This window comes from Halomonas sp. 5021 (assembly GCF_036663435.1).
In the GTDB taxonomy this organism is placed as follows: Bacteria; Pseudomonadota; Gammaproteobacteria; order Pseudomonadales; family Halomonadaceae; genus Vreelandella; species Vreelandella janggokensis.
The window spans coordinates 114,981-573,077 of sequence record NZ_JAXOVU010000002.1 but is presented as its reverse complement, the minus strand read 5'-3'; the positions used below and the strand labels follow the sequence as shown (position 1 = coordinate 573,077).

Annotated in this window: 434 protein-coding genes, 1 tRNA gene, 4 pseudogenes and 1 riboswitch (2 of these 440 running past the window's edge); of the genes and pseudogenes, 199 read left to right on the top strand and 240 right to left on the bottom strand. The window is 58.7% G+C overall.

Features of this window, described 5'->3' with window-relative positions:
* Positions 1-747 carry the 5' portion of an aminotransferase-like domain-containing protein gene (locus R3F64_RS06320; RefSeq protein WP_332610467.1) on the bottom strand. The gene continues 699 nt to the left of window position 1, outside the view, so the window shows 747 of its 1,446 coding nt (coding positions 1-747); it begins with the start codon at positions 745-747; its stop codon lies off the left edge, out of view.
* Between the two features lie 165 nt (positions 748-912).
* Between R3F64_RS06320 and R3F64_RS06315 the strand changes: the two genes are divergently transcribed.
* Positions 913-1,125, top strand: a complete 213-nt coding sequence (locus R3F64_RS06315; protein WP_199284092.1) for a DUF1127 domain-containing protein — start codon at positions 913-915, stop codon at positions 1,123-1,125.
* Positions 1,112-1,993, top strand: coding sequence for a PhzF family phenazine biosynthesis protein (locus R3F64_RS06310; protein WP_199284093.1), 882 nt, complete (start codon positions 1,112-1,114; stop codon positions 1,991-1,993). Before R3F64_RS06315 ends, R3F64_RS06310 begins: the two co-directional genes overlap by 14 nt.
* A gap of 43 nt (positions 1,994-2,036) precedes the next feature.
* On the opposite strand, the gene R3F64_RS06305 is transcribed toward R3F64_RS06310, so the two are convergent.
* From R3F64_RS06305 to R3F64_RS06295, 3 genes are all read right to left on the bottom strand, one after another.
* On the bottom strand, positions 2,037-3,089 hold the full coding sequence (locus R3F64_RS06305) for a class I fructose-bisphosphate aldolase (RefSeq protein WP_332610465.1): 1,053 nt from the start codon (positions 3,087-3,089) through the stop codon (positions 2,037-2,039).
* Between the two features lie 132 nt (positions 3,090-3,221).
* A complete protein-coding gene (locus tag R3F64_RS06300) occupies positions 3,222-3,623 on the bottom strand; it encodes an Hsp20/alpha crystallin family protein (RefSeq protein ID WP_332610463.1) in 402 nt (133 codons plus the stop codon).
* Positions 3,624-3,660: 37 nt separating this feature from the next.
* Positions 3,661-4,122: an Hsp20/alpha crystallin family protein gene (locus R3F64_RS06295; protein ID WP_332610461.1), complete on the bottom strand. Its 462-nt coding sequence runs from the start codon at positions 4,120-4,122 to the stop codon at positions 3,661-3,663.
* Positions 4,123-4,409: 287 nt separating this feature from the next.
* On the opposite strand from R3F64_RS06295, the gene hpxO reads away from it, so the two are divergent.
* Positions 4,410-5,630, top strand: coding sequence for an FAD-dependent urate hydroxylase HpxO (hpxO, locus tag R3F64_RS06290; protein WP_332610459.1), 1,221 nt, complete (start codon positions 4,410-4,412; stop codon positions 5,628-5,630).
* A gap of 33 nt (positions 5,631-5,663) precedes the next feature.
* Here the strand turns inward: hpxO and R3F64_RS06285 are convergent, their stop codons facing one another.
* The 12 genes from R3F64_RS06285 to R3F64_RS06230 all read right to left on the bottom strand — a co-directional run bounded on the left by R3F64_RS06285 (position 5,664) and on the right by R3F64_RS06230 (position 20,832).
* Positions 5,664-6,284, bottom strand: coding sequence for a TetR/AcrR family transcriptional regulator (locus tag R3F64_RS06285; protein WP_332610457.1), 621 nt, complete (start codon positions 6,282-6,284; stop codon positions 5,664-5,666).
* 101 nt (positions 6,285-6,385) lie between these two features.
* Positions 6,386-7,882, bottom strand: coding sequence for a CoA-acylating methylmalonate-semialdehyde dehydrogenase (locus R3F64_RS06280; protein WP_199284097.1), 1,497 nt, complete (start codon positions 7,880-7,882; stop codon positions 6,386-6,388).
* Positions 7,883-7,902: 20 nt separating this feature from the next.
* On the bottom strand, positions 7,903-9,276 hold the full coding sequence (locus R3F64_RS06275) for an aspartate aminotransferase family protein (RefSeq protein ID WP_199284098.1): 1,374 nt from the start codon (positions 9,274-9,276) through the stop codon (positions 7,903-7,905).
* Between the two features lie 157 nt (positions 9,277-9,433).
* The gene (locus tag R3F64_RS06270) at positions 9,434-10,813 is read right to left on the bottom strand and encodes an L-serine ammonia-lyase (RefSeq protein WP_199284099.1); all 1,380 of its coding nucleotides are present in this window, start codon (positions 10,811-10,813) and stop codon (positions 9,434-9,436) included.
* 36 nt (positions 10,814-10,849) lie between these two features.
* A complete protein-coding gene (gene purU / locus R3F64_RS06265) occupies positions 10,850-11,716 on the bottom strand; it encodes a formyltetrahydrofolate deformylase (RefSeq protein ID WP_066314869.1) in 867 nt (288 codons plus the stop codon).
* Between the two features lie 63 nt (positions 11,717-11,779).
* Positions 11,780-12,442: a sarcosine oxidase subunit gamma gene (locus R3F64_RS06260; RefSeq protein WP_199284100.1), complete on the bottom strand. Its 663-nt coding sequence runs from the start codon at positions 12,440-12,442 to the stop codon at positions 11,780-11,782.
* The gene (locus R3F64_RS06255) at positions 12,435-15,485 is read right to left on the bottom strand and encodes a sarcosine oxidase subunit alpha (RefSeq protein WP_199284101.1); all 3,051 of its coding nucleotides are present in this window, start codon (positions 15,483-15,485) and stop codon (positions 12,435-12,437) included. Before R3F64_RS06255 ends, R3F64_RS06260 begins: the two co-directional genes overlap by 8 nt.
* The gene (locus R3F64_RS06250) at positions 15,482-15,841 is read right to left on the bottom strand and encodes a sarcosine oxidase subunit delta (protein ID WP_066314862.1); all 360 of its coding nucleotides are present in this window, start codon (positions 15,839-15,841) and stop codon (positions 15,482-15,484) included. The genes R3F64_RS06255 and R3F64_RS06250 overlap by 4 nt, the downstream gene beginning before the upstream one ends.
* 14 nt (positions 15,842-15,855) lie before the next feature.
* Positions 15,856-17,106, bottom strand: a complete 1,251-nt coding sequence (locus tag R3F64_RS06245) for a sarcosine oxidase subunit beta family protein (RefSeq protein WP_066314860.1) — start codon at positions 17,104-17,106, stop codon at positions 15,856-15,858.
* A 25-nt stretch (positions 17,107-17,131) separates the two neighbouring features.
* Entirely contained in the window at positions 17,132-18,433 is a 1,302-nt protein-coding gene (gene glyA, locus R3F64_RS06240) for a serine hydroxymethyltransferase (RefSeq protein ID WP_092824452.1), read from the bottom strand.
* A gap of 232 nt (positions 18,434-18,665) precedes the next feature.
* Positions 18,666-19,700 (bottom strand): GlxA family transcriptional regulator, encoded by a 1,035-nt coding sequence (locus tag R3F64_RS06235; RefSeq protein ID WP_092824454.1) that lies wholly within the window; start codon positions 19,698-19,700, stop codon positions 18,666-18,668.
* A gap of 25 nt (positions 19,701-19,725) precedes the next feature.
* Positions 19,726-20,832, bottom strand: a complete 1,107-nt coding sequence (locus R3F64_RS06230) for a hybrid-cluster NAD(P)-dependent oxidoreductase (protein WP_199284102.1) — start codon at positions 20,830-20,832, stop codon at positions 19,726-19,728.
* A 363-nt stretch (positions 20,833-21,195) separates the two neighbouring features.
* Here R3F64_RS06230 and R3F64_RS06225 point away from each other — a divergent pair, with 363 nt between their 5' ends.
* The gene (locus tag R3F64_RS06225) at positions 21,196-22,482 is read left to right on the top strand and encodes an aromatic ring-hydroxylating oxygenase subunit alpha (protein WP_199284103.1); all 1,287 of its coding nucleotides are present in this window, start codon (positions 21,196-21,198) and stop codon (positions 22,480-22,482) included.
* A 72-nt stretch (positions 22,483-22,554) separates the two neighbouring features.
* On the opposite strand, the gene fdhF (R3F64_RS06220) is transcribed toward R3F64_RS06225, so the two are convergent.
* The 3 genes from fdhF (R3F64_RS06220) to fdhA form a co-directional block, all read right to left on the bottom strand.
* Positions 22,555-25,407, bottom strand: coding sequence for a formate dehydrogenase subunit alpha (gene fdhF, locus R3F64_RS06220; RefSeq protein WP_199284104.1), 2,853 nt, complete (start codon positions 25,405-25,407; stop codon positions 22,555-22,557).
* Between the two features lie 12 nt (positions 25,408-25,419).
* Positions 25,420-27,138 carry an NAD(P)H-dependent oxidoreductase subunit E gene (locus tag R3F64_RS06215; RefSeq protein WP_199284105.1) on the bottom strand — a complete coding sequence of 573 codons (1,719 nt, stop codon included), beginning with the start codon at positions 27,136-27,138 and terminating at the stop codon, positions 25,420-25,422.
* Between the two features lie 161 nt (positions 27,139-27,299).
* The gene (gene fdhA / locus R3F64_RS06210; RefSeq protein WP_199284106.1) at positions 27,300-28,490 is read right to left on the bottom strand and encodes a formaldehyde dehydrogenase, glutathione-independent; all 1,191 of its coding nucleotides are present in this window, start codon (positions 28,488-28,490) and stop codon (positions 27,300-27,302) included.
* Positions 28,491-28,734: 244 nt separating this feature from the next.
* Between fdhA and R3F64_RS06205 the strand changes: the two genes are divergently transcribed.
* The 3 genes from R3F64_RS06205 to R3F64_RS06195 all read left to right on the top strand — a co-directional run bounded on the left by R3F64_RS06205 (position 28,735) and on the right by R3F64_RS06195 (position 33,215).
* Positions 28,735-30,315, top strand: a complete 1,581-nt coding sequence (locus R3F64_RS06205; RefSeq protein WP_332610445.1) for a BCCT family transporter — start codon at positions 28,735-28,737, stop codon at positions 30,313-30,315.
* 149 nt (positions 30,316-30,464) lie between these two features.
* Positions 30,465-32,219 carry a sodium:solute symporter family protein gene (locus R3F64_RS06200; RefSeq protein WP_332610443.1) on the top strand — a complete coding sequence of 585 codons (1,755 nt, stop codon included), beginning with the start codon at positions 30,465-30,467 and terminating at the stop codon, positions 32,217-32,219.
* 108 nt (positions 32,220-32,327) lie between these two features.
* The gene (locus R3F64_RS06195) at positions 32,328-33,215 is read left to right on the top strand and encodes a DMT family transporter (RefSeq protein WP_332610441.1); all 888 of its coding nucleotides are present in this window, start codon (positions 32,328-32,330) and stop codon (positions 33,213-33,215) included.
* Positions 33,216-33,290: 75 nt separating this feature from the next.
* Here R3F64_RS06195 and etfB read toward each other — a convergent pair whose 3' ends face one another.
* The 8 genes from etfB to R3F64_RS06155 all read right to left on the bottom strand — a co-directional run bounded on the left by etfB (position 33,291) and on the right by R3F64_RS06155 (position 43,379).
* Positions 33,291-34,100, bottom strand: coding sequence for an electron transfer flavoprotein subunit beta (gene etfB / locus R3F64_RS06190; RefSeq protein WP_332610439.1), 810 nt, complete (start codon positions 34,098-34,100; stop codon positions 33,291-33,293).
* The gene (etfA, locus tag R3F64_RS06185) at positions 34,090-35,379 is read right to left on the bottom strand and encodes an electron transfer flavoprotein subunit alpha (RefSeq protein WP_264824745.1); all 1,290 of its coding nucleotides are present in this window, start codon (positions 35,377-35,379) and stop codon (positions 34,090-34,092) included. Before etfA ends, etfB begins: the two co-directional genes overlap by 11 nt.
* Positions 35,376-37,391 (bottom strand): (Fe-S)-binding protein, encoded by a 2,016-nt coding sequence (locus tag R3F64_RS06180; protein ID WP_332610437.1) that lies wholly within the window; start codon positions 37,389-37,391, stop codon positions 35,376-35,378. Before R3F64_RS06180 ends, etfA begins: the two co-directional genes overlap by 4 nt.
* A 145-nt stretch (positions 37,392-37,536) precedes the next feature.
* Positions 37,537-39,621 (bottom strand): dimethylglycine demethylation protein DgcA, encoded by a 2,085-nt coding sequence (gene dgcA, locus R3F64_RS06175; RefSeq protein ID WP_085919731.1) that lies wholly within the window; start codon positions 39,619-39,621, stop codon positions 37,537-37,539.
* A 24-nt stretch (positions 39,622-39,645) separates the two neighbouring features.
* Complete coding sequence (locus R3F64_RS06170) at positions 39,646-40,191, bottom strand: DUF5943 domain-containing protein (protein ID WP_085919730.1); 546 nt, start codon at positions 40,189-40,191, stop codon at positions 39,646-39,648.
* A gap of 238 nt (positions 40,192-40,429) precedes the next feature.
* Entirely contained in the window at positions 40,430-41,407 is a 978-nt protein-coding gene (locus R3F64_RS06165) for a dipeptidase (RefSeq protein WP_085919729.1), read from the bottom strand.
* A 234-nt stretch (positions 41,408-41,641) separates the two neighbouring features.
* A complete protein-coding gene (locus R3F64_RS06160) occupies positions 41,642-42,784 on the bottom strand; it encodes a GlxA family transcriptional regulator (RefSeq protein ID WP_085919728.1) in 1,143 nt (380 codons plus the stop codon).
* A 292-nt stretch (positions 42,785-43,076) separates the two neighbouring features.
* A complete protein-coding gene (locus R3F64_RS06155; RefSeq protein ID WP_066314808.1) occupies positions 43,077-43,379 on the bottom strand; it encodes an antibiotic biosynthesis monooxygenase family protein in 303 nt (100 codons plus the stop codon).
* Between the two features lie 123 nt (positions 43,380-43,502).
* On the opposite strand from R3F64_RS06155, the gene R3F64_RS06150 reads away from it, so the two are divergent.
* Complete coding sequence (locus tag R3F64_RS06150) at positions 43,503-45,083, top strand: cryptochrome/deoxyribodipyrimidine photo-lyase family protein (RefSeq protein ID WP_085919727.1); 1,581 nt, start codon at positions 43,503-43,505, stop codon at positions 45,081-45,083.
* Positions 45,084-45,117: 34 nt separating this feature from the next.
* On the opposite strand, the gene R3F64_RS06145 is transcribed toward R3F64_RS06150, so the two are convergent.
* Both R3F64_RS06145 and R3F64_RS06140 read right to left on the bottom strand, forming a co-directional pair.
* Entirely contained in the window at positions 45,118-46,569 is a 1,452-nt protein-coding gene (locus tag R3F64_RS06145) for an NAD-dependent succinate-semialdehyde dehydrogenase (RefSeq protein WP_085919726.1), read from the bottom strand.
* A gap of 57 nt (positions 46,570-46,626) precedes the next feature.
* Positions 46,627-48,042: an APC family permease gene (locus R3F64_RS06140; RefSeq protein WP_199284118.1), complete on the bottom strand. Its 1,416-nt coding sequence runs from the start codon at positions 48,040-48,042 to the stop codon at positions 46,627-46,629.
* 238 nt (positions 48,043-48,280) lie between these two features.
* On the opposite strand from R3F64_RS06140, the gene R3F64_RS06135 reads away from it, so the two are divergent.
* From R3F64_RS06135 to R3F64_RS06105, 7 genes are all read left to right on the top strand, one after another.
* Positions 48,281-49,699: an aminotransferase-like domain-containing protein gene (locus R3F64_RS06135; protein ID WP_085919724.1), complete on the top strand. Its 1,419-nt coding sequence runs from the start codon at positions 48,281-48,283 to the stop codon at positions 49,697-49,699.
* A 93-nt stretch (positions 49,700-49,792) separates the two neighbouring features.
* Positions 49,793-50,473 carry a transglycosylase SLT domain-containing protein gene (locus R3F64_RS06130; protein ID WP_085919723.1) on the top strand — a complete coding sequence of 227 codons (681 nt, stop codon included), beginning with the start codon at positions 49,793-49,795 and terminating at the stop codon, positions 50,471-50,473.
* 57 nt (positions 50,474-50,530) lie between these two features.
* Complete coding sequence (locus R3F64_RS06125) at positions 50,531-51,724, top strand: M24 family metallopeptidase (protein WP_332610425.1); 1,194 nt, start codon at positions 50,531-50,533, stop codon at positions 51,722-51,724.
* A 117-nt stretch (positions 51,725-51,841) separates the two neighbouring features.
* Positions 51,842-52,213: a hypothetical protein gene (locus tag R3F64_RS06120; protein ID WP_085919721.1), complete on the top strand. Its 372-nt coding sequence runs from the start codon at positions 51,842-51,844 to the stop codon at positions 52,211-52,213.
* A gap of 184 nt (positions 52,214-52,397) precedes the next feature.
* Positions 52,398-53,516 (top strand): alkene reductase, encoded by a 1,119-nt coding sequence (locus R3F64_RS06115; RefSeq protein ID WP_332610423.1) that lies wholly within the window; start codon positions 52,398-52,400, stop codon positions 53,514-53,516.
* A gap of 124 nt (positions 53,517-53,640) precedes the next feature.
* The gene (locus R3F64_RS06110) at positions 53,641-54,102 is read left to right on the top strand and encodes a TspO/MBR family protein (RefSeq protein WP_253025526.1); all 462 of its coding nucleotides are present in this window, start codon (positions 53,641-53,643) and stop codon (positions 54,100-54,102) included.
* 33 nt (positions 54,103-54,135) lie between these two features.
* The gene (locus R3F64_RS06105) at positions 54,136-54,732 is read left to right on the top strand and encodes a cell division protein ZipA C-terminal FtsZ-binding domain-containing protein (RefSeq protein ID WP_332610421.1); all 597 of its coding nucleotides are present in this window, start codon (positions 54,136-54,138) and stop codon (positions 54,730-54,732) included.
* 15 nt (positions 54,733-54,747) lie between these two features.
* On the opposite strand, the gene R3F64_RS06100 is transcribed toward R3F64_RS06105, so the two are convergent.
* The 3 genes from R3F64_RS06100 to R3F64_RS06090 form a co-directional block, all read right to left on the bottom strand.
* On the bottom strand, positions 54,748-56,337 hold the full coding sequence (locus R3F64_RS06100; protein ID WP_332610419.1) for an ABC-F family ATPase: 1,590 nt from the start codon (positions 56,335-56,337) through the stop codon (positions 54,748-54,750).
* An 80-nt stretch (positions 56,338-56,417) separates the two neighbouring features.
* A complete protein-coding gene (locus R3F64_RS06095) occupies positions 56,418-57,284 on the bottom strand; it encodes a sirohydrochlorin chelatase (RefSeq protein WP_332610417.1) in 867 nt (288 codons plus the stop codon).
* Positions 57,285-57,318: 34 nt separating this feature from the next.
* Positions 57,319-58,236, bottom strand: a complete 918-nt coding sequence (locus R3F64_RS06090) for a histone deacetylase family protein (RefSeq protein WP_290443834.1) — start codon at positions 58,234-58,236, stop codon at positions 57,319-57,321.
* A gap of 37 nt (positions 58,237-58,273) precedes the next feature.
* On the opposite strand from R3F64_RS06090, the gene R3F64_RS06085 reads away from it, so the two are divergent.
* Positions 58,274-58,843, top strand: coding sequence for a gamma-glutamylcyclotransferase (locus tag R3F64_RS06085; RefSeq protein WP_332610414.1), 570 nt, complete (start codon positions 58,274-58,276; stop codon positions 58,841-58,843).
* A gap of 24 nt (positions 58,844-58,867) precedes the next feature.
* Here R3F64_RS06085 and R3F64_RS06080 read toward each other — a convergent pair whose 3' ends face one another.
* Positions 58,868-59,161, bottom strand: a complete 294-nt coding sequence (locus tag R3F64_RS06080; RefSeq protein WP_066314766.1) for a hypothetical protein — start codon at positions 59,159-59,161, stop codon at positions 58,868-58,870.
* 182 nt (positions 59,162-59,343) lie between these two features.
* Between R3F64_RS06080 and R3F64_RS06075 the strand changes: the two genes are divergently transcribed.
* The 7 genes from R3F64_RS06075 (at position 59,344) to R3F64_RS06045 (ending at position 67,504) form a co-directional block, all read left to right on the top strand.
* Positions 59,344-61,014, top strand: coding sequence for an isovaleryl-CoA dehydrogenase (locus R3F64_RS06075; protein ID WP_332610411.1), 1,671 nt, complete (start codon positions 59,344-59,346; stop codon positions 61,012-61,014).
* A 99-nt stretch (positions 61,015-61,113) separates the two neighbouring features.
* Positions 61,114-61,215, top strand: a riboswitch (glycine riboswitch).
* A 166-nt stretch (positions 61,216-61,381) separates the two neighbouring features.
* Positions 61,382-62,644, top strand: coding sequence for a D-amino acid dehydrogenase (locus R3F64_RS06070; protein WP_253025533.1), 1,263 nt, complete (start codon positions 61,382-61,384; stop codon positions 62,642-62,644).
* 74 nt (positions 62,645-62,718) lie between these two features.
* A complete protein-coding gene (locus R3F64_RS06065) occupies positions 62,719-63,645 on the top strand; it encodes a LysR family transcriptional regulator (RefSeq protein WP_332610410.1) in 927 nt (308 codons plus the stop codon).
* Between the two features lie 126 nt (positions 63,646-63,771).
* A complete protein-coding gene (gene dctP / locus R3F64_RS06060) occupies positions 63,772-64,821 on the top strand; it encodes a TRAP transporter substrate-binding protein DctP (protein ID WP_332610408.1) in 1,050 nt (349 codons plus the stop codon).
* A 92-nt stretch (positions 64,822-64,913) separates the two neighbouring features.
* Positions 64,914-65,405, top strand: a complete 492-nt coding sequence (locus R3F64_RS06055; protein ID WP_253025538.1) for a TRAP transporter small permease — start codon at positions 64,914-64,916, stop codon at positions 65,403-65,405.
* A gap of 42 nt (positions 65,406-65,447) precedes the next feature.
* Positions 65,448-66,725 (top strand): TRAP transporter large permease, encoded by a 1,278-nt coding sequence (locus R3F64_RS06050; protein WP_332610406.1) that lies wholly within the window; start codon positions 65,448-65,450, stop codon positions 66,723-66,725.
* A 17-nt stretch (positions 66,726-66,742) separates the two neighbouring features.
* The gene (locus R3F64_RS06045; protein ID WP_332610404.1) at positions 66,743-67,504 is read left to right on the top strand and encodes a M15 family metallopeptidase; all 762 of its coding nucleotides are present in this window, start codon (positions 66,743-66,745) and stop codon (positions 67,502-67,504) included.
* A 29-nt stretch (positions 67,505-67,533) separates the two neighbouring features.
* Here the strand turns inward: R3F64_RS06045 and R3F64_RS06040 are convergent, their stop codons facing one another.
* The 4 genes from R3F64_RS06040 to R3F64_RS06025 all read right to left on the bottom strand — a co-directional run bounded on the left by R3F64_RS06040 (position 67,534) and on the right by R3F64_RS06025 (position 70,546).
* On the bottom strand, positions 67,534-68,301 hold the full coding sequence (locus tag R3F64_RS06040; protein ID WP_332610402.1) for an amino acid ABC transporter ATP-binding protein: 768 nt from the start codon (positions 68,299-68,301) through the stop codon (positions 67,534-67,536).
* Positions 68,294-68,959: an amino acid ABC transporter permease gene (locus tag R3F64_RS06035; RefSeq protein WP_253025551.1), complete on the bottom strand. Its 666-nt coding sequence runs from the start codon at positions 68,957-68,959 to the stop codon at positions 68,294-68,296. Before R3F64_RS06035 ends, R3F64_RS06040 begins: the two co-directional genes overlap by 8 nt.
* A gap of 9 nt (positions 68,960-68,968) precedes the next feature.
* Positions 68,969-69,610: an amino acid ABC transporter permease gene (locus tag R3F64_RS06030; RefSeq protein WP_022521643.1), complete on the bottom strand. Its 642-nt coding sequence runs from the start codon at positions 69,608-69,610 to the stop codon at positions 68,969-68,971.
* A 78-nt stretch (positions 69,611-69,688) separates the two neighbouring features.
* Positions 69,689-70,546 carry a transporter substrate-binding domain-containing protein gene (locus R3F64_RS06025; RefSeq protein WP_253025555.1) on the bottom strand — a complete coding sequence of 286 codons (858 nt, stop codon included), beginning with the start codon at positions 70,544-70,546 and terminating at the stop codon, positions 69,689-69,691.
* A gap of 263 nt (positions 70,547-70,809) precedes the next feature.
* Between R3F64_RS06025 and pdxR the strand changes: the two genes are divergently transcribed.
* Positions 70,810-72,297: a MocR-like pyridoxine biosynthesis transcription factor PdxR gene (pdxR, locus tag R3F64_RS06020; RefSeq protein ID WP_332610389.1), complete on the top strand. Its 1,488-nt coding sequence runs from the start codon at positions 70,810-70,812 to the stop codon at positions 72,295-72,297.
* Between the two features lie 11 nt (positions 72,298-72,308).
* Here pdxR and R3F64_RS06015 read toward each other — a convergent pair whose 3' ends face one another.
* Positions 72,309-73,655 carry an aspartate aminotransferase family protein gene (locus R3F64_RS06015; protein ID WP_332610387.1) on the bottom strand — a complete coding sequence of 449 codons (1,347 nt, stop codon included), beginning with the start codon at positions 73,653-73,655 and terminating at the stop codon, positions 72,309-72,311.
* 193 nt (positions 73,656-73,848) lie between these two features.
* On the opposite strand from R3F64_RS06015, the gene R3F64_RS06010 reads away from it, so the two are divergent.
* On the top strand, positions 73,849-74,610 hold the full coding sequence (locus tag R3F64_RS06010) for an SDR family NAD(P)-dependent oxidoreductase (RefSeq protein WP_332610385.1): 762 nt from the start codon (positions 73,849-73,851) through the stop codon (positions 74,608-74,610).
* Here the strand turns inward: R3F64_RS06010 and R3F64_RS06005 are convergent.
* Both R3F64_RS06005 and R3F64_RS06000 read right to left on the bottom strand, forming a co-directional pair.
* Positions 74,607-75,536 carry a sensor domain-containing diguanylate cyclase gene (locus tag R3F64_RS06005; protein ID WP_332610384.1) on the bottom strand — a complete coding sequence of 310 codons (930 nt, stop codon included), beginning with the start codon at positions 75,534-75,536 and terminating at the stop codon, positions 74,607-74,609. The two genes, R3F64_RS06010 and R3F64_RS06005, sit on opposite strands and share 4 nt — an antisense overlap.
* Positions 75,537-75,875: 339 nt before the next feature.
* Positions 75,876-76,769 carry a LysR substrate-binding domain-containing protein gene (locus R3F64_RS06000; RefSeq protein ID WP_253025563.1) on the bottom strand — a complete coding sequence of 298 codons (894 nt, stop codon included), beginning with the start codon at positions 76,767-76,769 and terminating at the stop codon, positions 75,876-75,878.
* Positions 76,770-76,954: 185 nt separating this feature from the next.
* Between R3F64_RS06000 and R3F64_RS05995 the strand changes: the two genes are divergently transcribed.
* Positions 76,955-77,278 (top strand): hypothetical protein, encoded by a 324-nt coding sequence (locus R3F64_RS05995; protein ID WP_253025565.1) that lies wholly within the window; start codon positions 76,955-76,957, stop codon positions 77,276-77,278.
* A gap of 85 nt (positions 77,279-77,363) precedes the next feature.
* Here the strand turns inward: R3F64_RS05995 and R3F64_RS05990 are convergent, their stop codons facing one another.
* The gene (locus R3F64_RS05990) at positions 77,364-79,499 is read right to left on the bottom strand and encodes a PhoX family protein (RefSeq protein WP_332610382.1); all 2,136 of its coding nucleotides are present in this window, start codon (positions 79,497-79,499) and stop codon (positions 77,364-77,366) included.
* Positions 79,500-79,693: 194 nt separating this feature from the next.
* On the opposite strand from R3F64_RS05990, the gene R3F64_RS05985 reads away from it, so the two are divergent.
* A complete protein-coding gene (locus R3F64_RS05985; protein ID WP_253025569.1) occupies positions 79,694-80,068 on the top strand; it encodes a YbaN family protein in 375 nt (124 codons plus the stop codon).
* 17 nt (positions 80,069-80,085) lie between these two features.
* Here R3F64_RS05985 and R3F64_RS05980 read toward each other — a convergent pair whose 3' ends face one another.
* Positions 80,086-80,592, bottom strand: a complete 507-nt coding sequence (locus R3F64_RS05980; protein WP_253025571.1) for an Lrp/AsnC family transcriptional regulator — start codon at positions 80,590-80,592, stop codon at positions 80,086-80,088.
* 236 nt (positions 80,593-80,828) lie between these two features.
* On the opposite strand from R3F64_RS05980, the gene R3F64_RS05975 reads away from it, so the two are divergent.
* The 3 genes from R3F64_RS05975 to mgtE all read left to right on the top strand — a co-directional run bounded on the left by R3F64_RS05975 (position 80,829) and on the right by mgtE (position 83,757).
* A complete protein-coding gene (locus R3F64_RS05975; RefSeq protein WP_253025573.1) occupies positions 80,829-81,845 on the top strand; it encodes a 1-aminocyclopropane-1-carboxylate deaminase in 1,017 nt (338 codons plus the stop codon).
* A 144-nt stretch (positions 81,846-81,989) separates the two neighbouring features.
* Entirely contained in the window at positions 81,990-82,331 is a 342-nt protein-coding gene (locus tag R3F64_RS05970; RefSeq protein ID WP_253025575.1) for a DUF6482 family protein, read from the top strand.
* A gap of 70 nt (positions 82,332-82,401) precedes the next feature.
* Entirely contained in the window at positions 82,402-83,757 is a 1,356-nt protein-coding gene (gene mgtE, locus R3F64_RS05965) for a magnesium transporter (protein WP_085919694.1), read from the top strand.
* Between the two features lie 76 nt (positions 83,758-83,833).
* On the opposite strand, the gene R3F64_RS05960 is transcribed toward mgtE, so the two are convergent.
* The 9 genes from R3F64_RS05960 to R3F64_RS05920 all read right to left on the bottom strand — a co-directional run bounded on the left by R3F64_RS05960 (position 83,834) and on the right by R3F64_RS05920 (position 95,234).
* Entirely contained in the window at positions 83,834-84,955 is a 1,122-nt protein-coding gene (locus tag R3F64_RS05960) for a Gfo/Idh/MocA family protein (RefSeq protein ID WP_332610370.1), read from the bottom strand.
* A gap of 74 nt (positions 84,956-85,029) precedes the next feature.
* Positions 85,030-86,532: a CoA-acylating methylmalonate-semialdehyde dehydrogenase gene (locus R3F64_RS05955; protein WP_332610369.1), complete on the bottom strand. Its 1,503-nt coding sequence runs from the start codon at positions 86,530-86,532 to the stop codon at positions 85,030-85,032.
* Between the two features lie 36 nt (positions 86,533-86,568).
* Complete coding sequence (gene iolE, locus R3F64_RS05950) at positions 86,569-87,471, bottom strand: myo-inosose-2 dehydratase (RefSeq protein ID WP_332610368.1); 903 nt, start codon at positions 87,469-87,471, stop codon at positions 86,569-86,571.
* Between the two features lie 31 nt (positions 87,472-87,502).
* Positions 87,503-89,350, bottom strand: a complete 1,848-nt coding sequence (gene iolD, locus R3F64_RS05945) for a 3D-(3,5/4)-trihydroxycyclohexane-1,2-dione acylhydrolase (decyclizing) (protein ID WP_332610367.1) — start codon at positions 89,348-89,350, stop codon at positions 87,503-87,505.
* 1 nt (position 89,351) lies between these two features.
* A complete protein-coding gene (locus R3F64_RS05940) occupies positions 89,352-91,310 on the bottom strand; it encodes a bifunctional 5-dehydro-2-deoxygluconokinase/5-dehydro-2-deoxyphosphogluconate aldolase (protein ID WP_332610366.1) in 1,959 nt (652 codons plus the stop codon).
* Positions 91,311-91,388: 78 nt separating this feature from the next.
* Positions 91,389-92,186: a TIM barrel protein gene (locus tag R3F64_RS05935; RefSeq protein WP_332610364.1), complete on the bottom strand. Its 798-nt coding sequence runs from the start codon at positions 92,184-92,186 to the stop codon at positions 91,389-91,391.
* Between the two features lie 29 nt (positions 92,187-92,215).
* A complete protein-coding gene (locus R3F64_RS05930; RefSeq protein ID WP_332610363.1) occupies positions 92,216-93,097 on the bottom strand; it encodes an ATP-binding cassette domain-containing protein in 882 nt (293 codons plus the stop codon).
* Position 93,098: 1 nt separating this feature from the next.
* On the bottom strand, positions 93,099-94,229 hold the full coding sequence (locus R3F64_RS05925) for an ABC transporter permease (protein ID WP_199284140.1): 1,131 nt from the start codon (positions 94,227-94,229) through the stop codon (positions 93,099-93,101).
* Positions 94,230-94,283: 54 nt separating this feature from the next.
* Positions 94,284-95,234, bottom strand: coding sequence for a sugar ABC transporter substrate-binding protein (locus R3F64_RS05920; protein ID WP_199284141.1), 951 nt, complete (start codon positions 95,232-95,234; stop codon positions 94,284-94,286).
* A gap of 222 nt (positions 95,235-95,456) precedes the next feature.
* On the opposite strand from R3F64_RS05920, the gene R3F64_RS05915 reads away from it, so the two are divergent.
* From R3F64_RS05915 to R3F64_RS05900, 4 genes are all read left to right on the top strand, one after another.
* A complete protein-coding gene (locus R3F64_RS05915; protein ID WP_332610360.1) occupies positions 95,457-96,320 on the top strand; it encodes a MurR/RpiR family transcriptional regulator in 864 nt (287 codons plus the stop codon).
* A 54-nt stretch (positions 96,321-96,374) separates the two neighbouring features.
* Positions 96,375-97,370: an inositol 2-dehydrogenase gene (gene iolG / locus R3F64_RS05910; protein ID WP_332610358.1), complete on the top strand. Its 996-nt coding sequence runs from the start codon at positions 96,375-96,377 to the stop codon at positions 97,368-97,370.
* Between the two features lie 74 nt (positions 97,371-97,444).
* Positions 97,445-98,248, top strand: a complete 804-nt coding sequence (gene iolB / locus R3F64_RS05905) for a 5-deoxy-glucuronate isomerase (protein WP_332610356.1) — start codon at positions 97,445-97,447, stop codon at positions 98,246-98,248.
* Positions 98,249-98,375: 127 nt separating this feature from the next.
* Entirely contained in the window at positions 98,376-99,119 is a 744-nt protein-coding gene (locus R3F64_RS05900; protein WP_332610354.1) for a sulfite exporter TauE/SafE family protein, read from the top strand.
* On the opposite strand, the gene R3F64_RS05895 is transcribed toward R3F64_RS05900, so the two are convergent.
* Positions 99,120-99,824 (bottom strand): HAD family hydrolase, encoded by a 705-nt coding sequence (locus tag R3F64_RS05895; protein ID WP_199284146.1) that lies wholly within the window; start codon positions 99,822-99,824, stop codon positions 99,120-99,122. It lies immediately after the preceding gene.
* Between the two features lie 80 nt (positions 99,825-99,904).
* The gene (locus R3F64_RS05890; RefSeq protein ID WP_199284147.1) at positions 99,905-102,601 is read right to left on the bottom strand and encodes an EAL domain-containing protein; all 2,697 of its coding nucleotides are present in this window, start codon (positions 102,599-102,601) and stop codon (positions 99,905-99,907) included.
* A 179-nt stretch (positions 102,602-102,780) separates the two neighbouring features.
* On the opposite strand from R3F64_RS05890, the gene R3F64_RS05885 reads away from it, so the two are divergent.
* The gene (locus tag R3F64_RS05885; RefSeq protein WP_332610352.1) at positions 102,781-104,310 is read left to right on the top strand and encodes a sensor domain-containing diguanylate cyclase; all 1,530 of its coding nucleotides are present in this window, start codon (positions 102,781-102,783) and stop codon (positions 104,308-104,310) included.
* 24 nt (positions 104,311-104,334) lie between these two features.
* Here the strand turns inward: R3F64_RS05885 and R3F64_RS05880 are convergent, their stop codons facing one another.
* The 3 genes from R3F64_RS05880 to R3F64_RS05870 are packed head-to-tail and all read right to left on the bottom strand — an operon-like array spanning position 104,335 to position 107,263.
* Entirely contained in the window at positions 104,335-105,639 is a 1,305-nt protein-coding gene (locus R3F64_RS05880) for a TRAP transporter large permease (protein WP_332610350.1), read from the bottom strand.
* Positions 105,640-105,658: 19 nt separating this feature from the next.
* Positions 105,659-106,222, bottom strand: a complete 564-nt coding sequence (locus tag R3F64_RS05875; protein ID WP_253026595.1) for a TRAP transporter small permease — start codon at positions 106,220-106,222, stop codon at positions 105,659-105,661.
* A gap of 57 nt (positions 106,223-106,279) precedes the next feature.
* On the bottom strand, positions 106,280-107,263 hold the full coding sequence (locus R3F64_RS05870; protein ID WP_332610345.1) for a TRAP transporter substrate-binding protein: 984 nt from the start codon (positions 107,261-107,263) through the stop codon (positions 106,280-106,282).
* 318 nt (positions 107,264-107,581) lie between these two features.
* Here R3F64_RS05870 and R3F64_RS05865 point away from each other — a divergent pair, with 318 nt between their 5' ends.
* From R3F64_RS05865 to R3F64_RS05855, 3 genes are read left to right on the top strand one after another with little or no spacing between them, the layout of a single operon-like run.
* Positions 107,582-108,334: a 5-oxoprolinase subunit PxpA gene (locus R3F64_RS05865; RefSeq protein ID WP_253026599.1), complete on the top strand. Its 753-nt coding sequence runs from the start codon at positions 107,582-107,584 to the stop codon at positions 108,332-108,334.
* Positions 108,331-109,035: a 5-oxoprolinase subunit PxpB gene (gene pxpB / locus R3F64_RS05860; RefSeq protein ID WP_253026601.1), complete on the top strand. Its 705-nt coding sequence runs from the start codon at positions 108,331-108,333 to the stop codon at positions 109,033-109,035. Before R3F64_RS05865 ends, pxpB begins: the two co-directional genes overlap by 4 nt.
* Positions 109,032-109,967, top strand: coding sequence for a biotin-dependent carboxyltransferase family protein (locus R3F64_RS05855; protein ID WP_253026603.1), 936 nt, complete (start codon positions 109,032-109,034; stop codon positions 109,965-109,967). The genes pxpB and R3F64_RS05855 overlap by 4 nt, the downstream gene beginning before the upstream one ends.
* Here the strand turns inward: R3F64_RS05855 and hmpA are convergent.
* Positions 109,964-111,133 carry an NO-inducible flavohemoprotein gene (hmpA, locus tag R3F64_RS05850; protein WP_332610341.1) on the bottom strand — a complete coding sequence of 390 codons (1,170 nt, stop codon included), beginning with the start codon at positions 111,131-111,133 and terminating at the stop codon, positions 109,964-109,966. The two genes, R3F64_RS05855 and hmpA, sit on opposite strands and share 4 nt — an antisense overlap.
* 208 nt (positions 111,134-111,341) lie before the next feature.
* Between hmpA and R3F64_RS05845 the strand changes: the two genes are divergently transcribed.
* Complete coding sequence (locus R3F64_RS05845) at positions 111,342-111,794, top strand: Rrf2 family transcriptional regulator (RefSeq protein ID WP_253026607.1); 453 nt, start codon at positions 111,342-111,344, stop codon at positions 111,792-111,794.
* A gap of 84 nt (positions 111,795-111,878) precedes the next feature.
* Here the strand turns inward: R3F64_RS05845 and katG are convergent, their stop codons facing one another.
* From katG to R3F64_RS05820, 5 genes are all read right to left on the bottom strand, one after another.
* Entirely contained in the window at positions 111,879-114,029 is a 2,151-nt protein-coding gene (gene katG, locus R3F64_RS05840; RefSeq protein ID WP_332610338.1) for a catalase/peroxidase HPI, read from the bottom strand.
* Positions 114,030-114,232: 203 nt separating this feature from the next.
* Positions 114,233-115,243 (bottom strand): aldo/keto reductase, encoded by a 1,011-nt coding sequence (locus R3F64_RS05835; RefSeq protein ID WP_332610336.1) that lies wholly within the window; start codon positions 115,241-115,243, stop codon positions 114,233-114,235.
* Between the two features lie 31 nt (positions 115,244-115,274).
* Entirely contained in the window at positions 115,275-117,041 is a 1,767-nt protein-coding gene (locus tag R3F64_RS05830) for an ABC transporter transmembrane domain-containing protein (protein ID WP_332610335.1), read from the bottom strand.
* A 126-nt stretch (positions 117,042-117,167) separates the two neighbouring features.
* Positions 117,168-118,610: an NAD(P)(+) transhydrogenase (Re/Si-specific) subunit beta gene (locus tag R3F64_RS05825; protein ID WP_253026615.1), complete on the bottom strand. Its 1,443-nt coding sequence runs from the start codon at positions 118,608-118,610 to the stop codon at positions 117,168-117,170.
* 16 nt (positions 118,611-118,626) lie between these two features.
* A complete protein-coding gene (locus R3F64_RS05820; RefSeq protein ID WP_253026617.1) occupies positions 118,627-120,198 on the bottom strand; it encodes a Re/Si-specific NAD(P)(+) transhydrogenase subunit alpha in 1,572 nt (523 codons plus the stop codon).
* Between the two features lie 685 nt (positions 120,199-120,883).
* Between R3F64_RS05820 and R3F64_RS05815 the strand changes: the two genes are divergently transcribed.
* Positions 120,884-121,447, top strand: a complete 564-nt coding sequence (locus R3F64_RS05815) for a flavin reductase family protein (RefSeq protein ID WP_253026619.1) — start codon at positions 120,884-120,886, stop codon at positions 121,445-121,447.
* A gap of 23 nt (positions 121,448-121,470) precedes the next feature.
* Here R3F64_RS05815 and nfsA read toward each other — a convergent pair whose 3' ends face one another.
* Complete coding sequence (gene nfsA, locus R3F64_RS05810) at positions 121,471-122,202, bottom strand: oxygen-insensitive NADPH nitroreductase (RefSeq protein WP_253026621.1); 732 nt, start codon at positions 122,200-122,202, stop codon at positions 121,471-121,473.
* A 167-nt stretch (positions 122,203-122,369) separates the two neighbouring features.
* Between nfsA and arfB the strand changes: the two genes are divergently transcribed.
* Positions 122,370-122,783, top strand: a complete 414-nt coding sequence (arfB, locus tag R3F64_RS05805; protein WP_253026623.1) for an alternative ribosome rescue aminoacyl-tRNA hydrolase ArfB — start codon at positions 122,370-122,372, stop codon at positions 122,781-122,783.
* A gap of 126 nt (positions 122,784-122,909) precedes the next feature.
* Here arfB and R3F64_RS05800 read toward each other — a convergent pair whose 3' ends face one another.
* Positions 122,910-123,116: a cold-shock protein gene (locus R3F64_RS05800; RefSeq protein ID WP_066314596.1), complete on the bottom strand. Its 207-nt coding sequence runs from the start codon at positions 123,114-123,116 to the stop codon at positions 122,910-122,912.
* A 341-nt stretch (positions 123,117-123,457) separates the two neighbouring features.
* Here R3F64_RS05800 and R3F64_RS05795 point away from each other — a divergent pair, with 341 nt between their 5' ends.
* From R3F64_RS05795 to R3F64_RS05775, 5 genes are all read left to right on the top strand, one after another.
* Positions 123,458-124,627 (top strand): alpha-hydroxy acid oxidase, encoded by a 1,170-nt coding sequence (locus tag R3F64_RS05795; RefSeq protein ID WP_332610330.1) that lies wholly within the window; start codon positions 123,458-123,460, stop codon positions 124,625-124,627.
* A gap of 463 nt (positions 124,628-125,090) precedes the next feature.
* Positions 125,091-126,398 (top strand): ATP-grasp domain-containing protein, encoded by a 1,308-nt coding sequence (locus R3F64_RS05790; protein ID WP_253026627.1) that lies wholly within the window; start codon positions 125,091-125,093, stop codon positions 126,396-126,398.
* Between the two features lie 150 nt (positions 126,399-126,548).
* Positions 126,549-126,953, top strand: a complete 405-nt coding sequence (locus tag R3F64_RS05785; protein ID WP_253026629.1) for a CidA/LrgA family protein — start codon at positions 126,549-126,551, stop codon at positions 126,951-126,953.
* A gap of 3 nt (positions 126,954-126,956) precedes the next feature.
* Positions 126,957-127,676: an LrgB family protein gene (locus R3F64_RS05780; protein WP_332610327.1), complete on the top strand. Its 720-nt coding sequence runs from the start codon at positions 126,957-126,959 to the stop codon at positions 127,674-127,676.
* A 29-nt stretch (positions 127,677-127,705) separates the two neighbouring features.
* Positions 127,706-128,182 carry a LabA-like NYN domain-containing protein gene (locus R3F64_RS05775; RefSeq protein WP_332610326.1) on the top strand — a complete coding sequence of 159 codons (477 nt, stop codon included), beginning with the start codon at positions 127,706-127,708 and terminating at the stop codon, positions 128,180-128,182.
* 2 nt (positions 128,183-128,184) lie between these two features.
* Here R3F64_RS05775 and R3F64_RS05770 read toward each other — a convergent pair whose 3' ends face one another.
* The 3 genes from R3F64_RS05770 to R3F64_RS05760 are packed head-to-tail and all read right to left on the bottom strand — an operon-like array spanning position 128,185 to position 131,287.
* Complete coding sequence (locus R3F64_RS05770) at positions 128,185-129,225, bottom strand: ABC transporter substrate-binding protein (protein ID WP_253026635.1); 1,041 nt, start codon at positions 129,223-129,225, stop codon at positions 128,185-128,187.
* Entirely contained in the window at positions 129,225-130,622 is a 1,398-nt protein-coding gene (locus R3F64_RS05765) for a sensor histidine kinase (RefSeq protein ID WP_332610324.1), read from the bottom strand. The genes R3F64_RS05770 and R3F64_RS05765 overlap by 1 nt, the downstream gene beginning before the upstream one ends.
* Positions 130,619-131,287, bottom strand: a complete 669-nt coding sequence (locus R3F64_RS05760) for a response regulator (RefSeq protein ID WP_253026639.1) — start codon at positions 131,285-131,287, stop codon at positions 130,619-130,621. Before R3F64_RS05760 ends, R3F64_RS05765 begins: the two co-directional genes overlap by 4 nt.
* 139 nt (positions 131,288-131,426) lie before the next feature.
* Here R3F64_RS05760 and R3F64_RS05755 point away from each other — a divergent pair, with 139 nt between their 5' ends.
* From R3F64_RS05755 to R3F64_RS05740, 4 genes are all read left to right on the top strand, one after another.
* Positions 131,427-132,419: a Bug family tripartite tricarboxylate transporter substrate binding protein gene (locus R3F64_RS05755; RefSeq protein WP_253026641.1), complete on the top strand. Its 993-nt coding sequence runs from the start codon at positions 131,427-131,429 to the stop codon at positions 132,417-132,419.
* On the top strand, positions 132,416-132,865 hold the full coding sequence (locus tag R3F64_RS05750) for a tripartite tricarboxylate transporter TctB family protein (RefSeq protein WP_332610318.1): 450 nt from the start codon (positions 132,416-132,418) through the stop codon (positions 132,863-132,865). The genes R3F64_RS05755 and R3F64_RS05750 overlap by 4 nt, the downstream gene beginning before the upstream one ends.
* Positions 132,866-132,877: 12 nt before the next feature.
* A complete protein-coding gene (locus R3F64_RS05745; protein WP_085919658.1) occupies positions 132,878-134,371 on the top strand; it encodes a tripartite tricarboxylate transporter permease in 1,494 nt (497 codons plus the stop codon).
* 117 nt (positions 134,372-134,488) lie between these two features.
* Positions 134,489-135,544, top strand: coding sequence for an AbrB family transcriptional regulator (locus R3F64_RS05740; RefSeq protein WP_332610315.1), 1,056 nt, complete (start codon positions 134,489-134,491; stop codon positions 135,542-135,544).
* 28 nt (positions 135,545-135,572) lie between these two features.
* On the opposite strand, the gene R3F64_RS05735 is transcribed toward R3F64_RS05740, so the two are convergent.
* Both R3F64_RS05735 and R3F64_RS05730 read right to left on the bottom strand, forming a co-directional pair.
* Positions 135,573-135,785: a hypothetical protein gene (locus R3F64_RS05735; protein WP_332610313.1), complete on the bottom strand. Its 213-nt coding sequence runs from the start codon at positions 135,783-135,785 to the stop codon at positions 135,573-135,575.
* A gap of 84 nt (positions 135,786-135,869) precedes the next feature.
* Entirely contained in the window at positions 135,870-136,169 is a 300-nt protein-coding gene (locus tag R3F64_RS05730) for a hypothetical protein (RefSeq protein ID WP_085919657.1), read from the bottom strand.
* Positions 136,170-136,515: 346 nt separating this feature from the next.
* Here R3F64_RS05730 and R3F64_RS05725 point away from each other — a divergent pair, with 346 nt between their 5' ends.
* Positions 136,516-136,653 carry an NYN domain-containing protein gene (locus R3F64_RS05725; RefSeq protein ID WP_325073166.1) on the top strand — a complete coding sequence of 46 codons (138 nt, stop codon included), beginning with the start codon at positions 136,516-136,518 and terminating at the stop codon, positions 136,651-136,653.
* 85 nt (positions 136,654-136,738) lie between these two features.
* Here the strand turns inward: R3F64_RS05725 and R3F64_RS05720 are convergent, their stop codons facing one another.
* The 7 genes from R3F64_RS05720 to R3F64_RS05690 all read right to left on the bottom strand — a co-directional run bounded on the left by R3F64_RS05720 (position 136,739) and on the right by R3F64_RS05690 (position 144,137).
* Positions 136,739-137,905 carry an alpha-hydroxy acid oxidase gene (locus R3F64_RS05720; protein WP_332610310.1) on the bottom strand — a complete coding sequence of 389 codons (1,167 nt, stop codon included), beginning with the start codon at positions 137,903-137,905 and terminating at the stop codon, positions 136,739-136,741.
* Positions 137,905-138,921 carry a 2-hydroxyacid dehydrogenase gene (locus R3F64_RS05715; protein ID WP_332610309.1) on the bottom strand — a complete coding sequence of 339 codons (1,017 nt, stop codon included), beginning with the start codon at positions 138,919-138,921 and terminating at the stop codon, positions 137,905-137,907. Before R3F64_RS05715 ends, R3F64_RS05720 begins: the two co-directional genes overlap by 1 nt.
* Positions 138,914-139,843: a dihydrodipicolinate synthase family protein gene (locus tag R3F64_RS05710; protein ID WP_332610308.1), complete on the bottom strand. Its 930-nt coding sequence runs from the start codon at positions 139,841-139,843 to the stop codon at positions 138,914-138,916. The genes R3F64_RS05715 and R3F64_RS05710 overlap by 8 nt, the downstream gene beginning before the upstream one ends.
* Before the next feature lie 24 nt (positions 139,844-139,867).
* Complete coding sequence (locus R3F64_RS05705) at positions 139,868-140,989, bottom strand: mandelate racemase/muconate lactonizing enzyme family protein (RefSeq protein WP_332610307.1); 1,122 nt, start codon at positions 140,987-140,989, stop codon at positions 139,868-139,870.
* A gap of 26 nt (positions 140,990-141,015) precedes the next feature.
* A complete protein-coding gene (locus tag R3F64_RS05700; protein ID WP_332610305.1) occupies positions 141,016-142,521 on the bottom strand; it encodes a tripartite tricarboxylate transporter permease in 1,506 nt (501 codons plus the stop codon).
* 101 nt (positions 142,522-142,622) lie between these two features.
* Positions 142,623-143,126, bottom strand: a complete 504-nt coding sequence (locus R3F64_RS05695; protein WP_332610303.1) for a tripartite tricarboxylate transporter TctB family protein — start codon at positions 143,124-143,126, stop codon at positions 142,623-142,625.
* Between the two features lie 39 nt (positions 143,127-143,165).
* On the bottom strand, positions 143,166-144,137 hold the full coding sequence (locus R3F64_RS05690) for a Bug family tripartite tricarboxylate transporter substrate binding protein (protein WP_332610301.1): 972 nt from the start codon (positions 144,135-144,137) through the stop codon (positions 143,166-143,168).
* Between the two features lie 207 nt (positions 144,138-144,344).
* On the opposite strand from R3F64_RS05690, the gene R3F64_RS05685 reads away from it, so the two are divergent.
* From R3F64_RS05685 to R3F64_RS05645, 9 genes are all read left to right on the top strand, one after another.
* Complete coding sequence (locus R3F64_RS05685; protein WP_332610299.1) at positions 144,345-146,132, top strand: IlvD/Edd family dehydratase; 1,788 nt, start codon at positions 144,345-144,347, stop codon at positions 146,130-146,132.
* A gap of 59 nt (positions 146,133-146,191) precedes the next feature.
* Positions 146,192-146,878, top strand: a complete 687-nt coding sequence (locus tag R3F64_RS05680) for a GntR family transcriptional regulator (protein WP_332610297.1) — start codon at positions 146,192-146,194, stop codon at positions 146,876-146,878.
* Positions 146,879-147,324: 446 nt separating this feature from the next.
* Complete coding sequence (locus R3F64_RS05675; RefSeq protein ID WP_332610295.1) at positions 147,325-147,681, top strand: hypothetical protein; 357 nt, start codon at positions 147,325-147,327, stop codon at positions 147,679-147,681.
* Positions 147,682-147,837: 156 nt separating this feature from the next.
* Complete coding sequence (locus tag R3F64_RS05670) at positions 147,838-149,277, top strand: AAA family ATPase (RefSeq protein WP_332610293.1); 1,440 nt, start codon at positions 147,838-147,840, stop codon at positions 149,275-149,277.
* Positions 149,270-149,911, top strand: coding sequence for a hypothetical protein (locus tag R3F64_RS05665; protein ID WP_332610291.1), 642 nt, complete (start codon positions 149,270-149,272; stop codon positions 149,909-149,911). Before R3F64_RS05670 ends, R3F64_RS05665 begins: the two co-directional genes overlap by 8 nt.
* Positions 149,912-150,320: 409 nt before the next feature.
* On the top strand, positions 150,321-151,112 hold the full coding sequence (locus R3F64_RS05660; protein ID WP_332610289.1) for a hypothetical protein: 792 nt from the start codon (positions 150,321-150,323) through the stop codon (positions 151,110-151,112).
* A 104-nt stretch (positions 151,113-151,216) separates the two neighbouring features.
* Complete coding sequence (locus R3F64_RS05655) at positions 151,217-151,654, top strand: hypothetical protein (RefSeq protein WP_332610288.1); 438 nt, start codon at positions 151,217-151,219, stop codon at positions 151,652-151,654.
* A gap of 101 nt (positions 151,655-151,755) precedes the next feature.
* On the top strand, positions 151,756-152,166 hold the full coding sequence (locus tag R3F64_RS05650; RefSeq protein ID WP_332610286.1) for a hypothetical protein: 411 nt from the start codon (positions 151,756-151,758) through the stop codon (positions 152,164-152,166).
* A gap of 542 nt (positions 152,167-152,708) precedes the next feature.
* On the top strand, positions 152,709-153,122 hold the full coding sequence (locus tag R3F64_RS05645) for a hypothetical protein (RefSeq protein WP_332610284.1): 414 nt from the start codon (positions 152,709-152,711) through the stop codon (positions 153,120-153,122).
* A gap of 152 nt (positions 153,123-153,274) precedes the next feature.
* On the opposite strand, the gene R3F64_RS05640 is transcribed toward R3F64_RS05645, so the two are convergent.
* Positions 153,275-153,351, bottom strand: a tRNA-Arg gene (locus R3F64_RS05640).
* Positions 153,352-153,493: 142 nt separating this feature from the next.
* Here R3F64_RS05640 and R3F64_RS05635 point away from each other — a divergent pair.
* From R3F64_RS05635 to R3F64_RS05625, 3 genes are read left to right on the top strand one after another with little or no spacing between them, the layout of a single operon-like run.
* On the top strand, positions 153,494-154,486 hold the full coding sequence (locus R3F64_RS05635; protein WP_085919391.1) for a TRAP transporter substrate-binding protein: 993 nt from the start codon (positions 153,494-153,496) through the stop codon (positions 154,484-154,486).
* On the top strand, positions 154,487-155,011 hold the full coding sequence (locus R3F64_RS05630) for a TRAP transporter small permease (RefSeq protein WP_264824870.1): 525 nt from the start codon (positions 154,487-154,489) through the stop codon (positions 155,009-155,011).
* Positions 155,008-156,267, top strand: coding sequence for a TRAP transporter large permease (locus tag R3F64_RS05625; protein WP_085919392.1), 1,260 nt, complete (start codon positions 155,008-155,010; stop codon positions 156,265-156,267). Before R3F64_RS05630 ends, R3F64_RS05625 begins: the two co-directional genes overlap by 4 nt.
* 22 nt (positions 156,268-156,289) lie before the next feature.
* On the opposite strand, the gene R3F64_RS05620 is transcribed toward R3F64_RS05625, so the two are convergent.
* The 6 genes from R3F64_RS05620 to R3F64_RS05595 form a co-directional block, all read right to left on the bottom strand.
* A complete protein-coding gene (locus tag R3F64_RS05620; RefSeq protein ID WP_332610282.1) occupies positions 156,290-157,243 on the bottom strand; it encodes a D-2-hydroxyacid dehydrogenase family protein in 954 nt (317 codons plus the stop codon).
* Complete coding sequence (locus R3F64_RS05615; protein WP_332610281.1) at positions 157,240-159,201, bottom strand: TRAP transporter permease; 1,962 nt, start codon at positions 159,199-159,201, stop codon at positions 157,240-157,242. Before R3F64_RS05615 ends, R3F64_RS05620 begins: the two co-directional genes overlap by 4 nt.
* Positions 159,202-159,302: 101 nt before the next feature.
* Positions 159,303-160,280, bottom strand: coding sequence for a TAXI family TRAP transporter solute-binding subunit (locus R3F64_RS05610; RefSeq protein ID WP_085919395.1), 978 nt, complete (start codon positions 160,278-160,280; stop codon positions 159,303-159,305).
* A 230-nt stretch (positions 160,281-160,510) separates the two neighbouring features.
* Complete coding sequence (locus tag R3F64_RS05605) at positions 160,511-161,407, bottom strand: LysR family transcriptional regulator (protein ID WP_085919396.1); 897 nt, start codon at positions 161,405-161,407, stop codon at positions 160,511-160,513.
* The gene (locus R3F64_RS05600; protein WP_332610280.1) at positions 161,404-162,126 is read right to left on the bottom strand and encodes a haloacid dehalogenase type II; all 723 of its coding nucleotides are present in this window, start codon (positions 162,124-162,126) and stop codon (positions 161,404-161,406) included. The genes R3F64_RS05605 and R3F64_RS05600 overlap by 4 nt, the downstream gene beginning before the upstream one ends.
* 72 nt (positions 162,127-162,198) lie before the next feature.
* On the bottom strand, positions 162,199-163,107 hold the full coding sequence (locus R3F64_RS05595) for a LysR family transcriptional regulator (RefSeq protein ID WP_085919398.1): 909 nt from the start codon (positions 163,105-163,107) through the stop codon (positions 162,199-162,201).
* 175 nt (positions 163,108-163,282) lie between these two features.
* Here R3F64_RS05595 and R3F64_RS05590 point away from each other — a divergent pair, with 175 nt between their 5' ends.
* The 3 genes from R3F64_RS05590 to R3F64_RS05580 are packed head-to-tail and all read left to right on the top strand — an operon-like array spanning position 163,283 to position 167,430.
* The gene (locus R3F64_RS05590) at positions 163,283-164,479 is read left to right on the top strand and encodes a CaiB/BaiF CoA transferase family protein (protein WP_199284202.1); all 1,197 of its coding nucleotides are present in this window, start codon (positions 163,283-163,285) and stop codon (positions 164,477-164,479) included.
* Positions 164,480-164,494: 15 nt separating this feature from the next.
* Positions 164,495-165,412 carry a hydroxymethylglutaryl-CoA lyase gene (locus R3F64_RS05585; protein ID WP_199284203.1) on the top strand — a complete coding sequence of 306 codons (918 nt, stop codon included), beginning with the start codon at positions 164,495-164,497 and terminating at the stop codon, positions 165,410-165,412.
* Between the two features lie 26 nt (positions 165,413-165,438).
* A complete protein-coding gene (locus tag R3F64_RS05580; RefSeq protein WP_332610278.1) occupies positions 165,439-167,430 on the top strand; it encodes an aconitate hydratase in 1,992 nt (663 codons plus the stop codon).
* A 69-nt stretch (positions 167,431-167,499) separates the two neighbouring features.
* Here R3F64_RS05580 and R3F64_RS05575 read toward each other — a convergent pair whose 3' ends face one another.
* A complete protein-coding gene (locus tag R3F64_RS05575) occupies positions 167,500-168,555 on the bottom strand; it encodes a substrate-binding domain-containing protein (RefSeq protein ID WP_332610276.1) in 1,056 nt (351 codons plus the stop codon).
* 129 nt (positions 168,556-168,684) lie between these two features.
* Here R3F64_RS05575 and R3F64_RS05570 point away from each other — a divergent pair, with 129 nt between their 5' ends.
* The 5 genes from R3F64_RS05570 to R3F64_RS05550 are packed head-to-tail and all read left to right on the top strand — an operon-like array spanning position 168,685 to position 174,719.
* Positions 168,685-169,179, top strand: a complete 495-nt coding sequence (locus R3F64_RS05570; RefSeq protein WP_332610274.1) for a formate dehydrogenase subunit gamma — start codon at positions 168,685-168,687, stop codon at positions 169,177-169,179.
* Positions 169,176-170,732: a formate dehydrogenase beta subunit gene (locus R3F64_RS05565; protein WP_332610272.1), complete on the top strand. Its 1,557-nt coding sequence runs from the start codon at positions 169,176-169,178 to the stop codon at positions 170,730-170,732. The genes R3F64_RS05570 and R3F64_RS05565 overlap by 4 nt, the downstream gene beginning before the upstream one ends.
* Entirely contained in the window at positions 170,729-173,620 is a 2,892-nt protein-coding gene (gene fdhF, locus R3F64_RS05560) for a formate dehydrogenase subunit alpha (protein ID WP_332610271.1), read from the top strand. Before R3F64_RS05565 ends, fdhF (R3F64_RS05560) begins: the two co-directional genes overlap by 4 nt.
* The gene (fdhD, locus tag R3F64_RS05555; protein ID WP_199284208.1) at positions 173,617-174,462 is read left to right on the top strand and encodes a formate dehydrogenase accessory sulfurtransferase FdhD; all 846 of its coding nucleotides are present in this window, start codon (positions 173,617-173,619) and stop codon (positions 174,460-174,462) included. The genes fdhF (R3F64_RS05560) and fdhD overlap by 4 nt, the downstream gene beginning before the upstream one ends.
* An 11-nt stretch (positions 174,463-174,473) precedes the next feature.
* Positions 174,474-174,719, top strand: a complete 246-nt coding sequence (locus R3F64_RS05550) for a formate dehydrogenase subunit delta (RefSeq protein WP_199284209.1) — start codon at positions 174,474-174,476, stop codon at positions 174,717-174,719.
* 100 nt (positions 174,720-174,819) lie between these two features.
* Here the strand turns inward: R3F64_RS05550 and R3F64_RS05545 are convergent, their stop codons facing one another.
* The 8 genes from R3F64_RS05545 to R3F64_RS05510 form a co-directional block, all read right to left on the bottom strand.
* The gene (locus R3F64_RS05545) at positions 174,820-176,604 is read right to left on the bottom strand and encodes a methyl-accepting chemotaxis protein (protein ID WP_199284210.1); all 1,785 of its coding nucleotides are present in this window, start codon (positions 176,602-176,604) and stop codon (positions 174,820-174,822) included.
* 299 nt (positions 176,605-176,903) lie between these two features.
* Positions 176,904-177,533, bottom strand: a complete 630-nt coding sequence (gene ureG / locus R3F64_RS05540; protein WP_066320893.1) for an urease accessory protein UreG — start codon at positions 177,531-177,533, stop codon at positions 176,904-176,906.
* Positions 177,534-177,545: 12 nt separating this feature from the next.
* A complete protein-coding gene (locus tag R3F64_RS05535; RefSeq protein ID WP_199285518.1) occupies positions 177,546-178,250 on the bottom strand; it encodes an urease accessory protein UreF in 705 nt (234 codons plus the stop codon).
* Positions 178,240-178,788: an urease accessory protein UreE gene (ureE, locus tag R3F64_RS05530; RefSeq protein ID WP_199284211.1), complete on the bottom strand. Its 549-nt coding sequence runs from the start codon at positions 178,786-178,788 to the stop codon at positions 178,240-178,242. Before ureE ends, R3F64_RS05535 begins: the two co-directional genes overlap by 11 nt.
* Before the next feature lie 199 nt (positions 178,789-178,987).
* A complete protein-coding gene (gene ureC, locus R3F64_RS05525) occupies positions 178,988-180,703 on the bottom strand; it encodes an urease subunit alpha (protein WP_332610264.1) in 1,716 nt (571 codons plus the stop codon).
* Complete coding sequence (locus tag R3F64_RS05520; protein WP_264825014.1) at positions 180,700-181,020, bottom strand: urease subunit beta; 321 nt, start codon at positions 181,018-181,020, stop codon at positions 180,700-180,702. Before R3F64_RS05520 ends, ureC begins: the two co-directional genes overlap by 4 nt.
* A gap of 38 nt (positions 181,021-181,058) precedes the next feature.
* Positions 181,059-181,361, bottom strand: coding sequence for an urease subunit gamma (locus tag R3F64_RS05515; protein WP_332610262.1), 303 nt, complete (start codon positions 181,359-181,361; stop codon positions 181,059-181,061).
* A gap of 23 nt (positions 181,362-181,384) precedes the next feature.
* Positions 181,385-182,269 carry an urease accessory protein UreD gene (locus R3F64_RS05510; RefSeq protein WP_332610260.1) on the bottom strand — a complete coding sequence of 295 codons (885 nt, stop codon included), beginning with the start codon at positions 182,267-182,269 and terminating at the stop codon, positions 181,385-181,387.
* 507 nt (positions 182,270-182,776) lie between these two features.
* Between R3F64_RS05510 and R3F64_RS05505 the strand changes: the two genes are divergently transcribed.
* From R3F64_RS05505 to R3F64_RS05485, 5 genes are all read left to right on the top strand, one after another.
* Positions 182,777-184,144, top strand: coding sequence for a PepSY-associated TM helix domain-containing protein (locus R3F64_RS05505; protein ID WP_332610258.1), 1,368 nt, complete (start codon positions 182,777-182,779; stop codon positions 184,142-184,144).
* A 202-nt stretch (positions 184,145-184,346) separates the two neighbouring features.
* Entirely contained in the window at positions 184,347-185,324 is a 978-nt protein-coding gene (locus R3F64_RS05500; protein ID WP_264824890.1) for a metal ABC transporter solute-binding protein, Zn/Mn family, read from the top strand.
* Between the two features lie 12 nt (positions 185,325-185,336).
* Positions 185,337-186,119, top strand: a complete 783-nt coding sequence (locus R3F64_RS05495) for a metal ABC transporter ATP-binding protein (RefSeq protein WP_085919416.1) — start codon at positions 185,337-185,339, stop codon at positions 186,117-186,119.
* 3 nt (positions 186,120-186,122) lie between these two features.
* Positions 186,123-187,235, top strand: coding sequence for a metal ABC transporter permease (locus R3F64_RS05490; RefSeq protein ID WP_264824891.1), 1,113 nt, complete (start codon positions 186,123-186,125; stop codon positions 187,233-187,235).
* Positions 187,232-188,152: a metal ABC transporter permease gene (locus tag R3F64_RS05485; protein WP_085919418.1), complete on the top strand. Its 921-nt coding sequence runs from the start codon at positions 187,232-187,234 to the stop codon at positions 188,150-188,152. The genes R3F64_RS05490 and R3F64_RS05485 overlap by 4 nt, the downstream gene beginning before the upstream one ends.
* 81 nt (positions 188,153-188,233) lie before the next feature.
* Here R3F64_RS05485 and urtE read toward each other — a convergent pair whose 3' ends face one another.
* The 10 genes from urtE to R3F64_RS05435 all read right to left on the bottom strand — a co-directional run bounded on the left by urtE (position 188,234) and on the right by R3F64_RS05435 (position 199,991).
* Complete coding sequence (gene urtE, locus R3F64_RS05480; protein WP_199284217.1) at positions 188,234-188,944, bottom strand: urea ABC transporter ATP-binding subunit UrtE; 711 nt, start codon at positions 188,942-188,944, stop codon at positions 188,234-188,236.
* Positions 188,944-189,780, bottom strand: coding sequence for an urea ABC transporter ATP-binding protein UrtD (urtD, locus tag R3F64_RS05475; protein WP_085919420.1), 837 nt, complete (start codon positions 189,778-189,780; stop codon positions 188,944-188,946). Before urtD ends, urtE begins: the two co-directional genes overlap by 1 nt.
* A complete protein-coding gene (urtC, locus tag R3F64_RS05470; RefSeq protein WP_199284218.1) occupies positions 189,777-190,901 on the bottom strand; it encodes an urea ABC transporter permease subunit UrtC in 1,125 nt (374 codons plus the stop codon). Before urtC ends, urtD begins: the two co-directional genes overlap by 4 nt.
* Before the next feature lie 6 nt (positions 190,902-190,907).
* Positions 190,908-192,497, bottom strand: coding sequence for an urea ABC transporter permease subunit UrtB (gene urtB, locus R3F64_RS05465; RefSeq protein ID WP_264824894.1), 1,590 nt, complete (start codon positions 192,495-192,497; stop codon positions 190,908-190,910).
* Positions 192,498-192,653: 156 nt separating this feature from the next.
* Entirely contained in the window at positions 192,654-193,994 is a 1,341-nt protein-coding gene (gene urtA / locus R3F64_RS05460) for an urea ABC transporter substrate-binding protein (RefSeq protein WP_085919423.1), read from the bottom strand.
* Positions 193,995-194,323: 329 nt separating this feature from the next.
* Entirely contained in the window at positions 194,324-195,850 is a 1,527-nt protein-coding gene (locus tag R3F64_RS05455; protein ID WP_264824895.1) for a tripartite tricarboxylate transporter permease, read from the bottom strand.
* Positions 195,850-196,302 (bottom strand): tripartite tricarboxylate transporter TctB family protein, encoded by a 453-nt coding sequence (locus R3F64_RS05450; RefSeq protein ID WP_176243693.1) that lies wholly within the window; start codon positions 196,300-196,302, stop codon positions 195,850-195,852. Before R3F64_RS05450 ends, R3F64_RS05455 begins: the two co-directional genes overlap by 1 nt.
* Positions 196,302-197,303 (bottom strand): Bug family tripartite tricarboxylate transporter substrate binding protein, encoded by a 1,002-nt coding sequence (locus tag R3F64_RS05445; RefSeq protein WP_176243689.1) that lies wholly within the window; start codon positions 197,301-197,303, stop codon positions 196,302-196,304. The genes R3F64_RS05450 and R3F64_RS05445 overlap by 1 nt, the downstream gene beginning before the upstream one ends.
* A gap of 200 nt (positions 197,304-197,503) precedes the next feature.
* Positions 197,504-198,235 (bottom strand): response regulator, encoded by a 732-nt coding sequence (locus R3F64_RS05440; protein ID WP_085919426.1) that lies wholly within the window; start codon positions 198,233-198,235, stop codon positions 197,504-197,506.
* Positions 198,236-198,293: 58 nt separating this feature from the next.
* A complete protein-coding gene (locus R3F64_RS05435; protein WP_085919427.1) occupies positions 198,294-199,991 on the bottom strand; it encodes an ATP-binding protein in 1,698 nt (565 codons plus the stop codon).
* A gap of 122 nt (positions 199,992-200,113) precedes the next feature.
* On the opposite strand from R3F64_RS05435, the gene R3F64_RS05430 reads away from it, so the two are divergent.
* Complete coding sequence (locus R3F64_RS05430; protein ID WP_085919428.1) at positions 200,114-200,866, top strand: DUF481 domain-containing protein; 753 nt, start codon at positions 200,114-200,116, stop codon at positions 200,864-200,866.
* A 171-nt stretch (positions 200,867-201,037) separates the two neighbouring features.
* The gene (locus R3F64_RS05425; RefSeq protein ID WP_332610246.1) at positions 201,038-202,597 is read left to right on the top strand and encodes a BCCT family transporter; all 1,560 of its coding nucleotides are present in this window, start codon (positions 201,038-201,040) and stop codon (positions 202,595-202,597) included.
* Positions 202,598-202,600: 3 nt separating this feature from the next.
* Here R3F64_RS05425 and R3F64_RS05420 read toward each other — a convergent pair whose 3' ends face one another.
* Entirely contained in the window at positions 202,601-203,422 is an 822-nt protein-coding gene (locus tag R3F64_RS05420; protein WP_332610245.1) for a flagellin N-terminal helical domain-containing protein, read from the bottom strand.
* Between the two features lie 93 nt (positions 203,423-203,515).
* Positions 203,516-203,941, bottom strand: a complete 426-nt coding sequence (folK, locus tag R3F64_RS05415) for a 2-amino-4-hydroxy-6-hydroxymethyldihydropteridine diphosphokinase (RefSeq protein WP_085919431.1) — start codon at positions 203,939-203,941, stop codon at positions 203,516-203,518.
* Positions 203,942-204,098: 157 nt separating this feature from the next.
* Between folK and R3F64_RS05410 the strand changes: the two genes are divergently transcribed.
* Positions 204,099-204,845 (top strand): SDR family oxidoreductase, encoded by a 747-nt coding sequence (locus R3F64_RS05410; RefSeq protein ID WP_199284222.1) that lies wholly within the window; start codon positions 204,099-204,101, stop codon positions 204,843-204,845.
* 57 nt (positions 204,846-204,902) lie between these two features.
* Here R3F64_RS05410 and ybiO read toward each other — a convergent pair whose 3' ends face one another.
* From ybiO to trhO, 4 genes are all read right to left on the bottom strand, one after another.
* On the bottom strand, positions 204,903-207,293 hold the full coding sequence (gene ybiO, locus R3F64_RS05405) for a mechanosensitive channel protein (protein ID WP_085919433.1): 2,391 nt from the start codon (positions 207,291-207,293) through the stop codon (positions 204,903-204,905).
* Between the two features lie 121 nt (positions 207,294-207,414).
* Entirely contained in the window at positions 207,415-207,846 is a 432-nt protein-coding gene (locus R3F64_RS05400; RefSeq protein WP_085919434.1) for a YqaA family protein, read from the bottom strand.
* Positions 207,846-208,670 carry an IclR family transcriptional regulator domain-containing protein gene (locus tag R3F64_RS05395; RefSeq protein WP_085919435.1) on the bottom strand — a complete coding sequence of 275 codons (825 nt, stop codon included), beginning with the start codon at positions 208,668-208,670 and terminating at the stop codon, positions 207,846-207,848. The genes R3F64_RS05400 and R3F64_RS05395 overlap by 1 nt, the downstream gene beginning before the upstream one ends.
* A gap of 139 nt (positions 208,671-208,809) precedes the next feature.
* Complete coding sequence (trhO, locus tag R3F64_RS05390) at positions 208,810-209,763, bottom strand: oxygen-dependent tRNA uridine(34) hydroxylase TrhO (protein ID WP_199285520.1); 954 nt, start codon at positions 209,761-209,763, stop codon at positions 208,810-208,812.
* A gap of 208 nt (positions 209,764-209,971) precedes the next feature.
* On the opposite strand from trhO, the gene R3F64_RS05385 reads away from it, so the two are divergent.
* Positions 209,972-210,661, top strand: a complete 690-nt coding sequence (locus tag R3F64_RS05385; RefSeq protein WP_199284223.1) for a pirin family protein — start codon at positions 209,972-209,974, stop codon at positions 210,659-210,661.
* Positions 210,662-210,742: 81 nt separating this feature from the next.
* Here R3F64_RS05385 and serA read toward each other — a convergent pair whose 3' ends face one another.
* Positions 210,743-211,987 carry a phosphoglycerate dehydrogenase gene (gene serA / locus R3F64_RS05380; RefSeq protein ID WP_066320841.1) on the bottom strand — a complete coding sequence of 415 codons (1,245 nt, stop codon included), beginning with the start codon at positions 211,985-211,987 and terminating at the stop codon, positions 210,743-210,745.
* A 266-nt stretch (positions 211,988-212,253) separates the two neighbouring features.
* On the opposite strand from serA, the gene R3F64_RS05375 reads away from it, so the two are divergent.
* From R3F64_RS05375 to R3F64_RS05350, 6 genes are all read left to right on the top strand, one after another.
* Positions 212,254-212,550 (top strand): exodeoxyribonuclease VII small subunit, encoded by a 297-nt coding sequence (locus tag R3F64_RS05375; protein WP_332610239.1) that lies wholly within the window; start codon positions 212,254-212,256, stop codon positions 212,548-212,550.
* Positions 212,544-213,437, top strand: coding sequence for a farnesyl diphosphate synthase (locus R3F64_RS05370; RefSeq protein ID WP_085919438.1), 894 nt, complete (start codon positions 212,544-212,546; stop codon positions 213,435-213,437). Before R3F64_RS05375 ends, R3F64_RS05370 begins: the two co-directional genes overlap by 7 nt.
* Before the next feature lie 3 nt (positions 213,438-213,440).
* Entirely contained in the window at positions 213,441-215,366 is a 1,926-nt protein-coding gene (gene dxs / locus R3F64_RS05365) for a 1-deoxy-D-xylulose-5-phosphate synthase (protein WP_332610237.1), read from the top strand.
* 30 nt (positions 215,367-215,396) lie between these two features.
* The gene (gene djlA, locus R3F64_RS05360; protein WP_085919440.1) at positions 215,397-216,158 is read left to right on the top strand and encodes a co-chaperone DjlA; all 762 of its coding nucleotides are present in this window, start codon (positions 215,397-215,399) and stop codon (positions 216,156-216,158) included.
* Positions 216,159-216,231: 73 nt separating this feature from the next.
* Positions 216,232-216,609, top strand: coding sequence for a hypothetical protein (locus tag R3F64_RS05355; RefSeq protein ID WP_332610235.1), 378 nt, complete (start codon positions 216,232-216,234; stop codon positions 216,607-216,609).
* The gene (locus tag R3F64_RS05350; RefSeq protein ID WP_332610234.1) at positions 216,606-217,244 is read left to right on the top strand and encodes a glutathione S-transferase family protein; all 639 of its coding nucleotides are present in this window, start codon (positions 216,606-216,608) and stop codon (positions 217,242-217,244) included. The genes R3F64_RS05355 and R3F64_RS05350 overlap by 4 nt, the downstream gene beginning before the upstream one ends.
* Here the strand turns inward: R3F64_RS05350 and trhA are convergent.
* Together trhA and ribA are read right to left on the bottom strand one after the other, a co-directional pair.
* Positions 217,241-217,939 carry a PAQR family membrane homeostasis protein TrhA gene (gene trhA, locus R3F64_RS05345; RefSeq protein ID WP_332610232.1) on the bottom strand — a complete coding sequence of 233 codons (699 nt, stop codon included), beginning with the start codon at positions 217,937-217,939 and terminating at the stop codon, positions 217,241-217,243. The two genes, R3F64_RS05350 and trhA, sit on opposite strands and share 4 nt — an antisense overlap.
* Before the next feature lie 23 nt (positions 217,940-217,962).
* Entirely contained in the window at positions 217,963-218,598 is a 636-nt protein-coding gene (ribA, locus tag R3F64_RS05340) for a GTP cyclohydrolase II (RefSeq protein WP_085919444.1), read from the bottom strand.
* 227 nt (positions 218,599-218,825) lie between these two features.
* On the opposite strand from ribA, the gene hemE reads away from it, so the two are divergent.
* The 7 genes from hemE to R3F64_RS05305 all read left to right on the top strand — a co-directional run bounded on the left by hemE (position 218,826) and on the right by R3F64_RS05305 (position 225,794).
* Entirely contained in the window at positions 218,826-219,941 is a 1,116-nt protein-coding gene (gene hemE / locus R3F64_RS05335; RefSeq protein ID WP_199284227.1) for a uroporphyrinogen decarboxylase, read from the top strand.
* Positions 219,938-220,804 (top strand): polyamine aminopropyltransferase, encoded by an 867-nt coding sequence (gene speE / locus R3F64_RS05330; protein WP_085919446.1) that lies wholly within the window; start codon positions 219,938-219,940, stop codon positions 220,802-220,804. Before hemE ends, speE begins: the two co-directional genes overlap by 4 nt.
* Before the next feature lie 228 nt (positions 220,805-221,032).
* Complete coding sequence (locus R3F64_RS05325) at positions 221,033-222,058, top strand: amino acid ABC transporter substrate-binding protein (RefSeq protein ID WP_085919504.1); 1,026 nt, start codon at positions 221,033-221,035, stop codon at positions 222,056-222,058.
* A gap of 91 nt (positions 222,059-222,149) precedes the next feature.
* The gene (locus tag R3F64_RS05320; RefSeq protein ID WP_085919447.1) at positions 222,150-223,340 is read left to right on the top strand and encodes an amino acid ABC transporter permease; all 1,191 of its coding nucleotides are present in this window, start codon (positions 222,150-222,152) and stop codon (positions 223,338-223,340) included.
* A gap of 16 nt (positions 223,341-223,356) precedes the next feature.
* Positions 223,357-224,457, top strand: a complete 1,101-nt coding sequence (locus R3F64_RS05315; RefSeq protein ID WP_085919448.1) for an amino acid ABC transporter permease — start codon at positions 223,357-223,359, stop codon at positions 224,455-224,457.
* Positions 224,458-224,511: 54 nt separating this feature from the next.
* Positions 224,512-225,273 carry an amino acid ABC transporter ATP-binding protein gene (locus R3F64_RS05310; protein WP_303393819.1) on the top strand — a complete coding sequence of 254 codons (762 nt, stop codon included), beginning with the start codon at positions 224,512-224,514 and terminating at the stop codon, positions 225,271-225,273.
* A 125-nt stretch (positions 225,274-225,398) separates the two neighbouring features.
* Positions 225,399-225,794, top strand: a complete 396-nt coding sequence (locus R3F64_RS05305) for a RidA family protein (protein ID WP_332610227.1) — start codon at positions 225,399-225,401, stop codon at positions 225,792-225,794.
* On the opposite strand, the gene R3F64_RS05300 is transcribed toward R3F64_RS05305, so the two are convergent.
* A complete protein-coding gene (locus R3F64_RS05300; protein ID WP_332610224.1) occupies positions 225,791-226,384 on the bottom strand; it encodes a histidine phosphatase family protein in 594 nt (197 codons plus the stop codon). The genes R3F64_RS05305 and R3F64_RS05300 overlap by 4 nt on opposite strands.
* Before the next feature lie 155 nt (positions 226,385-226,539).
* On the opposite strand from R3F64_RS05300, the gene phnD reads away from it, so the two are divergent.
* The 8 genes from phnD (at position 226,540) to R3F64_RS05260 (ending at position 234,630) form a co-directional block, all read left to right on the top strand.
* The gene (gene phnD / locus R3F64_RS05295; RefSeq protein ID WP_199284228.1) at positions 226,540-227,532 is read left to right on the top strand and encodes a phosphate/phosphite/phosphonate ABC transporter substrate-binding protein; all 993 of its coding nucleotides are present in this window, start codon (positions 226,540-226,542) and stop codon (positions 227,530-227,532) included.
* A gap of 56 nt (positions 227,533-227,588) precedes the next feature.
* Positions 227,589-228,386 carry a phosphonate ABC transporter ATP-binding protein gene (gene phnC / locus R3F64_RS05290; protein ID WP_085919452.1) on the top strand — a complete coding sequence of 266 codons (798 nt, stop codon included), beginning with the start codon at positions 227,589-227,591 and terminating at the stop codon, positions 228,384-228,386.
* Positions 228,373-229,185, top strand: a complete 813-nt coding sequence (gene phnE / locus R3F64_RS05285; RefSeq protein WP_085919453.1) for a phosphonate ABC transporter, permease protein PhnE — start codon at positions 228,373-228,375, stop codon at positions 229,183-229,185. The genes phnC and phnE (R3F64_RS05285) overlap by 14 nt, the downstream gene beginning before the upstream one ends.
* On the top strand, positions 229,179-229,988 hold the full coding sequence (phnE, locus tag R3F64_RS05280) for a phosphonate ABC transporter, permease protein PhnE (RefSeq protein ID WP_085919454.1): 810 nt from the start codon (positions 229,179-229,181) through the stop codon (positions 229,986-229,988). Before phnE (R3F64_RS05285) ends, phnE (R3F64_RS05280) begins: the two co-directional genes overlap by 7 nt.
* A 92-nt stretch (positions 229,989-230,080) precedes the next feature.
* A complete protein-coding gene (locus R3F64_RS05275; protein WP_085919455.1) occupies positions 230,081-230,512 on the top strand; it encodes a host attachment protein in 432 nt (143 codons plus the stop codon).
* A 123-nt stretch (positions 230,513-230,635) separates the two neighbouring features.
* Positions 230,636-232,522, top strand: coding sequence for a methyl-accepting chemotaxis protein (locus R3F64_RS05270; RefSeq protein ID WP_332610220.1), 1,887 nt, complete (start codon positions 230,636-230,638; stop codon positions 232,520-232,522).
* Between the two features lie 5 nt (positions 232,523-232,527).
* Positions 232,528-233,151 (top strand): hypothetical protein, encoded by a 624-nt coding sequence (locus tag R3F64_RS05265; protein WP_332610217.1) that lies wholly within the window; start codon positions 232,528-232,530, stop codon positions 233,149-233,151.
* Positions 233,152-233,163: 12 nt separating this feature from the next.
* Entirely contained in the window at positions 233,164-234,630 is a 1,467-nt protein-coding gene (locus R3F64_RS05260; protein WP_332610215.1) for a methyl-accepting chemotaxis protein, read from the top strand.
* Between the two features lie 14 nt (positions 234,631-234,644).
* On the opposite strand, the gene R3F64_RS05255 is transcribed toward R3F64_RS05260, so the two are convergent.
* A complete protein-coding gene (locus tag R3F64_RS05255) occupies positions 234,645-235,571 on the bottom strand; it encodes a LysR family transcriptional regulator (protein ID WP_085919458.1) in 927 nt (308 codons plus the stop codon).
* Between the two features lie 175 nt (positions 235,572-235,746).
* Between R3F64_RS05255 and R3F64_RS05250 the strand changes: the two genes are divergently transcribed.
* A complete protein-coding gene (locus R3F64_RS05250; RefSeq protein ID WP_199284231.1) occupies positions 235,747-236,523 on the top strand; it encodes a ferredoxin--NADP reductase in 777 nt (258 codons plus the stop codon).
* Between the two features lie 142 nt (positions 236,524-236,665).
* Here the strand turns inward: R3F64_RS05250 and glnK are convergent, their stop codons facing one another.
* From glnK to R3F64_RS05235, 3 genes are all read right to left on the bottom strand, one after another.
* On the bottom strand, positions 236,666-237,004 hold the full coding sequence (gene glnK / locus R3F64_RS05245) for a P-II family nitrogen regulator (RefSeq protein WP_066320813.1): 339 nt from the start codon (positions 237,002-237,004) through the stop codon (positions 236,666-236,668).
* Positions 237,005-237,194: 190 nt separating this feature from the next.
* Entirely contained in the window at positions 237,195-238,442 is a 1,248-nt protein-coding gene (locus R3F64_RS05240; protein ID WP_085919460.1) for an ammonium transporter, read from the bottom strand.
* A gap of 45 nt (positions 238,443-238,487) precedes the next feature.
* The gene (locus R3F64_RS05235; protein ID WP_027337181.1) at positions 238,488-238,826 is read right to left on the bottom strand and encodes a P-II family nitrogen regulator; all 339 of its coding nucleotides are present in this window, start codon (positions 238,824-238,826) and stop codon (positions 238,488-238,490) included.
* A gap of 333 nt (positions 238,827-239,159) precedes the next feature.
* Here R3F64_RS05235 and R3F64_RS05230 point away from each other — a divergent pair, with 333 nt between their 5' ends.
* The 5 genes from R3F64_RS05230 (at position 239,160) to R3F64_RS05210 (ending at position 245,447) form a co-directional block, all read left to right on the top strand.
* Positions 239,160-239,522, top strand: coding sequence for an accessory factor UbiK family protein (locus tag R3F64_RS05230; RefSeq protein ID WP_199284232.1), 363 nt, complete (start codon positions 239,160-239,162; stop codon positions 239,520-239,522).
* Between the two features lie 128 nt (positions 239,523-239,650).
* The gene (locus tag R3F64_RS05225; RefSeq protein WP_199284233.1) at positions 239,651-240,610 is read left to right on the top strand and encodes an AraC family transcriptional regulator; all 960 of its coding nucleotides are present in this window, start codon (positions 239,651-239,653) and stop codon (positions 240,608-240,610) included.
* A gap of 99 nt (positions 240,611-240,709) precedes the next feature.
* A complete protein-coding gene (locus R3F64_RS05220; RefSeq protein WP_332610208.1) occupies positions 240,710-242,818 on the top strand; it encodes a TonB-dependent siderophore receptor in 2,109 nt (702 codons plus the stop codon).
* 151 nt (positions 242,819-242,969) lie between these two features.
* Entirely contained in the window at positions 242,970-243,839 is an 870-nt protein-coding gene (locus R3F64_RS05215) for an ABC transporter substrate-binding protein (protein ID WP_442908818.1), read from the top strand.
* A gap of 99 nt (positions 243,840-243,938) precedes the next feature.
* The gene (locus R3F64_RS05210; RefSeq protein ID WP_332610205.1) at positions 243,939-245,447 is read left to right on the top strand and encodes a YifB family Mg chelatase-like AAA ATPase; all 1,509 of its coding nucleotides are present in this window, start codon (positions 243,939-243,941) and stop codon (positions 245,445-245,447) included.
* Here R3F64_RS05210 and R3F64_RS05205 read toward each other — a convergent pair.
* Both R3F64_RS05205 and R3F64_RS05200 read right to left on the bottom strand, forming a co-directional pair.
* Positions 245,444-246,025 (bottom strand): NADPH-dependent FMN reductase, encoded by a 582-nt coding sequence (locus tag R3F64_RS05205; RefSeq protein ID WP_332610203.1) that lies wholly within the window; start codon positions 246,023-246,025, stop codon positions 245,444-245,446. The genes R3F64_RS05210 and R3F64_RS05205 overlap by 4 nt on opposite strands.
* Positions 246,026-246,130: 105 nt before the next feature.
* Positions 246,131-247,162, bottom strand: a complete 1,032-nt coding sequence (locus tag R3F64_RS05200; RefSeq protein WP_199284240.1) for an alpha/beta hydrolase — start codon at positions 247,160-247,162, stop codon at positions 246,131-246,133.
* A 230-nt stretch (positions 247,163-247,392) separates the two neighbouring features.
* On the opposite strand from R3F64_RS05200, the gene R3F64_RS05195 reads away from it, so the two are divergent.
* Positions 247,393-249,567, top strand: coding sequence for a malate synthase G (locus R3F64_RS05195; RefSeq protein ID WP_332610201.1), 2,175 nt, complete (start codon positions 247,393-247,395; stop codon positions 249,565-249,567).
* A 66-nt stretch (positions 249,568-249,633) separates the two neighbouring features.
* Positions 249,634-250,050, top strand: a complete 417-nt coding sequence (locus tag R3F64_RS05190; RefSeq protein ID WP_332610199.1) for a PaaI family thioesterase — start codon at positions 249,634-249,636, stop codon at positions 250,048-250,050.
* 12 nt (positions 250,051-250,062) lie between these two features.
* Here the strand turns inward: R3F64_RS05190 and R3F64_RS05185 are convergent, their stop codons facing one another.
* Both R3F64_RS05185 and R3F64_RS05180 read right to left on the bottom strand, forming a co-directional pair.
* The gene (locus R3F64_RS05185; protein WP_332610197.1) at positions 250,063-250,506 is read right to left on the bottom strand and encodes a DUF411 domain-containing protein; all 444 of its coding nucleotides are present in this window, start codon (positions 250,504-250,506) and stop codon (positions 250,063-250,065) included.
* Positions 250,503-250,652 (bottom strand): hypothetical protein, encoded by a 150-nt coding sequence (locus tag R3F64_RS05180; RefSeq protein WP_176243692.1) that lies wholly within the window; start codon positions 250,650-250,652, stop codon positions 250,503-250,505. The genes R3F64_RS05185 and R3F64_RS05180 overlap by 4 nt, the downstream gene beginning before the upstream one ends.
* Before the next feature lie 186 nt (positions 250,653-250,838).
* Between R3F64_RS05180 and R3F64_RS05175 the strand changes: the two genes are divergently transcribed.
* The 9 genes from R3F64_RS05175 to R3F64_RS05135 all read left to right on the top strand — a co-directional run bounded on the left by R3F64_RS05175 (position 250,839) and on the right by R3F64_RS05135 (position 263,161).
* Entirely contained in the window at positions 250,839-251,345 is a 507-nt protein-coding gene (locus R3F64_RS05175) for a cupredoxin domain-containing protein (protein ID WP_332610195.1), read from the top strand.
* 14 nt (positions 251,346-251,359) lie between these two features.
* Positions 251,360-252,025: a response regulator transcription factor gene (locus R3F64_RS05170; protein WP_085919482.1), complete on the top strand. Its 666-nt coding sequence runs from the start codon at positions 251,360-251,362 to the stop codon at positions 252,023-252,025.
* Complete coding sequence (locus R3F64_RS05165) at positions 252,015-253,343, top strand: ATP-binding protein (protein ID WP_332610192.1); 1,329 nt, start codon at positions 252,015-252,017, stop codon at positions 253,341-253,343. Before R3F64_RS05170 ends, R3F64_RS05165 begins: the two co-directional genes overlap by 11 nt.
* Positions 253,344-253,409: 66 nt before the next feature.
* Positions 253,410-255,182 (top strand): copper resistance system multicopper oxidase, encoded by a 1,773-nt coding sequence (locus tag R3F64_RS05160; protein WP_332610190.1) that lies wholly within the window; start codon positions 253,410-253,412, stop codon positions 255,180-255,182.
* 9 nt (positions 255,183-255,191) lie between these two features.
* The gene (locus R3F64_RS05155) at positions 255,192-255,962 is read left to right on the top strand and encodes a copper resistance protein B (protein ID WP_332610188.1); all 771 of its coding nucleotides are present in this window, start codon (positions 255,192-255,194) and stop codon (positions 255,960-255,962) included.
* A gap of 201 nt (positions 255,963-256,163) precedes the next feature.
* Positions 256,164-258,659, top strand: a complete 2,496-nt coding sequence (locus tag R3F64_RS05150; protein WP_332610186.1) for a bifunctional diguanylate cyclase/phosphodiesterase — start codon at positions 256,164-256,166, stop codon at positions 258,657-258,659.
* A gap of 115 nt (positions 258,660-258,774) precedes the next feature.
* Positions 258,775-260,277, top strand: a complete 1,503-nt coding sequence (locus R3F64_RS05145) for a methyl-accepting chemotaxis protein (RefSeq protein ID WP_199284243.1) — start codon at positions 258,775-258,777, stop codon at positions 260,275-260,277.
* Between the two features lie 206 nt (positions 260,278-260,483).
* Positions 260,484-261,239 carry a MauE/DoxX family redox-associated membrane protein gene (locus R3F64_RS05140; protein WP_199284244.1) on the top strand — a complete coding sequence of 252 codons (756 nt, stop codon included), beginning with the start codon at positions 260,484-260,486 and terminating at the stop codon, positions 261,237-261,239.
* A gap of 179 nt (positions 261,240-261,418) precedes the next feature.
* A complete protein-coding gene (locus R3F64_RS05135) occupies positions 261,419-263,161 on the top strand; it encodes an HD domain-containing phosphohydrolase (RefSeq protein WP_199284245.1) in 1,743 nt (580 codons plus the stop codon).
* On the opposite strand, the gene R3F64_RS05130 is transcribed toward R3F64_RS05135, so the two are convergent.
* A complete protein-coding gene (locus R3F64_RS05130; RefSeq protein WP_199284246.1) occupies positions 263,112-263,522 on the bottom strand; it encodes a DUF423 domain-containing protein in 411 nt (136 codons plus the stop codon). The genes R3F64_RS05135 and R3F64_RS05130 overlap by 50 nt on opposite strands.
* A gap of 141 nt (positions 263,523-263,663) precedes the next feature.
* Here R3F64_RS05130 and thiS point away from each other — a divergent pair, with 141 nt between their 5' ends.
* From thiS to trmB, 3 genes are read left to right on the top strand one after another with little or no spacing between them, the layout of a single operon-like run.
* Complete coding sequence (thiS, locus tag R3F64_RS05125; RefSeq protein WP_085919509.1) at positions 263,664-263,885, top strand: sulfur carrier protein ThiS; 222 nt, start codon at positions 263,664-263,666, stop codon at positions 263,883-263,885.
* Between the two features lie 11 nt (positions 263,886-263,896).
* On the top strand, positions 263,897-264,691 hold the full coding sequence (locus tag R3F64_RS05120) for a thiazole synthase (RefSeq protein WP_199284247.1): 795 nt from the start codon (positions 263,897-263,899) through the stop codon (positions 264,689-264,691).
* A 12-nt stretch (positions 264,692-264,703) separates the two neighbouring features.
* Positions 264,704-265,432, top strand: a complete 729-nt coding sequence (gene trmB, locus R3F64_RS05115; protein WP_199284248.1) for a tRNA (guanosine(46)-N7)-methyltransferase TrmB — start codon at positions 264,704-264,706, stop codon at positions 265,430-265,432.
* Between the two features lie 16 nt (positions 265,433-265,448).
* Here the strand turns inward: trmB and R3F64_RS05110 are convergent, their stop codons facing one another.
* From R3F64_RS05110 to R3F64_RS05060, 11 genes are all read right to left on the bottom strand, one after another.
* The gene (locus R3F64_RS05110) at positions 265,449-266,051 is read right to left on the bottom strand and encodes a glutathione S-transferase family protein (RefSeq protein ID WP_199284249.1); all 603 of its coding nucleotides are present in this window, start codon (positions 266,049-266,051) and stop codon (positions 265,449-265,451) included.
* 148 nt (positions 266,052-266,199) lie between these two features.
* Positions 266,200-267,777 (bottom strand): aldehyde dehydrogenase (NADP(+)), encoded by a 1,578-nt coding sequence (locus R3F64_RS05105; protein WP_199284250.1) that lies wholly within the window; start codon positions 267,775-267,777, stop codon positions 266,200-266,202.
* Positions 267,778-267,826: 49 nt separating this feature from the next.
* Positions 267,827-268,567 carry a FadR/GntR family transcriptional regulator gene (locus tag R3F64_RS05100; RefSeq protein ID WP_233337301.1) on the bottom strand — a complete coding sequence of 247 codons (741 nt, stop codon included), beginning with the start codon at positions 268,565-268,567 and terminating at the stop codon, positions 267,827-267,829.
* A 72-nt stretch (positions 268,568-268,639) separates the two neighbouring features.
* On the bottom strand, positions 268,640-269,965 hold the full coding sequence (locus R3F64_RS05095) for an enolase C-terminal domain-like protein (protein WP_199284251.1): 1,326 nt from the start codon (positions 269,963-269,965) through the stop codon (positions 268,640-268,642).
* A 50-nt stretch (positions 269,966-270,015) separates the two neighbouring features.
* Positions 270,016-271,584 carry a galactarate dehydratase gene (garD, locus tag R3F64_RS05090; RefSeq protein WP_332610175.1) on the bottom strand — a complete coding sequence of 523 codons (1,569 nt, stop codon included), beginning with the start codon at positions 271,582-271,584 and terminating at the stop codon, positions 270,016-270,018.
* A 34-nt stretch (positions 271,585-271,618) separates the two neighbouring features.
* On the bottom strand, positions 271,619-273,130 hold the full coding sequence (locus R3F64_RS05085) for a tripartite tricarboxylate transporter permease (protein WP_085920474.1): 1,512 nt from the start codon (positions 273,128-273,130) through the stop codon (positions 271,619-271,621).
* Between the two features lie 18 nt (positions 273,131-273,148).
* Entirely contained in the window at positions 273,149-273,592 is a 444-nt protein-coding gene (locus R3F64_RS05080; protein ID WP_199284253.1) for a tripartite tricarboxylate transporter TctB family protein, read from the bottom strand.
* A 106-nt stretch (positions 273,593-273,698) separates the two neighbouring features.
* On the bottom strand, positions 273,699-274,754 hold the full coding sequence (locus R3F64_RS05075; RefSeq protein WP_199284254.1) for an ABC transporter substrate-binding protein: 1,056 nt from the start codon (positions 274,752-274,754) through the stop codon (positions 273,699-273,701).
* A gap of 57 nt (positions 274,755-274,811) precedes the next feature.
* Positions 274,812-275,723 (bottom strand): 5-dehydro-4-deoxyglucarate dehydratase, encoded by a 912-nt coding sequence (kdgD, locus tag R3F64_RS05070; RefSeq protein WP_332610171.1) that lies wholly within the window; start codon positions 275,721-275,723, stop codon positions 274,812-274,814.
* Between the two features lie 567 nt (positions 275,724-276,290).
* A complete protein-coding gene (locus tag R3F64_RS05065; RefSeq protein ID WP_332610169.1) occupies positions 276,291-277,277 on the bottom strand; it encodes a 2-hydroxyacid dehydrogenase in 987 nt (328 codons plus the stop codon).
* 298 nt (positions 277,278-277,575) lie between these two features.
* A complete protein-coding gene (locus tag R3F64_RS05060; protein WP_199284258.1) occupies positions 277,576-278,493 on the bottom strand; it encodes an AEC family transporter in 918 nt (305 codons plus the stop codon).
* Between the two features lie 116 nt (positions 278,494-278,609).
* Between R3F64_RS05060 and R3F64_RS05055 the strand changes: the two genes are divergently transcribed.
* Positions 278,610-279,203, top strand: coding sequence for an SCO family protein (locus R3F64_RS05055; protein ID WP_085918096.1), 594 nt, complete (start codon positions 278,610-278,612; stop codon positions 279,201-279,203).
* Here the strand turns inward: R3F64_RS05055 and R3F64_RS05050 are convergent.
* From R3F64_RS05050 to R3F64_RS05020, 7 genes are all read right to left on the bottom strand, one after another.
* Positions 279,200-280,261 carry an alpha/beta fold hydrolase gene (locus R3F64_RS05050; protein ID WP_332610164.1) on the bottom strand — a complete coding sequence of 354 codons (1,062 nt, stop codon included), beginning with the start codon at positions 280,259-280,261 and terminating at the stop codon, positions 279,200-279,202. The genes R3F64_RS05055 and R3F64_RS05050 overlap by 4 nt on opposite strands.
* A gap of 3 nt (positions 280,262-280,264) precedes the next feature.
* Positions 280,265-280,945: an FKBP-type peptidyl-prolyl cis-trans isomerase gene (locus R3F64_RS05045; RefSeq protein WP_085918094.1), complete on the bottom strand. Its 681-nt coding sequence runs from the start codon at positions 280,943-280,945 to the stop codon at positions 280,265-280,267.
* A 150-nt stretch (positions 280,946-281,095) separates the two neighbouring features.
* Entirely contained in the window at positions 281,096-281,539 is a 444-nt protein-coding gene (locus tag R3F64_RS05040) for a universal stress protein (protein WP_066316329.1), read from the bottom strand.
* Between the two features lie 21 nt (positions 281,540-281,560).
* Entirely contained in the window at positions 281,561-282,844 is a 1,284-nt protein-coding gene (locus tag R3F64_RS05035) for a TRAP transporter large permease (protein WP_085918093.1), read from the bottom strand.
* 30 nt (positions 282,845-282,874) lie between these two features.
* Complete coding sequence (locus R3F64_RS05030; protein WP_085918092.1) at positions 282,875-283,453, bottom strand: TRAP transporter small permease; 579 nt, start codon at positions 283,451-283,453, stop codon at positions 282,875-282,877.
* Between the two features lie 257 nt (positions 283,454-283,710).
* Positions 283,711-284,733: a TRAP transporter substrate-binding protein gene (locus R3F64_RS05025; RefSeq protein WP_085918091.1), complete on the bottom strand. Its 1,023-nt coding sequence runs from the start codon at positions 284,731-284,733 to the stop codon at positions 283,711-283,713.
* 170 nt (positions 284,734-284,903) lie between these two features.
* Complete coding sequence (locus tag R3F64_RS05020) at positions 284,904-285,491, bottom strand: TIGR02444 family protein (RefSeq protein WP_332610160.1); 588 nt, start codon at positions 285,489-285,491, stop codon at positions 284,904-284,906.
* Positions 285,492-285,520: 29 nt separating this feature from the next.
* Between R3F64_RS05020 and R3F64_RS05015 the strand changes: the two genes are divergently transcribed.
* Positions 285,521-287,467: an ABC-F family ATP-binding cassette domain-containing protein gene (locus R3F64_RS05015; RefSeq protein WP_085918089.1), complete on the top strand. Its 1,947-nt coding sequence runs from the start codon at positions 285,521-285,523 to the stop codon at positions 287,465-287,467.
* Between the two features lie 8 nt (positions 287,468-287,475).
* On the opposite strand, the gene dtd is transcribed toward R3F64_RS05015, so the two are convergent.
* From dtd to R3F64_RS04965, 10 genes are all read right to left on the bottom strand, one after another.
* Complete coding sequence (dtd, locus tag R3F64_RS05010; protein ID WP_332610159.1) at positions 287,476-287,913, bottom strand: D-aminoacyl-tRNA deacylase; 438 nt, start codon at positions 287,911-287,913, stop codon at positions 287,476-287,478.
* A 51-nt stretch (positions 287,914-287,964) separates the two neighbouring features.
* Positions 287,965-288,558 (bottom strand): chalcone isomerase family protein, encoded by a 594-nt coding sequence (locus R3F64_RS05005; RefSeq protein WP_199284262.1) that lies wholly within the window; start codon positions 288,556-288,558, stop codon positions 287,965-287,967.
* Positions 288,559-288,628: 70 nt separating this feature from the next.
* On the bottom strand, positions 288,629-289,471 hold the full coding sequence (locus tag R3F64_RS05000) for a universal stress protein (protein ID WP_085918086.1): 843 nt from the start codon (positions 289,469-289,471) through the stop codon (positions 288,629-288,631).
* A 103-nt stretch (positions 289,472-289,574) separates the two neighbouring features.
* Entirely contained in the window at positions 289,575-290,405 is an 831-nt protein-coding gene (gene thiD, locus R3F64_RS04995; protein ID WP_332610157.1) for a bifunctional hydroxymethylpyrimidine kinase/phosphomethylpyrimidine kinase, read from the bottom strand.
* Between the two features lie 116 nt (positions 290,406-290,521).
* Complete coding sequence (locus R3F64_RS04990; RefSeq protein WP_199284263.1) at positions 290,522-291,634, bottom strand: TRAP transporter substrate-binding protein; 1,113 nt, start codon at positions 291,632-291,634, stop codon at positions 290,522-290,524.
* 177 nt (positions 291,635-291,811) lie between these two features.
* Positions 291,812-293,221 (bottom strand): TRAP transporter large permease, encoded by a 1,410-nt coding sequence (locus R3F64_RS04985; RefSeq protein ID WP_085918083.1) that lies wholly within the window; start codon positions 293,219-293,221, stop codon positions 291,812-291,814.
* Complete coding sequence (locus R3F64_RS04980; RefSeq protein WP_085918082.1) at positions 293,221-293,778, bottom strand: TRAP transporter small permease subunit; 558 nt, start codon at positions 293,776-293,778, stop codon at positions 293,221-293,223. Before R3F64_RS04980 ends, R3F64_RS04985 begins: the two co-directional genes overlap by 1 nt.
* A 103-nt stretch (positions 293,779-293,881) precedes the next feature.
* Positions 293,882-294,688 (bottom strand): endonuclease/exonuclease/phosphatase family protein, encoded by an 807-nt coding sequence (locus tag R3F64_RS04975; protein WP_085918081.1) that lies wholly within the window; start codon positions 294,686-294,688, stop codon positions 293,882-293,884.
* Positions 294,689-294,723: 35 nt separating this feature from the next.
* Positions 294,724-295,356 carry a thiol:disulfide interchange protein DsbA/DsbL gene (locus R3F64_RS04970; RefSeq protein ID WP_085918080.1) on the bottom strand — a complete coding sequence of 211 codons (633 nt, stop codon included), beginning with the start codon at positions 295,354-295,356 and terminating at the stop codon, positions 294,724-294,726.
* 108 nt (positions 295,357-295,464) lie between these two features.
* Entirely contained in the window at positions 295,465-296,085 is a 621-nt protein-coding gene (locus tag R3F64_RS04965; RefSeq protein ID WP_085918079.1) for a c-type cytochrome, read from the bottom strand.
* Positions 296,086-296,301: 216 nt separating this feature from the next.
* Between R3F64_RS04965 and yihA the strand changes: the two genes are divergently transcribed.
* Positions 296,302-296,937 (top strand): ribosome biogenesis GTP-binding protein YihA/YsxC, encoded by a 636-nt coding sequence (gene yihA / locus R3F64_RS04960; RefSeq protein WP_332610149.1) that lies wholly within the window; start codon positions 296,302-296,304, stop codon positions 296,935-296,937.
* Here yihA and R3F64_RS04955 read toward each other — a convergent pair.
* The 8 genes from R3F64_RS04955 to R3F64_RS04920 form a co-directional block, all read right to left on the bottom strand.
* Positions 296,931-297,668: an HAD family hydrolase gene (locus tag R3F64_RS04955; protein ID WP_085918077.1), complete on the bottom strand. Its 738-nt coding sequence runs from the start codon at positions 297,666-297,668 to the stop codon at positions 296,931-296,933. The two genes, yihA and R3F64_RS04955, sit on opposite strands and share 7 nt — an antisense overlap.
* A complete protein-coding gene (locus R3F64_RS04950) occupies positions 297,665-298,570 on the bottom strand; it encodes a tyrosine recombinase XerC (RefSeq protein ID WP_199284265.1) in 906 nt (301 codons plus the stop codon). Before R3F64_RS04950 ends, R3F64_RS04955 begins: the two co-directional genes overlap by 4 nt.
* Positions 298,563-299,276 (bottom strand): DUF484 family protein, encoded by a 714-nt coding sequence (locus R3F64_RS04945; RefSeq protein ID WP_085918075.1) that lies wholly within the window; start codon positions 299,274-299,276, stop codon positions 298,563-298,565. The genes R3F64_RS04950 and R3F64_RS04945 overlap by 8 nt, the downstream gene beginning before the upstream one ends.
* Positions 299,277-299,332: 56 nt before the next feature.
* Positions 299,333-300,166 (bottom strand): diaminopimelate epimerase, encoded by an 834-nt coding sequence (gene dapF / locus R3F64_RS04940; protein WP_085918074.1) that lies wholly within the window; start codon positions 300,164-300,166, stop codon positions 299,333-299,335.
* Positions 300,166-301,437 (bottom strand): diaminopimelate decarboxylase, encoded by a 1,272-nt coding sequence (lysA, locus tag R3F64_RS04935; RefSeq protein ID WP_199284266.1) that lies wholly within the window; start codon positions 301,435-301,437, stop codon positions 300,166-300,168. Before lysA ends, dapF begins: the two co-directional genes overlap by 1 nt.
* On the bottom strand, positions 301,438-301,548 hold the full coding sequence (gene lptM / locus R3F64_RS04930) for an LPS translocon maturation chaperone LptM (RefSeq protein WP_082925969.1): 111 nt from the start codon (positions 301,546-301,548) through the stop codon (positions 301,438-301,440).
* Positions 301,545-302,951 carry an argininosuccinate lyase gene (argH, locus tag R3F64_RS04925; RefSeq protein WP_199284267.1) on the bottom strand — a complete coding sequence of 469 codons (1,407 nt, stop codon included), beginning with the start codon at positions 302,949-302,951 and terminating at the stop codon, positions 301,545-301,547. Before argH ends, lptM begins: the two co-directional genes overlap by 4 nt.
* A gap of 104 nt (positions 302,952-303,055) precedes the next feature.
* Positions 303,056-305,107 carry a putative bifunctional diguanylate cyclase/phosphodiesterase gene (locus R3F64_RS04920; RefSeq protein ID WP_332610139.1) on the bottom strand — a complete coding sequence of 684 codons (2,052 nt, stop codon included), beginning with the start codon at positions 305,105-305,107 and terminating at the stop codon, positions 303,056-303,058.
* A 138-nt stretch (positions 305,108-305,245) separates the two neighbouring features.
* On the opposite strand from R3F64_RS04920, the gene hemC reads away from it, so the two are divergent.
* The 4 genes and pseudogenes from hemC (at position 305,246) to R3F64_RS04900 (ending at position 309,710) form a co-directional block, all read left to right on the top strand.
* Entirely contained in the window at positions 305,246-306,190 is a 945-nt protein-coding gene (hemC, locus tag R3F64_RS04915; protein WP_085918070.1) for a hydroxymethylbilane synthase, read from the top strand.
* Positions 306,187-306,965: pseudogene (locus R3F64_RS04910) on the top strand (uroporphyrinogen-III synthase). The gene hemC and the pseudogene R3F64_RS04910 overlap by 4 nt, the downstream one beginning before the upstream one ends.
* Before the next feature lie 16 nt (positions 306,966-306,981).
* Positions 306,982-308,454: a uroporphyrinogen-III C-methyltransferase gene (locus R3F64_RS04905; RefSeq protein ID WP_264824944.1), complete on the top strand. Its 1,473-nt coding sequence runs from the start codon at positions 306,982-306,984 to the stop codon at positions 308,452-308,454.
* Positions 308,451-309,710 (top strand): heme biosynthesis HemY N-terminal domain-containing protein, encoded by a 1,260-nt coding sequence (locus R3F64_RS04900; protein ID WP_085918068.1) that lies wholly within the window; start codon positions 308,451-308,453, stop codon positions 309,708-309,710. Before R3F64_RS04905 ends, R3F64_RS04900 begins: the two co-directional genes overlap by 4 nt.
* Positions 309,711-310,097: 387 nt before the next feature.
* Here the strand turns inward: R3F64_RS04900 and R3F64_RS04895 are convergent, their stop codons facing one another.
* From R3F64_RS04895 to R3F64_RS04885, 3 genes are all read right to left on the bottom strand, one after another.
* On the bottom strand, positions 310,098-311,762 hold the full coding sequence (locus R3F64_RS04895; RefSeq protein WP_085918067.1) for an electron transfer flavoprotein-ubiquinone oxidoreductase: 1,665 nt from the start codon (positions 311,760-311,762) through the stop codon (positions 310,098-310,100).
* Positions 311,763-311,787: 25 nt separating this feature from the next.
* Positions 311,788-312,966, bottom strand: a complete 1,179-nt coding sequence (locus tag R3F64_RS04890; protein ID WP_332610132.1) for an acyl-CoA dehydrogenase — start codon at positions 312,964-312,966, stop codon at positions 311,788-311,790.
* Between the two features lie 622 nt (positions 312,967-313,588).
* Positions 313,589-314,854: a DcaP family trimeric outer membrane transporter gene (locus R3F64_RS04885; protein WP_085918065.1), complete on the bottom strand. Its 1,266-nt coding sequence runs from the start codon at positions 314,852-314,854 to the stop codon at positions 313,589-313,591.
* A gap of 769 nt (positions 314,855-315,623) precedes the next feature.
* On the opposite strand from R3F64_RS04885, the gene R3F64_RS04880 reads away from it, so the two are divergent.
* From R3F64_RS04880 to R3F64_RS04850, 7 genes are all read left to right on the top strand, one after another.
* Positions 315,624-316,784, top strand: a complete 1,161-nt coding sequence (locus tag R3F64_RS04880; protein WP_085918063.1) for a TAXI family TRAP transporter solute-binding subunit — start codon at positions 315,624-315,626, stop codon at positions 316,782-316,784.
* 50 nt (positions 316,785-316,834) lie between these two features.
* Positions 316,835-318,841: a TRAP transporter permease gene (locus tag R3F64_RS04875; protein WP_085918062.1), complete on the top strand. Its 2,007-nt coding sequence runs from the start codon at positions 316,835-316,837 to the stop codon at positions 318,839-318,841.
* Between the two features lie 28 nt (positions 318,842-318,869).
* Entirely contained in the window at positions 318,870-320,018 is a 1,149-nt protein-coding gene (locus tag R3F64_RS04870) for a TAXI family TRAP transporter solute-binding subunit (protein ID WP_332610129.1), read from the top strand.
* A 75-nt stretch (positions 320,019-320,093) separates the two neighbouring features.
* On the top strand, positions 320,094-321,503 hold the full coding sequence (locus tag R3F64_RS04865; RefSeq protein WP_332610128.1) for an enoyl-CoA hydratase/isomerase family protein: 1,410 nt from the start codon (positions 320,094-320,096) through the stop codon (positions 321,501-321,503).
* Positions 321,503-322,696, top strand: coding sequence for an acyl-CoA dehydrogenase family protein (locus tag R3F64_RS04860; protein WP_085918059.1), 1,194 nt, complete (start codon positions 321,503-321,505; stop codon positions 322,694-322,696). The genes R3F64_RS04865 and R3F64_RS04860 overlap by 1 nt, the downstream gene beginning before the upstream one ends.
* A gap of 10 nt (positions 322,697-322,706) precedes the next feature.
* Positions 322,707-323,825, top strand: a complete 1,119-nt coding sequence (locus tag R3F64_RS04855) for an acyl-CoA dehydrogenase family protein (RefSeq protein ID WP_332610126.1) — start codon at positions 322,707-322,709, stop codon at positions 323,823-323,825.
* 10 nt (positions 323,826-323,835) lie between these two features.
* Positions 323,836-324,615 (top strand): enoyl-CoA hydratase/isomerase family protein, encoded by a 780-nt coding sequence (locus R3F64_RS04850; protein WP_308323142.1) that lies wholly within the window; start codon positions 323,836-323,838, stop codon positions 324,613-324,615.
* Here R3F64_RS04850 and R3F64_RS04845 read toward each other — a convergent pair.
* From R3F64_RS04845 to R3F64_RS04815, 7 genes are all read right to left on the bottom strand, one after another.
* The gene (locus R3F64_RS04845) at positions 324,597-325,556 is read right to left on the bottom strand and encodes an NAD(P)H-dependent flavin oxidoreductase (RefSeq protein ID WP_085918056.1); all 960 of its coding nucleotides are present in this window, start codon (positions 325,554-325,556) and stop codon (positions 324,597-324,599) included. The two genes, R3F64_RS04850 and R3F64_RS04845, sit on opposite strands and share 19 nt — an antisense overlap.
* Positions 325,557-325,634: 78 nt before the next feature.
* Positions 325,635-326,561 (bottom strand): electron transfer flavoprotein subunit alpha/FixB family protein, encoded by a 927-nt coding sequence (locus R3F64_RS04840; RefSeq protein ID WP_332610119.1) that lies wholly within the window; start codon positions 326,559-326,561, stop codon positions 325,635-325,637.
* Between the two features lie 70 nt (positions 326,562-326,631).
* Complete coding sequence (locus R3F64_RS04835; RefSeq protein WP_332610117.1) at positions 326,632-327,381, bottom strand: electron transfer flavoprotein subunit beta/FixA family protein; 750 nt, start codon at positions 327,379-327,381, stop codon at positions 326,632-326,634.
* Between the two features lie 130 nt (positions 327,382-327,511).
* Positions 327,512-328,900 (bottom strand): hypothetical protein, encoded by a 1,389-nt coding sequence (locus R3F64_RS04830; protein WP_332610115.1) that lies wholly within the window; start codon positions 328,898-328,900, stop codon positions 327,512-327,514.
* On the bottom strand, positions 328,897-329,340 hold the full coding sequence (locus tag R3F64_RS04825) for a PaaI family thioesterase (protein WP_085920044.1): 444 nt from the start codon (positions 329,338-329,340) through the stop codon (positions 328,897-328,899). Before R3F64_RS04825 ends, R3F64_RS04830 begins: the two co-directional genes overlap by 4 nt.
* A complete protein-coding gene (locus tag R3F64_RS04820) occupies positions 329,337-330,938 on the bottom strand; it encodes a class I adenylate-forming enzyme family protein (protein ID WP_085920043.1) in 1,602 nt (533 codons plus the stop codon). Before R3F64_RS04820 ends, R3F64_RS04825 begins: the two co-directional genes overlap by 4 nt.
* On the bottom strand, positions 330,938-332,089 hold the full coding sequence (locus tag R3F64_RS04815) for an acyl-CoA dehydrogenase family protein (RefSeq protein ID WP_085920042.1): 1,152 nt from the start codon (positions 332,087-332,089) through the stop codon (positions 330,938-330,940). The genes R3F64_RS04820 and R3F64_RS04815 overlap by 1 nt, the downstream gene beginning before the upstream one ends.
* Before the next feature lie 205 nt (positions 332,090-332,294).
* Between R3F64_RS04815 and R3F64_RS04810 the strand changes: the two genes are divergently transcribed.
* The 4 genes from R3F64_RS04810 (at position 332,295) to R3F64_RS04795 (ending at position 336,938) form a co-directional block, all read left to right on the top strand.
* Entirely contained in the window at positions 332,295-333,818 is a 1,524-nt protein-coding gene (locus R3F64_RS04810; RefSeq protein WP_085920041.1) for a 3-hydroxyacyl-CoA dehydrogenase, read from the top strand.
* A 29-nt stretch (positions 333,819-333,847) separates the two neighbouring features.
* Complete coding sequence (locus R3F64_RS04805; RefSeq protein WP_085920040.1) at positions 333,848-335,056, top strand: 3-oxoadipyl-CoA thiolase; 1,209 nt, start codon at positions 333,848-333,850, stop codon at positions 335,054-335,056.
* Positions 335,057-335,201: 145 nt separating this feature from the next.
* Positions 335,202-336,011, top strand: a complete 810-nt coding sequence (locus R3F64_RS04800) for an IclR family transcriptional regulator (RefSeq protein WP_332610109.1) — start codon at positions 335,202-335,204, stop codon at positions 336,009-336,011.
* Between the two features lie 111 nt (positions 336,012-336,122).
* Positions 336,123-336,938, top strand: coding sequence for a TRAP transporter substrate-binding protein (locus R3F64_RS04795; protein WP_332610107.1), 816 nt, complete (start codon positions 336,123-336,125; stop codon positions 336,936-336,938).
* An 89-nt stretch (positions 336,939-337,027) separates the two neighbouring features.
* Here R3F64_RS04795 and pcaG read toward each other — a convergent pair whose 3' ends face one another.
* From pcaG to R3F64_RS04755, 8 genes are all read right to left on the bottom strand, one after another.
* Positions 337,028-337,672, bottom strand: a complete 645-nt coding sequence (pcaG, locus tag R3F64_RS04790) for a protocatechuate 3,4-dioxygenase subunit alpha (protein ID WP_199284304.1) — start codon at positions 337,670-337,672, stop codon at positions 337,028-337,030.
* Positions 337,673-337,688: 16 nt separating this feature from the next.
* Positions 337,689-338,411, bottom strand: coding sequence for a protocatechuate 3,4-dioxygenase subunit beta (pcaH, locus tag R3F64_RS04785; RefSeq protein ID WP_442908816.1), 723 nt, complete (start codon positions 338,409-338,411; stop codon positions 337,689-337,691).
* Between the two features lie 33 nt (positions 338,412-338,444).
* A complete protein-coding gene (locus tag R3F64_RS04780) occupies positions 338,445-339,641 on the bottom strand; it encodes an alpha/beta fold hydrolase (RefSeq protein WP_332610102.1) in 1,197 nt (398 codons plus the stop codon).
* Between the two features lie 11 nt (positions 339,642-339,652).
* Complete coding sequence (gene pcaF / locus R3F64_RS04775; protein ID WP_332610612.1) at positions 339,653-340,855, bottom strand: 3-oxoadipyl-CoA thiolase; 1,203 nt, start codon at positions 340,853-340,855, stop codon at positions 339,653-339,655.
* A gap of 25 nt (positions 340,856-340,880) precedes the next feature.
* Positions 340,881-341,654, bottom strand: a complete 774-nt coding sequence (locus tag R3F64_RS04770; RefSeq protein WP_332610100.1) for a CoA-transferase subunit beta — start codon at positions 341,652-341,654, stop codon at positions 340,881-340,883.
* Positions 341,651-342,472, bottom strand: coding sequence for a CoA transferase subunit A (locus R3F64_RS04765; protein WP_332610098.1), 822 nt, complete (start codon positions 342,470-342,472; stop codon positions 341,651-341,653). Before R3F64_RS04765 ends, R3F64_RS04770 begins: the two co-directional genes overlap by 4 nt.
* Positions 342,473-342,650: 178 nt before the next feature.
* Positions 342,651-343,958, bottom strand: a complete 1,308-nt coding sequence (locus tag R3F64_RS04760; protein ID WP_332610096.1) for a class-II fumarase/aspartase family protein — start codon at positions 343,956-343,958, stop codon at positions 342,651-342,653.
* A 210-nt stretch (positions 343,959-344,168) separates the two neighbouring features.
* On the bottom strand, positions 344,169-344,846 hold the full coding sequence (locus R3F64_RS04755; protein ID WP_199284309.1) for a TetR/AcrR family transcriptional regulator: 678 nt from the start codon (positions 344,844-344,846) through the stop codon (positions 344,169-344,171).
* Between the two features lie 168 nt (positions 344,847-345,014).
* Here R3F64_RS04755 and R3F64_RS04750 point away from each other — a divergent pair, with 168 nt between their 5' ends.
* The 6 genes from R3F64_RS04750 (at position 345,015) to R3F64_RS04725 (ending at position 351,710) form a co-directional block, all read left to right on the top strand.
* Positions 345,015-346,055, top strand: a complete 1,041-nt coding sequence (locus R3F64_RS04750) for a DctP family TRAP transporter solute-binding subunit (protein WP_199284310.1) — start codon at positions 345,015-345,017, stop codon at positions 346,053-346,055.
* Positions 346,056-346,143: 88 nt separating this feature from the next.
* Entirely contained in the window at positions 346,144-346,641 is a 498-nt protein-coding gene (locus R3F64_RS04745) for a TRAP transporter small permease (RefSeq protein ID WP_199284311.1), read from the top strand.
* A complete protein-coding gene (locus R3F64_RS04740; protein ID WP_199284312.1) occupies positions 346,638-347,903 on the top strand; it encodes a TRAP transporter large permease in 1,266 nt (421 codons plus the stop codon). The genes R3F64_RS04745 and R3F64_RS04740 overlap by 4 nt, the downstream gene beginning before the upstream one ends.
* Positions 347,904-347,931: 28 nt before the next feature.
* On the top strand, positions 347,932-349,818 hold the full coding sequence (locus tag R3F64_RS04735; protein ID WP_332610092.1) for a bifunctional sugar phosphate isomerase/epimerase/4-hydroxyphenylpyruvate dioxygenase family protein: 1,887 nt from the start codon (positions 347,932-347,934) through the stop codon (positions 349,816-349,818).
* Entirely contained in the window at positions 349,815-350,693 is an 879-nt protein-coding gene (locus tag R3F64_RS04730) for a shikimate dehydrogenase family protein (RefSeq protein ID WP_332610090.1), read from the top strand. Before R3F64_RS04735 ends, R3F64_RS04730 begins: the two co-directional genes overlap by 4 nt.
* Before the next feature lie 66 nt (positions 350,694-350,759).
* Complete coding sequence (locus R3F64_RS04725) at positions 350,760-351,710, top strand: AEC family transporter (RefSeq protein ID WP_199284315.1); 951 nt, start codon at positions 350,760-350,762, stop codon at positions 351,708-351,710.
* Positions 351,711-351,721: 11 nt separating this feature from the next.
* Here the strand turns inward: R3F64_RS04725 and aroQ are convergent, their stop codons facing one another.
* Positions 351,722-352,165: a type II 3-dehydroquinate dehydratase gene (aroQ, locus tag R3F64_RS04720; protein ID WP_066316454.1), complete on the bottom strand. Its 444-nt coding sequence runs from the start codon at positions 352,163-352,165 to the stop codon at positions 351,722-351,724.
* 175 nt (positions 352,166-352,340) lie between these two features.
* Here aroQ and R3F64_RS04715 point away from each other — a divergent pair, with 175 nt between their 5' ends.
* A complete protein-coding gene (locus R3F64_RS04715) occupies positions 352,341-353,135 on the top strand; it encodes an IclR family transcriptional regulator domain-containing protein (RefSeq protein ID WP_199284316.1) in 795 nt (264 codons plus the stop codon).
* Here R3F64_RS04715 and hglS read toward each other — a convergent pair.
* Complete coding sequence (gene hglS, locus R3F64_RS04710; RefSeq protein ID WP_332610087.1) at positions 353,091-354,479, bottom strand: 2-oxoadipate dioxygenase/decarboxylase HglS; 1,389 nt, start codon at positions 354,477-354,479, stop codon at positions 353,091-353,093. The two genes, R3F64_RS04715 and hglS, sit on opposite strands and share 45 nt — an antisense overlap.
* 188 nt (positions 354,480-354,667) lie before the next feature.
* Between hglS and R3F64_RS04705 the strand changes: the two genes are divergently transcribed.
* Both R3F64_RS04705 and R3F64_RS04700 read left to right on the top strand, forming a co-directional pair.
* Positions 354,668-355,522 carry a DUF72 domain-containing protein gene (locus tag R3F64_RS04705; RefSeq protein WP_332610085.1) on the top strand — a complete coding sequence of 285 codons (855 nt, stop codon included), beginning with the start codon at positions 354,668-354,670 and terminating at the stop codon, positions 355,520-355,522.
* A 162-nt stretch (positions 355,523-355,684) separates the two neighbouring features.
* Positions 355,685-357,028 carry a sodium-dependent transporter gene (locus tag R3F64_RS04700; RefSeq protein ID WP_085920035.1) on the top strand — a complete coding sequence of 448 codons (1,344 nt, stop codon included), beginning with the start codon at positions 355,685-355,687 and terminating at the stop codon, positions 357,026-357,028.
* 115 nt (positions 357,029-357,143) lie between these two features.
* Here R3F64_RS04700 and R3F64_RS04695 read toward each other — a convergent pair whose 3' ends face one another.
* Complete coding sequence (locus tag R3F64_RS04695) at positions 357,144-357,362, bottom strand: PA3496 family putative envelope integrity protein (RefSeq protein WP_085920034.1); 219 nt, start codon at positions 357,360-357,362, stop codon at positions 357,144-357,146.
* 213 nt (positions 357,363-357,575) lie between these two features.
* Between R3F64_RS04695 and hexR the strand changes: the two genes are divergently transcribed.
* The 4 genes from hexR to R3F64_RS04675 all read left to right on the top strand — a co-directional run bounded on the left by hexR (position 357,576) and on the right by R3F64_RS04675 (position 362,441).
* Positions 357,576-358,430 (top strand): transcriptional regulator HexR, encoded by an 855-nt coding sequence (hexR, locus tag R3F64_RS04690; RefSeq protein ID WP_066316464.1) that lies wholly within the window; start codon positions 357,576-357,578, stop codon positions 358,428-358,430.
* Between the two features lie 65 nt (positions 358,431-358,495).
* Positions 358,496-360,694, top strand: coding sequence for a DNA helicase II (uvrD, locus tag R3F64_RS04685; RefSeq protein WP_332610081.1), 2,199 nt, complete (start codon positions 358,496-358,498; stop codon positions 360,692-360,694).
* Positions 360,695-360,759: 65 nt separating this feature from the next.
* Positions 360,760-361,239 (top strand): phosphate-starvation-inducible PsiE family protein, encoded by a 480-nt coding sequence (locus R3F64_RS04680; RefSeq protein WP_066316467.1) that lies wholly within the window; start codon positions 360,760-360,762, stop codon positions 361,237-361,239.
* Positions 361,240-361,346: 107 nt separating this feature from the next.
* Positions 361,347-362,441 (top strand): TRAP transporter substrate-binding protein, encoded by a 1,095-nt coding sequence (locus R3F64_RS04675; RefSeq protein ID WP_085920032.1) that lies wholly within the window; start codon positions 361,347-361,349, stop codon positions 362,439-362,441.
* Positions 362,442-362,530: 89 nt separating this feature from the next.
* On the opposite strand, the gene R3F64_RS04670 is transcribed toward R3F64_RS04675, so the two are convergent.
* Positions 362,531-362,944: an acyl-CoA thioesterase gene (locus R3F64_RS04670; protein WP_085920031.1), complete on the bottom strand. Its 414-nt coding sequence runs from the start codon at positions 362,942-362,944 to the stop codon at positions 362,531-362,533.
* A gap of 133 nt (positions 362,945-363,077) precedes the next feature.
* Between R3F64_RS04670 and R3F64_RS04665 the strand changes: the two genes are divergently transcribed.
* The 6 genes from R3F64_RS04665 (at position 363,078) to cysZ (ending at position 368,998) form a co-directional block, all read left to right on the top strand.
* Positions 363,078-364,007, top strand: coding sequence for a PstS family phosphate ABC transporter substrate-binding protein (locus tag R3F64_RS04665; protein ID WP_199284321.1), 930 nt, complete (start codon positions 363,078-363,080; stop codon positions 364,005-364,007).
* A 101-nt stretch (positions 364,008-364,108) separates the two neighbouring features.
* Positions 364,109-365,221, top strand: a complete 1,113-nt coding sequence (locus R3F64_RS04660; RefSeq protein ID WP_085920030.1) for an ABC transporter permease subunit — start codon at positions 364,109-364,111, stop codon at positions 365,219-365,221.
* Positions 365,218-366,615, top strand: coding sequence for a phosphate ABC transporter permease PstA (gene pstA / locus R3F64_RS04655; protein WP_254902967.1), 1,398 nt, complete (start codon positions 365,218-365,220; stop codon positions 366,613-366,615). Before R3F64_RS04660 ends, pstA begins: the two co-directional genes overlap by 4 nt.
* Complete coding sequence (pstB, locus tag R3F64_RS04650; RefSeq protein WP_332610074.1) at positions 366,609-367,424, top strand: phosphate ABC transporter ATP-binding protein PstB; 816 nt, start codon at positions 366,609-366,611, stop codon at positions 367,422-367,424. The genes pstA and pstB overlap by 7 nt, the downstream gene beginning before the upstream one ends.
* Positions 367,425-367,452: 28 nt before the next feature.
* The gene (gene phoU / locus R3F64_RS04645) at positions 367,453-368,181 is read left to right on the top strand and encodes a phosphate signaling complex protein PhoU (protein ID WP_066316478.1); all 729 of its coding nucleotides are present in this window, start codon (positions 367,453-367,455) and stop codon (positions 368,179-368,181) included.
* A gap of 82 nt (positions 368,182-368,263) precedes the next feature.
* Positions 368,264-368,998: a sulfate transporter CysZ gene (gene cysZ / locus R3F64_RS04640; protein ID WP_332610069.1), complete on the top strand. Its 735-nt coding sequence runs from the start codon at positions 368,264-368,266 to the stop codon at positions 368,996-368,998.
* A 520-nt stretch (positions 368,999-369,518) separates the two neighbouring features.
* On the opposite strand, the gene phoR is transcribed toward cysZ, so the two are convergent.
* From phoR to R3F64_RS04620, 4 genes are all read right to left on the bottom strand, one after another.
* Entirely contained in the window at positions 369,519-370,841 is a 1,323-nt protein-coding gene (phoR, locus tag R3F64_RS04635) for a phosphate regulon sensor histidine kinase PhoR (protein ID WP_199284324.1), read from the bottom strand.
* Between the two features lie 2 nt (positions 370,842-370,843).
* Positions 370,844-371,533 (bottom strand): phosphate regulon transcriptional regulator PhoB, encoded by a 690-nt coding sequence (gene phoB / locus R3F64_RS04630; protein WP_085920025.1) that lies wholly within the window; start codon positions 371,531-371,533, stop codon positions 370,844-370,846.
* Between the two features lie 78 nt (positions 371,534-371,611).
* On the bottom strand, positions 371,612-372,520 hold the full coding sequence (ubiA, locus tag R3F64_RS04625; RefSeq protein WP_332610065.1) for a 4-hydroxybenzoate octaprenyltransferase: 909 nt from the start codon (positions 372,518-372,520) through the stop codon (positions 371,612-371,614).
* A gap of 35 nt (positions 372,521-372,555) precedes the next feature.
* Positions 372,556-373,053, bottom strand: a complete 498-nt coding sequence (locus tag R3F64_RS04620) for a chorismate--pyruvate lyase family protein (RefSeq protein WP_199285525.1) — start codon at positions 373,051-373,053, stop codon at positions 372,556-372,558.
* A 156-nt stretch (positions 373,054-373,209) separates the two neighbouring features.
* Here R3F64_RS04620 and R3F64_RS04615 point away from each other — a divergent pair, with 156 nt between their 5' ends.
* From R3F64_RS04615 to yccS, 4 genes are all read left to right on the top strand, one after another.
* Positions 373,210-374,379 carry an NAD(P)/FAD-dependent oxidoreductase gene (locus R3F64_RS04615; RefSeq protein ID WP_199284326.1) on the top strand — a complete coding sequence of 390 codons (1,170 nt, stop codon included), beginning with the start codon at positions 373,210-373,212 and terminating at the stop codon, positions 374,377-374,379.
* Positions 374,380-374,448: 69 nt separating this feature from the next.
* A complete protein-coding gene (locus tag R3F64_RS04610; protein ID WP_172822115.1) occupies positions 374,449-374,760 on the top strand; it encodes an HU family DNA-binding protein in 312 nt (103 codons plus the stop codon).
* Positions 374,760-375,116 carry a hypothetical protein gene (locus R3F64_RS04605; protein ID WP_085920021.1) on the top strand — a complete coding sequence of 119 codons (357 nt, stop codon included), beginning with the start codon at positions 374,760-374,762 and terminating at the stop codon, positions 375,114-375,116. The genes R3F64_RS04610 and R3F64_RS04605 overlap by 1 nt, the downstream gene beginning before the upstream one ends.
* A 202-nt stretch (positions 375,117-375,318) precedes the next feature.
* The gene (gene yccS, locus R3F64_RS04600) at positions 375,319-377,517 is read left to right on the top strand and encodes a YccS family putative transporter (protein ID WP_085920020.1); all 2,199 of its coding nucleotides are present in this window, start codon (positions 375,319-375,321) and stop codon (positions 377,515-377,517) included.
* Here yccS and recG read toward each other — a convergent pair.
* Positions 377,514-379,592, bottom strand: a complete 2,079-nt coding sequence (gene recG / locus R3F64_RS04595) for an ATP-dependent DNA helicase RecG (RefSeq protein WP_199284327.1) — start codon at positions 379,590-379,592, stop codon at positions 377,514-377,516. The genes yccS and recG overlap by 4 nt on opposite strands.
* Positions 379,589-380,518: a hydrogen peroxide-inducible genes activator gene (locus R3F64_RS04590; RefSeq protein WP_085920018.1), complete on the bottom strand. Its 930-nt coding sequence runs from the start codon at positions 380,516-380,518 to the stop codon at positions 379,589-379,591. The genes recG and R3F64_RS04590 overlap by 4 nt, the downstream gene beginning before the upstream one ends.
* 182 nt (positions 380,519-380,700) lie before the next feature.
* On the opposite strand from R3F64_RS04590, the gene R3F64_RS04585 reads away from it, so the two are divergent.
* Positions 380,701-381,582: an SDR family oxidoreductase gene (locus R3F64_RS04585; protein ID WP_085920017.1), complete on the top strand. Its 882-nt coding sequence runs from the start codon at positions 380,701-380,703 to the stop codon at positions 381,580-381,582.
* Between the two features lie 68 nt (positions 381,583-381,650).
* On the opposite strand, the gene R3F64_RS04580 is transcribed toward R3F64_RS04585, so the two are convergent.
* From R3F64_RS04580 to gmk, 4 genes are all read right to left on the bottom strand, one after another.
* Positions 381,651-382,040: a RidA family protein gene (locus R3F64_RS04580; protein WP_085920016.1), complete on the bottom strand. Its 390-nt coding sequence runs from the start codon at positions 382,038-382,040 to the stop codon at positions 381,651-381,653.
* A 98-nt stretch (positions 382,041-382,138) separates the two neighbouring features.
* Positions 382,139-384,268, bottom strand: coding sequence for a RelA/SpoT family protein (locus tag R3F64_RS04575; RefSeq protein WP_199284328.1), 2,130 nt, complete (start codon positions 384,266-384,268; stop codon positions 382,139-382,141).
* Positions 384,269-384,296: 28 nt separating this feature from the next.
* Positions 384,297-384,557, bottom strand: coding sequence for a DNA-directed RNA polymerase subunit omega (gene rpoZ, locus R3F64_RS04570; protein WP_085920014.1), 261 nt, complete (start codon positions 384,555-384,557; stop codon positions 384,297-384,299).
* 91 nt (positions 384,558-384,648) lie between these two features.
* Positions 384,649-385,281 carry a guanylate kinase gene (gene gmk, locus R3F64_RS04565; RefSeq protein WP_085920013.1) on the bottom strand — a complete coding sequence of 211 codons (633 nt, stop codon included), beginning with the start codon at positions 385,279-385,281 and terminating at the stop codon, positions 384,649-384,651.
* Between the two features lie 116 nt (positions 385,282-385,397).
* Here gmk and R3F64_RS04560 point away from each other — a divergent pair, with 116 nt between their 5' ends.
* Complete coding sequence (locus R3F64_RS04560) at positions 385,398-386,093, top strand: extensin-like domain-containing protein (protein WP_199284329.1); 696 nt, start codon at positions 385,398-385,400, stop codon at positions 386,091-386,093.
* Here R3F64_RS04560 and R3F64_RS04555 read toward each other — a convergent pair.
* Positions 386,090-387,304, bottom strand: coding sequence for an MFS transporter (locus tag R3F64_RS04555; RefSeq protein WP_199284330.1), 1,215 nt, complete (start codon positions 387,302-387,304; stop codon positions 386,090-386,092). The two genes, R3F64_RS04560 and R3F64_RS04555, sit on opposite strands and share 4 nt — an antisense overlap.
* 185 nt (positions 387,305-387,489) lie before the next feature.
* On the opposite strand from R3F64_RS04555, the gene R3F64_RS04550 reads away from it, so the two are divergent.
* Entirely contained in the window at positions 387,490-388,101 is a 612-nt protein-coding gene (locus R3F64_RS04550; RefSeq protein ID WP_199284331.1) for a DNA-3-methyladenine glycosylase family protein, read from the top strand.
* Positions 388,102-388,126: 25 nt separating this feature from the next.
* Here R3F64_RS04550 and R3F64_RS04545 read toward each other — a convergent pair whose 3' ends face one another.
* The 3 genes from R3F64_RS04545 to R3F64_RS04535 form a co-directional block, all read right to left on the bottom strand.
* The gene (locus R3F64_RS04545) at positions 388,127-389,002 is read right to left on the bottom strand and encodes a pirin family protein (protein ID WP_199284332.1); all 876 of its coding nucleotides are present in this window, start codon (positions 389,000-389,002) and stop codon (positions 388,127-388,129) included.
* A gap of 100 nt (positions 389,003-389,102) precedes the next feature.
* Entirely contained in the window at positions 389,103-389,678 is a 576-nt protein-coding gene (locus R3F64_RS04540) for a histidine phosphatase family protein (RefSeq protein WP_199284333.1), read from the bottom strand.
* A gap of 209 nt (positions 389,679-389,887) precedes the next feature.
* Complete coding sequence (locus R3F64_RS04535; RefSeq protein WP_199284334.1) at positions 389,888-390,928, bottom strand: zinc-dependent alcohol dehydrogenase family protein; 1,041 nt, start codon at positions 390,926-390,928, stop codon at positions 389,888-389,890.
* Between the two features lie 135 nt (positions 390,929-391,063).
* Between R3F64_RS04535 and R3F64_RS04530 the strand changes: the two genes are divergently transcribed.
* The 4 genes and pseudogenes from R3F64_RS04530 to R3F64_RS19390 form a co-directional block, all read left to right on the top strand.
* Positions 391,064-391,543, top strand: a complete 480-nt coding sequence (locus R3F64_RS04530) for an Lrp/AsnC family transcriptional regulator (RefSeq protein WP_199284335.1) — start codon at positions 391,064-391,066, stop codon at positions 391,541-391,543.
* Positions 391,544-391,689: 146 nt separating this feature from the next.
* Entirely contained in the window at positions 391,690-391,983 is a 294-nt protein-coding gene (locus tag R3F64_RS04525; RefSeq protein WP_199284336.1) for a helix-turn-helix domain-containing protein, read from the top strand.
* Entirely contained in the window at positions 391,973-392,497 is a 525-nt protein-coding gene (locus R3F64_RS19395; RefSeq protein WP_233337307.1) for a HipA N-terminal domain-containing protein, read from the top strand. Before R3F64_RS04525 ends, R3F64_RS19395 begins: the two co-directional genes overlap by 11 nt.
* Before the next feature lie 18 nt (positions 392,498-392,515).
* Positions 392,516-393,262 (top strand): annotated as a pseudogene (locus R3F64_RS19390) (type II toxin-antitoxin system HipA family toxin); the annotation flags it as partial.
* Positions 393,263-393,297: 35 nt separating this feature from the next.
* On the opposite strand, the gene R3F64_RS04515 reads toward R3F64_RS19390, so the two are convergent.
* The 10 genes from R3F64_RS04515 to R3F64_RS04470 all read right to left on the bottom strand — a co-directional run bounded on the left by R3F64_RS04515 (position 393,298) and on the right by R3F64_RS04470 (position 399,232).
* Positions 393,298-394,155: a DUF3883 domain-containing protein gene (locus tag R3F64_RS04515; protein ID WP_199284337.1), complete on the bottom strand. Its 858-nt coding sequence runs from the start codon at positions 394,153-394,155 to the stop codon at positions 393,298-393,300.
* A gap of 173 nt (positions 394,156-394,328) precedes the next feature.
* The gene (locus R3F64_RS04510) at positions 394,329-394,553 is read right to left on the bottom strand and encodes a hypothetical protein (protein WP_035414157.1); all 225 of its coding nucleotides are present in this window, start codon (positions 394,551-394,553) and stop codon (positions 394,329-394,331) included.
* Between the two features lie 104 nt (positions 394,554-394,657).
* Positions 394,658-395,077, bottom strand: coding sequence for a c-type cytochrome (locus R3F64_RS04505; protein WP_095622812.1), 420 nt, complete (start codon positions 395,075-395,077; stop codon positions 394,658-394,660).
* Positions 395,078-395,108: 31 nt separating this feature from the next.
* The gene (locus tag R3F64_RS04500; protein ID WP_095622775.1) at positions 395,109-395,969 is read right to left on the bottom strand and encodes a WD40/YVTN/BNR-like repeat-containing protein; all 861 of its coding nucleotides are present in this window, start codon (positions 395,967-395,969) and stop codon (positions 395,109-395,111) included.
* A gap of 23 nt (positions 395,970-395,992) precedes the next feature.
* Positions 395,993-396,736, bottom strand: coding sequence for a cytochrome c biogenesis CcdA family protein (locus R3F64_RS04495; protein WP_176475860.1), 744 nt, complete (start codon positions 396,734-396,736; stop codon positions 395,993-395,995).
* 17 nt (positions 396,737-396,753) lie between these two features.
* On the bottom strand, positions 396,754-397,137 hold the full coding sequence (locus tag R3F64_RS04490; RefSeq protein ID WP_176475859.1) for a hypothetical protein: 384 nt from the start codon (positions 397,135-397,137) through the stop codon (positions 396,754-396,756).
* Positions 397,134-397,697, bottom strand: a complete 564-nt coding sequence (locus tag R3F64_RS04485; RefSeq protein WP_199284338.1) for a TlpA family protein disulfide reductase — start codon at positions 397,695-397,697, stop codon at positions 397,134-397,136. The genes R3F64_RS04490 and R3F64_RS04485 overlap by 4 nt, the downstream gene beginning before the upstream one ends.
* A 15-nt stretch (positions 397,698-397,712) precedes the next feature.
* Positions 397,713-398,153, bottom strand: a complete 441-nt coding sequence (locus tag R3F64_RS04480) for a DUF411 domain-containing protein (RefSeq protein ID WP_095622773.1) — start codon at positions 398,151-398,153, stop codon at positions 397,713-397,715.
* Positions 398,154-398,215: 62 nt separating this feature from the next.
* Positions 398,216-398,911 carry an SCO family protein gene (locus R3F64_RS04475; RefSeq protein ID WP_229359163.1) on the bottom strand — a complete coding sequence of 232 codons (696 nt, stop codon included), beginning with the start codon at positions 398,909-398,911 and terminating at the stop codon, positions 398,216-398,218.
* A gap of 75 nt (positions 398,912-398,986) precedes the next feature.
* Complete coding sequence (locus tag R3F64_RS04470; RefSeq protein WP_095622771.1) at positions 398,987-399,232, bottom strand: hypothetical protein; 246 nt, start codon at positions 399,230-399,232, stop codon at positions 398,987-398,989.
* Positions 399,233-399,489: 257 nt separating this feature from the next.
* Here R3F64_RS04470 and R3F64_RS04465 point away from each other — a divergent pair, with 257 nt between their 5' ends.
* Positions 399,490-399,921: a MerR family transcriptional regulator gene (locus R3F64_RS04465; RefSeq protein ID WP_095622770.1), complete on the top strand. Its 432-nt coding sequence runs from the start codon at positions 399,490-399,492 to the stop codon at positions 399,919-399,921.
* Here the strand turns inward: R3F64_RS04465 and R3F64_RS04460 are convergent.
* From R3F64_RS04460 to R3F64_RS04420, 9 genes are all read right to left on the bottom strand, one after another.
* The gene (locus R3F64_RS04460) at positions 399,915-400,646 is read right to left on the bottom strand and encodes a sulfite exporter TauE/SafE family protein (protein WP_199284339.1); all 732 of its coding nucleotides are present in this window, start codon (positions 400,644-400,646) and stop codon (positions 399,915-399,917) included. The two genes, R3F64_RS04465 and R3F64_RS04460, sit on opposite strands and share 7 nt — an antisense overlap.
* The gene (locus R3F64_RS04455) at positions 400,647-401,186 is read right to left on the bottom strand and encodes a protein-disulfide reductase DsbD domain-containing protein (RefSeq protein ID WP_199284340.1); all 540 of its coding nucleotides are present in this window, start codon (positions 401,184-401,186) and stop codon (positions 400,647-400,649) included. It abuts the gene before it with no gap.
* Positions 401,183-401,995: a prolipoprotein diacylglyceryl transferase gene (gene lgt, locus R3F64_RS04450; protein WP_095622767.1), complete on the bottom strand. Its 813-nt coding sequence runs from the start codon at positions 401,993-401,995 to the stop codon at positions 401,183-401,185. The genes R3F64_RS04455 and lgt overlap by 4 nt, the downstream gene beginning before the upstream one ends.
* A gap of 64 nt (positions 401,996-402,059) precedes the next feature.
* Complete coding sequence (ccmI, locus tag R3F64_RS04445) at positions 402,060-403,307, bottom strand: c-type cytochrome biogenesis protein CcmI (RefSeq protein WP_095622766.1); 1,248 nt, start codon at positions 403,305-403,307, stop codon at positions 402,060-402,062.
* Positions 403,304-403,780 (bottom strand): cytochrome c-type biogenesis protein, encoded by a 477-nt coding sequence (locus R3F64_RS04440; protein ID WP_095622765.1) that lies wholly within the window; start codon positions 403,778-403,780, stop codon positions 403,304-403,306. Before R3F64_RS04440 ends, ccmI begins: the two co-directional genes overlap by 4 nt.
* Positions 403,771-404,295 (bottom strand): DsbE family thiol:disulfide interchange protein, encoded by a 525-nt coding sequence (locus R3F64_RS04435; protein WP_031217685.1) that lies wholly within the window; start codon positions 404,293-404,295, stop codon positions 403,771-403,773. Before R3F64_RS04435 ends, R3F64_RS04440 begins: the two co-directional genes overlap by 10 nt.
* Positions 404,292-406,280: a heme lyase CcmF/NrfE family subunit gene (locus R3F64_RS04430; protein WP_095622764.1), complete on the bottom strand. Its 1,989-nt coding sequence runs from the start codon at positions 406,278-406,280 to the stop codon at positions 404,292-404,294. Before R3F64_RS04430 ends, R3F64_RS04435 begins: the two co-directional genes overlap by 4 nt.
* 70 nt (positions 406,281-406,350) lie before the next feature.
* Positions 406,351-406,593, bottom strand: a complete 243-nt coding sequence (locus tag R3F64_RS04425; protein WP_442786525.1) for a signal peptidase II — start codon at positions 406,591-406,593, stop codon at positions 406,351-406,353.
* 3 nt (positions 406,594-406,596) lie between these two features.
* On the bottom strand, positions 406,597-407,493 hold the full coding sequence (locus tag R3F64_RS04420; RefSeq protein ID WP_199284341.1) for a cation transporter: 897 nt from the start codon (positions 407,491-407,493) through the stop codon (positions 406,597-406,599).
* A 95-nt stretch (positions 407,494-407,588) separates the two neighbouring features.
* Between R3F64_RS04420 and cadR (R3F64_RS04415) the strand changes: the two genes are divergently transcribed.
* The gene (gene cadR, locus R3F64_RS04415) at positions 407,589-407,996 is read left to right on the top strand and encodes a Cd(II)/Pb(II)-responsive transcriptional regulator (protein ID WP_004364961.1); all 408 of its coding nucleotides are present in this window, start codon (positions 407,589-407,591) and stop codon (positions 407,994-407,996) included.
* 114 nt (positions 407,997-408,110) lie between these two features.
* Here the strand turns inward: cadR (R3F64_RS04415) and R3F64_RS04410 are convergent, their stop codons facing one another.
* From R3F64_RS04410 to R3F64_RS04385, 6 genes are all read right to left on the bottom strand, one after another.
* Complete coding sequence (locus tag R3F64_RS04410) at positions 408,111-408,761, bottom strand: TVP38/TMEM64 family protein (protein WP_233337308.1); 651 nt, start codon at positions 408,759-408,761, stop codon at positions 408,111-408,113.
* Between the two features lie 105 nt (positions 408,762-408,866).
* The gene (dsbG, locus tag R3F64_RS04405; RefSeq protein ID WP_199284343.1) at positions 408,867-409,697 is read right to left on the bottom strand and encodes a thiol:disulfide interchange protein DsbG; all 831 of its coding nucleotides are present in this window, start codon (positions 409,695-409,697) and stop codon (positions 408,867-408,869) included.
* 63 nt (positions 409,698-409,760) lie between these two features.
* Entirely contained in the window at positions 409,761-409,895 is a 135-nt protein-coding gene (locus R3F64_RS04400; protein ID WP_023005305.1) for a hypothetical protein, read from the bottom strand.
* Between the two features lie 26 nt (positions 409,896-409,921).
* Positions 409,922-412,411 carry a heavy metal translocating P-type ATPase gene (locus R3F64_RS04395; RefSeq protein ID WP_195688903.1) on the bottom strand — a complete coding sequence of 830 codons (2,490 nt, stop codon included), beginning with the start codon at positions 412,409-412,411 and terminating at the stop codon, positions 409,922-409,924.
* An 88-nt stretch (positions 412,412-412,499) separates the two neighbouring features.
* The gene (locus tag R3F64_RS04390; protein ID WP_087720525.1) at positions 412,500-412,907 is read right to left on the bottom strand and encodes a heavy metal-responsive transcriptional regulator; all 408 of its coding nucleotides are present in this window, start codon (positions 412,905-412,907) and stop codon (positions 412,500-412,502) included.
* An 82-nt stretch (positions 412,908-412,989) separates the two neighbouring features.
* Positions 412,990-413,622, bottom strand: a complete 633-nt coding sequence (locus tag R3F64_RS04385) for a peroxiredoxin (RefSeq protein ID WP_095622760.1) — start codon at positions 413,620-413,622, stop codon at positions 412,990-412,992.
* Between the two features lie 248 nt (positions 413,623-413,870).
* Between R3F64_RS04385 and R3F64_RS04380 the strand changes: the two genes are divergently transcribed.
* The 4 genes from R3F64_RS04380 to R3F64_RS04365 all read left to right on the top strand — a co-directional run bounded on the left by R3F64_RS04380 (position 413,871) and on the right by R3F64_RS04365 (position 419,454).
* A complete protein-coding gene (locus R3F64_RS04380; protein WP_332610022.1) occupies positions 413,871-414,593 on the top strand; it encodes a cytochrome c biogenesis CcdA family protein in 723 nt (240 codons plus the stop codon).
* A 100-nt stretch (positions 414,594-414,693) separates the two neighbouring features.
* The gene (locus R3F64_RS04375) at positions 414,694-417,093 is read left to right on the top strand and encodes a heavy metal translocating P-type ATPase (RefSeq protein ID WP_332610020.1); all 2,400 of its coding nucleotides are present in this window, start codon (positions 414,694-414,696) and stop codon (positions 417,091-417,093) included.
* Positions 417,094-417,131: 38 nt separating this feature from the next.
* Positions 417,132-418,766, top strand: coding sequence for a multicopper oxidase family protein (locus tag R3F64_RS04370; RefSeq protein WP_332610018.1), 1,635 nt, complete (start codon positions 417,132-417,134; stop codon positions 418,764-418,766).
* A 67-nt stretch (positions 418,767-418,833) separates the two neighbouring features.
* Entirely contained in the window at positions 418,834-419,454 is a 621-nt protein-coding gene (locus R3F64_RS04365; protein ID WP_332610016.1) for a class I SAM-dependent methyltransferase, read from the top strand.
* Here R3F64_RS04365 and merR (R3F64_RS04360) read toward each other — a convergent pair.
* On the bottom strand, positions 419,423-419,875 hold the full coding sequence (gene merR / locus R3F64_RS04360; RefSeq protein WP_081712103.1) for an Hg(II)-responsive transcriptional regulator: 453 nt from the start codon (positions 419,873-419,875) through the stop codon (positions 419,423-419,425). The genes R3F64_RS04365 and merR (R3F64_RS04360) overlap by 32 nt on opposite strands.
* 73 nt (positions 419,876-419,948) lie before the next feature.
* Here merR (R3F64_RS04360) and merT (R3F64_RS04355) point away from each other — a divergent pair, with 73 nt between their 5' ends.
* The 4 genes from merT (R3F64_RS04355) to merA (R3F64_RS04340) are packed head-to-tail and all read left to right on the top strand — an operon-like array spanning position 419,949 to position 422,487.
* The gene (gene merT, locus R3F64_RS04355) at positions 419,949-420,299 is read left to right on the top strand and encodes a mercuric ion transporter MerT (protein WP_023007334.1); all 351 of its coding nucleotides are present in this window, start codon (positions 419,949-419,951) and stop codon (positions 420,297-420,299) included.
* Positions 420,300-420,312: 13 nt separating this feature from the next.
* Positions 420,313-420,591 (top strand): mercury resistance system periplasmic binding protein MerP, encoded by a 279-nt coding sequence (gene merP / locus R3F64_RS04350; protein ID WP_023007333.1) that lies wholly within the window; start codon positions 420,313-420,315, stop codon positions 420,589-420,591.
* A 2-nt stretch (positions 420,592-420,593) separates the two neighbouring features.
* The gene (gene merF, locus R3F64_RS04345; protein ID WP_031218777.1) at positions 420,594-420,845 is read left to right on the top strand and encodes a mercury resistance system transport protein MerF; all 252 of its coding nucleotides are present in this window, start codon (positions 420,594-420,596) and stop codon (positions 420,843-420,845) included.
* Positions 420,838-422,487, top strand: a complete 1,650-nt coding sequence (gene merA, locus R3F64_RS04340) for a mercury(II) reductase (RefSeq protein WP_081712102.1) — start codon at positions 420,838-420,840, stop codon at positions 422,485-422,487. The genes merF (R3F64_RS04345) and merA (R3F64_RS04340) overlap by 8 nt, the downstream gene beginning before the upstream one ends.
* 46 nt (positions 422,488-422,533) lie before the next feature.
* On the opposite strand, the pseudogene R3F64_RS04335 reads toward merA (R3F64_RS04340), so the two are convergent.
* From R3F64_RS04335 to R3F64_RS04325, 3 genes and pseudogenes are all read right to left on the bottom strand, one after another.
* Positions 422,534-422,785: pseudogene (locus tag R3F64_RS04335) on the bottom strand (transposase family protein); the annotation flags it as partial.
* Between the two features lie 21 nt (positions 422,786-422,806).
* Complete coding sequence (gene lspA, locus R3F64_RS04330) at positions 422,807-423,319, bottom strand: signal peptidase II (RefSeq protein ID WP_332610008.1); 513 nt, start codon at positions 423,317-423,319, stop codon at positions 422,807-422,809.
* Positions 423,320-423,322: 3 nt separating this feature from the next.
* Entirely contained in the window at positions 423,323-424,219 is an 897-nt protein-coding gene (locus R3F64_RS04325) for a cation transporter (protein WP_199284341.1), read from the bottom strand.
* A 95-nt stretch (positions 424,220-424,314) separates the two neighbouring features.
* Here R3F64_RS04325 and cadR (R3F64_RS04320) point away from each other — a divergent pair, with 95 nt between their 5' ends.
* The gene (gene cadR, locus R3F64_RS04320; RefSeq protein ID WP_004364961.1) at positions 424,315-424,722 is read left to right on the top strand and encodes a Cd(II)/Pb(II)-responsive transcriptional regulator; all 408 of its coding nucleotides are present in this window, start codon (positions 424,315-424,317) and stop codon (positions 424,720-424,722) included.
* A 166-nt stretch (positions 424,723-424,888) separates the two neighbouring features.
* Here cadR (R3F64_RS04320) and R3F64_RS04315 read toward each other — a convergent pair whose 3' ends face one another.
* From R3F64_RS04315 to R3F64_RS04305, 3 genes are all read right to left on the bottom strand, one after another.
* Positions 424,889-426,046 carry a ZIP family metal transporter gene (locus R3F64_RS04315; protein WP_133483786.1) on the bottom strand — a complete coding sequence of 386 codons (1,158 nt, stop codon included), beginning with the start codon at positions 426,044-426,046 and terminating at the stop codon, positions 424,889-424,891.
* Positions 426,046-426,972 carry a multicopper oxidase domain-containing protein gene (locus R3F64_RS04310; RefSeq protein WP_208107412.1) on the bottom strand — a complete coding sequence of 309 codons (927 nt, stop codon included), beginning with the start codon at positions 426,970-426,972 and terminating at the stop codon, positions 426,046-426,048. Before R3F64_RS04310 ends, R3F64_RS04315 begins: the two co-directional genes overlap by 1 nt.
* A 949-nt stretch (positions 426,973-427,921) precedes the next feature.
* Positions 427,922-429,358: a DegQ family serine endoprotease gene (locus R3F64_RS04305; protein ID WP_043525352.1), complete on the bottom strand. Its 1,437-nt coding sequence runs from the start codon at positions 429,356-429,358 to the stop codon at positions 427,922-427,924.
* Positions 429,359-429,510: 152 nt separating this feature from the next.
* Here R3F64_RS04305 and R3F64_RS04300 point away from each other — a divergent pair, with 152 nt between their 5' ends.
* From R3F64_RS04300 to R3F64_RS04290, 3 genes are all read left to right on the top strand, one after another.
* Positions 429,511-430,425 (top strand): cation diffusion facilitator family transporter, encoded by a 915-nt coding sequence (locus R3F64_RS04300; RefSeq protein WP_133483788.1) that lies wholly within the window; start codon positions 429,511-429,513, stop codon positions 430,423-430,425.
* A gap of 101 nt (positions 430,426-430,526) precedes the next feature.
* Positions 430,527-431,204, top strand: coding sequence for a DsbA family protein (locus R3F64_RS04295; protein ID WP_332609998.1), 678 nt, complete (start codon positions 430,527-430,529; stop codon positions 431,202-431,204).
* Positions 431,201-432,436 (top strand): M23 family metallopeptidase, encoded by a 1,236-nt coding sequence (locus tag R3F64_RS04290; RefSeq protein ID WP_332609997.1) that lies wholly within the window; start codon positions 431,201-431,203, stop codon positions 432,434-432,436. Before R3F64_RS04295 ends, R3F64_RS04290 begins: the two co-directional genes overlap by 4 nt.
* Positions 432,437-432,746: 310 nt before the next feature.
* On the opposite strand, the gene R3F64_RS04280 is transcribed toward R3F64_RS04290, so the two are convergent.
* Positions 432,747-433,205, bottom strand: a complete 459-nt coding sequence (locus R3F64_RS04280; protein ID WP_035414193.1) for a MerR family transcriptional regulator — start codon at positions 433,203-433,205, stop codon at positions 432,747-432,749.
* 89 nt (positions 433,206-433,294) lie between these two features.
* Here R3F64_RS04280 and R3F64_RS04275 point away from each other — a divergent pair, with 89 nt between their 5' ends.
* The 7 genes and pseudogenes from R3F64_RS04275 to R3F64_RS04245 all read left to right on the top strand — a co-directional run bounded on the left by R3F64_RS04275 (position 433,295) and on the right by R3F64_RS04245 (position 440,662).
* Positions 433,295-435,490 (top strand): heavy metal translocating P-type ATPase, encoded by a 2,196-nt coding sequence (locus tag R3F64_RS04275; RefSeq protein ID WP_332609994.1) that lies wholly within the window; start codon positions 433,295-433,297, stop codon positions 435,488-435,490.
* Positions 435,487-435,945: pseudogene (gene lspA, locus R3F64_RS04270) on the top strand (signal peptidase II); the annotation flags it as partial. The gene R3F64_RS04275 and the pseudogene lspA (R3F64_RS04270), both read left to right, overlap by 4 nt.
* A gap of 78 nt (positions 435,946-436,023) precedes the next feature.
* Entirely contained in the window at positions 436,024-437,496 is a 1,473-nt protein-coding gene (gene lnt / locus R3F64_RS04265; protein WP_133483796.1) for an apolipoprotein N-acyltransferase, read from the top strand.
* A gap of 29 nt (positions 437,497-437,525) precedes the next feature.
* Positions 437,526-438,599, top strand: a complete 1,074-nt coding sequence (locus R3F64_RS04260) for a L,D-transpeptidase family protein (protein ID WP_332609992.1) — start codon at positions 437,526-437,528, stop codon at positions 438,597-438,599.
* A gap of 147 nt (positions 438,600-438,746) precedes the next feature.
* On the top strand, positions 438,747-439,631 hold the full coding sequence (locus R3F64_RS04255) for a cytochrome c oxidase assembly protein (RefSeq protein ID WP_229359159.1): 885 nt from the start codon (positions 438,747-438,749) through the stop codon (positions 439,629-439,631).
* Entirely contained in the window at positions 439,609-440,073 is a 465-nt protein-coding gene (locus R3F64_RS04250; protein ID WP_199284349.1) for a copper chaperone PCu(A)C, read from the top strand. The genes R3F64_RS04255 and R3F64_RS04250 overlap by 23 nt, the downstream gene beginning before the upstream one ends.
* Positions 440,074-440,098: 25 nt before the next feature.
* Positions 440,099-440,662 (top strand): SCO family protein, encoded by a 564-nt coding sequence (locus R3F64_RS04245; RefSeq protein ID WP_229332954.1) that lies wholly within the window; start codon positions 440,099-440,101, stop codon positions 440,660-440,662.
* Positions 440,663-440,816: 154 nt separating this feature from the next.
* Here the strand turns inward: R3F64_RS04245 and R3F64_RS04240 are convergent, their stop codons facing one another.
* The 8 genes from R3F64_RS04240 to merT (R3F64_RS04205) are packed head-to-tail and all read right to left on the bottom strand — an operon-like array spanning position 440,817 to position 445,342.
* Positions 440,817-441,779, bottom strand: coding sequence for an arsenic resistance protein (locus tag R3F64_RS04240; protein WP_136255744.1), 963 nt, complete (start codon positions 441,777-441,779; stop codon positions 440,817-440,819).
* Positions 441,780-441,795: 16 nt separating this feature from the next.
* Entirely contained in the window at positions 441,796-442,119 is a 324-nt protein-coding gene (locus tag R3F64_RS04235) for a rhodanese-like domain-containing protein (RefSeq protein WP_199284351.1), read from the bottom strand.
* Between the two features lie 15 nt (positions 442,120-442,134).
* Positions 442,135-442,584 (bottom strand): hypothetical protein, encoded by a 450-nt coding sequence (locus R3F64_RS04230; protein ID WP_035414209.1) that lies wholly within the window; start codon positions 442,582-442,584, stop codon positions 442,135-442,137.
* A 54-nt stretch (positions 442,585-442,638) separates the two neighbouring features.
* Entirely contained in the window at positions 442,639-442,977 is a 339-nt protein-coding gene (locus tag R3F64_RS04225) for an ArsR/SmtB family transcription factor (protein ID WP_035414210.1), read from the bottom strand.
* 46 nt (positions 442,978-443,023) lie between these two features.
* A complete protein-coding gene (gene merA / locus R3F64_RS04220) occupies positions 443,024-444,430 on the bottom strand; it encodes a mercury(II) reductase (protein ID WP_136255741.1) in 1,407 nt (468 codons plus the stop codon).
* On the bottom strand, positions 444,423-444,680 hold the full coding sequence (gene merF / locus R3F64_RS04215; protein WP_332609975.1) for a mercury resistance system transport protein MerF: 258 nt from the start codon (positions 444,678-444,680) through the stop codon (positions 444,423-444,425). Before merF (R3F64_RS04215) ends, merA (R3F64_RS04220) begins: the two co-directional genes overlap by 8 nt.
* A gap of 2 nt (positions 444,681-444,682) precedes the next feature.
* Entirely contained in the window at positions 444,683-444,979 is a 297-nt protein-coding gene (merP, locus tag R3F64_RS04210; RefSeq protein ID WP_035414214.1) for a mercury resistance system periplasmic binding protein MerP, read from the bottom strand.
* Positions 444,980-444,991: 12 nt separating this feature from the next.
* The gene (gene merT / locus R3F64_RS04205) at positions 444,992-445,342 is read right to left on the bottom strand and encodes a mercuric ion transporter MerT (RefSeq protein WP_035414216.1); all 351 of its coding nucleotides are present in this window, start codon (positions 445,340-445,342) and stop codon (positions 444,992-444,994) included.
* A gap of 71 nt (positions 445,343-445,413) precedes the next feature.
* Here merT (R3F64_RS04205) and merR (R3F64_RS04200) point away from each other — a divergent pair, with 71 nt between their 5' ends.
* Together merR (R3F64_RS04200) and R3F64_RS04195 are read left to right on the top strand one after the other, a co-directional pair.
* Positions 445,414-445,821 (top strand): Hg(II)-responsive transcriptional regulator, encoded by a 408-nt coding sequence (gene merR / locus R3F64_RS04200; RefSeq protein WP_035414217.1) that lies wholly within the window; start codon positions 445,414-445,416, stop codon positions 445,819-445,821.
* A 664-nt stretch (positions 445,822-446,485) separates the two neighbouring features.
* Complete coding sequence (locus tag R3F64_RS04195) at positions 446,486-448,141, top strand: hypothetical protein (protein WP_332609974.1); 1,656 nt, start codon at positions 446,486-446,488, stop codon at positions 448,139-448,141.
* A gap of 122 nt (positions 448,142-448,263) precedes the next feature.
* Here R3F64_RS04195 and R3F64_RS04190 read toward each other — a convergent pair whose 3' ends face one another.
* Both R3F64_RS04190 and R3F64_RS04185 read right to left on the bottom strand, forming a co-directional pair.
* On the bottom strand, positions 448,264-448,584 hold the full coding sequence (locus tag R3F64_RS04190) for a helix-turn-helix domain-containing protein (protein WP_240724931.1): 321 nt from the start codon (positions 448,582-448,584) through the stop codon (positions 448,264-448,266).
* 56 nt (positions 448,585-448,640) lie between these two features.
* On the bottom strand, positions 448,641-449,360 hold the full coding sequence (locus R3F64_RS04185) for a YagK/YfjJ domain-containing protein (RefSeq protein ID WP_199284353.1): 720 nt from the start codon (positions 449,358-449,360) through the stop codon (positions 448,641-448,643).
* A gap of 764 nt (positions 449,361-450,124) precedes the next feature.
* On the opposite strand from R3F64_RS04185, the gene R3F64_RS04180 reads away from it, so the two are divergent.
* From R3F64_RS04180 to R3F64_RS04160, 5 genes are all read left to right on the top strand, one after another.
* Positions 450,125-450,457 (top strand): hypothetical protein, encoded by a 333-nt coding sequence (locus R3F64_RS04180; RefSeq protein WP_084075875.1) that lies wholly within the window; start codon positions 450,125-450,127, stop codon positions 450,455-450,457.
* 141 nt (positions 450,458-450,598) lie between these two features.
* A complete protein-coding gene (locus R3F64_RS04175; protein WP_199284354.1) occupies positions 450,599-451,567 on the top strand; it encodes a DUF932 domain-containing protein in 969 nt (322 codons plus the stop codon).
* A 95-nt stretch (positions 451,568-451,662) separates the two neighbouring features.
* Complete coding sequence (locus R3F64_RS04170; protein WP_035414223.1) at positions 451,663-451,848, top strand: hypothetical protein; 186 nt, start codon at positions 451,663-451,665, stop codon at positions 451,846-451,848.
* 11 nt (positions 451,849-451,859) lie between these two features.
* Positions 451,860-452,597, top strand: a complete 738-nt coding sequence (locus R3F64_RS04165; RefSeq protein ID WP_332609966.1) for an ERF family protein — start codon at positions 451,860-451,862, stop codon at positions 452,595-452,597.
* Between the two features lie 60 nt (positions 452,598-452,657).
* Complete coding sequence (locus tag R3F64_RS04160; RefSeq protein ID WP_035414226.1) at positions 452,658-453,269, top strand: lambda exonuclease family protein; 612 nt, start codon at positions 452,658-452,660, stop codon at positions 453,267-453,269.
* A 213-nt stretch (positions 453,270-453,482) separates the two neighbouring features.
* Here the strand turns inward: R3F64_RS04160 and R3F64_RS04155 are convergent, their stop codons facing one another.
* The 3 genes from R3F64_RS04155 to R3F64_RS04145 form a co-directional block, all read right to left on the bottom strand.
* Entirely contained in the window at positions 453,483-453,668 is a 186-nt protein-coding gene (locus tag R3F64_RS04155) for a helix-turn-helix transcriptional regulator (protein WP_035414227.1), read from the bottom strand.
* 61 nt (positions 453,669-453,729) lie between these two features.
* Positions 453,730-454,950 (bottom strand): tyrosine-type recombinase/integrase, encoded by a 1,221-nt coding sequence (locus tag R3F64_RS04150; protein WP_035414229.1) that lies wholly within the window; start codon positions 454,948-454,950, stop codon positions 453,730-453,732.
* Between the two features lie 375 nt (positions 454,951-455,325).
* On the bottom strand, positions 455,326-456,204 hold the full coding sequence (locus R3F64_RS04145; RefSeq protein ID WP_264824971.1) for a YicC/YloC family endoribonuclease: 879 nt from the start codon (positions 456,202-456,204) through the stop codon (positions 455,326-455,328).
* Between the two features lie 158 nt (positions 456,205-456,362).
* On the opposite strand from R3F64_RS04145, the gene rph reads away from it, so the two are divergent.
* Entirely contained in the window at positions 456,363-457,085 is a 723-nt protein-coding gene (rph, locus tag R3F64_RS04140; RefSeq protein ID WP_332610609.1) for a ribonuclease PH, read from the top strand.
* Positions 457,086-457,174: 89 nt separating this feature from the next.
* Here the strand turns inward: rph and R3F64_RS04135 are convergent, their stop codons facing one another.
* A complete protein-coding gene (locus tag R3F64_RS04135) occupies positions 457,175-457,942 on the bottom strand; it encodes an exodeoxyribonuclease III (RefSeq protein ID WP_066315746.1) in 768 nt (255 codons plus the stop codon).
* A gap of 138 nt (positions 457,943-458,080) precedes the next feature.
* Here R3F64_RS04135 and pyrE point away from each other — a divergent pair, with 138 nt between their 5' ends.
* Positions 458,081-458,097 carry the 5' end (the start) of an orotate phosphoribosyltransferase gene (pyrE, locus tag R3F64_RS04130; protein WP_332609960.1) on the top strand. The gene runs 649 nt beyond the window's last position, so only the first 17 of its 666 coding nucleotides appear in the window; the start codon lies at positions 458,081-458,083; the stop codon falls past the right edge of the window.

Sequence of the window (458,097 nt, the reverse complement as noted above, 5' to 3'; positions counted from 1 at the left end):
GGTCGGCGTGACCTGTATCGCGCGGATCGGCCACTGCTCCAGCGCCAATTCCAGCGCTTCCAGACTGATGCCGGTTTGCGGATCGGTGGGGATTTCCAGCGCTTTTAAGCCGTTGGCCTTGAGAATTTGCATGGTGCCGTAGAAGCTGGGCGAGTCCACGGCCACCACATCGCCGGGCTGGGTGAGCGTTCGCAATGCAATGGCCAGCGCCTCCTGGCAGCCGGTGGTTACCATGATGTCGTCCGGGTGCAGCAGGCAGCCGGACGCAATCGCCAGCCGCGCCACCTGCTGGCGCAGCTCGGGGCTACCGCCCAGCTTGTCGTAGTTGAATCCGTTCAGATCAGTGCTGCGATGCAGGCCAGCGAGGATTTTCGACAGTGGCCGCAGCGTTTCATACTCGAGATTGGGCACCCCACGCCCCAGCAGAAGTCGATTATCGTCCCGCTGGGTGGCGACAAGCTCCAGCACCTGATCCCATTGAGAAACATCCAACGGGCGCTGCGCCGGACGAGAGACCGACGGCAGTACCGAAGGAACCCTGCTTGGCAGCACAAAGTAGCCAGACTTAGGACGCGACTCGATCAACGCCACATCCATCAGTTGCCGGTAGGCCTCCTGGGCAGTGGAAATGCTGACGTCCAACTCCTGACAGACCGCACGAATCGAGGGGAGGCGATCCCCAACGCGGTAAATACCGTGCTCGATACGCTCCCGCAAAATGGTCGCCACTTCTTCATAGCGCGTCATAACACCCTCCTCCTCCACAACCCGATAACGATACAGACGCACCCAAAAACCGCCATACAGAGGTATAGCATGCCCTTCTGTATCTTAAAAACAATAAATTCTATATCTGTATCAAAACATCAGCGCTGAGTAATCTGGTCTGGCACACACCACTGAGGATTCGCCATGCCGCGCTTCAGCCTTACCCGACTCCGCTACCAGCTAGGTTATCAACTTCGCTACTATCAACAATGCCGCCGCAGTCGCCGCCATCTGTTAACGCTCGATGACCGGCTGCTGGAGGATGTCGGCATTAGCCGCGAGCAGGCCCGAAGAGAGGGCCGCAAACCGTTTTGGAAACATGCGTCTGTTGACAGGGGGCCTTATGAAAACCGTTGAGTATTACCTGCTGGATGTATTTACCGACCAGCCATTTACCGGCAATCCACTGGCCGTCTTTTTAGAGGCTGGAGAGCTTGAGACCAGCACCATGCAAGCGCTTGCCAATGAACTCAATTTGGCTGAAACGGTGTTCTTGAGTGCCGCCACTAGGCCGAATCATTTCCCCATGCGGATATTCACCTCCACTCAAGAACTAGCCTTTGCAGGCCATCCGACGGTGGGCACCGCACATCTATTGGCCGCTTTAAAGCTTGTGAACCGTGATCAAACCTTGGTGCTTCAGCCACCTGTTGGCGAACTGGCGGTACGCTATAACCAAGGAAGGGCGACGTTTACCACTGCCCAGCCTGCAAGCATCGCGGACAGCAACCTTGATCACGCAACCGCCGCCGAGCTACTTGGGCTTGAGGGGCATAAGGTGGTTGGCAACCCGGTGCTGGCTTCCTTTGGATTGCCCTTTCATTTGATCGAGCTAGCAGATATCACCGCTCTGGAGAACGTGCACATTTCAACAACCACCTGGGCAAATGCCGTCGCACACAGCAGTGCCGAGCAGATCTATCTATATGTCGCTGAACAGCTACACAGTGCCGAGATGCTTATTCACAGTCGTATGTTTTCCATGGAGAACAGCCTTTGCGAAGACCCCGCCACCGGCAGTGCCGCAGCCGCATTGACCGGCTATTTGGCCTCCCTTCAGCCAGATGCCTTGCAGTGCCAGATTCATCAGGGGGTTGAGATGGGTAGGCCCAGCGTTATCCATACCGGCGCCAATGGCGGGATCAAGACAGGCTTTGTGGAAGTGGGCGGTAACGCTGTGGTGGTGGGCAGGGGCGCTTTCGACATACACCAAACCATTGGCTAAGCGCCCCTTCTGTTCCCCCATGTGAGTCGTGAGGGCCAGGAGATCAGGCGACGGTCACGTCCTTGGAGAGATAGACATCCTGAATTGCATGCAGCAGTTCAACGCCTTCCGGCATCGGTTTTTGGAACGCTTTACGCCCCGAGATCAAGCCCATACCACCGGCACGCTTGTTGATCACCGCCGTGCGTACCGCTTCGCCGAGATCGGAGTGCCCTTTGGAGCCACCGCCGGAATTGATCAGACCGGCGCGGCCCATAAAGCAGTTGGCGACTTGGTAGCGGGCCAGGTCGATGGGATGGTCAGTGGTCAGTTCGCTATAGACTTTCTCATGGGTATGTCCGTAACCGACCGCCTTATAGCCGCCGTTGTTCTCGGGCAGCTTCTGTTTGACGATATCCGCCTTGAGCGTTGCAGCCATGTGGTTCGCCTGGCTGGTGAGATCGGCGGCAACGTGATAATCGGCACCTTCCTGCTTGAAGGCAGGGTTACGCAGATAGGCCCACAACACGGTGACCATTCCCAGTTGGTGGGCACGCTCGAAAGCCTCGCTGATCTCCATTATTTGCCGACGGCTTTCATGGGAGCCAAAGTAAATCGTCGCCCCGACCGCCACACAGCCCATGTCGTGGGCCTGCTCAACATCAGCAAACAGCGTCTGGTCATACATCGCCGGGTAGCTAAGCGTCTCGTTGTGGTTGAGCTTCAACATCATCGGGATCTTGTGGGCGTAGCGTCGTGCCACGGAAGAGAGAACCCCAAGCGTCGATGCGACGCCATTGCAGCCCCCTTCAAGCGCCAGCTCAACGATATTGGCCGGGTCGAAGTAGCGCGGGTTCGGGGCAAAGGAGGCACCCGCCGAGTGCTCGATGCCTTGATCTACCGGCAGTAGGCTTAGGTAGCCGGTGCCCGCCAAGCGGCCGTGATTAAACAGGCTCTGCATATTGCGCAGCACCGCCGGTCGACGGTCACTATCCGCCATGACACGGTCAATAAAATCGGGGCCGGGTAAGTGCAAGCTGTCGCGGGGGACGCCCTGGCAGGTGTGGTTGAGCAAACTCTCGGCATCACTGCCGAGCAACGCGGTTATATCCGTCATGACGCAATCCTCTCTATCGATAAGGGAAGTATCGAACACTCCTTATGTAGAGCATAGAGCTTAAATTGCGACTAGGGAAAGTACCGCCCCGCGCACCCCAGAGTGCCGGGGCAGCTAAGCGTCAGCTTCGTTTTACGCTGCCTGTACCTCGATACGCCGCGTGCGATGACTATCTTTCTTGGGCAGCGTTACCGTCAGCACACCATTGACGATACGTGCCGTGATCGCGTCACCGTCTATTTCGTGACTGAGGTTGAAGCGGCGTGCGAAACGCCGACCACGCACCTCAGCATGCAGCGCGCTCAGCCCTTCGGGCATGTTCAGGTTTATCTCGCCCTCCAAGCTCAGCACGTTATTGTCGAGCTCGACACGCAGTGAGTCGTTGGTGACGCCTGGCATGTCGGCAACCAGCTTGATGGCATTATCTTCCTCGACAATATCCACTGCTGGGAGCAGCGTTTCCTGCGGGTTCTTGTCTTCATCCCGCTGTTGAAGCGGGGTTTGATTATTAGATGAACGAACAACGTTATTCATGATTTATCCCTCCTTATTCAAGGTTAACAACCATGATTTACGCCGCCTGAACATCGATACGACGCGGCTTGAGCTCCTCGCGCTTGGGCAGCAGGATCTCGAACACCCCGTGAGCATGGCGGGCTTCAGCCCGGTCTGCATCCACGCCATCCGGCAGCGCAATGGCGCGCACAAAATCACCGCTGACGCGTTCGCGACGGAATACCGGACGCGAGCGATCGCCATCGTTATTGCCAATGACAGACTCACGCTTGCCGCGAAGGGTCAGCACATTGTCCTGAACATCAATGGTGAGATCCGTAGCGTCCAGCCCCGCCGCAAACACATAAACGTGCACGGCTTCATCGCTACGGGCCACATTGATCATCGGGAAGCTGCCATTGGGCACTGCGCGTATATCCATCGCATTGCCATCGGGCAAAAAGTCGTCCAACAACTGGCGGAACCAGTCCAGCTGGCGAGGTGAGCCAACATCAAAACGCTTGAGATCATCGAACATATCGAACACCTCCTACGTTAAGCAGACTATGGGAAGAGATGCCGCTATATCCCATCGCAGCGCCTCTTAAATCGCAAAATAGGAGCATTCAGACAGTTTTCAAGGGGGGCAATAGGCATTTTTTTGGCTTTTACTTTCAACTGTCCGGCATGCCGTGAATACCTGTTCCGACTGAGCATTACCTGTACATTAAACCTTAATTTTGTATACAGTTAGCTGTCGCGATGGGCTTGTTGGCTTACCCAATTAACGCTCATTGTGCTCTTTCACTGCTTCAGGAGTTTGCCATGCCCCGCCCTCTTACCACATCTCTCAATATTCTCGTTATCGGCGCGGGCATTGGCGGGCTGAGCACCGCTCTGGCATTCCAACAGCAAGGGCACCGCGTCACCGTTGTAGAGCGTGTGGCGACCCTACGCCCGGTGGGCGCGGCGATTTCGCTATGGCCGAATGGCGTCAAGGTCATGCACCAGTTGGGCCTGGGTGAGACCATCGAGGGCTTGAGCGGCGAGATGACCCAGATGCGCTATCTCACCCAGACAGGCCAGACGTTGACCGACTTCAGCCTGGCACCGCTATTCGGCGATGTCGGCCAGCGCGTCTGTCCGATTGCCCGCGCCGCCCTCCAACAGACACTGCTGGACGCCGTCGGGACCGAGCACATCCAGTTTGGCCGCCGATGCATTGACTACACGGTCACCCAGCACGGCGTGGCGGCGCATTTTGATGACGGCGAAAGCCTGAATGCCGACTTGCTGGTCGTGGCAGAAGGTACGCATTCAAAGCTGCGCAGCAAGTTGGTAGGCCATCCGGTGGAGCGCCAATACGTCGGCTACGTGAACTGGAACGTCCGCGTGCCTGCTGATGAAGCCTTGGCACCGCTGAGTCACTGGGACCAGTACGTGGGTGACGCCAAGCGGGTTTCCTTTATGCCCATGGGTAGCGGTGGCAACAAGGAAGGCGCTCAGGAGTTCTACTGCTTCTTTGACGTGCCGCTCCCGGCAGGTACCACCAACGACCCCGACCACTACCGCGATGAATTGCGCGAACACTTCGCGGGCTGGGCCGAGCCCGTGCAGGCGCTGATTGAACGCTTTGACCCGGCGCGCATGGCCCGCGTGGAAATCTACGATATTCCGCCGCTGGATTCGCTCACCGCTCCCCGCGTTGCCCTGCTGGGGGATGCCGCTCACGGCATGGCGCCCGACCTAGGCCAGGGCGGCTGCCAGGCGATGGAAGACGCCTGGGTACTCTCCCAGGCGCTCGCGCGTGCGCTGGAAGAAAATATCGATGCGTCAGCGGCCATCGACAGCGCTCTGGCCCAGTACGACCGGGCACGCGTCGACCGGGTGGGCGAAATCGTCCAGCGTGCCCGCAAGCGCGCTGCGATGATCCATGGGCACGACGCCACTCACACCCAAGCCTGGTACGACGAACTCAAGAACGAAGATGGTCAAGCCATTATTGACGGCTTGAAGACCACGGTGACCGGCGGGCCGCTGGGGTAACACGAGCTGTCCATAAGGGAGCACCCTCCTGACTCACGCCGTCAGTCCGATCCCCCGAAGTATGACCGAGGTCACCGACTGCACGGCTTTTTCGAACTGTAGGTCGTCAAGCGGTTGGTCGTCGTTGAGCAGGCAGATCTGGTAGTCAAAGTCGGCGTAGTGCTGAGTGGAGGCCCAGATCATGTAGAGCAGATAGGACGGCTCGACGGGGTTTATCTGGCCCGTTTCAACCCACTCGCGGATTTTCGACTCTTTGAGCTTGGCCCATTCGTAGAGGTTGTCGCGCAGGCGTTCTTTAAGGATCGGGGCGCCCTGCATCACCTCGGCCGCCCATACTTTTGAGCCGTGGGCACGATTGCGGGAGTGGTTCATCTTGGCGCGAATATAGGTGGAGAGCACCACGCGGGGGTCATCGTAGAGTTCGAAGCATAGCGCGTCCTGCTTCCAGACCTCTAAAAACTCCAGTAACACATCCTGGTAAAGCGCTTTTTTAGTCGAAAAGTAGTAGTGCACGTTGGACTTTGGAATATCGGCCATCTGGGCGATTTCGCCCATTGATGCCCCGGCATAGCCCTTTTCAGCAAACAGCTGTTCCGCCGCCTGGAGAATCTTTTTCACGTTGGTCTGCCGAATTTCGTCCTGGGTTCTTGCCACGCTGCACTCATCCTTTCATGTCTTACGCCTAGAAGACGCACCAAAAAAAGCACCATCGCAGTGCGACGGTGCTGAGAAGATGTCTTAGTTACTGTGGCGCGTCAACTTTGATTGGCAGGAAAAGAGAACTCCGCCTGTGTGGCTTCACTCACGGAAGGCCAGCGTTGGGAAACCGCCTTGCGGCGGGTATAGAAGCGTACCGAGTCGGGCCCGTAGGCGTGAAGGTCACCAAACAGCGAACGCTTCCAGCCGCCAAAGCTGTGGTAAGCCACCGGTACCGGAAGCGGCACATTGACACCGACCATGCCGACTTCAATGCCGTCGGTAAAGCGGCGGGCGGCTTCGCCATCGCGGGTGAACAGGCAGGTGCCGTTGCCGTATTCGTGGTCGTTGATCAGTTGCATGGCGTCGTCCAGGCTGCCGACCCGCACCACGCAAAGTACCGGGCCAAAGATCTCTTCCTGGTAGATACGCATCTCGGCGGTGACGTTATCGAACAGGCAGCCACCGACAAAGTAGCCTTCTTCATGGCCCGGCACTGCCAGCTTACGGCCATCGGCGACCAGCGTTGCCCCGGCATTGACGCCGTCTTCGATGAAGCTCAGCACTTTATCGCGGTGCTCGGCGGTGACCAGCGGCCCCATATCCAGGCCTTTCTCGGTGCCCGGGCCCACTTTGAGGTGGGCGATTTTGGGCAGCATGGTTTCCACCAGGCGATTCGCCGTTTCATCGCCGACGCATACGGCTACCGAGATCGCCATGCAGCGCTCGCCGCAGCTGCCGTAGGCGGCTCCCATCAGCGTATTGGCGGCGTTCTCCAGGTCGGCATCCGGTAGCACCACGGCATGGTTCTTTGCGCCGCCCAGGGCCTGCACACGCTTACCGGCGGCGGAGCCACGGGTATAGATCGCCTCGGCCACCGGGGTGGAGCCAACAAACGAAATGGCTTTGACGGCCTTGGCATCGAGTAGCGTTTCCACCGCTTCACGACCGCCGTGCACCACGTTCATCACGCCGTTGGGGAGCCCGGCTTCCTGGAGCAGTTCCGCCACCGCCATGGCTGCGGAGGGATCTTTTTCCGACGGCTTGAGGATGAAGGTGTTACCGCAGGCAATGGCCATGGGGTACATCCACAGCGGCACCATGGCGGGGAAATTGAACGGGGTAATGCCCGCCACCACGCCCAGGGGCTGGAAGTTGGACCAAGCATCGATGCCCGGCCCGACGTTGTGGGAGTACTCGCCCTTCAACAGCTCCGGCACGCCACAGGCGTACTCGACGTTCTCGATGCCCCGCTTGAGCTCCCCCATGGCGTCTTCGGGGGTTTTGCCATGCTCTTCGCTGACCAGCTGCACCAGGCGGTCAGCGTTATCTTCGAGCAACTGCTTGAAGCGGTACATGACCTGGGCGCGCTTGTTGGGCGGCGTATCGCGCCAGGCGGGAAACGCCGCCTGGGCGGCGGCAATCGCTTGCTCGACGTCGGCGGCACTGGCATCTGCCACTTGGCGAATCACTTGCCCCGTCGAGGGATTGGTCACGTCCAGCGTGCGCTGGCTTTCGATCAAATCACCGTTAATCAGGTGGGAAACAACGTTCATGTTCTACTCTCCGTCATCATTTATGCCAGCGCATCCAGGGTGGTCGCCACGGCGTCGAACAGCCGCTCCAGCTCGGCCTCGGTAGTGCCAAACGGAGGACCAAACTGCAGCGTGTCACCGCCGTAGCGCACGTAGAAGCCTGCTTCCCAGAGCGCCATATGCGCATCGCGAGGGCGAATCGTCGGGTCGCCGTCGCGGGGGGCCAGTTGAAGCGCCCCGGCCAAGCCGTAGTTGCGGATATCCACAATGTGCTGACGGCCTTTGAGGGCATGCAGCTTCTGCTCAAAGCTTGGGGCAATGGCATTGACCTGAGCGGGGAAGTTGTCGCGCTCCATCATGTCAAGCGCAGCAAGCCCCGCGGCGCAGGCCACCGGGTGGGCGCTGTAGGTATAGCCATGGGGAAACTCGACGGCGTGCTGCGGGCCGCCCGCGTGCATGAAGGTATCGAAAATCTCGCTGGACGCAATTACTGCGCCCATGGGGATGGCGCCATTGGTGATCTGCTTGGCGACGTTCATGATATCCGGCGTGACGCCAAAGGCCTCGGCACCGGTGGTCGCGCCGCTGCGCCCGAAGGCAGTGATCACCTCGTCGAAAATCAGCAGAATATCGTGGGCGGTGCAGATCTCGCGCAGCCGATCCAGATAGCCCTTTGGCGGCACGATCACCCCCGCCGAGCCGGACATCGGCTCGACAATCACCGCGGCAATGGTCGAGGCATCGTGGAGCGCGATTTGATCGAGCAGCGCATCGGCAAGCTCAGCGCCTGAGTCCGCCTGGCCTTTCGTGAAGGCATGACCCGCCTGGAGCGTGTGCGGCAGGTGCGTTACGTCCATCAACGGGCCGTAATGCTTACGATTGGGGCCGATGCCGCCGAGGCTGGTGCCGCCGATGTTAACCCCGTGATAGCCCTTGGCGCGGCCGATCATGCGAGTCTTTTCGGGCTTTCCCTTTAGGCGCCAGTAGGCCTTGGCCATCTTGACCGAGGTATCGGCCGCCTCGGAGCCCGAGTTGGTGAAAAACACATGGTCAAGCCCGGCAGGCGTCAGGCTGGCCACCTTTTCCGCTAGCTTGAAGGCCAGCGGGTGGCCAATCTGAAAGCCGGGGGCAAAGTCGAGGCTACCCAACTGCGCCGCCACGGTTTTCTGAATCTCTTCCCGGTTGTGGCCCGCGCCGCAGGTCCACAGGCCGGAAAGCGAATCGAAAAGCTTGCGGCCCTGGTCGTCGATGTAATAACGCCCTTCCGCCCCGGTGATGACACGCGGGTTGGCGCGAAAATCCCGATTCGAGCTAAACGGCATCCAGTAATGCTGATTCAGCACGCCATCGGGCGCGTGGTCGCCAGCAGCATCCGCTGAAGCCTGAGGGGTGGTTTTGCTTTTTAGTCCAAACATGGTGTCCAGCTCCATCGCTGTGAGGCATGGCCTCAGCGTGGCCGACTGAACACGTTTATAAAATCATGCTTTCCTTTTGTTCACGTTAGACAATCTATACGTAACACGGCATGGCGAAGCTACCCCTCACAGCCTGCAAACTTGAACGGGCCCCTCATCAACACTCGATCGTATTAACCGCCAACCCGCCTTTCGAGGTTTCCTTATATTTATCCTGCATATCAGCGCCGGTATCACGCATGGTGCGGATCACCTTATCCAGCGAGATAAAGTGCTCGCCATCCCCCCTTAGTGCCATCTGGGCGGCGTTGATGGCTTTTATTGACGCGATGGCGTTGCGCTCGATGCAGGGCACCTGGACCAAGCCGCCGACGGGGTCACAGGTCAGCCCGAGGTTATGCTCCAGGCCGATTTCAGCGGCATTTTCGACCTGCGCGACACTGCCGCCCATCAGTTCCGCAAGGCCAGCGGCGGCCATCGCGCACGCGGAGCCAACTTCGCCCTGGCAGCCTACTTCGGCACCCGAGATCGAGGCGTTTTTCTTGCACAGAATGCCCACGGCACCTGCCGCCAGCAGGAAGTCGACGACGTCTCGCTCGCTGGCCCCTTCGCGGAAGTGCATGTAGTAGTGCAATACCGCCGGAATAATACCCGCGGCACCATTGGTCGGCGCCGTCACCATGCGACCACCCGCGGCATTTTCTTCATTGACCGCCAGCGCATAGAGGTTGACCCAGTCCATTGCCGACATCGTCGTGGTAATCACTGACGGATTTTCATCCACTGCCTGCAATCTTTGATGCAGCAAACGCGCCCGCCGACGAACATTCAGCCCGCCGGGCAACACGCCTTCGGCCTCGAGTCCTTTGTTCACACAGGCTTTCATCGCCGCCCAGATATCGCAAAGCCCTTGGCGTATCTCGGCTTCGCTGCGCCAGGCGCGCTCGTTTTCGAGCATCAGCTCACTGATTCGCAGGCCGCTATCCCGACACATGGTCAACAAGTCGGCCGCGGTATGAAAGTCATAGGGAAGCTCGGTGGTATCGCTGTCCAGTTGACCTTGATCTGCCTGGGCCTGATCCACCACGAAACCTCCGCCCACCGAGTAATAGGTATTGCGGTACAGCTCACCGTTTTGTCCATGGGCGATCAGCCGCATGGCATTGGGATGATGCGGCAGGCTTTCCTCGAACAGCTGCATGTCACGCTGCCACTGAAAGGGAACGCTGTACTGGCTGTTCAGGAGCAGCACCTCAGAGGCTTTCAACGCGCTGATCGAGGGGCCAATAACATCCGGATCGATTTCATCTGGCCTTTTCCCCATCAGGCCCATGATGACGGCGTGATCCGTGCCGTGGCCCACCCCTGTTGAGGAGAGAGAACCGAAGAGGTGCACCTCAACGCGAGTGACGTCGTTCAGCAGCTCACTTGCCCCAAGTTCACCGATGAAGTCAAAAGCGGCCCGCATTGGGCCGACAGTATGTGAACTCGATGGCCCGATGCCGATCTTGAAGAGATCGAAAACACTGATTGACATGCTTGTCTACCTTACAGAGATGTTGTCATTATACGACTAGCGGTCAAAAACCACGGTGCGATTGGCATGCAGGAAGACACGTCGCTCCACATGGAGGGTCACCGCCCGGGCAAGCGTCAAACACTCGACATCCCGCCCCTTGGCTACCAGGTCTTCCGGGTAGTCGGTATGGCTGACGGGCTCGACCCCTTGGGTAATGATAGGCCCTTCGTCGAGGTCATCGTTAATATAATGAGCCGTTGCGCCCACTAGCTTGACCCCCTTCTCGTAGGCTTGATGATAAGGGCGAGCCCCCTTGAAGCCGGGCAGCAGCGAGTGATGAATGTTGATTGCCTTGCCCGTTAACTTTTGGCACATGCCGCTCGAGAGCACCTGCATATAGCGGGCGAGAATGACCAGTTCAGCCCCGGCGGCCTCTATTTCTTCCCAGACCTGTGCTTCCTGCTCTGGCTTGGTTTGCGGGGTAATCGGTAGATAGCGGTAAGGAATGCCATGCCATTCGGCCAGGGGCGCCAAATCCGGGTGATTGGAAACAATCGCGCGGATATCGATGGGCAGTTGGCCTATGCGGTAACGGTAGAGCAAGTCGTTGAGGCAGTGATCCGCCTTGGACACCATGATCACCACCGGTATACGCGTCTCGGGTGCCGTCAGCTCGAAGCTCATCGCAAAGTCAGCCGCCCGTTCGGCGAACGCCGACTGAAAGGCGTCCGCATCGAACGTCTCGTCCTCGGGACGGAACTCGGTGCGGATAAAAAACCGCTCGCTGAGCCGGTCGTCAAATGACTGTTGTTCGGTGATGTAACAGCGTTGTTCTTTTAGAAAACGCGTCACAACGTCGACGGTGCCAAGCCGACTTGCACACTGAGCCGCCAATATCCAACGGTTATTTTTATCTTGCATAGCAGGTTCTCCCTCCCCCTCAGTGAGGAAAAGTCGAGGCCGGCATTTGCCGACCTCCACTCATCAGTCATCAACGCCGATGGCATACTCTTGGCTCGCATCCAGCAGCCAGCGATACAGGTAATCGGCAAAGCTGCGGCGCAATACCAGCTCCCAGCGGTCCTCGGCAGGACGCCGCAGGATCAGGTTACTTTTGGCAAAGACCGTGGTCACACCCTTGCCCACCGGGAATCCCGCTGGGTGCACGTCGTAGGGCGTCGATTTCATCAGAAGCTCAGTGGCGGCCTCGCCTTCGAGCTCAAGCAGCGTCTGACCGCCGCTGACGTTGACGATGGCATAATGAGCATCGCCCAGCGCCTCGCGCAACTTGGCTTCCAGGGAAAACTCTTCGCCACCGGGGACGATGACGAGCCACTCGTCCGGCGAGAGCCACTGGGCAGAGCGTTCGCCGCTTGGATCCTGGCTGAGGGTATTGGGGCGCGCCGGCAGGCCAAAACCGAGCACCTGCCGGACCGCTTCATCAAGCACAATGGCACCGCCGCGCAGCACCACATGGCCTAGCAGGGCGCGCTCACGGATCACCACGCGGCTGCGCTGTGAAACCCCGGGATGCCCCGTGTGATGGTACGACCAGGCCAACGGGGATTCCGCCGGCACCTCGGCGGTAGGGCGAACATCGTACATATTGATACCGGTTGCCGTGGTTGCAGACGTATGTTCAGACATGCTGACGCTCTCCCTTGGGGTCGTAAAAGACGGGGCTGACGATTTCGGCGGCATGGGTCTTGCCATCGACCATCGGCAAATAGACGATCTCGCCCATCCGCTGATGCCCGCCTTTGATCACCGCCAGTGCAAAGCCGCTTTCGAGTATCGGGCTGTAATAGCTGGACGTTACATGGCCCACCATCGGCATGGGGATGGCGTGGTCAGGGTCAAACACTATCTGCGCGCCTTCTTCCAGCACCACCGAGGGGTCCTTGGGCATAAGCCCGACCATCTGCTTGCGATCCACGCGCCGCGTATCCGAACGGGTCAGGGCTCGCTTGCCGATCCACGGAAAAGGCTTGTCGTAGCCCACCGCCCACTGCATGCCGAGGTCTTCCGGCGTGACCGAGCCATCCGTCTCCTGTCCTGCAATGATCAGTCCCTTCTCGGCCCTGAGCACGTGCATGGTCTCGGTGCCATAGGGGGTCAGATCGTATTTTTCACCGTGCGCGAACAGCGTCTTCCAGACATGCAGCGCATAGTTGGCCTGCACATTGATTTCGAAGGACAGCTCGCCCGTGAAGGAGATACGGAAGACCCGGGCGGGGACATCGGCCACCGTGCCTTCGCGCCAGTCCATGAATTTGAAGGTCTCGCGATCCAGGTCGATATCGGTGATCTCGGCAAGCAGCTTGCGTGCCTCAGGACCGGTAACCGTGATCGTCGCCCAATGGTCAGTCACCGAATTGAAATACACCTGCAAGTCGGGCCATTCGGTCTGGTGCCACAGCTCCAGCCACTCCATCACACCCGCTGCACCGCCGGTGGTGGTGGTCATCAGGAAGTGGTTCTCGCCCAGGCAGCTGGTGGTGCCATCATCCATCAGCATGCCGTCGTCCTTGCACATCAGACCGTAACGGACCCGCCCAGGCGCCAGCTTGGCCCACTTGTTGGTGTAAACCCGCCCCAGGAACTCGCGGGCGTCAGGGCCCTGGATATCGATCTTGCCCAGCGTCGAGGCATCCAGAATGCCGACCCCCTGGCGGACCGCCAGGCACTCTCTGGCCACGGCGTCGTGCATCGATTCTGTCTTGCCATTGACGGTTCGTGGAAAGTACCAGGGGCGCTTCCACTGACCCACGTCTTCAAACTCGGCCCCTTGCTCCACGTGCCACTGGTGCATGGCGGTATAGCGCTCGGGGTCAAAGAGGTCACGGCAGTGACGGCCCACAATGGCGCCAAAGGTCACCGGCGTATAGTTGGGCCGGAACACGGTGGTCCCCACTTCCGGGATCGTTTTACCCAGGCAGCGTGCCGCAATGGCCATGCCGTTGATATTGCCAAGCTTGCCCTGGTCGGTGCCAAAGCCCATCGCGGTATAGCGCTTGACGTGCTCGATGGATTCAAATCCTTCCCGCGTCGCCAGCTCGATCGCGGCAGCGGTCACGTCGTTCTGCATATCCACGAACTGCTTGGGGCCGCGCAGGGTCGGTTTTTCATGGGGCACCTGGTACAGCGCGCAGGCGGCACCCTGCCGGTAGGTGTTGACCTGTGGCAGCTCGACAGGCGTTGCCGCAAAGCCCAGCGCCGATAGCGCCTCAGCCGCTGCGGAACAGCCATTTGCCAGGCCATCCGCGAGCTGATGAAAGCCCCGCACGCTGCCCGCCGCATGCACGCCTTTGACCAGGCTGGGCACAAAACCGAGAATCTCGTCGTTCCAGGTTGGCCGTGCTCCGGTATGCGACGCCAGGTGAATCGCCGGGCTATAGCCGCCGGAGCTGGCGATGGTGTCGCACAACAAGGTGTCTGAGGAGCCGGTAACCTTGAAGGTTTCCGCATCGATGGTGGCGACGCGGGCGCCGGTCACCCGGTCGCTGCCCTTGGCTTCCAGCACGGCGGCGCCTTCGATAATGCGCACACCGCGCACCCGGGCCTGTTCGACCAGGTCACCTTCAGGGGCCTTGCGGGCATCGACAATGGCGACCACTTCACGGCCGGCATCGAGCCAGTCCAGGGCCGCGCGGTAGGCGTAATCGTTGGTGGTCGAAAGCACCAGCTTGTTGCCGGGTACCACGCCATAACGACGAATATAGGTGGACACTGCACCCGCGGTCATGTTGCCCGGCACATCGTTATTGCCATACACCAGAGGCCGCTCATGGGCACCTGTCGCCAGCAGCGCTTGCCCGGCCCGGACGCGGTGCATGCGCGAACGGCTCGGCCGCTGCCCATCGGTGAGCGGCGCCGTCTCACCAAGGTGCTCGGTGCGCCGCTCATGCAGCGTGACAAAGTGATGGTCGTGGTAACCATTCGCCGTGGTACGCGGCAGCAGGGTGACGTTCGCCATCTGGGCAAGCTCGTTCACGACGCCCTCGACCCAGTGGTGGGCCGGTTGGCCATCGAGCTGTTCGCGGCTATCGAGCAGCGAACCGCCCATTTCTTCCTGCTCATCGCACAGGATCACACGGGCACCGCTTCGCGCCGCCGTCAGCGCCGCGGATAACCCTGCCGGACCGGCACCCACGACCAGCAGATCGCAATGCTGGTTGAGGTGATCGTAATGATCCGGATCGCGCTCCATCGGGCTGCGGCCAAGCCCCGCCCCTTTACGGATGACCTTCTCGTAGGTCATCCACATGGAAGCGGGGGCCATGAACGTCTTGTAGTAGAACCCCGGCGGCATAAACTGCCCACCAAGCTTGCCGACCAGGCTCATGACATCCCGCTGGACATTCGGCCAACCGTTGGTACTGCGCGCCACCAGGCCATCAAAAAGGGCCTGTTGCGTGGCACGCACGTTGGGCACCTGGGCGGCTTCGGTGCTGCCTAACTGCACCAGGGCATTGGGCTCTTCAGCCCCCGCTGCGACGATCCCCCGGGGCCGTGAATACTTGAAGCTGCGGTTGACGATGTTCACCCCGTTGGCGAGCAGCGCCGAGGCCAGGGTATCACCGGCATGGCCCTGGTATTGCTTGCCATTGAAGGTAAAGCTCAACGTTTGGGCGCGATCAATTCGCCCCCCTTCGCGAACACGATTCGGCTGTTTCAGCGACTGGCTCATACGTGAACTCCTTCCTGGCGCGACGGCTCTTGTTGTGCGTCATTGAGCTGATCAGCGGGCTTGCCCTCGGGGTACTCCGCCGTAAAGTGTGGCTGTTCGCCCATGGGGTAAGTCTCAAGAATCTCGTAGGTCACCGTATTACGGGTGACATTGAAGAACTTGCGACAGCCGATGGCGTGCACCCACATTTCATGGTGGATGCCGCGCGGGTTATCACGGAAAAACAGATAGTCGCCCCACTCTTCATCGCTGCAGGCGTCGGGGTCTGCAGGCCGTGTGATGTGGGCTTGGCCCTTGGGATGAAACTCCTCTTCTTCGCGGAGCTCTTCGCAATAGGGGCAGTAAATATGCAACATGGTACTGACTCCGATTAGTGGGCCACGCCGGCGGCGCCGTGCTCGTCCACCAGCGCACCGGTGTGGAAGCGATTGATAGAGAACGGCGCCGCAATGGGATGCGCCTGGTTTTTCGCCAACGTCCAGGCGAATACATGGCCTGATCCCGGCGTGGCCTTGAAGCCGCCGGTGCCCCAGCCACAGTTGAAGTAAAGCCCCTTGACCGGTGTGGCGGACAGAATCGGGCACGCATCCGGGCAGGTATCCACAATGCCGCCCCATTGGCGGTTCATGCGCACCCGCGAAAAGATGGGGAACATCTCGATCACCGCCTGCAGCGTGTGCTCGACGGTCGGGTAGCTACCACGCTGCCCGTAACCGTTGTAGCCGTCGATGCCCGCACCAATGACCAGGTCACCCTTGTCGGTCTGGCTGATATAGCCATGCACATGGTTGGACATGACCACCGTGTCCAGCACTGGCTTGAGCGGTTCGGACACCAGGGCCTGCAAGGGGTGAGATTCCAGCGGCAGCCGGAAGCCTGCCATCTTGGCGAGTACGCCCGAATTGCCCGCGGCCACGCAGCCCACGGTTTTCGCTTCGATATCACCGCGGTTGGTATGCACGCCATAGATACGGCCATCGCGAATCTTGAAGCCGGTTACCTCGGTGTTCTGCAGAATATCCACGCCCAGCGCGTCCGCCGCCCGGGCAAAGCCCCAGGCAACCGCGTCGTGGCGTGCCACGCCCGCCCTCGGCTGCCATGAGGCGCCCAGGATGGGGTAACGGGCATTTTTTGAGCAGTCCATCACCGGCACGATGGCCTGGATCTGCTCCGGCGTGAGTACCTCGCTGTCGATACCGTTCAGGCGGTTGGCGTTGACCCGGCGCTGTACATCGCGCATGTCCTGGAGCGTGTGGGCCAGGTTCATCACCCCACGCTGGGAGAACATCACGTTGTAGTTGAGATCCTGGGATAGCCCTTCCCACAGTTTCATGGAGTGCTCGTAGAGCGCTGCCGACTCATCCCACAAATAATTGGAACGCACGATGGTGGTGTTACGCGCGGTATTACCGCCACCCAGCCAACCTTTCTCGACCACGGCAACATTGGTAATACCGTGCTCCTTGGCAAGGTAGTAGGCCGTGGCCAGGCCGTGGCCGCCGCCGCCGACGATCACCACGTCGTACTGCTTCTTGGGGGTGGGGTTACGCCACTGGCGCTCCCAGTTCTCATGATGGCTCAGCGCGTGCTTGGCCAGCCCGAATCCTGAATAACGTTGCATGGTTGTCTCCTGATTCGTAATGGCGTTACAGCGCCGTCTCGGCCGCTACTTGGGGTTCGCGGCTCTCGCCATAAACCGGATGGCGCTCGCACAGCGCGGCGACCTTGTCACGCACTTCGCTTTCCACGGCGTCTGTGTTGCCGCGCTCGGCCAGCACGTCGAGGATGTCGCAGATCCAGCCGGCCAGTTCCGCACACTCCGTTTCATCGAAACCACGCGATGTCGCGGCGGGCGTGCCGATACGCAGCCCCGAGGTGACGAAGGGGCTTTCCGGGTCGTTGGGCACGGCGTTCTTATTGACGGTGATATGCGCCCGGCCCAGGGCCGCATCCGCGTCCTTGCCGGTGACGCCCTGCTTGATCAGCGACAGCAGGAAGAGGTGATCATCGGTACCGCCGGAGATCACATCAAAGCCGCGCTCCATGAACACATTCGCCATGGCACGGGCGTTGTTAATCACGCGCTGCTGGTACTGCACAAAGTCCTGGCTCATCGCCTCCTTGAAGGCGACCGCTTTAGCGGCGATCACGTGCATCAGCGGGCCACCCTGCTGGCCCGGGAAGACGGCGCCATTGAGCTTTTTGTACAGCGCGGCGTCACCGTGATCGGAAAGAATCAGCCCGCCCCTTGGGCCGCGCAAGGTCTTGTGAGTGGTCGTGGTGACGACATGGGCGTAGGGAACCGGGCTCGGGTAGTGACCGGCGGCCACCAGACCCGCGACATGGGCCATGTCGACCATCAGCCAGGCACCGACTTCGTCGGCGATGGTGCGGAAACGACGCCAGTCGACGACCCGCGAATACGCCGAGAAACCGGCAATGATCATCTTCGGCTGGTGCTCACGTGCCAGACGCTCAACTTCTGCATAGTCGATTTCGCCGGTTTCCGGAATCAGGCCGTACTGCACGGCATGGTAATGCTTACCGGAAAAGTTGGGTGCGGCACCGTGGGTCAAGTGCCCCCCATGGGCCAGGCTCATGCCCAACACCGTATCGCCGGGTTTGATGAGCGCCATGAAAACCGCCGCATTGGCCTGGGCGCCGGAGTGTGGCTGAACATTGGCATATTCAGCACCAAACAAATCGCAGGCACGACTGATCGCCAGCTGTTCGACCACATCCACATGTTCGCAGCCACCGTAGTAGCGCTTACCCGGGTAGCCCTCGGCGTATTTATTGGTGAGCACCGTGCCCTGCGCCTCGATCACCGCCCGGCTGGCATAGTTCTCGGAAGCAATCAGTTCGATATGCGCTTCCTGACGCGCTACCTCATCGGCGATGGCCGCCGAAATCTGGGAATCGAAGTTGGCAAGTGTGGAAGGGTTCATAAACATCTCCTGTTGTTATCGGCAGCTGCGACATGGACGATCTGGTTGCTGAAGTGACAGCCGGTTGAGCCGGGTATGCCAGTGCGTTAGCTGACTACTATTAATACGCAAGGCTCGCTGAAATAAATTGAACAAATGCGACATATTTCATGAACGCCCGGCATGTAAAACAGCAACCCATTGTTCGACCGACGGTTTTAGGGGGCTTCCCAGGCGGCCTGAGAAAGCCACCTCAGACCGCCAGGCGGCCATCAATATGAAGAAAGAAAGGATCGACCTGATCATTGCCAGGCGAGCCAGCACGTTTGCGCATTTCCGACGGCGTCATATTGAAGGCGGTACGGAAATGGCGTGAGAAATGGGCCGTATCGGCGAAGCCGCAGCGTTCACCTATCTCGGTAATGCTTTTGCCGGTGTAATGCAGTAGCCAGGCGCCGTAGCGAAGGCGCAAATCCCGCGCGAATTTCTGGGGGCCAACGCCCAGCACGTCGCTGAAGCGACGCTCCAGGTTGCGGCGGGATGTCCCCACCCGCCCGGCCAGCTCATCCATCGAGATGATCTCCCCGAGGTGCTGCTCGAGCACTGCGATGGCACGGCGTACCAGCCGGTCGTCGACCTTGCCGAATACGACGGGTTGCGGTTGGGGATGGGCGCCTTTTCGGGCTTCATCAAGCAGCATGATGTTCAGGCTCTTCATCGCCCACGCCTTACCCAGATGCTTTTCTACCAGGTAGCCCGCAAGATCCGCCGCGGCGGCTCCTCCGGCACAGGTGATCCTGTCGCCATCGTCGATGAACAAGCGATCCGCAACAGGCTCTGCACCAGGAAAACGGTGATGCATGTCGCGATGGTGATACCAGCTGATGCAGCAGCGACGCCCCGTCATCAAACCCGCTTGAATCAGAGCGAATACGCCCGTACACACGCCAATCAATGGCACATTCACCTTTGCCGCCTGACGCAGGTAAGCGAGGGCGGCGCTATCGGTGGCGTCCTGTTCCTCCTGGACGCCGCCGATCACCACGATGTAGTCAAACTCACCGGGGTCGCGAAACGCTTCACAGGGTGAGATCGTCGCGCCACAACTGGAGAGTGCCGCCTGCCCACCACTGGTCATGAAATGCCAGTGGCAACGTAGCTGGCGGCTACGGTCGCCTTCATCGGCGGCCAGGCGCAGGCAGTCGACGAAGGCGGCGAATGGAAAGAGCGTAAAGCGGTGCAAGAGCACAAACCCAATGGCCAGTGGCTTGTTCGGCAGCGTCGTCATCAGCGAATACACCTATCATGTGCCACTAGAAATCCACGATTAAGTTGCCCTTCGGACGACTACAGCAAGACAGGATGTAGCCATCTTCAATGTCCTCTTCGGTAATCCCCCCGTTATGCTCCATTTCCACTTCGCCCGACTTGAGCGCGACCCGGCAAGTGCCGCAAATCCCCATACCGCAGGCCTTGGGAATATGCAGGCCAAGCTTCGCCGCCGCCGAGTGAACCGTCTCTTCGGGCTGGATGCGGACACTTTTGCCCGTCGACGCAAACTCGATGCTGTGCAGTTCGCTGGTATCGACGTTTTCGGCTTCGACCTCGGCCTGCTCGGCCAGCTCGCGCACATCCTCACGAACGTCGAGCGGCGTGGCGCCAAACAGCTCCTCGTGGTAGTGATTCATGTCGAAGTTGTTGGCACGCAGGATGTTCTTGATGGCGTTCATGTAAGGGGGTGGACCGCAGCAAAAGATCTCCCTTTCCATGAAGTCCGGCACCATCAGCTCGAACAGCGGCTGGGTGAGATAGCCACGGTAGCCCGCCCAGGCCTCGCCGATATCCTCCTTGCTCTCGCAAATGATATGCAGCTTGAACTCAGGGATGCGCGAAAACATGTGCACCAGCTCGCGGTGATAAATAACATCGCGAGGGGCGCGGGCGCTATGCACGAATTCAACATCGACGCTGGCGTTGGTATCGAACAGCCAGCGGGTCATCGACATCAACGGGGTAATGCCAACGCCCCCGGAAAGAAACAGCACCTTTTCAGCAGGAAAATCGATCGAGTTGAAATCGCCGACCGGCCCATGCACGACCAGTTCGTCGCCGACCTTTAAATTGGCATGCAGCCAATTGGAGACCTTGCCCCCCGGAATCTGCTTGACGGTGATCGAAAAACTGTAAGGGATGGAGGGGGAGCTGGAAATCGTATAGGAGCGCATGACCGACTCATTGTCGATCTCGAGCTCCAGCGTCACGAACTGCCCCGGCTTGAAGAAGAACAGCACCGGCTGCTCGGCCATGAAGCAGAACGTGCGTACATCCTGGGTTTCCTGGATCACCTTCACGCAACGTACCTGATGTCGGCCGTTGGTCCAGGTTTGGGTCGTGACCGGGTTGAAGTAGTTAGTTGTCATTGTCGCCTCTGCCTGACCAGCCTTCATCGCTATGCATCACTCAACCGCATTCTTCATGCGGCCAGTACCGTTGAGCTGCATTTTGGGGACGCGCCTGCCAACCGACTTGCCTGACAGCGACGCGCGCTTACCTCGTGACACTCTTTATCGTCTGCAAATCGCCTTTTTAGTCGTCACTACATCACCTGATGTCGCGGCTGGATAACCGGCAGTGAGGCGCCTGCCACACAATCTGTCACTCGATGCAGGTCGGGTATGAACAAAGCGCCAGGTTACGCGACAGAACAACAAGATTGAGCAATCTTGACTAACGGCCGACTCGCAGCCCTTGAGGGGGAAGCAGTGGTTTACGAGGATACTGGTATGGAAAAACATGTGCTGAATACAATGGAAGACCCACTTGCCGCGGCTCGTGAGTCAACGGTCGAGATGCTGCAGACAAGAAAGCGCACCTTTTCGCTTCCGCAGCCGTTTTATAACGACGCCCGCCTGTTCGCGCTTGATATGCAGGAGATTTTCGAGAAAGAGTGGCTGTTCGCCGGGATGACATGCGAGATACCCACCAAGGGTAACTTCATGACGCTGGACGTCGGTGATAATCCCATCGTCATCGTGCGCGGCGGTGAGGGCACGATTCATGCGTTCCACAATGTCTGCCGCCACCGCGGGTCACGGCTTTGCACAAAGGACAAGGGCAAGGTGGCAAAACTGGTTTGCCCCTACCACCAGTGGACCTACGAGCTTGATGGACGCTTGCTGTTCGCCGGGAGCGATATGGGCAGCGACTTCAACCTTGATCAATTTGGCCTCAAGCCGGTCCATGTCCGCACGGCAGGGGGCTTCATCTTTATCAACCTAAGCGATGAACCGCCCGCCATGGACGAGTTCCTGGAAACGCTCGAGCATTATCTTGAGCCGTACCAGATGGACAACGTCAAGGTCGCCACGGAGTCGAGCATCGTCGAGCAAGCCAACTGGAAGCTGGTGATTGAAAACAACCGCGAATGCTACCACTGCAACGGCGCGCACCCTGAGCTGCTGAACTCGTTGCAGGAATTTGATGACACCGACGACCCCCGCGCCACGCCCGCCTACAAGGCATTGGTGGCGCGCAAGCAGGCAGATTGGGATCGTGAGCAAGTCCCCTACCAGCTGAAGCGCTTTGGCCAGCGTAACCGGATGACGCGAACCCCCATGCTGGATGGCATTGTCTCGATGACGATGGATGGCAAGCCCGGCTGCGACAAGTTGATGGGCCGCTTGCCCAACGCCGATATGGGGTCGCTGCGCATCCTGCATCTGCCCAATTCCTGGAACCATTTCATGGGTGACCACGCCATCGTTTTCCGCGTGCTGCCCCTTGGCCCCCAGAAAACCCTGGTGACCACCAAGTGGCTGGTCCACAAGGATGCCGCAGAAGGCGTCGACTACGACCCCGACCAGCTTCGCCAGGTGTGGGACGCGACCAACGACCAGGACCGTCAACTCGCCGAAGAAAACCAACGGGGCATCAACTCCAAGGCCTACCAGCCCGGCCCCTACTCCGAGACCTATGAGTTCGGGGTGATCGATTTTGTCGACTGGTATGCCACCCGGATGCTCGAAAACCTGGAATACGATACGCCTTCGCTGCAATTAGCCCAGGGGTGAATTCAGCCCAAGGCTAAAACTGCCAGGATGGTGACTTGAAGGACATGGCCCGCTGACGCGGGCCATGCTTTTTTAGACGCTTAACGGTGCCTCTTTTTTACTGGGAGAATGGCAGCTCAGCCGGCAGGCGGCATATTTGAACTCCGGAATCTTGCCAACCGGGTCCAGTGCCGGGTTGGTCAATAGATTGGCCGCGGCCTCCCCATAACAGAAGGGCAGGAAGACCATGCCTTCTGGCATGCCGGGATCGACCCGCGCCTTGAGCGTAACGGACCCTCGCCGGGTGGCAATGGTCAGGTCGTCGCCCGGCGCCATTCCCAGCCTGGCAAACTCAACGGGCGCCAGGGTCGCCGCCGCCTCTGGCTCCAGGTCATCCAGCACCTTGGCGCGGCGCGTCATGGAACCGGTATGCCAGTGCTCCAGTTGGCGGCCGGTGGTCAATACGGTTGGGTAGTCATTGTCCACCGGCTCATTCGGCGGCAGTGGCCGGGTGGGCGAGAATTTCGCCCGGCCGCTGGCGGTGGGAAAGGCCTCGGAAAAGACCACGTCGGCGCCCGGCGCGTCCTCCGCCGAGCAGGGGTAGGTGACCGACTGCTCGCGCTCCAGGCGTTCCCAGGAGATATTGTCCAGCGAGGGCATGCCTTGCTGCATCTCGGCGAAGACGTCCCGCGGGTGCTGGTAGTTCCAGTCCAGGCCGAATCGCTTGGCAATCTCCTGGGTAATCCACCAGTCCGGCTTGGCCTGCCCCGGCAGCGGCAAGGCCGCGCGCCCCATCTGCACCTGGCGATTGGTGTTGGTCACCGTACCGTTCTTCTCGGGCCAGGCGGAGGCTGGCAGGATGACATCGGCGAACTGGGCGGTCTCGGTGACGAAGAGGTCCTGCACCACCAGATGCTCAAGCTTGGCAAGGGCCGCCCGGGCGTGGTCGAGGTCCGGGTCGGACATCGCCGGGTTCTCGCCCTGAATAAGCATGCCGCGAATGGTGCCCGTGGCGATAGCGTCCATGATTTCCACCACGGTAAGACCCGGCGTAGGGTCCAGTTGGGTATTCCACAGTTCCTCGAAGGCCGCACGCACCTGCGCATCGCTGACCGGCTGGTAATCCGGCATCACCATGGGGATCATGCCCGCATCGGAGGCACCCTGAACATTGTTCTGGCCACGCAGCGGGTGCAGACCGGTGCCGGGGCGCCCGGTCTGGCCGCAGGCCAGCGCCAGCGAGATCAGGCCGCGGGCGTTGTCGGTGCCGTGGGTGTGCTGGGAGATACCCATGCCCCAGAAGATCATCGCCCGCTCGGCGGTGGCGTACAGCCTGGCCACTTCGCGGATGGTCTCGGGTTCGACACCGCACAGGCCGCTCATTGCCTCGGGGGTCATGTCCACCGTATGCGTCTTGAGGGCCTCGAAGCCCTCGGTGTGCTCGGCGATATAGGCGCTGTCATAGAGCTCTTCACTGATGATCACATTGAGCATGGCGTTGAACAGCGCCACGTCGGCCCCCGGCGAGAAGCGCACGCTCCGGTGGGCGTAGGCATCCAGCGCCTGGCCACGGGGGTCGAGGATCAACAGCTTGGTGCCGCGCTTGGCCGCCTGCTTGAAGAAGGTGGCCGCCACCGGGTGGTTGACCGCCGGGTTGCAGCCGATAAGGATCACCACATCGGCCTGGCTGGCCTGCATGAAAGAGGCGGTCACGGCACCGGAGCCAATGCATTCCATCAGCGCCGCCACTGAACTGGCGTGGCACAGCCGGGTGCAGTGGTCCACATGGTTGGAGCCGAAGCCGGTGCGCACCAGCTTCTGGAACAGCCACGCCTCTTCGTTGGAGCACTTGGCACTGCCGAAGCCCGCCAAGGCGTCCGAACCATGGGCGGCCTTGAGGTCAACAAGCCCCTTGGCGGCGAAATCCAGCGCCTCATCCCAGCTGGCCTCACGGAAATGGGTCAGGGGCTGGGCGGGGTCGAAGTCCGGGTCGAGCCCTTTCGCCACGCCCTCCCGGCGAATCAGCGGCACGGTAAGCCGCGACGGATGACGCGGATAGTCGTAACCAAAGCGCCCTTTGACGCACAGGCGATTCTCGTTGGAGGGCCCTTCGCGGCCCTCCACATAAAGAATCTCGTCGTCCTTGATATGGTAGGTAAGCTGGCAGCCCACCCCGCAGTAGGGGCATACCGAGTCGACCTGGCGATCGGCCGCGGCGGAGTCACCGTGGCCCGCCTCATCGACCACGGTGGCGGGCATCAGGGCGCCGGTGGGGCAGGCCTGAACACACTCGCCGCAGGCCACGCAGGTGCTGTCGCCCATGGGGTCGTCGAAATCGAAGACGATCTTCGAGGCCGCGCCGCGGTGCGCCAGGCCGATAACGTCGTTGACCTGCACTTCGCGACAGGCACGCACACACAGGTTGCACTCGATGCAGGCGTCGAGATTGACGCTCATGGCAGAGTGGCTGTTGTCCTTCGTCAGTGCGTCTTTACGTGGCGCCACATGATGCACGGTGGGCGCCTGTCGCTCGTCGCGCCTGGGCAGCTTGCGGCGTACCGCCGTGGCATCGATGGCCAGCTGGTCGGCCATGGCCCAGAAATGGCTGGAACGGTCGGGGCTGTCTTCGCGGGCTGGCTGGTCGACCAGCAGCATCTCCATGACCCCTTCCCGGGCCGTGCGCGAGCGCTCGGAACTGGCGCTCTTGACCACCATGCCTGGCGTCGCCATGCGCAGACAGCTGGCGGCCAGGGCGCGCTCGCCTTCGATCTCCACCATGCAGGCCCGGCAATTGCCATCGGCGCGGTAACCGCTGGCGTCCTTGAAACACAGGTGCGGAATGGTCTCGCCAGCGCGCTTGGCGACCTGCCAGAGGCTTTCACCGTGGTACGCACTGACGTCAACGCCATCCAGCGTCAGAGTAAAGGCTTGTTCGCTAGTACTCATGCTCATGCTCCCTTACCCCTTGATAATCACATTCTGGGCGGCCAGCTCGCCGCGGAAATCCTTGAGCAGCCCAAGCACAGGGTTGGGGGCCGCCTGGCCGAGGCCACAAATGGAGGCATCCATCATCACCTGGGAAAGACGCGTCAATACCGCGGCGTCCCATTCGTCACCCTCGAGCAGGGTCAGCATCTTCTCGGTGCCTACCCGGCAGGGGGTACACTGGCCGCAGGACTCATCGGCAAAAAAGGCCAGCAGGTTGGTGGCCACCGCACGCAGGTCGTCCTGGTCGGACAGCACCATGACCGCCGCCGAGCCGATAAAACCGCCGTGCTCCTGGAGGGTGTCGAAGTCCAGGGGAACATCGGCCTTCGACGCGGGCAGGATACCGCCAGAGGCGCCACCGGGCAGATAGGCCACCAGGCGATGGCCATCGGCCATGCCCCCGCAGTACTCCTCGACCAACTCGTTGAGGGTGATCCCCGCCGGTGCCAAATGCACGCCGGGGCGCTTGACCCGGCCCGAGACCGAGAAACTGCGCAGCCCGACACGGCCGTGTCGGCCCTGGCTGGAAAACGCCTCGGCACCACGCTGCCAGATCAGCGGAATCCAGTAGACGGTCTCGACATTATTGACCAGCGTTGGTCGGTCAAAGAGCCCCTTCTGGGCCACGAACGGCGGGCGGTGGCGGGGTTTGCCCGGCTTGCCCTCCAGGGACTCGATCATCGCCGACTCTTCGCCGCAGATATAAGCGCCCGCGCCGCGGCGCAGCACGATATAGCCAGGTGCCACCAGACCCGCGGCCTCCAGCTCGCCAATGGCCTCGCGCAGCACGCCATGCAAGGCCGGGTACTCATCGCGCAGGTAGATATACAGCGCCTCGGCGTCGACCGCCCAGGCGCTGACCAGCGCCCCTTCCAGAAACTGGTGCGGCGAGCGCTCCAGGTAATAGCGATCCTTGAAGGTACCGGGCTCGCCCTCGTCAGCGTTGATGGCGCAATAGCGGGGCCCGGCCTCCTGGCGCACGAAGTACCACTTCTTGAAGGTCGGAAAGCCTGCGCCGCCCAGGCCACGCAGATTGGCCTGCTGCATCGCCTCCATCAGTTCGTCTACCGTGACATCGCCTGCACGGCAGGCCTGAAGCAATGCCAGGCCACCCCCGCCGTGATAGTCGTCAAGGCGCTGCCAGTTGACGGGCTCGGGATGGAAGTGCCCTTCCTCAATCACCGACGCGACGCGCGCCTGGGTGGCAGACAACACATGATGATGCCCCACCTCGGCCACCGGCGCCGTGTCGCAGCGCCCCATGCAGGGCGCTCTGAGAACACGTACCTGCTCGATATCCATGCTGGCTTCCAACTGTGCTTTCAGCGCCTCGGCGCCAGCCAACTGGCAGGCGAGAGAGTCGCAAACACGGATGGTCACCGCCGGTGGCGGCAGCTGGTCATCGTGAATGACATCGAAGTGGGCATAGAAGGTAGCGGTCTCGTAGACGGCCGCCATGGGCAAGTTCATGTAGGTCGCCAGGGCACGCAGCTCCGCCAGCAGCAGATGGCCCCGAGCGTCCTGTATGGCATGCAGGTGTTCGATCAGCAGGTCCCGGCGGCGCAGCGTGGCATCCTTGCGTTCGTCGCCCAATAGGTCACGCAACCCCTCAAGGAGACTGGGATCGAGATCACGGCCACGGGGCTTGCCACGGAAGCGGCGCTTGGGGGTCACGGTCTGGACGGTCATGGGTTACTCATTATTATCTTGATAGGGATGGTGCCGAATGCACAAAGACGGCACCCTGCGGGCACCGTCTAGGGCGGTACTGTCTATCACACCCCCGCTTTCAGGCAGCGGCGGTCTGTTTCGCAGCTATTGCGTTCATCAGCGGCTCAGTCAACGCGTTCTCAGGCCACACTGCCATGGGGATCAATGACGAATTTCTTGGCTGCGCCACCGTCGAAGTCGGCATAGCCCTGGGGCGCCTGATCCAGGTTGATCATCTGGACATTGACCGCATCGGCGATGTTGACCTTGCCAAACAGGATAGCCTGCATCAGCGGGCGATGGTACTTCATCACCGGACACTGGCCGGTATGGAAGCTGTGGGACTTGGCCCAGCCGAGGCCAAAGCGCATGCTCAAAGCACCCTGCTGGGCCGCCTTGTCCTCAGAACCGGGGTCTTCGGTCACGTAGAGGCCGGGAATGCCGATCTGGCCGCCCGCGCGGGTCAGCGACATTGCCGAGTTGAGCACCGTGGCAGGCGCTTCCTTGCCATGGTTGCAGCCGCAGGCGTGGGCCTCGAAGCCGACGCAGTCGACGAAGGCATCGACTTCACGCTCGCCAAGAATCACCTCGATCTTGTCTGCCATGTCGCCTTCCTGGGTCAGGTCGATGGTCTCGCAGCCAAAGCTGCGGGCCTGGGCCAGGCGCTCTTCGATCATGTCGCCGACGATCACGCAGGCAGCGCCCAGCAGCTGGGCGGAAACCGCCGCCGCCAGCCCGACGGGACCCGCTCCGGCGATATAGACGGTGCTGCCTGGGCCGACACCGGCGGTCACACAGCCGTGGAAGCCGGTGGGGAAGATATCGGAGAGCAGGGTCAGGTCCTTGATCTTCTCCATGGCCTGATCGGCATCCGGGAACTTCAGCAGATTAAAATCGGCATAGGGCACCATCACGTATTCGGTCTGTCCGCCGACCCAGCCGCCCATGTCCACGTAGCCATAGGCGGCGCCGGGACGCGATGGATTGACGTTGAGGCAGATGCCGGTCTGGCCGGACTTGCAGTTGCGGCAGCGGCCACAGGCAATATTGAACGGCACCGAGACCAGATCGCCCGGCTTGATAAATTCAACGTCGCGACCGGCCTCGACCACCATGCCGGTGATTTCGTGGCCGAGCACCAGGCCAGGCTGGGCAGTGGTGCGGCCGCGAACCATATGCTGATCGCTGCCGCAGATATTGGTGGTGACGACCTTGAGAATCACGCCGTGCTCGCACTTGCGATTGCCAAGGGCAAGTTCGGGATAAGCGATAGACTCAACGGCGACCTCACCCGGCCCCTTGTAGACGACTCCGCGATTGGCTGCATTCATGGCTGGCTCCTGTGGATTATTATTCTGCTCGATAGAGTGAATTGCGCTTATCCAGCCTATCTCCTCCACCTTCCGGAACTTGCTCAGCAAAGGCATTCACATATCTATTCGAGACATCCCCGTCAGGACGGATAGATGGAGGTCGCTTTCACGACACTGTTGTTCTGAAACAGGCCCAACAATTTGCAGGGTCGGTGACGCGGACACCTCACCGACGCCTAACAAGAGCCACCAAGGAACCCTGATGAACAACAATGACGACCCGGTCCTGTCGCCCGGACAGGACAACACTCAGATAATGGGGCTGGATTTTCATAATCCGGTTTTCCCGCTGTCGGCGCTGGCCATTCTGGCCTTCATTCTTTACGCGCTCATCTACCCGGATGCTGCCAATAGCCACCTGGGGCTTGCCAAGAACTGGTCGATCGAGCACTTCGACTGGCTGTTCATGATCGCGGGCAATATCTTTGTCGTGTTCTGCCTGGTGCTTATCTGCCTGCCGCTGGGGCGGATTCGCCTGGGCGGCAAGGACGCCAAGCCGGAATACTCGCTCACCTCCTGGTTCGCCATGCTGTTTGCGGCGGGCATGGGCATCGGCCTGATGTTCTGGAGCGTAGCCGAGCCCGTGGCCTACTACACCGACTGGTACGGCACGCCCCTGAATGCACCCGCGGGGACGCCGATGGGCGCCAGCGCCGCCATGGGGGCGACCATGTTCCATTGGGGCCTGCATCCCTGGGCGATCTACGGCGTGGTGGCCCTTTCCCTGGCCTTCTTTGCCTATAACAAGGGGATGCCGCTGACGCTGCGCTCCGCCTTCTACCCGATTCTGGGCGAGCGGGCCCGGGGCTGGGCGGGACACATCATCGACATCTTTGCCGTGTTGGCCACCATCTTCGGCCTGGCCACCTCGCTGGGCTTTGGCGCCACCCAGGCCGCCGGTGGACTGGCCTACCTGTTCGGCATTCCCAACACCATCGGTACCCAGCTGGCGATTATCGTGGCCGTGACGGTGATTGCGCTGTTCTCGGTATGGCGGGGCATCGACGGCGGCGTCAAGCTGTTCTCGAACATCAACATGGTCATCGCGGCACTGCTGTTGCTGTTTGTGGTGATCGCCGGGCCGACGCTGATGATCGTGACCGGGATCGGCACCACGGCGCTGGACTACGTGGGCCATCTGCTGCCGCTGTCCAACTGGATTGGCCGCGAAGACGATACCTGGTACCACGGCTGGACGATCTTCTACTGGGCGTGGTGGATCTCCTGGTCGCCGTTCGTCGGCATGTTCATCGCCCGCGTTTCCAAGGGACGCACGGTGCGCGAGTTCCTGATCGCGGTGCTGCTGGTGCCGACGCTGGTCACCCTGGTGTGGATGAGCGCCTTTGGCGGCACGGCGCTTTTCCAGGCCTCCAACGGCGTGGGCGAGCTGGCCAACGGCATTGGCGACGTTTCGCTGGCCATGTTCCACATGCTGGAGCAGTTGCCCCTGACCGGCATTACCTCGACGCTGGCGATCATTCTGGTGCTGGTATTCTTCATCACCTCGTCGGACTCCGGCTCGCTGGTGATCGACAACATCACCGCCGGTGGCAAGACCGATGCGCCCAAGGGCCAGCGGGTATTCTGGGCCACGCTTGAAGGCGTAATCGCCGGCGTGCTGCTATACGGCGGCGGCAACACCGCGCTGAGCGCGCTGCAGGCTGGCGCCGTCGCCACCGGCCTGCCCTTCACGCTGGTGCTGCTGGCAATGTGTTTCAGCCTTTACATGGGGCTTCACAAGGAGTGGCGCGAGCTCAACGCCGTGCCCACCCCCGCCCGCTGATCAGCACAGCGGCTGTTATCGGGGCGCCATTATCATGGCGCCCTTTTTCGTGTCGTAATTGCTGCATTGGGTGCCGCTGGCAACAATGAGCGCGCCGACAAAGCGCTGCACCATGACGTCACAATGTTAACAACCCCATGGTTATGCTCATGATTTATACCATCGCAATTCTGTTGAGCCTGGTCGGCTATTTTGTCATCGGGCATCTGGCCGGGCGGCGCGTCAAGGGACTGGATGACTACCTGGTCGCCGGCCGCAATGCGCCCACCTTTTTTATCCTGGGTACGCTGGTGGCCAGCTACCTGAGCACCAGCGCCTTTCTCGGCGAAACGGGCTTTGCCTACCAGGGCTATCCGTTCGTCATGCTGATTTTTGCGGCGGTGAGCACCTCAGGCTGCCTGCTGGGCGCCTTGGTGTTCGGCCGTTACCTGCGCCGCAGCGGTGCCAAGACCGTGCCGGAGTTTTTTGGCAAGCGCTTTGCCTCGCGGCGCGTCCAGGTCATTGCCGGGCTCACCACGGTCATCGGCCTGGGGGCGTACCTGCTGGGCGTCATGCAGGGCGCGGGCATCATGTTCGCCGAGCTGACCGGCATGCCCTATTGGGTGGGCCTGGTGCTGGTATGGGCGACCTATACCGGCTTCATTCTGTATTCGGGCTCGCCCGGCGTGATGCTCACCGATACCATCATGTTCGTGATCTTCTCGCTGGCTGCAGTGGGCGGGTCGCTCTACGTGATCCAGGACCTGGGCGGCTGGAGCGGCGTGGTTGAAGGCCTGCTGACCCAGACCGACAAGCCCGGCATTGCCCTATGGCATGGGGTGATCGAAGGGCCTGACGCCAGCTTCTCCTCCCCCGGCGAAGCGCTTGTCTGGGGATTGACCCTGGGCCTTGTCTGGGCGGCGGTGCTGGCGGCCAGCCCCTGGCAGTCGAGCCGCTACCTGATGGCGCGTAACGAGCACGTGGTGATGCGCTCGGCCATGCTGACGGCGGTGGCGCTCGGTGTCTTCTATGCGCTGATGATGATGACCGGTGCGGCAATCAATCTCTACGACCCAACCCTCGACCCCGAACGTTCCATGGTCTGGGTGGCGCTCAATATCCTGCCCGCCTGGCTGGGAGTGGTCATTCTGACGGGAGTATTCGCGGCCGGGCTGTCATCCTGCTCGACGTTCCTGTCGATCATCGGCTTTAGCCTGTCCAACGATATTCTGCCCGCGTCGCTGGACGAAAAATCGGCCCTGCGCAAGAGCCGTATCGCCGTGCTTGCAGCAGGACTGATCGCGCTGCTGCTGGCACTCTTCCAGCCGCCGGCGGTCATGGCGGTGGTCTGGTTTGCCGCCACGCTGTTTGCCTCCTCCTGGGGGCCGGTGGCTCTGATGAGCATCTGGAGTCAGCGGATTACCGCTGCGGGCGCCAGCTGGGGCCTGGCGGTCGGTTTTGTCGGCAACCTGATCCTGTCGCTAATGGTACAGGCCGAGTGGGTCAGCCTGCCGGTATACCTGCACCCGGTACTGCTGAGCACGCTGATGGCGCTGGCGGCCATCGCACTGGCATCCGCCTTGACCCGCGTCAGCCCTTCCGAGGCCGACTATCGGGCCTTCCTGCACGAGTTCGATGCCCGAGCGCTGAGCGGCTGGGTGTCCGGCACCCGCTGGATCGCGCTATGCACCATGCTCTCCGGGGTCGCTATCGGGGTATTTTTATGGCAACAATACGCGGTCACCCTGGCAGGCTACGCCGAGCGCTTCGGGCTCTCCGCCGGCGCGATTCAAGGCGGTTACCTGCTGGCGGTCGGCTGCGGCGGCATGCTGCTGCTTGCCGGTGCCGTCGGCTATCGAGTGGTGCGTCCCCGCCCCCATCGCGCCGCGGCGGCGCATACGGTGACAGCCGACACCACCTCCTAGACACGGGAAAATCTGGCGAGTCCATGTTCATTGGCCCGCCATGAATCCCCCAACCGCCCACCTGATCGGTGGGCGGTTATCTTTTTATTCACAGCCAGGAGTCGGACAATGCAGACACGTCGTTATCAGCGCGGCCTCGTCATGGTAGTGCTGGGTGTGGTGTCCCTCAGCTTCGACGGTTTGCTGATACGCCTGGCGCGCACCGACGGCTGGACCATCGTGTTCTGGCGCGGCTTATTGATGTTCTGCGTGCTGGGAGTATTGTGCTGGTCAGCCAAACGGCTGACGACGCTGAACCGCCACCCGTTTTCCTCTCTGGCCTCGGCGCTGCTGCTGGGGCTGATATCCAGTCTGTTTGTGCTGGCGGTCATGAACGCCAACGTGGCCAACGTGGTGGTGATCCTGAGTACCGCGCCGCTGTTTGCCGCGCTTTTTTCGCGGATATTCCTGGGCGAAAGCGTCGCGCGGCGAACCCTGGTGGCCATTGCCGTCTGCATGCTGGGCATGGGCCTGGTGTTCATGGGGAAAGGGGCCATGGGAATGCTGACCGGCAACCTCTACGCCCTGGCGGCAGCGGCGGCCATCGGTGGCAACCTGACGCTGCTGCGCCGCTATCCAGCGATTGACCCCATGACGGTGATTGCCGGTGGCGGGCTGCTCTCGGCGGCGATTGCCCTGCCCATGGCGTCGCCGCTGACCCTGGACGCTGAGCGCTATGGCGTACTGGCAGTAATGGGACTGATACAGATGCCCTTGGCAACGGTGCTGATCAACAGCGCCACCCGCTACCTGCCGTCGACTGAGGTGGCGCTGTTCTATCTGGTCGAAACCGCACTGGGCACGCTCTGGGTCTGGTGGCTATTGGGCGAGACGCCTGGTGTGTCGACGCTCATGGGAGGGGCGGTCGTGATCACGGTGCTGGTGCTGCACGCCTGGCGCGGCTTGCACCTGGAAAGGCAGCGCCTTCAGCTGTATCCGGGATTGATTGGCAAATAGCCAGTAACGCCATTAAAAAGCCCGCCGCGGAGGGCGAGCTTAAAAGGCGATTGAATGCTGTGAGATAAAGGCACTTCAACGCAGCACGCCTTCCTCCTTGAGTAGCGTAAAAACCGCCTCGGCGCCTTGTTCAGGTGTCACATCGTTCAACAGTTGCCCGCCGCCGCTGTCGGCCTTGGCCGCCGCTGCCTTGAAACGGTCACGCGCCGAGGCTGACTTGACGATTTTTAGCCGTTTGGGCCGCTTGCGTGCGGGCTGCTCACGCCACTGGGTTTGCAGTTCATCGGTCACGCTGGCGCAGGCACAATCCGCCAACTCACCGCGTCGCGCCGGGCCGAAGGCGCTCTGGCGCGCGGCCGGGGCACTGCTATCCACCGTGGCGATGGCCGGTAAGCGTACCTTCAGGCGGCGGCGTTTGCCCCGTGGCAGGGCCTGTAGCACCGTGGCGACACCCTGCTCGATGCTTTCAATTTCCGCCAGGCCACTGACCACCGTCCAGCCGAGTGTCTCGGCCAGCAGATAGGGCACCAGACCCGAGCCCTCTCCCGTCTCGGCGCGCGTTCCCGTCAGCACCAGTTGCGGCGCGGCGAACCGCAGTATGTTGGCCAAGGCCGGAACGACGTCGGCATCCGGGTCCTGCTGAATGCGTTTGACCCTGCTGATGCCCATCCCCAGATAGCCACGCATGGCGTCCTCGCAGGCTTCACCACCATCGCCTGCATGCATGAGTTGAACGCTGGCATCACCCAGGGACAGCGCCATTTCCACCGCACGAGCATCATGGTCAGCACGCCGCGCCCGCGCGGTCAGCGGATGACGCCCCACCGACACCAGAACGGCAACGCTGAGCCCAGCGTTATTCAATGTGTTGACGTTAGGCGGCATCGCGATTCTCCTGCTGCTGTTCTCGATAACGCTCGACACGTGCGACCAGCGCGGCGAGAATTTCGCTGGCGTCGCCGATGACGGCAAGATCGGCGCGCTTGACCATATCGCACCGCTCGTCCAGGTTAATAGCGACGACCTTATCGCAGGTCTGAATACCCTGAAGATGCTGTATGGCCCCCGAGATGCCCACCGCCACATAGACGCGCGCGGACACCCAGGTGCCCGATGCGCCTACCTGACGATCGCGGGCCATGAACCCATCGTCCACGGCGACGCGTGATGCTCCCTTGGCCGCACCGAGCACCTGGGCGGCGTGGTGGTAGCCCTCCCAATCCTTGACACCATTCCCGGCCGACAGAATGAACTCCGCCTCTGCCAGTGACACGCTGGCCGGATCGACAGGGACTTCGCCCATGTCCTCGATACGTCCCAGCACGTCGGGCATAGGCTGGTTCAGCTCGACCGGCTGGGCGGCATGACGGGTCTCGCTGACCGGCTCGGCGCATTCTGCAAGCGCCAGCACAACGCGTGGCAGGTGGCGGGTAATATCGCTCGTACCGGCGGCACCGCGTGCCGTACAACGCCATCCGGTTGCGCTATGTTCATCCGCCTCGACCTGCCAGACCTGGGTCGCTGGACGCTCGCCCAGCCGCACGGCCAGGCGCCGCCCCTGCTCGCCGCCACCGAGCAGTGAGTCGGGCACTAGCCAGAAGCGTGGTGCCATCTCCCGCTCTACGGCACTCAAGGCGGCCAGACGCGCCTCGGGGGCAAACCCCATGTAGACCTCGTCATCCAGGTGCACAACGCGATCAATACCAGCGTCGCCCAGTGCCGCTTCTTTATGTTCGCCAAACAGAATCGCCACCACGGCGCCGGGATGGTCGACATCGGCATCCGCCATTTGCCGGGCCAGCCCCAGCAGGTCCTTATCGTGACCTGACAGTCGCCCACCGGTCAGATCAGGCACCACGGCCACCAGGAAGGCGGGATCTTCAATCGTCACTGTGCGGCGGCTGTCTTGAGGAGCCGCTGTTGTCGCGGCGGCCTGCCCGCCTTGCTGAAGGCCGCTACGGTCAATACGCTTGATGCCATTGGGGCCGATAAAGCCGACCGCACGGGGGTTCTTGCGCACCACACCGTTGGGCCCAAACCACTCACTGGCGCCTCCGTTGCCCATCTCGGCAAGCACACTGGCATGCTCGGGATGCAGACGGTTCCGGGCGATCCACTCGCGACGCGGATCGCGGCGCTGATTGTGGCCAATAGTCTCACTCATACGATCACCTCTTCAGCTGTCGGCGTTGCAGCGGGCTGGCGGGACGCGCCGGACGCCTCCCCGGCGGGGCGCTCCACCAGGGCATCCGCCACGAGTTCAGCGATATCGCGAACCTCGGCGCTGGTATCCACCACGCCTTCCAGCATCGCCGTGCACTGGGGGCAGCCCACCGCGACCAGCTCGGCACCGCTCTCCTTGACGTCATTCATGCGCATGTCGGGAATCCGCTGCTTGCCTGGGATATCGGTGATCGGCGCGCCGCCACCGCCACCGCAGCAGCGAGAGCGGGAGCCGGAGCGTTCCATCTCCTTGACCTCGATGCCAAGCGCCTTGAGCACGTTGCGGGGCGCCTCAAACTCTCCGTTATAGCGTCCCAGGTAACAGGGGTCGTGATAGGTGACGCTGCCGCCCTTCCAGGGGGAGAAGGTCAGCCGCCCCGCGTCATACAATTCCGCAATGAAGGTGCTGTGATGACGTACCTCATAGACGCCACCCAGCTCGCCATACTCGTTACCCAACACATGAAAGCTGTGAGGGTCACAGGTGACGATCTGCTGGAAGCGGTACTTGGAAAGGGTGGCAATATTGCGCTTCGCCAGGGACTGGAACGTTGCTTCGTCGCCCAGACGCCTTGCCACGTCACCGCTGTCACGCTCTTCGTCTCCAAGGACCGCGAAATCCACCTCGGCGGCGCGCAGCACCTTGACCAGTGCGCGCAGGGTGCGCTGATTACGCATATCGAAGCTGCCGTCACCCAGCCACAACAGCACATCGACCTGTTGGAGGTCTGCCATGCGAGGGAGGTTGAGATCCGCTGCCCAGTTGAGCCGTGAGCCGGGATCAAAACCGCCGAGATTGTCGGTGGCAATCAGATTGTCGAGCACTTCGGCGCCCTTGTTGGGGGTCTTGCCTCGTTCTAACGTCAGGTGGCGGCGCATATCGACAATCGCATCCACGTGCTCGATCATCATCGGGCACTCTTCGACACAGGCGCGGCATGTCGTACACGACCACAGCGTCTCGGCGTCCACCAGCGACGCCCCCTCCGGCAATGCGGCAGGGGCCACGATCGGCCCATGGGGGGTACCTTGGTGCTCACCCACCGGCTTGCCGGGGTAAGGCGTGCCAGCGTATTTGGCATCACTGCCACCGGCCATGCCGACGACCATGTCCTGAATCAGTTTCTTGGGGTTAAGCGGCTGGCCTGCAGCTAGGGCCGGACACGCCGCCTCGCAGCGGCCACACTGCACACAGGCATCAAATCCCAGCAGCTGATTCCAGGTGAAATCGGCGGGCTTTTCCACGCCCAGTGGCGCTGCCTCGTCCTCCAGGTTCAGCGCCTTGAGGCCCGTTGAACGGCCGCCGCCCCCTTTCTTGGTTGAAAAGCGCTCCGGCCGACGGTGGAAAGCCAGATGCAAGGCGCCTGCAAAGGCGTGCTTCATGGGCCCGCCCCAGGTCATGCCGAAGAACATTTCGCCCAGACCCCAGGCCACTAAGCCAACCAGCACCACCACAAGGAACCAACTAGCGCTTCCTTCAAGCAAGCCTTCGGGTAGCAGGCCCACCGTGGGCAAGGTGATCAGGAAGACGCTAACCGAAAACGCCATCAGGCTCTTGGGCAGGCGCATCCAGGGGCCTTTGGAGAGGCGCGCCGGAGGATTGATACGCCGCCGCGCCACGAAGAGGCTGCCAACGAACATGGAGGCACTGGCAAGCAGCAGTAACCCACCCAGCAGCGGGTTGGCGATACCCAGGCCATGCACCAGGATCATCAGCACGGCGGCGGCCACGAAGCCACCGGCGGTGGCCACGTGGGTATTGGAGATCATTTTGTCGCGGGCGACGACATGGTGCAGGTCCACCAGGTAACGGCGCGGCAACGCCGCCAGCCCCTTGAACAGATTAACGTGCGACGACCGCCCCTGACGCCACAGGCGTATACGGCGCAAGGCGCCGATCACCGCCAGGGCCAGGGCAGTAAAAATCAGTATCGGCAAGAGCGTTTCGAGCATGGTGCTCACCTCATCTTTGGCAGCTGGGCGCCGGTGGCAGACCTCTGCGAGGGCGCTGTAAACCCATCCCTGGGCGCTACTTTTGACATCCCTGTCAAAAGACCCTCGCTACGGTCTACCCCCGGCGCCCCGGCTCTCACTCTGGTCAAAAGTCCTTGCAGATTCGCAAAGCATCGTAAATGGCCGCGTGCGTGTTCCTCGGCGCCGTGCAGTCGCCCAGACGGAAAAGCAGGAAGCCATCGCTATTTACGTCGCCTTCTTCCATCAGGCAGGGCTGCGCCTGGGCGGCGTAGAGCGCCTCAAGGTCCACCTGGCCTTTGTTGCGGGACTGGTCCTTGAGGGCGTAGTAGAGCGCCTCATCGGGGCGCACGCCGTTCTCCACCACCACCTGATCGACCACGCGCTCCTCCAGGGCACCGGTGTACTCATTCTCGAGCACCGCCACCAGGCCGTCACCTTCACGGTAGACCTTATGCAGCATCAGGTCAGAGGACATGATCACCTCTTTCTCGTAGAGGCTGCGGTAGTACGTGGGGAAGGTCGTACCGCCCACCGCCGCGCCGGGCTTGATATCGTCGGTGACGATCTCCACCTTGGCGCCCTTTTCGGCGAGAAAATCCGCCGCCGAGACGCCGGAAAATTCGCAAATGGCGTCATAGATCAGCACGTTATTACCGGGTGCCACCTTGCCGGAGAGTACATCCCAGGTGCTGACCACCAGGCTTTCCCCGGTATCCTCAGAGTAGCCCCACTCCGGGTACTGACTGAGGAAGGGCTGGCCACCCGTCGCCAGCACCACGATATCCGGATGCAGGTCGAGTAGCGTCGCCTCGTCGGCACGGGTACCCAGGCGCAGGTCGACGCCAAGACGCGCCAGCTCCAACTGAAACCAGCGGGTGATACCGGCAATCTGATCGCGTTGCGGGGCCTGGGCGGCAATGGTGATCTGCCCACCCAGCGCTTCAGCCGCCTCGAACAGGGTGACATCGTGGCCGCGCTCTGCGGCAACGCGGGCGGCTTCCATACCGCCGGGGCCACCGCCCACCACCACGACCTTGCGCTTGGCGCCCTCGGTCTTCTCGATGATATGCGGCAGCCCCATGTATTCCCGGGATGTCGCCGCATTCTGGATACACAGCACATCAAGGCCCTGGTACTGACGGTCAATACAGTAGTTGGCGCCCACGCACTGCTTGATCTGGTCCACCTGGCCCATCTTGATCTTGGCAATCAGGTGCGGGTCGGCAATATGCGCCCGGGTCATGCCCACCAGGTCCACATAGCCACCTTCAAGGATGCGTTGAGCCTGGTTGGGATCCTTGATGTTCTGGGCGTGGATCACCGGCACATTGACCACTTCCTTGATGCCCGCCGCCAGGTGCAGGAAAGGCTCCGGCGGGTAGGACATGTTGGGGATCACGTTGGCCAGGGTGTTGTGGGTGTCGCAGCCGGAGCCGATCACGCCAAAGAAATCCACCTGGCCGGTGGCATCGTAGTAGGCGGCGATCTGCTTCATGTCGTCGTGGGAGAGGCCGTCCGGGTGAAACTCGTCACCGCAGATACGCATGCCGACGCAGAAGTCGTCCCCCACCTCGGCGCGTACGGCCTTCAGCACTTCCAGGCCGAACTTCATGCGCCCCTCGAAGCTGCCGCCCCACTCGTCCTCGCGCTTGTTGACCCGCGGGCTCCAGAACTGGTCAATCAAGTGCTGATGCACCGCGGAAAGCTCAACGCCGTCGAGCCCGCCTTCCTTTGCCCGGCGAGCCGCCTGGGCAAAGTCACCGATGATGCGCCAGATTTCTTCCTCTTCGATGGTCTTGCAGGTGGAGCGGTGCACCGGTTCGCGGATCCCTGAAGGCGATAGCAGGGTCGGCCAGTCGAAGCCGTCCCAGCGTGAACGGCGCCCCATGTGGGTGATCTGGATCATGATCTTGCCGCCATGCTTGTGCACGGCGTCCGCCAGGTTCTGGAAGTGCGGGATGATACGGTCGGTGGAAAGATTAACCGAGCTCCACCAGCCCTGGGGGCTGTCGATGGACACCACCGAGGAGCCACCACAGATGGATAGGCCGCAGCCACCCTTGGCCTTTTCCTCGTAGTACCTGACGTAGCGCTCGGTGGTCATGCCCCCGTCGGTGGCGTGTACCTCGGCGTGGGCGGTACTGACCACGCGATTGCGAATGGTCAGCTTGCCGATCTCGATCGGCTCGAAAATTGCGTCAAATGCCATGATCTTCTCTCCTCATTCCCGCGATTAGCGGGTGGCGTCGTTCAGCGGCCCAACGTTGAAGACACCTACATCACAACCAGGCTCAGCGGCACTCTGTGTCTGCTCGGCGACGGTCCGCAGGTCGCTGCCACGCGCGGCAAGAATCTGGTCCATGGCCCCGGCAAACCAGCCGGTGAACATGTACTCTTCTTTTTTTCCTGTCTTGCCAAGCTGGTAAACAAAGGCGCTGTGCTCCAGCCGCACTCTCGCCGTACCGGCTTCGAGGTCGATCTGTTCGGTAATAAAGAGTCCCCAGCCACGCTGGGAGAGGCGTGTCATGTAGTGTTCGAAGACGGCCACGCCCTCGATACCATGGCATTCGGCTTCTTTCTCGCACCAGTGCCAGGCGCTCTTGTAGCCAGCGTGGTAGAGGATCTCTGCGTACTTCTCGGCACCCAGCGCCTCTTCGACGGCCACATGGTTGTTGATAAAGAAGTGTCGCGGCACATACAGCATCGGCAGGGCGTCGCTCGTCCAGACGCCGGTCTCGCTATCCACTTCGATAGGCAGTGCGGGGGCCAGTTTGGTCACGGTTGTATTCCTCAGATCTTGCTGATTGTTATGAAGTGGCTAATTAGCCGTTCTGCAAGGGGAGCGGCGCCGGGGATAGGCCGTAGAGGGGGTCTTTTGCCATGGCCGGAAAATGTTCCAAACAATTCCGGCATTTCCGCCATCCATGGCGGGCAGATGGCAAAAGTAGCGTCCAGGGAGGGATTCACAGCGCCCCCTCGTAGGCCTATCGCCGGTAAAGCCGCGTGAGTCGGGCTCATCAGCTCCCCCAAACGTCCTTAAGCACGCGCACCCAGTTCTCGCCCATGATCTTGCGCACCTGGGACTCGCTCATGCCGCGCTTCAGGAGTGCCTCGGTCAGATTGGGAAACTCCCCGATGGTGCGAATACCCTCAGGGTTGATGATCGTGCCAAAGTCCGTCAGGCGGCGGGCATAGCCCTTGTCATGGGTCAACCACTCGAAGAATTCATGGTCATGCCCCTGGGTAAAGTCGGTGCCGATACCGATGGCATCCTCCCCCACGATGTTCATGATGTATTCGATGGCCTCGCAATAATCATCAATGGTGGAATCGACGCCCTTCTTGAGAAACGGGGTAAACATGGTGACGCCGACAAAGCCGCCGTGGTCGGCAATGAACTTGAGCTCTTGATCGGATTTATTGCGCGGATGCTCCTTGAGCCCGGAAGGCAAGCAGTGGGAGTAGCAGACCGGCTTCTTGGACTCGAGGATGACTTCCTCGGAGGTCTTGGCGCCCACGTGAGAGAGGTCGCACATGATGCCGACGCGGTTCATCTCGGCCACGATTTCGCGACCGAAGCCGGAAAGACCGCCGTCGCGCTCGTAGCAGCCGGTTCCCACCAGGTTCTGGGTGTTGTAGCACATCTGTACGATGCCCACGCCCAACTGCTTGAAGATCTCGACATAACCGATCTGATCCTCAAAGGCGTGGGCGTTCTGGAAGCCGTAGATGATGCCGGTCTTGCCTTCTTCCTTGGCCCGGGTGATATCCGCCGTGGTTCGCACCGGGCGCACCAGGTCGCTGCATTCGGCCATCAGCTGGTTGGACCTAACGATATTATCGACGGTCGCCTGGAAACCTTCCCATACCGAAACCGTACAGTTGGCAGCGGTCAGACCGCCGCGCCGCATATCTTCAAGCAGCTCACGGTTCCATTTGGCTATGATCAGACCATCGATGACGATAGCGTCATCGTGCAATTCTGTAGGGGACATGGCTAAGCTCCGACATTGATGAATGTAGCGAGCATAGCGCTGACGTCGGGGTGGGCTGCTCTTGGAAACGACAGCGGAAATTCCAAAAGCGTCATGGTGTCGCGAACACCACCACTCGTCGCGCACCTTCAAAACATTTATCGCAGCGTCACGCTGACATGGAGAGTAGCGGCCATAAAAAAACGTGCTGCCCAACACGGGACAGCACGTTATGGGGGGATCACGCAGTGGCTATCAGTTCACCAGCAGTACACTGGCAAACGTCGGCTCTCCCTGTGCATTGGCAAGTGCCTGCTGAGCGCCCGAGGAAGGCTCCAATGCATTCGATCCGTTCCCCCACTGTCTGATTAACGGTGGTGACTTGCTCCCATCGCTCTTGCGCTCAAGCCCGCTCAGGCGCTCATTTCTCGGCGGCACACCGAAATACTCGCGGTAACACTTGGAAAAATGGGGCGTGGAAACGAAACCACAAACGGAGGCAATCTCGATGATCGACAAGGGGGTTTGCTTAAGTAATTGCCGGGCTCGCACCAGCCGCAACTTGAGGTAATATTTAGACGGTGAGCAGAGCAGGTAGCGTTGGAACAAACGCTCTAGCTGGCGACGTGACACATTGACGTAACGTGCCAACTCATCGAGTTCGATCGGTTCTTCAAGGTTGGATTCCATCAACGCCACAATCTCAAGCAGCTTGGGCTGGGTAGTGCCCAACACGTGTTTAAGAGGGACACGCTGCTGATCCTGTTCGTTACGCACGCGTTCACAGATGAACATTTCGGAGATACCCGCCGACAGCTCGCGCCCATGATCATGACCGATCAGGTGGAGCATCATGTCGAGCGGCGCGGTGCCCCCCGAAGACGTGAATCGATCACGGTCAATTGAGAAGAGATTGGCGTTCAGGATAACGTTGGGGAACGCCTCCTGCATGGACGCCAAACACTCCCAGTGGATGCTGGTTTCATAATGATCAAGCAGCCCCGCCTGGCCAAGCGCCCAACTGCCTGTGCATACCGAACCTAAACGCCTCAATTGGCGCGACTGGGACTGAAGCCAGCGTACGTGCTCGCGGGTGACACTACGATGAGGGCCTACGCCGCCGCAAACGACCACCCACTCGAGCGATAGCGGGGAATGCATGGAGGCATCAGGCGTTACCTGCAAACCATCGCTTGCACGCACGGGCAAGCCGTCCTGGGTCAGGGTATACCAGCGATACAGCTCGCGCCCGGCCAGTTGATTGGCCATCCGCAAAGGTTCTATGGCAGAGGCCAGAGAAATCAACGTGAAGTTGTCTAACAGTAAAAAGCCCAGCGTTTGAGGTTCGCCTGAACGATTCGGTGTTGCTGTCTGGTCATTTGCTTGATGAGAGTCCATCTTTCCTACCTCGGTCACCTTTCAGTTATCAAGTTTTCTTGTTGATATAGGTGTCGCTGGCGTTGTTCGGCTTCCCGTTGCTGAGTCATATTGTCACTCACGCATGGGTACTGCTCTTTAGTCGTATATTGGCACGAATCGTTTAAAACACGACAAATTTTATCTCGAAAATCTGGCGGCGAGTCGCAAATAAAACGCTCGATGTCGTTTTCAAACCGCTACCTGTGATGGCTCGACAGAAGGGTGGATAAGCATGGCCAAACGGCCATGCAATAACTGATTAACGAGCGCCTTAGAGCACCACCTCATAACCTTCAAATTTGGGCGGACCTAGATAAATACCCTCGGGCGACTTGGCATTGGCGTGAGCCTTGCGAAAGGCGTCTGAGCGAGTCCAGTCGCGGAAAGCCTCTTCCGATTCCCAAACGCTGTGGGAAATAAACACGGTGTGGTCTTCCTGGCTTTCGCCCTGCAACATATGGAACTGCTTGAAGCCCGGCACGTCTTCCAGATGTGAATCGCGGTTGCGCCACACCTCTAAAAAGTCCTCTTCACGACCGGGGGCAATGCGAAAACGGTTCATGGCGATATACATGATGACTCTCCTTTTGAACGGGTCCTGTTGAGTTGATTACGCAAACGGTGACTTGATGGTAACGTCGTGGCTTAGCGGCGAATAGCCTTAGTGGCGAATAGCCCTCAACCGCCAAGGTAAGGTATGGCTAAGGCACCTGTTCAGGTTGTTTGGTTCAAACGCGATTTACGTATCCATGATCACGCGCCGCTCGCCACCGCCGCCGTGGCAGGTCCCGTGCTGCCTGTCTTTGCCATCGAACCCGAGCAGTGGCAAACGCCGGACAGCGCACTGCGTCACTGGCAATTTGCCGCTGATTCACTGGTCGACCTTTCTACCGCACTGGCGACACTGGGCCTGCCGCTGTGCCTTTACCAAGGCAGTATTGTTGAACTGCTTGCTGGGTTAAAAGCGCACTATGGAGACCTTGTTCTTCACTCCCACCAAGAAACCGGCAATGACTGGAGCTTTGAACGCGATAAAAGGGTCCATCTCTGGTGTCGTCAACACGGTATTGCCTGGCAGGAATCCCGCCAACACGGCGTCATTCGAGGGCTTACCCGCCGTACCGGACAGCAAACCCGCTGGGAAGCACATTGGGAAACATTAATGACAGCGCCCACGGAACCTGCTCCGCGCAATGCCAGGGTGGCTCAAGGCTGGGAGCAGTTTCACCACCTCGACACCTCGCAGCTTCGCGGACTGACGCTGGGTTTCGATACCACGCCCTGCCCAGAGCGTCAGCCAGGCGGCCGCAACGAAGGGCGTGCGCTATGGCGCAGCTTTGTCACTCAACGCGGGCGGCGCTATCGCGGTTCCCTATCCAAGCCGCTTCTAGCCTGGGAGTTTGGCTCACGGCTTTCGCCCCACTTGGCCTGGGGCACGCTCTCCATGCGTGAAGTGGTCCAGTCGCTGCGCCGCCAGCGGGAAAAACATGCAGAAGATTCACAGTGGTCACGCTCCCTGCGCGCTTTTACCTCGCGGCTTTACTGGCACTGCCACTTTATTCAAAAGCTGGAAAGTGAGCCGAGCATGGAGCACCAGACGCTGCACCCCGCGCTGCGTGGCCTGCGCGAACGCGACCCCGACCACCCCAACCTGACTGCCTGGAAAAACGGCCAAACCGGCGTGCCGCTGGTGGATGCCTGCATGCGCAGCCTGACCGCCACCGGCTGGCTCAACTTTCGCATGCGCGCCATGCTCATCTCCCACGCCACGTTTGGCCTTGGATTACACTGGCACGAGCCCGCCCTGCACCTGGCACGGCTGTTTACCGACTTCGAGCCCGGTATCCACTACCCCCAGGTGCAGATGCAGGCTGGTGCCACGGGCACCAATGCGCTGCGGGTCTACAACCCCATCAAGCAAGCAGAAGATAATGACCCCAGCGGCGCGTTTGTTGCCCGATGGGTGCCCGAATTAACGGCACTGCCGTTAGAGTGGCGCGCCAAGCCCTGGGCACTGCCCGAAAGCCTGCGTCGGCGGTTCGGTTTTCAGCCCGGCGAACACTACCCGCTGCCCCACGACTTTGAAGCCGAGGCGCGCCACTGGAAGAAGATGCTGTATGACCTCAGGCGCACGCCCGAGGCAAGAGAAGACAGCCAGGCCATTGTGGATAAGCTTGCCAGCCAGAGACGACCATTTGCTAAACGCGCTAAAAAAGCAAAACCCGCCAATCGCCAGCAACTCTCGCTGTTTGACGATGGCGGGCTCGATAACGCTTAGCCACTGGTTAGCAATGTCTTAAAACAATGCTGCCTTATAAGCCGCCCACGCAGACGTACTTGAGCTCGGTGAACTCATCCAGCCCATGGTGGGAGCCTTCGCGGCCAAGGCCAGACTCTTTCACACCGCCGAACGGCGCCAGCTCGGTTGAGATAAGTCCCTCATTGACGCCGACCATGCCGTACTCCAACTGCTCCATGGTATGCCAGATGCGGCGATAATCCGTGGCGTAAAAGTATGCGGATAAACCAAAGGGCGTGTCGTTGGCCATCTGGATAGCTTCTTCATCGCGCTGGAAACGGAACACCGGCGCCACCGGGCCAAAGGTCTCTTCATCGGCCACGGCCATTTGGGTGGTCACGTCCGCCAGTACCGTGGGAGTAAAGAAACGCTCGCCGGCGGCGTGAGGCTTGCCACCGCACAACAGGCGCGCGCCATGGCTCAAGGCGTCGTCTACATGGCGCTGAACTTTGTCGACTGCTGCCTGGTTGATCAGCGGGCCGATGACGCTGCCCTCGGTCAGGCCATCGCCGACTTTCAGGGCATTGACACGCTCGGTGAGCTTGCTGACAAACGCCTCATAAATACCGTCCTGCACCAGGAAGCGATTGGTGCACACACAGGTCTGCCCGGTGTTACGGAATTTAGATGCTATCGCGCCATCCACGGCGGCATCGATATCGGCGTCGTCAAAGACGATAAAGGGTGCGTTGCCGCCCAGTTCCATGGCGGTTTTCTTCACTGTGCTGGCACACTGGGCAAGCAGGTGTTTGCCCACCGGGGTAGAGCCGGTAAACGAGACTTTGCGCACCCGTGGATCAGTGGTCAGTACCTCACCCACCGCTGCCGGTTTCGATGCCGTCACCACGTTGATGGTGCCCGTCGGCAAGCCCGCTTCCAGCGCCAGGTACGCTGCCGCCAGGGCGGTGAGCGGTGTGGCTTCAGCGGGCTTGATAACCACGGTGCAGCCCGCGGCCAGGGCCGGGGCGCACTTGCGGGTAATCATCGCCAGCGGGAAGTTCCACGGGGTGATGGCAGCGACCACACCGACCGGCTCGCGCAGCACCAGAAGGCGCTTGTCCGCGCCGTGGCTGGGCAGGGTTTCCCCGGCCATACGCTTGGCTTCTTCGGCGAAGAACTCGATAAAGGAGGCGCCATAGATGACTTCCCCCTTGGCTTCCGCCAGCGGCTTGCCCTGCTCGAGAGTCATCAGACGTGCCAGATCATCGGCGTGCTCATGGATCAGCTCAAACCAGCGGCGCAGCAGTGCCGAGCGCTGTTTCGCTGGTGTCGCGCGCCAGGCAGGCCCTGCATCGTAGGCGGCCGCTACGGCATCACGGGTATCGTCGGCGCCTAAATCGGCCACCTGGGCGATTGTCTCGCCGGTGGCGGGGTTATCCACCAAGAAGGTCTGCTGGCCCTTACGCCATTCGCCGCCCACCAAGGCAGGTACGCCATCATGCAACCACTGTTCGATAAAACTCATATATTGCTCCTGAAAAGCCCTGGTCTTGAAAATATATCTCGACGACTTGGCAAAGGTTTATAGATCCGCTTGCATATGGCGATCGCTATAGTCACGCCCATAGGTACGCAGCGCGTGGATATAAAAGCCGATGCCGAGCAATACCCAAACGGCAAGGATCGTCCATTCCGCGACGCCCAGCGCCGCCGGGCTACCCGGTAGATAGAGACACGCCATACCGAAGGACAGGATGATCGCCAGCGTGCCGCACAGCTTGCCGTTGCTTACCTTGAAAGGACGGGGCATATCCGGCTCGCGTACGCGCAAGACCATGAAGGACACCGCCACAAACAGGTACGCCAGCACAATCCCCAGCCCACCCGCATTGACGATCCACACAAGCGCAGGGCGGCCGAAAAGAGGCGCCAGGCAGGAAAGAAAGCCCATCAGGAAGATAGCGTTGGTGGGCGTTCTATAGCGGGGGTGCAGCTTGGCGAACGTGGCAGGCAACATGCCCGCATTGGCAAGCGCATAAATGGCCCGCGAGCCACCAATGTAGAAAGCATTCCAACTGGTAATGATACCCGCAATACCGGCTATCACCATCAGGTTACCGGCCCACGAAGCATTAAATAGACGTTCCATGGCATCGGGTACGCTGAGCGAACTGGCGGCGATCGCGTCACTATCCAGGGCCAGGCTGGTGGCCAGAATAATCAGCGAATACCACACCACGGCCAGAATCACCGATACCATCAGAACCTTGCCGATTGCCTTGTACGGCAAATTGATCTCTTCGGCAGCCTGCGGAATGACATCAAAGCCGACAAACAGAAACGGCACCATCACGATGACCGCAATAACCCCGGCCATGACGCTGCCTTCAGACTGCGAAAACAGCGGCATCATGTTGGCGGTATTGCCCTCAAACAGCGAGCCGGTGACGAACATTACCCCGACCAACAGAATGACACCAGTGACAATTTTCTGCAGCAGTGCCGCGGTACTCACGCCGAAGTAGTTGATGATCATCATGGCAATCGAGCCGCCCACGCCCACCGCAACCCAGGTGGCTTTGACTTCCCACCCGGCGATGGTCCAGAGGTGCCCCACTGCGTAATTTGGCGCCAAGTGCTCGACGACCGTCGGCAAGGCCACCGCCTCGAACGCCACCACGCTCAAATAGCCCAATATGATAGCCCAGGTACAGAAGAAAGAGGGCCAATGACCTAGCGCCCGGTAGCTATAGACATGCTCGCCGCCGACTTTGGGCATGGCCGAGGCCAGCTCCGCATAGGTCAGGCCGACGAGTACAATCGCTAACCCGCCGACAATAAAAGCTAGAATGGCACCGACGCTGCCGGCTGACTGAATCGCGGTACCGGTGAGGACAATCCAGCCCCAACCGATCATGGCACCAAATGCCAGGGCTAATACGTCACCGCGGGCCAGCACCCGGACGAGCTTGGCTTGTTCTGAAGAAGACGTTGTCATAGCACAGAGTCCTGCAAGTTATTGGAGGTTATCATCGGCGCTCTGAGGCGCAGTATCCGAATCCTGTCGAAAACAGTATAGCCGCACGCTAGCAGGCGGCAGACAGAACACGAATGGACCACTTCGGCTTTCGACTAGACCACTACTCTGATGCACAGAATAGGTGCAAACTATATCGGCGACGTTCGTCGCAAGGCTCGGTAATAGCCGCCGTAACGCACAACAGGAGACCTTCGACATGGACCACAAGGAGGCTTTGCACCACTTTGCACATCTGTATGCCCACCAGCCCCAGCAGCTAAGCAAGCAGGTACGCATTGAATTGGCGCTGCGTCAGGCGATCACCCGACAATGGCCCACCGGGCTTCGTCTACCCTCTCACCGTGCCCTGGCAAGCACCGTGGGTGTGGCCCGCCAAACCCTGGCCCAGGCCATCAAGACACTACTCGATGAACAATTGCTGAAAACGGCCCATGGTCAGGGAACCTGGACCAACAAGCCCGTGGCAACGGCGACCCAAGTGCCAACCCGCCTCCACCTTTCCGAGCGTGCCCAGCGCGTGTTGAATGACGCCGGGGCCAGCATGATTCAAAACGGGTCCTTCGTCCCTGGCATCCCCGATATCGCCCAGTTCCCGATGCGCAAGTGGCGTCAACTTTATGCGAGTGTGACGGTGCCGCAGAACGCTCTCCTGCTGTCTTACTCCACTGGCGGCTATGGCCCGCTAAAGCGAGCGATTCGAGACTTTCTGGCACGCTGGCGCAACGTTCACTGCGATACCGAACAAATCATTATCACTGACGGTACCCATAATGGCATTGAGCTATGCGCCATGGCGCTTGCAGACGTAGGGGATACCGTTGCCATTGAATCCCCCTGTTACTGGGGAGCGCGCAATGTGTTCAGCGCCGCGGGGCTTACGATTGAAATGCTGCCGTGGCGGCCTGGCGAGGGCCATCGGCTGCCCAGCACGCTAAATGCTAGCACCCTGGTCTATCTGACCGGTTCTCATCATTACCCGCTCAGCGTACCCACTAACGCTGAGCATAAACGCCACCTCTGCGATGCCTTATCGCCCACCTACGTGATTGAAGACGACTACGAGTTTAACCGCAACGATCACGCCAACCTGCTCTTCGACCCGCGTTCCGAGCACCACTTGCTGGTCGGTTCGTTTTCCAAGATGATGTTTCCTGGGCTGCGCCTGGGCTACCTGGTGGTACCCCGGCATCTGGCCGGGCCGATGAACCGCCTGCGCAGTGAACTTTTTCGCGAAGGCCGTATGCTGGATCAAGCCGTGCTGGCGCAGTTCATGTTTGACGGCGACCTGGATACCTGGTGCCACCGTATTCAACGCGACTACCTAGGCCGCCAGCAGGTGCTGCATGATCAGCTGCGCACCCTGCCACAGGTGCGCAGTGTTTCAATGCCAAGCAGCGCTATCAGTCTGTGCGTCGAGCTTGAGCCGGGCATCAATGATGTACAGATCGCCCAAGCATTATTAAAAGACCATTTGGTAGTGCGCCCCCTGAGCCCGGTATGCGCCAAGCACGACCCAAGGGTTGGCCTGGTGATGGGTGTGGGGATGCTCTCGGGAGAGACATTAGTGCGTGAAGCCCAACGATTGCGTCGCAGTTTAGAAACGTTGTTGCGCTAAGGCTGAAAAACGCGCCTGGTGATTTACCCACAGACTTTCCAACACTTACCCACAACCCGTTATCGACAATAATTTATTCACAAGGACGCTTTCATGCTTCGCCCTGTTGATGGTTTTCGCATAAATACATCGGCGCTACCAACGCTCCGCCTCTGGGTAGCACTCGCCTTGGTGCTGTTGCTCTCGGGCTGCGCCACCTTCGCGCCCAACCCGCCTCAGGATCAAAGCAATATCTGCGAAATTTTCCGCGAGCAGCCAACCTGGTACGACTACGCTCAGGAATCCCAGGAGCGGTGGGGGACGCCCATTGCCACGCAGATGTCGTTTATCCAGCAGGAGTCGTCATTTCGCAGCCATGTCCGTCCGGACCGCAAATACTACCTGGGCTTTATCCCAGGCCCGCGACCCTCCTCCGCCAAGGGTTACGCCCAGGCACAAGACCCGGTTTGGGGCGAATACGAGGATCAGGCCGGTAGCCTGTTTGCTCGCCGCACACACATGAAGCACGCCACCGACTTTATCGGCTGGTACAACCAGCGCACCCTGGAACAAACCGGTATTTCACTGAGCAATCCCGAACATCTTTATCTGGCCTATCACGAAGGCGCGGGCGGCTACCAACGCGGCAGCTACCGGGGCAAACCCGCCGTACAGAGAGCGGCAAGGCAGGTGGCCACGCGGGCCAGCCGCTACCAGTCGCAACTCAACAGCTGCGAGGCGGAATTCCAGTGCCGCAAGTTTTATCAGGTGTGGCCGTTCTGCCGCACAGATTAGCGGGTGCATTCCGGTGGTTGGCTCCTATACTGACCCTACCTGATACCGGAGGTCGCCATGGATTATCATCACTACCGCGAAGCCCTTGCCGAGACACTCGCCGAGAGTGAACTGCCCTTTGCACACGTCGAATATCAGGCGCGTCTGGACAAGGTGCGCCATGCGATGGCGAGCCGCGGGGTCGATGCGTTACTACTTACCGACCCCGCCGATATCAATTACCTGACCGGCTACCACACCTTTGAAGTCTCGGTGCATGCGTGTCTGGTGTGCACGCCAGAGCGCCTGGTGCTTCAAGTCGCCTCGATTGAAACCGGCGCAGCGGTTGTCACCGCACGGGTGGACGAGATCATTGGCTATCGCTGGGAAAACGCGGATGAAATTCTCACGCCCCTGGCCGACCTGCTTGCCAACTGCCAGCGCATCGGTATCGATGGCTGGAGCAGTGGGCTGCGCGTGGGCGTCATGCACGCCCTCGCCGAGGCGGTGGGCAAAGAACGTTTCTGTGAGGCGGGCGACCTGCTGGATGCGATCCGGATTGTGAAAAGCTCCGCCGAGCTCGACATGCTGCAGGAAAGTGCCCGCATCACCGCCGCCGGCTTGGAGGCCGCCATGCAGGTCATTCGCCCCGGCATGACCGACAACGACATTGCTGCCGTTGGCGCCAAAGCGCTGCTGGAGAACGGCAGCGAGTTTATGAGCCTGCAGCCGATTGTGACCAGTGGACACCGTATCGGCGTGATTCACGTCAATCACAAACGGCGCATTATTCAGCCTGATGAACCCGTCTTTCTGGAGTTCGGCGCCGCCTATCAGCGCTATACCGCCCCCATGATGCGCACGGCGGTCACCGGCACACCCAGTTTCGCGCTTTCCGCCACCCGTGACCTGTGCCGTTCGATGTTTGAGGCCTTGTGCGCCGCTATGCGCCCTGGCAACACCTTTGACGATGCCGCCCAGGCTGCCGATGCGCTGCTGGCACCCCAGCGCGACCAGCTGTTTTTCTCCGGCGTGTTTGGTTATGCCGTGGGCGCGCAGTTTCCGCCAAGCTGGGTGGAAGGCACGGGCTATATCGCCCAGGGGCAAAGGCGTCAGTTTGAGGCCAACATGGTCTTTCACCTGCCGCTTTGCCTGCGATTGCCGGGGCAATGGGGCGTCGGGCTGAGCGATACGGTGGTCGTCACCGAGCAGGGCGCCAAGCCACTGACCACTAACGACTGGCAGCTTTACCAGGCGGCGAATTCAGCCTGAAAGCGGCCCCTTATAGCCGCTGCATTGACAGGCTGATTGACTAGCGCTATCGTCATCCTTAAATGAGAACTACTATTTTTCGCATTTAACCATTGGCGACAGTGTTAGGTTATTACCATGAACAGCGAGCAGCGGCAGCTTCGCCACACCATCATGTTCCTGCGCACCTCGTTTGAAGCCGTCCAGCACTCCATTGCCGGACGCCTGGACGACCCGCTCCCCTGCTGGCTGGATACCGGCATGCTCTCGATGCTATCCCGCGAGCTCACCCACTGCTGCCAACAGGCAAAACCGTTGTTTGCCCCCGCCGTTACCGAACAACTATATATCGCCTCGCAGCAGTGCGAGCTGCTGCTAAGACAGTGCCCCGGGGTTCTCAGCAGCGCCGTCTGCCACCGCCAGCTAACCGCTATCATGCTGCCACTCTCCAGCGCGCTACAGCAGATTGATACGCCCGCCAAACGCCGCTGGCCCTGGCAGCGGGGATGACAAAAGCCCCACTATCCGCTCCATAGCCCCGCTTTGATTTTCAAAGTGGGGCTTTTTTTATTTTGAGGAAATAAGCTAGTAGGCACGGATCCCACAGATTCAACACAACTGTTGGCATTAGCTAGTAAACTGGTCTATTCTGTTCGCCACTACTCAATTACAGAGTTCAAAAGGAGTTTGTTTAATGGCTTACGAATCGCTTCTCGCTGCAACGCAGCTTGGCAGCCTGTCGGTCCCCAATCGGGTGATCATGGCGCCACTGACACGTGCGCGCACCCCAGACAGCGTGCCGGGCAAGATTCAGGAGGCTTATTACGGCCAGCGCGCCGGGGCCGGGCTGATTATCAGCGAAGCGACCAATATCTCGCCTACGGCACGCGGCTATGTGTATACCCCCGGCATCTGGACCGACGAGCAGGAAGCTGGCTGGAAAGGCGTGGTCGATGCGGTGCACGCCAAAGGCGGCCGTATGGCATTGCAACTATGGCACGTTGGGCGCGTTTCCCACGAAATGGTTCAGCCCAATGGCCAGCAACCGGTCGCGCCCAGCGCGCTGAAGGGTGAAGGTGCCCAATGTTTCGTTGAGTTTGAAGACGGCACCGCCGGTCAGCACCCCACCAGCACGCCCCGCGCGCTGGAAACCGACGAGCTCCCGGGTATCGTCGAAGACTATCGCCAGGCGGCTGAGCGCGCCAAGCGGGCTGGCTTTGACATGGTCGAGGTCCACGCGGCCAACGCCTACCTGTTGAACCAGTTCCTGGCCACCGGCACCAATAAGCGTACCGACCAGTATGGCGGCTCGCTGGAAAACCGGGCGCGCTTCCCGCTGGAAGTGGTCGACGCCGTCATCGACGTTTACGGGGCCGACCGGGTCGGCATTCGCATGACGCCCTTTATCGAGCTGTTTGGCCTGACCGACGATGAGCCTGAAGCCATGGCGTTCTACATGGCCGATCAGCTTTCCAAGCGCGGCCTGGCTTACCTGCACCTGAACGAGCCCAACTGGGCCGGGGGCGACATTCAGTTCCCTGCTGGCTTCCGCGAGCAGATGCGCGAGCGCTTCAGCGGTCGTCTGATTTACTGCGGTAACTACGATGCCGCGCATGCCGAAGCGCGCATCAGCGAAAACACCACCGATGCCGTGGCCTTTGGCCGTCCTTACATTGCCAATCCGGATCTGCCCGAACGCTTCCGTGTGAACGCCACTCTCACCGAGCCCGACCACGAGACCTTCTACGGCGGTGACGAGAAAGGCTACACCGACTACCCGTTCATGAATAATGGTTACGACCGCATGGACTAAGTAGCGGCCTTAAAAAAAGCCGCTTAATAATGAAAAGCATCACTTCGGTGGTGCTTTTTTTGTGTCTAACGATGGCAAAACGCTGCTAGGCTGTTGATTCTTACGTTTGAAACACAGGTGATGAATGCTCCCTTCGCTATTCGCTTTACTGATATCGCTGGCTCTGGTGGGCATTGCCGCCAGCACCGGGGCACGGTTCAGGCCCGATAGCTGGTACCGCGAGCTCAACAAACCCGCCTGGACACCGCCGGATATCGCGTTTCCCATTGCCTGGGGCATTCTTTACCTTTTGATGGCGATTGCCGCGTGGCGAATCTACATGGCAGACGACTCGGCCTGGCGCACCGCTGGCTTGACCGTTTATGCCCTCCAACTGATGGCAAATGCCGCCTGGTCGTGGCTGTTTTTTGGCCGTAAGCAAATAGCCGCCGCACTTGGCGATATCGCACTACTACTGATGCTGATCATGCTTGCCATCTTTGTTTTTGCTAAGGTAAGCGCATTAGCAGCGTGGTTAATGGTGCCCTATGCCCTTTGGGTGGCGCTGGCACTTTGCCTCAATGCGACCATTTGGCGACGCAATTAACCCGCAATTAGCGCGTAAAAGGATAAAAACACCATGGAGACAATACCCATAGTCACCCTACTGGCAATCGGCTCTATCGTATTAGCGCTAACCGCCCTGGCGCTGTTCATTTATGTCATGCGGCAGCGTCGTCAACCGCCGATAAACACTGCCGCTTCCACGGAGGAACGCCCCTCCCATGAAGCCACTTCACCGCCACCGCCCGAGGAAACATCCTCCTCATCGGCAAAGCACTCCGGCAAAGTGGCCCAGCACTCGCTGTTCGTGATTTTTTCGAAACCCGATGAGCATACCGATCAGCGCCTTGCCGAGTGGCTGCGCGAAAAGGAGGCGACGTTCGACCCGATCAAGAAGGTCTTTCACATCGCCGGCGAGCAACCCACGAACCCCATCACTATCGCCAATGCGTTTCCGCCCGGGGAAATGCCCGACCTGCTACGCAATGAAACCCACGAGCCGATCAAGGGCATCAGCCTGTTGGTGAAACCACCGCTGCGCAAGCGCCGCAATCAACAGATGCATGTCTATGTGGCACTGGCCAAAGAAATGCAGACGCTGTTTACCGGCGATATGCTGGATGGCGACCGTGAACCTGCCACCGACGCCACCTTCGAACGCATTATTGGCTAGCGCCTGCCGAGCGGATCAGGCAACGCCCTGGCTGCGCAAATAATCGTCATAGCTGCCGCTGAAGTCGACGATGCCCTCCGGCTGCATATCGATAATGCGCGTGGCCAGCGACGATACGAACTCGCGGTCATGGCTGACGAACAGCAGGGTCCCCGGGTAGTTTTCCAGGCCCAGGTTCAGCGCCTCGATGGACTCCATGTCCAGGTGGTTGGTCGGCTCATCCATCAGCAGTACATTGGGCTGAGTGAGGATTAACTTACCGAACAGCATGCGCCCTTGCTCGCCGCCGGAAATCACCTTGACCGATTTATCGATGTCGTCGCTGGAAAACAGCATCCGCCCGAGCGCGCCGCGCACCACCTGCTCCCCCCCCTGTGTCCACTGGCCCATCCATTCAAACAGGGTGGCATCCACGGCAAAATCGTCGGTATGGTCCTGAGCAAACACGCCAAGCTCGGCGGCTTCGGTCCACTTCACTTCCCCAGCATCCGGGTGCAACTCGCCGACAAGGGTTTTCAGCAGGGTCGTCTTGCCAATGCCATTGGGCCCGATGATGGCGATCCGCTCGCCAGCTTCAACGGTCATCGACAGGCGCTCGAACAGCGGCGTCTCGCCGTTATAGCCTTTGCTGATATTGTCAACATTCACCGCGTTACGGTGGATCTTCTTATTCTGGTCAAAGCGGATAAAGGGGCTAACCCGGCTTGAAGGCTTGATATCTTCCAGCTTGATCTTGTCGATCTGGCGCGCCCGCGAGGTGGCCTGCTTGGCTTTCGAGGCGTTGGCCGAGAAGCGGCTGACAAACTGTTGCAGCTCGGCAATCTGGGCCTTTTTCTTGGCATTGTCCGAGTGCTGACGCTCGCGCGCAGCCGTCGCCGCGGTCATGTAGTCGTCGTAGTTACCCGGGAAGAGGGTGATTTCCCCGTAATCCAGGTCCGCCATGTGGGTGCACACGCTATTCAGGAAGTGGCGGTCGTGGGAGATGATCACCATGGTGCTGTTGCGCGCCTTGAGCATGTCCTCCAGCCAGCGGATGGTATTGATATCCAGGTGGTTGGTAGGTTCGTCGAGGAGCAGGACATCGGGGTCCGAAAACAGTGCCTGAGCCAGCAGCACGCGCAGTTTCCAGCCGGGCGACACCTCACTCATCGGGCCGGTATGCTGTTCGATGGGAATGCCCAGCCCAAGGAGCAGCTCGCCCGCGCGGGCTTCGGCGGTATAACCATCCAGTTCGGCAAAGCGCACTTCCAGATCTGCCACCGCCATGCCGTCTTCTTCACTCATTTCCGCCAGGGAATAGATCCGCTCGCGCTCGGCGGTGACCGACCAAAGCTCGTCGTTGCCCATGATCACGGTGTCGATGACGCGCTCGTTTTCAAACGCAAACTGGTCCTGACGCAGCTTGCCCAGCCGCGTGCTGCTATCCAGCATCACCTGGCCGGACGTCGGTTCGAGCTCGCCGCCCAGAATCTTCATGAAGGTGGATTTGCCGCAGCCATTGGCGCCAATCAGGCCGTAGCGATTGCCGTTGTTAAACTTGACGGAGACGTTTTCAAACAGGGGCTTGGCCCCGAACTGCATGGTGATATTAGCGGTTGCGATCAAGATCTGGGCCCTGGGTATGTAGAGTGCGCATCGAAAGGCCCGCGATTCTACGCGCTCTTGAGCCCTGTTACACCCATCGCCTAGTGTGCCGCGTCGCCGGGGGCCGACAACGCCAGCAGAAAGCGTTCGCCATCAAGCGCTTGGCGCAGGCGTGTGTGCAGGATATCGACGATGCCCGGATGCTCACCTACCAGCTTGGTGGAGACAACACTCAACCCTGGGTGACGCTGTTCAGCCGCCGCGCAAATCTCGGCAATATCGCCGCCTTCCCCCGCGTGGCGCCCGGGTGACAGAAACAGCATTGCCAGGATCACCGGCCCGGCGTGAAATTCGGATCTATCCAGCAGATTTTCCAGCAGCGGTTCGTTAAAGCGGTACTCATCGTCCTCGCGGCGTTCCATAGAGGCGGCGACAACGCTGGCTGCTTCATCGCCCAGCAGCACACTCAGTTGGCCTGCCAGGCGGTTGCGCACGGCGGTGACCTCAGGGATCGGGCTGCCATGATCCACCAGCGCGACCCTCGGCGTTTGGCCTGATGCGGATTGCTCACGAACGTTGTCGGCCAACAGCTCGGCAAGGCGCAGGTCGTTATCGCCCAGTTCATCGACCAGCGGCTGGGCCACGCGCACATTAACGTTAGGAAAACGCTCCTGCATGGCGGCCATCCGCTCCGGCAGGTAACCGGTCAGCGCCTTGCTTGGGCCGAAAAAGAACGGCAGCACGATAATCTCGTCAGCGCCCTGCTCAGCCGCCCGCTCGGCAGCGGGGCCCAGCGTTATCGCGGGGATGCCGTCCACCTCTTCAGCGGGGATCTTGTTGGAGTGGAGGAGCGAGGCTGCCTGCACGGTCTCGCCCATGAGCTCGCTGAGAGATGCCGCCACACGCCGCAAGTTATGCGTTGCCTGGGGCCTTAGGGAGCCGTTATCCACCAGAAAGATTGCACGCATGCCTGCCTCCTTTTGCATTACTATTTTTTCATTACTATTCGCCGGTACGTTCAAGCACATCCGCCGCCGCTCGATGAAGCTGGGCGTGGCGCTCTGCCAACGTGACGATATCACGATCATAGCCACCACCGATCACCGCCGCGACGGGAATGTCAGCTTCGCGGCAGCATGCCAGTACATAGGCATCCCGTTGATACAGCCCTTCGTCACTCAGCGCTAGATAGCCCAGGCGGTCATCACGATGGACATCCACACCGGCGTCATAAAGCACCACATCGGGCTGATAGGCCGCCAGCAGCCCAGGTAATCGCGATGCCAGCACTGCCAGATAGGCATCGTCTTCCATGCCATTGGCAAGGGCGATATCCAGGTCGCTTTTCGCCTTGCGGGCGGGAAAGTTGCGCCCGGCATGCATTGAAAACGTAAAGACGCCGGGCACGCCAGCGAAGAGGCGCGCCGTGCCATCCCCCTGGTGAACATCACAATCGACGATCAACACCCGCTCGACCCAGCCTTGCGCCAGGGCGTGAGCCGCCGCAACGGCAAGGTCATTAATCAAGCAATAACCGCTTGCTGCATCAGCATGGGCGTGATGGGTGCCACCGGCTGAGTTGCAGGCAAGTCCTGATGCCAAAGCGACTTCTAACGACAGCAGCGTACCACCGGTTTCCAACCTTACCCGTTCGACCAGGGCGTCAGACCAAACAAAGCCACTACGGCGCTGAGCGGCACGATCAAGCGTACCGTTCAGAAAAGCGTCAAGGTAAGCCCGCGTATGCACGCGCGACAAAGCGCCGATGCTGGCAGGCCGAGGGGTCAGCCACTCGACTGGCGTCGCCATCGTCTGCTCCCCAAGCTGTTGGCGAAGGACGCGAAACTTCTCCATTGGAAAGGGGTGGTTAGCTGGTAAATCAATCGTATAACCGGGATGATGGACGATCGTTAACGCCATTGCGCGCTGCCACTCAGGTGATCGGGGTAGATGCTTTATGTTGCTTGATACCACTGCCTTAAACCAGCAAAGAAACTTTTTCGATGAGCATGCCGACCTGTGGCTGTTTGGCTACGGCTCATTGATCTGGAAAGCTGATTTTGACTACCTGGAGCGCCAGCCCGCCTACATTACCGGCTGGGCGCGACGCTTCTGGCAGGCCTCCCACGACCATCGCGGCACCCCTGAAGCCCCGGGGCGTGTGGCGACACTGATCCGCTCGCCAGGTGCGGTGTGCCACGGCATGGCCTACCGCATTACGCCCGATGTGCTCGGGCCGCTGGATGTGCGCGAGAAAAACGGCTACCTGCGGGAAAAAGTGCCGCTGACCTTCCTTGACCACAATGGCCATGATGCCGGCAGGAGCGAGGGGCTGATTTATCTGGCAAGCGAGGACAATCCGGCGTTTCTTGGCGAGGCACCGCTTGCGGATATTGCCCGCCAGATCAATCAGGCCCATGGCCCCAGCGGCCCCAATCGTGAGTATCTTTTGAACCTTGCCCACGCTCTGCGCGAGCTGGGGGTGGATGACGCGCATATTTTCGCGCTGGAGAAGCAACTGGGGTAACCCTCGGGCTACCCGGTGACATATTCACATCATCAGCCACGCCAGGATAAACAGTCCCAGCAGGGTTCGGATGATACCGCCGATGATCGAACCGCGGAAAAAGGCCCTCAATCCTCCCCACAGAATGAGCACGCCGATGATCAGCACCACGATGCTGAAGAACGAATCGCTGATGCCCAGCGAGCGCGTCAGGCCATCGATAAACTCATCGAACGCGCCGAAGAGATTGGTAAAAATACCCAGTAGAAACTCGACGACGCCACGAATCACTTCACCGATCGTTTCGCCAACATCATCAAAAAATCCGTTTGCTTGCATGACTCATATCCATGTTGAAAGGAGCGACGCCCTATTGTCAGTGAAGTCTTGCGCTAGCGCAAAGCGAGGGGTCAAAACGGTGGTGTTTGCATAATGGGCGCATCGCGCTAAAGTTGACCAAACAACCGTTTAAAAATTGCCGCTTCATTATTGGCCCTCTAACACAATAAGAGGTGGTCACCATGCCGTCACACTTCCCCCTCGCTGATAAGCTACAAGCCAGCACCCATCAGGTGGAAAACCAGCCACCGTCGCTGGAAAACGTCAATAGCTACACAACCGATCGCGCGCTTCAGGAAGGCGTCAAGCGCGAAGGCGGCACTGACGACACGGCTCTCAAAACGTTTGGTCAGTGGGCAGGCTCGTCCGACGCCATCGCCCTGGGGTTTGACGCCAACCGCCACTCACCACAGTTGGTGACCCATGACCGGCAGGGCCATCGGGTCGATTTGATTGAGTTTCACCCGGCCTATCACCAGCTTATGAAAACAGCGGTGGAGCACGGTCTGCACGCCAGCCCCTGGCGAAACCCGGGGCCGGGTGCGCACGTTACACGCGCCGCCAACTACTACCTGAACACCCAGGTGGAAGCAGCACACGGCTGCCCGATCACCATGACGTTCGCAGCCCTGCCTGCGTTACGCCATCAGCCCAATCTGCTTGAGAGCTGGGGCGATAAAATCACCGCGCCCCACTACGACCCGCGCAACCTGCCCTATTTCGAAAAACAGGGTGTCACCCTGGGTATGGCAATGACCGAGAAGCAGGGTGGCTCCGATGTGCGCCTGAACACCACCCGCGCCTACCCGATTGATCAAGGCGGTCCGGGCGAGGCCTATGAACTGGTCGGCCATAAATGGTTTGTCTCGGCGCCGATGTGCGACGCTTTTCTGGTGCTCGCCCAGGCACCCGGCGGCTTGAGCTGTTTTCTGCTGCCGCGCTGGCGACCCGACGGCACTAAAAATCCGCTGCATATCCAGCAACTCAAACGCAAAATGGGCAACGTGGCGAACGCTTCCAGCGAAACCGAACTACGCGGCGCCTTTGCCTGGATGGTGGGCGACGAGGGACGCGGCGTGCGTACCATCATCGAGATGGTGGCCATGACCCGCTACGACTGCATGATTGGCTCCGCGGCTGGCATGCGCCAGGCCACCGCCCAGGCGATTCACCACGCCATCCATCGTCATGCCTTCGGGGCACGTTTGAGCGAACAGCCACTGATGCAGAACGTGCTCGCCGACCTGGCCATCGAGAGTGAAGCCGCGACCACCCTGATGCTGCGCATGGCCCGAGCCATGGACCAGCAAGACGATGAGCACGAACGCCTGCTTGCGAGAATCGCCACGCCGGTTGGCAAGTACTGGATCTGCAAGCGCACGCCCCATCATGCCTATGAAGCGATGGAGGTGATTGGCGGTAGCGGTGTCATGGAAACCCATGTGATGCCGCGCCTGTTCCGCGAATCGCCGGTTAACGCCATCTGGGAAGGCAGCGGTAACGTCCAGTGCCTGGATATCCTGCGCGCGATTGAAAAGCAGCCCGAGGTGCTCGACGCCTATTTTGCGGAACTCGCCAAGGCAAAAGGCGCTGATGTACATCTGGACCGCTTTATTCACCAGTTACAGCGGGAACTGCAGGATACCCAAGCGCTCCAGTACCGCGCCCGCCAGTTGACGGACGGTATGGCCCTGGCGTTGCAGGGCGCCCTGCTGGTACAGCACGCCCCGGCTTGTGTGGCCGATGCGTTCTGCGCCGGACGGCTAGCTGAACACAACGGCCTCAGTACCGGCACGCTACCTACCGGGCTTGATTGCGCGGCGATCATTGCGCGGGCCCAGCCAGCAGAGTAATTCTGTTGATACAGGCCCCGTGGAATCAGCGTTCACGACTTTGGTCGACTTCCATCGCGAAGCTGATAACGTTAAAAACCATCACGATTAAACAATAATCAGGTAATAGCGGGAGAGCTTGGCGCATCTCACAAGGATGACGCCAGCGCCGAAGGAGCAACAACCCCGGAAACTCTCAGGCAACCGGACCGCTATGACCCTCACTTTCCGAAGAGCGGCTGATGACTGCGTCACTCAGCCCACCGAAGGAGCAAGCGCGCCCCACAGGGCACGCGAATCTCTCAGGTTCCATGACGGAAGGGGTACGCCCAGCAGCCATTACGCCGTTAGGTGGGATTCCCGACGCTCATGAAAACCGGAGAGACTTATGCAACGCATTGCCGTTATCGGTGGTGGTATCACCGGCATTACCAGCGCCTACGCCCTGGCCAAACGTGGCTATGAGGTCACTGTCTTTGAAAAGCATCGCTATGCCGCGATGGAAACGTCGTTTGCCAACGGCGGTCAGCTGTCAGCCTCTAACGCCGAGGTGTGGAACCACTGGCCAACAGTGATCAAGGGCCTGCGCTGGATGCTCAGAAACGACGCGCCGCTATTGGTCAATCCCCGCCCGAGCTGGCACAAGCTCAGCTGGTTTGGCGAATTTATTGCCGCGATTCCCAAGTACGCCGCCAACACCACCGAGACCGCACGGCTGGCCATTGCCGCCCGCGAACACCTGTTTCAGTGGGCGAAAGACGAGCAGATCGATTTCGACTTAAAGCAGAAAGGCATTCTGCATATCTACCGTGATAAAGCGGGCTATGACCACGCCGCCAAGGTCTCCCAGCTGCTCAGCCAAGGTGGCCTGGAGCGCCAGCCGGTGACGCCCGAGGAAATGCGTGCCATCGAACCCACCCTGGCGGGCAACTACTATGGCGGTTTCTTCACCGAAAGCGACGCCACCGGCGATATTCACAAGTTTACCCACGGCCTGGCGCAAGCCGCCGAACGTCGCGGTGTAACGCTGAAATATGGCCATAGCGTGCAGGACATCGGCGCGGACGAACAGCACGCCTGGATCACCGCCTCTCTTGAAGGCGAGGCTGACGGCGAACCGGTGCGCGAAACCTTTGATAGCGTGGTGGTATGCGCCGGGGTGGGCAGCCGTGCCTTGGCCGCCAAGCTTGGCGACCGGGTCAATATCTACCCGGTCAAAGGCTATTCGATTACCGTGCAGCTCGATGATGCTGCCTCCCAACAGGCTGCGCCTACGGTCAGCCTGTTGGATGATGAAACCAAGCTGGTCACCAGCCGCCTTGGGGATGAACGCTTCCGCATCGCCGGTACCGCCGAGTTCAACGGCTTCAATCGCGATATCCGCGACAACCGCATCCGCCCGCTGATTCGCTGGGTGGAAGAATGCTTCCCCGGGGTCAGCACCCGCCGCGTGATACCCTGGGCGGGCCTGCGCCCGATGCTCCCCAACATGCTGCCCAAGGTCGGCCCCGGCAAACTGCCCACGGTGTTCTACAACACCGGCCACGGCCACCTGGGCTGGACGCTCTCTGCCATTACCGCTGATATGCTGGCGGATGCAGTGGAGGCGAAAAACGCACAAGGCGAGCGATCTACCCAACCACTCGCTTAGCCTGATCTGCACCCATTGCACTTGCCAAGCGGTCATCCGTTAATATGGATGTCACCTTATGGTCAGGTGTCTTTATGCTTAATCAACGTGCATTAACTTACCTCAATGAAGTCATTCGCCGCGGCTCGCTAAGGCGCGCTGCGGCCCATCTGAATGTCGACGCCTCCGCCGTTAGCCGCCAATTAAAAGCACTTGAAGAAGAATTGGATACCCAGCTATGCGAACGACACGGCCGCGGCATGCGTGCAACCGCAGCCGGTCAGTTGCTGGTGCATCACTTTCACGCCCAGCGGGCCTCTGAGGAGGCCGTACTCTCCCAACTCATGGCACTTCAGGGCCTAGCGAAAGGCGAAGTACGTATCGCCGTTGGGGAAGGGTTTATCGCCGATCTGATCACCGCGCCGCTAGGCACGTTCATGTCGGCGTTTGCGGGTATTAATGTCGAAGTGCGCATGGCGGGCGTCAATGAAGCGATGTCGCTACTCAAAGACCGTGAAGTGGATATCGCGCTACTTTATGCACCGCCGGTGGACCCGCAGCTTTACTGCCATGTGGAAACGCGTCAGCCACTCGATGTCATTGTTCCCCCCAATCACCCCCTCATTGAGCTGAAGCGGCCCGTGACGCTGCATGACTTAAAGGATTGGCCGCTGGCATTAATGGACAACCCATTCGGCATGCGGCAAATGGTCAATATGGTGGCTCACCAGGAGCGTATCCATCTCGAAGCGCGCCTGCACACCAACTCTGTATCTGTGTTGAAGAATTTCGTTCGTTCAGGCATTGGCGTTACGTTTATGCCGGAAATCACCGTCATCGATGAAATAAAGCGTGGCGAAATTTGCACGCTACCCATGCGCTACCCGGTGATGAACGGTACCCGTGCGCAGATCGTTAGCTTAAAGGGGCAGGAACTCCCTGTGGCTTCCACGGCCTGTATCGATCATTTACACAAAGGCATGCGCTTTTTCTCGGCCGATGCGCCTCGACTGTTGCAATAAAGTCCACACTAAAGGTCTTGCATAGTCAACGCCTCAATACATAGTCTTCCTGTAGGCAGCACCTATAAAGCTAATAGCGCTCACTCAGCACCCTACAGCTCACGACAATAAACCAGGAGACTGACTATGTTGACTCACCCAGTGTTGACCCAACGCTTTTCACCCAAGCGGCTCATCTCGGCTTGCCTGATTGGCTCTGCCCTGATGGCTGGCAATGCCGTCGCCGAGACCACGATAAATTTGGGCTACAACGGCGCCCCCGACCCCGACAAGAATGCTGTACACGTCTTTGCCACTAACCTTAAGGAACTGGTCGAGGAAAAAACCGACAACCAGATTCAATTAGAGCTATATCCCAATAGCTCACTGGGCGAAGAGCAGGAGCGCATGGAGCAGACCATGAGCACGCCCATGCTCAACGTGGCGTCCTTTGCGGGTGTCTCGCCTCTCGTCGATGAAATTTTCGTCAGTGCGATTCCGTTTCTGTTCGACGATTTTGCAGCGGCCCGTACCTTCTTTGATGAAGGGGAGTACTGGCAGGAAGTCAGTGCGGCGCTGAAGGAGCGCGCCGGTATCGATATGCTGACAGTCGTCGAGGAAGGCGGCTTTTTAGCCTTTACCAATGACGAGAAGCCTATCAGTCACCCTGACGACTTCGAAGGTCTCCGCTTGCGGGCCATGGACCCAAGCCAGGTTGCGCTCTATGAGGCCTTCGGTGCATCGGGTACGCCGATTCCCTGGACTGAAACCTACATGGCACTGCGCACCGGGGTAGCGGACGGCCAGATGAACCCGCCGATGTATATCATCCTGGGCAGCCTTTACGAAGTACAGGACTACCTGACGCTTGCCAACATCCAGTATTCGAATCAGTTCCTGGTGGGCAACAGCGAAATGATAGCCGGTTGGGATGACGAGCTTCGTGATGCCTTTCAGGAAGCCGTCGCCGAAGCGAACCAGAATGCCCGCGAGCACAACGAGGAGCAGGTCGACTCACGGATTGCCTACCTGGAAGAACAGGGTATGGAAGTGATTCGCCCTTCTGAAGAGGAGCTCACCGCTTTCCGCGAAATCGGCCAGCCTGCTTACCTTGAATGGCTCGAAGAGCGTGATATCGACCAACGCTGGATCGATATGGCGCTGGAAGATGCGGGTATGAGCGACCTGCTCGACTAACGGTTTCTGTCGCCGTGGCAATAACGGGGGCTGGTACTTTACCGGCCCTCTATTTTTTCACTTCACATTTCTGAATTTCATAGAAGGCTGCCATGTTCAAAACGCTTCGGCTCCGTCTTCTGACGATCAGCCGTCCGATCACCCTTACCCTGGCAGGAGCGCTGTTATCTCTTAATGTGGCGGCCATTCTTTATGGTGTTTTCGCCCGCTACGTTGCCGGTGGTGCCCCTATCTGGACGGATGAGCTATCGCGCTTCCTGATCATCGCCACCGTGATGCTCGCGGCAGGCGCCGTCTGGTCGGAAGGCGGACATATGCGCGTCGGGCTGCTGGAGAAGCTACTGCCAGCCCCCTTCGCTCGCCTGCTCAATGTGTACCAGTGGCTACTTACCCTGTTGATTGCAGCGGGCGGCGCATGGGTTAGCTATCGCTATGCATTGTCGGTCAGCATGTTTACCACGTCCGGGCTTGGCATCAGTCGCACGGTGCCCCTCCTCTCGCTACCGCTTGGCTTCCTACTACTGGCTTGGCATGTGCTTCTCTATGGTCCCGCGCCCCTCAAGACCGTCGAGGACACTCTATGAAGACCGTTGAGGGCTCTCTATGAAGACTGTTGAGGACTCCCTATGACTTTGACCATGCTGGCCGTTTTCCTGGGCCACGTATTACTGGGGCTGCCACTGTTTATTGCGTTGTTGACCACCGCGTTTGTGGGGTTTTTATTCGTCGACTTTTCGATGATTCCACGCATGATGCCCCAGCAATTCTTCGGTGGTATCAATGTGTTCTCACTGATGGCCATTCCGTTATTTATACTGGCTGGCAACCTGATGAACGTCAGTGGCTTAACCGAGCGCCTGATGGGCTTCGCCCGCCTGATAGTTGGCCACTTGCGGGGCGGTATGGGTCACGTCAACGTAGTTTCGAGCGTTTTCTTTGCAGGCGTTAATGGTTCTGCCGTGGCCGATACCTCGGCGCTTGGTTCGCTGCTGGTACCCGCCATGGAGAAAGAGGGCTACTCAAGGGCCTTTGCCGCCGGTTTGACCGCGGGCAGCTCGCTGATTGGCCCGATTATTCCGCCCAGTATCTTCATGATTCTTTACGCCTCGCTGACGAATACGTCAGTCGGTGATCTCTTTCTGGCGGGCGTCGTGCCCGGGCTGTTGCTGGGTATTGCCTTTATGGGCATGAACGCCTGGTATGCCTGGCGCCACCGATTACCCAAAAGCGCTCAACTTCCCTCATTGGGTCAGCTTGGCTTGGCGTTCATGGCGGCTCTGCCTGCACTCATTGCTCCCTTCATTATCGTTGCCGGCATTGTGCTGGGCTTTGTTACGCCTACAGAATCGGGCGCGTTGACAGCGCTGTATGTCGCCTTATGTGGTGTCGTGCTGGGTGGGTTACGGCTCAAGGAATGCTGGAAAGCCATTTTGGATACGGCGCGCCTGACCTCTGCCATTTTCCTGATCATGGCTGCCTCAGCCACGATTAGCTGGCTGCTTTCCTATGCTCAGGTGCCGGAACAGTTTGTGTCACTGTTATCCCCCTATGTGGATAATAGTGTCGTTATTTTATTACTGCTCAGTGCCATCACCTTTGTCACCGGGATGTTCATGGAGGAGGTATCGGCGTTGATGCTACTGACGCCCATCTTCGCGCCGGTCGCCATGATGGCGGGTATCGACCCTATCCATCTGGGTATCATCATCACGCTGAACATCACCATTGCGCTGATCACGCCACCACTGGGCGCATGCGTATTCGTGGCGGCTGCGGTTAGTCGTCTTGAAATTGTATCGCTATTCAGAACCATTTGGCCCTTTGTGCTGACAGCAATTGCGGTACTTATTTTATTGATTCTCTTCCCACCGCTGACGCTGTGGCTACCTACTCTGCTTGGATAACCCGCTTGGATAAGACGATGCCTTTGAACACACTATTGAAGGCCTTGCCGCCTGTACCCAGCTACCCAGCCCCCTGCTGGGAACAGCTGCGCCGCGTACCCATTGACGATAACGGTGAGCATTTGATGCCGATGAGCCTTGCACCCGCACCGATCAGCGTTTTTCCCGCCTATGCTCGGCTTGGCATTCCGGGTGCGATACCGGAATGTTTCGTTCGTGAGGGAGTTTATCGGGCACTACTCGCGGCAGCACGCAGCTTGCCCGATGGCATCGGTTTAATCGTACTTGACGGCTGGCGTCCATGGCGGGTGCAGCAGTATCTGTTCGACACCCTGCACGAAGCCATCCACCACCACCAGCCCGACCTCGGTGAAGCAGAGTTACTGGAGCGTACCAGGGAGTTTGTCTCGGTACCCAGCCGTGACCCGCTCGCCCCCAGCCCGCACCTGACGGGCGGGGCTGTCGACGTCACGCTATGTGATGCCGATGGCCTACCGCTGGATATGGGCACCCTGTTTGACGAGGCATTACCGGCCTCTCATAGCGACTATTTCGAGCATCTGGAATCGCTGACCTCTCAGCAACGTAAAGCACGGGATCATCGCCGCCTGCTGTATCACATCATGAGCGAGCATGGCTTCACCAACCTGCCCAGCGAGTGGTGGCACTTCGATTATGGCGATCAATTATGGGCCTACTACGGACAACATGGTCATGCGCATTATGGGGCTGCCGAGTTGGATACCATTGAGAACCGCTGGCGCAGGCAGTTGGGGTAAGGCTCAACCCAGCACCAGATTAAGTGAATTCACACCGCTGGTGCCTCAAGCTCCAGAAAGCGCCGCACCCGATCGGTTTTAGGGTTCTCAAAGAACTCGCTGGGGTGGGATTTTTCGATAATGATGCCTTTATTGAGGAACACCACCTGGTCAGAGACTGCCCTGGCAAACTCCATTTCGTGGGTTACCAGCACCATGGTGTAGCCTTCTTTGGAGAGGTCTTTGATAACCCCTAGCACCTCGCCCACCAGTTCGGGATCGAGAGCTGAAGTGGGCTCGTCAAACAGCATGACCCTGGGCTGCATGGCAAGCGCCCGAGCAATCGCGACCCGCTGCTTCTGCCCGCCCGATAGCGTATAGGGGTACTGTTCGCGCTTGTCGGCCATACCGACTTTTTCGAGCAGCGCCATGGCCCGCTCTTCTGCCTCGGCTTTACTCAAGCCCTGAACGTGAATAGGCGCCTCGGTGACATTGCGCAATACATTGAGGTGGGGCCAGAGGTTAAAGCCCTGGAACACCATGCCCAGGCGCGCGCGCATGCCTGCCAACTCACGGCGCGACATTGATTTGCCGGTATCACTCACGCCGATACGGTCGCCGTCGATACGAATGTCGCCGCGGTCGGGGTGCTCAAGCCAGTTAATGCAGCGTAACAGGGTCGATTTACCCGAACCCGATGAGCCCAAAATACTCACCACCTCACCGGGCTGCACTTCCAGCGATACATCCCGCAGCACCTCAATGCCATCGAAGCTTTTGGAAAGATTACGAATACTCACAGCGGCGGTCTCAGGCATTTTCGAATCCTCGCTTGGCGCCAAAACGGCCAATCATTTTGATAAACAGTTCTAAACCAATACTGATGAGCCAATAGAAGCCGATCACCACAATGAACGCTTCCATGGGAATGAAGTAGGTGCTCGACAGGCTACTCGCCGCCGCGGTGAGTTCGCGTACGGTGATAATGACCAGAAAAGCGGTGTCCTTGAGCAGGATAATCAGTTGATTGCCCAACAGGCCGCGGGTTTTCAAAATCAGCTGCGGCAGGATAATGCGCATAAACATTTGCGGCTGCGAAAACCCTTGGGCGATGGCGGCCTCTACTTGCCCTTGAGCAAAAGTGGCACGGCAGCCGCGCAGAATCTCGGCAAAATAAGCGCCGTGGTAAATCACCAGGGCAACCATCCCAGCCGTCCAGGCGCTCATACGAATGCCTGCGCTGGGTAAACCGTAATAGAGCAGATAAGCCAATATCAAAAACGGCAGCATGCGCATGCCATCAATAAAGATCCGCAGCGGAATCTTCAAACGCGGTCGAGAGCCTTCCAACAAGAACACCATGCCGCTGCCCATTAAAAAAGCTAACACGGCGGATAAGCCAAACAGTTTTAAGGTGTTATAAAAACCACTTAAAAACACATCGTATGACGACCAAAGAATGTCCCAATTGCTCATAGAGGTTCCCTAAACGGCCAGTCGGCTGGCTTTACGCTCGGCGACGCGTTGAAACCACACCAACAGACTGATAATCAGCATATACAGCGCCGCCGCCGCTAAAATGGGTGGCAGTGGGTCGTAGGTCACCGCTGAAATACGGTTGGTCACACGGGTCAGGTCGACCACGCCGATGACGGCAATGGCAGGGCTGCCTTTGATCAGAAACGACATCTCGTTGACCAGGCCCGGCAGGCTGGTAATGGTAATTTGCGGCAGCATAATGCGGCGGAAATAGACCCATGGGGTCATGCCAATCGCCAGTGCGGCTTCACGCTGCTCTTTGGAGAAGTTGTTGAATGCAGAGCGCCAAATTTCGGCGTTAAAGGCAGTGGTATTGAGGGTTAGCGCAATGATACCGGCCACATTGCGGTTGAGGTTAACGCCCATGGTCGGCGCGGTTAGGAAGATAAACAGCACCAGCGTCACCAGCGGTGTTGCCCGCGCCAGGCTGATGTAGACGCCTAGCAGTTGGTGCAGAACGGGAATTTTTGCCACTCGAAGCAACGCAATCAACAGCCCCATCACCACACCGATGGCAATGGATATGCCGGAGATCCACAGCGTGGTCCAGGCACCCTGAATAAGAAGCCCCCATGCGCTACTGTCCATGCTCACTCACCCCTGATTCGCTTGATTGGATAACAGCCGCCCGGCTGATACGCCCAGGCGGCTGGCGAAGGTGATGGCTTACATACCGGCCATTTCGTGGAACTCTTCCACTGAGGTGATCGGTGTTGTCGGCAGGTCGTCGAAGGACTCACCAAACCATTTTTCCTGTAGCTCGGCCAAGCGGCCAGAATCGCGCAGGTGGCTCATAAAATCGGTGATATAGGCCAGCAGCTCGGGGCTGTCTTTGGGCATCGGCCAGGCCACGAAGCCCGGGCCGGAGACGGCTTGGCCCGCTTCGAAGACGTCAGGGCGCTCACGGATCAGGTCATTCACCGGCACGATGGAGTTGATAACGTAATCAACACGGCCATTGGCAAGATCAGCGTAGATTTCTGGGTAGGCTTCATACTGCATGACGTCGCCCAGCTCGCCCCCACTTTCTTCCAGCATGGCTTCCAGCTCTGGGAGGCGCGACAGCAGCGCGCTGCCCGCTTGAACGCCCAGCGTCATCCCGCTTAGGTCCTCAACGCTATTGATGCGGTCATCACCCGCCCGCTTGATATAAAAATGCTGGGCAGAGGCAAAGGGCGGCGCGTAGTTGAACACCCGCAACCGTTCATCGGTTACCGAAGCGCCGGTCAGCGCCATGTCGTACTGGCCCGATGAAACCGACGCTAGCAGCCCAGTCCAGGGCAAAATATCCTGGCGAATTTCGAAGTCGGCGTATTCCTCCAGTTCAATCAATATATCTTTGATAAAACCATCGGGTTCGCTGCCGCTCATGAAGTTAAACGGCGCGTAGTTATCTTCGGTGGCCACACTCATGTAGCCACGCTCCTCGATTTCCTCTAAATCCGCAGCGGTAACGGTAAGCGGAACGCTTAGCGCCAGTACGCCAATACTCAACACTGAAGCCAATGCCGTTATTTTTTTCATCGTCCGATACTCCCAGGGGGTTCAAAAAAAACAGGTCAAAACATCACTCGCCTGTCGTCATCAGCCATGCTGCTGCGAACATTTCGGTGATGTGAAGAAGCTGATTCACCCTAGGTTTTTTATCATCGCTGGGATTAGAGCCAGTTAGCGTAAATTTAAAGGACAGTTATCGATCCAACCTTTGGCATGAAAGATGCAGATACAAGTGCATTAAGTGGAGATGTACCGCCTATTGATAGGACAGGCGATCATAGGAGTACCGGATGACAACGCTGTGTCTTGAGGTCGACCCCAATGCTGCCCCCTGCCTACAAGAACAGCTGCGTAAAACGCTGTTAGAAGCGATTCGTATGGGGAGTTTACCCAGTGAGGATGCGCTGCCCTCCTGCCGCAAGCTCTCGCAACAGTTGGGTATTTCGCGTAATACGGTGGCCATTGTTTACGAAAAGCTGGTCGAAGATGGTTATCTGATTAGCCGACCTCGTAGCGGTTATTACTTACATCCTGATTATGATGAATCTCAATCATCGCTTAATGCCTCTTTAACAGCGATGACGGAAGATGTCAGCGCATCGACTGCTGCACCAAACTGGCACAAACGTATTTCCAAGCGCCCTACTAACTACCAAGGGATTCTTAAACCCGGCAATTGGTCGGAATATGCCTATCCGTTTATTTATGGCCAGTTAGATACCCGCCTCTTCCCCCTCGCGCAATGGCGCGATGTTTCCCGCCGGTTATTAAGTTCCCAACGCGACAAACCATGGCTGCGCGACCGTATCGATCAGGATGATCCTTTGCTGATTGAGCAGCTGCGTAAACGTATTTTGCCGCGCCGGGGAATTTTTGCTCGCTCAGAAGAGATACTCATCACCATGGGGACGCAAAATGCGCTCTATTTGATTGCGCAACTGCTTTGCCATCGTGGGACGAGCGTGGCCCTGGAGTCCCCAGGTTACCGAGAGGCGATGAACGTATTTGCCCAGCATGGCGCCCGCCTGCAGTTCCAAACCGTGGATGCAGAAGGCATGCGCCTGGAAGGGTCTCAACAGTGTGACTATCTGTATGTGATGCCCAGCCACCAGGTGCCCACGGGCGTGACCATGAGCCGCGAACGACGCGAGGCGCTATTGGCCCAGCTACCCCACCGCGACCAGATCGTTATCGAGGATGACTACGACGCGGAGATTCACGGTGACCAGTTTGCGCTGCCAGCGCTTAAAGCCAGTGCCCAGAGCGCGCGCATTATCTACATGGGCAGCTTATCCAAGGCGCTGTCACCCGGCTTGCGCATGGGTTACGTGGTGGCAGACGCAGAGTTAATTGACGAGCTGCGAGCGCTACGCCGCATGATGTACCGCCACCCGCCCGCGGCGCTGCAGCATCAACTGGCGCAGTTTATTTCCGAAGGCTATTACGAGCGCTACCTCAAACTGCATGTGGAAGAGATCGATCAGCGGCGCGACGCCATGCGCCTCGCCATTGAACAGGCCTTGCCTGGCTGCCGGAGCCATAGCAGCCACCGTTCCAGCGCCTTCTGGATGGAAGCAGATGCCAGCATCGATACCCAACGGCTAGCCTGGCACGCCGCCCAGCGAGGGGTACTGATCGAACCCGGCTTTCAGCACTTTTTCGATGCCGCCCCGCCGCGGCGCTTTTTCCGGCTTGGGTTTGGCGCCATCGAAAGGGAGCGTATCGACCCAGGCATACAACGCCTGGGCCTCGCCTACGATAACGCCTTCAGCACTTGAGAACGCGCGTATCAGCGTGTTGCCGCGTAGCTTTCAAACACGCGTTCAAGAATTGCCAGGCCCTCTTTCACCTCCGCAGCCGACACAATGCATGGCGGCACGACGTGAATGCGGTTCTCGACGGTAAACACCAGCAAGCCTTGCTCCATCAATTGCTGCTTGAGCTTCAGCACTTCTGCCCCGGGTAGCGGCGTTTTGCGGACCGGGTCGCTGACCAGTTCCAAAGCGTGGAATACGCCCAAGCCACGCCAGTCACCTATCACCGCATGACGCGAGGCAAGCTGCTGCAGCCCTTCTGCTAACAGGCCATTACCGATTCTATCAGCATTATCCACGATGCCCTCCTCGTCCATGGCATCAAGGGTTGCGACGATCGCAGCCATTGCCAAGGGGTGACCGGAATACGTCAGCCCGCCGACAAACAAGTGATCATCAAAGTAGTGTGAAATAGGCGCTGAAATAATCACGCCACCGGCGGGTACATAGCCAGAGTTGACCCCTTTGGCGAACACGATCAGGTCCGGCGCCATGTCGTAATGCTCAAAGGCAAACCAACTGCCCGTGCGCCCGAAACCGGCCATCACTTCATCGAGAATCAGCACGATGCCGAACTCGTCGGCGAGTTTCCGAACTCCCTGCAGGTAAGCCTTGGGAGGTAACAACACTCCTGCGGTACCGGGAATGGTTTCGAGCAGAATGGCGGCGACGGCATTCGCGCCTTCGCACTCAATCACCCGGCGTAGATGGGTTAACGCCCGCTCACACTCTTCATCTTCATCCCGCGCCCAGAACTCGCTGCGATAGAGGTAGGGGTTGAAGAAATGGACGTGACCGCTGGCATATTCGTTAGGTACACGCCGCCAGTCACCGGTGGCCGCAATCGCTGAACCGGTATTGCCGTGATAAGAACGGTAGGCTGAAAGTATTTTGCTTCGCCCGGTATACAGCCGCGCCATGCGAATGGCGTTTTCATTGGCATCCGCGCCCGCATTGGTAAAAAACACCTTGCTAAAACCCGCGGGGGCTTTGGCAATAATCCGCTTGGCCGCCTCACCACGAGCCAGGTTGGCATGGGCCGGGGCGATGGTGCACAGGCTTGCCGCCTGGGCCTGAATTGCGCTAACCACTTTGGGGTGCTGGTGGCCGATATTGGTATTGACGAGCTGGCTGCTAAAATCAAGATATGAACGTCCCGCATAGTCCCACACCCGGCACCCTTCAGCACCTGCCACGACCATCGGGTCTAAACTGCCCTGCGCAGACCACGAATGGAATACGTATTGGCGATCCAGGCGGTGAACGTAGTTGTTATCCACACCGTTTGTGGGGGGATAAGAAGCGGCTATGTTGGTATTCATGGCAAGCACCCTGATAAATTCTCTGTATTAACGTGTTTGCTAGCCTAGTGATATCTCCCCGCTATTCTATAGAGCCAGAGATATCATGTGCACAGGACAGCCGATGTCACAGAAGACAGGATGATCTGGCTCTAAATGCGTTGCTTCACGCATTGTAGAGTAGTGTCGTTTTTTTATCCCTAGGAGAACCATAATGCCAAGCGTATTGATTACCGGCGCAACATCCGGGTTTGGTAAAGCCGCCGCGCGACGATTTGCCCAAGCGGGCTGGTCGCTGATTCTGACAGGACGTCGCGAGGAGCGACTTGCTGAACTGGAAAGTGAACTGGCGCTCCACGTCACCGTACTGACAATCCCCCTGGACGTTCGCGACAGCGACGCGGTCACCAAGGCATTAGGTCAACTCCCCGACACGCTGCTGCCACTCACTTGCCTGATTAATAATGCCGGCCTGGCGCTCGCGCCTGAACCAGCCCAAAACGTGGCGCTGGAAGACTGGCACACCATGATTGACACTAATATCACCGGATTGGTCAACGTGACGCACGCCGCCATGCCTCACCTGTTAGCTACCGGCAAGGGCGCCAGCATCCTCAACCTGGGGTCGGTGGCAGGACAGTGGCCGTACCCAGGCGGACATGTTTACGGGGCGTCGAAAGCCTTTGTTCAACAGTTCAGTTACAACCTGCGTTGCGACCTGCAGGGCACCGGGGTACGCGTGACGGATCTCGCGCCCGGCATGGCCAAAACCGAGTTCACGCTGGTCCGCACCAAAGGCAATCAGGCGGCTTCCGATGCGCTTTATAAAGGCACCACCCCCCTGCAGGCCGAAGACATTGCCGAGCAACTTTATTACCTGGCCACCCTACCGCCACATATCAATATCAATCGACTCGAAATCATGCCGGTGCGCCAGGCATGGGCGCCATTTGCGATTGATCGCGATCCTGCTTAGGCAAACCTCATCGATTTCACTAACTCGATAGGTGAGACTTGATCACGCCCTTTCTCTTTAGCGAGATAAAGGGCGTCATCCACTCGCTTCATGATACTTTTGACCGATTCTTGAGGCCGTGCCTCAACCACACCAAAGCTGGCGGTGATGGGACCTGAGGTGGGGAAATCCGCAGTGTTAATCACGCACCGCATCTTATCGGCGAGAAGCACGGCGTGCTCCAGGGATGTTTCGGGTGCCAGCAGCATGAACTCCTCGCCACCCCACCTTGCGCAGTAGTCTACTTGACGTAAATTGCCTTTCAGCAAATCGGCCATTTCGACCAATACCTGATCGCCTACATCATGGCCATAGCGATCATTGATATCTTTAAAGTAATCAATATCCAGCATGATCAAAGAGAGGGGCCGTGCGTAGCGATCCTGGCGGCTGAGCTCATTTCTCAACGTCGTGTCGAATTGAGATCTGTTAACGAGGCCTGTCAGCATATCGGTGGTGGCGAGCTGCTTCAGTTGGGCCTCATTTTCCACTTGATCGGTCACATCACGCTGTGTCAGTACCAGCGTGATGGCATCGTGCTGACAGGCCCCCATTGCCGTGATGCGCCACTCAATGTGTCGACACGACCCATCACGTTGACGAGAAACCTCACGCCCACCGATGCCTTCGAAGTTGCGCTCGATGTTGGTGTTCAGTGCACCACGCAGTCGGGCAAGAATTTGCTCATTGGCCGCTTCCTGCTCAACCACATTGGGGGTAGCGCCCAACCACTCCTCCCGGGTTCCTCCCCACAAGCGCTGATAGTCGGTATTGACGTCCAGAACCTGGACACTGCGCGAGTCCCTAGCCACGGTTAAGATAGCCACCGCATGGCCCGTCGACTCATCACTATCTTCAGGTCCGGGTCGCGCATAGTGCTGATACATACGATTTACTCATCCTTGAGCTTGTATTGCTCAACATGCATAGCGGCACCGACCCACTTTGAAAGGTTCACTCGGTGTGGCCTCCGTGCTAGCTAAAACAGTGGAGACATAAAAATTATTTCATTTACACTGACAGTATGATCATTTACTGGCTGTTAACATAACCTGAGTTATCCAACGCTAAATACAGGGATACATTGCGCTGATTTTTGGACAACCCCACAAAAAATAGTTACAAAGCACTTACATAGCGTAGGAGAGGTCGGTTAATTCTGCCTGCTTGGCAACAGAACCCTTTTCAGGATCCCCATATAATGACCATTTATTACCCATATGAGCTCAACCCTCCCGGAACGCCTCGACCACCTGTTCAGCCAATACCTCACTGGCATCACCACTGCCTGGGCGCTTCACCAGTGCCACTTGGTAATCGCCTAGCGGGGGCAGCGATTCGTTGTGCAGACGTTTGAGCGGCGGACGAACCAAGCTTTTTGGAAATGCCGTCACGGCCAAATCGGCCAGCATGGCGGCCTCCTGGCCGGCACAGTGGTCACAGGAGTAAGCAATGCGGTAAGCAATCCCCGCTTGATCAAGGGCATTGAGGGTAATTCGACGCCACGCGCACCCCTGTTGGGCCAGGGTCACCGGCAGTGGCGTTCGTTGCACGGCAACGCCATCCTCGCGCCCCGCCCACACCAGCGGTTCGCTGTGGACGATCTCTCCACGTCCGGCCTGACCAGGCCCTCCGGCCATCACGAGGGCGAGATCAAGCTCGCCCTCGTCCAACCTGGCGAGCAGATCTTTGCTGCGTCCCACCTCGACATCGACCTGGACCGCCGGGTGCGAGCGGGCAAACTGGGCCAGTACAGTGGGCAAGATACGCCCCACCACATCGTCGGTTATCCCCAGCCCCACGCGCCCCTCGATGGCAGGCGCTAGAAACTGGGTCACGGCTTCAGCGTTGAGTTTAAGCAGCCGACGACCATAGCCCAGCAGTACTTCCCCCTCGGCCGTCAGGCGGACATGCCGTGCCTCGCGTACAAACAGCGTCTGGCCGAGAATCTCTTCCAGCCGTTTGATCTGCATACTCAGCGCGGAAGGGGTGCGAAACAGCTGCTGGGCGGCGCGTGTAAAACTGCCGCTTTCCGCAATCGTCACGAAAGTGCGCAGTACCTCGCTATCCAGTAGCGGCAAGGCGTCCCGACTGGGGGGCAGGGTAGAGAGTTGGTTCATCACGCTTGCCTTTCAGTAAATCTTAATGCTCAGTGTAGATCTTTTCGTTTGATTGATCCATAAATGCGTATCAAGCTACTCCTCAGAGGTCGCGACCCTCCTGCTTATTAATCACAGCTCATACCTGCCCAGTCGGTGCTTAGGCGCCGCTTTCTGTGCTGCGGGGGTGACAATGGAGGTGCGAGATGAAGCGCGAAGCCCTGACCCAACATGCCCATGACGCCTGGGAAAAAGCCAGCCAGTTGGCGCCGCCGCCCAAGCCGCCAAAATTGCATTTTTACATGCCGGCCATGCCCTCGATGCGGCTGATTCGAGCGCTCGATATGCGCTGGTGGCGCTACCGGCGTCGGCGGCTATTTCGACGTCATATCTTGCCGCTACTGGCTTACGACGATCAGTTATTACAGGACCTTGGCCATTGCCGCGAAGATATTCTCTGGGCCAACCAGCTGCCACTAAAGGTCGATGCCATTCAGGCGCTAGAGGCTCGTCAGAAAAATACTATGTAGCGCAACGCTAGCATCAAAAAAGCGTCGAACCTGGGAGAGGTTCGACGCTTGTATAGGCATACTACGCAGTGTTGAAGGCTGGCTCTTAAACCCCTACCGGCCCTCCGTCACGCTTTTGAATCACCACGGTTGATGCCCGCGGGCGGACTTGGCCGCTAGCGGCAACGGTGGCATCTTGGGTCAGCGCACTGCCATTGGCAGGCCAGTTACCGGGGTGCTGAATGTTAATGAACAGCGCGGTTTTATCCGGCGTGGCAAAGATACCCGTCACTTCGCAACCGTTCGGCCCCACCGCAAAGCGCTTGAGCTGCTGCTGGTTGCTGTTGTTGATCACCGGCCCGGTTCCCTGGATATCGTCCAGTCCATTAGGGACTACCGCGAGCAGTTGATCGTTGGTGTACTCCGTCACGCCCTCGTAGCCGTTGTCGGTCTGAATCCAGAGAATACCCTGACCATCACCGCGATCATCGAACCAGAGCCCATCGGGGCTGGCGAACTGGTTCATTTCGGTCAGGCCCGAGTGGTTATCTGTATCGTCAGCGGCGGCGCCAAACACAAACACCTCCCAGGTAAAGGCATTCGGTAAGCGGCTTTCGCGCCAGCGAATAATGTGGCCCGCCTCGTTATTGGCACGTGGATTAGCCGCGTTAGTGGGTGCCAGGTCATAACCTACCCCCACCTGCTCCAAACGCTCACCGTCGTTGGTGTAGGTTGGCTGTGAATCTTCACCGATGCGCTGTGAATTATTGGTCAGAGTGAGATACACCTCGCCCGATGCAGGGTCAACAGAGGCCCATTCGGGACGATCCATCGGCGTGGCGCCCATTAAGTCTGCCGCGTCGCAGGTATTGATAATCACACCGGCTAAATCGTCCTCAGCCAAGCCTAAGGCTGCCGCCAGGGTTCGGCCATCCTGGGTCTTGGCATCAGGCGTCAGCGGCAGCCATTCACCGCTGCCATCGGCGTGAAAACGGGCCACATAGAGGGTGCCGTTATCCATATATTTGTTGCCAATGGCAAGACGGTCATATGCCTCGCCCGGCCGATTAGCATCGGCGGGATCCCAGGCGGCGTCGGAGACGTACTTATATACGTACTCGTTGCGGGCATCGTGGCCTGAGTAGTAAACGATTGGCTTGCCAGTTTCCAGCTTGCCTAACCAGCAACCTTCATGGCGGAAACGGCCTAGTGCCGTGCGTTTTACGGCACGAGCACCGCTATAGGGATCGATTTCGACCTGGTAACCGAAGGTGCGCGCTTCGTTACGGTAATCGTCTTCGGCGCGCTCACCGCGTGGAGTGATATCAAAGCGGGCAAACTCATCGTTCTCTTCAGAAGCATCACCCGCCGAGGTTTCCCAGGCATAGCGGCCGCGTTCAGTGGGAATACCAATGCGGGCGTCGTCCTGGAAGCGCTCGCCGGTGTGAACAAAGACGTTAGGCCAGTTCTCTTCGCAGGCAATGTAGGTGCCCCAGGGCGTTACCCCGTTACCGCAGTTATTATTGGTACCGCGGGTTTGGGTGCCTGCTGGCGAAAAGTGAGTTTTAACATAGTCACTGCCCGCCACGGGGCCAGCCAGATCCATTTCCGTTGCGCTGGTAAAGCGGCGGTTATAGCGGGAGCCCGGCACATGCGCCCATTGGCCGCTGGCGTCTTTTTCAACCTCGACAAGGGTGATACCGTGCGCATTGATCTCGGTGCGCGACTCCGCCGCCGGGCGTTGCCCTTCATCCGCATTGGTGGGGCCGCCCTGGGGTGCCCAGAGTGCCGACTGGTCGATATATTCATTGTTGAGTGCCAGAACAAAACGGCGTGAGGCGCTGTCAGCGTCCAGGGCAAACCCCGCCATGCCGTCATGGTGCATGCCCACGCTTTCCGCCTGACGCTCGGCGGTCATTGGCTGGTCGGGCTGCCAACTGCCGCCCGCGCTTAACGGTGTGCCCCAGGGCACCAAGACTTGGGCCACGTAACCGTCTGGCACCACCACGGCATCGGTGCGTGATCCTTGAACCGCCTCAAACGCCAGCGTCAGGGGTGTTTTTTGGGCGCCGCTGGAGGCAAGCGCTTGCGCCGCACCGCCAAAGCTTAGCATCGAGGCAGCCGCCATGCTCAAACCACCGCGCATCACATCGCGCCGGGATACATGGTGCGCCAATACTTCGGCGAAAGGTTGATTGCCGCTTTGGTTAAACAGGCGATGATCTTCGATCTCTTTACTCATTGTGGTCTCCCCCTGATCGTTTGTAGGCCAACGATTGAACGTTAGGAGACACTAAAGAAGCTAAATGACAATACGATGGCGGAGTGCCTGCATTTATATGAAGATTGTCTGTGTGGCAAAGCCGTGACATAAGCCCATACTTATTCAACACTCAGCACGATGACGTTATTGAAGCGTGCCCAACAGGAGCAACAATGAGACTGATCCGCCTCATGTGGGTCGTGCTGGCAGGGTTGAGTTTTAGCATCGGTGTCCTCGGCATTTTTCTGCCCCTGCTGCCTACCACCGTCTTTATGCTAATAGCCGTTTACTGCGCCTCCAAAGGGTCGCCTCGCTTCGAGGCCTGGATCCGCTCCCGCCACTATGTGGGCCCACTGCTGGTCACTTGGGAGCAGGAGCGGGCTATCTCCAGACGCGGAAAATTGGCGGCCGTCAGCACGATCGCGTTGAGTGCACTGATCACGGCTTGGTCGCTCGGCCCCGGCTGGACGCGCTGGGGCGTGATCGCCCTACTGATGCTGATTGCCCTTTGGCTGGCCACCCGGCCAGAGCCGTCTTCCTCGCCTTAGCCAAGACTACAGCAGGGCTAAACCACCACCTTATGGGTCGACACAACCTGACGCAGCCCCATGAACGAACGGATCTGGCGCACGCCGGGCAGGTAGAGTAACTGCTCAGCATGCAATTTATTGAAGCTTTGGCTATCCCGGGTGCGCACCAGCATAAAGTAGTCGAATTCCCCGGTGACCACATGGCACTCCATACAGCCGGATACCTTCTGGGCCGCCTCTTCAAAGGCAGCGAAGGATTCCGGCGTCGAGCGATCCAGCACCACGCCAATCAGCACCACCATCCCCGCCTGTAGCTGCTCCGGGTCTAGATGCGCCACCACCCGGCTGATCACCCCGTCCCGTTTGAGCTTTTCCACTCGGCGTAAACAGGCCGCTGGGCTCAAGCTCACCTGCTCTGCCAGCGCCACATTGGAGAGTGTGGCGTCGTCTTGCAGCAGTTTGAGAATACGCCGGTCTGTTCGGTCCAGTTCAGCCGCCTGATCATCAGGCTCAGCGCCTGAACGGGAGGTTTTTGAGCGCACTATTATTTACCTTATTGACCTTTAGACACTATTTAAACCCATATAAAGCATTTAACACCAACACTTGCTGCTTTAACACGTCTTATTTTGCAACACAAAAATCGCAGCTAACACTTAGTATAAATAGCAGAGCGCGCCAACTGTTCACACAAAGCTTTCACCTAAACCTTTCATCTAAACCCTCGCCAAGCGAGCTGTCTATTTCGCACTGAAACGCTTAAAAGCCGGAGCCTGCTATGAACCTAGAACGTTTCCCCCGCTACCCACTCACCTTTGGACCGTCCCCCATCACACCGCTCAAACGTCTAAGCGAACATCTCGGCGGTGACGTAGAGCTCTACGCCAAACGCGAAGACTGCAACAGCGGCCTGGCCTTTGGCGGCAACAAAACCCGCAAGCTCGAGTATTTGATTCCGGAAGCGTTGGAACAGGGCTACGATACGCTGGTGTCGATTGGTGGTATTCAGTCCAACCAGACCCGTCAGGTGGCCGCCGTGGCCGCCCATTTGGGCATGCAATGTGTGCTGGTACAGGAGAACTGGGTCAACTACTCCGACGCGGTCTACGACCGGGTGGGGAATATCGAGATGTCGCGCATCATGGGTGCCGATGTACGCATGGACGACGCGGGGTTCGATATCGGCATTCGCCCCAGTTGGGAGCAGGCCATGGAAGATGTTCGCCAGCGGGGTGGTAAGCCCTTCCCGATTCCTGCGGGCTGTTCAGAGCACCCCTATGGCGGCTTGGGTTTTGTGGGCTTTGCCGAAGAGGTGCGCCAGCAGGAGAAAGAGCTGGGCTTCACCTTTGATTATATTGTGGTGTGCTCGGTCACCGGCAGCACCCAGGCGGGCATGGTGGTGGGCTTTGCCGCTGATGGCCGTGCCCAGCGTGTGATCGGTATCGACGCTTCCGCCAAGCCGGAACAAACCCGCGAGCAGATCTTACGCATCGCCCGCAACACCGCCGAGCTGGTGGAGCTGGAAGGCGGCATTACCGACGACGATGTGATTCTGGATACCCGCTACGGCGGCCCGGAATACGGCCTGCCCAACGAAGGTACGCTGGAAGCCATTCGCCTGTGTGCTCGCTTGGAAGGCGTCCTCACCGACCCGGTTTACGAAGGCAAATCCATGCACGGCATGATCGATAAGGTTCGCAACGGCGAATTCCCTGCGGGCTCCAGGGTTCTCTATGCTCACCTGGGCGGCGTACCGGCATTGAATGCCTACAGCTTTCTATTCCGTAATGGATAAGTTCTTAATGGAAAGAGGATAAAACACCCATTTCGCCTCCTCTGATCAGGCATTTATATAACACCGATCAGACGGTTATTGCTGTACAAATAGAGTACAGCCTTTAGTCTTGGCGTATCGGATATTCACGCATGAGGATACGCTATGTCTTCTACCCTTCCCGCTCACGTCACCCTTGAAGACCTTGCACACTGGCCCGAACCGCTTCCTGACGTAGAAGTGCACGGACTGGATATGGGCTGGTACATCGTTCGCTTGCATCAGGATAACAACGTCAGCTTGCTGATCGACCAGAATGGCGAGACGCAGCGCTTTACCGGCACGCAGTGGATTGGCCGTGCCTTGGCGCCGCTGGGCTTCACCCATGGCACGCTGACCTGGGCCGACGCCACCGATGAAATGATCGGCACCGATGTGCCCCCTGTGTCTGCTCAGCAGCGCATGGCTCATGGCGTTCGCGTAGCTTTTAACCAGGCCTGTCTATAAAATTGATAAAGCGCCATCAATAGCTTTCAGGTAGCTGTGTGGACGATCAATTTGCCGAAGGATGGACGCTATGCGCGATGATGAGAAATACACCAATACTGAAGAGCAGTTGCTTTATCTTCAAAAAAGTCTGGATGAAGAAGATAGCACCGCTCTGGAAGCGCTATTTGCCGAGCTGGACATTCTGGCCATTGCGCGCACCCTTGAATCTTTTCCCGCTAAAACCCGCGATCGGCTTTGGGAGTACATCCCTGGCGAACTCATCGGCGAGGTATTGGCAGAAGTCGATGAAGACATCCGTGCTGACTATATCGAAGATTTATCGGCAAGCGATGTTGAGCAGATCGTCAAGGGCCTGGATGCTCAGGAAGTGGCTGAAGTACTGGACGTTGCTGACGAAGCCATCAAGACCAGCGTTTATGCCAGCCTGGACCAGGAAATTCGCGCCCAGGTCGAAAACCTGCATGCCTATGAAGATGATGTGGTGGGGCGTTACATGGACCCCGAGACGGTCAATGTAAAGCAAGGGGTCTCGTTAGAAGCCGTGCAACGCTATATACGCATCCACCAGTTGCTCGACGATGAATCCCAGCAGATCATGATCACGGATAAAGATAAGCGATTGCTCGGCACACTGACGCTGATTGATTTGATCAAACAACCACAAAGTGCCGTGGTTGATGATTATATGGATGATTTTTTTACCCTGAATGATCAAATGAAAGTCAGTGATGCAGCGGCGTTATTGCGCTCCAAAGAGCTGCCCTTTGTGCCCGTGTGCGATAGCGATGGATTGCTGGTTGGGCAGTTGAACTCCGCCGACGTATTAGAAATCACCCAAGACGATGCTGACATGACGCTGAAGCACATGTCAGGCGTCAGTGACGAAGAAGAAGTGTTCACCCCCATCATGCGCAGTGCTAAAAGCCGCGGTATTTGGCTGGGTATTAACCTGTTGACCGCTTTTTTAGCCGCCTTCGTGATCGGTCAGTTCGAAGCGGTACTCGATCAAATCGTGGCATTAGCTATCCTGATGCCTGTCGTTGCCAGCATGGGCGGCATTGCCGGTAGCCAAACCCTGACGGTCGTGATCCGCGGTCTCGCGTTAGGCCAACTTGCCGGTAACAACAAACAGTGGCTGTATAACAAGGAACTTTGGGTAGGCATGAGCAACGGCCTGGTGTGGGCCCTCGTCGTCGGGTTCATTTCCTATCTGTGGTTCAGTGACTTACTGATCACGCTGGTCATCACCCTAGCCATTTTTATCAACATGAGCCTCGCCAACTTGTCAGGCGTGCTGATTCCGCTGGTGTTGAAAAGGCTGCAGATTGATCCAGCGCTGTCCGGCGCAGTCATTTTAACCACCGTCACCGATGTGGTTGGCTTTCTATCCTTTCTGGGGCTGGCGACGCTGATTATTTTGTGACTCTCTTCTTATAGGCAGTCGCGGGGCCGTCTGGAAGCAGCCCCAGCGCTTGGTTTACTTGGTGTCTCAGCAACGGTTATACCCTCACCCACCGCCCCGTCTGATCTGACCTTTCGATGGCGTCGATCAGTCGGTTAACCCGGGCCGCTTCGCGAAAATCAGGATAGAGGGGGCGGTGGTTGATGATGCCTTCGACAAGATCCCTAACCTCGATAATTTTCTGATCGTTATAGCCCAAGCCATGGCCTGGTGCGGGGCTAAATGAAGCATAGTCGGGGTGTTCAGGACCAGCGAACAAGGTGGTAAAGCCACGCCTCCCTGGTGCATCGCCGTGGCGATATAGCTGCAGCTCGCTCATGCGCTCCTGGTCAAACACAATGGCGCCTTTTGTGCCGGTAAGGGTGTAGGCCAACCCCATCTTGCGGCCAGCGGCCACCCGGGAGGTTTCGATATTGCCCATTAACCCCCGGTCAAAGCGCAACATGGCCTGGGCCTGATCATCGTTCTCTACCGCCGCCATACCACTGCCGTCGGCCCTGGGCCGAGTGGGAATGACGGTCTGGAGCTGGCCGCATGCCTCGGTAATGCGCTGCCCGGTCAAGAACTCGGCCATATTGAGAATATGCGACCCTACATCGCCTAATGCACCGGCACCCGCTGTTGCCCGCTGTGTATGCCAGTCGTGGGGCTTTGCTGGGTCGAGCAGATAATCCTCATTGTGCCGGCCACGAAAGTGAATCAGCTCACCGATTTCACCGCTGGCAACAATCTGGCGGGCCAGCTGGGTGGCGGAATTGCGAATATAGTTAAAGCCGACCAGGGTTTTGACGCCTGCCTTTTCAGCCGCAACGACCATCTCGTCGGCATCTGCCGTGTTCAGCGCCAGCGGTTTTTCGGCGTAAACATGCTTGCCAGCGGCAATGGCGGCCAGCGCCATCTCTTTATGCAGAAAATTGGGTGCGCAGATATCCACCACGTCCACGTCACTGTCTGCCACCAGGGCACACCAATCGTTGGTGGCGCGGGCAAATCCCCAGGCCCGCGCCCGGCTCTCTGCAGTGACGAGGTCGGCATCCGCCAGTAGTTCGCAAACGGGCTTGGCGGGCAGTTCAAAAACGCTGGACGCCGCGTTAAAGGCGATGGCGTGGGCTTTGCCCATAAAGCCGGTGCCGATGAGGCCAATCTTGAGGGTTTTCATTGTGGTTATCCTGTTTTAAACAAATAACGCCGGGCTGGGCCCGGCGTTGAATGGTGTCGTGCCCCATAGAGTGTTTACATGGTCGGCATGGTGAAGTGGTTGGTCTCTTCACGAATGCCGCTGGGCCAGCGCTGGGTGATGGTCTTCATGCGGGTGTAGAAACGCACACCGTCGGGGCCGTGCATATGCAGCGGGCCAAACAGCGAACGCTTCCAGCCGCCGAAACTATGGAACGCCATGGGCACCGGAATCGGTACGTTCACTCCCACCATGCCGACCTGGATCTGCTCGCAGTACTGACGCGCCGCATCGCCATCGCGGGTGAAGATCGCCGTGCCGTTACCATATTCATGGGCGTTGATCATGCTGACCGCTTCGTCGAAGCTCGCCACGCGGGCAATCGCCAGTACCGGGCCAAAGATCTCCTCGGAGTGAATGCGCATGTCTGGCGTCACACGATCAAACAGTGTTCCGCCAATAAAATAGCCATCGCCCGCCCCCTCTATCGTTGTCTGGCGGCCGTCTACTACCAGCTCTGCTCCTTCATCCACGCCGGTTTGGATATAGCCCGCCACTTTGTCGCGGTGTTCGCGGGTGATTAGCGGGCCCATGTCGTTATCCGGGCCATCGACCAGGCCAGGCCCAACCGTGAGTTTATCCAGTTCGGCCACCAGCTTTTCCCGCAGGCGGTTGGCGGTTTCTTCACCCACGGGTACCGCGACGGAAATCGCCATGCAGCGCTCGCCTGCTGAGCCATAGGCCGCCCCCATCAGGGCACCCACGGCTTGGTCGAGATCCGCATCGGGCATGATTACCATGTGGTTTTTGGCCCCGCCCAGGGCCTGAACACGCTTGCCATGGGCGGAGGCGGTAGCGTAGATGTACTCGGCGATGGGCGTGGAGCCTACAAAGCTTACCGCCTGGACACGCTCATCGGTGAGCAGCACATCCACGGCTTCTTTATCGCCATTAACGACGTTGAAGACGCCAGCCGGCAGGCCCGCCTCTTTAAGCAGTTCAGCCAGGCGAAGCGGCGTGGAGGGATCCTTTTCCGACGGCTTCATTACAAAGGTGTTGCCGCAAGCCAGCGCAATGGGGAACATCCACATGGGTACCATGGCAGGGAAGTTGAACGGCGAGATACCCGCACAGACGCCCAGCGGCTGCATCATCGAGTAGCTATCGACACCGCTACCCACGTTCATGGAGTGCTCGCCTTTCTGCAGGTGGGGAATGCCACAGGCGAACTCGACCACTTCCAGGCCCCGGGTGACTTCGCCTTTGGCATCAGACAATACCTTGCCGTGTTCGCTGGATATCAGCCGCGCCAGCTCATCGGTATGCTCTTCGACCAGTGCCTTGAACTTGAACAGAATACGCGCGCGCTTCAGCGGCGAGGTTTTTGACCAGGCGACAAAGGCCTCATCGGCAATGCGCACTGCGTCACGGGTCTCGTCGGTACTGGCCAGCGCCACCTGGGCGCTCTTCTCACCGGTAGCCGGGTTGTAAACCGGTGCAAAGCGTTGGTTTTGGCCAGTGGTGAGCTGACCATTGAGATAGTGGGATAGCGTCTTCATAAAGACTCCTGATGAAAATGCGTCGCGGGTGCTGTCTTAGGCGGCAATATCAAACCCTGCCTGCTCGGCCAGTTGGCGTAAGTTGCGATACCCCAGGCGGGCGTAAGTCAGCGGGTGGGCCACTTCCGGGTCTTGTTCGGCTTCCACCACTAACCAGCCCTGGTAGCCCTGTTCGCACAGGAGGGTTAAGGCGGGCAGAAAATCCACATTGCCATCCCCGGGCACCGTAAACAGGCCGTCCAGCACGCCGTTTAAAAAGCTTTTGTCGCGGTTGCGCACTGCGTCCAGCACCGGGAAACGCAGGTCTTTGCAGTGCACATGGTGGATACGTTGGCTGTAGCGTTTGGCGATGGCGAGCGGATCGCCACCTGCACCGCGCAGATGACCAAAATCCAGCAGCAGTCCCACGCCTTCGCCGGTGTTGTCCATTAAGCGCTCTACGTCGGCTTGGCTCTCAATCACCGTGCCCAGATGGTGGTGATACACCAGCTGAATGCCCTGGGATTTCAGATAGTCGCCGACCACATCCAGGCCATGCAGCAGGCGCTGCCACTCTTCCTCAGAAAGGTGCGGACGCTGGGAAAGCGGGCGCTCCTGATCGCCATGTACACAGTGGGTGACTTCACACAGCACCATCACCTTGGCACCGCACTGCTTGAGCAGGTTCATATGATCCTGAATGGCTTCAATCTCTTCCTCGGGACTGCGCTCCAGCAGGCGTGCGGAGTACCAGCCCGAAACGAGCGCCAGATCATGAGCGCCCAGCACCTGGCTCAGGGCGTCAGGCGTGCGGGGGAATTTATTGCCCAGTTCAAAGCCGCTAAAGCCCGCTTCGCGGCCCTCTTTTAAACAGGTTTCCAGGGGCGTTGCGCCGCCCAGGCTGGGCAAGTCATCGTTTGTCCAGGTGAGCGGATTGATGCCTAAAGTAACCGTTGGCATGGCGTGTTCCTTGTGATGATGTTGGTTGGCATTAATGGCGTTGGCGCTGCTTGGCCTCGCGATACCCTTGGTAAGCAGTATTGACTTCTTCACGCTCGGAAACCTCGGGCACGGCCACGTCCCACCAGGCGCCGCCTTCTTGGGTGCTGGGTAACGGGTCGGTATCCAGGGCAATCACGTAGGTTGATTGGGCAGCGCGAGCGCGCACCAGCGCCTGTTCCAGTTCAGCAATACCGGCCACTGATTCAGCCTCACAACCCAGGGCTTTGGCGTGGGCAGCAAAATCGGTTTTGGGTGCGCCAGCCTCCACAGTGCGGCAATCTTCCAGCAGGTTGTTGAACCCCGCGCCGCCGGTGGCCTGTTGCAAGCGGTTGATACAGCCATAGCCGCGGTTATCCAACACCACGACGATCAGCTTGTGGCCCAGCATCACCGAGGTGGCCAGCTCGGAGTTGTGCATCAGGTAGCTACCATCGCCCACCATCACCACCACTTCTCGCTCGGGCTTGGCCATCTTGACGCCGAGCCCACCGGCAATTTCATAGCCCATGCAGGAGAAGCCGTACTCAACGTGGTAACTACCTGGGCCTGAACACTGCCAGAGTTTATGCAGCTCACCTGGCAAACCTCCGGCGGCGCATACCACGGTGGTGTCATCACCAGCCTGGCGATTGACGGTACCGATCACCTGAGCATCAGTAGGCAGCGACAGCCCTTGATCGGCGGTTACACGATGTACCGCCTCGGCCCATTCGCGCTTGAGCGTGCTGGTCTGTTCGCGCCACTCATCGCTGCCGCGCCACTCGCCCAGCGCCGCGTCGAGTTGCCCCAGCCCGACCAAGGCGTCGCAGCTAAGCGGCAGCGCTTGATGTTTCAGGCTGTCGAAGCGGCCAACGTTGAGGGCGATTAACGTTTTATCGCTGCTTTCAAACAGAGCCCGGGAGCCGGTGGTAAAGTCCTGCAGCCGGGTGCCCACCGCCAGGATGACATCCGCCTGCTCTGCCAACTGGTTGGCAGCTGCGCTGCCGGTGACGCCAATGGCCCCCACCGCGCAGGGGTGGCTATCTTTCAGTGAGCCTTTCCCAGCCTGGGTTTCGGCGACCGGGATGCCGCGTGCTTTGGCAAACTCGGCCAAATCTTCGCAGGCAGCGGCGTAGTGCACACCGCCACCGGCAATGATCAGCGGGCGCTTGGCCTGCTTAAGTGCATCGACTGCTTGACTAAGCTCATAAGCATCCGGCGGCGAGCGACGAATACGATGCACCTTGGAAGCAAAAAAGGCTTCTGGATAGTCGTAGGCAAAGGTTTGCACATCCTGGGGCAGCGCCAGGGTCGCGGGGCCGCAGTGCTCCGGGTCAAGCATTGTGGCGATCGCCTGGGGCAAGCTGGTGAGTAGCTGTTCCGGGCGGCTGATACGATCAAAGTAGCGCGACACGGGACGAAAGCAGTCGTTGACGCTAACCGTAGGGTCACCGAAATGCTCCACCTGCTGGAGAACCGGGTCGGGTTCGCGGGTGGCAAAGGTGTCCCCCGGCAGCAGCAGGATCGGCAACCGGTTGGCATGGGCCAGCGCCGCCGCGGTGACCATATTAGTCGCCCCTGGGCCGATGGAACTGGTCGCGGCCATTAAGCGCTGGCGATTATTGGCTTTGGCAAAAGCAATCGCCGCGTGAGCCATGGCCTGTTCGTTGTGGGCGCGAAAGGTCGGCAGTTTGTCTTGCATGTGGTAGAGCGCTTCCCCCATTCCGGCCACATTGCCATGACCAAAAATCGCAAACACGCCTTCGAAAAGCGCCACCTCTTGACCATCAATCTCGATACGTTGCGCGGCAAGATACTTGACCAGCGCCTGGGCCATGGTGAGTCGAATGGTGCTCATCTTAAGCCTCCTCGGTGTGGGCCAGCGTTTGCGGCTGCGCCTGCCTTAATTGCCGCCACGCTTGTATTAGCTCGGCATAATTTTTGGCAACGCGTGCGACCAAAGCTGCATCGTCGATGCGCCCCGCCAGCCAGTCGCGACTGGCGCTGGCAAATAGCGTGCGTCCAACGGTAAACCCCTTGCAGCAAGGGTGTTTAGCAGCCTCGTCAAAGCCGCGCTTCATGTCGTCCATGGGGGCATCAAGCCCGAGCAGTACCACGCCACGGCAGTAGGTATCCTCGCGCTCAATGGTCTCGCCCACCGCCTGCCAGGCAGCGTCTGACATAGTGGGTAGCTTCCACCAGTCGGGCCGAATGCCCAGGTTGTAAAGCCGCTGCAGGCTGCGCGGCAGCGTGGTGTCATCGCCGGGCATATTCGAAGGGAGAATGACCTCAATCAGCAGTTCCAGCCCATAGGCACAGGCCGCCTGGTAGAGCTGGCGCAGCCGCTCCTCCTGCTCTAAGCGCAGTGAGATTTCATCGTCGGGGTGGTAGAACACCAGGCATTTAATGATCTGCTCTCTAGGCCAGCTGCGCAGGCAGGCACCTAAATCGTCGCCATGCTGGAAGCGCAGCGGACGTGAGCCCGGCAGCTCTACCGGTCGACCAATCCACCAGCCTTTGCCGCTGGCTTGATTAAGCGCTTCCTGACCCAGCACGTCATCTACCAGAATCGCAGGCGTGGTAATGCCGCCCAGCTTGGCGCCCTCCTCGGCAGCCGACACCAACAGCTTCTTAAGCTTAGGCAGTCGCGCGCTGTCGGCATACTCTTCGCGAGCCATATCGGTGAGCTGGCGGCGGTGGTCAAATGCCAGGCCCAACACTTCGGGCCATTGAGCAGGCACTCGGGTAGTGACGCGGTGTAAGTGGTTTAAGCGTTGATCAATATCCGGCCGGATTACTTCGTCGCGGCGCGCCAGGTAATCAAATAACTCGTCTTCGGTGGGCATGGCCGGGGCACAGCCGTGCCGGGACACCACCAGCGCGCCGCAGGCGTTGGCATAGGCAGCGCTGGTTTGCCAGGGCTCACCTCTCAGCCAACCCCGCAGCAACCCACTCATAAAGGCATCCCCGGCACCCAGCACGTTGAGCACTTCAACCTGTACGCCCTTGACCAAAACACCGTCTTCAATGCGTGACGGAATGTCTCCTTCAAACACCACACAGCCCATGGGCCCGAGCTTGCATACCAGGGTAGCCTCGCTAACCTTTCGCACTGCGCGCAGGGCCGACAAGGTATCCGTACTGCCGCCGGCAATATGAAACTCCTCTTCGGTGCCCACAATCAGGTCGAAATCCGGCAGCCAGCGCTGCAGGTCGGTGGTCACCTTGTCATCGGCGACAAAGCGGGTTTCGCCATCGCCGGGATTGGTGAGCCCCCACAGCACGGGACGGTAGTCGATATCCAGCACCCGCTTAACGCCATAATGGGCAGCGGCGTCCAGCGCCTTGCGGCAGGCTCGGCGAGTCGTATCAGTAGAAAGATGGGTGCCGGTAATCGCCAATGCCTTTGAGCGGGCAATGAACTCAGGGTCAATGGCGTCAGCATCAATGGCCATATCGGCGCAGTCGCGGCGATAAAACAGCAGTGGGAAGCTCTCGCGGTCTTTTAACGCTAACAGTACCAAACCGGTATGGCGTTCGGGGTCGGTTTGTAGCGCGATGGTATCCACGCCAACCCGTTCTAACTCCTCGCGAACAAAGTTGCCCATCTGCTCGTCGCCCACCCGCGAGAGCATGGCGGACTTCAACCCAAGCCGCGCGGTACCGTAGGCCATGTTGCCGGAGCTACCGCCCAGGTATTTGGCAAAGCTGGCCACGTCTTCCAGGCGGCTACCGATTTGTTCGGCGTAAAGATCCACCGCTACACGCCCTAAGCAGATCAGATCAAGCGGTCGGTGTTGGCTATTGTTATTCAGCATAAGGTCTCCCCACGTTACTCTCGTGGTCTAGGGCAAAGATGGCTTTGAGCATCAAAGCGCTCTGGGCGTCTAACCTGTCTAGAATGAGAAGGCAGCACGGAATCGTTCGAGCGCGAGGTCGTCATCCCCAGAGGCCCAACCTTCCAACCCCACGGTGCCTCGATAACCTATTTTATTTAGCGCTTTGGCGATGGCCGGATAGTTAATCTCGCCGGTTCCCGGTTCGCAGCGCCCAGGCACATCAGCCACTTGCACTTCACCAATGTACGGTCCGCAGCGGCGAATCAATTCGATCAAATTACCTTCGCCAATTTGGGCGTGATAAACGTCCAACATAATGCGCAAGCTGGGCCGGTCGACACTTTTTACAAGCGCTAGAACATCTTCCAAACGCGCAAACGGTACACCTGGGTGGTCAACATCGGTATTAAGGTTTTCAAGCACAAAGGTGATGTCGTTCTGCTCGCCGAGATCTGCCAGCCGGTTGAGCGTGTCCCGGGCTTTGAGCCACATAGCGCCGGTTATCAGTTGGCACGGCTGAACGGGCAGGCCTTCGCTATTCAACCCAGTGCCATGCAAGTTAAGTCGCGGAATGCCGAGACGTTTTGCTACCTCAGCCGATTCAGCGGCGGTTCTCAGCAGTTCATCGGCACCGGCAGCATCCGCCAAGGTGCCTGAGATATAGCCGGTCATGGATGAAAACGTCGCGCCGCTATTGGCCAGGGATTCAATGTCGTGTCGGGTCCAGTCCCAGATTTCCACTTGAAAACCCAATGCATCAATACGCTTAACACGTTCATTCATCGGTAGGTCGCGAAAAACCATTTCTGCACAAACGGCCAACGTAAACGGCGATGAGAAAGTAGATGCTGACATGGTCATAGTGGCTCTTTGGTAGCTGTTCGCTATACGTTTTCAGCGGGCTCATCAATCTTCCCGCCAGCGGTCTTTGGTGTGGTCCGATCGGCAGCAGCGCTATTGGCTTTTTTTTCGCGGTCGCTGCGCTGGAACTCAGCGAGCTCTGCATCCAGACTCTCCAATTCGGCACCACCGGCCATCATGTTGAGTACTTCTTCGCGGGTGACGTCTTCTTTGCGGAAGGAGCCCAGGCTGCCGCCACGGGACAAAAGCGTGAAGGCATCGGCCACGGGGAAGGCGTGATGGACGTTATGGGTAATGAAGATGACCGCCAGGCCATCGGCTCGCGCCTTGGCGATATAGCGCAGCACTACCGAGGCCTGCTTGACCCCGAGGGCGGACGTTGGCTCATCCAGAATCAGCACCTTGGCGCCAAAATAGACGGCTCGGGCAATCGCCACGCACTGGCGTTCGCCGCCGGAAAGCGTGCCCACCGGCTGACTCGGGTCGCGCACATCAATGCCGATTTTGGCCATTTCCTGCTTGGCAATGCGGTCGGCGTATTTCCAATCGATGCGCTTGAACAGCCCCCAGCCCACCGTCGGCTCGCGCCCCATAAAGAAGTTCCGGGTAATCGACATCAACGGCACCATCGCCAAGTCCTGGAAAACCGTCGCGATACCTGCGTCTAGTGCGTAAGCCGGTGACTTGAAGCGAGCGGGTTCGCCATCCAGCAGCATCTCGCCATGGGTGGGCTGATGAACGCCCGAGAGGGTTTTGATCAGCGTCGACTTGCCCGCGCCGTTATCACCGAGCAGGCACATCACTTCACCGGCATAGACCTGCATGGAAATATCGCTCAAGGCGATCACACTGCCGAAGTGCTTGCTGACGCTGCGCATTTCGATCATTGGCGTTTGAGTTGTCATGTTACTTGGCCTCCATCGCCTTCTTGCGCATGTAGTTGTTGAACAGCACGGCCACCAGCAGCATCACGCCCAAAAAGACCTGGAACCAGTCCGTATTAACACCGGTGTAGAAGATACCCATTTGCACCATGCCAAAGATCAGCGCACCCAGCGCTGCGCCGATGGCAGACCCATAGCCGCCGGTCAGCAAAGCGCCGCCAATCACCACCGCGATAATGGCCTCCAGCTCTTTTAACAAGCCACGAATGGTGTCCGCCGAACCGGTATCCATTACCTGAATGCAGGCAAAAATGGTGGCGGAGAAGGCAGTGAACATGAACAGTGAAATCTTGACCCGACGTACCGGCACGCCCGAATTGCGCGCGGCATTAGCGTCGCCGCCGCTGGCGAAGATCCAGTTGCCATAGGGCGTGCACAGCAGCACCCAGGTCGCCACGGCCGTTAAGCCCAACCACCAGACGATGGAGACCGGAATACCCGAAACGGTGGGGTTGCCCGCAAAATTAGTGCCGATCCAGCCTTGCGTGGCCATCCAAGAGAACAGGCCCGTGGCGACCTCACCGGAAAACAGCGACGCGAACCAATCGCCGGGGATATGCTCTTCAACGCCACCCACCTGGGTTCGCCCCGTCAACAACCGGCTGACACCAATCGCTAGGCCGCGCAGAATAAACAGAAAACCCAGCGTGACGATAAAGGACGGCAAGCCAGTGCGATTAACCAGGTTGCCGTTAATCCAGCCCACTAACCCGGCACAAGCGAATGCCAATAAGATAGCGGCCCATAGCGGCCAGCCATACTCTACGGCGGGGATCGCAATCAAAATGCCAGCCAGGCCGATCATCGACCCAATCGAGAGATCAAACTCCCCGCCGATCATCAGTAGTGCTGCCGCCGTGGCGATAATGCCGAGCTGTGCTGAAACTTCCAGAAAATTAATAATACCCGCGGGGGTAAACATCCCGGTGCCGCTGGAGGCAGCGATAAAAAAGGCAAGCACCAGCACGGTACCGGCCAGCGCCCCCAACTCAGGACGATTGAGCGCTTTCTTCCAAAACGAGACTTTCTGGATCCGTTCGTCTTGATCAGCCGCTGCTGGCGCAGCCGCTTGGTTATTTTCATTGGAATTCATGGCGATCGACTCCCAAGGCTCGGCACCGCCGAGCCTTTTCCGATTAGGTCGTTATCAACGGATACCCTGGCTACTCAGCTCAATAACCTGCGCTGCGTTTTCTTGAGTGACAAACCCCGGACCGGTAGCAACATCCCCAGCGGGTAGCAGCCCGTTCTTGACGAACTGGTCGAGGAACATGACAGGTAAGTACCCCTGCATGTACTGCTGTTGGTCGATCGCAAAGTCCAGTTCACCCGCATCCAAGGCTTCCAAAATGTCGGGTGAAAGATCAAAGGTACCGAGGGTGAACATATCGGTAGCCCCCTGCTCGCGCATGGCCTGAATCATCGGATCAGCGGCCAATGCACCCAAGGTCAACACACCACGCACATCACTGTTCTCGTTAAGGTAAGCGATAATGGCATTGCGAATATTGGTGGGGTCGTAGGTGGTCGCTAGCTGCTCAGCATTGCCGTCGAAGCCCTCAACAAAGCCATCACAGCGCTGGTCAAGGCCCTGGTTGCCCTGTTCATGGTTGACGCAAACGCCTTTCTCAACGCCCATTTCCTGCATGCGCTCGGCGGCCTGCTTGCCCGCTTCGTACTCACTCTGCCCAACGTGCAAGCGGGCGCCATAATCCCGCGCCACATCGCCACCGGAGTTGATGGTGATGACGGGAATGCCGTTATCGACTGCGTCTTGCACAACGCTGCCCAGGGCATTTTCATCGGTGAATGAGAGAATCAAACCGTCTGGTTGAGAGGCCACTGCCGCCTGGACGAGTTGCTGCATCTTGGCCATGTCAAAGGTGGAAGGTGCGCGGTACTCAAGCTCCGCGCCTACAAGGTCAGCCGCTGCCTCAGCGCCATTTTTGACCACCGACCAGAAAGGATCCGAGGGAACGCCATGGGTCACCATGACGAAGCGATTCTCTTCTTGTGCTGTTTCCTGTGCTTGTGCGGCACCCGCCATGAGCGCCGTGGTGGCGACGGAGGCTAGAAGCCATTGAGATAGACGTGCCATAAATAATTCCTCATAACGTTATCGTTGTTGGTAGGGAAGTGGCATTAAATGCCTTGGCGCTATGGAATATAGATTCCAAATAGCAATACAGGCAAATTATTTATTCTATACTTTGGTATAAATGGAATATTTATTTCAATCAACTAGACTGCTCAACAATCAGTCCCTTTGCTTAGTTTTCTCTCAGCTAAGTGGTACACGCGTTAACGCTAAGGAAATTGTATGCCGCAGCCACCTCAAAGCTACCGTGAGTTGGAAACGCTGATCACCGCAGAGTACGCCACGCTAAGCAAACGTTTGCAGCAAACCGCGCGGTTTATGCTTGATCACCCTCAGGAGGTGGCTCTGGCGACCGTGGCCAAAATTGCCGAGCAGGCGGATGTTACTCCCTCCACCTTGATTCGCCTGGCCAATAGTTTGGGATTTAAGGGCTTTTCTGAAATGCAGCAGCTGTTTCGCAGCCGCCTGGTCGATGAACTGCCCAACTACACCGAGCGCATTCGAGCGGTGCGCAGCGCAACCGGGGAAACACCGGACAGCACCCAGCTATTATGGGAGTTCGCCGACGCTAATCGCGCCGTCTTGGAGCAACTGCCTAGTCGCATTGACCCAGAGAACCTTGAAAAAGCGCTGGATATTTTTGAGCGGGCCCATGCCATTCATGTGATGGGTGCCCGACGCAGCTTTATGGTGGCCAGCTACATGACCTATGCCCTGGCGCATGTCGATAAACCGGCGCTGCTGGTCAATGGTTTGGGCGGGATGTACGGCGAGCAACTGCGGGCCATGAGCCGACACGACGCCCTGCTGACCATCAGCTTCTCCCCCTATGCCGAAGAGAGCCAGAAAGCCTGCGAAGACGCCCATCAGCGTGGTCTGCCTATTGTGGTGATTACCGACTCGACCCTCAGCCCGCTGGCGCGTTTCGCAGATGTAGCCTTTGTGGTCAACGAGGCTGAAGTGAAAAGTTTCCGCAGTTTGACCGCCTCGCTCTGCCTGGCCCAGACCTTGGCCATTGCCCTGGGGGTGCGGCAAGACAAAACACGTGAAAAGGATCCCCAGTCGGGCCACCAACGCAACGCATAAATGCAATTCACTCACTAAAAATCCTTCAACCCCAAGAACAAGATAGGAGCGCTTATGAAACTGGCACTGATCGGCGCTGGACGCATCGGCAAGGTGCATGCCCAGGCCATTCACTCACACCCGAATGTTACCCTGGCCGCCGTGGCCGACTTTCACCAGCCTGCCGCAGAAGCGTTGGCCGAGCAGTACGGCAGCAAAGCAACCTCCGTTGATGAGATTTTTACAGATGGCGACATTGACGCCGTCCTGATTGCCTCCAGCACGCCCACCCACGCGGAGTACCTGGAGCGTGCTGCCCGTGCAGGCAAGGCGGTTCTCTGTGAAAAACCCATCGCCCTGGATTTAGCACGCACCCGCGATGCCCTGCAGGTACTCAGCGAACACCCGGTGACCTGCGCGTTAGGTTTTAACCGCCGCCACGATCCTCAGTTTTCGGCACTTAAAAAGGCCATTACCCAAGGGCGTATTGGGGCACTGGAAACCCTGACCATTATCAGCCGCGACCCGTCTCCCCCGCCTGCCGAGTATGTCAGCGACTCAGGCGGGCTGTTCCGGGACATGATGATTCATGACCTGGACATGGCGCGCTGGCTGCTTGATGAGCCGATTGAAAGTATTTTTGCCGTCGGCAGTAGCATTATCGACCCCGCCATTGGCGCAGCAGGCGATGTAGATACCGCCATGGTCACGCTCACCACCGCCAGTGGAAAGTTGTGTCAAATTAGCAACTCACGGCGCGCAAACTATGGCTACGACCAGCGTATCGAAGCCTTTGGCAGCCAGGGCATGCTGCAGGCGCAGAACGAGTCTGATACCCGGCTGCGCTTTACCGGCGAAGCGGGACAAGTGGAAGAAAAACCCAAATGGTTCTTTTTAGAGCGTTATGCCGAGGCTTATCGATTAGAGATTCTTGATTTCGTCGATGCGTGGCAGGAAAAGCGCACGCCTCTTGCGGGCGCCCAGGACGGGTTAGAGGCATTGCGATTGGCCGATGCAGCGGAGCGCTCACTACGTGAAGGCCGCAAAATTATGCTCGATGCTGCGGTTTAAGCAGCCACATCAGATTTTATTTTCAAGACGCTTGGCTGACTAGACCGTCGCCGAACCGTCAGGAGGAGCGAAGAATGACTTCACTATTGGTACGCCCCACCGCCCCGGACGCACAAGGCACCGTGATTGACGTTACCCCCGCCTCCGCTGGCTGGACGCATGTCGGCTTTCGGGTGCATAAACTCGCCAAGGGGCAGCGCCTGGAAGCCAGCAGCGATGATCAGGAAGTCTGCCTGGTGCTGCTCACTGGCCGTGCCAATGTTGCCTGCGGCGAGCATCGCTTTGATGATATCGGCAAGCGCATGGATATCTTTGAACAGATTCCACCCTACGCGGTGTACCTACCCAATGGGGTTAGCTACGCGGTGGAAGCGACCACCGATCTTGAGCTAGCGGTGTGTGCGGCCCCAGGGCATGGCAATCATGCGCCACGCTTGATTGCACCGGACAACATCAAGCAGAGCACCCGTGGCCAGGGCACGAACACCCGCCATGTGCACGACATTTTGCCGGAGACGGAGCCCGCCGATAGCCTGCTGGTGGTCGAAGTATTCACCCCCGCGGGCAACTGGTCGAGCTACCCGCCCCATAAACACGATGTGGATAACTTACCCCAAGAATCGCAGTTGGAAGAGACCTACTACCACCGCATTAATCCCCCTCAGGGCTTTGCCTTTCAGCGCGTCTACACCGATGACCGCCGCCTTGATGACACCATGGCGGTAGAAAACGGCTGCTGTGTACTGGTACCCAAGGGCTATCACCCTGTTGGTGCTGCCCATGGCTACTCGCTTTATTACTTAAACGTGATGGCCGGCCCCAAACGGGTGTGGAAATTCCACAACGACCCCGACCACGAGTGGCTAATGAAAACTTGATGGAGTGACGCTTCGCCCGCTAACGTTCATCTAATGCTATGCTGTGGTGCCCCGCTTCTGCGGGGCTTTTTATTGAACACGGATATCCAAGAACTGATACCCGAGAACTGATAACCGAGAGAGGCGTATGCTCCCCGACTACTCCGTGATCGCCTGGCTGTTAATCGTATTTTCCGTGTACCTGACCGGCGTTTCCAAAGGCGGCTTTGCGGGTGGTTTCGGCACGTTATCGGTGCCGCTGATGGCGCTGGCGATCAGCCCGGCTCAGGCAGCGGGCCTTTTATTACCGCTGTTACTGGTGATGGATGTGTTTGCGGTGAAGGCGTGGTGGGGCAGGCAGGCGGTAGCCGAGGTATGGCGTTTTGTGCCGGGGCTGTTCATCGGCGTGGCAGTAGGGACGCTGCTGTTCGACAGCCTGAGCGAACAGGGCTTGCGCCTGACCCTCGGCGTGATCACCTTGATGTTTGCCGCTTACATGCTACTCAAGCCCGTCGCCAAAAAGCCCATTTCCTCCCGATGGGCATTACCGGCGGCGAGCATCTGCGGATTTACCAGCTTCATGGCCCATGCGGGCGCACCGCCGCTCAACGTGTACCTGCTGCCACGCAAGCTGTCCAAAGAGACCTTTATCGCCACCTGCGCCGTGACATTTGCCGTGGTCAACGTGATCAAACTGGCGCCCTATATGTGGCTTGGCGAGATTAACGTTACCAGCGCCTGGGCCTCGTTCGTGCTGGTACCCATCGCCTGGATCGGCGTGCGCAATGGCCTGTGGCTGCAAAGCCGCGTCAACGAAGTGCTGTTTTACCGGTTGGTGATTCTGGCCATGTTTTTAGTCGGCTTTAATCTGATCTATCAGGCGCTAAACTGATTAACGTTGGCGAAAGGCAACCGCAGGGTTTGTGGTTCGCCAGTCCAAGCGCCGCCAACCTTCGAGGCTAGCGACCTCGGCCAGGACCGGATCGGGGTTGACAGCGACGGGACAATCTACGTACTGAAGCAGCGGAAGGTCGTTGCGGGAGTCTGAGTAGAAGGTGGTGTGGCTGGGGGTAATCTGCTGCTCGGCCAGCCACTGTTTCAGGCGCATCACTTTGCCGCCACGATAGGAAAAAACCCCTTCGCTGCCGCCAGTATAGCGCGCGTCTTCATTGATGCCGTGCTCCACGCTGGGCTCTACCGCTAGCACGTGTTCAATGCCTAAAGTGGTCGCAATCGGCTCGACCAGGTGGCGCGACGAGGCAGAAATCAGCAGCAGGGTATCGCCCGCCTGGCGGTGGGCATCCAGACAGGCCCAGGCCTGATCGAAAATGCGTGGCTCCAGATGGGTGGCGACGAAGCGCTCTACCTCTTTTTGCACATCGCTCACCCGACGCCCGCGTAGCGGCGCCAGGGTCATGCCCAAGTACTCTTCAAGCTTCAGCTTTCCGGCGTGATAGGCCTGCTGCATTTGCGCCGCTCGCACCATAAAGGCGTCGACATCGCGGATCCAGCCTTGCTCTATCATCCATAAATTCCAGCGGTCGCTGCAGTCTCCATCCAGGAGGGTGTCGTCAAGATCAAACAGGGCCAGGCGCATGGGGCACTCCTTTCATCACGAGTTGGCGGCGCGTAGGGTATGCCAACGATGATGACAGGGCGATGACGCGGGTTAACAAGCTAGGGTTTTAACCACGCCGCTGCAAACTCATCGGCCGGTTTGGGCCGACCATACAGAAACCCTTGCGCCTCAAGGCATCCCATTTGGGCAAGCAGGGTGGCCTGTTCTTTATGCTCCACGCCTTCCGCCAGGGTTTTCATTCCCAAGGCATCGGCCATCGCAATGATGGTTTTCACAATGGCGCGGTCATGCTGATTGTCGAGCATATCGCGTACAAAGGAGATATCGATTTTCAGCGCATCGGCGGCAAAGCGCCTTAGATAGGAAAGCGATGAATACCCGGTGCCAAAATCATCGATAAACAGGGCATACCCAGCGTCGCGCATCCTCTGGGTAATCTCGACCGCCTGGTCGGGGTCGCGCATGAAGTCGCTCTCGGTGAGTTCCAGGGCCAATACCGACGCGGGCACGCCTTGTGTCAGTTCAGCAATATGCTGAGCCAACTGCGGATCGGCAAACTGCTGTGCGGCAATATTAATCGACAGGCGCCCAGGCAGCGCCGCCATTCCTTGTGATTGCCATTCAAGGATCTGTCTGGCGGCCTCCACCAGCACCCAGTCACCCAGCGCGCTAATCAGCCCACGCTCCTCCGCCAGGGGAATGAACTCCCCCGGGCTGATCCATCCCCAGTCGGGCTCGTACCACCGGCACAACGCCTCAGCGCCCGCCAGTTGGCCGGTCTTTATATTGACCTGGGGTTGGTAATAAAGCGCCAGGCGATTTTCCATCAGGGCTTGGTGGAGCCGCTCGGTCATCTTTTGACGGCGGCGTTGTTGACGCATCATGTCGTAGCTGAACGGACAGACGCTGCCATCGCGCTTGGCGTGGTGCAAGGCAATACTGGCCGCCTTGAACAGCTCGCTTGCCACTGTCGCATCCGCAGGGTAACGGGAGAACCCCACGCTCACTTCCAGATTGAACGCGTTATGACCCAGCCGGATGGTTTCAGCGACCGTCTCGCGAAGACGGTCCAGCGTTTCGGCCAGTTCGGCCTCGTCAGGGTTATCCATCAGTATCGCGAACTCATCGCCGGATAACCGCGCCAGGGTACTGCTGTCAGGTATGGCATCCTGCAGACGCCCTGCGACCATCGCCAAGAGCTGGTCGCCTACCTGATGGCCATGGGTATCGTTGATCTCCTTGAAGCGGCGGATATCGAGCAGGATCAAGCCGAGCGATTGATGGAGATGGGCCGCCCGGCGCAGCATCCGGGTCTGAACCTCCAGGAAGTGAACACGGTTCGCAAGCCCCGTGGTGCCGTCCGTATACGCCAATTGGTGCATACGGCGCTGATCACGACGGCGCTCCAGTTCCGCGGCGGCGCCGGTCGACAAAATGCGTAGCACTGAGGTCGCGAAGGCGTTGGTGGTAAGCGGCTCACGATAGAACACCATCATCACGCCAATGGCTTCGCCGTGGGCATTATCGAGACGTCGGCCTATCCAGGCCTGGGCCTGTATGGCATTTCCGGGTATCGGCGTGTAGCCGCCACTATGCGAAACCGCCTCGCGTTCAATGACCACCTGTTCGCAGGGTGAATCACTCAACACGAAGGTTTGATTATTCAATGGCGTACCGTCTGCGACAAGACTTACCGTTGTGACGGTGCCCGCCGAACGATCACGGTCACCCGCCTCATGGGGTGACCGATTGAGCAGCGCGATAAAGCCGCCGTCAGCCTCCAGCAATTCCACCAGCGTGCTGATCAACTGCTGAAAGTAATCGTCGCCCACATGTGACGTGACCGTTGAGGCCACCTGCATTACCGCCTGCTGAACGCGCTGGGCTTCCTGGTTATCGGTCACATCTGTGATAAACCCTTCCAGGCAGACAACCTTGCCCGTCTCATCCAGCACCGCTTGTCCTTGCTCCCACATCCAGCGGATTCGTCCATCGCGATGATGCAGGCGATAAACCACTTGATAAGGACGTCTGTCGCGAATGGCTGCCTGCACCTCGTCAAACATTCGCGATGCATCTTGGTCATTGATCAGTTCAGCAAAGCTTATGAGGTGGTTGCCCACCAGTTCGTGGGGCTGATAACCGGTTAGCTCTTGTGCACCCTGGCTGACCAGCTCCATGGTCCAGTGCTCATCGTTAAGGCAGCGGTAGGCCATTCCCGGCAGGTGATTGAGCAGCGTATCCAGACGTCGTTCGCTTTCCCTTGCAACCGCCTCGCTGGCTTTGAGTGCCTCCTCGGCCTGCTGGCGTCCAAGCTCGGCACCAGCTTGCGCCGCTGCAATCCGCAGCACTTCCCTGGCAAGATCATCCAGCTCCATGTGAGCGTTTTTTAACAGCGCCAGTAGCCCGATCGTTCTGCCGTCCGCTGCCAACAGCGGCAGGCCCATGTAACTATCGGCCCCCAGTTCCGCCAGCAGATGATCATCAGGAAAGCGCTGTTGCACGTCGCAGGGGTATAAGCATGGGTCGCGCCCCACAACGGTTTCACAGGGCGTGCCGGCCAATGGGTAGGTAACATTGGGCATATGCATCCCGTTGGACCAAACCGCCAGGGTTTCGACGACACTGCCCGCAGTGTCATTTTCGGCATTAACGTGGGCCACCAATGCATGATCCACGCCCAGCAAGGTTGCCAGTCGCTCCACTAGCGCTGGGTAAAACTGAGGGGTCCCCGTTTGTCCCATCCCTTCAGCCAACTGCCGAAAAATATCGGCCGCTTCAATACCCGTCTGCATTGGTTGTCTCGCTGCTCTGTTTGAACCAGCTTATAGTGAACCGCCTTGACGGTGAAGCCCTGACACTAAACGCTGGCTGATATAGATTGTGGCCGCCGAAGGTATTAGCTTGCTTTCCCACAATATAAGATGAAAAAAAGCAATTGGCCCTTTAAGCTAGCGTGAGAAAAGGAGCCGATATGACGGGCATTATTAATAGCGACAACACACATCATCTCGCCATACCGGCCCTGCCGGGTTTTCTGCAGAACGACCTGGACCAATGCGCCAGGCTGCCATCGCTGCCAACGGTGGCGATCCGCGTCCTGGAAGTTGCAGGCTACCCCGATGCGACCCTTAATGATTATGCCAATGCCATCGAGCAGGATCCGGCGCTGACCTTGCGGTTGATTTCGTTGGCCAATAGCGCTTTTTATGCCCGTCAACAAACAGAAACGCATTCATGTTGGGAAGCTACATCACGGCTCGGGTTGGACGCCACGCTGGCAGCGGTGCTGAGTTTTAGTTTATGGCGTGACCGCCAGTCAGAAGATCTGATTCAGCGTATCTGGGGGCGCTCCATTGTATCGGCACTGGCAGCCCGTTCCTTTGCAGAACAGCTGTGCCCCGAGGAGGCAAGCTTTGTATTTACCGCAGCACTGCTCCAGGATATCGGTATGCTGGCATTGCTCGCGGCTTACCCCAAAGACGCCCATGACCTGTATGCAAACACTACCTTCTCCCATGCACAACTCAGTCGTGGCGAACACCTGCGCTTCGGCAGTGATCACTCATCGATCGGCAGCTGGCTCGCCGCTAAATGGGGGGCACCGGTTTCGCTGGCCCAAGCGATCAGCACCAGCCACGATGAGATCGGCACTCAGAAAGAGATGTACCTGCTGTGCCTGCGTCTCTCAGGCCCTATCGCCGATACCTGGCTGTCGCCCAACCCCAGCCAGGCGTTGGCCACCCTATTGCGCCAGCTAAGCCCGGTGGTGACCACGCCGGCTATTTCACTGAGCGATTTGCTGAAAAACGTCCAGTCTCAACTGCCCCTTTTAACCAATCTATTCGAACTTACCGTCCCCTTTTCGCATGATACCGAGTCGTTGATCATTCAGGCGCAGCAGTTACTCTTTCAACAGACATTGGCGCTCAACGCCCGGTTGAACGCCCAACAGCAGGAACTTGATGATCTCCAGAAACGCCAGACAGAACTGGAGGAACGCAGCCGACGGGATCCGCTCACCGGCCTTGCAAATCGCGCCTGGCTGGAAGAACAGCTGCACAAACGTTTTGAATATTGCCAAACGTACGGTCACACCATGTCAGTGGTGTTTATCGACCTGGACCATTTCAAGAAACTCAATGACCGCTTCGGTCACCAGACCGGCGACCGCATACTGGAGCGCTTTGGCCGCGTGCTCGGCTCGCTGGTTCGCGAGGGGGACCTGGCAGGCCGCTACGGGGGCGAAGAATTCTTGATTATCCTGCCCGATGAGTCGGCTAAGGGAGCGCAACGTTTCGCCAAACGGATTGCTAAGCGCCTTGCCGAAACACCCATGGAAACGGTTGATGGCAAGCCACTTTTCGTATCGGTGTCCATCGGCATTGCCTGTCTCAGCGACGGCGGCTTTGGCAACGGCAGAGAGCTTATCGATGCCGCCGACCAGAGTATGTACTACATCAAACGCAATGGGCGCGGCGGCATTTCCCTTTATGGTCACTAACGATTCATTGCGTAGGGCCCGGGGTTAGCGATTCATCGCGTAGGGCAAGTACAGCGCAATGTTCGGGAAAAGGTGCAGCAAGGCAACCGCCACGAGCATCAAGAGAAAGAACGGTAGCGTTGCTTTGGTGATGGTCAGAATATCCTTCCCGGTGAGACCTTGTATCACGAAGAGGTTAAAGCCCACGGGCGGCGTGATTTGGGACATCTCGACCACAATCACCAGGTAAATGCCAAACCAGATAAGATCAAACCCGGCAGCACTCACCAACGGCATGATGATCGAGGTGACCAGCAGAATCAACGAAATGCCGTCCAGGAAGCAGCCCATCACCAGCAACAGCACCGTTAGCGCCAACAGCAGCATGGTGGGCGACAGCCCCATTTCCCCAATCGCTTGCGCCAGTTTCATGGGCACCTGGGTGAAGCCCATGGCCGAGGTCAGAAACGAGGCCCCGGCAATGATGAAAGCGATCATGCAGGCCGTGCGCACCGCGGCGAAGAGCGAGGATTGAAATATCTCGCGGTTGAAATGGCCATTCGAGCGAGCAATCAGCATCGATAGCACTACCCCGACCGCCGCCGCCTCCGTGGGCGACGCCAAGCCCCCATAGATCGACACGATAATCCCGCCAATCAACAAAAGGATAGGGATCAGCGACCAGGTATTACGCAGCTTCTCGGCAAAGCGCATTCCCGATTCGTCCTTGCCGGTCAGCCCGGCACGGTTACCCTTGAGCAGCGACCACAGCACCAGGTAACCCATGAACATCGCCAGAATCATCAGGCCAGGGCCAATGCCTGCCATGAACAGCCGCGAGATGGATTGCTCGGTCACGACGCCATAGACGATCAGTACGATGGAGGGGGGAATCAACAACCCCAGTGTCGAGGCGCTGGCCAGGGTGCCGATCGCCATCTGGGGGTCGTAACCCCGGCGCTCAAGCTCCGGCAAGGTCATCTTGCCCACCGTGGCACAGGTGGCCGCCGACGAGCCACACACCGCCGCGAACATGCCACTGCCGATGATATTGGTGTGCAGCAAACGCCCGGGGAATCGGTTTAACCAGGGCGAAAGCCCACGAAACATGTTGTCGGCCAGCCCCGAGCGAAACAGGATCTCGCCCATCCAGATGAACATCGGCAGCGCGGTGAGATCCCACCCGTAACTCGCCCCCCAGAAATCAGACGCCAGTACCGGGCCTGGTTCAAACGAGCTGAACATGGAGAGCGCTATCCAGGCGGTGCCAATCAACGCAAAGGCAATCCAAACGCCGCTGCCCAACAGCACAAGCAGGGTCAGGATGGTCACGACACTCAGTAGCAGCACAGGGTATCTCCCACAAGGTTCAGGGGTCGTTGTTTTCTTCGCTGGCCATGACCTCGCGAAAACGTGAGGGGTCCTTGACCGCCAGGCGCAACGCCATCACCAGCGCCTCGCCCAGCGCCAGGCACAGCAAGGCAACGCCGGTCACCAGCACGGCCTGGGGGATCCACAGCGGAATCGACAAAAAGCCTGAGGAAACATCGTTATAGGCGATGCTTTCGCGGATCAGCGCCACCAACCCGTAGCAGAGCAGAAGACTCAGCGTCAGCGCCACTATCAAGCCAAACACTTCGAACCACACCCGAAGCGTCGAGGGAAGCCGGGTAATCAGCAAGGTTACCCGGATATGGGCGTGGTGGACGAAGGTATACGCCAAGCCGAGAAAGGTGGCACCTACCAGCAGGTAAGACGCCATCTCAGAAACGCCGGTGATATTGATGTTCAGCCGCGCGCTACCGACCATGACCAATAGCGCATCGACCAATCGAGAAAACACCTGCGTCGCGACCAGCGCGCAAATCGCGATCATGCAAAGCGCAGCGCCCCAGGCCCCCAGGCGATAGAGCTTATCGAATTTGAACGTCATGGGTTTGGCCTCTTGACGCGCAAAGCGGCACAGCATCTGCGCCGCTAAGACGGGTCATCAATCCTCAAGCTGATCACGGTAAGCCTGCAGCGCTTCCTTGGCCTGGTCATCAGCCCGGGATTCCCAATCGGCAAACAGCTCATCACCCGCTTGTTGCAGCGCCTCGCCCACTTCCTCGTTGGGTTCGGAAACGGTGATGCCGTTTTCTTTGAGTATCGCCAGGCTTTCCTGGTTATCTTCACGGCTCATTTCCCAGCCGCGCTCTTCGGCTTCTGCGGCCGCTTCCATCAACGCGTCCTGGGTGTCTGCGTCCAGCTGGTCAAAGCTGCGCTGATTGATAAAGACGATATTCTTGGGCAGCCAGAGGTTGGCATCGGTGTAATGCGAGACGTAATCCCAGGCAGCCATCGAATTGCCCGTGGAACTCGAGGTGATCATGGCATCCACGCGGCCGGTGCTGAACGCCGTGGGGATATCGGACTCTTCCGTTTCCGTCGGGCTGCCGCCCAGATTTTCGATAAACCGCTGGGTATTGATATTGGGCGCCCGCACGCGCAAGCCGTCAAACTGATCCGGGTCGGTCAGTTCTTCAGCGGTGTAAATACCCTGAGCCGGCCAGGGAACGGCGTAAAGCGGGATCAGGCCTTCTTCCTCAAAGAGGTCACTGATGATTGGCTTGGTGGCTTCCCAAAGCGCATAGGCCTCTTCATAGCCTCCCGCCACACCGGGCAGTGTATCCACCTCGAAAATCGGGTTTTCATTGGAGAGTACCGAGAGGAATATTTCCCCCGCAGCAATGGTGCCACGGCGTACCGACGGCTTGATCTCGCCGTGAGACACAAGGGCACCACCGCTTTGCACATTGATGGTCAGGTCTCCATCCGTTGCCTCGGCAACGTCTTCGGCAAACTGCTTGGTGTTTTGAGTATGAAAACTGGCATCGCCATATGGCGTCGCCATGGTCCACTCGGCGGCCTGAGCGGTCGCGGCGATGCTACATGCCGTGACCAGAAGCAGCGGCGTTGCAATGCGGGTACGCATGATAAAGCCCTCGTATTGATAGGTTATTACCGTTTGGTGTTACTGCACGCTTGACGTAGGCGGTGCTTTTCATCACCTTCAAGTCTTTAGCCTAGTGTCGTTGATAATCTTATGAGATTTCTTCGTCAACCTTTTTTCCACGAAATAACAGCACGATAGGTTGCGTCTCAAAGCGTAACGTCGGTAAAAAAGCTTGGCAGTGCCGCCAGCGACTTCATATATTGAATAAACGCTTGATCACGTTTTTGTAATGACCATAGCTCTTTGATGAACATGGTTCTTTGATGACGATAGCTCTTTGATAACTCAGGAGGCCATATGCCCCTCCCGCTTCTCAACTGCGACATGGGTGAAAGCTTTGGCAACTGGTCGCTTGGCCTGGACGACGAAGTGATGCCCTTTGTTGACTGCGCTAACATTGCCTGCGGCTATCATGCCTCCGACCCCCACGTGATGCGCCGTACGGTCAAACTCGCGGCTCGCTACGGTGTGCGAGTTGGTGCGCACCCTGGCTACCCTGACCTGATGGGCTTTGGTCGCCGCTCCATGGCCTGCTCGCCCAGCGAGGCCGAGGATATGGTGCTCTACCAGATTGGCGCCCTGGCGGGTATCTGCCAGGCGGAGGGCACCCAGTTGAGCTACGTCAAACCTCACGGCGCGCTTTATAACGATATGGCGGCCAACCCTGAACTGCTTGAAGGCGTGATGCGCGCCGTGCATGCCTATGATCCCGGCCTGCCGCTCATGATCATGGCCACTGCCAACCCCGAACCGCACCGCGAGTTAGCCGCCAAGCTGAGGATTAACCTGTGGTTTGAGACCTTTGCCGACCGGGCCTATGAGGCCAACGGCCATCTGGCCTCGCGGCGGCTGCCCGATGCGGTCCACCATGACCAGGCCACGATCGTCGACCAGGCCGTCATGCTGGCCAAAGGCGAACCCCTCACCGCCCGCGACGGCACCTCGCTGTCGCTACCCTGCGATACGCTTTGCGTTCACGGCGACAACCCAGAGTCCGTCGCCGCCGTGCGCGCCATTCGCGATGCGTTCAGTCATCTGGGATCAACGTGAAGCTGCGTATCGAAACCGCCGGGATGGAAGCCTTGATGGTACGCCTTTTCGATACCATCGACGTCACCAACATGGCCTGGATTCTGGCGGCTGACCAGGCGCTACGCGAAGCTTTCGGCGAGGCGCTGGTCGATTTGCTGCCGTCCTACACCACGCTGTTGCTGCATTATGATTGCCGAACGCTCAGCCACCTCGACGCCCAGGCACGCGTTCAAGGTGCCCTAACGGGCCTGACGCCCGCCGATACCCAGCAAGGTCAGCACCATGACATTCCCGTTTGGTACGACGAGAGCGTCGGGCCGGATCTTGAGCGGGTGGCCAAGCGCGCAGGCATCAGCATTGCCGAACTGATCAAGCAGCATTGCCAAGACGACTACTGCGTGTTCGCGCTGGGCTTTGCGCCGGGGTACGGCTTCATGGGCTTGGTGGATGACACCATTGCCACGCCGCGCCTGACCACCCCCAGGCGTCACGTTGCCGCCGGTAGCGTCGGCATCGCCGATCGCCAAACGGCCATTTATCCACTGCCCTCACCCGGCGGGTGGAACGTGCTGGGCCGCACGGCGGTGCCGCTATTCGAGCACGCCAAACGCGGCGAGCCGCTATTGCGCCCTGGCGACAGCGTCCGCTTTCGGTCGATTTCCCGGGCCGAGTTTGAGGCCGAGGGTGGCGATACCACGCCAATGGAGGAACGCTCGTGAGCCAGGCAGCATTAGTGGTTAAAAAGGCAGGGCCGCTGGCATTGGTTCAAGACGCAGGACGCTTTGGCGTGGGTCATCTGGGTGTCACCCAGGGCGGGGCTGCCGACTGGATTGCATTTCATTGGGCCAACTGGCTGCTGGGCAATCCGCTCAACAGCGCTGCCCTTGAAATTGTCATGGGAGGTGGCCTGACACTGGAAGCCGAGGGCGAGGTAACCTTGGTGCTGACCGGCGCCGACCTGGCTGCCACCCTTGATGGCGAACCGCTCGCACCCAACGCCAGCTTCAGCTTGCGCTCAGGGCAGGAGTTGGCCTTTCAGCAGCCACGTCAGGGGTTACGCGCTTACCTGGCTTTTCCCGGGGGCCTGGATGCGCCCGAGGTGCTCGGCAGCCGTGCGTGCACGGTCCGCGAGCAATTAGGCGGCCTGCAGGAGAACGGTCAGCCGCTCAAGGCGGGCGAGCGCCTGACCTGGCGGGGAAGCACTCATCAGCCGCGCACGCTGCCTGACAACCTGGCCCCGCGCATGCCAACGTCCGGCTGCCGCCTGCCCATCGTGCTTGGCTCCCAGGTCGCCAGCTTTTCCGGCAACAGCCTGTATCAGGCATTTAATATGCCCTGGCAGGTCGATAACCGCGCCGACCGCATGGGCGTTCGCCTGACCGGGCCGGTGCTTGGCGGCACCTTGAAGGGCATCGTTTCGGAGGGGATACCGCTGGGCGCCGTACAGGTCCCCCCCGACGGCCAGCCCATTGTGCTGATGAACGACCGCCAGACCATTGGCGGCTACCCACGCCTGGGGGCGTTGACACCAACCGCCTGTGCCACGCTTGCCCAGTGCCTGCCGGGCACCCAGGTATGGCTGACGCCGGTCAGCGTCAGCCAGGCCCAGGCCGATTACCGTCGGCAGTTCGCCTGCTGGATCTCCGATTAAGCCACGTTAAGCGGCATGGCTGGGCCGAAGTGCTCATAGTGGCGATGCGAATCCGCCACGCCCAGTTGCTTCAGCGCCTGCTCAACAGCTTCCATCATGCCGTGAGGGCCAACGAAGTAGCAGTGGGCGCCTTCGGGCAAGTAGTCGGCCAGCAGCGCCTGGTGAAGACGTCCTTGATGGTCACCGTCGTCGCCTTGCTCAAACACGGTCACCAGCTTGAACTGTGCTGGGTAAGCTTTTTCAAGGGCGCGCAGCTCATCGGCAAAGGCCCAGTGCTCAGAGGTTTGTGCGGCGTGCAGATACACCACCTGGCGGCCCTGGCCAAGTGCCTGTTTGGCGATAGGCAGCAGCGGGGTCTGCCCCACACCACCGCTGATCAACATCAGCGGAGCGTCACCGGGAACCAGCGTCATCTCACCCGCCGGGGGTAGCAACTCGACCACCCCGCCATTGGCCAGCTGGTCGTGGAAATACCGGCTGACGCGACCGTCGTTCTCGCGCTTGATGGACACCCGATAAGCACGCCCATTGGGCGTTGCCGACAGGCTGTAGTGGCGGTGCACCGGCTCGCCGTCGATGGTCACCTTGACGCCGATATATTGCCCAGGCGCATGTGCCGCGACGGGGCCACCGTCCTCGGGTTCGAGAATAAAGGAGCGAATCACCGCGCTTTCCTGCTGGCTATCCGCCACGCGGAAACGCCGCGTACCGCGCCAGCCGCCGACACGCTGCTCGAATTCCTGGTAGCGGTTTTCTTCCAGGTCGATCAGCAGGTCGGCCAGTTCCTGATATAACGCGCCCCAGGCGTCGGCAATTTCCGGCGTCAGGGCATCCCCCAGCACCTCGCCAATCGCCATCATCAGACACTCGCCCACAATCGGATATTGCTCGGGCAGAATGCCCAGCGATACGTGTTTGTTGACTACCGTTTCGAGCGTTTGACGTGCCTTGGCCGGGTCTTGGCGCAACCCCACGTAGGCCAGCACTGCCCCCGCCAGCGCTCGCGGCTGGGCACCATTTTGCTGGTGAACCTGATTGAACAGCGGCTTTACGCTGGGATAGCGCTCGAACATCAGCGGGTAAAAACGCTGAGTGATGGTATTCAAGTGTTCAGCCACGACGGGAGCGGTGGCGGCAATTAACGCTTCTTGATCTTGAGTCAGCATGGTGAGCCTCGCGGATTGAATGATACGACGTGTTTTTTATTAAAGTAGTATCTATAATACATCTTTAAGCATGGCCGCCAATCCACAGCGACAATCTGCCACATCGCGCGGCTCACCAGCGTTTCAGTACGTTCTGGGCGCGCTTCGCCTGGGCCCCGATTCACCGTACAATGGAAGTTTGAGCCATTCGACCTGCCGCGGACCGCTTATGCACCTGACCAGCTTTACCGATTACTCCATCCGTGTGCTGCTCTATCTGGCAGTGAAAGGCGAGGAACGCGCGACGATCGACGAAATTGCCTCGACCTATAAGGTATCGCGCCATCATGTGATGAAGATCGTCCAAGAGCTCAACCAGAAAGGGTACCTCACCGCCATACGCGGCAAGCACGGCGGCCTGTGGCTGAAGCGCGACCCGGCCACCATCAAGCTCGGCGCCCTGGTGCGCGATACCGAGTCTGAATTTGGCTTGGTGGAGTGCTTTCGCGACAAAAACGCCTGCGTGATCACCCCCGCCTGTCGTCTCCCCCCTGTACTGAATGAGGCATTGGAGGCGTTTTTTGCCGTGCTGGATCGCTACACCCTGGCAGATCTGCTGGAGGAGCGTTTGCCACAGCTGCGCCAGCTACTGCGCATCCCAGCGCTGAACGTGGCGACCTAGAGCGCAGAAAAGAGCAGGTTGGTTATCGAGGCAAAAAAAAAAGGCGCTGCCCTTGGGGCAGCGCCTTTTCGATGGCGGCGTCGCTTAGACGTCGAAGCGATCCGCGTTCATCACTTTCGTCCAGGCGGCGATGAAGTCGTTCACAAACTTCTCGTCGTTGTCATCCTGAGCGTAAACTTCCGCGTAGGAACGCAGCAGGGAGTTGGAGCCAAACACGAGGTCGACGCGCGTGGCGGTCCACTTGACGGCATCCGTTTTCCGGTCACGGATTTCGTAAGTGTTGTTACCCGCTGATTTCCAGGCGTAACTCATGTCGGTCAGGTTAACGAAGAAATCATTGGTCAACTGGCCTTCGCGTTCAGTGAATACGCCATGCTTGGTGCCACCGAAGTTGGTGCCCAGGACACGCATACCCCCGAGCAGAACCGTTAATTCCGGCCCGGTCAGGCCCATCAACTGGGCGCGGTCGAGGAGCATTTCTTCCGGCTTGACCACGTAGTCTTTCTTCTGCCAGTTACGGAAACCATCGGCCAGCGGTTCGAGCGGCGCGAAGGAATCAGCGTCGGTCATCTCGTCGGTGGCATCACCGCGACCCGGCGTGAAGGGTACAAGCACCTCGTAACCCGCCGCTTTAGCCGCTTTCTCGATACCTACGCTGCCGCCCAGCACGATCACATCGGCAATGCTGGCACCCGATTCGGCAGAGATTTTTTCGTACACTGACAGCACCTTGGCCAGCCGCTCGGGCTCGTTGCCCGCCCAGTCTTTCTGCGGGGCAAGACGAATACGGGCGCCGTTGGCACCGCCGCGCATGTCAGAACCACGATAGGTCCGTGCGCTATCCCAGGCGGTGGTGATCATGTCGCTCTGGCTGAGGCCACTTTCAGCGATCTGCTTTTTGACCTTCTCGACGGAGTAGTGGGTGTTACCCGCCGGAATGGGGTCCTGCCAGATCAGGTCTTCGTCGGGTACTTCAGGGCCAATGTAGCGTGCTTTCGGCCCCAGGTCGCGGTGGGTGAGCTTGAACCACGCCTTGGCGAACGTCGTCTTGAAGTACTCCGGGTCAGCCATGAATTTTTCGCAGTACGCCCGGTAAGTCGGGTCCATCTTCATCGCCATGTCCGCATCGGTCATGATCGGGTTATGACGAATCGACGGGTCGCTGGCATCGACCGGTTTGTCTTCTTCCTTGATGTTCACCGGCTCCCATTGATTAGCACCTGCAGGGCTCTTGCGGAGTTCCCATTCGTAGCCGAACAGCAGGTCAAAGTAACCCATGTCAAACTGGGTAGGGTTCGTCGTCCATGCGCCTTCGATACCCGAGGTGACTGCATTGCTCGCCTTACCGTCCATGTTGGGATTGCCCCAACCGAAGCCTTGGTTTTCGACGTCTGAGGCTTCAGGCTCGGCATCCAGCACAGAGGCATCGCCATTACCGTGGCACTTGCCTACAGTATGGCCACCGGCGGTCAGCGCCGCGGTTTCTTCGTCGTTCATCGCCATACGGGCGAAGGTTTCACGTATCTGCTGACCGGTCTTCAAAGGATCCGACTGGCCGTTAACACCTTCAGGGTTAACGTAGATAAGCCCCATCTGGACAGCTGCCAGCGGATTTTCCATGGTTTCAGGCTTGTCGACATCTTCATAGCGCTCATCAGAAGGCGCCAACCACTCTTTCTCATCGCCCCAGTAGATATCTTTTTCCGGTTCCCAGATATCTTCCCGGCCGAAGGAGAACCCGTAGGACGGCAGCCCCATGGATTCATAGGCAACGGTGCCAGCCAGGATCATCAGATCGGCCCAGCTAATCTTGTTGCCGTATTTTTTCTTGATCGGCCACAGCAGACGACGCGCCTTATCAAGGCTGGTGTTGTCGGGCCAGGAGTTGAGCGGGGCAAAGCGCTGGCTGCCGGTACCGCCGCCGCCACGACCATCGGCAATGCGGTAGGTGCCCGCGGAGTGCCATGCCATACGGATCATCAAGCCGCCGTAATGGCCCCAGTCTGCCGGCCACCATGATTGGCTATCGGTCATCAGCGCGTGAACGTCCTGCTTGAGCGCATCGAAGTCGAGCTTTCTGACTTCTTCCCGATAGTTGAAATCAGGGCTCATCGGATTGGATTTGCGATCTTGCTGATGCAGGATCTCCAGGTTGATGCCTTCCGGCCACCAATCCTTGTTGGACGTACCAGTGGAGGTGTTACCCCCATGCATTACCGGACATTTGCCGCTCATATCTCTCCCCTCATTGCTTTTGTCGCTGGCAAGTACCAGCACAACCATCAGTGGTGCCCGCTAGTCTCAAATGACCCCGCCAACACCAAATTTGTCCTGATACAGTTTTAGACCACTATCACCATAGTCTCAATTTGCATTTAACCACTGATTTAATAGCTTGGACCTATAATCAGTATTGCTCGCCAATCAAACACGCTCGCCTAGCGGTTGACAGTAAACTCTTCGGTGTCGATGTTGGCCTGCTGGGCGTCGCTGTAGCGACCGCCAGCGACCTGCTCGGGCGTCAGCATCGCGCTGAGCTGCTGACAGGTGGCGATATCCAGATAAAGCGTTTCGGCTGAGAGGTTGTCGCGCATATGGGCTATCGAGGTGGAGCCGGGGATCGGAATGACGTCGGCTCCCCGGGCATTGACCCATGCCAGCGCTAGCTGGGCAGAGGTAACACCTAGACGCTTGGCAAGCCGTGTGACGTCATCGAGCAACTGCCGGTTATGGGCAAAGTTATCCGGGCTGAAGCGCGGCATCTGGCGGCGCATGTCCCCCTCGGGCAAGCGCGCCGGATCGCTGATTGCCTCCGCTAAAAACCCGCGCCCAAGCGGGCTGAACGCCACAAGGGCCGTGTTCGTCTCACGGCAGGCCTCAAGCAGGGCAATCTCGGGATTGCGCGTCCACAGCGAGTATTCGGACTGCACGGCTGCGATGGGGTATTCCGTCACCGCGCGGCGCAGCGTCGCCGCGGAAATTTCGGAAAGCCCCACCCCGCCGATCTTGCCCGCGTCCACCAGACGCCCCAGCGCCCCGACACTTTCCTCGATCGGCACCTGGCGGTCGAGGCGGTGCAGGTAATAGATGTCGATGTTATCGGTTTGCAGACGTTTCAGGCTGGCCTCGCACTGGCGACGTAGCGTATCGGGGTGCCCATCGATCACCCGCTTGGCTGAGGCCGGGTCAATCGCCATGCCACACTTGCTGGCCAGTAGCACCTGCTCACGCTTCCCCTTCAGCGCACGGCCAAGCAGCGTTTCGTTGGCCGTGGCGCCGTAGAGGGTGGCAGTATCAAAGTGGCGATAGCCCATATCAAACGCTGCATCCAGGGCGCGCAGCGCATCCGGCTCGGGTACTTGCTGACCGTAGCCGTGGGAAAGGTTCATGCAGCCAAGCCCGATCGAGGGGGCGTGGACGGCGCGGAGGCGTTGAAGAAAACTCGACATGGCAATTCCCGTATTTATCCCGCTACTGTTTTTATAACGTTTCACCACCAAACTGCAACGCGACCAAATGGCGATAGAGCGCACTGGTCGTAATCAGCTCGCGGTGCGTTCCCGCCGCCACCAACCGCCCGCCGTCAAACACCAGCAGGCGATCCGCGGCGATCACCGTGGCCAGCCGGTGGGCGATGACGATACTGGTGCGCCCGACCATCAGTCGATCCAGCGCCTGCTGGACAAGACGCTCGCTTTCCGCATCCAGCGCGCTGGTGGCTTCATCCAGCAACAGCACGGCAGGGTCTTTGAGCAGCGCACGGGCGATGGCAAGGCGCTGACGTTGACCGCCGGAAAGCTGCACGCCCCCGGGGCCGAGGGGCGTATCGAAACCTTGCGGAAGCGCATCGATAAAGTCCAGAGCGCTGGCATCCTGGGCCGCCATGCGTAGCCTTTCATTACTCGCTTCAGCGTCCCCATAGCGCAGATTCTCGGCCACCGTTCCGCTGAACAGTAACGGCGCCTGCGCCACCAGCCCCATGACGCGGCGCAAGGCCACCAGATCAAGGGTGCGGATATCGTAGCCATCCAGGGTGACTTGCCCCTGACCTGGATCGTAAAAACGCAGCAACAACGCCAGCAAGGTACTTTTGCCCGCCCCCGAAGGCCCCACCACGGCGACCCGTTCGCCCGCCTGAATATGCAGATCAACGTCAATCAGCGCCGGGGTTTCCCGGCCGGGGTAGGTGAAACTTAAGTTTTCCAACGCAATATCGCCCTGCGATGGCCTAGGCAGGGTTTGCGGCTGCGCGGGCGACTGAATGGTGGGCTGGGTATCGAGCAGCTCCAGCAGCCGCTCTGCGGCCCCCGCTGCGCGTTGCACATCCCCGGCGACTTCTGCCAGCGTGGCGATGGCCCCTGCCGCCAGTACCGCGTAGAAGATAAACGCCGATAGTTCGCCCGCACTCATGGTGCCAGCCAGTACCGCCTGACCGCCCTGCCAGAGCATCAAGCCTACGGCGGTGAATACCACCAGCATGGCGATGCCGGTCAGCCAGGCGCGCTGCCGGGTGCGTTCCACAGCGCTGCCAAATGCCTGCTCGACCCTTCCGCCATAACGCTTTTTATCTTCTCCCTCGTGGGTGAATGCCTGGAGGGTCTGGATACCGCTCAATGACTCTTCCGCGTAGCGGCCAAGCTCAGCCACATGGTCCTGGCTGGTGCGTGAAAGCCGCCTGACTCGACGACCATACCAAACAATCGGCAGCAACGTCGCCGGGATACCCACCAGCACCATTGCCGACAGCCACGGCTGGGTCACCAGCATGAGCACCACGGCGCCTACCAGCATGACCAGGTTACGTAGCGCCAGCGAGACCGACGAACCAAACAGGCTCTGCAGCACACTCGTGTCCGCCGTCAGCCGCGAGGCGATCTCACCGGCGGCGCGGCCGTCGCTTGCGCTCTCGAAAAAGCTCGGCTCCAGGGTCAGCAAATGGTCGAACACGCGCTGGCGCAGGTCGGCCGCCAGACGCTCGCCAATCCAGGTCACCTGGTAATAACGCAATGCCGACGCTATCGCCAGCAGCGACACCACGGCCAGCATCAAACCCAGCGTCTGGGCCAGCGCTTGTTCATCCGCCGCCAGGAAGCCCCGATCAATGACCAGGCGCAGTCCATTCCCCAGCAGCAGCACACTGCCCGACGCCAATAATAACGCCAGCCCCGCCAGGGCCAGCCGCAGTCTATAGGGACGAAGCAGTCCCAGCAGGCGCAGAAGCACGCGGGGGTCAGGGCGTTGGTTCATGGTAGCGAGTGCTCGAAAAAGAAGGCGGTCAATGACCATAGCAGGGGTATCGAGGGCCTGCACAGCATAAAAAAACCCGCGATGACTCGCGGGCTTAGTTCTGGATCGTTATCTGCGTGGGCCGACCTATTCGACCATCGGCAGTAGCGATTCGATGCTGTCGCGGGCGTCGCCGTAGAACATGCGACTGTTTTCCTTGAAGAACAGCGGGTTCTCGATCCCCGAGTAGCCGGTGCCCTGGCCGCGCTTGCAGATGAACACCTGCTTGGCTTCCCAGACCTTCAACACGGGCATGCCAGCGATCGGGCTGTTGGGGTCTTCCTCGGCGGCCGGATTGACGATGTCGTTGGAGCCGATGACGATGACAACGTCGGTCGAGGCGAAATCGTCGTTGATTTCATCCATTTCCAGCACGATATCGTACGGCACCTTGGCCTCGGCCAGCAGCACGTTCATGTGCCCCGGCAGGCGACCCGCCACGGGGTGAATACCGAAGCGGACTTCCTTACCCGCCGCACGCAGCTTACGTACCAGGTCGCTCACCGCGGTTTGCGCCTGGGCCACTGCCATGCCGTAACCCGGCACGATAATGACGCTGTCGGCGTCGTTCAAGGCACTGGCTACTCCGTTTGCATCAATCGCCACCTGCTCGCCTTCGATCTCGGCGGCCGGCCCTTGGGTGCCGCCAAAGCCGCCCAGGATCACGCTGATGAAGTTGCGGTTCATCGCCTTGCACATGATATACGAGAGAATGGCACCCGATGAGCCCACCAGGGCGCCGGTGACGATCAGCAGGTCGTTGGATAGCGTGAAACCGATGGCAGCCGCCGCCCAGCCCGAGTAGCTGTTGAGCATGGAGACCACGACCGGCATGTCCGCCCCGCCGATGCCCATGATCAGGTGGTAGCCGATAAAGAACGCCAGCGCTGCCAGCAGGATCAGCGTCCAGAAGCCCGCGCCGTTGAGGTACATGATCGCCAGCAGAAGCGACAGCGCCGCTGCCCCGGCGTTGAGCATATGCCCACCCGGCAGCTGCTTCGGCTTACCGTCGACCTTGCCAGCCAGCTTGCCAAAGGCGATTACCGAGCCGGTAAATGTCACCGCGCCGATGAAGATCCCCAGCACCACCTCGACCTGTAGGAACATCAGCTCATCGGGGGCTTTGGTCGCCACCAGCGCGGCAAAGGCGGAAAACTCCTGCATCGCGCCATCGGCGGCCTGTGCCGCCATCACCCGGCGGCGCTCAAGATCCGCGCTCCAGGCAACAAACACCGCGGCCAGACCGACAAAACTATGCAGTGCGGCCACCAGTTGGGGCATTTCGGTCATCTCGACCTTTTTAGCCAGGTATACCCCGATGCCAGCACCGATGATCATCATCGGGATCAACCACCAGTAGCCACCGATACCGGGACCGAAGGCGGTGAAAAATACCGCTACCGCCATGCCAACGATGCCGTACCACACCGCTCGCTTGGCTTTCTCCTGGTTACTCAACCCCCCCAATGAGAGGATAAACAAAACACTTGCCGCGATCGCCGCAGCAGATACGAATCCTTGACCTAACATATCGTTTCTCCGCTGCTTAGGATTTCTGGAACATGGCGAGCATCCGGCGTGTCACCAGGAAGCCACCAACGATATTAATGGTCGCAATCAGCACCGAGATGGCGGCCAATATGCCGACGATCACGCTACTCGTGCCGATCTGCAAGATGGCGCCGAGGATGATGATGCCCGAGATTGCGTTGGTCACCGCCATGAGTGGCGTGTGCAGCGAGTGGCTAACGTTCCAGATCACCTGGAAGCCGATAAAGCAGGCCAGTACAAACACAATGAAGTGCTGCATGAACGAGACCGGCGCCACCTGGCCGAGCAGCAGCATGAGAGCACCGCCAATCGCCAAAAGGCTCACCTGACGCTTGGTCTGGGCCTTGAACGCCTCATGCTCGGCGGCCTTTTTCTCCTCCGGCGTCGGTTCCTTTTCTTTCTTCTTCTGCGGCGCCGCACCAATCGCTTTCACTTTGGGCGGCGGCGGCGGGAAGGTGATCTCGCCTTGATGCGTCACTGTGGCGCCACGAATCACGTCGTCGTCCATGTTGTGATTGATCACACCGTCTTTCTCGGGGGTGAGATCGGTCAGCATATGACGGATATTGGTGGCGTACAGCAGCGACGACTGAGTCGCCATGCGCGAGGGAAAATCGGTGTAGCCAACCACCACGACGCCGTTATCGGTCACTACCCGCTCGTCGGGCTTAGTCAGGTCGCAGTTACCGCCTTTCTCGGCCGCCAGGTCGATAATCACCGAACCGGGCTTCATCGCGGCGACCATGTCCTCAAGCCACAGCTTAGGCGCGGGCTTACCTGGAATCAGCGCGGTGGTAATCACGATATCCACATCCGGCGCCTGCTCGCGGAAACACTCAAGCTGTTTTTCGCGGAACTCGGGGCTGGAAGGCGCCGCGTAACCACCGCTTTCGGAACCGTCCTGGCTTTCGTCAAATTCGAGGAACAGGAACTCGGCGCCCATGGATTCAATCTGCTCGGACACTTCGGGGCGAACGTCGAAGGCGCGCACCACGGCGCCCAGGCTTGTGGCCGTCCCGATTGCCGCCAGACCCGCCACGCCAGCGCCGACCACCAGCACTTTGGCAGGCGGCACCTTGCCCGCTGCGGTGACCTGGCCGGTGAAGAAGCGGCCGAAGTTGTTGCCTGCCTCGATGACCGCACGGTAACCCGCGATATTGGCCATGGACGATAGCGCGTCCATCTTCTGTGCCCGGGAGATACGCGGCACCATGTCCATCGCCACCACGGTGGCGCCCTGGGCCTTGCAGGCTTCCAGCAGCGCCTCGTTTTGCGCTGGCCAGAAGAAGGTAATCAGGGTTTGGCCTTCGTGCAGCTGCTTGACTTCGTCATCAGAAGGCTCGCGGACTTTAATGACCACCTCGGCGTCGCGCCACAGCGCATCAGCGCCGTCTACAACGCTCACGCCCACGTCGCGATACGCGGCGTCACTAAAGCCCGCCGCCTCACCGGCGCCAGCTTCAATCAGGCACTCATGACCCAGCTTCTGGATATGTTGGGCGCTCTCGGGGGTGAGCGCGACGCGCGCCTCCCCCCGGGCACTTTCTTTCGGTGCGCCTATCTTCACTCGACTTCTCCTTTATTGTATTCCTACAATTTTTACCTTCATGCAGCGCCGCCGCTTGGACATGAGGCACTGACCATTTGCGACCTTAGTCATAAAGCCTTTTAGACGTCTAGGATCTAATGCCAAGGCCGCTAGATACTATTCAACCTTTGATTCAACCGAGTTATTTCACTACAACTGGAACCAGTGTGCATGATCGCCCCACGAACGTCTAAAGCCATTAGCAAGCTCAGTAAATACCTGATAAAGCCGCGTAACAGCATAACCGTCCGTGCACGACCATTTGACGTGGGAGCGTCATGCCCGCTTCCGTGAGCGTCACTCTCCTTGTGAGGCTGCTAGCGCTTGAACTATAACGCAACATCAGATGCCAACGAACGCATAATAGGCGTCGATATAATCGGCCTTTCAACGTTGGAAAAGCGTCGTCAGGCTGGCCGCATGGCACTCAAAACGATGTCAGGACGGAGTCTCTGGTGTCACTCCCATTCAGGGAAAACTATACCGGGGACTATCCCATCGATTTAATCTCAGGAAGATTAACACCATGTCGATAGAGCTTTGGCTGTCGTTTGTATTGGCCTCGTTTTTGGTGATCGCCTCCCCCGGCCCTGCAGAGGACCTGCTGGTGATGCGCCGCCCGAGCGCTTGACCCAGTTCAATCAAACCCAATCGGAGGTTGTTGATGACACACCCGATGACGAAGGAAGACTTCCCCGTATCGAATATCAGACACTTCCTCGAGCCCGGCCCGATTGTGCTGGTTTCATCGCAGTGGCAAGCGCAAACCAACATCATGACCATGGGGTGGCACATGGTCATGGCGTTCTCTCCATCGCTTATTGGGTGCGTTATTGCTGCAGGCAATCATTCCCACGACCTTGTGCGTCACAGCGGCGAATGCGTGATCAATATTCCCTCAGCGTCGCTCGTCGATAAGGTGGTGGGTATCGGCAACTGCTCCGGGGGCGAGGTCGACAAGTTCAAGACGTTTGCCCTAACCCCAGTCAAAGCAGAGAAGGTGGGGGCGCCGCTGATCGAGGAGTGCTACGCATCCTTTGAGTGCCGACTACATGATGACGCCATGGTTGAACGCTACAACCTGTTTATCTTTGAGGTCGTTAAAGCCCACGTAGCACCCAAGGCCGATGATGAAGAATCGCTGCACTACCGGGGCATGGGGGAATTCATGCTGTCAGGCAACACCATCGACCGTACTGAATTATTCAAACCGTCGATGCTTGTCTAAGTAGGTCGGCACGCGGGTTTTCCTCACTGCATCTTGAACCCTTTCTCGATCAGGAATTCACGCATGTGCGGACGCAGCTTTTGGGTAAATAACGGCGTCAGGTTGTGCGACCAATCCGTGTCCTTGTTGCCGCCTTTACGGGCCTGATAGTAGGTTTGCATGGTTTGGTCGAAAGCCGCGACTTGCTCAGTGTCATCGCTGTAATGATTTTCCTTGAGCACCGCCTCGACCGGTAGACGCGGTTTGACGTCCGGGTCATGGGCAGGGTAGCCGATGCACATGCCAAATACCGGGTAGACATGCGGCGGTAGGTCCAGCAGGTCACTGACCGCCTGGGGGTTATTGCGTATCCCGCCGATATAGCAGATGCCGAGTCCTTCTGACTCCGCCGCTATGGCCACGTTTTGCGCGACAAGCGATACATCCACTGTGGCGACCAGCAACTGTTCGGTCATGCCGCTGATGACGTCTTCCCCAGTGCGCTCGGCGGCTTCAAGCGGGCGCTTCATGTCGGCACAGAAGACCAAAAACTCACTGCAGCTTGCCACGTAGCCCTGGCCGCCTGTTAGCTCGACCAACTGCTCACGTTTCGCCATATCGGTGACACGCATCACACTGTAGGCTTGAATATGGCTGGACGTCGCGGCAGCCTGCCCCGCGCGAATCAGTTCAGTCAATAAGCCGTCGGGCATCTCGCGCGGCTCAAACTTGCGGATCGAACGGTGCGAGGTCAGCAGCTTGATAACGTCGTTCATCGGCTTCTCCATGGCATAAAAGACGTCCTATTATAAACATATACGACCGGTTCACGTTTCATTCATGACCGCTATGAAACGTCACAAGACCCTAAACTGATTGCGACACGCTTCGCCAGTCCAGCCATTTATGGAACGTGAAGATCAACCCAATATGAAGGAGCCCTATGCTACGTATTTCCAACAATGTGGAGCTGGCTGAATGGGAAATCGAGCTGAATCCTATCCGCGCGCAGGGGGCTGGCGGCCAGAACGTCAACAAGGTGGCCTCGGCCATTCACCTGCGTTTCGATATTCATCGCTCAACCCTACCGCCCTTCTACAAAGAGCGACTGCTGGCGCTGACCGATCAGCGCATCACCCAAGAGGGCGTAATCATCATCAAGGCCCAGCGCTACCGGACCCAGGAGCACAACCGCGAGGATGCCCTGGCACGGCTGCGCGAATTGATTCGCGAAGCGGTCAAACAGCAGAAAGCGCGCAAGCCGACAAGACCCAGCCGTTCCGCCAAGCGCAAACGGGTGGATGCCAAAACGCGTAAAGGCAAAACCAAAAATCTGAGGGGTAAAGTGACGCTTTGATACATGCTTTCGCGGCAGGGCGCGCACTTTTCATCAAAAAATGCACGGCTAGATACGCAAAAACCCCACACTTGGCGGGGTTTTCAGCTTACCGACGAATCGGTAACCAACGTTACAGCATGCCGATCACGACAGTACTTTAATGTTGGAAGCCTGAAGGCCTTTTTGCCCCTGAGTTACGTCAAAAGAAACCTCTTGACCGTCTTGCAGGGATTTGAAGCCTTCAGCCTGAATTTCAGAGAAGTGCGCAAACAGGTCGTCACCGCCTTCTGCAGTAGAAATGAAGCCGTAGCCTTTTGCGTCGTTAAACCACTTAACTGTGCCAGTTGCCATGATCGAAATCCTCGATTTAGCGAAATGTATGCCGGGGAAATACCCGAGTTGCGATGGGTAGAACAAGAAACTTTCACCAGGCTCAAACACTAAAGATGCTTCGATGCTACTGACTACGTTCAACTTGCTATCCAACTGGAACCACCTTGCGCTTTCATAACCCACACGTCAACAGCATTAACAAAAAACTGGAGTGCGATGTTGCCTCACCACTCTGCGGTTTAATTTTCGTCCGGGTTATGTATTGACGGCAGTATTCTGTTAAAAAAGTCATTGGTGGCGGTCAGGGGGTCTGCTGCCGAGGACGTCTGCTGCCTTTCTCACACTTCATAGGATTACCCATGCCGGTCTATACCAATATCGAAGATCTCCGTCGTCGTTATGTCCGCCGCACGCCCAAGATGTTCTATGACTATGCCGAGTCGGGCAGTTGGACAGAGCAGACCTTTCGCGAAAACACCAGCGACTTCCAGCATATCCACCTCAAGCAGCGGGTGGCCGTTGACATGTCGGGGCGCACCACGCGCAACCAGATGATCGGTGAAGACGTGGCCATGCCGGTGGCCCTGGCGCCTGTCGGGCTGACCGGCATGCAGTCCGCTGACGGTGAGATCAAGGCGGCTCGGGCAGCCGAGAAATTCGGCGTGCCGTATACGCTGTCGACCATGTCGATCTGTTCGATTGAAGACGTTGCCGAGCACACCACCAAGCCGTTTTGGTTCCAGGTATACACGCTCAAAGATGACGATTTCATGCGCCGTCTGATCGAACGCGCCAGAGCAGCGAAGTGTTCCGCGATTGTGGTGACGGTGGATCTTCAGGTGCTTGGCCAACGCCATAAAGACATCAAGAATGGGCTGTCAGCGCCCCCCAAATTGACCCCTCGCTCAATCGCCAACATGGCCACCAAGATTCCCTGGGGGCTTGAAATGCTGCAAACCAAGCGGCGCTCATTTGGCAATATCGTCGGCCATGCCAAAGGGGTGACGGACCCTTCGTCATTATCAACCTGGACGGCGGAAGCGTTTGATGTCTCGCTGGACTGGAATCGAATTGCTCAATTCAAGGAGTGGTGGGGCGGCAAGCTGATCGTTAAGGGCATCATGGCGCCAGAAGACGCACGTCGCGCAGCCGAGATCGGCGCGGATGCCATCATTGTCTCCAACCATGGCGGTCGCCAGCTGGATGGGGCCATGAGTTCTATCCGCATGCTGCCCGCCATCATGGATGCCGTTGGCGACAAAGTGGAAGTGCATCTCGACTCGGGGATTCGCTCGGGCCAGGATGTCCTCAAGGCGCTTGCGCTGGGTGCCAAGGGCACCTACATCGGTAGAGCCTACACCTATGGACTGGGCGCTGCGGGCGAGGCCGGCGTCACTCGGGCGCTGGAGATCATCCACAAGGAGTTGGACACCACCATGGCACTTTGCGGTGAAACCGATACCCGCAACCTTGGTGAGCACAACCTGTATGTGCCTCAAGGCTTTGGCGACCCCACCGTCAAACTCTAATACCCTCGGGCGGCTTGACGGCCGCCCGACGGCACCAGCCAACCAATGTTTCGTTATCGCCTGGCTTCGGTATCGTGGCTCTTTTGACGTTGGCCTTGGCTACCCTCGAATAAATGTAACGCCTTGTTTTTTAATTTCTTTACAGGGCTCTACTTGTATGCACCTTGACGCCCTGAAGTGCCGGGTCAAGCCCATTCCTGCCTTCCGGAAAGCGGCCGCGATGACCGCCGTGAAACGCTAACAGTATGCAGGAAAACTTATACAAGCTTTTTCCAGAAATACTACAATCAAATTGCCATCCAGATGGGAATCGTCTAGGTTAAAATGAGAGTAGATATGTTGAAAAGTCTTACTGCTGACATGGTCGATCATCTCTAAACAACACTGGCTGCGTCTTGCTTCACCTTGTTCACCCCAATGTTGTCGCAGTCTGTCTCGGTTAACCCGCAAAGGAGAACATCGAATGTCGATAACATCAGAAAAGCAGTTACCCGAATCGGTAGCCGCTTGGCGCGACCCGGAAATGGATTCGGTTAAAGGTACCGAGACCCCCAAGGACCCCAACAAGGGTTACATTGCCCTGCTCGGCTGGAGTGTCAACGCGATCAAGGCGGCGCAAAAATTTGACCGCCGTTATGTCGTGGTTGCCCCGGAATGGGCCGAAGATTTCTGTACCGCCAACAATATCCCCTTCATCGCCTGGGACTTTATCCGCCTGAATGACCGGTCCATGGAAATCGCCGAAAGGCTGAAAGCCGAGGGCGTCGACGTTGCCATCCCACTGTTTGAAGAAACCGTTGAGTGGTCCGGTGCGATAAATTCTGTCCTTCTCGACAGCCCACGCATGTACGGGCAGTCCATCCTGTTCCGCGACAAGGCCCTTATGAAGCGCCGTGCGCAGCTTGGCGGTATTCGCGTGGGTATTTTCGAGGAAGCTCACGAGAAAGAAGACGTTATTCGCTTCATGAAGCGCGTCAACCAGACGCTGCTCAAGCTTGATGGTGACCCTGACGACCCGATTCACGTCAAGGCATTCGATAAAGCTGGCTGCCTCGGCCACCGCATGATCCGCACGATGGAAGAAATTGAACACATTCCAGATGAAGAATATCCGCTGCTGATGGAAAGCCACCTGGATGGCTGGGAATTTGCGGTGGAAGCCTGGATACACGATGGCAAGATCCAGTTCCTCAACATCTCGGAATACGTGACGTTGGGCTATTCGGTCTTCGTGCCCGCCACGCAAGAGCTCGAAAGCTGGCGCAACGCGATTACCAAGCAGATCGAACTGCTGATTAAAACGTTCGACATCCAGTTCGGCCTGATCCATCCCGAGTACTTCGTCACCGCAGACGGCGAGATGTACTTTGGCGAGGTTGCCTATCGCCCGCCCGGCTTCAAGGCGTTCGAGCTGATCGAAAAAGCCTACGGGTTTAATGCGTACCAGGCGTCAATGTTGGTGTTCGACCCCAAAAGCACTAAAGAGGAAGTGGCTGCCTTCTTCCCACGTGAGGTGGTCGATGCGAAAGGCTACGCAGGCTGCTTCGGTGTGTACCCAAGGCGCCGTGTGGTCAGCAAGTTGGAGATGCCAAAAGAAACGATCGAGCATCCCTATTTCGAGTCCCACGAACTGGTCGCGCCGACGGAAGAGACCGTGCCAGACCGCTCGGCCTTCGGCACTCACTGGGGCCTGGTATTCTTCTTTGGCGACGATCCCATCAAGATGCGGGACCTACTGAAAGCGCAGGAGGATCTGGACTTCTACGTCTAACGCTCCTGTAACGCCATGTTTTTAACGATGGGCGCGTCTATCAGTCTCTGGAATACTCAAATTCCTTACGCTGATAGGCGCGCCCTACGTTTTGTGCCTGTCATCCCATAGTATGTATCGACAATATCCATGGTGTGGTGAACTCGCCCCATGGATGCACAACGCTTAACCCTTTCCAAAACAACTGGCGAGGTCATCAACATGGTTCAGGGGTTTTTGATTCTGCTGATTTGCCAACTCATGGGCGAGTGGCTGATGGTATGGTTCGGCTGGCCAATTCCGGGCCCGGTAGCGGGCATGCTCCTCCTGTTGATCGGGCTGATGTTCCATGGCCGCGTGCCGGATGGCCTGCGTTTGCCTGCCGAGGGATTGGTGCGGCATTTATCGCTGCTGTTTGTCCCGGCAGGCGTCGGCCTGATGCTATTTGCAGAGACACTCGCCCAGCAATGGCTCACGATTCTGGCCTCGCTGCTACTGAGCACCCTTATTACCTTGTCGCTGACCGGCTGGCTGCTGCAGGCGTGGGAAACCCGTCAATACAAGCATAAGGAATAAAGGATGGAGCTCACCACTTTTTGGGTTTACTTCAACGCCCGGCCTCTGTTCTGGATTGTGGTTACGCTGGGGGCCTACCTGTTGGCCAGCGTGCTTAATCGCAAGGCGGGTGGCACTGCGCTGCTGCATCCGGTGCTGGTCGCCATGTTGATGATCATCCTGCTGTTGACCCTTAGCAGCACCGACTACGACACCTACTTTGAAGGGGCGCAGTTCATTCACTTCCTGCTGGGCCCCGCCACAGTGGCGCTGGCCGTGCCCCTTTATGACCACCGTGCCCGTATTCGCCGAATGCTGCTGCCGTTGCTGGTCGTTTGCCTAAGCGGCAGCCTGACGGCCGTCGTGACCACCGTCTTGATTGGCCAGCTTTTTGGCGCCAGCGATTCGCTGTTGCTATCCATGGCCCCTAAATCGGTCACCTCTCCCATCGCCATTGGTATCTCGGAACAGATAGGCGGATTCCCGTCACTATCCGCCGGTTTATCGTTGACCACCGGCGTGATGGGTTGCCTGCTCGCCCCACTGGTATTTCGCGTCCTCAAGGTGCGTTCACATACGTCAAGCGGCTTCGCCCTGGGCCTGGCCGCACACGGGTTCGGAACGGCCTATGCCATGCAGCGCAGCACCCTGGCAGGTGCCTTTGCTGGCCTGGCGATGGGCATGACGGGGATATTCAGCTCCGTGCTGATTCCGCTGATCAGCCAACTGTTCGGCTTGAACTGAATACAACTTACGGAAAACTAATTATATTTATGGAAAAAGTCGCCATATTCGTGGATATCCAAAACATCTATTACACGGTGCGATCAGCATACGGAAAGAACTTTGATTACAATAAGTTCTGGGCTCGAGCAACGACAGGAAGAGACGTTGTGAAAGCCGTTTGTTATGCCATCGACAAAGGCGACAAAAAACAACGCGAGTTTCAAACGATACTAAGAGCCATTGGTTTTGAAGTGAAGCTAAAGCCCTTCATTCAACGCTCGGACGGCTCCGTCAAAGGCGATTGGGATGTTGGCATTGCCCTCGATGCAATAGAGTACGCCGAACAGGCCGATACTATCGTGCTGGTAACAGGCGACGGAGACTTTGATCTACTCGCCAATAAAATCCGCACACAACATGGTAAAACAGTGGAGGTTTACGGCGTCCCTCAGTTTACAGCCGTCTCACTGATAAACGAGGCCAGTGCGTTTATACATATCGATAAAGCACTGCTACTAAATTAGCGTTAATCACCGCCGCGCTGATAGCGACTGAACTCACGCTGCCACCGTGCCATAAAGGCATCGCGGCGTAGCGCATCGACAAAGGCAAGCACCGAGGCGTTAAGCGTGATGGGATAGAGGCGGTCGCCGACCTGGTCGCGCAAGCGTTGAGCGGTATAGGGCCCGACCACGTCGGGCCGAACGCTGAAAAGCGGGGTCTGGGCCGCCAATACACGCTGACCATCGCGGCTAAGCAGAAAGTTCATAAAGGCTTGCGCCGCGCGCGGGTTTGGCGCATCACGGTGGATGAACCCCGTTCGCATCATTACCAGGGCGTAGTCCTGAGGTACCTGCACAATCACCTCGGGATTTTCCTGAGCCCACACCATGGCGTAGGAACCCAAAAGGTTGTAACCCAGCCAGTAGCGCCCCTCCGTCAGCCCTTTCAACATCGAGCGGGTATTGGCTTCGAGCTGGGCGTCGGCGTCCCCCAGTACCGTCACCAGATCCCAGAACCTGTCGGTATAGCGAGCATCCTGCTGGAACAGGGTGTAGCCGATCCCGCTTTCTGACGGGGAGTAAGTGGTTACCTTACCCTGTAACGTCTCACGCTGTTCGCTTAGCAGCGTGTGAAGGTCCGCATGGGTTTGCGGCGGCAGGATGTGGCGCGCCAGATCAAGCCGGTAAGCCATGACGATCGGCTCGAAGGTGAAGCCGAAAAGCTCATTTCGCCATTTGGCCCAGTCAGGCCATTCGCTGGCCTGTGCAGAATCCAGCTGTTGGGCATAACCCTGATTCACCCGGTTCATCTGCCAGGGCATGGCGGAGCTGATCACCACGTCGGGCGGGGGGTCCGCTGTCGCTATCAAGTCATTGACTTCCAATGTGGAACGATCACGGTAGATGAGCTCGATAGCCGGGTGGGCCTGCTCGAAAGCCGCCAAAAGAGGCGCGACGACCTGCCGGTCCAACGCGGCTTCTACCACCAACGGCATCGCTTGCAAACGCTGGGAAGATGAAAAACAGACAACCAGCAGGGCAGTCGTCAGCCATAGGCGGTGCATCAGGTTTCCTCTCTTATCGCCAGAAAGTGCAACTCAATCCGAAGCCCGTGAGGCTGTCGTTCTTTGACATGAAGTTCGGCCGCATGGCGTTGCGCAATGGAATCCACAATCGCCAGACCCAGGCCTGACCCCTGCGTATCCTGACGCCCGCCGCGCTCAAAGGGCTGAAACATCCGATTGCGAACCTCGGGCTCCACCCCAGGGCCATTATCCTCGATATAGAGCATGATGTGATGGTCGATGGCCTCTAGTCCCAGGGTAATCTCACTACCGGCGGGGGTATAGCGCAGCGCGTTGTCGATCAGGTTGCCCAGCAGCTCACGGAGCGCCCACGCTTGCCCCCGTATCATGACGGGTTCGGAAGGCAACTCGGCCAGCCCCAGGTCGTGGTGCATCGCCGCCTCGCGCTGGGCCCACTCAAGCACGGTGTCATGGAGCGTCGTTTTAAGGTCGATCGGTTTGAGCTCGTCAGCCTCTTCGATATGGCGCAGGCGCGCAAGGCTTAACAACTGGCTGGCAAGACGACTGGTCCGCTTCGCACCGTCGTGGACGTCCGACAAGGCTCGATACCACTCATCTGGGTCGTGGCTATGCAGAGCCAACTCGCTGGTACTCTGCAAGCCCGCTAGCGGAGTCTTGAGCTGATGGCTGGCGTCTGCCGTGAAGCGCAGCAGGTTGTCACGGCTCTCGCGCTGGCGGGTAAACAGGGTATCAAGCGCCTCGACCGTTTCACGCAATTCTTCCGGCACCTTGCCATTGAGGGGCCGCGTGTCATCCGCCGTGCGTTGCCGCAATTGATGGCGCAGCTGGCGCATCGGTTTCAATGCCACTCGCATCGCCAATAGCATCAGGATACCTGCCAGCATCACCATGGCGATAAATCGAATGACCGCTCGGTCGAACAGCTCTTTGGCCAGTGCCTCGCGCCCACTGACCGTATGCCCCACCCAGATCTGCACCGGATCCTGAATGTCCCATCCCGCCGAGTCGTACTCCCTACCATGCAAGCGCCAGCGAGTCCCCGCCTGGGTCAGATCAAGCCAGGTGGGTTCGATGGCCGCCTTGTCACGTCCTGCCTTGGGAATGGGGATATCGAGGTTGGCCGAGATTCGTCGTCCGTCAGGGTCGAGCACGGCGTAGAAGACCCGCTCCTGATGAGAGGTCGCCAGAATCTGCAGGGCGGCGGGCGGAATCCTGACGACAGGCTCGCTGCCTTCCCACTGCACCGACTCGGCGGTGGTCAGTGCAGCCGCTTCAAGCTGACTGTCGTAAGCGCGCTCCGCCGCGCGCTGGGTGGAATAATAAGCCTCCATCAGCAGTAGCGTACCGAGCCCCGAGACCATGACGAACAGCCAGATCGCCAGACGCGCTTTTAGCGTGCCTTGAACGTGAATCACCTTGGCACTTCCTCGAGGCGATAGCCCAGGCCCCGAAAGGTTCGGATGCGCAGACAGCTGCCTTGAAGTCGCTTGCGCAGGCGGCTCACGTAAACCTCCAGTGCGTTGGAGCCAACGTCCCCATAGCTGAACACCCGCCCTTCCAGCATCTCGCGCGGGGCGATATTCCCCGCGTGTAAAAGCAGCCCCTCAAGCAGGCGCAGCTCTCGGCGTGGGAGTTCGAGCACTGTGCCGTCGAGTGTCGCGACGCCCGCCGTCGGATCCAGGCATAAAGGACCGTATTTCAGTCGATTATCGCTGCGCTGCTGGCTGCGCCTTAGCAAGGCCCGCACCCGGGCTTCAAGCTCTGCCACCGAGAACGGCTTGGCAAGATAGTCATCCGCGCCCAGGTCAAGACCGTGGACGCGATCATCGACGCCGTCCCGGGCCGTGAGAATCAGCACCGGTGTCCTGTCGCCGCGCTCGCGTAACTCCTTCAGCAATTCAAGGCCATCGCCATCGGGTAACCCCAGATCGAGCAAAACAAGATCGAAGGTGTCATTTCGCAGTGCCGTACGCGCTTTGCTTGCGAGCGTGAAGACATCAACGGTATTACTCAGACGAGCAAGCGCATTGTCCAGCGAGCGGGCGATCATCGGATCGTCTTCCACGATGATTAGGCGCATGTGACTAAAGTCTCAGAACAGTATTGGGAAGATGACAGGTTGGTGAAAGGTTGCCTGCCTAACATGGCGACTGTCATCTGGTATGACCGGGCTCGGACATTCACCGCGCCCGACTACAACAAGAGAACAGGAGTTCGTCATGAAGATCAACCCAATCCTTCGCCACGCCTCAGGCCTTGCCATCATCGGCAGTGCCTTGTTGATTGGCCAGGCTCACGCCCAGACGATCCCGGAATCCACCGAGTGCATCGCGCCAGCCAAGCCCGGCGGTGGCTACGACCTGACGTGTCGCCTCGCTGCCAATGGCCTGCAGGATACCGGCCTGATCAACAAGCCGATGATGGTCAGCTACATGCCCGGGGGCATTGGCGCGGTGGCTTATAACCATGTCAACGGTGTACGCACCGATGACCCTGGCCTGATCGTTGCCGCCAGCACCGGTGCCGCCGTCAACCTGGCGCTTGGCAAGTTTGGCCAGTACGACGCTGATGAAGTCCGCTGGCTTGGCGCGCTCGGCGTCGACTATGGCGCTATCGTCGTCAGTGCCGATGCACCTTGGGAAAACCTCGAGGAGCTGATGGCCGACCTGAAAGAAAATCCCAACGAGATTGCCTTCGGCGCTGGCGGAACGGTCGGCAGCCAGGACTGGATGAAGGCGGCGTTGATCGCCAAGTCCGGGGATATGTCGCCAAAAGACCTTCGTTACGTGGCCTTCGAGGGCGGCGGCGAGGCCCTGGCGGCATTGCTGGGCGACCACATTCAGGTGTTCACCGGCGACCTCTCGGAACTCAAGTCTCAGCTTGAGAGCGGCAAGATCCGCGTACTGGCATCGCTTTCCGAAGAACGGATGGGAGGCCCCTACGCCGAGATCCCCACCGCAGCCGAGCAGGGCTACGATGTGGAATGGCCGATCTGGCGCGGCTATTACATGGGTCCGGATGTCAGCGATGAAGCCTACCAGGCCTGGATCGAGCGCATGCAGGAACTGGCAGACGACCCTGTCTTTGCCGAACTGCGTGAAGCGCGCGGCCTGTTCCCGATGTCACGCTTCGGGGACGACTTTGACAGCTACGTCAAGGAGCAGGTTGCCGAATTCAAAGGATTGGCTGAAGAAGTGGGTCTGACGCAATGAGAATCGCCGCCGACCGAGTACTGGGTATTGCCCTGATCGGTCTGGCGGCGTTTATCGCCGTCCAGGCCATTCAGTTGGAAATGCCTTTCAGCTATGAGCCCGTCGGTCCCAAGGCATTCCCCTTGGGGCTGTCGATTCTGCTGACCCTGCTATCGCTGGTCATGATCTTGAGGCCCGGCGACAACGGCAGCTGGCCGCACAAGGCACTGGCACTCCGGTTGTTACTGGTGCTGGTTTTACTACTGGTCTATGCCGTCTTGTTCAGACAGCTGGGGTTCATCGTCTCATCGCTGCTGGTGGTCACCGCCCTGGCGCGACTGTTCGATGCGACCTGGGGTAAGGCACTGATTACCGGCGTTGTCATGTCGATTGTCGGCTATTTTCTGTTCACCGCCGCCCTCGGCATCAGTCTGCCTTCTGGCTACTTGTTCGCCAGCTTCATCTAAAGGATCGCTGAGATGTTCGATTTCCTGATCGACGGCTTCGGGGTGGCGCTAACCCCTCTCAACCTGGGCCTGGCCTTCCTTGGCGCCCTGCTGGGCACCCTGTTCGGGGCCTTGCCGGGTATTGGCCCGATCAACGGCATCGCCATTCTGATGCCGTTGGCCTACACCCTCGGCTTGCCGGCGGAGTCATCGCTGATCCTGCTGGCCGCCGTCTACACTGGCGCCGAATACGGCGGACGCATGTCGAGCATCTTGCTCAATGTGCCCGGTGATGCCGGTGCGGTCATGACCACCCTGGACGGCTACCCGCTGGCACAGAAAGGGCTTGCCGGCCCCGCGCTAGGCCTTTCGGCCGTTAGCTCCTTCATTGGCGCGACCATTGCCATTATCGGCCTGACACTCTTTGCGCCGCTGCTGGCAGAGGTCGCGGTGATGTTCGGCCCGGCCGAATTTTTTGCGCTCATGATCTTCGCTTTCTCCTCCATGTCGGTGATGATGGGCAAGGATCCCATCAAGACCGCCATTGGCGCGGTGCTGGGCGTGCTGATTGCCACCGTGGGTATCGACTCCGGCAGCGGCGTGTTGCGCTATACCTTTGGTTTGCCCGAGCTCTACGACGGCATCGACTTCGTGGTGATGATCATTGGGCTGTTTGCCATCAGCGAAATTCTGCTGATGCTTGAGCATGCTCACCGCTCGGAGGACGACGGCAAGCTCCCGCCGCTGGGTCGTGTCTTTGTCACCCTCAAGGAAGTTATCGCGTGTAAAGGTGCTATCGGCCGGTCGGGATTGCTCGGCTTTATCATCGGCGTTCTCCCCGGGACCGGTGCGTCGGTGGCGGGCGCCGTTTCCTACACTACCGAAAAGCGTCTTTCCGACAAGGACAATACCTTTGGCAAGGGCGACATGCGCGGCCTGGCAGCGCCAGAGTCAGCCAACAACGCGGCCGCGGTGGGCTCCTTCGTGCCCATGCTGACGCTTGGCATTCCCGGCTCGGGCACCACGGCCGTATTGCTGGGCGCGCTGATGCTTTACAACATCACCCCAGGACCGATGATGTTCACCGAGCGCCCGGAAGTGGCCGGTGGCCTGATCGCCTCGCTTTACATCGGTAACATTGTCCTGTTGATGCTGAACCTCCCGCTGGCTGGCGTCTTTGCCCGCGTGCTGACTATCCCGCGCTGGGTATTGGTACCCGCCATTGCTATCCTGGCGTTCGTCGGCGTCTACCAGTTGCACTCCGACCTGTTTGCCATCTACCTGATGCTGATCATCGGCGTGTTTGGCTACCTGCTGCGCAAGCTGGGGTTCTCCCTGGCCCCCGTGATTCTTGGCTACGTGCTGGGTGGCTTGATGGAGCAGAACCTGCGCCGCGCGCTGTCCATTAGCGGTGGTGATGTCGGCATCCTATGGCAGTCGGGTATTTCACTGGGGCTGTGGATAGCCGCTGCCTTGCTGCTGGTGCTGCCCTGGGCAGTGCCGAAGATGCTTGCGGCCAGACGCTGATTGACGAAAGCCAAACGCTGATTGACGAAAGCCAAACGCCGATCGACACGCAACACGACCGCCCCGGCAGATGTTCTCAACTGCCGGGGTTTTAACGCTAAAAGGAGATTGAAAACCATGCTGGCAGCAAGGATAGGCTCGCTAGGTCGTTTTCTGCCGACGTTGGCGCTCGGGATTGTCGGCGGTGGGCTGGCTTACTGGCTACAACTTCCCCTCCCCTGGTTACTGGGCGCCATGATCGCCACCACCGTGGCCTCTCTGGCGGGCGTCCCCCTTGAGTCACCGCGCAAGGGGCGCAAGGGGGTACTGGTGGTCATTGGGGTCATGCTCGGTTCAGCGTTCACACCGGAGATGACCGGCGACGCCAGCCTTTGGGGTATCAGCCTTGCCGTCATGCTGATCGCCACGGCGGTAATGATGACCTTCTCGGTTTGGTTCTCCTGCCGCGTGGCCGGGCATTCCTGGGAGACGTCGCTCTACTCTGGCGTGCCTGGCGGGGTCTCCACGGTGACGGGAATGGCGCTCTCCTCCGGGGCCGACCTGCGGATTATCGGCATTACCCACGCCGTGCGTATCCTGGTGCTGCTGGTGGCCATTCCGCCTGCGCTGCAGTTTATCGGCCATGTCGATATTGGCAGTGCCACGCCCGCATTGTCACAGTGGCTATGGATGCCAACCCCGATAGATATCGGCTGGCTGTTGGCGGCGGGCATCAGCGGCGTATGGCTGGGCAAGATCCTTCGGCTGCCCAGCCCGCTGCTGTTCGGCCCGGCGCTGGTTTCAGGGGTACTGCACTTCTCCGGCCTCACCCACGCCGCGGTGCCCCCGGCGATCATTGCGTTCGCCCAGGTGATCATCGGTATCTCCGTGGGCGTGCGCTTTGCTGGCGCCAAGCTTGGCGCGGTGGGCATGGCGCTACTGATGGCCGTCATTCAGGCCCTGGTACTGTTGTTTCTCGCCATTATCGCGGCCTGGGCAGGCCACCTGCTCACCGGGTATTCCGCCGCGGCAGCGCTGCTCGCCTACATGCCCGGCGGTGCCCCGGAGTTAAGCCTGGTTGCACTGAGCTTGGGTATCGACCCTGCCTTTGTTACCACTCACCACCTGCTACGTATCACGCTACTGATGTTGCTGCTGCCCCTGCTGCTCAGGCGGATGGTAGTCAAAGACTAGCGATTCGCTGTGAGTGCCCAGGCCTGCATTACAGCAACCGCCCTGAGCGTTGGTCCCCTGCTCGCTCGAACCAACTCTCTTCGCGCACTTGATGGGGGCACTGAGCGCCGCTGAATGCAGCGGCTGGAACATGGCAGGGCCACCATCGCGAGCCAGCCGAGGCGGCGGTGACCAGATGGGGCTCGTCGAGCAAGTGGCGGGCAGAGTAGCAAACCATGAACGCCATGGTTCTTTGATTCATGAGTTCGTAAACTAAAAAGGCCCCGACAGTGTGTCGGGGCCCCGCGGCTCATAAGCCAAATAGCACGTCGGTATTAGATCGCGTTTAGGTGGTCGCTTCGCGCGCCAGTTCCAGTTGATCAGCGCTCAACTGGATATCTGTCTCGTGCTGATTTTCCGTTCTAAGGCTAGCGCGTGCTTTTTTCATGGCAGCGCTGTCGCCTTCGCTCACGATATCCTGGGATAAATCCATGACCGATACCGACGTATCAGCGTCCTGTTGCGTTACCTGGCCAGTCTTCAGAGGCTCGTTCAGTTGAATGGCACGCTCAGTGGCCGGGTCGGCCTGGGCGACCATGGGAATGGCGACAATGACAAGAGCTGAAAGCGTTGTCCTGAGTTTCATGATACGTCTCCTTGGGTTGGTACGGAGAAATGCTCTCCACTAGGTGATTAGCATGCTAATGTAATGATCATTCCATAAAAAGGTACTTTTCTCGCTTTTCATATTCGAAAAAATTTACCTAAAAGTTGTATTGACACTAAAAACCTCGCCACCTTCCTTGCCCGCCCGGGACGGGATAAAACACAGACGCTTTACGCAAAAGGTGACGCCGACGTGCTCGAAACCTATGGCCGCCACTTTGATGACAATAAGTTTTGGGCGATATCCACCACCAACAGAGGCGTCGTGAACGCCTTTTAGTCAGCGTTCAGACGGTTCTGCAAAAGGGGATTGGGATGTTGGCATCGTGCTCGATGTCATGGAGCGCGCGGAGACAGCCGAGGTCATCGTGCTGACCTCAGGCGCTGGAGACTTTGATCTGCTCGTCAACAAAATCAGGGGGCAATACGGAAAACAGTTGACGTTCATGGCGCCCCGCCGTTGAGCGCCGCGTTTCTGATGGGCCAGGCCAGCAGGTTCATCGCGATGGATGGAACACTTTTACTGAATCCACATCAGTTTAAATAGAACTAATAGAACCCATTTCGCTTTAGTAAATCCACGGATAACGCCTTGACGCTTGTTACGCCGAGCAGCGCCATATCGCGTTCTATTTCGTCACCCAAGAGCGTGACCGCTTTCTCCACACCGGCGTCGCCCGCGATGCTGGCCGCATAATTAAAGGGACGGCCCAGAAACACGAAGCTGGCGCCCAACGACAACGCCTTGAGCACCTGGCTGCCACGCCGGAAGCTGCCATCAATCATCACCGGCACCGCTTCACCAACTGCCTCCACCACCTCGGGCAGCATGGTCAGCGGTGCCACGGTGGCATCGAGCTGACGGCCACCATGGTTGGAAACAATCACCCCATCGGCACCGGCACTGACGGCCCGTCGTGCATCGTCTGGGTGGAGAATACCTTTCACTATCAGGTTACCCTTCCAGCACGCCCGAACCCGATCAAGCGTTGACCAATCCAGGTGCCGACGGCCCGAGAAATCCCGGTTAACGTTTTTTGCCAGCACCGGCACGCCTCGCGTTGCCGCGTTATTCTCGAAGTGCGGAACGCCGTGGTACCATAATGTCTTTAAAAAGGTCCCGAATAGCCAACGTGGCCGTACCAGGCCATCCAAGGCGAGCCGGAGGCTGGGGCGCAGCGGCGAAGAGAAACCCGCTCGCCGGTGATTTTCAGGATTGGGCGGCACGGCGTAGTCCACGGTGATCACCAGATTGCTAAATCCGGCCTTCTCGACACGCGCCAGTAGGGCATCAATCTCCTCTGGCGTTCCAGGCAGATAGGCCTGGAACCAATCCGAGCCATTCGGACCTGCCAATTTTTCCATAGGAATCAACGAGGTACCGCTTACGATCATGGGAATGCCAGCGTTTGACGCCGCCCGCACCAGCACCCGGTCGCCCCGATAGGCCGTCAGGGCACTTATCCCCATTGGGGCAATGCCAAACGGATAGGCATAGCGGCAACCAAAGAGCTCGGTTTCCGTCGATACATCGGCCACATTGACCAGCGCCCGCGGTAGAAACACGTAGTGATCGAAAGCATCACGACTGGCGCGTGCGGTCATGCCGTCTTCGGCGACGCTCGCGACATAGCCAAACAGCGGTCGCGGTAAATGCCGCTTGGCGGCCCGCTCGAAGTCATCCAGGCTCAGAATATGGTCCAATCGTCGGGGCATTATGTCTCCTGGGCTTCAGAGAAGGTCCGTCGCCAGACATCCTCATTAACGGGGGTAAGCGGTCCACTGCCAACCAGCGCACCCACCAGGTTATCGACGGCCAGTTGCGCCATGGCGTCACGCGTTTCATGGGTCGCCGAGCCAATATGCGGGGCAACCACCACATTGTCCATGGCGGACAACGGTGAGTCGGCAGGCAATGGTTCTTCGGCGAACACATCGAGCCCTGCGGCACGAATACGACCGCGGCGTAGTGCCTCGATCAACGCCGGTTCATCCACCACTTTTCCCCTTGCCACATTGACCAGTGCCGCCGTCGGCTTCATGAGGGACAGGGCATCGGCGTCAATCAGGTGATGGGTGTCGGCGTTGTAGGGCACGCTCAAACAGACGATATCTGCTTGGGCTAACAATGCCTCAAGATCACGCCGCTGTGCGCCGAGCTCCTGCTCGAGCGCCGGTTTGGGCGATGCCGCCGTGTACAGGATCGGCATGCCGAAGCCCAGTGCCCCGCGCCGGGCAATCGCCGCGCCAATCCGCCCTGCGCCTACGATGCCCAGGGTTTTACCGTGCACATCCACGCCGAAATACTCGGGGCCGATATGGGCCTGCCAGCCACCGTCACGGACAAGATTGGAAAGCTCGACCAGGCGCCGCTGAGTCGCCATGATCAGCGCAAACGCCGTATCGGCGGTGGTCTCGGTCAGCACATCCGGTGTATTGCAGAGCAAAATGCCGCGCCGGCTCAGAGCTTCAAGGGGCAAATGGTCATAGCCTACCGAAATAGTGGCGACCACCCGTAGCGCTGGCGCTTTGGCCAACATCGCCTCGCTGAGCTCCAGCTTACCGCCGATCAGGCCATGGGCCTTGGAAAGTGCTGCCATAAAGTCGGCGTGATTGGAGGCGTCCACATCCTCGAAGTAGTCAACCTCCGCCATGCCGGAAAGCGCCTCAAGCTGGGCTTCGCTGAGTCGGCGTACGGCGACAATCCGCCACGGTTTTATTTGCTCAGCCATGGCGCGCCTCGCCCACTCCTTGCATTTGGAAACCCGTCGCTTTGAGCGCAGACATAAGTTCAGCGGTACGCTGGTCGTCCAGCTCCACCAAGGGTGGGCGCAAGCGCCGCCAATCGTTGATTCCCGAAAAATACGCCGTCGCCGCTTTCATGGCAGGGATCAGCGGATAAGTTTCAAACAGGTCGCGTACCACGTTAAGGCGCTGCTGACGCTCGTCGGCATCACCCTCCTGCCAATGCCGTGCCAACTCAACGATGGCCGCCGGATTAACGTTGGCCGTGGCACTGATGCAGCCAGCGCCACCGGCCCGCAAGGTATCCAGCAGAAACCGTTCGCTACCCGCGTACACGGCGAAATCCTGCCCGGCAAAGCGCTCGGTCAGCGCTTGGGTGTGGGCCCAATCACCGCCGCTGTCCTTGATGCCGGCAATGATGCCAGGGAAAGCATCGCGTAACCGTTCGATCAGTTCGAGCGAAAGCGGCACCTGAGTGACCGGCGGAATATGGTAGAGATAGATCCGCAGGCGTGAATCGGCAACGCGGTTGATCACTTCACTGTAGTAGCGGAACAAGCCCTCATCGCTGACCCCCTTGTAATAGAAAGGCGGCAGCATCAGCACACCGGCACAGCCGGCCTCCACCGCCGCGCGGGTCAATGAGACGCAGTCATCAATCGCGCAGTTGCCGGTGCCGGGCATCACTCGGGCAGGATCGATACCGCCATCCACCAGCGCCTGCAACAACGCCTGCTTTTCAGCCACCGTCATTGAATTGGCCTCGGAATTGGTGCCGAACACCGCCAAGCCGACGCCATTCGAGGCCAGCCATTGGCAATGCGCCACAAAACGCTGCTCGTCCGGCGCCAGGTCGGCGACGAAGGGGGTAATGACCGGTGACCAGACGTCTCCACTCACTTGAGACATGACATTCTCCTTGTTGTAAGACGGTTAGTGCCAGGGTTCGATGGCATAACGCTCAAGCGCCGCCTGATCAAAGCCGAAGCCAAGTCCCGGAGCGGTGGGCAGCAGCAGTTGACCGTCGGCAAACTGCAACTGAGTATCCACCAGGCGCCTGAAGTTAAGCACCTGATCGTCAGCGAAGAACTCGACCATGGTCACGTTGGGTGCCGACGCCACCAGGTGGATATGCAGGTCGTGGAACCAGTGCGGGTAAATGTCGACACCGAAACTGGCCGCTGTGGCGGCGATGCGCCGGAACTCGGTAATGCCCCCACAAACCGCCGCATCGGTCTGCAGAATCATGGCCGCTTCCTTATCCAGCAACTCTTTGAAGCGCCAGCGGCCCGCCTCTATTTCACCCGTAGCAACCGGCACTGGCGTACGCTCTGCCAGGCGACGATGGTTGTCGATATCATCGGGGCTAAATGGCTCCTCGATCCAGAAAGGGGCGTACGGTTCGGCCATGCGCATAAAGGCCAGCGCCGACGGCAGATCCCGCCAGGCATTGTTGGCATCCATCATTACCTGCACATTGGGGCCTACTGCCTCGCGCACCGCCGCCAGTCGCGCTTCCTCACCAGCCAAGTCTTCGCGGCCGACCTTCATCTTAACCGCCTTGAACCCCTTCGCCACGTAGCCGGCCATTTCTTCACCCAGCATCGCGGGGGTCTTGCCGTCCAGGTAGTAACCCCCGCTGGCATACGCTGGCACGCTTTGCGTGTCGCTTGCGCCCAGGTATTTATAAAGCGGCAGTTGCGCGGCCCGGGCATTTCGGTCCCAAAGCGCGGTATCCAGAATACTGATGGCACGCATGACCGAACCACAGCGACCATGCAGCAGCGACTCCTGATACATGGCTTGCCACAATGCTTCAGTGGCATGGGCATCTGCCCCCATCAGCACTGGTTTCAAAAGCTCTCTCACCGCGTTGGCCACCAGTACACCGGCATTATTGCCGCCGTAGCAAAAACCAATGCCCACATGGCCATCATCGCCCACCACCTCAACCAGCACGTAATCGCGCTTGAGCACCTGGCGATTGGAAAAGCTCGTAGGATTATCAAGCGGCACATTGACCGTCCGAGCACGCACTTCAGTTATCGTTGTCATATTGAATCCTCGACTTGAAAGTGGGGTCATTCCGCTTGTGTACGGCTGCGTAGCGAACTCCGCAACCAACGGAAAAAAGGCGTCGCTTGCAGTACCGAGAAAGCGGCGATGCACAGCAACACAACGGCAATGGGGCTGGTCAAAAAGATGCCCAGATTGCCCTGCCCTATCAGCATTGACTGCTGGAAGCTTGTCTCCATGACCGGCCCAAGAATCAGCCCGATCACCATTGGCGCTGGCGACACACCTGCCTTGTTCATCCAGTAACCGAACAGCCCAAAGCCCAGCATCAGACCTACCTCGAACAGGCTGTTGTTAATCGCAAAGGCACCGATCACACACAGCGTTATAATCGAGCAGGCCACAAAGCTGTCAGGGATCCGCGTCACACTCACGCATAAGCGAGTAAACAACAGCCCCACCACCAGTAAGCCAATGTTGGCGAAAATGACCGCCCAGATCAGGGTGTAGGTAACATCGCCATAATCTGTGAGCAGATTGGGGCCGGGCAGGATGCCCTGCACCATGAGGGCACCCAGCAGAATCGCAGTGGAGGAACTGCCAGGAATGCCCAACGCAATGGTGGGAATCAGGGCACCGCCGACCACCGCATTGTTGGCAGCTTCAGGGGCGGCCACCCCGGCGATGTCACCCTTGCCGAAGCGGCTCTTGTCCTTGGCGAAACGTTTCGCCTCGTTATAGGCGAACCAGCTCGCCGTATCACCGCCGGTCCCCGGAATCAGGCCGGTGATGATGCCAATGCCGCCGGAGCGGAAAATATTGGGGAGCAAACGGCGAAGCTCGGCCAGTGGCGGAATCAACCGGTCGGTGATCTTGCTCGCCACCTTTTGTTTACCATGCGCATTCTCGATCAGGATCAGCGCCTGAGGGATCGAGAACAGTCCGATCAGCGCGACCGTGAACTCAATGCCCGAGAAAAGATTAATGATGCCGTAGGTCATGCGTGGCGTACCGGTGATCAGGTCCATGCCGACAGTACTCACCAGCAGCCCCAGGGCCCCGGAAAGCAGACCGCTGATGACCGAGCCCTGGGCCAGCGAGCCGATGATGGTAATGCCCAGTACGGCAATGGCGAAAAGCTCGATCGGGCCGAACTTGAGCACTAGAACGCCGAGTAGCGGTGCCGCCGTCAGCAGTGCAATACCGCTCATCAGACCACCAATAAAAGACGCGAAGATCGAGATCCCCAACGCCTTGCCAGCCTGACCCTGTTGCGATAGCGGATAGCCATCAAGCACTGTCGCCGCAGCCGACGGCGTACCGGGTGTCCGCAACAAAATGGCGGCGATCGAACCACCGTAGGAGGCCCCCACGTAGAGCGACGCCAGCATACTGAGCCCCGAGGCAGGGTCCATACCGAACGTAAGGGGTAACAGTAACGCCAGCGCCATGGTCGCAGAGAGCCCGGGCATAGCGCCCACGAACAGCCCCAGAAGGGTACCGCCCAGGATCAGGGCAATATTGGTGAACGAGATGACATTGGTCAGGCCCACCAGAACAAGGTTATCCATATGACTAGACTCCAGAAGCCTGCGTCAGGCACCCATCTCCAACCCGCCACCATGCTTGATGATGCCGTGCGGGTTGAAGATAAGGAGTGCACTAAATGTCGTTATGATGAAAGCAATGGCGGTAGCAGTGGCACCGGCAGACCGAGAAAGCCGATAAAAACGGCACATACCACCGTGACGAGCAGCACAATGCCTATGGCGGCAAAGCGCCACGAGACATGACCGATAATCGCCAATGCCACGACCATGAAGCCAACGGTGGCAGCCAGGTACCCCAGTATTGAAAGGCTATAGAGGTAAACGGCAGCCAGCAGAAATATCAGCATGGCCTTCCATGGCTTGCGGCGGCTTTCCTGCCCGTTGAGGGCTGTCCCATCTGAGGCATCATCAGTGGATGAAACCGCCACTCCTCCGGCCGACATCTTGCGTCGACGCAGCGTACTGACGATCTCCTGGCCCACCATTGCCGCGCCCAACAAGGCGACCACGACCGAGTAGATAAGAGGCATGTTCGCCGCCTTATCGGGGTAGCCAAGCGCAGTGATATAGAAAGTCGCTGCTAAGCCAATGGCAAAAACTCCCAACACCAGACGACTTATGTTCATCTCACACCCCCTTGTCGATCGCCGTACTGCGACGTTGCCTTATTGGTTGACCTCATCTTTGACATCTGCCCAGATTTCTACGAACTGGCCTTCCATGTCCTGCATCATCTGGCCGTAATCGTCACCGGTCTGGATGTCGAGGTTCATGGCCCGCTCCTGGGCGGTCTGCTGAAACTCCTCGTTCTCCCTTAGGGCCTCGAAGGCAGCAATCAGCTCATCGCGAGCCTCATCCGGAATGCCCGCAGGCGCGCTGTAACCGCGTGAAGAACCCGCCACGACGTCGATATCCATCTCTACCATGGTGGGCACATCAGGCAGGATATCCAGACGCTCTTCGGCAAATATCGCTAGCGGCCGCAGGCTACCCGACTCGATGTGGCCATAGACGTTACCCAGGTTGTTGAAGCTGGCATCGATCTTGCCGCCCAGCGCCGCCGTGGCCGATGGACCATCGCCCTGGAAAGGCACCTTCTGGAAGGACAGGCCGGTTGCCTTCTCGATCATGATGGTCGAGAAGAAGTCATCCCCCCCAACGCCCGAGTTGCCCACCGTGATCTCACCGGGTCTTTCCTCAGCGGCAGCAAGGAACTCTTCCACGGTTTCATAGGGGCTATTCTCTGGCACCACGATGATGCCAGGGTCGGTGACCACGCTGGCAATTGGCGTCAGTTCGTCGATCGAATAATTGATGGCGTCATTCATGATGTAGTTGGTCATCAACATCGGCGTATTGGTGATACTGATGACGCTGCCATCATTCGGCGACTGGTGGGCTAGACGGGTCCAGGCAATTGCGCCCGTGGCCCCAGGTAAGTACTCGTTAATAAATTCCACACCCAGCGACTCCCGCAAGAACGGTTGGGTCAGTTGAGCTAGGGCATCACTACCTCCACCCGCTTTGAAACCTTGCAGCACCTTGATCTCATCAGCGGCTGAATAATCGGCTTGGGCGGCCCCTGAAAACATCAGAGCGGACAGTAGGGTTGCGGCGTAAGCGCTACGGATTTGCATCGTTGTTACCTCAAGTGCTGTTTGTCGTTGTATCGCACATTGTCGTGCAAGGCGTGCTTGCAAGATCAAACGTAGTTGCCTATCAACAATATTGTCAATAATATTATTAATAATCTTGCCAAGCCGATTTTTACCGCCTAGCCTTGCGTTCAAGAACCGTAATCAACGGACCTCCGACAAGCCGCGAACAACATAGAGGAAACCGCGATGAGCCAGGACTTCCGAAACAACCACCAAGGCAGTGACCATCAGCAACCTGACGCCGACGGCCCTACTCTAGGCATGTCCAATCGCCTAACCAACTACGGCGATGCCGACTTTTCGCTGTTCCTGCGCAAGGCCTTTATCAAGGGAATGGGCTACACGGATGACGCGCTTTCACGCCCGGTCGTTGGCATTGCCAATACTTATAGCGGCTACAACGCCTGTCACGGCAACGTGCCGGGGTTAGTCGAGAGCGTAAAACGCGGAGTGATGCTCGCGGGCGGCTTGCCGGTCGATTTTCCTACCATCACCCTCCATGAGTCCTTCGCCAACCCCACCAGCATGTACCTGCGCAACCTCATGGCGTTGGATACTGAAGAGATGATTCGCGCTCAGCCGATGGATGCCGTGGTACTGATCGGCGGCTGCGACAAGACCGTTCCCGCTCAGTTGATGGCTGCTTCAAGCGCCGGTGTTCCAACGGTCCAGGTCGTCACGGGTCCCATGCTCTCCGGCTCACATCGCGGGACGCGCGTTGGCGCCTGCACCGACTGCCGCCGTTACTGGGCGGCCTATCGCGGCAAGGACATCGACGAGGCGGAGATCAACGAGGTCAACGACAAGCTGGTCCCCACCGTAGGCACCTGCTCGGTAATGGGTACCGCCAGCACCATGGCTTGCCTGGCTGAGACACTGGGTATCATGCTGCCCAACAGCGCTACTGCACCGGCGGTGTATGCCGACCGGCAACGCATCGCCGAGCAATCCGGTGCCCAGGCCGTAGCGCTCGCTCGGGCTGGTGTTACCCCCGATCAAATTCTGACCCCTGAGGCATTCGAGAACGCCCTGCGGGTTCTGCTCGCATTAGGCGGCTCGACCAACGCCTTGATTCACCTGACCGCCATCGCCGGACGGCTAGGCATCGACATCGACCTTGAAGCCTTCGACCGCATGAGCCAGGAAACCCCGGTACTGGTGGACCTCAAACCCTCAGGTGAGGGCTACATGGAGGACCTGCACCGCGCCGGCGGCCTGCCCACCCTGTTGCGCGAGCTAAAACCGCTATTGCACCTGAATGCCATGACCATCAACGGCCACACCCTGGGTGAAAACATCGATGCCGCCGTGCACCTTATCGACCAGAAGATCGTGCGCCCCAAGCAAAACCCTATCTATGCCCAGGGAGGCATCGCGGTGTTGCGTGGCAACCTGGCCCCCGCCGGCGCCATCATCAAGCAGTCGGCTGCCTCCGCCGAGTTGATGACCCATCGCGGCCGCGCCGTGGTATTCACCGGGCTTGAGGACCTGGCCAACCGCATTGACGATCCCGACCTGGATGTTAACGCCGACGACGTGCTGATACTGCAGAATATCGGGCCCAAGGGCGCACCGGGCATGCCCGAAGCTGGCTACATCCCGATTCCCAAGAAACTGGCCGCCCAGGGCGTCAAAGATATGGTGCGTATATCCGATGGGCGCATGAGCGGCACGGCGGCAGGTACCGTGGTGCTCCACGTTTCCCCGGAATCTGCCGAGGGCGGCCCACTAGGACTGGTGCGCGATGGTGACGTCATATCGCTGGATGTCAGCAACAATCGGCTAAGTCTGGAAGTGGATGAAAAGGAGCTTGATGCACGCCGACAGGCGTTCAAAACCGAGACGAGCGAAGCGCCGCTGTTGGGCTATCGTCGCCTGTTTATGGAGCAGATCCTGCAAGCCGAGCAAGGCTGTGACTTCCGCGCCTGTCGACCGGCGCCCACCTGCCGGATTCCGAGGCAGCATGAAGCGTGAAGGCGAGTTTGGTACACTTCTTAACCATATGCCCTGCCATGGAGGCTGAGAAACCGATCATGAGCCGAACCGCCCAGCCGTCAACACGCGGTGCCGAAACCCAAGCCTCGCAATCTGCCCATGGTGTCAGTGACATCGTGGCCGCGGTAGAAGAGGACATTGTGCTCGGCCGCCTGCACCCCCGCGAGCGGCTGGTCGAAGAAACCATGATGGAACGCTTCAATTGCAAGCGGCACGTCGTCCGTCAGGCGCTCTTCCAACTCGATAGCATCGGCCTGACGGAGCGCATCAAAAACCGGGGCGCCTTCGTCAGGAGCTATCCACCGGATGAAGTCGAAGAGATCTACGCCATGCGCGAGATTCTCGAGCTGGCCGCCGTCAACAAGCTGCCCTTGCCAGCTCCGCCGGAATGGCTTGCCGAACTGGAAGCGGTTCATCAGCAGCATAGCGAGGCCGTGTATGCCCACGACCTGCGTCAGGTGTTTCATATGAACATCGCTTTCCATCGCACGCTTTTCCGGGCCTGCGGCAACACTTACCTCTACGCCACCATCAACGAATTTGCCCAGAAAGCCCACGGCATCCGTTTCATTGCGATCACCGACCGCGACGCCCTCGCTCAAGCCCGCCGCGAGCACGAATTGATGATTGAGGCGATTCGGGACGAAGACCGCGAACGCCTGGCTGACCTGTGTCGCCAACATCTGCTACCTTCCAAAAACCGCTACTTGGCGCTTTATACCTAAGCCTATGCAATAGGTGCAGCAACGGCTGCATGTATTGTCTGTGTAGATAGCGCGCTCGTTGAAGACTTTCTTACCCAAGACGGCTCCCCTACCCGACGGAAGAAGTGTTGATAGATCCCCCTCGACTCTCAGCCAACTTAACCAGCCTGTGCTAGGCTGGATTCAAGACATTTGAATTAGCAGACGCTTGGCGAAGGTCATTCGGCACAGAGGGTTGGGAATACAGTGGCTGATAACGACCCAAAGCGGACATTCTTGGAAATGCAGCAGAAGCGCGAGTTTTGGCTATAAAGCCTAATGAAATTAATAGCCCAAAGATTAATTATAGGCTTGGGTGGATCTTGTAGGCTGTATTTGCCGGAAAAAGGTGCCAGCGTTCATTCAATCATAGAACGCGCTGTCTAATATGCTGTTAGGCCAACAGATGGACAAACTAAGGAGGCGTCATGATTGACCCGATTACGCTCGCCACTACTGCAGCTGTAATAAGCGCGATGGTAGATGTGGTTCAGCTCGGCAGGGAAAGCTTCCAGACTTACCTGAAACGGCGCCAGGCTGACCCATCGCTTCCAGAGAAAGAACGTGCACTTAAGGTTGCCTTCTCAACCTTCTCTGCCCCGGAGCTCAGATCCATTCATGAGCGCATTGAAAGTTGTCGACAACGATTCATCGAAGAAGGTTCAGGCAAAGCCCGCAGAGGCTGCATTTGCAGCGTGCTTCGAGACGTGCGCGAAGGAAACGGAGGAACCATTCCTGATCCAGAATGGGAAAAAAGCTTCCAGAAACTTAAGTGCGCGGCATGATTGGCCTAACGATTCGTTCAAGCCGAACTTGCTTCGCTGCAACTACAACATGACATGTAAAGTGTGCTATGTTGTTGGTTTCGCTACGCAAGTCGGCTTAACTCAGGCGTTATACCTGCCTATACCCGATGAACATAACTTTTATAGGTAAGAGTATTGTTTACAATAAAAAGATTTAAAATACATCATAACAACCGCCTGATTTATGATTGTGTACTTGAAGACGGCGAAATAGATAGCCGAAGTTCGCTTTTAACGACACTAATAATTGGTGAAAATGGTGTAGGAAAAAGCTATCTATTAAGGATGCTTTCTGATTTTTTTAGGTTTGCGACTTTTAAAGGTGCTGGCAAGGGCTTCAAGTATGAAAACGTTGAACTCGTATATGTACTAGATCGTGATGAATATAAAGTGCTTAAAAACAAAGATTCTTTTAAGTATCTAAAGAATGGTGAAGAAATAAAATTAGATGCGCTTTCAAAGCCAAAGAAAGTGCTGGCTCTATCTTTTATGGTTAACGATAAATTTTCATTTTCAAATAATCAGGATGATTTATATGAGTATTTAGGAGTAAGAGCCACTTCAAATGCAACGTATACTAGTTCTATACAAAAAAAACTACTATCTTCCCTGTTGTCTTCATTGAGCGACGCTTCTAGAGTTGAAGCGTTGAAGACCGCATTCCAATTTCTCAATATAGGTAGTGAAATAAATATTAGGTATAAGTTAAGAAGGAAAACATTGTTTTCACGCGGCATAACGCATGAAACAATTTCAAGAAAAATTAGCTCTCTAAGTAATCGAAAAGAGTATTTCTCAAATAGTAAAAATGAAGAAATGCTAGAACGCTCAAATAATATTATTTCTTTTGTTAATGAAGTGAAAAGATTTTATGTTAAGGAAATGTCTAGTGTAGTTATAACTTTAGATTTGTCGAATAACTCAAATGTTCTCAGTGATAGATTTCATTATTTAGAAATGCTGGAAAGACTGGAATTTTTGGCTCCCCCTGAAGTTGATTTTATAAAGGATGATAAATTCAGCTTCGAGCATACGAGTTCGGGTGAAAAGCATTTTCTTTACACAATGATAAATCTAATTTCTCATATTGAGAATAATTCACTAATTCTAATCGATGAGCCGGAACTAAGTTTGCATCCTCGCTGGCAAATGAGATATATCAGGTTATTAAAGGAGATTACGAAAAAACACTATAGTTCTCATTGCATACTAGCATCTCACTCTCATTTCATGGTTTCAGACTTGGATCCGAAATCATCGACGCTGCTGTCTTTGAAAAAATGTGGCACAGGAGATTATGACAGCAGAGTTTGTAATCTAATTGAATATGACACATATGCATGGTCTGCTGAAAATATTCTTTATCGAGTTTTTGGATTAAGAACGGCTAGAAATTTCTATTTCGAGAAGGATATCTCTGATTTGCTAAGCATGATTTCAAGTAAAAGCAGAAATCTAGACGATATCAGAAGACTATATGAGAAACTATTGGATTATTCCTTGGATGCAAATGATCCAATTAATATTCTTTTATCTGAATGTAGGGAATATCTGGAATCTGTAGAAAATGATTAAGCAACTATCAAGAAAACCTGTTATCCCCTCTAGAATAAAAAAAAGACTAAAAATCCTAAGGCCGCTTAGTGGTGGAGAATGGGATATAAAGACGGATAAGGCAAAATCTATACGCTCAGAGATTGGGGAGTTTAAATCCATACTTAAAGCACAGCTGCGAGACATTCAGAATGAAAAATGTGCATACTGTGGATTAACTCTTGGCGAAACAAGTCGCTATGAAATTGAGCATTTTGCTCCTAAAGGAGGACAAGTTCGACCACAACATCCAGAGTATACTTTCGAAGTTATCAACTTGGTTCTTGCTTGCAATTTATGCAATTGCTCCTATAAAAAAGGGGTATATGATCCAATTGTACATGGGAAAAAAGCTCTTGATTATAGAAGGTGCGACTTTCGTATCGTACACCCACATCTTGATGATCATTCAATACATTATTCGTGGGCTAACGGAAATAACAGCATTCTCATTCAAGGTATATCTCCTAAAGGCTTAGAAAGTATTCGTCTCTTCGAACTTGATTCTTCGGTTCATAGCGAAGCGAGAGCGAAAGAAAAGGCTCTTGAATATATTAAAAACCATCAAGATGGAAACCTGCTTCTTGAACAAATATTGGAATACAGTCCTCTGTAGGCAATGGTACAAAAAATTGCTGCAATTCACTCCACCACTTACAGCGGCTCTACTGGTCGCGCCTATGGTGCCCCGTTGAGCAAGGAGTTAAAGCGCTATATTAGTGGCTCCTGAAAGGCCGATCATGGCCGGGAGCGGAGGCTCAAGCTACTCTGATAGTGGTGCGGCAGTTGACGACCCAAAGCGGCCATCCGCAGAAATTGTGTATTCATAGGAGCCTTTGGCTCACAATGCGTTTTTTTCTGGTCGGTTCTGTAATGTGGGGGCTTGTATTGTAGGAGGATAATCTAGAATATACATATAAAAAGATTGCTTATCTTTATGCGTAAGCGCAATTTTAAGAGACGGGTGATAATATTAATGCGCATTAATAAAACTGTTAACCCTTTCGTACTCTGAAGGAGGAGTTGTGATAGATATCAATAACCCAGCAGGTCGCTATTACGAGATCCTTCGTCGTGCGAAAGGTAAGCAGGATGATCTCAAGGTGCGCCAGGTCTGGGCCGTAGTTTTGTCTGAAGACGAGAGCGACGACTCAGCGATTACGAAGAAGGTTATTGAGCTGTACCAGTTGGGTGAGGAAGTTAAAAGTCTCATAAGAATGAGTGAAGGGATCAATGAAGAACTTTATCTCTCTTCGTTTCCTCAGATAGAAAAAGCTATATTTCCCTTGAATCTCAATTCCACGTGGAAACCTCAAAAGCAGCAGTTAACTGATGGCGCATTAACCAGGCTTCAGTTCTGTTCCGAGTTTTTGTCCTCAATTTACACTGAAGAACAGCTTCAGAAAGAGGACTTAGAAATGATTACGACGCTTATCGAACAGCTCTTTGCTTCGGTCATCGATAGCTCTTTAGAAGGAGGGATAAGACTTACCCTTCTGGAGGAAATTGAAAGGTTGCGTACAGCTTTATCGATGTATAAGATCAAGGGAGCCAAAGGACTTAAACAGTCACTTCAATCAACTATCGGAATGGTTGTGGCAAACCAAGCTGACCTTACAAAAGCTGCGGAATCAAATGCTGATGTAATAGAAAGGTTGGGCCAACTAGTCGACAAAATCGATTCGTTCACTGCTAAGGCGCTACAGGTACATAGGGTTTTAACAAAGCCAGTGCAGTTTCTTCTTGGTCTTGTTGCCAGTGATCAGAACAGCGATGCACCTGATAAAGAAGAAACGACCGATGACAGCGAGGCCTAACAAAAACAGTCACGGCGACGTCTGCTCCATTGCGGCTTCGCTTCCATTCCATAGCCGCGCGTGCTGTTGACGTTATATTATTTAGCTAACATTTGAGTATTAGTATGGTCAATCAAACTTTCGGCATCCCAGTAGTTATTACACAAAATCTAATAGACGCAGCTCAGGATAAAATTGAGAGATATAAAAGCCTTCAGCCAGATACAGAAATAGAAATAAAGTATCTAAAGTCAGAGATATCTGCATTATCTTCTTTTGTCGAGTATTACAAATTACAAGCCGAAAGAGAAACTGTGATTTGCACCCGGTTTAGGTATGAAGGCGAATATGGTGCGTCGTTACAAACCCCGGATTCTATGCTAGATGCTGCTAACGAGCGCTTGGTTGAGCTTTCGATTCGATTGGATAGCTATACAAAACGCAGTAATGATTTAAAGAAAAAGATATCGTTTTTGGAGAAAGATATTGAACTATTAAAAAACATGCTTAAGTCATCACCTAGGGCGAAAATAATCGAGTTTGGCGTACCTCAAATAATATAGCAAAATGCTAAAATTCGTTCCGGCCGCAAAAAAAAGGCGGCCTCCACCGGACAGCCTACGCTTAGCTTCGGCTGCTGTTTAACAAGGCGTTAGGAGGACGGATGGATCGATTGAGAGAGCAATATCAAGAAAGAATTAATAGTGTCCTTCTTGATGGCTTTGAAAAAGAGTTATTGGATTCAGCGTTTGTTAACCTTCTGAAAAAAACACTCAGGCTAAACAACTTTACCTATGCTCTTGCTCTGCGCGAATTAACTAGGCATGTTTTTCACCGATTAGCGCCATATGATGAGCTGCGGAGATGTCAATTGTTTGAGCCGAATAAAGCATCATCTACAGGCATTACTCGAAAGCATCGCATAAAATTTGCGATTCAAGGCGGCCTTTCTGATTTCTTTGTAACGAAAAAGCTTTGTATTGACGAAATAGATGAGGTTTCTAGAGAATTGATACCTACCATCAACCGTCTGAGTGGATTTACGCACATAGAAGATTCAACGTTTAAAATTTAAATTGAAGAAATTGAAACCACCGCAGATCAATGCTTTGCAGTAATTTTTGACTTTGTTAAAAAGATTGACGAAGCGATAACAGAGGTTGTAAGCAATCTTTTCGATGATACCGATGGTATTTTGATTGAAAAAATAAACCATGAATCGGTTGTTGAGTTAATGGAAATATTGACCCATCAGTTTATTGAGGAAATAATGCCAGAAAAAATCATGTTGTTAAAATCGGCGTAAACTCTCTGGAAATGCATGTCGAGGGGAGTATTGGCGCTACTTTGGTGTATTGGACAGCATCCGATCGACGTAAATGAGATGGGGCTGAAATTCCGGCTTCGTTTCCCGCATGCAGTGAAATGGAAGTTTTATTCAAAAAACCATTAGGTAGCGCCATTAACCTTAATAAATTTAGCGTAGATATTTCGAGCTGGCATGAGTAAATCTCTTAACGAGGCCGGTCACGACGACGCCTACTACATTGCGGCTTCGCCTCCATTTTGTAGCCGCGCGTGCTGGCGGCGTTAGGCATTGGAGCAAAGAGGAAAAAGATGGAACACAGCGGAAAGGTTGCGGAATACCTCGTCCTTGCAGAGTTGATTCGCAAAGACGTGGAAGCATATTCGGCGATCTCATTCAGGCAGCCACACTATGATATAACAGTGGTTCGCCTAGATCGAACCGTCGCCCGCGTGCAAGTGAAGGCCACCGAGCTTCAAAATGGAAGCACCAATAATTCAATCAGTAATCTTGAAAAAGAGTATGACTACCTTGTGTTGGTGGTATTCGATGACCCTGTCCAGTACTTCATTTTAACCAAGAACGAGGTTAAGTCCGAGTATGCCGAGAATCAACCGGGAGTCATCTACGTCTCACAAAGTGATTCTGGCAGGTACAAGGTGCGGAACAACCTACTGACTTATGAAGACAAGTGGGAAAAGATCATGGGCGAGCCAAATGCATAACAAGTGCTGCACGTGAAAAAATTACTCGCTGCGCTCCTAATTTTACGGTGACCAAAGCGTTATATCAGCACTACCTAAAAGACCGCTCTTGGCAAATAACAGCCAAACCAAAAAAAGGCCCACGATTCCTCGCAGGCCCTTTTTTCACAATTTGGCGCGCCCGGCAGGATTCGAACCTGCGACCCTCGGCTTCGGAGGCCGATACTCTATCCAACTGAGCTACGGGCGCTTAGGGGGCGTATCCTACCCGCGCGGGCGGGCTGTGTCCAGCCGCGGGAGCGCTTAGCGGCTTAAGTCAATTGACCCTTTTCAGTTCCTTGGTGCATCCTTAACAGGCATCTCTGAACCTCAAGAACCGGGAACACAATAAAATGAAAACATTTGTACGTAGCACGCTGGCACTGGGCATCTCACTGGCGCTGGTAGGTGCCGCTAATGCCTCCGTTGACGATATGGACCCCGTTACCCTGCGCTTGGCGCATGTGGTGAACGAGCAGGATGGCTTCCATATCGCCGCCACCAAGTTTGAAGAGCTTGTTGAAGAACGCACCGACGGCAAGGTGGATATCGAGATCTACCCCAACGCCTCGCTGGGCGATGAGCGTACGCTGCTCGAAGGCATGCAGATCGGCACCGTCGATATGGGCGTGATCACCAACGGGCCCGTGGCCAACTTTGTCGAGGAAATGGCGGTGTTCGAACTGCCGTTCCTGTTTCCCTCCCCGGAAGCCGCCTACGAAGTGCTCGATGGTCCCATCGGTCAGGAGCTGCTGGACAAGCTCTCCGAGGTCAACCTGAAAGGCCTGGCCTACGCCGAGCGTGGTTTCCGTAACCTGACCAACAGCGAACGCCCGGTCAACGCGCCGGAAGATATCGATGGTCTGCGCATTCGCGTGATGGAAAACCCGGTATACACCGATACGTTCCGCGCCCTGGGCGCCAACGCCATTCCCATGGCCTGGACCGAAGCCCTGACGGCCATGCAACAGGGCACCATCGACGGCCAGGAAAACCCGGTCAACGTGATCCACTCGTTCAACCTGGACGAAACCCAGAACTACATGACGCTCTCGCGCCACACGTATGCACCGGCGATTTTTGTCATGGGGTCTTCGGTATGGAACCAGCTCCCCGAAGACGCGCAGGTGATTCTGGAGGAAGCCGCTCAGGAAGCGGCCGAGCATGAACGCCAGGTCAATGCTGAGATGGAAGCCGAGCAGTTGGCCGAGCTGCGCGAGGCGGGCATGGAAATCAATGACTCGCCGGACATTGAGGCCTTCCAGAAAGCCGTGCAGCCGGTTTATGACGAATACGCCGAGCAGTTTGGTGACTATCTACCGCGCATTCGGGAGGCATTGGAATAAGTGACCCAACGCACCCGCGCGCTGATCGCGGGGCTGCGCCGTGTTGAGCACGGGCTGGATGCCATCATCCAGCCCGTGGTGTTTATGGCCATGGCGGCCCTGATTGGCGTTATCACACTACAAATCATTTCCCGCGTACTGTTCACCGCCGTGGAGTGGACCGAAGAAGTCGCCCGTTTTCTGCTGGTGTGGTTGACGTTTCTTGCCGGCACCCTGGCGTTCCAGCGCGGCCGACATATCGCGGTCACCTTTGCCGTCGATGCCCTGCCCGCTCGGCTTCGCCTGTTAGCGCGGCTGCTGGCCTCATTGGTGGTCGTGGCGTTCTTGATTGCCCTGGCGGTGATTAGCGTGGAATACATGCAGGTACAGAGCTTCCAGAAGTCGGCGGCGCTGCGCGTGTCGATGTCTTATGTCTACGCCGTGGTGCCCTTCTGCGCCGCCGTGATGGCCTGGTACGCCCTGGTCGATGCCGTTGAACTGGTCGTCACCGGCGATACCCACGAGCCAAGGGAGACACCGTCATGACGATGCTCCTGTTCGGGCTGTTTTTTGCCTTGATGCTGCTCAACGTGCCCATCGCCTTTGCGATTGGCGCCAGCACGCTGTTTGCGCTTTATCAGGCGGGCGTGCCGCTGATGGTGGTGCCCCAGCAGATGTTCCAGGGGATTAACTCCTTCGCCCTGGTGGCGATCCCGATGTTTATTCTGGCCGGGGATTTAATGGCCCAGGGTAAGGTCAGCGAAAAGCTGGTGAGCTTTGCCGATTCATTGGTGGGCTTCATGCGCGGCGGGCTGTCGCTCGTTTCGATCATGGCGGGGATGTTCTTTGCCGCCATTTCCGGCTCGGGGGCGGCCACCACCGCCGCCGTCGGTTCAAGCCTGGTGCCGGAACTCAAGCGCAAGGGTTACGACCCCGCCTCCGCCGCCAGCTTGATCGCCGCCAGCGGCACCATTGGCGTGGTGATTCCACCGTCGGTGCCGATGATCATCTACGCGGTGATCGCCCAGCAGTCGGTATCCAAGCTGTTCTTGAACGGCTTTCTGCCGGGCCTGGCGATGGGCCTGGGGCTGATGGCAATCGCCATTACCCAGGCTTATCGGCGGCAGTATCCCAAGGGCACGCCTCTGTCTTTGCCTGTGATTCTGCGTACTTTCAAAGACGCCAGTTGGGGCCTGATGACGCCGGTGATTATCCTTGGCGGCATCTTCTCGGGCATTTTCACGCCGTCTGAGGCGGCGGTGGTCGCGGTCAACTACGCCATTATGGTGTCGTTGTTTGTGTATCGCGATTTGACGATCCGCAATGTGTACCAACTGCTGATTCGCTCGGCGATGACCACGTCGGTGATCATGCTGGTGATTGCCATGTCGGCGGTGCTCAGTTGGACGCTGTCCAGTTGGCAGGTACCCGGGGCCATCGCCCAGTCGGTGCTGTCGCTGTCCACCGACCCGTACGTGATCATGCTGCTGATCGTCGCGGTCATTCTGCTTACCGGGGTGTTTATCGAAACCGCCAGCGCGTTGATCATTCTGACCCCTGTGCTGCTGCCGCTTGCGCTGCAGTTGGGCATCGACCCGATCCACTTTGGCCTGATTATCGTGGTGGGGCTGTCTATCGGCATGATTACCCCGCCGGTGGCCATCAACCTCTATGTGGCTTCCTCGGTGACGCAACTGCCGCTGGAGCGCATCACCCAGGCTATCGTGCCGTACCTGCTGGGGTTGATCGGCGTACTTCTATTGGTGGTTTACGTGCCGATGTGGCTTGGCTGGTCGGGCTGAGTTGATAAATGCAGGGGAATCGTTATTCCCCTGCGGCCAGATCACGCACCGGCTGGCCTGTGTCAAAAGCCACGACGTTGTCGAACGCATCGCCAAAATAGAGTTCGTAGCTGTCTTTCTCGACATAGCCCAGGTGCGGGGTCGCCACGACGTTCGCCAGTTCCAGTAACGGGTGCGCCCACACCGGTTCGTCATCGAACACATCCACGGCGGCCATGCCCGGCCGCCCGGCGTTGAGGGCAGCTTCAAGCGCGCCGTCTTCCACCAGCGGGGCGCGACTGGTGTTCACCAGCAGCGCCGTGGGCTTCATGGCGGCGAGGTTTTCGGCGGTGACGATGCCGCGGGTTTCCGGGTTTAGCCGCAGGTGCAGGCTGAGCACATCGCTGCGCGCGAAGAAGTCCGCCTGGGAATCCGCCACCTCAAGCCCTGCGGCCGCGGCTCGTTCACGGGTCGTCTCCCGACCCCACACCAGCACCTCCATTTCAAACGCCTGACCGTAACGCGCCACCAGCTGGCCGATCTTGCCGTAGCCAAAAATACCCAGCGTGCGGCCTTTCAAGCCGGTACCCAGCGTGCGCTGCCAGCGCCCGGCCCTGAGGTTGTTCACCTCGTCAGGGATATGCCGCATCGCCGCCAGCACCAGCCCCCAGGTCAGCTCGGCGGCCGCATAGGGCGAGCCGGTACCCGCCAGCACGGTCACGCCGTGCTGGCGGCAGGCCGCCATATCTACATGAGCCGCCCCACCGCCGGTCTGGCTGATCAATTTGAGCTTGGGTAGCCGCGCCAGCAACGACGCGGTTATCGGTGTGCGCTCGCGAATCAGCACCAGCGCCTCGGCGTCTTGAAAGCGTGCCACCAACTGGTCTTCATCGGTCACCGTGTCGTTATAGACGGTGACCTGATGACCTGCCAGCTTGGCAAAGGCATCCAGCGTGCGGACACAATCCTGATAATCATCGGGGATCACTACCTTCATGAGCGCGTTTCCTTGGGAGGTTCAGAAGCAAGCGGGGTAGCGCCTTTAGGCGTATGGGTCGCAAAACGCTGCCACGCGAAGATACCTGCTATAACGGCAATCCCGGCGACATCGGTGATGGCTTGCCCATTGATCAGCATCAGGGCGGCGAACAGCAGCAGTCCACGTTCTAACCAGGAACATGGGCGCGCAAAATAGCCGATGGTCGATGCCGCCAGGGCAATAATCCCCAGCACCCCGGATGCCACTGCCATGCCAATTTCCAGCTTCGTGCCTTGGCCCAGAAGCGGCGGGTGGTAAATGAACATGAAGGGAATCAGGAAGCCGCCCAGCGAAATCTTGGTGGCCGTCAGTGCCGTACGGAACCAGTGCGAACCGGCAATCGCGCCACCGATATAAGCCGCCAGCGCGACAGGCGGCGTCACGCCTGACAGAATCGCGAAATAAAGGATAAACAGGTGTGCCGAAAGACTTGGCAGCCCCGCTTCGATAAAGGCCGCCGCGACCACCGATGCCGCCAGCATATAAGCGGCGACCGTGGGCAGGCCCATCCCCAGAATAATGGCCACCACCATCGCCAGCAAAAGCGTGATCAGCACATCACCGCCGCTCACCATGACGATCAGCGAGGACACCTTGAGCCCCAGCCCCGTCAGGCTGATCACCGCGGCAATCAGCGCGACACTGCCGATAATGACGGCAATCATGGCCGCTGTCATGGCACCGGCTTCGAGGGCCGCCGGCAGGGATTTTACCCGCTCCCATAGCGTTCCCTGACTGCGTGGCGATACCAGATACAGCACCATCGCCGTGAAGTACGCTGCCACCGCGGCGGTTGTCGGTGTATAGCGCAGTATCAGCATGGTAATCAGCACGATCAGCGGCAGCAGTAAGGTTTCTACGTTGAAAAACCCTTCGCGCAAGCTTGGCCGCTGGTCTTTGGGAATCGGGTCCAGCCCTAGGCGCTTGGCTTCAAAATGCACGCTCATCCAGATAGCCAGGTAAAAAAGCAGCGCCGGTATCAGGGCAGCACTGATAATGTCCAGGTAGCTGGTCGATATTACATCGGCCATGACGAACGCAGCCGCACCCATGATGGGCGGCAGAATCTGTCCGCCGGTCGATGCCGACGCTTCAGTCGCCGCGGCAAAACGCGGGCTATAGCCGCTTTTCTTCATCAGCGGAATGGTAAACACCCCGGTGGTGGCCACATTGGCCGCCGTGCTACCGCTGATGCTGCCAAACATGGCACTACACAAGGTAGCCGCTTTGGCGGGCCCGCCTGCCATTCCGCCGGTCGCGGCGGTGGAAAGCCGCATGAACGTATCGCCGCCGCCGGTCGTGACCAGCAGCGCTCCAAACATGATGAAGATGACGATCACCGTGGAGGAGGTGCGCATCAGACTGCCAAAGATGCCAGTGGGGCCGAGGTAGAAAGTCGCCACCAGATCGTCCCAGCGAAAGCCGCCGTGGCCCCACACGCCGGGCAGGTGTTGCCCAAAGGCTGCATACGCCAGGGCGATCAGCACCAGGATCGGGAAGGCCAGACCGATAGCGCGGCGACAGGCTTCCAGAAGCAGCAAGATCGCACTCACGCCCAGTACCAGATCCAGCGCGGTAGGCGTTAGATAGCCCAGCTGATAGATGATGCGGTCGAAGTGATAAACGTAGTAACCGCTGATCACGACGCTCATGACAATCGGGACAAGATCAAACCAGGGGATCTTCTGGGCATCCCGTACCCGGCAATGGTAAGCCAGAAAAATCAGCGGCATTGCAAACAGCAGGTGAACGGCGTTTTGCGTATTCACCGGCCCGGTAACGGCCGTATAGAGGTGGAAAATCGCCATCGCAACGGCGGCTGTGCGCACCACCACAAACCAGAAGCCCGAGAGCTGTCGCTTGCCCGAATCCTCCTGATACTTTTCAACAACATTGGGATTCTTAGTGGTATCCATGGGGGGAACTCCCGCGCCGCCCGACCAAAGACGGTCGAGCAACGCGTCAGGCTGATAGCTAACGCCCCCACCGGGATACCGGCGGGGGCTCAAGAGTGTGCTTACTGAGCTTCAGGCGGAATGATGTCTTCCGGAATGTCCAGACCCAACTCCTGGTAATACCGCAGCGCCCCGGCATGCAGCGGGAAGGTGGCGGTATCCACTACGGTCTGTGGCTCAACGCTTGCCGCTGGCTTGAAAGAAGCAGCCACTTCGTCGTGGTTTTCCCAGTACGCCTTGGTCAGTTCATACACCGTATCGGCGTCAAGCTCGGTGCTTGCCGCCACGCCCATGTAGATCCCCAGCGACTGGGCTTCGCTCATCCCGGTATAGGTATCCGCCGGTACAATGGCAGGCGAGAGAAAGGGCAACTCTTCAATCACGGTCTCCACCTGTTCGTCCGTCAGCGACAGCAACTGTAGCGGGCGTGAGGAATGCACCTCGGTAAACAGCGGGATCGGCGGCACACCGTTGTAGCTAAAGCCCACCAGGCGACCATCGGTAACGCCTTCCGCCGCATCGTTTACCCGCATGCGCTGGAAGTCCGGCTCGATATTGAGGATGCCAAACACCTGCTCGGTAATGTACTCACCGCCCCCACCAATGCTGCTGGGGTTGAAGCGTTCGCCGTTCAGGTCTTCAAAGGTTTCGATATCGCTATCCTGGCGAACCGCCCAGTGCATGGTGGACGGCGCAATCCAGTAAACGAGCCGCACATCCGGGTTGGGCGTGTCCTCGAAACGGCCCACGCCGTTATAGAGCTCATACCCCACCAGGGCTTCGGTGAACGCCAGGTCAAGCTCGCCGTTATTCAGTCGTATGGCGTTTTCACGAGTGCCGCCCGTTTCACGTACGGTAATTTCGTAATCTGAATTGGCGCTTATCACGCGCGCGCCTTCCGAGATACCAAAGAACCAGCCGGTACCGGTGGGCACAGCGCCCATGTTAAGCGCGGTCTGTGCCTGAACAGTGCCTGTCGTAAGCGCACCAGCGACCAACAGGGAAGCGGGCAGTAGGTGGCGTAGTTTTATTGCAGTCATTGTTATTTCCTCTCAGCGTCGGGAAGCATGTTGTGCTGTTGTTTGCTGTGGGAGGCCAAGGTCGCGCCCCTCCCGAAAACTCACCAAGCAGGGGAACATCGCTTGATGGTTGCTAGAGTGATAGCGCTAAAGGTGGGTAGCTGTATATTGGTGATTGATGAACCTGCCTTCTCCAAACGCGAAAGCTGGACGAGGAAAGTGCACAACAGCTGACTTGGAGAGCCCGCCAATCAACGCACCGCCGCGGCATTCACCAAATGGTCGACCAACACCCGGGCGGCCATGGAGAGCTTGTCCAAATCTTTCACATAGATACTCAGCCGACGCCGTGCCCAGCTGTCCCGGATCGCCAGCACCTTGACGTTGAGGCCATCGACGTACTGACGAATGGCACCGCGGGGCAACACGCCGATCCCCAGGCCTTCCTGGACCATCAGGCATAGCGCGTCGTAGCTGGTCACCTGAATACGGATACGCAGTGTCTTATTGACCATGCTGGCGGCGCGCATAATCTCCAGATTGATGGCACTCGCGGTATGCAGTCCCACATGGGGATAGTCCAGGCACTCGCGAAAATCGATCTGCTCCCGCTCGGCAAGCGGATGCTGCTTGGGGACCACCAGCACAAGGTCATCAACGTGGTAGGGAAACTCGATGAGGTCGTAGCCATGCAACAGTTGGGCGCAAACCCCGATATCCGCGTTGTTGTTCATGACCTCGCGGGTAATGATGGGGCTTACTTTCTCTTCCAACTGCACGCCAATATCCGGGTGCTGCTCGAAAAAAACGCGCATTTCGTTGGGCAGGTATTGCGTGATCGCTGACATATTGGCGAACACCCGCACCATGCCGCGTTGACCACTGGAATAGTCGCGCATCTGCAGATCGAGGTCTTCCAGATTATGCAGTACGCCACGGGATAGATTCAGCAGAGCACTCCCGGCGGGCGTCAGCACGATACCTCGATTGTTGCGCTTGAGCAGTGGCGTGTTGAAGTAGGCTTCCAGCTCGCTAAGCCGCTTGCTGACGGCCGAAGTCGCCATGAACGAAGCATCGGCCGCGCCGCTGATGGTGCCCGTTTCAGCCACGCGCACGAACAGTCTGAGTGAGGTCGGGTCGAGTTTCATAGCAGCTGTCGCGCCAGGTCGATGATGTCCTCGGCGACGAAATCGAAGCGGGGATCAATGGATAAATCAGGTGTGGCGTCGGGTCCGTGCTCCAGGGGACGCTTGATAAAGGCGGTGCGCATCCCCTGCCGATAGGCGGCCTGGAGGTCATCCTGATGCGCCGCCACCATCATTACCTGCGACGGCTTGAGGTCGAGCAGTCGCATTGCCATCTGATACACCTCCGGGTCACGCTTGTAGTGCCCGGCGAGCTCCGATGACAGCACGCAGTCCCAGGGCAGGCCAGCGTTGCGCGCCATGTTCACCAGCAGCGAGACATTGCCGTTGGATAGCGTGGCCAACACATAGCGCTGTTTTAGCTTTGAAAGCCCCTCAGCGCTGTCAGGCCAGGGCGTCAAGCGGTGCCAGACCCGGTTCAAATGGTCTTTTTCGGTTTCATCCAGACAGTCGGCCAGGCCATGGTCATCGAGCAACCGGTCCAGCGTCATCCGATGCAACTCGTCCAGCCGAGTCCATGGCAGTTCACCCTGGCGCACGCGATCCATCGCCGGTGCATAGCCTCCGCGCCACTCGTCAGCAAAGCGTGCCCAGTCGATGTTGAGGCCCTTGGCGTCACCCAACTGCTGGCCTTCCCGAATGACACTACTGCGCCAGTCCACCACCGTGCCAAAGACATCAAAGGTGAGGGCTCTCACCTCGCTTGCAATGCTCTCGGTCATGCCCTTCTCCTGGGTTGTGATGTTCATGCACGTTATCGCTTTGCCGATGCGTTTAACATGGTCGGTTTAAAGCTACAGAGGCTGTTCGGGGGTATGAGGCGCCAACAGGTGATCGACCAGGTGGCGGGCCACCAGCGGCAGAGTAGCGTAATGACGCATTCCCACCACCAGCTCGCGCTTGGCCCACTCGTCGGCCAAGGGGATCATGCATAACTTTAAATCTTTCAAATCGCGATACAGCGTCTGCTGGGGCAATACACCAACGCCCATGCCGTAGTGAATCATGCGGCAAATCGCATCAAAGCTGCGTACCTGAATTCGCATGCGCAGGGTTCTTCCCGCCTGGCTGGCCTGCTCATGCAGGAGCGATTGTAGCGACGTGTCCTGTTGCAAGCCTACAAAGTCGTATTCAGCGGCCTGATGCAAATGCAGCTGCTGATGAACAGCCAGCGGATGATCCTGCGGCGTCACCAGGACCAGCTGATCGCGCCGGTAGGGCTTTACCTCCAGCTCATCCGCCGCCACATGGCTGGCAAAAATGCCGATATCGGCCACGCCATCGCGCACGGCGGTAATCGCTTCACTGCTGGTACGTTCCTGCAGGTCGATCTTGATCTGCGGGTAGGTCAGGGCAAAGGCGCTTAAATCCTGGGGAAGAAAGGCGATGATCGCCGAGGTGTTGGAATGGATGCGCACATGACCGCGCACCCCTTCGCCGTATTCGCTCAGCTCGGCCTGCATTCGCGCCACGTCTTCGAGAATGCGTCGGGCATGGTGTAAAAACGCCCGGCCTGCCGGGGTAAGTTCAACTCCCCGGGGGCGGCGATACAAGAGTTCGGTGCCCACCAGCGCCTCCAGGTCGCTGACGCGCTTGCTGACCGCTGCCACGGCAAGGTGTTCACGCTCAGCGGCGGCGGTGAGCCGCCCCTCATCGGCAATGGCAACAAACAGTTTCAAGGTAACAAAATCAAATCGCAGCATCGCGCTGACCGCCCTGCTATTGGGGTAAAAGAACGTACCTCGCCATCTTAGGCTTCGTCCATGACGAACACCTAGTTCCTGATTGCTTAATTGTTCTCACACGCCAGCTCGCCGATGCTAGGTGGAAAACAAACTGACAATAACGGCATCAACAGGGTTATCAGGAGCTCTTATTATGACCACGCGCCAGCTTCCCCTCGATGGACTGAAAGTCGTAGAGCTTGGCCAACTGATTGCAGGCCCGTTTGCCACCAAGCTTCTCGGCGAATTTGGCGCTGACGTGATCAAGATCGAGCCCCCCGGCACCGGCGACCCCCTTCGTAAATGGCGGATTCTCGAAGAAGGCACCTCGCTCTGGTGGCATGTGCAAAGCCGTACCAAGCGCTCGGTAACGCTCGACCTGCGTACTGAAGAAGGCCAGGAAATGGTGCGCCGCCTGGCGGTAGAGGCGGATGTCATCGTTGAAAACTTTCGCCCCGGCACGCTAGAGGGCTGGGGGCTTGGCTATGAAGCACTGGCCGCGCATAACCCCGGGTTGATCATGGTGCGCGTTTCCGGCTTCGGCCAGACCGGCCCTTACCGTAACAAGCCAGGGTTCGGGGTCATCGGTGAGGCGATGGGCGGGCTGCGTTACCTGACCGGCCAGCCGGATGAACCCTCGGTAAGGGTCGGCGTCAGCATCGGTGATTCGCTATCCGCGCTATACGCCGTGATAGGCACGTTACTTGCTCTTCAGGAACGACAGCGCAGCGGCCTGGGGCAGGAAATTGACGTCGCGCTCTACGAGTCCGTCTTTGCCATGATGGAAAGCCTGCTGCCCGAATACGATGCGACCGGTCATGTCCGCGAACCCAGTGGTAGCGCACTGCCGGGCATCACGCCCTCGAATGCATACCGTACGCAGCAGGGTGACTATGTGCTTATCGCAGGCAACGGCGACAGTATTTTCAAGCGCCTGATGCAGGTCATTGGCCGCGACGACCTCGCGCAGAACCCTGCCATGGCGCATAACGATGGCCGTTCCCAGCATGCCCAGGCAATCGATGCCGCTATCGAGGCCTGGACCCAGACCCGGGAGCGCGACGAGATACTGCGCCTCCTGGAGGAGGCGCGCGTGCCGGCAGGCTACCCCTACACCGCTGCGGATATTGCCAACGACCCGCACTACCTGGCCCGCGAAATGATTCAGACCGTGACGCGTGCCGACGGTCGTTCGCTCAAGGTGCCGGGCGTCCTGCCCAAATTGAGCGCCACGCCCGGCAGGCTTGGGCAAGGTGGCCCGCCGCTGGGTGCCCATACCGATGAAGTGCTTGACGAGTTGGGCATCGATACCGAAACCCGTGAAAAACTGCGCCATGCAGGCATTATCTAACCTTGAGAGGGCACGATGGAGACGCTACAAATCAACGAAGTCGCTCCTCGGGATGGCTTTCAGAGCGAATCACGTTTTATACCCACCGACCAGAAGGTGGCGTTGATTGATGCCCTGACCGCCACCGGCATTGCGCGCATCGAGGCCACCTCCTTCGTGTCGCCCAAGGCGATTCCCAACCTAAGTGATGCCGCCGAGGTTGTCAGCGCCATTCAACGTCGTCAAGGCGTCGACATAACCGTGCTGGTACCTAACCTGAAAGGTGCTGAGCGTGCACTTGCCTGCGGTGTCGACGAGATCAACCTGGTGATGTCGGCAAGCGATGCCCACGGTCGGGCCAACCTGCGCATGACGCCCGAAGTGTCACTCCAGCAGTTTGCCAACATCATTAATACCGTCAGGGGCAGCGGCGTGTTTATCAACGCCTCGCTGTCGACGGCCTTTGGTTGCCCGTTTGAAGGCAATGTGCCTGAAGCGCGGGTACTCGACCTCATCGAACAACAGCTGGCGCTGGGCGTAGAGGGTGTCACGCTCTGCGATACCACCGGTGTTGCCAATCCGGTTCAGGTGAGCGCGCTGTGTGCTCAGGTACTGAAACGCTTCCCTGGCGTACCGTTTACGCTACATTTTCATAATACCCGGGGCATGGGCCTTGCCAACGCGCTGGCCGCCTGGCAGGTCGGCATTACCCGCTTCGATGCCTCGCTGGGAGGGCTGGGCGGCTGTCCCTTTGCCCCCGGCGCAACGGGCAATGTGTGCACGGAAGACCTGGTACACATGTTTGAGCAGATGGGAGTGAACACGGGTGTCAATCTGCCCGCGCTGCTTGAGGCCTGTGCCACTCTCCCCGATTTGATCGGCCACGACACCCCAGGGCAGGTAGGCAAAGCAGGCAGCGCCGATCGTCGCTATCCCCTGCCTGCCCAGGTGTAACGCAACTCCACCGACGGTGAATAACAATGACTCAGTCCGTGACATCCGCCCAACCTTTGAACCTTTCCCAGCAGTTAATCCAGCGCCATCTCGTCAGCGGCGAGATGATCCCGGGTAGCGAAATCGCTCTGGAGATCAACCAGGCGTTGCTTCAGGACGTGCTGGGCACACTGGTCATGCTGGAACTCGAAGCCATGGGCCTGGACCGTGTCCATACCCAGCCCAGCGTGCAGTATATCGACCACGGTCTGGTACAAGCGGACAACCTGAATGCAGAAACCTACCTGTTTCTGAAAAGTGCCTGCGAGCGTTTCGGCGTGTGGTACTCAGGCCCTGGCAATGGCATCAGCCACCCGGTGCATATGGAAAACTTCGGCGTCCCCGGTCAGTCGATCGTCGGCTGCGACAGCCACACCACGGCGGCAGGGGCGCTGGGGATGCTGGCCATTGGCGCAGGCGGTATTGAAGTCGCCATGGCCATGGCGGGCGAACCACTGTATATCACCATGCCCAAGATCTGGGGCATTAAGCTGGAAGGCCAGTTGCCCGACTGGGTGTCCGCCAAGGACATCGTTCTCGAGCTGTTACGTCGGCACGGCGTTGCCGGTGGCAAAAACACGATGATCGAATATTACGGCCCCGGGCTTGCCCACCTTTCCGCCATGGACCGCCATGTATTGGCGAACATGGGCACTGAAATGGGCGCGACGGCCACGGTCTTCCCCAGCGACGAAGAAACCCGTCGCTTTCTGGCGGCTCGCGGACGGGAGAGTGACTGGCAGCCACTGGCCGCGGAATCCGGCTGTCGCTACGAACTCAACGATCATCTTGACCTCGCGACCTTGGAACCCATGATCGCACTGCCTTCCAGCCCGGATAATGTCGTCACCGTTCGCGAAGCGGCAGGCCAGCCACTCCATCAGGCCTATATCGGCTCTTCAGGTAATCCGGGATATCGTGATTTTGCGGTCGTGGCGGAAATCGTCCGCGACCGACAGGTGGCCGACGGTGTCTCGCTGGACATCAACCCGTCTTCTCGTCAGGTACTCACCACGCTGATTCAACAGGGTTATCTGGCTGATCTTGTTGCCAGTGGCGCGCGACTCCACCAAGCAGGTTGTAACGGCTGTATCGGCATGGGCCAAGCCCCTGCCGTGGGGCTCAACAGCCTGCGTACGGTACCGCGTAATTTTCCGGGGCGCTCGGGCACACGGGAAGACAGCGTTTTTCTATGCAGCCCGGAAACGGCGGCTGCCTCGGCGCTGGCCGGGGTCATTACCGACCCACGAACGCTTTCCATGGCGTATCCGCGCATTACCGAGCCAGACAAGATAGTCATCAACCGTGCGCTGTTTAACGCGCCGCTGCCTGTTGAAGAAGCCCGCCTCAAGCCCCTGCAAAAAACGGACAACACACCGGCACTACCGGCGTTGAGCCCCCTCCCCGATACGCTGGAAGTACCCGTATTACTGGTCGTCGGCGACAACATTTCAACCGATGACATCATGCCTGCCGGTCAGCGGGTGCTGCCTTACTGGAGCAGCATCTATGCGTCGGCCCCATTCACGTTTGAAGCCGTCGATGATACCTACGCGACCCGTGCTGACACCACCCGCACCCAGGGCGGTCATGTGATTGTCGGCGGTGTTAACTACGGCCAAGGGTCAAGTCGCGAGAATGCCGCGCTGGTGCCCCGCTACCTGGGCTTGCAGGTGGTGATCGCCAAGAGTTTTGCCCGCATTCATTGGCAGAACCTGATTTGTTTTGGCGCCTTACCGCTCACCTTTTGCCACCCCGAAGATAGCGAGCGCTTGGGTCAGGGAGACATGATTGTGATCAGGGATCTTTACAACCAACTTGCCAAAGGCGATGACTTGATCGCCGAGGTCCCCGGCAAGGGGACAATGACCTTGCACCACGGGCTGACGGAGCGCCAGAAAACGTTGATTGCGCAAGGCGGCGTCATTAATCATTTGCGTGAGCGTAATGCTCAACAAGCGACGTCGACCAGCGGCTAACCAACGCCCGGCAGATAACCATCGAAAAGGGTTTGTCCAGTGACAGGCCCATGATCAACCAGTACCCCCTTATAAAAAGCTGCCGATCTCGATCACGCCGCCACACTGGCTGGGGCTATAGCCTGGCAGATACTGCACCGCTTCCTGGAAGGAAGCGCTGCGCAACACCTGCAAAAAGTCGGTAAATTGCGACTCTTTCAGGGAACGATGATGGCACGCCAGCAAGTAGTCTTCAGTGGCCAACGGCACAAAATCTAGCCCGAACCGCTGCGCGGCGGCCTCGACACCAAAGCCAACATCCGCCATGCCCGCCGCCACATAGGCCGCTACCGCCGAGTGGGTGTACTCCTCAACCCCGTAACCATTGACGTTGGCGGCTGAAATACCGGCCTCGGCCAGCAGGCTGTCCAGCAGTTCCCGGGTTCCGGACGACGCCTGCCGGTTGATAAACGTCACCGGCCTGTCGGCCAGTGCGGCAACGCCATCAATGCCCAACGGGTTACCTGGCGCCACCATTAGCCCCTGCTGGCGGGCGATAAATCCTATCAGCCGATGATAGCGGGGTTTGAGCAGGCGGCGGTATTTACGCCGTGCCTTTTCCCCCACAACCCCCCTGGGCAGGTGGCAGCCCGCCAGATCACAGCGGTCTTGGTTCAGGGCTGCAAGCGCTTCCAGCGAGCTGCAGTACTGCAGATAAAGCTGCAGCTCACCCAGATGCTGCGGCAGCAGCTCTATCGCAAACCCGTGGCTGGCGTGGAGGCGCAGGACGGGGTGCACGCCTTCCTGGTGCTGCTGAATGGCAAGGTTCAGCTCGGAGCTCAGGCTATCAAGCTGCGGGCTTAACCGAGCGGTGGCGCGCTGCTCGGCCCATAGCAGCTTCTCACCCAGCGGCGATAACCGCGCCCCTCGCCCCCGCGCCATTTCTACCAAAGTCACACCAAAGAACTCCCCGCCCTGGCGCAGTAGATTCCACGCGTGGCGATAGGAAATCCCCGCTTCCTCGGCGGCATGGGTCAACTTGCCGTGGCGATGAACCGCCCCCAGCAGGCGCAAAAGGTTGGGATCGAGCCGGTGCCCCTCTTCATCGCTAAAGCACCAGGTCGGCGTTACCTTGATCCGTTTCATAGGCACACTATTTCATATTTTTTAGTCAATAACTTGATGCTAGCTTTGTCTTAACCGTGATGCACGTCTTTTTAAATATGAAAAGCTGTGCATATTTAAAACATAATAAGCAGTTGTGAGGTGGGCATCATGAACCATTCCCAGGCGTGGGCGCCGCAGGCAATTCAGGCCGAGGTCGACGCCCTGAAGCACAAGCCCGGCGCCCTACTGCCGATCCTCCACGCCCTTCAGGATCGCATCGGCTTCATCCCAGAGGCAGCGGTACCCATCATCGCCGATGCCCTCCACCAGACACGTGCCGAAGTGCACGGTGTCATCAGCTTCTACCACCACTTTCGCACCACGCCGCCGGGGCGCCACGTCGTACAGATCTGCCGCGCAGAGGCATGTCAGTCGGTAGGGGCGCGTAAGCTCGAAGCCCACGCCAAGGCGCGTTTGGGGGTCGACTACCACCAGACCACGGCGGATCGCGAAATCACCCTCGAAGCCGTTTACTGCCTGGGCAACTGCGCCTGCGGCCCGTCGATCCGCGTGGACGACAGCATACGCGGCCGCGTCACGCCGGACGCCTTCGATGAATTGATAGATGAGCTACAAACCCGGCCGCTGGAGGTGATGGGATGAGCATTCGCGTTTTTGTCCCCCGAGATACCACCGCGCTTTCACTGGGGGCCGATACGGTCGCCAGCCGACTGGAGAAGGAGGCCGCCGCACGCGGCCAACCCATCACGCTGGTGCGCAATGGCTCCCGCGGTCTTGCCTGGCTTGAGCCGCTGGTGGAAGTTGAAACCCCCATTGGGCGCTTCGCCTACGGCCCCGTAACGCCGGGGGATGTAGCGGCGCTGCTCGACAACGGCTTGCTCGAAGGTAGCGTCAGCCATCCCCTGGCACTGGGCCCCACGGAAGAAATTGACTACCTCGCCCGCCAGCAGCGCTTGACCTTCGCGCGCATTGGCATCACCGACCCGCTGTCGATTGACGACTATCGCGCCCACAGTGGTTTTAGCGGCCTGGACGCAGCCCTGCAACGCGAGCCTCAGGACATCGTCGAGGAAGTCAAAGCCTCCGGCCTGCGCGGGCGCGGCGGGGCGGCCTTCCCCACCGGCATCAAGTGGCAGACCGTGCTTGATACGCCCGCCGATCAGAAGTACATCGTCTGCAATGCCGATGAGGGCGACTCCGGCACCTTTGCCGACCGGCTGGCGATGGAGTGCGACCCTTACATGCTGATCGAGGGCATGACCATCGCCGGGCTCGCGGTGGGCGCGACGCAAGGCTATATCTACCTGCGCTCCGAGTATCCGCTGGCGAAAGAGATCCTCGACGAGGCCATTCGCCGCGCCGAGAGCGCCGGGTATCTCGGCGGCGACCTCCTTGGCAGTGGCCACGCCTTCCACCTGGAAGTGCGTCTGGGCGCCGGTGCCTATATCTGTGGCGAAGAGACCTCGCTACTGGAAAGCCTCGAAGGCAAGCGCGGGCTGGTGCGCTTCAAGCCACCTCTGCCCGCAATTGAGGGCCTGTTCGGCCGCCCTACCGTGGTCAACAACGTACTCTCGCTAGCCGCCGTACCGTTCATTCTGGCCGAAGGCGCCGAGGCCTACGCCAATCACGGCATGGGCCGCTCGCGGGGCACCCTGGCACTGCAGTTGGCGGGCAACGTCAAGCGCGGCGGTCTGGTAGAGCTCGCCTTTGGCACTACGCTGCGCACGCTGATGGAAGACTTCGGCGGCGGCACAGCCAGCGGCCGCCCGCTACGTGCCGTGCAGGTGGGCGGGCCACTATGCGCCTACCTGCCCGAAAGCCAATGGGACATGCCGCTGGATTACGAAACCTTCGCCGAGGTGGGCGCAGGCGTGGGGCACGGCGGCGTGGTGGTGTTCGATGACAGCGTCGATATGGCCGAGCAGGCGCGCTTTTCGATGGAGTTCTGCAAGGTGGAATCCTGTGGCAAGTGCACACCGTGTCGTATCGGCTCGACCCGGGGGGTGGAGGTGATCGACCGCATTCGCGCCAACGACAATCGCGACGCCAACCTCACTCTACTCCACGACCTTTGCGAAACGATGGTCGACGGTTCGCTCTGCGCCATGGGCGGCATGACCCCCTTCCCGGTGCAGAGCGCCCTGAAACACTTCCCCGGCGACTTCCAGCGTCCGGCGAATGGAGACAGATCATGATTCAGCACTTCGACCCCAGCCAGCATGCCGGCAACGCTGGGCATTGCAAAGACCTTGGCACGCCCTTCCCTGCTCAGACCGTCGGCACTGCCTCGGTGAGCCTTGATATCGACGGCGTGACGATCAGCGTGCCGGAAGGCACCTCGGTACTGCGCGCGGCGGCGCTGGCGGATATCAACATTCCCAAGCTGTGCGCCACCGATAGCCTGGAAGCCTTTGGTTCTTGTCGGCTGTGCGCCGTGCAGGTAGAGGGGCGCCGGGGCTTTCCCGCCTCCTGCACCACGCCGGTGGTGGAAGGCATGAAGGTAACCACCCAGAACGAGCGGCTCGCCAAGCTGCGCCGCAACGTAATGGAGCTGTACATCTCCGACCACCCGCTGGACTGTTTGACCTGCCCGGCCAACGGCGACTGCGAGCTGCAGGACATGGCCGGTAGCGTCGGCCTGCGCGAAGTGCGCTACGGCTTTACGGGCGAGAATCATCTGGAGGCGGTCAAGGACGAGTCCAACCCCTACTTCACCTTCGATCCCAGCAAGTGCATCCTCTGTTCGCGCTGCGTGCGCGCCTGCGACGAAGTCCAGGGCACCTTCGCGCTAACCATCGATGGCCGCGGGTTCGAATCCAAAGTATCAGCAGGCCAGAACGACGCCTTCATGGACTCGGACTGCGTCTCCTGCGGGGCCTGCGTGCAGGCCTGCCCCACGGCCACGCTGATGGAGAAGAGCGTGATCGACCAAGGCGTGCCGGACCATAGCGTGGTGACGACCTGCGCCTACTGCGGCGTGGGCTGCTCGTTTGAAGCCCAGATGAAGGGCGACCAACTGGTGCGCATGGTGCCCTACAAGGGCGGCGATGCTAACCACGGCCACTCCTGCGTGAAGGGGCGCTTTGCCTTCGGCTACACCACCCACCCGGATCGCCTGACCACGCCGATGATCCGCGACAGCATCGACCAGCCCTGGCGGGAAGTCAGCTGGGAAGAGGCGATCGGCTTTGCCGCCAGCCGCCTGAAAGCCATTCAGGCCGAGCACGGCCGCGAAAGCATCGGCGGGATTACCTCCTCGCGCTGTACCAACGAAGAAACCTACCTGGTGCAGAAGCTGATCCGCGCGGCGTTTGGCAACAACAACACCGACACCTGCGCGCGGGTCTGCCACTCGCCCACCGGCTACGGCTTGAAGACCACGCTGGGCGAGTCGGCGGGCACCCAGACCTTCGACTCGGTGATGAAGTCGGACGCCATTATCGTGATCGGAGCCAACCCCACCGACGCCCACCCGGTATTCGGCTCGATGATGCGCAAGCGCCTGCGCCAGGGGGCGAAGCTGATCGTCGCCGACCCGCGCCGCATCGACCTTTTAAAGACCCCGCACATGAGCGAGGCCCAGCACCTGCCGCTGCGCCCGGGCACCAACGTGGCGCTGGTCAACGCGCTGGGCCACGTGGTGGTCACCGAAGGCCTCGAGGACACGGAGTTCGTCGCCAAGCGCTGCGATACCGAAGCGTACCGCGCCTGGCGCGACTTTATCGGCGAGGCTCGCCATTCGCCGGAGGCGACCGAAGCCATCACCGGCGTGCCCGCCGAGGCCGTTCGCCAGGCAGCACGTACCTACGCTACGGCGGGCAACGGCGCGATTTACTACGGACTGGGAGTAACCGAACACAGCCAGGGCTCCACCATGGTGATGGGCATTGCCAACCTGGCCCTGGCCACCGGCAACATTGGCCGCGAGGGCGTGGGCGTGAACCCGCTGCGCGGCCAGAACAATGTCCAGGGTTCCTGTGACATGGGCTCCTTCCCCCACGAGCTACCGGGCTACCAGCACGTGGCCGACCCCACCGCCCGGGGCCGCTTTGAGTCGGTGTGGGGCGTGACGCTCGACGACGAGCCGGGGCTGCGCATTCCCAACATGTTCGACGCCGCCATTGAAGGCACCTTCAAGGCGCTCTACGTACAGGGCGAAGATATCGCCCAGTCCGATCCCAACACCCAGCACGTCGAGGCGGCGCTCACGTCGCTGGACTGCCTGATCGTGCAGGATATTTTCCTCAACGAAACGGCCAAGTTCGCCCACGTGCTGCTGCCGGGTTCCAGCTTCCTGGAGAAGAACGGCACCTTCACCAACGCCGAGCGACGTATCAACCGGGTACGCAAGGTGACGGCCCCGGTGGCCGGCAAGGAAGACTGGCAAGTCACCCAGGATCTGGCCAATGCGCTGGGTTACCCGATGCACTACACCCATCCGTCCGAGATCATGGACGAGATCGCCCAGTTGACGCCAAGCTTCGCGGGCGTCAGCTACGCCAAGCTCGAAGAGCACGGCAGCCTGCAGTGGCCCTGCAACGCCGAGTACCCGCTGGGCATGCCGACCATGCACGAGGTTGAGTTCCCCATCGGCCTGGGGCGCTTTGCGATTACCGAGTACGTGGCCACCGAGGAGCGCGCCAATCGCCGCTTCCCGCTGCTGCTGACGACCGGGCGGATCCTTAGCCAGTACAACGTAGGGGCCCAGACCCGACGCACCGACAACCAGCGCTGGCACGATGAGGACGTGCTGGAACTGCACCCGTCTGACGCCGAGCTGCGCGGCGTGCGCGACGGCGACTGGCTGGGCATCACCAGCCGCTCAGGCCAGACAGTCCTGCGCGCGCGACTCAGCGAGCGTATGCAACCCGGCGTGGTGTATACCACCTTCCACCACCCCGGCAGCGGCGCCAACGTCATCACCACGGACAACTCGGACTGGGCCACCAACTGCCCGGAATACAAGGTCACGGCGGTGCAGGTGGAAAAAGTCAGCCAACCGTCGGCCTGGCAGCAGCGCTTTAGTGCCTTTGACCTGGCCCAGCGTGATTACCTGGCCAAGGCTCAGCAGGAGGCGCCATGAGTGCATCGATGAACGACACGGCACCAGCGCCGCAGTCCGCCCTGATGCGCCAGCAGGTGGAAGTGCACCGGGGTACTAACGGCTGGTACGCCGATGCCCAGGGGGATCTTCTGGCCTTGGAAAGGCCGGTGGCACTGGTCTACAACGGCATTTCTCACGCAGTGATGATGGCCAGCCCGACGGATCTAGAAGAGTTTGCCCTGGGCTTTAGTCTTTCCGAGGGTATCCTGGCCGATGTCACCGAGTGCTATGACCTCGATATCCATGAAGCGCCCCAAGGTTTCACCGTTCATCTCACCATTGCCAGCCAGCGGATGGCCGAACTCAAACAGCGCCGGCGCAGCCTGACAGGGCGCACCGGCTGCGGCCTGTGCGGCACCGAAGCCCTGGAGCAGGCCATCCGCCCGATTCCCCATGTGGTGGCGCCGCCTGTGAGCGATGGCGCCATTCAGCGCGCCCTGCAGGAACTGGCCGCCCACCAGCCGCTGCAGGCAGCCACTGGCGCCAGCCACGGTGCCGCCTGGTGCAATGCCCAGGGGCGCATCCAACGGCTCTGCGAGGATGTGGGCCGCCATAACGCCCTGGACAAACTGATTGGTGCCCTTGCCCGCGAGGCCAGCCCCCTCGACGAAGGGTTCGCGCTGGTCACCAGTCGCGCCAGCTACGAGATGGTGCACAAATGTGCCAGTGCCGGTATTGGTGCCCTGGTGGCGGTCTCCGCGGCCACGGCGCTCGCGGTGGAGCAGGCCCAGGCATCGGGCCTGCTACTGGCAGGCTTTGCGCGGCCCGGCCGCCACCTGATTTACCATCGCCCCACGTCGACGGCGATGGCCCATGGCTAAGGAGGTACGCAATGTCGTTGCAACAAGATACGCAGCTGATTCACATGACCAACCAGATCGCCGCTAACCTGGGCGGCGGTCGCGATGAAGAAACGGCCGCCGCGGCCACCTGCCGCCACCTGGAAACCTTCTGGGCGCGCTCCATGAAGCATCGCCTGGTCGCCACACTGGAACGCGAGGATACTGCGCTTTCACCACTGGCAAAGCGCGCCGTCACCTTGCTGGCGGAAAGATTGGCCAAGCGCCATAACGGATAATCACCACTGACGTAAACGCAATGGGGCTTGCCAGATGGCAAGCCCCGTTTTTATCCCCATCTTTCATCAGTGCTGATATCGCCCGCACTGTTCGTCAGCGTTAGAACTCTTCCCAGTCATCTGCGGCATGCTTCGCCGGCGAGGGCTTTGAAGATGGCTGTGATGAGGCGTGGGATGACAGCGCGGGACGTTTCATGGCGCTATCGCTGTCACGCTGCTGAGGCGCCGGAGAGGCGAGCGCCTGATGCTGTGGCTCGCCTTCGCCAAGGACAAAAGAGTTGATTAGCTGATTCAGGTGCTCAGCGTGGCGGCGCATATCGGCGGCAGCAGTGGTCGACTGTTGCACCATGGCCGCATTTTGCTGGGTCATGGTATCCATTTCCGCCACGGCGGTGTTGATCTGGCCAATACCGCTGCTCTGTTCTTTCGCTCCGGCGCTGATCTCGCCAATGACATCGGTCACCTTGGCCACGCTCTCGACAATCTCGCGCATGGTGGCGCCCGCATCGCGCACCAGCTTGGCGCCGGAATCTGTGTGCTGTACCGAGGCATCAATCAGCGTGCGGATTTCCTTGGACGCGTCGCTGGAACGGCTCGCCAGGGTTCGAACTTCCTCCGCCACCACGGCAAACCCACGGCCGTGTTCGCCCGCTCGAGCCGCTTCCACCGAAGCGTTGAGCGCCAGGATGTTGGTCTGGAAGGCAATGGAATCGATCATGGTAATGATATCGCTGATACGGCTGGCCGACTCATTGATATCCTGCATGGTGCGCTCGACCTGCTCCATGGACTGTTCGCCCTGATGAGCGACTTCTGCTGTGGACTGCACCAGCTTATTGGCCTGCTGGGCGTTGTCGGCACTGTGATTGACCGTCGAGGTAATTTCCTCCATGGAGGCGGAGGTTTCCTGTAGGTTGGCAGCCGCCTGCTCGGTCCGCGTCGACAGTTCCTCGCTGCTGCGGGATATCTCCCCGGCGGAATCGTAGACGCTGGAGGTACTGTGGCGAACGTCGCGCAGCGTGTCCTGCATGCGCTCGACAAAGGCATTGAACTGCACGGCCAGCTCGCCGATCTCGTCGTTGCTTTCCACCGCGAGGCGCCGGGTCAGGTCACCGCGGCCCTGAGCAATATCACTCATGGCGGCAGCCGTGCGCTTGATCGGGCCGACGGTGCGCCGCACAAAAATATACGCCACCAGGGCAACCACGATAAACACGACCAGCCCCAGCAGCGCGGCAAAGATGATGCCTTGGCGCAACTCGGCCGCTTTGGTGGCTTCCAGTTCGGTCATCGCCTCATCAACATCGGTCACGTAGACACCCGCACCGATTAACCAATCCCATTTTTCAAGGCGGTCCACATAAGAGTGCTTGGGTTGAAACTCGTCGGTACCTGGATATTCCCATACATAGCTATAGAACCCACCGCCACTCTGGGCAACGTCGATAATCTCGCGGATCAGGTAGGTGCCATCGGGCGTTTGCGCATCAATCATGTTGGTCCCTTCGCGCTCAGGCGCGGGGGCCGTCACAATATTGTTACCGTCATAGTCGTAGATAAAGATGTAATTGTTATCTTCGAAGCGCATGGAACGCACAATCTCGGCGACCCGCTGCTTGGCTTCCTCATCGTTAACACCGGCATCTTCGTAAATCGGTTCGATGGCAGTCCTCGCCATTTGCACAATATCGCGGACCGCTCTGCGGCGCTCTTCAATTAATTGGTCACGCTGTTCCGCGAGCGTGTCACGGGCGTACTGGGTCATGGTGTAGGCTTTAAACCCCACGAGGGCAACCGTGACCAGGAACAAGGGTAGCAAGACCAGTATCAGCACCTTGGTTTGCAGGCCCAAGGCCCAGCGAGAGGGAGATTCAGAGGTAGTCATTGTGAGCGAATTCCAACGTTTGTGGGTTATGAAGTATTAAAATTATTATTCGTTTCTTATCGACAAACGTTGTTTAAACTTTAATTATTCAGGACCATTCGATGGTTTTTGGCCTATTCAGAGCGAAATTAGAATGTTCATAACATAAGTTAAGGTGATGGAAAGCGCGCCGGTCCAATGTAGGGGTGTGGTGGCCAGGGACGGCCCGTTTTAAGGCTTGATGCCACCCACCTTTGTTCAGTCGCCTCGACCCTTCAACCGCCTGGTCGGGGCGACTTTTTTATTGTGCCCACCCCAGGTTAGCCCGCGATGGCCGTCCGCCGCTCGTCCAGCATCCCTTTATCGAGAATAAAGCGGATAATCTCTTCAAGCCCTACTCCGTCATAAAGATTGGTGAACACAAAGGGCCGTTCGCCACGCATCTTTTTCGAGTCGCGCTCCATCACCTCCAGCGAGGCATGCACCTGCTCGGCGATATCGATCTTGTTGATAATCAGCAGGTCGGATTTGGTGATGCCCGGCCCACCCTTGCGCGGAATCTTGTCGCCAGCGGACACGTCGATCACGTAAAGCGTGAGATCCGAAAGCTCGGGGCTAAAGGTCGCCGACAGGTTATCGCCGCCGGACTCCACCATCACCAGTTCCAGCTTGGGATGGCGTTCCTGCAGCTCATCGATGGCCGCCAGGTTCATGGAGGCATCTTCTCGAATGGCGGTGTGCGGGCAGCCGCCGGTTTCCACACCTAAAATGCGGTCGGCCGGCAGCGCATCGTGCTTGAGCAGAAAGTCAGCATCTTCGCGGGTGTAGATATCGTTGGTCACCACGGCGATATCGTAGTGGTCGCGCAGCGCCAGGCAGAGCTGCTTTAACAGTGCGGTTTTGCCCGAGCCAACCGGGCCACCCACGCCAACGCGTAAACAGTGCGTCATGATGAATATCTCCTAACTTCTAAACAGTCGTGAATATTGGGTTTCGTGCAAGGCGCTGGCCAGCGCCAAACCAGGTAGCACGGGGCCGAGCTCTTCGTCATCAAGCGAAAGCGCCTGATCAACGGCACCGACAAGTGCCGGGCGCAACTGCTCGATCACCCGCTGGGCAGCAGTGTGGCCCAGGGGCAGGGCTTTGCAGGCAACAGCCAACTGGTTTTCCAGCCACGCCCAGGCAAAGCCGAGCAGCGTGTGTCGAACGGAGACGCCACGGGTATGAGCAGTGTACGCAAACAGGGTTACATAACCTGATTGAACCGGTAACAAGGACGGTAGTGAGTCTTCACTTGGCATCAAATTCAGGCTACCCAGCAGACGCTTGAGTGAGGCACCCAGGCGACTGTCTTCAGCGGCCAGCTCGGCAGTTTCGCGCGTTGCCGCCAGCCACGTATCCCACTGGGCAATCGTATTGCTATCGCCTTGGCCAATGGCCTGATGCAGCCGCGCCAGCACGGGTAACTCGCAACGGGTTAAGCCGTCTTCCAATACGCCGCTTAGCCAATCGGCCAGACTTGCTTCGTCACTTACCCAGCCAAGTTCGAAGGCACTTTCCAGGCCTTGCGAGAAGGCAAAGGCGCCGATGGGCAGCGACGGGCTGACCAGTTGCATCAGCCCCAGCAGTGCCAGCTCATCGCTTTGCGGGGTGACATCAGTGGGCATGGTGATGCTCATGGTCGTGCGAATGGTCATGAGGGTGGTCGTGGTCATGAGAATGGCCGTGCCCGTGGGAATGACCATGTGAGTGACCACCGCCGCCTACCTGATTATAGGCGCCCGGCTCAGGGTCGAAGGTGGCGTTGTGGTGCTCTAATTCTGCACCTAACAACTCGGCGAGCTCTTCCAGTACATGATCCGGCGGGAAGCGCACCCAGCCGCCTTTTTCATCTTCTCCCAGCGCCAGCTGTACGTGGCGATTGCCCAGGTGGTAAGCAAGGCGCGCCAGTGGTAAGCCAGCACTTACTCGCGCGGTCACCACCGGTTCTACGGCGGCGCAGACGCGTACTATCTCACCACTTTCCGCTTTTAGGCCTTCGCCGCTGCGCAACACCGGGCCGCGATCCAGAAACAGCCCCAGCTCACGACCGCTGTCGCTTTGGGCTTTCAAGCGTCCGCGGATGCGTAGCTCAAAGGGCAGCGTGAGTGTGTCGCTCGCCGCGCTTTCCTCTATCAGCCCTAATCTTTCTATCAGTTTTAGCATGACTAGCGTCCTTTCTCGCTCGGTGCGGCTGTGCCGGGGGTAGGCCGTAGAGAGGGTCTTTTGCCATGGCCGAAAAATGTTCCATACATTTCCGGCATTTCCTCCATCCATGGAGGGCAGATGGCAAAAGTAGCGTACACGGACGTATTCACAGCGCCCTCTCGTAGGCCTACCCCCGGCGCCCCGGATAATAGCTCAATCAAAACAAGTGATATCGCTGGGCCAGCGGCAGCTCGGTGGCGGGCTCGCAGGTTAAAATTTCGCCATCGCAGCGCACTTCGTAGGTCTGTGGGTCGACGGTCAGCTCTGGGCAGGCGTCGTTGAGCTTCATGTCCTGCTTGCGTACCTGGCGTACGTTTTTGCACGCGGCCAGTTGGCTATTCAGCCCCAGCGTTTGTTTAATCCCCGCATCCAGCGCCGCCTGGCTGACAAAGCTGAGCCGGGTCTGGCTGGCCGCTCGGCCCAGGGCACCAAACATGTAACGGTAATGCACCGGCTGTGGCGTGGGAATCGACGCATTGGGGTCGCCCATGGGGGCCGCCGCAATCATGCCACCCTTGATGATCATCGCCGGTTTGGTACCGAAAAACGCCGGTTTCCAAAGCACCAGATCCGCCATTTTTCCGACTTCGATGGAGCCGACTTCGTGGGCAATACCGTGGGTGATGGCCGGGTTAATGGTGTATTTGGCGATATAGCGCTTGGCGCGGAAATTATCGGCGCCCAGGACCTCGTCTTCCGGCAGCAGGCCGCGCTGCACTTTCATCTTGTGGGCCGTTTGCCAGGTGCGGCAGACCACTTCACCGACCCGCCCCATGGCCTGGGAGTCCGAGGCGATCATCGAGATCACGCCCAGGTCATGGAGGATATCCTCGGCGGCGATGGTTTCCCGGCGAATACGTGAGTCGGCGAAAGCCACGTCTTCGGGAATATTGGGGTCAAGGTGGTGGCACACCATCAGCATATCGAGGTGTTCGTCGATGGTGTTGACCGTATAGGGGCGCGTCGGGTTGGTGGACGACGGCAGCACATAGGGCTTGGAGCAGGCGGTGAGGATATCCGGCGCGTGACCACCCCCGGCCCCCTCGGTGTGGTAGGTGTGAATGCAGCGTTCTTTAAAGGCCCCCAGGGTGTCTTCCACAAAGCCCGACTCGTTCAGGGTGTCGGTGTGGATGGCCACCTGCACATCATAAACATCCGCCACGTTAAGGCAGTTATTGATCGAGGCGGGTGTCGTGCCCCAGTCCTCGTGCAGTTTGAGGCCCATGGCGCCTGCGTTTAGCTGGGCTTCCAGCGACTCGGGAAGGCTGGCGTTACCCTTGCCCAGTAAGCCAATGTTCATGGGCATATCGTCCACCGCCTGGAGCATTTTGCCGATATGCCAGGCGCCAGGGGTGCAGGTGGTGGCATTCGTGCCGGTGGCCGGCCCTGTGCCGCCGCCGAGCATGGTGGTAATGCCGCTCATCAGCGCTTCTTCCACCAGCTGCGGACAAATAAAATGAATATGGGCATCCAGCGCCCCGGCGGTGAGAATCTTGCCTTCCCCGGAGATGATTTCGGTGCCGGGGCCAATCACGATCTCGACATCCGGCTGGGTATCCGGGTTACCGGCTTTGCCAATCGCGGCAATACGGCCGCTTTGAATGCCCACGTCGGCTTTGACGATGCCCCACCAGTCCAAGATCAGCGCATTGGTGATGACCGTATCCATCACCGTGTCGTCGGCCCGCTGGCTTTGGCCCATGCCGTCGCGGATAACCTTGCCGCCGCCAAATTTCACTTCGTCGCCGTAGTGGGTAGCGTCCTTTTCGACTTCAATCCACAGTGCGGTGTCGCCCAGCCGCACACGGTCACCCACCGTGGGGCCGTACATATCGGCGTAGGCCTGCCGACTGATCTTGTTGTCCGGTTTCATTGCTTACCTCCATCAAGCGCACCCATCACATCGCCGCGGAAGCCATAAATTTCCCGCTTACCGACATACGGGATCAAGGTAACTTCGCGGGTCTGGCCGGGCTCGAAGCGAATTGCCGTGCCCGCCGCGACGTCCAGGCGATAACCACGTGACTTGTCACGGTCAAACACCAGCGCCGGGTTGGCCTCGGCAAAATGATAGTGCGACCCCACCTGAATCGGCCGGTCACCGGTATTGGCCACCTCGACGCTGATACGCTCGCGGCCCGCGCACAGCTCGATATCGCCGTCTTTTAACTGATACTGTCCTGGAATCATTGGGCCGGGAATCATGGCAGCCTCCTGAGTGCTGATAGCTAGTTGATCGGGGTGTGGACGGTCACGAGTTTGGTGCCGTCGGGGAAAGTGGCTTCCACCTGCACCTCGTCGACCATTTCGGCCACCCCTTCCATCACGTCGTCGCGATTTAATATCTCGCGGCCGTAACTCATCAGGTCGGCCACGCTGCGACCGTCACGGGCGCCTTCCATGATTTCAAAACTGATCAGCGCGACCGCTTCGGGGTAGTTGAGTTTCAGGCCGCGTGCGCGACGGCGCTCGGCAAGCTGGGCGGCTGAAAACAGTAATAGCTTGTCTTTGTCTCTCGGGGTTAATTCCATAGGGCGTCTCCGTTAGCGAGTTATTAGGTTAGCCAAATTCTCGGTGTGTGCGCTTCACGCTCGATCCAAAGGGGGCGCAGTAGATGCCAGGCCTGCTCGCACAGCGCCCAGGCTTCATTGCGGGCGTTGCCCAGATAGCGCAGCAACAATACGCCGTGGCGCACGGTAACGGCCCAGCGGGGGTTGTCAGGCAGCGCTTCGCGCAGGGCCTCGATAGCCCCCGCCACATCGGCTATGCCCACTGCCCAGAGCGTCGCCTGTACCGTCGCGCCCCCTTGCCCCCAGCGCCCGGTAAAGCGCGGGTGCAAAGGGTCGAGGGGCTGGCGCTCCAGCCACAGCGGCTTGCCGTCCAGGGTCAAACGAAAGTGCTGCTCAATGCGTCCCGACACATAGGGCAGCTCGCTCGCCGGGCGGCCCAGCGCCATCATTTCCCAGCCCAGGCAGCGGGCACTGCCGTTAAGGTCAATCTGCGTATACTGCTCGCCTCTGGAGCCGTCAAAGGCAATGGTTTCCTGGGGCAGCCATTCAAGGGTCGCGCCGTCGTCAACGCTTAGACAGGTGTGCTGGGTCCAGGCGACGCCTTGGCTGTCAGCTTTATAGAGCTTGTTGGCGGCGGGTGTCGTCAGCAGCGCGTGAGTGCCGTTTTCCACATGTGCCTGGATGGTCAACGCATCACCGCTCACCAACCCACCCGGCGGATGCAGCAGATAAACGTGACAGGCCTCACCCCGGCCTTCCGGATAAAAAGGCCGCTGTACCCGTAATGGCCCCGAGTGGCGCGACTGCACCATCCGGGTGACTCCTTGGCGATGGGCAAAGCGCAGCGCCAGCGATGCCGCCCAGTGGCGTTGTGCATCAAAGCGGTGTCCGGAGGTGTCATCCAATCTTGCAGGTTCACTCAGCAGCATGAGGCGTTTTCGCTTCCTTGTTGGCGCATGACTGACTTTCCAATGCAAAGAATGCGCCAAAATGGTGAAAACCGACTGACTAGCCCAGCGAGTGGCTACCATCGCAACGTGGTGGTCGAAATCCCGTCATAAAAATGCACTAAAAAGAAACACCGGATCCCTTCGCGCACGAATAAGGTGCAAGATGCGCCCTGCCTCTTGCTGCGACACGACCCAAGCCGCTTGCCTGCGATAACAATGTGACAAATGACCGCGTTTTCAGGGCTGTGTATGCAACCACTTTCCGCTACCATCTAACCTTTGCCCTACCCACAGCTTTTATACTGTGCTTTTCAGGTAACCCTCCGTGCAGCTACGTCGTTCAGCAAATACCGCCTGGTATCGCTCCTCACATAGCCCATTACTCAGTTACCGCCAACACGGTTCTCCTCACGATCGCCTTGTTCAGCGGCCGTTTTTCAAAACTATCCGCCAGGCACCCATGGTTCGGTGGCGAGGAGTTTGAGTATGTCGACAACCTCTCAGCAGACAGGCAAGCGTCATGCCTCTGACCTCTATCGCGCCGTTTGGCGTTGGCACTTCTATGCAGGCCTGTTGGTACTGCCGTTTATGATCACCCTGGCGATGACGGGTGGGCTGTACCTTTTCAAAGACGAGTTGGACGCGCTGATACACGCCGATATGAAGCGCGTGGCCGTTCAAGAGGCGACGCAACCGCCCTCTTCGCTGATCAGCGCGGCCCTGACGGCCCACCCCGGTAAAGCCGTCAAATTCACTGACCCCGCTACCCCGGAAAGCTCGGCGGAGATCACTGTCAAAACGGCGGGAGGCGAGCGTTTGGCGGTTTACGTCAATCCGTATACCACGAATGTGCTGGGAGCGCTGGATGACCGTGGCACGGTGATGTGGACCGTTCGTTACCTGCACAGTTTGAAATACTTTGGACCCACTGCACGCAAACTGATTGAAATCGCCGGCGGCTGGTCAATCTTGCTGGTGCTTACCGGCCTTTACCTATGGTGGCCACGCCGTAAAGGCGCAGGGGGTGTCGTCAGCGTGCGCGGCAAACCCAAAAGCCGGACGTTCTGGCGCGATACCCATGCTGTTACCGGCCTTTTTGTCGGTGCCTTTATTGTGTTTCTCGCCATCACTGGCATGCCGTGGTCGGGCGTCTGGGGTGCGCAGGTCAACCAGTGGGCCAACGGCAATAACTTTGGCTACCCGTCGGGCGTGCGCGTGGAAGTCCCCATGTCAGACACCCGTCTGAGTGACCAGAGCTCGACCACCTGGTCGCTAGAGCAGGCGCAACTGCCCGAGTCCTCCACATCGTCTATCTCCATGACACCAATGGGGATAGACCAGGCCGTTGCCACCTTCGATGAGCTGGGGCTGCATCGCGGCTACGCTGTGAACCTTCCCGACACCGATACCGGCGTGTATACCGGCTCCGCCTACCCCAATGACCTCAGTCAGCAGCGTGTGGTGCACCTTGACCAATACAGCGGCGAACGCCTGCTTGACATGAGCTATGCCGATTACGGCGCGCTGGGACGCTGGCTGGAGTTTGGCATCAACGTGCATATGGGCCAGCAGTTCGGGCTTGCCAATCAACTGCTATTTCTAGCCGTATGCATCGCCATTATTCTGCTAGCTGTCTCAGCCGGAGTGATGTGGTGGAAGCGCCGTCCCGAGGGCAAGATGGGCGTTCCACCCCTGCCCTCGGACAAACGGGTGTTCCGCGGCCTGATCGCCATACTGGCCGTTGGCGGCCTACTGTTTCCGCTGGTGGGCGCGTCACTCATCGTCATGCTGGCCATTGACTGGCTGCTTATTCGTCCGCTCCAGGAGCGGCGTTTGAATAGCCGAGCGGCCTAACCAAGCGCCCGGCGTGTATAAGCGTCGGGCGATTTGCCCTTCACAGCTCCATGATTGAAAGCCACCAATATCAAACGGCTGCCCACTTGACATTAAATCCCTGACGCAAGAAACTTAGCCAAGGCTATACTTATTACTTGAGGCAACACAGTGTTGCGCGCAGCAACGTAGACGAGTATAACTCACCGGTGGGAGTTTCAGCATGGCAACAAGATACCCAGTGGCGCTATTGGGAGCGCTTTCGTTCGCAGCAACGGCCTCTGCTAACAACGAGCCGCTCAATGTGGTGGCGACCATCGGCATGATTGCCGATGTTGCTCAAGAGGTCGGGGGCGAGTGTGTCAGTGTGAACGCCATGATGGGTCCAGGCGTTGACCCCCATCTCTACCAGGCGAGCGCCAATGATGTGACGACGCTGCGTGACGCCGAACAGATTCTCTACTCGGGCTACTCGCTGGAGGGGCAGTTGGGTGAGGTGCTGGAAAACTTCTCTGAGCGCACACCGACCCTGGCGGTGGCTCCCGCCTCGATCGATCCAGGCGACTTGATTACCGCACAGGATATCTACGGCATCGACCCACACCTCTGGATGGACGTTTCCCTCTGGGCGCAAACGCTGCCCACGCTGCGCACCACGTTCAGTGAAGCGCGCCCTGACTGCGCCGACGCCATTGAAGCCAATACCGAGCGCTATCAGGCTCAATTGCTTGCCCTGCATGAATGGGTCAAAGAGAGCATCGCCAGCATCCCTGAAGAACAGCGCATTCTGGTCACCGCTCACGACGCATTCAGCTACTTTGGCCGCGCCTATGATATTGAAGTGGAAGGTGTGCAAGGCATCAGCACCGAGACCGAAACGGGCATTGCCGATATCCGCAGCATGGCGGATATTGTCGTGGAGCGGTCCGTACCCGCTGTCTTCATCGAAAGCACCATCAACCCACGTACGGTTCAGGCCGTGATGGATGCGGCCGAGCAACGCGGCCATGATGTCGAGATCGGCGGTGAACTCTACTCCGATGCCATGGGCGATGCGGGCACCTTGGATGGCACTTACATGGGTATGATCTATCGCAATACCCAGCACATTGTCGAAGCGCTGGGGGGGTCGCTAGCGCCCTTGCCTGCTGAGTTGAACGACTGGGCGAGCAAGTGGGAAATCGCTCAACATATCCGATAAGGCAGCCTATTGATGGCCACACTTAGCAATACCGACCCGGCCCTAAGCATCCGCAACCTGACGGTCAGCTACCATAGCCAGCCCGTGCTCTGGGACATTGATCTCGACATTCCCGCCGGCGTGATGGCTGGCATTGTCGGTCCCAATGGCGCAGGCAAGAGCACGCTGATCAAGAGCTTGCTCGGACTTGTCCCATCGCTGTCCGGCGATGTCATGGTGCATGGACGCCCTTACGCCGCGCAACGCAAGCGCGTCGGTTACGTGCCGCAACGCTCCAGCGTTGACTGGGACTTTCCCACTACGGCGCTGGATGTGGTCATCATGGGACTTTACGGGCGCCTGGGTTGGTTCAGGCGTCCGGGCCGCAAAGAACGCCACGAGGCATTGGAAGCGCTGGAAATGGTCGGCATGCAAGCCTTCGCCGATCGTCAGATCAGCCAGCTATCCGGCGGCCAGCAGCAGCGGGTTTTTCTTGCTCGGGCGCTGGTTCAACAGGCCGATGTCTACTTTCTGGACGAGCCCATGGCGGGAGTTGACGCAACCACCGAGCGAGCCATCATCGACATCCTGCGCCGCCTGCGCGATGCGGGCAAGACGTTGATCGTGGTTCACCACGACCTGCAGACGGTCCGGCATTACTTCGACTGGCTGCTACTGCTCAACGTCCGGGTGGTGGCCAGTGGCCAAGCTGATGACGTCTTCAAGGTCGAGCATCTGCGCCAAGCTTATGGTGGTCAGATCGCCCTGCTGAACGATAGTGATGCGCTCATGTTTGCCGCATCGAAGGTGACATAACGCATGCCGTTGTTCGATCTACTGTCTGACTACACCTTCCAGAACGTGGTAATGGGTGCCTCACTGCTCGGCTTGATCAGCGGCCCGTTGGGCTGTTTTGCGGTGCTGCGCCGTCAGAGTCTGCTGGGCGACGCCATTTCCCATGCCGCACTTCCTGGCATCTGTTTAAGCTTTATCATCACCGGCAGCCGCGATATTGGTGGAATCATCGTCGGTTCGTTGGCGACCGGCTCGCTCGCCGCACTGACCATGTTGATGCTGACCCGAATGAGTCGCCTGAAAACCGATGCCGGGCTGGGTATCTGCTTGAGTATCTTCTTTGCAGTGGGCATCGTGCTACTGACCTATATTCAGAACACCCATAATGCCTCCCAAGGTGGGCTGGAAGCCTTCCTTTTCGGCCAGGCCGCTGCCACTCTTCGCTCGGATCTATGGGTGATGGGCGGTATCACGCTGATTACCCTGCTGCTGTTAGCTGTTTTCTGGAAACAGGCCAAGCTGGTCACGTTCGATGCGGAGTACGCACGCACCCTTGGTATGCCCACCACCGCCATTGAGGCAACGCTCACCGCCATGGTGGCACTGGCTGTGGTCGTCGGCCTACAAATGGTCGGTGTGATTCTGATGGCCGCCATGATCGTGGCGCCTGCAGCGGCCGCCCGTCAGTGGAGCCGCCACCTGGGCGGCATGCTGGTGATTGCTGCCGCTATCGGTATTGTCAGCGGTGTCTCCGGCGCCACCGTTAGCACCCTCTCACGCGGCCTGGCCACCGGCCCACTGATCGTCCTTACCGCCACCACTATTGTTTTGATCTCGCTGGCACTGGCGCCTGGACGTGGCCTGCTGTGGGGCCTGGCGCAGCATTATCAGCGAAAAAGAGCGTTGCGTAGGCAGCAGTTGCTGTATGCCTTTTATAAGCACCCCTCCGCGACACCCCGCTACTACAACACCTTAGGTGTCCGCCTGATACTGTATCGACTACGGCGCCAGGGCTATCTAACACAGCAATCCAATCACGAGACGGGATCGCAGCGGATCACTCGCTGGAAGCTCACAGCCCGTGGCTACGAGGAGGCTAAGAAAGTGGTCGCAACGTTTGAGGCAACACCATCATGATGGCGGCGTTGCTCAGTAGCACGGATCTACAGATCATGCTGGTCGGCGCCATGGTGGGCATTGCCTCCTCGGCGGTGGGCACCTTTCTGGTACTGCGCGGCAACAGCATGCTGTCTGACGCCATCAGCCACTCGATCGTTTTTGGCATTGTCATCGTCTGGCTGCTTACCAAGCAGCAGAGCGGAACTGTACAACTGGTGGGAGCGGCCTTGACCGGCCTTTTGACGGTCCTGCTCACTGAGGCACTGGCCAGCACCAAGCGCGTCAAGCAGGACGCCGCCATCGGCCTGGTCTTTCCGGCACTGTTCTCCATCGGGGTGTTGCTGCTCAACATCTATGCCCATGACGTGCATATCGACACCCACACCGTCCTGCTCGGTGAGATCGGTTTCGTCTGGCTGGACACGGTCAATCTGTTTGGCCTGCCGATCCCCCAGGCGCTGGTCTCCATGAGCGTGATGACCGTACTGAATTATGGCTTTATCTTCCTGTTCTATAAGGAGTTGAAGCTGGCCACCTTTGACCCGGCACTGGCCAAGACCTTTGGTTTCATGCCGTCGGTTCTCTTCTACGTGCTCCTGATGCTCACAAGCTCAACCGCCGTGGCCGCCTTTGACGCCGTGGGGGCAGTGCTGTTTATCGCCTTCGCCATCGTGCCGGCCTCGGCAGCGTACCTGATGACCGACCGACTGTGGATGATGTTTGTCATCGGCGCGCTGGTCTCGATCGGCTCAAGCGTTTGTGGCTACTACCTCGCCGTACACCTCAACGTCTCCATCGGTGGCATGATGGCGGTAATGACCGGCATCTTCCTGATGCTTGCCTTCCTGGCCGGTCCGCGCTACGGCGTTATCACGCAGCAGATCAAGCGGCGCCGGGCACGCCAGACGCCGATGGAACCGCCTTCATTATCTTAGGCGCCGATCACACTCCCGGGGGACAAAACGTCTGCCATTGAGTGGGAGCGTTTTTAGACAGCGCAGCCCGCTGTGGATAACCTAAACCGTCAAATGCTGCTGGATCAGTTCATCGGAAAGCTCGCCGATATCGCCATTTGCCACCGGCCGGCCGCGGTCCATGATCACGAAGCGGTCGGCGTATTTACGTGCAAAGGGTAGTTTTTGCTCTACCAGCAGTACCGTCAAGCCGTCCTCGTTGATCAACTGGCGAATCACCTGGCCGATTTGCGAGACGATATTGGGCTGGATGCCCTCGCCGGGCTCATCCAGGATCAACAATTTTGGCTCGATGACCAGAGCGCGACCGATAGCCAGCTGTTGCTGCTGGCCGCCGGAGAGATCGCCGCCGCGACGGTTTTTCATTTCCTTGAGCACCGGGAACAGCTCATACACCCGCTCGGGTATTTTTTTCACCCCGTCTCGGCGTGCCCCCAGTCCCGTTCGCAGATTATCTTCCACGGTGAGTAGCGGAAAAATCTGGCGCCCCTGGGGCACATAGCCGATGCCCAGGCGTGAACGTTCTTCAACGGCTTTTTGGGTCAGCTCAACCTCGCCTGTATCGCCGTTCGAGTAGCGTAGTGCACCGCTTTTCACCGCGACTTCACCCATGACCGCCTTCAGCAGCGTGGTTTTGCCCACGCCGTTACGGCCCATCACGCAGGTGCACTGCCCGACGGGCACCTCAAGGTCCAGATCCCACAGTGTGTGGCTTTCGCCGTAGAACTGATTGAGCTTTTCAATGGCTAGCATCAGGCGGCCTCCTCGTCATCGGCACCCAGGTAAACCTCAACCACACTGGGGTCGCTGGAGACTTGGTCCATGGTACCTTCCGCCAGCACGCTGCCCTGGTGTAAGACCGTCACCTGGCGGGCAATCGAACGCACAAAGCCCATGTCGTGTTCGACCACCACTACCGACTGCTGCCCCGCCAAGCCGGTGAGCAACTCGGCAGTGCGCTCCATTTCCTGCTCGGTCATACCGGCAACCGGTTCATCCACCAACAGCAGGCGCGGGCGCTGCATCAATAGCATGCCGATTTCCAGCCACTGCTTCTGGCCGTGGGAAAGAATACCCGCGGGTTGATAACGCAGCGTCGTCAGGCCGATGGTCTCCAGTACTTCGTCAATGCGGTCCTTGATCTCGCCGGTCAGGCGGGCGGTGAGGGTCGGTATGATCCGCTTATCCGCCGCCATCGCCAGTTCCAGGTTTTCAAATACCGTCAACGCCTCGAACACCGTAGGCTTCTGGAACTTGCGCCCGATGCCCAGGCTGGCAATCTCTGGCTCGTTCATGTGCAGCAGATTATGACGGCTGCCGAACCAAACGCTGCCTTCATCTGGGCGTGTCTTGCCGGTAATGATGTCCATCATGGTGGTTTTACCCGCCCCGTTGGGGCCGATAATGCAGCGCAATTCGCCATCGTCGATGGTCAGGTTCAGGTTGTTGATGGCCTTGAAGCCATCAAAGCTGACGGTGACATCCTCCATGTAGAGAATCGGCCCGTGGCGTACGTCCACCTTCGATAACTGGGGCGTCATGAAGTCGAACACCCGGTCGCGTTCGGTCAACGATTGGAAAAAACTCATGCCTTGGCCTCCTTTTCCGGCGTTACGTCAGTATCGTCTCGACGTCGCGCACGACGCTCCAAGAGCCCGGCGACGCCCTTGGGCAGGAACACCGTGACAAACACGAACAGCCCCCCCAGCGCGAACAGCCAGGCATCGGGCATGACCCCGGTAAACACGGTCTTGGCGTAGTTCACCAGCACCGCGCCGATCACCGCACCGTAAAGCGAAGCGCGGCCACCCAGCGCCACCCACAGGACTATCTCGATGGAGAAAATCGGATCAAATTCGCTGGGGTTGATAATCCCCACCTGGGGCACGTAGAGCGCCCCGGCCACCCCTGCCAGCATGGCCGAGACGACAAACACGAACAGCTGGAAGCGCTCCACCCGATAGCCGAGAAAGCGCGTGCGCGCTTCCGCATCGCGGGTGGCGACGCACACCCGACCGAGTTTGCTACCGACAATCGACCGACATACCAAATAGCCCAACGCCAGTGCCACCCCGGAGGCAATGAACAAACCGAGGCGGGTGGCTTCACTGCGCAAATCAAAACCCAATAGCTCGCGGAAATCGGTCAGGCCGTTGTTGCCGCCAAAGCCCATCTCGTTGCGGAAGAAGGCCAGCATCAGCGCGAAAGTCATCGCCTGGGTGATGATCGACAGATACACCCCGGTGACCCGCGAGCGAAAGGCCAACCAGCCAAATACCAGCGCCAGCAGCCCCGGTGCTATCAGCACCATGGCAAAGGCAAACCAGGCCATATCAAACCCGTACCAGTACCACGGCAGGCTGTCCCAGTTCAGGAAGACCATGAAGTCGGGCAGGATAGGGTCGCCGTAGGTGCCGCGATCACCGATCTGGCGCATCAGGTACATGCCCATGGCATAGCCGCCAATGGCGAAAAAGGCGCCATGCCCCAGGCTCAAAATCCCCAGATAGCCCCACACCAGGTCCACCGCGACCGCCAACAGCGCATAGGTGAGATACTTGCCCAATAGTCCTACGGTATAGCCCGATACGTACAGCGGATGCCCGGCGGGTACCGCCAGGTGCAGCACCGTCACCACGGTGACCGCAAGTACCAGTATGAGCAGAAAAATCTGCGTCGAGCGTTCGTTGAAGGGTCGTGTTAGCCACATAATCGATTAGCCCTCCGCCGCCCGGCCCTTCTGCGGAAAGAGTCCGCGGGGGCGCTTTTGAATAAACAGGATGATGAATACCAGCACGATAATCTTGGCCAGTACCGCCCCTGCCCAGGGTTCCAGCACCTGGTTGATAATGCCCAGCGACATGCCGGCCACCAGCGTGCCCCATAGATTGCCGACACCACCGAACACCACCACCATGAAGGAGTCGATGATGTAGTTCTGGCCGAGGTTGGGGCCAACATTGGTGAGCTGGGAGAGTGCCACGCCGGCAAGCCCCGCCACGCCGGAACCAAGCGCAAAGGTCATGATATCCACGCGTGTGGCGCGAATGCCCATTGAGCGGGCCATGTTGCGGTTCTGGGTGACCGCACGGACCTCAAGCCCCAGCCGTGTGTGGCGCATGATCAGTATCAGGCCCGCAAACACCACCAGCGCAAACCCCAGCACATACATGCGGTTAAGGGTTAGCGACAGCGCATCGTTCACCACCAGCGAACCGCTCATCCACTCCGGGGTAATCACCGTGCGGTTTTGCGGCGAGATCACCGTGCGTACCAACTGCTGAAGAATCAGGCTGACACCGAACGTGGCCAGCAATGTCTCCAGCGGTCGGCCTTTCAGAAACTGAATCACGCCACGCTCAATCGCCACTCCTGCCAGAGCGGACACCATGAACCCGGCAGGGATCGCCAGTATCAGGGCCAGCCCCGGCTGGCCGGGCAGCAGTTGCTGCATGGCCCAGGTGGTATAGGCCCCCAGCATGATCAGCTCGCCGTGGGCCATGTTGATCACGCCCATCACGCCGAAGGTGATCGCCAGGCCAATGGCCGCGAGCACCAGCACTGAGCCCATGGAAAGGCCGAAGTAGAGCGTCTCGGCGGCGCGGTTGATTTTAAGGTTTTGCTCGATATCGGCCAGGGCGGCGGTGGCGGCGTCGACCATCTGCGGGTCATCCGATTGGGTAGCACGACCCAACGCCACCCGGACGTTACTGTTCAAGCTACCCGATAGCACCTCGACGGCCTCGATATCGCCCTGGTTGAGGCGATAGACCGCCAGCGCTTGATTCAACCGATCGCGTACCGCTGCCGACGGTTCGTTTTCCAGCCGGTTGGTGAGCGGCTCGACCTGTTCTTCCTCTACCTCGCCAATCAGCCGTTTCGCCGCGTCCAAACGGGCGTCTTGATCGCCGTTATACAGCTCGACCAGCGAAATCGCCGAACGCAGCTGGGTGCGTAGCGCGTTGTTGATGGTTAACCGATCCAGGTCGCGGCGGCTGACCTCGCCCAGGGCCTCCCCGGTCAGGGCATCTTCAACGGTGACGTCAAGCCCCGCGGTTTGTAGCGCGATCACAAAGCGGCCGTCGTCTTTCAGTCGCTGTAAGTCGCTATCCAGCAGCGCCTGCAACCAGACGTCGGCGCGCTCTTGCTCGCTTTCGATAATGGCGTTGATGGCCATGGCTTTGTCGTCGAATGAGCGCGTATCCAGCGCTTCAAGGAGCGCTTGACCATCGTCCTCCTGTGCCTGAACCGCCATGGGAAACCAGGCCAGCAGGCTGATGAGCAAACAGGTGACGATCCTTGACATGGTACGTGCTGTCCACGAATAGCAAGGGATCCTCATGAGTGAGTCCTTCGAGTGGCGTGCCCCAGGCGGTGCCATAAGCAAGGCATCGCCTGGGTAGATGAATAAGGGGAAAACGGATCCAACAACGGGGCGGCTTACACCGCCCCTGACATAGGCTTACTCGGTCTGCGCTTCTTCAGCATCGCTACCCATGCAGCGGTTTTCCGCCACGTTGTAGTTGCCGCATTCCATTGGCTTGCGCCAGTCGCTGATCAGATCACGCGAACCGGGTAAGTAGTCCGACCAGGCATCGCCTGCCACGGTAGACGGCGTTTCCCAAACCACGGCGAACTGGCCGTTGTCCTGAATTTCCCCGATCATGACCGGCTTGGTGATGTGGTGGTTGGGCATCATCGCGGCCGAACCACCCGACAGGTTGGGCACGGTCACGCCGATGATGGCATCTTTAACCGCGTCCACATCGGTGGTACCGGCTTTCTGAACAGCCTCTACCCACATGTTGAAGCCGATGTAGTGGGCTTCCATCGGGTCGTTGGTCACGGCGTCGTCTTCGCCGGTATGCTCAAGCCAGGCGTCGATGAAGTCGTAGTTGGCGTCGGCATCCACGCTCATGAAGTAGTTCCAGGCTGCCAGGTGGCCCACCAGCGGCCCAGTATCGATCCCGGTGAGTTCCTGCTCGCCCACCGAGAAGGCGACGACGGGAATATCGGCCGCGTCGATACCCTGGTTGCCCAGCTCACGGTAGAACGGCACATTGGCATCACCGTTAACGGTGGATACCACGGCGGTTTTCTTGCCTTCGCTGCCGAAGCGGCCAATTTCCGACACGATATTCTGCCAATCGGAGTGACCAAAGGGCGTGTAGTTGACCATGATATCTTCGTCGGCCACGCCAAATTCTTCTTTCAGGTAGGCTTCCAGGATACGGTTAGTGGTGCGCGGATAGACGTAGTCGGTACCCGCCAGGACCCAGCGCTCCACGCCGACCTGATCATGCAGGTAGTTAACGGCCGGAATCGCCTGCTGGTTGGGTGCCGCGCCGGTGTAGAAGACGTTTTCGGACGACTCTTCACCTTCATATTGCACCGGATAGAAGAGTAGCCCGTTCAACTCTTCCACCACGGGCAGTACCGATTTACGCGATACGGAGGTCCAGTTACCAAAAATGACGTCCACTTCTTCCTGCTCAAGCAGCTCCCGGGCGCGCTCGGCAAACAGCGGCCAGTCGGAAGCAGGGTCGACCACCACGGGTTCAATTTCACGGCCGAGCAGGCCGCCGGCTTCATTCTGCTGCTCAACCAGCATCTCGACGGTGTCTTTAAGGACGGTTTCGCTGATGGCCATGGTGCCGGACAGCGAGTGCAGGATCCCGACTTTGATCGGGTCGTCGTCTTGTGCGACGGCCTGGGTACTGGCCCCCATCACAGCAGCGGTCAGCAGGGCAGTCGAGAACACTCTAGACGTCTTCGGGTGTGTCTTGCGTAGGAAAGTGGTCACTTGAATCTCCTTGCACCCCTTATGCTGGGGGCTCGTTTATTGGCGTCGTATGCCAAGCAACAAAGCTTGGTATACGTCCACTAGCAACAAACAATTTGCAAGGGCTGCGCCAGATTGGCACATAAGCAACTTATGGACGCACAATCAGCAACTTAAGATAAGTCTAAAAAACCAGATTACGACTAAAAGCACCAAGATAGCGCAACAGCTGTCGGCGAGCGCACGCTGATCATGCACCAGTAACGCTCAATGCACTGTGACCGTGCAAAAACGGGGCGCCGACTCTCGTCGACGCCCCGTTTTTCAGGGTTGATGAATCCGTTCCAGGATTAATCGCTGCCAGACGTTCCCTCTTCGATGGGATTGCGCATCCGGCGGCGCAGGATAGGCCCAATAATATAGGGCAGGATCAAGCCCAGACCGGCAAATACCCAAAGGCCAATGGCCAGGCCGCTGTTCCATAGTATGGTCCAGTCACCGTCGGATATATCCATGGCATGGCGCAGGTTCTTTTCCATCTCCGGCCCCAGTAACAGGCCGAGAATGATCGGCACCAGGGGAATCTCAAGCTTACGCAGCAGATAACCGGCAACGCCAAAGATCACCATGAAGTAGAGATCGAAGACGGTATTGCTGATCGAGTAGATGCCGACAAAGGCAATCATGGTAACGATCGGCAGCAGGTACATGGGCGGTACCGACAGCAGCTTGACGAAGATCCCCACCATCGGAATGTTCAGGATCAGCAGCAGGAAGTTACCCACCAGGAGAGCGGCAATCACGCCCCAGACAATGTCGGCATTCTGGGTAAACATCAGCGGGCCCGGCGTGATGTTCAGCGAAATCAGCAGCGCCAGCAGCACCGCCGTCGTGCCGCTACCCGGCACACCCAATGTCAGCATGGGCACCAGCGCGCCGCTTGAAGCACCGTTGTTACCGGCCTCGGGACCTGCGACACCGCGTGGATCACCCTTGCCGAAGTAGCCTTTCTTGCCCACGACCTTTTTTTCCAGGGTATAACCAATAAAGCTACCCAGCGACGCACCGGCACCTGGCAGCACGCCAGCGATGAAGCCCAGCACCCCACCACGAAAGCTGGAGGGCAGGATCTCTCGGATATCCTTCCACTTGAGCGAGAGCTTGTTGACCGCCATTTTTTCCTTGCCACCACCGGCCTTCTCTTCGATGAAGAACAACAGCTCGGAAATGGCGAACAGCCCCACAATCGCAATGATGAAATCCACGCCCTCGTAGAGTTCCAGCGTTCCAAACGTAAAGCGCTGCACCCCGGTGGAATCGATACCCACCGTGGCAATCATCAAACCGATGGCGGCTGCTACAACGGTCTTCATTGGATTCTTGCCAGTGATACCGCCCAAGGTTGCGAACGCCAGCAGGAAGAGCGCGAAATACTCGGCAGGCCCGAAGGTCAAGGCGAACTTTGCCAACAGAGGTGCCAATATAATCAGCCCTATGGTGGCCACCAGGCTACCGATAAAGGACGCAACGGCAGAGATCGCCAACGCCTCGGACGCCTTGCCCTGTTGTGCCATCGGGTAGCCATCAAGACAGGTCATCATCGCCGGTTCGTCACCGGGAATATTGAGCAGTATCGAGGAAATGCGCCCGCCATACATCGCCCCGGCATACACCGACGTCAGCATGATGAGGGCGGTTTCCGGTGCCAGACCGAGGGTAAAGGCCAGCGGGATCAGGATCGCCACCCCGTTGGCCGGGCCAAGGCCTGGCAAGGCACCGATCAAAGTGCCCAAAAAGGCACCGATCAGCGCAAACATCAGGTTATGGGGCTGCAGCGCGACGCCAAACCCGTCCATCAAGAAGCCAAGCGTTTCCATTAGCCCACCTCCAAGAACGACAATATGCCTAGCGGTAGCGCCAGATCGAGGGCAAAACTGAATACCAGGTACACCACCACACCGGAAACCGCTCCAGTGATATAAGCCTTGACCGGGCGTGACCCCATGCGCCAGCAGAGAGTCCCCACAGCCAGTGCGGTGCTGATGATGAAGCCTAGCGGTTGCAGCAGCATGGCATACAGAACCAGCACCACGACCGCAACGATCAGTTCGATACCGGTACGGCTCCATGGCCAGGCATTATCCGGATCCGGCCGTACGACCATGTACAGGCTGGACAGCCCCAATACGACGGCTAATAACAGAGGAAATGTCTCGGGGCCGACCGCCTCGGACCCGCCAAACGGTTCGGGAAACTGAGTGGCGCCCCAGCCGTACGCGACGGCCAGGACGATCATCAGTATTCCAAAGATACGATCATTGAAAACCATCACTGAATCAGCCCGATATCCGTGGACAGCTGTTCGATATCTTTGATCTGGTCTTTAACGAAGGTCTCGAACTCACCGGCGCTCATGTGGAAAGGCATCAGGCCATTTTGCTGCATGACGTTCTTCCATTCATCGCTCGCATAGATGGTATCCATGGCATCGACCCAGTACTGCTTGGCTTCGTCAGAGATATCCGCTGGCATATAGAAGCCGCGCCAGTTGGGGCCCAGCGCATCAATGCCCTGTTCGCGTGCGGTGGGAATATCAGACAGGTCACCGGGTAGGCGCTCTTCAGACAGTACCGCTAACACCTTGAGATCACCCGATTCCATGAAGCCTTGAGCCTCGGTGATATCGCCGGTGAACGCTTCAACGTGGCCGCCGATCACCTGGGTCAGTGCTTCGCCGCCATTGTTGTAAGACAGGTAAGCGATGCGTGGCAGGTTCTCGACCTCGGCCGCCTGAGCCGCGATCAATACCTTGAGGTGATCCCAGCCGCCCTTGGCGCTCCCGCCAGCAAACTTCACGCTGCGTGGATCCTCTTTAAGGGCATCCATCAGCTCATTGAGATCATCGTATTCGGAATCGGCGGAGACGGCGATGATGCCGTAGTCAGCGCCCAGCGCCCCAATCCAGTTGACCATGTCCGCGGTCATGTCAGGGAACTGACCCTGGGCAAGGCGAGTCGTAGTGGCCGTAGACGCCGCGACGAGAAGCTCCTCATCGCCAGCGCGCTTGCTGATGGTATGACCGTAAGCCACACCGCCACCGGCACCGGCCATATTGATGGTCTGAACGTTACCCGACACCAGGTCGAGCTCCTGGAGCACGTTGCCGACACTACGGCAGGTAAAGTCCCAACCGCCGCCCGGGTCAGAGGGGGCGATACACTCGACTTTACCTTCCGGTTCGAAGGCAGCGGCAGTGCTGGAAAAAGTCGTCATTGCGGCCAGCGGCAGAGCCAGCAGCGTTACGTACTTCAAGGAAGACTTGAGAGTCATAGCGTTCTCCACGTTTCAAACTGTTGTTGTAGTGAGCGTGTTGTCGTGATGCATAGCACTTCACGCTGTGAACGTTAGAAGAAAGCAGACCCGGGCGACAAGCTTGTGAACATTAAGCACAAAAAAAGCATTCTGCGCATTGTGTTCATTTTGCTCACGGTGCTGTCAGGACGTTTAAACCGCTTCGTTTTTGTTCCTGATTAAAGGCCCTCAAGCCAACCATTGGCACCGGCCCGCAAACGGTAACGGCGTTCGGGTCTACCTACATCACCATAGCCCAATTCGGCGTCTACCACTTGCACTGAGACCAAAAACTCTAAGTAGCGGCGTGCCGTGGAACGGCTTGCTCCCATCCCCCGTGCCACCTGGGTGGCAGCCAACGGCTGATGCGCTTGCCTGAGCGCCTCAATCACCGAACGTAACGTCAGGCGGTCGATACCTTTTGGCAGGCTTCGCCCACTGGGGACGTTGGGTTCAACAGGCGTTGCGCGGGCCAGCACCTGGTCAAGCTCGGCTTGATTCATCTCCGCGCGGCTGGCCAATGCCTCGCGCTCTCGGCGAAAGCGCGCCAGCATCTGCTGCATACGACCGGCTTCAATGGGTTTGATAAGGTAATCAAAAACACCGCCGCGCAGCGCCTCGCTAATGGTATCCACCTCACGGGCGGCGGTGACCATGACAATATCCACCTGTACGTAATCACGACGCAGCGCCCATAGCAGCTCCAGCCCTTCCACATCGGGCAGATAAGCATCCAGCAAGATCAACTGCACGTGCTGGCCTTGCTCGGCCATCAGGGCATTGGTTTCAGCGGCGTTGCGGGCCATGCCGACAACATGAAAACCCTCGCTTTGCTCGATAAAAGCGCGGTGGATATCGGCAATGCGAAAGTCATCTTCTACCACCAAAATACCGTACTCGTGCGCCGACATAAGGCTTCCTTTAACCGAATTACAGGCCATTAGTTGTCATTGTAAGAATCTGCGCCGGTTAGCTTATCACGGACGATGACGCGTCACCGTCGGCACATAGTGAGCGGTCCAGCACCGCGATAAAGCAGGCACCGCCGAGTTCGCTGTCTTCCAGGGTGACCGTGCCACCATGCTGGCGACACAGTCGCGCCACCAGCGCCAGGCCTAGTCCCTGATGCTGACCGGTTTTGGTCGAGAAGCCTTCGCTAAAAATCGACTCGACATGCTCAGGGACAACACCAGGCCCGTTATCCTCCACTTCAATGAGCAATTGCTCGCCCAGGTCGGTGAAAAACAAGCGTACCCGTGGCGGGTCATTCGGCCCATGCAGGGCTGCGTAGCAGGCGTTATCCAGCAGGTTACCCACCACACTCATCATCACTTCCTGCCCGGTCGGCGTTAGCGGGCGGCTAAGTGAGCTTTGTTCATCAATATCCAGCGTTACGCCCAGTTCCCTGGCACGGGTCAGTTTGCCCATCAGGGTACCGCTCAAAACGGTATCGACGACGTTACGCATCAAGAAGCTCATCTGCGCCTGAGCGCGCTTGGTTTCCTGGTGGATCAACGTCAGCGCCTCATCAATGCGCTCGAGCTGCAGCAAGCCGGAAATGGTGTAGAGCTTATTGGAAAACTCGTGCGCCTGGGCGCGCAGCATGTCGACATCGCGGCTAGCCTGGGTCAGCGCCTGGGATAGATCGACAATCTCCCGACGGCTGCGAAATGTCGCCACCGCTCCCTCGATCTCGCCCTCGTGGACAATCGGCACGCGGTTAACCACCACCGGATGATCCCCCAGCCACATTTGCTGGTCGAACTCCTGCTGACCGTACTTAAGCACTTCCTGGAGCCGCGAATTGGGAACCACCTCGCGGATCGGCTGGCCGAGGAGAATATGCTCGTCGGCCAACCCCAGGAACCACCGAGCCTGTTGGTTCACCAGCGTAATCTGGCCTTCGCGGTTCACCGCCAGGATACCCTCGTGTATCGATTGCAGGATGGCCTCTTTCTCCATCGCCAGACGGGCAATTTCGTAGGGCTCCAACCCCAGAATGACACGCTTTAGATGCTGGGAGAGCCAATAGGCACCGGCAAACCCCAGCACGATCATCAGCGCCACCAATGACCAGCCCAGGCTGTTATAGCGAGCGATATCCATTGCGACGCGATCAAGCATGAAGCCGACCGAGACAATGCCGATGATATTCCCCGCTTCATCGCGCACCGGCGTTTTACCGCGCATGGCGGACCCCAATGTACCGGTCGCTTCCGATACATAGGACTCGCCTCCTTCAAGCGCCCGCGCGTTATCGCCGCCTACCATGGTCAAGCCGATACGCTCGGGCACCGGATGCGAATAGCGCACGCTTTGGTTATTACCGACCACCACGTACCGCGCGCCGGTTTCACGACGCACGCGTTCGGCCAGCGGCTGTATCACGCTTGCGGGATTGTCATCGTCAAAGGCATCGATAAGTGCGGGCATTGAGGCCACCGTCTTGGCTACCGCCAAGGCCCGCTCCCCCATTTGCGTGCTGATGATCTCGGCTTTACGGTGATTCAGATAGGTGCCTTGTGCCAACAGCATGCCCGCCAGCAAAAGACCGACAAGCAGCATGACCTGAAGGCGAAAGCTGCGTTTGTACCAGCGCCGCCTGGAGCGCGTTCGACGCCAGCGTTGCAACTCAGCTAATGTTTTGTTCGGGCGGGAGGATGGCATGACGGCACTCACAAGCGGTAACGGCCTCATTATGGCATGCGCATGCAGAGGGCGTTAAACTTCGCTGCTTTGGTCAACTGGACAGGTAACAGGCCTTGCACTGCCAGATCAGGGAGAGCGGTATGCTAGCGAAGGATTGGGGAAAGGGAGTGGCCATTTTACTGGGTGTTCTCTGGAGCGCGTCAGCCATTGCAAGCCCCTTTTACGCCCCTGACCCTCCGTCCGACGATACCCCCGTTTTCAGCGGCGACTCTGAATTGGGCTACAACCGCCTCACGGGCAATACCAACAGTGAAACGCTCATCGGCAAAACCCGCTTGCAATGGTTGACGGGCGATTTGACCCACTCGCTGCGCGGCGAAGTGCGCCACGTCAGCAAGGAAGACGACACTGCCGCCGAACAGTACCTGCTGGCGGCCCGCGAACGCTACGACTTCAACGGGCCCCATTACCTGTTTGGCTTTGCCCGTTGGGAAAAAGATCGCTTTGCCGGTTACGATCAGCAGCTCAGCGCGATTGGCGGCTACGGGCGGCAGATCCTCGACAACGAGCGTCATACGCTGTCGCTGGAAGCCGGCCCGGGCTACCGCCACGACCGGCTCCGCGAGCACGGTAATGAGCGCCTGGGCGTTGCCTATTCGGCCATCGATTATCGCTGGGAATTTGCCGACTACGCCGATATCCGTCAGGAAGCGTCGCTGGAATACACGCGCCAGAATGTCACCTCGCGCTCGCTCACCGCCCTGACGACACGGCTGAACTCAAAGCTTTCGCTCCGCCTCTCCTACGAGATCAAACACAATTCAGAGCCCCCTGACGATGCCGACAAACGCAGCGACACCACCACCAGCGCGTCGCTGCTTTTCCACTGGTAGCGCACCATAATGCAGCAAGCAGTGTTAGACGTTGGTCTATAAAGACGTTACAATGTGCTCAGTTTCCTGTCCTAGCGCCATTCCATGAATGGCGCTTTTTTTTTCCCACTTTTCAACGCGGCAAGCTGTTAAGTTTGACGACCATCTTGCCCAATTCCCAAACGGACTCTCATGACGACACAATCAACTCAAGACGCGATGCCACGAAGTGGTCTACGCGCCCTCGGTGATCCTCTGGTGCTGCTGCTTAGCATCGGCTTTATCGTGGCCTTTATTGGTCTATCACTTTACGATGTCGACCTCGTTGCCAACAGCATCAGTACCGGTTTCGCCTGGACGGCACGGGTGTTCGGCACCTACTTTCAACTGCTGCTGATCGCCACCTTCTTGATTGCCATTGGCCTGGCCTTTACCCCCGCCGCCAACGCCAAAATCGGCAACCTCGATGCGCCGGAAATGAGTACCTTCAAGTGGCTATCAATCATTCTGTGCACCTTGCTGGCCGGTGGTGGGGTGTTTTTCGCAGCAGGCGAACCGGTTTATCACTTTGTAGTCACCCCTCCCGCGTTCGACAGCGAAGCCGGCACGCCAGAAGCCGTGGCAAACGCACTCGCCCAATCGTTCAACCATTGGGGCTTTTTGGCCTGGGCGGTACTCGGGTCGCTTTCGGCGGTGGTACTGGCGCATGCCCACTATGTGAAAGGCCAGCCGCTTCAGCCCCGCACCCTGCTGTACCCGGTATTTGGTGAGCGTCTGCTACGTGGGCCGCTGGGCGGCATTATCGATGCGTGCTGTGTGATTGCCCTGGTGGCAGGCACCGTGGGGCCGATCGGTTTCCTGGCGACCCAGGTCAGTTTTGGTTTACACGAGCTATTTGGTCTGCCGGAAGGCTATACCGGCCAGTTGATCATTCTTGCGGCGCTGGGCAGCATTTACGTGCTGTCCTCAATGAGCGGTGTCCATAAAGGCATTCAGCTACTCAGTCGGTTCAACGTGCTGCTGGCGCTCACGATTGGTGCGGTCATCTTTATCTTCGGCCCGACCCTGTTCCTGACCAACAGCTATGTGGCAGGGATGGGCACCTATGTGAGCGAGTTCTTCACCATGGCAACCACGACGGCCGACACCGCGCCCGACTGGTGGATGCAGTGGTGGACGGTGTTCTTCTTTGCCTGGTTCATCGGCTATGCGCCGCTGATGGCCATTTTCGTGGCGCGCATTTCCCGTGGCCGCACCATTCGCCAGATGATTGTCGCCGTCGCCGTTATCGCGCCGATTGCCACCAGCGTGTGGTTTACCCTGCTTGGCGGCTCGGGCATCTACTATCAACTCAGCGGTGCCATCGAGCTGACCGAAGCGCTGAACAACTTCCAGTTTGACGTGGCCACCCTGACCGTCGCGCAAGCACTGCCCGGTGGCACCTGGATGGCGTTGGCGATCTTGCTGTTAACGACCATTTTCGTGGCGACCACCGGTGACTCGATGAGCTACGCCATCGCCGTCGTGGGCGCTGGTCACGACGACCCCAACCCTTACATCCGCGCCTTCTGGGGGATCGCCATGGCCCTGATGGCGGCGATATTGCTGAACATGGGCGCCGGTCAGATCAGTGCGCTACAGCAGTTTATCGTGATCACCGCCATTCCCGTGTCGCTGATCCTGTTGCCCACTTTATGGCACGGCCCCAAGGCTGCGTATGCCATGGCGCGTGAGCAGGGCATTATTAAGTAGCCACTAGAGCCCTTCCAGCAGTCGCAAAATCATCTGCGGCTGCTGGTTGGCCTGGGCCAAAATAGCGATGCCTACCTGCTGAAGGATCTGAGCGCGCACCAGATTTGAAACTTCCTTGGCGTAATCAGCATCCTGAATGCGCGACCGGGCGGCGGACGTGTTGATAATATTGGTATTAAGCCCATCAATCACGCTTTCAAAGCGATTCTGCACGGCCCCCATATAGCTGCGCTGGCGGTCTACGCGCTTGATAGCGTCATCCAGGGTTGCTAGCGGGTCTTCGGTGGCACTACCGTCATCAAGAATACTAAAGCCTTCCAGGCCCAGGGCCTGCAACCCCATCCCTTCAAAACGTACTGCGATGCTATCACCATCGTTAGCACCCACCTGGATGTTTAACGACTTTGGCTCGTCAATCAGCCCTATGCCGTTGAAATTACTCTGCCCGGCAATGCGATCAATCTCTTCTAAACGCTGATCGATTTCGTCTTGGATAGAAACCAGGTCGTCGGAAGAGTTGGTGCCGTTCGCTGCTTGCACGCTCAGCTCACGGATGCGTTGCAGGTTGTCGTTAACCTGATTTAGCGAGCCTTCCGCTGTCTGCACCATTGATATGCCATCGTTGGTGTTGCGAATCGCCTGGGTCATGCCCTTGATTTGTGCTGTCATGCGGTTGGCAATCGCCTGGCCAGCAGGATCATCCTTGGCACTATTAATGCGCAGGCCGGACGAAAGCCGCTGCATGGCGGTTTGCATCGACTGCTGGCTACTCCGCAGGTGCTGAAGAGTAAGCAAGGAACTGATATTGGTTTTGAGGCTTACCACCGATTTCTCCCAAGCGGCACAGCGCTTAAAGGAAACAGCCAAGAATACTACTTATCGGCCGTTTAGTACCCGGCGTTAGCCCCAAGGAAGGATTTATTTGCGCTCCACTGCCGACAGCAACTCATCAACGGGGACCCGCACATAATCGTGCTCAAGATAGCCCTCATCCACCAGCTCGCCATCCCAGGCAACAATGTCCAGATCCATGGTCCTCGGCCCCGACTTGATCGGGCCACGAACCCGGCCGAGGCGATCTTCCACACCTTTCAGGTAGGCACGAAAGTCACTCATCGATAAGCGCGTGCGCACCAGTAAGGCCGCGTTGAGAAAGTTGGGCTGCTGCTGGTAGCCGACCGGCGTGGTAACGATTTCACGGGAGCGGCCGACCATTTCACACTCTTGGCAAAGGATATCCAGTGCCTCGGCCGCGTGCCGCTCGGGCTCTATATTGGAGCCCAGCGAAATGACGCATTCGTGAAGCGAGGTATCGGGTTGGGCATATAAACGTGATTGAGACATGTTATCCATCCTTGAGCGAAGCGCCGATAAAACCCAAGCCTAACGTTCTGCACCGTTTGTGCAAGTACTGTACAATTTATTGACAAACGCTGCCCTCACGCAGACAGTCATGTCATCCTACACCGATCAAGCACCCTATCACGACGAGGATTGTTCAATGAGTACACCGGCCGCATTGGTTACCGGCGGGGCAACGCGCCTGGGACGTCATTTTGCCGAATCACTGGCTGACGCGGGCTATGACATCGCGCTGCACGTAAACCGCTCCCGCGATGAGGCAGAGGAAGTCGCCGAAGGCATCCGCGCAAAAGGTCGGGATTGCGAGCTATTCAGCTGCGATTTCTTGCACGACGATGTGGGCCGACTGATCGAGCAGGTAACACAGCGATTCCCAAAGCTGAGCGTCCTGCTCAACAGCGCATCCGCCTACACGCCCGCGCCCCTTGCCGAGACCGACCTTGAGATGCTGGAAACCCAGTTCCGGGTGAATCTGTTTACCCCACTATTGTTAACCCGGCACTTTGCCAGCGCTGTCGACACGGGCCAGGTGATCAATATCATCGACAACAAGGTGGCCTACCACCAGTACCCCTACGCCGCCTATTTGCTGTCCAAAAAGAGTCTGGCGGAGATGACACGCATGGCGGCGCTGGAGTTTGCCCCCCGCATCCGGGTGAACGGCATCGCGCCGGGCGTCGTGCTACCCGCCTCCCAGCGTACCAGCGACTACATCGACTGGCGCATCGACGGGATCCCCGTCAAGCAACAAGGCGAACCCGACCATCTCGTGCAGGCGTTGCATTACCTGCTCAACAACGACTTTGTCGCCGGGCAGATTCTGTTTGTCGACGGCGGCGAATCCATCAATGTGGAAGGGCGTCACTCGGAAAACTATCCGGGGTAACCCGCAAAGCAAAGGGGCTGCCCGATGGCAGCCCCTTTGCGTATTACGATGCGGCGTTTAGCGCCCGTCAGGCGTATCAACGTCGTCGTGGTCGGGCTTGATGTGATCCGAGTCCGACGCTTGCTGCACATCCTGATGAGAGGCCGGTTGTTGTTCTCCAGCGTCCTGACGGGGAGCCTGCTTGCCGTCTGTTTCCTCGGCGGTGGAGTCGATAACCCGGACGTTCGCGGGCGGTGCGCTACCGTCCTTGTTTTCGCCGAAGTACAGCGTGGTATGCGGGAAGGGTATTTCGATACCGGCTTCATCAAAGCGCAGCTTGACGAAACGGTTATACGCACGCCCAACCGCCCACTGGTCGCCCGGCGTGGTCTTGATCACCACACGGATATTGACCGAGCTATCCGCCAGCGCGATGACCCCGGCAACGGTCATGTCTTCGAGCAGCTTGTGGCCATGCTCTTCGCTGGCCTTGAGGTCCTCGAACGCGACTTTTAGTTGCTCGATCGCATCGTCAATACTTTCGCGATAGGCAATGCCGTACTCGCCGACGTGGTTACCGAACTCGCGCATGTAGTTGGAGACCGTATCGACGCTGGAGAACGGCACGATATGGAAGGTGCCGCTAAGATCACGGATACCCACCGAGCGGATACTGAGTTTTTCCGCCGTGCCGGTAATGCCGCCAACGGTGACCACATCGCCGGTATTCATGGCGTTTTCCACCTGGATGAAGACGCCGGTGATGACATCCTGAACCAGTTTTTGCGCACCGAAACCAATTGCCAGGCCAAGCACACCGGCACCCGCAATCAGCGGGCCGATATTGATGCCGATCTCCGACAGCACGATCATGCCGGTTATGGTCACCATGGCAATGGCCAGTGCGTTGCGGAACAGGCTGAGCAGCGTTTTTGCCCGTGCGGTGGGCTCGCCTACTCCGGTATCCGGATTGAGCTTGTGTTCGATCAGACTGGCAAGCCCCAGCCACGCGCCGATCGCAACGATAAGTATAATGGCCACGCTGATTAACTTGCTAACCAGGCCAGCTCCGGCTTCAGAGGCATACCAGGCGGCCAGATCGAACGCGCCCCAGGCATCCAGCACCACCATGATGACCGTTACCACAATCACCGTGCGCAGAATACGCAGCGCATTGGGCACGTAGCGATTAAGACGCTTTTCCAACAGCGGCAGCTTGCGGCGCATGTCAGGCGAGAGCTGAATGCGGCGGCCAATGGTTTGCGTCAGGAACGACGACACCAAGAGGCCCGCGACGACCGCTGCCAGCGTTTTCAGTGTCGCAAACAGCACAAACGGCAAGGCATCGCCTGGACGAACCAGCGTCAGCACCAACACCATCAGGAAGTAGAGCAGCGCGAACAGGTGCCAGGTGCGGGCGAACAGCTGAAGAGACACACGGCTGGCGGCTAGTGTCGAGCGTGCACCGACGGTATTCAGGTTGTCGCGCAGGCGCACGCGGTTTTTCAGCACCACCGCCACGGCATAAATGAACGCCAGCAGCATGATCAAGGTACCGACCGCCTGACCAATGGCTGCCGACACATAGAAATTGACCAGCGGGACCACGACCATCAGGCCGTATCCCACCATGCCTATCAGGCGGGCTAACCAACGGTTCCAGTAGGAGGCTTCCTGCGCTGAAATCGGCAACAGTCGCAACCCTTCGTAGCGCGAGGAAAACAGCATCCGCACTGCGGCTTTCAAGAGCTCAATGATTAAAAAGGCGTTGAGAAACAGGGATGCCCGAGTGGAGAGGTCGCCAACTTCACCGACCGCAAAGGTGGCAACAAGATTACCGCCGACATAGGCAAGCGCCACCAGCAGCACATCAATCACGGCGGCAATCGCCACGCAAACAATCAAACGCAGCACGGGCGTCAGCCCGGCGCCCTGCTGGGACCAGCCACTGATTTTAGTGAACAACGGCTTCGCCACGCGTCGAAACACCATAAACATGGCGAAGGTGGCGGCAATCACGATACCAAGATTGATCGCCGCGGACATGAATACCGCCATGTCGAAGACGCTCTCGCCACCACCGACAAAGAGGCCACGCACCAGCAGCACTAGTTGTTCGAACTGGCCGCCGACTTCGCCGACAACATTGCTGGTCAGTTGAGCCAGTTGGCGCGGCAGCGACACATCCTCGGGGGCGATATCACTGCCCTGGGCAGCGCCCCCGGGTAGCTCCGATGACTCGGCCACCTCGGACGCCTGGCTGCGTAGCAAGTCGATGAGTTCCTGGCGAGCCTGCTCGTCTTCGAGTAAGTTCGCCAGGGATTCATAGGACTGTGGTTCAGTGGTCTCTGCCCCGTCGCTGCCACCTTCACTTGGTGTACTGCTTTGCGCAAACACGGGCGCAGCAAACAGCGTCATCAGCGCTAGCAGCCAGACGCTGAGACAGGGTAATAAACGTAGTGGCGTCACACCGTAACCTCCCTTTGATGGTGAGTCGTTGCATCAACCTGATGGCTGAGCTAATTGTTTCGACTAATCATACATGCCAAGGAACATATAAGCATTGTATAGGATATTGAGCTTAACATGATTACCTGCACAAAGGCTCGAGCCAGGACGCTGCCAAACCGAGTATCAGTGCATAGCGGGCACCTTTTGCGACCAGTATCCATGCCAGCGCGCGCCACCAGGGCAAGCGTAATATGCCGGCCACGACGGTCAACGGATCACCAATGATCGGCAGCCAGGACAACAGCAGGCTCGCTTCACCAACACGCTGGTACCAACGTTCGGCACGGGCCAGCTGCGCGGGGGAAGCCGGAAACCAACGACGGTCCTGAAAGCGCCGTGCGTAACGGCCCAAGGCTACATTGACCAGGCTGCCCAGCGTATTGCCAGCGGTGGCGACGCACCATAATGCCAGGACCGGCTGGCCCTGACACCATTGTCGCGCGAGCCAGACTTCCGACCCGCCAGGCAATAACGTAGCGCTGAGCAGCGCTATCCAAAAAAGGCTCAGCATCAGGACGCGGGAAGTTGACCACCCAACTGCAGCGTAATCTCATCCGCCACGCGGCGCACCAGCGCGCCCAGCTCCAGTAGCCGAGCCTCAGGGATACGCGCCACGGGGCCTGACACCGAAATGGCCGCCAACGGCATGCCGTGCTCGTCATTGACGCATGCTGCTACACAGTGCAAGCCAATCGCATGCTCTTCACGGTCACAGGCAAAACCCTGGTCACGAATGCAATGCATCTCGTCGAGCAGGGTGTCGGGCTGGTAAAGGGTGTTTTCGGTCACCCGGGGCAGTTCACCTTTAGCGAGCAGTTGGGCGCGTTCGTCGTCAGGCATCCAGGCCAGCAGGGCCTTGCCGACACCGGAGGCGTGCAAGGGCGCCCGCGAGCCTAGCCGGGTAATCATGCGCATCATCTGCGGCGACTCGTGCTGGGCAAGAAACACCGCCGTATCAGCATCGCGGATGCCCAGGTTGGCGGTTTCGCCGGTCTCGGCTGTCAGGCGACGTAAAAACGGACGACTGGTGGCGACCACGTCCCGCGCTTCGAGAAAGCTGTTACCGATGCGGAACGTCTTGACATCAATACGCCACAGGCCCTGTTCATTCTCCTGAGTGACGAAGCCCTGACTCTGCAGCGCCTGAAGCAATCGGTGGGTTGTCGAAGGCGCGAGATCGGCCATTTCCGCCAGGGCGGAAAGCGCCAAACCCTCGGGACTGCTGGCCAGGTACTCCAACAGATTTAACCCACGCACCAACGACTGGCTGTGCCCACCGCCTGCTTTGGCCGAATTGGCCGGGCGGCCAACGGTCCTGCGCTTTACGTCACTCACCTGGCTCTCTCCTGAAAAGCTCTCCTGAAGGCACCTCTACTTATAGGTAGGCGCAAAGAGCGTAAGGATAACGTGCCTGTGCGGCCGCTGTCGCGCTTACGGAAACGAATTCCACCACCACCTGACTGCCGGTAAGCAACTAAATAGACGACGCTTTACGCATATCACGGCCCAATGGATGCGGCTCACCACGGGCTTTGGCGAGGTCAATCTGGCGCTGACGCTCGCGCGCCGCCGCACGGGTCTTCTCGGGTAGCGAGTCGATGCAGTGGGGGCAGCTGATACCAGGCTCATAAGCGGACGACTGCATATCTTCTGCGGAGATCGGCCGACGACAGGCATGGCACTGTTCAAACTCGCCTTCGCTCAAGTCATGGCGAACGGTCACCCGGTTATCAAAAACGAAGCACTCACCGCGCCACAGAGACTGCTCTTCGGGGACTTTTTCCAGGTAATTCAGCACGCCACCCTTGAGGTGATAGACCTCGTCAAAACCTTCCTTGAGCATGAAGCTGGAAGCTTTTTCGCAGCGGATACCGCCGGTACAGAACATGGCGACTTTTTTATGCTTCTCGGGGTCATAGTGTTCGCGCACGTATTCAGGGAATTCACGGAAGGTCGTGGTCTTTGGATCGACGGCGCCTTCAAAGCTGCCGATCTCCACTTCATAGTCGTTGCGGGTATCGATAACCAGCACTTCCGGATCGGCAATAATGTCGTTCCATTGCTCCGGCTCGACGTAAGTGCCTACGGTGTCGTTAGGGTCGACGTCCGGAACACCCAGGGTGACGATCTCTTTTTTCAGTTTCACCTTGGTACGATAGAACGGCGGCTCGTCACAAAACGATTCTTTATGGTCGATATCACTTAGCCGTGGGTCGGCGGTCAACCAGGCGAGCAGCGCATCGATGCCCTCGCGGGTACCGGCAACCGTGCCGTTGATGCCCTCTTTGGCAAGCAGCAGCGTGCCCTTCACGCCGTTATCCAGCATGGTCTGGCGCAGCGGTTCACGCAGCGCTTCAAAGTCGTTCAGGGTGACAAACTTATATAACGCCGCGACCACAATACGCGGTGATGACGTAGTTGATGACATAGGTACTGACATGACGAACTCCAGGTAGTCGCCCCCGTAAAAGGCGGACCAGGTGAATTAACGAGCGCATTTTAGCAAAAAGTCTGACGTAAAGCGCCCAACCCGATACGTCGATTTATTCGATCTGATCATTGAGAAACCTTCACCCCACGCCCTCAGTCAGCAGGCGTATATTAATTGTCATTCTCCCAACACTCTGGAGTTGATGATGAAGATCCGCCGTTCAAACGAGCGAGGCTACGCCGACCACGGCTGGCTGCGTTCCTACCATACGTTCTCGTTTGCCAATTACATGGATTCTGACCACATGGGCTTCCGTGCGCTGCGGGTGATCAATGAAGATCGCGTGTCCCCTGGACACGGCTTCGGCGCTCACCCCCATCGGGATATGGAGATCATCTCCTATGTGCTCGATGGCGAAATGGCCCATCAGGACAACATGGGCAATGGTGAAGTGATGCGCCCGGGGGACGTGCAGCGTATGTCAGCAGGCACCGGCGTGCTGCACAGCGAGTTCAACCATTCCAAGGAAAACGGCCTGCACTTCCTGCAAATCTGGATCGAGACCGCCAAACGCGGCATTGCGCCCAGCTACGAACAGAAAGCCTTTCCACACGCTGAGCGGCAGGGCCAGTGGCGGCTGGTGGTATCACCTGACGGCCAGGATGGCTCGGTGAGCGTTAATCAGGACGTTAATCTGTATAGCGCCTTGTTTAATGAAGGCGAACAGGCAGATACACCGAGTACCCGTTATGCGTGGCTGCACGTGGTGAACGGCGAAATGGAGGTCAACGGCGAAACGCTAAGCGCGGGCGACGCCGCGTCGTTTCAACCGGACGAAACATTTACGCTGACCGGCAAGAAGGCGGGGGAAGTGTTGCTGTTTGATTTGGCTTGAGCCAGAGGTTTGAACTCAAAACGGCCCCGATCGGGGCCGTTTTGGCGTTAGTGCAACCGTTTAGTACAACGGTAAGGTTGCTTAACTATTCTGCGCCGAGTAGAGCACGCGAATCTTCAGCGTATGATCGACCTGCTTCAACGCTTCCAGCGCCTGGGGGCCGTAGGCTTTGTCCACATCGATGACCACGTAGCCAACCTTGTCGTTGGTTTGCAGGTACTGGCCCGAGATATTGATGCCGTTCTCAGATAGCACACGGTTGATCTGCGACAGCACACCGGGCACGTTGTCGTGAATATGTAGCAAGCGATGCTTGTCCGGGTGCGCGGGCAGCGCCACTTCGGGGAAGTTGACCGAGGTCACCGTGGTGCCGTTATCGGAATAGGTGATCAGTTTTTCCGACACCTCGATGCCGATATTTTCCTGGGCTTCCAGGGTCGAGCCGCCGATATGCGGCGTGAGGATAACGTTTTCCAGGCCGCGTAGCGGGCTTTCAAACTCCTCGGCATTGCCCTTCGGCTCGACGGGGAAGACATCAATCGCCGCCCCGTTCAGCCTGCCCGCCTTGATCGCCTGAGCCAGCGGTTCAATTTCCACCACGCTGCCCCGCGAGGCGTTGATCAAGATGGCACCGGGCTTCATGGCAGCAATTTCTTTTTCGCCTACCATCCAGCGGGTGGACGCCAGGTCAGGCACGTGCAGGCTGACCACATCGGCGCGCCCCAACAACTCTTCAAGGCTCGCCACCTGGTTGGCGTTACCCATGCCCAGCTTGGTGATCACATCGTAATAAATGACGTTAAAGCCCAGCGACTCGGCGAGCACGGAAAGCTGCGCGCCAATGCTGCCATAACCCACGATACCCAGCGTTTTTCCGCGGGCTTCGTGGGAGTTTTTCGCCGATTTCAGCCAGCCGCCCTGATGAGCCCGGGCATTTTTCTCCGGAATACCGCGCAGCAGCATGATGGCTTCGGCGAGTACCAACTCAGCGACTGAGCGGGTGTTGGAATACGGTGCGTTGAATACCGCAATCCCGCGCTTGAGCGCCGCGTCAAGGTCGACCTGATTGGTGCCGATGCAGAAACAGCCAACGCCCACCAGCTTTTCCGCCGCCGCGAACACGCGCTCATTCAGTTGAGTACGGGAACGAATACCGATGAAGTGAACGTCACGAATCTTCTCGATCAGCGCCTCTTCATCCAGCGATGTAGGCAGATGCTCGATATTTTCGTAACCTGCGTTTTGAAAATTGTCCACCGCGCTTTGGTGGACGCCCTCGAGCAGCAGGATCTTGATCTTGCTCTTGTCCAGGGACGTTTTGGCCATGGCTGAATCAACCTCTATGATCGGCGGCATGCGCCGCTTAACGGTTCGCGGAAGGCCCGTATGGTAGCACATTCGCCCACGCTCTCGCTGGGCTCGCGTGATGAAAAGTGTGCGTTGTCAAGATGAACGCGACACAAGTCGCACCTTCGGCAGGGCCTTGAGGGCAGACGCCACCCCCCGCCCTCGGTGTATACTGTTGGCCTTGTTCTCTGCAGACACACGCGCCGCCCACGTCAGGGCGTCAGGAAAACGGTAGGCATGGCCCAATGAGTGACACCACACCCCCACAAGATTTTGCCGCCACGGTTGAGCAGCTAGAGACGCTCGTGGAACGCCTGGAGTCTGGCGAACTCTCATTGGAGGATGCGCTGACCGCCTTTGAGCAAGGCGTTCGCCTCACCCGTGACGCACAGCAACGCCTGGATAGCGCGGAATTAAAGGTGCACGCGCTCAGTGAAGACAGTGAAGGCCGCTTGAACGTTACACCCTTTGATGGCCCCGACTCGCCCACGGAAGATTCTGATGGCACGGATGACAGCAACAAGGAGACGCCACCATGGTAGCGCCCGCCGCCGCTGGGCTGACTATGTTGCGTGACACAAGCAATAATCGCGTTGACGCCACCCTGGCCGCGCTATTTGATACGCAACGGGCCACCGAGCCGCGCCTGGAAGCCGCCATGCGCCATGGCTTGCTGGTGGGTGGCAAGCGGCTACGCCCGTTACTGGTGTATCTGGCCGGCCGGGCGCTGGGGGCCCGCGACGACGAGCTTGACGCAGCTGCCGCCGCCATCGAACTGATCCATGCTTATTCGCTGATCCACGACGACCTGCCCGCCATGGACGACGACGACCTGCGCCGCGGACAGCCAACGGTCCACAAGGCCTTTGATGAAGCCACCGCTATCCTGGCAGGCGATGCCCTTCAGGCACTGGCTTTTGAAGTGCTGGCCCGCACAGGGCACCCACGGCTTGGCAGCCTGGTGACCACCCTTGCCAGCGCCGCTGGCCGTGATGGTATGGTCGCTGGCCAGGCACTGGACCTCGCTGCCGTTGGTGGCCACCCCAATGTCGAGGCTTTGGAGCATATGCACGCCCACAAGACCGGCGCACTGATCGTCGCCGCGGTTCGTCTGGGCGGGCTGATCGCCGTTGACGAACACGACTCCCGTCTACAGGCGCTGATTCGCTACGCGCGTGCCATTGGACTAGCCTTCCAGATTCACGACGATGTGCTGGACGTGACGGGTGACACCGCCACACTGGGTAAAACATCCGGCGCCGATGCTGCCCGCGCCAAGCCGACGTACCCCGGTTTACTGGGGCTTGAAGGCGCACAGCACAAAGCCCAGACACTCATTGACGAGGCCATTGCCGCGCTTGCCCCACTGGGCAAGAACGCACAGCCATTGGCCGACCTTGCCCACTACATGATCGAGCGCGACCACTAGACAATGCCCATGAAGCTGTTCGACGAAATACCCCGCGAGCGCCCGGCAACGCCGTTGCTCGACTCCTTTGACCACCCCGCCGCCCTGCGGGCCATGAACGCCAGGCAGCTTGCCCAGTTGGCAGACGAACTGCGTGCCTATCTGCTTTACAGCGTTGGCGTGTCCGGCGGCCACTTTGGCGCGGGTCTCGGGGTGGTGGAGCTGAGCGTGGCGCTACACCACGCGTTCAACACACCCGACGACCGACTGGTATGGGACGTGGGTCATCAGGCCTACCCGCACAAGATACTCACCGGGCGGCGTGACGCCATGCTCAGCATTCGCCAGCACGGTGGCCTCGCGGCGTTTCCGCGCCGCGCCGAGTCCGGCTACGATACCTTTGGCGTCGGCCACTCCAGCACCTCAATTTCTGCCGCGCTTGGCATGGCATTGGCCACCCAGGCCCAGAACAAGCCACGCCGCGTCTGCGCGATTATCGGCGACGGCGCGCTGAGTGCCGGCATGGCGTTTGAAGCCCTCACCCATGCGGGGCACGTGGATGCCAACATGTTGGTTATTCTCAATGATAATGAGATGTCGATCTCCGAAAACGTCGGCGGCATGGCGACTTACCTGGCCCGCGTGCTTTCCAGCAAGCCGTATCTTAAGATGCGTGAAGAAGGTAAAAAGGTGCTTTCCCACCTTCCCGGCGCGTTGGAGCTTGCCCGCCGCACCGAAGAGCACATGAAAGGCATGGTCAGCCCCGCCACGCTGTTTGAAGAAATGGGCTTCAACTATGTCGGCCCCATCGACGGTCATGACCTCGAAACACTCACCGAGACGCTGGACACTCTGCGCGACCTGAACGGCCCGCAGTTTTTGCATATCAAGACCGTCAAGGGTAAAGGCTTCTTACCCGCCGAAGCCGACCAGATTGGCTACCATGCGATTACCAAACTGGAAAAGCCCAGCGAGCCCGCTCATCAAACGCCAACCGCCGCGCCTGTGGCGCCCAAAAAACCTGCCAAGAAAAAATACTGCAACGTATTCGGCGACTGGCTGTGCGACATGGCCGCCGCGGATGATCGCCTGATGGGGATTACCCCGGCAATGCGCGAAGGCTCGGACCTGATTCGTTTCTCCAAGGAATACCCCGAGCGCTACTTTGATGTGGCGATTGCTGAACAACACGCCGTCACGCTCGCGGCGGGCATGGCCTGCGAAGGCATGAAACCGGTGGTGGCCATTTACTCTACGTTTCTGCAGCGCGGCTACGACCAACTGATTCATGACGTGGCAGTGCAATCCCTCGACGTCACCTTTGCCATTGATCGCGCGGGTCTGGTCGGCGAAGACGGGCCCACCCACCATGGCAGCATGGACTTGTCCTTTCTGCGCTGTGTGCCCGGCATGGTGATTCTGGCGCCCGCGGATGAAGCCGAGTGTCGCGCCATGCTTAGTGCGGCCTACCATCATCCGGGCCCTGCCGCCGTGCGCTATCCGCGCGGCACCGGCCCGGGCGTAGCGATTCCCGAGCATCTGGAAGCGCTACCCATTGGCCTCGCCGAGGTGCGCCGCAAGCCTTCAGGCAGTGGCGCCAGCATTGCGTTACTCGCCTTTGGCAGCGTTAACACTGCCGCCGCCGAGGTGGCTGAAAGCCTCGATGCCACGCTCATCAATATGCGCTCTATCAAACCGCTGGACCGCGAAGCCGTGCTCCACGCGGCCGACGAGCATGAATTGCTGGTCACGCTGGAAGAAAACGTCATCGCCGGTGGTGCCGGAAGCGCCGTCAATGAGCTCCTGCATGCCGAAGGCGTTCAAGTAGAAGTGCTCAACCTCGGCTTGCCGGACGCCTTTGTGGAACACGGCACGCCTGCCGAGCTGCTGCATGACTGCGGCCTGGATGCCGACGGCATCGAACGCGCGATTCGTGCCCGACTGCCGTAATCTTTTTATTTATCAACGTTAGAGACTGCCATGTTATTTCTGATTGTTATTTTTGCGCTTATCGGCCTCGCTTTCGGCGGCCCCGTTGGTCTGCTGGTGGGTGGCGGCCTGGGCTGGTGGCTGGGGCGACGTATCAAGCGGCGTCTGAATGAGGCGCGGATGCGCATCCAGGAAGGCTTTCTGGACTCGATCTTTTCGGTCATGGGTTGCCTGTGTCAAGCCGACGGTAAGGTCACCGACGGCGAACTGGACGTCGCCGAGAAACTCTTCGACCAGATGCGCCTGCAGGGTGAGCAACGCACCCGGGCACGCGCCGCCTTTGAGCGCGGCCGCAGCGACGACTTCGATCTGGACGCCGAACTTGCCAGTGTCAACCGTCTCACCCGTCATCAGCCCGTCATGCGTCAGGTGTTTCTCCAGGTTCAGCTGTCGGCCATCGCTGCCGACGGCGTTCTGCATGACGCCGAACACGAGATGATTCTGCGCGTCGCCCGCGGCGTGGGCTGCAGCGAGACCGAAGTCCAGCAGATCGAAGCCATGTTGCACGGCGCCGCTGCCAATTCTCAGGGCGCCAGCGAAGAAGCCCTCAAAGACGCTTACCGGGTGCTGGGCGTGTCAGAGGATGCCAGCGACGCCGAGGTCAAGAAGGCCTACCGCCGCCTGATGAGCCAGAACCATCCGGACAAACTGGCCGGTAAAGGGCTGCCCGAAAGCATGCGCGACGTCGCCCAGGCGCGCACCAGCGAGATCAGCAACGCCTATGAACGTATCCGCGAGGCAAGGGACCAGTAGCGTTGCCTATTCGCAATTGCCGCTTATCTCGGCTAATCTTGTACGCACCATTCTAAAATAAAGGCCTTATATCATGCGTGTACAAGTATCTAGCATTACCGGGATCTGCCTGGCAGCAGCACTCAGCACACTATCGGTAAGCGCTTTCGCAGAGGCCGATACCAATGGCGAACGACTTTCCGGCCAAGAAATTCGTGAGCTGGTATGGGGAAATCAGGTACAAGGCGAGATGGCTGGTGGTGAAGCCTACAGCGAAGTCTACCTTCCCGATGGCGAAATTGTGGGAGACGGCTATTCTGGAGAGGCTACTATTGTTGATGACACCATGTGTTTCGATTATGGCGGTGATGAAATTGACTGCTATGGTGTCCGCCGCAACAGTGAAGGCAATATTGAGTGGATCAAAAACGATGAAGTGGCCGGTTACGGCACGATTAGCGATGCCCCATGATTACCCTCTACAGCTTTCCTAATTCTCGCTCGCTGAGAGCCACCTGGACGCTCGAGGAGCTAGGCCTCGAGTACCGTTGCCAGCATGTCGCGCTGGATAAAGGCGAGGGCCAGACGCCAGAGCATCTGGCGCGTCACCCCGATGGCAAAGTACCGGTGCTCGACAACGGCGAGGTCATTCTGTTTGAGTCGCTGCCGATTTGCCGTTATTTATCCGAACAGCATGGCAATGGACATTTGATCCCCGATAACGCCATACAACGGGCGCAGGTCGATCAATGGCTGAGCTTTATCGTCACCGAACTGGAACAGCCCCTGTGGAATCAGGCCAAGCATCAGTTTGCCTTGCCCGCGGATAAACGTATCCCCGCCATATTACCCACCTGTGCCTGGGAGTTTCAGCGCGCCTTGAAAGCGCTGGAACGGCGTTATCAGGGCCAGGAAACATTGGTGGGGGACACCTTTACACTGGCAGACCTGTTTCTCACCCACACGCTAAGCTGGGCCGCCAGTATGAAGCATCGCCTGCCTGATCCGTTGATTGCCTACCACGGACGCCATGCCAAGCGCCCGCAAATGGCACGTGCCATTGCCCGTGAAAAGGCGGCGGCTGAAAGTGCTGAAAGTGAAAGTTAAGCGTTGGTAGCGTGAGGCAGAACGGTGCTGAAGATAGCCGCGTAGTGGCAGGCACTGCCCGCGATGACAAACAGATGCCAAATGGCATGGTTGAAGGGGATGGCGTTCACGGCGTAGAAGATAACGCCCAGGGTGTAAACGACGCCTCCACTGGCCAGCAGCACAATGCCAGTCGACGACAGGTTCGCCGCCATTTCCTCTGAAGCCAGTACGATCATCCACCCCATGAGCAGGTAAATCACCACGCGAAGCACCGCCAGGCGATTGGGCCAAAGAAGTTTGCTGACAATTCCCACCAGTGCCAGCGACCATACGGCGGTAAACAGTCCCCAGCCCGTAGGGCCGCGCATGTTAACCAGCAGAAAGGGCGTATACGTACCGGCAATCAGCAGGTAAATCGCACAGTGATCAAGCAGCTGAAAGCGCTGCTTCCACCGCCGATGGGGGATGCCGTGGTAAAGGGTAGAGGCGGTATACAGCAGAATCAGCGTCGTACCATACAGACTCAGGCTGACGATCTTCCAAGGGTCAACATGGGCCGCCAAGCTCGCCAACACCAACAACACGACCATACCGACCAGACTGAGTACCGCTCCCAGCCCGTGGGAGATGCTATTCAGGCGCTCTTCGATAACGCTGAATTTATCCTGACCAGCCAACGGTTTTTCATGCTGTTCGTTACCAAAGGTTGCCATTCTGGATGCTCCTGAGCGACCCATCACCCCTTGCGCTCAATATCCACGTCGCTTGCCTGGGTAAAATCATCCAGCGCCATCATGTGCCCCAGCTTGCCCGCCTTGGTAGTGAGGTACTGTTCGTTGTGCGGGTTCAATCCCGTGGTAATGGATAAGCGCTCGACCACATTAACACCATCACGGGTCAGGGCATCGACCTTACGCGGGTTGTTGGTCATTAACCGCAACGACGTAATATCCAGGTGGTCGAGCATCGGCACGCACAGGTCATAACGGCGCATATCGGCGCCAAAGCCCAATTGCTCGTTCGCCTCGACGGTATCGGCCCCCTGGTCTTGCAGGTGATAGGCACGAATTTTGTTCAAAAGGCCGATACCACGGCCTTCCTGACGCAAGTATAGCAGCACGCCACGGCCTTCCTCGGCAATCCGCTTGAGCGCTTCCTGTAGCTGATAGCCGCAGTCACAGCGCATCGAAAACAGGGCGTCACCGGTCAGGCATTCCGAGTGGACACGCCCCAACACCGGTTCATCGCCGGTCACATCACCCAGCGTCAAGGCGATGTGATCCTTGCCTGTGGCTTCGTCTTCGAAACCATGCATGGTAAACGTGGCCCAGGGCGTGGGCAGGTGTGAAGCGGCGATGAAGCGAATGGTCACAGGTTACCTCGCTGATTAACCAAACCAGTTAACCACACCAGTGTTGGCAAAATGGTCGTGTAGTTTAGCAGGAAGCGGCGGTCGGCTCACGATTAGCGTGACGGAAAAACGTCGAGAAAAATCGGCGTGGTGCGACAATTTTTGCCATGGGTCGCGCCGCCTTGCGGTCTATCTTCCAGTACAATAGCTCCCTACAATGCGGGCAAACTTCTCAAGAGCAAGTGTCTATGAACCCCACACCTTTGCAAAACGATCGTTTTCTTCGCGCCTTGGCGCGCGAGCCCGTTGACCGCACGCCCGTGTGGATGATGCGCCAGGCAGGGCGCTATCTTCCGGAATACCGCGCTAAGCGCGCCGATGCAGGTAGTTTCATGGACCTTTGCCAAAACCATGACCTGGCTTGCGAGGTAACGCTGCAGCCTCTTGAGCGTTTCCCGCTGGATGCCGCCATCCTGTTTTCGGATATCCTGACGATTCCCGACGCCATGGGCTTGGGGCTGTATTTCGAAACCGGTGAGGGCCCCAAGTTCAAAAAGACCGTGCGTACCGCTGATGAGGTCGCCGCGCTCCGCGTTCCCGATGCCGAGCGCGACCTGGATTACGTGATGCGTGCGGTGTCCACGATTCGCCGTGAGCTGAACGGCCGCATGCCGTTGATTGGCTTCTCCGGCAGCCCCTGGACACTGGCTACCTATATGGTCGAGGGCAGCTCGAGCAAAGATTTTCGCCACCTGAAAACCATGCTCTATGACACGCCGGATACCATGCACCAGTTGCTGGACACCCTGGCCCACGCGGTGACCGACTACCTTAACGCGCAGATTCGTGCGGGCGCCCAGGCGGTACAGATTTTCGATACCTGGGGCGGCGCGCTGACCACCCCGGCGTACCTCGAGTTTTCGCTGCGCTATATGGAGCAGATTGTCGCCGGGCTGATCCGCGAGCATGACGGGCGCCGGGTGCCAGTGATTCTGTTCACCAAGAATGGCGGCCAGTGGCTGGAACACATCGCTTGTGCCGGGTCCGATGCCGTGGGCATCGACTGGTCCACAGAGCTTTCCGATGCCCGCGCCCGGGTCGGCCACAAGGTCGCGCTACAGGGCAACCTGGACCCCAACGTGCTGTTCGCGCGGCCTTCCGCGATCCGCGCCGAAGTTGCCCGCGTGCTGGAAAGCTACGGCCATGGTCCCGGGCATATCTTTAACCTGGGCCACGGCATCAGCCAGTTCACCAACCCGGATCATGTCACCGCCTTCATGGAAGCGCTGCACGACCTTAGCCCGCAATATCATCAGAGCATCGCGACCCAATCGAACGATGCACATCCGGGAGCCCAGCCATGAGCAAATTACGTGACGACCAGTGGTTTACCGAAGTCTTCGATAGCCACGGCAGTGCTTTCTCGCTGAAAGTCACTGATAAACTGCTGGATGTGCAAAGCGCCTATCAGCACCTGGAAGTCTATGCCACCGAGACCTATGGCAACCTGCTGGTGCTGGACGGCTGCGTGATGCTCACCGACCGCGATAACTTTCTCTACCACGAGATGATTGCCCATCCGGCGTTGTTCACCCATCAGGCCCCCAAGCGGGTGGTGATCATTGGCGGCGGCGACTGCGGGACACTCAAAGAAGTATTGCGTCACCCTGGCGTTGAACACGTCACCCAGATAGATATCGACGAGGAAGTCACCAAAGCCTCCGAGCGCTTCTTTCCAGCGCTGGTGGAATCGAACAATGATCCCCGCGCCGAGCTGCTGTTCGCCGATGGCGTCAAGTGGGTGGACGATACCCCCGACGAGAGCATCGATGTACTGATTATCGACTCCACCGACCCGGTTGGCCCAGCCGAGGGCCTGTTTAAAACCGATTTCTTAAGGCGCTGCCATCGCATCCTTAAAGACGGCGGCGTCATGGTACAGCAGAGCGAATCGCCGCTTTACCATAGCGGCACCATCATTCGTGAACTGCGCAACGACATGCAGGAAGCCGGGTTTGACAGCGTCGCCACGCTGCCCTTCCCGCAGCCAGTGTATCCGTCCGGCTGGTGGAGCGTGACACTGGCAGGCAAAAACACCGACGTGAACACCTTTCGCGAGCAAGCAGTTGCCAACCACGACCTGCCGCTTGAGTACTACACGCTGGAAGCCCATCGCGGCGCACTGGCGTTACCACCGTTCATGCGCAGGGCCATCGCCGCCAAATAATCCCGCCAGAAGACCGCTTTTCATCATTGCCCACTGCCTCCCCGCCCCACAAAGGTGCAGGGAGGGTGGGCATTTTTATTTTTTGCACCTAGACGTTCGTATCAAACGTTCGATTTATCGTTGAAAAGCGCTGAATCAGCGCCTGTACCCCTTTTGGCATCTTCCTTGCTAGGTTTAGTCACATGCTACGGCATGGATAACGATTTCAAACAATTCGAGGGAACCTACATGTTGAATAAAAAACACTTGGCGCTGCTGGTATCTGCTGGTTCGATTACCCTTGCGGGTATGACCACCGCTCAGGCCGACACGCTGGAAGATACCCGGGATAACGGCGCCGTTCGTTGCGGCGTCAGCGATGGCTTACCCGGCTTCTCGGCACCGGATGACGATGGCAATTGGCAAGGGCTTGACGTTGACGTCTGCCGCGCCGTCGCCGCCGCCGTACTCGGTGATGCCGACGCGGTTGACTACATTTCCCTCAATGCCGTAGAGCGCTTCACGGCCCTGCAGTCTGGCGAAGTGGATGTACTGTCACGCAACACCACCTGGACCACGACGCGCGACACCACGTTGGGTCTCAATTTCACCGGCGTAACGTTCTATGACGGCCAAGGCTTCATGGTGTCACGGGATCTGGGGATTACGGGCGCAGATGAGTTAAACGGTGCGTCCATCTGCATTCAGTCAGGTACCACCACCGAGCTAAACCTCGCCGACTACTTCCGTGCTAATGACATGGAATTCAACCCCATCGTATTTGATACCTCCGAACAAACCGTGGGCGGCTACCAGGCAGGACGCTGTGACGTACTGACATCCGACACTTCTCAGTTGGCCGCCCTGCGTATCCAGCTAGATAACCCTGAAGGCTCAATGATTCTTTCGGACGTGATCTCCAAAGAACCGCTGGGCCCCGTGGTACGCCAGGGCGATGATACCTGGTTCAACATCGTGAAATGGTCGCTGTTCGCCATGATCAACGCTGAAGAATACGGTGTTACCAGCGAAAATGTCGACGAGATGACATCGTCTGAAGACCCCAATGTTGCACGACTGCTCGGCCAGGATGGCAACTACGGCGAAGGCATGGGACTGGAGGCTGACTGGGCCTACAACATCATCAGCCAAGTCGGCAACTACGCTGAAAGCTTCGACCGCAACGTGGGCATGGGCTCACCGCTTGAAATTGAACGCGGTGTCAACGCCCTGTGGACTGACGGTGGCTTCCAGTATGCTCCGCCGATTCGCTAAGCGTCTCGCTTGACCCCTGGCCCGCCATGCCCTGTTGCCAGGGTATAGGCGGGCCATCTGATTGACTTTCCGTATCGCGGAGACGCCACCCATGTCTGTACGACCCAATGCTCGCCCCGTCGGCCAAAAGCCGCCGTTCTGGCGAGACCGCGCGAAGCGCGCGCTTATTTTCCAAATCCTCTTAGTCACCGCTGTGGTGGCTTTTCTTATCTATATAATCGGCAACACCCAAGCCAACCTTGAGGCTCGAGGCATCACCACTGGCTTTGGCTTTTTAAGCAACACCGCCGGCTTCGGTATTGGCCAGACCTTGATCGAGTACTCCTCCCAGAGTAGCTACGGCCGTACTTTCGTGATCGGCCTGCTTAACACGCTGCTGGTCGGTGGATTGGGTGTGTTGGCCGCCTCGATTATCGGTTTTATTGTCGGTATCGCGCGGCTTTCGCCCAATTGGCTGATCGCTAGGTTAGCCAACGCCTACATCGAAACCTTCCGTAATATTCCGCTGCTGTTGCAGATTTTCTTCTGGTACTTCGCGGTACTGCGGGCTCTACCCAGCGCCCGGGAGAGCATGGCGTTTGGCGAAGCCATCTTTCTCAATGTGCGTGGGCTATATCTGCCCCAACCGCTGTTCGAGTCAGGCTTCGGACTGATTCCTGCCACCTTTGTGGTGGCGATCGTTGCCAGTATCGCGCTGATTGTCTGGAATAAACGTCGCCATGAAGCCACCGGCAAACGCCTGCCGGTTTTCTGGATGTCCCTGGTGATTATTTTTGGTCTTCCACTACTGGTGCTCGTCGTCACGGGTGTACCGGTGACCTGGGAAATGCCGGTACTGCGCGGCTTCAACTTTGGCGGTGGCATCACCATCATTCCCGAGTTTCTAGCCCTGTGGCTGGCGCTGTCCATCTACACCGCGTCGTTCATTGCCGAAATTGTGCGTTCGGGTATTCAGGCGATCCCTCATGGGCAAACGGAAGCCGCCCAGGCACTCAGCTTGCCGCGCAAACTCGTCCTGCGTCTGGTGATCATTCCACAAGCCATGCGGGTCATTATTCCGCCGCTCACCAGTCAATACCTCAACCTGATAAAGAACTCTTCCCTGGCCACCGCCATCGGTTATCCCGATCTGGTCTCGGTGTTTGCTGGCACCACGCTCAACCAGACCGGTCAGGCCATCGAGGTGATTGCCATGACCATGGCGGTTTATCTGATCATCAGCTTGCTGGTGTCCATGTTCATGAACTGGTTCAACGCTCGCGTTGCGCTGGTCGAACGCTAGGCCGGAGACGACCTTTATGATTCACAACAAAGACATGATACCCGAGCAGCCTGCTCCGAAAGGCACCATCGGCCCCATTGCCTGGCTACGCGGCAACCTGTTCAACGGCCCCATTAATAGCCTGTTCACGCTGTTGGGCCTGTATGTCCTGTACCTGCTCGTGGTGCCCACGATCCAGTGGGCGTTTATCGATGCCAACTGGGTGGGCGATAGCCGCGAAGACTGCACACGGGCCGGCGCTTGCTGGGTATTCGTCAACGCACGCTTTTCCCAGTTTATTTATGGGCTCTATCCCAGCGAGGAGTACTGGCGCGCCAATATCGTGTTTGCCATGTTCGCCGGCATTATCGCCTGGCTGGTGATCCCCCGCCTGCCGCTCAAGCGCTGGGTGGCCGTGTTTGCCTTGCTGGCCTTCCCGGTCATCGCCTATGTGCTGCTGCACGGCGGCTATTTCGATATGCCGCGCGTTTCCACCCACCGCTGGGGTGGCTTGATGCTGACACTTCTACTGGCCAGTGTGGGGATGATTGGCGCGCTGCCTATCGGCATTGTGCTCGCCCTTGGGCGGCGTTCCCAAATGCCGATTGTCAGAACGTTCTGTGTCATTTTCATCGAGTTCTGGCGCGGCGTTCCGCTCATCACCATCCTGTTCATGGCATCAGTCATGCTGCCCTTGTTTTTGCCCACAGAGCTGAGTGTTGACCGCCTTATTCGCGCGCTGATCGGCTTGACCTTGTTCCAGAGCGCCTATATGGCGGAGGTGATTCGCGGGGGGCTGCAGGCGATCCCCAAAGGCCAGGATGAAGCAGCGGCAGCGCTGGGGATGACCTACTGGAAACGCATGGGGCTGATCATCATGCCCCAGGCGCTGAAGATGATGATTCCCGGTATCGTCAACACCTTTATCTCGCTGTTCAAGGACACCACCCTGGTGATGATCATTGGGCTGTTTGATCTGTTGGGTATTGTGCAAGCGGCACTTTCCGACTCGCGTTGGCTGGGTTTCTCGCTAGAAGGCTATGTGTTTGCCGCGTTCGTGTTCTGGATTTTCTGTTTCAGCATGTCGCGCTACAGCCAGTACCTGGAACGCAGGCTAAATACCGGTCATAAGCAGTAGGTCGTCGACAACGCTTCATGCCGCTTTCTTTATGATTTTGAGTAGGATATCAACATGACACAAGCAGCCACCAACGATTCCGACCTGATGGTCGAGATGCATAATGTCAATAAATGGTTCGGCGATTTTCACGTGCTGCGGGACATTTACCTGGAAGTTAAACGGGGTGAGCGTATCGTAGTGTGCGGCCCCTCAGGCTCGGGTAAATCGACGCTCATTCGCTGTATCAACCACCTTGAAGAGCACCAGAAAGGGGATATCACCGTCGGCGGTGTCGCACTGACTCAAGACGTTAAGCGTATTGAACAGATTCGCCGCAGCGTCGGCATGGTGTTCCAGCACTTCAACCTGTTCCCCCATTTATCGGTGCTGGAAAACTGCTGTATTGCCCCGATGTGGGTACAGAAGAAACCCCGCAAAGAGGCCGAAGCGCTGGCAATGGAATACCTGGAACGGGTGCGCATTGCCGAACAGGCCACCAAATACCCCGGGCAGCTCTCTGGCGGCCAGCAGCAGCGCGTGGCGATTGCCCGTTCACTGTGCATGCACCCTGACGTCATGCTGTTTGACGAGCCCACCTCGGCCCTCGACCCTGAGATGATCAAGGAAGTGCTGGACGTCATGGTGGAGCTGGCCGAAGAAGGCATGACCATGATCTGTGTGACCCACGAAATGGGCTTCGCCAAAACCGTCGCTGACCGGGTGATTTTCATGGACCAGGGACAGATAATTGAAGAGAACGCGCCTGAGCCATTCTTCAACAACCCGCAGTCCGAACGTACTCAGCTGTTCTTGAGCCAGATTCTGGGGCATTAATCCACACCCTCTTCAGCAAGGCGGCTGTTGATAAGTACGTCATTATGGGCCTCGCTTGAGGCCCATAATGCTTATAAGACGTTTAAACACGCATTAAAAAACAATGTACAAAGGATCGCGACACCATGGAAAAGCTATTTATCGACCGGGCGCCCCAGCCTATCGCGCCCTTTTCCCACGCCTGCCGCGTGGGCGATCTGGTATTTATTACCGGACAAATGCCCACCGTGCCGGAAACCAACGAAATGCTGCTCGGCACTTTCACCGAACAGACCCATCGTGTCATGCAGAACCTGGAGATTGTGCTGGAGGAAGTGGGAAGCAGTTTCGAGCACGTGGTGCAGTCGCGGGTGTTTATTACCAACATGGGCCACTTCGACGAGGTCAACAGGGTCTACGCGAGCTACTTCCCGCAGCCGTTACCCACGCGTACCTGCATTGGCGTCACGGGACTCGCCGGTGGTGCCGACGTGGAAGTCGACATGATTGCCTGGATCCCACCGTCTGAAGGCAACACTTAGGGCCCTATCAACGTAATACTGGCAGGCAATAGCGCTGCCTGTTCACGGTGCTGGCCAAGCGGTCTTCCAGCAAGCGCCGTGAGCAGGATCTGCAGCGGATCGCCGTGGCTGACCAGGGCGATGGTTTCCCCGCTGGCCGCTTGCTCCCAGTCGTCTATCACCGACCGCATACGCTTTGCCACCGCGCTCACCGCCTCCACCTGGAGGTGCTGATGCTCGGCGTCCTGGGCATCCAATACCCATATACTGGGATAGCGTTCATCGCTCTGCCCCTCCAACTCGCCAAAATAGCGCTCCCTTAAGCGCGTCTCCACGCTTGGTGTGAGTCCAAACGCGTCGGCAATGTGGGCAGCCGTTTGCGACGTGCGCAAAAAGTCCGAGTGCACGACGCGAGTGGGTATCGGCCACTGCCAGTCAGCCACCCGTTGGGCAAGTTGCTGCTCACCCTGCTCGGAAAGCCCGAAGTCCGTCACGCCGTGTTCGGGCGAGCTGACAATCACCCCCTGTTGATTCGCCTGGCTATGGCCGTGGCGTATTAGCAAATAGCGATTGCGCCAATGGTCGTAAGGCGCCTGTAAAGTATTTGACATAAGTTTGTCACAAACCCTAGATAGAAAGTGTCTACTTTCGAAAATAATCATCCTTCGCATCAAATGTCCACTTATGAAACATTTCCCGCTTTCTGAGTAGAAAATCCCAGCGAAGGGAAGCGATAACACAAAAACAACACACAACGAGGCTTATTATGACAACGCCGCTCTTTCGCAAGCGCCCGCTTGCAATGCTCACCGCTGTATCGCTATTGCCGCTCGCACTGCTATCCACCCAAGCCTACGCTGAATGTGAGCGTGGCGACCTGGCGGATATCTACTGTGACGCCGATGGGGATATGGTGGCTGACCGGCCAAGCGATGAATCGGAATGGGCCAACCCCGATACGCTGATCTTCGCCTACACCCCGGTCGAAGATCCGGCCATTTATTCGGATATCTGGCAGCCCTTTATCGACCACCTTGAGGAGGTTACCGAACGCGATGTGCGCTTCTTCGCCGTGCAGTCAAACGCCGCTCAGGTCGAAGCCATGCGCAGCGGTCGGCTGCATATTGCCGGTTTCTCCACCGGCCCCACGCCCTTTGCCGTGAATCTCGCCGGTGCAGTACCGTTTGCCTTGATGGGCTCCGACGACGGCCGATTCGGCTATACCCTGCAGCTGTTCACCCATGTCGACTCCGATATCCATGAAGTGGAAGACCTCAAGGGCAAGCGCGTCGCCCATACCTCGCCGACCTCCAACTCGGGTAACCAGGCCCCCCGCGCGTTGCTGCCCGAATTTGGCATCACCCCCGGTGAAGATTATGAAGTGATCTACTCCGGCAGCCACGACCAGTCCATGCTCGGCGTTGTCGCTCAAGACTATGACGCCGCCCCGGTGGCATCGGAAGTCGTCGAGCGCATGGCCGCACGGGGTCTTTATGATGAGGAAGATGTTCGCCTGATCTACGAGTCCGACAGCTTCCCCACTACCTCGTATAACTACGCACACAACCTGCACCCGGATCTGGTCGACAAAATCGAGGAGGCCTTCTTCAGCTTTGATTTTGCGGGCACCGAACTAGGCGAAGAGTTTGAAGGCGTCGAGAAATTCATCCCTATCAATTACAAAGATAACTGGCAGGTGATTCGTACCATCCAGTCCGCTAATGGCGTGAGCTATACGCCGGAAAACCTGGAAGAGTAAAACGTTACGCACCGCCATTGGCGGTGCGGTTATTTTTCGACGATGGACGCGAACACATGCTGGAAATTACCAATCTGGTCAAACGTTATGGCCACGATGAAGCCGTGCTGAAAGGGCTTGATCTCAAGGTAGAGGGAAACAGCGTCGTTTCTATCGTAGGCGCTTCGGGGGCGGGTAAAAGCACCATGCTGAGGTGCATCAACCGCCTGGTCGAGCCGACATCCGGCTCCATCAAGCTCAACGGCAACGAGCTTGTGCACCTGAGAGGGGCGGAGCTACGTCGCGCGCGACGCAAGATTGGCATGGTATTTCAGGGTTTTAACCTGCTGGACCGGTTGACCGTGATGGAAAACGTGCTGGCCGGGCGCTTGGGCTATGTGAACCTCTACCAGGCGATTTCACGCCGCTACCCTCAGTCCGATATCGAGCGTGCCTTTGTACTGATGGAGCGCGTGGGCATTGCCCACTATGCCAACAAGCGCGCCGACGAGCTTTCCGGCGGTGAGCGCCAGCGGGTCGGGGTGGTGCGCGCATTGATGCAAGAGCCTGATGTGCTGCTCGCCGATGAGCCCACCGCCTCACTCGACCCGCGTACGTCAGAGCAGATCATGGTTCTGCTGCAAAGCCTGGCAAGCGAGCTGTCGTTGCCGGTGCTGATTAATATTCACAACGTCGCCCAGGCAAAGACCTATACCGAGCGCATCGTGGGCTTACGCCACGGCAAGATGATCTTTGATGGCTTGCCCGCGGACTTCAACAAAGACGCTCTGGATGCCATCTACGGCGGCATAGACGCGCCGGACGATGCGATCACCGATACACCCGCGGAGGAACACGCTCATGACTCCGCCTGACGCCCAGGCATCAACGCCACGCACCTGGAAAAAACCACCATTTATTGCCAACCCCTTGCTGCGCTACGGCTTGATCCTCGTCGGCGTCGTCTACTTGGTCTGGGCCTTTGGCTCACTGCCGTTCAACTGGGCGCGGATTGCAGAAGGCCTTCCCCGCGCAGGGCGTATTTTCGGCGGTGGTTTCCCACCCAGTCTTGAGCGCTATGAGCTGCTGATCACAGGCTTCAAGGAAAGCTTTCAAATCGCCATCATGGCGACGCTGCTGGGCGTTTTGCTGTCGATTCCGTTTGCCGTCATGGCCGCGCGCAACATTGCACCGATGCCGATATATATCATTGGCCGGGCGGTGATCATCATCTCGCGCAGCTTCCATCCGGTCATCGTGGCGATTCTATTCGTCGCCGCCGTCGGTTTTGGTCCTCTCGCAGGGATTTTGACGCTTATCCTCTATTCGATCGGTTTTGTGGGCAAGCTCCTCGCCGAAGAGATCGAAGAAATTGACTGGGGCCAGGTCGAAGCCATGAAGGCAGCAGGTGCAGGCTACGGGGCCATTCTGTTCTATGCGGTCTTCCCGCAGATACTACCGCGCCAGGTGGGGCTTTCCATGTACCAGCTCGACAGCAACCTGCGTGCCTCCGCAGTGGTCGGGATTGTCGGCGCGGGCGGCATTGGCAGCACACTGATGAACGCCTTTGGACGCTACGATTACGATTTCGCGTTTGCGATTCTACTCGTCATCATCGCGGTCATTCTGATCAGTGAAGGCATCAGCGGCTGGGTAAGGAAAAAAATATGGTAGATCACGCTCAACAACTTGCCGACCGCGTCTGGCAGCGTCACAACCCCAGGCAGCGCCTTATCCGCTTCGCTGTGCTCCTCGCGACCGTAATGGTGGTTTTCTGGGCAGTGCGCGATATTGATATCTTCTGGCCCTGGGTGTGGGACGCGCCCAATCAGATATCCGGGCTTGGCGCCCGTATGTGGCCGCCCAGTGGCGAAGGCTTGAACAACATCATTGGCGCCCTGATCGAGACCGTGCATATTGCCACCCTGGCCACTTTCCTGACGATTTTTCTCGCCCTGCCGGTGGCCTATATTGCTGCCCAGAACACGACTCCGAACCGGGCCTGCCTGTGGTTTGGGCGTTTCATTCTCGTCTCCAGCCGCTCGGTGAACACCATTATCTGGGCACTGCTGTTCGTGGCAATTTTCGGTCCCGGGGTACTCGCCGGCATTCTGGCGATCGTGTTTCGTTCCATCGGCTTCATCGGCAAGCTGATGGGTGAGGCGATCGAGGAGATTGACCGGCGCCCGGTTGAGGCCATGGAAGCCACCGGCGCCTCCAAAGCCAAGGTGATTGCCTATGCAGTGGTCCCACAGGTCATGCCTGCCTTTTTTGCCATTGTGATTCTGCGCTGGGATATCAACATTCGTGAATCGACGGTATTGGGACTGGTGGGTGCCGGTGGTATCGGGGTTATCCTGCAAGGTTCGATTGATACCTTCGCCTGGCAGACCGTGGCCACCATCTTGATTGCCATCATCGTGCTGGTGCTGATTGGCGAGGCCGTCACGAGCCTGCTGCGGAGCAAGGTGCTTTAAGCCAAGTGTTGTTATCCAGGGTGAGCGTTTGACCTAGCGCTAAACGCTTGCCATGGTTAAGTGACCACTAACGACAAGGAGGATGCGTCACGATGACCACCTATATTGTTGTCGCTGATGCCGCGCGTGCGCGCATTTTTACCCGCGAAGCGCTGACACTCACCGAGCAGGAAAGCTTGGTACACGCCGAAGGGCGCCTGCACGAGGGCGACCTGGTCACCGACCGTCCGGGTGCCGACGTTCACGAATCCAATTCGACCAGCGCGCGCAGTTCCGGTGAAGAGGGAGCCGCCTCCAAACACGAGAACGAGCTGTTCGCCAAGCAGGTCGCCAACCACCTTTATAACGCTCGAGTAGGTAACAGCTTAGAGAAGCTCATCATGGTCGCTCCACCCAAATTCTTGGGCCTGCTGCGCGACAAGCTCGATGGCCCCACGCAAAAACTTGTGATTCATACCCTTTCCAAAGATCTGAGCAAAGCCTCGCTGACGGATATTCAAACGGCCGTGAGCGACCTGCGCTAACCCAGCGACGACATCCACTTCTCACTTGCCTAAAGAAACGATCGCTCTTGCCGATAGACGTGCGTGATCAATGACAGGGCGTGGCACCCGCGCCCTGATATGCACCTCGACTTGAGAGCGACCATGTTTGCATCCCTGCGCGCAAAGCTATTACTCACAACCCTAGTGGCGATTATCCTTGCCCTGGTCATCAATGGCATAGCCAGCTACATCACCGTCAAGCACCACAATACCCAGCAGGTTACCCGCAACCTGAACGCAGTCGTCAATGGAAATACCCTGGCGATTGACGAATGGTTTAACGCCCGATACAGCATGCTTGCCAGTATGGATGAGGCGGCCACTAGCGACGCTCCGCTAGAAGCCCTGCGGCAATTAGCCGACTCCGGCGACTTCATGACGGCCTATATGGCCTACCCCGAGACATCTGACGCTGTATTTTCTGATGGCTGGGAGCCACCGAGCGATTACGACCCACGCCAACGCCCCTGGTACCAGGATGCTGTCGAGGCCAAAGACACGATCATCACCGCCCCTTACGTGGACGCCCAAACCGGCGGCTTAATCGTCACCTTTGCGCACCCTTACTATCAGAATGGTGAACTGGCGGCGGTGGTCGGTGGCGACATTACCATCCAGGCTGTCATCGAGATCGTTGCGAGCATTGCGCCTACCCCGTCAAGCTTTGGCTTTTTAACCACCGGCGACGGCACGCTGGTCGCTCACCCCAACGCCGAGTTGGCACTAGAGCCTTCCACCGCACTCAGCGACCAGTTGGATGCCGGTTATCTCCAGCAGATTGCGGCCAGCAACGAGCCCCAGGCCCTGACACTGGAGGGCCGTGAGATGTTGCTGCAAGGTGGCGCCGTCGGCGGCAACAGCGATTGGCACCTCATGGTGGCAATGGATGAGCACGAGGCCACCGCCGGACTACGCGGGATTGCCACCACGTCGATCATCACGCTCCTGATTGTCGCAGTGATAACCGCCATCGCGCTTAGTCTGCTGCTCAAATGGTTGCTGCGCCGTCTTTTATTGGCCCGCGATGCGATGAATGACATCGCCTCGGGCGAAGGCGACCTGACCCAGCGCCTACCGGAGGAGGGTAACGACGAGATCACCCAGATTGCCGCCGCCTTCAACCGCTTTGTGGCTACCATGGACACGGTACTGCAGGATGTGCGCTCCAGCAGTGAATCGGTCCACAACGCCGCCACGGAAATCGCCAACGGCGGCCAGGACCTGTCGCGGCGTACTGAAAACACCGCCTCCAGCCTGCAACAGACGTCTGCCTCAATGGAGGAGATCACCAGTACGGTCGAGCACACATCGACGTCCGCCAAAGAAGCCAACCAGCTATCCCAGGCGGCATCCGATGTTGCCGGCCGTGGCGGCCAGGCGGTATCAGAAGTCATCACGACGATGGAGGACATCGCCGAGTCCTCGGGCAAGATTGGCGATATCGTCTCGCTGATGAACAACATCGCCTTCCAGACCAACCTGCTGGCACTCAATGCCTCGGTAGAAGCCGCGCGGGCCGGTGAACACGGCCGTGGGTTTGCTGTGGTAGCGGAAGAGGTGCGTAAGCTTGCTCAACGCAGCAATGACGCCGCTAACGATATTAAAAACCTGATCGAAGACGCCCAGGGCAAGGTCCAAAACGGTTCCAAACGGGTGCACAACGCCGGTGAAACCATGGACGACATCGTCAATAACATCACCCGTGTCACCGATGTGCTCGGCGAAATCACCTCCGCAACGACGGAGCAAAGTGACGGTATCGGTCAGGTGAACATTGCGGTGGCTGACCTTGACCGCATGACCCAGGAAAACGCGGCCATGGTGGAAGAATCGACCACCGCCGCCGAGCAGCTCAAGGATCAGGCCGACCACCTCACCGAGACCATCAGCCGCTTCAAGCTATCGAGCGGCTCAGCTCCCCAGGACACCCGTTTCAGGGCGTCCGATTCACTGCCGCAGCATGCGGTCCTAGCGCATAGAGAGAATTAACAACAATGAAATTCAAGTCTGTCCGCACCCTTATTGCCACCCTGGTTGGTGCCTGCATCCTGCTGGTCGTTGCGGCATTGGTGATCTACTCAGTCATTGCCAACGCCCGCTCACAAGCACTGGTTGAAAAACAGACGAAGGCGCTGCTCGAACGCAATATCGAGGCGCGCCTGGCAGCTATCGCCTCAGCCCAGACCGAAGAAATCAGGGGCGAGCTAGAACACGCCCTGACGCTTGCCAAAAGCCTGGCGAACACCAATGCCATGCTGGGTCAGGAAGACGACGAGGGCCAGCCGTTGATGACCATGAGCCGCGAAGAGCTTTCGCGGCTTGTGCGTCAGACCGTGGTGGACAACCCCGACCTGCTCGACGCTTTTATCGGCTGGGAGCCCGATGCCTTTGATAGCGATGACTTGTATACCGGGCGTGAGGATCAAGGTTACGGCCCTGACGGTCGCTTCATGCCGTGGTGGTACCGCACCGAAAGCGGCGATATCGAGGTGCTGGCGCTGGGCAGCGACATGGAAAACCAGCAGCGCGATGCCGATGGCATTCGGCGCGGGGAATACTATCTGTGCCCCAAAGAAACCAAACGTACCTGCGTGGTCGACCCTCACTATTACGACTAAAACGGCGAGACGTTGCTGGTCACGTCGTTCAATGCCCCCATTCTGGTCGACGGTGAGTTCCGCGGCAGCGCCGGTGTCGACCTGTCGGTGGAGTTCATTCAAGGACTGCTGGAAGAAGCCAATCAGTCGCTCTACGATGGCGCGGGCGAAATCGCCCTGATCGCCTCGCACGGGGCATTGGCTGCGCACACCAGCGAGCCTGACCTGCTCGGCAAGCACGCTGATGACGTGCTGGGTGAAGACCTCCAGGCCGGCATCGCCCAGGCTCAGCAAGGTGAAAAGGTACGTCGGCTAAGCACGAATAAGGGCATGACCGAGCTTTATTGGCCTTTCCCGATCGACGACAGCGGCAACTACTGGGTGCTGATGATCCGGCTGCCTGAAAGTGCCGTCCTGGCCGGTCTCAATGACCTGCAGGCACAGATGGAAAGCCAGCGCGAGGCCTCGACACTCGGCATGATTGGCATGGGGCTTGTCATCGCCTTGCTGGGCCTGGTGGCCAGCTGGTTGCTGGGTAGCAGCATCTCGCGTCCCCTCAAGCATTTGGCCAGCCGCATGCAGGCGATCGCTTCCGGCAACGGCGACCTGACCCAACGCCTGCCGGTACAGGGTCGTGACGAGAGCGCGGCGGTGGCAGAGCAATTCAATGCCTTTGCCGACAAGATCCAGGCCATCCTGCTTGATGTCCGACGCAGCAGTGAATCCGTCAATCACGCCGCCAATGAAATCACCCAGGGCGGTCGCGATCTTTCAAGTCGCACCGAACAAGCGGCTTCCAGCCTGCAGCAGACATCGTCTGCCATGGAGGAAATCAGCAGCACCGTGGCGCATACGACCAGCGCCTCGCAGGAGGCCAGCGGCCTTTCCAAAACCGCCTCGCAGCTGGCAGAGCGCACCGACAAAGCCTTTGGACAAGTCGTGACCACCATGGACGACATCCGCACCACATCGGCAGAGATTCAGGATATCGTCAGCGTCATCGACGGGATTGCCTTTCAGACCAATCTACTGGCGCTGAACGCCTCGGTAGAGGCCGCTCGCGCGGGTGAGCAGGGCCGCGGCTTTGCCGTGGTGGCCAATGAAGTTCGCCAGTTGGCATCGCGTGCCAGCGACGCGGCCAAGGATATTCGCCAGCGGATCGATACCTCTACCGAAAAGGTGGCAAGCGGCACGCAAATGGTGCGCGACGCCGAGGCCGCAATGCACGAGCTTGCCGAAAGTGTCTCCCGAGTCACCCAGATGCTGGGCGATATCAGCACGGCGGCTGGCGAGCAGAATGACGGTATCAGCCAGGTCAGCATTGCGGTTACCGACCTGGACCAGATGACCCAGCAGAACGCCGCGCTGGTGCAGGAGTCAACCACCGCTGCCGAGCAGTTGAAAGACCAGGCCGACTATCTTGCCGAGCAGGTGGGGGGATTCACCTTGGAGGAAGACCGGGACCGGTCGGCGTTACCGGCCCCTGAAAAGCACCGTTAAGGAGAAGAGCGCCGTTAAGGAATCGGTGGCATGGGGATGTCATCGCTGCGCTTGGCGTTAGCGGTCATCTCCCGACACAGCCGCAGGAACTCGCGCACACCGGTGGTGAGGTACTTGTGGCGGTGCCAGATAAAGGTGAACTGGCGTTTAAGATCCAACTCCGGCGTGGGCAGCGGAACCAGGCTGCCTCGCCGGAAGGCATCGCGCAGCGCCAGGCGGGAGACACAACCGATCCCCATCCCCGACTCCACCGCCCGCTTGATGCCCTCGGTATGCTCAAGCTCCAGCAGCGTGTTGAAGCGACTGCGTCGGTGGCGAGCGGCGTGCTCCAGGGTCACCCGCGTTCCTGACCCCTCCTCGCGCATGATCCAGTCCTCCCGCATCAACTGTTCAAGCTCCAGGTGGGTCTTGCCCGCCAGGGGATGGCGCGGCGAACAGAAGACACACAGCTCGTCCTCGACCCACGGCTGGCTGATGATCATATCGTCATCACACGGCCCTTCGATCAACCCCAAATCCAGCGAGTGCTGACGGACGCCCTCGATAATATGCCGTGTATTGCGCACTGCCAGACGCACGCGGCTACCGGGATAACGCTGCATAAAATCGCTGATCAAAAGCGTTGCCAGATAATTGCCGATGGTCAGGGTAGCGCCAACATCCAGCGATCCCACCCCTTGCTGACCACGCAGTAATTCCTCCACCTCTTCGGCACGGTCCAAAAGCGCCACTGCCTTGGGCAGCAGTTGGAAGCCAAGGGCATTGAGCTTGAGGCGCTTGCCCACGCGATCGAGCAGTTGGCAGTCGAACTGGCGCTCCAGCTCGGCAAGTGCCGTACTGGTCGCCGACTGGGACATGGCAAGCGCGCGGGCCGCATGCGACACGCTTTCGTGTTGGGCAACCGCAACAAAGACTTCCAACTGACGCAGGGTATAGTGCATGGGGTCTGACCTTTCACCAAGACGCTATATCTATTTTAAAGATAAGCGTTATCAAGATTATTTACTTAACAGATATACCATCCTTTGCTTAGACTTGCTGGCAACTTGATATCTATTTTTTATTCTTTTTTTGAATATTCGTGGCGTTGATGGCGTCACTGACGGAGGAAATGGCATGAGTAAGTTCGCCCTGGAAGATGTCCTCAGCGTTCACCACTGGAACGACACCCTATTCAGCTTCCGCACCACCCGGGAACGCAGCCTGCGCTTCAAGACCGGCCAATTCGTCATGATTGGCCTGGAAGTCGACGGCAAACCGTTGATGCGCGCTTACTCGATTGCCAGCCCCAACTACGAAGACCACCTCGAGTTCTTCAGCATCAAAGTCCCCGACGGCCCGCTTACGTCGCGCTTACAGCACCTGCAGGTCGGCGATCAGATCATGGTCAGCCGCAAGCCGACCGGCACGCTGGTCACCGACGACCTGCTGCCCGGCCGCAACCTCTACATGCTGTCCACCGGTACCGGCCTTGCGCCCTTCCTGAGCCTGATTCAGGATCCGGAAGTCTACGAGCGGTTCGAGAAAGTCGTGCTGGTTCACGGCGTCCGCGAAGTCTCCGAGCTGGCCTATGCCGACTTTATCACCAAGGAGCTGCCCGCCCACGAGTACCTGGGTGAGGAAATCGCCGAGAAGCTGGTCTACTACCCGACCGTTACCCGTGAAGAGTTCCACACCATGGGCCGCCTGACCGACCACATCCGCACCGGCAAACTGTTCGAAGACACAGGGCTTCCGCCCATCGACCCGCGCCAGGACCGTGCAATGATTTGTGGCAGCCCGGCCATGCTCGACGACACCAGCGCGCTACTCGACGAACTGGGCCTGAACATCTCGCCACGCATGGGTGAGCCGGGCGACTACGTCATCGAACGGGCTTTTGTCGAAAAGTAACGCTCTCAACGAGTCACTCTTTCAACGAGTCACTTCCTCAACAAGTAGCTCTCTCAGCGACAACTCGCCCAATAAAAACCCCCGCCACTCGGTGCCTAACAGCATCGCTTGGCGGGGGTTTCGTGTTCTGGCGCGCGGGTCGTTATACCGCGTCTTTACCGGTCTCGCCGGTACGGATACGAATCACTTGCTCAAGCGGCATGACGAAAATCTTGCCATCGCCGATTTTGCCGGTATTCGCTACCTGGGTGATCGCCTCGATGACCTGCTCGACCATGTCGTCGTCAACCGCCACTTCGAGCTTCACTTTGGGTAGAAAATCAACCACATATTCAGCACCGCGGTATAACTCGGTGTGGCCCTTCTGACGACCAAAACCTTTGACTTCGGTGACGGTAATGCCCTGTACGCCAATGTCGGAGAGCGATTCGCGCACGTCATCAAGCTTGAATGGCTTGATAATGGCAGAGATTAGTTTCATTGCGAGATCCTCTAGCTGGGTAGCCATGATAATGAAAGATAACAAGCCTAGCGCCCTGCTCGCTATCCGTTACCTATCAGCATACACCGCTACCGGCGCAGAATAAAAAAAGCCTCCCCGTGAAGGGAGGCTAGTAACGAGCACTCGGGCTCTTCTGGTTGGCACCCAATAAGGTTTGGGCGCCGACCCGTTATTTTTTGATACCGAACTCAGGGTAGGCTTCAAGACCGCACTCGGCGATATCGACGCCTTCGTACTCATCTTCTTCGCTGACGCGAATACCCATGATGGCTTTCAGGATCAGCCATACGATCAGGCTGGCAATGAAGACCCAGGCGAAGATACCCAAGATACCGATAAGCTGCGGGCCGAAAGAGGCGCCATCATTGTTCAACGGCACAGCCAGCACGCCCCAGATACCCACCACACCGTGAACGGAGATGGCACCGACTGGATCGTCCAGTTTCAGCTTATCCAGCGTGACGATGGCAGCCACCACGATCAGACCACCGATCGCACCGATAATCGTCGCACCCAGTGCCGAAGGCGACAGCGGGTCGGCAGTAATTGCCACCAGGCCAGCCAGCGCGCCGTTGAGCGCCATGGTGAGGTCCGCTTTACGGAACCACAGCTTGGCAAGAATCAGGGCGGCAATCACACCACCGGCAGCCGCGGCGTTGGTATTCACGAACACCTGGGCGACGTTATTGGCGGAATCAACCGCGGCCAGTTTCAATTCAGAGCCACCGTTAAAGCCGAACCAGCCCATCCACAGAATGAAGGTACCCAGCGTCGCCAGCGGCATGTTGGCACCCGGAATCGCGTGGATAGAACCATCTTTGCCGTACTTGCCCTTACGCGGACCCAGCACGATAACGCCTGCCAACGCGGCTGCGGCACCGGCAAGGTGTACAATGCCCGAACCGGCGTAGTCAGAGTAGCCAACTTCGGCCAACCAGCCGCCGCCCCAGGTCCAGTAGCCAGATACCGGATAGATCACGGCAGTCATGACGACAGCAAATGCCAGGAAGGCCCACAATTTCATGCGTTCAGCGACCGCACCCGAGACGATCGACATTGCGGTTGCGACAAAGACGACCTGGAAGAAGAAGTCGGAACGCATGGAATAGTAAGGTGCGTCATCGCCACCGGCGGTGACCGCATCCACGCTGTTCTCAGCGCCGATCAGGAAGCCCAGGTTGGGCAGGAAGCCACCGGCGTTGCCGGAGTACATGATGTAGTAGCCCACCAGCAGGTACATGGTGCAGGCAATCGCAAACAGCGCGATATTCTTGGTGAGAATTTCAGCGGTGTTCTTGGAACGCACCAGGCCAGCTTCCAGCATGGAGAAGCCAGCGGCCATCCACATGACCAGCACACCGCAGATCAGAAAGTAAAACGTATCGAGCGCGTAGCTCAGATCAGTCAACTCATTCATTGTAAGTTCCCCGTTGAACTAAAGAAATGACCCGTAAAGCCAGGTTTAAACGGCGTCCGCACCGCGCTCACCCGTCCGAATCCGAATAACGTCTTCAAGCGGCGTGACAAATACCTTGCCGTCGCCGATCTTGCCGCTGTTGGCCGCGCTGCAGATCGCATCGAGCACGCTTTCGAGGCGACCGTCGTCCACGGCGACCTCGACTTTTACCTTGGGCAAGAAATCGACCACGTATTCAGCGCCGCGATATAGCTCGGTATGGCCTTTTTGACGGCCGAAGCCTTTAACTTCGGTGACGGTAATGCCCTGAACACCGTTGTCGGCCAGTGCTTCGCGAACGTCGTCGAGCTTGAATGGCTTGATAATGGCGGTGATGAGTTTCATCCCGAATCTCCCCTGCTGGATTAAGGAGCGGCCGAGCCGCCCAAAAAAAGTGCCTGCTCCACTAATGCGCATACCGTGCCATCTGATTTTTTTTACTTATATTTCATTTATTTAAAGGCAATAGTGTGGGGCATACTGGCGACTCACCGCCCGCCATACACGCTAACAAGCCGGGTATTGCACCAAAATTGCTCAAAGGCAAAACGCAAACGCCCCACCGTAGGGCATCAGCCAGCGGCACAAATTAGCCCAAGAAGCATGCGAATCCCGCCTGGGTTGCGTATCCTGATGATCAGATAGCTGTATCGAGACATTGACCGTTAGGAGAAAGCCATGGCGCCTCAAGACCATATTAGCCGACTCGCCCAGCAAATCGGCGACCGCTTGCAGAACGCTTCCCAAGCGCCTGAAGATATCCAGAAAGGGGTTCATCAGGTGGTGCGGGGGGCCTTTGACCGCCTGGAACTGGTGTCCCGGGAGGACTTCGATATTTTGATGGACGTATTGCAGCGCACCCGCTCACGGGTAGAAGCGCTGGAACGCCAGGTCGCCAGCCTCGAAGCCGCCGTGGACGCCCAGGCAGCCGATGCCTCGACGCCCGTCGAAGCCGAGGCACCGCCGCTACCCGCAGAGCCCCAGGCGGATTCCGATAACGTCGACACCAAGGAAGATCAAGACGAATCCAAATCGCAATGATGAATGCGAATAGATATCATTGATTATTATTGTGCACATGGTAACGTAATTCGCATTCAATGATGCAGGCAATGCATCAATGCCCCATTTTGATGCATTGCCGAATTTCACCGTTACGTGATGCACGCATGACCACCGCCACCTTCGGCCCTCAAGTCAGTCAACCGCTTTATGAGCTAACACCGGGGACGCTTGCCCAGCTAGGCCAGCGTTTCGGTATTGACTATCGCGTTCGCAATGCATCTGCCGGGGCGAGCGTCGCCACCGGCAGCGTTCGCGACGTTGCCCTGCCTCAAGCAATGCACTTGACGCTTTCCGATCTATGCGTGAACTGCGCCTATAGCTCAGCCTCTCGCCAGACAGTGCCCTGGTTTATCAGCGTGGTACTCGAGGGGCACATCACCGCCCGCCTGGGGGATCAACGCCTGGAACTCAAGGCAGGCGACGGCATGTGCGTCCATTTCACTGCCGAGCAGCCGCTGACCGTTTTTCAGCCGGCTCAGGCAAGGCTGCACACAGTGAACCTGGCAGTGCTCGCCACCACCAACTTGGACCTGCCATCGACGCCCCCAACGCCGGGCTTATACCCTTGGCGCTTGTCGGACGCCTTTACGCAGATGTTACGCCATACCACCGCCGAACCACTGGCCGACTGGCGCCAGCCACTGATCTGGCAAGGCCTGGCCCTGCAACTGCTGGGTGAAGGGTTACCCCAATGTGCGCGGCAAGACCCAGCTCAGGCGCAGCCGATTATACCGGCCCGCGACGAGGCGCGTTTAGCCGCCCTCCATACCCGGTTGGCGTCCCATCCCGAGCACGCCTACTGCCTCAGCGACCTGGCAAGAGAAGTGGCGATGAGTCCAAGCAGCCTGCGCCAGAAATTTCGTGCCCGCTATGGCTGCTCAATTTTTGAGCATCTACGCCAATGCCGACTGGCCAAAGCCTATCAGGCTCTTCAACGTGGGATGAGTGTTCAGCAAGCCGCCCACACCTGTGGCTATCGTCACGCCACCAATTTCGCCACGGCGTTTCGTCGCCGCTTTGGCATCGCACCCCATGACGTCATTTCACAGCGCGCCCCCAGATGAATTTGGCATTGCGCATAGCCAATTTGGCAGATTGCATACCTACTTCCTGCATTAAAAAGTAACAATTCTCATTACTAAAACTATCAAGGGATCCTTGCCATGCCAATTTCAGCTTGCCACTTCCGCCCATCGCTGCTGGTCATTGCCGTGGCCATCGCCAGCGGCGTGCCTTTTGCAGCCGCTCAGGAAGCCCAGCGCGACAAACTGGGCACGGTGACCGTTACCGCTCAGCAGGCGGCCACCAAGGTGGAAACGCCGTCGATCGAAACGCCCCAGAGCGTGTCCACCATTACCCGCGAGGATATGGACAATCGTGGCGTTAGCACGGTACAGCGTGCCACCGACTACACGCCCGGGGTCTATAGCAACCAGATCGGCGCGTCCAACCGCTTCGACTACCTGGTGCTGCGAGGCTTCTCCGACGGCAGCTTGAGCAACACCTTTCTTGACGGCCTGAAACTCATCGGCGATACCAACTCGCATAGTTCCCTGCGCGTCGACCCGTGGTTTCTGGACAGCATTGAAGTCGTCAAGGGCCCCGCCTCGGTACTCTACGGCCAGGCCTCGCCAGGGGGAGTGGTGGCACTTAACAGCAAGCGCCCCGAGTTCCAGTCCGGCGGCGAGCTACGCTTCCGCGTGGGTAACAACAACCAGCGCAGCGCCGCCTTTGACCTGACCGGCCCACTCGGGGAAGAACAGCGCGTGGCCTATCGACTGGTGGGCATTGCCAGCGCCGCCGATACCCAGTTTGGTCCGACAGAGGAGGAACGCTACGCCATTGCACCGTCGCTCACCTGGGATATCAGCGACGCCACCAGCCTGACCCTGGACGCCTACCTGCAGGACGAACCCGAGGGCGGCTACCACTCCGGCGTGCCTTACGAAGGCGCCGTGGTCCCGCGCAACGGACGCAAGATAAGCAATAACTTCTTTGACGGCGAGGAAGATTATGAGGCCTATGAGCGGACCCAGCGCATGGTGGGCTATGCCCTGGAGCACCGTTTCAATGACGACTGGACCGCGCGCCAGCAGCTGCGCTATCTCAATTCCGATGTGACCCTGAATCAGGTCTATGGCTTTGGCTGGACGTCACCCACCTCCAATGAACTGGCCCGCTACTACGCCGGCAGCGAAGAATCGCTCGACGCCTGGACAGTGGATAACCAGCTTGAAGCCAACCTTAACGATGGCTTTATGGACCACACCGTGCTGGTCGGGGTCGACTATCAGCAGCGCGACAACGACGTCAGCTGGCCATCAGGCGCGTTTCCCTCGCTGGATGCGTTCAACCCGACGTATGGCGCCGACCCCACGGCGATGTATGCGCCCACCAACGAGCGTCACGAGCTGGAACAGACCGGCGTCTACCTGCAAGACCTGATCGCGCTGGATAACTGGCGCTTCACCCTGGGCGGGCGCTACGACTGGGTCGACATCGACAACACCAATCAGGATACCGGCCAAACGAGCACCCTCGACGACACCCAGTTCAGCGGCCGGGCCGGGGCGGTGTATCTGTTCGAAAACGGCGTCGCGCCTTACCTGAGTTACTCGACGGCCTTCACCCCCACCAGCTTTGTGGATGCCAACAGTGATCTGCTGGCCCCCATGGAAGGCGAACAGTGGGAAACCGGGGTGAAATACCAGCCCAACAACAGCGCCAGCCAGTACAGCGCCGCCGTGTTCCACATCAGCCAGGAAAACGTGGCCACCAAGGAACAGCCCACCGACCCTTACCGCGCAGTGGGTGAAATCGAGTCCCAGGGCATCGAGCTGGAGGCGCGTACCCAACTCACCGATGCGCTGTCGCTCCAGGCTGGGTACAGCTTCACCGACATTACCTACGCCAAGAGCGATGACGGCAACGAGGGCAATGACGCCATCTATTCGCCGCGTCACCAGGTTCAATTGTGGGCACAGTATGCGTTCAACGACGGCTGGCTGAGCGGCGCCGACATCGGCGCAGGCGTTCGCCACTACGCCGATATTGCGGCTGACCGTGCCAATACCGAAACGGTACCGGATTACACCCTGGTGGACGCCACGCTCGGCTACGATCTTGGTCAGGTAGGCATGCAAGGCGTCGAGACCCGCCTCAACGTCAGCAACCTGCTGGATGAAGAGTACGTCGCCTCGTGTAACTCGCTCGAGTACTGCTACTTCGGCGCCGAACGCGGCATTACCGCCAGCGTGCACTACCGGTTTTAATGTCGGCGTTTTAAGTTCAGCAGCTTTAAATTCGCCGCGTCAGCACCGCGCCCAGGCACTCGCCTGGGCGTTTTGTTTGCAAACAATAAATATTATCGTTTAAATACAGCCCTTATTTTCTATTGATGCCGTCATCATGCGTTGTTCCGCTGTGTCTTCTTTGATCACTCGTATTGGCTTGCTGACTGTGTGCCTACTCGGCGGTTTTCCCGTCCAGGCGCAGCTGGCGACTATCGACTGGACGGTGGCTGAAACCTTGATTGCCCTGGACGCCCCCATTGTTGGAGGTGCCCAGAAACAGGCCTACCATGAATGGGTGGGTGAGCCACGGCTGCCCGACGAAGCCGCCGATCTGGGCCTGCGCAGCCAGCCCAACATGGAGCTGCTGGCAAAGATGCAGCCCGAGCGGACCCTGATATCCCCCATGTTTGCCGGGTTAACGCCGCGTTTGGAGCGCATCGCCCCCGTCACCTCCGTCGAGCTTTACACGCCCGGCAGCGACACCTGGCAAGAAATGCAAAGCATCACCGAGCAGATAGGCGAACTGGCGGACCGCGCACCTCAAGCGTCGCAACTGATCAAGCAGACGCATTCACTGATGGCCCGGCTGCGTGACGAACGACCCGACACGGCGCCGCTATTGATGATCCAGTTTATGGATGCCCGCCACGTGCGCGTGTTCGGTGATAACAGCCTCTATAACGCGGTACTGGAGCAGCTTGCTCTGCCCAATGCCTGGGATCAGGCGACCAACGCCTGGGGCTTTTCGCTGGTCGGCGTTGAAGAGCTCGCTCGCTACCCGGATGCCACTCTGGTGATCGTCGACCCGTTGCCTACTGGCGTCGAGGCGCAACTCGCGGAAAGCGGCCTGTGGCAGCAGCTACCCAGCGTCAAGAACGACCGCCTTTTGCGTCTGCCACCCGTGTGGAGCTTTGGCGCACTGCCCTCGGCGCAGCGCTTCGCCAAAGAACTGGTCGCCGCGTTGGAAGACGCGCCCCAGGAAGCGCTAAGCCCGAAGTGATGGCGGCCTATGCCGTACCGCGCATCTGGCTACTCACCCTCTGATAAATACGGTAGGTTAATCAGCATACGGTAATTAACAACCAGCGAGGGAACGCGCATGACGCTTGCCATTGTGGCGACACGGGCCGGGGTCGGCCTGGACGCACCGGCAGTGCACGTGGAGGTGCACCTGGCCAACGGTTTGCCTGGCTTGACGTTAGTCGGCCTGCCGGAAACCGCCGTCAAAGAAAGCCGCGAACGGGTGCGTAGCGCCCTGGTCAACGCCGGTTTTGACTTTCCCAATACCCGGCGCATCACCTTAAACCTGGCCCCGGCCGATTTACCCAAAGAGGGCGGCCGCTTCGACCTGCCCATCGCGCTGGGCATTCTTGCCGCCTCCGGGCAGATTCCCGTCGACGCTTTGGAAGGCATGGAGTTTGCGGGCGAACTGGCGCTGGACGGCAAGCTGCGCGCGGTACCCGGTATCCTGCCCTTTGCCCTGGCCGCGCGGCGCGCCAAGAAGGCACTGATCATCCCCCGCGCCTGCGCCGATGAAGCCGCGCTGGCGGGAGATTTGCCGGTGCTACCCGCCGACACCCTATGGGATGTCGTCGCCCACCTGCTCGATCAGGAAAAAATCCCGCCCCATCAACTGCCCGCCTCGGTCAAAAGCCCGGCGCCAATGGCCGACCTGGCCGACGTGCGTGGCCAGCAACAGGCCCGGCGCGCCCTGGAAGTCGCCGCTGCTGGCGGCCATAATCTGCTTTTCGCGGGCCCACCAGGCACCGGCAAGACCATGCTCGCCAGTCGCCTGCCCGGTATTTTGCCGCCACTCTCGGAAGAAGATGCGCTGGCCGTGGCGGCGGTGCGTTCGGTGTGCGGGCTGCCGCTGGAAGCCGACTGGGGCCAGCGACCCTTCAGACAACCCCACCACAGCTCCAGCGCCGCGGCACTGGTGGGCGGCGGCTCAAAACCCAAACCCGGCGAAATCTCGCTGGCCCACCATGGCGTGCTGTTCCTGGACGAATTGCCGGAGTTTTCCCGCAGCGTGCTGGAAGTTTTAAGACAACCGCTGGAAACCGGCGAAATTCATCTCGCCCGCGCCAGCCACGAGCGCCGTTACCCGGCGCAATTTCAGCTGGTGGCAGCAATGAACCCCTGCCCCTGCGGGCACCTGGGCGATCCGCGCAACCGCTGCCAGTGCACCGCCAGCCAGATCCAGCGCTATCAAAACAGGCTATCAGGCCCGCTGCTCGACCGCATCGACCTGCAGGTAGAAGTCCCGGCACTGCCACCGGAGCAACTTACCGCACAGACTCAGGGCGAATCATCCGAAGCCGTGCGTCAGCGCGTCATGGCCGCCCGGGAACGCCAAATGGCAAGAGGTGCGCTCAACAGCCAACTCAGCGGCAAGGCGCTGGAGACGGCCTGCGCCCTTAATGATGAAGAGCGCGCCTGGCTGGCGGGGGTGCTGGAAAAACTCAAGCTCTCTGCCCGCGCTTACCACCGCGTGCTGCGCGTCGCACTTACCCTCGCCGACCTGCAGGGTGAACCCAAGCCCACCCAGCCCCACTTAATCGAAGCCATCGGCTACCGGCAGTTGGATAGGCTGTTGAAGGGGGCTTAGCCGTGGGTTTTGGCCAGCGAATCGACCAGGCGCTGGCAAAGCGCATCAAGCTTTTGGCCGGTGGCCTCATCATGTAGCGCGCCACTGTCGTTGAATGCACTACCTGCCTGGGGAAGCGATAGTGGCTGCGGCAGAACCGTCAGGCTAAGGTTGGCGAGGAGCTGCTGCGCCAGGGGCATCGCGCGGATGCCGCCCAACCCGCCGGGTGATGCTGCCACCAGGGCCGCCCACTTGCCCGCAAAAAGCCCCAGGCCTGGGGTGTCTTCATAGGGCCGGGATAGCCAGTCCAGGGTATTTTTGAGCAGCGGCGTGATGAAACCGTTGTATTCCGGCGAGGCAATAAATACCGCCTGGTGCTCGGCGAGGATAGCGCGCAGTTTCAGCACATTGTCCGGCATGCCTTGCGCCTCGATGTCCTGGTCAAATAACGGGCAGGGATAATCCTTTAAATCGATAAAGGTGGCTTGGCCGCCCAGTGCCTCGATACGCTTGGCGGCGAGTTGGGCGAGCTGCTTATTCAGTGAACCTTCGCGGGCACTACCCGTAAATACCAGTACTTTCGGTGTGTTAGATGTCATCGCACGATCCTGATTGAAAATGGGCTAACGTAAGTAGGTCATTGCGAGTTTCGCACAAGCATCGGGTGATAGCATTAACCCCCACTCATATAAAGTGGCCAATAGTCAAAGGTTATCATCCGTCGTTGACGATGAGGGCGGCTTCCTGGGTGACGTTTCTGTCCTGGACGCCGCCACTTGATCGATGAACGCGTCCAGGGCATCGAACAGTGCACGGCGAATCGGCTCCGCTTCATTCACCAGGTGGTGCCTGGCATCCGGATGCCGATAGATCTGCGCGCCGGGGAATTTATCCTGCAGAATCGCCAGGTTCCATTCCCAGTCCACAGTAACGTCCTGCTCGCCCTGTAAAATCATCACTCGCAAATCCAGCGGGTCGCGGGCCAATAGCCTGGGTATCCAGCGGCGCATGGCAGTGACCCAGGCCACGCTCAGCTGATTGGGCTGCAACGGGTCGTGATCGCGTAGAAACTCGGTAAATTCTTCGTCAGTCGAGTTGGGCCGATACTTGCGCGGCAGCGCTTTAACGAAGGGACTGGCGATCAGGTGCAGCCAGCTTGCCTGGCTCCAGCCCCAGGGGCGAACCAGCGGCGCCAATAGCACCAGGCCATCCCACCCCGCTGCATGGCGGCGGCTCAGCGCGTCTGTCGCCAGGATCGCCCCACCGGTACTTTGCCCGATGCCCATCCAAGGGGCAGGCGCCATGGACTGCTGGGCCAGAATGGTTTGCACATGCGTGAGGCAGTGCTGATAGTCGTCAAAGTCATCAATGGCAGCACGCGCACCGCTGGAAAGCCCATGACCGGGCAAATCCCACAGAACAACGCGCCAGCCTTTATCCAACAAGCGTTCAAGCAGGTGGCGATAAAGCCCCAGGTGGTCGAAATAGCCGTGGACGACAAAGGCGGTGCCTTTTGGTGCAGGCGGGCTCCATACCTGGCACCACAGCGAAAAACGCCCGGTATCGATAAACCCTGCGTATACGTCCCGGGTGTCAAGGCGCAGCGCCTCCAGGCCGTAGTGCTGAAAATAGTCATTCATCGCCATGGCAAGGACGTCACCAGGCACCAAGCGGGAGAGTGCTGAGTCGCCAGCGTGGCGGCGAAACAATGCCTCTAAATGATCGAACTCGCGCATTCGCACCTCTCCTTAAACCACTCTTTCGCCACCGGTCAGTCAATCACCCATGGCGTCATTCCTTATCTTTTGGTCGAGCATGATAGCGCTTTAGCGTCTATGCTGTTTACATGCCCACACAGATGTGGAATTATTTTCCATAAATAGTTTTTAAATGCGTTTTCATCTGACTGTGACGGGGCATCAGCCGAGCAAAACGGCGTCACAGCCACCTTAACAGGAGAGTCTCCATGAGCGAGCGTATCACCCGTCACCGTTTACAGGTGGCAGCCGACCTGGATCGTTTTATCAGCGAGCAGGCCCTGCCCGGCACCGGCGTCGACGAAAGCGCCTTCTGGGCAGGCGTCGATGCTCTATTTCACGATTTAACCCCCAAAAACCGTCAACTGCTAGAAGAACGTGATGTTCTTCAAGAGAAGCTTGATGCCTGGCATCGCGAAAACCCCGGCCCGGTCGCGGACATGCCCGCCTACCGTCGCTTCTTGAAAGACGTCGGTTACCTGGTCGACGCGCCCGCCAACGTCACCGCCACCACTGCCAACGTTGACCGTGAAGTCGCCGTTCAGGCGGGCCCGCAGCTGGTCGTACCGATGAGCAACGCGCGCTACGCGCTCAACGCCGCCAACGCCCGCTGGGGCAGCCTGTACGACGCGCTCTACGGCACCGACGTGATTTCGGAAGAAGACGGCGCGGAAAAGGGCACCAGTTTTAATCCCAAGCGCGGCGCAAAGGTCATTGCCTACGCCCGCGGCGTCCTCGACCGCGCGGCGCCGCTGGCGACTGGTTCTCACCGTGATGCGGTGAACTACGCGATTCGCGATGAGCACCTGGTCGTCACGCTGGAGGGCGGACGCGAAACCGGCCTGAAGGACGCGGGTAAGCTGATCGGCTTTAGCGGCGATGCCGCCGCGCCTGACGCCATCCTGCTGGGCAACAACGGCCTGCATCTGGAAATCCAGATCGACGCCAACGACGCCATCGGTAAAACCGACCCGGCGGGTGTCAAGGACGTGGTGGCTGAAGCCGCGCTGACCGCGATCATGGACTGCGAAGACTCCGTGGCCGCCGTCGACTCGGAAGATAAGGTGGGCGTCTACAGCAACTGGCTCGGCCTGATGAAGGGCGACCTGGAAGAGAAAATCGAGAAAGGCGACAAGACCTTTACTCGCAAGCTGAACGCCGACCGGACCTGGCAAACCACCGATGGTAGCAGCGTGACGCTTCCAGGCCGCTCGCTGATGTTCGTGCGCAACGTCGGCCACCTGATGACCACCCCGGCGGTTCTCGACGAGAGCGGCAACGAACTGCCGGAAGGCATCCTCGATGCCGTCGTCACCTCATTATTGGCGCTGCACGACCTGAAAAAAGACGCTGACCAGCCGCGCAACTCGCGTGCGGGCTCGGTGTATATCGTCAAACCGAAGATGCACGGCCCCAAAGAAGTCGCGTTTGCCAACGAGCTGTTCGGCCGCGTGGAAGACATTCTGGGCATGAACCGCGATACCCTGAAAATGGGCATCATGGACGAAGAGCGCCGCACCACGGTCAACCTCAAGGCATGTATTGCCGAAGCCACATCGCGCGTGGTGTTTATCAACACCGGCTTCCTTGACCGTACCGGCGACGAAATGCACACCGCCATGGAAGCGGGCCCCATGGTGCGCAAGGGCGACATGAAGAGCGCCGCCTGGATTCAGGCCTACGAGAAGAGCAACGTTCAGGTCGGTCTCGCCTGTGGTCTGCGCGGTCGCGCCCAGATCGGCAAGGGCATGTGGGCAATGCCCGACTTGATGCACAACATGCTGGAGCAGAAAATCGGTCACCCGAAAGCGGGCGCCAACACCGCCTGGGTGCCCTCGCCCACCGCCGCGGCACTGCACGCACTGCACTACCATCAGGTCAACGTCACCGACGTGCAGCGCGAACTTGAAGCCCAGGGCGAGCCAGACTTCCTGGATGACCTGCTCACTGTACCGGTTGCCGAAAACGCCAACTGGTCCGACGAGGAAAAGCAGCAGGAGCTGGACAACAACTGCCAGGGCATTCTGGGCTACGTGGTGCGCTGGGTTGAGCACGGCGTGGGCTGCTCCAAGGTGCCGGATATCCACAACGTCGGCTTGATGGAAGACCGCGCCACGCTGCGTATCTCCAGCCAGCACATTGCCAACTGGCTGCACCATGGCATTGTCGATGCTCCACGGGTCGAAGAGACGCTCAAGCGCATGGCCAAGGTGGTCGACGAGCAGAACGCCGGGGACCCCACCTACACCGCCATGAGCGACAACTTCGAAGATTCTACCGCGTTCAAGGCGGCGTCTGACCTGATCTTCAAAGGCCGCGTCCAGCCGTCGGGCTACACCGAACCGCTACTCCACGAGTGGCGCCAGGTGCATAAGGCGAAGTAAACTCGCTAAAGGTACGATCAGCCCCGGGGCGTTTGCCTCGGGGCTTTTTTATGAAGGAAAACAACAATGACCGTGATGACCGTCGAACAGATCGAACACTTTCTCGATGAGGTCTTTCCCCAGCGCATGGGTAGGATTGAAAGCGTGGGAGAGATGAGCGCTACGATGCGCCTGACGATTGGTAACGAGCACCTGCGACCGGGCCCACGCGTTTCCGGCCCTACCATGATGGGCTTTGCCGATGTGGCCATGTATGTGGCCATTCTGGCGCAGATTGGCCCGGAGCCGATGGCCGTGACCAGCGACCTGAACTGCCACTTCCTAAGCGCCGCCTCCGGCGATCACGACATCATCGCCCACGCCAAGCTGATCAAACTCGGCCGCCGCCTGGCGGTGGGCGAGGTACAGATCGTCTCCACTGCCGATGAAACCAAACCGGTCATCCACGTTACCGCCAGCTATGTGCTGCCGGATAAACCGTGACGCGACCTTCAATCACGGCTCAAGCGTCATAAAGGGTGCGTCTTCCTGGTCGGTAAAGGTATACACCTCATAGGGTTCGCTCTGAGGCCCTGGCATGCCCGGCGTGCCGATGGGCATACCGACCAGGCCGATACCACCGACGTCAGGCTGCTCGTCAAACAGCTTGGTGACGGCTTCCATCGGCACATGGCCCTCAATCCAGTACTCACCCATCTCGATGGTGTGGCAGGCGCCAAGTCCATAGGGCACGCCCGCCTGCTGCTTGATCTCGCCGAGTTGAGCATCATCGACAATGGTGACGTCAACGCCCTGTTCTTCCAGGTGGCGCGCGTACTCATCGCAGCAGCCGCACTGGGGATTTTTGTAGAGCGTGGCTTCATCGGGCAGCGCGGCCTGGGCCGAGGTGGCACCGAGAAGCAATGCGCTGGATAGCAGCGAGGCAGTTAAACGGTTCATGAGGGATCTCCCTTTGAGGTACGGCTAAACAAATATTTTGCCAGCGCGGCGATACTCAAGCCTACCAGCAGCAGAAAAGCCAGCGGCATCAACCAACCAAACCAACCCATGGAACTCATCAAAGCAAAACAATCTGCGTTCATCATGGCAAATCTCCTGACCATTGGGCACAGCAAAAGCTTACAACCCTGGGGTTACCCCAAGGTCAAGCGATTCGCTGGTTTGGCCGAGGGTATATTGCGATAGATCATGTTTTGCTGATCAGGTTCAGGCTCGTTTCAGGTTAACGCCGTATAAAGAAAACGTCACAATAACTTTCGGGGTGAGTAACAATGCGCAAGACCTATCTTTCATCGAGTGTGTTCGCCATTACCTTAAGCTTGCTGGCAGGCGTTGCCTGGGCAGAAGGCGAGCATGATGGCGCTCACCACACGGCAAACGATGCCGAGGTAGACCGGACCATCAGCATTGAAGCCGGTGACATGTGGTTTGACCCCGAAGCGTTAGAGATCGCCGCCGGGGAAACGGTCAAGTTTGAAATCAACAATACCGGCAGCATTGAACATGAATTCGTGATCGGCGATAAGGAAGCCCAAGAAGCGCATCGTGAGATGATGCAGGCAATGGGCGGCGGCCACCACGGTGACGGCCATGGTGACCACGGCGGGCATGATATGGCAGAAGGCGAGCATGGCGGCAATATGTCCGCCGTCACGATGGCTCCCGGTGAAACCAAGACGTTGGTATGGACCGCCCCTGCAAATGTCGACAGCCTACAGTATGCCTGCAATATTCCTGGTCACTATGAGTCCGGTATGTACGGCGATATCACTTTCTAATCTGGCCTTTGCCAATGAAACTGTTGCTATTGGAAGACGATGATCTACTGGCCGAAAGCCTGGCAGAAAGTCTAAAAGACAATGGTTACCTGGTTGACGTAGCCGCCTCGGTGAAGGCGGCTTCGTCGCTGATGGCAACCGAACGTTATGAGCTGGCGATTATAGACGTGGGCCTTCCCGATGGTTCGGGCCTTACGCTTGTGAGTCAATGGCGGCAGCAAAACCGGGACACCCCGATTTTGATTCTTACCGCACGAGATACCTGGGAAGATAAAGTTATCGGCCTGGAAAAAGGCGCGGACGACTACCTCACCAAACCCTTTCACGAAGCCGAGCTGATGGCCCGGTTAAAGGCCCTGCTGCGACGGCGCTCTGTGCAACATTCCGCACGGCTGACACTTAGCGGCGTGATATTGGATGAAGCCAGCCAATGCGTTAGCGTCAACGGCCAAGCCGAACATCCGCTAACAGCCACCGAATTTCGTTTATTGCGCTACTTAATGCATCACCCCAATCGAGTACTCTCGAAAGATCTCCTACTCGACCAACTGTATACACTTGACCAGGACGCCGCGGCCTCTAACCTGGTCGAGGTCTACATTGCTCGCTTACGCCGCTATGTGGGCAAGTCACTGATCCAGACCCGCCGTGGACAGGGGTACGTGTTCGTTGCGTATTAATCGAGGTAGCCTTCGCTTCCGCCTGCTGCTATGGCTGGGCGGTGTCGCGTTGCTGGTCGTCATTACTACCTGGCTACTGCATGGGATTCTGTTACAGAATCTGGCGCGGGATTTTTTAGGCGAGCGTCTAGAACGTGAAGCCGACCACGCGGTCGCGCAGCTTGAACAAGGCGAAACCGCCGTGCCCACCTCGCTTGACTCGGTCAGCCAGGGCTATCAAGTGTTTCATCACCTTTACGTACTGCGTTTTAACAACTCAGTAAGCGCTTCCGACCCAAAGTGGCAACGCCAGCTTGCGCCACTGCTGAAAGAAAGCGGTGATGCGCTGTTAGACGTTCAGCACGATGGGCAACGCCTGTTGGTCTACCGCCGCCATTTTGAATGGCAGAGCGCAAGCGGCGTGCTACTCGTGGGGGAGGATTTTTCCCAAGTGGAAGCAGGCCTGGCCACTCTGCACTGGTGGGTAGGCGGCATTGCCGCCGGGCTTCTGGCCATGCTGATTACGCTTAATTTGCTCGCTGTGAATCGCAGTCTCACGCCGTTATGGCAGTTGCGCGAGCAGTTGGCGGCACTTCAAGCGGGGGAGCGCCAACGCCTCTCGCTCACCGCTCCGGCTGAGCTGGATGCCCTGGTGGCTCAGCTTAACCGCTTTATGGATGACATCGACCTGCGCCTTCAACGTTCGCGGGAGTCGGTCGCCAACCTCTCCCACGCGTTGAAAACCCCGCTGGCGGCGATCACCCAGGTACTACGCGGCAACCGGCCGATTGATGGCAACCGCCGCCGCAAACTACTCAGCCGTATTGAGGACATTAATGCTCAACTGGACGCCGAGCTCCGCCGTGCGCGCATCGCCGGCCCCAACGCCGGGCGCATGGTGCACCTTGAACGGGAAACCCGACGTTTGATCGAGATGTTTCGCAGCCTCTACCCCGAGCGCGAGTTTCAACTCACCTACAGTGAGCACGCCAAGGCGGTGGTGCCCGTTGAGGCCCATGATTTTGCCGAAATGCTGGGCATCGTGCTTGATAACGCCGGTAAGTGGAGCCGCACGCAGGTGCGCTGCCAGTTGGCGCTTGACGAATCACTCACCTTGACCGTGGATGACGACGGGCCGGGCGTGCCTGCGAAGGACCTCGCCAAACTCGGCGAGCGCGGCATTCGGCTAGACGAGCGCCCCCCAGGCTACGGCCTCGGGCTTTCAATTCTTGCCCAGTTGATCGCACGCTACAGTGGCACCACCCACTTTGCGAAAAGCCCGCTGGGTGGTTTGCACGTGACTGTTTGCCTGCCATTGACCCACATCAAGCAAGATTAAGCGCCATTCAGGTTAGTTTCAGCTTCTTCCATCAAGATGAGTAATCGCCATCGATGGGAGCCACACATGTCACGCTCATGTATTATTTCTCACCCGCTTTCACGCCGCCAGGTGCTGAAAGCGGGTGCCGCGCTGGGGGTTGGCTCTGCCGCCGCCATGGGCTTGACCCCTGCCTGGGCCAACCCCTGGGGTCAATCGAATGTCTACTCCCAGGGAGTAGAAGAGGGTCCCGATGTCTCACTGGCGATTCGCCGTGAATCGCTTGCCATCGACGGCCAGGACGCACGCCCATTCACGATCAACGGCACCAGCCCCGGCCCGCTGATACGCCTCAAGGAAGGCACGGATGCCATCCTGCGTGTCACCAACCTGCTGGATGAGCCAACGTCCATTCACTGGCACGGGCTGATTTTACCACCGGAAATGGACGGCGTACCCGGCGTGAGCTTTGCCGGTATCGCACCGGGCGAGACCTATACCTACCGCTTCCCGGTTCGCCAGAACGGTACCTATTGGTACCACAGCCACTCGGGCATGCAGGAACAGCTTGGCCATGTCGGGCCGTTGATTATCGACGCCGCCGAGCGTGAACCTTTCCGCTACGACCGCGAGCACGTGCTGCTGCTCACCGACTGGACCTTTGAAGACCCGATGTCGGTATTTCGTAATCTGAAAACCATGGAAGGTTATTACAACTTCCAGGAACGCACGGTCGCTGACTTCTTTGCCGATGTGCGCGATAAAGGTTTCTCACAAACCGCCGAGATGCGTGGCATGTGGGCCCAAATGCGTATGAGTTCGCGGGATATTGCCGATGTCACCGGCAGCACCTATACCTATCTGCTCAACGGTCATTCGCCGGAGGAAAACTGGAACGCACTATTTAAAGCCGGTGAACGGGTGCACCTTCGGGTGATCAACGGCTCGGCCATGTCGTATTTTGATGTGCGCATTCCCGGTTTAAAGATGACCGTGGTGGCCGCCGACGGCCAGCCGGTGCAACCCGTTCCCGTTGATGAGTTCCGTATTGGCGTGGCGGAAACCTACGATGTGCTTGTTTCACCTGAAGACGACCGAGCATACACCATCTTCGCCGAATCCATGGATCGCAGCGGCTACGCCCGCGCCACCCTGACACCGCGTGAAGGCATGCTGGCCGACATCCCTGAACGACGCCATATTGCCGACCGCGGCATGGAAGCCATGGGCGCCCACGGCATGGATCATTCCGGTATGGAGGGTATGGACCATTCCAACATGCCCGACGGTGAGAGGGAGGATATGGATCACGCTGGCATGGACCATGGCGGCGGTATGGCGGAGGAGAAAGCGAAGACTCTCGAAAACGGCTTCCTGGCCGCCGGTGAAGCCCAGCCGGGCTCACGCTACGACCAGCCGGGCATTGGCATCGACCCCAATGAGCGCCGCGTGCTGGTCTACCGTGACCTGAAGGCTTTCACTCCATGGCCCGACCGGCGCGCCCCCGGGCGCGAGATGGAGCTACACCTGACCGGCAACATGGAACGGTACATGTGGTCGTTCGACGGCAAGAAATTCAGCGAAGTAACCGGCCCCATCCACTTCGAGAAGGACGAGCGGCTGCGCCTGATCCTGGTCAACGACACCATGATGGAGCACCCCATCCACCTCCACGGTATGTGGATGGAACTGGAAAACGGCCAGGGCGAGCTGATTCCGCGCAAGCACACCCTAAACGTCAAGCCCGGCGAGCGGGTGTCAGCGCTGATCACCGCGGATGCCGAGGGTAGTTGGGCTTTCCATTGCCACCTTCTCTATCACATGGACGCTGGCATGTTCCGCGTTGTGCAAGTTTCTTAAGGAGGCCGTATGAATACCAGGCACTACTTGTCCTGCGCCAGCACAGTGCTGGCCATGGCGGCGGCCACCAGCGTCCACGCCGAAGACAGCTACGACGCCCCGGCTGACTGGCCCTCGCCGATGATGGAACACAACATGGGTATGGCACTGTTCGATCGGCTGGAATACGCCGTACCCGACAAAGGCCTAGACGCCGTGGTATGGGATTTTCAGGGCTGGTACGGCGGAGACATCAACCGCGTTTACCTTAAATCGGAAGGCGAAAACGTTCAGGGTGACGGCGAAGACGCCGAGTTCGAGTCACTGGAGCTCCTATACAGCCGCCTGGTGGCCGACTTTTGGGAACTACAGGGCGGTATCGGTTACCAAGGCGGTGTATTTTCCAATGACCATGCTGAGCGCACCTATGGTGTCGTTGGCCTGCAGGGCGTAATGCCCTACGGCATCGAAACTGATGTTGCCTTGCAAGTCAGCGATGAGGGGGATGTAGCGGCAAGCTTCGAAGGAGAGTACGACGTGCGCCTGACCCAGCGACTCTACCTACAGCCACGCACCGAAATTGCCTTGGCCGCCAATGAGGTGGAAGAATTTGGGGTTGGCAAGGGGCTGAACTCCGTTCGCGCTGGCCTGCGGCTGGGTTACGAAGTGACGCGCCGCTTCGCCCCCTACGTTGGTGCCTACTGGGAGAAACAATACGGTGACACCGCAGACCTCTCACGCGCCAGCGGCGACAACACCGAAAACACAGGCGTTGTCGCCGGTGTGAAGCTAATGTTTTAAGCCACAGCAAAGACATTCCATTTAACCAACACCCCCGCGTTGCATTGGCACCGTTGGGGTGTTTTACGTGTTAAGGTTTTGGCGTCTTTGAGGCGGCGTTTCAAACGCTATTAAACAAATCTATTACAGATCACAAGCCATGTGCCGATATTAGATATATTCAACAGCCAAAGGGTCTGCGGTCTATAAATGCTATTCAACATGTTGTCAGACCCTAGCGCCTTAAACGCGGTTCAGGGAGAACATGATACTTTCCTGGTGCTGGTTTCATGGCTGGTCGCCCTTGCAGCTTCTTACGCTGGCCTGGATATCATTAAGCTCGTCAGAAGAGGGGCTAACCCTGCCTGGCGGCTCGGCTGGCTATGCGCTGGGGCCAGCGCCATGGGACTGGGCGTCTGGAGCATGCACTTTATTGGCATGCACGCCTATCAGCTTGATTTTCCAGTAAGCCATTCACCGCTGCTTACTCTGACGTCCATTGTGCCCGCCATTCTGGGTAGCTTTGGTGTCATGGTAACGCTTTCCCGTGAAACACCGCCTAACCGCCCATTGGTGCTGGCAGGACTCGGCCTGGGTGTGGGCATTGGCGCCATGCACTACACGGGCATGGCGGCCATGCGTATGCCCGCCGAGTTACATCACTCCCAGGTCCTATTCCTGTTATCGCTGCTGGTCGCAGTTAGCTTGGGCATAGCATGCGTCTACGCCTACCGTCTTTGCCAGCATGAATGGGGCATAAAACGTGCCAGAACCTGCGCCTTTATCGCGGCGCTGTGTTTCTCCACCGCCGTGTGCGGGATGCATTATGTCGCCATGCACGCGGCCTGGTTTGTACCTACCCCCGATGCCGTATCGCCTTCGGTATCACCCGCTTCCCACTGGATTATTTATCTGATTGGTGGCGTCGCGGTATTAACCGCCTTGCTGACGTTAGTGGCTACCCGGGTACAGCGGCGGCTTCAAGCCAGCGAGCGCCATGAACACATGACACAGACGCGTCTGCTCGAAGTCATTTCAGCACTGCAGGATAGCGTGATACTGCTCGATGAGCAGGCTCGAATTCGCCTGTGCAACGCGGCGTTTGAGCGGTTGGTAGGCCTCAGCAGTCATCAGCTTGAAGGCATGTCGGTATCACAACTCGACTATGCCGAAGACAGCCACGCACTCAGCCAACACATACGCCAAGCATTGACAAAAAAGGGGGAATGGGGCGGCATGATCACCGCCCTGGATGCCAACGGTGAAGGCTTTCCCGCCTGGCTGAGCGTTAGCCGCGTCACCTATGCTGACAGTAACGACCGTGACTACGTCGCGCTGCTCAGCGACCGCTCGAAAGAACAGCAGGCCCAGGAGCGTATTCGCCACCTCGCCTATCACGACATACTGACAGAGCTTCCCAACCGTCGGGCGCTGCAGGAGCGCCTCGCCGAGATAGGCACGTCAAGGACGCCTACCCACCCGTACGCTTTTTTGGCGCTGTTTGATATTGACCGCTTCAAGGTACTCAACGACAGCCTGGGGCAAGACATTGGCGATGAGCTGCTACGCCAACTGGGCGAGCGCCTTCAACAATGGGTAGAGGCTGAGTGGCAGGTCGCCAGGCTGGACGGCAACGAGTTTGCCCTGGTGGGAACACTTGCCTGCCGAGAAGCTCCCAACGCCGAGCAGGAAATGATGCGTCTCATTGATGAGATAGTGGCGTCGCTGACCGCTGGCTACCTGCTAAAAGGCCATCCCTATCCGTGCAAGCTTAATGTTGGCGTGCTTATCTTCCAGCCCCTCGACCGGGAACCGACACCGCAGCTGTTCAAACGAGCCGGTCTGGCCCTGCTGGAAGCCAAACGCCAGCGGGATGGGAAACCTAGACTCTTTCAACAAGCACAGGAAGACGAGCTGGAAGAGCGCTTAAGCCTTGAGCGCGAACTGCGACACGCGATTGACCACAATGAGCTATGCCTTTATCTCCAACCTCAGGTCGATGCCGACAGGCAAGTGATTGGCGCTGAAGCCCTGGTTCGCTGGCAGCACCCTGAGCGCGGCATGATTTCACCAGGGCACTTTATCCCCATCGCCGAGGAGACCGGGCTTATTCTGCCATTGGGGCACTGGGTATTGCAGGAAGGCTGCCGATTGCTGGGCGAGTGGCGTCATGTCCCCGGGCTTCAAGGGCTTCAGCTATCATTGAATGTCAGTGTGCGTCAGTTCCAGCAGCCTGACTTTGCCGACCAGGTGCTGTCGGTCATTCAACAACATGATGTGCCCTCCGAACGATTGACACTGGAGCTTACCGAATCACTGCTATTAAGCGACCCCGAGGGCACCATCAAAAAGATGCAGCAGCTACAACATGAGGGTGTCAGCTTTGCTCTGGATGACTTCGGCACGGGTTATTCATCGCTGGCCTACCTCAAGGTATTGCCCCTCGACACGCTTAAAATCGACATTGCCTTCGTCAGAGATCTGGCCCTGGGGATGCAAGCCACGCCGATTGCCGCGACCATCATCGCCCTTGCACAAAGCCTGGGGCTCAGGGTGGTGGCCGAAGGCGTGGAAACCGATGACCAACGCTTGGTGCTCGCTCAACTGGGCTGCCATATCTATCAGGGCTTTCTGTTTGGACGCCCCTGCACGGCGGCAGCTCTATCAAGCGCCATACTCGAAGACGGTCCAGCAGGCCACGCCAACCTTGCTCAATAATTAATCGTTGTACTTTCCTCATTGTTGCAAATACAATTTGTACAATTAATGTACAATAACTGTTTATATTTAGCAATCACAGGCGCTTCTCATAATAGGCAAGGACACTATAACAATGGCAGATGCATCCCTTTCCAACCATATAGCACGCACCGACAGGCTCATGTGGTTGCCACTAGGCTTTATCGTTTTGTTATGCGTGGTGGTGGGTATTTTCACCCAAACCCTGTTACTTACTTTCATTGCAGGCTTGATTACCCTACCGCTGACGTACATTGTCCAACACCGATGGCACGGTCACCTTCTTAATGGGTTCGTCAAAGCCGCTGTAATGATGGCCTGGTCGGCCGTACTGATCGAGCAAAGTGGTGGGTTGATCGAAGCCCACTTCAGTATCTTTATCTTGCTCGCCGTCTTGATTCTTTACAGCGACTGGCGGGTTATTGCCTTTGGTGGACTGGTGATCGCGCTACATCACACCTTGTTTACCTGGCTTCAATACCAGGGGGTGGTTCAGCTGTATACCAGTATGGGCGACATGCAAAGCATGACAGAGGGGAGCAGCAGTCACGGCTTTGCAGATTTACTCTACTGCTTGCTAATGCATGGCGGTGCCGTCGTGGTTCAGGTGGTCATTCTCGGCTACCTGGCCAAGGTGCTGGAAAGCATGGTGAAAGAAGGCCTTTACGTCAGCCGCTTTGCCGTCGCCGCTGGTGCCGGCAATTTGGATATGGCCTTTAGCGACCAACAACAGAAGTTACCCGCAGTTGCCGCCGTCGTTAACATGCGCGACCAGGTTGCTGAGAGTTTGCGCAAAACCCAAGCGACGGCCAGCCACGTCACTGACTACAGTCAGCAGCTTTTTGTTGCCCAAGAACAACTACGCACGCAAACAGCGCGCAACAGCAGTCAAACTGAGCGTATCTCCACCAGTACCGCAGAACTCGCTGCGACGACACGCGAAACCGCCGAAGAATCACAGCAAATTCGCAAACTGGCCACTCATGCTGAAAAGGTCGCGCGCCAAAACGGCGAGCAAGTTGAAGAGATGCGCGAAATGATGCGCCTGCTAAAACACCACGCAAGCAACATTCACGAAATGCTGAGCGAAATTGATAACATTACCTTCCAGACCAACCTTCTGGCATTGAATGCCTCCGTGGAAGCTGCTCGAGCGGGTGAGCACGGGCGAGGCTTCGCCGTGGTGGCTAACGAAGTTCGTACGCTGTCGAAGAATACCCAGAACACCGCGTCTCGGATACGCCAGACTATCGCCGACACCACTGATCAGGTCTCACAAGGCGTTGACCAAACATCCACCATCGCCAATACCACCCAGTCACTTATACAAAGCTTCGAGCAAGTAGCAATTCGCTTGACCAATATGGATAACGCCGTCCAGCAGCAGCACCAGGGCGTTGAAGAGTTAGAGCAAAGTGTTAACGAAATTTATAATGCATTGGAGCTTTCCCGCGAAGCGGTGGATAACTCGCATCGCATGGCAGAACAGCTCTCCGATACGGCAGACACCATGATGCAAGCAGTGAGTGGTTTCACACTTCCGTCCCCTTCCTCACTGACCAACAAGCAAATGCTTATCGCGCCTGCCGCGGCCTAAACGCCAATCGTATTTAGCTGCTTAACCTTTCGACGGCCCTTATCGGGCTGTTGAGCGGTCAAGTATGCCTCAAAGGCTTGACCTGAAGGCAACACCAAGGGCTATGTTTATAAGAGTCAGGGTTTACAAGAGCTATGGTTTACAAGAGCTATGGTTTTTAGGCGCTATGCCTATCGCCCTGTTCAGGCAAAAATAAGGAGGTTGCCATGCCATCATCAACACACCCAATCGCGCGGGTTTACCGGATGAAAACCGCCGAGCACATGTGTCCGTTCGGCTTGAAGACGGTTGATTTACTCAAACGCAAAGGCTTTGAGGTTGACGACCATACGCTGACATCCCGCGATGAGATTGACGCCTTTAAAGCCCAAGAGAAAGTAGACACCACGCCTCAGGCATACATCGGTGATCAACGTATCGGCGGCTACGAAGAGCTGCGTGAGCATTTGGGGATGAGCGTTCCCAACGCCAAAGGTACGACTTACCGGCCGGTGCTGGCGATTTTCGCCACAGCAATGCTGATTGGCTTGGCTATTAGCTGGGCCGCCCAGGGTTCGTTAATCACGGCGCGCATGCCGGAATACGCAGTTGCCACCGCCATGGTATTGCTGGGCCTGCAAAAGCTTCAGGATGTCGAAAGTTTCAGCAGCATGTTCTTGAATTACGACCTGCTGGCCCAGCGCTATGTCCCCTACAGCTATTTTTACCCCTACGCCGAAACGCTGGCGGGTCTTCTGATGCTGGCGGGCGCACTTATCTGGCTGGCCGCGCCGCTCGCGCTGTTTGTCGGCACCGTCGGGGCAGTATCGGTGTTCAAGGCGGTCTATATCGACAAGCGCGAGCTGAAATGTGCCTGCGTAGGCGGCAACAGCAATGTACCACTGGGCTTTGTTTCGCTCACCGAAAACCTGGTGATGATCGCCATGGGGCTGTGGATGCCGCTGCGTATGCTAGCGGGGTAGGGTCGGTTTCAAGCCTAAAAGGGGCCACCCCCAAGTGCCTACAGCCGCGATGAGGGACAAAAATTTACCGTTGGGGTGATTGCCCCGCTAATCAAAGTCTATATAGTCTTAGTTATATAAAGAAAAAGACCTATATCGTGAAAATAGGCGAATAATAATTAATAACTGAGGCATTTCACATGGTGGCTCCTACCCTGCACGAAAATCCCTCGGCAAGCGTGATTCGCTCACTGCTTCAGCATGCCCATGAGCTATCTATATATTCCAGTGACATGCCCTATGTCTTGAAGGCAGAGGTTATTGAGTTGAACCTGGGTAATGGGCGCATGGTACTGGAGGTGGAATACGCTGGATCAGATATTGAGCGCTACCTAACCAGCGACAGCCTAAGCTTTGACCTGGAAGCGCTGAAAGGGCCCCATGCCACTGAGCGCGAGACCTATAGCCTCAGTAATGTTGCCGTCAAGCTGCTCAAAACAGACAGTACGCTGTATTGCCTGGAGTGCCAGCTACCGGAAACAGTTTTCGTTAAAGAAAACCGGGGCGCCGTTCGAATCCCCTTTATTCTGGGCATGCAAACCCGTGTTGGCATTGAGGTCTATTCGCATGAACTCAATGTGCCAGGCAGGCTACGTAACCTGTCTATCGGGGGCTGCATGGTCGACATTGATCTGGCAGACAGTATCGCCATGGGCGTTGATCAAGCAATACCCGGGGTAACGCTTTCGTTTCCCAACGGCGATAGCTTTTTTAGCGAAGGCAATATCCGCCATATACGCCCCTTCGGCCACCACGGCTATGCAGTGATCGGTATTCAGTTCACCCATCTATCGACGTCCCAGACGGAATCCCTGTTCCACTACGTGAATGAGTCAGAACGAGAGGTCGCCTACCGTACCGGTACGAACGACAAAATGGTCTATCACTCCCCCTTGTTTATTCCAGGTACGAAGGAGAAGAAGATCCAGCAACGCGAAGCTCAAGAACGGCATAAGCACGCTCACCAGTCGCCCATGGAGCGCGGTGTAATGGACGTCTCTCATCAGCTGCAAGTGGGCCTGATGTACATGAACACCCGCCAGATGTTTCCGGCTGAAATCTTCTACGATTGCGTCGATACCCTGCGTTATCTTGTCGAACAGGATCGCAAGACCTTCCTTTATGCCCTGGCGTTTTTGCGCAATGAGCCAGACTGGGTTAGACACGCCGTGCAGGTGACCGGTCAACTCATCGATATGCTGGTGATTCGCGACCCGCATGCCCCCCAGGTGCGAGGGGCTGCACTGGGTGCTTTGCTGCACACCATGGGCAAGCCACTGCTGATCAGCGAGCAGTTGCCGTCGCTCAAGGTGAACATGACCCCGGCACAGAAGGATATTCTCAGCGGCCATGTCCAGCAGCTACTTGATAAGCTGCATGAGCTGAACTGGACCCCCAGCCCCATCTGCCGCGATGTGATCGAGAATGCCAACGAGCGCCTGGACGGTTCCGGCTACCCGGCGGGCAAGCGAGGTGAACAGCTATCGGAAACGGTTAGGCTCGTATCCGTCATCAAGGCGATTAACAAACTGCTTCATACGCGTAACGGTGTCCCACCACGAGCGCCCATTGATGCCTACCGTAGGATTCATGAAACAGACGCCGCCTACGACAAAACCGTTCTGGTGGAATATATCCAAACCTATGGCCTGTACCCGATTGGTAGCTTGGCCAAGTTCTCGGGTGGCTTCCTTGCCTGGGTCATGGACATCAACGGCAAGGGCATGCCAAGCCAGGTTCACGTGGTCAAGAACCTGCGCTTTCCTGACACCAACATCAGCAGCGTCATCACCCATGGTGACTTATCGCAGATCGGCAAGCTAGAAGGCATCGTCAACCCCCTGGATTATGGGGTGGGCGTGCTGAAAAATCAGCCCCTATAGCCACCCCACCCAGCACCAGCCAGCCTGCCACCAGCAGCAGCCCGCCGATGGGGGTCACAATACCCAGACTAAGCCCCGCCAGTGCCATCAGATAAAGCGAGCCTGAAAAACCGGCAATACCCAGACTCCAAAGCGCCAGCACCCAGTGCTGCCCCGCTACTGGGCAGCTGCTGCGCCATACCAGTACTGCCAGCATGGCCAGCGTATGCCAAGCCTGGTAGCGTACCCCGGTCTCCACAGCACTGATAAGTTCGGCGCTGGCACGTGTCTCGAGGCCATGGGCCGCATAGGCCCCCAACAACACCATCAACGCGCCTGAAAACGCTACCCCAAGCCACCACACTTTATCTGTTCGCTGCACCTTGCTCTCCTTATCTACCGATTGATCGGTTTTCATTGTGCAGTTTAACGCTGCCACATACCTTGCGCGGCGCGAAACCGCTACAATGGAGGGTGTCTACACTCACACGTTTTGTTGCACACAATGGGACGCGCCCAGTTTATGTCTACCTCTAATGAGTCGATAAAACTTACCCTCAACGGTGATCCACGCTCCCTCGCCGCGGGTGCGACGGCGGCAGACCTTGTGGAAGAATTAGGGCTCAGTGGCCGCCGTATTGCCGTTGAGATCAACGAAGAAATCGTGCCCAAAAGCCAGCTTGCCGACACCCGCCTGGCCGATGGCGACCATATTGAGGTCGTCCACGCTATTGGCGGCGGCTAAAGGAATCCATGATGACGCCACTCACTGACACACCGTTTACCGTTGCCGGACGCGACTTCAGCTCACGCCTGCTGGTCGGCACCGGCAAATACAAAGACTTTACCGAAACCGGCGCTGCCATCGAGCAAAGCGGCGCCGAGATTGTCACCTTTGCGGTGCGCCGCACCAACCTGGGCCAGGATGCCGAGGCCCCCAACCTGCTGGATGTGATTTCGCCCAAGCGCTACACCCTGCTGCCCAATACCGCAGGCTGCTACACCGCCAAAGACGCTGTGCGCACCTGCCGGCTGGCCCGCGAACTGCTAGATGGCCATAATCTGGTCAAGCTGGAAGTGCTGGGTGACGAGACCACCCTCTACCCGAATGTGGTCGAAACGCTCAAGGCCGCCGAAACGCTGCTCGCCGACGGTTTCGACGTCATGGTCTACACCAGCGACGACCCCATTGTGGCACGCGAGCTGGAAGCCATGGGCTGCTGCGCCATCATGCCGCTGGGCTCGCTGATCGGCTCTGGCCACGGCATTCAAAATCCGCACAATGTGCGCCTGATCATTGAACAAAGCCAAGTGCCGGTGCTGGTGGATGCAGGCATTGGCACTGCTTCCGATGCCGCCATGGCCATGGAGCTGGGCTGCGACGGCGTACTGCTGAACAGCGCGATTGCCCATGCCCGCGACCCGCTGCGCATGGCCAACGCCATGAAGCTTGCCGTGCAGGCAGGCCGAGACGCTTTCTTGTCAGGCCGCATGCCGCGCCGCCAGACCGCCGACCCCTCTTCGCCTTTTGCTGGCCGGATTAACGGCTGATACAGAGACACCATGACCGATACGAAAGACACCGCCCCCGAAAACGCCGACGCCCCACTGCACCGACGGGGCATCAAAAGCTATGTGATTCGTGCCGGGCGTATGACCCCAGCACAAACGCGTGGATTAGAGGACGTTTGGCCACGCCTGGGGCTAACAATCGCCGACGGCCGCCAAGATCTAGATGCCCTGTTTGGCCGCCAGGCGCCTCGCGTCGTCGAGATCGGGTTTGGCATGGGCAACTCATTGATTGAGCAGGCCGAAACCCATCCGGAAACCGATTTTATCGGCATTGAAGTGCACGCCCCCGGCGTGGGCAAACTGCTCGATGAAGCGGATAAACGCGGCCTCACCAACCTGCGCGTTTACCGCGAAGACGCCTTGGCAGTATTGGAACAGTGTCTACCGGAAGGCTCACTGACCACTGTTCAGCTGTTCTTCCCTGACCCTTGGCCAAAAAAGAAGCACCACAAACGGCGCATTGTTCAGCCTGCGTTTGTTGAGCTGATTCGCACCCGTCTTAAGCCCGGTGGCACCTTTCATCTAGCCACCGACTGGGAAGCCTATGCCGAATGGATGGCAGACGTGATGGAAGACGCACCCAGCTACGCCAATACGGCAGTTGCTGATACTGCTCCCTACGTGCCCCGACCCGCCTTCCGCCCGCTGACCAAGTTTGAAGCCCGCGGCGAAAAGCTCGGTCATGGTGTATGGGATTTGATTTACCGACGAGAAGACTAGCTGCTTGTCTTAGCCGCTACTCAAACGCCGTCATCGCAAAGCTCTCGCACTCCACCACCTTGGCATGCCAGGCCTGAAGCGTCGGAAAACGGTTAGGCCAATCAAAGGCCGGTAAGCGAAAGCTGAGATAGCAAAGTGCCACGGCAACGGTAATCGACCCCAGCGTACGCTCCGCATTGCCCGCCAGCACGCTGGGGTGCGCATCAAGCGTTGCCAGCGTGCGCTCGATGGCTTTCAAGCGACGGCTGCCCAATACCGTTGTATCGACCTCATGGCCATTATGCTTGCGGCCAATCACCACATTGAACGCCGCGTCCGTCAAGCCATGGCCAAGCCCGGCCAGCGCCAGGGTTTCCGCATATGTCTTGTGTGGCAAAAGCGACTCCCCTTCGCCTTGAGCATCCAAGTGGAGCGCTATCAAAAGCGACTCGGTCAGTACCTCGCCGTCGTCGGTGACCAGCGTCGGAATGCGACTGAGCGGGGTAATCTGTAAAAGTTCGCTATCCGCCGCCCAGGGGTCACACCAACAAAGTTCAGTGCGCTCGATCAACTGCTTTTCATACAGGCAAACCCGCGCCACGCGGGCATAGGGGGAGGTCGCGTTCAGGTAGAGTTGCATGGGAGTCTCCTTGGATGGGCACGTTTACCGCAGCTTGCGTGGCTAACGCGCGCAACGCAATAGGTCGATAGGTCAAAAAAAAGCGGCCCGTAGGCCGCTTAGTTAAGTACTTATATAACCGTCTGTTTACGGTTGACAACCTTCTGACTCAGGCTTCGCGTTTACCATCCACCAAGCGGCTCACACCCTCTGGATTGGCATCTTGCAGGGCATCCGGAAGCAGCGCTTCCGGCAGTGCCTGGTAGCAAACAGGGCGCAGGAAGCGATGGATCGCCGCGCTGCCCACCGAGGTCGTACGGCTATCCGATGTTGCCGGGTAAGGGCCACCGTGAACCATGGCGTGGCACACCTCGACACCGGTCGGCCAGCCGTTGGCCAGGATACGGCCCGCCTTGCGCTCCAGGGTCGGCAGCAGTGCTTTGGCCGCGTCCACATCGCCATCATCCATTTGCAGGGTGATGGTCAACTGACCCTCAAGTTCGGCAGCCACGCGCATCATTTCAGCCTGATCGGTGCACTCAACAACCAGCGAGCTGGCACCAAATACCTCGGCCTGCAGGGTCTCATCGGTCAGGAAGTCGGCAGCAGAGGCAACGAACAAGCCCGCGCAGCACTGGTTAGCGCCTTCACCAACCTGACCACGCGCCACTTCGCGTACCTTGGCATGCGAGGAGAGGGCGTTAACACCCTGCTCATAGGCCTGATGAATGCCCGGGGAGAGCATGGTCTGGCTGATACTCGCTTTAACGCCGTCGCCAGCGGCGTCGATAAAGGCGTCCAGCGCCTTGCCTTTAACAGCAATCACAAGCCCTGGATTGGTACAGAACTGGCCGGCCCCCATGTTGAGAGACCCGACAAAGCCTTCGGCGATCTTCTCGCCACGCGCTTCCAGGGCCTCCGGCAACAGGAACACGGGGTTGATGCTGCTCATCTCGGCGTAGACCGGGATCGGCTGCGGGCGCGCCTGGGCCGTGGCCATCAGCGCCGTGCCGCCACTGCGCGAGCCGGTGAAGCCAACGGCCTGGATGCGCGGGTCGTTGACCAGCGCCTGGCCGATCTCTTTACCCGAGCCGAACAGCAGCGAGAAGACACCATCAGGCAGGTTGCACTTGGCCAAGGCGCGCTGAACGGCGCGGCCCACCAGTTCGGACGTACCAGGGTGGGCGGAGTGGCCCTTGACCACGACCGGGCAGCCAGCGGCAAGCGCTGAAGCGGTATCACCACCGGCCACAGAGAACGCCAGCGGGAAATTGGAGGCGCCGAAAACGGCGACCGGGCCAAGACCGATATGGCGCTGGCGAAGGTCAGTCCGCGGCATGGGCGAACGGTCTGGCAGTGCCGGGTCAATGCGCACGTCGAGCCACTCACCGGCACGTACGACGGAAGCGAACAAACGCAGCTGACCGCAGGTACGGCCACGCTCGCCTTCCAGGCGTGGGCGAGGCAGGCCGGTCTCGGCCATAGCACGCTCGATGAGCTCATCGCCAATACCCTCGATTTCGGAGGCAATGGTTTCGAGGAAGGTGGCGCGTGCTTCAAGGCCGGTCTCGCGGTAGCTGGCGAAGGCGGTTTCGGCGAGTTCGCAGGCACTTTCAACTTCTGCCTTGCTACCTCCCACGTAGGTCGGCTCCATCGTCTCGCCGGTGGCCGGGTTCACCGCATGGATGTCGGCCTGGCTGCCGCTAACGGCTTGCTGACCGATCAGCATTTCACCACGGATCGTCATAGATTCCTCCTTAGCTTAGTTTATCGGGCGCTTTGGATGCCCGATGGTGCTACGTTTGGTCCCGATACTGGGCATACATGTTCTTGGCTCGATCAAGATGCTTGAACATCATGTCGCGGGCTTTTTGTGCGTCACGCGACAAAATCGCTTCGATGATCTCGTCATGCTCGGCCTGAACACGCTCCAGGTAACGGTCGGATGATTTAGGGTCGATTTCGATACTGAGCAGCTTGGCCCTGGGAATGACACTCTTGCTCCACTGCTCGTAGAAAGATGCAAAGAAGGGGTTCTTGGTCGCCTTTGCAATCGCAAAGTGAAAAAGGTAATCCTCTTGCCGCGCCAGCCGTTTCTCGGCATGAGCCTTGATGAAGGCGTTATGCTGGGCCCTCAGGAGCTCTCGGTCGGCATCGTCATGGCGCAGCGCCGCCAGCTCCGCCGCGGCAGGCTCCAGGGTTAACCTCAGTTCGAGCAGGTGCAGAATATCGGCAACGGTCGTGGGGTTGATATGCTGCGCGGGTCTTGGCTCCTCTGCCTTGGCTCGCAGCACTGTGGTGCCCACTCCCCGGCGCGTCTCTACCAGCCCCAGGGACTTCAGGTGGGTAATGGCCTCTCGCACAACGGTTCGGCTGACGCCGAACGAGTCGCACAAGCTGTTTTCGGTGGGCAACTTATTGCCCACCGCCACTGTGCCCTGCACGATCAAGGCCTCCAACTGCGTAGCAACATGCTTGGAGAGACTGCCCTGCTTCGCGACTTTGCTTACGTTGAGGGGAGCTTGAACCGATGTCATTTCGCTTTCCTTGACCATAAACGTCTTCGCCCAAAGTATGATGATATACATCATATCAGAGCGTTGCTGCTCTTACCTCACAAGCGCAGGACGCTTGGGATCGAACTCCCATCCTGGAATCAAGAACTGCATGGCCATGGCGTCATTGCGCTGAGTCACGTCGAGGCTCTTGTAAAGCGCATGTGCCTCTTTCAGCTTCTCTTCATCCAGCTCGACGCCGAGGCCTGGGGTTTTAGGCACGGTCAGCTTGCCATCACGGATCTGGAACGGCTCTTTGGTGATACGTTGGCCATCCTGCCAGATCCAGTGGGTATCGATGGCGGTGATCTCGCCAGGGCAAGCGGCCGCTACGTGGGTCATCATCGCCAGGGAAATGTCGAAGTGGTTGTTGCTATGCGAGCCCCAGGTCATGCCCCACTCGTTGCACAGCTCGCCGACCATCACAGCGCCCTGCATGGTCCAGAAATGGCAGTCCGCCAGCGGAATATCGACGGAATTAAGCTGCACGGCATACTGCAATTGCTTGAAATCGGTCGCGATCATGTTGGTTGCTGTAGGCAGACCGGTGCGCTTTTTGAATTCGGCCATGGTCTCGCGACCGGAGTAACTCTCTTCCTGACCACAGGGATCTTCAGCATAGCTTAGCAGGTGCTTGATCGGATCGAGCACGCGTACCGCTTCGTCGAGCTTCCAGGCGCCGTTGGGGTCGAGGGTCAAACGGGCTTCCGGGAAAGCTTCATGGAGTGCGCGGATGCAGTCGGCCTCTTCCTCGCCGCGCAGTACGCCACCCTTGAGCTTGAAGTCCTTGAAGCCGTAGCGATCATAGGCAGCCTTTGCCAGGTTAGCGACCGCATCTGGGGTGAGCGCCTCTTTGTAGCGCACCTCGTCCCAGGTATCTTTGGGATTCTCGGCCTTGGGGTACGGCAGGTCCGTCTTTTCAGGGTCACCCAGCAGAAAGAGATACCCAAGCGCTTCGACTTCGTCGCGCTGGCGCCCGTACTGCCCCAGCAAATCTGCCACCGGCATACCCAGCGCCTGACCGAACAGGTCGAACAATGCCGATTCAATAGCGGTAATAACGTGAACCGCAACGCGTAGATCGAAGGTCTGGCGGCCACGCTCTTCACGTCCATTTTGGGCCAGGATCTGGCGCGCCTGGTTCAGCGTCTGCTTGACGTTGTTGACTTGCGAGCCTTCAACAAGGGAGCGGCACTGCTCCAACCCCTTGATGATACCGTCGCTGGACGGGATTTCCCCGACCCCTTTATTGCCAGCGTCATCTTCTAGAATCAGCACGCAGCGGATGAACCAGGGGGCATGGCCGCCGCTCAGGTTGAGCAAAAAACCATCGTAGCCAGCCACCGGCACAACACGCATTTTTTTAATCGTCGGAAACATTTAAATTTGCCTCTTTATAGTATCGGCTCTGTCGAGATGTGTTTCTGCTGTTAAGTCACTGGTGCGGGATTGAATAGCACCAGGTCGTTGTAAAGGCCGAGCTTATCGGCGGCAACGCGCCGACGGCCGCTGGCCACGTCGAGAATGAGTTGGAAAAGCTCCCATCCCATATCCTCGATGGATGACTCGCCCGTGGCGATGCGTCCGGCATCGAGGTCGATCAGATCATGCCAGCGACGCGCCAGGGTAGAGTTGCTCGAGACCTTGATCACCGGGGTCATCGGCAGGTTGTAGGGTGTCCCGCGTCCGGTGGTAAAGACCTGCAGGTTCATGCCCGCTGCTGCCTGCAAGGTACCGCAGATAAAGTCGCTGGCAGGGGTGGCGGCGAAGGTCAGTCCGCGTTTTCGCAGACGCTCTCCAGGCCCAATAACGTCAATGATGGGTGAGTTACCCGACTTGATCACCGACCCCAAGGCTTTTTCAACGATATTGCTCAATCCGCCTTTCTTGTTGCCAGGCGACGTATTGGCACTCCGATCGGTTTGACCCTGAGACAGGTAATCGTCATACCAAGCCATTTGATCGACTAGTGCTTTACCGACGGAAGAATCAATCGCGCGGGGCGTCAACAGGTGAATCGCATCGCGCACCTCGGTGACTTCAGAGAACATCACGCTACCACCGGCCCGGACGATCAAGTCGGTTGCAAACCCCACGGCCGGGTTAGCTGTCAGTCCAGAGAAGGCATCGCTACCACCGCATTGCATGCCGACCACAAGCTCGGACACCGGGCAAGTTTCCCGCTGCCGCTTATCGAGATGCTCAAGATGTCGCTCTGCCATGGCCATGATGCCTGCCACCATATCGTCAAAGCCCTCGAACGACTCGTCCTGCAGGCTCAACACATTGGCCTGGGGATCAGCAGCCTCAGTATTCTCGTAGATCCTCACTGGCTGATCATCCACCAGGGTAGAGGGCTGCAGTTTCTCGCACCCCAGCCCGATGACCATGACTTCGTCACCAAAGTTGGGATTCTGAGCCAGATGCTTGAGCGTGCGAATGGGCACTACGGCGGCCGGAGCGTTGATCGCCACGCCACAGCCATAGCTATGGTTAAGCCCTACCACCGCATCGACATTGGGAAACTTGGGCAATAACTCACGTTTTATGCGCTGCACCACGTGATCCACAATACCCGCCACACACTGCACGCTGGTGGTAATGCCGAGAACATTCTGTGTGCCGACACTACCGTTGGCATTACGGAACCCCTCAAAGGTGTAACCTTCCAATGGCTCCACTGGTGGCGCCGGACGTGTCGCCAGCGGCAGATCGTCCAACGCAGGCGGTGTAGGCATGAGTAGATTGGTCTCATTGACATGGCCACCACAAGGGATCGCCAGGGCGGCCGTTCCTATCACCTCACCGTAGCGAATCACGGCATCCCCCTCGGCCAGGGCCACCAGAGCTACTTTGTGGCCCTGAGGCACATGCGTCTGGAGTTCAATGCCGTCATCAAGACGCTCGCCAACTGCCAGCCCACCCTGTGCGACAGCGACGGCAACATTATCACTGGGATGAATGCGAATCACACGAGGTGACTGATTGTCCTGCGTCATGGTCGACCCTCCGGGATATGCAGTTGAATAGCTATCACTGGGAAGCTCCCTCGCGGCTGACCTTACGACGCTTGAGCCCCATTAAGATGGAAAAAATCACCGACGCGATGATCAAGATCCAGAGCACAACGGCGATTGGGCTCTTGGTGAAGAAGATGGAGAAAGTGCCAGCAGACTCAAGGCTCTTGACGAAATAGACTTCCGCCTGGCTGCCTAAAATAAAGCCAATAATCAAAGGTGCGACTTCGAGCCCGACCTTCTGAATGACGTAGCCCAGCACACCGAAGATCAAAAGGGTCCAGACATCGAACATGATGCCGTAATTGATCGCATAGGCACCGACCACGCACATCATCACAATGATCGGGAAGAGAAGGTGCTTAGGCACCATCACCACCTTGGCGATATGCTTGATGGCGTAGAACATCAGGAAGAACATCACGATGTTGGCGAAGATCAGCGCCGTCATCATCACATACCAGGTATCCACGTTCTCCGGGATGAACAGCGGCCCCACCTGGATGCCTTGAAGGGTGAAGGCTCCAATCAGCACAGCGGTGGTAGAGTCACCGGGGATCCCCAGGGAAAGCAGTGGAATAAGCGCACCGCCGGTCAAGGCATTATTGGCAGACTCCGAGGCAATCAAGCCCTGAGGCGCACCCTTGCCCATTTCAGAGGAGTCCTTCGACAGGTTCTTCTCCTGGGTGTAAGCCAGCACAGATGCCGCACTACCGCCCACCCCCGGCAGCATGCCGACGAAGGTACCTATAAATGAGGAGCGAACCAGGTTGGTCAAACGACCTTTGAAGATCGACATTGAGAAACCGCTGCTCCCTTTGCCGAGCTTCACGCCTTCACCGGTCAGGTCATTCTTAACGCCTTTTTCGGCCTCAAGCAGAATTGTTGAGATACCAAAGATACCGATCAATACAGGCAGCAAAGAGAAGCCTTCAAACAGGTAAGGCTCCAAGAAATCAAACATCAGCCGCGTTTTGCCGTTGCCGCCATCAGAGGTGCTATAGACGCCAACCAGGCTTAGCCAGATGCCGATCACGCCGCTGAAGATACCCACCAGCATGTTGCTGGAGAGTGAGGCAATCACGCTCAACGCAAGCAGAATAATCAGGAACTTCTCCACATAGGAGAATTTGATCGAGAAATCTGCCAGCACCGGCGCAAAAAAGAACAGCACGGCCGCACTGATAAGACCGCCGACCACTGAGGCGATGACGCTGACCCGAAGGGCCTTCTCGCCCTCACCTTTCTGGGCCATCGGGTAGCCATCGAAGGTGGTGGTGATAGACGAGGGGGTGCCGGGAATATTAATCAGAATCGCCGGCACCATACCGCCCGATATTCCCCCTACATACAGGCCAAGCAACAGCGCCAAGCCGTGGTTAAGGCCCAGGGCGTAGGTCAACGGGAGACACACGGCTACCGCCATAGTCGCCGTCATGCCGGGTATTGCGCCAAAAATAATGCCGACCAGGGCGCCCAAAGCAGCAAGAAGGAAAAACGTTAGATCAAGAAGTGACAAAAATTCCATGGGGGGCTCTCACTTCGGTCACGGCAGGGTGATTTTAAAAAGCTTGGCCAGGACGAACCAAGCCACGCTGGGCGCAACAATGGCGGTGATCACCGCAGTGGTCACCGCCTTTTTTGTCCACTCATGCATGTACATCAATGCCATGAGCAAGACGAAAACCATCGAGACGAACAGGAAACCGTAACCCGTATAGGGAAACATATTGCCCACGAACGCCATCAGATAGAAATACGCCACCATCAAGGCAAGAGTACCGAAGAAGCGGAAGCTATCCATGGACTCACCGATAATCGGCAAGGTGCGCTCGCCGCGCTTTACAGCGGCCAAAAAAGGAATTGTCTTTGTCACTAACACGGCAAGGAACAGCAGCGCCAACACCCAATGAATAATCATCGGGAAGAACAAATGGGACGTCTCGAAATCGATCGAGATGCTAAGCAGACTTGACAGACCTGATTCCATAACAGCTCCGATATAGGCAGCAGGCTATCCTGGCCTATCGTGGTTCTATAGTGCTTTATGTCTGATGGCGATAGCACCGACACTCATGTGCCGGTGCCTGAATCGCTTACTTGATGTTTTCGATAATGCCTTCGTAGCGTGCCATCTTGTCTTGCAGGTACTCAGACGCTTCATCAGAAGGCTTGAAGTTAGGAATGAAGAATGCGTTCTTTTGTGTTTCTTGAATCTCGCCTTCCTCGTAGATTTCTGCTAAAGCTTCATCGATCTGCTCAACGATGGCGGGATCCATATCCTTGTTATAAAGGAAGAAGAACTCTTTATCGAAGGTGAAGTTTTCGTCATCACCCATCGTGACATTGACGTTAGGCTCAACGTATTCCAGTAGCTGTTCACGAGTGGTTTGACCCAGGCCCTCTTCTGGCGCCTGTTCAATCGTCTGTTCGCGGGCTGTCAACCAGACAAATCGCATGGCCTTTTGATCATCTTCGGGCAAGCGCGTGTATTGCTCGTTAGCCTGCACTGTACCGTTAATCACGTCAGCTTGGTCATCGAAAAGCTGCTGATTCTTGTCTGACTGGGATCCGGTATTGACCGCCACCAGGTTGTCTTCCTGACCAGGATGCTCAATCGCAATGGCATTTTTTAATGCACTAAAACCGATTTCCGAGACACCGCCAGGCTGGATTGCGACGCGTACCGTCTCTCCTTCACCTACCGCCGCAATAATGTCGTTAAGGGTTTCGTACGGAGAGTCTTTGGGCACCAAGTAGGCATTGCCTGGGTTAATAGCCACTGTCGGGCCAACGGTATATTTTTCAAAAATATTGTCGTAGCCCTCCACACCATACAAGTAACCCAAGTAGGACTGGTCATGGAAAATCATCAGCGTATTACCGCGGGAATCGCGATCCAATGTCCGGAAAGCGGAATTCGCGCCAACCGCATCAACCTTCATGTTCAGGTCCAGTTTTTCGGATAATGCATCCGCGACAATGCTGGAGTTCTGATAGGTATCACCACCGGTCGACGTAGAGCCGATGACCACCCGAACATTGCCACGCAAAGGGCCATCCTGAGCCAAGGCAACACCCGAACCAACGGTCATTGATGCCATCAAGGCGGCCGAACCCAGTCCAGCTAGCGCTTTCTTAGATACCAACATGCTTCACCTCATTCGGTCATTGTAAATTTGTTATGGTCTTGCGGTTTGAGAAGGAATTTACTTGGCGTTATCGATTAGTTGCTTAAGCTGCCGACATTCGCCAGCGGTAGGCATCGTTAAAGGCGCGCGAACCTTTCCAGCCGGGCGGCCAATAATATCGGCACCAGCTTTGATCAGGCTCACGGCATACCCGGCTTTTTGATCCCGCAAATCGATAAACGGAATAAAAAACTCTTGGGTAATTTGCTTAACGACACGGCTGTCCCCTGCGCGGAGGGCTCGATAGAAAGCCACCGCCATATCGGGAACAAAATTGAAAACGGCCGAGGAATAGGTATTAACACCGATGGAAAGATACGCTTCGGCGAAAATCTCGGCGGTAGGCACGCCACCGATATAGGTCAGGCGGTCGCCCACGGTCTTGACGATCTTGTTCAGCGCTTGAATATCGCCTTTGCCGTCCTTCAGGCCAATCAGATTCGGGCAGGCATCCGCCAGCGCCTGAACAGACGTCGCATTGAGAATGCCGTTACCGCGGTTGTAGTAGATAACGTTAATTGCCGTTGAGTCACAAATTTGCCGGGCGTAATCGACCAGGCCGTCTTGCGGGCACTCGGTCAGGTAGGGCGGCATCAGCAAAATGCCATCGGCGCCGGCCTCTTCCGCGGCACTGGCAAAGGCTTTACCTGTCGCCACGCTCAAACCGGCGCTGGCAATCACGGGAAGCTTGCCGTCAATGACCTCAACCGCCACCTGAACGATACGGCGATACTCTTCCAACGATAGGTTGAAAAACTCACCGGTGCCGCCCGCCACAAACACGGCGGAAATATCATGGCTAATAAACCAGGCTAGCCGCTCACGGTAGCTGGCTTCATCAAACTGGCCGTTGTCATCGAAGTCAGTTATCGGGAACGAGAGCAGGCCATCACCGATCGCTTGTATTACGTCTTGTTTGGAAAACTTCACGCCACCATCCTCATGCTTCCCTCGTTGAAGTGTGCCAACACCCATTCGCGAGGCTCTAAATCGTGACAACCGTCTAGTTGTCATACATCGTACAAATGAGAAGTTAAGCCTCATGATCCAATCAGGCAAGACACATGGCACAAAATACAACCAAAGTTGAAGGCTGATCGCTTACGCTTCGGGTACCCCACTTAAGCCTATCGCACAGATAAACATCTGAATTGATAGTGACTTAGTGAGAAAAGACGAGGTTGTATAGCGGGATAAGAGAACTTGCTCACAACGCCGGGCGGAGGCAGCGGTGTGGGTCAGTTGGGTGACCAAGGCCCAAAAAAGAAAGCCGCTCCAGGGGAGCGGCAAAAGACCGTGACTAGCAATGAGAGGGAGAAACCATGACAGTCAACTGGCAATGATTGCCAACTCTGTCGTGGTCTGTGGCGTCTCATCAAACGCCACAATCAAAATGTAATAGTTCTCATTTACACCGTCAAGTAAAATGCGAATGCTTTTTATTTAAAATCACAGAAAACCCTTTATCAATGATTCGGCAGCATAACGTCGGTTCGGTTATACCAGCCGATGCAATGTGCCATTTCCACTTTCAAAGGCATCAATATTCTCGAGCGTCGTCTCTGCAATATTGGTGAGCGCTTCGTCGGTAAAAAACGCCTGATGACCAGTAATCAGCACGTTATGGAAGGTCGTAAGTCGCATAAACTGATCGTCATCGATCACGCTCTGGGACAAGTCTTCGAAGAACAGCTGCTCTTCTTCTTCGTAGACATCCAACCCCAAGCGGCCAATTTTGCCGCTTTTTAACCCGGCGATCACCGCTTGAGTATCAACCACGCGTCCTCGCCCTGTGTTTATCAGCATAACCCCGGGCTTCATTTGGTCTATCGCTTTTTCATTGATCAGGTGATCAGTGTCAGGCGTCAACGGGCAGTGCAGTGAGATAATATCGGCATGCGCAAAGAGTATTTCCCGAGGGACATACTCCACAAACGCTTTGGCGTCTGGGTTTGGAAAAGGATCGCTGGCCAGAATACGGCAGCCAAAGCCATGCATGATATCGGCAAAGATCAACCCAATATTGCCAGTTCCGATCACGCCTACGGTTTTGCCATGCAGGTCAAACCCCAACAAGCCGTCCAGGGAAAAGTTACCCTCGCGCACTCGGTTGTAGGCACGGTAAGTCATTCGATTAAGACTTAGCACCAGGGCTACCGCGTGCTCCGCGACTGCATGGGGTGAATAGGCGGGCACACGTACGACGGTCATGCCCAATTGTTCGGCGGTCGCTAAGTCGACATGATTGAACCCCGCCGAGCGCAACGCCACCAGCCGTGTTCCGCTGTCGTGAAGAAGGTGTAGAACGGTGGAATCCAGATGGTCGTTCACAAACACGCAGACCCCTTCATAGCCTCTCGCCAGCATCGCCGTATCAGCGTTTAGACGCACGTCAAAAAAACTCAGCTCGTGATGCTTGTCCTCATTGGCAAGGGTCAGAAAGGTTTGGTCATAAGGCTTGGCGCTAAACACGGCGATGCGCATGGCGGTTGCTCCTGTCGAGGTTTCAAGGTCAGCATAGGCAAAGCGCCTATTATCTGCCTGAACAGCGCAGGGCGTTGTTGGCAAGGATCAAGAAAGTGGTTATTAGAAAAAAGAAAGCCGCTCCAGAGGAGCGGCAAAAGACCGTGACTAGCAATGAGAGGGAGAAACCATGACAGGAAAGTGGTAATGATTGCCAAATCTGTCGTGGTCTGTGGCGTCTCATCAAACGCCACAATCGCAATGTAATAGTTCTCATTTACCTCGTCAACACAAATACGAATATTTTTTATTTGCTTTTTCATCCGCTCGCCAATTGAAGCCAAACCGGTAGCGTCAGCATCGCCAGTAGCGTCTGACCGGTGATGATCGCAGCCATCAATTCGGCATCGCCACCCAGCTGGCGAGCCAGAATATACGCTGACGTCGCCGTGGGCAGTGCGGCAAACAACAGCGCGACGTCGCGACTCACCGTATCCAGGCCAACCAGCCACGCAAGCCCCAGCACTAACGCAGGCATCAGCAACAGCTTGACGCTGTTCGTCGCCAGCACGCCACGATCAACGCGCAGCAGCGCTGCCGGGCGCAATGCCACCCCCACAGCAACCAGCCCAAGCGGCAAGGCAGCACGGCCTAGTAGATCGACGGTATCGTGGCTCCAGCCCGGCAGCCCTATGCCGGAAAGATTCAACACAATACCCAGCAAGCACGCCAGAATCAGGGGGTTCTTGATCAGTGCCATGATGCTTTTGCCAATGCTGGCGTTGCCGAGCGTGCCGGCGGCAACAAAGCTGGCCACGCACATGATATTGACCACTGGCACCATCAGCGCCACCGCCACGGCGGCGGTGGTGGCGCCGGCGCTGCCGTGCAGGGCCGCCGCCCCGGCAACGCCCACATAGGTATTGAAACGCACCGCGCCCTGAAACACCGAGGTAAATGCCGCCGGCGTCAGCTTCAATCTTGCGCGCAGCCGCCAGAGCAGCAGCCCAAACGCGGCCATCGCGCCGAGCAGCACCAGCGCCAGGCGGGTCACCGGCACCTGGCTGACATCCGCTGTTGCCAGCGTCGCCACCAGCATGGCCGGGAAAAGCACAAAGTAGATCAGCCTCTCCATGTGCGGCCAGAACGTATCGCTGGGCCAGCGTTTGACGCCCAGCGCAGCGCCCAGCAAGATCAATAGAAACAGGGGGCCGAGGGCACCGCTAATGCTTGCCATTGGACTTCCTTATCCTTTTGTTGGCCCACGCCGTGACAGGTGCGGGTTTACTGTTACTATGAACATAGCTACCCAGTCGTCAATAGGGTCGAGTTCATCGCCTGCAGGGAGATACCATGGCCTATCCGAAACTATGGCTTGGTGTCGGCGCTGCCGCCGCACTGGTTGTGGCGAGTGGTGCCGTGTTCTACAAGGCCACGCTGACGCCGCAAAGCGACATGCCGCCTGGCGGTGAGATTGAACTGCCGTCCACCCGAGGCGACTTTTCGCTGTCCCAGCTTGCTGATGACCAGATTGCGCTGCTGTCGTTCGGCTATACCTATTGCCCTGACGTATGCCCTATGACGCAGTCGGTCAAGCGCCAGGCGCTGGCTGAGCTTTCAGCCTCGCAACGTGAAAAAGTGGTGCCTGTCATGGTCACCGTCGACCCCCAGCGCGATACCCTGAAACGGCTCGAAGAGTACCTGGCGTTTTTCGGCGAGGACTTTATCGGGGCCAGCGGCAACCAGGCCGAACTGAATGACGTGATGTCCCGTTACGGAGTCATTACGCGGCGCGTTGAGGCGCCCGACTCCGCCATCGAGTACACCATTGACCATAGCTCATCACTCTACCTGGTCGACCGCGACGGCGATATCTTGCAACGTGTACTGTATTCGCCAACGCCTCAAGGGCTTACGGCTGCCCTATCGCATGAACTGGGTCGTTAATCCTGCCTAGGCGTTGCTTGCAGTCGTTCCAGCATGGCCACTAGTGCCTGGACCTGCACGCCTTCACGGGTATCGTGCATCGGGGCTAACTGTGAGGAACGCTCGGCATAACCCCACCAGTCCCAGCAGCCTTGAGGGTTCATCATGCTGCTCTCCGCCTGGGGATAAAGCACGACCTGCTGATGCAACACTGCCCAGTCATTGAGCCCGCTGTGGCGTACAACTGCATCGCCAATCGCGTCTTCATTCATCTGACAGCCGTGAAGTGCCACCGTGACCTGACATCCGCCCTGTTCGCAACCTTCAGGTATAAAAACAAAGCCGCTATCGGCCAGCCCGGCCACGGCGAAGTCGGACTGATCAAAGGCGCTTAAGTGACCCTGGCCCTCATCGTTCCTTCCGCGCTCGGGGTACAGAAAGCGCATCATGGTGCCAGCGACATCGTCATCGCAGGCAAGCAGGTAGCTGCCACCCCCCTGCTGACAGTCGCCCAAGGCTCGTGGAGGCGGCAACTCATCGTCCAGCCTGACCGGCCAGCCATGGCCGGTGTCTTCACGCCGAACGACGCGCAGCTGATCGGCACCGGACAGCCAGCGCTCCCATTGGGCTGCCAATAAATCGCCCAAATCAGGATCCACGACATCGTCATCCTCGCCGTGCCACAAAAACACCCTTAATTGACTGAGCGTTTCCCGTGGCCCCACCTGACCTGCCGCCTCGTAGCGGCGACGGCGATTTTCAAGCCTGTCGAGGGATGGCTCGCCGCCCGATGTCGTCATGCAGGTACTCAGCGCCCGGCTTAACGAGCCTTCCGCACATCCCCAAGGGCCCGCCGCCAATACGCCCACTGCACTGAAGCGCTCAGGAAAGGCCACGGCCAACTGCGTGGCCATGTACCCACCGGATGAAATACCCACGACGCTGACAGCCCTCTTGTCAGCGCCTAGCGCGGCTAACGGCTCGGGCGCTGCCTGAACAACCGTCGCTCCCTCCAAGCCACCGATAAACAGCAACCCACTGATCCAACAGCGCGGAGATAGACACGACGGCAATGGCATCACTTATTCAACGTCCAACAGTTCTACACGGAAGGTGAGCACCTCGTTGGGACCAATCGGGCCCTGGCCACTTTCACCGTAGGCTAGGTCGGAAGGGATATACAGCATCCAGCTGTCGCCCACACTCATTGCTTGAAGGGCTTCTTGCCAACCTTCGATTACCTGATTGACCTGGAAGCTGACCGACTCGCCGCGTTCATAGGAACTATCAAAGACCGTGCCATCCAGCAGCATGCCTTCGTAATTCACCTCGACGGTGTCTTCGGGGCCAGGCGACTCGCCCTCGCCTGACTCAAGCACTTCGTACTGGAGGCCTGACTCGGTGACGGTCACCTCATCGCGCTCGGCGTTTTCGGCGAGGAAGGCTTCACCGGCTTCACGGTTCGCTTCACTGGCTTGCGCCGCTTCCTCCTGGCGGGCCGCCATGGATTGCTCCTGAAAAGCCATCAATGCTTCGCTCATTTGCGCTTCATCAAGCGCCAGATCATTACCTTCAAACACATCGCGTATGCCGTCGGTAAAGGTGTCGATATCCAGGTCTTCGACATCGGCCTGCATGCTTTCACCCAGCGTAACGCCCAGGCTATAGGCCAAACGCTCTTCTTCTGTTTCCGGCGCCGCAGCGGCCAAGGGAGCCACCAGTAGTAAGCCAACCAGGGCCGTTGAGGAAATCGCTACGTTCATAGAACACCTTTTTTGCGTGGTGCGAAGCACCGTGATGAGGGTAATGGATGCGTATTGAAAGGACACTTAAAAGAGTAACACCCGCCGCCCCAGGCTGCATCTGCCGAGGCGGCGGGTGTTATTACCCTGCGATATCTCCGGGGAAGAGCGTTACACCACCATCGTGGGGCAGTGCGCTGAGCCTGCCACTCGCTGGGAAACACTGCCCAACAACAGGTTTTTATCGCCGTTGGTGCCTTGGGCACCGATAACGATCAAGTCACACTCACGTTTGCGGGCAAAGCGAACGATGGTTCGCGATGGTCGACCTCCCTTGACGAAGGCCCGCACGCTCCCGCTATCAGCCCCCATCTCTATCGCATGGGACTTGGCGTGTACCGCGATTTCCGTGGCGTACTCCTTCAACGCATCGTCAGGAATGTCCAGCTTGCTGGGCCGCACCATGGAAAGCGATGCCTCAAGCAGGCTGTGGTGCTTGAACACACATAGCAAGTACAGCTCTGCGCCGGTCAGCATGTGCAGGCCTACGGCTTTCTCAAGCGCCTTGAGGGCGCCCTTGGAGCCATCCACCGGCACTAATATGCGGTTGAACATTGGCGTTCTCCTTGTGACGACTTAGCGAAACGCTATATCGCGCAGGAACAGGGCAATTTGCGGGAACATGATCAGGAGCACGGCCGCCAGAATCAACATAAAGATAAACGGCGGGGTGCCCTTGATCACATCCCAATACGGGCGCTTGAAGATCGCAATGGCGGTAAAGATATCGCACCCAAAGGGCGGCGTCGCCGAGCCGATGGCCACCTGCAGGGTAATCAAAATCCCGACCAAAACAGGATCCAGCCCGGTGGAGGCAATTGCTGGCGCAAAGATGGGTGTCAGTACCAGGATCACCACAATCGGGTCGACAAACATGCATGCCACGAAGAACGCGATACAAATGGCAATCAGCACGCCGGTGGGGCCTGCTTCATTGACGCCCACTGCCTCCAGAATCGCCTGGGGAATCTGCGCAAACGAGATGATCCACGAAAAGCTGTTACCCACGGCCACCAGAATAAACACCACGGCGGTAATCAAGCCCGTCGATTTGGCAATGGCGTAAATATCATTCACTTTCAGCGAACGGAATACCAGGAACTCGAGGAAGACGGCATACAGCACACAGGCCGCAGCAGCTTCAGTGGGGCTGAAAATACCGCCATAAATACCGCCAACGATAATGACCGGGAAACCCAGCGGCCAAAGCGCCATGCGCACGGCCCTACCGCGCTCTCCCCAGGTCGACTTTGGCTCGGTAGGGACGTTTTTCACCGTCGCATAAATCATGCTGTAGGCAGCGAACATCATCAGAATCATCAAGCCAGGTCCGATCCCGGCAATAAACAGCTCACCAATAGACGTACCTGAAATGACCCCGTAGATAATCATGCCGATACTCGGCGGAATCAAAAAGGCAATATCACTGGAGTTGATAATCAACGCCAGAGTGAACGAATCCGAATACCCCGCTTTCAACATACGCGGCCGCAACGGCGAACCAACGGCCACCACCGTGGCCTGCGTCGATCCCGACACTGCCCCGAACAGCGTACACGAAGCGGCCGTGCTGACGGCCAGGCCGCCTTTCACATGGCCGATAAACGACATGACCATGTCGATCAGCCGACTGGCTGACTGGCCCCGGGTCATGATATCGGCGGCCAGAATAAACATCGGTACCGCGATCAGCGATGCGGGACGTATCCCCGCCATCATCTGCTGAATCAGGGTTTCCATCTGCCCCAGCCCGTTGAACATCATGTAAAAGCCAATGGCCGAGGCGGTGATCAACGGGATCATCATCGGAAAGCCCAGCAACAGCAGGGCAATCATCGTAGTGACCATTATTGTCGTCATAGCGGTTCCCCTAGGCAGCGTTGCCCTGCGTTAGACTTCCGTTTCGGTATCTTTATAACCATCCACCACCCCGGTGGAGAGGTACACATCCCGGGAGGTCATGTTCTTAATTGCCGTTAGCAGGTATTGAATGCCGGTAATCAAAAAGCCCATCGGTACCCAGAGATAAATGATCCAGATGGGTAGCCCCAAGGATGGCAGCACGCGCCCTTTGCTATACAAATCGATGATGTAAAACACCGAGTAGTAAAGCAAAAAGAACATGACCATCGAGGTAAACAAGGCAATGACGATCATCAGTAATTTGCGACCTCCAGTGGGGAGGGCATCGTAGATGGCCGACATGCGAATATGCCGACCGTGCCGGGCGGCGTAGCCAATACCGGCAAACGTAATCATGATAATCAGGATACGGTTAATCTCACCTGTAAACATGATGCTGTGGCCGAACACAAAGCGTGTAACCACGTTAGTGACCGTATTCAGAGCCATGAGCAAAACACCCATCGCCAAAATGACGGCTTCTAATTTGCTGATAGCTGTATCAATCACCCCTAAAAAACCGGGCAAGCCAGAGCGGTAGCTTTTCTCAGACTCTTCTTCGGTCATGGCCGGACTCCTTTTATCACGCAGCCTTGCGCTAGCGATTTCACCTTTCCACACCGATCTAAATGCCGGAAATTGTTGTGCCATCCACGGCTAACATAATTAGCCTAGCGGTAACCCAACGTTACTGGTTCAACGCTGGATGAACGAATTACTTTCCAACAAGCGAATTGATATTGCTATTGATCATATGAGAAAGGGGCAGCCGCTGGCCGCCCCTTTGGTCCTTCCGTTGCAGCACCTTGTATGGCGAGGGCTGCTTATTCTTCGTCGCTGGAGACTTCTTCCAAGTCTTCCTTGAACTGATTGAGCAACTCTTCACCGCGCTCACCGGTCATTTCCAGAAATGCTTCCTCAACCTGAGGCGCACGTTCACGGAAGGCCTGAATCTGCTCTTCATTCAAACGCGTGACGGTGACTTCGTCAGAGGCTTCCTGAATTTTGGCAAGCGATTCTTCGGCTAAGCCCTGGATATGCTCGATGGTATGATCATAAGCCACTTCAGAGGCTTCCTGGACCAGTTGCTGATCTTCTTCGGAAAGACCTTCGTAGAAGTCCTGGTTGGCCATCATCGCAGTGGTAAACCAGCCGTGACCGGTAAAGGTCAGGTGCGGAGACACTTCATACAGACCGCCGGACTCGATCCAGAAAATCGGGTTTTCTTGACCGTCGATAACGCCGGTCTGTAGGCCACCATAGACTTCACCCCAGGGCAACGGCGTTGGCGTAGCCCCGAACGCGTCGTAGGTTTCCGACAACAGCGGGTTGGTCATGGTACGGATTTTCTTGTTATCCAGCCCCTCGGGAGAGGTGAACGGCTCGTTGGTCGTCACGACCATCTCACCTTCCGGATACATTTGCAGTAGCTCTAAGCCTTGCTCAGCATAAAGCTCTGGGAACATCTCGTTGATGGCTTCGCTCTCGTCGAAGAACTCAAGTACGGTTTCTTCGTCGGTGGGAAGCAGGTAGGGAATGAAAAAGATTTGTGCTTCAGGGATGAGCGAGCCGGTGAAACCAGGCGACTGGTTGACGAACTGGAGAATACCGTTCTGGGTCTGCTCCATGATGTCATCGGACTCGCCCAGCTCGCCAAAGCGATAGACTTGGACGGTATGATCGGAATTGTCTTCGATGTGCTCTTTGAACGCATAGGCGAAAACGTCCTGAACATCACCTTCATATTCTTCGTGCGCGTAACGCCAGTTGTCTGCCTGAGCGACGCCCGACATACCAACCAACAGTGCACTGACGCTCGCCGTCGTTACTAACTTGCTTGCCTTCATGCGGTGTTCCCCTTGCAGTGGTAAGCGCGCTGTACGAGTGCGCAGGAATCTGCTTTGATCGGCGCGTCTCACAACGCGCAGTGTTGTGGCCACTGTGCAATCGCTGAATGGCGCTGCACATCTCAGAGGCCGAATAACAGTTAGTTATTCAAAAGCAGCTAATTTTCAGGCTAGCGCGCCCGCCGTAAGGGGTCAAGTTGCTGACCTAGCACGCTAAAGGCGTGTTGAAGGGCCTGTCGTGTTTTTGACCCACAACCTTCCATTTTCGCATCTTGTGGCAATAAAACGTTTTCTTGCAGCCATCTTCCCGTATCTTGCGAGCTAACTGGCACATTTCTCAGGCGTGCAGTGGGCTGCTCGTTGTCCAATGCCCACGTTTGCCAACGTTGAAGGTTTTCACGCTCGGCGAGCAGCTCTGCCTGTTTGATCCGCTCACGCAGGGCGGAAACGGTCTCACTTGGGGCATCGTGATGCTTTAAATCGCGCCTTAGCCCGCGCAGCACTTCTGTCACCCCAGTCTGCCAATCACGGCGCGCCTGGCGCAGCGCTTCAAGCGACTCTGGTAACGCCTCGAGTCCATGCACATACAGCCAGCCATGAAACAACAGCTCGCAGACATCCACGCCTGCGTCGTCCTGTAGCGTCAGGCACGCCTGCTCGACGCCGGGGCGACTATAAAAGGTTAGCGCGAAATCCCACAGCGGTGTCTGCTGAAGCGCCGCGAATCGGGTAGAATCAAGCGCACTAGAATCTGGCATTGTATGACCCACCTTATTCGGGAGAACGCATGATCGCACTGCGCCAAGTCGCCCTGCAACGCGGCACGCAAACGTTACTCGACAACGCCGACCTCACCCTACCCGACGGGGTGAAAGCGGGGATTATCGGGGCTAACGGTGCAGGCAAATCGAGCCTCTTTAAACTACTCCTGGGCGAACTCGGCCCGGACCAGGGCGACGTCGAACTGAGCGGTGGACAGCGTATCGCTCACATGGCTCAGGAGGTCGATGCGCTGGACCGGCCGATTATCGAGTATGTACTGGATGGCGACATCGCCCTTCGCCAGGCCGAAACGGACCTACAGGCCGCCAGGGATGCAGGGCATGCCCACCGGGAGGCTGAACTGCACGGCTTGATTGAAACCCTCGACGGTTATCGCGCCGAATCCCGCGCAGCACAACTGCTGGTCGGGCTCGGCTTTTTTCAGGCGGACCTCGATCGACCGCTTTCAGCGTTTTCCGGGGGCTGGCGGATGCGCGTCAACCTGGCCCGCACGCTGTTCATGCCCTCCGACCTGCTACTGCTCGATGAGCCCACCAACCACCTGGACCTTGATGCGTTGCTGTGGCTGGAGCAATGGCTCACCCGCTATCCCGGCACATTGCTGTTGATTTCCCACGACCGCGATTTTCTTGATGCCGTCTGCGATCACATTGTGCATATGCATCACCAAACGATGGAACTTTACCGCGGCAACTATTCACTTTTTGAGCGCACCCGCGCCGAAAAGCTTGCCCTCCAGCGGGCAGAAGCCGCCAAGCAGCAGGCACGACGCGAGGAAATCGAGCGCTTTATCGCGCGTTTCCGTGCCCAGGCCACCAAGGCCAAGCAGGCCCAAAGCCGCGTCAAGATGCTGGAGCGCATGGAAGATATTGCTGTCGCCCATGTCGATTCGCCCTTTCATTTCACCCTGCCCGCCTCGGATAAAACCTCTCACCCGCTACTGGTGCTCGACCAGGCCACGCTGGGTTATCGCGGCGATGCGGGCGATATCGTCCAGCTAGACAAGGTCAATGTTACCCTCCTGCCGGGTAGTCGGATCGGTCTGCTAGGCCCCAACGGGGCGGGTAAATCAACGCTGATCAAATCACTCACTGGCGAGCTCGAATTGCTGAATGGCAAGCGGGTGCCCGGCGAGCACTTGGCGATTGGTTACTTTGCCCAGCATCAGTTGGAAGGGCTCGACGTGACCACCACCCCATTCGTGCATGTACAGCGGCTATCGCCCACCGTCAGCGACCAGGAAATCCGCAACTTCCTGGGTGGGTTCGGCTTTAAAGGCGACGACGCCTTTGGTCAGGTAGCCACCTTTTCAGGCGGCGAGAAGGCGCGTTTGGCGCTGGCCCTGGTGGCGTGGCAAAAACCCAACCTGCTGCTGCTGGATGAGCCCACCAACCACCTGGACCTGGAAATGCGTGAGGCACTGACCCAGGCGCTGGCCAGCTTCGAAGGCACCGTCATCCTGGTATCCCACGACCGTCACCTGCTGCGCGCCACGGTGGATGAGTTCTGGCGGGTCGCCGACCATCGCGTCGAGCCTTTTGACGGTGACCTGGACGACTACCGAGCGTGGCTGAAAGCACGCCTTGAAGAAAGCCGCCGCGACAGCCGCAGCGAGAAAAACGAACGCCAGGCCCAACAGCCCAGCGGTGATCGCAAGGCGGCTCGCAAAGCAGCCGCTGAATTACGTGAGAAGTTGCGTCCACTGAAAAAGCAGCGTGACCAGGCGGAAAAAGCGATGGAGAAAACCCAGCAGTCACTGGAAAAGGTCGAGGAAATACTGGCCGACCCTGAGCTTTACACCGACAACGCTCGAAAAGCTGAATTGACCGATGCCCTGGCCCGCCAAGCTGATATCAAGGCGCGCTTGAACGACGCCGAAGCCGAGTGGCTGGCCGCCGAGGAGGCACTGGAAGCCATGGAAGCTGAGTTAGTGGCCAGCGAGAACGCCTGAAGACCCGCTCAGCTCTCCAGCAAGAAGGTCACCGGCCCGTCGTTCACCAGCGAGACCTGCATGTTGCCGCCAAACTCGCCGGTAGCGACGTTCTGCCAGGCGGATTGCGCCCGGGCCACCAGATAGTTAAACAGCTGCTCGCCTTCATCGGGGGGCGCGGCGCTGGAAAAACTGGGCCGCAGGCCTTTATGGGTATCAGCGGCCAGAGTGAACTGTGACACCAGTAGCAGGCCGCCCTCGGCCTGTTGCACATTCAGATTCATCTTGCCATTGGCATCGCTGAACACACGGTAGTTCAGCAACTTGTGCAACAGCTTGTCGGCATCCGCCTGGCTATCGCCCTTTTCAATGCCCACCAGCGCCAACAGCCCGTGGTCAATGGCGCCCACGGTATCACCCTCGATATCAACGCTTGCCCGGGTTACCCGCTGAATCAATGCTTTCACGCTATGCCTCGCTCGCAAAAGCGCCAGTATAACGCGCTTGCCAATACCTGATTACCGCCCTAATAGCGCATCGCGGAAGTCTTCACCCAGAGGACGTTCGCCTAGCCAGATACCAAAGAGAGCACTGGCCAGTTCTGCATTACCGCCCTCGAATAGAATCTCGCCATTCAATGCCAAGCGCAGCGTATCGCCGTCCCAGCTCAAGACATAGCGGTCCTGTGGCTCGACATCCTGATAACGTTGGTTAAAGGTATTAATATCGGCTTCCAGCTGCGAGTACTCATAGGCGGTCAGGTTTTTTTGCAGCGTTTCTGTGGTGGCGTCGGCAAACTCTTCGGCCTCGATATCATGGAAGTAAGCTAACTCGAGGCGGCGGGGTATATCGCTTTGCGGCTGGGGATCAGTCTCGCCTTCTGCCTGGTAATACGCCCCGGCATAGGCGGTCCAGATCATGTAGGTAAAAACGCCGCTGCCGATAAGCGCATAGCGCTGGCCGTTCTCTTCCAGGGTTCGCTCGAAGCGCTCACCTTTTTCGCTGACTGTCTGCGCCCAAAGGTCTGAAGACCCAAACAGCAGCAACGCGCCCGCCAGCCATACACCAACGCGATACCCGCAAGGCTTGAGAAAACCGACATGTAACGACATAGCAAGGCACCTCTTATTGTTGCAAGACAGCACCTATACTACATAAAAACCAAATAAAAGTTCCGTATAATTACGCCCTGCATAGCATCACGTCACAGTGAGGCTCACTCAATAGCATATCGGTCATCTGGCTCGCATGGTGCGGTTGGTCGCGGCTGCCGATCACCACCAAATCAGGGGTGTGGCGCTTGATGTAAGCATTCAAGACCTCACACGGGGAGCCGTGCTCCAGCACCAGCTCAACGTCGGGAACGCCCGCCAGCTCGTCCATCAAACTGTCAATTTCCTGAGCGAGCCGTTCGCGCAGCCGCGTCACCTCGTGATCTCGCCATTGCGCATAGTAAGGGTGCGAGCCAAGTTCACGCTCGCCCGGCAAGCTCCAGGCATGCAATAACGTCAGTGATGCATCAGGAAAACGCTGCAACGCTTCCCGCAGACTGTGCCGAGCCGTCAGAGAGAAATCGACGGGCACCAGTATCGACCCCCACGGCTGGGTAGGCGGCTGCGAGGCAACCACCACAGGGCAAGGCGCACTGCGGATAATACGCATCAGGGTAGTCCCCGCAAGCAGGTCTTTCTGTCCGCGCTTGCGATGCATACCCACTACGACCAGGTCTGCCTGGCGCTCATGGGCCTCGCGGATAATTTCAACGTAAGGCGCGCCAGCCACCGTCTGGATCAGCGTCTTGGGTTCTTCGAGGGCGTAATCTTCACGGACATCTTTGAGAGTGGCGGCGATATCGTCTACCACCGCCGCTTCAACCTCGTGAAAGACGCGACGGGGCAGGTAGGGATCGAGCACATGGACGATATCGAGCTGCGCGCCGTCGGCGTAAGCCAGGCGCAGCGCTCTGGCAAAGGCGGCGCGGTTTTCGGCAGAGAGGTCAGTGGCAAACAGTAGGGTACGGGTCATCGCAAACGCTCCTCGGCCTGCTAGCAACACCCTTCAGCATGGTGCGCAACGGTCCATTGCGCAAGCTAAACGGTGACGCCACCCCGGCGAGCAGCGCTGTGCTTTACCACCAGGCGTGAAAGTGATGCACCGGGCCGCGCCCGTTACCCACATTCAGCCTGACACTGGCCTCCAAACCGGCATGCAGCCATTGCTTGGCCTCGGCAATCGCAGCAACCGGGGCGTCATTTTCAGCACCTGCCGGGAGCTTGGCGAGGCAGGCCGCAATAGCTGACGAAAGCGCGCAGCCGGTGCCGTGCAGGTTTTCCGTGGCGATCCGTGACGCTGGCAGCCAGCGGTGCTCATTGGGCGTCGCCAGCAAATCGGGGCAGGTCTCGCCCCGCAGGTGGCCCCCTTTGAGCACCACATAGGGCGCGCCAAGCTGCGTCAAGCCCGGCAGCATCGCTTCCATCTCATCCAGTCCGGTGGGCGATGGTGCGTCGAGCAGAACAGCGGCCTCGGGCAGGTTGGGGGTAATCACGTCCGCCAGTGGCACCAGGATATCGCGCACCGCCCGGATACCTTCATTATCGACCAGAATATCGCCGCTTTTGGCCACCATTACCGGGTCGAGCACGATCCAGCGTGGCCGTCGCCGACCCAGCACCTCGGCGATCACCTCGGCCACGTCGCGGCTGGCGACCATACCGATCTTGACGGCATCGATCTCGATATCGTCGAGCAGGTTCTCCAACTGCTCGCGAATCGCCTGGGGCGACACCGGATATACCGAGACGACACCGCAGGTATTCTGGGCGATCACCGCCGTAATCACATTGGTACCGTAGACCCCGAGTGCCGAGAAGGTTTTCAAATCGCCCTGCAGCCCAGCGCCACCGGACGGGTCGGAGCCGGCGATGGTAAGCACATTGCGCAGGCGGGAATCAGTAGACATGAGGATCCTCGGATAAAAACAGTATTCAGCTAGGATACCCAAGCCGAGGCGTTTGTGCTGCCTTAAAAACGCAAATGGCCGCCCGAAGGCGGCCATTTCATGCAAGGCTCGGCGTATTATTCGGCGCTGTCGCCTTCAGGGTTACGTGCGTTGTAGTAAGCCTGTTCGGAGATCGCGTGATAGTCCTCGACCTTCTCCTGGAAAGCCTGATAGGACTCGTAAATCCGCGTTGCCATCTCGCTGGATTCTGCCAGCTCTGCAACGACATCTGCCGAGTGTTCACGTGCCTGCGCTAATACGTCATCAGGAATGCGTCGCAGCTCGACATCATGCTCGTTGACCAGTGTTTCCAGCGCATCATTGTTACGCGCGGTGTACTCGTCCAGCACGTTGGCATTGACGTCGCGTACCGCGGTTTTCAGGATCGCTTGCAGGTCCGCCGGCAGTTCGGCCATGGCCTCTTCGTTGACGATCGCCTCGAACATCACGGTCGGCTCGTGCCAGCCCGGATAGTAGTAGTAATCCGCCGCCTGGTGCAGGCCAAAGGCCAGGTCGTTATAAGGACCAATCCACTCGGTTGCGTCGATCGCGCCCGACTGCAGCGAGGTAAAAATCTCACCGCCCGGCATGTTCACGATCGCCACGCCCATGCGGTTCATGACTTCACCGCCCAGGCCTGGCATACGCATTTTCAGGCCATCCAGGTCATCAACCGAGTTGATCTCCTTGTTGTACCAGCCGCCCATTTGCACGCCTGAGGCACCGGCCACCAATACGTCGACGCCAAATTCATCGTAAAGCTCGTTCCACAGCTCCATCCCGCCACCGAAGTGTAGCCAGGCGTTCATTTCCTGGGCGTTCATGCCAAACGGCACAGCGGCAAAGAACTGGGCAGCGGGGGCTTTGCCCTTCCAGTAATAGGAAGCGGAATGGCCAAGCTCAGCGGTACCGTCGGAAACGGCGTCAAATACCTCAAACCCTGGCACCAGTTGACCGGCACCAAAGACTTCGATGGTCAGGCGGCCGTCCGACATTTCATCCACAAGCTCGGCAAGACGCTCGGGGCCTTGGCCGACACCCGGGAAGTTTTTCGGCCAGGATGTGACCATCTTCCAGCGGAATTCTTCTTCCTGCGCCTGGGCGTGATTATCAATACTCGACACCGCCAACAAACTGGCGGACATGGCAGTCGTCATGGCAATGGCGACGGGGAGTGTTTTAACTTTCATACATGAACCCTCTAGCTTTCTATTATTACTGTTATGGGTAGGAAAACACCGCTCAGCCATGTGCTTCAGGCGTCGGACCAAGCGGCTTGCTGCAAATGGTTAATGAGTTATTTAACTGCGTAAGTACTAGGTTGTCACGTCCTTGCGTTGATAGCAGCGGCGACTTTCAACTTATTGCTAGCCGCCGAACTGCGCGGGCAGCCACGTTGCCAACTGCGGAAAGAACGTCAGCATCAGCAACATGCCCAACTGCATCAGGATAAACGGAATCACCCCGCGATAGATCGCCGAAGTCGGCACTGACGGCGGCGCCACCCCACGCAGATAAAAGAGAGCAAAGCCGAACGGTGGCGTCAAGAACGACGTTTGTAGGTTAATCGCAATCATGATGCCGAGCCAGATCGGATCAAGCCCCATGGCGAGCAGAATCGGGCCGACGATGGGCACCACCACGAAGGTAATTTCGATAAAGTCGAGAATGAAACCCAGCAGGAAGATAACCAGCATCACGATGATCGTTGCGCCCACCACGCCGCCGGGCATACCTTCAAACAGCTCGGTGACCATGTGCTCGCCACCATAAGCCCGGAATACCAGCGAAAACAGCGCCGCCCCGATCAGAATCAGAAACACCATGGTGGTGACGTTGGTCGTCGAACGCAGAACGTCTTTCAGGGTCGCCATATCCAACTGGCGATAGGCTAGCGCCAACACCAGGGCGCCAAAGGCGCCCACGGCGGACGCTTCGGTAGGTGTCGCAAAGCCACTGAGGATCGACCCAAGCACCGCCACAATCAGCACCACGGGTGGCACCAGACCTTTGAGCAGCAACATGCCAAGCCCCGAGGTGTGACCAAGCTCTTCCATCAACTCCTTTCGATCAGCGGCGGGGGCCATGCTCGGGCGCCACCAGGCGATGAGCGCTACGTAAACCATGTACATGACCACGAGGATTAAACCCGGCACCAGTGCGCCCATGAAGAGATCACCCACCGATACCGTTTTCGGGCTAAAAATCCCCATATCCAGCTGCGCTTGCTGATACGCCGATGACAAGACGTCACCCAGTAGTACCAGCGCGATGGAAGGGGGAATAATCTGACCCAGCGTGCCGGTGGCACAAATCGTCCCCGTCGCAAGCGAGGTGCTGTAGCCACGCTTCAACATCGTCGGCAACGACATCAGGCCCATGGTGACCACGGTTGCCCCCACGATGCCTGTGGATGCGGCCATCAGCATGCCTACCAGCGTCACCGAGATACCCAAGCCACCGCGCATGGCACCAAACAGCAGTGCCATGGCATCGAGCAGCGTTTCGGCGACTTTGGATTTCTCGAGCAAAACCCCCATCAAGACAAACAGCGGCACCGCCAACAGCGTCTGGTTGGTCATGATGCCGTATAGTCGGTTGGGCAGCGCGGCAAGATAGCCACCATCGAAATTGGCATCGATTCCCATGGCTTGGAGGCCCAGCCCCATACCGGCAAACAGCAGCGCCGTGCCCGCCAGCGAGAGCGCCACGGGAAAGCCGAACATCAGGACAATACAGATGACGGCAAATAAAACAATCGGCATGAATTCCAGCATCAAAGGCGCTCCTCATGATGGTCATCATCTTCGGCGGGCGCTATCCGTCCGGCCAGCACATAACCATTGCGTACAACTTCAATGACGCCTTGAACGATCATCAGCAATGCAAATAGCGGTATCAGGGTTTTCAGTGCGAACACGGCCGGAATGCCGCCGTGGTCAGGGGAGCTTTCGAGGATGCGCCAGGAATTGGCGACGTAACCCATGCTCGATGCAATGATGAACACCATCACCGGCATCAATAACGTCACAATGCCCACCACATTGATAAGGGCCTGGCGGCGTGGCGACATTCCCCGGTAGAAGATGTCGACCCGCACATGACCGTCGTGCCGAAAGGTATAAGCCGCGGCAAGCATAAAGACGCTGGCATGCATGTACATCACCAGCTCTTGCATAAAGATACTGTTCACGCTGAACGCATAGCGGAGCAGTACAATCGCGAACTGAATCAGCATCATGATGATGATCAGCCACGCAAGGGATCGCCCGAACCACTCTGAAGCGCGGTCCAGCGCACCTATCAACGCAGGTAGTTTTGTTGTGTCCGACATGGAAGTGTCTCGCGTAAAACGGCTAAGAGGAGTCAGCGCCCCAGACAATAGCGCAAATACGCAGACATTGCAGCGTCCCTGAACAGCGAGACGCGCTTATCTATTAAACGCTTGCGCGAATCGCCGCTAGACAGGCTTCAGGAAGCGGCAAATCGACGGCAATGGGCAGATGGTCAGAGAACAGATGATCCAGTACCTGCACATCCACCACCTCGAGGGACTGGGAGAGCAGAATATGGTCCAGCGCTCGCCGCGGCTGCCAGGATGGGTAGCTCAGCAGGGGTTTTACCGGGTGTAGCGGCAGGGCGTCATTGAAGCGCTCGTGGGCATGCAACTGATCCGGTGTGCAGTTCAGATCCCCCATTACCACCACATGGCGCAGCGGCTGGATGATTTCACTGAGGTAGTTGAGCTGCCGCACGCGACCGCGATGGCTCAGCGCCAGATGCGCGACAAAGATATGCAGCGCATCCGGCCCCTCACCAAAGCGCGCGTGGATGGCACCCCGCCCCGGCATTGCGCCTGGCAAACGATGCTCCTCTATCTGACTGGGAACCATCCGCGACAGCAGCCCGTTGCTGTGCTGAGCAATACGGCCCAGATTGCGGTTCAACTGCTGGAAATGGTGGGGCAATCCCGACTTGGCGGACAGGTATTCGACCTGGTTAACGCGGCTTGAGCGAAAGCTGCCGCCATCGACTTCCTGAAGCCCGACCACATCGAACCTGCCCATCACCTCGGCCATCAATGCCAGCCGCTGCAAACGTTGGGGATGGGGCAGAAGATGCTGCCAGCTGCGCGTTACGTAGTGATGATACGCCGAGGTCTGAATACCGACCTGGAGATTAAACGTTAACAGACGCAAGTGGCCGCTGCTCAGCAGCGGTGCGTGTGCCTCCAGCTCTTTCATGCAAAACCCCGTGGTGAATGCAGCGTCACAAAGCGTTACTCTTGGCGCGCTTCACGGACCTGATCAACCAGGGCGTCGGCGATATTGGGCATGTTTTCAAGGCTACCGGCGCTGCTTGGCGTCACGACATAGCGACCATCGACCACCAGCGCGGGCACACCCATCAGGCGCATATCGCGCATGCGGCTATTGGCTTTGTTCACGTTGCTGCGAACGTTAAAGGCCGTGAGGGCTTCCTTGGCTTCCTCTTCGCTAACGCCATAATCGGTGAAAAAGGCGGCGATCTCGTCTTCATCGGTCAGAGAACGCTCGTCCTGGTGGATGGCGTCGAAGAAATCCGCGTGCAGGTCCTCTTCAATACCGAGTTCTTTCGCGGCGTAGAAGGCGTTGGCATGGGTATTCCAGTCGCCGCCCATGGTCGCCGGCATTTTTTCAACCGTCACGTCATCATCGAGGGTTTCGTACCACTCATTAACATGTGATTGCAGGCGATAGCAGTGCGGGCAGCCAAACCAGAATACCTCCAGCACTTCTATTTGCCCCTCCTCAACCTGCGTCTCAACCGGCTCGTCGAGCACTTCGTAGTGCTGTCCTTCAACCAACTCTTGGGCACTGACTGCCGCTGACAAGCTTAGTCCGGCAACCGCAACCATTAACGTTTTCAACATAGTGACTCTTCTCCGTGGGAAAGCGACCTTGTGACCCCAGCGTTCGGCTGGGGTTCCACGCTTGGCAAAACAAGTGATTAATAACATGAGCTTATTGAGGGCGGTCGTTTAATTCAAACCCAGCAGATAATTAGCTACCGCCTGCATGTCGTCATCGCTCATTTTTGTCGCGATATCACGCATCACGCCGTTAGGGTCGTTATCCCTGTCGCCGGCGGCAAAGTCCTGCAGGGTGCTGACCGTGTAATCGATTTGCAGCCCCGAGAGTGCTGGATAAGCCGCACTGCCTATTCCCCGGCCGGTCGGCGTATGGCAGGCACTGCAGGCCGGAATGCCATTCTCCCTGTCACCGGCCCGGTACAGCTCTTCACCACGGGCCAACAGCGCTTCGTCATCATCCGCCTGGCCAAGATGAGGCTCCTGCCCGGCGTAAAAAGCGGCCACGTCCCAGGCGTCCTGGTCATCAAAATTATCCACCTGACCCGCCATCTGCGGCACCTCACGGCGGCCATCACGAATATCCATGATTTGTTTGGCAAGGTACGACATCTGCTGGCCCGCCAAATGAGGAAATGTCGGTGTAGGGCTGATACCAGCTTGCCCGTGACAAGCCGCACAGGGCGTTGCCAGGGTTTCACCGGCGGCCGCGTCAGCCTCCGACCGAGGATCTGCCGCAGCGCTCCCCGCGGCACCCAGGGAAATGGCCAGGCTTGCCAGTAATGTTCTCATCGCAATTCCATTATGGTTGGTGTTATCAAAGCCTCCGCACGACACACAAGCTGACACGTTGGTCGCTGCCCGGCAGAGCACGGTGTTACACTACCCGCGGGCCATAGAAACCCATTTGTGTGCAGTATAGCGAAGCCTCCAAATTGCAGAAATCTTGTCGCGCATTGTTGGTCACCTTATTGATTGTTTTTATCTTTGTTTGTCAGGATTAATGCCATGCCTACCCCCCATGATAGTTCAGCTGTGCGACTTAATTACCCCACCGCGCAATTTATGACCAGCGCGCCTACGCTCGCCCTATGCCCGGACGATACCGGTGCCGAAGTCGCGTTTGCCGGGCGCTCGAACGCCGGAAAATCCAGTGCGATCAATGCCCTTACCCAGCAGAAAGCGCTGGCCCGCACCTCGCGTACGCCGGGGCGCACCCAGTTAATCAACTTCTTTAGCGTCATGAATGATGAGGCATGCCGCCTGGTCGATCTCCCCGGATATGGTTACGCCAAAGTCCCCGAAACGGTCAAGCTGGAATGGCAGCAGCACATGTCTGACTACCTGCGCGGCCGCTTCAGCCTGCGCGGGTTGGTGCTGTTGATGGATGTACGCCATCCGCTCACCGAGTTTGACCAGATGATGCTGGGGTTCGCCGACCAGCGTGACATGCCGGTGCATATTCTGCTCACCAAGGCCGACAAGCTGAAAAAGGGCCCGGCCAACGCGGCGTTGCAGCAAGTGCGATCACGCCTGAAGGGGTGGGAGGACCTGGTATCGGTTCAACTGTTCTCGTCGCTCAAGCGTGACGGGGTCGACACCCTCGCACAGCGTCTGGACCAGTGGTTGAAGACGCCTCAATAAGGCGTCTTCAATGCCGCCAGCACGCCGCGCAGCTCTCTCACATGGCCAATCTGATGGACGCCCTTGGGCAGCGCGTCGTGACGCTCCTCGCTGATCCACACCGCGTGCATGCCCAACCGCAGGGCCGGGACTATGTCTTCTTCCCAGGAATCGCCCACGTGCATGGCGTTGTGCGGCGCGACCTCGAAGCGTTCAAGCGCGGCCAGAAACGCCGTGGGGTCGGGCTTGGGGGCCAATAGTTCACCGGCGGCGATCGCCACTTCAAAGTAACCCGCCAACGGTTGACGTTTGAGGTGAATATTACCGTTGGTAATGGCCGCCAGCCGATAGCGTTGCCCAAGGTCTGACAATAACTCGGCGGCTTCGGGGTGCGGCGTCACCTGTACGCGCAAACGATGGAATTCATTCATGGCAGCGGCGGCCCACAGCGTTGCAGCGCTGCGCGGCAAGCCTTGGGTCTCGAGCTGCGCTTCCAGGGCACGTAAACGCAGCCAGGTAAAGTCACCACGTCGTTCGGGCACTTCCAAGGCCAGTCGCTTTCGGCGTTGCAGATAATCCTCAAGCCCTTGATCAAACCCTAGCCCCCACGACGGCCAGCAACGTTCGGCCAACCAAGCGGCGAGGTTTTCACGCAGCCAGCCGTAATGCCCGGTTTCCGTTCGCGCCATCACGCCGCTGTTATCCCAGAGGGTATCGTCCAGATCAAAGGTAATCGCTTTGAGTGAGGTCATGGCTCGCTCCGTGGGCGGCGTTTTGCGCGAGGGTGCGCGGCGTCGTAGCTGGTTGCCAGGTGCTGCCAGTCCAGCCGCGTATAGACCTGGGTGGTCGAGAGGTTGGCATGCCCCAGCAACTCCTGCACCGCACGCAGATCCTGGCTGGACTCGAGTAAATGGCTGGCGAATGAATGGCGGAGTCGGTGAGGATGCAAATGCTCGGGTAGCCCCCGCTCAATGGCAAGCAATGCCAGGCGCTTTTGAATCGCCCGATGTCCCAGGCGTGCCCCACGCTGGCCGACAAACAGCGCTTTTTCAGCGTCAGGCGCCCATTGGGGCCGGACGCTCAACCAGGCCGCCAGCGCCTGCCGGGCTCGACGCCCCACCGGCACCTGGCGGGGCTTGCCGCCTTTTCCCAGCACGCGTACGCGATGGTCCTGAAGAGCCTCAAGGTCGAGTGACGCCAGCTCCGCCAAGCGCAACCCACTCGAATAGAGCAGTTCCAGCATTGCCTGATCGCGGCGCGCCAGTGGCGAGTCATCGTGGGGCGTATCCAGAAAGCGCGCCAGCGTATCGACATCCACCGGGCGCGGTAAGTGCTGGGGTTGCTTGGGTGTACGGACCAGATCCAGCGGGTTATCGGCGATGAAGCCCTGCTTCACCAGGTAATCGGCGAAGCGCGATAACGCCGCGCGGCGCCTGGCGAGGCTGCGTGGCGCAAGCCCCCGGCGGCGCTCTTCCCCCAAAAACGCGCGCAGCAGATGCTGGTCGAACGCGGCGGCATCGTCGTCCTGGCGCTCAATAAACCCGCACAGCGCGCCAATATCCTGGCGGTAAGCAGCCACCGTCGCCTCGCTTGCGTGGCGTGCGAGCGAGGCGAGAAACGCCTCAGCGTGCTGGCGGGTAGCGTCGTCATTCATGGGTGGGCGTCAGGCGAATCAGCAGCCGTGCCACGATATCGCCAAGGTACTCGGTAAACAGCGTATCCATACTGGCGCGGTACTGATCGGCATCGGGGCTGGCAATCAGCAAGTACCCCAGCGGCTCACCCGCAGAAAGCCGCGAAATGGCGCATGAACCCGCCTTGCGTGGCGCTTTGACGTGGGGTAACAAGCACTTCCAGTCGCTGACGCTGAGTTTGGCGCAACGACTGGTGCGGCCATCGAGCAACGCCGCCAACCGGGCACTGGCATGCTGATCCAGCACATGCCGGGGCGGCTGCGGGAGTGAGGGTTCGTCGTCGCTTAATGTCGCGGGGCACCATAGCGCCATGGCGGGGGTGTTGAAGCGCTCACTAAGCTGCGTGGCCAACGCCTGGGCCAAAGCGTCACGCGTGTCGGCCTCCACCAGCGCCAGCAACGTTTCGCGCAGCCGTCGGTACTGGGCCTCATTATGGCGAGCGGTTTCCAGCAAATGCTCAAGACGCCCTTCGGCGGTCTCGGCGCGCTGGCGTAAGTCGATCACCAGGCGCTCGAGGAGCGACACCGCCCCTTCAATATGCGGATGAGGAACCTGCAACTGCTGCAGCAGCCCTTCCCGCCCCACGAAAAAATCGGGATGCCGCGCCAGCCAAAACGCGACTTGATCGGGGTCGAGCGTTTTGCGCGGTTCTGGGGCTTGGGACATCGCCGTTCTCCTTGGGTTAGTCAAAGACTGCTTGCTCTATCGGTTGTTCAAAAGCGCTAGTAAATCGCTACCCGGCCGTCGAAGACATGCGTCGCCGGCCCCACCATGATCAGCGGTGACTCGGGTGACGACCACTCGACACTCAATTCGCCGCCGAGTAAATGGACGCGCACCGGGCTTTTTAACAGCCCCTGGCGGATACCACTGGCAACGGCGGCGCAGGCCCCGGTACCACAGGCTAGCGTTTCGCCACTACCGCGTTCAAATACCCGTAGCCGGATTTCGCTTGCCGACAGCACCTGCATGAACCCCACGTTCACACGCTTGGGAAAGCGCGGATGCGCTTCGAGCAGCGGACCCAAACGCGCGACGGGAGCGGTATCAACGTCATCGACCTGAAGCACCGCATGGGGGTTGCCCATCGACACCACACCCAGTTGCAGCGTTTCACCATCCACCTCGACATCGTGCAGCGGCTGGTCGCCCGGGGCGTCGAACGGCACGGCTGCCGGATTAAAGCGCGGCTGCCCCATGTCGACACGCACCAGGCCGTCGTGCTGAACATTCAACACCAGCGGTCCGCCAGCGGTTTCAACACGAATTTCGTGCTTGTGGGTCAGACGCTGTTCACGGACAAAGCGCGCAAAGCAGCGCGCCCCATTACCGCAGTTTTCGACTTCGCTGCCATCAGCGTTGTAAATCCGGTAGCGAAAGTCCATATCAGGGTCGCGGGGCGGCTCCACGATCAGCAGTTGGTCAAAACCGATGCCAAAACGCCGATCCGCCAGTTGGCGTATTTGCTCGTCGCGCAGGCGGGCGCGCTGGGTGACCAGGTCGACCACCATAAAGTCGTTGCCGAGGCCGTGCATTTTGGTGAAGTGCAAAAGCATTAGCAGCCTCCTTCGGGCAGCAAGGCTTCACCGGACCACAGGCTTTCCAGCGTTTCACGGGCGCGGACCAGATGACAACGTTCGCCGTCTACCATCACTTCAGCGGGGCGCGGGCGGCTGTTGTAGTTGGAGGCCATGACAAACCCATAGGCGCCGGCGGACCGCACGGCCAGCAGGTCGCCCGCGGCAATCGCCAACTCGCGTTCTTGACCCAAAAAGTCGCCCGTTTCACAGACCGGCCCCACCACATCGTAGATCGAGGTTTCGCGCGCTGATCGCGTATCCACCGGGACAATGGCCTGCCATGCCTGATACAACGCCGGGCGTATCAGATCGTTCATGGCGGCATCCACGATGGCAAAGTTCTTGGTTTCGCCAGGTTTTAAAAACTCCACACGGGTGAGCATGATCCCCGCATTGGCGGCAATCGAACGACCGGGTTCGAACAGCAGCGTCAGTTGCTCGCCGCCTTCCCAACGCGACAGGCGCGAGAGTAGCTGGCTTGCGTAGTCAAACGGGTGCGGCGGGGTTTCATCCCGGTAGGGCACGCCAAGGCCGCCGCCCAGGTCCAGATGGTCGATCTCGATGCCACGCTCGCGCAGGCGCTCCATGAGCACCAGTAAACGCTCCAGCGCATCCAGAAACGGCGCGGTTTCGGTAAGCTGCGAACCAATATGGCAATCCAGGCCCTTGACCTGCAGGTTGGGCAGACTTGCGGCCAGTTCGTACACCGTCAGGGCATCGTCGACGGGAATGCCGAACTTGTTGTCCTTAAGGCCAGTGGAAATGTATGGGTGGGTACCCGCGTCCACATCGGGATTGACCCGCAGCGACACCGGGGCCATCTTGCCAAGCTCACCCGCCACGGCGTTCAGCCGCTCGAGCTCGGGGCGTGACTCGACGTTGAAACATTTGATGCCCACTTCAAGTGCCCGGGCCATTTCATGGGGCTGCTTGGCCACGCCGGAAAACACGACCTTGTCCGGGTCACCGCCCGCCTTGAGCACGCGCTCAAGCTCGCCCACCGACACAATGTCAAAACCCGCTCCCAGCTTGGCCAACAGCCCCAGCACGGCGAGATTGGAGTTTGCCTTTACCGCGTAGCAAATCAGGTGTGGATGGCCGCCCAACGCTTCGGTGTAGGCGCGGAAATGGCGCGTCAGTGTTGCCTTTGAATAGACATAACAAGGCGTGCCGTATGTCTCGGCGATACGGTCAAGCGGGACATCTTCAGCAAAAAGCAGGCCGTCACGGTCGTTAAAATGATCCATTTAACCCTCCTGCTGATCGACATTATCGTCATCGGGCAGGTAGAGCGGCCCTTTTTGTCCACAGCCGACCAGCAACAGGGCCACCACGGCGAGTAAGGCAATTTTTTTCATAGTGCCCCCCCTTTCAAGGTTGCCAGTGCCTCGCGGGCACGCTGGGCGGCGGCACGCACCTGGTCGGGGGCCGTTCCGCCGATGTGATTGCGCGCGGCCACAGAGCCCTCCAGCGTCAGCACCTCGAATACATCCTGCTCAATAGTGGCCGAGAACTGCTTGAGTTCATCTAGCGTCATTTCTGAAAGGTCTTTTTCAGTCCTCAGGCCATAGGCCACCGACTGACCGACGATCTCATGGGCATCACGGAAGGCCACCCCTTTGCGCACCAGATAGTCAGCCAGGTCGGTGGCCGTGGAAAAGCCTTTGCGCGCCGCTTCAAACATGCTGGCTTTTTTCGGCTCGATGGCCGGCACCATGTCGGCGAACGCTTTCAGGCAATCACGCACGGTATCCACGGCGTCAAACAGGGGTTCCTTGTCTTCCTGATTGTCCTTGTTATAGGCCAGCGGCTGGGACTTCATCAGGGTCAGCAGGCTCATCAAGTGGCCATAGATGCGGCCCGTCTTGCCACGCACCAGCTCAGGCACATCGGGGTTTTTCTTCTGCGGCATGATCGACGAGCCGGTACAGAAGCGGTCGGGCAAATCGATAAAATCGAACTGGGCGCTGGTCCACAGCACCAGTTCTTCGCTCATGCGCGACAGGTGCATCAACAGGATACTGGCGAAGCTGGTGAATTCGATGGCGAAGTCGCGATCGGACACGGCGTCCAGCGAGTTTTCCGCCGGGCGCTCAAAGCCCAGCAGTTCGGCGGTCACGTGACGATCGATCGGGTAGGTGGTACCGGCCAGCGCCGCAGCACCGAGGGGCATCACGTTGATCCGCTTGCGGCAGTCCAGCAGGCGCTCGTGGTCACGGGCGACCATCTCTTGCCAGGCCAGCAAGTGGTGGCCAAAAGTCACCGGCTGGGCGGTCTGCAAGTGGGTAAAACCGGGCATGATGGTATCGGCTTCGCGGTCAGCAAGCTCGATCATTCCCTCGCGCAGGCGGACAAGCTCGGCTTCTATGACGTCGATGGCGTCGCGCATGAACAAGCGAATATCAGTAGCCACCTGATCATTGCGCGAACGCCCGGTGTGAAGCTTTTTGCCGGTAATACCGATCTTGTCGGTCAGCCGGGCTTCGATGTTCATGTGCACGTCTTCCAGCGGCACCGACCACTCAAACTCATCGCGCTCGATTTCGCCCTTGATCTCACTCAGGCCGTTGATAATCGCGTCACGCTCGTCGTCGGTCAGCACGCCGACGCGCGCCAGCATCGTCGCGTGGGCGATAGATCCCTGGATATCCTGGCGCGCCAGGCGTTGATCAAAATTGACGGACGCGGTAAAGCGTTCAACAAAGGCGTCGGTGGGCTCGCTGAAGCGACCGCCCCAAGACTGGTTCGTAGCTTGGCTCATCGGAGGCATATCCTGCTGACAAAACAATTAGAGTCGATAGCGGAAAGTGTAACAGAGTCACCCTCGGGAGCGGCACGCCGTTTTTATCACGACGGCATCAATGCCTAGGGCGTCGACAACGTCGGGGGCGACGCTAAGAAATCAAGCAGGGCGTTCAATGGCATGGGGCGCGCGAAGTAGTAGCCCTGCAAGTAGTCGCAGTGACGTTGGGCAAGGTAGGCAAACTGCTCAGCGGTTTCCACGCCCTCGACCAGCACCTCTAGCTCCATCTTTCCCGCCATGGCAACAACGCCATCAATGATGGCGGCATCGTGGCGATCGGTAATCACATCACGCACAAATGAACGATCAATTTTGATTCTGTTAATAGGAAGGCGTTTAAGGTAGCTCAAGCTGGAAAAACCGGTGCCAAAGTCATCCATGGCAATGTGAACGCCCAACTGCCGTATGCGCTGCAGCGCTTGAATGGCCTGCTCCGCGCTATCCATCAATACGCCTTCGGTCAGTTCCAGTTCAAGCAGTTCCGGCGCCAGGCCGCTTTCCTCAAGCACCCGTTCAACCGTTTCCAGAAAACCGGGGCGCTGGAAATGCATCGGCGAAACATTCACCGCCATGGTGATTCGCCCCAGGCCCAGCTCGTTCAGTTGCTTGGCAACGCGGCAGGCAGTGGCGAGCACCCAGTCGCTGATCGGGATGATTTGCCCGGTGTCTTCCGCCAGGCCAATAAAATCCCCGGGCGGAATGAAGCCACGTTCAGGGTGCGGCCAGCGGATCAGGGCTTCCACGCCCACCACCTTGCCACTGGGCCCGTGCATTTGGGGCTGGAAATACAGCTCGAACTGCTGCTGCTCAATCGCATACTGCATCGCATTGCGCAGGCTGACCCGTTCGCTGACCTTGCGGTTGAGATCCTCGGTATACCATTGGCAGGTATTACGCCCGCGACGCTTGGCCTTGTACATGGCCAAGTCAGCCTGCTGGATCAACTGGGAAGGGTCACTGAGGGTACCGTCGCTCATCGCCCCACCGATACTTGCGGTAATGCGCAACTCGCTGCCTTGATGCCAGTAGGGTGTCGCCAATCGTTTGAGAATCCGCTCAACCACTTGAATCACGTCGCTGTGGTGAGCCAGATCCGGCAGGAGGACCACAAATTCATCACTGCCGAAACGCGCTACGGTATCCCAGGGGCGCAGTTCCTCTTCAAGCCGCTTGGCGACCTCCATCAGAATAAAGTCACCGACTTCATGCCCAAGGGTGTCATTGATCGGCTTGAATTCGTCCAGGTCGATAAACAGCACGGCGAGATGACGCTGGTAGCGGCGCGCCACCAGGCATCCCTGATCCAGGCGCTGGGTCAGCAGCGTCCGGTTGGGCAACCCCGTCAGCGCATCATGGCTGGCGTTATAAGCCAACTGTGCCTGGTACTCGCGCTGTTCAGAGATATCGTTTTGCACGCCGATGAAATGGGTCACTTGCCCCAACGTATCGCGCACCGGAGAAACGTATAAATCGTTCCAGAAAGGCCTGCCATTGCGCCGATAGTTGCGAATTACCACATGCACTTCTATACCATCAGCGACACCCCGGCGTAGCTGCTTGACCGTATTGGGATCGGTATCGTCGCCTTGCAAAAAACGGCAGTTGCGGCCAAGCGCTTCCTCGCGGGTATATCCAGTGATCCGCTCAAAGGCGGTATTAACGTACACGATAGGCAAGTCAGCATGGGCCGCATCCGCAATGATCATGCCATTGGTACTTGACTCGACGCTGCGTTCGAGGAGCTTCAGTCGGCTTTCGGTGGCTTTGCGATCCGACACCACCCGCGCGATGACATAGGCCACCCCGTCGCCCAGCGAAGGATCGACCTCTAACCAGTGAAGCGCCTGTGAGGACGAGCGAGCCCGCACCTCGAAGATGGGAACATCGTGCCCCTGGATCAAGCGCTCAAACATTGTCTCGATGAGAAGGTGGTCCCGCACGTCAACCACCTTGCCACAGTGCCTACCCACGAGTGCGTCCGCTGAATAACCCAGCAGGTTCTCAAACGCAGGGTTTACCTGCAAAAACCGCCCTTCCAGGTCAATACAGAAAAATAAATCATGGGAAAGCAGGAAAAATTGATCCAGCTGTCCATACGGTGCAGAGGGCGTCATAGGGTATCCTGAGGCAAGCAACTTGGGACGCATTCAAGATCACTTGCGGTATTGGTTATTTTTACTGGGTAGCCGGGTGCTTTATGATGAGAACTATCATAATTTGACGCGCCGTGTCAGCGGCAAAAGGAGAATAACGTGGCATCTATCACCAAACTACGCATCGCCACGCGGAAAAGCCAACTGGCGATGTGGCAAGCGGAGCATGTTCGCGACCGCCTGATGGCGGCGCACAGCGGGCTTGAGGTTGAACTTGTGCCGCTGTCCACTCGAGGCGACAAGATCACCGATACACCGCTTTCCAAAATTGGTGGCAAAGCATTATTTGTCAAGGAATTGGAAGAGGCCATGCTGGACGGTCGCGCCGACATCGCGGTGCATTCCATGAAAGATGTCCCCATGCATTTCCCCGAAGGCCTGGGCCTGTCGATAATTCTCGAAGGCGCCGACCCCACCGACGCCTTTGTCTCGAACCATTACCGCAGCCTTGACGAGCTGCCGGAGGGGGCTCGCATTGGCACGGCCAGCCTGCGACGGGGACTACAGATGCGCGAGGCGCGTCCTGATCTCAGCATTCTGAACCTGCGCGGCAATGTCCAGACCCGCCTGGGCAAGCTGGATAGCGGTGAATTCGAAGCGATCATCCTGGCCACCTCCGGCCTCAAGCGGCTTGGCCTGGACGATCGCATTACCCAGGCGATGCCGCCTGAAATCTGCCTACCCGCCTGCGGGCAGGGCGCCCTTGGCATTGAGTGCCGACTGCACGATCCTGAATTAATTGCACTTCTGGCGCCGTTGGACGATGCTGATACTGCCACACGCGTTCGCGCGGAAAGGGCGATGAATACGCGCCTGGAAGGCGGCTGCCAAGTGCCCATTGCCGGTCATGCGGTGCTGGACCTTGATAACGAGACGATGTGGCTGCGTGGGCTGGTCGGTAACCCGGAAGGCACCGAAGTGCTCCGCGCGGAGGGCCACGGCTCGATGCACGAACCCGAAGCGTTGGGTATTCGCATCGCTGAGGAGCTGCTTGACCAGGGAGCAGGCAAGATTCTGGCCGAGGTATACGGCAACGAGATATGACGCTACCGGTACTGATCACCCGGCCTGGTACTCGAGGGACAGTGCTTGCAGAGGCACTGCGCCGCGAGGGCGTCAACGCTGAGGCACTGGACGTGATGCAGCTTCAGGCGCTGCCCGAAGACACGACCTTGCGCCAGGTTTGGCTAAATATTGATCAGTACCATAAGATCGTTATTGTGAGTCCCTTTGCCGCTGGCTGTTTGAGCGAGGCGCTTGATCGCTACTGGCCACAGCTGCCGGTCGGCATTGACTACTATAGCGTTGGTCAAAGTACAGCGGCCTTGCTTTACGACCAGTTAGGCGTGCGCGTGCATGTCCCGCCGCCACGTGAGAGTGAGGATACCAGCGAAGCGCTGCTGCGCTTGGCATCACTGCAAAGGCTATCCCACCAGCGCGTATTGATAGTCGCAGGTGAAGGAGGTCGACCGCTATTAGCGGATACGCTTGCCGAACGCGGCGCGCAGGTGACCGCTTTGGCCGTCTACCGACGCCGCTTGCTGACACCATCGAGCCCCGTAAAAGCGCGGCTCGCAACGGGTAATTACCGGGCGTTGATCGTCACCAGCGGCGAACTCTTAGAACATCTGGCAAAATGGTGCCAACCGGCAGCGTTGAACCAACCGCTAATCGTTTCCAGTCGCCGTTTGGCTACACTGGCTGAAAGACTGGGGTTTTGCGACCCCATTGTGGCGTCAGGGGCCACACCACCGGCGTTAATCGCCGCGTTGGCTCGGACCTAGACCCAGCGGGTGCCGATGTCGATCAAGGAACTTAACAAGGGCTAGCGACAGATGAGCAAACAAACAAGCGATCAGGACGACACCCAGAAAAACGCGGCGAATACCGCTGGTGAGGACAAGGCGGCGCCGTCGTCATCCTCCACAACCGGCTCCCCTCCTAATGGCGCCCCTGGTAGTCATGGCGACGATTCCAGCCCCTCGACAAACACCTCAGCGTCGTCGCAGACGCCTGCTTCCTCATCCAGTGGTCAGCGCTCACGGCGACGCCAGAAAAGCGCCAAAAACGCCGCTCAGGATACAACCCAGCCAAAGAACCAAGGCGCCAATCAATCAAGCGACGGGCAACAAGCCTCTGCGTCCAGCGATCCCAAGAAGAGTGGCTCTTCACAGGATACCTCTTCCAGCAGCGCAAAAAGTCCTGCTTCGTCGTCAACGCCTTCATCCGGCAACAAGCAAAGCCCGCCGTCCCAATCCACGCCGCCCACTGGCGGCGGCAAAGGCAAAGGCGGGTTTGCCATTGTGTTGGTACTGCTACTGGCGATAGCGGTGGGCGTGGTCGCCTGGCAGGGCTGGCTACGCTTGGAAGCCCAGCAGCAGCGACTTAATGAACTCAGTGAAAGCAGTGCGACGCAACAGGCCGTTGACGACCTTGCCGCGCAGCTTGAAAACGCTCAAGCCCAGCGCGAGCAACAGTTTGACAGCACCATCAGCGAGCTGCGCGATGAGTTTGCCAACTATCGCAGCAACGTCGACGACACCCTGGACGACGTACTGGCGCAACTATCTCAAGAGCAGGAAACCGATGAGCGCGACTGGCTGCATGCCGAAGCCGCTTATTTATTGCGCCTCGCCAACCAGCGTCTGCAGTTGGAAGGTGATGTTGAAGGTGCCACTGCGCTGCTGCGCACCGCCGATGCGCGCCTGGAAGATGCCGACAACCCTGCCTTGACATCCGTCCGGCGGGAAATCGCCAACGAACTGGCCGCCCTTGATGCTGTCCCGCGCCTGGACCGCACTGGGGTCTATCTGGCGCTGAATGCGCAACAGGAACGCGTCGCCGGGTTGCGCCTTTCCCAGGCAGTGGAAGAGCGTGCGGTGACCTCGAGCATCGAGCAGCCGCCCACAGGCACCTTCGAGCGCCAACTGGCCCGCTTCGGCGAAGAACTGAAAGACCTGGTGATGATTCGCCACCATGACGAAGCCCTGGAAGCGCTGGTCACGCCGGAGCAGGAATCATACCTGCGCCAAAGTCTGCGGCTGATACTTGAGCAATCCCAGTTAGCCTTGCTCAAAGAAGAGCAGTCGCTTTACGAAGCGAGTATCGACAAGGCGTTGGAACTGATCAACGGTTACTATGACACCTCTCGGGAAGAAACCCAGCGCGTGATCGAGCGCCTTGAAGAACTCAAGGAGGTGACCGTCGAGCCCGAATTGCCGGATATCAGCGGATCGCAACAGGCCATGGCGGAATTTATCGACAACCGCCACGAGTCGCGCCAGCAACAAGAGGGAGGTGAGTCATGAGAAAGCTCATCCTGCTGATTGTTGCCGGGCTCGCCGTTGGGGCGCTGTTTGGCCACCTGATGATGTCAGTGCCCGGCTACTGGCTGATACGCGTCGGTGACACCTCGGTGCAAACCTCCTTCTGGTTTGGCCTTGTACTGCTGTTGGCCGCCTTTCTGGTGCTGCATTTTATACTGCGCCTGCTAAGCGGCATGATTCGGCCGGTAGGCCGATTTCGCACCTGGAATAGCCGCGCCCGCAACCGCCGTGCCATGAAGCGCACTGTGCGGGGGCTGGTGGCCATGACCGAAGGGCGCTGGAAACGCGCAGAAAAAACGCTGGTGAAAGCGGCCGATGATTCCAGCACGCCGCTGGTGAACTACCTATCGGCAGCCCTGGCGGCACACTATCAAGGCAACTACACCCAATCCCAGGAGCACATCAATCAAGCCCAACTGACGACGGAAGGTGCTGATACCGCCATTGGCTTGATGCAGGCGCAATTACTGATCGACCGCCAGCAGCCTGAAGAAGCGTTGGCAATTCTTAACCGCTTGGACAAGCAGCTGTCTAATCACCCGCAAGTACTCAAGCTTCTCAAGCAGGTCTTCCTGAGCGTCAACGACTGGGAAGGATTACGCCGGCTGATCCCCCGGTTAGCCGCGCAAAAGCTGATTTCACAGCAGGAGCGCGAAGAACTCGAGTTCAAGGCATACCGTGAGCTGATTATCTTCGAGGCCAAAAATCCGAGCGATATCGAGCGTGTTCGCAGCCTGTGGGCAGACATGCCCGACTACCTGCGCGGCAAGACCGAGCTCATCGTGCTGTACGCCGAGGCCCTGCTACAGGCCAACGAAGACACCATTGCCGAACGGTTGCTGAATCACTCTCTCGATCACCACTGGGATGCGCGGCTTGTGAAGCGTTACGGATTGCTCAATGTCGATCCGTCACGCCAGCTCGTCAAAGCGGAAAAATGGCTTCAGGAACGGCCTAACGACCCCGAGCTGCTGCTTGCCTGCGGGCGATTGTCACTACGCACCGGTAAATGGACCAAAGCACAAGAGTACTTTGAGGCCAGCCAACGCCAACGCCCCAGCGGTGTGGTCTGCGCCGAGCTTGCTCGCCTCTACGCCAGTCTCGGCGAGCATAACAAAAGCCAGCTTTACTACCGCCACAGCGTGGAAATGCTGGCCAAGTCGCTGCCTTCGCTGCCCCAGCCAAGCGATGCCAATGACAGCCAGCCAGACATAAAAAAGACCAAGCGGCGAGCTTAGTAACGAAAGATTGCACTGATTAAGCATGATAGATGAACTGCCTCTCCTCAACGTCGTGGATAGATTGAGGTTGAGGCAATCATGTATTACATAAGCCAGGTTATGATTCAGTCTAACGCAGCACTATCGCCAATGGTCCAGCACCAAGAGACCTACGTATCCCCGCAGCCCACATTGGTTTGGACGTATATAGAGCGAAAATATTTTCCTCAATCGTATAGTATCGAGCATGACGATGTCGTATTCCAAGGTGACCCCTCACTATCGGAGCGGTCAGCTCATTTGTGACAACCCAGATCAAAGTTAAGCCGCTTAATCCAATTCTGATTCTAATAAGTCAGATGTTGCACTTATCAGTTGAGCTCAGGATTTAAACGTCAACAAGCCCTAAAAATTTGGATAATTAGGACCTCCCCCTCCTTCCGGCGCAACCCAGGTGATGTTTTGCGCGGGGTCTTTAATATCGCAAGTTTTGCAGTGAACGCAGTTTTGGAAGTTGATTTGGAACTTGGGCTTTCCCTTATCATCCTCAATCACTTCATAAACACCTGCAGGACAGAAGCGCTGTGCGGGTTCAGCATACTTAGGGAGATTTTCGCGAATCGGCAACCCTGAATCAGCCAAGCGAAGATGGCAGGGCTGGTTCTCTTCGTGGTTGGTATTGGAGAGAAATACCGACGAGGACTTATCGAATGATAGCTTGCCATCCGGCTTGGGGTAGTTAATTTTATCGCATTGATCAGCCAGTTTAAGCGTGCTGTGGTCGGGGATTTTATCGTGAAGGGTAGGCAGCTTGCCACTGAGTAGCTGATTGGCAAAGTTGTATGCCCCACCAAGGATGGGTCCATACTTGTGAATCGCAGGTCCAAAGCTTGCACTTTCTTTTAATTCGGCAAATGCCCAACTTCCTTCCCACTTCTTGGTGAAAGACGTGAGTTCTTGGCCGCCTTCGTCACCGACTTGGAGCGCCTCAAAAACGCTCTCAGCTGCTACCAAGCCGGATTTCATTGCCGTATGTAAGCCTTTGATCTTGGAAAAATTTAGCGTACCCGCATCACAACCGATTAAAAGTCCGCCCGCGAAAGTCATTTTAGGCAAGCAATTGTAGCCACCTTTGGTGATGGCACGAGCCCCATACGCCACGCGCTTGCCGCTCTCCAAATACTGGCTAATGACCGGGTGGTGTTTCATCCGCTGGAATTCATCAAACGGAGAGGTCCAAGGGTTCGGATAAGATAGATCAATGATCAACCCCACCACGACCTGATGATTCTCCGCATGATAGAGGAACCAGCCGCCATGGGTATCGCTATCCAGTGGCCAGCCCGAGCCATGCATCACTAAGCCGGGCTCATGCTTATCAGCCGGAACATCCCACAGCTCTTTTAGGCCGATACCGTAATGCTGCGGATCGCGCCCGGCATCGAGAGCGAACTCTTTGATTAGTCGCTTGCCAAGATGGCCGCGTGCCCCCTCGGCAAAAAGAGTGTATTTGGCACGCAGCTCCATGCCCGGCATATAGCCATCTTTTGACATGCCGTCAGCAGACACTCCCATGTCGCCGATCATGATGCCGCGAACAACCTCATTTTCGATAATAGGCTCCTGAGCGGCAAAACCAGGAAAAATCTCGACGCCCAGTGCCTCTGCCTGCTCAGCGAGCCAGCGGCTTAGATTGCCAGCGCTGATTACATAGCGTGTGATATCCCCGCCGGTATTATGCATGCTCTTCGGCACAAGGACATTAGGTAGCTTCTGCGCTTTTACGGCGTCTCTGAGCAAGTAGACTTCATCGCGGATTACAGGCGTTGTCAGCGGTGTGCCTCGCTCTTCCCAATCGGGGAAAAGCTCCTTTAAAGCGCGGGGTTCAAACACGGCACCCGAAAGAATATGTGCGCCCACCTCTGAGCCTTTTTCCACCACGCATACACTGAGTTCTTTCTTGGCCTCATTAGCCTGTTGCATCAGGCGACACGCGGCGGATAGACCTGACGGTCCCGCGCCGACGATCACAACATCAAACTCCATGCAATCGCGTTCTATGTTTTCCATGTTTGGATGCCTTATTTTTTTAAGTTCAGAAAAACGCCTGTATGCCAGTCTGTGAACGACCCAGAATCAGCGCATGGATATCGTGCGTGCCTTCATAGGTATTGACCGACTCCAAATTCACCATATGGCGAATCACACCATACTCGTCCGACACCCCGTTGCCGCCGTGCATATCTCGCGATAAGCGGGCAATATCCAATGCCTTGCCGCAGTTGTTGCGCTTTGTCAAAGAAATCATCTCCGGCGCCCAATTACCGCTATCAAGCAGGCGGCCCACCTGAAGCGCGCTCTGCAAGCCCAGCGTAATTTCGGTCTGCATATCAGCGAGCTTTTTCTGAATCAGCTGATTGGCCGCGAGAGGGCGTCCAAACTGCTTGCGATCTAGCGTGTATTGACGCGCGGCATGCCAGCAGAATTCAGCGCTACCCATAACACCCCAAGCAATTCCGAAGCGCGCTTTGTTCAAACAGCCAAACGGTCCCTTTAAGCCGCTAACATTTGGCAATAAGTTCTCTTCCGGTACAAAAGCGTTATCCAGTACGATCTCGCCGGTGATTGAGGCACGCAATGAGACCTTGCCCTCGATTTTCGGCGCGCTGAATCCCTCAGTGCCGCGCTCAACGATAAAGCCTTTTATCTTATTATCGTGTGCAGCGGATTTAGCCCATACCACAGCGACATCGGCAATCGGGCTGTTGGTGATCCAGATTTTCGCGCCAGTGAGGCGGTAACCGCCATTAACTTTCTCTGCACGCGTGACCATCGAGCCGGGGTCAGAGCCGTGGTCGGGTTCGGTCAAACCGAAACACCCTACCATCTCTCCAGTGGCAAGCTTGGGTAGGTACTTATGCTTCTGTTCCTCGGAGCCATAGGCTTCGATCGGGTACATTACCAACGATGACTGTACGCTCATGGCCGAGCGATAGCCGGAATCGACACGCTCCACTTCACGGGCGATGAGGCCGTAAGCAACATTATTGATGCCAGCGCCACCGTATTCTGTCGATACCGTCGCGCCCAAAAGGCCCAACTCACCCATCTCCGACATGATCTCCCGGTCGAAACGTTCTTCGCGAAATGCTGACAGAACCCGTGGTTGTAATTTTTCTTGGCAGTATTCATATGCTGCGTCACGAATCTGACGTTCTTCGCTGGTCATTTGCTGTTCCAGCAGAAGCGGGTCGTCCCAATTAAAGTGACTCATCCTCTCAGCTCCAACAATTATTGTTTAACAAAGCAAACCAATTATTCGCCAAGCAAAATCAGCAGCTGCAATTGATATGCGATTGACAGCCAGTAATATCAATTTTTGAATAATAAAACAATATTTTGCTATGCGGAATTAAAAAATAGATGAATACAGCTCGAAAAGTTTTAACACTGCTTCTTTAATTTTACCTCTGACACTACAAAGCTCTTTTCCGTCGTCCTAAAACATAAAAGACAATGTTAAAACCATTTATAATCAATAATTTATGGAACCACCTCCAATGGCTATGCCCAGAAAATTACCATTCGGAACATGTTGCAAAATAAATACGACTCATCTGTTCGTACTTTGCCAATGGATAATGATGTACCCACCAACACTAGTTCGAAGACCCAATCAGAACCCGCAAGATCACCTGCTGGAACAGCTGGTTTGTGCCGTGGGGTTGCCGAGCTACAGATGGTTTCCCCTCTGTATCGCGCTCTTAGAGTGGTGGATTTTTGCGGCTCGAATCAGGCTGGGGTGTTACTCATCAGCCAGTAGCTGCTGGCGCAGCGATGGCCAGTAATGCACTGGCATCGCATACGAAGCCAGTGCAATCACTATCTAGGAAATGTTAAAAACTATATTGTGCCGAGACGTGCACTCGGTCCAAATCGAAGGCATCACCGTCGACTTCCTCAAGATCGAAGCGCTGGTATTCGATACCGTAGGTAGTGTTCGCCATCGGCGACCACATGAGGTTAACAAAGGCCGTGTCATAGCTATCAGTCATATCACCTGCCCCCGTATCGACCAGCCCGGTACGCGAGTAGGCCAGTGAACTGCGTAATTCATCAGTCCAATAGTGTCGATAGATTGCCGAGGCCCCCCAGGAGTCAACGCCATCAATATTGCCTTCTCCGACCTGCGCATCAGGGTAAGAACGCAGGCCCATGTAACGTCCAAGGTTGCCATAATTAGCCTGTAGACGAAGATCATCCTGCCCAACGGTAGGTAAGCGGGCTGTCACACTGTAGGCGTCTTCCCACTCGCTGTCGTCATCGACCCCGTTGTCGACTTCCAATCGGCGTGCCAGAGCCGCCACCGATACATGCCCCCAATCACCGTCAAAGTTTACCCGCCCAACGATATCCGGAACCGACTGATCATCGCCACCATCTTCAGGGTTCTCAAGAGCAAACTGTAGATTACCGCCCTCGAAAGGTCGGGTATAACGCAATTGCGCCTGACGCACGAAGATGACGCTAGCATGCTGGCCAAAGGCATCGACCTCACCCAACCCATTGAGATCCATAAAGGTCGACCAGGTCTGGCCAGCCAACCAGTTGCCCCAGCTACCGTAGGCATGGCGCAGACGCGGTGCATAGGAGTTACTGACAAATTCGTTGGCCTCACCATCCGCGCCGTAAAAATCCATCTCGACGAATGTCTTAAGCGTATCACCCGCCAGCGGTGTGGCCGTCCCAACGTTCAGGCGGCTCTGGCGCGCGCTAAAGCTAGTGCGGCTACCCAAGTCCTCATCGACGTTACGCAGGGAGCCAGCCGAGACGATCTCGCTAGCCTTGCCATCACTAAATCCGTTGTTGGCTACCGTGGCCTGAGCCTTGACGTATCCGCCAATCGACAGCGTGGTCTCGCCAATCTGCAGATCACCCTTCGGTGTGCGGGTGACAACATTGTCACTTACCGTAGCGACCTCCTCCTTTGTGGAGCTTTGTTGTGACTTGAGTTCGTCAATTTGAGACTGCAGTGCCTGCATCTGAGCTTGCAAGGCCTCGACATCAGCGGGGGCCGTTTGCGCACTCGCTATTCCCATGGGAAGCATCAGGGAAGTGCCGATGATTGTTAATGTTATTTTGCGTTTGAAGGGTCTGAACATGCTATTCCTCATTATTTTTAGGCGCGTGACTGCTTTTCCCCCGTCCCTCTGGGGCAACAGATCGACAAGAGATGTCACGCTGGGATGGCATGAGCACTGCGCTCAAACCGATGGAGCGGGGGATCCGCCCCGCTGCCGCGCCATCTTGGCGCTTGCTCAGTTAACGACTAACTCTATTAAGGGCTGGTGCTGGATAGTCCTCCGAGATGCCCACTTCAATCTCACGTATAACGTTGACGCTCTTGTTGGGCGCATCGCTCTTTGAGGCGAGGGAGCCTTGGCATGCCAGTCAAAATCTTTCCGATCTAATTGTTGTCGGTGTCGTTTATCTGTTTACCGAAGATAACCAGCCGGAGCTTCTCGGCATCGCTAATGTTATATTTTTCTTGTAATTTCGCTATGCAAAATCTAATTTCATATTAAAATGCTAAAACCCCTGAACTAGAACGTCAAGTGCTTCAGCTAGTGCCTATACCAAAGGAGTAAGAGCTAAATGTCTGAATCGAAGAGTAGAGCAGAATATTGGCCAACAGCCGTCTGCGATTCCTAAATAAATTAGCTTGGTAACTGACTGACATCTACCAATTGTCTAGCGGGTTATAACTGCCCATTATCAATGAGAGCCTCTACCAATAATGACATTGACAGCTACCCAGCGGCTTCTCTACTATCAATTGACCGTTTTGCAAAACCAAGTACCGCACAGCAAAACAATAAAGAGCAGAATGTAACTCAACCATAAGCACAACCACAATAAAGGAGCATCCCAATGCATCCATTTGCGCACCGACTACTCATCGCCGCTTTACCTCTATCACTGCTCGGCGCCGCTGTTAGCCACGCCAGTGACATTGAACTGCCCGGCACCATGGCTTGGACTGCCTACGGCACCAACTCGAGTGGTTACGCCCAAGCCGTGGCCATCGGCAACATGCTGCAGAACAAATACGATTCATCAGTGCGTATTTTGCCCGGTGATAATGACGTATCACGTATGACACCGCTCAAGCAGGGTCGTGTTGACCTGTGCGCCTGCGGAATATCCAGCTACTACGGGGCAGAAGGCGTGATGATGTTTGCCGACCCAGACTGGGGGCCTCAACCGCTGAGAGTCATTACCACCTCCACCGCTTCGTTTGGCCTTTCCTTAGCAGTGGCAGGCGACTTAGACGTTGAAACACCCGCCGACCTCGAAGGTAAACGCATCGCCTATATCCGCGGCGACGATGCACTCAACAAAGGCACCGAAGCATACCTAGCATTTGGTGGCCTGACTTGGGACGACGTCGAACGAGTGGATTACCCTGGCTACGGACGCTCATTCGACGGTATTATCGCCGGTGATGTCGACGCCTCGTTCACCACTACCGTAACCCCGCCCGCCCAGCAGCTTGCCAGCAGCCCACGCGGCATTAGCTGGCCGGTACTAGACCCTGAAGATGAAGCGGGCTGGGAGCGCATGACCGAAGTGGCGCCCTATTTCCGTCCCCATGAAGTCACCGCAGGCGCGGGGGGGATTAGTGCTGACAACCCAGTGCCCAGCGCCAGCTACCCGTACCCCATTGTGGTTGCCAATCAAGACCTGGATGACAACGTTGCTTACGGCTTGATCAAGGCCATGCAGGTAAATTTTGACGACTACAAAGACAACGCGCCCGGCGCCCTTGGCTATGCCTTGGAAGAACAGGATTTTCAATGGGTCATACCCTTTCACGATGCGGTCGTGGAGTACTACAAAGAGATCGATGTGTGGACCGATGAAATGCAGGCCCACCAGGATAAGCTCGTTGAACGCCAGGATGTACTGCTAAGCGCCTGGGAAAGCTTTATGCAAGACGCACCTGATGAGGAAGAAGCATTTACTGCTGACTGGATGGAAGCCCGCGCTGCCGCACTCAGCGAAGCTGGCTTCGAACCGATCTTTGAGTAATACGCCACGGGGCGGCGCTCGCCGCCCCTGCTGATTGACCGGATGCCCCCATGACTACAGAAACCTCGCCTGCTAATCCTCAGCAGGTTAAAGAAAAGATCAGCCAAATTCGTCAGCTTCCCACCGCGCTGCAATGGATTCCAGCCACTGTCACCGTTGTCTTGATGCTGATGACGCTGGATTACCTGTTCAATATCGGCTGGCTTACCTTTGTTACTGGCCTGGAAACGCAGTTTTACTATGCCGTCGTCGCGCTGCTACTTCCATTGGTTTTTCTGCTCTGGCCTCTACGTAGCAGCCTGCAAGAACAGCCTATTCCTTGGTATGACTACCTGCTCAGCGCTTCGACACTCATTGTTGGGGGCTACTTTGTTTATAACGCTGTGCCAATACTGGAGCGCGGTTGGGCGTTTGCTGCCCCGGATGTGGCGATTTACGCCAGCTACGCTTTTTGGCTGCTGATTATTGAAGCATCACGCCGGGCGGGTGGTTTACCGATTGCAATTATTGCGGGTGTGTTCTCGCTCTACCCGCTGGTGGCAGATATTGTCCCTGGCCCTATTCAGGCGTTTCCTTCAAGCCTTGAAGAGACGGCCATGTACCACACCATGAGCACCGAAAGCATCATGGGTGTACCGCTGCAGGCATTCGCCGGCCTGGTTATTGGTTTTTTGGTGTTTGGTGTCGTGCTGCAAAAAAGCGGCGGTGGTAAATTTTTTATTAACCTAGCCTTTGCCTTGTTGGGCCATGTGCGCGGCGGCCCTGCCAAAGTATCGATTTTCTCCAGCGGCCTGATGGGCTCAATGAGCGGCAGCGTCATTAGTAACGTACTGACCACGGGCGTTTTATCGATCCCGGCGATGCGCCGTATTGGTATGAAACGATCCTTTGCAGGTGGGGTGGAAGCCTGTGCCTCAACCGGTGGCGTCCTAATGCCTCCGGTAATGGGTGCCACTGCCTTTGTCATGGCGATGTTCCTTGATATTCCCTACGCCAGTATTGCCCTGGCAGCGGTCATTCCTTCAGTGCTCTACTTTTTAGGCCTGTTTATCCAGATCGACGCCTACGCGGCACGTAACGATATTAAAGGTTTACCCGCCGATGAACTGCCCTCTCTTTGGCAAACCATAAAAGAGGGCTGGTACTTTATCTTCGTTTTCGCATTGTTGGTCTGGATGCTTTTGGTCATGCAGCGTGAAGCTGTAGCGCCCTTTTACGCCACTGCACTGTTATTGGTACTCAATCAACTTTCTAAACACAATCGCTGGGGCTGGAAAGACGTCGGCGATACTCTCTCTTCTGCCGCCAAGTTATTTGCAGAACTGATCGCGATTTTAGCCGGCGTAGGCATGCTGGTAGGTGCGCTCTCCATGACCGGGCTTTCCGGCACCATTGCCAACGACTTTATTAATATCGCCGGTGGCAGCGTACCACTACTGCTGATTATGGGCGCTGCTACAAGCTTCGTGCTGGGCATTGGTATGACCGTCACCGCTGCGTATATCTTCCTCGCCGTCGCGTTGGCACCTGCGCTGATTCAAGGCGGCGGGCTCGATCCCATGGCAGTGCATATGTTCATCCTTTACTGGGGCATGCTGAGCTTTATTACCCCGCCGGTGGCGCTGGGTGCCTTTGCCGCCGCCACTGTGGCTGGCGCCAAGCCCATGGAAACGGGCCTGCAAGCCATGCGTTTGGGTAGCGTGATTTATTTTATTCCTTTCCTCTTCGTGCTTAATCCCGCACTGATTATGCAGGGAGCGCCACTGATGATCGTGGCCGTATTTATCCAAGCCATCATCGGCATCATTTTATTTGCCTCAGCCATGCAGGGTTACCTGATGGGCGTCGGAAGACTGGGCTATGGGACGCTCCAAGAGGGCATTATTCGTGCCCTGGTATTAATTGCCGGCCTGCTATTGGCGCTTCCCGGCGGCGGCATGGTACCGCTTAGTCAATGGGAGTTAATCGGCCTCGGCGCTGCGGCACTGCTACCCGGGGTCGTTTTGGCTCGACTGAGTCAGCGCCATCATCAACGCTCGCTTTCTGCCAGCGCTTAACCTAGCAGGCAAACACACAAGGAAATTTATGCACACAATAACAAGACGCCCTCTCGCAGTTGGCAGCGTGGTAGCTGGAATGCTGCTGCTCGCCAGTCATGTCAACGCCATGCCCAGCACCCTTAACTGGACCGCTTATGGCACAGGCACCAGCGGCAACGCGCAAATCATGGCAATTAGCCAATTGCTGCAGGAAGAGCATGGCACCCAGTCGCGGGTGATCCCCGGTGAAAATGACACCATGCGCATGACGCCATTAAAAACGGGTCGCGTTGATCTTTGCGCCTGCGGCATCGCCAGCTACTACGGCTCCGAAGGCGTAATGATGTTTGCCAGACCTGATTGGGGGCCTCAGCCCATCCGCGTCATTTCAATCTCGATGGCGACCTTTGGGCTAGGCATGGCGGTGGCCGGCGACGTTGAGATCGACTCAATCGCTGACCTAGAGGGCAAGCGGCTGGCTTACCTGCGCGGTGATGACGCGCTAAACAAAGCCGCCGAGGCGTATCTGGCATTTGCCGGGTTAACCTGGGACGACGTTGAACGCGTCGACTTCCCCGGCTATAACGCCGCCTTCGATGGGATTATCAGCGACCGTGCCGATGCCGCCATCACCACAACGGTCACGCCAGCGGCACAGCGTCTTACGGCAAGCCCACGCGGGCTTCAGTGGCCTGAATTACCCGCTGAAGATGAAGCCGGTTGGGAACGCATGCTCGACGTGGCGCCCTACTTTCAGCCACACACCGTGACCTCGGGGGCAGGTATTGATGCCGATCAGCCGCTTGCCAGCGCCAGCTATCCCTACCCCATCATGGTCAGCAATGCCGATCTTGCCCCTGAAACCGTTCGTGGCTTGATCACCACGCTGGTCGAGTCCTTTGACGAATATAAGGACAACGCTCCCGGCGCCAGCGGCTATGCGTTGGAAAACCAGAATATGACCTGGGTAGTGCCTTTCCACGATGCGGTGGTCGACTATTACCGAGAAACTGGCATCTGGACAGACGAGATGGAAGAGCACCAGAACGCCCTGGTTGAACGCCAAACGCTGCTAATGGAAACGTGGCAGGACTATAAGGCTGAGGCGCCGGATGATGAAGAAGCGTTTATAGCGGGATGGATGGAGACGCGTCGTACAGCGCTTGAAGAGGCCGGGCTTAACCCCGTCTTCTAACACTTGATCGTGACGACTGTATAAGCCGCCAGCGGGCGGCTATTTATTCCGCAAAGCGAAATATGGGAGCAAGCAATGTCCGTTCATTACCAGCGCCACGGCGACATAGGCGTTATTCAAATTACCAATCCGCCGGTCAATGCTTTGAGTCGTGCGGTACGCCGTGGCTTAGTCGATGCGCTTGACGAGGGTATTACTGACGCAGATGCTAAAGCGCTGGTCGTGCTAGCCGATGGCCGCACCTTTATTGCCGGAGCGGATATTCGTGAGTTCGGCAAGCCGCCTCAAGACCCTCTACTGCCCGATGTGATCACCCATCTGGAAGCCTGCCCAAAACCGCTGATTGCCGCGCTACATGGCACAGCCCTGGGCGGCGGTTTAGAAGTGGCACTAGGTTGCCACTACCGAGTCGCGCTGGCGGGAGCCCGCGTAGGGCTACCAGAGGTAAAGCTTGGTCTGTTGCCTGGTGCCGGTGGCACCCAGCGTTTGCCGCGCTTAGTGGGCGTTGAGCCCGCATTAGAGATGATTACCAGCGGGCGCTTTGTAGAGGCTGAGGAAGCCTTGGAGGCGGGCATTATCGACGCCATCAGCAATGCAGAAACGCCGCTTGACGCGGGCCTAGCGGCAGCTAAAGAGGTACTGGCAGGTAACCAAACGTCGCGCATCACTGGTCAACTACCACCTCCTTCAGCTGATCCCCAGGCGATCGACTCTACGCTGTCGCGTCTTCACCAAGAATCTCCCGATCTCTTCTCGCCGTTTCGCATTGTTGAAGCGGTGGAGGCCTGCGTGACGGCTGAAACGCTTCAAGATGGCCTGCGCAGCGAGCGGGAACTGTTTTTGGCCTGTATGGACTCCCCCCAACGCGCCGGACTCATTCATCTGTTTTTTGCCGCGCGCAGCCCTCACTTAGTGCCAAATATTGACAACGCCAAGGCTTTTAATCGCGTCGCCCTAATGGGCGAGCATCCGCTATTCGAGCGCCTGCAAAAAGCCGCTCAACGGGCGGGGATTACCCTCACTAGCGCACCTGACGCTGCCACCGAGCTATGTCTACTGGCGCCGAATACGCCCATGGATGCTGCCGTGGGATGCCCCGTCATCAAACTGGACGAGATCGGCATCAGCAGCGGGACTGAGGCAGCATTACAGTTAGTCATCCCCGAGGGCGGCAGCATGGTAGAGCTGGTCAACTTAAGTGCAGAGCCACTGATCCAGCAGCAGGCTGCCCTCACCTTAAAGACGCTAAAAGCCAACGTCATGGTCAGCCAACGACAAAGCCTGCTGAATACCATGCACGCTGAAATTAAAGAAGCATCAGGCAGCGGACGGCAATCCGCTTTAGAACAGGCGAGCCTCAGTATCGCCAAAAACGGCTTCTGTTACCGCGAGAGTGACATCGATTTGCTGGGGGTAGAGGCACTGGGCTATCCGCGCCATCTAGGTGGGCCTCACCGCCAGGCAACCCTTAAGGAAACACATTAATGAACCTCACTTTTAGCCCCGAAGAGCAGGCATTCCGTGCAGAGGTACGCCATTTTCTAGCCGATGCGCTACCCAGCGATATTAGCGAACGCGTGCGCTTGGGCCGCCACCTGCGCGCTGATGATCATCTACGCTGGCAGAACATTCTCAGCGAACAGGGTTGGCTCGCCTCTAACTGGCCAAAAGAGCACGGCGGACCAGGCTGGGGACCGGTACAGCGGCATATATTTGATGAAGAGTGCGCCGCGGCCCACGCGCCGACGGTCGTGCCTTTCGGCGTCAACATGGTGGCTCCGGTCATCATGAAATTCGGCAGTATCGAACAGCAACAGCACTATCTGCCGCGCATTTTGAGCAATCAGGATTGGTGGTGCCAGGGCTACTCAGAGCCCGGTGCGGGTTCCGATTTGGCAGGTCTGAATACCCGCGCGGTACGCGATGGCGACCACTATATCGTCAATGGTCAGAAGACCTGGACCACCTTGGGCCAGCACGCCAACATGCTGTTTTGCCTAGTGCGTACCGACCCAGAGGCTAAAAAGCAGGCGGGCATTAGCTTTCTGTTGATCGATATGCAAACGCCGGGGATTACCGTACGACCCATTATTACCCTGGACGGTGCCCACGAAGTTAATGAAATCTTTTTAGACAACGTGCGGGTGCCGGTTGAAAACCGCGTCGGAGAAGAGGGCCAGGGCTGGACCTGCGCCAAATTCCTGCTCACCCACGAACGCACCGGCATTGCAGGGCTTGGCCACGCCAAGCAGGCATTGCGCCACCTGAAGTCTCTCGCCAGCCGGGTTGAGCATCGTGGCAAACCGCTGTTGGACCTGCCCAGTTTCCGCCAGCGGGTGGTCAAAGCCGAGCTTGAGCTGATGGCGCTGGAAGTAACCAATCTACGCGTGATAGCCGCAGCCCGGGATGGCGGCGTGCCCGGCGCAGAAAGCTCGCTGCTGAAAGTGCGTGGCTCAGAGCTGCGCCAGGAGCTAAGCGAGCTCACCCGCCGCGCCCTTGGCCCTGCTGCTCTGCCGTTCTTCCCCGACTTCCTGCATGGTGATGCCAGCCTGGACGATGAGCGCGCCCAAAGCGCCTCCGCCAGTGCTCAATACTTCAATCGCCGCAAGCTGTCGATTTATGGCGGCTCCAACGAAATACAGAAAAGTATTGTCGCCAAAACTATTTTAGCTATGTGAGGAAGTCACCATGGATTTTGCTTTAACCGACGAGCAACGCATGCTCGAAGAGACGCTCTCTCGCTTAGTGGACGATCAGGTTTCCGCAGAGCAGCGCCGTGCGATGCTTGCCGCTGCCCCCGAAGGTGCCTCTGCACTCTGGCGCACCTTTGCTGAGCTTGGCCTACTGCATATGCCCTTTAGTGAAGACGTAGGTGGGCTGGGTGGCGATGGCACCGACCTGATGATTATTATGCAGGCACTCGGGCGAGGCCTGGTGCCAGAACATTATCTTGCGGGCCTTGTGCTACCCGGCCAGTTATTGGCCCTGACCGCTAACAGCGAGCAGCAGAAACACTGGCTAACCCCACTACTTGAGGGCAAACACCAATTGGCGTTTGCCTGGCAGGAATATAGCACCCGCTATGATGCCTTTACGGTATCTACCCAAGCTAAACAGCAAGACGGTCAGTGGCAGTTAAATGGCAGAAAAGATGTCGTTCTGAACCTCGAAGCGGCGGCAGCTACGCTGGTCACGGCACAGTTGGAGAGCGGCAAATTAGGGCTATTCATTGTGCCCAGGGGTGCGCCCGGCGCATCGTCGCACCTTTATTGCACTATCGACGACCAAGCTGCCGGTGATCTCACGCTAGACAAGGTTACACTGCCGTTAGCCCATTGCCTGAGCGAAGATATCAGCGATGCGCTGGCCGAGGTTCTGGCCCTAGGTCGCGCGGCAATCTGCGCTCAAGCCATCGGCGCAATGGAAGAAGCCTGCGACCAAACCCTGGCCTATCTTAAAGAGCGCAAGCAGTTTGGCCTGCCACTATCCACCTTCCAGGCGCTGCAACACCGCATGGTGGATATGCACTTACACCTGGAGCAATCCCGCTCCATGGCGATTTTAGCGGCAACCAGCCTTACCCTGCCTGCCAGCGAGCGGGATTACAAAATTGCCGCGGCCAAGGCGTACTGTGGCGAATCAGCGCGCTTTATTGCCGAACAGGCCATCCAGCTTCATGGGGCAATGGGCATGACCGAAGAGTGCTATGTCGCGAACTACGCCAAGCACCTGGTGATGTTCGATCACTACCTGGGCGATAGCGACTACCATCTCGAAACGGTCAGTGATCTGTTAAGCGTTGCCTAGGGAGCATGATATGTCCGATCGCACCGGCGAATTAGTCACTGTCAGCGCTAATGAAAACGGCGTTGTCGAAGTAGCGATTGCGCGCCCAGAAGTCCGCAATGCCCTGAATGAAACCACCGCCTTGGCGCTCAATCAAGCGCTGGCGGCGGTAGCGACTGATGAACGGGTTCGCTGCGTCATTCTGCGCGGTGAGGGCAGCGCGTTTTGTGCGGGGGCTGATCTGTCGGAGTTTGAGAAGGCGACGTCTCAGCCCGCCAGCGAGCGGCTGGAAAAGCTCTTTCTGCCCGCCCTGCGCAGTTTAATGACGATGGAAAAGCCGGTGATTGCAGCGGTTAGTGGCGCCGCGGCAGGCATAGGGGTTTCCTATGTGCTGGCCAGCGATATGGTGGTCATGGGCCGTTCCGCTTACTTGAAGCTTGCCTTTATCAATATCGGTTTGATCCCCGACGGCGGCGCCTGCTGGCATCTGGTACGCAAGCTTGGTCACGCCCAGGCGTTTGAGATGGCCGCCTTGGCGACCCCCATTTCGGGTGAGCGCTGCGTGGCGCTCGGCTTGGCTAACCGGGTCGTTGAAGATCACCAGGTGCTAGCAGAAGTGCGTTCGTTGGCCCAAGCGCTGGTGGGTCAATCGCCTCAGGCGTTAAGTGCCACCAAACGCGCGCTGCGTGAAGCCGCACAGCGATCGTTGAGTGACACAATGGCGTTAGAGGGCGAGCTACAGGATCAGTGCAAGGCCTCTGAGGATTTCCAGATGCGAGTGGCGGCGTTTCGTCAAAGCCGCCGTAAATGATTCTGCGCCTGCTGATAATCTGCGCGTAGCGTGGCGACTTCTTCGGCCACGCTATTCAGTGTGGCAATACTACCCACGCCCTGCCCTGCGCCCCAAATATCCCGCCACGCTTTTGCTTTACTGCTACCGCCTGAGCCGTAGCGCATCGAGCTTTTATCGCCTTCAGGCAGCGCATTAGGGTCTAATCCCGCCTTTTCAATGCTTTGTCGCAAGTAGTTACCGTGCACGCCGGTAAACAGGTTGGTATAGACAATGTCTCCCGCTGCAGCGTCCAGCACCATCTGTTTGTAGGCGGCTTGAGCATTGGCCTCTTGAGTGGCAATAAAACGCGTGCCCATATACACCAAGTCGACGCCTAGCGCCTGGGCGGCAACGATCTGCTCGCCTTTGGTGATCGCCCCCGCCAGCACCAGCGGCCCGTCATAGAAGCGGCGCACCTCGGCCACAAAGGCAAAGGGATTTAAACGCCCGGCATGACCGCCCGCACCGTGGCACACCAGTATCAATCCATCGACGCCTGCATCCACTGCTTTCCTAGCATGACGCAGCGTAGTAACGTCATGAAAGACCAAGCCGCCATAGGCGTGTACCTTTTCCACTACACGATTAGGCGCGTGCAAGCTGGTGATCACCAGCGGCACTTTAAACTCGGCGCACAGCGCCACATCGTGCTCTAAACGATCATTGGTAGGGTGGACGATTTGATTAACCGCAAAGGGCGCTGAAGGCTGTTCTGGATGACGCTCGTCATAATCAGCCAGGGTTTGGGTGACCTGCTCCAGCCACTCGCGCAGCACCTCCGCTGGGCGGGCATTGAGCGCGGGGAAAGCACCCATAATGCCCGCCTGGCACTGGGCAATCACCAACTCAGGCCCGGAGACGATAAACATCGGAGAGCCGATAACCGGCAGAGTTAACGAAGCGGTTAGACGCGTTAGCATAGGCAACTCGCTGGGTTATTATTGTAAAGTCGCTAAAAAGCCCCTTACGGGGCTTTTACGAGACTCTTTTCAAGGCGTTTACAGCTTGCTTTCCAGCTCCGGCAGGATCTCGAACAGATCGCCCACCAGGCCATAATCCGCGACCTGGAAGATCGGCGCTTCGTCGTCTTTATTGATCGCGACGATCACCTTGGAGTCTTTCATGCCCGCCAGGTGCTGAATGGCACCGGAGATGCCCACGGCGATATACAGATCCGGGGCAACGATCTTGCCGGTCTGGCCGACCTGCATATCGTTGGGGACAAAGCCGGCATCAACCGCGGCGCGGGAGGCACCAATCGCCGCCCCCAGCTTGTCAGCAATGCCATCCAGCAGCTTGAAGTTCTCGCCATTGCCCATGCCGCGACCGCCAGAGATGACGACCTTGGCACCGCCAAGCTCCGGGCGGTCCGACTCGGCCAGCTCCTGTTTGACGAAACTGGACTGGGCGTTGTCGACCACGGTATCAACGGCTTCGATCGGGGCGCTGCCACCGTCGCCCACGGCATCAAAGCCGGTGGTACGTATGGTAATGACTTTCAGCGCGTCGTCGCTCTTGACGGTCGCAATGGCGTTACCGGCGTAAATCGGGCGCTTGAAGGTGTCAGCGCTATCCACGGCAAGCACATCGGAAAGCTGGCTGACGTCTTTCAAGGCCGCCAGACGCGGTAGCACGTTTTTGCCGGTGGTGGAGGCGCTGGCCAGTACGTGGGTGTAGCCATCGGCCAGTTCGACCAGCAGTGCGCCCATGGGCTCGGCAAGCTGGTGGGCGTAAACGGCGTTATCCGCAACGCGTACTTTACTCACGCCATCAAGCTTGGCCGCCGCCTCGGCCGCGGCCTGAACGCCTTCACCGGCGACAAGAACGTCGATATCGCCACCAATGGCTTTAGCCGCGGCCACGACGTGGGCCGTGGCGCCCGCCAGCTGGCCTTCATGAAGGTCGGCAAGTACCAAAATGCTCATAAAATCAGCTCCTTTCAAAGCGCTTGTCTCGAAGAACTTGTCTCAAAGTACGGGGTGTAAAGAACCGACCTTAAAGAACCTTGGCTTCGTTTTTCAGTTTGTCAATCAGCTCGTCGACCGAGGCCACTTTGATACCGCCCTTGCGTTCGGCGGGGGATTCGACTTTCACCAGGCTCACCTTGGACGCCACCTCGACGCCGTAATCGGCGGGGGTCTTCACATCCATGGGCTTTTTCTTGGCTTTCATGATATCCGGCAGTTTGGCGTAGCGCGGCTCGTTCAAGCGCAGGTCGGTCGTGACAATCGCTGGCAGCGTCAGAGCGATGGTTTGCAGGCCGCCATCGATTTCCCGCGTCACGTGAACCTTGTCACCGTCGACGGCTACCTCTGACGCAAAGGTGCCCTGGGGCAGGTTGGTCAAGGCGGCGAGCATCTGGCCGGTCTGGTTATTGTCGGTGTCGATGGCCTGCTTGCCGAGGATGACCATGCCCGGCTGCTCTTCATCGACCACCTTGGCCAGCAGCTTGGCCACGGCCAGTGATTCGGCGCGCTCGTCAGTCTCAATGTGAATGGCGCGATCCGCCCCCAGCGCCAGCGCGGTGCGCAGCTGTTCCTGGGCCGCCTTGGGGCCGACCGTCACGGCGACCACTTCGGTGGCGACGCCCTTCTCTTTCAGGCGTACCGCTTCTTCCACGGCAATTTCGCAGAAGGGGTTCATGGCCATTTTGACGTTGGTAAGGTCGACGTCAGAGTGATCCGCTTTGACACGAATTTTGACGTTGTAGTCGATGACGCGTTTCACCGCGGCGAGAATTTTCATAAGACGGGCTCCAAATGCTTAGCTAATCAATTCAATTAATTCCGCATAGCAAAATATTATTTCACTTTATAAAATTTACATTAAAAAAACGCCGAACAAAGGTCAAGCGCTTCCTTGTGCTGGCACTCTCTTAAAAAGGAGACCAGAGAAACCATGCTGCTAACAGCGGAATCGAGGTTACCAAAAAGCGACCGTTCCAGCGGTAGCCAATCTTAGTGGCGGGTACGCCGGTAAATCGCGATAGGATCAACATTGATGCCGTCATCGGCGACGACATTAGCGCCAGCGCCCAACCTACCATCAGCGATGCCCCTATCAGCGCAGGGGTTAGCCCCTCAATGCCTAACTGTGGCAACAACCCCACCAGCAGCGTTACCGTCACAATAGGATTAACGCCTATCTGGGCAAGCCCAACGACCATTAGCATGGCAAGCACAGCATTAAAGGCGCCCAACTGGTTTAACACCGTTAATAGCGGTGCCAACTGCTGAGTATCGACTAGCCCAACGCATAAGTGCCCTAAATAACCCGCCGCCCCCAACACCACAATTTCATTTGCGCTGGGAGACAGCAGCCATGGTAACTGGCGATGCACAGCGCTTACAGCAGCGGGCAGCCCAAAATAACCTAGCCTACGCCGCTGCCAGGCAAGCCATAGAAGTGCCCCAGTAGGCCCCCCCAACAGCGCGGCAATCGGTAAGCGAAGCTCTAAGAGCCACGCAATACTAAACACCAGCGCAACAATACCGATAAGCAACACACTAAACTGCGCCAGCGGGCGTAACGAAGGGATAGTTGCCTGGGTTTTATTGGCAGGCGGATGCGGCCCCGTTAGGTAATCCACCGCCCAACCCGCTAGAAAAATCAGCGCTGCGGCGCCCAAAATATACGGTGCTAGCTCAAGCCAGGTAACTTGGGGCAGGCTCGATAGCACCACCGCCACCCCAATGCCCATGGGCGAAATCAGCGGCGCCAGGGAAAAACCACGCAGTAGCGCCAGCATCATCCGCCGCTGGCGCGCCTCACGCACCCAAGCACGGCCTTGAGCGGCACCTAGCGTGTTGCTCTTTTCGATCATGGCAGCGAACAGATTAAGCACGCCGATATTGAGAATAATGCCAAACAGCGCCGAGCCTGATGACAAAATCGGGTAACGGCGGCTGGGCGGTTGAAGCAGCATGCTCTGCCCGCTGCGGCGCACCAAACGGGAACGATAGGCAGGTAAGCGCAGCATACTCAGCGCCACCACAAAGGTGGCAAAAAAAGCAAAACGCCCGCTGGCCTCAAACAGCAGCGGGCCAGGGTTCGGCGAACGCCATAGCGCAAGTAAAGACAGTAACCCTGCGGCCAGCAATATCCCTTTGGCCATTCGGGTTAGCTGGCCGCCAAGCGTCGCTAAATAGAACAGCAGCGCGGCAACGCCAAAGGCCTGTGCAAACAGGCTGCCGATCACCAAATGAAATAGCGTTGCCAGGGTCACTAGCAGTAAAAGAGAAACCCGTAGGCGGGCTAGGCTCACTCAGAAGCATCCTCGGGAAGTCCTTCAGGCGATTCACTGCCGCTGCGACGACGAAACGACCCCTGACCCATCGCCACTAGATTGCCCTTTTCGTCGGTGATTTCACCGCTGGTCATATAGGTTTTTTGCCCACCACCGCGCAGGATTCCCGTTGCCCGCAGCACACCCTGCCGGGCGGGACCCACAAACGTGGTCGTCAGAGACAGCGTCATCCCCCGGCGAATATTGCCCGGCACCTCACAGTGCAGGCCTGCCAGACTCAGGGCACTATCCAGCATCGAGGTCAGCACGCCACCGTGCACATTGCCACTGCGGTTCAGGTGCTTGGGCTCAATGGTGAGTTCAACCACGGTGCGATCTTGGTGCCATTCAACCACCTGCATACCCAGCAGTTCGTGATAGCCCATCAGTGCGTGTTGCGAAGTATCCGGCTGGCTCATGAGGCGCTCTCCTGCTGCGCCAAGTCACGCAGCCGCCCCTTGAGAATTTTGCCACTGGCGGTGGAAGGCAGCGTATCCATTAAAACAATTTGAGTGGGTCGCTTGTAAGGCGCCAGTCGCTCAGCAATAAACGTTTTAAGCTCCGCCAGATCTACCTCAACGCCCGGCTCGCATTGCACAAATGCCACTACCTCTTCGTTTCCGGCGATCTGGCGCCCTACCACAGCGGTTAGCGTGACTGCCGGGTGCTCGTTGATCACCGCTTCCACGTCAGGTGGGTAGATGTTGAAGCCCGAGCGGATTATCAGCTCTTTGCTACGTCCAACGATATACAGTTGATCATCGTGATCGAGCTTGGCAATGTCGCCGGTATTGAGCCAACCATCTTCGGTCAGGGTGGCACGGGTAGCTTCCGGTTGGCGGAAGTAGCCTTTCATTATGTTAGGGCCGCGCACCCACAGTTCACCCACTTCTTCGCCAGGCTGCTCGGAAGTGCCACTATCGCTCAGAGGCTCCAGACGATACTCCAGCAGGGGGAGCACGCGGCCAACGGTGCTGTTGGCATGGCGATCATTAATACGGGTTTGGCTGATGGTGGGACTCGCCTCGGTTAATCCGTAGCCATTGTGTAGCGTCAGGCCAAAGGCTGCTTCCACACGCACTTTGGTATCGCTGTCTAACGGCGAACCACCCGCAGACATGTAAATCAGCTCAGGCGCTTCCAGGGTGCGCTGCTCGCGTTTCAAGAACTCTAACGCCCGGGCATACATAGCGGGCACGCCCTGGAGCACGGTAATACGCTCCTGCTTTAGCGTATCTAACATATGCGCGGCATCAAAACGCGGCACGGTATACAGGCAGGCACCGTTATACAGCGATCCCATGCACACAGAAGAGAGACCAAACACATGAGACATGGGCAGTACGCCATATACTCGCTGCCCTTCACTTAAATGGCGCATACCACCGGAGATCGAGGCAATATATAGAATGCCGCGATGGGTCAGCATGACGCCTTTAGGCGTGCCTGTGGTGCCCGAGGTGTAGATCATTGCTGCCACCTGCTCGGCACCACTTGCGTAGACCGGCTCGGGCTCACTGTCGTAAAGCGGTGAAATCGCCAACCCACCCAACTGAGGGTGCTGGTAGCGGTCGGCGGCGTGGCGCTCGGCGTGCTGGCACGCCTCTGGTGATGCATCGCAAGTGTAGAACACTCGCCGAGGCAGGCAGTTGCCCTGAATCAGATCGACTTCCTGGGCAGACAAACGCGAATTCACAATCGCCACCCAGACATTCATCTCGCTGGCGGCGAGCAGCAGCACGACCAGGGCGCGGCAGTTTTCGCTTACCGTCATAATCCGGTCGCCTGGGCGAATATCCAGAGCACTTAACCAATCACAGGCGGCGTGTATTTCTTCACCCAGCTCTGCATAGCTCAAGCGTATGTTGCCATCCACAATAGCGGGTCGATCGCCAAGGCGCTGAGCATTTTCAAGCACGCGGGTGCTGAGTCGTTCGGGAAGCTCAGCCACCAGCTCGCTGGCGAGGCGCCCAAAAATATTCTCGTCCGGTGCTTGGTAAGGTACCGACAAAGCCATTAGGACGCCTCCCGCACCATATTCCGGGCAATCACGATTTGCTGAATTTGGGTCGTGCCTTCGTAAATGCGGAATAGCCGCACATCACGGTAGAAGCGCTCAACGGCGTACTCAGACATATAGCCCGCGCCGCCGTGAACTTGCACCGCGCGATCGGCCACTCGCCCTACCATCTCAGCGCAGAACAGTTTGCAGCAGGAGGCCAGCGTCGAAACGTTTTCGTTATCATCTTTACGGCGCGCGGCATCCATCACCATGGTCTTGCCTGCATAGGCTTCGGTTTTACTATCTGCCAGCATGGCTTGAATCAATTGGTGTTCGGCAAGGGCAGCACCAAACTGTTTGCGTTCCATGGTGTAGCGCAATGACTCTTCGACCAAGCGCTCAGCCACGCCTACGCAGACCGCAGAAATGTGCAACCGCCCGCGATCCAGCACCTTCATGGCGGTTTTAAAGCCCTGCCCCTCTTTACCACCAATAATGTTTTCGGCGGGTACCCGGCAGTTATCGAAAATAATATCGCAGGTGTGGGCACCCTTCTGGCCCATCTTGTTATCTGCCGGGCCGCGCACTAAACCCGGGGTATCGCCTTCGACAATAAATGCTGATATACCACCTGCGCCTTTATTATTAGGATCAGTGCGCGCCATAACGGTAAAAAGATCAGCTTCGGGGCCGTTGGTGATATAGCGTTTGGTGCCATTCAAAATATAGTGATCACCGTCGCGCACCGCTGTCGTCCGCAGGCTGGCCGCATCGGAGCCTGAATCGGGCTCGGTCAAACAGAACGAGCTGAGGATCTCCCCCGTTGCCAAACGCGGCACATATTTAGCTTTCTGCTCGTCGGTGCCGTCAATCAAAATACCTTGGGCTCCAATACCGTTGTTGGTGCCAAATACCGAGCGAAAGGCGGGCGACGTTTTGCCAATCTCCATCGCCACCAACGCCTCCTCTTCCATCGTCAACCCCAGTCCGCCGTACTCTTCAGGAATCGATAGCCCAAAAAGCCCCATCTCTTTCATTTCCGATAGAATTTCCGGCGGCACAGCATCATCTTCTGCCAGTCTCGCCTCATTGGGAATTAGGCGCTCACGGACAAAACGGCCGATGGTATCGACAAGCTGATTGATTAATTCGGGATCTCGGATCATGACGGCTCCTGGTGGCAACGGTTTTTATGATTAGTGTTAGCGCTGGGCGTGGACAGTACGCATGTTCTGCATAGCAAAACCATAGTCCACTATTCTTGTCAGGCACTTTTGCATAGCCTAGGATGACAGTCAATAATTGGAATTCTATTTTGCAATGCAGAATCAAAACACCAAATAGCACCCATTTGCAGAGAGGACTTAGCGCATGGCTAGCGAATCAACACCTTCCCCTTTTAACACGCTTGGTATCGTCGGCACCGGCGCTATGGGGCGTGGCATCGCGCAGTTGGCTGCTCAGGCAGGTCTAGACGTCATGCTGTTCGACGTTAAAGAGGGTGCCGTACAAGAAGCTAAAACCTTTATTAATGGCCTATGGCAGAGAAGCGCCGAAAAGCAGCGCATTAGTGAGGACCAGGCTCAGCAGTACAGTGAACGGTTGATCGAAGCAAGCGAGCTCGCCGCGCTGGCCCCTTGCGACATAATCGTCGAAGCGATTGTTGAGAAGCTAGAGGCCAAGCAGGGTCTGTTCAGCGACTTAGAAGACATCATCAGCCAACAAGCGGTATTAGCGACCAATACATCATCGCTATCTGTCACAGCGATTGCCGCCGCCTGCCAGCACCCGGAGCGGGTTATCGGCTTTCACTTCTTTAACCCCGTACCGCTGATGAAAATTGCCGAGGTCATCCCTGGCCTACGTACCGCCGAAGAGGTGACCCAGCAGGTGAATGCCCTGGGCGATGCCATGGGCCACTTCACCGCTCAGGCGACCGATACGCCGGGATTCCTGGTCAACCACGCCGGGCGTGCCTTCGGCACCGAAGCGTTACGTATTTTAGGGGAAAGCGTGACTGACCCGGCGACCATCGATCGTATTATGGTTGATCAGGGTGGATTCAGGATGGGCCCCTTTACCCTGCTTGATCTGACCGGGCTCGATGTTTCCCATGCGGTGATGGAATCGGTGTATCACCAATATTATGAAGAGCCTCGCTTTCGCCCTTCACCGTTAACGCGGCAACGTTTGGCCGCGGGCTTGCTGGGGCGCAAAACCGGTGAAGGGTTCTACCGCTATATAGAAGGTAGGCAGCAAATGTCGGATGAGCCTGCCATTGCTGCTGTGCCGCCAAGACCTGTGTGGATTAGCCAAGACGATCACGAAAGTGCCTCTGCTCTCGCTGAGCTGGTCAACACGGCGGGCTGGCCATTAGAAACCGGCCCGCAGCCCACTGAACAAGCGCTCTGCCTGCTGACCCCCTTTGGCGAAGACGCCACCAGCTGCGCACTGCGCCAGAGATTAGACGCCCAACAGTGCGTGGCCGTGGATATGCTCGCGGGGCTCGATAACCGCCGCAGCCTAATGACGACACCGCTGACCCAAGACACGTTTATTCAAGCAGCACAGAGCCTTCTCAATCAAGACGGCACGGCGGTGAGCACCCTCCAGGACAGCAACGGTTTTGTTCTTCAGCGTATTACTGCCTGCATCGTTAATGTCGGCGCCGATATTGCCCAGCAGGGCGTCGCTGAACCCGCGACTATCGACCGTGCGGTTGAGCTTGGCCTGGGCTACCCGTTTGGCCCCTTGGGCATGGGCGACCACTACGGCGCTTCACGCATTATGACGATACTCAATAACTTGCTTGAGGCCACCGGCGACCCCCGTTATCGCCCCAGCCCGTGGCTGCGCCGCCGCGCCGCGCTACAAGTATCGCTAACCACCGCTTAACGTCTACACCAATAACAAGGAGCACCATCATGCAAGACGCCTATATTTACGACGGCATCCGTACCCCCTTTGGTCGCCACGGCGGCAACTTGGCGGCCATTCGGCCTGATGAACTGCTGGGCCTGACCCTCAAAACGTTGGTAGCCCGCAACCCTTTCGCGCCAGAGAGTTACGAAGAGGTGCTGGCAGGCTGTACCAACCAGGCAGGCGAGGACTCTCGTAACGTGGCCCGCCACGGGGCGCTACTCGCTGGCCTTCCCATTGAAGTCGCCGGGCAAACCGTCAACCGTCTCTGCGGCAGTGGCTTGGCAGCGATGATGGACGCCGCCCGTGCAGCACGGTTGGGCGAAGGCGAGCTGTTTTTAGCCGGTGGCGTAGAATCGATGTCCCGTGCACCCTACGTACTTGGCAAAGCGGACTCTCCGTTCGCCCGTAATCAGCCGATGTACGATACGGTGATCGGCTCACGCTTTCCCAACCCCTGGATTGCTAAGGAGTACGGCAGCCATAGCATGCCGGAAACCGCCGATAACATCGCCCACGACCTCAACATTGGCCGTGATGCCAGCGATGCGTTTGCCGCTCGCTCCCAGGCGCGTTATGCGAAATCGCTTGCCGCCGGTTTCTACGACGGCGAAATATTTGGCGTTGAGGTTCCTCAAGGGCGCAAACAGCCGCCACTGCTAGTGGATAAAGACGAGCATCCACGCCCACAAAGCACTGAAGATAAGCTTGCCAAGCTAGGTACACTGTTTGAAGGTGGCGTGGTGACCGCTGGCAACGCCTCAGGCCTTAACGACGGCGCCGCTGCAATGATTGTCGGCACCCAGGCTGCCGGTGAGCGTGTGGGGCTAACGCCGCGTGCTCGAATCGTGGCGAGTGCCGTAGCCGGGGTTGCACCACGAGTGATGGGCTTGGGCCCGGTACCCGCTTCGCAAAAGGCGCTTGCGCGTGCAGGACTGACCCTTGAACAAATGGACGTGATCGAAATTAATGAAGCGTTTGCAGTGCAGGTTCTCGGCTGCGTGCAGCAGTTGGGGCTTTCCTCTGACGACTCGCGTTTAAACGTTAATGGCGGCGCGATTGCCATCGGCCACCCCTTAGGGGCCTCCGGCGCACGCTTGGCGCTGACGGCCCTACGCCAACTTGAAGCCAGTGGTGGCCGCTATGCGCTGGTTACTATGTGCATTGGGGTTGGTCAGGGTATCGCGACGGTGATTGAGCGCCTAGATCAATAAGCAACGTTCGTCGCACATGCGACTTTCTAATATGCGTGCGCGGCAGGCTATTAAAGAGTTACCAAAGCGTTAATGAGGGCTTGTATCGTACTGAAGTAAATATGCGATACTTGCTCTATTGTTTATTAAATAATCGAGACGCTTGATGGAACCTAACGACATCGCTGACGAAGGATCACTTCCAAGTAAGGATCGAAATTTTGTCACCGCTCTCGCTCGAGGGTTGGAATTATTACGTGCCTTTGGCAATGGCGAAGAATATTTAGGGAATGCAGAGCTCTCCAACAGAACCGGGGTTCCTCGTCCCACTGTGTCACGGTTAACGTACACGCTTACGCAATTGGGCTACTTGCAGCATAATACCCACCTAGAAAAATACCGCCTCGGCCCCGGCATACTCGCTTTGGGATATCGATATCTTGCTAATATGGGAATTCGTGAAATTGCTCGTCCCCATCTGCAGAAACTAGCCGATGCCACTGACTGTAATGTAAGCCTAGGCAGTGCTGATCGAAATGATATGGTGTACTTGGAAACCTGCCACGGCCATGGACCACTAGTTATTCGTCTGGATATCGGTTCACGATTACCTATCGCCACTTCCGCCATTGGCCGCGCATGGTTATGTGGTCTTTCTAGCGAACGGTGCCAGCAGGTATTACTTGAGCTGGAAGCATTTTATGGTTCAGAGTGGCCCCGATATAAAGCCGGTATCGATAAAAGCATGAAAGACTATGCAGAGTATGGTTTTTGTCTATCTGAACAAGATTGGCAGCAAGATATTAGTGCCGTCGCCATGCCTTTGATTTTAGAAAATGGTGGTGAAGTGATGGCAATTAACTGCGGTGGTGCCAGTGTACGCCTTGACCATTCAAGACTTGTTAACAATTTAGGCCCGAGGCTGAAAGAGGTTGCACTTAATATTCAATACGAGCTAGGACCACGGCGTCGTTAAGTGCCTGATTCTGTCTGTAAGACCTCATGACCGCTATCTTCTGGTCATGCAGTCCCCGAAAAAGTGGGGGTAGCAGGTTTAGTATTGCGCCTATTGGCAGCGTTTACTTCTATGAGCCAGACCCTCGCCAAGTCTGACAAGACCTATGAAAGCGCCGTGATGGGCATCGCTGATATTGGCGCTTCCGCCCAAGGGTACACGGCAGGCCGCTTTCCTCTGACCCAGGTGGTTGAGCTGCCGGGGGTATCATCAAGTGCCCGCCAGGGTGCCTGTATTCTTCAATCACTTTACGACCAAGGCCACTTTGAGGAGGAGTACGCCGACACGCGCCCTCTGTTCCTGTTCACGACCGGCCCAGGTTATCTGCATACCAAGGATCAACGGATTGAAACACCGGCAGACCTTGAGGGGCTTCGCTTACGCCGCCCTACGCCGGTGGTGGGTGATATGTTCGAACGCCTGGGCGCCCAGGCGGTGGGTATGCCAGCGCCAGATGTGTTTACCGCCATGCAGCGTGGCGTCGTCGACGGCCTCAGCTTCAACTGGGAAGGCATGAAGACCTTCCGGCTGAACGAACTGGCGCAGTACCATACCGAAGTTCCCCTGTATGACCTTTCGCTGTTCGCCACCATGAGCCAGCGCAGCTACGACCGCCTGCCAGCTGATTTGCAGCAGGTGATCGATGACCACAGCGGGTTGGAGTGGTCGCTTCGCGCGGCGGAAGTTTACGACGAGATGATACGCCAAGGGCGCGAAGAAGCCGTCGAGGCAGGGCATGAGTTCGTCGTCATCGACGACGCGCTGGAAGACCCTGAATGGGGCCCGGTGCTGCAGCAAACCATTGATGACTACCTGGAAGACATTGGCGGCGCTGCCAACGACATCTACAACGCTGCAATGGAGTTAAAGCAAAGCTGCTCTGCGTAACGTAACAATAGAGGCCGTCTTCCTTATTTCCAGACTGAAAAGGGCAGCCATTTGGCTGCCCTCATCGTTGCATGCACCTCAGACATGTATCAAAAATCAAAAAATACCGTCTCGCCTTCGCCCTGCAGGCGGATATCAAAGCGATAACGCACCTTGCCGTCCACCTCTTCGCGCCTGGCGATCAGGGTCTGGCGGCGCGTCGGCGATTCGATACGCGTAAGCACCGGGCACTGGGCGTTCGCTTCAACCTCATCATCGAAGTAAAGCCGTGTTTGCAGGTGAATATTGACCCCCCGGGCAAAGACCGCCAGGTTAATGTGCGGCGCCATCAGTTGACCGCTGGGGTGTTTCACCGCGCCGGGCTTGATGGTGGTCAGCGACCACTCGCTGCCGTGATCAAAGGTGGTAGCGGTCCGGCCGAAGCTGTTGAACGGCTTGCCGAGGTCGTAATCTGTCTGGTAGTTGCCGTTGGCATCGGCCTGCCAGGCTTCTAGAAACGCATCGCGCACCAGGTCGCCATTGCCGTCGATCACGTTGCCCACGATCTCGATAGGCTCACCCTCGGCGTCGGGCTTGGCCATCTCATTCCAGACCTCTTCATCCCGAACGGGGTTGCCGGCTGCGGCGAGCGCCAGACCAATATGCACATAGGGGCCGGCGGTTTGCGACGCCGTTTCGCGCAGCATCAGCTCGCTGGCTGGCTGGGTGTTGGGTTGAATAGCGGGTTGTTGCATGATGATCCCCCTGGCCTTACTGGTTTTCGAAGTAGGTTTGCAGCTCGCCGCGCACCACGATGTCAAAGCGGTAGGCCAGGCAGTCCATCGGTTTACTGTGCGCCATATCGAGTCGGCCGATCATGGTGTCCACTGCCTCAGGATCGCTGAGCGTATGCACAATGGGGCAAAGCGGAATCAGCGGATCACCTTCAAAATACATCTGCGTAATCAAACGAGTAGAGATTGAAGGCCCGGTCACCGAGACATGGATATGGGCCGGGCGCCAGCTATTCACATCGTTGGGCCAGGGATAGGGGCCGGGCTTGATGGTGCGGAAACGGTACCCCCCCTGATCGTCGGTCAAGCAGCGCCCGACACCGCCGAAATGGGGATCCAAAGGCGCCAGATAGGCGTCCTTTTTATGCCGATAGCGGCCGCCGGCATTGGCCTGCCACATCTCGACCAGGGTATGCGGTACGGGCTTGCCGAACTGATCGACGACGCGACCATGCATGATGATCCGCTCCCCCTGGGGCAGCCCATCCCCCTGGGAAAAGTTCATCAGCAGGTCGTTATCGTGGGGCCCCATGCGCAGATGGCTGAAATCGGGGCCAGTCAGTTCAGACACGGTGGGTTGCTGCATGCTCACCAGCGCCTGCTGCGGCGAGCGCGGCACCGAGGTTTTATAGCCCGGGGCGTAGGCAGGCGGATGCCAATCTCGGTCACGTGCTACAAAGCGTTTGTTGTCGTGGCTCATCACCCTTACCTCTCGTTCGTTAACATGTCTCGCCTATTCACCCCAACCCAACTCTTTAGCGAGGGCAAAGGCGTGATTGGCGGCTGGCACGCCGCCGTAAATCGCCACGTGCATCAGCACCTGGCGCAGCTCCGCCTCCGTTAGGCCAATACGCTGGGCGGTTTTCAAGTGCAGTGTGAGCTCTTCGCGCCCTAGCGCGGCAAGAATCCCGGTGGTGATCATGCTGCGCTCACGGCGGGTTAAATCATCGTTGCTCCACAGCTCGCCCCAGGCCAGGCGGGTAATCATCTGCTGGAAGGGGGCATCCAAGCTGTTCGCATTGGCGGTGGAGCGCTCAACGTGTGCGTCGCCCAACACCTGCTTGCGGGTTTCCAGGCCGGTCGCGTACGCCACGCCGTGGTTGGCCACGTCGCCCAGATCCGTTGCCAGCACCCCGAGGAGCTTTTGCGCGAACAGCGCCGGGGCTTCTACCGAGGGTACATGGCCGACACTGTCAAAAATCTCCAGCGGTGCGTCATCGAGCTCTGCCGCCAGGGCTTCCAGCGTCGCGGGCGGCGTGGCCAGATCTTCGCTTCCGCCAAACAGCTGTACTTTGACCTTATTAGGAACGACCTTATGAAGAGCGCTCTTACCCGAGAGCTTTCCAGTGAACGTATCGCGGCCAAGCATCTCACACAGCTGAGCGTAGGACTCATCGTCGCCACGGCCCATCTGGGTGCACCAGCCCGCTTTCAGCGCCGGACTTGCCTCAAACGCCTTTGGCGCAAACCAGCGCGGCACGATTTCCTCAGACATCGCCGCTAGGCCCTCCTGGCGCACGCGGCCTGCACGGGTGTTCCACAGTTCCGGGTTGCCGATCACCGCGCCGGTGTTGGTCAGCGTCGCGGAGAGCAGGCGGTCGCCATGCGCAGCAATCAACTGCTGGCCGACGACACCGCCAATGGAGGTACCGGCAAAGTGAAAGCGCTCAGCGCCCGCCAGCTCTGCCAATGCCAGCGCCTCAGCGGCCAGATCAGCGGGCGTGATCTGCTCGCCGCTGACCGCCTGGCTGGCACCGTGACCGGGCAGATCCCAGGTCAGCACCCGGTAGCGAGGCAGCAGCGCGGGAATCACGTCGTCCCAAACCGCCTGGCTCATGCCCAGCGGGTGCGCCAGCACAACCAGCGGGTTTACGTCTGCGCCGAGCAGCCGGTACGCGACGCTGCGGCCATTGATGCTATGAAATGCCATGACGGTCTCCGTTAAACGCGTTCAATCAACGTCGCGATACCCTGACCCACGCCTACGCACATGGTGCACAGCGCATAGCGCTTGCCGCTGTTTTGCAGCTCATGGGCGGCGGTCAGCAATAGGCGGGCTCCGGACATGCCCAGCGGGTGCCCCAGGGCAATCGCGCCGCCGTTCGGGTTGACGCGAGGATCATCGTCGGCCAGCCCCAGGTCGCGCATACACGCCAGTGCCTGGGCGGCAAAGGCTTCGTTGAGTTCGATAATATCGATGTCATCGAGGCGTACACCGGTGCGTTCCAGCAGTCGGTTGACGGCCGGGACCGGCCCGTAGCCCATGATGCGCGGCTCGACGCCTGCCGTGGCCATGCCGATGATTCTAGCCATCGGGGCAAGGCCGTGCTGTTTGACCGCCGCGCCGCTGGCCACCAGCATGGCGGCGGCGCCGTCGTTGACGCCCGAGGCGTTACCCGCCGTGACACTGCCTCCATCGCGGAAGGGCGTGGGCAGGCCAGCGAGTTTCTCGAGGGTGGTTTCCCGCAGGTGCTCGTCCTGATCGAAGATCAGCGCTTCCTTCTTGCGGCGGGGGATCTCGATGGCGGTAATTTCCTGCGCGAAACGTCCGCCCTGTTGTGCCGCGGCGGCTTTCTGCTGGGAGCGCAGTGCAAAGGCGTCCTGGTCTTCCCGGGAAATGTCGAACTGCTCGGCGACGTTCTCGGCGGTCTCCGGCATGGACTCGACGCCGAAGGCGTTCTTCATCAGCGGGTTGATGAAGCGCCAGCCGATGGTGGTGTCTTCAATCTTCTGTCCTCGGGCAAAGGCGCTATCGGCCTTGCCCATGACGTAGGGCGCGCGGGACATGGACTCCACGCCGCCTGCCAGCGCCAGCCCCATCTCACCGGCTTTAATGGCGCGAAACGCGGTACCGACCGCGTCCATCCCCGAGCCGCACAGGCGGTTCATGGTGGTACCGGGCACCGAGGCAGGAATGCCCGCCAGCAGCGACGACATCCGCGCCACGTTGCGGTTATCTTCACCGGCCTGGTTGGCGCAGCCCATGAAGACTTCTTCGATCGCTGCGGGATCGAGAGTCGGCGCTTCCGCCAGCACGGCTTTGAAAATCGTCGCGGCAAAATCATCCGGGCGCACGCTGGCAAGCGTACCGCCAAAGCGACCGACAGCCGTACGACGCGGGTGACAGAGATAGACGTCGTTCATTTCAACATTGCTCATGACAAGCTCCTTATTCGCCCCCGTGGGCCCGCTCGGAGCGTGCTTTGAGCTCACGCAAGATCTCAAGCTCGTTGTCGCTGGGTTCTGGCGTGCTTGCGAGCTGTTCGGCAAAGCGCACTTCCCAGCCGGTGGCGTCAATCACGTCTTCACGGCTGACGCCTGGGTGCAGTGACACCACGACCAGCTCGTTGGTGGCCGGGTCGGGTTTCATCACGCACAGGTCGGTGATGACGCGGGTGGGGCCTTTACCGATATTGGGCACGTTGTCGCGCCCCTTGCCGTCGCGGCCAAAGCCTAGGGTGGTGACAAAGTCGACATCTTTCACAAAGGCGCGCTTGGAGTGCTTCAGGGTGATAAAGACTTCACCGGCGTTGGTGGCGATTTCCGGCGCGCCGCCACCGCCCGGCAGGCGTACCTTGGGCGCTTTGTAATCGCCGATCAACGTCGTGTTGAGGTTTGCAAAGCGGTCGATCTGCGCGGTGCCCAAAAAGCCCACGTCGACTTTGCCGCCCTGTAGCCAGTAGCGGAACATCTCCGGTACCGCCACGGTGGTCAGCGCCGATTCGCACAGCTCGCCATCGCCAATAGATAACGGCAGAATATCGGGCTTGGTCTGCAGCGTGCCGGATTCGTAGATCAGCACCACATCGGGGGCATGGGTCAGCCGTGCCAGGTTGGCGGCTTCCGAGGGCAGACCGATGCCCACAAAGCAGGTCATGCCGTTTTCCAGCGCCCGTGCGGCGGTCACCGACATCATTTCAGAAGAGGTATATTCGAGAGTCATTTGCTGTTCTCCCCTACACTGTAAACGTTGTCGTCGAGCCAACGGGTGAAGGTGTCACGATCGCGAGCGATGGCATCCCACTCTTTATAGAAGCGGTTGCTGCGGCCGTAATAGCCGTGGGTGTAGGAGGGCAGCGCGCCTTTCTCGGCGACAGCAATAGCGCTGATGGCCCAGCCAGGAATCACGCAGGCATTGGGGTGTGCATCAAGGTCATCGACGATCTCTTCCACCGTGACGATGCTGTGCGTGGCCGCCAGTACCGCCTCCTTCTGGACGCCGACAATGCCTTCCACCAGCACATTGCCCTGCCGATCCGCCCGCTGGGCGTGGATGATCGACACATCCGGGCGCACCGACGGCACGGCGGCCAGGCGCTCCCCGGTAAACGGGCACTCGATGAACTTGATCTGGTCGTTGACGCTGGGCAGCTCGCTGCCGATGTAGCCGCGAAAAACCGCCAGCGGCAATCCCGCCGCGCCTGCCTCAAAGGCGCAGGCCATGGCGGCGTGGCTATGCTCCAGAATCTCGACCTTATGCGGCCAGCCTTTCTCGACCGCATCGCGCAGGCGGTGCAGCGAGCCCACGCCGGGGTTGCCGCCCCAGGAGAAGATCACCTTTTTGGCGCAGCCTGCGCCAATCAACTGATCGTAGATGATATCGGGGGTCATGCGGATCAGCGTCAGGTCACGCTTTTCCTGGCGGATGACTTCGTGGCCCGCCGCAAAAGGAATCAGATGGGTAAAGCCTTCCATGGCCACGGTGGCGCCGTCTTCGACGAAGCGCACTACCGCGTCATGCAGGCTGAGAAACTCGGCCATGATGGGTGCCTCTTAGCTGGACATTACTGACTCATCGGTAATTGTTCGTTAGGCGAACATAGATTCTTCATACGAACAAGTTACTGCCGAATGCTCATTGGGTCAAACCCGGCGGCACCCACCAACCGCGCGCCCGGATCCATCGTCCCGTCCACAGCCGAACTTAACGCTTTGTTTTTCAATGCGCTGACGAGGACGCGAGCCATTTCCTGGTGCGCATGACCTGGGCGGCGCTGCTACCAAGGTATAAAGCGGGGTCGCAGGCTTCACGCAGCGCATCGGGATTAACGGTCCCTTTCACATCAGGATGCTCGGCCAGTACCTCTGAATAGGGGCGTGCTTCCCGGCGTGAAGTTTCAGCTGCTTCCGCGCTGATCGCTTTGGCTTGCTCCACGCCCAGCGTGGGAGCCAGCAGCCGCGCCACCGGCTCGGCCATGATGCCGCCGCCGGTTGCCGCGAGGTTGCGGTGCATGTTGGCAGGGTTCACCTCCAACCCTTCAAGCAACACCGCCACTTGCTCCAGTGCGCCTTCGACCAGCAGCGCGCTCTCGGTAAGCGGCGCCCACTCCGCATGCCATTCGCCTAGTCCCCGCTCAAGCGGTTGGGCAGTGGCGTTGACCAACACACTGGTATGACCATGCACTTGCCGCGCCGCGCCGCGAATCAGCGCGCTGCGCACCGGATTGCGCTTGTGGGGCATCGAGGATGACTCCCCCATTCCCGGCGCGGTAGGTTCCGCGACTTCGCCGACTTCGGTCTGGGTGAGCAGCGACACATCCAGGGCGATTTTCTCGGCTGCCCCGGCGACGGCATCCAGCGCCGTGCCAAGGGCATGGATCGGGTAGCGGTCGGTATGCCAGGGCAGCACCGGCACCGCCAGGCCTAGCCGCCCGGCCAAGGCGTCCATCCACTCAAGCCCGAGGGTATCCCAACCCGAGTGAACGCCGACCGCCCCACCCAACTGCACGGGAAGCTCGACGGCGAATAAACGGCGGCGCGCCTGCTCCAGACCGATAGCCCAGTGAGCCACCTTCACCCCGAAGGTCATCGGCAGCGCCTGCTGCATCAGGGTGCGCCCCACCATGGGTGTATCGATGTGTGCCTCCATCAGCGCCAGCGCGGCCGAACGACAGCGCAAGAGCAACTCATCGAGTGCTGCCAGGCGTGGCTTGAGCAGCAGCATCAGCGCGGAGTCGACTACGTCCTGGCTGGTCGCCCCCTGATGCCAGTAGCGCTTGAGATCATCGGTGAGCAGCGCACGGCCCTGCTTGACGAAGGGAATCGCCGCGTTGCCGCCGCTGGCGATGCCTTGGGCAATCTCTGAGGCATCAAGGTCGGCACGCGCAAGCTGTTCTCGCATTTGCTGGCTCACGCCATGCGGGATGGCGCCACTGGCTTCCTGAACCTCGGCCAGGGCCAACTCAACGGTCAGCATGGCGCGAACCATGGCGTCGTCGTCACATTCAGCGACGGCGCGCTGGCTCATGAAGGGGTACTTTAAAAATCCGGCCGGCATGGGCGTCAAGCCTCCTGTTAGCGTTGTTCAGAACCCGCGGCACCGTTCACAAAGTCACGACTCGGCAGGAACGAATTTGCACAGATGTTCGCGATTCGAACTATACGCTAAATAGGCAGACGCTAACTTGCAATCACTGACGTGCCCGCCATCGTCATGATCGGTGACCTACGTCATCGATCAGGGCGCTTCCCGGTCGACCCGTACGTAGCGCAGCACCATATCGGTAACGTGGTCTTCCAGTTTCTGCTGGTTCTCCGGCGCCGTCTGCTGCCAGTCAAAAATACGCGAGAAGGTGTGCTGGTTTGAGACATTGAAGAATGACAGCGCGCTGATCAGCCAGTGCAGCTCCCTCGGGTCCAGACCCTCGCGAAAACAGCCCGTTGCAACCCCCCGCGAATAGACATCACCAAGCACATCAATCACCCCTGCGTTGAGCGACTGAATCAGCTCGGACTGCGCCAGAAACCGGCCGTGGTGAATATTTTCGATCATCACCAGGCGAATAAAGTCAGGATTCTTGGCGTGATGGCAGAACGTGAACCTCACCAGTCGACAGAGCGCCTCGAGCGGGGCCAGGTGATCCAGATCAAGCTCGGCTTCCTGCAGGCGCACCTTCTGGTAGGCGGCCTCCAGCGTGTGCAGGTAGAGCGTCTCTTTATCGCTGAAATAATAATAAATCATGCGCTTGGAGGCGCGGGTCTTCTCGGCGATTTCATCGATCCGCGCCCCCGAAAGGCCCTTTTCGGAAAATTCACGGGTGGCTACCGCGAGGATATCGGCGCGCACGGATTCGGGGTCATTCTTGCGCCGACGCCGTGTGTCTCTAGGGCTGGCCGTAGCCGAAGTCGCTGTCATGGAGCATGCCTTTTATTGTCGTGGTCGTCTTTCGTCTAGTATGCCACAGCTTGACTGAACGTACCATTTCGTACATTGTTCAAAAGGACAGAATGAATTGGCCTGGCACGCCTTTGCTCAAGGCTTTTTCACTCCCCATGACAACGGCCCGACAAGAGGACAACAACAATGTCTTTACCACTCGCTACCACCAACGTGTCCATGAAACGCACGCTGACCGCTGCCATCGCCACTGCCACGCTCATCGGCGCGGCGCATGCCTCCGCACAGACGCTGCGCTTTGCCCACGTGGACCCGGACGACTGGACGACCTCGAAAAAAGGCGCCGCCGGGCAGGTGTTCAAAAACCTGGTGGAAGCCGAAACCGACCTTACCGTGGAGCTTTACCCCGCGGGCTCGCTGGGCGGTGAGACCGAGCTGATTGAAGGTACTCAGGATGGCACCATCACCATCTCAATGGTTTCCGGCGCCTACGCCAATTTCTGCGAAGCCGTCGCCGTTACCGATATTCCTTATACCTTCCCGTCTGCGCCGGTGGCCTGGGAAGTGATGGATGGCGAATTCGGCACCGCCCTGGCCGAGCACTGCCTGGAAGAGACCGGCCTGCGTACGCTGGCCTACGGCGAGACGGGCTTTCGCCACTTCACCAACTCCGTGCGTCCGATCCACTCACCGGAAGATATGGAAGGCCTGAAATTCCGCGTGCAAACCATTCCGCTCTATCAGGAAATGGTAGAGGGACTGGGCGCTGAACCGCAGGGTATCGCCTGGGGTGAGGTGCCGACGGCGCTTGCCACCGGCGTGGTCGACGGCCAGGAGAATCCTATCTCGGTGATTTACGGCAACAATTTCTACGAGTTTCAGGATTACCTCACGCTGGACCGCCACGTCTACGGCGTGGATCACATCCTGATCAACGATGAGATTTTCCAGTCGCTTAGCGAAGAAGAACAGGCCGCCGTGAAGCGCGCCGCTGTGGTCGCCGGCACTACCGGCCGTGCCATTCAGCAGTTCAACTCGGCAGAGGGTATCGCCAAGCTGGAAGCCGAGGGCATGGAAATCACCCAGCCCACTGCCGAGCAGATGGAGGCCTTCCGCGAAGCGGCTCAGCCACCGGTTCAGGCATATCTGCGCGATGAGCTGGGTGATGATGCCGAGTGGATCGAGCGTCTTTCTTCTGCCGTGGAAGATGCAGCCGCACGCTTCTAACCCCCGCTTGACCAAAGCGCTTTGCGGGTGGGCCCTGAAGGGTCCACCCGCGGCCCTGCGTACCTGACTAACGATCGAAGGTGCTTTCATGTCTCATCTTCTTGCCCGGCTACATCGTGGCCTGATCCTGTTCAATGGCAGCCTGGCCGGGCTTGCCATGATCCTGATTTTTCTACTGGTCGCAGGCAATGCCTTTGCGCGCTATACCGTCGGTGCTTCCATTACCTGGGGAGAAGACACCGCCATCTACCTGATGATCTATGGCCTGATGTTCGGCATGTCCTGGGCCTACCTGCAGGACAGGCACATCGGCTTTGACCTGATTCGCCGCCTGCTGCCGCCGCGCTGGGTGCGCTGGCAGGCCGTCGCCGTCGACCTGGCGGTACTGGTGATCGGCATCGGCCTGACGATGTCGGCGGTTGAGTTCATCGCTTCCCGAGGTGGGCGTACATCGTCGAGCACCGGGATGCCGATGTGGCTCTTTCAAGCCTCCATGTTGGTTGGCGGCGGGCTGCTCAGTGTCTCTGCCCTGGTAATGGGCGCACGCCGTTTGACCAGGCACGCCGATGAGGAGGCAGCATCGTGATATTTATATTGCTCTTGGCTCTCATCCTGCTTGGGGTGCCGTTTGCCTTTGCCATCCTCGGCACGCTGACGGTGCTGATGGGTACCGGTGACTTGCCTTACCACATCCGTATCGTCGCGCAGCAGTTCTTCGGCGGTATGGAGTCTTTCCCGCTACTGGCGATACCGCTGTTCATTCTGGCCGGCGAGCTGATGAACGAAGCGGGCATTACACACCGCATTATCAACCTGGCCACTGCCATTGTCGGCCGTCTGAAAGCGGGACTGGCGCACGTCAACATCTGGGCGTCGGTGATTTTTGCCGGCCTCTCGGGGTCAGCAATTGCCGACACCTCGGCGCTGGGGCGGGTCTTCGTCCCCGCGATGGAGAAAGAAGGCTACCCCCGCGATTTCTCCGCTGCACTCACAGCGGCCTCGTCGGTGATCGGCCCGATTATTCCGCCGAGCATTCCGGTCATCATCTATGCGCTTACGGTGTCGGGTGTCTCGGTACCGGGGCTGTTTTTGGCGGGTATCGTACCCGGGCTATTGCTGGCGCTGGGCCTTTCCATCTACGTCTACTTTTTCGCCGGCGACCTGGGCGCCACTCGTTCAGAACAGCCGTCACGCCGCCATGCGTTCCTCCACGGACTGCTGCCCGCGCTCATGCCGGTGTTTGTGGTCGGGTCGATTCTCGCTGGTATCGTCACGCCCACCGAGGCGGCGGCCTTTGCCGTGGTGTACGCGCTGATTCTGGGTGTGATGCTCTACCGCAATATCAAGCTGGTGGATCTGCCCGGCATCTTCGCCCGTGCCATGCGTGACAGCGCGGTGATCATGGTCATCATGGGCGCCGTCGCGGCGGCCAACTGGGTGCTCACCTTCGAACGCGTGCCCAACATGCTCACCGAGTGGGCGCTGATGAGCATCGACACCCAATGGACCTTCCTGATCGCCGTCATACTGCTACTGCTGGTGGTGGGACTGTTTCTGGAAGGCATCGCCGCCATTCTGGTGCTGGTGCCGATTCTGCACCCCATTGCCATGGCACTGGGTATCGACCCGCTGCACTTCGGCATCGTGGTGATCTTCAACCTGATGATGGGCCTGATCACACCCCCCATGGGGCTCTGCCTGTTTGTGGCCGACTCAGTTTCGGGGGTAGGGATGGGCCCCATTATCCGGCGCATTCTGCCCATGCTGGCCGTGCAGTTCCTGATCCTGCTGCTGATTACCTTCGTGCCCGAGCTGGTCACCTTCCTGCCGCGCCTGGCGGGCTACTGATGTTCATCAATCAAAGGAGCGTGATGCCATGTACTCATCCATCGCCACGGTTTGCCTGAGCGGCTCGCTGGAAGAGAAGGTCGACGCCATTGCCCAGGCCGGCTTCGAGGGGCTTGAGCTGTTTGAAAACGACCTCACAGCGTTTCCCGGCACGCCGCGAGAAGCGGGCGAGCTGATTCGTGCCCGCGGGCTCAAGCTGGTCACCCTGCAGCCGTTTCGCGACTTTGAAGGTCTCCAGGGGCGCGCGCGGGAGCGGGCGTTTGACCGCGCCGAGCACAAGTTTGACCTGATGGAAGAACTCGGCACGGACCTGTTGATGGTATGCAGTACCGTTCATCCCGATTCGCTACCGGGCTTGAGCCGCGCCGCCGACGACTTCCATGCGCTGGGCGAGCGTGCTGCGCGACGTAATCTGCGCGTGGCTTATGAAGCACTGGCCTGGGGCCGGCACATTCACGACTACCGCGACAGCTGGGAAGTGGTGCGCCGCGCCGCGCACCCCAATGTCGGCCTGGTGCTGGATACCTTCCATATCTTCTCGCGCCAGACCGAGCTTGGCACCGTCGGCCGTATTCCGGGGGATCGCATCTTCCTGGTACAGACCGCTGATGCGCCGCGTCTCTCCATGGATCACCTGTCGTGGAGCCGCCACTATCGCTGCTTCCCCGGCCAGGGTGAGCTACAGATGGATAAGTTCATGGCCATGCTGGAAGAGACCCGCTACGACGGCCCGCTCTCCCACGAGATCTTCAACGATGTGTTCCGCATGGGCCACAGCGACCAGACGGCCCGGGACGGGCTGCGTTCCTACAACCTGCTGCGCAGCATGCAGGCCGACAGCGGGATTCCCGCACCACAGCCGATCGAGTCGGTCGCCTTTCTGGAGATCGCCGTCGAGCCTGACGATCTAGCCTCGCTACGCGAGCTGCTTACCGCGCTGGGCATGGCCTGCGTGGGCCGTCACCACTCGCTTAACGCCGAACGCTGGGCGGCGGGTGACGTTAATCTGGTGCTCAACACCGAAGCGAGCTTCACCGGCCGTGTACCAGGTCGTGATGCCTCCGCTGTCACCGCCATCGGCTTGCGCGTGGGCAACGCCTACGAAGCGTTCAAGCGGGCAGACAAGCTTGGCTACGACATTGTCGAGCCTGAAGAAGTGGGCGCCAGCCACCGCATGAGCGCGCTGCGCAATGTGGATGGCAGCCTCTCCTATATCATCGACGACTCGCAGCTTAGCCGCACCTGGGACCGCGAGTTCCCTGTCGATGTACAGCCGGTTCCTCAGGGGGCGCTGGTGGATATCGACCATATCAGCGTGGCGCTCTCCTACCACGACTACCTCTCGCTGATGCTGCAGTACCGCGCTATTTTCCAGCTGGCGCCAACGCCCTCCTTCGATGTCACCGACCCCCGCGGGCTGATCCAGAGCCAGGTGCTGCAGAACCATAACGGCCGCTTTCGCCTGGCGCTTAACGCCAGCGCCTCGCCGGATACTGCCAGCAACCGCTTCGTCCGCCAGTACGGCGGCTCGGGGATCCATCACGTCGCCCTGCGCACTAGCTCCATGCGTGAAACCAGCGCAGCGCTCCAGCAGGCAGGCACGCCGGTACTGCCGATTCCGGGTAACTACTACCGTGACCTGGCCGCGCGGTTCGACCTGCCGGCGCAAACTCTTGAGTGGATGAAGGATCATCATATCCTCTTTGACCAGGACAACGACGGCGACTTTCATCAGCTGTATACCCGGCCCGGCCGTCAGGCGTTCTTCTTCGAACTGGTGCAGCGTGAGGGGTATCAGGGGCTGGGCGCGCCGAATGCCTTTGTGCGCGTCACCGCGCAGCAGCGCCTGGAAGCGGAAATTGACGGCATTGCCCAAGACACAGCAGACCACACGTCGGGAGACCCCCAAGCATGATCAAACTCGGATTGGTAGGCGAGGGCATTGCCAAATCGCAATCCCCGGATTTGCATGAGCGCCTGGGTGCGTCACTGGGCGAGCCGGTACGCTACGACCTGGTCGATAGCCGGGGCGTCGAGGATTTTGACTTTCCCGATGCCATACACACCTTGCGCGCTGAGGGCTACCGGGGCACCAATGTGACCTTCCCGTTCAAGGAAAAAGCCGCGCAATTGGCCGATATTCGCGGCGAGGGCGTGCGCCGGGTCGGCACCGCCAATACGCTACTTTTCGATGAAGACGGCCTGCGCGCTGAAAACACCGACTACACCGGCTTCATCAGCGCCTACCGCCACTCTTTCGGCGATCGGCCAGCGGGCGATGTGCTATTGATCGGTGCCGGGGGGGTAGGTCGTGCGGTGGCCTGCGCGCTGGGTGAACTCGCGGTCAGCTGTATCTACATTCTTGAGCATGACAGCGCACGGGCAGAAAACCTCAGCCGTGACCTCAACGCCATGGGTATTCACGCGACGTGCATCACGTCAGCGCAGGTACCGCAGGCACTGCCCCATTGGCAGGGCGTGGTCAACTGCTCGCCGATTGGCCATATCAACCACCCCGGCTGCCCCATCGATACCGCCGGGCTGGGCACCCAGCACTGGGTTTTTGATGCGGTGTACATCCCCGCCCATACCGAGCTGTTGAATGCCGCCTATCAGGCTGGCGCCAGAACGCTTTCCGGCGTTGATCTGTTCGTGTTTCAGGGCGTGGATGCCTTTCGTTTCTTCACTGCCGGGCGTATCCCCGCCAACCAGATCGACCCGCATGTGATACCGCTGCGTACACACTATATAGAGCAGCTTGTCGCTTCCTCTGCTCACTCCATACCATGAAGCGACGGCGAAATAGCGTACAATTATTCGCTATTTGAACCTGCCTTCATGCGTCAAGGGGCTGCCATGCTCGCGATACTGGGAATCACCACCCCCATATTCCTGCTGATTGGCGTAGGCTACGCAGCGAGATGGAGCGGCATTATCCAGCGCGAGCAGCTGCAGGGAGTGGGCGTATTCGTGCTCTACTGCTCGCTACCGGCGCTCGTGATTCGTGCGTTAACCCAGCAGCCGCTGGAAGAGATACTTAGGCTCGACTACCTGATCGCTTACGGCTTGAGCTCCATCGTCGTTTTCAGCGCAGGGTTGTGGCTTTGCTACCGGCTCCAGCGCCAACCGCTCAACGTCAGCGCCATGCAGGCACTGGGTATGGCCGCGGCCAATAGCGGTTTCGTTGGCTACCCGGTGGCCGCCATGGTCATCGGCTCCCCCGCCGCGGTGCTCTTGGCACTGAATATGCTGATTGAAAATCTTCTGATTATTCCGGCAGCACTGATCCTTGCTGAAATGGGCAACCAACACGGCGCCAGCCCGTGGCAAACCGCTCGGCAGACGGCGCTGAACCTGGCCAAAAACCCGGTATTGATCGGCCTCTCGGTAGGCATATTGATCGCGCTAACCGGACTGGTCATTCCCACTCCCATTGATAAAGCGATCAATATGCTCGCTGAAGCGGCAGGGCCTGCAGCGCTGTTTGTGATTGGTGGGTCGCTGTTTGGGCTTCACGTTAAGGGCATGGTGCGCGACGTGGGCCAAATTGTGATCGGCAAACTTATCCTTCATCCCCTGGCAGTATTGATGGCGTTTCTTCTGATCCCCGATATCGAGCCAATTTACGTTGCCGGTGCGCTGCTGTTCGCCGCCGCGCCGATGATCAGCATTTATCCACTCTTCGGTCAGCGCTACGGTCTCGGTGGCATCAGCGCCACCGCCATGCTGGTGGCGACGGTGGCGTCCTTCTTTACGCTTAGCTTGATCATCGGGGGGATGACACTTGCGGGATTGCTCGCCGTGTAGGGCGTCAACGCTTAATCGTTTGCTGCCAGAATAGCGTCGAGCGCTGCTTGATAGCCCTGGGTGCCAAGGCCCGCAATGACCCCATCGGCACGCAGCGAGACATAGGAATGATGCCGAAAGCTTTCACGCTGATGGACATTGGAGATGTGCACCTCGATCACCTTGCCTTCAAAGGCATTGAGCGCATCCAGGATAGCAACGGACGTATGGGTATAGGCAGCCGGGTTGATGATGATGGCCAGGGTTCCATCGAGGCGTGCCGCATGAATCGCGTCGATCAGTTCGCCTTCATGATTGCTCTGGAAACAGTTGATTTCCCAGCCCGCCATTATCGCGGTCTTGCGCAAAGCGTTGTTCACATCTTCAAGCGTTTCATACCCGTACACATCGGGCTGACGAACCCCTAGAAGGTTCAGGTTGGGGCCATGAAGTACCGTTACTTTTGGCTGACTCATTGATTGATATCCTCTCAGCGCTGGGTCGTCATCATGTGTAAGCTAGGTGCATCATTATAACGTGTTATCAATGCATCGTAATGAGCTGAAAGTACACAAAAATGCGCATTTGTTCGTTATTCGAACAGCGTGTTATATTGCTCAGTTAAATCCCTCTAAATGGCCTATCGACCCCATGGACGCAACGGCTCAGGAAGACAAACTAGATCCCGATGACCGCGATTTTGTCACCGCGCTTGCCAGCGGCCTGGATGTCATCCTGGCGTTTGACGATGCGCACCCGCGGATGACATTGAGCGAAGTGGCCTCGCGCACCGGCATGAATCGCGCCAAGGCACGACGCTTTCTACTGACGCTGCACGCGTTGGGCTACGTACGCAAGCAGCAGCGCTATTTCGAGCTGGCGCCGCGCGTGCTGCAGCTTGGCTATGCCTTTTTGTCGGCCAATGACTACCGCAGCGTCATTCAGCAGTATCTGGAAGATATTACTCAGGAAAGCGGTGAGTCCTCTTCGCTTGCCGTCCTGGATGGCGACGATATCACCTACGTCGCCCGCTCTGCCGCCCCGCATCGCCTGATGGGCATTACCCTGTCGGTGGGCACACGGCTACCCGCCGCGCATACGTCGATGGGTCGGGTTTTGCTTGCTCAGCTTCCCGACGCCGAACTCGACGCCTACCTCGAACGGCTGACGTTAACCCGCTACACCGACAAGACCATTACCCAAAAAGACGACCTCAAGCAGTGCATTGGCAAGGTGCGTGAGCAAGGCTACGCCATTGCCGATCAGGAGCTCGATCCGGGCCTGCGGTCATTGGCCGTGCCCGCCTTCGATGCCAACGACAAACTCCTGGGCGCCATCAACATCAGCACCAATGCCGCTCGGGTCGACCTTGAAACGCTGATGGAACGACACTTACCGCTGCTACTGGAAAAAGCACGGCTCATTCGCACCACCATTTCCAGTTAACTGCGCCAGCGCCTGATCGAGCGATGCCTGCTGGCGCTTGGCGTAGAGGGCGACTTCATCGGTGACCGGCACGCCGAGCGCCTGCTCGAATTGCTGCTGGTTGGCATCCTGAGCGTAGCCGCTTTGGCCGTTGTCACCCAGGTTCGACTGGAAAATGCCCGCCGCGCTAACCGGCAGAAAGTCCTCATAGGTCATCGGCGTGGCGGTCAGCGCGCCTTGCGCCAATAACCGTTCCACGTCACCTTCATCGACCGGCGCCGCCACTTGCGCACCGGGTATCGCGTGGTAGTGGAAAAACGCCAATCCTTCGCGCCGCAGCGTTGCTTCGTCATCCGGAAAGGCCTCAAACACCGCCGCCAAGCGGGCCTGGTGGGCGGCGTTTTCCGCCTCCGCAGCCTGTTTCGCCTCGCCAAGCAAGCGGTCGTACAGCGCACGGCCTGTGTGGGTGAGCGCGATGCCGCGCTGCTCGATTTCGCCAAAGCGCGCCGTGTGGTGTCCCTGGGCGGCATCGGCAAACGCAATCGGCTCTTCCAGGGCCTTGAAGCTGGTCTGGCGCAGCAGAATAGGGCACCGACGGCGCGGTGGCCCTTCGATAATCGCCTTGGGATCGATGCCTACCTGTGGCATGCGCCGCTGCACTTCATCGATGTCAAGGGTGCGCGGGGTCAGGTGGTTGATATGCGGCCCCTTGAAGCACACTACATCGGCAATCAGGCGGTGCTCCTGCTGCAGGCGCTGATAGGTGACCAGGTCGACCGTGGCCTGGTCGTGCCAGCGAAATGTTTCCAGCGCCTGATCGACAAACTGCGCCGCCTGATCGGCAGTCAGCCCGCCCTGGCGCTCGAAGGTTTCAATCAACGCCTCGGCCTGCGGGGTCACGATACGCCGTGCATCCAGAATCTCGCGAGCCTGCTGGCGCAGCTCGGTATCCTCGATCAGTTCCAGGCGCAGCAGCGACGTGAAAATCCGAAAGGGATTGCGCGACAGCGCTGCATCGTCGACCGGGCGGAACGCCGTGGAGTGAACCGGCACGCCGGCAGGTGCCAGATCGTAGTAGCCGACGGGCAGCATGCCCATCACCGCGAACATGCGCCGCAGCAGCGCGAGCTCCTCGGGCGTGCCGACGCGAATCGCCCCGTGACGCTCCACGTCAAGGCGCTCCAGAGCATTACTGGCGGCGAGCGTCTCACGCAGCGCCGGCGACGCCGCCAGCACCTCTTCATTAACCGCCGCGACCAACGACAGCAGGGCACTGTATTGAGGCACTTCCTGCTGGTACATGGCCGACATGGCCTTGGAAAATTGGTCGCGAATATCATCGCTGCTGACGTGCGCTGCGCCCATCGTGCGCTCCTTGATCATAAAGCCTGGATAGATAGTAACGCGCCTGTTACGCCGACAATTGCATATTTTCTTCCCTTAGCTTCATCAAAATACCACCCGCACCTGCCAGGCGCTCCAACTAGCATTGGCAGCGTCACTTGTCCGGCTGTTACATTAATGGCCATATTTCTTGAGGTTAACGCCACGCCATGACGTGCCCGCTCTATATCGGCTTGCCCATGTGGTCCAATCAGGATTGGTCGGGCACGCTCTATCCGCGTTACGCCAAAACCGACCTGCTCAGCGATTATGCGGCGGTGTTTTCCAGCGTCGAGGGCAATACCACGTTTTACAGCGGTGCGCCGAAACCGGAAACAGTCGCGGGCTGGGCACGCCAGGCGCCTGCCCATTTTCGTTTTTGCTTCAAACTCCCTGCAAGTGTTACCCACGATCAGCGCCTGACACGCCTGGATGAGGCCTGGGCCTTTTTAGATGCCCTCGCCCCACTTCACGACCGACTGGGGCCCACCATGGTCCAGTTGCCTCGCGATTTTGGCCCTGATGAACTACCCCGGTTGGAAACCTTGCTGGCAGGCTGGCCCGCGCATTTACCCTGCGCGGTTGAAGTGCGTCACCCTGACTTTTTCCACAAGGGCGCGGCCGAGAAGGCCCTTAACCGGTTGTTGATAACTTATCGGGCAAACCGTGTGATGCTTGATGTGCGCCCGCTGTTCTCGACCCCGGCAAATGACCACCCAGGCCTGGCCCACGCCCAGCAAGAAAAGCCGAAACTCCCATTACACGTGCTTTCAACAGCGAATCATCCTGTCATTCGCTTTATTGGCCATGTTGACAAAGCCATTAATGTTGACTATTTCAGTGCCTGGAAGTCACGCCTAGCCCTGTGGATAAATCAGGGGAAAACCCCTTTCTTATTTGTGCATACCGCGGATAATCGGGAGTCCCCGATGCTCGCCCGCATGTTCTATAACGACCTTCAGAATATGACGGCAATACCGCCGCTTGGTCCGTTTGCCAATGAAAAGCAGAGCCAACTGTTTTAACCTGGTTTTTTAGCAGTGCTGACTGGCATGCAGGTCACTGATCGGATAAATTGCGCATACTTTCGAAAAACGACGCTGGCAATCTTCTGTCAGTCCTTTTTCGAATAACGGTGCAACGCGCCGACAACGACTTATTACAATCAATTAATCAACAGGTGATGTATGGCAAAACTTGCACATGCACAGTGGTCATCGAAAATGGCCTTTGTGCTGGCAGCCGCCGGCTCGGCAGTAGGCCTGGGTAATATTTGGCGCTTCTCATATCTGGTCGGCGAAAGCGGTGGTGCGGCCTTCGTGCTGGTCTACCTTGCCTGCGTGGCATTGGTCGGCGTGCCCATTCTACTTTCCGAGTGGATGATCGGCCGACGCGGGCAGAAAAATCCCATCGACAGCATGAAAGAATTGGCCAGCCAAAGCGGCAAGTCCAAGGGATGGGCGCTGGTGGGTATCAGCGGTGTCCTGGCAGGCTTCCTGATCCTGTCGTTCTATAGCGTGATTGGCGGCTGGTCGCTCAACTATACGCTGAGTTCAGTGATTGGCACCTTCAGCGGTCAGAATGCCGACAGCATTGGCGCGATCTTTAATGGCATGCTGGCCAGCCCCGGCACGCTACTGCTCTGGCACAGCGCCTTTATGCTGCTGGTCATCGGCATCGTGGCCCGCGGCGTGACCAAAGGGCTTGAGAGCGCCGTGCGCTCGCTGATGCCCGCGCTGGTCATTTTAATGCTGATTCTGGTGGGTTATGGGATGACCACCGGCCACTTCGGCGAAACCCTGGCGTTCATGTTCAGCCCGGACTGGAGTGCGCTGAATGGCGGTGTGGTGCTGGCCGCCATGGGCCAGGCGTTCTTCACGCTGTCGTTGGGCATGGGCATCATGATGGCCTACGGCTCCTACCTGGGCGAAGACGTCAACCTGCTGAGCACAGCGCGCACGGTCATCATTATTGATACCGCCATTGCGTTGCTGGCCGGTTTGGCCATTTTCCCCATCGTGTTTGCCAATGGCTTGAGCGCTGGCGAAGGGCCGGGGCTGATCTTCGTTACCCTGCCTATTGCGTTCGGCAACATGACCGGCGGTGTCATTCTGGGGCTGATGTTCTTCCTGTTGCTGACCTTTGCCGCGCTGACCTCGGCAATTTCGTTGCTCGAACCCACTGTGGAGATGCTTGAAGAACGCACCTCGCTGTCACGGGTCCCCGCGACGCTGGTCAGCGGTATTGTGGTTTGGCTATTGGGTGTCGCAGCGCTGCTGTCGTTCAACCTGTGGTCGGATGTCTTGTTCTTCGGGCTGAATATCTTCGACTTGCTTGACACCTTCACCGCGAAGATTCTGCTGCCGCTCACCGGCCTCGGTGCCGTCGTGTTTGTCGCGTGGTGCCTGGATCGCAAGAGCGTCGAGCAGGAGCTGGCGCTGTCCGGCACAGGGCTCAGCGTGTGGAACATCATCGCGCGCTTTATCGCGCCGATTGGCGTTATTGTGGTGTTCCTCGCGGGTATCCTTTAAGTCGGGTCAAGTTGGCTCTGCGCTTAGCAGAGCCAAACGCCCATGACCGTGCTTTATACGGCGAGACTCACGTCAAGCATCGCCGTTGAGCACCTCTCCTGGTGAAATTAGCTTCTCAGTGCAGTTCGCTCTCTTGCCGTTCGTCTTCGTCCGGTAAGGGAGCAATATCCCGCGATAACGCTTGAAATTCCCGATGCAGTTCGATTCCCCGCCGTGCTCGTAGGTTGCGTTGCGCGGCACTACGCCGACGCTGGACATGTTCATCCACTTCCATGCTCATGAAGATATCGAGCAATTCGCTCTTGACCGAGGTGATGCGTTCGACATTACGCATGATCGACGTTCCTCCAGGTGAATATGCCTACGTCCACCTGCATCCGTGACGACTGATAGATGATGCAGTGCGGCACTTCAGTTTTTACTATAACCTACTTGACAAAATGATGACCACTTAGAAAAAAGAACCGTCTAACGTCACCCCAACGGTGGCCGCATGCTTTGCTTGCCCATATAGTGAGCTACTCGGCTTTATTTTAAGGAGCTAAACGTGAGTCGCGCCCTGTTCGATGAAATGAGACGCCGCATGGAGCACTTTCGCCGCTCCGAGCAGAAAGTGGCGCGGTTTGTACTGCGCAATCCCGAGGAAGTCATCCATATGCGGATCGTCGACCTTGCCACCGAGGCAAAGGTCAGCGAGCCCACCGTGGTGCGCTTCTGCCGCGCTCTGGGCTGCAATGGCTTCCAGGACTTTAAACTCCAGCTCGCCCAGATGCTGGCCACCGGCAGCCAGTTTGCCCAGTTCTCGATGAACGATAGCGATTCCGTCGCCGAGTTCTCGCACAGCATTTTCGATTCGACGGTGGGCACCTTGCTATCGGTACGGGATCGCCTGGATAACGATGCCCTGGGCCGCGCAGTCAATGCCCTGGCGATGGCCAATCGGGTCGAGTTTTACGGTTTCGGCGCGTCAGGGGCCGTGGCTTTCGACGCCCAGCACAAGTTTTTTCGTTTGCAGATTTCCACCTCCGCCTATGCCGACCCCCACATGCAGAACATGTCCGCGGTGACGCTAAAGGAAGGCGATGTGGTAGTAGCGATTTCGCAAACCGGGCGCACCAAGGCGCTGGTCGCCAGCGTCCGCCTGGCCCGGGAGGCGGGTGCAACGGTGATTGGCCTGTGCCCCAGCGACTCACCGCTGGCAGAAGAGGTGACACTGCCGCTGTATATCGATGTGCACGAAGACACCGAAATCTACACGCCAATGAGTTCGCGCATCGCCCACCTGGTACTGGTCGACGTGCTGGCGGTGGGCGTCGCCAAGACCCGTGGCCCGAAACTCGCCGAGCAGCTCAAGTCGGTGAAGAAGAGCCTTAACTCACTGCGTTTCCCGGAAGACTCGTGAACGCCAAGTTATCGTTGTGGCTGTGCTAAACTGACGGCCCATTTTTCGACCCGGCAGCGGCTTATATGGACGACGTCACGGCGATACTCGATCAGCTTAACTCCGACCAGCGCGAAGCGGTCAGCGCCCCTCAAGGCAATCTGTTGGTACTGGCGGGTGCCGGCTCGGGCAAAACCCGCGTGCTGGTGCACCGCATTGCCTGGCTGATGCAGGCCGAGGGCCTGTCCCCCTATGCGCTGCTGGCCGTGACCTTTACCAACAAGGCCGCGCGAGAAATGCGCACCCGTCTGGAAGCGCTGCTGGGGCTGTCGTTGCGCCATGTCTGGGTGGGCACCTTCCACTCGATCTCCCATCGCCTGCTGCGCACCCACTGGCAGGATGCGCGGCTGCCACAGCACTTTCAGATCATTGACGCCGACGACCAGCTACGGCTTGTAAAACGCCTGCTGAAAGACTACTCCATCGACGACGAACGCTACCCACCCCGCCAGGTACAGCATTTCATTTCCGGCTGTAAGGAAGAAGGCCTACGCCCGCATCAGGTCAACGTGGACGGCGATGCCTATATGGGGCAGATGGTCGAGCTCTACGAACGCTACCAGTTGACCTGTGAACGCGGCGGGCTGGTCGATTTCGGCGAACTCCTGCTCAGAAGCCTTGAATTGCTGCGCGACAACCCCGCACTGCTGGCCCATTATCGCGAGCGCTTCGGCCACCTGCTGGTCGACGAATTTCAGGACACCAACACGCTCCAGTACGCCTGGCTGAAGCTGCTCACCGGCATGCAGACGCCCATGACCGTGGTCGGCGACGACGACCAGTCGATCTACGGCTGGCGCGGGGCCAAGGTCGAAAACATCCGCCGTTTCGAGCAGGAGTTCCCCCAGACGCACACAGTCCGCCTTGAGCAGAACTACCGCTCCACCAGCGCGATTCTCGATGCGGCCAACGCCTTGATCAGCCACAACAGCGAACGCATGGGCAAACAGCTGTGGACCGACGGCGTCGAGGGTGACCCTATATCCGTCTACGCAGGTTTTAACGACCTCGAAGAAGCGCGCTTTATCGTCGACACCATCAAGGAAAAAGTCGATGAAGGCCTCAACCGCCGCGATATGGCGATTCTCTACCGTTCCAACGCGCAATCGCGTCTGCTGGAAGAGACGTTGATCCGCCAGGGAATGCCCTACCGTATCTACGGCGGCCACCGCTTCTACGAACGGCTGGAAATCAAGAACGCCCTGGCCTACCTGCGACTATTGCTCAACCGCGACGACGACGCTTCTCTGGAAAGGGTGATCAACGTGCCGACGCGGGGCATTGGCACCCGTACGGTGGAAATCGTTCGCCTGCGCGCCCGCGAGCAAAACATCCCGCTGTGGCAGGCACTGCACGACGCGATTCACGACGGCACGCTGAAAGGCCGCGCGGGCAACGCGGTGCAGGCCTTTGCCAACCTGATCGAGCAGTTGGATAACGACGCCTCCGGGCTCCCACTGCACGAGATCATCGACCACGTAACCGCCCACACGGGCCTGATCGAACACCACAAGAGCGAACGTGGCGAGAAAGGCCAGGCGCGGGTGGAAAACCTCGAGGAGCTGGTCAACGCCGCGCGGGCCTTCACCCAAGGCGATGCCTTTGAAACCCCGGAAGCCGGCGAAGGCATGGCGGCACTGGAGGCGTTCCTGTCAGAAGCCGCCCTCAATGCCGGGGATCACGAGGCCGAAGAGTTCGAGGACAGCGTGCAGCTGATGACGCTGCACTCGGCGAAGGGCCTGGAATTCCCCGTGGTATTTATTGCGGGCGTCGAAGAAGGCCTGTTCCCCCACAAGATGTCACTGGAGGAGCCGGGAAGGCTCGAGGAAGAACGTCGCCTGTGTTACGTCGGCGTGACCCGCGCGATGCAGAAACTTTACCTCACCCACGCCGAAACCCGCCGCCTGCATGGCAAAGAGGTGTTTCCACGCCCGTCGCGCTTTCTGCGCGAACTGCCGCCGCACCTGCTCGAAGAAGTGCGCCTGCGCGGACATATTTCCCGCCCGGTCACCGCCTCGCGCACGTCCTTCGCACAACAAAGTGTCGAGGCCAGCGACGACCTGCCCAGCCTGCATGTTGGCCAGGGGGTAGAACACCCGGTCTTCGGTGAAGGGATAATCCTTAACGCGGAAGGTGAAGGCGCCCGCGCCCGGGTCCAGGTCAGCTTTGAAGGCGAGGGTGTTAAATGGCTGGTGTTAGGTTTCGCCAAGCTGACACCGCTTTAAACGACTCGCGACGCATTACTGACGCATCTTTGCGTGCGCGCACCGACTGCCCCACAGAGAACCTTATGAAACAACGCTTGAAACGCCTCTTTCCCGAAGTGTGCAACGGCTGGTCAGCCTTGAGCGGCTACCACCGTTTTGAACGCATCATCTCGTTGATACTGACCCTGGCCATCGCCGGGGCCGTGCTGGTTGCCATGTACTACCTGGTCATTCACGTAGTCCAGCTGTTATTCATTCAAAGCCGTGACCCCTTTGACTACCGCGTGTTTCAAGCGCTATTCGACATGATTCTTACCGTGCTGATTGCCATGGAGTTCAACAACTCCATTGTACGGACGATGACCAGTGGCAAAGGCTTTATCCATGTCGAGATTGTCGTGCTGATTGCCATCATGGCACTGGTGCGCAAGTTCATGGTGCTGGACATGGAAACCATCGATCCCTGGCAGATTGCCTCGCTGGCCGCGGCAGTGCTGGCGCTTGGGGGCTGCTACTGGCTGGTTCGCCATGCCAACCGCATGAAAGATGCCAGCGACGATTGATCGGAAAACTTGCGGGCAAAATTCGCCCTCACGCATACTGACGGGCGGAATCGGTGCCCGTGCGCCCCATAAAAAATAGCAACATTACGTTTGGAGTCTTGCTCATCATGCAACGCCGTCACTTTCTCAAAACCGCCAGCCTTGGCGTCGCAGGGGCCGCCGCCGCCCCTTTCGTGTCCACCTCCCAGGCCCACGCCAACGAAACCTACAACTGGGACATGGTCACCTCCTGGCCGAAAAACTTTCCTGCGCTAGGCACCGGTGCCAATGACTTCGCCCGTCGGGTGGAGCAGCTTTCCAACGGCCGCATGACAATTACCGTCCACGGCGCGGGCGAGTTGGTACCTGCGCTTGAAGTCTTCGATGCTGTGGCGGCGGGCACTGCGGAAATGGGCCACTCGGCGTCATATTACTGGCGTGGAAAAGTCGCCGCTTCGCAGTTTTTCACGGCCGTGCCCTTCGGCATGACCACCACCGAAATGAACGCCTGGCTTTACCACGGTGATGGCCAGGCGCTGTGGGATGAGATTTACGCTCAGCACAACCTGAAGCCCTTTGCTGTCGGCAATACCGGGCCGCAAATGGCGGGCTGGTTCAAGAAAGAGATCAACTCGCTGGACGATATGCAGGGCCTCAAGCTGCGCTTGCCGGGACTAGCTGGTGAAGCCATGAACGGCATCGGCGTGAGCACCGTCAACATGCCGGGGTCGGAGATCTTCACCTCGCTGCAAACCGGCGTACTGGATGCCGCCGACTGGGTCGGCCCCTATAACGACCTGGCCTTCGGCTTGCATCAGGTGGCGGACTACTACTACACCTCGGTGTGGAATGAGCCAACAGCCGCGCTTGAGGGCACCATCAATCTCGACGCCTGGAACGCGCTGCCCGACGACCTGAAAGCCGTCGTCACCGAAGCCGCACGCGCCTCAAATCTGGCGATGTACAGCGAGTTTGCCTTTCGTAACGCCCAGGCCCTGGAAGCCCTGGTGGACGAACACGATGTACAGTTACGCACCTTCCCCGAGGAGGTCATGGCGGCGCTCTATGAAAGCTCTCAGAAAGCCATCCAGCGTCAGGTCGAAGACGACGAAGCATCGCGCCGGGTGTATGAGTCCTATTCGGCGTTCCAGAAAATCGTCCGTCCCTTCAGCGATGTTGGCGAATACGCCTATTTGAAAAGCCGTGATAACGTAGGTTCATAGGCGTTTAGATCGCAGACAGGCATAAAGGGCGCTGACTCAAGCGCCCTTGATGTTTAGAGTCATGTTTCTAGAGTCGCTATAGGGCCTGTTTAGTCATGCACCGCGCGGATGCGGCCATTGTCGTCCAGCGCCACCATCACAAAGCGTGCCTCGGTCACCTTTTGGCGCTCGTCCAGATGCTGTTCGTGTAGGGCACGTACCCACACCTCCACATCGATCTTCATCGAGCTATGCCCCACCTCTTGAAGCTGGGTGTACACGCTCACCATCGACCCGACCCGCACCGGGCTTAAAAAATCCATTGCCTCAATGGCCACGGTGGCGGTTCGCCCGCCGGCTTCACGGCCAGCCGCCAGCTCGGCCGCCTGATCCATCTGGTTCACCAGCCATCCGCCGGAAATGTCACCGTAAACATTGGTATCCTGGCGCGAAGCCAGTAATTTGAGGGTCAATTGCCCTTGGGGGGCAGGCACATCGTCCAAATCGGTATCCAGCAGTGTCATGTGTCGGTCGCTTTGTCGGTTTATTATTGTGAAAATCAGGTCGCCATCTGAGGCGCGCCTTGCTGCATTGCAATAAATAACGAGTTAATCACAAGAGAGCTTCCGATTGAATAGTAACGGTTTCGCTTTTCGCATGAAATATCGCGCGGCACTGGGCCTGGCCTGGCTGCTCTTGAGTTTGCCGCTTGTCGGCTGGGCACAGCCCCAGCAGCCTTCCGTGAGCGGCACCCTGGGCGCCGTTGGCTCGGACACCATGGCCGGATTGATGCTGCGCTGGGGCGAAGCGCTTACCACTCAATATCCGGAAATCAACGTGCAATTTCAAGCCAGCGGCTCTGCCAGCGCACCGCCGGCTTTGTTGGCGGGCACTACCCGCATCGGCCCCATGTCCCGGCGCATGACCCACGAGGAACGCAACGCTTTTATCGAGCGTTATGGCTACCCACCGCTGGAACTGCGCGTGGCACGCGATGCGCTTATCGTGATTGTACATCGTCACAACCCACTGTCGGCGATCTCACGTCAGGACGTGGATGCGGTTTTTTCGACCACCCAGGCCTGTGGTGGCGAACAATCGATCGCTCGCTGGGAAACATTGACCCAGGACGCGACGGCGCCAAGCGGTCGCATCGCCTTGCACGGACGGAATATGGCCTCGGGCACCTACGGCCTGTTTCGTCAACGCGCGCTGTGCGACGGTGAGTTCCGCCCCGATATCAGCGAGTACATGGGCGCATCGGCGGTCGTCGCGGCCGTAGGCGAGTCCTATAGAGCAATGGGCTATTCTGGTCATAACCACTTGACGCCATCGGTAAAGGCACTCTCACTGACCACTACGCAGGGTAACGCCGTGCCGCCCAGCGAAACCGCCATTCAAAGCGGCGACTATCCGCTTTCCCGCTACCTGTATATCTACGTCAACCTGCCGCCTGACGAATCGCTACCTGCCGCCGAGCGGGCGTTTCTGGATCTCATCATGTCGACTGAAGGTCAGAAAATTACCCGGGCGTCGGGTTTCGTTCCCCTGCCCCTGGACGATCTGGAGGCTCAGCGGGCATGGTAGCCGGAATCTGTCATTTAATTGTCACATTGGTCACGTAACGTAAGGAGCATGCATGTACCCCCAAACGCTGACCCTACCGCTGACTTGCCCATGATAGTCAAATGACTCGCGCTCGGCTCTTTCATCAGCCGCTTCGCCACTTGCAGGACCGCATCGCCACCGGACTTATCACCGCCGGTGGTATCGGTGTGTTGCTGGCGATATTGGGTATTGGGGTATTTTTGGTCTGGGAAGCAGCCCCCTTGTTGCTGGATGGCGACAACGCCTCGCTTGCCATGCTCTCGCCGCTGGCGTGGGGAACGCTGAAAGCCGCCCTGATGGCATTACTGTTTGCGTTGCCGCTCGCACTGGGGGCGGCCGCCTATTCAGCGTTTTTCATGTCGACCCGACTACGCAGCCGCATCAAACCAACCCTGGAAATGATGGAAGCCATCCCTGGGGTGGTCATCGGCTTTATCGCCGGTATGCTGCTCGCCCCCTGGGTCGAGCGCCACTTGGCCAGCACCCTGGTGGTCATCGTCTGGCTGCCGCTTAGTGCCGGGCTCGCCGGTCTGGTCTGGCACCTGGCAAGCCGCCGCTGGCAGCGTCGTCTGCCGCTTTCGTGGGCAGCTCTGTGGCTGATTCCGTGGCTCATTGTCATGTTCATCCTCGCCCTGTGGTTAACGCCACTGGTGGAGCAGACCTTTTGGGATGGCGACCTTCGCCAGCATCTTTATGCCGTGTTTGGACTCGATTACGTCACCCGTAATGCCCTGATTGTCGGCCTGGCAATGGGCTTCGCCGTGATTCCCAGCGTCTATTCGCTGGCCGAAGATGCGCTCACCGAGGTGCCTCGCCCGCTGATGGAAGGCGCTCAGGCGCTCGGCGCCAGCCGCTGGCAAGCGGTCGTTAAAGTCGCGCTTTCCGCAGCTGGGCCGGGGCTGTTTTCCGCCATCATGATCGGCGCAGGCCGAGCGGTGGGGGAAACCATGATCGTACTGATGGCCAGCAGCAATACGGCACTGCTCAGCGCCAGTCCCTTCGAAGGCATGCGTACCATGGCCGCCGCTATCGCCATTGAGCTGCCCGAAGCCACTGCGGGGAGTACTCCATATCGCATGCTGGTGCTCGCAGCCCTGTTGCTGTTCCTGTTCACCTTTTTAGTCAACACCCTGGCCGAGCTGGTTCGCCAACGGCTGCGCCGTCGCTACCAGCGACTGGGGGGGGCTTCGTGAAGTGGCTGAAAAGTGCCGTACAGCAGGGCATCTGGCCGTGGCTGTGCGCGGGCTGTGTAGCCCTCTCCTTGCTCATGCTGGGCGCCTTGCTGGCGTTACTGCTGACACGTGGCCTGGGCCATTTCTGGCCGGCAACACTGGACGAAATCACCCTGCACAATGGCGATGTAGTGGCAGGCGAGGCAGTCCGCGATATGCCGCTTCCCAACCGGGCAGGTAGCGAACGCCTCTACTTTACGGGCAATCGTGACATCGACGACGCCCGCTGGCGCTGGGTGGCGATTGACACCATTGCACAACAGACCCAGCCCGCGGCACTGCTGCGTCTGAAACGGCGCACCTGGGGCGACTTTATCGGCTATCTGGAAGCCATTGAGGTAAACGGCGAGCGCTTTAGCGGCCATACTGCCCTGCAGCAAGCAAAGCAGGCGCTCCAGCTGTCCGCGCCCGAGCGCGCTCGCTATCAGCTCACCTTGCGTACGCCCCAGGGGCAAACCCTGCGCCAGCCGCTTGCCACCGTGCTGAGCATTGAAGCGCCCAATGCCATGCACGTTGGCCAAAAAGTGCAGCGCTGGGCAACGGACGTCTGGCAGTTTTTAAGCCAGGGACCGCGTGCCGCCAATACCGATGGGGGGGTGTGGCCGGCTATTTTCGGTACCATGCTGATGGTGATTCTAATGTCGGTGATCGTCACGCCTTTTGGCGTGCTGGCCGCCATCTATCTCAATGAGATTGCCCATCAGGGACCCCTCACCCGCCTGGTACGCATAGGCGTCCGCAATCTCGCGGGGGTACCGTCCATTGTCTACGGCGTCTTCGGGCTGGGCGTGTTTGTCTATGGCATTGGTGGCACGCTGGATGCGTGGTTCTTCGACGACGCCTTGCCGTCGCCCACCTTTGGTACCGGTGGCCTGTTATGGGCATCGCTGACCCTTGCCCTGCTGACGCTGCCGGTCGTGATTGTCGCGACCGAAGAAGGGCTGGCGCGCATTCCCGATGCTCAACGTGAAGGCGCGGTGGCCCTTGGCGCCACCCGGTTTGAAATGTTGACGCGTATCGTATTACCCATGGCCACCCCGGCGATGTTGACCGGGGTCATTTTGGCCGTGGCCCGGGCCGCTGGTGAAGTCGCGCCGTTGATGCTGGTCGGGGTCGCCAAGCTCGCACCACAGATGCCCCTCGACGGAGAATTCCCCTACCTGCATCTGGAACGCAAGTTTATGCACCTTGGCTATCATCTGTTTGACACCGCCTTTCACGGCGAGGACGTCCAGGCAGCGATCCCGTTGGTCTATGCCACAGCGCTGTTATTGGTGCTGATTGTGTTGGTGCTTAACCTAACTGCCATATTATTGCGTCATCATCTACGTCGTCAGCGAGGAAGCGAATGCTAGCATCTCGACACGTCGACCACGCCACGCAAGCACATGTGGCGCATTTCCCAGCAGATCTGTGCTGTCTGGACATCAACCAGTTCAGCCTGGCCTACGCAGGGAAACCAGCCTTGCAGCAGCTCACGCTGCAGGTGCCGCGCCATCGGGTCACGGCCTTCATTGGCCCTTCCGGGTGTGGCAAGTCGACCTTCTTGAGAGCGATCAATCGCTTGCATGACCTTAATGAATCGGTCAGCCACAGCGGTGAGATCAGCCTTGAGGGACATAACATTCATGCGCCGGAAATGAACGTAACCGAGCTGCGCCGTCGGGTGGGCATGGTATTCCAGACACCGAACCCCTTTCCGATGTCGATCTACGAAAATGTCGCTTTTGGCCTGCGCTTGCAGAAGCGGCTCGCCAAGCGCCAGCGGGATGACATCATCGAGTGGGCGCTCACTTCGGCGGCCCTGTGGGATGAAGTCAAGGACCGCTTGCATCGCTCCGCCTGGCAGCTGTCAGGCGGGCAACAGCAACGCCTGGTCATCGCGCGGACGCTGGCGGTGCAGCCCGACGTGCTGCTGCTTGACGAGCCCGCATCGGCGCTTGACCCGATTTCGACCCTCAAGATAGAAGAGTTGATTCGAAATCTGAAATCTCAGCTAACGTTAGTGTTGGTGACTCACAATATGCAGCAGGCGGCCCGTGTGTCTGATTACACTGCCTTCCTGCAACAGGGTGAGCTTGTAGAGTACGGACCCACCGACCACGTTTTCACTAATCCTCGTCTACAACGAACCGAAAACTATATAACCGGCCGTATGGCTTAGGTTGACGCAACCCCGTCAGGAGGGCTCCATGGACATTACCAGCGATACTCACAGCCAGCATATCTCGCGCCAATTCAATCATGAGTTGGAAGAACTCAAGACCCACCTGATGGCCATGGGCGGCATGGTGGAAAAACAGGTCCAGGACGCCGTCTTCGCGCTCCTGGAAAGTGACTCGCGGCTGGCCGAGAAAGTCCGCGACAACGACCGTCAGGTCAATGACCTGCAACTGCAGATTGATGACGAGTGCACGCGTATTCTCGCGCGTCGTCAGCCGGCCGCTTCGGATTTGCGCCTGGTGCTCGCCGTCATCCGTGCTACCTCTGACCTGGAACGGATCGGCGATGAAGCCAGCAAGATCGCCCGCAATGCGCTCAGCCTGAGCGAGAGCAGCAATCCCCTTCGCGGGCTGGTGGAAGTGCGCCATATCAGCGAGCACGTGCGTAAAATGTTGCGCGATTCGCTGACTGCCTTTGCCCGCTTCGACACCGAACTGGCCATGCAGGTCGTGCGTGAGGATGAGTTTGTCGATAGTGAATACGGCAGCGCCATGCGTTCCTTGATGACCTTCATGATGGAAGATTCGCGCTCGATCACCTCGGTACTCAGCATCATGTGGGTGCTGCGCGCACTGGAGCGGGTAGGTGACCACGCCAATAACCTGGCCGAGCATGTCGTCTACCTTGTCAAGGGGCTGGATATTCGCCATACCGACCCTGAGACACTGGACCAGCAGGCAGCACCGAAAAAGTCTTGACCTGCCCCCCGATTCCTCATGCAATACGCCCTGGCTGCACGGCAGCCAGGGCATTGTCATCTTTGAGGAGTCACATGTTTTCATGCTAGATGCATTCACTGCCATCAGCCGGGGTACACGTTGTGTCTATAAGCCTGGACTGAGGCGTTATGTCTTTTTACCCATTCTGGTCAATCTGCTGGTCTACGTCAGCATGTTCAGCTTTGTGATAAACCGCTTTGAGGGCTGGTTGGCGCATTGGATGAGTATGGTGCCCAGTTGGCTGGACTGGCTGTCGTGGCTTATCTGGCCCCTTTTCGTGCTTAGCCTGTTGGTCGTGGTGTTTTTTACCTTCACGCTGGTGACCAGCTTGATTGCGGCACCGTTTTACGGCTTCTTGGCCGCTAAAGTTGAAGTTCAGGTCACCGGGCATGAGCCTCTGGATGATCGGGGGCTGGTCAAAACGACCATTGATGCGCTGGGCCGCGAAATGGTCAAGCTGGGTTATATCCTGCCCCGTGCCGCACTGCTGTTCGTGATTGGCTGGATTCCAGGTCTTAACCTGTTGGCACCCCTGCTATGGGCGCTGTTTTCCGCCTGGGTGATGGCCATCACCTATCTGGATTACCCGATGGATAACAACAAGGTAGCGTTTCGCGATATGCGCGGTCGCCTATCGGCTCGCTGGTGGCAAAGCTTAAGCTACGGCGGTCTGGTCACGCTATTGACGTGGATCCCCCTGGCCAACCTGTTTTTGATTCCCGGTGCCGTGGCCGGGGCGGTGCTGATGTGGGATTACCATTATCGCCATGCCCGGTCGGTGACCAAGCGTTCTTGACGTATGCGCAAGGCCAGTATACAGAGGCTGAAAGAAGGGAAAGCTGACGTTGTTAAAAGGCTGACAAAAACAAGACCCCGCCAAGGCGGGGTCTTCGACAGTGATCATTTTAGGCGGTGGTGCTTACCAGCTTCCAATCCTTTTGCGGGACTCCAACCGTGGACGTTACCCTGACTGGCAGTGTGACCGCCTTCTAGACTCATCCAATGAATCTTGAATCATCCCTGCTAATGCAGAACATCCTTGCTCGGCATTGGGCTACTGTCTAAGCGTAGTTACTTTTCTTTGTTTCGTAAAGAAAAGTATCAACAGTTTTCTGCATCTTACAGTGACAGATACTGTCTTGCCTATAGAAGAGCATCCTCTATGCCAGCTTTTCGCTATTTCACTTATTAGCCATTAATAACAATGAGTTAAATTACATTCACTATGCCAATTGATCGCCAGGAGGTGTCATTTGGATACGCTGGATATGTGTCGCAATGGCACATGTGACGCCGTTACTCAGCGACACAGCCAGCTATGTAACCGAGGAGACACTACGCGGGGGCGTGGAAGGCGTGCTAAGGCGGGCCGCCGGGAAAACACAGCGGAAACGGGCACCTTCACCCGGATGCGAGTCGATTTGCAACTGAGCATCGTGGCGCAACAGCACATGCTTAACAATCGCAAGGCCCAGCCCGGTGCCCCCGGTAGCGGTACTGCGGCCTTTATCGACGCGATAAAACCGTTCGGTGAGGCGGGGAATGTGCACAGGGTCTATCCCTTCACCATCGTCACACACTTCGATACAGGCACCTTGGCCAAACGCTTTCCAGCACAGCGTAATCTCGCTGCCAGCAGACGTATAGCGCACCGCATTGAAAGCCAGATTAGAAATGGCACTGCGGATTTCCTGCTCGCTGCCCACCAACTGCGCGGGGTAGTCGCCTTCAATGGTGAGCGTGTGCTGATGCTCGGAAAGCGCCAGCGCATCGGCCCCGACACTGTTTAGCAGGGACGTCACGTCCATTGGCTGATGATCCTGTCCGCCCTGATCAATTTCCAATCGCGACAGCAGCAACAGGTCGTTGACCAGATTTTGCATGCGCTGTGTCTGAGCCTGCATCTGCCCAATGCTGCGCCCCAATCGGGGTGGAAGCTGGTCCGCCATTTCGCCATAGGTTTCGAGATAGCCCGATAACACGGTTAACGGTGTGCGCAGCTCATGGGAGACGTTGGCAACGAAGTCGCGGCGCATCTGCTCTAGCTGATGCAAGCGCGTAATATCGCGCGCCATGACCAGGCGCTCGTCGTCACCATAAAGGGTAATCTGGTACTGCAAAATGCGACGCTCATCGATCGGCGACGTGAGCGTCAGCGGCTCACTGTAGTCGCGGGCGTTGAAATAGCTGATGAACCGCGGGTCGCGAAGCAGATTGGTAATATGTTGTCCACGGTCGTGAGCGGTTTGTAGCCCCAGCATATTGCTGGCAGCGCTGTTCCACCACTCCAGGTCGCCGTGACGGTCGAGCATCACCACGCTATCGCGCATGGCTTCCGAGGATTCTTGAATGCGGGCAAGCGTCGAGCGGAGACGGCCCTGGGTAATCCGTTGGCTTTTCTGATATCGGTACAAACGATCAAACAATTCGCCCCACAGTCCTCCTGCGGCCGGCGGTTCATCCTGCGGGCGTTGCGTCAGCCAGCGGTAAGCGGCGCGCAATTGCCGCAAGTGGTAGACCAGACACATCGCGAAGCCACCGGCCAACCCCAGGCCCGGCAGGCCAAGTAGCCATCCCAGGCAGATGCCGAGTGCCGCCCAACCTAGCAAACGCCAAAGCTCACGGCTCCACAAACGCACGGTTAAGCTCGAGCGGAGAAGCGGTAGCCCGTACCGCGTACCGTTTGGATCAAGTTCTGATGTCCGTCGCCCAGGGCTTTGCGTAGCCGACGAATATGAACATCCACAGTGCGCTCTTCCACGTACACATTACCGCCCCACACCTGGTCGAGTAACTGGCTACGTGTGTAGGCCCTTTCCTGATGGGTCATGAAGAATTGCAACAGCCGGTATTCGGTCGGCCCCATATCCAGCGCTTTACCGTAGGCACTTACCCGGTGGCCCACCGGATCAAGCAGCAACCCATTAATTTCGATGGGATCTTCCACGCCACGTGGGGTCGCACGACGCAGCACGGCCTTGAGGCGTGCCACGAGTTCACGGGGCGAAAACGGCTTGGTGATATAATCGTCGGCCCCCGCTTCAAGCCCCTGTATCTTATTGTCTTCTTCACCCTTGGCGGTGAGCATGATGATCGGCAGTTCGGCGGTGGTTTCCTCGCGCTTGAGGCGCCGAGCCAACTCGATGCCGCTGGTACCGGGCATCATCCAGTCGAGCAATAGCAGGTCAGGCTGATGATCAACGACCATGGCGTGGGCATCCTGAGCGTTGTCCGCTTCAAGAACACGGTAGTCGGCCATTTCCAGCGCCACCGCGATCATCTCGCGAATGGATGCTTCATCATCGACGATCAAGACGGTCTTGGCGGTCATTCCAGAGCCTCACGGTGTCCGATAGAAAGTAATCCAGTGACAGGTACATGACGATCACACCATGACTTGATGACAATTCTATGACATTGACAGAGATTCGCCAGCCGTTGGCCACCAACTCAGCGCAATACCGGCAAACACCAGCAGGCCCGACCAGTGATTATTCAGAAACGCCAGAAAACAGGCATCCCGCTCACGGTGACGGATCAAGCGCTGCTGGTGAATAAACGTCGCCGCCATCCCCGCCAGGCCGAGCCAGAAAAAACCGCCCAGCCCGAGGCGCGCGCCCACCCAGGCCAGCAATGCCAGCGTGGCCAGCTGAAGCAGCCCGATCACCAGCCGGTCGGCATTACCCAGCAACACGGCCGTCGATTTAATGCCAATCTTGATATCGTCGTCACGATCAACCATGGCGTACTGGGTATCATAGCCAACCGTCCACAGCACATTGGCAAAGAACAGCAGCCATGCCTCTACCGGCACATGGCCAAGGACCGCACCGAACGCCATCGGAATCGCCCAGGAAAACGCCGCCCCTAGCACTACCTGGGGAAAATGCGTGTAGCGCTTCATGAACGGGTAGATAAACGCCAATACCACGCCGCCCACCGACAGCAACACGGTAAACCAATTGGTCAACAGCACCAGCATGAAGGCCGCCGTCACCAGCCCGATAAACAGCAGTTGGGCCTCGGTTTCACTGATCCGCCCGGTAGCCAGCGGGCGCTGTCGGGTACGTTTGACGTGGCCATCGACGTGACGATCGGCATAATCATTGACCACGCAGCCCGCTGCGCGCATGACGTATACCCCGGCGATAAAGATGAGCAGTACGTTGCGCCCGGGTACCCCTTCGCCGGCGACCCATAAGGCCCACAGCGTTGGCCACATCAGCAGCCAGGTACCGATCGGCCGATCCAGACGCATCAGCTGTATAAAATCCGCCAGCCGACTCAACCCGGTTGGCCGTAATAAAGAACGATCCATGCTTACCTCACCCATCCAAGAGACGCAGCGTTAGCCTAGCGCGAAGGCAGCGCAAGATCATCCGCCATGGTCGATAAAAAGTATTCCTGTACCAGCAGCGATAACCCGCCGTGCTGACAGCCGTGCTGAAATACCGAGCGGCGCCCCCACAGGCTGCTGGCATCGCCAGGGAAGGTAAAACCAGGCGCATGACGCGTGGCGTACAGCGGGCCACGCACCAGGTCCGGCTGGCGAAACAGCCAGCTGCCCAATGAACGCTCACCCAGGTTTTCCAGACACTGGCCTCTGAGCGCCTTGAGGGGAGCCACCGAACGCGCCACTACCCATGGTGTTTCATCCACACACAGGGCGACCTCCCGGCGCCACGCATAGCGCCGGGCGGCCATACCCAGCGCCAGGGCCTCATGCGGGTGTGGAAAGCCAACCCCCTGGCGTAACAGACGCACGCGGAAAGGCCGCTCGCCCCCTGCGGACACAATACGCGCCGTGAGTGAGTCCGTGGAGGCAACCCATTGCCACCACGGCGCGCTCATCGCCGGACGCAGCGCTCTAATGGGACGCCAACATGGCAAGTCAGGGGCAGTTTCAACACAGTGACGCGACACCAGAGCCTCCAGGCAATTAAACGATCACCTAGTGTAACATGTGGGCTTTACAGGCTTTTGTCCCACTGACCACTGGATACCCGGATGCCCTCATCACACGCTGAGCTCGTTATCGTTGGCACTGGCATGGCGGGCGTTGGTCTTGCCCGTGCGCTGCGCCGCAAAGGCGATACGCGCACCCTGCACTTGATCAGCGCCGATAGCGGCGACGATTATACCAAACCACTGCTGTCTACCGGCTTCGCCAAACGCCTCCCGCCCGAAAAGCTCGCACAGCGCAACGCCGCGGCGCTTGCCGAATCACTTGACGCTCGAGTGATCACCCACACCCCTGTCCGCCAGATTGACGTGGCTAACCGCTCGCTGCGGCTGGAAGATGACCAAGCGCTTGGCTACGACCGCCTGGTGTTAGCCACCGGCGCCGAGCCAAGGGTGCCCATGGCGATACCCGATTCCGTCAAAGCGCATTGCTTTACCGTCAACGATCTTGACGACTATCGCCGTTTTCATCATGCGCTGGGGACAGCGCCTGCTCGCGTGGCGGTGATCGGCGCAGGCCTCGTCGGCTGCGAGTTTGCCAATGATCTGCACGCGGGCGGTCATGACGTCACCGTTATTGCCCCCGATGCCACACCGCTTTCCCGCTTGCTGCCTGGCCCCCTGGGCCGAGCACTCGGCAAGGCGTTTGTTGACGCAGGCATCCACCTTGCCCTGGGCAGAACCATCAAGACCATGGCCCTTAATGATGACCCCGGCGTGACGCTGACGCTGGATAACGACGACACGTTCAACGTCGATGTCATCTTGATGGCGACGGGGTTGACCCCGCGTACCGCTCTGGCTGAGACAGCAGGGCTCACGGTTTCCGCCAGCGGTATTCTGGTGAACCGGCAACTGCGCACCTCTCACCCGGATATCGATGCGCTGGGCGACGTTGCCTGCGTCGACGGCATCAACGCCATGTACGTTCAGCCCCTGCAAGCCAGCGCCCAGGCGCTCGCCGCCACCCTGGTCGGCACACCCACACAGGTCAGCTTCGGGGCCTGGCCGGTGATCGTCAAAACGCCCCTGCTACCGGTGGTTGCCTACCCACCGGTCGAGGCCCCTGAACGTTGGCGGATCGAAGGCGAAGGCGGTGATATGACGGCAATCGCTGAAGATAAAGACAGACGTTTGATTGGTTTTGCATTGACAGGCAACTGCGTGAGAAGGAAAGTGGAGCTTTCCAGAGCAGCCCCTACGCTGCTAGGCTGAATTCCGCGGCGCTCGCGGCTTGGCTGAAACGACGGCCGCGCCTACAGTGTCCTTACCAACAACACGACAGTGTATCTTGCACGATCATTAAACAAAGGGAGTTTCCTTATGCGTAAACCTGAACTTGCAGCCGCCATTGCGGAAAATGCTGATCTGTCCAAAGATAAAGCGGGCCAAGTCCTCAACGTCATCCTTGATGAAATTACCAACAGCGTGTCCAAAGGCGAAGACGTTGCCCTGATCGGTTTTGGCACCTTTACCGTCCGCGAACGCGCTGCGCGTACCGGCAAAAACCCACAGACCGGTGCGCCGCTGCAGATTCCGGCCAGCAAAAATGTCGCCTTCAAGCCGGGTAAAGCGCTCAAGGACGCTGTTTCCTGATGAAGCTCAAACTGACGCTGTGGCTATTGGGCTTCTTGCTCAAACGTGCCCTGCGCCGCAAGCCGCGCTTTCGCGAACAGCTGGAACGCATGCGCGGCCTGGACTGGGGCATTGCCACAGAAGATTTGAGTACTGCCCGTTACTACCGGATGACGCCAACCAGCGTTACCAGTGGTAAAGGGTTGCCGGTCGACCTGGACCTTGAACTGCGCTTTCGCGACGACGAGGCCGCTTTACGCATCCTCAAGAAGCCCACGCAGCAAGCCTTCCTCGACGGCATGATCAACGGCGAGGTCCGCCTGGTAGGCGACTCTGCCGATATGAACAAGCTACAGAAACTGCTCAAGCATTTGTAGTTTGCGGCCCCGACAGCACTGCTAGCGCTCGAGGGGCCAGTCACGTCACCCTGTCCGGATACCGCCGGTGACTCGCCCACCCCGCTGCTAGGTTACCCCCTCGCCGGTCACTGATAGATCAGCGTTGCAGACAGGCGCTACCCAAACCCTCTATACTATGGTCTCGACTAAAGTCTAATAAAAGCGACCACCAAGAGACCCTATGCCCATTGCATTACCGCTGCGCCGCCTCTGGACGCTGGATAAGTTCGCCTACAGCGTGCGCGTGTTTATCGCCTTCAGCGGTGCGCTACTGCTCAGCGCGCTGCTGGGCGATGTCGCCTTGGTCATCCCGCTGTTTCTGGGCATTATCGCCTGCGCACTGTCGGAAACCGACGACAGCTGGGAGGGCCGCTTCCAGGCCCTGCTGGTCACACTTGCCTGCTTTGCCTCGGCGTCGTTCATCGTGCAGTGGCTGTTCCCGTGGCCGTGGCTGTTTGCCCTGGGGCTGGCGATTTCGACGTTTACTCTGATCATGCTCGGGGCCATTGGCCAACGCTACGCCACCATCGCCTCGGGTACGCTGATTCTGTCGATCTATTCGATGATCAACATTGAACAGCATGGCGGGGTGGATGAAGACGTCGCCTACCGCCAGCTTCTGCTCCTGGCGGGTGCTGCCTGGTACGGCGTCATTTCGGTCATCTGGTGCGCGCTTTTTTCGCGCCAGCCGGTCAAGCAGAGCATGGCGAGGGTATACAAGGCACTGGGCGAATTTCTGATCTTGAAGTCGGCCTTGTTCGAGCCGGTCCGGGGTGTGGATGTCGAAGCCCGCCGCGTGGCGCTGGCACGCCAGAACGGTAAGGTCGTTACCGCGCTTAATCAGGCCAAGGAGATGATCTTTCGCCGCCTGGAAGGCCAGCGGGGTGACCAGAAGCTCAACCGGTATCTACGCATCTACTTTATCGCCCAGGATATCCACGAACGGGCAAGCTCAACCCACTACCCGTATAGCGCCCTGACCGATGCGTTCTTTCACCATGACGTGCTATTTCGCTGCCAGCGGCTGCTCGATCAACAGGGTCGTGCCTGCCGTCAGTTAGCCAAGTCGCTGCTGCTCAACCGCCCGTTCGGCCACGAACAGAGCGAACAGGCACTGGCCGACTTGCGCGCCTCGATCGATAACCTGGGCGACCAAGGGAAACCCGAGTGGCAACCGCTTATGCGCCCGCTCAACGCCCTGGCGGATAACCTGACCACCCTGGAAGCGCAGATTGCCAGCGCCCACAATCCGGATACCGGCAGCGAACGCCGTGACAGTGCGCTTTACGACCGCTCACCCTCTAGCCTGCTGGAAGCCTGGAGACGAGTGCGGCTCAACTTTACCCTGGGCTCGCCCACCTTTCGCCACGCCGTCAGGCTGAGTACCGCGCTCGTGGCAGGCTATGGGCTACTGCACTGGCTTGATCCGGAGCAGGGCTTCTGGATCCTCTTGACCACGCTGTTTGTCTGCCGACCCAACTTTGCCACCACACGACGGTTTCTTTCTCAGCGGATCATCGGCACGGTGTTGGGGTTAGTCGTCGGCTGGGCATCCATCAGCCTGTTTCCCCACCCGCTGGTGCAAAGCATGATCGCGGTGGCGGCGGGGGTGTCGTTTTTTGCCAATCGTGAAAAGCACTACGTGATCGCCACCGCCTCGATCACCCTGCTGGTGCTGTGTAGTTTCAATCAGGTAGGTGACGGCTTCGATCTTATCTGGCCGCGCCTGTTCGATACGCTGATTGGCGCCCTGATAGCCGGCCTGGCGGTGTTCTTTATTCTGCCCGATTGGCAAGGGCGCCGGCTTAACCGTGAGGCTGCACATGCGCTGACCAACCATCGCCGCTACCTGGAAGAAATCATTCACCAGTACGAAGAAGGCAAGCAGGACGATTTAGCGTATCGCCTGGCACGACGCAATGCGCATAATGCCGATGCGGCGTTGTCCACGCTGCTGACCAATATGCTTCACGAGCCGGGGCATTACCGTAAGCAGGATGCCGACAACGGGCTGCGCTTTCTGGTGCTTTCCAACACCCTGCTGAGCCACCTTTCGGCCCTCGGCGCCCATCGCCACCAGCTAGCCGACGACGAGGACGACAGTGCGTCCGTGCCCGCCGCCAAGCGCATGTGCGAACTGCTCGACCAACTCGCCGAGCAGCTACAAAACCGCCAGCCAATAACCCCGCTGTCGGCCCAGGCCGAGGCGCTGATCGCGCAGCTCGATGAGCAAGGCCCGCCCAAAGAGGAAAACGCCGTCACACGTTACCGGCCGATCCAGAGCCAACTGCGCCTGATTGCGAACCAGTTGGCACCGCTGAGCGACGCGGCGAGTCGTCTTATCAGCACTAACGGAACCGACGACCCTGGCTTGAGTTAAACCTGCCCATAGCGCCCGGCGGCTTCGCCCAGCCAGCGGCGCACCAGCACGGTGGTGATGTCCTTGTTGCCTTGCAGCGCCTGGGCCAGCGCCGTGACCTGGTCCAGCAGGTCAGCATCGCGTTCCAGATCGGCAATTTTCATCTGCGCCAGGCCGGTCTGGCGGGTGCCGAGGACTTCGCCGGGGCCACGAATTTCCAGGTCTTTCTCGGCGATGCGGAAACCATCGGTGGTTTCGCGCATCACCGCCAAACGCTGACGGGAGGTTTTGGACAGCGGCGGGTGGTAGAGCAGCACGCAGAAACTCTCGGTACTGCCGCGCCCCACGCGGCCGCGCAGCTGGTGCAACTGGGAAAGCCCCAGGCGTTCGGGGTTTTCGATAATCATCAGGCTGGCGTTGGGGACGTCCACGCCCACCTCGATCACGGTCGTGGCGACCAGAAGGTCCAGCTCGCCTTCTTTAAACGCCGCCATCACCTCGGCTTTTTCGCTGGACTTCATGCGCCCGTGCACCAGGCCAATGGCAAGCTCCGGCAGCGCCTCGGTAAGCTCGTCGCGGGTGACTTCCGCCGCCTGGCACTGCAGCGCTTCGGACTCTTCGATCAGCGTGCACACCCAGTAGGCCTGGCGGCCTTCGCTGCAGGCGCGCCGGATACGCTCGACCACTTCCGGGCGGCGCTCGTCGGAGACCACCACGGTCTTTACCGGCGTGCGGCCGGGAGGCAGTTCGTCGATCACCGAGACATCCAGGTCCGCGTAGGCACTCATGGCCAGCGTGCGGGGAATGGGCGTGGCGGTCATGATCAACTGATGCGGCGTCAGCCCCCCCGCTTCGCCTTTTTCACGCAGCGCCAGGCGCTGGTGCACGCCAAAACGGTGCTGCTCGTCGATAATCGCCAGCCCCAGGCATTGGAAATGCACATCGTCCTGAAACAGCGCATGGGTGCCCACCACCATGCGCGCACGGCCATCGGCAATCGCCGCCTTGGTATCCAGCCGCGCTTTGCCTTTGAGCTTGCCCGCCAGCCAGGCCACTTCGATGCCCAGTGGCTCAAACCAGGCTTTAAACGAGCGGTAGTGCTGCTCGGCGAGGATTTCGGTGGGTGCCATGATCGCCGCCTGGCAGTTCCCTGCCAACGCCGACAACGCCGCCATGGCGGCGACCACGGTCTTGCCCGAGCCCACATCGCCTTGTACCAATCGCAACATGGGGGCAGGACGGGCAAGGTCCAGAGCAATTTCTTCCAGCACCCGCCCCTGGGCACCCGTCAGAGCGAAAGGCAGTTGGGCAAGAAAACGCGCCTGAAGGCTTCGCCCGGAAGGTAACTCAGGGGCGCCATCTGACTGAATGCGCAAACGTACCTCACGCAGGCTTAGCTGGTGAGCCAACAGCTCTTCCAACGCCAGACGCCGCGTCGCCGGGTGCTGGCCGTGGGTGAGTTGCTCCAGGTCGGCATCCGGCGGCGGCTGGTGGAGAAGCTTCAGGCTGGCGTGCAGTCCGGGTAGCTGAAAGCGCTGGCGCAGGGCGTCGGGAATAACGTCGGGCAGCGCCTCGGGCTGATTTTCCAGCAGTCCCAGCGCCTGCTGGGTCAACGCGCGCAGGCGCGTTTGATGCAACCCTTCGGTGGTGGGATAAATCGGCGTAAAGTACTCGTCGACCGGCGTTTCGCTGCCACCGCTCAGCCTATATTCGGGGTGATAGATTTCCAGCCCCGTCGCCCCAGCGCGCGCTTCGCCAAAAGCTCGTACGGTGGCCCCGGGCCTAAGTTGTTGCTGCTGGGCGGGGGAGAAATGAAAAAAACGCAGGCTTAAAATGCCGCTATTATCGCGCAGCCTCACCAGCAGGCTGCGTCGGCGCCCTTTGACCACATCGCAGGCGGTGACCTCGCCCTCGATGACCGCCTCGCTGCCCGCGCGTAGCTCGCCGATAGGTGTCAGCCGGGTGCGGTCCTGATAGCGCAATGGCAAATGAAACAGCAAGTCGCTGACCTGCTCGATCCCCAGGCGGCCGAGCTTCAGCGCCAGTGCTTCACCAACGCCTTTAAGGGCGGTGACCGGTGCCGAAAGCGCCGTCATGAGGCAACCGTCGACGCCTGGGTTGGCTGACGACAATGATTGATGGCGTTGATCAACGCATCAATGGCTTTGGGGCGCGGAAAGCTGGCCCGCCAGGCAATCGCGACCGTTCGCGAAGGCGCGGGGCTGACAAAGGGGCGACTGACCAGCATGGCGTTTTCATACTGGTCGGTACCCAGCGCCGACTGAGGCAGTACGGTGATGCCCAGCTTGGAAGCCACCATATGCCGGATTGTCTCCAGCGAGCCACCTTCGGCGATAAGCGTGTTATCGGGGTTATTGAGCTTTTGCGTGATCGCGGGACAGGCTTCCAACAACTGGTCGCGGAAGCAGTGGCCCTCGCCCAGCAGCAATAGGCGCTCTTCCAATAGCTCTTCTTTATGGATCGCCTTCCGCGCTTCCCAGCGATGCTTGGCAGGCAGCAGGACTTCAAAGGTTTCATCGTAAATCGGCTTGGTCACCACGTCGGTCTCGGTGAACGGCAACGCCACGATGATGACATCCAGCTCACCGCTGCGCAGCTTGGTGCGTAGCCCGCCAGTCAACCCTTCTTCAATATACAGGGGCATTTGCGGCGCAGCCTTGGCAAGCTCAGGTACCAGGTGCGGGAACAGATAGGGGCCGATGGTGTAAATGGCCCCGATCCGCAGTGGATTGGCAAGCTGGTCTTTACCCGCACTGGCCATATCAAAGATAAGGCTACTCTGCTCAAGCACACGCTGTGCCTGGGCAATGATCTTTTCACCTAACGGCGTTACCTGGACCGTCGCCTTGGAACGCTCGAACAACGGCGTTTCCAGTTCATCCTCGAGCTTTTTGACAGCCACCGACAAGGTGGGTTGGGAAACATGGCAGCGCTCGGCGGCACGGCCAAAGTGGCGCTCCTGGGCAAGGGTTACGATGTAGCGAAGTTCTGTTAAAGTCATAGTGGTGCCAGTGGCATCCTCTCGTAGCAGCTTGTGACTAGCGATCGCGACAGTTAGCGGGTAGGCAACGGACAAACAAGCCCTGCTGACGATGTCGTCTCTACGATTGCTTCTATATATAAGGAATTGTAGATCAGGGACCTTGTATCTAATAGGGATTATTTATCAACAGGAGCGAGCAAGTGACGCTAACCGTACTGATTATTGGCTGTGGCGATATCGGCATAACGCTCGGTCGCGAACTGCTTAGCGAAGGACATCGCGTGATTGGGGTTCGTCGCCATGTCGATGCTCTACAAGATACCGGTATCGAGCCCTTGGCACTGGATCTCAATGAGCTCGAAGACGCCGACGCCAAGGCACTCCCCGAGGCGGATTACGTCATTTACACGGTAAGCGCCGACCACTTTGAAGAAAGTGCCTACCAGAGTGCTTACCCCGAGGGCTTGAAGCGGGTATTGAGCGTCATGGAACAACACGCCACACCGCCCCGCCGCGTGTTTTTCGTGTCGTCGACCAGCGTCTACGGCCAGCAGGAAGGCGAGGTGGTCAACGAGGAAAGCCCAACCGAACCGACAAGCTTCTCCGGCACCCTGATGTGCGAAGCCGAGCAGGCGCTTATCAACCACCCGCTACCCGGCACCGTGGTGCGTTTTTCAGGCATCTACGGTCCTGGCCGCGACCGGCTTATCCACCAGGTCGCCGAAGGCCGGATCGCCGCGGTCACCCCGGTGATCTATTCCAACCGCATTCACCGCGACGACTGTACCGGCATTCTGGCCCATCTGATTCACTGCCAGGAAAACAGCCAGCCATTGGCGGACCTCTATCTGGGCAGCGATTGCGAACCGGTCACGATGCACAACGTGATGGACTGGATTGCCCAGCAACTCAAAGTCACGTCCACGGACACGATGCAATCGCCGCTGCGTCGTCGCACCAGCAAGCGTTGCGATAACCGGCGTATCCTGGAAACCGGGTATCAATTCCGCTACCCAACGTTCCGCGAGGGCTACGCTCAGGTATTGAAAAAAGGTGGCTTCTGGCGCGTGCAAAAGGCTTAACCGTCCGCCACATGCTCACAACACTGCCATGAGTCTCCAGCTTGCTCATGGCAGGTGTTTTTTCTGCCTTAATCGCCAATGACCATGACGGCTTCGGCTTCCACCTGGCTCCCCTTCGGCAGCGCTTTTACCCCTACCGCGGCGCGGGCCGGGAACGGCATGTCGAAAAACTCTTCCATCACCTTGTTCACGATCGCAAAGTTATCCAGCTCGACCAGGTACAGGTTCAGTTTGACGATATCGCCAAGCGTCCCGGCAGCTTCTTCGCAGACCGCCTGAAGGTTGGTAAATACTTGACGAGCCTGCATTTCAAAATCGTCTGACACGATTTCCATGGTGGCCGGATCCAGCGGAATCTGGCCCGACAGGTACACGGTATTGCCTGCTTTAACCGCCTGAGAGTAAGGGCCGATAGCGGCGGGGGCTTTCTCGGTGTTGATAACAGCTTTGTTGCTCATTGGATGTCATGCTCCTTGGTGCACTCAACGTTGATCATGGTGGTCTCGCCATCGCTAACGCTGCCAGCCTTGGGCCAGCAGGTTGCCACAGCGGGCACTTAATTGGCCATGCGGGTTATTTTGCTGACGTTAGGCAGGTTGCGAATACGTTTCATGATGCGGGCAAGGTGAACGCGACCCTTTACCGAAAGCGTGAGGTTCACAGTGGCAAGGCGCGCATCGCGCTCTTCAATCCCGATGCGCTCGATGTTGGCATCCGCATCGGTGACCAGCCCGGCGAGTTGCGCCACGATCCCTCGGCGACTTTCGATTTCAATGCGCAGGACAACCGGGAAGTCTTCGTCGATGTTCTCTGACCATTCCAGCGCAAAGACTTTGTCAGGGTCGTCTCTGTCCAGCAGGTTTTTACATTCAGACCGGTGAACCACAAGCCCTTTACCCATCGAAAGATGGCCAATAATGCTATCACCGGGCAGCGGGTGACAGCAGCGGGCAAAGTTAATCACCATGCCCTCGCTGCCGCTTATCACCACCGCCTTTTGGCTGGTGCCCTCATTGATCAGCTCGTTGGGATGGCCGTCCGCCACATCCACCAGCCGTCGTGCCACGACGTGGGCAACGCGGTTGCCAAGGCCCAACGACTCCAGTAGCGCTTCTTCTGACGCCACGTCGAGTTGCTCGAAGGCGCGGTTTAATACCGTCGATTCCAGCTCTTCCAGGCTGGTATTGAAGGGGGCCAGTGCCTTGTTCAGCAACCGCCGCCCGAGCATCACCGCTTCGGTATGCCGCTGATGCTTGAGGGCATGACGAATGGCCGAGCGCGCCTTGGCCGTGGTGACGAAGTTCAGCCACGCCAGATTGGGGCGCGCCCCCGGCGCCGTGATAATTTCCAGCGTCTGGCCGCTCTCCAGACGCGTGGAAAGCGGCGCCAGATGGCGATCAATACGGCAGGCGATACAGTGGTTGCCGATATCGGTATGCACCGTATAGGCGAAGTCGATCACCGTAGCGCCCTGGGGCAGCTCCATGATATCGCCCTTGGGGGTAAACACGTAGATATCGTCGGGAAACAGATCGTTTTTGACGTGCTCGATAAACTCCAGGGAATCCCCGGCGTGGCGCTGCATCTCCAGAAGCCCTTTCACCCAGGCGCGGGCGCGGGCGTGGCTGCCTTCGGCGATCGGGTGCGAGGTTTGCCCGGCTTTATACAACCAGTGGGCGGCAATGCCGTTATTGGCCATGGCCTCCATTTCGCGGGTGCGAATCTGCACCTCTATCGGCATCCCCCGCGCGCCAAACAGGGTGGTATGCAGACTCTGGTAGCCGTTGGCCTTGGGAATCGCGATGTAGTCCTTGAACCTGCCCGGCACCGGCTTATATAGGTTATGCACCACACCCAGAATGCGGTAGCAGCTGGCCACATCGTCGGTAATGATGCGAAAACCGAACACATCCATGATTTCGACAAAGGGTTTGCGCTGGTCGCGCATCTTGCGATAAATCGACAACAGATGCTTTTGGCGGCCGACGACCGTACCGCTCAAGCCTTCGTCGTCGACGCTTTGTTGCAGCGTCGCCTGGACTTCCCGCATGGCACTGCGCCGATGCCCACGCGCTTTGGAAACAGCGCGCTTGATACGCTCCGAACGCATCGGATGAATCGCCTGAAAGGACAGGTCCTCGAGCTCGACGCGGATGGTGTTGATGCCTAACCGCCCGGCGATGCGGGCATAGATTTCCAGGGTTTCGCGGGCGATGCGGCGCTTTTTATCGGGACGCAGCGCGCCCAGGGTGCGCATGTTATGCAGCCGGTCGGCGAGCTTGACGATAATCACGCGGATATCCCGGGACATCGCCAGGACCATCTTCTGGAAGTTTTCCGCCTGGGCGACGGCTTTATCCTCGAAGGTGATCTGGGTCAGCTTGGAAACCCCGTCGACCAGTTCTGCCACCGGCTCACCGAACTGGGCGCCTAGGGCTTGTTTCGACACCCCGGTATCTTCAATGACATCGTGCAGCATGGCGGCCATCAGGCTTTGATGGTCCATGTGCATGTTCGCCAGGATGTTGGCCACCGCCAGCGGATGGGTAACGTAAGGTTCACCGGAGCGACGCCGCTGGCCATCGTGGGCCTGTTCAGCGTAATAAAAGGCGCGTTTGACCTGTTGGATCTCGTCGGGGGGTAAGTAGCCGCCGAGTCGGTCGGCCAGGTCATCAATGGTAAACATTCACCGCGCCTCTAATCGGTCGTGAATCCTATTCGTCGATTTGTGCGCTGGGAGCCATTGCTGGACGAGCGCGAACAGGTGCTTCAACCGGTTCGTCCAGTACCGTGTGATCGACCAGACCCGCTGCGATTTCACGCAGCGCCATGACCGTGGGCTTGTCGTTTTCCCAGGGTAACTGTGAGTCACGGGTGCCCCGCGCCAGCTGACGGGCACGCTGGGTGGAAATCATCACGAGCTTGAAACGGTTTTCTACATGATCAAGACAATCTTCAACGGTGACGCGAGCCATGGGGTGCCTTCCTGTAATAACGATGCTGAATCGCGTCCGAGAGAGATCAAACGGGCCGATCCAGCTAAAGAGGGTAGTAGAACCGTGTAGATTACTCGACGCCGGGCGCCTGTGACAAGAGCGTTGCCAGCAAGGGCGCGTGGCGTTCGCTCATTAACGGGCGCGCCAGGCGGCGGCTAATGACCAGCGACTGCAATTCCTGCAGGGCAGTGGTGAAGTCATCGTTGACTACCAGGTAGTCGTATTCGTCGTAGTGCGACATTTCGCTGATCGCATCACGCATGCGTCGCGCAATGATGGCGTGCTCATCGGTTCCACGGCTGGCCAGGCGACGCTCCAGCTCGCTGCGCGACGGTGGCAGGACAAAAATCGACACGGCCTCGGGCATTTGTTCGCGCACCTGGCGCGCGCCCTGCCAGTCGATTTCGAGAATCACGTCCTGGCCGGCATCAAGTACCGTTTGGACGGCCAGGCGCGAGGTACCGTAATAATTATCGAAAACCTTGGCGTACTCAAAAAACTCGCCACGCGCAATCATCGCCTCAAAGGTTGCCGCATCGGTGAAGTGGTAATTCACACCATCGACCTCCCCCTCGCGCTTGGCCCGGGTGGTGTGCGATACCGACACCTGAATGCCATCGAGGCTTTCGATCAGCTCGCGCACCAGGCTGGTTTTACCCGCCCCCGATGGGGCAGAAACGATAAACAGTGTACCTTGGGACATACGCGCTTCCCTTGTTGGCGAGGTAAACTCATGCAATTAGAGCAGTGTAGAAAAGGGTCGCAGTATCGCACACCCGTCGCGACGACTGTAGCGTTTCGCAGAACAGGGAGGTCACGATGCGAAGTAGCTGGCTGATACTGGCACTGATCGCGTTAGCCGTTGCCCTGCAAAAGGGCGTCATCGACATTCCCCGCCACTGGTCACCCTGGGCACCGCTATACGTCGACGACCCGATAACACCGGTCACGTCGCTAAAACTGAGCCGCCTGGAACATGACCGTGACGGCTGCCTGGCCGCACTGGACAGCGTGCCGGATGATGCGCTGCACTATTCCCCTCTGGCCGACTACACCCCCGTCGATAGCTGCCCGCTTGAGAACGTGGTGCGCCTTGAAGCCAGCAGCGTCGCCTTCAACCAATCGTTTGTAGCCAGCTGCCCCTTGGCGCTTGCCTGGGTAATGTTCGAGCGCCACGCGCTGCAACCCAGCGCCGAGACCCTTCTCGGCACCCGGGTACGCCAAGTCGACCATGTGGGAAGTTTTGCCTGCCGCAATGTGTACGGTCGCGAAAGCGGACGGCGCAGCGAACACGCCACCGCCGAGGCGCTTGACGTGACCGGCTTTCACCTCGCCAACGGTGAGCGCATTACCCTGCTTGAGGACTGGGGCAACGATGGGCCAGCGGGAGCGTTTCTGCGCGACATACGCGACGATGCCTGCGACTTTTTCGGCAACACCCTGGGCCCCGACTACAACGCCGCCCACGCCGACCACTTTCATTTCGGGATGCGCGGCTTTCGCCTCTGCCGTTAGGTGGCGTCCGCCATGCGGGCCGGGGGATAACGTTTCTCCAGCCAGCGCCCGGCGGCAAACAGCACGAGCCCGCACAGCGCCAACCCGGTTCCCACCAGGCCGGTGCTCGACCAGTTGAAGCCCGCGCTGATGACAAGCCCGGCAAGCCAGGCCCCCAGCGCATTGGCACCGTTGAAGGCCGCGTGATTGAGCGATGCCGCCATGGTTTGGGCATCCTCGGCGACATCCATCAAACGGGTTTGCAGCGAAGGCGCCAGCGCCATGCTGGTGCCCACCAGCCCCACAAACAGCAGCCCCGACCAGACATTATTCGCCGCGAAGTAAAATAGCCCCTGGATCACCGCACACCACAGCAGAATAGACGGAATTGCGCGCATCAGGTTTTTATCCGCCAGACGCCCGCCGATCAAATTCCCGGCGATGGAGCCCAGGCCGAAGATTACCAGCACCAAGGGCCCCAGCGCTTCGCTCATGCCCGCCTGCTGGGTCAGCGTCGGCATCACGTAACTGAAAATGGCGAACATGCCGCCGCAGCCGATACAGGCGATGGCCAAGGTAACCAGCACGCGCTGCTTGACCAGCGCCGACAGCTCACGCAGCGGGCTCGCCAGGGCATCAACGGGCTGAACCGGTACGTAGAACCGGGTCAACAGCGCGGTAAGCAGCGCAATGCCGCCCACTGCGGCAAAGGCAATCTGCCAGCCGAAAAAGCTCCCGGCCCAGGTGCCCAGGGGGGCGCCCACCAGAATCGCGACAGTCAGGCCCATCATCACCCGAGCAATCGCCCGTGCCCGCTGATCGACGGGCACCGCCCCGGCGGCCACCAGAGCGGCAATGCCAAAGTAGGCGCCGTGAGGCAGCCCGGCGATAAAGCGCAGGCCCACAAACGACCAGAAGCCCGGCGCCATGGCACTGGCAATATTGCCCACGGCAAACACCAGCATCAGCGCGATCAGCAGCGCTCGCTTGGGGACCCTTGCCGCCAGGGCAGAAATCAGCGGCGCACCGACCACAACGCCCAGGGCGTAGCTGCTGATCGCATAGCCCACCTGGGGCACAGTGATGGCCAGATCCTCCGCGATGCGATTCATCAACCCCATGATGACGAACTCGCTGGTGCCGATGCCAAAACCGCCTAGCGCCAATACAAATTCAGCCAGCCGCGGGTTACGCGCCAGCCCTTGAGACGATGATGCCGTCGATTCCTGCATGCTTATCTCCTTGGGATACCGACCGATGGTATCGCGATGGCGCAAATGATCGCAGGATTAGACGAAAGTAGAAACATACTGCGCTTAAAAGTTAGCGGGCGAAAGGGAAACTCCGCATGGGGTTAATCCCATTAGTGTCCTAGCTTTGTTAGTGTGTTTTTTATTTCTCAATACTCGAGACGCTGATGAACCCAGATACCATCGAACAGGCTATGGCAGCCCTCGCCAAGGCCGACCCGGATATCGCCCGTGCTTACCCCCTCGTGGGTGCGCCTGAACCACGCCAGCGCGATCAGGGCTTTGCGACATTTTTCAGTACCATTGTCAGTCAACAGCTTTCCACCGAGGCCGCCCGCGCCATCATGGGCCGTATCAATACGCTGCTCCCCGAGCTCCATGCCCAGGCGGTGATCGATATCGACAGCCAAGCACTGCGTGATGCCGGGCTCTCCTGGCGCAAGATCGAATACGCCAAGGGGCTCGCAGAAGCGGAGCTGGCGGGCACCTTTAGTGCCGATGGGCTTGAACACCTCAGTGACGACGACGCCATCGCCGCGATTACCCAACTGCGCGGCTTTGGTCGCTGGAGCGCCGAGATTTACCTGATGTTCTCGCTTAAGCGCCGGGATATTTTCCCCGCCGACGATCTGGCGTTGCGTGTGGCACTCGGCCGCTTGAAAGGTATGGATGACAAACCCACGCCCAAGCAGGCGCGTCAGTTGGTCGAGCCCTGGGCACCCTGGCGCACGGTGGGGTCGCTGTTCTTGTGGCACTACTATCGTGGTGAACCGGTGTAGATACGCGCCTGCAACACCATTACCATTAGGCGTCTAACCCGCCAAATTTACCGTTCTGATAGTCCTCAACCGCCTGAACAGTCTCTTCGCGGGTGTTCATCACAAAGGGGCCGTGAGAATAGATGGGTTCGTCGATGACATCACCGTGACCAAACAACAGTCGAGCATCGCTGCTGGCTTCAATCACCAGGCTATCGCCTGCGCGGTCTACTTCGATCAGATGGTGAGGCTCAACGGGTTCGCCGCCCACCTCAACGTTTCCTTCCACTACATAGAGAAATACCTGCCGCCCAGACGCTACCGGTAGCTGTTCTCGCGATCCAGCAGGCAACCCCAGCGTCGACATAAACACACCGGTCAGCGTCTCGATAGGGCCAACGCTGCCCTGCCATTCACCGGCGATCAGGTTTAGCTCACCGCCCCCCGGCAGCGCCAGCGAAGGGATGTCGTCATGCTGGAGCCCCACGTAGTGCGGCTTGCTCATCTTCAAGCGCGCCGGAAGATTGACCCACAACTGCAGAATTTCCAGCGGGCCACCGTCGCGTAGAAACTCCTCAGGCGAAATTTCCGCATGCACGATACCACTGCCTGCCGTCATCCACTGCACGCCACCGGCGTGAATCACGCTTTGATGCTGGGTGCTGTCGGCATGGGCAAGCGAGCCTTCGAGAATAAAGGTGACCGTCTCGAAGCCCCGGTGCGGGTGTGGGCCGAACGGCAGGCCCTGATTATGGGCCGGATACGTCTGGGGGCCGTGGTGGTTAAGAAACAGAAACGGATCGAGCTGCTCGAGCTGCGGTCCCGGCAAGGGCCGCCGGGTGACCAGATCGCCGATATCGTCGCGCCTGGCCGGGTGCTGGGCGATGACATGACGCGCTTGCTGGGTGCTATTCGAGGACATAACCATCTCCTTATTAATATCCCCCAGCGTAAAACCTCAACGCCCCCATGAGGAGCGAATAATTTGCCTCGTTTCATTGAAGGAAATTGGTAGAAACCGGCTACGGCGCGCGAACGTCCAGTCGGCCCACCACCTCCAGCCCATCCGCGGTCGGGCGCACCACCACCATCTCGCCCGACCCCACGCCGCGGCCGGTCAGCGCCGAGATATTCACCTGATGGGTTACCAGCAGCATGTTGCCTGACGTTTCCCAGGCGGCTATCTGCTCAAGAGCAGCTTGGGTGATGACGTCCCGATCACCGCGTCCGCGAAAGAACGAGTCCAGCCACGGCGCAGGCTCGACGTCGCCAAGCTCCATGAGCTCGGCGGTATCCAGCGCCCGACACCAGCGCGACGCGTACACCGCACCGATGGGAATATCCCGCTCGCGAAATGCCTCGCCAATCGCCCGCGCCTGGGCACGCCCCTCCCCAGACAGGTTGCGCTGGGTCTCGCAGCGGCCACGTTCGAACCCGGGCGGGTCGCCGATGCCCGGCGCCAGCGCATGGCGCATCAGCATCACCAGACCGCCTTCTTCAAGCGACTGCCAGATGGCCTCGTTTGCCTGAACACCGAGCGGCAGCGCGCCCATTATGGCAAGGAGTAGGGTTAGTATTATGTGGCGAAGGGTGGGCATGGGGATTGTCCTTCAATCATTGATGAAGCATTGGCCAAGCTAACGGCAATAGGCATGTGATATTCACCAACCTTCCCGATTCAATACGCGACAGGCATTTGCCATGGCAAAGCCTAAACGACTTGGCGCGGCGATACGCGCTGACCCAGCCAGCCCCATTCAACGCAAGGATAGCTTCCTCATCAGGCGCAACGCCTGAGCACGCTTTCTCAAAACGCCGTCACTACCGTCACGCCCACCCCTTCGAACTTATCCATGTTCATCAGCGCCTCAATGGACTGCTCGAGGGTGATGCGCCTACCGATAAGCCGCTCAGGCGCCAGCTTGCCAGACTGAATCATCGCCAGCATGGCGCCGTAACGATGCGCCTGCATGCCATGACTGCCGAGTATTTCAAGCTCGTTGGCAATCACCTTGCTCATGGGAATAGCCGGTGTGCTGTTCTCCGCCAACATCAGCCCGACCTGAATATGCTTGCCCCGTTTACGCAGGTTGCTGATGGAGTTAAAGCAGGTCGTCGGGTGCCCTAGCGCATCCAGTGACACGTGAGCGCCTCCCCGAGTTATGTCCGCCACCGCCTCTACCACATTGGCCACCTTGGCGGCATTCACGGTGGCAGTCGCGCCCAATTGGCGGGCCAGAGCAAGCGCTTTTTCCGAAATATCGATAGCGACAACGTTAGCGCCGATGGCGTTGGCAATCATCACGGCGGATAGACCCACACCCCCGCAGCCATGAACCGCCACCCACTGACCGGCCGAGGTTTGACCCTGATCGACCACCGCCCGAAAGGAGGTGACGAACCGACAGCCCAGGCTGGCTGCCGTGGCAAAGTCGAGCGTTTCGGGCAGCGCGACCAAGTTGACGTCGGCGTAGTGAATACTCACATACTCGGCAAAAGACCCCCAGTGCGTGAAGCCGGGTTGGAACTGACTATCGCACACCTGATGGTTCCCGGCATGGCACTCAGGGCAAGTGCCACAACCACCGACGAACGGCACCGTGACGCGATCGCCAATGCGCCACTGTTTGACGTCCTTGCCAATCGCTTCGACAACGCCTGCCAGCTCATGCCCCGGCACATGAGGGAGCTGGATATCGGTATCGTGCCCCACCCAGCCATGCCAGTCGCTGCGGCATACCCCGTTCGCCATTACCTTAACCACCACGCCATGCGATTCTGGCGCCGGATCTGGCAACTGCTGTATATGGAGAGGGGCGGAAAACTGCTCAAAAACAACGGCTTTCATAAACGACTCCTGCGCGGTATCCATTGTTTTACTATAACCAACCGCCCCTGAAATTACTTTTCTGATGGATGGACACACAGGCTAATTTTGAATCATTCTTTCTTTTATACGCATAAACCTGAAAGAGATTTTCAAATGAGCCAACTGGACAACATAGACGCCCAACTAATCGATAGCCTTCAAGCCGATGGTCGGCTATCCATCGCCAAGCTGGCCGAGCGGCTGGGAATGAGCGAAGCCACCTGCTGGCGGCGTCATAAACGCCTGGAAGAATTGGGCGTGATCGAAGGCTATCAAGCCACGCTGAACCGCCGAAAGCTTGGCGGCAACGTGCTGGCCTTTGTGCAGATCACCTGTACGCAACACAGCGAGGCGGCCACCGCGGAGTTCGAACGCATTATCCAGGCCAGCTCCCGGGTGCTCAGTTGCCATAACACCACCGGCGAGGCGGACTTCCTCTTGCAGGTCATCGCCCGCGACCTTGATGACTACAGCCGCTTCGTGGAAAAGGTACTACGCCAGCTGCCGGGGGTATCGAGCATCCGCTCCAATATCTCTCTGCGGGAAATGAAGGCGACAAGCCACTTGCCGGCTGGGGAGTTGCTGGGGCTGTGAGCGAGGCAGTTGGGGAGGGGCCAGTCGAACAACGTCAGCAGCAGGCTACAGCACGAAAAGCAATAAAAATAGACACAATAATATCCATAAAAAGCCTAAAACATCTATAATAGGTACAGAGGTATCCTTTTTAAGAATGTTAACTTATGCACCGTTTTCTGCTGTTGGACGATACCGATGTTCAGCAAGCCTTTGCTGCTCACCTGCGTCGGTTACGCGAACATGCCAAGCTATCCCGGGCGTCACTGGCGCAGCGCAGCAGTGTGCCCGCCCCCACCATCAAAAAATTTGAGCTCACCGGGCAAATCTCGTTTCGCCAGCTGCTGTTGCTATGGCAAAGCCTGGACGACTTGGCGCGGCTATACGCGCTGACCCAGCACGACGCATTCAACGAAAAGATACCTTCCTCTATCGATGAGGTACTCAAAGATGGCCTTTAAGCCTACGCAACGGCTGAACGTGACGCGCACGCTATCAACCGGTGAACAGGTCGCGGCTGGCGTATTGGCACAAAACCGCCAAGGGGTATTCTTTCAGTACGCGGAAGGCTATCTAGAACAGCATGGCAATCTATCGCCTTTTACGTTAGAAGACGACCTGACACTTCAACCCGCCCCTAGAACGCCGCATCAAGGGCTTCATGGCGTATTTGGCGACTGTTTAGCCGATGGCTGGGGTCTGCTGCTACAGGACCGCGCCTTTCGTCAGCATGGCATAGGACCTACGCAGCTTACGGCGATGGACCGGCTGGCATTTGTTGGCCAACGTGGTATGGGCGCACTGGCCTTTGAGCCAGCATCAGAGGCAGCGCCGACACAGAGCGATAACGAAGACCTGGCGACACTCGGCCTCCAGGCACAGGCCGTTTTCGATGGGCAAACGGAAGATGTGCTCAGCGCCTTGGTCGCAGCGGGTAGCGCCGGCGGGGCAAGGCCGAAGGCACAGCTTTTCTAGCCGCACGGCCAATCGAAAAAGTGCCGAACCTATGCCCAGCCAGAGGATGACGCCTGGCTGGTCAAGTTTACCTCTCAACACCTGCCACTGGGTCATGAAGAGGGGCTATGCGAAGCGGCATACCTGGAAATGGCTAAAACAGCAGGCCTTGAGCCGCCCGAATGGCAGTTACTACGCATACCTACGCCACAGGGTGAGCGCGCCTGGCTTGCCATCAGACGGTTTGATTGGATCCATCAGACAAACCCTGCGGGGCGCCTCCATATGCACAGCGCCTGCGGGCTGCTGGATGCCGATTTCCGAACCCCTAGCCTTGATTACACCGACCTGATCAAGGCAAGCCGCCAGCTGTGTCAATCCCCCGCCGTAGGCCAACTGCAATTCCGACGCGCACTGTTCAACTTATTTGCCTGCAACCAGGACGACCACAGTAAAAACTGGGCGTTTCTGCAGGATGATCACGGCCAATGGAAACCAGCACCGTTTTATGATGTGACCTTTAGCCCCCACCCTTTTGCAGTACACGCCACTGCCTATATGGGCTTTGGCAAGCAGCCCTCGCTAAAAGCCATCCAACAGCTCGCCACCCATGCAGGCTTTGCCAACTGGAAACAGGCACAGCCGCACGTTCAGGAGATCGCGGACGTTATTGGCACCTTACCGGCTGTGGCAAAAGACCTTGGTGTGAAAGCCATCACGGTCAAGCTGATCACCCAGCGATTGAACGAGGCTTGGCAGGAGAATATGGGGATTTTAATCAGTTGAAGATCGGGCATTTGATGTGATCAATCTCTACTGAATCAACGCACGCCCGCCCGATAACTGTCGGGTTCGAGCCAGAGTTGCCCCTGAAGGTCGCCTTTCAGGCAAAAAAGCTTCGGCCCTTTGCGGAAGTTGAAAAGCCGGAACAAGTGATAATGCTCAGAGTAAGCACGCGAGCAGGCAAGTTCGTTAGGCGTGATAAAAAACGCACTTTCTTTGGCAAACGCCGTAGTTTTGACCTCGATCAGCCGGTCTCGGCCATCGGGCTCGAACGAGCGAATATCAAACCCTAGTCCATCACCTTGCGTGATGGCGACATGCTCTAGACGCTCGGCGAGCTTTTCTTTTCCTGCCTTTATCAAGCGCTGTTGCTCGAAGCGCATCACAAGGTGCTCACCCGCAAGGCCAAGTTCCCGGTTGCGGGTTTCCCGGGCCAGGTAGTCACGTTTTTGCGGCGGGCGAACTGAATAGTCGGCATGGAACTCCCGAACGCCTTTTTGCGGTAGTGTCGTTCTAGGAGGTTCTACGATGATACGCTCGTCTAAGAGGCCGGTAGTATCAACCACCGGCAGGTCGGCGGCCAAACGCGCCGCGCGATCAACGAGTTCGCTTCGCAGCAACAACTCCTCGACAACCTCAACCAGACTTTGCTGATAGTTGCTGCGCGGCTTGTAGCCATCGACATAGGGGCAGTTGGCATCGCGCAGCACCGCGCTGATGTTGCAGTGCTTGAACTCGATAGCGCTGGCCGAGCGACCGTGGAGCTGTGCCATCAGCGCTCGATTGAGCTCGCGCTTGTTATAGTTTTGCCCGCTTAGTTCCGCCACCAGCATCTGCCGGTAGGTGGCGACGGTCGCCTCTACCTCACTTGAACTCCAGGGTGTAGCTCGACTCATATCCCTCACTCAATATTTTGAATCTGAAGATGTAATTTGATGTATTTTTTAATTATAAAACAGTTGGTTAGTTTTATTTTGTGCATAGTTTTTTATTTGTTCCTACCCATCTTACTCTCCATTTGGTAGGAGAGAGACAGTCCTAGCTGAGAGCAAATGCAAACCTACCACAATCAGCTCAAGGTGACGCTCTCGCAGGGGGCTTCGTGCGTGCGATGAAATGTCCACCATCTCTGGGCTGGTATTGAGAGTAATGTCAGCAGCGTAGTGGTGAAAATGCCGCTACTGACCTTGGGGGCGTGCATGATGTCCTGTTCAAGGCTTCCCAGACACCGTTCGCTGCGGGGAACCTTCTTCTTGTTCTGTTGCTGAGCCTGAGCGACAGAAATCTGCTTCATCGGTTGGCTTTGGTCAGACAGTGGCAAGAAAGCCAGGTTTTACCCTGCGGTTGACTCTCCGTCAGCTGCGGAGGTGTTTACGCAGCGCTTCCCCAGCCCCACAGCTACTCACTTTGCGTCGGAAATGAAGCTCCTACGCTTTCTTCCGCCTGGTGGTGTCGTTGCTCCGATGTCCATAACGACTTGAGGAAATTAATCACAGAGCGAATCTCGGCGGGGGTCAGGACATCCTCGAAGGCCGGCATGGTGAGTCTTTCGGTCTTGTTCCAGGGATCGCGCCACCCCTCGGCGATGATCCGGTAGAGCATCGCATCGGAGTGTTTCCAGGTATGCCCCTCCGGCCCGTGTGGGGGGGCGGGTAATTCGCCCTGGGTATTCTGGCGCTCCCAGTTCGGCTGGCCCTCGCCCTCGCTGCCGTGGCAGCTGGCACAGTACTGCTGGTAGATCCTTTCTCCCTCTTCCAGCCGAGAGGTATCGCGCGAAGAGGGGCCACCCCCCGCCATGGCCTGCCCCGCGGCACTCATCAGCAGCCATGTTGTGACGAGGATCCAGCGCTTACGCATCGGGGGGTGTCCAGGTTTGGCCCTGATCTTCGCTGCGCATGAGTTCCCCCTCACGATCCAGGGCATAGAGCGTTCCCTGCGGCGCGAGCGTAAGCGCAACGAGCGTCGGGGCATTACCCCTAACTTGCTGCCACTCCTGACCGCCATTGTCGCTGCGCCACAGTCCTTGCTCCGTGGCTACATAGACGTGCTCGGGATCGTCGAGCTTGTAGGCCAGATCATAGACCCTGCCGGCATTGAGATCCCCGGTCGGTCGCCAGCCGCAGAAGCAGTCCATCGACAGGCGAACCACATCGTCGGACACCGCATAGAGCCAGCCGGTCTGCATGCTACCCTCCATATCGGAGTGGATGAGCCGACGAACGGCCTGGGCAGGACCGCTATCCATCTTCTTCCAGGTCGTGCCGGTATCTTCGCTCTGGTAGAGGCCGTCATCGACAACCACAGCATAAAGCGTTTCTGGCTGGTTACGATGCACGGTGAATGCGATAACGTCTTGGCTAGGCAGTCCCTCATCGATCTCGTGCCAGCTTTCTCCCTGATCGATGCTGCGCTGCACCCCGATCGAGGGGCCGGCGATATAGAGGGCCTGTTCGGCGGTTGCCGATACCGTTACCAACCGTCCCTCCGCTACTTCGTCGGGCAATGGAATCATCGTCCAGGCCGCCCGGCCATCCGTGCTTTCGAAAAGCTGGTTGGCCTGTACTTTGAGCAGCCGTTCGCCTGTTTGGTCATAACTCAGCGACGGCAATGCCTCCTCGGTGGCCCCGGCCATACTGACGAAGCTCAGACTGGCCATGACCCAGCTCGTCAGTGACAGGGCACGCCAGAAGCGACTCGTGATCTTGTTCATTGCAATATTTCCTCGAATAACGGCTAGCCGATGCTGCCCAGCGCAGGGAAGGTGCGCAATAACCAATAGGACAGTTCGGACAGTTTGCCAGTAACCATCAGGATACCCATCAGGATCATGATCAGCCCGGCCGTCAGATGCATGGCTCGGCCCCAGCGGCGCAGGAATGGCTGGTGGTGCAGGAAGCGATCGAGCGACACCGCCGTCAACAGAAAGGGCACCCCCAGGCCCAGCGAATAGATGCCGAGCAACGCCATACCGCTCGAGGCATTGGCCGTCGAGGCGCTGACCGTCAGAATGGCGCCCAGAATCGGGCCGATGCAGGGGGTCCAGCCGAAGGCGAACGCCACACCCAGCAGATAAGCCGCACCGGGCACGCCACCCTCTTCCTTGAGCCGGCCGATAAACCGCCATTCTCGCTGTAACCAGTGCAGCGGAATGAGCCCGGTCATGAAGGCACCGAACAGGATGACGATGAGGCCGCCGACCAGGTTCGCCTCCTGGCGATAGATCAGTAGCAGGCGCCCAATGGCCGTGGCACTGGCGCCCAGCATCAGGAATATCGTGGTGAACCCGAGCACGAACCAGATCGACTGGGTCAACACCCGGAGTCGTTCCCGTCGATCCGCTTCTCGTATCTGCCCCAGCGAGCGCCCGGCGACGAAGGAAAGATAGCCCGGTACGAGCGGCAAGACACAGGGCGAAGCGAACGAGATCAGGCCCGCCAGAAAGGCCGTCGCCAGGCCGATATTGGCAAGCTCCAGCATCCTCGCTTATCCCGCGGCTAGGCTTGGAGCTTGGATATGGGCCGCTCGGACGGCACCTGGTGATCCGCTGATAGACGATTGGCGGATGCCGTCTCCGTGGGTACCGCTGTGGAGGCTTCCACCCCGGCTTGCGCGTCGGTGGCTTCACTCGGGTCAGTTGATTTGCCTGTCTTGTCCTTGCATTTCATCATGCAAAGCCCCAGTCCACACATGACGAGACAAGGCAAGAGGCTCACCAGGAGAGGCGCGAGGCCGAGCAGGACCAACTGATCCCAGCCCATGGCAAGGCCACCGGCCACCGCCACGGCGCCCAGCAGCATCCATCGGCGCGGGCCTGTTACCAGGCCTTTCAGTCCGGCTTTCTCTTGGCCTTTTTGGGGCTTGTCGTCACAGCAACTCATGGCGCTTCCTCTTGGGTGGCTTCTATGATTTCGGCAAGAAAGTCGATCATCTCGGAGGTATCCCATTCGGCCTCTCCGACCAGGCGCCCGATCTCCCTGCCCTGGCGGTCGAGCAGAAGTGTCGTGGGTATACCCACGGCACCCAGGTTAGCGCTGGCCATGCCGGTTGGATCGACGTAGGGGGCGAGATGCTCGATACCCACCTCCTGATAGAATTCGTTGACGACTTCGATGCCCTTGCGGTCGATCGAGAGCGCAACGACCTCGAAATCCGTTCCACCCAGTTCGGTCTGGAGGGCATCCAGGGTGGGCATTTCCTCGCGGCAAGGACCACACCAGGTCGCCCAGATATTGAGCAGGATCAGCTTTCCTCCGAAGGTGGTCAGCGTCAGCGGGGTACCGTCGCCAGCCTCGAAGCTGATTTCCGACACCTCGCGTGGGCTTTCCCAGAGAAGAAACCCATTCGGCCCCACACGTTTGGGTGGTTCGGCGACGGCCGAAGAAGTGATCATTCCCCACAATGCCACCGCTACCCAACTGGTCCCGATCAGTTGTCTCATCACCAAGGCTCACCTTCAGTGGGTGGCGTATATTTCGGGGCTATCGGTTGGCTGGAAGGCCAAGGTATAGACCTCTAGTGGACCCTGTTTCTCGCCCGACATTCCCGGTGAGCCAAGCGGCATGCCGGGTACGCTCAGGCCTTTGATGAAAGGTTTCTCTTCGAGTACCTGGGTGACGCTTTCCACGGGAACGTGGCCCTCGAAGACGTAATTGTCGATGAGCGTGGTATGGCAACCCTGCAGTTCCTCGGAGACATCGTGCTCGGCTTTCATCTTCGCGAGATCGTGAGTATCGATTGTCTCCACCTCGAACCCGCTTCGTTCGAGATACTTGGCGTATTCGGCGCAGCAGCCACAGTTGGGGTTCTTGTAGAGGATTGCCGACGTCTCGGCTGCCAGTCCCGATAAGGGAAAGGACAGCAGCGCAGCCAGGGTGAATGTTTTCAGGTGTTTCATACGCTGAACCTCCATTGAGCTCGCGAGAACAGTTGATAGCAAGATCGCTATATCTCACAGTATTAATTGAAGGTGTTGACGACAGTATGGCGAATACGATCCCACGCACCGGTGGATAATTCCTCTGGTCCTTCTGCCAACACCTTTACATAGGAAACTAGGTGCTCCGGATCGAATTTGAGCCCATGAAAGCGGGCCCGCATCCGTCCTGTTTGGTCGATGACATGAGTCACGACGCCATGCGCCTGGACGCCCTCGGCCACATCATCGAATCGAAGGCCATAGGCCTCCGCGACCTGGCGGGTGGTTTCGGCAGGCTCATTTTCGGCCCGATAGAGAAAACGCCAGTTGGCGGGGTCCAGATCGAAATTTTCACCGTAGGCCCGCATGTTGTTGTGCGTGCCGGAAAAATCCTCGCTGTCGGTAGCGATGGTGATAAATTCAACATCATCTCGTAGGCCGGTATCGTTGACTCGCTCCTGCACCTCGGCAATCAGGTTCATATGCACCGGGCAAGCTTCCTGACAGCGCGAGTAGATGAAATTGAGCACCACGACGCTTTCTTCCAGGTCGGAAGACGACACGGTATTACCGTCTGTATCGGTCAACGAAAATGCCGGCGCTGGCTGGTCGACGAATTGGGCGTAGCGTTCCCGCTCTTGCAGCTCTGCCTCGGCATCTTCGAGGGAATGGGAAAAGGAAGGAGAACTGGTCATCAATGCTAAGACAAGTAGTGGTGTATAGAGCTCTTTTTTCACGTACCGTCCTCCCCTCGCGCCACCCAATCCTAGCGGAGGCCGCTCCTATGCGAAGCAGCCCCGGCCAATGCCACTTCAGGCGTTGCTATCGCCCTCATGACCCTGCTGCATGCTTTCCATCATGGCATTGCAGTTTTTCATCATGGTATTCATTTCACTCATCATCCCCATCATGCCACCCCCTTGCATCATATCGCCCTGCATGCCCTTGCCCTCCATTGGCGCCTGCTGATTCTCTTCCTGCGCAAGAAGCGAGCCGGCACCGAAGCCGCTGGCGACGATGATGGCGGCAGTCAAGATCGCCGTGTGACGTTTCCGCATGACTCTTCTCCTCTATCTTCCTGGGAATCACCGTTCCACCAGCAAGGCTGATGGACGGCTTGGCTTCGATTTTCACCCGGCAGCGGCGCTGCTTGCTGGAAAGATATCCTTGAAGCCCACTTCAAGGTCAAGCCCTTATTTTTTGGCGTCCCCGCGTCATGCGGGCGGCCACCCATTGAGCGCTATAACCAGGCCTTGACCTTTGGGCGGCCGCACGGTTGTAGGCTGACTGCAAATGAGTAGGTGAGGAAAAGGCAATGCGAGTCACTGAACTGGCTCGGGCTGGTGGGGTCACTGCGGAAACGGTACGCCACTACACCCGTGAGGGGTTGTTACGACCGCAACGGGACCCGCGCAACGGCTATCAACTCTATGACGAGGAGGCACTGGGTCGCCTGCGTCTCATTGATTGCCTTCGCTCGTTGGGAGTCGGTCTCCCAGACATCAAGAAGATATTGACCTGGGCGGACCAAGGCAGCCCTCCGCTTAGCGATACGTACGCTCCCCTGGTTGAACAACGGCCATACATTCGCTCGCGGATCCATGAACTCCAGGCGATAGCGCGATGGCTGGAAAGCATCGACCACGATAATGCTTCCGAAGCTCCCAGCCTGAAGCAACTGATCGAATCGCTGGGATCGGCGCAACCGGCTATCGTCACGGATGGCCCGTGCGGATGCCATCAGTGATGCGACGGCGCCATGCTGGCCATATCGTCCATGCCGGTCATGGACTGCAGATGCCAGAGTTGCCAGACGGCAAACGCTATGATCAGCAGCGCCGCCAGCGTGCGGGTCGCTGGATGGCGAATCCATAGCGAGACGCGGCGGGCTGCCATACCGGTCGCCAGGACGACGGGGAGGGTGCCGAGACCGAAGGCCCCCATCATCGCCGCGGCGCGTAGCGGCTCGGCCACGGCCAGACTCCAGGCCAGCATTGAATAGATCAGCCCGCAGGGCATCCAGCCCCAGATCGAGCCCAGCGCGAAGGCCTGGGGCACCTTCACGACGGGCATCAAGCCTCGACCAAGCGGTTCGATACGCCGCCACAGCGAGCGACCCAGGACCTCGACACGCAGCAACCCCTTCCACCAGTTGGCGATATACAGCGCCATCAGAATCAGCATGACCGCCGCCAGGATACGCAGCACCAGGGCGATGCCGTCCAGGGCATGATTGAGCACTGAGCCGAGTAGCGCCACCAGGGCGCCGGCGATCATGTAACTGATGATGCGACCCAGATTGTAGCCGAGCAACAAGCCGGCCAGGCGTCCCGGCTGCCGCATGCTGGGGGGCACGGCAAAGGTCAGGGCACTCATGATGCCGCCACACATGCCGATGCAGTGCGCCCCTCCGAGCAGGCCGAAGACGAAGGCCGCCGCCAGCGGCGGCAGGCTCAGGTCGGTGGGATCCATTCAAGGCGCTCCTTCTTCGCTATCCCCAGTATCACCAGGGGGAGAATCAAAGGCTGCCGGAGGGGAACCGTACAGCGCGTCGAGCTCGACCTGCTCGGGCGGATAGCAGAGTCCCCGGTCGGAACACCCCTGAAAGGTCACCGCGATGGCCAGCGGCTCGGCAGCGGTGTCGCTCGCCTCGATGGGCGCACTGAATACCACCTGGTCATAGAACACCTCGATTTCCCCCAGAGACGCGTGCACCATGGGTTCGCCGGGGGGAATTGCCAGCTCACCGAAACTGACGCCCGGAGAGCGACTTTCCAGTGCAAACCGATGGCGGTGGAGGTAATAGTCCTCGGCAATGACGAAACCGACGTAGAGCCGCCTATCGTCTCGCCAGGCGCTGGCCCGGAAGGCTTCTTTAGCCGCCAGGAATTCCCGTTGAGCCGAGGTACCGAAGGGGGAGCTCTTGCCACTGCCCGCGGGAAACTCTCCACGGGCCGCTACCGGTGTGGCGACGAACAGCAGCACCAGCAGAAAGGTGAAGGCCGTGTTCATGAGGCCGCCGCCGCTTTCGCCCTATCCACTGGCTGACGCATTGACCAGACGACCAGGGCCAGCCCCGCGATGAGCATCGGCAGGGTCAACAGTTGCCCCATGGTCAGCCAGCCGAAGGCGATGAACCCCAGCTGGGGGTCGGGCAGGCGCACGAACTCCACGGCGAAGCGGAAGGCGCCGTACAGGAGCAGGAACAGCCCCGAGATGAGGCCTCGCTGGCGGGGTCGACGCGACAACCACCACAGCACGGCGAACAGCACCACGCCTTCCAAGGCGAACTCATAAAGCGCTGAAGGGTGGCGCGGTTCCGGCCCCAGCCCCATCATGGGAGGGAAGGCCATGGCCCAAGGGACCTCGCTGACCCTTCCCGGCAACTCGTGATTGATGAAGTTGCCGAGGCGCCCAGCCCCCAGGCCGATCGGCACCAGCGGGGCGATGAAATCGGTCAACTGAAAGAAGGCCAGGCGGTGCTTGCGGGCAAACAATAGTGAAGCGATCAGTACGCCGGCCAGGCCGCCATGAAAGCTCATGCCGCCGTCCCAGATTCTGAAGAGCCACAAGGGGTTGGCAAGAAGTTGCTCGAGCCCGTAGAACAGCGCATAACCTAGGCGACCACCGAGGATGATTCCTAGGGCGCCGTAAAAGATCAGATCGCCGATATCATCGTGGCTTAGGCCCAGGCGGTGAGCACGACGACGCCCCAACCACCAGGCGGCGACCAGCCCGACCACGTACATCAGGCCATACCAGTGAATCTGCACGGGACCAAGGGAAATGGCCACGGGATCAATCTGAGGGTATTGCAGCATGGTTCTTCCTTAATGCTCTGACAGCCAAGTCGCGTTGCCGAGACTGCGTTTACGATCAGCCTGGCTAGTCAACGATGCGATCGATGGAAATTTCGACCGGCGAGTCCGACTCGCCGAGTGTCACCGGTCCCGCCTCGCCGACAAGATCGCCTGGCTGCGGGGTGGCTTCGTCCGATGCGGAGACGCGCGCCGTCAGGCGCACCTCATTGACTTGGGAGAGTCGCGCCCGGGGTGTCATGGCATTGTTGTCGCCCAAGGTCACTTTGAGTGGCAGGTCGCTAACCGTGACCCGCTCCACCGCCAGTGGCGGCAATTCACCGGCCACGTCGCGGGCGATGACGAACACCGTGTCGCCCGGTGCGGCCCGCTCGCGGAGCGATTCGGCGAGGCCGACCCTGACCGCGAGCGACGCGCCGTCCTGCGCGGCCTGATGGGCATCGACCTGGTCGGACGAGGCGTCCAGGCGCTGTTGTGCCACGGCAATGCCCTCCCGCAGCGCTTCCGCCGAGCCGGGGTCGTCGAAGCCGGCGATCGCGCGTCGCCAGTAATCGATAGCCTCTTCATAGCGGGCGCGATCGAAGGCATGGATGCCCAGCATGCCGAGCACGGTGGGCTGGCGTGGATCCTGACCGAGGGTTTCGTCGACCAGTGCCTGGACCTCGTCGGTCAGCGAGCGGTTAGCGACGAAGAATTGGATCTGTGCCAATTGCGCCAGCAGGGAAGGCTGTCGACCCTCCAGCTCGATCAGGCGCTCGAGCGCGGCGATGGCATCACGTCCCCGATTGCTGTCCCGGTACAGCGGAAACAGCGACATCCACACCTTGGGATTGTCCGGCTGTCGCTTGGCCTGCTCCTCGAGCCGCTCGATCAGCATCGCCAACGAGCCGTCAGGCGAGTTGCGCACCTCCTGATGCACGGCATACAGTGCCAGATCGCCCTCGGCGCCTTCCCGTTGATACCAGAGCAGACTGGCCACCACCAACGCTACCATCACCAGCGGCACCAACAACCGTCCGGCCTGGGGGGGGTTGAGCGGTGTGCGTCGGCGTACCTGGGTATCCTCGAGCAGGCTGCGTTCGAGCTCCAGCCGACCCTCCTCGACTCGCGCGGTGTCGAGTTCGCCGCGTGCATGGGCCGTTTCCAGCGAGGCCAGGCGCTGACGATAGACCGCCACGTTCTGGGCATCGGTGCGCTGCTTGGTTTCGAAGGCCTGCTGAGCATCGTGCAGCGGGCGGGTCCGTCTCAGCGGCAGGATCACGAGCCACAGGGCAGGCAACAGTAACAGGGCGATGCCCAACCAGAGCAGATTCATTCGCTCCCCTCGCGGTTAAACAGGGCATTGAGGTACTCGCGCTCCTCGGCGCTGAGCGCTCGAGCCTGGGCATGCTTTCGTTTGCGGACGAAGACCGCCACGATAAACGCCCCGATCATCACCAGCACGAACGGCAATCCCCATAGCAGCCAGGTACGCTCGTCGAGTCGCGGGTTATAAAGCACGAATTCGCCGAAGCGTGCGACCATGTAATCGAGGATTTCTTTATCGGATCGCCCTTCGCGTAACAAATCTGCAACGCGTTCGCGCATGTCGGCAGCCACCGGAGAGTTGGAGCTGTCGATGGCCTGGGCATCGCATTTGGGGCAGCGCAATGAGGCAGTAAGATCACGATAGCGTTCGGCCATTACTGGCCTCTCGAAGTCACGCACCTCGATAGCCGAATCCGCCAGCACAGGGACCGACGTTATCAACAAGAGCAACAGCAGGCCGGCCCGGGTCATCAACGCCATTTGCCCACCTCCTGCACGACACGTTCGACATCCTCGGGAGTGATATAGCCCGTGTGCTTATAGCGAATGATGCCCTCGGCATCGACGAGGAAGGTCTCCGGCACACCGTAGACGCCGAGCTCGAACCCCAGATCGCCATCCGGATCGAAGATATTGACTTCGAAGGGGTCGCCGAACTCGTCGAGAAACTCCCGCCCCTTGACGCGGGTGTCCTTGTAGTTGATGCCGACCAAGCGCACGCCGCGCTCAGCGAGTGTCAGCAGCTGGGGCATTTCCTCCTTGCAGGTCGGGCACCACTCGGCCCAGACATTGACCAGCGTGACCTGCCCGTGCAACAGCGACTCATCGACCCGGGCACCGGGATCCTTCAGTGTCGAGAGGGAAAAGGCAGGAAACTGCTGGGCTAGCAGTGCCGAATTGCGGGCACTGGGATCCATGGCCAAGCCTCGGTAGAGAAAGAAACCCAGTCCCAGGAAAACCAGCAAGGGGAAAAGCAGTAACAGTCGCCGTTTCATGTATGGACCTCACGGAGGAGAGTGGAGTCAGCTGGCACTGAGCGCTGACGCCGATAGCGACGGTCCGCCACCGCCAGCAGACCGCCAGTGGCCATCAACAACGCCCCCAGCCAGAGCCAGCGTACGAACGGCTTGATCTGGATTCGCATGGCCCAGGCACCGTCACCCAAGTCTTCGCCCAGCGCCACGTAAATGTCCTGCAGCAGCCCAGGGCGCAGGGCGACGTCGGTCATGGGCTGACCGCGGGCAATATACAATCGCTTCTCGGGCCGTAGGGTGGTGACATGCTGGCCATCACGTGCCACCTCAAGGGTTGCCGTATCGGCCAGAAAATTGGGACCGCGGCGCTCGCTCAGGTCGGTCATGGTGAAGCTGTAACCGCCTATCTCGACACGCTCCCCCACGGCAAGACGTACGTTACGCTCGATGGCATAGTTCGACACCATGGCCACGCCCACGATGGTGATGGCCATGCCCAGATGGCCGACTACCATGCCCCAATGCGCCAGCGACAGCTTGCGCAAGCCGGCCAGGGGTGAGGAGGCATGGCGGGTCTTGTCGAACAGGTCACGGATCAACGCCAGCACGACCCACAGGGCCATGACCAGCCCCAGCGCCACGGCGGCGTTCCATTCTCCGCCGTAGATGAACGGAACCGCCGCCGCCATGATCAGCGCGGCGATGCCGGACCAAAGTAGTCGGCGCATCAACTCGCGCCCCGCCATCTGCTTCCAGCGCGCCACGGGGCCTAGCCCCATGAAGGCGCACAGCAGCACGGTCAGCGGCACGAATAGCGTATTAAAGTACGGTGGGCCGACGCTGATCTTGCCCAGCCCCAGGGCATCGAGAATCAGCGGATAGACCGTGCCCAGCAAAACGGTCACGGTCATGACGACCAAGAGGATATTGTTGATCAGCAACAGCGCATCACGAGATAGCCAGCCGAAGCCCACATTGCCGCTCATCCGCGGCGCACGCAGGGCAAAGATCAGCAAGGAAGCGCCCACCGTGAACCCCAGCAGTGCCAGAATGAAGATGCCCCGTGACGGGTCATTGGCGAAGGCATGCACCGACGTCAGCACCCCGGAGCGCACCAGGAAGGTGCCCAGCAGCGACAGCGAAAAGGTAAAGATCGCCAGCAGGGCGGTCCAGCTCTTGAAGGTGCCACGCTTTTCCGTGACCGCCAGCGAATGGATGAGCGCCGTCCCGGTCAGCCAGGGCAGGAACGAGGCGTTCTCCACCGGGTCCCAAAACCACCAGCCGCCCCACCCCAGCTCGTAGTAGGCCCACCAACTACCCAGCGCGATGCCCATGGTGAGGAAGGCCCAAGCAATATTGGTCCAGGGCCGCACCCAGCGTGTCCAGGCGGCATCGAGCCGTCCTCCCAGCAAGGCAGCGATGGCAAAGGCGAAGGCCACCGAGAAGCCCACATAGCCCATATAGAGCATGGGGGGATGGAAGATCAGCCCGACGTCCTGTAGCAGCGGGTTGAGATCGGCGCCGTCCTGAGGCACTCCCGGCAGCAGACGTTCAAAAGGGCTCGACGTGATCAGGATGAACAGCAAGAATCCGGTGCTGACCATGCCCATGACCCCCAAGACACGGGCCAGCATGTCACGCGGCAGGTTGCGCGAGAACAGGCTGACGGCGAAGCCCCAGCCGCTGAGGATCAGGCTCCATAGCAGCACCGAGCCTTCGTGTCCCCCCCACACCGCCGTGAGCTTGTAATACCACGGCAGCATCGAGTTGGAGTTGTTGGCCACATAGGACACACTGAAATCATCGAGCAGGAAGCTCGCGGTCAGGCTGGCATAGGCCACCAGCAAGAAGGCGAACTGCCCCCATGCCATGGGCTCGGCGAAGGCCATCCAGAGTGGGCGGCGGAGCGTGACACCCGCTAACGGAGCCAGCGCCTGTATAAACGCCAGGCCCAGCGCCATGATCAGCGCGAAGAGACCGAGTTCAGGAATGATTTTGACGAGCATGGTGATTCCGTCTTGAGTCGCGTGATTTCGGGTATACGGATTTAATGATTGATGGGGTGAAGGTGCCCCATCAACCATTAAATCCGTATACCCTAAAAAAGTAGCGCTGCCAGCCTCCACCATTCGCAAAAAGACTGAATGCGGCACCGGTGTTCCATAGGTGCACCCAGTTAAAGAACGGGGTCACCGAAACATACTCGCCATAGGCCATTGATTGCTGCACCAGCCACTTTACAGCCTGATCAGACGCTGCCAGCAGGCCCGATATGGACAATAGGGCATACGGCGAGAGCTTTTTGCCAACAATGAGCATTATTTAACCCTTCAACGCCAAAATGCGTCTGGCACCGTTAAGTACAATGCCCCCCGCGATGGTGCCGATAATCAGATCCGGATAATTGGAACCGGTCCACGCGACCAGGGCGCCGGCGGTGATGACCCCCAGGTTGATCACCACGTCGTTGGCCGAGAATATCCAGCTTGCCTTCATGTGCGCCCCGCCTTCCCGATGTTTGGATATGAGCAGCAGACAACTGGTATTGGCAATCAATGCGACGAATGCGATAGCCATCATCACCAGCGATTCAGGCTCACTACCGAATACAAAGCGTCTCACCACCTCTACGAGCACGCCCACAGCCAAGATCAGTTGCAGTACACCAGCAAGATGCGCGGCACGTACCTGCATTTTCACGCTATGTCCAACCGCATAAAGGGCAAGCCCGTACACCGCCGCATCGGCAAAATTGTCCAGGGATTCTCCAATCAGGCCGGTGGACTGGGCGATCAGACCGGCAGTCATTTCCACCACGAACAGAAGTGCATTGATGCCGAGCAACCAGCGCAGGGCCCCGGATTCTTGCTTAGCAGAAGCTGCCGAGAACTCGGCGGCCTTGATGGTCTCCGGATTTGCAGCGACGGTTTCCTGAAGCGAGGCGCCTAGCCCCAAGGTCTTCAGTTTCGAGGTGACGGGCTCGACCTCGCCGTCATGTACGACCTTCAGCCGGCGGTTCGACAAGTCGAAGGACAGCGCTCGAACCTCCTCAAAGCCGTTCAGGGCTAGGCGAATCATTCGCTCTTCTGATGGACAGTCCATCTTCGGCACGGCATAAACGCTGACCCATCTCCCCGGCGCTTCGGAGGAGGCCTGTATATCGGTATCCGCTGCGGACGTTGCATCACCGCCACAGGCGCCACCACAGGATTTGCTCATGATACGACTCCACTTGAACAATGTTGTGGTACCATTTAAAACTATAAAGCTACTATAAGGTCAATAGAGTAAAGAATCCGTTGGGGAGGAGGCTGATGCGCATTGGTCAGTTGGCGCAGTTGGTAGGGGTCGAAACACAGACGATCCGCTTCTATGAACAGCAGGGCTTGTTGCCGCCGCCTGATCGGCAGGACAACGGTTACCGTGTCTATACCGAGAAGCATGGTGAGGGGCTGGCCTTCATCCGTCGCTGCAGAATCCTGGGCCTGTCACTGGCTGAGATTCACGAACTACAGAGCTATCAGGACGACCCTCATCAGCCTTGTACCGCCGTCAACGCCTTGCTCGATGATCACATCTCTCATGTGCGGTCGCAGATAACCGCTCTGCAAGCGCTTGAGAAACAACTCGTTTCACTGAGAGCGAGTTGCAACGATGACCGGGAAGTTGAGGCGTGTGGGGTTCTTGCTGGAATTAGCGAAGGAAACATGCACCAGCAGTAGGTGAAGCATCAACCAGATAATCCGATGAGATGCCGGTCTGTCTCACTCTCATGCAAAGGTAAGATCAACCATTTAATCCGCTTACCCGGGCGAGGCAATCGGCATCGGCAGCCGTCAATTGGAGCTAGTCCGTCGCTTTCGATGCCGAGTCCACACAACTCTCGCCAGGAGCGGCAGGAGCGTGACCCCACTCGCGAGGATCAGCGCGACCGTGAGGCCACGGGAGTCGGCGGTAATCAGGACTTCGCCGAATATGACGATCAAGTAAGCCGTCGGAACCACCCCGGCCAGCGTGGCAATCAAGAAACGCCAGAAGGCCAGCGGTGTCAGGCCCGCCGCGTAGCTGACGGCATCGAACGAAATGAATGGCACCAATCGCGATGCGAATACGACGAGCATCAACCCGGTTTGAGAGCGCTCCTTTCCCAGCCAGTCCAACATGGGACGTATACGCGACCAGCGATGGATCACCTCGTAGCCGAGCAGGCGGGCGATGCCGAAGGCGAGCAACGCGCCGGCCTCGGCACCGATGACCACATACGCCGTCCCCCATAGAGGGCCGTAGATCGCACCGGCCACCATGGCGATCGGCCCACTGGGTATCGGGCTCATGACAATGGCCGCTATCATCATGGCGATAATGGTCAATGGCCCCCAGCCCCCCAACTGGCCAACCCACTCACGCAGAGCCTGCTTATTGGTGAGCGTCGATAAGGCACCGGTCTCCATCAGGATCCAATAGAGGGTCACCAAGCCAATCAGCACAGAAGCTCCCAATATGAGCCTGTGCTTTACACCGAGCGTGCTTGCCATACTCATCTCAGTTGTGTGAGATGACATCTCATGTCACCCCTGTGCCGTTATGGCGTGTCATTCGACACCCAATATGTTGCGAAGCCGGTCGGTCGACACCGCACCATTGATGCGCTGCACATTACCTTCTTCATCGCGGTAATAGCTGGTCGGCGTTCCCGTGGCGCCGGCCTCGCGCATGAGCTGGGCATGCCGCCTAAGAAGCGCTCGACTCTCCTCCGACGGCACCACCGGACTGATGCCGCCATTGCGGAAGTTCAATTCATGGGTTTCGAGGGCTTTGGTTGGGTCATTCGACTCAAGGATCGCGGCCGCCTTGCGGAGACTGTCCTCTGACAGAACGCCGACCAGCACATGACGAAGCTGAAGCTCACCTTGATCGATTAGAGACCGTGAGCTCTTCCACAGCGCATTGCAGTAGGGACAATTGGGGTCGGTCAGCGTATACACGATATGTGACGCACTATCAGGTCCTTCCGGAATAAAGCGAGTGTCCTCGAACGCGCTCCAGGTAGCTTCCAGCATCGGTTCCAGCACCAGAGCTTGAAGTTGATTTTCCATTACAGCGTTGCCCTGAGGATCAATTAAGGTACCGATGATGGCGTGGTCGGAAGTGGAGGGAATATAAGCCGCCACGGGCTCATTATCATAGGACAAGGCATAACCTTGTATATCTCCCGGGGCATTAAAGGTTCCGTGTAATTTGAGTCCTTGATCCAATAATGCCGTAATCGATGCGGGCAGGGGTGTTCCAGTATCGGCTGTACTAATGGCCTGGTGGCCTTCAAGAGAATCGCCCCCCGTTTCCTCCGCCAGAGCGGGGAGCGTAATGAGACCGAACAGCCCTACAACAGCAAGGCAATAAGTGGAGTAGATGATTTTCTTCATGAACGGCCTCTTCATCGCTCTCTGATCAACCCGGGGAATCGAACCTGTCGTAGCGATTGGTTGTCAGCTATCACGCTTCTTTCCGAAGAACAGATACTTGGCGAGCGCGGCGACGCCAAGCACCAACGCAATAATCAGCAGGATGGAAATGAGCCCCATCCCCGCCATCCCCCACGTGCATGCTTCGCTTCCCATCATCCTGGTCTCCTGTTGACTTTCGCTGCTTAGGCCTGGTGGACTTGACCTGTCTGGGGTTCACCGCTCGTCACCGGCGAAGCGTCATCGATATCCGGCGTGAAGCGGCGTAGCCGCAACGAGTTGGTCAACACGAAGACGCTGGAGACGCTCATGGCGGCTGCCGCCAGCATGGGGCTGAGCAATACGCCGATGAACGGATAGAGCACGCCCGCCGCCACGGGGATCAGCGCCACGTTGTAGCCATAGGCCCAGACGAAATTCCCGATGATGGTCCGGTGGGTACGCTTGGAGAGCGCCACGGCATTGACGATTCCCCTCAGGTCGCCACGCATCAGCACTACGTCGCCGGCCTCGATGGCGATATCCGTCCCGGTACCGATGGCGATGCCCACGTCGGCCTGCGCCAACGCCGGGGCATCGTTGATCCCGTCGCCCACGAAGGCGACCTTGCCGCCCTCGGCCTGTAGTCGCTTGATCTCGTCCGCCTTCTGGTCAGGCAACACCTCGGCGAGTACGCGCTGAATGCCAACTTGACGAGCGATGGCGTCGGCCGTACCACGGTTGTCGCCGGTGAGCATGGCCACCTCCAGCCCCTGCGCCTTGAGTGCTGAAATGGCTTCGACCGAGCCCTCCTTGAGCGGATCGGCCACCGCGATGACCGCGGCGAGTCGGCCGTCCACCGCGGCATAGAGGGGGCTCTTGGCATCCTCGGCAAGCGCCTTGGCGCGCTCTTCCGCCTTGCCGAGCCCAATCCCGAGCCGGTTCATGTAGCGATCGGCCCCTATGTGAAGCCGGTGACCGGCGACGTCGGCTTCGATGCCGTAGCCCGGCTCGGCGCTGAAATGGCTGACGGCCGGCAGCTCGAGTCCACGTGCTCGGGCACCACGCACGATGGCCTCGGCGATGGGGTGTTCGCTCTGGGCTTCCACCGCCGCGACAAGGCGAAGCACCTCGTTCTCGTGCCCCTCGATCACTTCGAAGTCGGTCAGCTCGGGTCGCCCCTGAGTCAGGGTGCCGGTCTTGTCGAGCACGACGGTATCCATCTTGGCCAACGTCTCAAGCGCCGCGCCCTTGCGAAACAGCACTCCTATCTCGGCCCCCTTGCCGGTACTGACCATGATCGCGGTCGGGGTGGCCAGGCCCATCGCGCAGGGGCAGGCGATCAGCAGCACGCTCACCGTGGTAACGAAGGCGAAGGACAGCGCCGGGGCCGGCCCGAAGGCGAACCACACCCCGAAAGTGATCAGGGCGATGACGATCACTGCGGGCACGAACACCCCGGCGATCTTGTCGGCCAGTTGCTGGATCGGGGGCTTCTCGGCCTGGGCCGCTTCCACCATCTTGACGATCTGCGACAGCACGGTGTCGGCACCGACCCGCGTGGCGCGGAAGGTAAGCGCGCCGTTCTTGTTGATGGTGCCGCCGACGACTTCGGCATCCTGCTGCTTGGCAACCGGTACCGGTTCGCCACTGATCATCGACTCGTCGACGAAGGAATGGCCTTCCTCAACGATGCCATCCACCGGGATGCGCTCGCCCGGGCGGGCCAGGATGCGATCACCGGGCACGACGGCCTCGATCGGCACCTCGACCGCTTCACCATCGCGAATGACGCGGGCGGTTTTTGCCTGCAACTGCAGGAGCTTCTTGATCGCCTCGGAGGTGCGGCCTTTGGCGATGTGCTCGAAGTAGCGTCCCAACAGGATCAGCGTCACGATCACCGCTGCCGCCTCGAAGTAGCTCACGGCGGTACCAGCCGGGAAAAAGCCGGGCACCAGCAGGGCGGCGACCGAATAGAAGTAGGCGGCGCTCGAGCCGATCATGACCAGACTGTTCATGCCCGGGTTGAGATGCCGGAGTTCGGCATAGCCACCGCGATAGAAGCGTGCCCCGGCATAGAACTGCACGGGCGTGGTCAGCAGCCACTCGACGCCCATCCAGCCGCGATGCGGCATCATGCTCGCCAAGAGCGCATCAAAGGCGGGAATCACTTTTCCCATGGCGATGATGACCACCGGGATGGTGAGCACTGCCGCGAGCATGACCCGGTGGAGAAGCTGTCGTCCCTCGCGATCCTCGTCGTCCGCCTGCTGCTGCGACTCGGTTTCCTGCGGTTCATAGCCCGCCTCGCGGATGGCATGCTGAATGCGTGCCAGCGATACGGTCCCCGGCAGGAAACGGACGAAGGCCTTCTGGGTGGCGAGATTGACACTCACCTCCACCATGCCGGGCAGCTTGCCGAGCGCTCGTTCTATCCGCGAGACGCAGGATCCGCAGCTCATGCCGGTGACGGGAATCTCGAGGCTCTCCACCACCGGCTGATAGCCCGCCGTTTCGATAGCGTCGAGCAGGCTGGCCGTCGTGGAGCCTCCCTCCATCTGGATCGTCGCCTTCTGGGTGGCCAGGTTCACCTGAGCGTTAATCACGCCCGGCTGCTGGCCGAGGGCCCGCTCCACCCGTCCGACGCAGGACGCACAGGACATACCCCGAATCTCGATATCGACGTTTTCCGTCATTACTGTGGTCTCCTGGCTTAGTTACCTGCCGGCCCGGCGTGCGCGCTTCGGGACTCCGGCGTTACACTGCCGGAGGCGACGATGTCGCTCATTCGGCCTTCTCGGCGATGGCCTCGACTATCGGGCAGCCTTCCTGCATCGGCCCTTCGCCCGCACATTCGTCGAGTGTTTTCGACAACACGGCCTCGATCCGCGAGAGATGTCGAATTTGCTCGCGGATCTTGTGCAGTTTCTCTCCGGCGATGCGCTTGGCCTGCGCCCGGTCGCCGTTGGCATCCTGGAGGATCAACAGCTCACGGATTTCCTCGAGCGTGAAGCCCCACTGCTTGGCATGGACGATGAATTGCAGCCTGGCCACGGCATCCAGGGGATAACGCCGATAATTGGCGTCCGTCCGCTGGGGGGCGGGCATGAGTTTCTCTTTCTCGTAGAAACGAATCGCCTGGCTGGCGACCCCGCTGCGTTCGGCAAGCTCGCCGATACTGAGTGTTTGCATGGCTTCACCTCACGACACTGTGAATCGGAGCTTCCGACAGGCCGTCTGGGACAGGCGGCCTGATTCGCGAGCCGTGGCTCCGTTAGTCCGGTTGACGCACGACTCGCAGGTAGGACGTCTTGGCGTTCCAACCCTCGGGGAAACGTTCTTTAGCGTCGTCATCCGAGAGCGACGGCAAGATGATGACATCGTCACCGTTTTGCCAGTCGACGGGGGTGGCCACCTTGTGCTTGTCGGTTAGCTGGAGCGAGTCGATGACCCGCAGGATCTCGTCGACGTTACGCCCGGTACTGGGCGGGTAGGTCAAGGTCAGGCGGATTTTCTTGTCGGAATCGATAATGAAGACGGTACGCACCGTCACCTTGGGGTCGGCTTTCGGATGGATCATTCCATACAACTGAGCCACCACCTGGTCCGCGTCTGCCAGCAGGGGGTAGTTCAGGGCCGCGCCCTGGGTCTGCTTAATATCCTCCGCCCAGTCGTGGTGAGAAGCGAGGGGGTCGACCGACACCCCCACCAGCTTGACACCACGCGCGGCGAACTCGTCCTTACGCCTGGCAAATGCGCCCAGTTCCGTGGTGCAGACTGGCGTATAATCGGCGGGGTGCGAGAACAGCACGGCCCAGTCCTTGCCCAGCCACTGATGAAAGCCAAGCGTGCCTTCGGTGGATTCGACCGTGAAATCGGGAGCTATCTCCCCTAGCTGTAGGGTCATCTCGCTTTCCTTATCTCTGCTAAGTGTCAGATGATGCACTACGCACGATATCCTTGAAGTCAACTTTAAGGTCAAGGGCTTTCGAGGAAAGGAGTATATTCTTTTGCGTTATATCCAAAGGTATTTATTCATGGTTGACCTTGAGGTAGGCGCAACCTTTAGAATCCTCTGCCTAACCATGTCCGAAGTAGGCGGCTGGCCCCAGGCTGCTTCGCATCGAGCACCTTGCCCCCAGGAAGCGTAACGCCTTGGAATCTCTCTCTTCTATCGGTCTGATCGGTGCCTTCGCCGGCGGGTTGGTCTCCTTCTTCTCGCCCTGCACGCTGCCGCTGTTACCGGCCTACCTGTCGGTGGTCACGGGTGGTAGTGCCGGCAAGGCCGACAGGCGGCTGGAGGCATTGATCCTCAGCGTCTTCTTCATCTTCGGCTTCAGCATCGTGTTCATCCTGCTGGGGCTCGGCGCGAGCGGTATCGGCCAACTGATGCGGGGGTATCGCCAGGAATTCAACTGGGTCGCCGGCACGGTGGTGATCGTGCTGGGCCTGTTCATGACCGGGGTGTTCCGGTTGTCACTGTTCCAGCGCACTCTGCAGTTCACACCGAACGTCCAGGGTGGCTCCCCGCTGTCGGCGACGGTGTTTGGGGTCTCCTTCGCCATCGGCTGGACCCCCTGCATCGGCCCCATCCTGGGCGCCATCCTGATGGCCACCTCCAGTGCCGCCAGTGTCCAGGCCGGCATGCTCTATCTCAGCGCCTACTCGGCGGGCCTGGCGCTACCCTTTCTCGCAAGTACCCTGCTGATCAATCGATTCGCCCTGCATCGGCAACGTCTGGGTAGGTGGAGCGCCTATGCTCGCCCAGTTGCCGGCACGATCGTCATCCTGATGGGCATCGCCATCGTCTCGGGCACCATGACGCGGCTTTCCAGCATCATGGTCGACTTGTTTCCCTCGCTGGCGACACTGGGATAGTCGGGTCGACGGCGGTGGCAAGGTGTAACCTGTTTATATCAGCGAGGAGAAAGGCGACCGACCACGCAACAGGAACCTTTTGTACAATGGAGGGTTCGTCATGGCAAAAGACCCCGTTTGTGGCATGAGCGTCGATCCCGCCTCGGCGGAGAGCGTCGAGCATCGCGGTGAGCGTTACCATTTCTGTAGCAAGCAGTGCGCCGAGCACTTTCGCGAGGATCCGGACGCCGTGCTTGCCGCCACCTCGGCGGCTGCGTCGAAGCCCAGTGGCAAGGCCAACTATTTCTGCCCCATGTGTTCTGGCGTGGAGAGCGACGAGCCGGGGGAGTGTCCCAAGTGCGGCATGGCGCTGGAACCCGTCAAGCCGCAACCGTCGTCGAGGGTCCAGTATACCTGCCCCATGCATCCGGAGGTGCGGCAGGATGAGCCCGGCGACTGTCCCAAGTGTGGCATGGCACTCGAGCCCACCCGCGTTTCCGGAGAGGAACGCAGCGCCGAGTTCCTCGACATGTTCCGACGCTTCTGGGTGGGCGGCCTGCTGACGCTGCCGGTGTTGTTCGTCGCCATGGGCAGCGTGCTGCCCGGTATCGGCCCTTGGTTGGACGAGGTGCTACCCGCCGGCGGTGGTCACTGGATCGAACTGATCTTTGCCACGCCCGTGGTGCTATGGGCCGGATGGCCATTCTTCCTGCGTGGCTGGAAGTCCCTCGTCACCCGCAACCTCAACATGTTCACGCTGATCGCCCTCGGTGTGGGGGCGGCCTATGGCTACAGTGTCGTCGCCACGCTCGCCCCGGCGGTCTTCCCGGCCACTTTCCGTGACGCCGATGGCACGGTCGGCGTGTATTTTGAGGCGGCGGCGGTGATCGTCGTGCTGATCCTGCTCGGTCAAGTGATCGAGGCCCGCGCCCGCGAGAAGACCGGCAGTGCGCTGCGCGCGATCCTCGATCTCGCGCCGCCGACCGCACGACGCATCGATGCCGAGGGCAATGACGAGGAGGTCTCGCTCGACGAGCTGTGTACCGGTGACCGTCTACGGGTACGCCCCGGTGACAAGGTGCCGGTCGATGGCGAGGTGCTCGAGGGCCACAGCACGCTGGACGAGTCGATGGTGACCGGGGAGTCCCTTCCCGTCGAGAAGCGCGAGGGCGACACGGTCATCGGCGGCACCGTGAATGGTCAGGGCAGCTTCGTCATGCGCGCCGACAAGGTCGGCGAGGACACGGTGCTTTCGCAGATCGCGGAGATGGTGGCCGAAGCGCAGCGTTCGCAGCCGCCCGTGCAGCGGCTTGCCGACGTGGTCGCCGGCTACTTCGTCCCCGCGGTGGTTACCGTGGCGATACTGGCATTTATTGCCTGGGGGCTCTGGGGGCCACCGCCGGCGATGGCCTACGCGGTGATCACCGCGGTATCGGTGCTGATCATCGCGTGTCCTTGTGCGCTCGGCCTGGCGACGCCGATGTCGATCCAGGTTGGGGTCGGTCGCGGGGCCCGGGCGGGCGTGTTGATCAAGAATGCCGAGGCACTGGAACGTTTCGAGAAGGTCGACACCCTGGTCGTCGACAAGACCGGTACCCTCACCGAGGGTAAACCCCGGGTCGTATCCCTCGAACCCGTTTCCGGCAGCGATGAAACGCAGTTGCTGCAACTTGCCGGCAGCCTCGAGCGAGGCAGCGAACATCCGTTGGCCGAGGCCATCGTCAGTGCCGCGCAAGAGCATCATGTCGAGCTGAGCGATGCCAGCGATTTCGAGGCGATGACCGGCATGGGGGTCACCGGTCGGGTCGAAGGACGCGAGCTCGCGCTTGGCAATGCCCGGCTGCTCGAAACACGCGGCGTGGAGGCGCGGGAATGGACGCAGCGTGCCGAGACACTGCAAGCCGAAGGGCAAACCGTGATGTTCCTGGTGGCCGATGATCAGGTCATGGGACTCATCGGTGTCGCGGACCCGATCAAGGAAACCACCGCACAGGCGATCCGGACGCTCAAAGAGGATGGCCTGCGCCTGGTTATGCTCACCGGCGACAACCGTACCACCGCCGAAGCCGTGGCGCGCCAACTTGGTATCGACGAAATTGAAGCGGACGTACTGCCGGAAGATAAGGGGCGTATCGTGCGCGAGCATCGCGAGGCCGGGCGCGTGGTCGCCATGGCCGGCGACGGCGTCAATGACGCCCCCGCCCTGGCCGAGGCTGACGTCGGTATCGCCATGGGCACGGGGACCGATGTCGCCATCCAGAGCGCGGGGGTGACCCTGGTGAGAGGGGATCTCTCCGGCATTGTTCGCTCCCGCCATCTCAGTCGCCGGGTGATGCGCAATATCCGCCAGAACCTGTTTTTCGCCTTCGTCTACAACAGCCTGGGGGTGCCTCTGGCCGCCGGGGTGCTGTTTCCGTTCACCGGCTGGCTGCTCAGTCCCATCTACGCCGCCGCCGCGATGAGCCTGAGCTCGGTCTCGGTCATCGCCAACGCACTGCGGCTACGCGCCGCCAAGCTATGAGCCGGGGCCGCCGACAACCATAGAAGAGGGGGAGCATCATGGCTTATGTCGACCTGCAGCGACGTAGCGTATTGCGCCGACTCGGCGGTATGGCGGCGTTGTCGACCCTGGTGGGGGCCGGGGTATGGCCCGGGGGATATCGCCCCGCTCTGCGGGCGGCGTCCGCGTCGACGGCCATGGAGGGGCCCTTCGACGTCGACCTGCGTGTGCGAGTCCATCCCGACAAGGTGGCTATCCTGCCCGGTGCGCCGAGCGACGTCTGGCGCTACACGGCCGAGCAAATCGTCGGGCCTGAAGATACCCTGACGCCCGTGGGTGAGAGTTATACGGGGCCATTGATTCGCCTGCGTCGTGGTCAGCGCTTGCGGGTACGCATCGACAACGATCTCCCCGAAGACACCACCGTGCACTGGCATGGGCTGCACGTGCCGCCAGAAATGGACGGTCAGCCGCGCCTGCCGATCGCGCCGGCGACGAGCACGACGCTCGCCTTCGATGTCGTGGATCGCGCCGGTCTGTACTGGTACCACCCCCATCCTCACGGCCCCAACGGTGGCCGGGTCGGCTTTCAGAGTTACGCCGGCCTTGCCGGTCCACTGATCATCAACGACAACGCCGAGCGTGCCTTGGAGCTCCCTGACGGAGAGCGGGAACTGGTCCTCATCCTGCAGGATCGCACCTTTAGCAATGGCAATGAGCTTCAGTACATCGACGATGGTGGCATGGGGGCGATGATGACCCGCATGCAGGGCTTTCGCGGGGAGCGGGTACTGGTGAACGGCCACCCGGACGCGCGACGCGAGGTGTCCACGCAGCCATATCGATTGCGCCTGCTCAACGGCTCCAACTCGCGCATCTACAAGCTGGCCTGGAGCGATGGCCGGGCGGTGACCGTCATCGGCACCGACGGTGGCCTGCTCGCCAAGCCCGAGCGGCGCCGCTCGGTCACACTGGCGCCGGCCCAACGGATCGATCTGTGGGTCGACTTTGGCGACACCGAGCCCGGAGACTCCGTACAGCTGGTGAGCGAGGAGTACCAACTCGGCATGATGGGCGGTGGTGGCATGATGGACCGAGGGATGATGGACGGCTTGATGGATCGAGGGATGATGGGCGACCGGATGGACGGCATGATGGGTCGAGGCATGATGCGCGACATGATGGGAAGCGAGCGGCTCTCGCTAGTTACCTTCGCCGTCGTCGCACGGGCGAACGATTCGGGAACCCTGCCGGAACGCCTGGCTCAAGACCTGCCGGCCTCCCCGGTTCAGGCCGATGCGCCAGTACGCCGCTTCGAGCTGGGCATGCGCATGATGCAGGGGTTCACGATCAACGGCCGGCAGATGGAGGGCGCGACGGTGGCAGATGACGAGATCGTCCGGCTGGGGCAGACGGAGATCTGGGAGTTCGTCAACAACACCATGATGCCGCACCCCATGCACGTTCATGGACTGCAATTCCTGGTTCAGGAGCGGATATCGGCGGGTGGCAACACGGACCTGCACGATGGGATCATCGACGCGGGATTGCATGACACGGTGCTGTTGTTCCCGGAGGAACGGGTGCGCATCGCTCTGACCTTCAAGGACTTCGAGGGGTTCTACATGTACCACTGCCACAACATGGAGCATGAGGATGCCGGTATGATGCGCTACTTCAAGGTGGTGGCATAACGAACCGGTCTGGTTTCGATCACACCGTATTTCGATCACCTGGCAACCACACGGGATGACGATACAGATGTCCTTCTACGAGAATCGTGTTCTGCCGCATTTCCTCCACCTGGCGTGTGGCAACACGGTGGTCGATCGTCAGCGGGCGGCCGTGGTGCCGCACGCCCGGGGCCGTGTTCTGGAGGTGGGTATGGGGTCCGGGCTCAATATTCCCCACTACGATCCGGACCGGGTCGAGCTGGTCTGGGGGCTCGAGCCTTCCGAAGGCATGCGACGCAAGGCCCGCCACAACGTCATCGGCGCACCGTTCGAGGTGCGCTGGCTGGACCTGCCGGGCGAGGAGGTTCCTCTCGACGACAACAGTGTCGATACCGTGGTGCTCACCTACACCCTTTGCACGATTCCGGACTGGCACCGGGCGCTGGAGCAGATGCGTCGCGTGCTCAAGCCGGGTGGCCAACTGCTGTTCTGCGAACACGGCACGGCACCTGATGAGGCCGTGCGCCAGTGGCAGGATCGCGTCAACCCCCTGTGGCGCAAGGTGGCGGGGGGCTGCCATCTCAACCGTGCCATCCCCGAGCTCATCGAGCACGCTGGCTTCCGTATCCAGCGAATGGAGACGGGCTATCTACCGAAAGTTCCGCGGTTCGCTGGCTTCAATTTCTGGGGAGCCGCTGTTCCCCTGTGATCGAGCCCTCATGTAAGGACGCAATCAGCGGGCAGGTGATACTTCCCTCCTGTTCATGACACGCCTGTACAAGTTCGTCCAGTGTCCGCTCGATACGCTGGAGGCTGGCGACCTTCTCACGGACATCCCGCAGTTTATGCTCGGCGAGGGTGCTGGCCTCCTGGCAATGAGTGCCATCCTCCAATCGCAACAGCTCGGCAATCTCGTCCAGGCTGAAGCCCAGCCGCTGCCCGGTTTTGACGAAGGTCAGCCGCGCGACGTCGGCTGTGCCATAGCGGCGAATACTGCCGGCAGGACGTTCGGGCTCTGAGAGTAGCCCACGGCGCTGATAATACCGGATGGTCTCGACATTGACGCCAACCGCCTTGGCCAGGCCACCAATGGTCATAGTGCCCGCTACTCTATCCCCCTGTCTCTTCATGACGCTTGACTCCGTATCTGACTACGGATGTAACCTTATCCCAGTAAACAAGGTCATGAAAGGTGCAAGCGCAATGTCTACATCGAAAACGGGGAAAGGGCCTCTGGCTGCCGGTGGGCTTGCTGCCCTCCTTGCCTCGGTCTGCTGCCTCGGCCCGCTGGTGCTGATCATGCTGGGGATTTCCGGCGCCTGGATCGGCAACCTGACGGCCCTGGAACCCTACCGCCCACTCTTCGTCGGTATGGCGCTGGTGGCACTGTTCTTCGCCTGGCGCCGGATCTTCCGGCCAGTGGAAAAGTGCCAGCCAGGTGAGCTTTGTGCCGTGCCACGCGTCAGGACGGGCTACAAGGTCATGTTCTGGATTGTGTCGCTACTGGTACTGACTGCGCTGGTCTTTCCCTACACCTTGCCCTGGTTCTATTGAGAGGAGGTTCTCCATGAAAGCTCGTTTCGCCCTCATCGCGATACTCGCCCTGCTCAGCTCTCCCGCCATGGCGGCCCTGCAGACCGTGACGCTCTCAGTACCGGGCATGACCTGCGCCGCCTGTCCGATCACCGTCAAGGCTGCACTCAACAAGGTGGACGGCGTCTCGCAAATCGACGTGAGCTATCCGGATCGTGAGGCCGTGGTCACCTTCGATGATGCCAAGACCACGGTTGAGGCCCTGCTCCAGGCCACGGCCAATGTAGGTTATCCCTCGACGGTGAAGGAATAAGTGTGAAAGGTCCGAGGAAATTTTCAAACGTCGTGCTTGGCAGCATGCTGATGGGATTGTGTTGCGCCGTGCCAATAGTCCTGATTCTGTCCGGCACGGCGGGCCTGGCCGCGCTGACAGGCTATCTCGACTACGTGCTCTTCGCTGCCCTGGCCCTGGCCATCGTCATCGGCTTGCCTCTCTACGCGCGACACCACAAGCGGAAGCAGGATGCCGGCTTTACTCATAAAGACTCGGAGAAACGTGATGATTGAACTCAACGTGAGTGGCATGACCTGTGACCGCTGTGCGGATCATGTCAGGGAAGCCTTGGAGAAGCTGCCCGGCGTACAGTCGGTGGAGGTCTCCTATCCTCAGGGGACGGCATCGGTAGCCGTTGATCCGGGCACACCGGCCTCGGCGTTGACGTTCGCCGTGACCCGACTTGGCTATCAGGCCCGACTGGCCAACAGTGAAACACCCTCCCCGACAGGCGCATCGGTTTCCAAGGGCCGTGATGAAGACGCCCCGCACATCGCGGTGATCGGCAGTGGCGGCGCTGCCATGGCGGCGGCCCTGAAGGCCGCCGAACGCGGCGCCCGGATCACCCTGATCGAACGCGGCACTCTCGGCGGTACCTGTGTCAATACCGGCTGTGTGCCCTCGAAGATCATGATCCGCGCGGCGCATATTGCGCATCTGCGAAAGGAGAGCCCCTTCGATGCCGGCTTGAGCGCCCAGGCACCGGTGGTGGACCGGGCACAGCTGCTCAGGCAACAGCTGGGGCGTGTCGAGGAACTGCGTGATGCCAAGTACGCGGGGATTCTGCGCGACCACCCGGCCATCACGGTCCTGCATGGCGAGGCCCGGTTCGTCGATGCCCGCAGCCTGACGGTCGAGCTGAATGAGGGCGGCGCGCAGACCGTCCGCTTCGATCGCGCCTTCATCGGCACCGGCGCTCGTCCGACAGAACCGCCGGTGCCGGGGCTGGCCGAGACCCCCTATCTCACGTCCACCAGTGCGCTGGAACTGGACACCCTTCCCGAGCGGCTGATCGTGATCGGGGCCTCGGTGGTGGCCCTGGAACTGGCCCAGGCTTTCGCCCGTCTGGGCAGCCGGGTCACTGTGCTGGCCCGCAGCCGAGTGCTGTCCCAGGAAGACCCGGCGGTGGGTGAGGCCGTGGAAGCGGCGTTTCGCCGTGAGGGCATCGAGGTCCTCAAGCAGACACAGGCCAGCGAAGTGAGCCACGACGGCCAGCTGTTCACCCTGCAGACCCACGCCGGGACCCTGCAGGCGGAGCAATTGCTGGTGGCCAGTGGCCGCACACCCAACACCGAGGCCCTGAACCTGGCGAGCATCGGCGTGGAGACCGCGCGTGGCGCGATTCTGGTGGATGAGCATCTGCAGACCACCGTACCGGGCCTGTATGCCGCCGGTGACTGCACCGATCAGCCGGAGTATGTCTACGTCGCCGCCGCCGGGGGTAGCCGCGCCGCGATCAACATGACCGGCGGCGAGGCCACCCTGGACCTCAGTGCCATGCCGGCGGTGATCTTCACCGACCCCCAGGTGGCCACCGTCGGCCTGACGGAAGCCGAAGCACTGGAGCAGGGCTTCAGCGTAGAGTCCCGCGTGCTCGAGCTGGCGAACGTGCCACGTGCGCTGGTCAATTTCGACACCGGTGGGTTCATCAAGCTGGTGGCCGAACGCGACACGGGGCGGTTGCTGGGGGTACAGGCGGTGGCCGGCGAAGCCGGCGAGCTGATCCAGACGGCGGTTCTGGCGCTGCGCGCGCGCATGACGGTGCAGGCCATCGGCGACGAACTGTTCCCCTACCTCACCATGGTGGAAGGCATCAAGCTCTGTGCCCAAACTTTTACCAAAGACGTGACGCAGTTGTCCTGCTGTGCCGGGTGAACGGGCTGAGATTGAGCGAACCGTACCGGGATTCCCGGAGACTCAATGTTGTCTTGCAGGCCCGGCAGGTGTGTCGGCGGCGGACCAACCAGAGAGTGACCCGCTTGCCTTGGATGGGCAGATCACGATAGGGAACATCACGCTTGCCGAACCGCACGAACTCACCCTGCACGCCGCATTCCTCGCAGGCGATCGGATCGGGCACGTCCACCTGGAAGTGCATTTCGTCGTCGGTTGATTTGCAGCCCAGTACTTGGTATTGCGGCAGGTGAAGGATGTTGTCGGGAAGTTCGGGCATGGTGTTGTATAGGCGTAGGTGTCAGTCAGATCCATCCGGCTCGGCATTGGTGTTTGTTTTTTTACCCAACAAGCTGCCGGAAACGAAAAGTAAGGCACCGAGGACAATTGCAATATCAGCCAGGTTGAAGGCCGGCCAATGCCAGTCTCGCCAATAGAAATCAAAGGAATCCACAACATAGCCGCGAAAGACCCGGTCAATCAGATTGCCCATGGCGCCACCGAGGATAAGACTGTAAGCGATGGCTTCTCCTTTATGACGATTTTCAAGGATCAGCTTGATCAGAAAAATCGAGACCACCACCGCGATTCCGATAAAAAAGTAGCGCTGCCAGCCTCCACCATTCGCAAAAAGACTGAATGCGGCACCGGTGTTCCATAGGTGCACCCAGTTAAAGAACGGGGTCACCGAAACATACTCGCCATAGGCCATTGATTGCTGCACCAGCCACTTTACAGCCTGATCAGACGCTGCCAGCAGGCCCGATATGGACAATAGGGCATACGGCGAGAGCTTTTTGCCAACAATGAGCATTATTTAACCCTTCAACGCCAAAATGCGTCTGGCACCGTTAAGTACAATGCCCCCCGCGATGGTGCCGATAATCAGATCCGGATAATTGGAACCGGTCCACGCGACCAGGGCGCCGGCGGTGATGACCCCCAGGTTGATCACCACGTCGTTGGCCGAGAATATCCAGCTTGCCTTCATGTGCGCCCCGCCTTCCCGATGTTTGGATATGAGCAGCAGACAACTGGTATTGGCAATCAATGCGACGAATGCGATAGCCATCATCACCAGCGATTCAGGCTCACTACCGAATACAAAGCGTCTCACCACCTCTACGAGCACGCCCACAGCCAAGATCAGTTGCAGTACACCAGCAAGATGCGCGGCACGTACCTGCATTTTCACGCTATGTCCAACCGCATAAAGGGCAAGCCCGTACACCGCCGCATCGGCAAAATTGTCCAGGGATTCTCCAATCAGGCCGGTGGACTGGGCGATCAGACCGGCAGTCATTTCCACCACGAACAGAAGTGCATTGATGCCGAGCAACCAGCGCAGGGCCCCGGATTCTTGCTTAGCAGAAGCTGCCGAGAACTCGGCGGCCTTGATGGTCTCCGGATTTGCAGCGACGGTTTCCTGAAGCGAGGCGCCTAGCCCCAAGGTCTTCAGTTTCGAGGTGACGGGCTCGACCTCGCCGTCATGTACGACCTTCAGCCGGCGGTTCGACAAGTCGAAGGACAGCGCTCGAACCTCCTCAAAGCCGTTCAGGGCTAGGCGAATCATTCGCTCTTCTGATGGACAGTCCATCTTCGGCACGGCATAAACGCTGACCCATCTCCCCGGCGCTTCGGAGGAGGCCTGTATATCGGTATCCGCTGCGGACGTTGCATCACCGCCACAGGCGCCACCACAGGATTTGCTCATGATACGACTCCACTTGAACAATGTTGTGGTACCATTTAAAACTATAAAGCTACTATAAGGTCAATAGAGTAAAGAATCCGTTGGGGAGGAGGCTGATGCGCATTGGTCAGTTGGCGCAGTTGGTAGGGGTCGAAACACAGACGATCCGCTTCTATGAACAGCAGGGCTTGTTGCCGCCGCCTGATCGGCAGGACAACGGTTACCGTGTCTATACCGAGAAGCATGGTGAGGGGCTGGCCTTCATCCGTCGCTGCAGAATCCTGGGCCTGTCACTGGCTGAGATTCACGAACTACAGAGCTATCAGGACGACCCTCATCAGCCTTGTACCGCCGTCAACGCCTTGCTCGATGATCACATCTCTCATGTGCGGTCGCAGATAACCGCTCTGCAAGCGCTTGAGAAACAACTCGTTTCACTGAGAGCGAGTTGCAACGATGACCGGGAAGTTGAGGCGTGTGGGGTTCTTGCTGGAATTAGCGAAGGAAACATGCACCAGCAGTAGGTGAAGCATCAACCAGATAATCCGATGAGATGCCGGTTTGTCTCACTCTCATGCAAAGGTAAGATCAACCATTTAATCCGCTTGCCCTTCAATTTCTGGGGAGTCGCTGCTCCCCGTTGATCGAGCCTCGTGTAATGAGGCGATCAGTGGACAGGTGGCCCCGAGGTCACACCTGCACGAGCAGTGCCGTGGCGTACATGATCCCGACACCGGCCGTGACACCCAGCACTGAAATGCCGGAGACTGGCGACATCGCCTCAGCCACGGCGGTTCGCCGTAGATAATCTGCGACTTCGACGCAGACCTGTAGAATGGCGCCGGCTCCCAGCCCCAGGAACAGCGCCGACCAATGCGGTGCGAAGGCATAGGCCCCCAGCCAAGTGCCGAGTACCGCGGGCAAGCCGGCCAGGGCCACTAGTCCGACCCACATCCAGGCAGGTATGGACAGGCGCGTCAGGGGAGCAGCGATGGCGACGCCTTCGGTCAGGTTATGCAGCGTAAAACCGATCACCAGGAAGGTGCCCAGCGCCCCGGCACCGGCTGCGAAGGCGCCACCGATGGCGAGGCCCTCGCCCAGGTTGTGCAGCCCGATGCCCAGCGCGATATACCACGCCAGAATGCGACCCTCCGGAGGCAGGCCGTGGCGCCGCCCCACCCCCAGCAGCGCCAGGAAGGCGACCAGCGCCGTCAGCCAGACCAGGGCCGGCCCTTGGAACAGCGACGCCGCCTCGGCCGCGAGTTCGAGCCCGGCCTCGAGGGTGTCCACCAGCAGGAAGGCCAGCAGCCCCAAGGTCAGGGCCAAGGTGAACTGGAACCCCTTCGCGCCGGCATGCTGTAGCGCCGGCAACAGGCACATGCCCAGCGCCACCGGCAGGACCCCCACAAAGAGGCCGAGCACGCCATAGCCGGACAACTGCTCGATGCTCGGCTGTGGGGTTGGCTCCGCCACCTCGATGGTGTGCCCGAAGGTGACCCCTGTGCCGGTGACCAGGGTGACCTCGTGCAGTTCGTCCTCCACCCAGGGATAGGGGATCTGCAGCCATGCGGCCTGCCCCCTGGACAGCTCACCAGCTGGCTCCTGGTGGAAGCGCCAGTAGGCACCATCGACCTGCACCTGGGCGATGCGCATGGGTTCCGATCCCCCCGCGCGTACCTTCAGGGCGAGGCCGTCGTCGTCGATGATGGTGCGCTCGACGGTCAGTTCCTCGAGCGGCGGTGGCGATACGCCGAGCCATTCGAGTGGCTGCGTCATCTGGAACCACAGGAGCGCCAAGCCGAGCATCAGCGGGGGGAGCAGCAACGAGAACCACAGTCGCGGGTGCATCAGACCACCTCGAACAGACTCATCCAGCCGAGTTCCACGAATTCGCTCTGGTGGGCATGGAACATGTACTGCCCCGGCTCGTGGTCGGCGAAGGAGAATTCCAGGATGCCCCGCTGCGCCTGGCACTGCATCACCGTATCCACGGTCCTGAGGGTCGGCGTCAGGGTCGTGCCATGATCGTAGTAATCGAAGAAGTTGGCATGCAGGTGCAGGGAGTTCACTGGATCGAACTCGGTGACGTTAATCAGGTATATCCGTGCCGGGCGAGCCCGCTCGAGGCGAATGGGCCGATTCACGTAGGCATGCGCCACCGAGTTGACCGCGTAGATCTCGTTCTCCTCGTCGAAATTGGTGTCGAAGCCATTCATCACCATCACGAACTCCTGCCAGCGCGCGTTCGCCTCACTGCCCAGTAGGCGTGAGCGAGCCGCCGGCTCATGCTCGGGATGCCGTTGCGGATCCGGGTCGACGATAAAGGCACCGTACAGACCCTTGTGGATATGGCGTTTCAACGGCAACGAATGACAGTGATACAGGTGGCAGCCGAAGGGCTCGGCATCGAACTCGTAGGTGAAGGCTTCCCCAGGTGCTACCTCGCCGGCGCCTGGCACGCCATCCATCCGCGCCGAGTGGATGCCATGGAAGTGCAGAGTGTGCACATGGCTGCCGGCGTTGACGAAGCGAATGCGTATCCGGTCGCCCTCGGTGGCCCTCAGCGACGGCCCCGGCACCCGACCATTGTAGGTCCAGGCCGGGAAGAAGAGCCCTGGTGCGATCTCGATCTCCTTGTCGATGGCGGTGATCGTGTACTCGCGCAGCCGTTGCCCGTTCGCCAGCCGGCTGACCCTGCCGGTATCCCAGTCGGTGAGCATGGCGGTCGGATCGAAGCCATTGCGTGCATGGTCGACCTCGCCTTGGGTGATCATGTTGCCCGTCATAGCCCCGTGGCTTCCGGCAGGGGAGGAAGAGGTCGTCACTGATGCCGAAACGGTGGCTGCGCGGGCCGACGACAGGCCTATCGCTGACATCAGGCCCCAGCCCCCCGCCTTGAGGAAACCCCGGCGGTCGAAACGCCGTCCTGTCATCGCTTATCGCTCTAAGGTGAACAAGGATGCTTCTGATAAGCATTGTAGTTTATCGCGCTCGGATTAGCGCACTCGGCTCTTCAATCATCACTTCACTTTCGCTGAAGGCTCAGCACGGCTGCATGATCCGCGCAGCAGGTAAGAGCAGTAGCTGGAACAGCTGGTCCGGTTTTGCCCACGAGGCGTAGGCTCGCTAGGACGGCATCTCAGCCACTTCACCCGCACCAGCCGCAACCGATACAGGAACTGCTGGTGGGATCGCATGTTGCCCGGTCGCGGCCGGAACTGGGTTATATGCAAAGTAAAGCCGTAGCGAGAAACGCCTGGGGAGTACCTAAAGCACCTTGAAGATATCGGCTTCATTGTTCAAATAAAGCGCGGCATCATCGGCTAAATGCCCCGAGAGTACGCATCTTATCAGTCATGGTTTAAGGTTTTTTATAACCACTCATCCAGCACATAGTCGGGGTTGATCTTTACCAAAAAGGGAGAGATCAAAACGGCAACAACATAGCAAAATCACGCCTACATTGGGCCCTGGGAAGGCCTCGATGTTGCTTGAACCATGGCTTTGCAGGAACGTGCCCTGTGGCGTGGGAGCTTGACAAGAAATCAGCCATTGGGGCACAAAAAATTGAACTAAAACACCGCCGGATGGTTGGCGGTACTCTTTTAATGAGTAGGCCACCTAGCTGCGCATTAGAATGCACGAGATTCTGAAGAAGCGCCCCAGCGATCCTACTCGCCAGGGCGCCGCTGTGCTGATGTATTGAACGCTACTCAGTCGCGGTCAGTCACCATTGCCCACTCGCAGGGCCACGAAATAGGCACGGCCGTCGCGGTTGAGAAGAACCGGCACCGTTTGGTCGTCCGGCAGGTTGGTAAGCAACTCCGTCAGCTGTTCCGGGCTCTCTATCGGTTGCTGGCCCAGGCTGACCAGCACATCGCCGGGGCGAATGCCGGCGGCAGCGGCATGGCCGGTCGGATCGACCTTGGCGATGCGCACCCCGTGATCAATGCCAAGCCGGCGCTTCTCCATGCTACTCAGCGGCTGAACCACGATCCCGAGGCGCACCGGGTCGCCCTCGGCCTGATCGGCACCGGCATCCGGCCACTCGCCAACTTCCACCGTGATGGTCTCCTGCTGACCATCGCGCAGCACCCTGAGCTCGACCTCTTCCCCCGGACTCGTCTGACCGACCAGGCGCGGCAGCGTGGTGGAGTGGTCCACTTCCTGGCCGTTCACCTCAAGGATGACATCACCGGCCTTGAGGCCGCCTTCCGCCCCAGGGCTGCCGGGCTCAAGCTCGGCGATCAAGGCACCCTCGGCCTGTTCCATGCCGAAGGACTCCGCCAGGTCCTTGGACACCGGCTGGATGCTGACCCCCAGCCAGCCGCGGCTCACGTAACCCTCTTCGCGCAGCTGGTTGGCGACATCCAGTGCTACATCGATGGGGATGGCGAAGGAGAGGCCCATGTAGCCACCGCTGCGGGTCAAGATCTGGGAGTTGATGCCCACGACTTCACCATCCAGGTTGAAGAGCGGTCCTCCGGAGTTACCCGGATTAATCGCCACGTCGGTCTGGATGAAGGGGACATAGACGTCCTGAGGCAGGGTGCGGTTGATGGCGCTGATGATCCCGGACGTCACCGAGTGATCGAAGCCGAAGGGGGAGCCGATGGCGGCGACCCACTGGCCGACCTTGAGATCGGTGGACTCACCGAGCTCCAGGGTCGGCAGATTGTCCGCCTCGACTTTGAGGACCGCCACGTCGGTTTTTTCATCAGCACCGACCAGCTCAGCCTCGAGCTCACGCCGGCCATTCAGGCGCACCAGGATCTTATCGGCGTCCTTGACCACGTGGGCGTTGGTCATGATGTAGCCGTCTTCATCGAAGATGAAGCCCGATCCCAGTGACTGACGTGGCTCCTCATTGCGATTGGGCGCACCGCCGGGTGGCATCGGGATGCGGTCGCCGAAGAACTCTCGAAAGATCTCCGGCACCTCCTGCCCCCCAAACTGCCGAGAGGATGTCATGGACCTCTCGATCTCCCGTGAGGTGGAGATGTTGACGACGGCTGGCGCGGCCTTGTCGACCAACTCTGTGAAGTCTGGCAGCCGTGGTTCGGCGAGGGCTGGCGTCGCCAGCATCAAGAGTAAAGCTAGGCTCATCAGCCAGGTGTGCGGGTGAGGCTTAGGTATCACAATGGGCTCCTTCCGGGGCATGGGAGATGGTAACCATGTCTGGTACAGCGCCCACTATGCAAAGTTCCATACGCTTAGCCTTGGCTCGGTCTTCATTAGAATTCGGGCTTGAAGCTTGAGTTGCTATAGGTTTTATACTGCCGGGTCTACAGGTGACACCACAAGGATGACGCATGGGACATCATCACGATCATCCCCACCTTGACCCCACCTCTGGTGACCGTCGGGTGAGCATCGCCATCTGGGCCAACGGGATATTGACCGTTGCTCAGATAGTGGGGGGTATCCTGGCGGGAAGCCTCGCGCTGATCGCGGATGCGCTGCATAATTTTTCCGACATGGCTGCCCTTGTCATTGCCTTTGCTGCCCGCAAGATCGCGAGGCGACCACCTGACTCTCAGATGACGTTTGGCTATGGACGAATCGAGATTGTCGCAGCGCTGATCAACTACACTACTCTCATTCTTGTTGGGTTTTATCTAATTTATGAAGGCGTGATGCGCATGATCGACCCGCCAGAGATTCAAGGCTGGATAGTCGTCATCATCGGGATTGTCGCTCTTCTTGTCGATGCGCTAACGGCCTTGCTCACCTGGTCGATGCAAAAACATAGTGTCAACATTCGGGCTCTCTTCCTGCACAACCTGTCTGATGCGTTTGCGTCCATCGCTGTGATCATTGGGGGCTCGCTGATTCTGCTATACGATATGCGCTGGGTAGACCCCGCGATCACGATCGGTATTGCACTCTATATTCTCTATCTTGCCTTTACGGAAATAGGTACCCCTATCCGGACACTGATGCTGGGCTCGCCTCCCGATGTCGATGGTCAATCAGTCATTGATCTCCTGCGCAGCGTCGAAGGGGTTGAGGATGTGCATCATGTTCACCTATGGCAAATGCAGGAGAATACCGCCGCACTTGATTGCCACGTGGTGACGACGGAAGCAGGCTGGCAGCAGCTCGAGGCGATCAAGGCGGATATCAAGGCGCAACTGAAAGCGCGCTTTGACATTGGCCACTCCAGCTTGGAATTCGAGCATATTGATCATGCGCATCAGGGAGCCAATCTTTATGGGCATGGATAACACGCCACTATTCGCCGACTTAGGCACCCAACAGCGGTTGAGATCCACTCAGCAGTCCTCTGGTCTTGCTTTCCGTTTAACCACTTGAATTAGAGAAGTCAATGTACAAAAAAGCGACGTTTATCCTGGTTGGCGCGTTGATGCTGACCGCCCTCATCGTGATCGTAGCGAGACCCTCGTTGTTGGGCATGGGCGCCGAGGCGGCCAGCCAGGATGGCGCTCAGGCCGAAAACTCTCTGGTGCGCTCACACTCGCCTGTTCTGGGGCCGGAAGAAGCGCCGGTGACCATCGTGGAGTTCTTCGACCCGGCCTGTGAGGCCTGCCGTGCCTTCTATCCGCTGACCAAGCGCATCCTGGAAGCCTACCCCGAGAAGGTGCGGTTGGTGGTGCGCTACACGCCCTTCCACGGAGACGTATCCGAAACCGCCATTCGCGTGCTGGAAGTCGCCAGGCGCCAGGACGTATTCCAGCCGGTGCTGGAGGCGTTGCTGGCTCGGCAGAGCCAGTGGGCGGCTCATGGCAGTGTCGATGAGGAAGCGATCATGGAGATCGCCAGCGAGGCCGGACTGGACAGAACCGTAGCCGAAGAGCAGCTCAATTCACCAGAGGTACAGGCGGTCTTCGACCAGGACAAGGCTGACGTCGAGGCCAACCAGATCAGCAAGACGCCGACCTTCTTCGTCAATGGCGAGCTGTTGGACCCCTTCGGCATGCAGGAGCTGGTCGACGCCGTTAACCGTGAGGTAGCCGAGGTCTCCGGCGAAGAGGATGCATCATGACACGACGCTGGTTGCTAGTGGGACTGATGGTCCTTAGCCCCGTGTTGGCCGAAGCCCGTTGGCAAGAGCGTGCCGGATTATCACTGGCCAAGCCGGCACCGGCCAGGGCACAAGCTATCGCGAAGGTGGGTCGCGTCGCCCAAGAGCTCACCGTGGCACCAGGGGATACCCTGGACGCACTGCTGCAGCAGCTTGGTGTGGATGCCGAGCTGCGCGCCCAAGCGGCGACCTCGCTGGCGAACAGGTTCGACCCAAGACGATTGCGGCCCGGAGATCGTATCACTTTCACCTCTCTGGCGACGGGACAGCCGGTGTCGGTGGCCATCGAGCGTGACTCGGGTATTCAGTACGTGGTCACGCTGGGTGGGCGTCCGTCGACGCGCATTGTCCAGCCTCGCCTCGACACCCTGACCCTGGGTCGTGAAGTAGATGTCAAGACGTCACTCTATGCCGCCTTGGAGGCTGAGGAGATACCCAGGCGTTTCGCAGCAGAGCTTGACATGCTGCTGGGCGGACTCATGGACACACGCCGGGATATCTCGGGTGGCGAGCGTCTGCAGTTACTGTGGGAAGAAGATCGCCGTGAGGATGGCACTCGAGTCGGGTCTCCCCGTCTGACCTATATGGGGTTGGCTGACCAGGCGGAGCGGCTGGAGATGGTATGGCCGGCGGACCAGAGAGCCAGCGTGATGCTCTTTAAGGACGGTAGCCTCCAAGACACCTTGCAGTTCCCGATTTTCGGCGCACGCCTGACATCCCCCTTCGGCAACCGGCGCCATCCCGTGTACGGCGGGGTCCGACGTCATGACGGTATCGATCTTGCCGCGCCTCGCGGCACCCCGGTCATGGCGACGGCGCCGGGGCGCGTCTCCTTCATCGGTCGCCGGGGAGGTTATGGACGTGTTGTCGAGGTAGAACATGATACGGACACCATCAGTCGCTATACGCATCTCAACCGATTCGCCGCCAGCCTGGCGGTCGGGGACTCTATCAAGGCCGGCGACAAACTGGGTGAGGTAGGGGCCTCCGGACTCGCCACGGGGCCCAACCTGCACTACGAAGTGAGGGTGGATGACCGCCCCGTGGATCCCCTCGAGGAAGGGCAGCGCCTCATTCTGAGTGAGTCACCCACACGCCAGGAGTATCGCAGCGCACTGTTCGAGGCTCGGACACGTCTGCAAAAAGCCATCGGAACGTCCGCTGCTTCCGATCTGGCCGCATTGGAGAACTGACAAGCCTTTAGGTGGACTTGCTGTGAAACACGCCTCGGTGGGCACAATGTACCTAGCGTCGCGTGACGCTACAGCCTCAGCGGCACTCACTTCACACGGGCAGGGGTTATGGAAGGTGTCTCGCCAGTCACGCTGGGGGTTTTAGGCAGCCTCGCCGCCGGCGCGATGATGTATGTCATTAGCCACGAGATCATTCCCCAGGCCCACCGCAGCGGTCACCAGAACAAGGCGACCCTGGGCTTCTCTATGAAGTTGGTGATCATGCTGTTCCTGAATGTCTCAACTAGGGCACGCTGGGACGCACAGGAGGTTATCCCAAATCGTGAGCGCCTTTGTGGGCTGCCTCACTGATACACAACTGGTGATCACTCAGCACCTCGATGATGCGACAGCTCTCGACCTTGCCGCCGGCACACTGGCTCACCATCCGCCTGAGTTCGTCACGCAGTGCCGAGAGCCGCTGCAGCCGCGACTCCACTTCCTCCAGGTGATGCTTGGCAACGGCATCGACCTCCTGACAGGGCATGTCGGGCTGGTCTGACATCGCCAGTAGCTCACGCACCGCATCCACCGAGAAGCCGAAGTCTCGGGCATGGCGAATGAAGGTCAGCCGCCTGACGGCTTCTTCGCCGTAGCGCCTCTGCCCACCCTCGGTACGCGATGCATCGCCCACCAGCCCGATGCGCTCATAATAGCGCACCGTTTCAGGCTTGCAGCCGGCGCGCCGTGCCAGCTCGCCGATACCGATGGTAGGGCTAATCTCCGGCATCCTGATGCTCCTCTCGCATGACTTGAACCTGTAGTTGCTACAGGGATTATGCTTCCGGACAAGATTAAGACATTCGGAGAGGCAGCGCCATGACCGAACCAACGCAAGGCACCATCCCGTCGACGCTGACACTGCAGGTGGAAGGCATGGACTGCGGCGGCTGCGAGCGCAAGGTAGAGGCCGCTCTGGGCCGCCTGGAGGGCATCGGGGAGGTGTCGGCCAGTTCGGTCACCGGATCGGTGAGGATTCACCCTCAACAGGATACGACGCCTTCTCATGAGGCGATCGAGCGGATCCTTAACGAGCTCGGCTACCAGCTTGCCACCGATGATGAGGGAGATGAGGCGGATGCCGCTCCGGCCTCTTGGTGGCAGACCGCCAAGGGACGCTTGGTGCTCGTCACGGGGGGGCTGCTGGCTCTGGCCTTCGTTCTCCGCCTGGTCTGGCCTAGCCTAGGCAACTGGCCCTTCGTCGCGGCCACCCTGGTGGGGTTGGTGCCCATTGCACAAGGCGCCTGGGGTGCGCTGAAGATGCGCAACCCCTTCACCATCGAGATGCTGATGAGCATCGCCGCCCTGGGCGCCCTGGCTATCGACGCCGCCGCCGAAGCGGCGGTGGTGGTCTTCCTGTTCGCCGTGGGCGAACTGCTGGAGGGCGTGGCCGCCTCACGGGCGCGACGCAGCATCTCGGCCCTGGCGGACCTGACGCCGTCCACGGCGAGGCTGATGGAGGATGGGGATACTCGTGAGGTCTCGGCCGCCTCGCTCACGCCTGGGCAGCGAGTCCTGGTGCGACCGGGCGACCGCGTGCCCTGCGATGGGCGTATTCTGACCGGCGAATCCGACCTGGATGAGTCACCGATCAACGGGGAGTCGGTGCCCCGCTCGCGTGCCCCGGGGGACGACGTCTTTGCCGGCACGGTCAACCTCGATGCCGCCCTGGAGGTGGAGGTAACCCGCGGCGCCGAGGACAACACCATCGCCCGGGTGATCCGCCTGGTGGAAGAGGCCCAGGCCGCCAAGGCGCCGGTGGCGCGCTTCATCGATCGCTTCGCGTTCTACTACATGCCGGCGGTGGTGGGGCTCGCCCTGCTGATGGCGGTGGTGCCGCCGCTGGTCTCGACCATGGCCTGGTCGGAATCGGTCTATCGCGCCCTGGCCTTGCTGTTGATCGCCTGCCCCTGTGCCCTGGTGATCTCGACCCCCGCGGCGATCGCTGCCGGCCTCTCGGCGGGCGCCCGGCGGGGCCTGCTGATCAAGGGCGGCGCGGTACTCGAACAGCTGGGCAAGCTGCGCACGGTGGCGTTGGACAAGACCGGCACCCTCACCGCCGGCACTCCCCGTGTCACCGACGTGGAGGACTGGGCCACCGGCCAGGGCGAAAACGAGATCCTGAGGCTGGCAGCCGCGATGGAACGTGATTCTAGCCATCCCATCGCCACGGCCATCCTCGCCCATGCGCAGCAACAGGGCCTGTCGCTTCCCCTGGCCAGCGAGAGCCGCGCCCTGTCGGGCTTGGGCGTCGCCGGCCGGGTCGAGGGGCGCGAGCTGGGCCTGGTCACGCCTCGCCACCTGGCCGAGCGAGTCACGCTGGATCATGACCTGAACGTCCGGATCGCCGAGCTGGAGGGTGCCGGCAAGAGTCTCGCCCTGCTGGTCGAGAGCGAGCGTCCCCTGGGACTGATCGCCGTTCGCGATGAGCCGCGTGAGGACGCCCGGGAGGGGCTCGCCGCCCTGTCACGTCTCGGCGTCGAGGCCGTCATGCTCAGTGGTGACAATGCGCGTACCGCCGCTGCCATCGGTGGCTCGCTGGGCATCGAGGCCCATGGCGAGCTGATGCCCGAGGACAAGGCCCGGCGCGTGCAGCAATGGCAGGCCACCGGACGCGGGCCGGTCGGCAAGGTGGGCGACGGGATCAACGATGCCCCGGCACTGGCGGCGGCCGATGTCGGCATCGCCATGGGCGGCGGCACCGACGTGGCACTGGAAACGGCGGATGCGGCCCTGCTCAAGAACCGCGTCACCGGCATCGCCGAGCTGATCGACCTGTCTAGGGCCACGCTGCGCAACGTCAAGACCAACGTCGCCCTGGCGCTGGGCCTGAAGGCTATCTTCCTGGTGACCACGGCGCTGGGCATCACCGGCATGTGGATCGCGGTGATGGCGGATACCGGTGCCACCGTGCTGGTGACCCTGAACGCCATGCGGCTGCTGGGCTATCGCTTCTCACCAGGGACCGCCATGAGCGGCTCGGCAAGCCCGCGCTACCAGGCAGCCACGTCATGAGAACGAAACGGATAGCGATGGCGCCGCAGAGCCGCTACTGGTTGGCACTGGCCGTTATGGTCGGCCTGGCCGACCAGGTCATCAAGGGACTGGTGCAGGCGCTGATGCCGTATGGCCAGACCATCCCGCTGACCCCATTCTTCAACTGGGGTCACTGGTGGAACACGGGGGCGGCCTTCAGCTTCCTCGCCGATTCAGGTGGCTGGCAGCGCTACCTCTTCCTCTGCCTGACAGGAATAGCGGCTATCGTGCTGACGTTCCTGTTGTGCAGGCCCAGGCCCCGCCTGGAGGCGCTGGGGTACAGCTTGATGCTGGGTGGCGCGCTGGGTAATGGCATCGACCGCCTGGCGCGAGGGTATGTGGTGGACTACCTGGACATCTACTGGCGAGAGTGGCACTGGCCCGCCTTCAACCTGGCGGATATCGCCCTGTTCCTGGGTGTCATTACCTTTGCGATGGCGGCCTTGCATGAACGTCCCTCCCCAGGTTGTCCGAGTGACGGCATGGATGCACAGAACCCGCCAGTCCGGGACATGACGCTTTTCGGACGGCTCTCTCCGGTCCTCGGCTGTTTGCTGGCCCTGACCGCCGGAGGGTTGACCACCCTTAGTGCCGCGCCCTTCACGCTGTGGTGGCTGGGCCCGGTGGCGGTGGCCCTGGTCTATGTCGGCATCCATGCCCTGACACCCGCTCAAGCCGCCCTCCGCGGTTGGTGCTATGGCGTGGGCCTGTTCGGCTCCGGTACCTCCTGGGTCTTCGTCGCGATCCACGACTATGGCGATACGGGGGCGCTCCTGGCGCTCTTCCTCACCGGTGTGTTCGTGGCCAGCCTGGCGCTGTTCTATGCCGTGCCCTTCTGGCTCTATCGCCGCGTCACGGGCCCACGCCTGGCCTTCCTCAGCTTCGCCGGCGCCTGGGTACTCAGCGAGTGGCTGCGCACCTGGCTGTTTACCGGGTTTCCCTGGCTGCTGCTGGGCACGTCCCAGGTAGACTCGCCGCTGGCGGCCTGGGCCCCGGTGGGCGGCGTCTATTTCCTGTCGCTGATCACCGCCCTGACAGGCACCCTGGGCGTGGAGCTCCTGCGCCGCCGCTGGTGGGCCGCGGCGCCCATCGCCGCTCTCTGGCTGACTCCCCTGGCCCTGCCGTCCCAGTGGACCTCGCCGGCCGGCGAGCCGCTACGGGTCGCCCTGCTGCAGGGCAACCTGGCTCAGTCGATCAAGTGGACGCCCGAAGGCCAGCGCGAGGCGGTCAACATCTACACGTTGTTAGCACGAAAGCAGCCCGACGAGCTCGACCTGATGGTCTGGCCGGAGGCGGCCCTGCCGATGTTCGAGGAGAAAGCGCGGCCCATACTGGAGCGGGTACAGTCCAACCTGTCGCCCGACACCGCCCTGCTCACCGGCATCCTGCAGCGCGACGGCGGCGACAACTACAACGGCGTGATCGGCCTGGGTAACGCCGAGGGCCAGTATCGTAAGGTGCGTCTGGTGCCTTTCGGCGAGTACCTGCCGCTGAAGCGCCTGTTCGCCGACACCATCGCCTTCTTCGACCTGCCCATGCCGACCATGACCCCCGGGGCCGAGGCTCAGGGGCCGATCCACGCCGCCGGAACCACCATCGGTAACGCCATCTGCTACGAGATCATCTATGCCGATCGTGTCGCCGAGCAGGCGCGCGATGCCGAGCTGTTGCTGACGGTCTCCAACGACACCTGGTTCGGCCGCTCCATCGGCCCCCTGCAGCATCTGCAGATGGCCCGCCTGCGTGCGCTGGAGAACGGCCGGTACCTGATCCGCGCCACCAGCAACGGCGTGACCGCCATCGTCGATCCTCAGGGCCGTGTCATGGCCCGTGCACCACAGTTCCAGGCGACGAGCCTTCGCGGTGAGGTGCTGCCCATGGTGGGAAACACGCCGTTCACCCGAACCGGTAGCTGGCCCACCTGGCTGTTGGCCGCCTTACTGGTGCTGCCTGGATGGCGATTCAACACACGTCGGTCTGGATGATAAGGGTCCAGCCGAAAAGGGAGAGAATGATGGCGTTATCCGAATCCCACTCTGGCACAGCGAGGAAATCTCCATGGTGGCAGCTTCGAACACGCACACTGGTGGGAGCGCTGGCAGGCTGGCTTGCGTTCATCGGCGTTGCTCAGGCCCAGGAGGAAAACAATTGGCCCCTCGGCCACTATCCGCTGCCTGAACAAGGCAATGTGATCGGCGACACCTACCGCATAACGGTGGAGGATCGAGAAGATACCCTGCTCGATATCGCCAGGCGGCACAACCTGGGGTACAGGGAGATCGTGCGCGCCAACCCGGACGTGAGCATCTGGATTCCCGGCGAGGGTGCCGAGGTGACCATACCCGGACGCTTCATCCTGCCCCCTGCAGAGCGCACTGGCATCGTCATCAACATCGCCGAGCTGCGCCTTTATTATTATCCCGAGGTGGATGACGACGAGACGCCACGTGTCGAGACCTATCCTATCGGCATCGGTCGCGAGGGCTTCGATACGCCCCTCGGTGTGACCAAGACCACCATGAACATCAAGAACCCCGCCTGGTACCCACCCGAGTCGGTCCAGCGTGAAGCCAGGGCACGTGGTGAAGAGGCACCCAGCGTGGTGCCCCCAGGCCCGGACAATCCGCTGGGAGACCATGCCATTATCCTTGGATTCGATGGCTACTTGATCCATGGGACCAACCAGCCGGATGGTATCGGCATGCGTGCCAGTCGTGGCTGTATTCGCATGTTCCCTGGGGACATCGAGTCGATCTTCGACCGCGTGCCCGCCGGCACCCAGGTCCGAATCGTCAACCAGCCCATCAAGATCGGCTGGCATGAAGGGCAACCGCTGGTTCAGGCATTCCCGCCCCTGGAGGGGGAGGGGAACAGCATGTCCACGTTGGTAGAGACCATCACCCGTCTCAACCAACACAAGGCCGAGGGCTGGAGCTTCGATTATGAACAGCTTCGCGGCCTATTGGATGCCCCCAGTGGTCGCATGGTAGCCCTGAATCCCAAGCCGGAGCCCGCGTCGGATCCGGATAAAACGCATGACACAGACTACCAGGGTATCTACGCAGAAATCGCGCTGAGCAGGCCATGACGACGACAACATGGCGAGTCTTGTCAGTCTCGTGACGCTGACGTCGGTCGCGGATGATCCAGGATCTATAGCGCTCTACATGACCATTGGCGTTGCGTTTATAGCCCCACCTTGCCGCATGGCGCGGTGGGCTCCTAGTCTCACCGTTTGCATGCCGATTCTGGGGAGGGACGGGCTATCGACCTCGACGTTGCTCTGGGCTACCTGCTGCCGTGGGAGTTCTCGCTGGCCTGGTCGGGGGCCTGCCTGCTGGCCATCGTGCTCTACCTGCGTGGCCTCCGGCAGCGCCGACGGCGAGGCGAGGCCACCGGCGCAGGTCGAGTCCTTGCCTACCTGCTGGGTGTCGCCACCATCTATGGCGTCACTCAGACCCATTACGACTACCTCGCCCAGTACATGTTCTTTACCCATCGGGCTCAGCATCTGGTATTGCATCACGCCGGTCCCTTCCTGATTGCCCTGGCCGCCCCCCTGCCGGTACTGACGGACGGCTTGCCGACCCGAATCAGACACTTTTCAGGATGGAGGCCGGTCGCGCGCCTGCTGCGCCCTGTATACCGGACGCTTCAGCATCCACTGATCGCTCCCGTACTGTTCGTCGGGCTGATCTATTTCTGGTTGATTCCCGAGGTCCACTTCGATGCGATGCTGAGTACCGACCTGTATCAAGTGATGAACTGGAGCATGGCGCTGGATGGGTTGCTGTTCTGGTGGTTGATCCTGGATCGCCGCACGCCGCAGCAGGGCGGCCTCGGTTACGGCAAGCGCATCGCCATCCTGCTGGTGGTGATTCCGCCGCAGATCGTGCTGGGGGCCTATATCGTCTTCAGCCGGAGTGTCATTTTCGATGTCTATGAGGTATGCGGGCGCGCCTGGCCGCTGGACCCTCTGACTGACCAGCTCCTCGGTGGCCTGTTGACTTGGGTACCGGCCACGATGATGAGTGCCATCGGGGTTCTGATCATTCTCAGCTTTCTGTTCCGTGATGCCCGCAAGGAGGATGCCGCTGATGTCTCTCACGCCACACCCTAGTCTGCCGCGACTAGCGAAGGGCTGGTGCTCGACCTTCCTGCTGCTGATCGCGACGTCCGGCACGCTGGCGGCTGCCGAACTGGAGGTCAGCGAGGCGCGTCTGCGGCTCCTACCCGGGGACCTGCCCGCGGCAGGCTATTTCACCCTCACCAATACCAGCGAGAAGGGCGTCACCCTGACAGGAGCGGATAGCCCCGCTTTCGGTAATGTCATGATGCACCGCAGTGTCAATCAGGATGGCGTCACCCGCATGGAGCCCGTCGCCCAACTGGAGCTGGCGGCGGGGGAGCAGGTCGAATTCGCCCCGGGTGGCTACCATCTCATGCTCATGAAGCGGGTTCGCCCCCTCGTCGTTGGTGACGACGTCGAGGTGAATCTTCATTTCGCCGGCAATCAGCGACAGCGTGACACGTTCCGCGCCGTGGCGCCGACAGCACAGTAGGGGGAGCAGGATGCGCCGATGCATCATGGCACTATTCGTGACGCTATGGCTTGCGGGCTGCAGCGATCCAGACTGGCAGACCAAGGATATCTCGGGGCTGATGCCTTCCCTGGCGTTCGAACTCATCGACGAGAACGGGAATACGGTGAGCGCCGATCAGTTCCTCGGCAAGACGACGCTGCTGTTCTTCGGCTTCACCCATTGCCCCGATGTCTGTCCGACCACCCTTTCGCGTCTCGACGCGGCCACCCAACGCATGGATGAAACCGCGCGTGATGAAATCCAGGTGCTCTTCGTCTCGGTGGATCCTCGCCGCGATGACGCCGAGACACTGGATAGCTACACCGACGCCTTCGGCCCCCAGTTCATCGGCCTCACGGGGGATAAAGCGGCACTCGATAAGCTGACACGCCGCTATCGGGTGACCTACGGGTATGGCGAAGAAGACAGCGAAGGGAACTATGATGTGTCGCACTCCAGCGCTGTCTTCGCCTTCAATGCCCAGGGAGAGGCGCGCCTGCTGATCCGCGACAGCGACCCCATGGAGGCCGTGGTTGCCGACCTTGGAAGGCTTGCCAGCGGTGCCTGAGTAGTCACCGTCCATCGCCCCTATCTTCCGTCGAGGATCGGGATGGGGATTACCTAGGAGTACGGTGCAAGGTTCGTCGTTGCGCCTTGAGGCAGCTGAACACCACGTTCGATCACCTTTCACTCCTGGAAATTGGGTCAGAGAGCTGCAAGGGCTATGTGTGAGAGAGCTCCGGGATCAATTTACCCATCCATCTCAGGTACACCACCATGCCGAAGAGTTCAACCAGCGACTGGAAGACGATAACCACCACGGCGGCCTGCCAGGCCTCGGGCAGCGTCAAGGCGATGGGCAGCACCACGAAGGAGTTGCGGGTGCCGAAGCTGAACGTCAAGGTTCTGGCCGAGCGCGTGGGCAGCTGAAACAGTCTACCGAGGGTCTTGCCCAGGAAAGCGGCGAAGATCAAGTAGACGACGAAGATCAACAGCACCTGCAGTAGCACCCCGCTGAGGCCGGCCACGGTCGTCACCTGCGATGCCGCGATGACGAAGACCACCAGCGCAAGCAGTGGCACGGGCAGCATGCCCAAGCCATGAACCCACCGTCTGGCATTGAGGTGACGCTCGGCCAAACGCTCGGTCACCCAGGCCAGGGCCAAGGGGGTGATAATCAATCCCGCAAACGCGCCGAGCAGGTGGCTGCTGAGTACGGTCTGAAACCATTCCACGCCCAGGAAGAGCCAGAGATAGACGGGCAAGGCCAGCAACTGCACGAGCAATAGCACTGGCGTGGCGGCAATGGCCCGGCCGGCATCGCCCTTGCCGAGGTGGGTAAAGCTGATACACCAGTCGGTACAGGGAACGAGCAACACCAGCAGCACGCCGGCCTGCACGACGGGTGGCAGGGGGATGAAGGTCATCATCCCGCCCAAAACGAGGGGAATCACAACGAAGTTGCCAAGCAGCAGGGCCGCCAGGAAGCGCCAATCCTTGAGGCCCTGGCCGATCCGCGTCAGGGGCACCTGGGTGAAGGTGGCGTAGAGCAGCCCGCCGAGCAGTGGCCAGAGAATGGCTTCCAGCCAGGATGTCGTGTCCGGCTGGCTCAGCCCGACGGCTAGGCCAGCCAGGATGAATATCAGATAGATCCAGGATTGCTGCCGTTCCATCCAATCGCGCATGGGATAAAGATCCTTCTCAGTATTCCAGTAACAAGCCTTCAGCCTTCCAGGCCCTTTTTCCACCCACATAGTGGTAGACCTCGGTGTAGCCGAGGCGGGCCAGGCGTTTGGCGGCACGGCCGGCCCGCTTGCAATCCTCGCTAGCGCAGTACACGACGATGGTCGCTTGCCTGTCGGGTAGCCGGCGGGGCGCTTCGTCCAGGATGTCGTCGGAGACGATGTTGATGGCCCCCGGCAAGTGCCCCTTGGCGAAGCTATCGGCCGGCAGGTTATCCACCAAGAGGAAAGTTAGGCCACGGGCCTGCCAGTCACGGAGGGTCGCGGTATCGATCGTTGGCATGGTGAAGCTCCGGTCTCAGGCTTGAGACGGCTTGACAAGGTAGCGGTCCAATCCCCAAAGCAGTAGGCCAAACAGCAGGTGCGGCACGGCGGACGCTATGATCAGCTTGGGACTGATCGCCAGACCCGCGATACCCCAGCCCACCACGGGAAAGAACACCACCAGGATCACCGCCCAAAGCACGGCGGCCAGGCCCAGCGCAGTCAGCAAGGTCTTGCGTGGGAAATAACGCACGAACACCACCGACCAGAAAGTCACGTAGGCCGTATGGAAAAGCAGGCCGACTGGCAACGGCAGAGACCGCCCCAGCAGAGTCTCGGCGAAGGCCAGGGAGGGCGGCTTTGGAAAAGGCGATACCCCGGCTTTCAGCAATGCCACCATCACGATGGCGGTCAGCGCCGACACCGCGATGCCGATGCCGATAGACCTGAGCCAAGAAGGTTTGGCGCGAGTGGTTTGGATCATCTTGCGCTCCTCTTGATGACGTTGATGAGTGATCTTTGAGAAACCGGCGGCACTTTACCGGCTGCCGGAGGTGGGGCAGCGGGGGCCACAGCTGGCGTCTGACTCACGACAGCAAGCGCCGACCAGGTGGTCCGTCATTGCCAGCAAGGCGTCGAACTCCGCGCGGTAATAGACGAACTGGCCCTCGCGGCGCGACGCAACCAGGCCTGCGACCGCGAGTTTCTGCAAGTGGAAGGTCAGTGCATTCGGCGCCGTACCCAGCCGCTCGGCGAGCTTGCCTGCCGCCAGGCCGGCAGGCCCTGCCGCCGCTAGCTGACGAATGGCCGCCAGGCGGACGGGGTGAGCAAGAGCTGCTAGCTTGGCTGCCACGAGATCATCATCATATTGGTTCATAATTCAACTTTAGATGAAACAATGATTTCATGCAATATTGAAATTATTACCCCGCACAGCAGGACAATTGCGTCACATCCTTGGTGAAGGTCTGCGCACAGAGCTTGAGGCCTTCCACCATGGTCAGGTAAGGGAACAGTTCGTCACCGATGTCCTGCACCGTCATGCGGGCGCGTAGCGCTATCACCGCCGTCTGGATCAATTCACCGGCTTCTCCTGCCACGGCCTGCACGCCGAGCAACCGCCCCGTTTCGCGTTCGGCCACTATCTTGATGAATCCTTCGGTGTCGAAATTGACCAGCGCACGCGGCACGTTCTCCAGGTCAAGCACGCGGGACTCCACGCTGAAACCTTGCTCGAGTGCCTCGGCCTCCGTCAGGCCGACGGTGCCCACCTGGGGGTCGGTAAACATCACGCCCGGCATGGCACTAAGGTCCAGCCTGGCATCGCCTCCCGTCATGTTGACGGCGGCCCGACTGCCCCCGGCGGCGGCGACATAGACGAATTCCGGCTGGTTGGTGCAGTCACCGGCGGCATAGAGGCTTGGTACCGTGGTTTGCAAGTGCTCATCCACCAGTATCGCCCCGCGCACGGTTTCCACGCCGATGCTCGCCAGGTTCAGAGCCTCGGTATTGGGTGTCCGTCCGGTGGCCACCAGCAGTTGGTCCGCATGAAGGGTCCCGGCGTTGGTGTCCAGCACGAACTCGCCATTGGTGTAGTCCACGCGGTTGGCCTGGGTCTGGTTGAGCACCTCGATGCCCTCGCGGTAGAAGACTGCCTCCACGGCCTCACCCACCGCCGGGTCTTCCTGGGAGAGCAGGCGGCTGCGGGCCAGCACCGTGACCCGGCTGCCCAGCCGAGCGAAGGCCTGGACCAGCTCCAGGGCGACAAACCCCGCGCCGATCACGATCAGCCGCTCGGGGATGCTGTCCAGTGCCAGCGCGCTGGTGGAGGTCAGGTACGGCGTCTCGGCCAGCCCCGGCAACGGCGGTTCTGCTGGTCGAGCGCCGCTGCCGATAAAGGCGCGATCGAAGCGAACGGTCTGCTCGCCGCCCGCAGTCAGCTTGACCTTCAGGGTATGGGCATCGACGAACCGGGCCTCACCGCTGAGCACCGTGATGGCCGGGTGGTCGCGGAGTATGCCTTCATACTTGGCATCGCGCAGTTCCTCAACCCGTGACTGCTGTTGTTGAAGCAGCCTGGCCCGATCTACCACCGGCGCCCAGGCGCTGATACCGCCGTCGAAGGGGCTCTCCCGGCGCAGATGGGCGACATGCGCGGCGCGGATCAGGATCTTCGAGGGCACGCAGCCGACGTTCACGCAGGTGCCACCGAGGGTGCCACGTTCGATCAGGGTGATGCGGGCGCCGCGCTCGGCCGCCTTCAGCGCGGCTGCCATGGCCGCGCCGCCGCTGCCGATCACGACGATGTGCAGGTTCATGTCATCACTCATGAGGGGAATTCCTTGAATCTTTAGGGGTGTTGTCACCACAGGCGTCGTATTGCTTCTTGCGCCATAGCGCATAGAGGGTCAGGCCGAGGAAGAAGGCCAGGGCAGGAAGCAGTACCACGTCCAGGTAGCCGGTCAGTGCCGCCAGGCCAACGGTGCCAAGCAGGATCACCAGGATGGGCGTGAAGCAGCACAGCGCCACCAGGACGGTGCCAATCACGCTTGCGCGCAGCAGGGTCTTGGGGTTCTTCATGGTCACTCCCGATCCGCTTCCGAGGGTGCCGGGGTTGAGGGGTAGCCGGCGTTGGTGGTGGCGTCGGTCAATGCTTCGACGGACGTTCGTGAATCGTCGAAGGTGACCACCGCCTCACGATCCGGGTAGCTCACATCGACTTGCGAGACGCCGTCTACCTTGTTGAGGGCGGCCTTGACGGTGAGAGGGCAGGCGGCACAGGTCATGCCCGGCACCGACAACGTCACGGTCTGCGGGGCGGCCCAAGCTGACGTGGCGAGCGTCGCGGAAAGCGCAATACAGGCAGCGAGTCGTTTCATGGCGTTCTCCTCTTAATAGAACAGGGGCAGGAGATAAGGAAACAGCAGCGCGATCAGCACCAAGGCAGCGACGATCCAGAAGATGGCTTTATACGTCGTGCGAACCTGTGGCATCGCGCAGGTTTCGCCTGGCTTACAAGCGGTGGCAGGCCGGTAGATTCGGCGCCAGGCGAAAAACAATGCCACCAGTGCCACTCCCACGAAGAGCGGGCGATAGGGTTCCAGGGCCGTCAGGTTGCCGATCCAAGCGCCCGAGAAGCCCAGCGCGACCAGCATGAGCGGCCCGAGACAGCAGGTTGAGGCCAGGATCGCAGCGAGGCCGCCGGCTGCCAGGGCACCACGACCGTTCTTGGATTCCGTCATGAGGTTGTCCTTCTGAATTCTTGGCCGATACGCTAACGTTACTTCCGTAGTCAACTACGGAGTCAAGCTCGATGAATGAGGCACCGGAAAATCTGACCATCGGCACCTTTGCCCAAGCGGCCGGGGTCAATGTGGAGACGATCCGCTTCTATCAGCACAGGGGGTTGTTGCCGACGCCGGAGCGCCCTCCTGGCGGCATCCGGCGCTATGGCAGCGCCGACGTGGCGCGCGTGAAATTCGTGAAAGCGGCGCAGCGGCTGGGATTCAGCCTGGACGAGATCGGGCAGCTACTGACTCTGGAGGATGGTGCTCATTGCAGCGAGGCGGCGGAACTGGCGTCACAGCGGCTTGACGACGTGCGCGCCCGGCTGGCTGATCTGACCCGCGTCGAGGTCGCCTTAGCCCGGCTGGTCGATGAATGCCATGTGCATCAAGGGAAGGTGTCGTGCCCGTTGATCGCTGCCCTGCATGACTGGTAGGTCATGCAGGGGCTTGTCGATGTGGTGCTGCCAGCTTCTGACATTCCGTGCAGCCATCTTTTGAAACTCACAGTCTTGAAGAACTCCGACATGCGATGCAGCGAAGACCTTGACAGCTGTTGGCGGCCAGCAGGGCGTCCATGATGGAGTTGATACGTCTGTTGGGTGAAAATTTCATGCTTGGCCTCGCTGGTTAGTGGGCTGTGGATAGAGATGGCGACGTTATTGCGCCATGCCGCCTTGTGCGGCGTTTTATGTCGCTACCTAATGATTTCCGTATCTCACGGCATAAAAGCGGCCCTGGGCCGCTGTGCGCCATTTCGTGGGACAGAGGGTGGTGATCGAGACGATAAGTCGCCTCTACTGTCTTGGCCTTGTAGTCGCCTAGCTTGAGAAGCTTGAGGTATCACCGCTAACGAGGGGGATCGGGAAGAGCGGGTGCCAGAGGTCCGTGTGATAGGCTTTGCGAGATATTCGATGGCGAAAAGGCACGAGGTAGGGAATGACGGATCATAGTCAGGATAACCACGAGTCTCATCCAGTGGGACACGAGGGAGCCAGTACCAAGCACCGGCGGCAGAGGTTTGGCCTGAGTGAGCATTGGCGTGAGCAAGCTAGGAAGGTGGCTTCTGATGAGCTTGATGATGCCGCAGAGACTTCACCTATGCCCGATACAGGAACCTCTTTTTCGTTTCCCAATGCATCACACGATGATGAGCCACCGGTCACTGTGAAGTCGCTCTTTCACGACCCCGAAACTCAGAGCGTACTCAATGCACCTTGGCCCTACAGCCCATCGGAACCTGTGTTAAGCAATGAGCCTGCTGCTGCTCGTTTTGCCTTTCCTGGTACAAACCAAGCGCCCAAGCAATCTCGCCGCGATAAGCAAGTAGAAGATGTTATTTCCATGCTCCAGGGGCAGTTTTTTCTCACTCATAATGAGACGAGAAGCCCTCTGCTGACCAATAAGGCGACGGGCGAAACCTTGCCGTATATGGATCCAGTGATCCTTGATCGTGTGAAGGGAGCGTATTGGCGAGCATCCTCTGGCAGTCATCAGGATGTCTCCTACGGTGTTATTAAGTCTGCTATCAACAACTTCGTTGATGGTGCTACCCCTCAATCTGTGTTGCCGGTTTACGGCCGTGCGGGCGTCGAATTTAACACCGGGCGACGCGCGCTGGTACTTGGAGAAAGCTGCTTGGTTTTCTCGCCGGGTTTATCGAGCTATGAGGTTTTGGCTGGGATTCCCCATGTCATGCCTCGCGAAAGCTGGGCGGTTGACTTGCCCGATAATGTTGGGAATATTCGCCCTCAATCGATATCTATATTGTTCGATGTCACTTTGCTACCGAAAGATAGTGACCTGCTGATAATCGCCTGGATGGTCATGGCTTGGCGCTCAGATAGCTCGCCCGTATTGCTCGAGTTGTTAGGTGAGGCGAATTCTGAGTTGATTGACTCACAGAAGATGCTAAAGACCATCATAGATCCGGCTAGCACCCTTCTCGAAAGCGAGTTTCCCAATACGATAAAACAGCTTGATATTCGGGCGCAGTGCCATTACCTGTTGAGTTTTCATCAAGTGGATACGCTGTCAAAAAATCAGCAGAGAGGCCTGCTTTCGATCACGCAGGGAAAAACAGTGGAGTGGAGAACCAAAGCGAAGCGTTCTGGGGTTGATCTCACCGTTCGTTGCGTGTGCTTACTGAATAGCAGTGAGAGCATAGTGACCTATGCGCCGCTATCCGATGCTACCTTGAGCATTGAGCTGGATGATGCAGGAGGGGGCAACCCTCAAAATGCTGTGAAGGATCGCAGCATGGCGGAGAGAACCATCATTCATGGCCTCCTCCAAGTATTTGGCCATGTTAACCAGTTCTGGAGCCATGTTGAAAATGATCGTCAATTCGACCGCTATGGCGGTTTGCGAGACCTATGCCGGATAGGTGTGCTGGTGGCTGATGCTTTGGGTCGGGATACTGCCGAATTCTGGCAACAACTCGATGCCAACCAGCAAAGTCGTCGCGATTATGAGCTGGAGGAGAATCCTGTCGCGATGGCCGTGAAACGTCTCATTGATGCGTCGGAGGATGGACGGATAGAGGCCACGGTCAAGGATTGGCTTGTGCTGCTCGATGGGTATCGCCCTGAGCCTGATCCTTCAGGTGCCTGGCCTGTCACGTCCCGAGGGTTGGCGGCCAAGTTCAAGCAGAGCAGGAGTTTGCTTGCGACGTTCGGGATTCAGCTTGTCCCTCTTGAGAAACGTGGCCCCTATGGGCGCTGGCGTGCCTCATGCGATGCCTCTCGCCAGCAGTAGCGATGGGCTACTTAGAGCGTGAAAGCTGGTATTGGGTTAGACATTGTGACTTTTAAAACTTAAAAAACATGAATATGGGCATCCAGAGGTGCGCATGCTGGCTTATATTCCATCGCAATGTCTCAATCTCCATCGCTATGGTTGGTTTCTACCCACTGTCTGAGCAGAGCATGGCCGACCCCCGAGGGCAGACGTCGACCCTGCTCCCACTCCTGCAGGGTCCGCACGCTGACCCCTAGCTCAGCCGCCAGCGCTGTCTGGCTCATGCCACGAATCCGGCGCAGGGCCATGACGTCACGTAGCAGTCGACGGGTGGGTTCCTTGCGTTCCATCCGGGCGAGACGACGATCACCCCAGGGATCGTGGGATGACGATCCTGCTTGGCTGTCACGCGTGTTGTGAGGGATCGAGAGGGAAGGAAACATCGAAGTCGGAAACATCATCAGGCACCTTGTTGGAAGAGTCAGAACGGGTCCGCCCAAGACGGACCCATACCATGTCACTCAGTGATCAAAGACGACTGCTTTGGAAAGCGGCTGCCGTCGAAGACGTGAGCCCTCTGGCCGAATGGCTTGCTGTAGGCCTTGCACAGATAGCTGGCCATGTACATCGCCTCATTCATGGCTATTCGGTCATGCCGATGCAGGACGCAGGACCAGGGCTCTTTGGTGACTGGGTCTTTGCAGACATGGATCAGCTGACGGAAACGTGGGTCATCATGATCGAAGCCCATTGCCTTCAACCAGGAGCGCATCATGCGGTGGTAGAGGTTGTTTCGCGAGTAGGCCCCGTCTCCATCTGGCGAGAAAGATCCAAGGCAATCGTAGGCATTCTTGTTGAGAAGGATCATCAGGTGGTAGTGCGGTTTGTCGCTGTTGACCTGTTCACGTGCCCATAGGTAATGCAGCTGGGTGGGGAACTTGGTCTTCCGCCGCTTTAGCTCGTAGCGAAAATTGTAGAAGAACCGTGCCAGCACGCAGTTGTTCTCATGCATGAGCAGGCGCGGCATCTTACCTGGAAAGCGAAGGTCTACACGAAAGGCGAAGGTGGTGGTGTTGATTCGTGTCACAGTATCAAGTGTTTGGTAGGAGCGTTCGAGATAGTCCAGAATTAAAGGGTCACCTTTTTCCTGCTGCACCTCAAATCCACGATAGGTATCTTCATAGTACAGGCGCAGCTTGTCGTTGAGTGGATGACGAAGGGGTTGATGTTGAGACATGAGGAGATACCTCGCTGTGGGAATGGTGAAAGATTCCGCAGCGATGGTCTTGTCGGTCGACAGGGAGATGATAGGGAATTGTAGGCGTTGACATGGACATGATGCTGACGATCATCTGAGCTTCACGTCAGGCGTTTTCCAGATGTCTGTCAGGTCAATCCTAGAAGGTTATGTTGGATGATGATTCTATAGGGAGTGGTCTGTGTGGGACCACTCCTTGGATGATCTTCCATGATCCTGGATGGGCTTTCACAAGTGAGCCCATCATGGCCAAGTAACCCATCCTTGTAGACCCTGTTATGTGCCTAGTGAATCTCCCTATAATACTTACCCGTCAGTGACGCATGTCAAAATCCCAGGGAAACCCTATCCCTGGATATGCCAATCGCCCCAGTTTCCTGGCGAATGAGGTGTCACTCACTTTTCCGGGAAATTCCGTTTTCGATCCGTACAAGACACCGCGACGCGATGACGTCACGGTTTCGCTGCACCTCATCTCACAGCGATGTAAAACATTACGTCGTCCCGACTCGTCATCCTGGAATCCATCGGGCGGATGTTCTGAAACATGTTCAGGAAGCCGGCGGAGGCCGCAAACCCCGGCTTTTTTCCGTAGCTGACGTATACCCCGATGATCCAGCGGGTGTGTCGCCCAGGATTCTGCCCGTTGTCGATTCAACCGAATCTTAAACCTGTACTACCTCCTTGAAGCCCCAAACGGACGGCTTCGTTCTCATGTCTTTCCCGATGGAGGAGGTAGTGTCATGTCCATGTCTTGTCCCAGCTGTAGCGCGTCGCGGGTGGTGTCGCGCCATCATGGGCGAAAGGTAGGAGGCTCCACGGGGGCGGTGGCCGGTACCGCTAGTGGAGCAGCCGGTGCCTGGAGTGGCGCCGAGGCCGGTGCCCTGGTGGGCGCAGTCGGTGGTCCGGTAGGGATCGCCGTCGGCAGCATCGCCGGAGCAGTCTTTGGTGGACTGATCGGCGGCACCGCGGGTGGCGTCGCCGGGGCTCGTCTGGGTAGCGAGCTGGACAACCAGATGCTCGACAATCTCGAGTGCCGCGCTTGCGGCCATACCTTTCGCCCCCACGTCGACTGATCCCTCATTACAAGCTCTCGCGCCTCCATCACTGCTTTGGTGGTGGCCCCTCGAATCTCTTTCTCAACATGCTCACGGTTGGCCCGCTTTCTTTGGAGAGCGGGCCGTTATGCCGTGTTCGTCTCTCAAGGAGCTATAGCTATGGCACATCAAATCGAACACATGGCTTACGTCGGTGACACCCCCTGGCATGGGCTGGGACAGCAACTGTCTCGTCATCAACCACTAGAGGTCTGGCGGCAGCAAGCTGGCATGGACTGGCACATTGATGAATCCCCGGTGCGTTTCATTGCCGATGGCGCGGGCCACCTGGGAAGCATCCACTCTTTCCCGGAGCAGAAGGTGCTCTACCGCTCCGATACCAAGGATCCGCTGTCGGTCGTCTCCCAGCGTTACAAGGTGGTGCAGCCGGAAGAGGTGCTGGAGTTCTACCGTGATCTGACCGAATACGCGGGTTATGAGCTCGAGACCGCCGGGGTGCTCAAGGGCGGTCGCAAGTTCTGGGCACTGGCCCGCAGCGGCCTGGGTGCCGCCCTGAAGGGGCAGGACCAGGTCAACGATTACCTGCTGTTGGCGACGTCCTGCGATGGCTCTCTGGCCACCGTCGCTATGCCGACCTCGGTGCGGGTGGTCTGCAACAACACTCTGTCCATCGCCGTGGACGGCATGTCGCAAGGAGTGAAGGTGCCGCACAGCACTGAGTTTCGGCCGCAGCTGGTCAAGCAGCAGCTGGGTATCTCCGTGTCCCAGTGGGACGACTTCATGTATCGCCTGAAGACCCTGGCCGAGCGCAAGGTTAGCCAGGAGGAGGCGAGGACCTACTTCCAGTCGGTGATCTGCAACGCCGAGGCGCCGCTGGAGGATCCGTCCAAGCTGCCCAACGTTCGCGCCCTCAACCGCGCCCAGAAGCTCTATCAGGGTGAAGGGCGGGGCTCTCGGCTGTGCACGGCGCAAGGCACCGCCTGGGGGCTACTCAACGCGGTCACAGAGTACGTGGATCACGAGAAGCGCGCCCGTAGCAACGACTATCGCATGGACTGCGCCTGGTTCGGCCAGGGCGCCGGCCTCAAGGACAAAGCGTTAGAGTCCGCCCTTGCGCTGGTGGCCTGAACGGGGTCCTAAGCTCTCCCTACCTCGCCTTTTCCCTACCACGGCATAGCGCCCGGCCCCTCAAAGGCCGGGCGTTTTTGTTTTTGGAGGTACCGATGCAACCGCTCATGACATTCGAGATCTGCCATGCCCTGACCCAGCTGACGCGTCAGTTGCTGGAGGCTCGCGAGCAATCGACCGAGACCCACGTGCTGGCCAAGGGCCAGGTCTATCGCGTGGCCGTGTCCCTGGAGCCGGTCCCGACCGAGGAGCTCCCTGAAGTCATCCAACGCTATCGATAACGGAGGCCATCATGGCAACCCACATTCATCCCAAGACCGCCGAGCAGGCACCGATCGCTCAAACCACCCAGGACAGCACCGCGATTATCCAGGTGATCGAGCGGGCCGCCCTCAATCCCGAGGTCGACATCGACAAGATGGAGCGCCTGCTGCAAATGCAGGAGCGGGTGCTCGACCGGCAGGCGCTGATGGCCTATAGCGCCGCCATGGCGGCCATGCAGACTGAGCTGCCGAGCATCGCCGAACGCGGCAAGACTAACAACGGCCACTACGCCACCCTCGAGGACATCGTCGATACCGTGCGGCCGATCATGAAGAAGCACGGCTTCGCGGTGAGCTTCCGTATTCAGACCCAGGAACGCGGCATTCAGGTGACCGGCGTGCTGATGCACCAGGACGGTCATCGTGAAGAAACCAGCATGCTGTTGCCGGCCGATACCAGCGGCAGCAAGAACGCCGTGCAGGCCTTCGGCTCCTCCACCAGCTACGGCAAGCGCTACATACTTTGCGCCCTGCTTAACATCACTACCCGCGGCCAGGAGGACAACGGTCACGCCGCCACCCCGGTCAAGCTGGTCACACCCTTCCAGGCCGGACAGATCCGGCAGCTGATCGCCGCCTGTCCCCCGGCGACTCAGGAATGGTTCGTCGGCAAGTACGCCGAGGCCGAGCAGGTACCGCGCAGCGACTTCGACAAGCTGCGTGCCTCCCTGCAGAAGCGGGCGCAGCCCAACCATCAACATCACTGACCGGCCGGCGAGGGGCCTCCCCTCTCTGGCCTATGCCGTGTCATCGAGAAGGAGATCGTCATGCAGATCCTGACACTGGAACAGGGCACGCCCGAGTGGCATGCCGCCCGTCTCGGCATCGTCACCATGTCCGAGCTGAAGACTCTGCTGGTCAAGGGCAAGGGGCCGGGAGGCTTCGGTACCGGTGCGATGAGCTACATGCATCAGCTGATCGGCGAGCGCATCACCGGCGAGCCCTCCGATGCCTTCCAGGGCAACGCTCACACCCAGCGCGGTCATGAGCTGGAACCCGTGGCCCGGGAGCTCTATCACGAGGCCGCCGGCCTGCCCCAACTGGAGCAGGTCGGCATCATCCTCAACCACGGGGTGGGCTACTCGCCCGACTGCCTGGTCGACAGCAATGGCCTGGTCGAAATCAAGACCAAGCTGCCCAAGTACCAGATCGAGCTATTGCTGGCCGACGAGCTGCCCCAGGAGCACGTCGCTCAGTGCCAAGGCGGGCTGTGGGTCAGCGAGCGGGAGTGGATCGACTTCGTCAGCTACTGGCCGGGCATGCCGCTGTTCGTGAAGCGTGCCTACCGGGACGAGACGATGATCCGCACCATTGCCAAGCGGGTTGAGGCCTTCTACGAGGAGCTTGATCGTCGCATGGCCATGGTCATGGCGGCCTGATGCCTGATGAAAACCTGGTGGATTTACACACCTAGTGGTTGGCAGTGAGGAGGTAGTGTCCTTCGCTGAGAGGGGATGCCGTTGAAAAAATAACATGATAATGCCGACACAGCTTCCTGCTTAGGAAGCTGTGTCGGCTGGTGGAGCGGTATTTTTTTAGTCGGCGGGAATGTTGCGGCTAGGTGGAATGACGAGCGTGTTTTTTTACCCTGTTTATGCAAGGTCTCTTTCGGCTATTTTTTCTAGGATCCAGTCCTGAATTTCTTCCTCTACCCAGGCGACATTTCTTTCTCCCAAGGATACTGGTTTTGGGAATCTTTCTTCGGAAATGTATTTGTAAATGGTGGAGCGTGCAAGACCTGTAAGGCTGGTGACATCTTTAAGCTTGATTAGTCTCATGGCGCTTTCTCCAAAATTGGCTCATGAGATGTTGTTGGTGTGTAGAAATTTACGTTGTGAGTTAGGGAAGATTTATTGCAGGGCCAAGAAGGTTTGCGACCTTGATAATCGCTTCTTTTCGCTCGTCGAAGTAGTCGTAACGGTCGTAGATGCCTTCGACGCCCTTGAGCTTGTGATTCAAGCAACGCTCCGCGACATGCCCCGGTACACCAACCGCAGCGAGTAAGCTGCGGCAGGTGCGGCGCAGATCATGCACAGTAAACTCGGTGATATCGCCCATCCGGTTCTCTGGTTGCGGCTTCTTGCCAGGCTCCTTGCCAAATAGCTTGGCAATGGCACGATTCAGCGTGTCTTTGCCCATGTGGGCCCGCTTACTGCTGCGGCGATTAGGAAAGACATAGTCCGAGCCGCAGGCACGGATCTTGAGCTCTTCCAGCCAGCCGATGGTTTGCGGTGGGAGGGGAATGACGATCCCGGCGCCTGTCTTGCTGCGCTCACCGCTCAGGTTCCACCGGCCGTTCTTCAGGTCAAATTCTGACCACTGGGCTTCGGTAAGTTCGGTCTTACGTACCCCCAGGACGAGCAGTAGCGCGCAGGCGAGGTAGTTGTCGCGGCTGAAGCTGTCGCTATTGTCTCTGAAGGCTTGGAAAACGTTGCGAATCTCATCGAGGCTCAAAACCCTATCGCGGCTTTTCTCAATACCGCCTGCGTCGTTGACGTTGAAGGCTGATGCTGGGTTGTAGGTTAAAATTCCCAGTTTTATGGCGTGGTTGAACATCTGTTTAAGATACATCAGTGTGTCATTAGCTATTGTCGGCCTACCACTATTTGTTACTCGTCTAATTATTTCACGGATATCAATTGGGGTGACAGCATCCAGCGATCTACCCCCGATGAGGGGCGCCACTTCTTTTTTGTATATCCGCTTTGGAATAGCTGGGTGCTTGAGTCTTCTCTCTAGCTCCGGGTACCAGTCAGCAAACAGGTCCTCCACTGTCCTGATCAAGGCCTGGCTATCGCGTTTGCGTTCCTCGATGGGGTCAAGGCCTTCGCGTATAGACTTCTGGTTTTCAACCGCTTTCGTCCGAGCCTCGGCGAGAGAGAGGTGGGCATGTTTGCCCAGCGTCATCTCACGCCGCTTGCCAAACAGCGTGTATCGCAACATCCAGTAAGGAGTTCCTTTCCTCGGTATCATCAGGTACAGACCGTTGCCGTCGCTGTAGCGCCCTGCTTTACCCTCCTTGACAAGCGACTGGCTCTTCTTGGCGGTAAGGCTTCCCATTATTTCCTCTCGTCCCCCGTTGAAAATAAAACAAACGACCGTTTGATAGCTGCTCGGGCTAGGCTTGGGCTAGATAGGCGGCTCAATGTCATATGAGCTCGTCACTGGCGCCCAGTGGACCTTTTTGCAACGGCATTTAGAGTGCCAGCGGGCACCTCCCCCACTTTCTCCCGGTCATGCACTCGGATCGACATGGTTGGGGAGTATCTGTAAGGGTATGTGTCGGAGGGAGGAGAGGCAATGCTTTTTCTCCCCGGATTACTCCCCGATATGATCTGGATTTCCGGAGGGGTTGGTGGACCTTGGTGGACTTCTTATGTCTTTTTTTCTTTGAAAAACAATAGTTTAATGGTTTTTGATGGCCTTTGGTGGATGCTACTCGATATTCTGGATCTGTTCCCGCATCTGCTCGATCAGCACCTTTAACTCGACCGCGCAGCGGGTCGTCTCGGCGACGACGGATTTAGACGAGAGCGTGTTGGCTTCGCGGTTGAGTTCCTGCATCAGGAAATCCAGACGACGGCCTTTTGGGCCTTTTTGTTTCAGTTGACGACTGACTTCGTCGACATGCGCCGTCAGGCGGTCCAGTTCTTCGTCCACATCGGCCTTTTGCGCCACCAGCACCAGCTCAGCTTCAAGGCGTTGGGGATCGAGGTCGGTCTTGGCGACCTCTAAACGCTCCAGCAGGAGGCGGCGCTGGCGCTCAAGAATCTGCGGCAGGAGGCTGCGCACGGTGGCGACCTGCTCGCTTACGGCGGCAAGCCGGGTGGTGATCATGACGGCGAGTTTCTCTCCCTCCCGGGCGCGGGCGTCAATGAGCTCATCCAGCGCCTGGTCGAACAGCGCCTTGGCAGCCGAGGTAATGGCCTCCTGATCCAGGTGCTGGGTTTCCATGACGCCGGGCTGGTTGAGTAGCGCAAGGGTAGTCGGCGGCACGGCACTGGGCACCTGCTGTTGAATAGCCGCCAGTGCGTCGGCAATCTCTTTTAGCCGCTTAGCATTCACGGCGGGCGCCTGATGGGCCTCGGTGGCCTCAAAGCGCAGGCTACACTCGACTTTTCCTCGTGCCAGGCGGGTACGCAGTGTTTCACGAAGCGTCGGCTCCAGGTCGCGCAGGGCATCGGGCAGGCGGAAATGGGGCTCTAAATAACGCTGGTTCACCGAGCGGATTTCCACCTGCAAGGTGCCAAAAGGCGCAACCTGCTCGGCGCGGGCGAAGGCGGTCATGCTGTGTACGCGACTGGAAGCGGCCATGGTTCATCCTGTTGGTCAAAAACGATTAATGATGCATTGCCAACAGTCTACCCGATAGGCCAATCAGCGCACGCCCAGACGTGTACAATGGGGGCTTTTCCTAGTGACACGTTGATTGAGAGGTACTATTTGTGAGCAGTGCTAAGCGTCCTGATGTTGTGCGTCCCAGCGGTCGCGAGGCCGACCAGCTGCGTGATATTCGCATAACCCGCGATTACACCCGCCATGCGGAAGGCTCCGTACTGGTGGAGTTTGGCGATACCAAGGTATTGTGTAATGCGAGCGTGGAAGCAGGCGTACCGCGCTGGCTGCGCGGCAAGAATCAGGGTTGGGTAACGGCCGAGTACGGCATGCTGCCCCGCGCGACCCACTCGCGCAGTGGCCGCGAGGCCACCCGCGGCAAGCAGGGCGGCCGTACGCTGGAGATTCAACGTTTGATTGGCCGCAGCCTGCGCGCCGCAGTGAATTTGAAGAAACTGGACGAGTTCACCATTACGCTGGATTGCGATGTCATCCAGGCCGACGGCGGGACCCGCACCGCAGCGATTACCGGTGGCTGCGTCGCGCTTGTGGATGCGATCCGCTACCTGCAGCGCGATAAAAAGATCAAAGGTGACCCCTTCAAGCAGTTGGTCAGCGCGATTTCGGTGGGTATCTACAAAGGCGTGCCGGTGCTGGACCTGGACTACCCGGAAGACAGCAAGGCCGACACCGATCTGAACGTGGTGATGACCGAAAGCAACGAGTTGATTGAAGTGCAGGGCACCGCCGAAGCAGGCGCCTTCAATCGTGCCGAGCTGAATGCCATGCTCGATCTCGCCGAGAAAGCCGGCGACGAGCTACGTGAAAAGCAGCGCGAAGCGCTGGGTATTCGAGGCTGATAAGCGTTAGCCACAACGCCACATGCCGACCCAAGGGTCGGCCTATGACGTGTCAGCTACGGACGGACGGCGACGCGGGAAGTACGCGCCTAAAGCGCCAGGTCGTACTCGACGATCAGCGGGGCGAACTCGGAGAAGGTCGCATCGTAATCGATCCACGCATCGACCACGTGGCGGCGGAAGTTGGGACCGACCAGTTGGTAGTCGATTCGCCAGCCTTCCTGGCGCTCACGGGGAACTTCCTGGTGAAGCTTCGGCCACCAGGTATATTCACCTGCGTCGCGGTTGATTTCGCGGAAGGTGTCGATAAACCCGGTTGGGCCAAGTACCTGATCCATCCAGGCGCGCTCTTCCGGGCGGAAACCCGAGGTGAGCTGATTGTCGGACCAGTTGGCCAGGTCGACGGTCTTGTGGGCAATGTTCCAGGTACCGCAGATGATGTATTCGCGGCGTTTGCGCGACATCTTGGTCAGGTACTCCTGGTATTGATCCATGAACGCCTGTTTGGCTTTTTGGTCGCTCCCGTCGGGCATCAGGAAGGTCGCGATGCTGAAACGGTCATAGTCCGCCTGCAGAAAGCGCCCTTCGTGGTCACACTGGGGGAAGCCAAGGCCGTACATGATCGCCTTGGGGATTTGACGGCAATACAGTGCCACCCCGGAGAAACCATCCTCTTCGGCATCCAGAAAGTAGCCTTCATAGCCTTCCGGATACAGAATATGATCGCTCAATTCAAAACTTTTTGCCTTGATGTTCTGCACGCAGACCACGTCGGCATCCTGCTGAGCCAGCCAGTCCAGGAAGCCACGGTCGACGGCATCACGTATACCATTGACATTAATGCTGGCAATTTTCATAAATCGTCCCTTTTGCGTCGCTGCTGTATGATACCCGACGTTTAGACGTTTGGGTAAATAGACAAACCAAATCTTGCTATTTACCTGCTTTTTATTGTTGCCTTTGCCCCAACTTTTGATCGATAAGGGAAGACCGCCGTGGCCACCACTCTACA

Excerpts from the sequence above, each read along its gene's own strand:
- djlA (WP_085919440.1), top strand. The coding sequence starts at position 215,397 with ATGTTATTTCTGATTGTTATTTTTGCGCTTATCGGCCTCGCTTTCGGC.
- R3F64_RS04490 (WP_176475859.1), bottom strand. The coding sequence starts at position 397,137 with ATGAGTTGCTGTGACGACAAGCCCCAAAAAGGCCAAGAGAAAGCCGGA.
- R3F64_RS04370 (WP_332610018.1), top strand. The coding sequence starts at position 417,132 with ATGGCTTATGTCGACCTGCAGCGACGTAGCGTATTGCGCCGACTCGGC.
- R3F64_RS06045 (WP_332610404.1), top strand. The coding sequence starts at position 66,743 with ATGCCTTTGAACACACTATTGAAGGCCTTGCCGCCTGTACCCAGCTAC.
- R3F64_RS04525 (WP_199284336.1), top strand. The coding sequence starts at position 391,690 with ATGCACCGTTTTCTGCTGTTGGACGATACCGATGTTCAGCAAGCCTTT.
- R3F64_RS06130 (WP_085919723.1), top strand. The coding sequence starts at position 49,793 with ATGCTTCGCCCTGTTGATGGTTTTCGCATAAATACATCGGCGCTACCA.
- R3F64_RS06155 (WP_066314808.1), bottom strand. The coding sequence starts at position 43,379 with ATGTATATCGCCATGAACCGTTTTCGCATTGCCCCCGGTCGTGAAGAG.
- R3F64_RS04470 (WP_095622771.1), bottom strand. The coding sequence starts at position 399,232 with ATGCGGAAACGTCACACGGCGATCTTGACTGCCGCCATCATCGTCGCC.
- R3F64_RS05445 (WP_176243689.1), bottom strand. The coding sequence starts at position 197,303 with ATGACTCTCAAGTCTTCCTTGAAGTACGTAACGCTGCTGGCTCTGCCG.
- R3F64_RS05300 (WP_332610224.1), bottom strand. The coding sequence starts at position 226,384 with ATGTCAAATACTTTACAGGCGCCTTACGACCATTGGCGCAATCGCTAT.
- cadR (WP_004364961.1), top strand. The coding sequence starts at position 424,315 with ATGCGCATTGGTCAGTTGGCGCAGTTGGTAGGGGTCGAAACACAGACG.
- R3F64_RS05015 (WP_085918089.1), top strand. The coding sequence starts at position 285,521 with ATGATCGCACTGCGCCAAGTCGCCCTGCAACGCGGCACGCAAACGTTA.
- R3F64_RS04175 (WP_199284354.1), top strand. The coding sequence starts at position 450,599 with ATGGCACATCAAATCGAACACATGGCTTACGTCGGTGACACCCCCTGG.
- R3F64_RS06030 (WP_022521643.1), bottom strand. The coding sequence starts at position 69,610 with ATGGACAGTAGCGCATGGGGGCTTCTTATTCAGGGTGCCTGGACCACG.
- R3F64_RS05105 (WP_199284250.1), bottom strand. The coding sequence starts at position 267,777 with ATGACGATCCGTGGTGAAATGCTGATCGGTCAGCAAGCCGTTAGCGGC.
- gmk (WP_085920013.1), bottom strand. The coding sequence starts at position 385,281 with ATGTCCCAAGGTACACTGTTTATCGTTTCTGCCCCATCGGGGGCGGGT.
- R3F64_RS05790 (WP_253026627.1), top strand. The coding sequence starts at position 125,091 with ATGTCGATAACATCAGAAAAGCAGTTACCCGAATCGGTAGCCGCTTGG.
- R3F64_RS06040 (WP_332610402.1), bottom strand. The coding sequence starts at position 68,301 with ATGCCTGAGACCGCCGCTGTGAGTATTCGTAATCTTTCCAAAAGCTTC.
- R3F64_RS04905 (WP_264824944.1), top strand. The coding sequence starts at position 306,982 with ATGAGCAAACAAACAAGCGATCAGGACGACACCCAGAAAAACGCGGCG.
- R3F64_RS04755 (WP_199284309.1), bottom strand. The coding sequence starts at position 344,846 with ATGACAGCGACTTCGGCTACGGCCAGCCCTAGAGACACACGGCGTCGG.
- R3F64_RS06230 (WP_199284102.1), bottom strand. The coding sequence starts at position 20,832 with ATGACAACTAACTACTTCAACCCGGTCACGACCCAAACCTGGACCAAC.
- R3F64_RS06105 (WP_332610421.1), top strand. The coding sequence starts at position 54,136 with ATGGAGACAATACCCATAGTCACCCTACTGGCAATCGGCTCTATCGTA.
- R3F64_RS04420 (WP_199284341.1), bottom strand. The coding sequence starts at position 407,493 with ATGAGCAAATCCTGTGGTGGCGCCTGTGGCGGTGATGCAACGTCCGCA.
- R3F64_RS04705 (WP_332610085.1), top strand. The coding sequence starts at position 354,668 with ATGACGTGCCCGCTCTATATCGGCTTGCCCATGTGGTCCAATCAGGAT.
- R3F64_RS06000 (WP_253025563.1), bottom strand. The coding sequence starts at position 76,769 with ATGAACCAACTCTCTACCCTGCCCCCCAGTCGGGACGCCTTGCCGCTA.
- phoU (WP_066316478.1), top strand. The coding sequence starts at position 367,453 with ATGGACATTACCAGCGATACTCACAGCCAGCATATCTCGCGCCAATTC.
- R3F64_RS06075 (WP_332610411.1), top strand. The coding sequence starts at position 59,344 with ATGCCGTCACACTTCCCCCTCGCTGATAAGCTACAAGCCAGCACCCAT.
- R3F64_RS04145 (WP_264824971.1), bottom strand. The coding sequence starts at position 456,204 with ATGGCCGCTTCCAGTCGCGTACACAGCATGACCGCCTTCGCCCGCGCC.
- R3F64_RS06315 (WP_199284092.1), top strand. The coding sequence starts at position 913 with ATGCCGCGCTTCAGCCTTACCCGACTCCGCTACCAGCTAGGTTATCAA.
- R3F64_RS04375 (WP_332610020.1), top strand. The coding sequence starts at position 414,694 with ATGGCAAAAGACCCCGTTTGTGGCATGAGCGTCGATCCCGCCTCGGCG.
- R3F64_RS05170 (WP_085919482.1), top strand. The coding sequence starts at position 251,360 with ATGAAACTGTTGCTATTGGAAGACGATGATCTACTGGCCGAAAGCCTG.
- R3F64_RS05915 (WP_332610360.1), top strand. The coding sequence starts at position 95,457 with ATGCCGCAGCCACCTCAAAGCTACCGTGAGTTGGAAACGCTGATCACC.
- R3F64_RS06125 (WP_332610425.1), top strand. The coding sequence starts at position 50,531 with ATGGATTATCATCACTACCGCGAAGCCCTTGCCGAGACACTCGCCGAG.
- R3F64_RS06010 (WP_332610385.1), top strand. The coding sequence starts at position 73,849 with ATGCCAAGCGTATTGATTACCGGCGCAACATCCGGGTTTGGTAAAGCC.
- R3F64_RS05605 (WP_085919396.1), bottom strand. The coding sequence starts at position 161,407 with ATGAAACTCGACCCGACCTCACTCAGACTGTTCGTGCGCGTGGCTGAA.
- R3F64_RS05845 (WP_253026607.1), top strand. The coding sequence starts at position 111,342 with ATGCACCTGACCAGCTTTACCGATTACTCCATCCGTGTGCTGCTCTAT.
- rpoZ (WP_085920014.1), bottom strand. The coding sequence starts at position 384,557 with ATGGCTCGCGTCACCGTTGAAGATTGTCTTGATCATGTAGAAAACCGT.
- R3F64_RS05110 (WP_199284249.1), bottom strand. The coding sequence starts at position 266,051 with ATGCAACTCTACCTGAACGCGACCTCCCCCTATGCCCGCGTGGCGCGG.
- R3F64_RS05825 (WP_253026615.1), bottom strand. The coding sequence starts at position 118,610 with ATGTTAGGTCAAGGATTCGTATCTGCTGCGGCGATCGCGGCAAGTGTT.
- R3F64_RS06275 (WP_199284098.1), bottom strand. The coding sequence starts at position 9,276 with ATGTTTGGACTAAAAAGCAAAACCACCCCTCAGGCTTCAGCGGATGCT.
- R3F64_RS06070 (WP_253025533.1), top strand. The coding sequence starts at position 61,382 with ATGCAACGCATTGCCGTTATCGGTGGTGGTATCACCGGCATTACCAGC.
- R3F64_RS05930 (WP_332610363.1), bottom strand. The coding sequence starts at position 93,097 with ATGACAACTCAAACGCCAATGATCGAAATGCGCAGCGTCAGCAAGCAC.
- R3F64_RS04900 (WP_085918068.1), top strand. The coding sequence starts at position 308,451 with ATGAGAAAGCTCATCCTGCTGATTGTTGCCGGGCTCGCCGTTGGGGCG.
- R3F64_RS05030 (WP_085918092.1), bottom strand. The coding sequence starts at position 283,453 with ATGACCGAAGAAGAGTCTGAGAAAAGCTACCGCTCTGGCTTGCCCGGT.
- R3F64_RS04735 (WP_332610092.1), top strand. The coding sequence starts at position 347,932 with ATGTACTCATCCATCGCCACGGTTTGCCTGAGCGGCTCGCTGGAAGAG.
- R3F64_RS05695 (WP_332610303.1), bottom strand. The coding sequence starts at position 143,126 with ATGAACATAAGTCGTCTGGTGTTGGGAGTTTTTGCCATTGGCTTAGCA.
- R3F64_RS05455 (WP_264824895.1), bottom strand. The coding sequence starts at position 195,850 with ATGGAAACGCTTGGCTTCTTGATGGACGGGTTTGGCGTCGCGCTGCAG.
- R3F64_RS04455 (WP_199284340.1), bottom strand. The coding sequence starts at position 401,186 with ATGAACACGGCCTTCACCTTTCTGCTGGTGCTGCTGTTCGTCGCCACA.
- trmB (WP_199284248.1), top strand. The coding sequence starts at position 264,704 with ATGACCGATACGAAAGACACCGCCCCCGAAAACGCCGACGCCCCACTG.
- R3F64_RS05590 (WP_199284202.1), top strand. The coding sequence starts at position 163,283 with ATGACCACGCGCCAGCTTCCCCTCGATGGACTGAAAGTCGTAGAGCTT.
- R3F64_RS04985 (WP_085918083.1), bottom strand. The coding sequence starts at position 293,221 with ATGCTGGAATTCATGCCGATTGTTTTATTTGCCGTCATCTGTATTGTC.
- R3F64_RS04805 (WP_085920040.1), top strand. The coding sequence starts at position 333,848 with ATGCAAGACGCCTATATTTACGACGGCATCCGTACCCCCTTTGGTCGC.
- R3F64_RS05520 (WP_264825014.1), bottom strand. The coding sequence starts at position 181,020 with ATGATTCCAGGACAGTATCAGTTAAAAGACGGCGATATCGAGCTGTGC.
- merP (WP_023007333.1), top strand. The coding sequence starts at position 420,313 with ATGAAAGCTCGTTTCGCCCTCATCGCGATACTCGCCCTGCTCAGCTCT.
- R3F64_RS04750 (WP_199284310.1), top strand. The coding sequence starts at position 345,015 with ATGTCTTTACCACTCGCTACCACCAACGTGTCCATGAAACGCACGCTG.
- R3F64_RS05075 (WP_199284254.1), bottom strand. The coding sequence starts at position 274,754 with ATGTTGGTATCTAAGAAAGCGCTAGCTGGACTGGGTTCGGCCGCCTTG.
- R3F64_RS06035 (WP_253025551.1), bottom strand. The coding sequence starts at position 68,959 with ATGAGCAATTGGGACATTCTTTGGTCGTCATACGATGTGTTTTTAAGT.
- R3F64_RS04605 (WP_085920021.1), top strand. The coding sequence starts at position 374,760 with ATGAAGCTCAAACTGACGCTGTGGCTATTGGGCTTCTTGCTCAAACGT.
- R3F64_RS05065 (WP_332610169.1), bottom strand. The coding sequence starts at position 277,277 with ATGCGCATCGCCGTGTTTAGCGCCAAGCCTTATGACCAAACCTTTCTG.
- R3F64_RS06145 (WP_085919726.1), bottom strand. The coding sequence starts at position 46,569 with ATGAGTTTTATCGAACAGTGGTTGCATGATGGCGTACCTGCCTTGGTG.
- R3F64_RS05055 (WP_085918096.1), top strand. The coding sequence starts at position 278,610 with ATGGCCTATCCGAAACTATGGCTTGGTGTCGGCGCTGCCGCCGCACTG.
- R3F64_RS05835 (WP_332610336.1), bottom strand. The coding sequence starts at position 115,243 with ATGTCGAGTTTTCTTCAACGCCTCCGCGCCGTCCACGCCCCCTCGATC.
- R3F64_RS04885 (WP_085918065.1), bottom strand. The coding sequence starts at position 314,854 with ATGTTCAGACCCTTCAAACGCAAAATAACATTAACAATCATCGGCACT.
- R3F64_RS05955 (WP_332610369.1), bottom strand. The coding sequence starts at position 86,532 with ATGAAGACGCTATCCCACTATCTCAATGGTCAGCTCACCACTGGCCAA.
- R3F64_RS05140 (WP_199284244.1), top strand. The coding sequence starts at position 260,484 with ATGCCATCATCAACACACCCAATCGCGCGGGTTTACCGGATGAAAACC.
- ureE (WP_199284211.1), bottom strand. The coding sequence starts at position 178,788 with ATGCTAAAACTGATAGAAAGATTAGGGCTGATAGAGGAAAGCGCGGCG.
- R3F64_RS06080 (WP_066314766.1), bottom strand. The coding sequence starts at position 59,161 with ATGCAAGCAAACGGATTTTTTGATGATGTTGGCGAAACGATCGGTGAA.
- R3F64_RS05535 (WP_199285518.1), bottom strand. The coding sequence starts at position 178,250 with ATGCCCACTGATGTCACCCCGCAAAGCGATGAGCTGGCACTGCTGGGG.
- R3F64_RS05180 (WP_176243692.1), bottom strand. The coding sequence starts at position 250,652 with ATGATGAACGCAGATTGTTTTGCTTTGATGAGTTCCATGGGTTGGTTT.
- folK (WP_085919431.1), bottom strand. The coding sequence starts at position 203,941 with ATGTCTCAATCACGTTTATATGCCCAACCCGATACCTCGCTTCACGAA.
- R3F64_RS06300 (WP_332610463.1), bottom strand. The coding sequence starts at position 3,623 with ATGAATAACGTTGTTCGTTCATCTAATAATCAAACCCCGCTTCAACAG.
- R3F64_RS06260 (WP_199284100.1), bottom strand. The coding sequence starts at position 12,442 with ATGTCTGAACATACGTCTGCAACCACGGCAACCGGTATCAATATGTAC.
- nfsA (WP_253026621.1), bottom strand. The coding sequence starts at position 122,202 with ATGAACGACGTTATCAAGCTGCTGACCTCGCACCGTTCGATCCGCAAG.
- R3F64_RS05740 (WP_332610315.1), top strand. The coding sequence starts at position 134,489 with ATGCTGGCAGCAAGGATAGGCTCGCTAGGTCGTTTTCTGCCGACGTTG.
- pcaF (WP_332610612.1), bottom strand. The coding sequence starts at position 340,855 with ATGAACGACGTCTATCTCTGTCACCCGCGTCGTACGGCTGTCGGTCGC.
- R3F64_RS04315 (WP_133483786.1), bottom strand. The coding sequence starts at position 426,046 with ATGCACCCGCGACTGTGGTTCTCGTTGCTGCTCCCCCCGCTGATGCTC.
- R3F64_RS04615 (WP_199284326.1), top strand. The coding sequence starts at position 373,210 with ATGCCCTCATCACACGCTGAGCTCGTTATCGTTGGCACTGGCATGGCG.
- R3F64_RS04980 (WP_085918082.1), bottom strand. The coding sequence starts at position 293,778 with ATGTCGGACACAACAAAACTACCTGCGTTGATAGGTGCGCTGGACCGC.
- R3F64_RS04990 (WP_199284263.1), bottom strand. The coding sequence starts at position 291,634 with ATGAAAGTTAAAACACTCCCCGTCGCCATTGCCATGACGACTGCCATG.
- R3F64_RS05780 (WP_332610327.1), top strand. The coding sequence starts at position 126,957 with ATGGAGCTCACCACTTTTTGGGTTTACTTCAACGCCCGGCCTCTGTTC.
- R3F64_RS04975 (WP_085918081.1), bottom strand. The coding sequence starts at position 294,688 with ATGAAAGAGCTGGAGGCACACGCACCGCTGCTGAGCAGCGGCCACTTG.
- R3F64_RS04385 (WP_095622760.1), bottom strand. The coding sequence starts at position 413,622 with ATGACCCTACAGCTAGGGGAGATAGCTCCCGATTTCACGGTCGAATCC.
- iolG (WP_332610358.1), top strand. The coding sequence starts at position 96,375 with ATGAAACTGGCACTGATCGGCGCTGGACGCATCGGCAAGGTGCATGCC.
- R3F64_RS04560 (WP_199284329.1), top strand. The coding sequence starts at position 385,398 with ATGCGAAGTAGCTGGCTGATACTGGCACTGATCGCGTTAGCCGTTGCC.
- R3F64_RS05310 (WP_303393819.1), top strand. The coding sequence starts at position 224,512 with ATGACACAAGCAGCCACCAACGATTCCGACCTGATGGTCGAGATGCAT.
- R3F64_RS05545 (WP_199284210.1), bottom strand. The coding sequence starts at position 176,604 with ATGACTACCTCTGAATCTCCCTCTCGCTGGGCCTTGGGCCTGCAAACC.
- merR (WP_035414217.1), top strand. The coding sequence starts at position 445,414 with ATGAATGAGGCACCGGAAAATCTGACCATCGGCACCTTTGCCCAAGCG.
- hpxO (WP_332610459.1), top strand. The coding sequence starts at position 4,410 with ATGCCCCGCCCTCTTACCACATCTCTCAATATTCTCGTTATCGGCGCG.
- R3F64_RS05205 (WP_332610203.1), bottom strand. The coding sequence starts at position 246,025 with ATGACATCTAACACACCGAAAGTACTGGTATTTACGGGTAGTGCCCGC.
- R3F64_RS04825 (WP_085920044.1), bottom strand. The coding sequence starts at position 329,340 with ATGAGCCAGCCGGATACTTCGCAACACGCACTGATGGGCTATCACGAA.
- cysZ (WP_332610069.1), top strand. The coding sequence starts at position 368,264 with ATGCTAGATGCATTCACTGCCATCAGCCGGGGTACACGTTGTGTCTAT.
- lptM (WP_082925969.1), bottom strand. The coding sequence starts at position 301,548 with ATGAAAAAAATTGCCTTACTCGCCGTGGTGGCCCTGTTGCTGGTCGGC.
- R3F64_RS04300 (WP_133483788.1), top strand. The coding sequence starts at position 429,511 with ATGGGACATCATCACGATCATCCCCACCTTGACCCCACCTCTGGTGAC.
- speE (WP_085919446.1), top strand. The coding sequence starts at position 219,938 with ATGAGCAAATTACGTGACGACCAGTGGTTTACCGAAGTCTTCGATAGC.
- R3F64_RS06085 (WP_332610414.1), top strand. The coding sequence starts at position 58,274 with ATGTTGCTTGATACCACTGCCTTAAACCAGCAAAGAAACTTTTTCGAT.
- R3F64_RS05250 (WP_199284231.1), top strand. The coding sequence starts at position 235,747 with ATGAGTAAGTTCGCCCTGGAAGATGTCCTCAGCGTTCACCACTGGAAC.
- iolD (WP_332610367.1), bottom strand. The coding sequence starts at position 89,350 with ATGAGCACCATTCGACTCACCATGGCCCAGGCGCTGGTCAAGTATCTT.
- R3F64_RS05510 (WP_332610260.1), bottom strand. The coding sequence starts at position 182,269 with ATGCTGCTGAGTGAACCTGCAAGATTGGATGACACCTCCGGACACCGC.
- R3F64_RS05350 (WP_332610234.1), top strand. The coding sequence starts at position 216,606 with ATGATTACCCTCTACAGCTTTCCTAATTCTCGCTCGCTGAGAGCCACC.
- mgtE (WP_085919694.1), top strand. The coding sequence starts at position 82,402 with ATGCGCGATGATGAGAAATACACCAATACTGAAGAGCAGTTGCTTTAT.
- R3F64_RS06160 (WP_085919728.1), bottom strand. The coding sequence starts at position 42,784 with ATGGACTCTCATCAAGCAAATGACCAGACAGCAACACCGAATCGTTCA.
- purU (WP_066314869.1), bottom strand. The coding sequence starts at position 11,716 with ATGCAAGATAAAAATAACCGTTGGATATTGGCGGCTCAGTGTGCAAGT.
- R3F64_RS05225 (WP_199284233.1), top strand. The coding sequence starts at position 239,651 with ATGACCACCGCCACCTTCGGCCCTCAAGTCAGTCAACCGCTTTATGAG.
- R3F64_RS04275 (WP_332609994.1), top strand. The coding sequence starts at position 433,295 with ATGACCGAACCAACGCAAGGCACCATCCCGTCGACGCTGACACTGCAG.
- uvrD (WP_332610081.1), top strand. The coding sequence starts at position 358,496 with ATGGACGACGTCACGGCGATACTCGATCAGCTTAACTCCGACCAGCGC.
- R3F64_RS04135 (WP_066315746.1), bottom strand. The coding sequence starts at position 457,942 with ATGAAAATTGCCAGCATTAATGTCAATGGTATACGTGATGCCGTCGAC.
- R3F64_RS05600 (WP_332610280.1), bottom strand. The coding sequence starts at position 162,126 with ATGACCGAGAGCATTGCAAGCGAGGTGAGAGCCCTCACCTTTGATGTC.
- R3F64_RS04400 (WP_023005305.1), bottom strand. The coding sequence starts at position 409,895 with ATGATGGGAAGCGAAGCATGCACGTGGGGGATGGCGGGGATGGGGCTC.
- R3F64_RS04675 (WP_085920032.1), top strand. The coding sequence starts at position 361,347 with ATGCAACGCCGTCACTTTCTCAAAACCGCCAGCCTTGGCGTCGCAGGG.
- R3F64_RS05875 (WP_253026595.1), bottom strand. The coding sequence starts at position 106,222 with ATGACGTTCAAATTCGATAAGCTCTATCGCCTGGGGGCCTGGGGCGCT.
- R3F64_RS05270 (WP_332610220.1), top strand. The coding sequence starts at position 230,636 with ATGTTTGCATCCCTGCGCGCAAAGCTATTACTCACAACCCTAGTGGCG.
- merT (WP_035414216.1), bottom strand. The coding sequence starts at position 445,342 with ATGACGGAATCCAAGAACGGTCGTGGTGCCCTGGCAGCCGGCGGCCTC.
- R3F64_RS06015 (WP_332610387.1), bottom strand. The coding sequence starts at position 73,655 with ATGAATACCAACATAGCCGCTTCTTATCCCCCCACAAACGGTGTGGAT.
- R3F64_RS04155 (WP_035414227.1), bottom strand. The coding sequence starts at position 453,668 with ATGAGACTAATCAAGCTTAAAGATGTCACCAGCCTTACAGGTCTTGCA.
- R3F64_RS05775 (WP_332610326.1), top strand. The coding sequence starts at position 127,706 with ATGGAAAAAGTCGCCATATTCGTGGATATCCAAAACATCTATTACACG.
- R3F64_RS05580 (WP_332610278.1), top strand. The coding sequence starts at position 165,439 with ATGACTCAGTCCGTGACATCCGCCCAACCTTTGAACCTTTCCCAGCAG.
- phnD (WP_199284228.1), top strand. The coding sequence starts at position 226,540 with ATGACAACGCCGCTCTTTCGCAAGCGCCCGCTTGCAATGCTCACCGCT.
- R3F64_RS04580 (WP_085920016.1), bottom strand. The coding sequence starts at position 382,040 with ATGAGCAACAAAGCTGTTATCAACACCGAGAAAGCCCCCGCCGCTATC.
- ureG (WP_066320893.1), bottom strand. The coding sequence starts at position 177,533 with ATGACGCACTGTTTACGCGTTGGCGTGGGTGGCCCGGTTGGCTCGGGC.
- R3F64_RS04765 (WP_332610098.1), bottom strand. The coding sequence starts at position 342,472 with ATGGCCGAGTTTCTCAGCCTGCATGACGCGGTAGTGCGCTTCGTCGAA.
- thiD (WP_332610157.1), bottom strand. The coding sequence starts at position 290,405 with ATGTCTACTGATTCCCGCCTGCGCAATGTGCTTACCATCGCCGGCTCC.
- R3F64_RS05000 (WP_085918086.1), bottom strand. The coding sequence starts at position 289,471 with ATGACCCGTACCCTACTGTTTGCCACTGACCTCTCTGCCGAAAACCGC.
- urtC (WP_199284218.1), bottom strand. The coding sequence starts at position 190,901 with ATGTGGCTAACACGACCCTTCAACGAACGCTCGACGCAGATTTTTCTG.
- R3F64_RS05450 (WP_176243693.1), bottom strand. The coding sequence starts at position 196,302 with ATGGTTTTCAATGATCGTATCTTTGGAATACTGATGATCGTCCTGGCC.
- R3F64_RS06305 (WP_332610465.1), bottom strand. The coding sequence starts at position 3,089 with ATGACGGATATAACCGCGTTGCTCGGCAGTGATGCCGAGAGTTTGCTC.
- R3F64_RS06245 (WP_066314860.1), bottom strand. The coding sequence starts at position 17,106 with ATGCAACGTTATTCAGGATTCGGGCTGGCCAAGCACGCGCTGAGCCAT.
- R3F64_RS06195 (WP_332610441.1), top strand. The coding sequence starts at position 32,328 with ATGCAGACACGTCGTTATCAGCGCGGCCTCGTCATGGTAGTGCTGGGT.
- R3F64_RS06180 (WP_332610437.1), bottom strand. The coding sequence starts at position 37,391 with ATGCTCGAAACGCTCTTGCCGATACTGATTTTTACTGCCCTGGCCCTG.
- R3F64_RS04725 (WP_199284315.1), top strand. The coding sequence starts at position 350,760 with ATGCTCGCGATACTGGGAATCACCACCCCCATATTCCTGCTGATTGGC.
- R3F64_RS05635 (WP_085919391.1), top strand. The coding sequence starts at position 153,494 with ATGAAAACATTTGTACGTAGCACGCTGGCACTGGGCATCTCACTGGCG.
- R3F64_RS05515 (WP_332610262.1), bottom strand. The coding sequence starts at position 181,361 with ATGGAATTAACCCCGAGAGACAAAGACAAGCTATTACTGTTTTCAGCC.
- phoB (WP_085920025.1), bottom strand. The coding sequence starts at position 371,533 with ATGACCGCCAAGACCGTCTTGATCGTCGATGATGAAGCATCCATTCGC.
- recG (WP_199284327.1), bottom strand. The coding sequence starts at position 379,592 with ATGACGGCGCTTTCGGCACCGGTCACCGCCCTTAAAGGCGTTGGTGAA.
- R3F64_RS05320 (WP_085919447.1), top strand. The coding sequence starts at position 222,150 with ATGTCTGTACGACCCAATGCTCGCCCCGTCGGCCAAAAGCCGCCGTTC.
- pstB (WP_332610074.1), top strand. The coding sequence starts at position 366,609 with ATGCTAGCATCTCGACACGTCGACCACGCCACGCAAGCACATGTGGCG.
- glnK (WP_066320813.1), bottom strand. The coding sequence starts at position 237,004 with ATGAAACTAATCTCTGCCATTATCAAGCCATTCAAGCTTGATGACGTG.
- R3F64_RS05990 (WP_332610382.1), bottom strand. The coding sequence starts at position 79,499 with ATGAGTAAAGAGATCGAAGATCATCGCCTGTTTAACCAAAGCGGCAAT.
- R3F64_RS04770 (WP_332610100.1), bottom strand. The coding sequence starts at position 341,654 with ATGACTCTCGAATATACCTCTTCTGAAATGATGTCGGTGACCGCCGCA.
- R3F64_RS05200 (WP_199284240.1), bottom strand. The coding sequence starts at position 247,162 with ATGCGCGAGTTCGATCATTTAGAGGCATTGTTTCGCCGCCACGCTGGC.
- R3F64_RS04700 (WP_085920035.1), top strand. The coding sequence starts at position 355,685 with ATGGCAAAACTTGCACATGCACAGTGGTCATCGAAAATGGCCTTTGTG.
- R3F64_RS04810 (WP_085920041.1), top strand. The coding sequence starts at position 332,295 with ATGGCTAGCGAATCAACACCTTCCCCTTTTAACACGCTTGGTATCGTC.
- iolB (WP_332610356.1), top strand. The coding sequence starts at position 97,445 with ATGACTTCACTATTGGTACGCCCCACCGCCCCGGACGCACAAGGCACC.
- R3F64_RS05655 (WP_332610288.1), top strand. The coding sequence starts at position 151,217 with ATGGTCAATCAAACTTTCGGCATCCCAGTAGTTATTACACAAAATCTA.
- argH (WP_199284267.1), bottom strand. The coding sequence starts at position 302,951 with ATGAGCCAAGCTACGAACCAGTCTTGGGGCGGTCGCTTCAGCGAGCCC.
- R3F64_RS05385 (WP_199284223.1), top strand. The coding sequence starts at position 209,972 with ATGAAGATCCGCCGTTCAAACGAGCGAGGCTACGCCGACCACGGCTGG.
- R3F64_RS05785 (WP_253026629.1), top strand. The coding sequence starts at position 126,549 with ATGGATGCACAACGCTTAACCCTTTCCAAAACAACTGGCGAGGTCATC.
- R3F64_RS04170 (WP_035414223.1), top strand. The coding sequence starts at position 451,663 with ATGCAACCGCTCATGACATTCGAGATCTGCCATGCCCTGACCCAGCTG.
- R3F64_RS04855 (WP_332610126.1), top strand. The coding sequence starts at position 322,707 with ATGGATTTTGCTTTAACCGACGAGCAACGCATGCTCGAAGAGACGCTC.
- R3F64_RS04185 (WP_199284353.1), bottom strand. The coding sequence starts at position 449,360 with ATGTCTCAACATCAACCCCTTCGTCATCCACTCAACGACAAGCTGCGC.
- R3F64_RS05710 (WP_332610308.1), bottom strand. The coding sequence starts at position 139,843 with ATGTCTCAAGTGAGTGGAGACGTCTGGTCACCGGTCATTACCCCCTTC.
- R3F64_RS05665 (WP_332610291.1), top strand. The coding sequence starts at position 149,270 with ATGATTAAGCAACTATCAAGAAAACCTGTTATCCCCTCTAGAATAAAA.
- R3F64_RS04660 (WP_085920030.1), top strand. The coding sequence starts at position 364,109 with ATGACTCGCGCTCGGCTCTTTCATCAGCCGCTTCGCCACTTGCAGGAC.
- R3F64_RS04550 (WP_199284331.1), top strand. The coding sequence starts at position 387,490 with ATGAACCCAGATACCATCGAACAGGCTATGGCAGCCCTCGCCAAGGCC.
- R3F64_RS04620 (WP_199285525.1), bottom strand. The coding sequence starts at position 373,053 with ATGAGCGCGCCGTGGTGGCAATGGGTTGCCTCCACGGACTCACTCACG.
- iolE (WP_332610368.1), bottom strand. The coding sequence starts at position 87,471 with ATGCCAACGGTTACTTTAGGCATCAATCCGCTCACCTGGACAAACGAT.
- R3F64_RS06135 (WP_085919724.1), top strand. The coding sequence starts at position 48,281 with ATGGACCACAAGGAGGCTTTGCACCACTTTGCACATCTGTATGCCCAC.
- merR (WP_081712103.1), bottom strand. The coding sequence starts at position 419,875 with ATGAAGAGACAGGGGGATAGAGTAGCGGGCACTATGACCATTGGTGGC.
- R3F64_RS05935 (WP_332610364.1), bottom strand. The coding sequence starts at position 92,186 with ATGTCAGCATCTACTTTCTCATCGCCGTTTACGTTGGCCGTTTGTGCA.
- phnC (WP_085919452.1), top strand. The coding sequence starts at position 227,589 with ATGCTGGAAATTACCAATCTGGTCAAACGTTATGGCCACGATGAAGCC.
- R3F64_RS05795 (WP_332610330.1), top strand. The coding sequence starts at position 123,458 with ATGCCGGTCTATACCAATATCGAAGATCTCCGTCGTCGTTATGTCCGC.
- R3F64_RS05800 (WP_066314596.1), bottom strand. The coding sequence starts at position 123,116 with ATGGCAACTGGCACAGTTAAGTGGTTTAACGACGCAAAAGGCTACGGC.
- R3F64_RS04665 (WP_199284321.1), top strand. The coding sequence starts at position 363,078 with ATGAAATATCGCGCGGCACTGGGCCTGGCCTGGCTGCTCTTGAGTTTG.
- R3F64_RS05625 (WP_085919392.1), top strand. The coding sequence starts at position 155,008 with ATGACGATGCTCCTGTTCGGGCTGTTTTTTGCCTTGATGCTGCTCAAC.
- R3F64_RS05230 (WP_199284232.1), top strand. The coding sequence starts at position 239,160 with ATGGCGCCTCAAGACCATATTAGCCGACTCGCCCAGCAAATCGGCGAC.
- etfA (WP_264824745.1), bottom strand. The coding sequence starts at position 35,379 with ATGAGTGAGACTATTGGCCACAATCAGCGCCGCGATCCGCGTCGCGAG.
- R3F64_RS05885 (WP_332610352.1), top strand. The coding sequence starts at position 102,781 with ATGACGGGCATTATTAATAGCGACAACACACATCATCTCGCCATACCG.
- R3F64_RS04180 (WP_084075875.1), top strand. The coding sequence starts at position 450,125 with ATGTCCATGTCTTGTCCCAGCTGTAGCGCGTCGCGGGTGGTGTCGCGC.
- R3F64_RS04545 (WP_199284332.1), bottom strand. The coding sequence starts at position 389,002 with ATGTCCTCGAATAGCACCCAGCAAGCGCGTCATGTCATCGCCCAGCAC.
- R3F64_RS05265 (WP_332610217.1), top strand. The coding sequence starts at position 232,528 with ATGAAATTCAAGTCTGTCCGCACCCTTATTGCCACCCTGGTTGGTGCC.
- R3F64_RS05920 (WP_199284141.1), bottom strand. The coding sequence starts at position 95,234 with ATGGCACGTCTATCTCAATGGCTTCTAGCCTCCGTCGCCACCACGGCG.
- R3F64_RS04510 (WP_035414157.1), bottom strand. The coding sequence starts at position 394,553 with ATGAAGCAGATTTCTGTCGCTCAGGCTCAGCAACAGAACAAGAAGAAG.
- R3F64_RS04425 (WP_442786525.1), bottom strand. The coding sequence starts at position 406,593 with ATGCTCATTGTTGGCAAAAAGCTCTCGCCGTATGCCCTATTGTCCATA.
- R3F64_RS06055 (WP_253025538.1), top strand. The coding sequence starts at position 64,914 with ATGTTCAAAACGCTTCGGCTCCGTCTTCTGACGATCAGCCGTCCGATC.
- trhO (WP_199285520.1), bottom strand. The coding sequence starts at position 209,763 with ATGTCATCAACTACGTCATCACCGCGTATTGTGGTCGCGGCGTTATAT.
- arfB (WP_253026623.1), top strand. The coding sequence starts at position 122,370 with ATGCTACGTATTTCCAACAATGTGGAGCTGGCTGAATGGGAAATCGAG.
- R3F64_RS04395 (WP_195688903.1), bottom strand. The coding sequence starts at position 412,411 with ATGACGGAAAACGTCGATATCGAGATTCGGGGTATGTCCTGTGCGTCC.
- R3F64_RS04680 (WP_066316467.1), top strand. The coding sequence starts at position 360,760 with ATGAAACAACGCTTGAAACGCCTCTTTCCCGAAGTGTGCAACGGCTGG.
- R3F64_RS05120 (WP_199284247.1), top strand. The coding sequence starts at position 263,897 with ATGACGCCACTCACTGACACACCGTTTACCGTTGCCGGACGCGACTTC.
- R3F64_RS04325 (WP_199284341.1), bottom strand. The coding sequence starts at position 424,219 with ATGAGCAAATCCTGTGGTGGCGCCTGTGGCGGTGATGCAACGTCCGCA.
- merP (WP_035414214.1), bottom strand. The coding sequence starts at position 444,979 with ATGAAACGACTCGCTGCCTGTATTGCGCTTTCCGCGACGCTCGCCACG.
- R3F64_RS05550 (WP_199284209.1), top strand. The coding sequence starts at position 174,474 with ATGTCGTTGCAACAAGATACGCAGCTGATTCACATGACCAACCAGATC.
- garD (WP_332610175.1), bottom strand. The coding sequence starts at position 271,584 with ATGACGCAGGACAATCAGTCACCTCGTGTGATTCGCATTCATCCCAGT.
- cadR (WP_004364961.1), top strand. The coding sequence starts at position 407,589 with ATGCGCATTGGTCAGTTGGCGCAGTTGGTAGGGGTCGAAACACAGACG.
- R3F64_RS06235 (WP_092824454.1), bottom strand. The coding sequence starts at position 19,700 with ATGACGACGCTGCCGAACAAGCCACTGGCCATTGGGTTTGTGCTCTTG.
- lgt (WP_095622767.1), bottom strand. The coding sequence starts at position 401,995 with ATGCTGCAATACCCTCAGATTGATCCCGTGGCCATTTCCCTTGGTCCC.
- lysA (WP_199284266.1), bottom strand. The coding sequence starts at position 301,437 with ATGGATCATTTTAACGACCGTGACGGCCTGCTTTTTGCTGAAGATGTC.
- R3F64_RS04965 (WP_085918079.1), bottom strand. The coding sequence starts at position 296,085 with ATGAGAACATTACTGGCAAGCCTGGCCATTTCCCTGGGTGCCGCGGGG.
- merF (WP_332609975.1), bottom strand. The coding sequence starts at position 444,680 with ATGAAGAACCCCAAGACCCTGCTGCGCGCAAGCGTGATTGGCACCGTC.
- R3F64_RS05715 (WP_332610309.1), bottom strand. The coding sequence starts at position 138,921 with ATGGCTGAGCAAATAAAACCGTGGCGGATTGTCGCCGTACGCCGACTC.
- R3F64_RS05020 (WP_332610160.1), bottom strand. The coding sequence starts at position 285,491 with ATGCCAGATTCTAGTGCGCTTGATTCTACCCGATTCGCGGCGCTTCAG.
- R3F64_RS05490 (WP_264824891.1), top strand. The coding sequence starts at position 186,123 with ATGCCGTTGTTCGATCTACTGTCTGACTACACCTTCCAGAACGTGGTA.
- R3F64_RS05100 (WP_233337301.1), bottom strand. The coding sequence starts at position 268,567 with ATGACATCGGTTCAAGCTCCCCTCAACGTAAGCAAAGTCGCGAAGCAG.
- R3F64_RS05410 (WP_199284222.1), top strand. The coding sequence starts at position 204,099 with ATGAGTACACCGGCCGCATTGGTTACCGGCGGGGCAACGCGCCTGGGA.
- dxs (WP_332610237.1), top strand. The coding sequence starts at position 213,441 with ATGCCCATGAAGCTGTTCGACGAAATACCCCGCGAGCGCCCGGCAACG.
- R3F64_RS05045 (WP_085918094.1), bottom strand. The coding sequence starts at position 280,945 with ATGAACGTAGCGATTTCCTCAACGGCCCTGGTTGGCTTACTACTGGTG.
- R3F64_RS04890 (WP_332610132.1), bottom strand. The coding sequence starts at position 312,966 with ATGAGTCACTTTAATTGGGACGACCCGCTTCTGCTGGAACAGCAAATG.
- lspA (WP_332610008.1), bottom strand. The coding sequence starts at position 423,319 with ATGCTCATTGTTGGCAAAAAGCTCTCGCCGTATGCCCTATTGTCCATA.
- R3F64_RS06065 (WP_332610410.1), top strand. The coding sequence starts at position 62,719 with ATGCTTAATCAACGTGCATTAACTTACCTCAATGAAGTCATTCGCCGC.
- fdhA (WP_199284106.1), bottom strand. The coding sequence starts at position 28,490 with ATGAATGCAGCCAATCGCGGAGTCGTCTACAAGGGGCCGGGTGAGGTC.
- R3F64_RS05025 (WP_085918091.1), bottom strand. The coding sequence starts at position 284,733 with ATGAAGGCAAGCAAGTTAGTAACGACGGCGAGCGTCAGTGCACTGTTG.
- R3F64_RS04955 (WP_085918077.1), bottom strand. The coding sequence starts at position 297,668 with ATGACCTCACTCAAAGCGATTACCTTTGATCTGGACGATACCCTCTGG.
- R3F64_RS04850 (WP_308323142.1), top strand. The coding sequence starts at position 323,836 with ATGTCCGATCGCACCGGCGAATTAGTCACTGTCAGCGCTAATGAAAAC.
- R3F64_RS05925 (WP_199284140.1), bottom strand. The coding sequence starts at position 94,229 with ATGAATTCCAATGAAAATAACCAAGCGGCTGCGCCAGCAGCGGCTGAT.
- R3F64_RS04485 (WP_199284338.1), bottom strand. The coding sequence starts at position 397,697 with ATGAGACAACTGATCGGGACCAGTTGGGTAGCGGTGGCATTGTGGGGA.
- R3F64_RS06095 (WP_332610417.1), bottom strand. The coding sequence starts at position 57,284 with ATGCGTGCAATCTTTCTGGTGGATAACGGCTCCCTAAGGCCCCAGGCA.
- R3F64_RS05435 (WP_085919427.1), bottom strand. The coding sequence starts at position 199,991 with ATGCCATCCTCCCGCCCGAACAAAACATTAGCTGAGTTGCAACGCTGG.
- R3F64_RS05985 (WP_253025569.1), top strand. The coding sequence starts at position 79,694 with ATGAGACTGATCCGCCTCATGTGGGTCGTGCTGGCAGGGTTGAGTTTT.
- R3F64_RS04190 (WP_240724931.1), bottom strand. The coding sequence starts at position 448,584 with ATGATGTTTCCGACTTCGATGTTTCCTTCCCTCTCGATCCCTCACAAC.
- R3F64_RS04430 (WP_095622764.1), bottom strand. The coding sequence starts at position 406,280 with ATGCTCGTCAAAATCATTCCTGAACTCGGTCTCTTCGCGCTGATCATG.
- R3F64_RS06205 (WP_332610445.1), top strand. The coding sequence starts at position 28,735 with ATGAACAACAATGACGACCCGGTCCTGTCGCCCGGACAGGACAACACT.
- R3F64_RS04800 (WP_332610109.1), top strand. The coding sequence starts at position 335,202 with ATGGAACCTAACGACATCGCTGACGAAGGATCACTTCCAAGTAAGGAT.
- merA (WP_081712102.1), top strand. The coding sequence starts at position 420,838 with ATGATTGAACTCAACGTGAGTGGCATGACCTGTGACCGCTGTGCGGAT.
- R3F64_RS04815 (WP_085920042.1), bottom strand. The coding sequence starts at position 332,089 with ATGATCCGAGATCCCGAATTAATCAATCAGCTTGTCGATACCATCGGC.
- R3F64_RS04950 (WP_199284265.1), bottom strand. The coding sequence starts at position 298,570 with ATGAATGACGACGCTACCCGCCAGCACGCTGAGGCGTTTCTCGCCTCG.
- R3F64_RS05210 (WP_332610205.1), top strand. The coding sequence starts at position 243,939 with ATGACGCTTGCCATTGTGGCGACACGGGCCGGGGTCGGCCTGGACGCA.
- R3F64_RS04820 (WP_085920043.1), bottom strand. The coding sequence starts at position 330,938 with ATGGCTTTGTCGGTACCTTACCAAGCACCGGACGAGAATATTTTTGGG.
- R3F64_RS05970 (WP_253025575.1), top strand. The coding sequence starts at position 81,990 with ATGTCTTCTACCCTTCCCGCTCACGTCACCCTTGAAGACCTTGCACAC.
- R3F64_RS06280 (WP_199284097.1), bottom strand. The coding sequence starts at position 7,882 with ATGAACGTTGTTTCCCACCTGATTAACGGTGATTTGATCGAAAGCCAG.
- R3F64_RS05495 (WP_085919416.1), top strand. The coding sequence starts at position 185,337 with ATGGCCACACTTAGCAATACCGACCCGGCCCTAAGCATCCGCAACCTG.
- R3F64_RS04860 (WP_085918059.1), top strand. The coding sequence starts at position 321,503 with ATGAACCTCACTTTTAGCCCCGAAGAGCAGGCATTCCGTGCAGAGGTA.
- R3F64_RS04835 (WP_332610117.1), bottom strand. The coding sequence starts at position 327,381 with ATGAAAATTCTCGCCGCGGTGAAACGCGTCATCGACTACAACGTCAAA.
- R3F64_RS05095 (WP_199284251.1), bottom strand. The coding sequence starts at position 269,965 with ATGTTTCCGACGATTAAAAAAATGCGTGTTGTGCCGGTGGCTGGCTAC.
- R3F64_RS04695 (WP_085920034.1), bottom strand. The coding sequence starts at position 357,362 with ATGCGTAATGTCGAACGCATCACCTCGGTCAAGAGCGAATTGCTCGAT.
- R3F64_RS04465 (WP_095622770.1), top strand. The coding sequence starts at position 399,490 with ATGCGAGTCACTGAACTGGCTCGGGCTGGTGGGGTCACTGCGGAAACG.
- R3F64_RS04225 (WP_035414210.1), bottom strand. The coding sequence starts at position 442,977 with ATGAACCAATATGATGATGATCTCGTGGCAGCCAAGCTAGCAGCTCTT.
- R3F64_RS04715 (WP_199284316.1), top strand. The coding sequence starts at position 352,341 with ATGGACGCAACGGCTCAGGAAGACAAACTAGATCCCGATGACCGCGAT.
- R3F64_RS05485 (WP_085919418.1), top strand. The coding sequence starts at position 187,232 with ATGATGGCGGCGTTGCTCAGTAGCACGGATCTACAGATCATGCTGGTC.
- R3F64_RS05220 (WP_332610208.1), top strand. The coding sequence starts at position 240,710 with ATGCCAATTTCAGCTTGCCACTTCCGCCCATCGCTGCTGGTCATTGCC.
- urtE (WP_199284217.1), bottom strand. The coding sequence starts at position 188,944 with ATGCTAGCCATTGAAAAGCTCAATCAGTTCTACGGCGAAAGCCACACA.
- R3F64_RS05430 (WP_085919428.1), top strand. The coding sequence starts at position 200,114 with ATGCTAGCGAAGGATTGGGGAAAGGGAGTGGCCATTTTACTGGGTGTT.
- etfB (WP_332610439.1), bottom strand. The coding sequence starts at position 34,100 with ATGCCGCCTAACGTCAACACATTGAATAACGCTGGGCTCAGCGTTGCC.
- R3F64_RS04150 (WP_035414229.1), bottom strand. The coding sequence starts at position 454,950 with ATGGGAAGCCTTACCGCCAAGAAGAGCCAGTCGCTTGTCAAGGAGGGT.
- R3F64_RS04365 (WP_332610016.1), top strand. The coding sequence starts at position 418,834 with ATGTCCTTCTACGAGAATCGTGTTCTGCCGCATTTCCTCCACCTGGCG.
- R3F64_RS04460 (WP_199284339.1), bottom strand. The coding sequence starts at position 400,646 with ATGGATCCCACCGACCTGAGCCTGCCGCCGCTGGCGGCGGCCTTCGTC.
- R3F64_RS05150 (WP_332610186.1), top strand. The coding sequence starts at position 256,164 with ATGTTGTCAGACCCTAGCGCCTTAAACGCGGTTCAGGGAGAACATGAT.
- R3F64_RS05730 (WP_085919657.1), bottom strand. The coding sequence starts at position 136,169 with ATGAAACTCAGGACAACGCTTTCAGCTCTTGTCATTGTCGCCATTCCC.
- pcaH (WP_442908816.1), bottom strand. The coding sequence starts at position 338,411 with ATGAGCCACGACAACAAACGCTTTGTAGCACGTGACCGAGATTGGCAT.
- R3F64_RS06200 (WP_332610443.1), top strand. The coding sequence starts at position 30,465 with ATGATTTATACCATCGCAATTCTGTTGAGCCTGGTCGGCTATTTTGTC.
- R3F64_RS06120 (WP_085919721.1), top strand. The coding sequence starts at position 51,842 with ATGAACAGCGAGCAGCGGCAGCTTCGCCACACCATCATGTTCCTGCGC.
- R3F64_RS05160 (WP_332610190.1), top strand. The coding sequence starts at position 253,410 with ATGTCACGCTCATGTATTATTTCTCACCCGCTTTCACGCCGCCAGGTG.
- thiS (WP_085919509.1), top strand. The coding sequence starts at position 263,664 with ATGTCTACCTCTAATGAGTCGATAAAACTTACCCTCAACGGTGATCCA.
- R3F64_RS05675 (WP_332610295.1), top strand. The coding sequence starts at position 147,325 with ATGATTGACCCGATTACGCTCGCCACTACTGCAGCTGTAATAAGCGCG.
- R3F64_RS05005 (WP_199284262.1), bottom strand. The coding sequence starts at position 288,558 with ATGTCGTTACATGTCGGTTTTCTCAAGCCTTGCGGGTATCGCGTTGGT.
- R3F64_RS05375 (WP_332610239.1), top strand. The coding sequence starts at position 212,254 with ATGAGTGACACCACACCCCCACAAGATTTTGCCGCCACGGTTGAGCAG.
- phnE (WP_085919454.1), top strand. The coding sequence starts at position 229,179 with ATGGTAGATCACGCTCAACAACTTGCCGACCGCGTCTGGCAGCGTCAC.
- R3F64_RS05995 (WP_253025565.1), top strand. The coding sequence starts at position 76,955 with ATGAAGCGCGAAGCCCTGACCCAACATGCCCATGACGCCTGGGAAAAA.
- R3F64_RS05975 (WP_253025573.1), top strand. The coding sequence starts at position 80,829 with ATGAACCTAGAACGTTTCCCCCGCTACCCACTCACCTTTGGACCGTCC.
- R3F64_RS06215 (WP_199284105.1), bottom strand. The coding sequence starts at position 27,138 with ATGACCGTCCAGACCGTGACCCCCAAGCGCCGCTTCCGTGGCAAGCCC.
- R3F64_RS04530 (WP_199284335.1), top strand. The coding sequence starts at position 391,064 with ATGAGCCAACTGGACAACATAGACGCCCAACTAATCGATAGCCTTCAA.
- R3F64_RS05505 (WP_332610258.1), top strand. The coding sequence starts at position 182,777 with ATGTCGACAACCTCTCAGCAGACAGGCAAGCGTCATGCCTCTGACCTC.
- R3F64_RS05700 (WP_332610305.1), bottom strand. The coding sequence starts at position 142,521 with ATGGATAACCTTGTTCTGGTGGGCCTGACCAATGTCATCTCGTTCACC.
- R3F64_RS05240 (WP_085919460.1), bottom strand. The coding sequence starts at position 238,442 with ATGAATGAGTTGACTGATCTGAGCTACGCGCTCGATACGTTTTACTTT.
- R3F64_RS05305 (WP_332610227.1), top strand. The coding sequence starts at position 225,399 with ATGGAAAAGCTATTTATCGACCGGGCGCCCCAGCCTATCGCGCCCTTT.
- R3F64_RS05235 (WP_027337181.1), bottom strand. The coding sequence starts at position 238,826 with ATGAAACTCATCACCGCCATTATCAAGCCATTCAAGCTCGACGACGTT.
- R3F64_RS19395 (WP_233337307.1), top strand. The coding sequence starts at position 391,973 with ATGGCCTTTAAGCCTACGCAACGGCTGAACGTGACGCGCACGCTATCA.
- fdhF (WP_199284104.1), bottom strand. The coding sequence starts at position 25,407 with ATGAGTACTAGCGAACAAGCCTTTACTCTGACGCTGGATGGCGTTGAC.
- R3F64_RS04875 (WP_085918062.1), top strand. The coding sequence starts at position 316,835 with ATGACTACAGAAACCTCGCCTGCTAATCCTCAGCAGGTTAAAGAAAAG.
- R3F64_RS05895 (WP_199284146.1), bottom strand. The coding sequence starts at position 99,824 with ATGCGCCTGGCCCTGTTTGATCTTGACGACACCCTCCTGGATGGAGAC.
- phnE (WP_085919453.1), top strand. The coding sequence starts at position 228,373 with ATGACTCCGCCTGACGCCCAGGCATCAACGCCACGCACCTGGAAAAAA.
- R3F64_RS04970 (WP_085918080.1), bottom strand. The coding sequence starts at position 295,356 with ATGTTGAAAACGTTAATGGTTGCGGTTGCCGGACTAAGCTTGTCAGCG.
- R3F64_RS05960 (WP_332610370.1), bottom strand. The coding sequence starts at position 84,955 with ATGAAAACCCTCAAGATTGGCCTCATCGGCACCGGCTTTATGGGCAAA.
- dctP (WP_332610408.1), top strand. The coding sequence starts at position 63,772 with ATGTTGACTCACCCAGTGTTGACCCAACGCTTTTCACCCAAGCGGCTC.
- hemE (WP_199284227.1), top strand. The coding sequence starts at position 218,826 with ATGAACCCCACACCTTTGCAAAACGATCGTTTTCTTCGCGCCTTGGCG.
- R3F64_RS05060 (WP_199284258.1), bottom strand. The coding sequence starts at position 278,493 with ATGGCAAGCATTAGCGGTGCCCTCGGCCCCCTGTTTCTATTGATCTTG.
- katG (WP_332610338.1), bottom strand. The coding sequence starts at position 114,029 with ATGAGCGGCAAATGTCCGGTAATGCATGGGGGTAACACCTCCACTGGT.
- R3F64_RS04250 (WP_199284349.1), top strand. The coding sequence starts at position 439,609 with ATGTCTCTCACGCCACACCCTAGTCTGCCGCGACTAGCGAAGGGCTGG.
- R3F64_RS06050 (WP_332610406.1), top strand. The coding sequence starts at position 65,448 with ATGACTTTGACCATGCTGGCCGTTTTCCTGGGCCACGTATTACTGGGG.
- R3F64_RS05615 (WP_332610281.1), bottom strand. The coding sequence starts at position 159,201 with ATGGATACCACTAAGAATCCCAATGTTGTTGAAAAGTATCAGGAGGAT.
- R3F64_RS05620 (WP_332610282.1), bottom strand. The coding sequence starts at position 157,243 with ATGAAGGTAGTGATCCCCGATGATTATCAGGATTGTGTCCGCACGCTG.
- R3F64_RS05575 (WP_332610276.1), bottom strand. The coding sequence starts at position 168,555 with ATGAAACGGATCAAGGTAACGCCGACCTGGTGCTTTAGCGATGAAGAG.
- R3F64_RS04295 (WP_332609998.1), top strand. The coding sequence starts at position 430,527 with ATGTACAAAAAAGCGACGTTTATCCTGGTTGGCGCGTTGATGCTGACC.
- R3F64_RS05325 (WP_085919504.1), top strand. The coding sequence starts at position 221,033 with ATGTTGAATAAAAAACACTTGGCGCTGCTGGTATCTGCTGGTTCGATT.
- R3F64_RS05500 (WP_264824890.1), top strand. The coding sequence starts at position 184,347 with ATGGCAACAAGATACCCAGTGGCGCTATTGGGAGCGCTTTCGTTCGCA.
- R3F64_RS04310 (WP_208107412.1), bottom strand. The coding sequence starts at position 426,972 with ATGATCACCCAAGGCGAGGTCGACCATGCACGCAATGGCTTCGATCCG.
- R3F64_RS05255 (WP_085919458.1), bottom strand. The coding sequence starts at position 235,571 with ATGCACTATACCCTGCGTCAGTTGGAAGTCTTTGTTGCGGTTGCCCAA.
- R3F64_RS04555 (WP_199284330.1), bottom strand. The coding sequence starts at position 387,304 with ATGCAGGAATCGACGGCATCATCGTCTCAAGGGCTGGCGCGTAACCCG.
- R3F64_RS06310 (WP_199284093.1), top strand. The coding sequence starts at position 1,112 with ATGAAAACCGTTGAGTATTACCTGCTGGATGTATTTACCGACCAGCCA.
- yccS (WP_085920020.1), top strand. The coding sequence starts at position 375,319 with ATGCCCATTGCATTACCGCTGCGCCGCCTCTGGACGCTGGATAAGTTC.
- R3F64_RS04945 (WP_085918075.1), bottom strand. The coding sequence starts at position 299,276 with ATGTCCCAAGCCCCAGAACCGCGCAAAACGCTCGACCCCGATCAAGTC.
- R3F64_RS04435 (WP_031217685.1), bottom strand. The coding sequence starts at position 404,295 with ATGAAACGGCGACTGTTACTGCTTTTCCCCTTGCTGGTTTTCCTGGGA.
- R3F64_RS04480 (WP_095622773.1), bottom strand. The coding sequence starts at position 398,153 with ATGAAACACCTGAAAACATTCACCCTGGCTGCGCTGCTGTCCTTTCCC.
- R3F64_RS04780 (WP_332610102.1), bottom strand. The coding sequence starts at position 339,641 with ATGGCATTTCATAGCATCAATGGCCGCAGCGTCGCGTACCGGCTGCTC.
- R3F64_RS04795 (WP_332610107.1), top strand. The coding sequence starts at position 336,123 with ATGAGCCAGACCCTCGCCAAGTCTGACAAGACCTATGAAAGCGCCGTG.
- R3F64_RS04540 (WP_199284333.1), bottom strand. The coding sequence starts at position 389,678 with ATGCCCACCCTTCGCCACATAATACTAACCCTACTCCTTGCCATAATG.
- R3F64_RS05040 (WP_066316329.1), bottom strand. The coding sequence starts at position 281,539 with ATGTTCAACCGCATATTAGTGCCGGTGGATGGCTCCAAGGGCGCCCTC.
- R3F64_RS04670 (WP_085920031.1), bottom strand. The coding sequence starts at position 362,944 with ATGACACTGCTGGATACCGATTTGGACGATGTGCCTGCCCCCCAAGGG.
- R3F64_RS05175 (WP_332610195.1), top strand. The coding sequence starts at position 250,839 with ATGCGCAAGACCTATCTTTCATCGAGTGTGTTCGCCATTACCTTAAGC.
- R3F64_RS04535 (WP_199284334.1), bottom strand. The coding sequence starts at position 390,928 with ATGAAAGCCGTTGTTTTTGAGCAGTTTTCCGCCCCTCTCCATATACAG.
- ubiA (WP_332610065.1), bottom strand. The coding sequence starts at position 372,520 with ATGGATCGTTCTTTATTACGGCCAACCGGGTTGAGTCGGCTGGCGGAT.
- R3F64_RS04390 (WP_087720525.1), bottom strand. The coding sequence starts at position 412,907 with ATGCAAACACTCAGTATCGGCGAGCTTGCCGAACGCAGCGGGGTCGCC.
- R3F64_RS05750 (WP_332610318.1), top strand. The coding sequence starts at position 132,416 with ATGAGAATCGCCGCCGACCGAGTACTGGGTATTGCCCTGATCGGTCTG.
- R3F64_RS06140 (WP_199284118.1), bottom strand. The coding sequence starts at position 48,042 with ATGACAACGTCTTCTTCAGAACAAGCCAAGCTCGTCCGGGTGCTGGCC.
- R3F64_RS04240 (WP_136255744.1), bottom strand. The coding sequence starts at position 441,779 with ATGCGCGATTGGATGGAACGGCAGCAATCCTGGATCTATCTGATATTC.
- glyA (WP_092824452.1), bottom strand. The coding sequence starts at position 18,433 with ATGAACCCTTCCACACTTGCCAACTTCGATTCCCAGATTTCGGCGGCC.
- R3F64_RS05355 (WP_332610235.1), top strand. The coding sequence starts at position 216,232 with ATGCGTGTACAAGTATCTAGCATTACCGGGATCTGCCTGGCAGCAGCA.
- R3F64_RS05755 (WP_253026641.1), top strand. The coding sequence starts at position 131,427 with ATGAAGATCAACCCAATCCTTCGCCACGCCTCAGGCCTTGCCATCATC.
- R3F64_RS06295 (WP_332610461.1), bottom strand. The coding sequence starts at position 4,122 with ATGTTCGATGATCTCAAGCGTTTTGATGTTGGCTCACCTCGCCAGCTG.
- R3F64_RS05400 (WP_085919434.1), bottom strand. The coding sequence starts at position 207,846 with ATGCTGAGCCTTTTTTGGATAGCGCTGCTCAGCGCTACGTTATTGCCT.
- ccmI (WP_095622766.1), bottom strand. The coding sequence starts at position 403,307 with ATGAATCTGCTCTGGTTGGGCATCGCCCTGTTACTGTTGCCTGCCCTG.
- urtB (WP_264824894.1), bottom strand. The coding sequence starts at position 192,497 with ATGTCAAGGATCGTCACCTGTTTGCTCATCAGCCTGCTGGCCTGGTTT.
- R3F64_RS06025 (WP_253025555.1), bottom strand. The coding sequence starts at position 70,546 with ATGAAAAAAATAACGGCATTGGCTTCAGTGTTGAGTATTGGCGTACTG.
- R3F64_RS04845 (WP_085918056.1), bottom strand. The coding sequence starts at position 325,556 with ATGCTAACGCGTCTAACCGCTTCGTTAACTCTGCCGGTTATCGGCTCT.
- trhA (WP_332610232.1), bottom strand. The coding sequence starts at position 217,939 with ATGGCAACCTTTGGTAACGAACAGCATGAAAAACCGTTGGCTGGTCAG.
- R3F64_RS05870 (WP_332610345.1), bottom strand. The coding sequence starts at position 107,263 with ATGCGTACCCGCATTGCAACGCCGCTGCTTCTGGTCACGGCATGTAGC.
- R3F64_RS04165 (WP_332609966.1), top strand. The coding sequence starts at position 451,860 with ATGGCAACCCACATTCATCCCAAGACCGCCGAGCAGGCACCGATCGCT.
- R3F64_RS05705 (WP_332610307.1), bottom strand. The coding sequence starts at position 140,989 with ATGACAACGATAACTGAAGTGCGTGCTCGGACGGTCAATGTGCCGCTT.
- R3F64_RS05720 (WP_332610310.1), bottom strand. The coding sequence starts at position 137,905 with ATGCCCCGACGATTGGACCATATTCTGAGCCTGGATGACTTCGAGCGG.
- R3F64_RS05565 (WP_332610272.1), top strand. The coding sequence starts at position 169,176 with ATGAGCATTCGCGTTTTTGTCCCCCGAGATACCACCGCGCTTTCACTG.
- dgcA (WP_085919731.1), bottom strand. The coding sequence starts at position 39,621 with ATGGCATTTGACGCAATTTTCGAGCCGATCGAGATCGGCAAGCTGACC.
- R3F64_RS06115 (WP_332610423.1), top strand. The coding sequence starts at position 52,398 with ATGGCTTACGAATCGCTTCTCGCTGCAACGCAGCTTGGCAGCCTGTCG.
- R3F64_RS05155 (WP_332610188.1), top strand. The coding sequence starts at position 255,192 with ATGAATACCAGGCACTACTTGTCCTGCGCCAGCACAGTGCTGGCCATG.
- R3F64_RS05440 (WP_085919426.1), bottom strand. The coding sequence starts at position 198,235 with ATGTCGGCGCACGAGTACGGTATTTTGGTGGTAGAAGATGACTTTCGC.
- R3F64_RS04290 (WP_332609997.1), top strand. The coding sequence starts at position 431,201 with ATGACACGACGCTGGTTGCTAGTGGGACTGATGGTCCTTAGCCCCGTG.
- R3F64_RS05570 (WP_332610274.1), top strand. The coding sequence starts at position 168,685 with ATGAACCATTCCCAGGCGTGGGCGCCGCAGGCAATTCAGGCCGAGGTC.
- R3F64_RS05735 (WP_332610313.1), bottom strand. The coding sequence starts at position 135,785 with ATGAATCAAAGAACCATGGCGTTCATGGTTTGCTACTCTGCCCGCCAC.
- R3F64_RS04895 (WP_085918067.1), bottom strand. The coding sequence starts at position 311,762 with ATGGAAAACATAGAACGCGATTGCATGGAGTTTGATGTTGTGATCGTC.
- dapF (WP_085918074.1), bottom strand. The coding sequence starts at position 300,166 with ATGCTTTTGCACTTCACCAAAATGCACGGCCTCGGCAACGACTTTATG.
- R3F64_RS04230 (WP_035414209.1), bottom strand. The coding sequence starts at position 442,584 with ATGATCCAAACCACTCGCGCCAAACCTTCTTGGCTCAGGTCTATCGGC.
- R3F64_RS05585 (WP_199284203.1), top strand. The coding sequence starts at position 164,495 with ATGGAGACGCTACAAATCAACGAAGTCGCTCCTCGGGATGGCTTTCAG.
- R3F64_RS05145 (WP_199284243.1), top strand. The coding sequence starts at position 258,775 with ATGGCAGATGCATCCCTTTCCAACCATATAGCACGCACCGACAGGCTC.
- R3F64_RS05690 (WP_332610301.1), bottom strand. The coding sequence starts at position 144,137 with ATGCAAATCCGTAGCGCTTACGCCGCAACCCTACTGTCCGCTCTGATG.
- lnt (WP_133483796.1), top strand. The coding sequence starts at position 436,024 with ATGACGCTTTTCGGACGGCTCTCTCCGGTCCTCGGCTGTTTGCTGGCC.
- fdhF (WP_332610271.1), top strand. The coding sequence starts at position 170,729 with ATGATTCAGCACTTCGACCCCAGCCAGCATGCCGGCAACGCTGGGCAT.
- R3F64_RS05370 (WP_085919438.1), top strand. The coding sequence starts at position 212,544 with ATGGTAGCGCCCGCCGCCGCTGGGCTGACTATGTTGCGTGACACAAGC.
- hmpA (WP_332610341.1), bottom strand. The coding sequence starts at position 111,133 with ATGCTGACTCAAGATCAAGAAGCGTTAATTGCCGCCACCGCTCCCGTC.
- R3F64_RS05650 (WP_332610286.1), top strand. The coding sequence starts at position 151,756 with ATGGATCGATTGAGAGAGCAATATCAAGAAAGAATTAATAGTGTCCTT.
- R3F64_RS06250 (WP_066314862.1), bottom strand. The coding sequence starts at position 15,841 with ATGTTGCATATTTACTGCCCCTATTGCGAAGAGCTCCGCGAAGAAGAG.
- R3F64_RS06255 (WP_199284101.1), bottom strand. The coding sequence starts at position 15,485 with ATGAGCCAGTCGCTGAAACAGCCGAATCGTGTTCGCGAAGGGGGGCGA.
- R3F64_RS06270 (WP_199284099.1), bottom strand. The coding sequence starts at position 10,813 with ATGTCAATCAGTGTTTTCGATCTCTTCAAGATCGGCATCGGGCCATCG.
- R3F64_RS05610 (WP_085919395.1), bottom strand. The coding sequence starts at position 160,280 with ATGACTGCAATAAAACTACGCCACCTACTGCCCGCTTCCCTGTTGGTC.
- R3F64_RS04500 (WP_095622775.1), bottom strand. The coding sequence starts at position 395,969 with ATGAACAAGATCACGAGTCGCTTCTGGCGTGCCCTGTCACTGACGAGC.
- serA (WP_066320841.1), bottom strand. The coding sequence starts at position 211,987 with ATGGCCAAAACGTCCCTGGACAAGAGCAAGATCAAGATCCTGCTGCTC.
- R3F64_RS05035 (WP_085918093.1), bottom strand. The coding sequence starts at position 282,844 with ATGACGACAATAATGGTCACTACGATGATTGCCCTGCTGTTGCTGGGC.
- urtD (WP_085919420.1), bottom strand. The coding sequence starts at position 189,780 with ATGAGTTTTTTCCAATCGTTGACCGAACGCGACCGGGTGTTCGACTTC.
- R3F64_RS04440 (WP_095622765.1), bottom strand. The coding sequence starts at position 403,780 with ATGGCGTTGATGACCCGGGCCGGCCTGCTGTTGCTCTTGTTGATAACG.
- R3F64_RS04305 (WP_043525352.1), bottom strand. The coding sequence starts at position 429,358 with ATGCCCCGGAAGGAGCCCATTGTGATACCTAAGCCTCACCCGCACACC.
- R3F64_RS05770 (WP_253026635.1), bottom strand. The coding sequence starts at position 129,225 with ATGCACCGCCTATGGCTGACGACTGCCCTGCTGGTTGTCTGTTTTTCA.
- R3F64_RS04745 (WP_199284311.1), top strand. The coding sequence starts at position 346,144 with ATGTCTCATCTTCTTGCCCGGCTACATCGTGGCCTGATCCTGTTCAAT.
- R3F64_RS04865 (WP_332610128.1), top strand. The coding sequence starts at position 320,094 with ATGTCCGTTCATTACCAGCGCCACGGCGACATAGGCGTTATTCAAATT.
- R3F64_RS04515 (WP_199284337.1), bottom strand. The coding sequence starts at position 394,155 with ATGAGTCGAGCTACACCCTGGAGTTCAAGTGAGGTAGAGGCGACCGTC.
- hglS (WP_332610087.1), bottom strand. The coding sequence starts at position 354,479 with ATGGGCGCAGCGCACGTCAGCAGCGATGATATTCGCGACCAATTTTCC.
- R3F64_RS05940 (WP_332610366.1), bottom strand. The coding sequence starts at position 91,310 with ATGCTGAATAACAATAGCCAACACCGACCGCTTGATCTGATCTGCTTA.
- R3F64_RS05645 (WP_332610284.1), top strand. The coding sequence starts at position 152,709 with ATGGAACACAGCGGAAAGGTTGCGGAATACCTCGTCCTTGCAGAGTTG.
- R3F64_RS06165 (WP_085919729.1), bottom strand. The coding sequence starts at position 41,407 with ATGTCCCCTACAGAATTGCACGATGACGCTATCGTCATCGATGGTCTG.
- R3F64_RS04495 (WP_176475860.1), bottom strand. The coding sequence starts at position 396,736 with ATGCTGGAGCTTGCCAATATCGGCCTGGCGACGGCCTTTCTGGCGGGC.
- dsbG (WP_199284343.1), bottom strand. The coding sequence starts at position 409,697 with ATGAAGAAAATCATCTACTCCACTTATTGCCTTGCTGTTGTAGGGCTG.
- R3F64_RS05425 (WP_332610246.1), top strand. The coding sequence starts at position 201,038 with ATGACGACACAATCAACTCAAGACGCGATGCCACGAAGTGGTCTACGC.
- R3F64_RS04260 (WP_332609992.1), top strand. The coding sequence starts at position 437,526 with ATGGCGTTATCCGAATCCCACTCTGGCACAGCGAGGAAATCTCCATGG.
- R3F64_RS05680 (WP_332610297.1), top strand. The coding sequence starts at position 146,192 with ATGAGCCGAACCGCCCAGCCGTCAACACGCGGTGCCGAAACCCAAGCC.
- R3F64_RS05195 (WP_332610201.1), top strand. The coding sequence starts at position 247,393 with ATGAGCGAGCGTATCACCCGTCACCGTTTACAGGTGGCAGCCGACCTG.
- R3F64_RS04730 (WP_332610090.1), top strand. The coding sequence starts at position 349,815 with ATGATCAAACTCGGATTGGTAGGCGAGGGCATTGCCAAATCGCAATCC.
- R3F64_RS04235 (WP_199284351.1), bottom strand. The coding sequence starts at position 442,119 with ATGCCAACGATCGATACCGCGACCCTCCGTGACTGGCAGGCCCGTGGC.
- R3F64_RS05890 (WP_199284147.1), bottom strand. The coding sequence starts at position 102,601 with ATGCAGACGGGTATTGAAGCGGCCGATATTTTTCGGCAGTTGGCTGAA.
- merA (WP_136255741.1), bottom strand. The coding sequence starts at position 444,430 with ATGAGTGATGACATGAACCTGCACATCGTCGTGATCGGCAGCGGCGGC.
- R3F64_RS05595 (WP_085919398.1), bottom strand. The coding sequence starts at position 163,107 with ATGCTGCGATTTGATTTTGTTACCTTGAAACTGTTTGTTGCCATTGCC.
- aroQ (WP_066316454.1), bottom strand. The coding sequence starts at position 352,165 with ATGAGTCAGCCAAAAGTAACGGTACTTCATGGCCCCAACCTGAACCTT.
- R3F64_RS05050 (WP_332610164.1), bottom strand. The coding sequence starts at position 280,261 with ATGCCATTGCCGTCGTGTCTATCTCCGCGCTGTTGGATCAGTGGGTTG.
- R3F64_RS06090 (WP_290443834.1), bottom strand. The coding sequence starts at position 58,236 with ATGGCGTTAACGATCGTCCATCATCCCGGTTATACGATTGATTTACCA.
- yihA (WP_332610149.1), top strand. The coding sequence starts at position 296,302 with ATGCCTACCCCCCATGATAGTTCAGCTGTGCGACTTAATTACCCCACC.
- R3F64_RS04590 (WP_085920018.1), bottom strand. The coding sequence starts at position 380,518 with ATGACTTTAACAGAACTTCGCTACATCGTAACCCTTGCCCAGGAGCGC.
- R3F64_RS04575 (WP_199284328.1), bottom strand. The coding sequence starts at position 384,268 with ATGTTTACCATTGATGACCTGGCCGACCGACTCGGCGGCTACTTACCC.
- R3F64_RS05185 (WP_332610197.1), bottom strand. The coding sequence starts at position 250,506 with ATGAACCGTTTAACTGCCTCGCTGCTATCCAGCGCATTGCTTCTCGGT.
- R3F64_RS04280 (WP_035414193.1), bottom strand. The coding sequence starts at position 433,205 with ATGCCGGAGATTAGCCCTACCATCGGTATCGGCGAGCTGGCACGGCGC.
- R3F64_RS04245 (WP_229332954.1), top strand. The coding sequence starts at position 440,099 with ATGGCACTATTCGTGACGCTATGGCTTGCGGGCTGCAGCGATCCAGAC.
- R3F64_RS05135 (WP_199284245.1), top strand. The coding sequence starts at position 261,419 with ATGGTGGCTCCTACCCTGCACGAAAATCCCTCGGCAAGCGTGATTCGC.
- R3F64_RS05830 (WP_332610335.1), bottom strand. The coding sequence starts at position 117,041 with ATGAACCAACGCCCTGACCCCCGCGTGCTTCTGCGCCTGCTGGGACTG.
- R3F64_RS06005 (WP_332610384.1), bottom strand. The coding sequence starts at position 75,536 with ATGTATCAGCACTATGCGCGACCCGGACCTGAAGATAGTGATGAGTCG.
- merT (WP_023007334.1), top strand. The coding sequence starts at position 419,949 with ATGTCTACATCGAAAACGGGGAAAGGGCCTCTGGCTGCCGGTGGGCTT.
- R3F64_RS06150 (WP_085919727.1), top strand. The coding sequence starts at position 43,503 with ATGGCTAAGGCACCTGTTCAGGTTGTTTGGTTCAAACGCGATTTACGT.
- R3F64_RS05815 (WP_253026619.1), top strand. The coding sequence starts at position 120,884 with ATGACACACCCGATGACGAAGGAAGACTTCCCCGTATCGAATATCAGA.
- R3F64_RS04920 (WP_332610139.1), bottom strand. The coding sequence starts at position 305,107 with ATGACGCCCTCTGCACCGTATGGACAGCTGGATCAATTTTTCCTGCTT.
- fdhD (WP_199284208.1), top strand. The coding sequence starts at position 173,617 with ATGAGTGCATCGATGAACGACACGGCACCAGCGCCGCAGTCCGCCCTG.
- R3F64_RS05080 (WP_199284253.1), bottom strand. The coding sequence starts at position 273,592 with ATGGAATCAGGTCTGTCAAGTCTGCTTAGCATCTCGATCGATTTCGAG.
- R3F64_RS05275 (WP_085919455.1), top strand. The coding sequence starts at position 230,081 with ATGACCACCTATATTGTTGTCGCTGATGCCGCGCGTGCGCGCATTTTT.
- R3F64_RS05745 (WP_085919658.1), top strand. The coding sequence starts at position 132,878 with ATGTTCGATTTCCTGATCGACGGCTTCGGGGTGGCGCTAACCCCTCTC.
- R3F64_RS06225 (WP_199284103.1), top strand. The coding sequence starts at position 21,196 with ATGGAAAAACATGTGCTGAATACAATGGAAGACCCACTTGCCGCGGCT.
- R3F64_RS04760 (WP_332610096.1), bottom strand. The coding sequence starts at position 343,958 with ATGAGCCAGCGCGCCGTCGCTGAATGTGACGACGACGCCATGGTTCGC.
- R3F64_RS04880 (WP_085918063.1), top strand. The coding sequence starts at position 315,624 with ATGCATCCATTTGCGCACCGACTACTCATCGCCGCTTTACCTCTATCA.
- R3F64_RS05760 (WP_253026639.1), bottom strand. The coding sequence starts at position 131,287 with ATGCGCCTAATCATCGTGGAAGACGATCCGATGATCGCCCGCTCGCTG.
- pcaG (WP_199284304.1), bottom strand. The coding sequence starts at position 337,672 with ATGCAACAACCCGCTATTCAACCCAACACCCAGCCAGCCAGCGAGCTG.
- pdxR (WP_332610389.1), top strand. The coding sequence starts at position 70,810 with ATGACAACGCTGTGTCTTGAGGTCGACCCCAATGCTGCCCCCTGCCTA.
- R3F64_RS04870 (WP_332610129.1), top strand. The coding sequence starts at position 318,870 with ATGCACACAATAACAAGACGCCCTCTCGCAGTTGGCAGCGTGGTAGCT.
- ureC (WP_332610264.1), bottom strand. The coding sequence starts at position 180,703 with ATGAAACCGGACAACAAGATCAGTCGGCAGGCCTACGCCGATATGTAC.
- R3F64_RS05085 (WP_085920474.1), bottom strand. The coding sequence starts at position 273,130 with ATGGAATTTTTGTCACTTCTTGATCTAACGTTTTTCCTTCTTGCTGCT.
- R3F64_RS06110 (WP_253025526.1), top strand. The coding sequence starts at position 53,641 with ATGCTCCCTTCGCTATTCGCTTTACTGATATCGCTGGCTCTGGTGGGC.
- R3F64_RS04840 (WP_332610119.1), bottom strand. The coding sequence starts at position 326,561 with ATGAGCATTTTGGTACTTGCCGACCTTCATGAAGGCCAGCTGGCGGGC.
- R3F64_RS04195 (WP_332609974.1), top strand. The coding sequence starts at position 446,486 with ATGCCCGATACAGGAACCTCTTTTTCGTTTCCCAATGCATCACACGAT.
- R3F64_RS04160 (WP_035414226.1), top strand. The coding sequence starts at position 452,658 with ATGCAGATCCTGACACTGGAACAGGGCACGCCCGAGTGGCATGCCGCC.
- R3F64_RS04505 (WP_095622812.1), bottom strand. The coding sequence starts at position 395,077 with ATGAGTGCCGCGGGGCAGGCCATGGCGGGGGGTGGCCCCTCTTCGCGC.
- R3F64_RS05900 (WP_332610354.1), top strand. The coding sequence starts at position 98,376 with ATGCTCCCCGACTACTCCGTGATCGCCTGGCTGTTAATCGTATTTTCC.
- R3F64_RS05315 (WP_085919448.1), top strand. The coding sequence starts at position 223,357 with ATGATTCACAACAAAGACATGATACCCGAGCAGCCTGCTCCGAAAGGC.
- R3F64_RS05190 (WP_332610199.1), top strand. The coding sequence starts at position 249,634 with ATGACCGTGATGACCGTCGAACAGATCGAACACTTTCTCGATGAGGTC.
- R3F64_RS05685 (WP_332610299.1), top strand. The coding sequence starts at position 144,345 with ATGAGCCAGGACTTCCGAAACAACCACCAAGGCAGTGACCATCAGCAA.
- R3F64_RS05865 (WP_253026599.1), top strand. The coding sequence starts at position 107,582 with ATGCCCCTCCCGCTTCTCAACTGCGACATGGGTGAAAGCTTTGGCAAC.